Below are 429,788 nucleotides of genomic sequence, written 5' to 3' on the forward strand. Positions count from 1 at the left end.
CATAGATATTATCGTCATAATTTGTCGAAAGTTTAGTTTTAATGTCGAAAAATCGTATAACTCCCTTTATTAAACATATTTCATCCTGCGAGGTGTCTCTTGAAGAGGTGGATTTTGGGTCATTGGCGGAGAACCGATTAGAGTTAGATCCAGAAGCTTAATAATCATTAATATCATTTTTTCCAAGAGAAGGTGACCGTTTGTACTACTATAAAGGCGCATTCAGAGGCGCAGATAACTTTATCTATTTCAAAAGCGATGTTCTATTAACTGAGAATGATGTTGTGATATTGGGAGAGAAAACGTATTTCATTGAGAGTGTCCAAAAAGAATTTCTACTCCTGCAGAAGGTTGGCTCCATTGTTGAAGTGAGTACGTAATACTCATGCGAAAGGATCGACTTGACACAGGCAACATAAATCAGCAGCGTTCTCCATCATAAAGATCCATTAAATTATCAAGGAAACGTTCCCTTTTTGAAGTGTACGTGCACTTCTGGGCCCCCGCCTACATACAATAGATCGACCCTGTTCCTTCACGTGCTCAGGCCAGATCGTTGTAAAACTGCAGGAGGTGTCATCTGTGCCCGGATTGTTTACCGCAATTGCCCTGTTCATCAAGGAGTTAACGCTGCTCGTCTCGTATGTCAAAAATAATGCGTTTCCCCAGCCGCTGGCTGAGGACGAAGAAGCCAAGCACCTGCGCCTCATGGCTGAAGGCAACGCCCACTCCCGCAACTTGCTCATTGAACACAATCTGCGCCTTGTTGCGCATATCGTCAAGAAGTTCGACAATACGGGTGAAGATCTGGAAGATCTGATCTCGATCGGAACCATCGGCTTGATCAAGGCCATCGAAAGCTTTCAGCAAGGCAAAGGAACCAAACTCGCCACATTTGCGGCCCGCTGTATAGAGAATGAAATCCTGATGCACCTGCGGTCCCTGAAGAAAACACGCAAAGACGTTTCCCTTCATGATCCCATTGGAACGGACAAAGAGGGCAACGAAATTACGTTAATTGATATCCTTGGAACCGAAGCAGATGATGTCGTAGACAAGGTGCAGCTTAAGATTGAAAAAAGTAAAATTTACCGTAATCTCGACATTCTCGATGACCGGGAAAAGGAAGTCGTCATTGGCCGATTCGGCCTAGAGGCTGGCGGGGAAGAACGGACCCAGCGCGAAATTGCCAAGGAACTCGGCATCTCCCGTTCGTATGTCTCACGGATCGAGAAACGGGCGTTAATGAAGCTGTATCATGAGTTCTATAAGCAAAAATAACGATGACCCAAACTAGAGGGCGCCTTGTTAGAAGAGGTGGCCTCTTTGGCGTGAAAAAAATCATAAATGAAGGATATGTATTCTGGTCAGATTATTATATGATGTGTTGTATACAAGTTTCAGCAACCTAGAGAGCATGTGCAGAAAGAGAGTGGTGGTTTACCATGCAGCAAGAAACATTAACACGGGGATTAAAGAACAGGCATGTCCAGCTTATGGCGATTGGAGGTGCGATTGGGACAGGCCTCTTTCTGGGAGCGGGCAAGACGATTCAACTGACAGGACCGTCGATCCTGCTGGCGTATATCATCACAGGTGTGATTTTATTTTTGATCATGCGTGCATTGGGCGAACTGTTGTTAAGCAACCTGCAGTATCACTCCTTTGTGGATTTTGTGCGTGATTACATGGGAAATATGGCGGCGTTTATTACAGGCTGGACCTACTGGTTCTGCTGGATTTCCATCGCTATGGCGGATATTACGGCTGTCGGCATGTATACGCAGTTCTGGTTTCCGAATGTACCGCAATGGATGCCTGGTTTAATTGCATTAGTCATTTTGTTAATCATGAATCTGGCAACAGTGAAGCTGTTTGGCGAGATGGAATTTTGGTTTGCTTTAATCAAAGTCATTGCCATTCTGGCCCTTATTGTTGTAGGTCTATATATGATATTTAAAGGTTTTACCACTGATCAGGGGACGGCTAGCTTCACCAATCTGTGGAGTCATGGGGGATGGTTCCCGAATGGCATGCATGGCTTCATTATTTCGTTCCAGATGGTGGTGTTCGCTTTTGTCGGCATGGAGCTGGTCGGACTGACCGCAGGGGAGACGGAGAATCCGGAGAAGGTTATTCCGAAAGCCATTAACCAAATTCCGATCCGTGTGCTGCTTTTCTATGTGGGTGCATTGCTGATTATTATGAGCATCTATCCGTGGAAAGCGATTGTGCCGAGTGAAAGTCCCTTTGTACAGGTGTTTGCAGCTGTAGGTATTGCGACTGCCGCCGGGATCGTGAATTTCGTGGTGCTGACATCTGCAGCTTCGGCATGCAACAGTGCCATTTTCAGTACAAGCCGTATGGTCTTCTCCATGGCCAAGGATCGGAATGCGCCGGAGTCGCTTGCCCGTCTGAATGGCCGAAAGGTGCCTTCCAATGCACTCTTTTTCTCCACGCTGGTTATTCTGGTTGCCATTATTCTGAATTATGTCATGCCAGAGGGCGTGTTTACACTGATCACCAGTGTTTCGACCGTTTGCTTTATCTTTGTCTGGGGCATTATGGTGATCTGTCACCTGAAATACCGCCGGACCCAGCCGGGGATCGCTAGTCGGAGTCACTTCAAGCTGCCGCTTTATCCATTTTCCAACTACTTGATTTTGGCTTTCCTCGCGTTTGTGCTGGTTGTTCTGGCATTGGCAGAGGATACGCGTGTGGCGCTGTTTGTTACGCCGGTGTGGTTTATTCTCATGGCAGTGATCTATCTGTTCCAAAAAAGAAGAGCAACCACAACGCAAGGTTAAAGCGCTAACGGTCTCAATGCGGAGGAGATACCGTGTACTCTGAAAGAAGTAAAAACGAAAACCGTCCATCCTTGATGGGCGGTTTTTTACGTTTTTAAAGTGACCATTTCTCATCTGAATGAAGTTATTAACCATATTTTGAAATTGAAGCGGATGCAGAAGCACCTTCGGCTGCCCAGTAAAAAACGTTTTGCACCAAAAGGAGTCTGTACCGATGGCTCATTAATTTGTAATATGTTTTATATAAACCAGATGGAGGTGGACAGTGATCATGCAAGAAAAAGATGTTGTTCTTGAAGGGAAAAGGGTAACTCTTCTACCTATGGAAAACAGCCACAAGGCGGAATTAATTCGTGTCTTATTCACTCCAGAAGTGTGGGAATTCACTTGGCGAACAATCCATACACCTGAAGAACTTGATCAAGTACTGACGTTTGCACTGGACAATAAAGAGAAGGGATCACAGCTTCCCTTCACTATTGTGGATCAAGCGACAGGAGACATCATCGGAACTACCCGAATAGGTGATCTTGACATGGGGAACCGAAATGCTGAGATAGGATGGACCTGGCTTGCACCTGACTATTGGCGGACGGGAGTAAATACAGAGTGTAAATATCTTTTGCTGCAATATTGCTTTGAAGAACTGAATTTAATGCGGGTGCAGTTCTCCGTAAGCGGACAAAATGTCCGATCGCAACGAGCCATTGAACGAATCGGAGCCAAGAGAGAAGGCATATTCCGTAAGCACAGAATAAAGGCGGACGGTTCGGTTCATGATAATATTTTTTACAGCATCATAGACAGTGAATGGGCAGATGTAAAAGAGAAACTTTTGTGTTTATTATCCAAAACATATACATAATCACTAATGCGGCGAACGATATTTCGCCAATGTTAACTGGAGAAATCACTCTTTCTCCGCTGAAGCCACTCCAGGATAATCTCGACTGCTTCAATATACCTCTGACCTACGAGCAAACCGGTATGTGTCGTGTGCCATAGTCCGGCATATTCCGCACGAAGCTGCTCTGCGGTTAATCTGCCTCGCTGCTCCTCTTCCTCATTGGACACGGCTTTGATTACGAGACTAGGACATGTAATGGACTCACCGTTAATGGATACCACGTCCTCACCACCAAAGAACGCGGAGAATGTGCTGAAGGCCTGCGATGATTCCATGGCCAAATATTTGCGCTGAAAAGCAATATCCTCTGCCGATTCATCTATGCTGGTCAGCTCATGATGAACGGGTGCAGGAACGACGAGGCCAGGCGTTATGCGATCCACTTCAGCATAAGGCACGGAACGAAGAACCTCCTGGCTCAGACTGGAATCGATTACGACCAACCCTCGCAGGGGAGAGGTTTCTGCAAGCTTTTGACTAAGAATGCCACCCATGCTGAATCCGATGAGGATAGGCGGCTCCCCGCACTCGGTGAGGATTTCCTGAATATCCTCGAGGTAATCCTCGAAGGTCACCCGGGTCATGTCCTGCACCCTGCTCTTGTAGTGACTTCTCAGATTCATCACATAGCAAGTCCAACCTTTTTCAACGAAATGAGGGATGTATTTGCTCCACATCCAGCTGCCTGTATAGGCACCGTGAACGAATAGGAGAGGGGGTCTGTGATTACTTCTCCCTTGAATTTCATCTCCCTCAAAGATCTCCAGATACAAATCCTGTTCCCCAATGTATTGTACGGTATGGTCAGGCAGCGATTTGGTGTAGTCTTTCATGCATAATTCCTCCTTGAGACTTATAGTTTTATATCAAACTATTTATCCAAAAAAATTTAGAAGTTGCTATGAATTTTCATCAAAATTCGAAGCAGTTCCTCTTTCTCTGTTTCTGTGATATCCGCGTAAAAGACATTCAGCAGGTTCTGAGAGATCTGTTCAAAGACGGGCTTGAGATCCTGGCCTTTAGATGTCAGTGCTACATGAACAACGCGCGTATCTTCGTCACTTCTCTCCTTGATGACGTATCCCATGCGAACCAGCTTGTCGACAAGTGCTGTGACGGTAGATTTGTCCTTGCCAATTTTTTTGGCGATCTCCGCCATGGTCATTTGAGGCCGGTGGTACAGAGCATAGATAATGTCGCCGTGTGAAGTGGCAATATCCTGAACCCCGTGCTTGGTCATCTCGGATACGATAAAACGGTTGGAACTCTCTTTAATTTTGGATATGAGTGATATGGCATCTCTTGTTTTCATAATCTCAATATAGTTTTATATCAAACCATTGTCAAGAGGGGAGTTATGTTTTAAAATTGACAAAGATAATCATTCTCAATTATAATCCGATCAAAAGCGTTGTACATAGCTAAATTTTGAGATCTTACATTTTCGTGGAAGTGATGGGGGAAGAAATGGCACAAACAGTTCAGATGCAGACGCAGCACGTGGGTAAACCCAAGTCTTTGATTCACAGCAAAACCGGTTTCGCATTACTTCTTGCAGCACTTGTGGTATTCATGCTTGTATCGGTGGGGATAGCGGTATCCATAGGTCAGGTGCATATTCCGCTGGCCGAGTCCTATCGGATTCTGCTCTACAAAATAACGGGCTTTCAGCTTGGAGCTGCGCCGATTGAATCGGGTTCCTTTACCGATATCATCTGGCAAATTCGTTTTCCGCGTGTATTAATGGCCATGTTTATCGGGGCAGGTCTGGCGCTCTGTGGTGCCGTCATGCAGGCTGCTGTGCAGAATCCACTCGCTGATCCTTACATATTAGGTATATCCTCAGGAGCTTCACTCGGAGCAACGTTTGCGATTTTGATCGGATTCGGTTCCATTAGCTGGTTGGGACAAACGGGTGTAGCCTTTTGGGCCTTCGCCGGTGCCATGGGCGCATCCTTGCTGGTCCTTACACTTGCAGGGATCCGTGGCAAAATGACATCCGTCAAGCTGGTACTTGCCGGGATGGTCATTAACGCACTATGCAGTGCGTTCTCGAACTTTATCATTTACTTTGCAAACAATGCTGAAGGCATTCGAACCGTCACATTCTGGACGATGGGCAGCCTCGCGGCTTCGGGCTGGAACAAGCTCCCACTGATCAGTATTGTCGTTCTGGTAGCGATTCTGTTCTTCCTGCTGCAATCCCGTGTGCTTAATACGATGCTGCTCGGGGATGAAGCGGCTGTGACGCTGGGCATTAATCTTAGTGTATATCGCAGATTGTATATGCTTTTAACGGCACTTGTAACGGGGGTTATGGTATCGAGCTGCGGAATGATCGGTTTTGTGGGACTCATTATTCCACATATCGTAAGAGGTATGGTTGGCTCAGACCATCGCAAAGTCATGCCCGTGTCGGTATTATTCGGGGCCATTTTCCTCATTTGGACGGATGTTATCGCAAGATCTCTAATATCCAGCGTTGAACTGCCGATTGGAATTATTACGGCCATGATTGGTGCACCGATGTTTATGTATATGCTGGTCAAAAAAGGCTACGGTTTTGGAGGAAAATAAACCATGAAACTGAACGTAGAAAATGTATCCATATCAGTGCTGAATACGGACATCATCCGAAACATTTCGTTACAGGTAAACGACAAGCAATTTGTTGGAATCATTGGACCGAACGGTTGCGGCAAGTCAACGCTGCTCAAGAGCATCTACAAAGTGATCAAGCCACAGCAGGGAAGCGTATTACTCGGCGATAAGGACATTCTGAAATGCAGTCCGAAGATCGTATCCCGGCATATGGGTGTTGTGGGACAGTTCAACGAACTGAGCTTTGATTTTACGGTGCGCGAGATGGTCATGATGGGCCGGACACCACACAAAAAGCTGCTGGAAACCGATAATCAGCAGGATGCCCGGATTGTGGAGCAGGCGCTTGAAAAGGTACATCTGTCCGGACATGCGGATCGCAATTATGTATCTTTGTCCGGTGGAGAGAAGCAGCGTGTCATCCTAGCCCGTGTACTGGCACAGCAGCCTGAATTTCTCATTTTGGACGAGCCGACCAATCATCTGGACATCAAATACCAACTCCAAATTCTCAATATTGTCCGTAGGTTGGACATTGGCATACTGGCAGCACTCCATGATCTCGAACTGGCAGCAGAATATTGTGATTACCTGTATGTGGTGAAGCGGGGACAGATCGTGGTTCACGGTAAGCCTGCAGATATTTTGACACGTGAGATGATTGGGGAAGTGTTTGAGGTAGACTGCGAAATTTACGAAAACCCGGTTACGGGTGGATTGGGTATAGCCTATCTAAGTACACGTTAATGCAAAAAAAATAAAACTCGAGTAGATCCACAGATGAGCCGAGAATAACAGACCGTATTCTGCAAGAGCAATGTTGTGTTGCTGGCAGGAACGGTCTTTTTTGTGGAGCAGTGAGAATCGATGAATTATACAGTTAATTGGTGATTCGCTGACGGTGGGGAAAATAGTCCCAAAAACAAAAGGACCATTATACTACGTTCCAAATGTGGAAAACGACCGATGTTATTAAGGAGGTTCCTTTCTGCTAACAAACGAGGAGTGATACAGCGTACGATGCATACGAAGATAATACAGGAACTTCTTTCCCAAGAAGATTCCGAAGAGGCGATACCAGATGATAGAGCCGTCGAGCCTTTGATTCAAGCGATCATGGACCCCAGAACATCAGGAAGCAGGGGAACATTCTTATACGCTCTTGAACGTTTGGATTACATATTACATATAGAGCACATCATTCCGTTTATTGGTGATACCAGTCTGGAAGTGTGTGCACAATCATTTATGCTGTTGGAGCAGCTAAAGGATAAGCTATCCGACGAGCAAATACTTACATGTGAGCAAGTCATTGAGCAACAAATCAGACATAATGAAAGAAAGCTTCTGGTCGTAGCCTTGGACATGGTGCGGAGTTGGAAATAAGGGTGACGGTGAACTGAACGAATGTCTATCGAGTGCTTTCATTCACCCCTTCCTTTCGTTTACAATAGGGTATTGATTGCAGCAAACGAAGGAGCGGGTAACGATGGCAAAACAGAAATACTATGTCGTCTGGGAAGGCAAGAAACCAGGTGTGTATAACACGTGGGCGGAATGCAAAGCACAGACGGATCATTTTACCGGAGCAAAATATAAATCATACGAATCCAGATCAGCAGCCGAAGAGGCATATCGTGCCGGGTGGAAAGGGAACTGGGGGACAGGCTCGAGTGGAGCAGGTGGTTCTTCCAAAAGCAAATCGGTCAGCAGCGGCAGAAGCGCTGGGATGGAGACATCGGAGGAAGTGGACTATGACAGTATTTCGGTTGACGTGGGCACACGCGGAAATCCGGGACCTGTAGAATATAAAGGTGTGGATACGCGCACGGGAGAGATTATTTTCTCCGTAGGACCGATTTCCAAGGGAACGAACAACCTGGGTGAGTTTTTGGCTATCGTGCATGCCTTGGCGCATCTCAAAAAAGAAGGAAGTAACAAGACCGTGTATACCGACTCGGTGAATGCTATGAAGTGGCTGAAGCAAAAGAAAGTATCCACTACGCTGCCTCGGGATAACTCAACGGAGGAGATCTGGCTCATGATAGACCGTGCGGAGCAATGGCTGCGTACGAATACGTACAGCAATAAAGTGTTGAAATGGCAGACGAAACAGTGGGGCGAAATCAAGGCGGATTACGGGCGAAAATAAGCAAAGATCCTGTACGTATGTTCCATTATATGTAGTCTATTAGAAACGATATTTACAATTTCCAGTTTCCATTCTATAATCATCTGAATATGATAAGTTACACATATGGAGGAGCCTGTCATCTGCAGGCCCTCTTTATCTTTTTGGTCCATCCCTTTTTCGTCAAATTAGAGGGTAGAGTACACATTGCAGGAGGCAGACATGAGTTCCATTTATAGAAGTGAAGAAGGCAAGAACAGTATTCTGGAGGATTATGAAGCCTATCTGGAAAATCTGGGCGAGGGCGTTGAGCGAGAATATGTGGAGACACGTTTTGGACAAACCCATGTTTTGCTGACAGGGCCGGAGAACGGGAAACCGCTGTTCATTCTCCAAGGCGGAAACTGTGTGAATCCGATGACGTTGTCCTGGTTTTCTTCCTTATTCAAGGATTACCGAATTATTGCTCCCGATACGATCGGTCACCCCGGTTACAGTGAAGAGACACGAATCTCGGCGAGGTTTGACAGTTTGGCCTTGTGGGTTTCCGACTTGCTGGACCACTACAAGATTGAAAAAAGTGCGTTTATCGGGCCTTCTTTTGGTGGTGGAATTATTCTTAGACTGGCTACCTATATTCCGGAACGTATTGCATGTTCCGTTTTGGTATCGCCTGCAGGACTGGCTGTGGGTTCGAAATTTAAAACAGCTCAGGACATTGTTCTTCCACTTGTGAAATACCGGATGACTTCTTCGCCATCTTCTTTGCAAAAAATTACAGGCACCATGTCATGCAACTGCATGAAGGAAATGGATAAAAATATCATGGGCAAAATCTTCAAATACGTCAGCATGGAGCAGGATAACCCTAAGCTTACGGAACGGGAAGAGCTGGTGAACTATACGTCGCCAACGCTGCTGCTGGTCGGAGAGAAGGATGTCTTTTTCCCTGGGGACAAAGTTATTGAACGAGCTCAGAAAATTATCCCGAATGTACAAGCCGTCAAGTACGACACGGGGCATTTTCCTTCACAGGATGTGCTCATTCAGATGAACGAGGAGATTCGCCAGTTTTTACAACAAAACTATTAATATAGCACAGGCACGGGCGGATCAAAGGTTTCAAGTCCATTAAACGAATCCGCCCTATTTGTCGATAACATGATGAGATAAGTAGTTTAAGATTTAACTAAGATTTTGAAATTCTATCAGGTATAGACTAGTATGGAGTAGGGTATCGTAATTTATTTTATTATTTCCACATAAGTGTGTTTCAAATTGCTATGATTGGTTTATATAGATGGTTGGCGATGAAACGTCTGCTGATTGGGACAGAGTAATGCAACATGCGGCAAGTCTTCCGATCGACAAGGTTGAAAAGAGGGTCTGTTATGAGAAAAGACAATTACAAAATGGCACTGCAGCGCAATGTCATTCTAAATGATACATATCAGGTAAGACAGGTACTCGCCAGCAGCGAGCTGGCTATTGTATATGCTGGAAGAGACAAAAATACAGGGGCGAAGATCGCCATTAAGGAATTTTTCCCGCAGAGGCTGGCTTCGCGGCATTCGGACAAGCGGGGAGTGTACTGTTCTTCGCGTGGATTCGGCGGGCAGTATCAGGAGCTGCTTGCTTCTTTCATGGTAGAAGGAGAATTGTTGTCGGGTCTGAGTCATCCTCATATTATTCCATACATAGATCATTTCGAAGAAAATGGCACAGGGTATCTGATTACGGAATACTGCAGCGGGGTTACGTTGAACGAGTTTTTGCATGAAAACGATCATGCACTGGACCCTACATTTATTCAAGGTACCCTGCTTCCCCTGGTTGATACATTGGACTACATTCATAAGCAAGGCATTCTTCATAGGGATGTGAAACCATCCAACATTATGATTATGGAGGACGGGACGCCGATGCTGCTGGATTTCGGTTCGGCTGCCCGTTGGCCGATGCAATCTGGAGATAAACAGGCCATTTTCACATCCTCCGGATATTCGCCGCTTGAATTTTATTCGGAGAAATCCATCCAGGGGCCGATGTCAGATATCTATAGTCTGTCAGCTTTACTGCATTACTGGACATGCGGGCAGCCTCCATTGGACGTGAAGCAGCGGTTGTTTCAGGATGAACTACCATCTGTCCGCAGCCACAACACCTATGTGAATCCTTGGCTGGCACGTGTCATTCACTGGGGCCTGACGGTCCGCTCCGAGAAACGCTGTGCCTCGCTCGCCTGGGTCAGAAGATCTTTGCGGGTGCAGGCTCTGATGTGGAAATTGCGCAAACCAGGTACGTTGGAATGGACACTCGCAGAGGATGAACATACTCAAGTCTATGATCTGGAAACGGGCAAAAAGCATGAGACGGCTTAATTTAAGCTTTATTGCAGCTCAGTCTTTAACGTAGAGAATAAAATGTAAGAACCCAAGTTAAGCTAGGCTTCCACTGAAGGGAGGTCTGGCTTATTTGTTTTACATATTAAAATGACAATTGGAAGAATTGGAGTATAAGAAGTCAAATAAGCTCACATATCTCGTTCTGCTCGGAATATTGATGTGAGATTTTGTACGTTTTTATTTAGAAATTTTGGAGTGAATCCCACAAAAAATAGCATAAAAAGTAAATTTGTATTCAAAATACTCTTCATTTTCGAAAGTGTTTTTAGGTCTAGAGATACTTGTTTGTTAAAAGAAGTTGCAAATATAAAGGTGTCAGCCTGGTTTTGTAAAGCAAAGTCTCTAAATTAGATAATTCGGTCTATTTTTATGTAAATTTTTTAGAAGAATATCAGATCGATTCAATCTATTAACATACTCAATTACCCCAATTTACATTCCATACGCTGCGGAATACGATAATCCTAATCTATTGCAAACCGCAGGAGGTATAAAATGAAACGAAAATCAGCCCGATGGTTATCCGGTGTCTTAGCAGCAGGAGTCATGTTGTCTTCCATGTTCTCCATGCCAGCTTACGCAGCGCCGGCCTATGGCCCTCTACAGCATAGTGAGAGCGCTAAGTCCATTTTACAATCACTGACGCCAGAAGAAAGACAAGCTTTGAACCAGCTTCAAGTGATGGACGGTGAAGTGATCGATCCCAAGGTGAATACCAAAAGTAGCGATTTGGTAAACGTGATTGTGCAGTTCAAAAGTGAACCCGCTGCGGTTGCCTTGAAACGGGCTGCAGTAAACAATGAGAAGATGTCTGAGCTTACGGCTACGAGCAAAGTGAAACAAAATCACCAGCAATTCAAGCAGCACATTAAATCTTTGCAGCAGAAGAGAGGGCTATCCTATGATGCTGCCTCGATCCGGATTACCCAGGAGTACGAGACAGCGCTAAATGGCGTTGCGTTAACAGTCCCTGGTGTAGCCGTAGAAGATTTGATGAAATCAGGGGTAGTGAAAAAAGTATGGGCTGACCAGGAAGTGACACTTGATCTGCCAGAGACAGACACATCAAGTGAATTTGCATCTGCACCCGGAATGCAGCCTCGAATGGCTGATAGTGTGCCATATCTCGGCATCGACAAACTTCATGAAGAGGGTATCACTGGTAAGGGAATCAAAGTGGGTGTACTGGACACCGGAATTGATTATAATCATCCGGATTTAACAGGGGCGTATAAAGGGTATCGCGCTCATGAGGGAGAAGATCCAAAACAAGTGGATCCGGCTACGGTTAAGGGCTGGGACTTTGTCGATAACGATGCGGACCCGATGGAGACGACATATGAAGATTGGGAAAATTCGGGTTACAAGGAACAGGGTGTTTTAGCAGAAGAATATTATACTTCCCATGGTACACACGTATCGGGAACCATCGCAGGGCAGGCCAAAAATGACGTGGGATATGCTGTAAAAGGTGTTGCTCCAGACGTAGACTTATATGTGTACCGTGTACTTGGCCCTGGTGGAAGTGGTGAGATGAGTGGCATTATTGCCGGGATTGACAAGGCCATTGAAGATGAACTGGATGTGATTAATCTCTCTCTCGGTGCTGCAACGAATGATCCATTGGATCCGGCCTCCATTGCACTGAATAATGCGATGCTGCAAGGTGTGGTGAGTATGGTTGCGGCTGGTAATGATGGACCCAGTGAAGGTACGTTAGGTACACCGGGAGCGAGCGCGCTGGCCATTACGATTGGTGCTTCCGATGTTCCGTTAACTCTTCCTACCGCTACCGTGACTATGGATGTGTATAGTGATCCAGGTGCGGGAGAGTCGGGCGAAAATACAGCTGAACCAGAAGCGCCTACTGTAGAAGAAGAAGTGCCAGTGGGAGAAGAAATGCCTGCAACAGAAGAAGCGCCACCAGCAGCAGAGGAACCATCTGCAGCAGATGTACAAGCATCCGCAACAGAAGAAGAGACACCACTAGAAACTCCACCTGTAGTAGAAGAAACACCTGCAGTAGATGAAGAAACATCGGCAGAAGAAAATGCACCTGAAGCGGAAGTAGAAACTCCACCAGCAGCAGAAGGAACACCTGTAGTAGAAGAAGAAGTTCCAGCAGTAGGAGAAGAAGCGCCTGCTTCAACTTATACTGAGGAGTTACCTCTGTTTGGTAAAGATTTTACTGACGATCTGACTACGCTTGAAGGCAAAACCTACGAACTTGTTTATGCGGGGCTTGGTAATGCTTTTGATTTTGAAGGTATTGATGTACAAGGCAAAGTGGCCCTAATTGCGCGGGGTGATATTGCACTCGATGCCAAGATCGTCAATGCAAGAAAGGCAGGGGCGGCAGCGGCAATCATTTATAATAATGTTGAAGGAACAATCCCCAATTATTTGGGTGAAATGAACGGGTATATTCCTACGTTTCAAATGATGAGAGAGCTTGGAGAAAAGCTAAAAGAGTTGAACGGCGTGACGGTCACCTTTGGCGCAGCGGGCCAAACCGTTACGGAAGGAAATAAACTGGCGGATTTCAGTTCCCGAGGTCCAGCGTCCGTGAATGATGACATTAAACCCGATATCGTAGCCCCGGGTGTAGCTGTTTTTTCAACCTATCCTGTATTTGTGAATGATCATGCGGGTGAGAATTATAATATTGCCTATGCACGAATTTCGGGTACTTCCATGGCAACACCGCATATGGCGGGTATTGCTGCACTCATGCTTCAGGAACATGAAGAATACACACCTTTTGATGTGAAGACTGCTCTAATGAATACAGCTGTCGATCTGAACGGGAATTATTCCGTGTATGAAGTAGGTGCAGGCCGAGTAGATCCTTACCGGGCAGTCCACACATCCGTATTTGCCAAAGTTCAGGATAAAACGATTCACTTCTCGAATGACGAATCCATCCTTATTGATGAAATTACAGGTTCGATCGTATTTGATAGTGCATACTTGGAAGAAGACGGCCAGGGAAGCGTATCTGACAGCCGGACAGTTAAAATAGAGAATAAAGGGGACCTTGCCAAAACGTATAACACTTCCATCAAGCTGTTAAACGATATGAATTTAAATGTAGATCTTCCAGAATCGATTACTGTAAGTGGCGGAAGTACGGAAGAGATGACTGTTTCAGTGGATATACCACAGGACACGCCGAGCGGCCGTTATGAAGGATATGTATATCTAGATACGGAAAATGCTGCGGATCATATTCAGATCCCATTCTCCATTCGTATTAGCGAAAAGGGGATTACTTCGGTGGAGATGATTCCGCCATCCGTTACAAACGATACCCCATTCCATCAGTTCCTGAACCGGATGACACTGAGTGCCATTCTTTTGGGCAGTCCCATTGATTCTGTGGATGTATTGCTGAAGGATCGCGAAACCGGCGAAGAAATCGGGTTTGTAGGTACCTTGAATTCGCAGTCCCTGCTTCCGGGAGTGGAATATCTGATCCTGAATGTGTTTAGAGGTTATGCATTTCCGATTGAAAACGGGGAGATTTCCAACGTTGCACGATTTGTGCCTGAGGGCAGCTACACACTTGAATTCATCGGGAAGGATTCGGACTCCAAGCAGTATTCATACGAAAGATTGGTAGTTGTCGATAATACAGCCCCAGAGATTGATTTGGGTATAGAGCCTGGCGTATACGAGCTCAATGATAGTATGTTGACGGAAAGGGAGGGTGGACAGGGCGTCTGGTATGATGGCACAGCTATCGATTCAACAGTCCAAACCTTTGTTGATAATGGGATCACGGATTATGATCAATCTTCCAACCGTGTCATTTTCTACGAGAATGGCAGTCCCTTCTATTCCGGTGACTTGCCTGTTTCCAAAGAAGGAAACATATCATTTGGTATTACCAAAGAAGAATATGACAATGGTTACGAACTTCGACTCTTTGGAATGGATGTGGGTACAGCGGCCAATCCCGTCAAGGACCACCGCTATGGCTTTATTTCCGAAGGCAAACCTTATGTGACTAGTAAATATGACAAAGAACAAGTGCGTAAAGGAGATACGATTACCCAGACTATTCAATTGAACAATGTGGAGAAGTTAAACGGTATTTCGTTTACCCTGGAGTCGATGTATGACTATAAACAATTTAACCGGATTGAGCCAACGCCTGAGCTGCAGGCATTACTGGATGCCACAGGTGCTGAAGTGAAATTCAGTGATCCTGTAGTGAGCCCAAGAGAAATTAGCTTTGAGGCTTCCATCTCAGGGGGATCCTTTGAAGGAATCACAGGGAATCTTGATTTGTTCCATGTTGTCTTTGATGTTCCGAAGGATGAATTCTATTTTAAGAAAAGCGACGTACCATTTCTTGAAGTGAAATACACGACGGTTGGCATGAAAGAGAACGAAGAGAAATTGACATTAGCCGCGTTTAACACAGACAGCTATGAAGTGATTTCCAAATCTTCAAGAACATATGGTTATCTACGTCCCGAAGCTTTTATGGTCGATGGAGAGTATCTGGATTTTGCAAATGACTATTCGGCAATGGGCATTGAAGTTTATGCGGAGACGGCTTCCGGTGAGAAATATGAGGGGACTTTGCAAAAATATGGTGAGTTCCTGATCGATGGGATTCCGGCAACAGGAGAAGTGACGACCATCTACACACGAGTTCCGGGCCATTTACCTTCCAGGCTGGCAGTGGTTCTGAGCAAGACGATTGATGGCGAATACTACGGTATCAATCAACTGAATTCGTCTGATTATACGTATGCAGGAGATATTAATGGGGATGGAGCCATCGATATCTATGACATGGAGCTTGTAACAAAATATTATCGTACTTCCGATGAAACTGCTGATATTGACCAGGATGGTTATGTAGGAGACACCGAAGTGAGTTATATTACGAATAACTTTGGAATGACGGCTAACTATTCTACCAAGCAGCCTGTCTTGCAAATTGGGGACAAAGACTTAGGGTACTTCCTCAATAAAATTCAGGAAATGAACAATGGTGGTTCTGGTAATAATGGGGGCGGTTCGGGAAATAGCGGTGGCGGCGGATCTTCTACGACGCCTGCACCTGCACCATCTACAGAATCAGAATCAAGCCCAAATCAGGTCATTACGGAAAAAGATTTGCAATCTGCGGCAAACGGTACCGCGAATGTGGAGATGACGGTCGGTAAGAAGATTGAGCTGCCTATCAATGCCGGGGATTTGTTGGGTGCGAATTCACTCACAATATCTCAGCAAGGTGTGCTATCGCTCACCATTCCTTCTGGCGTATTGAAAGAATTGCAAACCAAAGGTGGCCCTGGTGCAGCTGATGGCAAAATCATCTTGGATATAAACAAAAAAGATGTGAAATTACCAGCGGCGAAACAAGGTCTGACGTGGACAACCGCAGGTGCTGCTTACGAAATTGAACTGTATCTCCAGGTTTCCAGTGAGAAATTATCTTTGTCCTCACTTCCTGAAGATGTTACGCTGACACTCCATTACGACAGAAAGCTAAACAGCGATCTGATTGGAATGTACACTGAACATTCAACTGCGAATCAATGGGATTACGCAGGTGGGATCGTAGACGAAGAGAAGGGTAGCGTTACTTCCCAATTGTCCGATTTGGGCACGTATGCACCGTTCGTCTACGATAAATCCTTCGAAGACGTGGCACCAACGCATTGGGCAAGCGAAGCAATCAAGTCTCTTGCAGCGAAACATGTGCTGACAGGTAAAACAGAGACTGCGTTTGATCCGCAAGGTCAAACAACTCGTGCCGAATTCGCTGCCTTAATCGTAAGAACCCTTGGCTTAGAGGCAAAAGGTAATGAATTGCCATTTGGTGATGTAAGCAAGGATGCCTGGTATATGGATAGCGTTGCTGCTGCTTATCAAGCAGGTTTGGTTCAGGGAGTATCTAGTGATACATTTGCTCCGACTCAAACCATTTCACGTCAAGAAATGGCCGTGCTTATGATGAGAGCATACGAATACCAAACCCAAACAAATGATACCCAGTCAGCTGATGCCGGTTATACGGATGAAGCAAACATTGCATCTTGGGCAAAAGAAGCTGTGGCTAAAGCGGCTGAGCTTGGTGTAATGAAAGGTTCTACTGGTGGGAAATTCAAACCTCAAGATAGTGCTACACGTGCCGAAACGGCCCAAACGGTTCACAATTTACTTTCGTTGCTGAAATAAGAAGTACAAATATAAGAGGTTCCTCCAGCATTAGGGGGGCCTCTTATTTTGTCATGACTGCACCTTGCGGTTCTCCCGAAATTCTCCTCCCACGTACACCAGACTCCAATATATAACTGGTAGAGTCCACATTCGATCCCTATAATTAGGAATAAACGATGGACAAAACGAGGTGTAGTGATGATTGAAGGGAAGATTATTAAATTTTACCGGGAGAAACATAGACGAACTCAAGGCGAACTGGTGAAAGGGATCTGTTCAGTCACACATCTGAGCAAAATTGAACGGGGAATGACAGAGTACTCACAGGAGATTATGGACATGCTCTGTGAGCGACTCCATATTGATATGGTAAGGGAAGTAACCAGATATCATCAAATGAAGGATCTGCTGGATTCATGGCAAGAGGCCATTATTATGCAGAGAACGGCCGAAGCTATTCGTCTAAAAGACAAGCTGGAAGAAGAACCGCTAGCAGGTATACCAGACTTGCGTCTATCCTGTGATTTGCTGCGGATCCGATTTTATTTATTTTTAAATAATATAGATGAGGCAGAAAGACTTATAGACAAAGTCGAGATTCCGGATGAATTGGAGCATTCGTACGAGCATTATTTTTATCACCACCTGATGGGGATTTACTATTTCCTAACAGGGCATTATACCAAATCCATCCAGACGTTAACCTCTATTGACCAATCGAAATATACGAATCATGAATACTTTTATCATTTGTCCCTGGCCTATCACTCGATCTATTCGAATATTACGTCTTACTATTACGCCGAGAAGGCTATCCAGCATTTTCGGAAAACGCTCAATATGGTCCGGATCATTGATACCGAAACCATTATGCTGGTTCAGCTCAATTCCCGAGAGTATCATGATTTTCCTGAGACTAAAAGAAGATATGAGAATCTCATTCGGATATGTGATGATTGCGGTCTTCCTGACCGAAAAGCCAAGCTGCTGAACAATCTGGGTTACGAATATAACCGGCGAAAGCAGTATGAGGAGGCTGCCTACTGGTACAATCAGGCGCTGGATATCATTCCGGAGAAACAACCGCTCTACCTGATGGTGCTTAATAATTACGTAGAAGCGAATAGACTGGGTAATCTCATTCCTGCAAACAAGCTATTAAATATATCTCTGGAAGCCCTGCATCGATCTGATCTTACGGGAGACGCAAGTTATATGGAATTGGAACTCCAATGTGTTATTTTGCAAGGCCAGGAGGAAGCGTATTTTGAAATGATAGAAGATAGAGTTCTTCCTTACTATCGTGAGCTTGGTTCCCAATATCTCGCCGAACGTTATGAGGAGATATTGTTTAAATATTATATGAATCATGGTGAAAAGGATAAGGCGCTTCATCTCGCAAAAAATCGTTTTGAAACGCAGACGACAACGCTTATATCAGGGTAATATATAAAATGCGAGAAGTGTCGCAGTATAGGGCATTTGAAACGAGCGCTATACCTCCGATACAATGGGGTCAGGGAGTCTAAGAGAATGGATTAAATATGGCTGAGAAATGGAGAACTACAATATGACTGATTTTATTAACGCAGAAGACATTAATGACGTCATTCTGGCAGCGGCTGCCTCGGAGCTTGAGCAGATGGTGGGCAGAATTTGTGAATTGATTGGTACGCCTTTGGAACAGACAACCGAGCTGGAGCGGCAGGTGATCGCTGCATTCGGCTTTGGGGCCGTATACAGCATTACTCATCGGGATCAACTAGCAGAGTCCCAGGCTCACGCACTAAGTATTCGGATGTTGATCAAGCCGTTTAACTACAGTGAGCAGCAAGCAGTGGACTTTGCCGACGATCTAATTCGGGTGGCCTCGGACCGGGAGGCGCATCCCGTAATGAACACGATTATTCATCGTGGGATTGACGGCCACCGTCAATTTAACCAGGAAGATGATGAAGGACTGGCACGCAATATTCAGGAGATTTTGACTGCGGTACAACCGGAGAGGTAGAAGAGAGTTACTAGATTCGGGAGATGATCGTGATGGATTTGATGAAACTAAGCAAGGAGCTCTCTTATGCTCTGCGGCATGCCCCTTGGGAATATGAGCTGGAGCTGGATGAAGAGGGCTGGGTAGAGATCTCGCAATTACTCGTAGCACTACATGAAAGTCCGCAGTGGAAAGAAGTAACGGAAGCGGACCTGGAGCAGATGATTCAGGCCTCGGAGAAAAAGAGACATGAAATCCGTTCCGGCCGCATCCGGGCGCTATATGGTCATTCCACTCCGCAGAAGATATCCAAAATCCCTGCGGAGCCGCCGGTAACCCTTTTTCATGGTACACCGGCTCGCGCGGTGGCTTCGATTATGGAGCAGGGATTGCAGCCACGGCAGCGGCAGTATGTGCACTTGTCCGCAGATATGAATACGGCCGAACAGGTAGGACGCAGACGTGATGATCAGCCCGTAATCCTGAAAATTCATGCCTCGCAGGCAGCCATGGACGGTATCCTCTTCTACCATGGAAACGAAAATATCTGGCTCGCTGATCACATACCTGCACGCTATATCGACCGCTGACAAGAATATTGCCCGCGAGTCCAATAGAGTATCATTTTGTTATATAAGCACTTGTACAGAAAAAAGGGGCACATCAACATTTGTTGGTGTGTCCCTTTTGGTTATCCAGCTAATAGAATTTCGTTCTAATAGCGGATATGGATTTGAAGACGTTTTATTTGCCCAGAATCGCCTTAACGCCTTCGCTCAATGGTTGAGCCGGACGGCCAAGCAGTTTCTCCAAGGTGTCGCTCTCTACAGCCAGTGCGCCTTCACGGATGGCACCTTGCATATCAACCAGCATAGAGACCACAAAGTCAGGCAGACCTGCACCTTTCATGATGTCGGCATAAGTAGCATCGTCCACGTTTTGTACATTGATGTCCTGTCCGAGCACTTCGCCAACGATGGCTGCAAGTTCAGCTTGCGTGCGGAGTTTACCAGACAACTCATATACTGAATTCTCATGTCCCTCACCTGTAAGCACTGCTGCGGCTGCATGTGCATAATCACTGCGCGTAGCCCAGCCTACTTGACTGTCGTTGGTTGCATGAACCCATGGGGCACCTTGGGTAGCAGCTTGTACGCTGCCTGCTTCATTTTCCAGATACCAGTTGTTACGCAGGAAGGAGTAGGAAATGCCGGATTCGCGGATCGCCTGTTCTGTGGCACGGTGCACTTCAGCCAGCGAAAGGGTGTTATTCTCGGCATTTACCACGCTGGTATACGCGATAAATCCAACACCTGCACTCTTGGCAGCATGAACCGCAGCTTGATGTTGGCGGATACGTGTCTCATTGTCGCCATCTGTGGAGATGAGCAGCAGGCGATCCACACCAGCGAAAGCTTTGGCAAGTGTACCTGGTTGATCGAAATCACCATGACGAACGTCGACGCCTTGAGCACGCAGTGCTTCCGCTTTCTCCGGGTTTCGTACACTTACAGCGAGATCCCCGGCTGATACCGTTTTTAACAAAGCTTCTACGACCAGTGAACCCAAATGACCTGTTGCGCCAGTAACCAAAATTTTCATGAAAAGTTCCTCCAATGGTTTAAGTATTTTGAAAAAAGTTTTGGATGTAATCAAGTCCGTTATAACAGATGTGATTACAACCAAAGGGTTAAAAAAAGCTCATGATGAGCTTTTTTTATTCAGAGACATGAACCTGATCCATCATCTGCTGTATCGTTACGCGGTTCAAGCGCTGTTCCATCGCTGTCTGGGCCTCAATGAGCTCGGCACGCAAGGTACGTTCGATCATGCTGCCCACGGGACAGTCCGGATTCGGATGTTTGTGGAAGTTGAATAGCTCCCCTTCCTGGACCACTTCGAGTGCCCGATATACATCCAGAAGGGTGATGTCTGCCGGGTCCTTTAATAAGGAAGCCCCGCCGACGCCCGGTCTAACCTCGATTAAACGGGCCTGCTTCAGCTTGGACATGATCCGCCGGATAATTACGGGATTTGTATTTACGCTAGAAGCAATAAAATCCCCGGTACACTCATTAGGTGCAACAGCAATTAAGGACAGTGTGTGAACAGCAATGGAAAAGCGGCTGCTGATTTGTTTCATGGATGATCACCACCGTTGTAACTATAATAGTTACAAATTGTGAGGTTGTCAAATATTATGTTCTAGATCATCATCCACAACGAAAAGAAGCCATGTCCCCAGATCAATCAAGTGGACCAAGATGGCCAGCACTGATTATTGGGACAAAGCTTCTTCGGTGATTTGGCGGATATCGAACGGGGAGCGAATGCCTTCTTCGATCATGTCAGGCAGAATGTTGTCTAAGAAATAACGTACACAGTGAAGGTCGATATTTTTGATTTTGATCAGTGCATAGCGGTACATGACGATGAATTCTTTCTCCGTATTGCCACGCTGCAGTTCCGCAAAGGCTTCATATACCTGGTCCATTTTATCCGCTACTTCTAGAATTAGGCCTTCTACGGAATCGTCTTTGCCTTCTCGCAGCTGCCTGCGGAAAATGTCCTTAAATTCCTCAGGGATATTTTCATTAATAAAATGCTCTACCATCGCTTCTTCCACATGGAGCAGCATGGAACGCAGTTCCAACGAGTAATGTTTGACGGGTGTCTTGATATCACCGATGAAGATTTCACCATAGTCATGGCTGCTGGTAATTTCGTATAACTTTTTCCAATCGATGCTTACTCCGTGCAGTTCTTCAATATCGGCCAGTGTCTTGGCATACTGTACTACTTTCCAGGAATGGGCAGAAACACAGTGTTCTTCGAACTTGAACTTGCCAGGCGTTCGAATGATGCGTTCAAGATCGTTCAGTGACCTAAAGTACGTATGAATTCCCATCTAGGCTATCATCCTTTGTTGGTTGAGTATGATCCGACTATACTTTAATTATGTTAACCACGGATTAACGATGTATGCGAGAAAGGTAAAAATAAACCTTGAAAGTGAAAGACATAAGCATGGGGATAAAGAGACAAAAGGGATATCCATGGACAAAACCAAAAAACCACCATATCGACTGAACTTTTATTCAGCTGACTCATGGTGGCTTTTTAGATTTTTAATGATTCACGATGAAGGAAAATGTGTACGAGATCCGATCAGGCTTTCTTTCGAACCGGGGAAATAAACCAATACGCCATACCGACAAACAACGCACCACCAATGATATTGCCCAGCGTGACGGGAATCATATTGTGCAGCCAACCTGCCAGTGTGATCGTATCGGGGTGGTTGGGCAGCAGCCAGGACAGTGATAAGAGCGTCATGTTGGCGACACTGTGCTCATACCCGCTGGCAATAAACGCATACAGACACCACCAGATTAGTACCAGTTTGGCAATATCCTCTTTGGAACGGGCCGCCATCCAGATGGCCAGACAGACGAGCCAGTTACAGAGAATACCGCGGAAGAACAATTCGGTAACGGGTGCAGCCATCTTTTTGGCTGATACGGCAAACAGTAAGTGCTCGGGTGCAGCTGTTTTAAACAAGCCACTGCCTACAATAAGCAGACTGAGCAGAATGGCCCCGATCAGATTTCCGAGGAAAACAAGTCCCCAGTTTTTCAAGGTTTCCCGAACTGTGGTCCGGCCCGCCAGCGTACTCATGGTAAAAAACATGTTGTTGCCTGTGAACAATTCCGAGCCTGCAAAAATGACGAGCGTGAGGGCGAGCCCGAAGGACATGCCCATCAGCATCATTTGCAAGGGTGACTTGGCTGCAAGCAGCGGTGCACCGATACTAAAGATCAGAATAATTCCAAGCCCAACGTAAGCTCCTGCCATTAAGGCAGCTACCATGTAACGCGGCAAGCTGGCATTCATCTGATCCCGTTTTTTAACGGCAGCTTCAATAATTCCTTCAACACCTGGTGTATACATCCTGGTCTCCTCCATTATTGTGCATCTATCTCGTTCCTGCTCATGGAGCTCGCTATACAGCAATCCAGACCTGTCCGTTCTCGAGTTTCACCGGAAACATCTGAACCTGTCCCTGATCTGGTGCCTGCACTTCACCCGTACTTAAGTCAATTTTCCAATCGTACAGCGGATCATAGAGATAATGTCCAGATACGATGCCTTCGGCGAGCGGCCCACCCTTGGGGTGGGGGTTATGGTTATCGGCAGCGAATACGGTACCGTCAGAGGCGCGGAAGACAGCCAGCTGTAGGCCTTCAATTTCTACCACTCTCCCGATCCGGGGGAGAAACTCTTCAATCTCTCCCGCCGGAAAGTAGGTGCCTGATTGTTTGGTTGTCATATGGACTGCTCCTTTTCTATGGCAGGTTCACCTGCAAATTAAATATCATATTAATCCAGTATAAAAAGCTACTATCTTAAGAGTTAGAGCTTAAGGACGAGCCGACACTTCAATCCCCTGGAACAGTTTGGTCTGGCCTTCTTCGTTACGCAGTGCTTTTTTCCATGGATCTTCCACATGGTTCAGAGCAAATTCGATGCGTCCCATCAGTGCTTTGCGTTCTTCCAGATTATCCACTACAACTGAACGAATCTGCTCAAGCCCCATCCGTTCTACCCATTCCGAGGTGCGCTCCAGATAGTTGCCTGTTTCCCGATAGTATTGAATAATTGCACCGCAGAGTTCAATGAGTTCTGCATCTGTTTTAACTTTGCATAAGGAGTCTGCCAGTCTGGCCTTGATACCGCCATTACCGCCAATAAACAACTCCCAGCCTCCATCGTTACCTACGATACCGATATCTTTCGTACATGATTCCGCACAGTTCCGAGGGCAACCATTAACCGCCATCTTGAATTTGGCAGGCAGATCAAGACGCTCGAATTTGCGTTCAAGCAGGGCACCCATCGCCATGGAATCCTGGGTACCGAAGCGACAGAACTGGGAACCGACGCATGTTTTGACCGTACGCAGCGATTTGGCGTAAGCATAACCGGAAGGCATATCCAGCTCCGCCCATACCTGCGGCAGATCCTCTTTTTTGACCCCGATCAGATCAAGACGTTGTCCCCCGGTAACCTTGACGGCTTTTACATCGTATTTGACCGAAATGTCCGCAATGCGTTTCAGTTCTTCCGGCGTGGTTACGCCGCCGTACATGCGCGGTATTACCGTATACGTACCGTCTTTCTGAATATTGGCGTTCATTCGTTCATTGACAAACCGGGATTCCTTCTCGTCTTCATGCGTATCCGGTGCAATCATGCCGAGGTAGTAGTTAATTGCCGGACGGCATTTGGAACAGCCTTCAGGCTGGCTCCAGCCCAGGACATTCATCACTTCTTTGGTCGTCTGCAATCCTTTTTGCTTGATCTCGGCTACAATTTCATCCCGGCTGAGGGAGGTGCATCCACAGATGCCCTGTTTGGCGCCGCTTGTGAAGCCATCTCCCAGTACATATTGTAAAATTTGTTCTACTACCGGTTTGCATCCGCCGCATGAACGGGTTGCGCCTGTGCAGGCTTTGATCTCATCAACGCTGCTCAGACCTTGATTCGTAATGGCATCGACAATCGTTCCTTTGGTTACACCATTACATCCACATACGATTTCGTCCTCAGCCATCGTTTCAATAGAAGCAGCTTTTTTGTGACCACCACAGCCCGTCCCCATCAGTGAGGCATACAGCTCATCCGTCATCTCGGTTTTCTGTTTGATTAACTTCTGCAATTCAGCAGAATCCGTCACATCTCCAAAGAGCACGGCACCGACCATGATGTTGTCTCGCAGCAGAATTTTTTTGTAGGTCCGTTTCCAGTCATCTTTATGGCTGATCACCGTATGGTCGGGACTATCGAGAAATTCGCCTGTGGAGAAGACGTCCACACCTGAGATTTTTAATTTGGTAGATACGACAGAGCCTTCATACGGAGCAGTTTCCACGCCGCAGATATGCTTGGCGAGAATCATGCCTTGTTCGAATAATGGGGCAACGAGGCCGTAGCATACTCCCCGGTGTTCGGTACATTCCCCGACAGAATATACACCTTCGAGTGAGGTCTGCATGTAGTCATCCACGACGATCCCCCGGTTAACTTCCATGCCGCTTTCGCGGGCTACAATCGTATTCGGTTTAATGCCTACAGCCATAACGACAAAGTCTGCATCCAGTATGGTATCATCGGCAAATCGGAGGCCTTCCACACGTTCCCCGCCGATCAATTCAGCTGTCTGTGCGCCCATCTTGAAACGAATGCCCTGACGCTCCAGTTCCGCTTTTAGCATGGCTGAAGCTTGAGGATCGAGCTGGCGTTCCATCAAATCTTGCATGAGATGAACTACGGTGACGTCCATGCCGAGCTGTACCAGGCCTTTGGCTGCTTCCAGTCCTAGAAGACCTCCCCCGATAACAGCCGCTTTTTTATATTGCTTTGCTGCTTCCAGCATCATGTTGCAATCGGCAATGTCCCGAAATCCAACAACGCCTTCTTTATCATGACCCGGAACGGGCAGGATAAAGGAGCTGGAACCTGTAGCGATAATGACTTTGTCGTAGGGCACCCGTGTGCCTTCATTTGTCACGACTTCCCGGGTATCTGCGTCAATACGGGACACGGTTGTACCGGTATGAAGTGTAATGCCATTGTCTTTATACCAGTGCAGATCATTCAGCACGATATCATCAATGGTTTTGCTGCCCTCCAGAACATAGGACAACATGATACGGTTATAGTTGGGATAGGGCTCCGTGCCGAAGACCGTAATGTCATAGCGTGAAGTTAATTTCAAAATTTGTTCAACTGTACTAATGCCGGCCATACCGTTACCGATCACGACAAGTTTTTCTCTGTTTCCGTTCATGTGTGTAAGCCTCCTTGGTTTAACACTGGACAATATCAACATTTTTAGTGGTTTATATTTGAATCATACCGTGAATTGCTAACACTTAATGTGATTTATTTCACTAAGAAAGAGATAAGTAGCACAAATTAAAAAGTGTGAGCCCGGTCACGGAAACTGTTTTTTTATTGGAGCTTGAAGAATGGAAGGTATTGAGGTCCAGATGCTACTTTAAAATAAGAAATACGAACTATTGTTCTCTTTTTGTTTTCGTTGTAACATCGAGAATGGGATATGATGTTCCCTATTTCTTCGAAAGGAAGTTTTCGCATCATGATGGGAAGATCCCACCTGATTATTGGAACAGGCGTTTCACTTTCAGTACTGCAGCTGATGGGTGTGCAAGTCACGGCACCGGCTGTTACGGTTGCGCTCATTGGCTCGCTGCTGCCGGACATTGATGAGCCGAATTCCTTATTGGTATCCAAGGCGCTGCCTAATAGTCTGATCAGGCTGCTGCAAACCATTTTGCTGCCTACAGCCGTATTTGTGTATTTTTATGTGCAGGCGAAGCCTTGGAATCTGCTGCTGGCCATTTTGGTCGGGCTGGTATCTTTCCTGCCATCGCGTTCGCTCCGCAAGGTGTTGATGTTCGCCATCGGACTGGGCCTTGTATTATACGGTCACGCCCTCGCACCATGGAACCTGATTGCAGGGAGTCTGCTCATGTTATGTACTACGCTGACCCACAGAGGTTTAACCCATACGGTCTATGGAACTGCAGTTTGGGGAGGACTGCTGTACAGCACAACGCATGAGCAGGGACCGGAGATTTGGGTTGCCGGAGGCGTAGCCTATGCCATGCATTTGCTTGCAGACTCGTTGACGAATCGAGGGATTCGTCCGCTTCCGCCACTCAAGTGGAGGATCAGGGCGAATTTAATGAGCACGGGGACCAAACATGGAGCCGTGGTCGAGAATGTATGTATTGTGCTAACGCTTATTTTGGCATGGATCGCATTTTCACCGTTATTTCTGTAACTCTGAGTAATAGGCATCGAGGTTTTTATCGGATTATGTCGCATGACAACATCAGCATGAATTCAAAAACGCCAGTCCAGAATAGAGGACTGGCGTTTTTTATTGGCTCTCCGAATCCTGTACTAAACCTTACCGTGTATATAGAGTTCAAGGGGCTAAACCACAATTGGGAGCAAGGTTCAGGAAGAGGATGGGGAATCGGTAAGCTCATCAATATCCGAAGAGCCAAATACAAAGAGCACAACAAGGATAACTACAATTAATAGCTCTGCAAATCCAGTTCCGTCAAAGTCAGACATCATCCCAGCCTCATTTCATTCCATTCATTTAGGAATTCATTCTTTTTTGGAAAGCTCGCATCACATCATCTAGTGTCACATCGCCCATCTCGTCAAGAAATTGGACCAGTTTATCGGCATTCGAAGGCGTAATGTTTGTCAGTGTTTTATATTGTCCAACCAACTCAACGACCAGAGTAGCTTCGCGAAACAAGGTCACAGCGTCGACTCTTAATTTGCCGCTAACTAGCAATGCTGCAACAATGAGTTCCAGGTTCTTACCTTTAAGGTTGCCATTGAGAAGGGAGTTTGCGGCATTTGATTTTTTGGAGCCATTATTCGATTTTCCATTCCTTCCCACTGCCATGACAGGACCCCCACTGCTTGGTGTTTTGTTCTCTTTCGTTGTTGTATCTTATGTGTTATTTCCTATAATGTTCGAACTATTAATCTATTTTTACGCAAAAAAAAAGAGACACTCCAACCAAAGTCGGAACGCCTCTTTATCTGGAGAGAGATCAACCAGAGTTGTTCAATTCTGTCACTCCCTGAGCATTACGCGTTTTCAATAATGGTGTTCATGGTCGTACGATCCAAACCCTTCACCAATTTGACAAGCAGTGCCTTGGCAGCATCATAGTCATCGGTGTGAATGATGGAAGATGAGGTATGGATGTAACGGGCACAGATCCCAATGACGGTTGAAGGTACGCCAATTCCGCTCAGATGAACTTGTCCTGCATCCGTGCCACCAGGTGAGATAAAGTATTGCATCTTGATCTGGTTCGAAGAAGCGGTGTCCTGCACATATTCCACCATGCCGCGGTGAGTGAACATGCCTGGATCGAAAATACGAAGCAGAGCACCTTGCCCAATGTGTCCAAAGGACTGTTTGTCACCTGTCATGTCATTGGCTGCACTGCAGTCCAGGGCGAAGAAGATGTCTGGTTCAATCAGATTGGCAGCTGTACGCGCACCGCGAAGCCCCAATTCCTCCTGAACTGTTGCACCGCAATACAGCGTGTTTGGAAGCTTCTCTTGGTGGAGTGCCTCAACGAGCTCAAGGGCAAGTCCGACTCCGTAGCGGTTATCCCAGGCTTTTGCCATGATTTTTTTCGGGTTCGCCATGGGTGTAAATTCACAGATTGGAACGATTTGCATGCCTGGGTGAATCCCCCAAGATTCGGCTTCAGCACGGTTATCCGCACCAATATCCAGGTACATGTGATTCAGATCAACCGGTTTGCTCCGTTGGGACTCATCCAGCAAGTGAGTAGGCGTAGAACCTACAACGCCCGTTATACGGCGATCGGGAGTGATGATCTGAAGGCGCTGAGACAAGACAGCCTGACTCCACCATCCACCAAGCGGTCGGAATTTAACCATGCCCGTTTCCGTAATGCCTGTTGTCATGAAGCCCACTTCATCAAAGTGTCCGGCTACCATAACTTTCGGGCCTGATTCTTCACCGCGAAGTACACCGAAAAGGCTTCCCAGACGATCCTGGACAAATTCCTCTGTATATTGGGAGAGCTGCTCCTTCATCCATCCGCGAAGCTCGCGCTCGAATCCGGAAGCGGAAGGGAATTCCGTTAATGTACGAAACATCTCCATTGTTTTTTTATTCATGTGTCGACAACTCCTCTGCTTGTATGTATGACAGTCTTGACAGAACGGCTGCAGACTGTTGTCCTCCATTCTTAAAGGACATTATTAACCACTGGTCACATTATAGTATGAACCTTGCGCACCTAATTGTCCATGTCTGTGTCACGTATCGGATGCATCATTAGTACAATGAACATGAAGTTTTCTTTTGGATTGGGCTTTTCCCTCACGCCTTTCACAGCATGATTGAATATGCATGAGTTGAGACGCTCCTGCGTTCCCATAACCGGGGATTTTTATTCGTTTGCTTGACGACAGGAAGGAGTTGGGACACCAGATGAAGCCACCTCATGAAGGCAATGAAGACATCCTTTTTATCGTCCTTTTTATTTTGCTCGTCATCGTACTTCTTTATTTATAGGGAAATACTTCACACCTGACTGTTGTGCGATTAGCTCAACTTCTCTCTAATCCGGCGTATTGAATTTAAGCTGCTAAACCGTTCTCTCCCCAACTGGAAACAATTGATGCAATTCGCCGGATACATAACCTTCCCACGATTAACAAACAATGAACATAGGATTCCACACGAGATGCAGCGACAAGCTGTGCGACCTATACGATTTCTAAGGAGGTTCTGAATCTTGCCAGCTCAAACCAAAGGATCCGGTAACGGAAAAAAATCATCATCCCTGTCCATCAGCGAACAGGATTACAAGAAAGTAGCCAAAAAGCATGAGCCCGCTCGTCCGATCCTTGCGAATTGCATTAAGGCTTTCTTTGTCGGGGGATTCATTTGCATCATTGGACAGGCTATCCAGGAAGCATTCAAGGCAGGTTTCGATATGACTTCCAAGGAAGCGGCCAGTCCTACGGTTGCGGTCATGATCCTGATCTCGGTTATCCTCACCTGCCTTGGGGTCTACGATAAAATTGCCCAGTGGGCCGGAGCAGGAACAGCGGTCCCGGTTACCGGTTTTGCCAACTCGATGTGCTCAGCAGCATTGGAGCACCGTGCGGAGGGACTTGTTCTTGGCGTTGGAGCCAACATGTTTAAGCTAGCCGGATCGGTTATCGTATTCGGCGTCGTGGCTGCCTTTATTATAGGTATCATCTACGCCTTCCTTGGATTAGGAGGTGGGCATCTATGAAGCTTGTCGGACGCCAAACCTGGGAGTTTGAGAACCGCCCTCGAATTATCGGCAGGGCTGCGGTTGTTGGGCCAGAGGAGGGAGCTGGACCACTGTCCGCCGATTTCGATTACGTCTATGACAATCTGGAGATTGGTGAGAAAACATGGGAAAAAGGGGAGCGCAAGCTGCTTGAACAAGCTACACAGCTGGCACTCATCAATGCAAACATCACAAAGGAAGAACTGCAGTTTTTCATTGGTGGCGATCTCCTCAACCAGATCATCAGCAGTTCCTTTTCGGCTCGGAAACTGGGAGCTCCTTACCTCGGTGTATTTGGGGCTTGTTCGACCTCCATGGAGAGCCTGGCATTAGCATCCCTAATTGTTGATTCAGGTGGAGGTAATTATGTCCTCGCCGGTACGGTCAGCCATAACTGCACAGTGGAGAAGCAGTTCCGCTACCCGACCGAGTATGGATCCCAGAAACCTCCTTATGCACAGTACACCGTGACCGGCTCAGGTTGCGGCGTAGTTTCCCGCTCTGGAGAAGGCCCTGTTGTCACGCGGGCAACCATTGGACGGGTCATGGATCTTGGCATCAAGGATCCGTTTAACATGGGGGCTGCCATGGCTCCAGCAGCGGCAGATACCATCGTGTCTCATTTTCGGGATACAGGACTTGAACCAGGGTATTACGATCTGATTGTCACTGGCGATTTGGCTTCGGTTGGACACCCTATCACGAAAGAACTGTTGCAAAAGGAAGGCATCCCCATGGAACAAACGACGTTTAATGACTGTGGACTCATGATTTATGATCGGGAGAAGCAGCCATTCGTTGTAGCAGGCGGCAGTGGATGCGGCTGCTCAGCGACTGTAACGTATGGACATATATTGAACAAAATGCAAAAAGGCGATCTCAAACGGGTACTGGTTGTGGCCACGGGTGCACTGCTGTCACCGATTTCCTACCAGCAGGGTGAGAGCATCCCGTGTATTGCACACGCCGTAGCCATTGAAAAGGAGGGATAAACGATGCAATTTCTATGGGCGTTTATTGTTGGCGGATTGATCTGTGTAGTGGGTCAGCTGCTGATGGACGGCGTCAAGCTGACGCCGGCTCACACGATGAGTACACTCGTTGTGGCAGGGGCGGTTGCGGATGCGCTCGGATGGTATGATCCGCTGGTTAAATTTGCAGGGGCAGGGGCATCTATTCCCATTACCAGTTTCGGTAACTCACTGGTGCACGGGGCATTAACCGAGCTTGAAAAGGACGGATGGATCGGGGTTATTACCGGGATATTCGACTTGACGGCTGCAGGGATATCAGCGGCGATTATCTTCTCCTTTCTCGCCGCGCTGGTGGTTCGGCCGAAAGGCTGACAAGGCGCAGTTCAATGGTTTTAGCCATATATGTATACACTAAAAGGCTCCGGATGTTTAACATCCGGGGCTTTTTGTCGCAATCATGCGAGAATGGCGGCCAATCTGACGGCTGGAAACAAATTGTGATTCTCTTCGAGTGTACTCGCGCCCGTTGTTCATGTACAATAAAAGGAAATCTGTATGCTTTTTTAGGAGGTTAGACCACATGCCTGTGCGCAAAGAGTCGATCCAAATCATTTCAGCAGTTCGTTCTAATCTAGAATCTTGCATAATGGGGAAATCCTTTGAAATTCAACTTTTGCTCACAGCTTTGCTTGCAGGCGGACACGTTCTGATCGAAGACGTACCCGGAACAGGCAAGACACAGTTGATCAAAGCATTATCGAAATCCATGCGCGGAGAATACCGCCGCATTCAATGTAATCCAGATATTTTGCCAAGTGATATTACAGGTGTATCCGTATTCCACCCGCGTGACGAGCGCTTTTATTTCCGTCCGGGTCCGGTCATGACCAACATACTTCTGGCGGATGAGATCAACAGGGCAACAACGAAGACCCAGTCAGCTCTGTTGGAAGTGATGGAAGAACGCAGTGTAACGGTAGATGGCGATACCTATGATCTGCCACACCCGTTCATGCTCTGTGCTACCCAGAATCCAATTGATTTTGAGGGAACGTATACACTGCCGGAAGCACAGCTCGACCGGTTTATGCTGAAAATAAGTCTGGGTTATCCCGACAAGGATATCGAGAGAACATTACTGAAGCAGCATCAGTCAGGACAGCCCGTGGACCGGCTGGAGTCCGTAACTCACATGGACCAGATATCGGCGATTCAGCAGGAAATCAAGGAAGTCTTTATTGGTGATCCGGTCATGGACTATCTGCTTGACGTCGTTCGCAATACACGTTCGCATCCGTCCGTTCTGCTGGGGGCCAGCCCGCGTGCAGCCATTTCATTCATGATGGCGGTGAAGGCGTTTGCCTTCCTGCAGGAACGTGATTATGTGCTCCCGGATGACGTAAAAACGATGGCCCCGTATGTCCTTTCCCATCGGATTGTACTGCGTCCTGAAGCGAGACTGGACAGCATGAGCTCTGAAGCCGTACTGAATTCTGTACTTCAGCAGGTTCGTGTGCCCGTCTCCATGGGGCAATAATTCATGAAGCCGCTTTTGAGTAATGTCAGAAGAGGAATGCGCCACCCCCGCGTATGGAGTATCGCGATGGTGTGGATTTGCTGCTTGGCCTATGTATTATTCCAGGGCGGGAAAACATCCATCATGCTGCTTTCGATGGTAACCCTCCTTTGTCTGTATCTTGCCATTGCCGGATTCAGTGGAGTAAGACGTGCACGCGGTGTACGAATGCTATCATCGGGTCAGGACCATGAAGAGCTGCTGCATGCCGGTGACCAGGTTCAGGTGAAGCTCAGGCTGACCATTCCCGGATTTTTGCCACTGCCCTACGTGGTTGTCCGTGAAATGCTGCACCGTCATAACGGAGAATCCTGGTCTTTCAGGGAGAGCCTGATTCCGAATATGCGGGGAAATGGAGAGCTGTCTTTCCAGACTCCGCCGCTGGAGCGCGGCAAATACGCGTTTTCCGAAACGGAATGTGCAAGCGAGGATATTTTTGGCCTGATTGAGCATCGTGGTACATTCAAGGCCAAAGGCGAGTTTAGGGTGCTGCCTCGTACCGTATTCATACCGTACTGGCAGCTGTACGATCGTAAATCACGACTGTCTGGTCCACAGACCGCACAGACGCGTTCCCGCAGGGAAACAACTCAAATCAACGGTGTTCGTGATTACGTGTATGGCGACAGGCTGTCCCGTATTCACTGGAATGCTACAGCCAAGACAGGAACATGGAAATCCAAGGAGTTCGAACATGAATCGGTACCCAAAACCATCTTAATACTTGACGCTCTGGCGAGCAGTTACGAGCAGGGGGAAACATTTGAGCTGGCGGTTTCCACTGCGGCATCGTTATTGGAGTATGGTACGAGAGAACGGATGGGTATGGGGCTGATGACGCTATCTGACCAAACGACGCTGCTTCCTCCAAGCGAAAGCCTGATGGATCGGCAGAAGATGATGCATCATCTGGTGGATGTTCAGAATGATGGTCAGGATAAAAGACTGCTGCCCGGTATTGAAAAGCTTGCTCGTCAGCTGCCACAGGGCGCTTATTTTGTAGTCATATCTCCCCAGAAGGATGAAAAAGTACTGGAACTGCTGCGGTGGGCTGATACTCGCGGGATGACTCCATGTCATATTATCCTTGATACCAAGGATTCACGTCAGAGTGCCGAATGGGCCGCCATGCTGCGAGGAAGAGGCACGAGATCCTTTGTAGTTTCCCATCTGCAGGAACTTCCAACGGTTATGGGGGGAGGTTCTGTATGAGAACGAATAGTAGAGAACAGTCGATGGGAAAAAGATCATGGTACCATGCCGCGTCGCTGCTCTGGATTTTCCTGATTGGGATGCAGTGGATTTCGTTTACACAGGAATCCTGGTACACCGAGACGACATCATTGGTATTATGGACGCTGGCTGCGGTCAGTGTGCTGGAGATTATTTTACCTTTCAAAACGATATACCGTAACATCATCAAGGCAATTGTTCTTATTTATATTTTGCATAAAACGCTCATTGATTACTCTGTCTACATTCCTTACGGTACACTGAGCGATCGGACGGAGCAATTTCTGCTGCATTTGACCCCGTACATCTGGTTCTCCCTATGCGCATGGGTCATGCTTGAAGCTGCTCTTCGTCTGGTGACGACAACACGCCGTATTCTAGTTTTTCTGGGTGTGAACATCGTTTCGATGGGTATTCTGGATTCCTTCACCCAAATTCCACTCTGGATTGAAGTGGCTTGGGTCATGTTTGCCGGGATGGGGTGGCTCGTTTGCCAGCACTTCCGCAACTTCCAATTGAACTACCCACAGGGCTGGAAACGATTGCTCCGTTATCCGTACAAAATACTCGCAAACATCGCCATTATTTTTTCTCTAATTATTGTAGCGAGTGTTAACATGCCCGAAGTACCGCCTACGCTGACAGATCCTTATACGGCATGGCGTAACTATACCGGAAGCTCTACCAGCCAGACTGGCAACGGGACGCTGGATATTCCAAGTTCAACAGAGTCCGGATACAGCCGGGAAGATAACCAGCTGGGTGGTGGATTCAACTTTGACTACACACCAGTCATGTCGGTAACGACCAATGAACGGAGTTACTGGCGGGGTGAAACCCGGGAAGAGTACACCGGTACAGGGTGGGATGACCGCAGACGGGTGTCCTCGGAAGATATAGAGATTGGACAAACCCTTGAGAATGAGGATGCGGGCAATGTAAATACCAAGCAAGTTACGCAAAAGGTAACCATGCTGAACGATAGTGTATATCCAATCCTCTTTGGTGCGTATTCCATAACCGAAGTAAGTTCGGTCAATGGCGAGAACGAATCAGGCCGGATGCTGTGGAATGCAAATCAGGCAGAGCTGCACATTGTCACAGATCGGCAGCAGCCGCAATTCCCTAAAACGTATACGGTTGTATCCGAAGCACCAGTCATCGTGGAAGATGAGCTCCGTACCAAGACGTTTGATGATCTATATGGAAGCAATCCTGCAGATGACATGTACCTGCAAATGCCTTCCCGTTTCCCGGACCGGGTAACAGAGCTTGCGGCCGAAATAACGGCTGCGGCAAATACGCCGTATGAAAAAGTGGCATTACTGCAAGACTACTTACAACAAAACTTTAATTACACTAACAATCCCGATTTATCCCGAAAAGTGAGCAATGACTTTGTTGAAGGATTTTTGTTTGACATCCGTGAGGGGTACTGTGATTATTTCTCTACAGCACTCGTCATGATGGCACGTTCGGAAGGTATTCCTGCCCGCTGGGTAAAAGGATATGCCCCTGGCCAAATGTCTCTTAATTCCGACATGCAGGCTCCACGCCAGCCTGGTTCTGAGATTGAGACCACGTATACCGTGACCAATGCAGATGCCCATTCCTGGGCTGAGGTGTACTTTGGTGAATACGGATGGATTCCGGTTGAAGCGACACCTGGCTTCGATATGCCTCTGTTGACGGAACAGCCTGATGTACAGCCGGTAGACGAGCCTGAAGAACAACCAGAAGAAGAACAGGTTGTAGAAGAAGAGCAAGTACCTGCACCTGAACAAGCAGCATCCGGCATTCCCGCGTTTGTGATCTGGGCGGCCGTGGCTGTACTTGCTCTATGGGTTGCTTATATGTTCTGGCGGAATCGCTTCTCACTCCGTTTCTGGCTGCTGCGTCTGCGCACTGGCGGACCACTTACCCCCGAGCAGAAAGTTATTGCAGAGACAGAACGCTGGATTCGCTATGTGAAACGAAAAGGATTGACCCGAAGCGGAGACGAGACCCTGCGCGAGTCTGTCAACCGATGGAGTCAGGCCAAACCGGCTGCGGCAGCAACGCTGCAAGAACTGCTGGCGATGTTTGAACGCACGCGTTATAGCCCAGCTTCCGTTACTTCGGACGATTGGAAGGCAGTCTATGAGACAGCCTCGAAGCTGCGCAAGGAACTCAAAGCGGAACGGGCATAGAGGATGCCCGTCCCGTTTTTCCTTTTTCCCATACCATCAGGCACTGTATGCATTTTCAGGAAAGACGGATTTGTGATATAGTGTGTCGTATGAAACTGAGGTGACTTCTTTGTTTAAAATGTTAATGCCCAAGCTGCGAGTAGACACGGTTTTTGACATAAATCTGGAAGAGCTGTACGCTCAAGGCTACCGTGGAATTATAACTGATCTGGATAATACGCTTGTCGGTGCCAAAGCTCCTGATGCCACGCCGGAACTGATTGAATGGTTTGCGCGTGTGAAAGAGGCGGGTTTCAAGCTGATGATCGTGTCCAATAACAATTTGAATCGTGTATCTTTGTTTGCGACTCCGCTGGATATCCAGTTTGTGCATAGTGCACGCAAACCATCGAATGCACCGTTTCGTAGAGCAATGAAGATGATGGAGCTTACTCCAGAAAAAACGATTGTTGTAGGCGATCAGATGCTTACGGATGTATATGGAGGCAACCGACTGGGACTTTATACAGTCTTGGTACTGCCCATTTCCATCGGTGATGAAGGTTTCATGACCCGCTTCAATCGTCGCGTGGAACGGATTGCTCTAACCAGTTTGCGCAAGAAAGGCTTATGGCTCGAGGAGGAAAAGAAGAAATGACAGAAACGCATAACGGCAATCCTGCCGTAAGATGCAGTGGATGCGGAGTGCATCTGCAAACGGAAAATCCGGACAAACCCGGATTCATTCCGGAGAAAGCGCTGGATCGTGAACCGGTCATATGTCAGCGTTGTTTCCGGATCAAAAACTACAATGAGTCATCATCGGTCACAGTGGATCAGGACGAATTCCTGGCTCTTCTCAGCAAAATCGGGGATAAGGATGCACTTGTCATCCATATCGTTGATCTGTTTGACTTTGACGGCAGCATCATTTCCGGTCTGCAGCGTTTTGTAGGGAACAATCCGGTTCTGCTGGCTGTTAACAAAACGGACCTGCTTCCCAAGGTAACCAACTGGAACAAGGTTCGTAACTGGGTACAGAAGCAGGCTAAGGAGCAAGGTTTGCGTACGGTGGATATCGTGCTCTGCAGTGCCAAGCAAAATCAGGGATTTGATCGCCTGCTGGAGCTTGTTGGTACCTATCGCGAGGATCGTGACGTTTACGTGGTCGGCGGAACCAATGTGGGTAAATCGACATTGATTAACCGTCTGATCCGCGACTACAGCGATTTGGAGCAGGAACTGACAACCTCCCGTTATCCGGGAACGACGCTGGATATGGTCAACATTCCACTCGATGATGGCAAATTTATTATTGATACGCCGGGAATCGTGTATCCATGGCGTTTCAGTGAGATCGTATCACGCAAGGATCTGGCAGCCATCATGCCGGACAAGCCGCTTAAACCGGCCGTGTATCAATTAAATGCCGGACAGACGCTGTTCTTTGGTGCCATGGCTCGTTTTGATTTCATTGAAGGTGATCGTCAGTCCTTCACTTGTTATACAAGCAATGCAATCGATATTCACCGGACGAAGCTGGAGCGTGCAGATGATCTGTATCGTGACCACGTCGGAGAACTGCTGTCCCCGCCAAGCCGAGAGGATGCAGCGGACATGCCTGAATGGACACGGCATGAGTTCCGTATCAAACGCGGCAGCCAGTCCGATGTGTTCATATCCGGTCTGGGCTGGATTAAGGTCAATGGTGAGAATGGGGCGCTTGTCGCTGTACATGCACCAAAAGGTATTCGAGTGCTGGTTCGTCCATCTTTGATCTAGTTATACGGCAAATTGATTCTCTATAGATCGGGGGCAGACGCATGCCAGAACAAAAGAATACCTATACTTCACTTCCTGTTTTGCTCGGAGTTTTTGGTGATCCGATTGGGCATTCCAAGTCACCTGCTATGCATAATGCGGCTCTTGCGACAGCGGGTGTGAACGGATTGTATATGCCGCTTCATGTTCGTCCAGAGCAGCTGGAAGCAGCCGTTAAAGGCATTGTTGCCTTGGGGTACCGGGGTGTTAATGTAACAATACCTCACAAAGAAGAAGTGATGAAATACCTCGATGTCATTGATGAAAGTGCGCGGCTGATTGGTGCTGTAAACACGATCGTCAACGATAATGGTAAACTGACTGGGTACAATACCGATGGTATTGGTTATGTTCGTTCGTTGAAGGAAGAGGCAGTGCCGGAACTCGCAGGCAAGAAGATTGCAGTTCTTGGGGCAGGAGGCGCTGCAAGAGGCGTCATCTATGCTCTGGCACTGGAGAAGCCGGAACGAATTAGCATCCTGAATCGTACAGCCGAGAGAGCAGAGGCTCTTGCATCCGATCTGAGAGGGCATGGATTGGGTAACATTACTGGCAGCGGCATGGAAGAAGCTGCAGCAGTGTTAGCCTTCGCTGATATCGTGATCAACACTACGGCAGCAGGCATGCATCCGCATATCGATGATGTACCGGTGAATCCGGAGTTGATTCGGGAAGGTGCTGCCGTGAGCGATTTAATCTATAATCCGCTGGAGACACGCTTGCTGCGAGAAGTACGTTTGCGTGGATGCGTTGTGCACGGCGGCCTAGGTATGTTTGTGTATCAGGGCGCGGTCGCATTTGAACACTGGCTCGGCATTCCTGCGCCAGTTGAGACCATGAGACGCGCTGTATTGGATAGTTTTAATCAGTGAAAAATATCATTGAACGGTCAGGCAACAGACAGACGAAAAACGCTGTTACAGTGCCTGCCGGGCATAAGGAGTTATGGAGTAATTATGTTAAACGGTAAACAAAAGCGCTTTTTGCGCTCACAAGCACATCATCTGACCCCTGTATTTCAGATCGGCAAAGGGGGCACCAATGATCATCTGTTCCGTCATATCGAAGAGGCAATTGAGAAACGTGAACTGATGAAAGTGCAAGTGCTGAACAACTGTCTGGATGACAAAAACGAAATCGCTGAAGAAGTGGCTCGGGAAACCGGCAGCGAACTGGTGCAGATTATCGGAAGCACCATCATCCTGTACAAGGAATCACGCGACAACAAACAAATCGAACTTCCTTAGGACGGTGACACGGGTGAAGATTGGCATCATGGGCGGGACGTTTGATCCGATCCACATGGGACATCTGCTCGCTGCTGAAGCTGCAAGAGATTCGCATGCCCTGGATGAGATCTGGTTTATGCCTTCCCATGTTCCGCCCCATAAACGCGGAGCTGGAGCTTCGGGACAGCAGCGCCTGGATATGACTGAGGCTGCGGTACAAGGTGTAGAGCAGTATGAAGTGCTGGGCATCGAAATGGAACTCGGCGGGGTGTCCTATACGATCGATACAATGAAGGAATTGTGGCGCCGTTATCCGGAGCATGAATTTTATTTCATTATCGGAGCGGACATGGTGAACTATCTTCCGAAGTGGGAACAGATTGAAGAACTGGCTGCGAAATTAACCTTTATTGGTGTGGGGCGGCCAGGATTTCAGCTGCATCTGGATGACCTGCCGGAGGAACTGCAGGACAGCGTGCTGCTGGCCGAGATGCCCCTGGTGGACATTTCATCCACGGCTGTTCGCAGAAGACTAGCTAAGGGGCATTCGGTACGGTTCATGATCCCTGATGCAGTTCATCAATATATTGTAAGGAGCGGTTTATATGGGGCTAAGCCGTGAAGAATTAATTAAGGCCGTTTCCGGTCAGATGCCGGAGAAGCGCTGGAAGCATACGCTTGGCGTAATGGAAAAGGCCGTCCAGTTGGCAGAGAAGTATGGGGCGGATCCGGTCAAAGCCGACCTCGCAGCCATACTGCATGACGTAGCCAAGTACTGGCCTGTATCCGAGATGGAAGCGGTCATCCGTGAAAACGGATTGAACGAAGAACTTTTACAGCATGACAAGCAGCTCTGGCACTCTGAAGTAGGTGCTTTTGTGGCACAGCGCGATTATGGTGTTAATGATCCGGAAATCATTAACGCAATCCGCTGGCATACTTCCGGGCGTGTAGGTATGAGTCTGCTCGATAAGGTTGTATGTCTTGCTGACTATATTGAACCGGGAAGAGATTTCCCAGGCGTAGATCACATTCGTGAGCAGGCAGAGCGCAGCTTGGAAGAGGGACTGATTGCTGGTTTTGATTCCACGATCAGCTTGCTGATCTCGCAGCGACGCGTCATTTATCCGCTAACGATGTTGTCGCGGAATGATCTGATTGCACACTTATAAAATATGGAGGTTGGTTCATGACAGTATCATCGAAAGAACTTATGAATATGGCGGTAACCGCCGCTGACGATAAAAAGGCATCGAACATTGTAGCACTGGACCTGAAAGGCATCTCTCTGGTTGCAGACTACTTCGTAATCTGTCACGGTAATTCCGATACACAGGTACAGTCCATTGCAACAGAAATTCGCAAACAGGCACATGCAGCTGGCGTTAACATTAAAGGAATTGAGGGCATGGATTCCGCACGTTGGGTGCTGATGGATATGGGCGACGTGGTTGTGCATATTTTCCATCGTGATGAGCGCGAATATTACAACATTGAACGGCTATGGTCTGACGCCAAAGTGGTGGAAACGGTATGAGTTTGATTGCAGGTACGGTCGTCTCCCTACCGGTTGATCGTGAAGTATCGCCTTTTGGCTACTTTTTGACGACAGGATCGGAAGATGTACTGCTTCACTATACGGAACTCACACGGGATGTCAAAATCGGGGAGACGCTCGAGGTCTTTTTGTTCTTTGATACAGAGGACCGTTTGGCAGCAACCATGAAAAAACCATATCTCACTCTGGGCGAAATGGCGCGACTGGTTGTGGCAGATATCCACCCGCGCCTTGGCTGTTTCCTTGAGATGGGACTTGGACGGCAGCTGCTGCTCCCTATCCGTGAATTGCCCGAATTGGAAGAACTACGTCCACACGTGGGCGATGAAGTTTTTGTTATTATGGAACATGACAAGCAGGGGCGTCTTCGTGCCAAATTGGCCGGGGAACGTGAGCTTGCTCCCCTGTCATTCCACGCTCCAACATCATGGTTGAACGAGTGGGTGGAAGCAACGGTGTACAAACCTTTGCAGATGGGTACTTTTGTGCTTGTAGAAGGCGGAGTACTTGGCTTCGGTGCTATCGGCATGATCCATTCATCTGAGCGCAACAGAATGCTGCGGCTGGGTGAAAAGGTGAAGTGTCGGGTAACGCTGGTTCGTGAAGACGGGCGTGTTAACCTGGCCATGTCCCCTCGCAAAGAGGTAGGCCGCAACGAAGATGCGGACAAACTTCTGGCGTTTATGAAAGAGCGCCCTATGGGCGGTATGCCTTATTCGGATGCCACTCCACCGGATATCATCAAGCAGCGCTTTGGAATCAGCAAATCAGCTTTTAAGCGTGCTTTGGGCAAGCTGATGAAAGACGGACTGGTGACGCAGAAGGAAAACTGGACGTACTTGACGGAATCAGCTCCCAAAGATTCAAGTGAAAACAAGTAATCGTTAACGACATATTGGAACGAAGGAAGGCAGGGCAAGGCTGGGTGAACTCCGGACGCCCCTGCTTTTTCTTTTGGAATCGGAAAATGAAATTGAAAGTGCGGTGCCTGACATGTCTTACCGTAAATTTGCTTATGTGTACGATGAATTAATGGAAGATATGCCTTATCCGGACTGGATAAGGTTTGCAAGAACAGCTTGGGAGCAGCACGGCATGCCCAAGAGCGTAGCCGAGCTTGGATGTGGAACAGGATCCATTACGATCCCGCTGGTCAACTCGGGGTTTGAAGTGACGGGCATTGATCTGTCTGCGGATATGTTATCTGTAGCGCGAAGCAAAATGGAGGGAACCCCTCAAGGTCATCGATTGTATCGTGAAGGCAGTGTCCGCTGGGTTCAGCAGGATATGCGGGATTGGAGAGTACCCGAACCGGTAGATTCAGTAATCTCCTTCTGTGACTGCATTAATTATTTGCTGGAAAAGGAAGATGTCATTCGTACGTTCCAGCGTACCTACGAGATGCTGAAGCCGGAAGGGACATTCCTGTTTGATGTACATCATCCAGACACCTTGATCCGCTATGAAGAAGAGCAGCCTTTTGTCCTGGATGAACGCTCCGTATCCTATATCTGGACCTGCGACATGGATCGTGAACGGTGTGAGATTGAGCATCATCTCAGCATTTTCTCCCGGGTAGATGACGGCGGCAAGGACATGTACCAGCGGTTCGAAGAGGTTCACATTCAGCGTGCATACGATCCGGACTGGATGAAGCTGGAACTGACCAAAGCTGGATTCAGGAATGTCCGTGTATATGCTGATTTCACATGGAAAGAAGCTGGAGAAGGCGCGCAGCGGCTATTTTACGTCGCGGTGAAGTAGATTCCAGATAGGGACCGTCCTTACAACAGTAAGGGCGGTTTTTTTTCTGTTTTTTATGATGAAATGCATTGTCAGCAAGGGTGAAGAGAGCCATAATGGACAAGAATGGAAAACGATTACAAGATCTTAATGATTAGAATTCGTTTTGATAAAAAGGTGGTGCAGAATGGAAAGTACATACAAAACCAGGCTGACTTCAGAACAGCTGAATGCAATTGCCAAGCAACATTTTAATACAGGCATCCAGGATTACAGGGAAATGATTGACGGATGGGCCAACCATGCTTATTATATCTCGCTCGGCAACGGGCAAGAGGCGGTGCTCAAAATCGCTCCTTCCAAGGTTGGTAAACCATTGCGTTGTGAGCAGGATCTTCTGATGGCGGAAGTTCAGGCACTGCGTCTCGTGGGAGAGCTTCGAGATGTACCGGTCCCCCGTGTATTAGCGTGTGATACAACATGCAGTCTTGCTCCGGCGGAGTATTTTATGATGGAATATATGCCTGGCACGCCTTATAACAAGGTCAAGGATCAGTATAGTGCAGCAGAGCAGGCAGAGATCGAAGAGCAGCTTGGTGCATTCAATCGCCGGATCAATGAGATCAAAGGTGAAAAGTTTGGCTATTTTTCAGAAAAGAAACCAAAGTATAACACTTGGAAGGAAGCGTTTTTGAGTCTGATGGATGATCTGCTCACCGACGGTAGAGAGGCTGGCGTAAAACTTCCTATGGATTATGATGAGCTTGCCCAATTGATAAGAGAGAAATCGGATGTACTGAGTGATGTCAACGAGCCGGTACTCATTCACTGGGATCTGTGGGATGGCAATGTGTTTGTGGAACAGGGGCAGATTACAGCCATTATTGATTTTGAGCGTTGCCTTTGGGCGGATCCCCTGATGGAGCACTACTTCAGTCATTTTAATTATACACCAGGGTTTGTAAAGGGTTATGGTAGGGTCATCACAACGGAGAGTGAACGAAAACGGAGAAGCTTGTACGATCTGTATTTTGATCTGATCCTGTGGATTGAATGCGAATATCGACAATATGATAACCAGGAACACATTCAGTGGGCAATTAATAACTTGGAAGAAGGAATCGAGCGATTTCGAATGTCCTAGGCCGAATGGGGAAGAACAGCATTATCTATAGTCAAAAACCAAGCAATATTGACTTTAGTCTTGCTTTTTTATATAATGGTCCCGATATTGTATACATATTTCGATGATAAGGAACAGTAGTGGGTCCTGTACATGACAGAGAGTCGGCGGTTGGTGCAAGCCGATTGACAGTATTTCACGAACTCGCCTTGGAGAAATGCGGTGATTACACCATCCTGTGCTTGAATGTTTGGCATTCGTTCAGGAATGGAAATCCGCATCGGTTAACCGCCGTTACAGGTCCAAAGGGAGTGGATGACGAAGCACGTTCGTCCGCTAACTAGGGTGGTACCACGGGAATTCAACCTCTCGTCCCTAGCGCTGCAAACGCTATGGATGCTGAGGTTTTTTTGTTGCAATAAAAGTGAATAACCAAGAGGAGGAACAATAGATGAGTGAAAATCACCAGCCGAAGCACGGCTATCAGCCGCAGGTTATGGAGAAAAGTTGGCAGCAGTATTGGGATGAGAACAAAACGTTTAAAACAGGTGAAGACCCGGGTAAACCGAAGTTTTATGCACTCGACATGTTCCCCTATCCATCCGGTTCAGGTCTGCACGTAGGTCACCCGGAAGGGTATACGGCAACAGACATCGTTTCCCGTTTCAAACGTATGCGTGGTTATAATGTGCTGCATCCGATGGGCTGGGATGCTTTCGGCTTGCCTGCTGAGCAGCACGCTCTGGACACGGGCGAGCACCCGCGGGAAATTACATTCCGCAACATCGACAATTTCCGTCGTCAAATCAAGTCCCTTGGTTTCTCGTACGACTGGGATCGTGAGATCAGCACAACAGACCCTGAATACTATAAATGGACACAATGGATCTTCATCCAGTTGTACAAAAAAGGCCTGGCATACGTAGATGAAGTGCCGGTTAACTGGTGTGAAGCGCTGGGTACGGTACTGGCTAACGAAGAGGTTATTGACGGCAAAAGTGAGCGCGGTGGTCATCCGGTTGTACGCAAACCGATGCGTCAATGGGTACTGAAAATCACGGAATATGCAGAGCGCTTGCTGGAAGATCTGGAAGAGCTGGATTGGTCCGAGAGCATCAAGGATATGCAGCGCAACTGGATTGGGAAATCCACAGGTGCAGAGGTTATATTCGCCATTGAGGGCAGTGAAGAAGTTATTAAAGTGTTTACAACACGTGCGGATACCCTGTTCGGTGCAAGCTTTGCCGTTCTTGCTCCTGAGCATGAATTGGTCGATGCAATTACGACAGCAGAACAGCGTGAAGCCATTAAGGCTTACCAGGAGCAGGCTGCTCGCAAGAGTGATCTGGAACGTACGGATCTGGCCAAAGAAAAAACAGGCGTATTCACTGGTGCCTATGCGATCAATCCGGTTAATGGTGCAAAGCTGCCTATCTGGATTGCGGATTATGTGCTCGCAGGATACGGTACAGGAGCGGTTATGGCGGTTCCAGGTCATGATGGTCGGGACTGGGAATTTGCGAAGCAGTTCGGTCTGGACATCATTGAAGTTATCCAGGGTGGGGACGTAACACAAGAGGCGTATGCCGGCGACGGACCGCATGTGAACTCCGACTTCCTGAACGGACTGAATAACGAAGAAGCGATTGCGAAAATGATCGCATGGTTGGAAGAGAATGGTAAGGGGCAAGGGAAAACAACGTATCGCCTGCGCGATTGGTTGTTCAGTCGTCAGCGTTACTGGGGTGAGCCGATTCCAATTCTACACCTGGAAGATGGAACAATGAAGACGGTACCGGAAGATCAACTTCCTTTGCTGCTGCCGGATATCGATCAGATCAAACCTTCAGGTACTGGGGAGTCTCCACTGGCGAACGTAACGGAGTGGGTAAATACGGTGGACCCAGAAACGGGAATGAAAGCCCGCCGCGAGACCAACACGATGCCACAATGGGCGGGAAGCTGCTGGTACTATCTGCGCTTTATCGATCCACACAACGACAAAGAGCTGATCTCCCAGGAGAAACAGCAGCAGTGGCTGCCGGTTGACCTGTACATCGGGGGAGCCGAGCATGCCGTGCTTCACCTGCTGTATGCTCGTTTCTGGCACAAAGTGTTGTATGATCTGGGCGTGGTGAATACCAAGGAGCCATTCCACAAACTGGTGAACCAGGGTATGATTCTGGGAACCAATAATGAGAAAATGAGTAAATCCCGTGGTAATGTCATTAACCCGGATGAAATTGTGAATGAATTCGGAGCCGATACACTGCGTCTCTATGAGATGTTTATGGGACCACTGGAAGCTACCAAACCGTGGAATGCTAACGGGGTAGAAGGCATGTACCGCTTCCTGTCACGCGTATGGCGTCTCTTCATCAACGAGGATACTGGAGCAATCAACGACAAAATCACTGTGGATGGCGGAACGGAAGAATTCAAACGCACAGCTCACAAAACGATCAAAAAAGTTACGGATGATCTGGAACATCTGCGTTTCAACACAGCGATCAGCCAGTTGATGATCTTCATCAACGATGCTTACAAAGCTGATACATTGCCACGTGAAGCGATGGAAAACTTCGTACAGCTCTTGTCCCCGCTGGCACCGCACATGGCGGAAGAATTGTGGAGCCGTCTTGGACATGAAGGAGGCATCTCCTACGTAGCTTGGCCGGAGTATGATGAATCCATGACGGTAGATGCTGAAGTGGAGATTGTTGTACAGGTCAACGGCAAAATCGTAACCCGGGCAACGATTGCCAAAGATCTCGATGCACAGGGCATGCAAGACTTTACAATGGAACTGGCGCCTGTCAAACAGGCTCTGGAAGGCAAGACCATTCGCAAGGTCATTGCCGTTCCAGGCAAACTTGTTAATATTGTTGCCGGTTAATTTCACCGGCTCTAAATACTTCATCCAGCTTTAACAAGTCTTCTTCATACTTGTCGTGGGTTGTATGGATAAGGCTGTCAAAAACACCGTCCAGACTGTTTTTCATTAAAGCAAGTGCCTGGGCGGTAATGCCACCGGGAACGGCAACGCGAGCCTGGAGCTCTTGGGGTGTATATCCTCCTTCCGTCAGCAGCTTGCCTGTTCCGAGGAGCATTTCACCTGCAAGAGCGCAGGCGTCTGCGCGTTTGATCCCTGTTAGTTTGACAGCACTCTCGATCCATTGTTCCAGAAAGAAGGATATGAATGCAGGTCCGCAGCTGGAAAAGTCGGATGTGATCCGCGTGCAGGCTTCATCGACTTGGTAAGGTCTGCTGAAGTGACTGAGAAGTCCCTCCAGAACGGATCGGTCTTCAGGGGTCATGCGTTCGCCATGAATGCACAGGGATGCTCCGCTGCCGACCTGGTGTGTAACGCTGGGGATGATCTTGGAGACTTTGCAAGGAAGTGAAGATTCCAGATGGCGCAGCTGCACGGGACTCGTAATCGAGACGATGATATGATTGGAATTTACAACAGGCAGAATGTCGTCAATAACATGCTTGAATTCGAGTGGTTTCACGCATAGAAATATGATGTTGCTTCGGATGACAGTTTCCCGATTGCTCTGTGATTCATGCAGACCGGGATAACGGAGGGATAACTGACGCACTTTGGAAGGGGTCCGATTGCTTGCGGCGATCTGCCGGGGCTCAAGTGCTCCGGATTGAATCAAGGCATAGATCAGCAGGCTTCCCATGCTGCCGGTTCCGATAAATCCAACCTTCATTGTTTCAGGCCTCCTTTCATGCTTTACGGTACTGGCGCAGTTCGTTCCTTCTAGTCTATGCACCAGGACTTGTATGACATGACATGAAAAAAGCAAAGCTTTGATTTCACCAGCAACATTTAACGGTTCGGAAGCACCGCCCGTGTTCAGAATATTTATTTTGAAGACAGGGAGAGGTGTGGGAATCATGAAATGGAAACAGGGAGTAGCCATTGCTGCTGCGGTGATAGGAAGTATATTCATATTATGGTCGGGCAAAAGTGAACAGCCGCCTTCTGGCTGGGAACCCATGCAGCTCGGCACCGAGACGCCGACGAAAGAGCAGGATCCCTCTGCTGTGCAGTCGGCTGTTTTGGGTCAAGGCGAAGTAAAGGTTACTGCGGATGAAAATGCGAAGAAAGCTGTTGATGTTGCTGATTCGAAGGAAACTGAACAGGGAAAACCTGTCGATGAAGAGGCCGGTTCAAATAGCGCGTCAAACGAACCAGAGGTTGCTTCGTCAACGGCAGCGGCACCTGCTGCGGAAGCTGGACAAGAAAATATCCAAACTGCTCAGCCGGTACAGGATATCGATAATGGTAAAATTGATGTTAATACTGCACCTGCTTCCAAACTTACGGAGCTTCCGGGCATAGGGGAGAAAAAAGCCCAGGCCATCATCGACTATCGAAATGCCCATGGTCCATTTACCAAAGTGAGTGATCTGACAAAGGTCAAGGGAATTGGGATGAAAATGTTGGAGAAAATGGCCCCCTATGTTCAGATCCGATAATGGCTGTAATAAAATGATTACGAATAGTAAACCAAAGTTTTCTTATGTTAAGTAAATATGCATTGCAAAAAGTGTAACTTATTAACGAACGGGAGAGGAAACGAACATGAGTACAGCAGACGTACGCAAAGATTGGGATACTTATTTCATGGACATCGCTTATATGGTCTCAACCCGTTCCCGCTGTTCGCGGCGCCATGTGGGTGCCGTGCTGGTTCAAGGTAAAAAATTGCTTGGAACAGCGTATAACGGTGCACCCATGGGCGTTCCCGACTGTTCCGAAGCCGGATGCATGATTTCTGAAGAGTATGAGCTGGTGGTGACGGATGGCCAGGAGGAAATGATTAAAAAGCAGCGGTGTATACGGACAATACATGCGGAGCAAAATCTGCTTCTGTTCACCGATCGAAATGACCGTGAAGGGTCTTCCGTGTACGTGACGGATGAGCCCTGCTGGACGTGCTCCAATATGCTGGCGAATAGCGGCATAACGGAGATTGTTTTTCACCGCCCTTATCCCAAGGATACAGGCAAAGTGACACGCATGATGGTTCAGAAGGGAATAACATTCCGCAGGTTGGAGAATTATCAACCGCCGCGTGAAACCATGATGACGATTAGTGATTGAAGATGATCTAATGCGACTGGATGTTTGAAAACACAGGCAGGATCTCTTTTTAAAAAAAGAATATTGCTCAGTGCGTTGATGGGGAAGAACCCCCGGTTTAGCTGGTTCAGCTGCCGGGGGTTCTTTGCGTTCATTTATTTATGGCGGAGGGAGGAATAAGTTAGTGAAGGGTAGACCTTTGGTAGTGTTCACCGTCTGTTGGTTATGCGGCAGTGGGCTGGCATGTGCGTTGACTGGATGGACACTCTTTTGTGGGATGCTAGGTGCTATTGCCTGTTTGCCATTTCTACTTGGATGGATTGGGTTGCGCGGGTGGTCCGCGTTGTTGTTAATTGCATCGCTAATGGGTGGTGCTGTGCACTGGGAGTGGAATGAGGCTCGGAATGTTAGCAGTTTGCCCGAGATTACTCATATGGCAGTAGAGGAGTTGGACGGGTACGCTGCAACGCTTCATGCAACATTGGATTCAGACGTTCGGATTGACGGCGACCGGGCAGACTTTCAGATTCTGCTTGCTTCCATTGAATCGCTAGGAGAGGGCCAATCCGGGACAGATTCAGAGATTCTTCAGCTGCCTGCCAAAAAAGAACGCCTGATGGTGCAGGTGCGATTGGCTGCAGAGGAAGAACAGCAGGTGGCGGCAGAATGGCGACGAGGGGATGCAATCACGTTGACGGGTTCCCTGGCGCTGCCTGGAGAAGCGAGGAATTTCGGCGGTTTTGATTATCGGAATTATCTAAAGACACAGTACATCCACTGGTCGTTCAAAGTGAAGGGAGCCAGTTCGGTAACAGCCACCTCTCCTGAAGGGGTTGGGCAGTTCAATATACTCCGCTGGAATGACCTGGTGAGAAACCAATTGGGTTCTGCTGTAGACAGACTGTTTCCCGAACCACATGCAGGGTACATGAAAGGGCTTATTATCGGTATGGCAAGTGACATCGATCCCGATACGTATGGTCAGTTTTCACAACTTGGACTTACGCATATACTGGCTATCTCGGGTACACATGTTGCGGTGTATGTGGCGTCGCTATTACTTCTGATGTCGTGGCTGAGGTTGACACGCGAAACATCACTTACCATTGCCTTGTTGTTAATCCCTGCCTATGTTCTGTTATCTGGAGGTTCACCTTCCGTAATTCGTGCAGGGATTATGTCCATGATTGGTTTGTATATGGCCAGGCGAGGGCTGACCAGGGATGGACTGCAGATGATCAGTGCAGCTGCCTTGATGATGATGTGGTGGAATCCCTATTTCTTGCTCAGCGTGAGCTTTCAACTGTCTTTTCTCGTGACTGCAGGGCTGATGATCTATATGCCTCTTATAAATCGTTTATTTAACGGATGGCCCAAAGCCATTGCAGCGACAGCTTCAGTGACGGTAACCGCACAGCTTATTTCTTTTCCAGTTACTATTTTATATTTCAACCAGTTTTCACTGCTTTCCTTCGCAGCCAATTTTCTGCTTGTATCTTTAATTAGTGCTGTTGTACTGCCGCTTGGGACGGTCGCACTTCTATTGTCATTCCTATGGATGCCTCTGGCCAAACCTCTTGCCTGGGTTGCAATGTTACTTAACAAACTGACGTTTGTGAGCGTGGAATGGATGAACAGCCTGCCGGGTTTTGTACTCATCTGGGCTACACCTTCTCTATTATGGATTGCGGCATATTATGCGGTTTTATATGTACTTTTGTACCTTCTTCATCGGGGGAAAGGAGAGATGAAGCATACCTTGAACGTTGAAGGAGACACGGTACCATTGATTCATGCTTCCCCAGAACGTCGTATGGTTGAAGCGGTTCAGCCTGGTATGATCATTACCCCGACAAAAAACCAAGGTAGGGGTGATCAGGTTCGGAGCGACAGCTCTGGATCAATGACTACACTCAGTGCAAGCATTGCGTGGCCGGAATATACAAGTGCGTTTATGGCACGAGGTGCAGGCTACTATGGAAGTGAACGGATGAGTTTGCTTCATAAAGGGTTGTGTGGTTTGCTAGTTCTGATTCTTGTTGCCGGGTTGGGCTGGGCTTACCGGACTCCACGGCCTCCCGGGACTGGGGTCGTTCAGTTTCTGGATATTGGTCAGGGGGATAGCACACTAATTACTACGCCTGGAGGTAAACATATTTTGGTGGATGGTGGTGGTACAGTTCATTTTGGCAATCAGGAATCCTGGAAAATTCGGCGAGATCCCTACGAAGTGGGGGCTAAAGTGGTTGTACCTTTATTGAAAAAACGTGGTATTCACCGACTGGATGCGGTCATTCTGACGCATGCCGATCAGGATCACGCCGGAGGCTTGCAGACCGTGCTTGAGCAGATTCCGGTTGAGCGCTTCATGTTTAACGGCACAACAAGTGGCAAAGACAATTTCGAAAAGCTGCTGGATACAGCTGTAGAACGACATATCCCTTTATATGCCATTCAACAAGGAATGTCATATGCACCTGATGCAGAGACCGTGCTTCATTTCATAGCACCGGATCTGGATCATTCACTGAATGAAGGAGACAGGCTACCTGTGTCTGAACACCAGAATCATGATTCGGTTGTATTCCTTCTGGATATGGCGGGGGCTTCCTTGTTATTCACAGGAGATATGGATGCAGCAGCAGAACAGAATCTATTATATATGATCCAAGACGGATCTCTTGCGGCTGCATTCAAACAAGAGCGAGATTCGTTCTCTTTGTCTACCGCCACTCGAGCGGCAGTCGATGTATTGAAGGTTGCGCATCACGGCAGCAAGACTTCGTCGACCGAGGCATGGCTGCAGTACTGGAATGCCCAATCAGCAGTCATTTCCGCAGGAGCCAACAATACATACGGACATCCCAACCCGGGTGTGCTCGAACGCCTGGAAGCTGTGGGTTCGCAGATTTATCGAACAGATCAGATGGGCGAAATCCAGATGAGAATAAAGGACGGCAAGATTGACGTACGTCAAAAATTGATTATGGATGAATGATGATTTTTGCCCAGTGCAGGATAATGGTTATTTTTACCGAATAATGATTAGTCCCAGTTTTATTGGGCACCAGCGATACCGAGATACATAGTAAGAAGGGGATAAGAAGCAATGGGATACGAAGCAATAGGCTACGAAGAAACAACACGAAAGAACGACGGAATGAACCAGCATATCAGAGCCAATTGGCTCAGAATAACATTGATGTTGTGTATTGGAGTTATCTTTTCCAGCTTGCTGCCCGGTCAGTCTCCTGCGGCAGCAGCATCCACTACAAGCAGCTCGATCATTTCCGTGCTGGATCGTAACCACTATTTACTGGACAATGGTACGGTTTGGTCCAAGGGCTTGACCAGTGGAGTCTGGACGCAAAATCGAAACCTGGTTGGCATCTCCAAAGGTGATTCTCATTCCCTATATGGCTGGACTACGGATGGGCAAGTCTATCGTTGGGATGTGGACAACCCGCAGAAGCCTGAGATCAATCAATACAATGGCGTAGAAAAGGTGTATGGAAATGGTTTGATACTTCTACGGGATGGAACACTCCACGACGATGGAAAGCAGATTAAAGGCTTGGAATCCATTATCGACGTCGGTCCTTATCCAGTGGATCGTAATTATGCATACGGGGCATTATCTTCGTCGGGAGACGTTTATTATGCGGATTATCGTAACATTGTTCGAAAAGTAGGGAATGTAGCGGATGGAAAAGCCGTTGCCACCAATAGTGCATATGCTGCTGTTCTGAAGAGCGACGGATCCGTGGTTATTGTTAACATGATGTATGAAGAGGAGCAGGTACAGGTCGCGAGTGACGTTCAATCCCTAATCTGGCAAGGGAATACACATAAACTGCTAACGGTGAAGAAAGATGGCACGGTATGGAGCTACGATCGTACGGCTAAATATAAGTCTGAACGATTGCCGGGGCTAATGAATGTCGATCAGCTTATATATTCGTATGAGCTGGATGAATTATATGCACGATTACAGGATGGCTCTTGGGTTGTCTATAATGAAGGGCAAATGGTACCACTCCAGGTCCCTACATTAACTAAAGTAACATTAACAGCATCGGCGAAAGAAGCTGTTATTGGAGATGAAGTTGAACTTTCGGTTCAGCAGACATATAGCAACGGTTTTAAAACCAAGCGTCAGCCGCTGCCTGCGGAAATAACGTTGGAACATCCTCAAGTTGCTAAAATTCAGAGTGACGGCAAACTTGAGGTTACAGGGATTGGAACGACCAAGGTAACAGTCACAATAGAAGACCTGACTTCAAGTATTCAGTTGAATGTTGGAGTGCAGCAAAAGCTGACAGGAGCTGCGCTATTAAATGGTACCATATATTTGCCAGTTCAGTCAGTGTTTAAGACGTTAGGAGCCAAAGTCGATGTGAAAGGATCGTCTTTTGTGATTCAATTTGGAGATGACAAGATCACTCTGCAAAAGGGGAGTGCAACTGCACAATTTAACAATAAAGATCTCAAGTTAAAAGGGAAGGTGCAAACTATTGGAGGACAGACGGTATTTCCAGCAAGCCTCTTGAGCCAGACTGCAGGGATTAAAGTTCGATGGGATGGGGAGCTAAAACAGGCAGAGGTTCTGGTCGGTAAGTCATCCATTCTTATTGAATCGAAGGATACACCCGCTCTTATTAAGAAAAAAGAACTTGGAAGTCTTAGTCGATTGATTGGAAAATCGTATTGGATTAATAGTACCACCGAGCTGGGGCAACGTTTCAGCAAAGTAACAATAACGGATATCAAGATGGATAAGTATGATTCTGGAGATAAGAGCTACTCTGTAGTATTTCGTAACGCGAAAGGTAAAACGGTTGTTGCTTATGCCGGAGGCACTGCCAGCCAGGTCACGGAAATGCTGTCGGATGCGGATCAATTCTTCCCTTATGACCCCTACCAAAAATACAAATGGTCGCAGTCCACATGGAAGAAGATTATTGCCGGTGAAGTCGCTCTCGGTATGACGACGACACAAGCAGGATTGGCTTGGGGAGACCCCACGAGCATCACCCAAGAAATGGGTTCAAAGGGGAAAATAGAAGTGTGGGTCTATGCTGGGCCGAATTTATTGCGTGCCTTGAGCTTTATTAATGGAAAACTGATTAGTATTTATTAATGCAAAAAAGCCCGTTTCGGCTAGCCTCCCAGTTGGAGTATAGCCGAAACGGGCCATTTATTAATGAAATGAATTATTCAACGCCGTCCTTAAAATGTTTGTTCCAATGTTTGTCACCTTTGTGCAAAAGGTCTTCCACTGTTTTTTCCAGTGTAAGGAGAAGCTGCTCTCTGACATCAAGTACAGTTTCTCTGTACAGACGTTCTTCCGATCCGACGATTTTATCGCCGTATAACGCCTGTGCAGCGGTGTATTTCCGGTGTTCCTCAACCAAAGTATCAATGGATTGCAGTGCATGTTCCACAAAGTGAGAAATGCTTTGATATTCCTTCGGCATTTGTTCTTTTAATAATTGAATTTTCGCAAGAGCTGTCATGCTCATCACCTCGTATTATGAATGTAAATTTACAATACACTATTTTCATGAAAATTACATTAAAAAGAGCTTAAATTTGGACAAATTTCGACTTTTTTTATTTTGAAAACTTTCACGCGTTTATCTATAATGTATGCCATTGCAATTGAATTGAGTCGTGTAAGTAATGGAATGGCTGGTTGAAGCGGCGTGGTGACTCAGTATGCAATTTCTGTTATTCTAAGATAAGTTTCAGCGGCCCTTCATACATAAGCCGTTATTTTGTTGTGGTAATATTCACATCTAGTACCGTATTCTAGAATTATGCTGAGCTTAGTAAGCGATAACAAGTGTGAATGTTCCATTGTTTTACCTTTTCTGTCTAAAAAAATACTTAACTTTGCAACAATTTTATTGATGAACACGTCTGTAAGGTTGCAGGGAGAGGGGGATCCTTTGTGGTAGAGCCGGAACTCATCAGAGCCGCTCAATCGGGCGATCGCGACGCTCTAATTACCCTATTGCGGGACATAGAACAGCATGTATATCGAACCGCATATTACATCTTAAATAATGAACAGGATGCTTTGGACGCTGCTCAGGAAGCATTGATCCGAATCTATACGAAAATTAATTCCTATGAAGAAAAGGCCCAATTCAAAACATGGGTGCAGCGCATCGTAACGAATATCTGTATTGATAAATTCAGAAGAACCAAGCCCTCGGTCTCCATTGACGAGCATGAGATGGTATTTCAGGATAATCAGGATGTGGAGTTTGAAGTCATGTCCACGTATGTTGCCAAAGATATTCAGGATGCGATCAACAAGCTTCCAGAGCATCATCGAACGGTAATCGTACTCAGATATTTGCAGGATTTATCGTATAACGAAATTGCGGATTGTCTTGATCTTCCGCTGAATACAGTCAAATCATATTTATTCAGAGCCAGACAGCAATTGCAAAATCTACTTCAGGAGTATCAGAAAGGTGGTGTGACAGGATGAAATGCGAAGAGGTGGTGGAATGGATGCACCGGTATCTGGATCATGATCTGGGCGACGCGGAAACTGCGCAGATGCTACAGCATGTGGCCCAGTGCCCGGAGTGCGCCGAGAATTTTAGTTTACTTAGAGCTCTTTCCAGAGAATTAGAAGATTTGCCGCAGGTGACCCCGAAATTCAGTTTGGTTGATGCCATTATGCCTCAATTGGATGCAATTGACGAAGCGCGGAGGGAACAAAGCAGTACAATACAGGAAATGACTCCTGTCCCTGCTGCATTCGAGAATTTACAACGTTCAAGTGAGCGCAAACCGAAGCAGAAGTGGCTGAACTCCATGGTCGGCCGGATGTCCATGGGTGCGGCTGCGGCGGCAGTCGTTCTAGGAGTTGCGATCTTTGGTTACGAACCTGAAAAGGTGGAGAATGCCGAGTCTATGATGATGAGTTCGGGCAGCACTCAGGAGACTGGTACGGTTGAACAAAATGAGCTAAGTCGGGAGCTGGAGAATGACGAATCCTTACCGCCTGATAGCAATAACGGTCCATTCGTGGATGATACTGAGAATAAGTCTTCCATGGCAGAAAAGATGGATCCAGAGATTGTTCCTGATGAAAATGAGTCAGATAACGTACAGGAACCTAAGGTGACAGATAACCAAACGCCAAACCAGTCAGGCCCGACGTCTGGATCGGACAACAGCACGGAAGCTCGAAATACTCCCTCTGCTCCTAATACTTCCGATAGTCAGAAGAGTCCGGATCAAGGACAGGATACGCAGCCCAAAAATCAGGATTCAAGTACAGCTGCGGTACCCCCTGCAGAAGAGAATGAAAAAGAATCAACAGAAACAAGTGACCGTAGAGATCCAGAATCATACAACACACAGGGAATCGCGCCTGAGGTAGAAATGAAGGAACCGACTGAAGATAGTCAATCTTCCAGTACCGATTCAGGAGCTGCGTCGCCGAATGGCAGTAAAGAATTTGTGGCACCGGATCAGGGGATAACCTCTACCATGACGTCGAAGGAATGGAGTTCACCAGATGGATCTTATGTGGTCATGCTGATCGATAATCAATTAAGTGTGTATTCCAAATCAGCTACGGATTCAGACGTTCTGAATCTGGTGGAACAGCGCAATCTGGAAGGTACATTGAAGACAGCCGGCTGGTCCAGCGACAGTACCTCGTTTAACTATGAGACAGACAAGGATGGAACCACGGTAAAGAATTCATTTACTGTACCTTCAGCCTCGGCTGGAACTTCCACCAAATAATTCGGAGAATGTGAGCCTACTCTCTCGAATCAGCAGAACATTTCAAGCTTGGCAAGAATATACTGAACGTATCAATAACGTCCTATCTCAGTTGTAACAACTGACGTCGTATGACCGGGGCCCAGCCATTTCTAGAATCGCTGGTGTCCTCGTTTATATAGATGTAGGACCAGGGGGCCTTCATTCGTTATTAAGGATGAAGGCCCCTTTGTTGTCTGTCCAGTTTTCTGGTAGGATAGTAGGGATAGGGGGCACCGTGATGGATGTGAAAAGTGCAACAAAGGCGATACGGAGTGGGGAGACGGCTCCGATATATGTGCTGTACGGAACGGAGAAATACCAGATACAGCAATTTACGGAGATGTTAAAAGAACAGGTTATTGAGGAAGAGCATCGGGATTTTGCGATTATTCCGTATGATCTGTCCGAAACACCTGTAGAGGTGGTTATTGAGGAAGCGGAGACGGTTCCCTTTTTGGTTCCTCGGAAATTAATTATTGTAAGGGATGCGAGCTTGTTTACGGCAGGTAAAGAGTCCAAAATTGATCACCAGGTGGATCGTCTGCTTACCTATATGGATAATCCGGCTGATTACAGTACCATTGTTTTCCTTGCACAGGGGGACAAATTGGATGAGCGTAAGAAGTTGGTAAAGGCAGTTAAAAAACAGGCAGTTGTTCTGGCTTTCGCTCCACTGAGCGGAGAAGAACTACTGAATTGGATCGTGAAGCTTGCGAAGCAGCGGGATGTGTCCTTTGAAGCAGGGGCTGCCGATACACTTGTGAGTTATGCAGGGACAGGTTTGCAGACTCTGTCTGCTGAAGTAGACAAGCTGTGTCTGTACGCGGGTAACGGAGGAACCATCCGCCGTGCGGACATTGAGTCGTTGGTAGCGCGCAGTACGGAGCAGAATGTATTTGCCTTGGTGGAGGAACTAGCCAATTTGCGTCTGGAGAAAGCGCTGGGACTGTTCTATGAACTGCTGAAACAGCGTGAAGAGCCCATTAAAATTGCAGCCCTGATCGCTCGTCAGTTCCGAATCATGATACAAGTAAAAGAGCTTGGGCAGCAAAGTTATTCGCAGCAGCAAATTGCCAGCCAGCTTGGTTTGCATCCATATGCCGTTAAAATTGCCGGAGAGCAGGCTCGCAAGTTTCAACCGGAACGGCTCAGAAACATTCTGAGTCATCTTAGTGAGCTGGATTACCAGATGAAGACAGGTGCAGTCGATAAGGTGCTTGGTTTGGAGTTGTTCTTGCTTAGACTTGGGGCATAATGACTGCATCGTAAGATCAAATTGATTCGCAATAAAAGAACCCGTATCCGGATAGATCACCGGATACGGGTTCTTTATTCATATACTTATTAGACCAGATACTAAAAAATCCTGAAAGCACGGTGCTGTTCAGGATTTTTCCATTGGATCGTATAAGTAACGCTTCTTACGCTTGTGCGGAAAGAGCGTTCAGTTTTTTCGCCAAGCGAGACTTTTTGCGTGCTGCAGCATTTTTATGAACCAGACCTTTAGTTACAGCCTTGTCCAGCTTTTTAGAAGCAGCTTGAATCGCAGCTTTTGCAGTATCAACTTCGTTGCTTACCAGAGCAGCATCAGCAGCTTTAACAGCTGTACGGAGTGCAGATTTCTGGGAAGCGTTGAGTGCGCGGCGCTTGTCGCTCGTTTTTACGCGTTTAACAGCGGATTTGATGTTTGGCATTACATTCACCTCCTGTAAGGCATTCGCATGAATACAAACGTTTCACAACTTAAAATATTCTAGCACGCTAGCATGTAAAATGCAACAAATATTCCTATAGTGTTCTAGGCATTGCATAAAGAACCCCTTTTCCCCACACAATATGCTCAAATGCGGTAAGGGAGGCAGGAACAGATGACGCTTGATTTACAGAACTATACCGTTCGCACTGACTTGGCAATCGACTCAAAGGAGATGGCTCAGGGTTCAAAGAAACAAACGATTCCCGGGCTGCGGGAAGACGTAGAAGAAAAAGACGGCATTACCATCACACGGATTGATGTGCTGAACGATGCTGCCGCAAAGACCATTGGACGTGTCAAAGGTCATTACGTCACACTGGAAGTCCCGTCACTACGTAACGGGGACACCGAACTTCAGGAACGCGTGGCAGCGGAGTTTACGCGGGAGATGGAGGATTTTCTAACCAAGGCTGGGGTTAACAAAACATCCAAAGTGCTTATTGTAGGTCTCGGTAATTTGCACGTAACTCCAGATTCGCTTGGTCCACTGGTGGTCGAGAACTTGATGGTAACCCGTCAGTACTTTGAATTGGTACCGGATCAGGTGGCACCAGGATATCGTGAAGTTAGTGCCATCGCCCCTGGTGTGCTTGGTACTACAGGAATTGAGTCGAGCGACATTGTACAGGGGATTGTGGATCGGATCAAACCGGATGCCATTATTGCCATTGATGCACTGGCCTCTCGTTCACTTGAACGTGTCAACACCACCATTCAAGTGGCTGATATCGGGATTCATCCTGGTTCAGGTATCGGCAACAAACGGCGCGGACTTACCAAAGAGATTATGGGTGTTCCATGTATTGCCATTGGTGTACCAACCGTGTGTTATGCTTCTACTATAGTAAATAATGTCATTGAAATGATGAGTGCACACTTCCGTCAAGAGACGGATCAAACGAAGCAGATTATGGGCATGCTGGACGATATCGGTGAGCAGGATCGTTTAAGTTTGGTGAAAGAGGTGTTGGAGCCACTCGGACACGATTTGATTGTTACTCCAAAGGAAATCGATGAATTCATCGAGGGAATTGCCAACGTTATTGCGACAGGCCTGAATGCTGCCCTGCATGACGCAGTGAATCCGGATAACGTTGCGGCGTATACTCATTAATCAGTAAACCATCACAGGCAGAAAGTCCGAATCTATCGGACTTTCTTTTTTTGTCTTTCTTCTATTTCTATTTTCTGTTCTATCAATTCTTGCAGGCTCATAGAGTTGAAGTATAAGAGTTGTCCAGCAGGGAAGGAGACAGAAGAATGAACAAAATATTGGCCTGGAATATCGGAAAGTGGAAAAAAAGATGTCTGCACGTGCTGGCCATGGGCCGTACGCTGCTGCTGCTTATGATTATATCCGCTCTGTTTTTTGTTGTACTCGGTCTGGGGGGCATGGCAGAGAAAAGGTTGAACAACTCGCCGGTTTCTTCCATGAAAGGTTTCGCAAGTAGCGTATCCAGCCGCTTTTTTGTGGATATGCTCGGCATGGAGATGCCCCACCTGACCCAGAAGGAGCAGACTTCCGCATTCTCCGGCGAAAACTTGACTACGTTTGTATTTCAACTTCTTACGAATGTTAATCCAGAGGATCCCAAAAGCCTGATTGCAAGAGAGATGCCAGGCATGGGCAGCAATCAACCGGTTTTGCTCCGGCCGGGTTCAGGAAACGAGAAGGCCGAAGCACCTGAAGACTATCAACCCGGACCAGGGCTGACGGATACGGCATCAGCTGGAGGAGGCAAAACAGGTGGCGAACTGCATATTCCACCAGGTCAGGATGACCCGAACAATTCCGAAACGGACGAGCCTGAGGGCGGAGAAGTAAAAGAAGATCCGCCGCCGAAGAACGGTGGTCAGGAAGGTGAAGCTACAACGGGTAAAAAAGCCGTGCTGATCTATCATTCCCATCCCCGTGAAGGATACAATCCGCTGCTTGGCACGAAGAGTGATAACCCTTCCTCCGGAAAAGCAACAGGTAACGTTTTTCAGGTAGGGACGTACCTTTCTGACAGTTTGCAAAAGCTTGGTGTTGGAGTGGAGCATGCAAAGGACGATTACCCGACTAAAGTAAAGGATTATAACTGGAACTATTCCTATAAATATTCACGTCAGACGGTAAAGGCAGCCCTTGCCGAAAATGATGATTTGACTTATCTCATTGATATTCACCGGGATTCCCAGCGTCACAACAAAACAACCACAACCATTGATGGGAAGGGATATGCCAAAGTATATTTCATCATCGGGCATGAGAATCCGAACTGGCAACAAAATGAAGCTTTCGCTGCAAAAATACACAAGAAACTTGAAGCAAAGTACCCTGGTGTCTCCAGAGGAGTCTGGGGCAAGGATGGCGGCGGAGCCAATAATGGCGAGTACAATCAAACCCTCTCGCCCAACAGCATTTTGATTGAAATCGGTGGGATCGACAATACAGGGGCTGAGCTCAAGCGGACTTCACAAGTGCTTGCTGACATGATTGCCGAAGTATATTGGGAAGATCAGAACGTGGATAAAGCAAGTACGGGGACCAAGTCACAGGGTAGTTAATTATTTCAAAATGTAACCTGATTGGAGGGGAAGCATGTGTCCAAATTCGGCAAAAAAATGCTAACGGTCATCGTACTCATGTTACTAGGGGTTCTGCTGGGGATGCAGCTGGCAGGAAGTAACTTTCAGGTAGGTAACATTCCAGAGGTGCCAGCCGTAGTCAAAACAGAACCAGAACCCGCTGCCGAATCGGAAACTGCTGTTCCCGTGCAACAGGAAAAAATAGAGACACCGATTGTTCCTGTACAAACGCCGAGTCAGGTGCTTGGCGCGGAACAGAACAAAGCCCCCGTCGATGTGCTTGCAGATAAAACCGCCGGACTGCTCCAAAATCTGTCTCACAATGGTATTAAGTGGGTAGTTTCCTTGTTTAGCGGGGTTGCTGAATAAAAAGCTGCTCGGTATAGGTAAAATAAACCCCTGGAGATTCACAAAACGGGATGATTATTATAAAGTTGAGACAACGCGGGATTGATGCACCCTGCATCAACTGTTATAATAAAGTGATTGACACTAGGCTGTTTCTGGGGGTAAGGAATGACTGACATTCGGGCAAGACAACGTAAAATTCGTAACTTTTCAATTATTGCACATATAGATCACGGCAAATCAACGCTTGCGGACCGGATCTTGGAGTACACAGGTGCGCTCACCACTCGGGAAATGCAGGAGCAGGTACTGGACCAAATGGAGCTTGAACGCGAACGTGGTATTACGATCAAGCTGCAGGCTGTTGCCCTGAACTACAAAGCCGACGATGGTGAAGAATATTTGCTCAATCTGATTGATACGCCTGGACACGTAGACTTCACTTATGAAGTATCTCGCAGTCTTGCTGCATGTGAAGGCGCTCTTCTCGTTGTGGATGCGGCTCAGGGAATTGAAGCGCAGACGCTGGCAAACGTGTATCTGGCATTGGACAATGATCTTGAGATCTTACCAGTCATCAACAAAATCGACCTTCCAAGTGCAGATCCGGATCGGGTGAAGCAGGAAGTGGAAGATGTCATTGGTTTGGACACGAGCAACGCGGTACTCGCTTCGGCCAAAGCAGGCATCGGGATCAAAGAAATCCTGGAGCAGGTGGTACAGAGCGTGCCTGCACCGCAGGGTGATCCTGACCAACCGCTGAAAGCGCTGATTTTTGACTCGCACTATGACCCGTACAAAGGCGTAATTGTATATATCCGTGTCATTGACGGCAAAATTAAGTCGGGTTCCAAAATCAAAATGATGGCAACAGGAAAATCGTTCGAGGTTATTGAAGTGGGTGCGTTCAAACCCCGCATGACCATTGTGGACGAGCTGAACGTCGGCGATGTTGGTTTCGTCGTTGCAGGTATCCGTCATGTAGGTGACACCCAAGTCGGGGATACCGTAACCGATGCGAAAAATCCAACACCGGAACCTTTGCCGGGTTACCGTAAAATCAATCCCATGGTTTATTGCGGTCTCTACCCAATTGAGACTTCCGATTATGTGGATCTGCGTGAAGCGCTGGAGAAATTGCAGCTGAACGATGCTTCCCTCAGCTTCGAACCGGAGACTTCAAGTGCACTCGGATTTGGATTCCGCTGCGGATTCCTGGGGTTGCTTCATATGGATGTTATTCAGGAACGGATTGAGCGCGAGTTCAACATTCCGCTGATTACAACGGCACCAAGCGTAATCTATCACGTCACATTGACTAATGGTGAAGTCCTGCATATCGACAACCCATCCAACTATCCTGAGGTGGGAAGAATTGATTATGTTGAGGAACCGTACGTAAAAGCTTCCATTATCGTACCGAATGATTATGTAGGTACCATTATGGAACTTTGTCAAAACAAACGCGGTGAATACGTGAATATGGAATATCTCGATACAACTCGGGTTACCATTACGTATGAGATCCCGTTGTCCGAGATCGTATATGATTTCTTCGATCAGTTGAAATCAAGTACAAAAGGATATGCATCCTTTGACTATGAACTGTCCGGTTATCGTCAGTCCAATCTGGTGAAGATGGACATCCTGCTTAATGGTGAACAGGTCGATGCCCTGTCCTTCATCGTTCACCGTGATCGTGCATACAACCGCGGCCGCATTATCTGTGAGAAGCTGCGCGAGCTGATTCCACGGCAAATGTTCGAGGTGCCGATTCAGGCATCCGTAGGTACAAAGGTCGTTGCACGTGAAACCGTAAAAGCCATGCGTAAAAACGTACTCGCCAAGTGTTACGGCGGTGACATCTCGCGGAAACGGAAACTGCTGGAGAAGCAGAAGGAAGGTAAGAAGCGGATGAAGCAGGTCGGTAACGTTGAGGTACCGCAGGAAGCGTTCATGGCGGTGCTGAAAATTGATGACTAAAACGCAATCTCTGGGTACAACAATACGTTGCGTATCAGAGAATGCGTTAAACAATTTAATTTGAGGTATATCACAGAGTGTGTGTATTTAAATTATATGGCAAGACATGTTGCACAGAATACTAAATAAACCAAGCTGAAAGGGAAGCCGGATGGCTTTCCTTTTTTCAAATAGAGGGGGACTTGCCATGACATTGGCAGCACACAGCCGGAAAACAGGTGCACCCCAAGCGGTGTACCTTCACATTCCCTTTTGCACAAATAAATGCTTCTATTGTGATTTTAACTCCTATGTACTGAAGGACCAGCCTGTAATGCAGTACCTTGAGGCATTGGAGCGAGAGATGGAACATACCGTCAAAGCCAATCCGCCAGGAGAGATCAAAACCATTTTTGTTGGCGGTGGCACACCAACGGCTCTGAAGCCGGACGAAATGGCCGTGTTCCTGCGGTCGGTTAAAACGTATTTCCCGAATTGGGCGGACGATATTGAATTTTCGATGGAAGCTAACCCGGGGACGACAGATGCAGAGAAGCTTGCGGTGATGAAAGAAGGCGGAGTGAACCGCGTCAGCTTCGGCGTACAGGCTTTTCAAAATGACCTGCTGACAGGCATTGGACGGATTCATAATACGGACGATGTATACCGCAGTCTGGAGAATGCCCGCAAGGCAGGATTGACTAATCTGTCCATCGACCTGATGTTTGGCTTGCCTAATCAAACCGTGGAAATGCTGAATGAGAGTATTGATAAAGCGCTTGAGCTGGGTTTGCCTCACTATTCCATTTACAGTTTGAAAGTGGAAGAGAATACGCTGTTCCATACGTTGTATCAAAAAAATCAACTGCCGCTCCCTCATGAGGATGATGAGCTGCAGATGTATCTTCTATTAATGAAGCGAATGAAAGAAGCTGGATATGGGCAATACGAAATCAGTAACTTTGCCAAACCCGGTTTTGAGAGCAGACACAACATTACGTACTGGCGTAATGAGGACTATTATGGTCTTGGAGCTGGTGCGCATGGATACGTGGGCCGTGAGCGTCATATGAATATTAAAGGTATAAATCCTTATGTCGAAGCTTCCCGCGCAGGACTGCCTCGCCTGGACCATTTTGAGATCAGCCGTGCGGAAGCCATGGAAGATTATCTAATGGTTGGACTTCGAATGCTGGAGGGTGCATCTGCTTCGCGGTTCAGTGAACAGTTTGGAGAATCCATGGAAGACGTGTTTGCTAAGCCGCTTGGCAAAATGCTGAATGCAGGACTGCTTGAACGGACGTCAGACGGCTTCCGGCTCAGTGAACAGGGGATTCTGTTCGGGAATGACGTTTTTGCCGAGTTTATCGGTTCGATATCGCTGAATTCGTAGCTTGAAATTCCATACACTCTGTTGTATATTTATTCATATTGATTTTACAGAGCGTGTTATGGATAACAACTACGAAGTCAGCTTTCCTCTGGAAAGCTTGTATAGGAGGAGAGCGGGATGTCGGCGATATGCAGAAAAGCCGTGCCGGAAGATGTTGAACCATTGTTTGAAATGATTAAGGGATATGCTGAACGTGGGATCATGCTTCCGCGATCAAGGGAAGTACTGCACCGGCAGCTGGAACACTTTGTTGTAGCCGAAGTAAACGGTGAGGTGGTGGGCTGCGGCTCGCTGTGCCGTCTCGGTAATGATCTGGTGGAAGTCAGATCGCTTGGCATCTCTGAAGGACACAAAGGCATGGGTATTGGTTCCTTGCTGCTGGACCGTTTGGTGGAGGAAGCTGAGAAGCAGCAAATCCCCAAGGTCATGGCCCTGACATATGAAGTCTCCTTTTTCCTCAAAAATGGCTTTGCCGTGGTGAACAAGGAGATATTCCCGGAAAAAGTGTGGACAGACTGTGTTCATTGCAGCAAGCAGGACTGCTGTGATGAGATCGCGGTGCTGAAGGAATTGAATGTATCTGCATAAAATAAGAAGGACCACATGCTTCGGAAGAATGTAAATTTCGTCTGAGCAGGGTCCTTTTCTTTTATAGCAATAAGTGACTGACACTGTTATGACTGGCCAGGAATAGTCTATACTATAAATAGATGAGTGCACTCATCAAACTGACTTGACAATCTTCACGTCAGTTTGGTATTTTTGTATTACCGCTTAGCACTCATCTAACCGGAGTGCTAACGACATGGGACGGTACAGTCAGAAGGAGGGAATACTCACCATGTTAACAGAGCGTCAACGTATGATTCTGAACGCTATAGTGGATGACTATATCCGTTCAGCTGAGCCCGTAGGGTCCCGAAGCATTTCCAAAAGGGGAGATGTTGGATACAGTCCGGCTACGATCCGTAATGAAATGGCGGATCTCGAAGATATGGGTTTTCTGGAACAGCCTCATACCTCGGCAGGCCGTATCCCTTCGCATAAAGGCTATCGATATTATGTCGATCATTTGGTTCCCTGGAATCAGGTGGAGCCGCAAGAGCTGGATGACCTAAAATCATTCTTTGCCGAAAAATTGAACGTCATGGAGCAAGTAATTCAGCATGCATCAGTCATCTTGTCCCACATGACCAATTATACTTCAATCCTGCTTGGACCCGAAGTGTTTCACACGTCGCTGCGCCATTTTCAACTGCTTCCGCTAAATGAAAATACGGCCGTGGCTATTATTGTGACTAACACGGGTCAAGTGGAGAATAAGACTGTTCAAATTCCTCCGGAGATCTCGGTAGCCGAGATGGAGAAAGTGGTTAACTTGCTTAACGCCAAACTGGTTGGAGTGCCAATTTACAAGCTGAAATCCCGCCTCTACACCGAGCTGGGGCAAGAGATGGAACGGCATATTTCACGCTACGAGGAAGTTATGCAGGTGCTGAACAGTGCTTTTGACAACGAACATGATAACCGTCTTTTCCTTAGTGGTGCAACGAATATGTTAACCCAACCGGAATTTAAAGATGTCGAAAAGGTAAAAGATATTCTTGACCTGCTGGATGAGACACCAACACTCATGAAATTAATGATGCCTGTACCGGGTGGATCAGGTATTCAGGTGCGTATCGGCACCGAGAATGATCATGAAGCCTTCGCCAACTGCAGTTTGATTACTGCATCCTATTCATTGGATGGAGAAGCTCTGGGATCAATCGGGATACTGGGACCCACACGGATGGATTATGCACGTGTCATTCATATTTTAAATACATTATCTCGTGATTTAACGGCTATGCTAACGCATCGCTTCAAATAGGAACTATGCCGCAAGCCATAAGGATACGGGATTGAACGAATTCATTAGTATAAGGAGGTGAACATCTTGAAAGAGGAGCAATCATTCGCAGCAGAAGAACAGGAACAGCAGGAAACGACAGCGGCCGAGAGCCAGGAACCTGTTAACGAAGCAGGAGCTGCAGAAGCGCAGGCAGAGGAGATAGCAGATCAGGGGCAAGATGAGCTCGCACGTTTGAAGGCAGAGGCTGAGGAAACACAGCAGCGCTTTGTCCGTGCTCAAGCTGATTTTGATAACTTCCGTCGCCGTACACAAAAGGAAAAAGAGGAACTGGCGAAGTATGCTTCAATGAAGTTGGTCACCGAACTGGTGCCGGTTATTGACAACTTCGAACGTGCCATGGCTACTGTGCCGGAAGGTACGGAGTCCGAATCTTTCTCCAAAGGCATCCAAATGATCTTCCGCCAGCTGGAAACGGTGCTGAATAATGAAGGTCTGACTGCAATGGATACGGTTGGACAGCCGTTTAATCCTGAATTCCACCAAGCCATTATGCAAGTGGAGAGCGACGAGTATGAAGAAGGTACCGTTGTAGAGGAAGTCCAAAAAGGCTATATGCTGAAGGATAAAGTACTTCGTCCTGCCATGGTTAAAGTCAGCTCATAATTTTGGTTGCAGAATTATGAGCCTCGCTCCATGGGTATGTAAGCTGTGACGAGGTTTAATATAAAGGTATACACACATAGAGCGCGATAAGGAAGAACTGCAAATAAGGATCAGCCTGATCCATTTTAAATAGTTGAGGGAGGAAATTTTCCGATGAGCAAAGTAATCGGTATTGACTTAGGAACAACCAACTCTTGCGTAGCGGTAATGGAGGGCGGCGAGGCTGTCGTTATCCCTAACCCGGAAGGCGCACGTACAACCCCATCTGTAGTGGGTTTCAAAAAAGATGGAGAGCGCGTTGTTGGTGAAACAGCTAAACGCCAAGCGATCACGAATCCGGATCGTACGATCATCTCGATCAAACGTCACATGGGTACTTCCCACAAAGAAACAATCGATAGCAAAGATTATTCTCCACAAGAGATCTCTGCCATCATCCTGCAAAAATTGAAATCCGATGCTGAAGCTTACCTTGGCCAAACGGTAACACAAGCGGTTATCACGGTGCCTGCTTACTTCAATGACAGCCAACGTCAAGCAACCAAAGATGCAGGTAAAATCGCAGGTTTGGAAGTTCTGCGTATCGTCAACGAGCCAACTGCAGCAGCTTTGGCATACGGTATGGAGAAATCGGAAGACCAAACGATTCTCGTATATGACTTGGGTGGCGGTACATTCGACGTATCCATCCTTGAACTGGGTGACGGCTTCTTCGAAGTTAAAGCGACTAGTGGTGACAACCAACTGGGTGGCGATGACTTTGACCAAGTCATCATCGATTATCTCGTAAGTGAATTCAAAAAAGATCAAGGCATTGACCTTAGTAAAGATAAAGCAGCGGTTCAACGTTTGAAAGATGCAGCGGAAAAAGCGAAAAAAGAGCTTTCCGGCGTATTGACTACAACGATTTCCCTGCCGTTCATCACTGTAGCTGATGGCGTTCCTCAGCACTTGGAGTTGAACCTGAGCCGTGCGAAATTCGAAGAAATCTCTGCTGGTCTGGTTGAGCGTACGCTTGAACCAACTCGCCGTGCATTGAGCGATGCTGGCATGACTGCTAATGATATCGACAAAATCGTTCTGGTTGGTGGTTCCACACGTATTCCTGCAGTACAGGAAGCGATCAAGAAACTGACTGGTAAAGAGCCTCACAAAGGCGTTAACCCGGATGAAGTTGTAGCTTTGGGTGCAGCTGTACAAGCGGGCGTACTGACAGGTGACGTAAAAGACGTCGTATTGCTCGACGTAACTCCACTGTCCCTGGGTATCGAAACTGCAGGTGGCGTATTTACCAAAATGATCGAGCGCAACACAACGATCCCTACATCCAAGTCCCAAGTGTTTTCCACATATGCAGACAACCAACCAAGCGTTGAGATCCATGTCCTGCAAGGGGAACGCGAAATGGCAGCTGGCAACAAAACGCTCGGACGCTTCATGCTGGGAGATATTCCACCGGCTCCACGTGGTGTTCCGCAAATCGAAGTTAGCTTCGATATTGATGCCAACGGTATCGTTAACGTATCTGCAACAGACAAAGGTACGAACAAAACACAAAAAATCACGATTACTTCTTCTAGCGGTCTGAGCGATGCTGAAGTTGAACAAATGATGAAAGATGCTGAGCTGCACGCTGAAGAAGATAAAAAACGCAAAGAGCTCGTTGAAGCGAAAAACAGCGCAGATCAACTGATCTACTCTGTGGACAAAACGATCAAAGATCTTGGCGAAAAAGCAGATGCTGGTGAAGTTGAGAAAGCCAATGCTGCAAAAGAAAAACTGCAAGGCGTGCTGGCTTCCGACAACCTGGAAGATATCAAAGCAGCTACAGAAGAACTGACAGAGATCGTTCAACAACTGTCTGTTAAACTGTATGAGCAAGCACAGGCACAAGAGCAAGCAGCTCAAGGTGCTGAAGAGCAACAAGGTTCCGCTAAACGTGACAACGTCGTAGACGCTGATTACGAAGTCGTGGATGAAGATAAAAAATAAAACTAATTCACGGTTTTTCGTGGATTAATCATCGGTGACGTTCGGATCGAGGGGAAAGTCATAGCCGGGTCTTCCGTGCTTTGACTTTCCTTTTGTCACGATGTGCGATAAGGTGAATGTTATGGGGGTGGAAGAGTGGCTGAAAAACGAGATTATTATGAGGTACTCGGCGTTGGCAAAAATGCAAGCGACGAGGAAATCAAAAAGGCCTACCGTAAGCTTGCCCGTCAGTATCACCCTGACGTAAACAAGGCAGAAGATGCGGAAGCCAAGTTTAAGGAAGTAAAAGAAGCTTATGATGTAGTCAGCGACAGCCAGAAGCGGGCTCAGTATGATCAGTATGGTCATATCGATCCGAATCAGGGTGGATTCGGCGGTGGCGGTGATTTCGGCGGCGGCGGATTTGGCGACATCTTCGATATGTTCTTTGGCGGTGGCGGCGGACGACGTGATCCGAATGCTCCGCAGCGGGGAAATGATCTGCAGTACACCATGACCATCGAATTCAAGGAAGCGGTGTTCGGCAAGGAAACCGACATTACCATTCCGCGTACCGAAAGCTGTGATACATGTCATGGTTCAGGTGCCAAACCGGGTACGAAGCCGAAGACTTGTTCGGTCTGCCAAGGTAGCGGTCAACAGGAAGTCGTGCAAAATACACCATTTGGCCGCATGGTCAATCGTCGTGCTTGTTCGAACTGTAATGGTTCTGGTCAAATCATTGAAGAAAAATGTACAACATGCAGCGGTAGTGGTAAAGTCCGCAAGCAGCGCAAAATTCACGTTCGCATCCCAGCGGGTGTGGATGACGGCGCTCAACTGCGCATGACTGGTGAAGGTGAAGGTGGTCTGCGAGGTGGACCAGCAGGAGACCTGTATATCGTCATTCGTGTGAAATCACATGATTTCTTTGAGCGTGAAGGCGATGATATCTACTGTGAAATTCCGCTTACATTTGCTCAGGCAGCATTGGGTGACGAGATTGAGATTCCAACGTTGACTGAAAAAGTGAAGTTAAAAATTCCAGCGGGTACACAAACCGGAACGTATTTCCGTCTTAAAGGCAAAGGGGTTCCACGCCTGCGCGGCATGGGCCAAGGGGATCAACATGTAAAAGTGGTTGTTGTTACACCAAGCAAGCTGAATGATGAGCAGAAAGATCTGCTTCGTCAAATCGCTGCACTGGATGGAGAGCAAACCCATGAACATGAACAATCCTTCTTTGACCGGGTGAAACGGGCTTTCCGCGGAGACTGAGCATCAATATATAAGATATGAAGGACACTACAGCGATTTATGCCGTGGTGTCCTTTTTTTCATAAACATAAGATTCAAGCTTGAGTGCTGCTCCTGCGTTACATGACAGTAGCTACCCATATAGGTGCCCCACATGGGAGATTTCTGCATAATATGAGCAATACTGCGGAAAGATAGCAAGGCGAGAACGATCATGCATAACTGTATGCGCAATATTGGAAAGTAGGTGAATCGAATGACCGAAAAAAACATTTTGGCCTATTTTCATAGTCCGGAGCAAGCCGAGGGTGCAGCCAAAAAGTTGGAAGCCTTGCGTGTGGAAGACCTGTCCATTAATCGTTTCAGCCGTTACGCAGGTATTGGACCCAGTGGCGCTTCCTATACTCCAGGAGTTTCAGGCAGCTTCTCATCATGGGTACCTGGTGCGCTTGGTACGAATGCAACAGCGGGAATCATGGCCGCAGCAGATCCCTCTGCAAGTGGCATGAGTGATGGTGGGCAAGAAGGTCCTACCGGCAGAGATGTATTGTTAACCGTTGTGGTTGACGAAGCGGTTCATCACCGAGCGTTATCCATTATTGAACAAGCTGGTGGAATGATCTAGAAATAAGCGGACTAACTTACTTATTTTGAGGGAGGATTATAACGATGGCTGAACACGAACGCCCAGGCAAGATTTTAACAAAAACGGAAAAGATGAAACGGATGCAATCCGCTAAAAACGAAGATGTGGAATTCAGTGCTGAGGTTGCGGACCATGATGATGTAGAGGCAATCCGGCGCAGTGAAGCGGCTGATCGTCGTCAGGGACGGGAGCTTCATGAATGAAGAACGCTCGGCTGTAACCATCGAGGCGGTATTCACCAGCTGGTCGGAAGCCGAATCTGCACGAAGGGCTCTGGCATTGCTGCATCCGAATCAGTTGAGCATCGAGAGCCTTGCGAGCGAGTCGCTTGCAAGAGACACAGAACCGCAGGAGCCTATGGATGAAGCACCTACAGCTATAACAGGGGGATTCAGTGGCGAACTGAATGTGCTTGCACTCATCAGTGATGAACCCGAGATGTTGTCCAATGGCGAGGTCACGGATATGAAAGAACAACGTGCATCCGCTCCTTCTGGGCAAGAGATCCTACTGACCGTTTCATTACCAAGCGACTATCTCCCTCAGGCGGCAGAGATGATTACCCAGAATGGTGGACGTTTTTGCTGAGGATTCTCCCTTTTTTAGCATAATTTGAAACAGGATATCCGAGCAGTTAGCTGCGGGTGTCCTGTTTTTTTGCTTTAAATCTCAGGAACGGTTTTGTGCTCCTGCTCCCTTGTGTAGTACAATGATTGGGATGTTTGAAAAATGAGGAGGAAAAATCAAGTATGTTATGGCATGAACTAACAATACATACCACAGAAGAAGCTGTGGAAATGATCTCGAATTTTTTGCATGAAGCAGGTGCTGGAGGGGTCTCGATCGAAGAATCTGGCACATTAAATAAAGAACGTGATACGTCTTATGGCCAGTGGTATGAGCTGCCTTTGAATGATATTCCAGAAGGTTTGGCTGTGATTAAAGGGTATTTCTCGGAAGGTACGGACATGGAAGCCCTTAAAGCAGAAGTTAACCCGAGAATTGAGCAGCTCTCCGATTTTGATATTGATGCGGGTGAGATCCGGTATGAGGTTCGTACGGTGGATGAAGATGACTGGGCTAACGCATGGAAACAGTACTTCAAGCCGGTTCGCGTATCCGATCGTTTGACGATCAAACCGACATGGGAAGACTACACACCCGAAAGTCCGGAAGAGAAGATCATCGAGCTGGATCCAGGTATGGCTTTTGGTACAGGTACACATCCGACAACCTCCCTATGCTTGCGGACACTGGAAACGGTAATTCAGGGCGGCGAGGAAGTCATTGATGTGGGTACGGGCTCAGGTATTTTGGCGATCGGTGCCATTCAGCTGGGTGCAAAGCATGTTCTGGCACTGGATCTTGATCCGGTTGCAGTATCGAGTGCGAAGGAGAACGTGCATCTGAACGGCCTGGAGGAGCAAGTTACGGTTAAAGAGAGTGATCTCCTATCTGTTCTTGGAAGCCAAGATCCTGCATTAGGTGTTCAGCTGCCTGTGAAAGTGATCGTAGCCAATATTTTGGCCGAGATTATTATGCTGTTTATTGATGATGTATATAATGCACTGGAACCAGGCGGTGTCTATATTGCTTCAGGGATCTGGAAAAACAAAGAGCAGGTTGTGCATGATGCACTCGTTGCTTCCGGCTTTGAAATTAGTGCGGTCCACCGTGATGAGGACTGGCTGGCTTATGTTGCCAGAAAGAGGTAACGAATGGACTTTCTGAATTCGTTCTTTCGTTATCCCATTGATCAGCTCCCGTTTTTCCTGCTGACGATTCTAATTGCTTTCACAGTGCATGAGTTTGCCCATGCGTATTTTGCCAATAGATTTGGAGATCCGACTGCCAAGCTGCTGGGTCGGGTCACCCTTAATCCGGCAGTACACTTTGATTTGTTTGGTGTGCTGCTGCTTGTGATTGCCGGGTTCGGTTGGGCACGTCCTGTTCCGGTCAATCGTGCGAATTTTGATAAGCCTAGATTAATGGGAGTTATTGTGTCGTTTGCTGGACCGCTTAGCAATTTGCTTTTGGCTATTGTGGGAACCGTTATCTATGCTTCTCTTGTAGGTTCGGGGGCGTTAGGTGGGATTGAGAATGAACGATTGTTCACGGCGATCTCCATGTTCTTCTCCATTTTCAATCTGACGAACTTTTTCCTGTTCCTCTTTAACCTGATCCCATTGCCGCCACTGGATGGTTACCGAATTCTTGAAGATGTATTGCCACCTTCGATTAGTCGCAAACTGCAAGGGGTTGAACAATGGTCCATTTTTATTTTTCTATTAATTCTGATTATTCCTCCGCTGCAGAACGCTACAATTCAGCCATTATATGAATTAGCGCAGAATATGTATGTTAATTTGGCAAAAGGAATCATTGGATTATATCGATAATATCACTAGTCTTTTTGGACTGAAATGCTGGTCAGAAGGACATAAAAGTTGTATGATCATCTGTGGCGATTGGATTCACGCCTGCCGCCCGGCAGGGTGAATGCCAGTCATAACAGGAAAGAATAGGTGGATAAACCCATGCAGCGTTATTTTGTATCTGCAGAACAGCTTACAGAGCATTCTGTTGTCATTCTGGGAGATGATGCGCGCCATATCGGTAAAGTGATGCGTGGCAAGCCTGGAGATAAACTGATTGTCAGTGATGGACAGAGTCGTGAGGCTTTGGTGGAGATTGAGAGCATCGAAGCTGGCCAGGTAACGGCAAATATCGTGGAATCTCTGAAAATGGACCATGAAGCCCGTATTCGCGTAACGGTGGCCCAGAGCTTGCCGAAGGGTGACAAGATGGAGACGGTTATTCAGAGATGTACCGAAATCGGAGCGGTAGCCTTTGTACCTTTCCTCTCGGAACGGACGATTGTCCAATATGATGCCAAGAAAGAAGGCAAACGGTTGGAGCGGTGGCGCAAAATTGCCAAGGAAGCCGCTGAACAAAGTCATCGGAATTGCATTCCATCCGTCGAGCAGCCACTTTCCTGGAAAGGGCTGCTGTCTTCTTTTGAGGGCTACAGTTTGGTATGTTATTGTTATGAAAAGGAGAACGGCAAGCAGCTGCGCGATGCGCTGAAGCCGTTTATTGAACAGCTCGCACCTGATGCGGCTGCAGACGTGTTGATTGTGGTTGGACCTGAAGGCGGGTTCTCCGAAAGAGAAACGCTGGAAGCTGATCAGGCAGGCGCGGTATCCGTTGGTCTGGGCAAGCGAATATTACGTGCCGAGACCGCAGGGATGGCAGCGCTGACTTGTGTTTTATATGAATCCGGAGAAATGGGGGGAATGTAATTATGCCATCCGTGGCGTTTTACACCTTGGGCTGCAAAGTTAACTTTTATGATACAGAGGCGATCTGGCAATTGTTCAAAAATGAAGGTTACGAACAAGTGGACTTCGATGAACAGACAGCAGATGTATATCTGATTAATACATGTACGGTAACGAATACCGGGGACAAAAAGAGCCGTCAAATCATCCGTCGTGCCATTCGTCGCAACCCGGATGCGATTGTGGCAGTTACGGGCTGTTACGCCCAAACTTCGCCAGCAGAGATTCTCGACATTCCTGGAGTGGATCTCGTCATCGGAACGCAGGACCGGGATAAAATCTTACCTTATGTTCGCGAAATTCAGGAGTCCCGTCAGCCAGTCAATGCCGTACGGAACATTATGAAAACTCGTGTGTTTGAGGAGATGGATGTGCCGGACTTCGCGGATCGTACGCGTGCATTCCTGAAAATTCAGGACGGTTGCAACAACTTCTGCACGTTCTGCATCATTCCATGGTCACGCGGGCTCTCCCGCAGCCGGGAAGCAAACAGCATAGTTCAGCAAGCTCACCAGCTTGTACATGCCGGTTATAAGGAAATTGTCCTGACAGGCATTCACACAGGCGGGTATGGTGACGATATGGAAAACTACGATCTGACTGATCTGCTGTGGGATCTGGATAAAGTGGAAGGCCTTGAACGGATTCGTATCAGTTCCATTGAAGCGAGCCAGATCGATGATCGGATGCTGGATGTCATTAAGCGTTCGGACAAGCTGGTACGTCACTTCCATATCCCGCTGCAAGCAGGCGATGACACCGTATTGAAGCGGATGCGCCGCAAGTATACAACCGAAGAATTTTACAACAAAATGCTTCGTATTCGTGAAGCAATGCCGGATGTTGCTATTACAACAGACGTTATCGTTGGTTTCCCGGGTGAGACAGACGAAATGTTCCGTAACGGCTATGAATTGATGAAAAAAATTGGTTTCTCGGAGATGCACGTATTCCCGTACTCCAAACGTACAGGAACACCGGCTGCCCGAATGGAAGATCAGGTGGATGAAGAAGTCAAAAATGCCCGTGTGCATGAACTGATCGACCTGTCTGAACAAATGCAGCTGGCTTATGCACAGAAATTTGTAGGTCAGGTTCTGGATGTCATTCCGGAAGGTGAAGCCAAAGGCCGTGAAGGCAGCGGGAAATTGCATGGTTATAGCGATAACTACATTCAGCTCGTATTCGATGGCTCTACGGACATGATCGGTAAAGTGTGCCGCGTCAAAGTGACCGAAGCGGGTGTAAACGAAAGCCAGGCTACGCTGGTTCGTGTACTGGAAGATAATCTGAAGTCCGCAGCGATGTAATCGAGGCGTCAGTAAAACAAGGATTTCATTTCCTTGGGGAGCGTACCCGGGGAGATGAGGTCCTTGTTTTTCGACTAAAGGCAAGACATATCTGTGAACGGGGGAAACCAGAATGAACAAAAAGGAAATATCCGCAGGCGGTGTAGTCTATCGTAAAGGGGAAGACGGCAGTCTTCAAATTCAGCTTATTGTTGATCGTTATGGCAAAACAACACTTGCCAAAGGCAAGATGGAAGCAGGGGAAACGGTAGAGGAAACCGCCTTGCGCGAGATTTTGGAAGAGACAGGCATGGTCGGCCGAATTGTGGAGCCTGTCGATATCATTGCCTACACATATCAGCACGTTGAATTTGGTCCGGTAGACAAGGAAGTTCACTATTATCTGGTTGAAGCAGAGAGCGGAAACCTGCAGCCGCAGATCGAAGAGATCAAGGGAGTCGATTGGTACGCACCAGAAGAGGCCTGGTCAAGACAGCAGCAGAACGGTTACGACAACAACGATAACATTTTGCGCGTGGCACTGAACAAGCTGGGCATTAACGTATAGTGCTTTGCCGTACGGCGATGCTTGGTTTTTTTCCAAGTAGAGGAGCCAAGCATCATGCCGCGGGCGATTTCGCTGATGGAGCGGAGGCCGGTGGTTTTTTGTGCCAGATCGGCAGATAGCACAGGGGTAATGCAAGCAGTGAGCTGATGATGTTAAAAAGGGTCTGGGCATGCGCAATCTGTGCCCCATAGTCCGCTGACAGCCAAGCTGAAGCTGCATGCAGCAACCCGATCAGCGGCATAAAAATCAAGGCTCCGGCAATGTTCAATACAACATGGGAGGCTGCAACGAATTTGCCTGCGGAAGCTCCTCCGGCGGCTGCAATGACAGCCGTGACACAAGTCCCGACATTGGACCCGATCACAATGGCAATACCAATCTCCACAGGCAGCACTCCAGTAGCCGCCAGCGTAATGGCCATGCTGATGACCGCTGCGCTGCTATGAATGAGAGCCGTAAGGCAGGCACCAGCCAGAAACCCCCACCACAGGCTGTCAGCCGAGCGATCCAAAAACCACTGGAATACGCCCATGCTGCGCAGGGGGACGGCGATGGATTGCATGACTTGAATGCCGGTCATCACCAAAGCAAAACCGGCAGCTGCAAGAAAGCTGTATTGTGAGTTGATTAGGAATCTTCGGGTGTGTTCGGGGGCTGCTTGATTGCGTTCACTAAGAACAACAAAGACAGCCCAACCTGTAAGCGAGATGACTAGCAAGGGCAGGGCAGCACGTCCAATCTGTAACCCAATCAACTCGGTTGTCAGACATGTACCGATATTCGTGCCCAGAATAATGCCTAGTGTGCGACCATAGGTAATTAATCTTGCATTCGCGAGACCAATGGTGAGCACCGTAACGGCGGTACTGCTCTGTAGTATTGCCGTGGCTCCTGCACTGAAAGCCATGCCTTTCCATGGAGCTGAGGTAGCTCGGTTAAGCCACCCGGCCAGCATTGGCCCAGCCATTCGCTGCAAGGCCGTTTCCATCAGTTTCATTCCACCAAAAAAGATAATTAGCCCATATATGAGCGGTAGCACAACATCTCTGAACATCTCGTTTCATCATTCCTTCCGTGCCTAGTCGTTATCTCATCTTATGAATAAGAGAGGACAACCATGACAGCCGGAAATTATTGGTGCGAACTGAATTGGATCGGAACACCAATCCGTCCCGTAGCGGCAACAAGTACTTTGCCATTTTCGTAATTTAGAATTGGGTTTTAACCTATTCACCTCACCATTCAAAAGAGACGGTGATTCATGCAAACGGAGCCGGAGGGGACGGAATTGGATCAGAGGAAGCGAAGCGTTCGCGTTTATCCCTGGATTTTCCCTTTGTAAAAGGGAATCACAAAAATCCGGGGATAACAGCGATCTGAAGACCAATCCGTCCCGTAGCAGCAACATATATTTTTCAATTCCGTAATTTAGGATTGTCTTAACCTACTCACCTCACCATTCAAAAGATACGGTGATTCGTGCAAACGGAGCGGAGGGGACGGAATTGGATCAGAAGAAGCGAAGCGTTCGCGTTTATCCCTGGATTTTCCCTTTGTAAAAAGGGAATCAAAAAAAATCCGGGGATAACAGCGATCGGGAGACCAATCCGTCCACGCAGCGGTCACCATTTGCACCAAACCCATCTTTTCAACTAACTAACTACAAAGGAAGTGGATTTACCTTGCCATCGGTTACACTGGAACGCAGTCGCAAAAAGCGGCTTGAACATGCACATCCATGGATATATAACAACGAAATTGCCTCGGTTGACGGTAACCCCGAACCGGGAGATCTGGTCAACGTATTGAATCATCAAGGTCGTTATCTGGCGACAGGATACTATAACCCGGCTTCACAGATTACGGTGAGAGTCGTTTCATATCAACCGCTGGAGTTTGAGCAGATGGACACCGCCTTTTTTGCCGCTCGCTTCAGCGACTGCCTGCGTCACCGGGAACGTTTTATCCAGGATGGAGAGGCTTATCGCCTCGTTTATGGAGAAGCTGATTTTTTGCCGGGTCTGATCGTGGACCGTTTTGGCAGTGTTCTTGTTGTACAGCTGCTTACCTTGGGAATGGATCGCTGCCGTGAAGCCATCGTACAGGCTCTGATTGAAGTGATGCAGCCGGAAGGAATCTATGAGCGCAGTGATGTGCCGATTCGGGAACTGGAAGGACTCGAGCAGACCAAAGGACCGCTGTACGGGGAGTGCCCACGTCATGTGACGGTAACCGAGAATGGCTTGCTTATTAAAGTGGATATCGTGGAAGGCCAGAAAACAGGCTATTTCTTCGACCAGCGCGAGAATCGGGCGGCGATTGAACCGCTTATGAAGGGCTGGGGCTATAAAAGCGGAATAACGTTGCAGGAAGTGGAACAAGAGGGCAGCCATCAGCTGCTGCCTGTAAATAAAAGTGGTAAAGTGGTAACCTTCCCCTATTGGGATGGGGCAACTGTTCTGGAGTGCTTCTCGCACACGGGCAGCTTCACGTTGAACGCTTGCAAATATGGAGCCAAAAAAGTCACATGCCTGGATATTTCAGAGCATGCTATTGAAAGTGCCCGCACCAATGTAGAATTGAATGGTTTTACGGATCGGGTAGAATTTGTTGTCGCTGACGCCTTCCAGTATTTACGTGAACAGGTCAAGGGAGTAGAAGAGCGTTCCGTACGTGCGCGGGCTGCCGAACAGAAAGTGGATACCTCCAAAGCGCTTGCAGCTGGCGGCGGGAAAACATTTGATGTGGTCATTCTTGACCCACCTGCCTTTGCCAAAACCAAATCAGCAGTCAAAGGCGCCTGCCGTGGATACAAGGATATTAACCTGCATGGCATGAAGCTTGTGAATGAAGGTGGGTATTTGGTCACAGCGAGCTGTTCGTATCATATGCGTCCCGATCTCTTCCTGGAAACGATTGCGGATGCAGCTGAAGATGCGGGCAAGGTACTGCGCCTGATTGAATGGAAAGCTGCAGGCAAGGATCACCCGCAAATTTTGGGTGTGGATGAAGGGCATTATTTGAAATTTGCAATCTTTGAAGTGCGCAGCAAAACAAACTGATCTGCATTTTGTTAAAAGTTGCTGTTAAGAAACAAGTCCACGGTGTAATAAGCTGTGGGCTTGTTTCGTGTTACAGGAAATCATTTTGCCTTTACCGGATTGTGGCAAACGTATGTTCCGAACCAGGTCAGGTATGTTATACTGGGAATTAAAATCTTGTTCGTGATGGTTTGGAGGATTAGACATGTCTGTACGCTTTATTATTGGCCGGGCAGGCAGCGGCAAGACGACGCTGATTACCCGGGAAATTACGTCTTTGCTTCAAAAGGAACCTCAAGGCAAACCACTCATATGGTTGGTTCCGGAACAAAGCTCGTTTCGCACCGAGCAGGCTCTGGTTTCTTCTGGCGCGATCAAAGGCACCATGCGTGCAGAAGTATTGGGTTTCCGCCGATTAGCCTATCGTATCATGCAGGAAGCGGGTGGGTCTGCGCGGATTCCAATCGGAGCCGAGGGGAAAAAGATGCTGCTTTATAAAGTATTACAGCGGCGCAAGGAAGAGTTGAAGCTTTTTGGCGCTTCGGGCAATCAATTGGGCTTTATAGGGCATTTGAATGATTTGTACAGTGAGTTTAAGCGTTATGAACTAGATCCCGGCTTGCTGGAAGAAGGCCTTTCTAATTGGAATACATCTTCTTCAGCGCCGATCCTGGGTGACAAGTTACATGACTTGCTTCTTATATATCGTGATTATGAACAGGAACTAAAGGAACTCTACATCGATGATGAAGACACGCTGACAGAACTGAACGAACGTTTGCAAGAGAGTGAGCTTCTTCAGGATGCACAAATCTGGATTGACGGTTTTCAGGGCTTTACCCCACAGGAAATGAGCGTAATTGGAAGACTGATGCTTCAGTCCTCTTCAGTAACCATTACGTTGACCTTGGATCGGCCTTATGATCACGGCGCACTCCCCAGCGAATTGGATCTGTTCCATCCAACAGCGAGCGCATATGCGCGGCTCAAGGGTATGGCTGAGGATCTGGGAGTCATGAGCGAAACGATGGTGCTGCAGCCGGTTGTTTTGCCAAGATATGAGCACAGCCCTGGTTTGGCCCATCTGGAGTCTGGGTTCGACCGACGGATTCGTTGGAGAAGTGATGGCCGCGATGCGGGCGTGAAGTTATACGCAGCCGAAAATCGCAGGGCTGAGATGGAAGGTGCATTGCGGGAAATGCGCAGATTGGCTCAGGAGGAAGGCGTGCGTTATCGGGACATGGCCGTACTCGTTCGTCAGCTGGATGCCTATGCCGATATTGCCGAGCCACTCTTTAGGGACTATGACGTGCCCGTTTTCCTGGATCGCAGAAGAAGTGAGCTTCATCATCCGCTCTCGGAATTCATTCGTTCTGCAATTGATGTCGTTCGTCGCCGCTGGCGTTACGAAGATGTATTTCGCTGTGTCAAAACGGATCTGCTGCTTCCTCGTGATGGTTCCATCACTCGTGAAGATATGGACCAGCTCGAAAATTATATACTCGCGTGTGGAATTCACGGATACCGCTGGACCGACGGCAAGCCTTGGAAATACGTCCCGAGTCTGTCTCTGGAAGACAATGGACAAGACGGCCGAAGCCGAGGGCGGGAACAAATGCTGTCGCTCATGGAAAAATGCCGAACGGTCATTACGGATCCGATGGCTGCGTTTGAGAAACGCATGATCAAGGCCAAGACGGCAAGAGAACAGTGTGCTGCACTATATGGACTGCTCGAAGACGCAGAAATTCCCTGGAAACTCGAAATGATGTCTGCTGAGGCAACAGCTCAGGGTGACCCGGAGCGTTCGCGGGAACATCGTCAGATGTGGGGAGCTGTCCTGGATCTGCTGGACCAGATGGTGGATATGATGGGAACGGAACGACTGGACATCGATCTGTTTGCGGGCCTGATGGAGACGGGGTTGACTGAGCTGAAGCTAGGACTTGTTCCGCCGGCGCTGGATCAGGTGCTGGTCGGTTCCATGGACCGGACTCGCCTGCAGGATATCCAGTATGTATTCATTCTGGGAGCCGTTGACGGTGAACTCCCGGCTGTGCCGCAGGAAGATGGCGTGCTAACGGAGCAGGAGCGGGAGCTGCTGACCGAAAGAGGTCTCGGCCTTGGACCTGGAACAACAAGACGAATGCTGGACGAGCGTTTCCTGATCTATACCGCCTTGACTGCTGCAAGTAAGCAGTTGTGGTTAAGTTACCCTGTGGCTGATGATGAGGGCAAAACGCTTTTGCCTTCGGAAATTGTGAGACATGTACGAAAGATGTTCGGATTGAATGAAGTGCCACTTCTTGCACAGCCGCCAGTAACGGGTTTGGAAGAAGCTCACTGGCCTTACGTTATTCATCCAGAGCAGAGTCTGTCGGTTCTGATTGGGCAGCTGCGCAGATGGCGCAGGGGTGAAGAGATTCCTGAACTCTGGTGGTCGGTCTACAACTGGCACTGCACGAATGAGAGCCTCAGACCTCAGCTGGAGCGATTGCTGGGCTCCATTTTTTATCGCAATCGTGCATTGCCACTGCGCACTTCGACAAGCCGCCGATTGTATGGCACGGAGGTGCGGACAAGCGTTTCTCGAATGGAACGATTCGTGGCATGTCCATTCTCCCATTTTGCCTCGCACGGATTACGCTTGAAAGAGCGTCAGCTATATCGTCTTCAAGCTCCGGACATTGGGCAGCTGTTCCATGCTGCCCTGAGTCAGCTGGCGATACGACTCCGTGAAGAGAACCGCAGCTGGGGCAGCCTCTCTCCGGAACAATGCCGCAAGGAAGCGGAGCAAACGGTGGATCAGATTGCTCCTCAGCTTCAGGGCGAGATTCTGCTGAGTACGAAACGTTACGGCTACATTTTCCGCAAACTGAAGGATATTGTAAGCCGGGCTTCGGTCATTTTGGGTGAGCAATCGAGACGTGGGAGTTTTGAACCTATTGGTCTTGAGCTGGACTTTGGGCCAGGCAAACCCTTGCCGCCTCTTCGTTTCGAGCTGGAGAACGGGTGTGTGATGGAGATTGTGGGCCGGATTGACCGGGTTGATGTCGCCGAGGGAGAAAATGGACTTTTGCTTCGGGTTATTGACTATAAATCGAGCCAGACGGATCTCAAATTGCATGAAGTGTACTACGGACTGTCCCTGCAGATGCTTACGTATCTGGAAGTGCTGCTTAGTGCTGCCGAAGAGTGGCTGGGAGAATCGGCGATGCCTGGAGGAACATTGTATTTCCATGTGCATAACCCATTGCTGCAATCTGCGAACGGCATGACCTCAGAACAGGCGGGACAGGAATTGCTGAAACGCTTCAAAATGAAGGGCCTGCTTCTGGCAGATCGTGATGCCATTGCACAGATGGATAACACGCTGGATAAAGGCTACTCGGCCATTATTCCTGTTGCACTCAAGGCGGACGGCAGCTTCTATAGCAGCGCAGCGGTAGCTACGCCAGACCAGTGGGACACGCTGCTCGCATCTGTTCGAGGTAATATCCGGGAAATCGGGACCCGCATTACGGATGGGGATGTGGCCATAGAGCCTTACCGCATTCAGCAGGAGGTTGCATGCACATTCTGTCCGTTTAAACCCGTCTGTCAATTTGATGAGAATATTGAAGGCAATGAATATAATCTGTTGTCCAAGCCAGGCAAACAGCAAATCTGGGACATGCTGTCACACAACAAGGGAGGGGAGACGTCATGACGAATATGCCAAAACCGGAAGGCAGCTTCTGGAGCGATGACCAGTGGAGTGCAATTTCCCAGAGTGGTGAAGACATTCTCGTTGCTGCAGCAGCGGGGTCGGGTAAAACTGCTGTGTTGGTCGAACGGATTATTCGTAAAATAGCCGATCCTTCTCGTGGCTTCAGCGTGGATCGATTGTTGGTGGCTACCTTTACGAAGGCGGCTGCTGCTGAGATGAAGCAGCGTATTCGGGAAGCACTTGAACGTGCACTCGAGGAAGAGCCTGAGGAGGAGCATTTGCGCAAACAGTTATCGCTGCTTGGGCGAGCTTCAATCACAACGCTGCATTCATTTTGTATGGAAGTCATTCGCCGTTACTATCAGCAAATACCGCTTAACCCGGCTTTTCGGATATTAAACGAGAATGAAGCCGAAATGCTGCGTCAGGAGCTCCTGGAAGAGCTGTTTGAAGATAAATACGGGGAAGAAGGTGAAGGCAGCACATTCCGTGAGCTTGTGGACTGGTTCAGCGGTGAACGGAACGATGATGCCATGCACCGGCTTGTGCAGCGCCTGTATGATTTCTCGCGCAGTCACTCCTGGCCCGATCACTGGCTCGCCGAAATGGCATCTGCATTTCAAGTTGAAAGCGTAGAGGCCCTTGGTCATTCAGCATGGGTACAGAGCATTTTACGAGATGCCGCACTTACCCTGAGCGGTGCAGCGGGACTCTTGCGTCAAGGCATTGGCATTGCGTTACAGCCGGAAGGGCCAAAACCGTATGCGGATACCTTAAAGGAAGATCTGGCCATGGTGGAGGAGCTCCTGTCTGCCGTGGAGGTTATGCCATGGGAGAGACTGCCTGAAGTATTTCAGCCCGCAGCTTTTGGCAAGCTGAAACCCTGCAAAAAGGATCAAACCGATCCGGCGCTGCAGGAACAAGTGAAGGAACTTCGGGAGGCTGCAAAAAAGGCAATCACCGATCTGAAAGGCTCGCTCTTTGGCCGGAGTGCATTTTCCTTCTGGCAGGAGCTGGAGCAGGCTGCTCCGCTCATGCAGGAACTGTCCAAACTTGTAAGTGAGTTCGGCGAACGTTACAAGCTGGCCAAACAAGAGCGTGGGCAGGTTGATTTTAGCGATCTGGAGCATTATTGTCTTCACATTTTGCGTCATGAGGATTCCACGCCAGAGCTCTCCATGCCTTCAGATGCAGCAATGGAATACAGGGCTCGTTTTGATGAAGTGCTGCTGGACGAATATCAGGATACCAATACCGTTCAGGAAGATATCGTAAAGCTAATTTCCAGGGAGAATCCAGGTAATCGCTTTATGGTAGGAGATGTGAAACAGAGTATTTACCGTTTCCGCTTGGCTGAGCCGGGACTATTTCTTAATAAATACCGTCAATACAACTCTGACACCCAAAGTGATGAAGGAGAAGCAAGCACGCCGCGTGCAGGCAGACGCATTGACCTGGCACGTAACTTCCGTAGTCGTGCTGAAGTGGTTCATTCGGTAAATATGCTGTTCCGTCAGCTCATGAATGAGGGCGTAGCAGAGATCGCTTATGACGAACGGGCCCAGCTAGCCTATGGGGCTTCGTTTCCACCAGAAACCGAGGGAGATGAAGCTTATACGCCGGAACTGCTTCTGATTGACCGACAAGGGGGAGGCCCGGACCTGGGTGAGAGTGTAGATGAAAATGGAGATCACCTGGCGTCGGCTGAACTGGAAAGTGCCGAACTGGAAACGGCTCAACTGGAAGCACGGGCCATGGCTCGGCGCATTCGGGAGATCGTTGGCGATACCGATCAGCCTGCGTTGAATGTGTATGATAAGGCGTTAAAAACAATGCGTCCTGCCCGTTACGGCGACATTGTCATCCTGCTGCGCTCTGCCTTGATGTGGGCTCCGTTAATGATCGAAGAATTCAGGCAGCAGGGAATTCCGGCCGGAGGGGAGCAGAGCAAGGGTTATTTTCAGGCAACGGAAGTGGAGATCATGTTATCCCTGCTTCAGATCGTGGACAACCCAAGACAGGATATTCCGCTCGCTTCAGTCCTGCGTTCACCGATTGTGGGCTTAAATGAAGAGGATTTGGCACAAATTCGTCTGGGGGATAAAAGGCAGTCTTTCTATGATGCAGTTGTATCTGCTGTTCAGATCGGGCAAGTGACCAATGATGATTCGTCTGCAGTACAGATGCAATGGCCGGAAATCTGGACAGAACTGGAACAGGTCCAGCAAGAGGCCGCTGTTACAGCAGAGTCAGTGGTATCTGAGCAGCAATCTCTGAATGAGGGTATCGAAAAGGATGGTTATCATGATCCAGGAGAGCACTCAGCCCATGCAGGATCGGAATTAAAGCAGAAATTAATTCATTTTATGGGCCAGCTGCAGCAATGGCGGCTTGAGGCACGTCAAGGCAGTCTAAGTGAACTCATTTGGCGTATATACAGGGAGACTGGCTATTTGGACTGGGTAGGTGGTCTTCCGGGAGGTATACAGCGTCAAAGCAACCTGAAAGCCCTGTATGACCGTGCGCGTCAATATGAAGAATCGACGTCGAATCGGGGGTTGTTCCGCTTTTTGACCTATGTCTCCAGACTTCGTGAGAATGGTGGGGATCTGGGAACAGTGGCGGGATCGGGCGAACAGGACAATGCGGTCCGAATCATGACCATTCACCGGAGTAAAGGGTTGGAGTTTCCGGTTGTATTTGTGGCTGGCATCTCCAAAATGTTCAACCAGCAGGATCTGAATGCACCGTTCTTAATGCACAAGGAGCTTGGATTCGGTCCAAGATTTGTGGATCGGGAAAATAGGGTGGCTTATCCCACACTGGCTAATCTCGCCATTCGACGCAGAGCCCAGTTTGAGCTGCTGGCTGAGGAGATGCGGGTACTGTATGTTGCCCTGACTCGGCCCAAGGAGAAAATGATTCTGGTTGGGACGGTTAAGGATGCTGCCAAAAAGGCAGCCGCCTGGTCACAGATCAAAGACAGTTCGGAACTGATTCTGCCGGATTACCTGCTCGCGGCAGGACGAAGTTATCTGGATTGGATCGGACCGTCTCTAATTCGCCATCCGTCGGCGGCTTCATTACGCGAATTGGCTGGAGTACAAAATTCCTATGCTGCATGCCTGATGGATGATGAGTCACGTTGGAGCATCTCCATCCTGTCTGCCGATTGGGTGTCCAGGGAGACTTTTGTGGATTCAAAACATGGTGAGGAAGACGAATTGGCAGAAGCTCGCCAAGAACGAATGAAAGCTCTACAAGCTGTGAAACCGGTGATTTTATACCCCTCCACAATTCATGGTGAGATAGATCGAGATTTACCAGATGAGCCATCACGAGATGAGATGAAGGTTGATAGGGTCGGAACTGAAACCGAATGGATGCAAAACGTTGAGCGGCGCCTATCATGGACGTATCCATATGAAGCGGCAACCCAGGTGGCTGCGAGCACGTCCGTCTCAGAGTTAAAGACAATGCTTGCGATACAGGACCATCAACCTCTACATGTGATGGAAGAGCTGGAAAGACAAATGGATGATGCGGAGGTTCTCGAAAACCCGCAGTCCGAACATAAGGTCAGTAAGACACATCATGGACGGACGGATGGCTCGAATGAGCATTCCTTCAAATTGCATTTGCGTCGCCCGAAGTTTATGGAAGAGAAACAGTTGACGGGGGCAGAGCGGGGGACCGTGTATCATACGCTGATGCAGCATTTACCATTGGATGGAACGAAAGTGGATGCCGCGATTGTGGAACAGACGCTTGCAAGACTGACTACACTTCAGATTTTGCTGCCTCATCAGGCCGAAGTGATTGAACCTGAACATTTGGCTCAATTCTTTCAGACGGAACCAGGCACCGAGCTGCTGCGTGCTGACTGGGTAAAACGGGAGATTCCTTTTATCTATGGACTTCCAGCAGAGCATTCTCCCGCCGAATGGGTGCAGCATCTTTCATCGAATGCGGGAATGCAATCCCTGGATGAAGACAGCGGACTACAGGCTTCGCTCGAGAATGAAACCGTACTTGTGCAGGGGATCATTGATTGCCTCTACCAGGTGGACGGTGAACTTACGCTGCTGGATTACAAAACCGACCGGGTACTGGAACATCGCGGAGGATTAAACGAATTGACCAGAAACTATCGTTTTCAGCTGGAGCTGTATGGCCGGGCGATTGAAGATATTTTGGGGCGCAAGGTAGATCGAAAGTGGCTGTACTTCTTTGATGGTGGACATGCTGTAGAACTTTAATGGAGCAGCTTGAAACGGAAGATATATTCGTTATATGTGCTTGCGATTGACGATGAAAGTCACGAAGGGGACGAATCGGTTTCTTAGAAACGATGGTGTCCCCTTTGTTTCCGCATTGGATAGTGACATTCAGGAATGAGATGCCAATATTTGGGACTAGGCGCTCTTATGATTATGTTTTTGTAGGGAGAGGGGATGAACGGAATATGCGTATTTTGCACACCGGGGACTGGCATTTGGGAAAAACGTTGGAAGGAAGAAGCAGGCTGCGTGAGCAGGAAGAATTCGTCGATGAACTTGTTAGACTGGCAGATGAGCAGCAGGCTGATGCAGTGTTGATGGCTGGCGACGTGTATGACTCGGTCAATCCGCCTGCTTCGGCAGAGCAGCTGTTTTACGAGGCGGCAGCCAGGCTTACCGAGCGGGGGAGACCACTGGTAGTCATTGCAGGTAACCATGATCAGCCGGAACGGGTAGCCTCTGTGACACCACTTGTAAACAGACAGGGGATTACACTTGTGGGTATGCCAACGGCGGAAGCAGTGACTATTCATGCGCCTAGAACAGGCGAGACTGCCCAAATTGCTGCACTGCCCTATCCTTCAGAGGCAAGGCTTAATGAAGTTCTCACCACGGATGGTGATGAAAATGTGCTTCGTCAAGCTTATAGCCGCCGGGTTGGCATGCTCATGCAGCGTCTGGCTAACTCATTTGGTCCGGATACGGTGAATTTGGCGATGAGTCACATATATGTGCTGGGCGGGGTTGAAAGCGATTCGGAGCGCCCAATTCAGGTGGGCGGGGCTTACACCGTAGATCCCTCTTCACTATCGATCGGTGCCCAATATACAGCACTTGGACACCTTCATCGCGCTCAGGCTGTGAAAGGGGACGGCGTGATCCGGTATAGCGGATCGCCGCTGGCCTACAGCTTCTCGGAAGCAGGACAGAGCAAATCTGTAACGATGGTGGATTTGGCGCCAGGCGGAACTCCGAATGTAGAAGAAGTGCTGTTGTCCTGTGGACGCCCCCTTGTGCGCTGGAAGGCACGCGGAGGTCTGGCCGAGGTGTATCGCTGGTTGGAAGAGGGAAGAGACGCCCAAGCATTCATTGATATGGAAGTGTGGCTGGACGATGCCATGTCACTCAAAGAGATCCAGCAGCTGCGCAAGTCACATGATGGCATTATTCATATCCGTCCGGTGTATCCGGAGATGGCCGCTGCCGGATTGCTGGAGCAGCGTTCCGAGCTGCCTGTGCATGAATTGTTCCGCAAGTTCTATCAGCGTCAGACGGGCGGGGCACAGCCGGAGGACAGTCTGGTACAGCTGTTCCTTGAATTGGTGGACGAGGACGAGCCAGGTGTGCGTGAGGAGGTCGAAGGAAGATGAAGCCGATTTTATTAAAAGTGGCCGGATTGCAAAGTTACCGTGAAGCTCAGGAGATTGATTTTACGGTACTGACGGAAACCGGATTATTCGGAATTTTCGGCCCAACGGGCAGCGGAAAGTCTTCCCTGCTGGATGCCATTACTCTTGCCATGTACGGAAAGGTCGAGCGGGCAGTTAACGGAACTCAGGGGATTATGAATCATGCTGAGGATGCCCTCGCAGTCGCTTTTACCTTCGAACTGTCGTCAGCTGAAGGAGCGCGAAGATTTCGGGTGGAACGGCGTTTTAAGCGAAATAACGAAATATCGGTAAGCAATACGATCAGTAAATTTATTGAGACCGTAAATGGAGAGGAACAGGTGCTCGCTGACAAGCTAGCTGATGTGAACCGCTGTGTGGAAGAAGTGATCGGGCTCAAAATGGATGATTTTACGCGGGCTGTAGTGCTTCCTCAAGGGAAATTCGCTGAGTTTCTATCGCTGAAAGGCAGTGAACGACGCCAGATGCTGCAGCGGCTGTTTCATTTGGAAAAGTACGGGGATCAGCTTGCCATTAAGCTTAGCCGGCGCGTGAAGGATAACGATATGGTTCATCAAGCGCTCTTGGCAGAGCAGCAGGGTCTTGGCAATGCAAGTCAAGAAACGCTGGAAGAAACCAAACGTCTTCTGCAGGAGGCCGTGAAGCATGCGGAGCTTTCCCGTCAGACACTGGATGAAGCTGCGAAGGAAGCGGAACAGCTGGGTAAAATACGTGAATTAAGTCATGAACGCCAGAAGCGTCTGGATGAACAACATAAGCTCAAAGCTCTCGAACCGCAAATCGAAACCGGGGAGCAGCGCTTGAAGCAGTCGAGCTCAGCAGATGCCATACTGCCCGCGCTTCAGACGATGCGGGATGCAGTTACCCAGCATAAGCTGCGACAAACTGCAGCTTCTGCTGCACATGAACAAGCCGTGGAACACGAACGATTATCTGTGCTTGAAGCAGAAAAGGCCGAAACGACACGTGTACAGCTGGCTGAGGGCGAACCCAAGCTGCTGCTTCGGCTGGAGCAGTTGGAACAGGCCAAAGAGCTGCAGCGGGAACGAGACAGTCTTCTGGAGGACAGCGCACGTTTGAAGCAGCTTCTGGAGAAAGGACAGGCTGAGCAGGAAGTTCATGGCCAGCAGCTGGAGAAGGAAAAAGAACTGCAGCAGCGTGGACGAAAACGGCGGGAAGAATTGCAGGAAAGTCTGAAGCCAAATGAAGTCAAGTCAGAGGAGCGAAGACAACTGCAAGCTGCGCTGGAGCTTCGGCATCGGCTGGATACGGCAGCAGAGCAGCTGCGTCAGAATCAGGCCGAGATGGAGGCGTACAAGCAATCTGCCCATTTGGCAGAAAGTAAACTTCAGGCAGCGATAGGCGAAGAGGAACGCTTGAAAGAACAGCGGAAGCTGTTGATTGAACAGGCGTCGGCGGGTCTGGAGGCCATGCTTGCTTGTGAGCAGGACATTGGACGTGAACAAAGCCTGCTGGCCGGCGCGGAGGAGCAGCTGCGCGGCTCGATGCGCGAGCAGGAGCTGCACCGGCTCTCCTCCGCCTTGCGCGCCGAGCTGCGTGACGGCGAGCCATGCCCGGTGTGCGGCTCCGCACACCACCCGCTCCCGGCTGCGCCGCCGGGAGAAGGTCCACACGCAGGCGATGCGGACCTGGAATTGCTGCGCAGCCTGCAGGCAGAGCTGCAGGAGCTGCGCTTCGGGCTGCGCCAGCAGCTGCACGAACGTCGCAGCCTGCTGACGCAGCTTGGCGCCGCGGCCGGCGAAGCACCGGCCGCAGCCGAGGCCGCGCCTGCGGCAGCGGAGCAAGAGCCCGCAGGTTTGCCCGCACACGGGCAATCACCTGCGGACTGGGCGGCGCGTGCCGCAGCGCTGCGCGAGACCGCGCGTGCGTTGGCTGATGCCGCCACGCAAGTGCAGGCGCAAGCCGCCGCGCTGCAGCAGGCGGCTGTGGGTGCGCAGCAGCGCCGCATGGAGGCGGCAGCTGCGCAGGAGGCCGGCCGTGCCGGTCTCGTCCAGGCGGAGCGCAAGCTGGCTGAAAGCGAGGCAGCAGCGGCGGCATTGCAAGGCCGCTGGGCCTCAGAACTGCCCGGCATCGCCCCAGAGGAGGCTGTCGCCCTTCATCAGGTGATGCAGGAACGCGATGCACGTGCCGAAGACATCAAGGAACGGCTGAACAAGAGTGTCACGTTTTTGGAAGAAAAGGAACAGTCCGTACAGTCCCTCCAACAAAAGCTGGTTGAACTGGACAAACAGCTGATCCAGTGGCAAACCGAGTGGCAGGGAAACCGTAAACAGCTGGCCGAGAAGGAAGAACGACTGCGCCAGTGGGTGGGCGAACAACGTGTAGAAGAGCTCATCGCTGTCACGCAGTCGCAGCTGGATGGGCTGCGAAAAGCAGCAGCCGACTCGGCCCGGCGCTTCAAGGAAGCGGACAACCTGAAACAGGAGTCTGCCAAGCAAGACGTTATGGCCAGACAGGCCCTGACTTCAGCATCGGAGCATCTGGAACAGGCGCAGGCACGCTGGCAGCAATTGCTTGATCAATCTCCATTTGACTCTGAACAAGCCGTTCTGGAGGCAGCGATTCCTGCAGATGAGGCTGAGCGACTGGCAGCAGAGATTCAGCATCATCGTGAAAGGGAACGTGAGCTGGTTTCCCAGCTGCGTGAACTGGAGCAAAAGCTGGGTGGAGCAGAAGTGTCCGAAGAGCAGTGGTTAGCCTGCACTGAACGTCTGAAGGTACGACGTGCTGAGGATGAAGCTGCGCTAAGTGCGAAGGCTCGTGCAGAACGGGATCTGGAAGATGTTCAGCAGCGTCACGTTCGCTGGACCGAATTGGAGAACAAACGGGTAGAAGTGAGTCATCACGGGGAGCAGCTCAGCAAACTGCAGGCAGCCTTCAGAGGCAATGCATTTGTAGAGTATATTGCAGAAGAGCAGCTCATGCAGGTTAGCCAAGCTGCCTCACAGCGTTTGCGTTTTCTTACGAAGCAGCGCTATTCACTCGAGGTGGATTCGGGCGGTGGATTTGTCATCTGCGATGATGCCAACGGCGGAGTTAAGCGTCCGGTATCCACTTTATCTGGTGGAGAGACCTTCTTGACCTCGTTGTCCTTGGCACTCGCCTTGTCCGCACAGATTCAGCTGCGCGGCCAGTACCCGCTTCAATTCTTCTTCCTGGATGAAGGATTTGGAACATTGGACCCGGATCTGCTGGATACGGTCATTACATCGCTCGAGAAATTGCATGATGATCGTTTGGCCGTCGGGGTCATCAGCCACGTACCGGAACTGAGGGCTCGTCTGCCGCGCAAGCTGGTTGTTATTCCTGCGAGCGAAGCAGGAGGCGGTTCACGGGTAGTATTGGAGAGTCTCTGATATACAAATGTTCTTTGCTTGCTCCGAAAGCTAATAAAGCTATCTGATTTTAACAGCGGAGAATCGGTATTGACTTACTTCGACTGTAAAACGAGGATATTTAAGTTGAATCTTGTAAAATGGAGTGAGTTACCTCACAGATACAGGTTCAACCAGCTGTTATACTACAGTCAAGCCGACATACCTTATGTAAAGTACCCCGGCGGACGTTTGATCAGGAAGCTTCCCGGTCAGACGTCCGCGGCAGCTGATTTCATTCGAAATCCGCTCAGGGGGTGCTTCTTTTTTTTGCCCTGTTCCTTTAGTGTCAATTCGCCCAGATCTGAATACCATGAAAGGGTGATGAAGCACGATAAGGGAGGCGTACTGAATTGGAGAAGATGGAAGCAAAGAAGATCTGTAAGGAACACATTCATCGTTATGTATGTGTACAGATGAAGGATGGAAGTCATTATGATGGTATTATGGAAAATGTGGATGACGACATGATTTATTTGGCAGTGCCTGTCGGTCCTGAAGCCGCGCATCATGCAAATTGGGGACCAAACGCGATGCCGGGAGCAGGTTATCCCGTATCTCATGCTCGTGGGTTTTATCCGGGGTACGGTTACCCGTATCCATATCCCTATCCATACTATGGTTATGGTCGCAGACGTTTTAACAGACTGGTGCTTCCCTTGATCGGGCTGACTGCATTAACACTGCTGCCATATTATTAATGGAGGACTGAAAGTCGGATTAGGATTTAAACAATCATGAGGACCATTCTCATCTTGGCAACATGCTGCTGCCTACCTGGATGTAGAAAGGTCCTTTTTTGTGCTACTCATCAACGATAGTGAATGAGAATTGTATGGGGGAAATGCATGCTAGCAAAGGGGCTAGCTTATTGAGTTTAACTATTTTTCATGTGAGATTGGACGTCACTTTTCACTTACGGTATGATAGAGAGGCATACATAAATCTTCAAATCAAAGGAGGGTATGAACAATGGATTGCTTGTTTTGCAAAATTGTAGAGGGCAGCATTCCCTCCAATAAAGTTTTGGAGAATGAACATGTGGTTGTCTTTCACGACATCCAGCCCGCTGCACCGACACATGTCCTCGTTATTCCGAAAAAACATATTGCTTCCATGAATGATGTGACAGCAGATGATATAGCACTGATTGGTGAGGTTCATCTGGCAGCACAGGAAGCAGCGAAACGCCTTGGGGTCGATGAGTCCGGTTATCGTTTGATTAATAACTGCGGCAAAGATGGGGAACAAACCGTCCATCACCTGCACTATCATCTGCTTGGAGGCACCAGACTCGGTGCGCTGACAAGCCTATCGGATTCGCACAAATCATAATGGATCCTGTGCTCTACATCTCCTGTTGGGTGGTGAAAAAAGAAGCACTGTGATTCGCATAAATAAAGTGATCATTACGTTAAGGTTGACACCTTTATTACCTTTCGCCTATAATGAAAGGTGATGAACCGTGTTATTGCTCTTGGACGGTCTGGTCGGAGGGAGGGAAAACTGGTGTCTGAAACTAAAGTTCGCAAAAACGAGACTATTGATGCTGCACTTCGTCGCTTTAAACGTTCCATCGCTAAAGATGGCGTCTTGGCTGAGGTGAAGAAACGTAAGCATTATGAGAAGCCAAGCGTAAAGCGCAAGAAAAAGTCCGAGGCTGCTCGTAAGAGAAAGTTTTAGGAGGATTTGAACAACATGAATCTTAGCGAACGATTGAACGAAGATATGAAGCAAGCGATGAAGAGCAAGGACAAGTTCAAGCTCTCCACCATTCGGTTGATTCGTTCGACGATCAAGAATCTTGAAATAGATTTGAAAAGAACTTTGGATGACAACGAAGTGCTTGATATCCTGAGTCGTGAAATCAAACAGCGCAAAGATGCCCTCCAAGAATTTGACAAAGCGGGCCGTGAAGAACTCGCGGCAAATGCAAAAGCGGAAATTGATATAATTGGTCAGTACCTTCCCGCACAGCTTACCGAAGAAGAAATTAAAGTTATTGTACAGCAGACCATCCAGGAAACCGGTGCTTCTTCGAAAGCCGAGATGGGGAAAGTCATGGCGGCCCTTATGCCGAAAGTTAAAGGCAAAGCGGACGGCAAACTGGTTAATCAAGCAGTTCAACAATTTCTGCAATAAAGCAATCAATGAACACCTCCTGACTTGTCAGGGGGTGTTTTTTCCTGTTTGTATGGTACTGAATTTATATCTCAGACTTTATTAGATTTAGCATGGGAGAATTCGATGTACAGGAGAAAGAAACAGTACAATTTTCAAAACAGACAAAAAATTTACTTTAAAATGGTTAATATACATAAAATTAGATTTAATATCTTGCAATTCCTCTGGGTTTCAAATATAATTTTAAGATTTTGAAACGAAATGTTGCATTGTACGTAATAAATACCATAAGCTGGACAGTATAACAATAATGGAAAAGGGGGGATTATTGTGAAGGGAAAGCGCCGGAAGAGGCTTGCGGGGCCATTGTTGCTCATGATGCTGCTGACACTGCTGCTTCCTCTCTGGGTTGGATCGCCGTCTGCACAAGCAGCTGAAAAGAGCGGCGCCGTATATATTATTCCGGTTGATAAACCAATCGAGCAGGGGTTAGGCAAGTTTATGGAGCGTGGCTTCAAGGAAGCTGAATCGATGAATGCTGGCCTGATTGTTCTGGATATCAATACGCCGGGAGGACGGGTCGATACGGCTGAAGAACTGGGTAACTTGATTAAAGAAAGCCCTGTTCAGACCGTTGCCTTTGTCCGCGGAGATGCTGCTTCGGCTGGAAGTTTTCTGGCCTTGAATGCAGATAAGATCGTAATGTCGCCAGGAAGCATGATTGGCGCGGCAGCGATGGTGGACAGCACGGGTAAGCATGTCGATGATCCGAAGCTGGTTGCATTCTGGAAGAGCAAAATGCAGGGAGCGGCAGAACAAGGCGGCCGTGACGGTAGTATCGCTGCCGGAATGACAGATGTCAACATGGTTGTGGAGATGCCGGAGATCAACAAAACAAAGCAAAAAGGTGAAATTATTGCCTTGTCAGCCGAGGAAGCGCTGAAAGTGGGATATGCGGACCATATCAGTTCAACTCCGGAAGAGGCAGCAGCTTGGTTGGGGTATGGTCAGGATGATGTATTTACTGTGGAGCGAACCGCTGCAGAGAATATATCTTCTTTTCTGACGAATCCTGTTGTGATGACTGTACTACTGTTTCTTGGAATTGCAGGCGTAATTATTGAACTGATTGTGCCTGGATTCGGAGTGCCTGGCATTGTGGGGATCGTCTGCTTTATCCTCTATTTCTCGGGGAACTACATTGCTGGATTTGCAGGAGCAGAGACATGGGTGCTGTTTACGGTTGGACTCATCATGATGATTCTGGAGATGTTCATTCCAAGCTTTGGTATCCTGGGCATACTGGGATCCATTGCGCTTGTGGCTGGTGTCGTGCGTGCGGCTTATGACACAAGTGATGCATTTGTATCACTGGGAATTGCTTTCGGAGCAGCGCTGGTGGTTATAGCCATCGTGGTGATACTGTTTAATGACAGAGGCATATGGAATCGATTTATACTGAGTGACAGATTGTCTGCCGATCGAGGTTATTCATCTGCGACAGAACGTAAAGAACTGATTGGTCTCCAAGGGATCAGCCTGACTCCGCTTCGTCCTTCTGGAACAGCAATATTTAATGGGGAACGGGTCGATGTGGTTTCGGACGGGGACTTTATTCCAGTTGATACACCGATTATTGTGGTTAAAGCCGAAGGCACCCGGATTGTGGTCCAACAAGCTTTGCCGGTGTAAAACGCTTGTTTTGCCGGAGTTCTGATGGGCTTCGGCAGTGTACATAACCATAAGGCAGTGCTGCTTGCCGAATGGTGTTTTTCTAAAATTAGCAGCATAATCTTTTAAGATGATTTTTTACAAAATTTAAGTGCAAATGGAGGAATTTTGACTATGGAACCAACCTTGATTACGGTTTTGCTCGTTGCGGTAGTTGCCATTATCGTATTGAGCGTATTCTTCAGCTTTTTCCCAGTAATGCTCTGGATCTCGGCCATTGCATCCGGTGTACGTGTCGGAATTATTACACTAGTAGCGATGAGACTCAGACGTGTAACACCTAGCCGAATCGTAAATCCAATGATTAAAGCAACCAAAGCCGGCCTTCAGCTTTCAATGAACCAACTGGAGAGTCACTTCCTTGCCGGTGGTAATGTAGACCGTGTAGTAAACGCTCTGATTGCAGCTCAGCGAGCAAACATTCCGCTGGAATTCGAACGTGCTGCAGCGATTGACCTCGCAGGTCGTGATGTACTGCAGGCTGTACAAATGAGTGTTAATCCGCGTGTCATCGAGACACCAATTGTATCTGCGGTAGCCAAAGATGGTATTGAAGTTAAAGTTAGAGCTCGGGTTACAGTTCGGGCCAATATCGACCGCCTCGTCGGTGGTGCTGGTGAAGAAACGATCATCGCCCGTGTTGGTGAGGGTATCGTAAGTACAAACGGTTCCTCCAATTCCCACAAAGACGTTCTGGAAAATCCGGATCTGATCTCCCGTACTGTATTGTCCAAAGGTCTGGATGCCGGTACAGCTTTTGAAATCCTGTCCATCGATATTGCGGACGTGGATGTAGGTAAGAACATTGGTGCGTTCCTGCAAACCGAGCAGGCTGAGGCTGACAAACGCATCGCTCAGGCGAAAGCGGAAGAACGTCGCGCAATGGCTGTAGCCCAAGAGCAAGAGATGAAGGCACGAGTAGTGGAAATGAGAGCGCGTGTGGTTGAATCCGAATCCCAAGTACCTTTGGCGATGTCCGAAGCACTTCGTAGCGGTAAAATCGGGGTCATGGACTACATGAACCTGAAAAATATTGAGGCTGATACTCAAATGCGCAATACTTTGGGAAAACCTGGTGAAGGTTCGAATTCCAACGATCAGGGTGATTCCAAAAACGGAAGATAGGCGGTGAGTGCATATGGGCCTATTTGAATGGATTTTTGATAATCTGTATATAGTGGCCGTCATCGGTTTTGCGCTCTTCTCTTTCTTGGGAAAAGCCGCCAAAACGGCTGATCCGAACAAAAAGCGTCCTGGCAACGGGATGCCTACATTTGGAGGCAGCGGTAATTCAGAACGGGATGATCGCTCGAGAGACAACTCATCTCCACAGCAGTCTTCCGGACCAGCAGATCCCCGTTATGATGAACAGTATGACGATCGATATGACGAAGAGCAATATGAAGAACGTTATGATCAGCCTTATTCGGAACCTGCTGCAACTTCTCGCCCCGCAAGTGACTACAGAAGTGAGGGCTCTATGAGCGCCATGGAAAATTCACTAGAGGAACAGATGAGAGGAATGGAACAACAGCAGCGCTTGATTGAAGAGCGATTGAATCGCATTTCTTCTGCAAATAGACCCGTTGTGTCTGACTCCGGCTGGGATGAGTCCAGCACCGATGAATCGGGAGCGTCTCCGCTCCGACCGGCGGATATTCGCACGGGTGTATTATGGGCAGAAGTACTGGGTTCTCCCCGTTCCAAGCAACCGTTCGGTACGCGAGGGAAACTGTAGCAAGTCAAGCTATTGGACGGGAATAGAGCCGTCTCTGGTGAGCAATATGCCAGAGACGGCTTTTTTTGTTGTGCTCCTTTTTAAAGAATTAATGATCTAACAGAAGCTGTAGTTTTCATAAAATCATGTTTCTCCGCATAAGTTGAACTGTAGAGGAAGGGGGAAGACCTTCGTATGACCCGGATCAGCCGCAAGCTGCGCAGATGGACCAGTGAGGTGCTGGATTTGCCGCAGGACGTGCTTTATGATATGCCACGGTTAACCCTGATCGGCAGCAAGCAATTGTATATCGAAAATCATCGCGGTGTGATCCATTTTACGCCGAATCGCATTGTTCTGGCTTTGACCCAGGGTCAGCTCGAGATTAAAGGCGTTGATCTGATGATTCGCAATATTTTGCCGGATGAAGTGGCGGTGGAAGGGACAATTCTGGATATACATATGAATGGAGCGGAGGGAAACGGATGAAACAGCCCAGTCTGTACAAACTGCGAGGTGCAGTCCGAATAACGGTCACTGGGGGAGACATCGAAGCGCTGATCAACATGGTGGCAGAGCAGGGACTGGAAGTGTGGAACCTGCGTGCCCATGATGGACGCAAGGCAGAGATGAATATTCTGCTGCCGCATTTTTTTAGGCTGCGTCCTTTGTTGAAGCGGACAGGCTGCAGGGTGAAGGTGACGCACCGCAGCGGGATTCCTTTTTTTATGGCCAGATTAATGAAAAGGAAGTTCTTCCTTGGGGGCATGGTGCTTTTCGTGATTGCCATGTTTGCATTATCATCGATGGTCTGGAATGTTGAGGTGAAAGGGAATGTGAAGATTCCCACTGATGTGGTGCTTGCTGCAGCCAAAAAAGAAGGGATATATCCTTTCCAGTGGGGGTTCAGACTCCAGAGTCAGGACAAGCTCTCCAGGCAGATGGCTTTGGCACTCCCCGACGTAACCTGGATCGGTGTGAGCAAAGAGGGGACAACCATTACGATCCAGGTCGTGGAATCTGCACAGCCTCAACGCGAACCGCTGCTGAATCCAAGGCACTTGGTGAGCAAATCGGATGCAGTCGTTACTCAGATATACGCAGAACAGGGGCGTCCTGTTGTGCAGAAGGATACACGTGTTAAGAAAGGTCAGGTATTAATATCGGGGATTTTGGGTGATGAAGAGAATACAGAGAATGTTGTGGCCAAAGGCGAGGTTCGTGGACTCGTATGGCGTGAATATGAGGTGGAAGTACCTCTCGTGCAGAAACACAACACCTTGACAGGTGAGAGTAAGGAACGTTTCTATGTTGTGCTTGGGGATTGGGCTGTTCAGCTGTGGGGATATGGGAAGACGCCTTTCAGTTCTTTCAATACGGCGAGTGACCATAAGCCGCTAACATGGCGATCGTTCACGCTTCCGCTGGGATGGTTGACTGAGACCGATATGGAGACCACGCAGCAAGAGGAACAAAAGACGGTGGAGTGGGCCCGAACGAAAGGGCTGGAGGGAGCCAGAAACGATATTATCGCCAAAAACGGCAAAGGAACAAAAATTTTAAGTGAAAAAATTTTGCATGAGAAGAAAGAGAATGGTAAAGTTTATATGAAAGTATTATTTGAAGTGGAAGAAAGCATTGCGGAAGAACTTCCGTTAGTCCATAGTCAAGGAGAATGAGGCTATTTGTCAGAACAAACACGCAGCATACGAATCTCCCTCCAGAGTGCGGGAGAGGGTCAATCTCTTTTTGGACCCCAAGATATTTTTCTGAAACTGATTGAATCCGAGATTCCAGCCCAGATCGCTTCTCGCGAAGCAGAGATTGTCATTCATGGCAATACAAAGAATGTGGAATCGCTTGAACAATTATTTGATGTGTTACTGCAATTGGTGCGTAACGGGTATGTGCTAACCGAGCGAGACGTCAGCTATGCCATTGAACTGGCTAAGGATCTGCGTGCAGACCAGCTGCTTGATCTGTTCAAGGGTGAGATAACGACGACTTACCGGGGCAAACCGATTCGTGTTAAAACCATTGGACAGAAGCACTATGTAACGACAATTAAGAAACGTGATGTTGTATTCGGCATCGGTCCAGCTGGTACGGGTAAAACCTATCTGGCCGTTGTACTGGCGGTTACAGCTCTCAAGGAAGGCAGCGTTAAGCGCATCGTGCTTACACGGCCTGCTGTTGAAGCGGGCGAGAGCCTGGGCTTCTTGCCTGGAGACTTGCAGGAAAAGGTTGACCCTTATCTGCGGCCTTTGTACGACGCCTTGTATGACGTTATGGGACAAGAGCAAACGGCCAAGGCACTGGAGCGCGGTTTGATCGAAATTGCGCCACTGGCATATATGAGGGGGCGTACACTCGATGACTCGTTCATCATTTTGGACGAAGCTCAGAATACGACGCCTGAACAGATGAAGATGTTTTTGACCCGTCTTGGTTTTGGCTCCAAAATGGTCATTACCGGAGACGTAACGCAAATTGATTTACCTCGCGGCAAAAAGTCTGGACTGGTGGAAGCAAAAACGATACTCAGTGAAGTTGAAGAAATTGGATTTGTCTATTTTGCCGAGCAAGATGTTGTACGGCATTCCCTCGTCCAAAAAATTATCGTTGCATACAACCACGCCGCAGAAAATCAAGAATAGAAGGGATTGTCTAAAGTGACCTCGAAGGAACTGTCAAAAGGCAAATCTTTTCAGAATAGAACCACAGGATGGAAGTATAGCGTGTGGGCACGCTATCTTCTGTTTTTGTTTCTGGTGATACTCTTCTACTTCAGTCTGGCCTCCAAGCTGCTTCCCGAGCGGTATGACATTCAGGAAGGCACACGAAGCGAAGTGGATATTGCTGCGCCCATGCAGATTCCAAACACGAAGGCAACGCTGAAAGCTCAGGAAGAAGCTGCTGAGCGTGTACAGCCGATCTATCAAATTGTGCAGCTGCGAAATGAAAATTTGATGACCACCCTGCTGGATCGTATTGACCGTCTGAATCAGGATGACCAGATTTCCAGTCAGGACAAGATTGATATTTATAGTGATGAGATTCCGCAGCGGCAGAAGGATTTTGTGTCCAACTTTATCAATAACAATCGGAAAGCGGGTACATATTCCGAAACTCTTTTGGAAGAGATCAGAAACGTGGTGCAGGAGCAAAGCTACCGAATTCCGGAAGAAACCTATATCAAGATATCTCGCTTGACCTCAGATGATATCCAGGAGATGAAGTCCGTTGGACGGGATATCGTGTCCAGATTGATGACGGATCAGATCAGTGATGCTACGACAGCAAGGGCAAAAGTTGCCGAAATGGTAAGTGTAAGTTCCCTTAGCAAGCGCACGCAGCGTGAGGTTGTTCAGGAGCTCGCCCGTCTTGTAGTAACGTCCAATCGTTTCTATGATGAAGAGGGGACAAAGGAAGCCAAGGTACAGGCTCGTGAAAATACACAGACAGTCTATATCAAGCAAGGTGATACACTGGTTGCCAAGGGCGAAATGATAACCCCCGAAATGTACGCCCTTCTTGATGAAAATGATTTGTTGAAAAACGAAGTGAACTACTGGCCGCAGCTAGGTCTTCTCATGCTGTCTTGTCTGCTGTCGGCAGCAATTCTGATGTATATTCAGCAATTCAGCGGAACGCATTTCAAATATAATAATGCACAGCTGCTGATGCTTGTACTCATTTTCATTATTACGATTGTGCTTATGCATGTAACGGCATTCATCCAGACAGCAGACAGGTCATATGTCGGCTTCCTTGCACCAGTTGCAGTGGGGGCGATGTTAATTGCCTTGTTGCTGGATACATCGCTTGCTTTCGTTTGCTCGATCATCATTGGCATGTTGTCAAGCATCATCCTGAATACGCATCAAGGTCAAATTTTTGATTTTGAGCTTGGCTTTTTTGCGGTGCTGGTGTCTTTTGTTGCCATCTTCGCGACATACCGGGCAAGCCAGCGCTCCACCATCTTAAAGGGGGCCATCATGGTCTGCCTGTTTGGTTCCATTGCCGTCTTTACACTGTCGTTGATTGATACGGGGGACTGGAATCGTACAACAACACTGTATGGCGTAGGATTTGCTTTTGCCGGTGGTGTACTAACAGCGATTCTCGTTATTGGGCTTATGCCGTTTTTCGAAACTTCGTTTGGTATACTATCAGCACTGAAGCTGGTGGAGCTGTCCAACCCGAACCACCCGTTATTGCGCAAATTGCTGACAGAAACACCGGGCACGTATCATCACAGTGTCATGGTAGGAAACCTGTCCGAGGCCGCGGCCGAGGCTATCGGAGCGAATGGTCTGCTCTGCCGAGTTGGTTCGTATTACCATGATATTGGCAAGACCAAGAGACCGATATATTTCATTGAAAATCAGAACAATATGGAGAACCCCCATGATTCCATTGATCCTAAATTGAGCAAATCAATTATCGTTGCGCACGCACGAGATGGTGTGGAAATGCAGAAGGATTACAAGCTCCCGAAACCGATCCGGGATATCGCGGAGCAGCATCACGGGACGACCTTCCTCCATTACTTCTATCACAAAGCGCTGCGTCAAGCTGAGGAAGCGGGAGTGGAGCCTGATTTTACAGAAGAAGATTTCCGTTATCCAGGTCCAAAAGCCCAATCCAAGGAATCGGCTATCGTGGGGATAGCGGATAGCGTTGAAGCAGCAGTTCGGTCGCTGCGCAAACCGACTGTGGAACAAGTGGAATCCATGATTGAGAAGATTATCAAGGGACGTCTCGATGACCATCAGTTTAACGATTGTGATCTCACCATGCGTGAATTGGATATCGTAGCGAAGACCTTGAAAGAGACGGTAATGGGAATTTTCCACTCCCGGATTGAATACCCGGAAGAGATCAAAAAACCGAAGCCGACCTCACCTGAAGCAGGTTGACTTACTAATATGAGCAGACAGGAGTTATGAAAGAATGAGTCTTAACCTGGCATGGAATAATGATCAACAGGATAAAGAAATTACTGAACAGATGATTGCAATGCTGGAGCAATTGCTGAACCTGGCAGGAGAAGCTGAAGGCGTGGCAGATGGAGAAGTTGCTCTCACATTTGTGGATGATGCCCAGATTCATGAGCTGAACCGCGATTACCGCGGAATCGATCGTCCGACAGATGTGCTGTCATTTGCCATGAATGAAACCATGGATGAGGAACTGGACATCATCTACGAACTGGATGAGGATGAAGAGATGGAGGAGATGCCAGATGTTCTCGGTGACATCATTATCTCCGTTCCTCGTACGATCCTGCAAAGTGAAGAATACGGGCATTCATTTGAACGTGAGCTTGGTTTCCTGTTTGTGCACGGTTTCCTGCACCTGCTCGGATATGATCATCAGGACGAAGCAAGCGAAGCCGAAATGATGGGCAAACAGGAAGCTGTACTCGCCCAGGCCGGGTTGACACGATAATGAAAAGGCGCTCCTGGAGTCTGGTGTTCCGCAATGCGGCAGAAGGAATCGTATACGGTTTTCGGACACAGCGAAATGTAAGGGTTCATTCGGGAGTAGCCGTCATCATGTGTTCGGCAGGATTTATCTTCGGGATTTCGAGAACAGACTGGATGTTTGTGCTGACAGCCATCTTTTTGGTGCTGGTCACCGAATTAATGAACACGGCCGTAGAGGCAGCGGTAGATCTGGCACATCCGCATATTCATCCGCTTGCAAAAGCGGCGAAAGACACCGCGGCTGGCGCAGTTTTGCTGGCTGCGGTGTTCGCTGTAGTCATCGGATGTATGGTGTTCTTCAAACCGGTTTTACATTGGCTTGGTTTCTGATAAGCCTGTTATAACATGAAGTTTATTATAGTGATAACCTGAGGGAGAGATTTGGATTATGGATAATCAACAGCTCATGCAAGAAGCCATTAAGGCACGTGCAAAAGCATACACACCTTATTCCCATTTTGGCGTAGGGGCAGCTCTGCTGGATAGCGAAGGCAATGTGCATCATGGATGCAATATTGAGAATGCTGCCTATACACCAAGCAACTGCGCGGAGCGAACAGCACTTTTTAGTGCGATTGCAGGGGGGCAGCAGCCTCGCAGTTTCAAGGCCATTGCCGTTGTAGGAGATACGGAAGGTCCAATCGCTCCATGTGGCGTGTGTCGCCAGGTTATGGTTGAGCTGTGTGAGCCGGATATGAAAGTCATCATGGGCAACTTGAATGGTGACCTGCAGGAAACGACGGTTGCCGAGCTGCTGCCTTGGGCTTTTGGTCCGTCTGATTTGGATTTTGCCAAAAAATAAACTATTCCAGGCCTAGGCGCCTGAGGAGGAACATATGAAGAAAAAAGCATTTAAATCGGGTTTTGTAGCTATTGTTGGGCGTCCTAACGTTGGTAAATCGACTTTGATGAACCAGGTTATTGGTCAAAAAATAGCCATTATGTCGGACAAGCCGCAAACCACTCGTAATAAAATACATGGCGTTTACACATCCGATGACAAGCAAGTTGTCTTTTTGGACACACCAGGTATTCACAAACGGCAATCCAAGCTGGGTGACTATATGAACCAGACTGCCCTGAATACACTCGGGGAAGTGGAAGCAGCTCTGTTCCTGATTGACGCTTCCGAAGGAATGGGCGGTGGTGACCGTTACATCGCAGAACAACTGAAAAATGTTCGGACTCCTGTCATTTTGGTGATGAACAAAATTGATAAAATCGAACCGGAAGCGCTGCTGCCGCTTATTGAGGAGTATCGCAAGCTGCATGATTTCGCAGAAATTGTACCGGTCTCTGCCAAACTCGGCAGCAATGTAAGTACACTGCTTGATCAGATCGGCAAGTATTTGCCGGAAGGACCGCAATACTACCCGGAAGATCAGGTTACAGACCACCCGGAACAGTTCGTTTGTGCGGAGCTGATTCGGGAGAAAATTCTGCAAATGACCCGGGAAGAGGTTCCCCACTCCATTGCTGTAACCATTGAGGATATGAAGGTTCAGGACAACGGGGTAGTATACATTTCAGCCGTTATTTTTGTAGAGCGTGACTCTCAAAAAGGGATTATTATCGGTAAACAGGGAGCCCTGTTAAAAGAGGTCGGCAAACGTGCGCGTACGGATATTCAGAACCTACTCGGTTCGAAAATCTTTATGGATCTGTGGGTTAAGGTGAAAAAGGATTGGAGAAATCAGGATCGCGTTCTGCGTGATCTCGGCTTCCACCGTGACGTTTAATCGAACAAGTATCCATTAATTGCAACACATAGTTTACCTTGCAAGACTCCATCCTAATTGGTAGATGCAGACGTCATTTCCGAAGAGAGGATGAAATTCTGATGCGAGATTTTTCGTGGAAGGTTTTTGCAATGACGGGGGATGTGGAGTCCTATTTGTTGTATACCGAGGCTAGTGCGCCAACAGGACAGGAGTCTGATACTGCAGGGGAAGTGATAGAAGATGAAGAAGCCGAGGGTTAATTGGCTGATTCGGGAATGGTTAGGTGACGAGGCATGCTATACAGGGTGGAAGGGATTGTCATCCGCAGCATGGACTACGGCGAGGGAAACAAAATTATTACGCTTTGCACCGAAAGTGGTGGAAAAGTAGGCGTACTCGTCCGTGGTGCCAAAAAGCCCAAAAGCCGACATGCTGCGCTGGTGCAGCCGTTTACGTACGGTCAATACGTATATTTCCGTAACACGGGCCTGGGGACACTAAATGCGGGCGAAATCATGGAGTCATATCATGAGCTGCGGGAAGATTTGGTTAAAGCAGCTTATGCATCCTATGCATGTGAACTGCTGGATCGGGTCCTGCAGGATGAGGAAACAGGTGCTTTCTGGTTCAAACAGCTTAAGGCTTGCCTTCAGGCGTTAAAGGAAGAGAAGGACCCCAGCGTCATTACCAGTCTCTATGAGATGAAAATATTACAATCGGCGGGCTATGGCCCGTCGCTTGATGAATGCATTTCATGCGGCCAGGAACGGCCCGATGAACAGTTGTTTGTAAGTCCAAGGCTCGGTGGTGTGCTGTGCAGAGCCTGTAAACACTTTGATCCACCTGCGTTGTCCGTAAGTCCCAAAGCTCTAAGGTTACTGCGGTTATTTGCACAGCTGGATTTGCAGAGACTGGGCAACATATCCGTCAGTGAGGCCACTAGAGATGAAATGAAGAAGATCATGAGAGCCTTCATGGATCACCAGCTGGGTCTCAATTTGAAATCCCGTTCTTTTCTCGATCAGATGGAGAAATACGGGATTTAAGCTGTGTTTTCTGGGTATGACAAGATTCACTTGACTTTGCACTCTTTTTTATTTAATATGAACTATAATTTCTCTTTTGGAGACATGCATTGAACGAGAGAGTAGGGGACCTGATTTATTATTCTCGTAGATAGGCCAAACGGTCTTGACTACGATAATTGAGCGAGCCTGGGATGGTGTAAGCCGGGTTGAATCGGTCTGTGAAATGGCACTCGGGAGCATGAATGGACACGGAAAAGTGGGCTTGCGTGAACAGGTTATCCTGTTTTGTACACAAGCCAAGTAGGGTGGAACCGCGGGAGTAGCTCTCGTCCCTACGTCTGGACAACAGGCGTAGGGCGAGGGCTTTTTTTTGATTGTGGAATTATTTCCGGCAAGGCTGGTGGATACATTCCGGGAATCTCTCGCAAAACGCGTTTTGTCCGTTCTACGTCGGGCTTCGATCGACGCCTTGTGCAAATCGGAAGTATTTTCAGCTTGCCAATAAACTTATTGAAAAGGAGCATGATTATGAATTTTCAGCAGATGATTCTCACGCTGCAACAATTCTGGGCCGAGCACAACTGTATTATTGTCCAGCCATATGATACGGAAAAAGGAGCAGGTACCATGAACCCGATGACCTTTTTGCGTTCACTTGGACCAGAGCCTTGGAAAGTAGCTTATGTAGAGCCTTCCCGTCGTCCTTCCGACGGACGTTACGGAGAAAACCCGAACCGTCTGTATCAGCACCATCAATTTCAAGTCATTATTAAGCCTTCACCAGACAACATTCAGGAAATTTACCTGGAAAGTCTCAAATGTTTGGGGATTGACCCACTTAAACATGATATCCGTTTTGTTGAAGACAACTGGGAGAATCCTTCTCTTGGTTGCGCAGGCCTGGGATGGGAAGTATGGCTCGATGGTATGGAAATTACACAGTTTACATACTTCCAGCAAGTCGGTGGAATTGAGACGAACCCGGTAGCTGTCGAAATTACGTATGGTATGGAGCGCCTAGCTTCTTACATTCAGGAAAAAGAAAATGTGTTTGATCTGGAATGGGTAGAGGGAATCACCTATGGTGATGTATTCCTGCAGCCTGAGTTTGAACACTCCAAATATACGTTTGATGTATCTGATGTAAAGATGCTATTTACCCTCTTCAACATGCATGAAGAAGAAGCCAATAAGGCTATGGCACAGCATCTGGTATTTCCCGCATATGACTATGTGCTGAAATGTTCCCATACGTTTAACCTGCTGGATGCTCGTGGAGCAATCAGTGTTACAGAGCGTACCGGTTACATTACGCGTGTCCGGAATCTGGCACGCCAAGTGGCTGCAACATATGTGGAAGAGCGCGAGAAGCTTGGCTTCCCGCTGATCAAGAAAGGGGGAGCAGAGCATGTCTAAGGATCTGTTGTTTGAAATTGGTCTGGAAGAAGTACCTGCACGTTTCTTGCGCGCGGCGATAGAACAGCTGCAGGATCGTATTGTGAAATGGCTGGATGCGTCCCGCATAACACATGGTGAGGTAAACGCTTATGCTACACCACGTCGCTTGGCTGTCATGATTCAGAATGTTGCCGAGAAGCAAGAGGATGTAGAAGAAGAAGTAAAAGGTCCTTCCCGTAAAATTGCACTTGACGAGAGCGGCAACTGGAGCAAAGCAGCACTCGGATTTGCACGCAGTCAAGGTGTTGATCCGGATCAGTTTACGTTTAAGGAACTCGGCGGAGTCGAGTACATCTATGCAACCAAGAGCAGCAAAGGTGTAGAGACTTCATCCGTAATCGGTGAAGGATTGCTGTCGATTCTGCACGCCATGACATTCCCTAAATTCATGCGCTGGGCTTCATATGATTTCAAATTTGTCCGCCCGATTCGCTGGATTGTCGCTCTGCTTGGTAGTGAGGTTATTGATATTGAAGTTGCAGGTGTGAAATCCGGGAATGTAACTCGGGGACATCGTTTCCTTGGTAAGGAGACCGTGATTACTAACCCTGCTTCTTACGTTGAATTGCTGCGTTCCGAACATGTTATTGCAGATATCAAGGAACGGGAGCAAATGATTGTTTCCCAGATTCAGGCACTGGCTGCTGAGAAAAATTGGGATATTGCCATCAAGGAAGATTTGCTGGAAGAAGTACTGTTTTTGGTGGAAACGCCAACCGTATTGTTCGGAACGTTCGATCCTTCATTCCTCAATATCCCTCAGGACGTATTGATTACTTCGATGCGTGAGCATCAGCGTTACTTCCCTGTACTGGATAGTGCAGGACAATTGCTGCCTTACTTTGTAACCGTTCGTAACGGAGGCAGTGATTCACTTGATGTCATCGCCAAAGGTAACGAAAAAGTACTGCGTGCCCGCCTGTCCGACGCCAAGTTCTTCTACGAAGAAGACCAGAAGCTCGAGATTAAGGACGCATTGTCCAAACTGGAGAGCATTGTCTTTCAAGAGGAACTGGGTACCGTTGGTGACAAGGTACGCCGTATTCGCAAAATTGCGGACGGTCTCGCATCCAAGCTGCAGGTTTCTGCTGACGTTGCCGAATCGGTGAGCCGCTCTGCAGATATCTGCAAGTTTGACCTGGTTACACTGATGGTTGGTGAATTCCCTGAATTGCAAGGTGTCATGGGTGAGGATTACGCTCGCAAGGCAGGCGAGAAGGAAGAAGTGGCCAAAGCAGTATTTGAACACTATCAGCCGCGCTTTGCCGGAGACCAATCTCCTGCTTCACTCGTAGGTGCGATTGTAAGTGCTGCAGATAAAATGGATACCATCGTGGGCTGTTTCTCCATCAATATCATCCCGACTGGATCCCAGGATCCATATGCACTTCGTCGTCAGGCCGCGGGTATTGTACAAATCTTGCTGGATCATCAGCTTCCACTGACGCTCTCCGATGTGTTCGGGGTTGCGCTTCAGGTACATGCTCAGATGAACCTTTTGAAACGTGCAGATGAAGAAGTTCGTAAAGATTTGCAGGACTTTTTCGGTCTTCGTGTGAAAAAACTGTTGTCCGAGACCGTTCGTTATGATGTAGTTGATGCCGTGATTTCTGCCGGATTCGATGATATTAGTGCCATTGTTCCAAAAGGCGAGGCCTTGATGGCCGCTGTTCAAACCGGTGATGCGTTCAAAACAACAGTGGAATCTTTCAACCGGGTGGGTAACCTTGCTGCCAAAGCGTCGAATGCTTCTGTTCATCCTGAACTGTTTACCGAAGAGGGAGAGAAGCAGCTGCATGAAGCTTGGAACAGAACCAATGAGGAATATCGCAAAGCCTTGTCGCAGCACGATGCAGCGGAAGCGCTGGCGATTGCATCAGCTTGGAAGGAAGCCATAACATCATTCTTCGATTCCGTAATGGTTATGGCCGAAGATGAAGCAGTCCGTGCCAATCGCTTGGCTTTGCTCGCAGCTATCGATCGTGACTTGAAAGGATTTGCCGATTTCTCCAAATTGGTGTTAGTATAATATCCCGGCACAGACGGGTTAGAGCATACACTTCAAATTCAGTATTAAAGAAGGATATATGAGGGTATAAATATACGGAACAGGTTGTGAAATTTTATTTTTAACAGCCGTTCCGTATTTTAGCCTTTGATTTACCTTGACTGGTCAGAAGGAATTTCGCTGGCGGAAGTCGTATATAACAATATGCAGCTATTTTATGAAGCCGGGTGATCCTGAGGTTGAGTGAGTTGAATGTACGCCAGATTGTTGTGGACGGAGATGCTTGTCCGGTGAAAGCTGAGATTGCAGAAACGGCCCGCCGTTTTGATATCCCCGTATTGTTAGTATCTTCCTTTGATCATTTGCTTCAGGGAGGAGAAGGGGTGCGTACCGTGCAGGTGGACCGCAGTGATCAAAGCGCGGATCTGTACATCGCCAATCATATCAAGCCCTGTGATATCGTCATTACACAGGATTACGGACTGGCAGCACTCGCGCTTGGCAAACGTTGTTATGTTTTATCATTTCGTGGTCGCGAATTTAATGATCGTGACATTGATTTTATGCTCGATTCCCGGCATACTGCTGCCAAAGCACGGAAAAGAGGGCATTATGGGAAGGGTCCAAAGCCTTTCACAGAGCAGGATCGGGAAATTTTTCAACATAAACTGACAAAACTTTTGAAAGATTTGCAGGAGAATGTGTAAGTTTAGCGAATTATATTTACGTGCTGAAAGAGATGAAGGTGGCCAGAGATGAGTACCGGACAAGGCGGTATACCCGAAAGCATTATTGAATCGGTGTTACAGCAGCATGATATTGTCGATACGGTGAGCCGATTTGTGCATCTGACCAAGCAGGGGAAATACATGAAAGGCCTCTGCCCTTTTCATTCCGAGAAGACGCCTTCGTTTACAGTTACACCAGAGAAACAAATTTTCTACTGCTACGGTTGCGGCACGGGTGGAAATGCCATCAAATTCAGGATGGAAATCGAAGGGTTATCCTTTCCCGAGGCTGTCAAGACGATGGCGGAAGAAAGTCACATCTCGATGGGGGACTGGCAAGGGCGTGAATCCGCTCATGTAAATCCGGAGACCGAACGTCTGCTGGAGGCGTATGAGCTAACTGCAAAGCTGTATCATTTCTTATTGAAAAATACAGAGCATGGAAAAGCAGCCATGGAGTATTTACGCTCGCGGGGCTTTAGCGACAAGCTGATTGACCAGTTCCAGATTGGTTATGCGCCGAATCGTTGGGACACGTTGGTGCAATTTCTGGAGAAGCGCAACTTTCCACTTGAAGAGATGGAAAAGGGCGGTCTTCTGTCGCAGCGGAGTGAAGGTCAGGGCTATGTGGACCGCTTCCGAGACAGGGTTATGTTCCCGATTAATGGCAGAAGCGGCAAACCGATTGCATTTGCAGGCCGCATTTTGGGAGACGGGCAGCCGAAGTACCTAAATTCACCGGAAACCCGGTTATTCAACAAAAGCCGAGTTCTCTACAATCTGCATCAGGCCAAAAATGCAATTCGCAAACAAAGACAAGCTATTTTGTTTGAAGGTTACGGCGACGTGATCTCCGCTTGGGATCAAGAGATCCAGAACGGAGTAGCGGCCATGGGCACAGCGCTGACTGAGAACCAGGCGCTTATGCTCAAGGGCATGTGCGACGAAGTCATTATCTGTTATGACGGTGACCGAGCAGGGCAGGCCGCTGCACTTAAGAACTTCCCCATTCTGGAAGAAGCCGGGCTGCAGGTTAAGGTGGCTCTTATACCCGAAGGACTTGATCCGGATGATTTTATTCGGAAGTACGGTGGTGAACGGTTTCGCAACCAGATTGTAGACGGTGCTGTGACCACAACAAAATTTAAGCTTATAAACCTTAAAAAAAACCATATACTGCTAGAAGGCGGCGGTCTGATCGCCTATTCCAAGGAAGCGGTAAAGCTAATCGCGCCTTTATCTTCCCCTACGGAACGCGAAGTGTATTTGCGTGAACTGGCTGCTGAAGTGGATGTATCATTTGAGACACTGAAGCAGGAGTGTAATGAAGAGCGCCAGTCCATGAAAAATAACGAGCAGTATGGGGATAATAACCCGAAAAGGTGGAATAATGGTAGGCAACAAAATAGGCAGGTGCCTACGCCCAATCTGTTGCCGGCTTACCATGCTGCTGAGCGCAAATTGCTTGCCTGGATGCTTCAGGATGACGAGGCTGCACAGTATGTGAATGAGCATCTCGGTGAAGCTTTTAACTTGGATGATCATGCAGCTATTGCTGCTTATCTATATGCCTATTATGCGCAAGGCAAATCGCCGGATACAAGCCGTTTTATGTCCTCATTGCATGATGATCGATTGGAGAAAACCGTCAGCTCAATCTCAATGATGGATGGCCCGGGTGAATGGAACGTTCAGATACTCGATGATTGTATCAGGGAAGTGCTGAAATATCCGCGCAAAAAAGAGTACGATCTAAAAAAGGAAGAAATGATTGCTGCAGAGCGTGCAGGTGATTTTGTACGCGCGGCACAAATCGCAATTGAAATGATTGCCCTAGAGAGACAGTAAATGTCCGTGTGTTGGATGTTTCTAGGGAGGAGGGAGTCGAGTTATGGCGAATGATCAGCATACTGAACTAGAAACAGAATTGACGCTGGATCAGGTTAAGGATCAACTGATTGAATCAGGCAAAAAAAGAGCTTCATTGAACTACAAGGAAATTATTGAGAAACTCTCCCCGTTTGAGCAGGATGCTGAGCAAATGGATGAGTTTTACGAACAATTAAGTGACCTGGGTATCGACGTGGTAAACGAAAATGATGAAGAGGTTACGCTTCGTCCTAATGATGACTCAGAAAACAACAGCAGAGAGGGAGACGATGAGTTCCACTTTGATGATGATCTGAGCTTGCCTCCGGGAATCAAAATCAATGACCCAGTCCGGATGTATCTGAAGGAAATTGGTCGTGTACCTTTGTTGTCTGCGGATGATGAAGTGGAGCTCGCCAAACGGATTGAAAACGGGGATGAAGAAGCGAAGCGCCGACTGGCAGAAGCCAACCTCAGGCTCGTTGTCAGTATCGCCAAGCGGTATGTGGGACGCGGCATGCTGTTCCTTGACCTGATTCAGGAAGGAAACATGGGTCTGATCAAGGCCGTAGAGAAGTTTGACCACAAAAAAGGGTATAAGTTCAGTACCTATGCGACTTGGTGGATTCGTCAAGCCATCACACGTGCGATAGCCGATCAGGCACGTACCATTCGTATTCCGGTGCACATGGTCGAAACGATAAATAAACTGATCCGGGTATCCCGTCAGTTGTTGCAAGAACTTGGACGCGAACCAACGCCAGAAGAAATTGCAGCTGAAATGGATCTGAGTGTGGAGAAAGTGCGTGAGATCACGAAGATTGCACAGGAACCGGTTTCCCTCGAAACACCGATTGGTGAAGAGGATGATTCCCATCTGGGCGATTTTATCGAGGATCAGGAGGCTTTGGCTCCAGCAGATGCTGCTGCCTATGAATTGCTGAAAGAACAGCTTGAAGACGTACTGGATACGCTGACAGAGCGTGAAGAGAATGTACTTCGCCTTCGTTTTGGTCTGGACGACGGACGGACGAGAACGCTGGAAGAAGTGGGCAAGGTCTTTGGAGTTACGCGTGAGCGTATTCGTCAGATCGAAGCTAAGGCTCTTCGTAAACTGCGCCACCCAAGCCGCAGCAAACGGCTTAAGGATTTCCTCGAATAACAGAACTACGGGAGACTTTTCGCAAGCCGCTTAGGCGGCGGCGAGGTCTCCTTTATTTTTAAATGGAATGTCTTAATTTCTTGGTTTTGGTAATTAATCCTTGAAATGTTTGATTGGATTTCATTTTATCGCTTTTCGTTGTCCAATGCAAATCAATAAATTAAATGAATGTGCAGGTGCTTCATGAAACTTTCGAATCGATTACAACAAATACATGATCAAATTCCCGAGGGCAGCCGTATAGCCGATATAGGCTCAGATCATGCACTGCTGCCCGTGGCTGCCGTTCGCAGTGGGAAGGCTGCAAGTGCTGTGGCCGGAGAAGTTAACCCTGGACCCTATGAGGCCGCGTGCAAACAGGTAAGTGATGCAGGGCTGCAGGAGCAAATTACCGTTCGTCGTGGAGACGGGCTTGAAGTCGTCTCTGCAGGCGAGGTAGATGTCATTACGATTGCAGGAATGGGTGGAGCATTAATTGCTTCCATACTGGACCGCGGCCTTTCCAAACTGGAAGAAGTGAAGATGCTTATCCTTCAACCTAATGTGGGTGAGGATATCCTCAGACGCTGGCTGCTGGATCATCAATGGGTGGTTGTGGCGGAGCGATTGCTTGAGGAAGATGGAAAGATCTATGAGATTATTACAGCCATGCCGCAGGCATCCAGTCCAATTGCGAATGAGGAAGTGTACCTCGCCCGTCCGCTTGAAGGTGGAGTCGTTCTTACACAAGATCTATTGCTGCGTATGGGTCCATATCTGGTGGACAGACCCACAGACGTATTTTTTGCGAAATGGGAAAGTGAGATCGTTAAGCTTAGGGGTGTTGTGCAGTCCATTTCAAAGTCGGACCAGGACTCTTCCCGTGAAAAGGCTGCTGAGGTGGAACGTCTGATTGCAAACCTGAAGGAGGTGCTCGAATGTTTGCCAAAGGTCAAACGGTAATTCAATTGATGGAGCAGCTGGCTCCCAAACATCTGGCTGTACCCGATGACCGGATCGGACTGCAGCTGGGCAGTCTGCAAAAAGAGATAAATCACGTTCTGATTGCTCTTGATGTGACGGATGAAGTTGTTGAAGAAGCTATTCGAATTGGTGCCAATCTCATCATTGCACACCATGCTATTATTTTCCGGCCGGTAAAATCGTTCAATACGGATACACCGATGGGGAAATTGTATGAGAAGCTGATCAAGCATGATATTGCCGTATATATCAGTCACACGAATCTGGACGTGGCCGAAGGCGGCATGAATGATTGGATGGCTGAAGCGATTGGCATTGAGAGTAAGGAGTCACTGGAAGATGTACATACAGACCATCTGTACAAGCTGGCTGTATTCGTCCCGCGCACGCATCATGAACAGGTGCTTCAGGCCATTCTGGAAGCTGGAGCCGGAAGTATTGGCCAATACAGCAAATGCAGCTTCAATACCGAAGGAACAGGAACCTTTGTACCAGGAGAGGGAACACAGCCTTTTATCGGTGAACAGGGCCAGCTGGAGCGAGTGGAAGAGATGCGTATTGAGACCATTGTACCGCAGAGTCTGCGGAGCAAAGTTGTGCAGGCCATGCTGAAGGCTCACCCCTATGAAGAAGTGGCTTATGACCTGTATGCAATGGATTTAAAAGGCCGTACACTCGGTCTGGGGCGTTTGGGACCCCTCAAGGAACCAAAGACACTGGGTGAGCTGGTAGAGGTCGTAAAGGCCCAATTAAACGTGCCATACGTTCGTGTAGTAGGGGATCTGAACCGGCAGATCAAAAAAGCAGCAGTTCTCGGCGGTTCGGGAAGCCGTTATACCCTGACTGCTCGTTTCAAAGGGGCCGATGTCATCGTAACGGGAGATATTGATTATCACACCGCTCATGATGCGCTGATGGCTGGCATGTGCATCATAGATGCTGGGCATAATGCCGAGAAGATCATGAAGTCCAAAACAGCGGACTGGCTGCGTTCACGATTGACAGACAAGCGGTATGAGACCCAAGTGACGGCTTCGGAGGTCAATACGGAAGTATTCCAGTTTATGTAGTTATGTCGGGATCACCCGTTTCCAGTAATATTAAGCTTGTTTGTAAACTCAAATGCCTGTATACTATGTAATGTTGTTCGGAAAGCTTGACAGACAATCGCTGGTGGCCTTGTTGCCACGAGAGGAAAGTCCGGGCTCCACAGGGCAGGATGCTGGATAACGTCCAGTCAGCGCGAGTTGAAGGATAGTGCCACAGAAATGGACCGCCGATGGCCGGATTTTCCGGTACAGGCAAGGATGGAACCGAGGTGTAAGAGACCCCGAGGAACGCTGGTGACTTCGTTCCTGGTAAACCCCATCTGGAGCAAGACCTAATGGGACACAGCCGACTCTTCGGAGGAGGCAGCCTTAGCCCGAGGTGTGTCTAGGTTGGTCGCTTGAGCTGTGCAGCAATGTATGGCCTAGATAGATGATTGTCGCTTGTGGTGGGAGGGTAGTTCCCGTTTGAACCACGAAGAGCACAGAACCCGGCTTACGGTAAGCTTTCCAAACTGCAACAACATGTATTGAAACGATTTACTCACATTTAATTGTACTTTTCTTCTAAAAAATTTTAAACATTAATAAGGCGACAGAACCTGATATTCTCGGATCTGCCGCCTTATTTTTTTTACGCATTAAGCTCTGAGTGGATACTAGTCATAATACAGTTAATGACAGTTTATTACAGTGTAACCGCCGTATCAGATTGTACAGCAGCATGCCAGCGCTGAATAGCTCGGTCCATACGTTCAACGGCTTCAGGAAGCTGCTCAGGGTTTGTATGCGTGAAGTTGATACGCATCCGGTTCAGTTCAGGAGTTCCGGCATAGAAGGAATCACCAGGTACAATGCACACTTTTTCCTGAATACCGTAAGTAAACAAATTGCTGGCTGCCATCGCTTCAGGCAGTTCGAGCCACAGGAACATGCCGCCCTGCGGAGAATTCCAAGTGATTCCTTCCCAAGCTTTCTTTTTCATGAGGGAAGTCATGGTATTCATTCGTTTGGCGTAGTCCTTGGAAATGCTGCGAATATGCTCATCAAGATCAAACGTTTCGAGTAAGGCATGAAGAGCTCGCTGGTCGATGCTGCTGGAATGCAGATCGGCTCCCTGTTTCGCTCGTGCAGCGATCTTAACAATATCTGCTGAAGCAAGAATCCAACCCGTACGAAGTCCTGGAGCTACGGTTTTGGAGAATGTGCTCGTATAGATGACGTTGGATGGTCCATCGTAGGACGCTGCATCCAGTTCGACGAGCGAAGGCGCATCCAGTTGTTCCGGATTGAAACGGATTTCGCCATAGGGATCGTCCTCCAGAATGAGCACTCCGTATTTGCGACATAGGTCAACGGCCTGCTGTCTTCTGGTGCGACTCCACACTTTGCCTGAAGGGTTGGAGAACGTTGGGTTAATGTATACCAGTTTCGGCTGATGCTGTTTTAACTGTTCTTCAAGGGATTCAGGGAGCATGCCTTCTTCATCACAGGCTACTCCATGGGATTCGGCCTGATAAGAATGGATAACTTGAAGAGCAGCCAGGTAGGTTGGTGATTCAACCAGTACGCGGTCACCTGGATCAAGCAGAATACGGCACACCAGATCTATGGATTGCTGTGATCCTGTAGTCAGGAGCATATGATCGGGGGAAGCGGGAATGCCCTTGGATTCCAGACGCTCGGCAATTTTGGCGCGCAGCGGTCTGTAGCCTTCCGTTTCTGCATATTGAAGGGCAGCTGCACCGCTCATAAACACCTGTTGATATGCGTCACGTATAGCCTCAACCGGGAATGATGACTGTGCTGGCAAACCTCCGGCAAGGGATATCATTCCAGGCGCCTGTGCAGCCTGAAGCATGTCGCGAACGACAGAGGACGGGGTGTTTAAAGCCATTTTGGACCAAGGGATACTCATCGTGTTCTCATCTCCTGTTATTCACTGTTATACTGATATTATAAACTATAATAGCCGGAATGCGATATAACAGTAAAATGTGGATGATAACAGTTGGGGGAGCGGGCAGATGCACATTGAATTGAAACGGGGAAGCAGTACCAAATTGTATATTCAGATCGCGCTTACACTCGCAGATCGGATCCGTTCAGGATTGATTGAGCCTGGAACACGACTGCCGTCTGTACGTAAAATGACCGCGGACCTGGGAGTAAGTCTCGTTACCGTGTCTAAGGCGTATGCTGAACTTGAGGCCATTCAACTGATAACCTGTTCACAGGGAAAAGGATGCTATGTACGCGGGGCCCAGGAGATGGATCAAACGGTGGATACAGATAAAAAACAGCAAGCCGAGCGAAATCACGATAATAATACCCCGTGGAACTGGCAGATGGCACTTGTGGATTATTTGCCGCGTGCGCAGCTTTGGCGGCATTTTGATGCGTCTCCTCAGGTTCAGTATGAACTGCATATGTCAGCCATCCAGCCCGAGCTGCTGCCAACGACTGAAATTATTAATAGTGCCTACAGGCTGTCCTCCGACCACCCTGAACGCATGGCAGCGTATGGCTCTTTTCAGGGGGACCGGGAACTTCGCCAAACCTTTGCAGGCCATTTTGCCGAAAGGGGACTGCAAGTCGCCCCAGAGCGAATGCTAATTACAAGTGGGACACAGCAGGGGATCGACTTAGTTGCCCGCACCTTCGTTGGGCCAGGAGATGTGGTCTATATGGAGGCTCCTACATACACGGGCGCAATTGATGTATTTACGAGCAGGGGAGCCAAAATCATTACCGTGCCAATGGACGGTGAAGGCATGCGTATTGATCTGTTGACACGCCTCTGCGACACGTACCCGCCAAAGTTGATCTATACCATCCCTACATACCACAATCCGACAGGTGTAACGATGAGTGCCAAAAGACGGGCCCAGTTGTTGAATCTGGCTCAGAGCTATCACTGTCTCATTTTGGAGGATGATCCATTCGCTGATCTGTATTTCCGCGATTCTCCTCCTGCGTCCATTAAATCGATGGATGCTACAGGCCATGTCGTTTATATCAAAAGCTTCAGCAAGGTGCTGTCTCCAGGTTGCCGCGTAGCCTGCGCCATCGCTGAAGGGAGTGTGCTGACCCGTTTGGTTGCAGCCAAATCCACGGCAGATCTGGGCAGTCCTTTACTTACACAAAAGGCAATTCAATCCTTCATTCAGCATCAGTATAGCTCCTATATCGTTCGATTACGCGAAGAGCTGTACGCGAGACTACAGGCAGCATCCGATGTTCTGGAGGAGTACCGTGTGCCTGGTATGTACTGGGTCTTGCCTGAAGGTGGGTTAAACCTGTGGCTTCAGCTGCCAGATGGTCTGGATATGCGGGAGCTCCACCGTCAGTCTCTGGCTGCAGGAGTTTCTTTTTTGCCGGGATCTGCTTGTTATGTAGGTGAGACGGATACGGCAAGTCTGCGAATCTGCTTTACCGTAACGAATCTGAAAGGGTTGTGTGAAGGGCTTCGTGTGTTGTGCGCTGTTATTCAGAGGGTCATGCCTACGCAGGGGGGAACAGCAGCGGACAGGCTCCCGCTCATTTAATTTTTTGGAACAAGGACATACATCCAATCCACTTTCGTCCTAGTGCAATACGTTATAGTATCACTTGAAAGGGAGTTGGTTTTAAATGAACCATTACTGTCCACCGCTTTGCCCGATTGTATGTGACCCGATCCAGGTTGTTGAGGATTACTACGTTCCGCAGATCGTACCTGTCATCCACCCGATCGAAGTCATCAAAAAAACGCACTGTGTGCCAGTTCATCACCATTTGTATCCTGTCGTTGTCAAAGAAGAAGATCCTTGCTATGTATCCAGCTATAACAGCAAGAAAAAATCCGTGAAAAAATCCGGCAAAGCCCGCACATCGTCCCGCAAACGCTAGTCGCAGCGGGTGCCCCGGGGAAATAGAGAACAGCTCAAAAAGCAGCATACGCCCCGGGGCGCAGCTGCTTTTATTTTTGTACACGAAGCAAATTGAGTTTCAATCCACAAAAGGCTACTTCGTATATTTTTTCATCGTATTATCCATCTGCTGCCTCACATGTTGTGGCCAAAACTGTAAGGGTGCACTATTGCTTGAAGCGGACTGAAGGGCCTTGTAGACATCGACCTGACCATAACCATAATACTTGTCGTGACCGGGGTCACCAAGGTCGATGACACTCTGACGCATCAGGTCCATGACCTCCGTATTGGTCAGATCCGGATTCAACGAACGAATTAATCCAGCAAGTGCAGCGACATGGGGGCTGGCCATTGACGTTCCGGATAGGGCGGCATATTGATTGTTGGGATACGTGCTAGCGATGCTGCTGCCAGGCGCCATTACATCCACATAATCGCCGTAGTTGGAATACGAAGCCTTATTCATATCTGGATCGGTAGCCGAAACTGCGAACACCTCGGGATAAGCGGCAGGATATCCAGGCCGTTCAGTGTTATCATTCCCGGTTGCAGCAATCAGGACAATATCGCGATCGAAGGCATACTTGATGGCATCATGGAGAAATTGGGCATCTGCATAATTGCCCAGACTCATGTTGATGACCTTGGCACCGTGGTCCGCAGCCCAAATGATGCCTTCGGCCACGGCATACGTGGTTCCTGAACCTGAATTGTCCAGTACCTTCACGGGAAGAACCTTGTTATACCAACTCATCCCCGCCACGCCTTCGCTGTTATTGACAATAGCGCCAATGATTCCGGCTACATGTGTACCATGGCCCACATCGTCAAGTGGTTTGCTCTTCGGATCAACGACGTTATAACCCTCCAGCAGCTTGCCCTTCAGATCCGGATGATTCAGGTCCACTCCGGTATCCACTACGGCAACAATAACGTCTTCTTTCCCTTTTGTAATATTCCAGCCCCGATTGGTTTCAATAGCCGGGAGATTCCATTGGTAATCCGTGAACAGAACATCGTTGGGAATCGTTACATCCGTATCGGTTTGTTCAGGTGCTGCTTCATTGGTTAAATACATGTAGTGGGGTTCCATATACAGCGGATTCCATTTGCGTTCAAAATAGGAATGCAGCTGCTCGTAGTTCATGTGTTCTGAACGAAAAACATAAGTGTATCCCAGCTTACGCGCAGATTGGGTACGCAAATCGGATTTGATGATCCGCATATCCCGTTCACCCGGCTCCTGTCGGAAACGAATAACGATTTCATTTTCATAAAAATGGCTGGCATTGGCATTATCATGACCTGTTTTTACCGTGACTTCGTTAAGGGTATCTGGGTGTACGGATTCGATTTTGAATTTGCCCTCACGCGGGTAAGGAATCATGCGCAGATTTTTGCGCTGGTGTTGCTCCACCGCATTCAAGACACTTTGGCTAAAGAGTGCAACAACCGCTTTGTTCCCATCCTTGGAGGGCAGGCCCATTACGAAATATTTTTCTTTGCCTAGAGGAAATGAGGAAGATTCGAAGCTTTGGCGTTTCATTACCGCTTTTTTCGCAAGGTTAAGGGAGTGCTCCAGTTTTTGCTGCTCCACTTTGCTTCCTTGACCAGATTCTTTAGCAAAATGTTTTTTGACGGTTCCCTTGCTATCCAGCACATCAATGGAACGAATATGATCGTGTGTACGCTGTAAATCCTGAACGTACCGACCGAACTCGGCTTCATTCATAGTGGCGCTCTTCTCAAGCATTAAGCGGAGATGCTGCTTGGCATCCATACGTGTCAGTAAATCTGTCGCTTTCACATCCTGGACTTTTAAACGCTGTTTGTTTGCATGTTCCTCATGAGGAGCATCGGGCATGGCACTCGGCTCAGGTGCAGGACGGTTGGATGTCGGAAGCAGCAGGGTCAGTGCAAGCGCTCCTGCACCGGCGGCAATGGCCCAGTTTATCCATTTAGGTCTGGACATGGGGAATATAACCTCCTCTTGTATTTTGGACAGCAGTCATGAGTTTCCTGTATTCATCGTTGTCCTTGGCATAGTTCTATCGTTAGGAAAAGCGGTTATTTTTATGCAGGTGAAAACGGAGCTGACTTCGCTTAATGGGTAAGGATCGTGGCGGTTATGTAAAGGATGATTAAGGGATACCGCTCGTCATCTTTTTATGGTAGGATAGTAGCTGAGAATTCAAGGTCAGGGGACAACCACCGTGGCCGACCTATATGTAAGGACTTATTTAAGGGGGAGCTACCTTTATGTCAGCAGCCAATGTACAGAAAACTTGTGAGTCAACTAGGGAAAAGTTAAAACCTGCTATCGATCGGATCGAACAATTTTTGAATGAAAATGCCTTGCCTGAACTGGATCAGAACCAGACTGAGGAATCGACAACCTTCTACAAAGGATTTCTTTCGGATCTCCGTCATTTGCTTGTTTTTTCTGAAGTTTCTTACGAAAAACTTGGCGTTGTGCTGCGTCGTGCCAATTTTGATGTCGATTTTGCCGAAAAGGCTCTCTATAATACCTATCATCAATGCGTAAACAGCTTTTTCTATCCCAAAAATGAATGCTATTCCGAAGACGGAAGATATGCGTACACAGGCCAGGATGCCATTCGCTTCCGTGACAAGCCGGTTCGTGCAGTACGCGATGTTATTCTTGAAGTTTCTAAAACGTATGAAGAACTGCGCGATGATCTGGCCTTTTATGAAAGTGACTATTTGACCCAGCGCCGGATGCAGAATCAACGCAATCACGCATAGTTTAGCTGTACCCACTTTATAAAATGGATGAAACCGCCAGTAATGGCGGTTTTTTTGGCGTTCTCAGACAAGAAAAGAGTGGCTAAATTCATGTCATCATCTGACATCTCGCCAGAGAATAGCCGATTTACACTGGGGAGACAATAGATGTCGAGGTGATAAATATATGAGCCAAGACAAGCCAATTGTCAAATGCAGTGTGTCCAACTGTCATTTCTGGGGAGAAAACAATTTCTGTCACGCCGATGCCATCATGATTGACATCGACCAACACGCTACCCGTCGTTTGCATGAAGAATTTGCTGGAGAGACGTTTGATTCGGATCATCAGGATCATGCGCGTACTTCTTCGGCAACATGCTGTCACACATTCAAACCCAAATGAGCAGTCATCCCTAATTATTATGGAGGTGCTTTGAAGTGAAGAATGATAATAAAGAGGATTATCCATTTCATCGTTCCAAAACTGCCACTCCCGCCAATGTAAAAAAACGTGAGCGTGTGGATTATCCGCGACGTGAACATCGCGAGGAGTATGGTGCAGAGGTTGCACCTCCGGCTTCTGTACGTACAGAACGCGCTGAACCGGCAGCAGCAGCCCCGGAAAAGCATGAAGCTGACCGCGTTATGGAGTCAACCGGTAAGGTCTCTGGTTATATTGGACTTGCTTGCGGGATTGCGTCCTTATTTATGTGGTCTATCGTACTTGGTCCGGCTGCAGCCGTGCTTGGTTATTACGCTTATGTAAACGGGCGTAAAACGGCCGGAGCTTGGTCCATTGGACTGGGAGCACTCGCTACGATCAGTTATTTCTTCATGATTCCATTTGCCCGTTAAACTCTTGTTGACGAAAAATACATGTTTTTAGCCAGCAATTTTGAACTGAATAGGGCATATCTTAACCTTCTCCCTTCCCGTAAATCCGGGTTATGGGTGAAGGTTTTTCGCGTTTACGCAAACAGAAGAATAAATGGGTTTATTTTTCTGAAAATCATGGCAGATTTTTGTAAAACGATGTAGAATATAGGCATAATATACGTTTATTTATACGGGAGTGGGAAAACAGATGCAGATTGATCCAAACGGGTCACGGCAGTTACTGGAACTTCAATTGTCCAATGTTGCCAATCAAACGAATGTATCAGGTGAAACTGTGGGTTCATCGTCAGACTTCGCCGATATGATGGACGGGCTGTTGAGTTCGAGTACAAATGCTTCGAACAGCAGCGATTCATCTTCTTCAACGTCAATGGGCATCTCCAAAAGATCCAGTGACGGCTTGTTGTGGTTACAACTGGGCAGTTTGTATACTACGGATGCGAGTGTGAATTCTTCCAGCAGCAGTGAGAATGTATCTTTGTCTACACATACCAGTACTGTAAATGCTGATGCCAAGGGATCCGTTCCAACCGATTTTGAATCTCTGATTGCAGCGGCAAGTGCCAAGTATGGAGTACCTGAATCTCTAATCAAGGCTGTCATTGACACGGAATCCGGATTCAATCCGAACGTAGTATCATCCGCAGGTGCCAAGGGATTAATGCAATTAATGGATGGGACTGCAGCTGGTCTCGGTGTAACGAATGCCTTTGATCCTGCTCAGAGCATTGATGCCGGAACCAAATATCTCTCCCTTCAGCTTCAGCGTTTTGGTGGCGAGGTGAAGATGGCGCTCGCCGCTTATAATGCTGGTCCAGGGCGCGTTTCCCGTTTGGGTGTGTCAAACGACAGTGAGCTGATGAGTGTACTTAACCAGTTGCCTGCGGAGACACAGGCGTATATTTCCAAAGTGGAAAAAGCACAGTCAAAATATACGGTATAGCGTCAAAGATCATTGTTTTACAGCGAGTTCAGGAGGAGATCAATTCGGGAGCATGCCTGGGAAGCCAGCCTGTTCCTGATTGGTCTTTTTGTGTTGGGACGGGATCGTGTTACAATGCTCACTGTAGGATTAGAGAACATCTGAAGGAGGTCTGACCTCATTTGAAATATTTTGATTATGCAGCAACAACTCCTCCTGATTCAGACGTAGTTCGAACGATGGCTGAAATTATGGAGGCACATTTTGGCAATCCGTCATCCATTCATGGGTACGGAGAACGAGCGGATCAACTGTTGAGGCGTGCACGCTCCGGGTGCGCAGCAGCACTTGGTGTTAAGCCCGAAGAGATCGTGTTCACTTCAGGGGCAACGGAGAGTAACAACCTCGCCATAAAAGGAGCGGCACTTAGGTATCAGACACGGGGAAAACATCTGATTACGACGGCTACCGAACATGCTTCCGTATATGAGAGTTTTTTGCAGCTGCAGCAGTGGGGCTGGGAAGTAACCTGGCTGCCCGTGGATTCGGATGGCCGTGTAAGCACTCAGCAGGTGATGGATGCATTAAGACCGGACACAGTTCTTGTCAGCCTGATGCATGTAAACAATGAAACAGGGATCATCCATCCCGTTGCAGAGATAGGCAGCCGTTTGAAAAGTGCTGCACCGCGCGTGCTTTTTCACGTGGATGGGGTACAGGGGTTTGGCAAAATGGAAGCAAAGCCCGCTTCGTGGGGAGCTGATCTGTACAGTTTATCTGCTCACAAAATCCGTGGTCCGAAAGGAGCGGGACTCCTATATGTACGAAGTGGAGTGGAACTTACCCCATTGCTGTCTGGTGGTTCGCAGGAGCAGGGCATGAGAGCAGGAACAGAGAATGTTCCCTTGCTTGTAGGTATGGCAAAAGCGATGCGTCTTGCGGCAGAACGGCAGCTGGAGTTTGCTGAACGTGCCACAGTGCTGAGAGATCGGATTATGGAAACCATTGAAACCATTCCTGAACTTCATCTGAACAGCCGACAGGATGGAGCTCCCCATATTATTCACTTTTCCTATCCGGGGATGAAGGCTGAAGTTGCGCTCCATACGCTGGAGCAGCTTGGGATCATTGTTTCTACACAATCAGCATGCTCCTCCCGCTCTGCGGAGCCCAGCAGAGTTCTTCTTGCGATGGGAAGAGATGCCGCGAGCGCATCAGGAGGTTTGCGGATTAGTCTAGGTTACGAACATACAGAAGAGGATGTGGCCTTGCTGGAACAAGCGCTGCATCAGATGGTGGCGCAGCTGCGCCCGTTGGAAAGGCGGATGTAAAGTCAAATGAAATATGATATGCTGCTTCTCCGTTTTGGAGAGTTTATGCTGAAAGGCAAAAATCGTTCACGTTTCGAAAAAACCATTATTACTCAGGTAAGGGCCCTGCTCAAGCCATATCCAGGCGCAAGCTTGCGCAAGGAATTTGGTCGATTGTATGTGGATCTCGGGGGGCATTCCCATACCGAACTGATTGCCGTACTCAAACGGGTTTTTGGGGTAATGTCCATCAGTCCGGTTAAAGTAACTCCTTCTGTGCTTGAGGATATCGTGGAAACGGCTGTAGCTTTCATGGATGAGAGAGAAAACGAGTTCAAGGAAGGTACGACGTTCAAAGTGAATACCCGCCGGGTGTGGAAAGAGTATCCTCATTCTTCACATGAAATGAACCACATGGTGGGTTCCCCGATATTAAGAAAGTTCCAACAGCTTCGTGTGGATGTACGTCATCCGGACATTGAACTGCGAGTGGAGATTCGAGATCAGGGGACCTATATCTTCAATGAAGTGATTCCCGCTGTCGGCGGGTTCCCTCTGGGTACCAACGGCAAAGCGATGGCGCTGCTGTCGGGAGGAATTGATAGTCCTGTAGCGGCATGGGCCTCCATGAGGCGTGGACTGGAAGTGGAATGTGTACACTTTTACAGTTATCCGTTCACCAGCCAGCGTGCCAAGGAAAAGGTGATCGATCTGGCTCGTGCCTTGGCTGATCATGCCGGTACCATCAAACTGCACCTGGTTCCTTTTACGGAGATCCAAACGGCATTCACCCAGCTGGGTCAGGATAATCTGATCATCACCCTGATGCGCCGTTCCATGCTGCGAATTGCGACCAAGCTCGCTGAACGTGAGCGGGCGCTTGCATTAATTACCGGGGATAGCCTTGGTCAAGTTGCAAGCCAGACGCTTCCAAGTATGAATGTCATCGGACGTGCAACAGAACTTCCGCTTTTGCGTCCTCTCGTCATGATGGACAAGCAGGAAATTATTACACTGTCCAAACAGATTGGAACATATGATATATCGATTCTGCCTTACGAGGATTGCTGCACGCTGTTCGTGCCCAAATCACCTACAACGAATCCGAATCTTCGCATTGTGGACAAAATTGAAGCAACAATGAGCCATCTGCCGGAATGGATAGATGAAGCTGTTGCTCGGACGGAAACCATCGTTCTGCATGCTGGGGAAGCAGCTCCTGCAACGAGTGAGAACACGGGGAATGAAATCAAGGAAGACTGGTTCTGATTCTATTCCCTTGAACTGGTAGAATAACATAATAAGGACTATGTTGCCTGAGATGGAAAAAAAGGACCGGCCGATGGCAAATCGGTTGGTCCTTTTTTTGTGTATCTTTATTTTACGAATAGGATCGCTGGTGCTCTCCACCTTGTTTACTGCTGGAGCGTTTGCGGTATCCTGCGAATACCACGCCTGCAACGACCAGCACGATAAACAGAATGCGAAGGGCGGGATGCTCGGTGAAAAACGGCACAAGCCGGTGTTCCTCTGTAATCATGTGGGATGCGGTATAACCGAGTACAATGGCCCCCAGATATATAATCCATGGGAAGTGATTGATTAACTTGATGAACAGGGTGCTTCCCCATACGATGATCGGTACACTGATCAACAATCCGATGATAACCAGTACCAGATGCTGTTCAGCCGCGCCAGCCACTGCAATGACATTGTCCAGTCCCATGGCAGCATCTGCAATGACGATGGTGCGAACGGCAACCCATAAGGAGCTGCCTGCCTTAATATCACTATGTTCTTCACCTTGGTCAGCCAATAGTTTATAAGCAATCCAGATCAGCAAAACGCCACCTACAAGCAGCAGCCAAGGCACCTTAAGCAGCCAGAGTACAACCACTGTGGCTACAATCCGAATCACTAGCGCACCCGCTGTCCCGTAGAGAATCGCTTTTTTCTGCACTGAAGGGTGCAAATTACGTGCAGCAAGGCCGATAACGATTGCGTTATCGCCAGCCAGCATGAGATCAATAAATACAATTTTCACCAAAGCAAGCCAAAAAACAGCGCTAAAAAGCTCCATATGCTGTCACTCCCTCTATATGTCCGAACCTAAAAAGCTTGTTCAATCGTTAAGAATAGCATGGACAACTTTGACATACAAGTAAGAGTGGGGGGAGGAGAAACATGGATACATTGTGGCTGTTGACTGAAATTCTAATGATCAATCTGGTTTTGAGTGGAGATAATGCGGTAGTCATCGCGCTTGCGAGTAAGGATTTGCCGGAGAAGCAGCGTAAGCAAGCGGTATGGTGGGGGGCTTTTGGTGCAGTTGTACTAAGGTGTGTGCTAACTTTTGCAGCGGTGTTAATGCTAGGAATTCCTTTTATACAGGCTGCGGGCGGGATATTACTGTTCTGGATTGCCGTGAAGCTGCTGCTTCAAAACGAAGACGAAGTACATATTCGGGAAGCTTCTACGACCTGGAAAGCGGTTCAGACCATTTTGATTGCCGATTTTGTAATGAGTTTGGACAATGTGCTTGCCATAGCGGCATTAGCAGATGGAGACCTGGCACTTATCGTCATCGGAATAGCCATCAGCATTCCCATTGTGGTGTGGGGAAGCGGCTTAATTGTCGGTTTGTTGAAACGATTCCCGATTCTGGTATTCGCGGGCTCAGGCATCCTGGCATTCACGGCAGGTGAAATGGTGATGAGTGACCCGAAGCTGGGTCAGTGGCTTGGCAGCTTGACAGCGGAAGCCCACACACTGTTACCTGTGGCGATGGCTGGTCTGGTCATAGCGGTTGGGGGAGCACACAAATTTGTCAGACGAAATGCGTAATTTCGTTCTGGGTATGCAGCAGAAGATTAGAGTGGAGAGACAACCGTCTGCCGAGGACGGTTTTTTTTGTTGAATGAAATCGTCTCATGTAGTGAACATTGAGGAACAAGCGACGGATCAATACCTTTAGGGTAATACATAAAAAGAGCAGCGACGAAATGCGACATCAAGTATAGTTTTTTGCAAAAACATGGGCTACACTAGAGGAAGGTCTACAAAAGCTGGTCATCATGAAACGGCGAATTCGTTGAAGCTTATAACCTACATAGCCTAATTGATATAAGAGGTGATTGCAGATGAAGATGAGAAATGAACAAGCGATCGGCATATTTATCGTGGCAGCAGGTATCATTATTTTGCTTGGTAAGCTTGGGGTGTTTGGCTTTATTGGACGCCATTTCTGGCCTTTGCTTCTATTGCTGCCGGGAATTGCTCTACATGCCCTGTACTATGCAAGAGTTACTCCTACGTGGTCACTTGTTCCCGCAGGGATATTAACGGTGTATGGTATTTTGTTCGGAATTACGAACACATGGGGCGGAGGGCTTATGAGCAGCCTCTGGCCGGCATTCTTGCTGGGCATTGCCGTTGGTTTACTCGAGTACGGACTTGCTGAACGCTATAAACCAGAGTTTGTGCTTCCTGCAGCATGGGGCATCGGTGCTTTGTCCATTGTCTTATTCGGATTCACCCTGCTTCATACCGGAATTGTTTATGTGCTGGCGATCCTTTTGATTTTGGGCGGAGTCTGGTTGCTGCTTGGACGCGGGCGCGGGAGGAAGGGCTGGTAACATTGCCCGACCTTGCTCCAAGCGAAATATCTTGATTTTTAGCTATGATCAACTATAATATAAGGGATAAAGACATGCGTCGGGATATCACCGACGCTTATTTTGGGTGAGTAACCTGCAGAAATGCGGGAAGTTTAGTAGATAAGAATTGAAATTGGAAAGGATATGGATACAAACCATGCATTCAAGAGAACACATTCGCAATATTGCGATTATTGCCCACGTCGACCACGGGAAAACAACGCTAGTCGACAAGTTGCTCCAGCAATCCGGTACTTTCCGTGATCACGAAACGGTACAGGAGCGCGCAATGGACTCCAACGATTTGGAGCGTGAACGCGGTATTACGATTTTGGCCAAAAACACGGCTATAACTTATAAAGATTACCTGATCAACATTGTAGATACACCAGGACACGCCGACTTCGGTGGTGAAGTAGAACGTATCATGAAAATGGTTGACGGCGTATTGCTCGTTGTCGATGCTTATGAGGGCTGTATGCCACAAACGAAGTTTGTACTTCGTAAAGCACTGGAGCACAACCTGACTCCAATCGTTATTGTAAACAAAATTGACCGTCCAGCGGCTCGTCCGGCTGAGGTTATTGATGAAGTACTTGACCTGTTTATCGAACTGGGTGCCAGCGATGAGCAGCTTGAATTCCCTGTTGTATATGCTTCCGCATTGAACGGAACATCCAGCATGGAAGACGACCCTGCCAAACAAGATGACAACATGATGGCGATCTACGACACCATCGTAAGTCATATCCCTCATCCAACAGAGAACGTTGAAGAGCCACTGCAATTCCTCGTTACGCTGATGGACTATAATGAGTACCTCGGACGTATCGCTATCGGTCGTGTAAACCGCGGTGTGATTCGTCAAGGCCAATCCGTTACTGTTATTATGCGTGATGGCAAAAGCAAAACAGCTCGTATCGAGAAACTGTTTGGTTTCCAAGGTCTGAAACGTGTTGAGACAGAGGAAGCTGGCGCAGGTGACATCGTTGCGATCGCGGGTATTAAGGATATCAACATCGGTGAAACAATTGCTGATCCGAACAACCCTGAAGCTTTGCCGGTTCTGAAAATTGACGAGCCAACACTGCAAATGACATTCCTCGTAAACAACAGTCCATTCGCAGGCCGTGAAGGTAAATGGGTAACTTCCCGTAAACTGCGTGAGCGTTTGTTGAAGGAATTGGAAACTGACGTATCCCTGCGTGTTGAAGAAACAGAGAGCCCAGATGCGTTTATCGTATCCGGACGTGGTGAGCTTCACCTCGGTATCCTGATTGAAAATATGCGTCGTGAAGGATATGAGCTTCAAGTATCCAAACCGGAAGTTATCGTCAAAGAAATTGATGGTAAGAAAATGGAACCTCTTGAGCGCTTGTTGATTGATATCCCTGAAGAAAGCATGGGTTCCGTCATGGAAAGCCTGGGTGCACGTAAAGCAGAGATGGTTAACATGGTCAACACGGGTAGCGGACAAGTACGTCTGGAGTTCCTGATTCCTGCACGTGGTCTGATTGGATACAGCACCAACTTCTTGACATTGACTCGTGGTTATGGCGTAATGAACCATGCATTTGACAGCTACGCTCCAGTCGTATCCGGTCAAGTGGGTGGACGTCACCAAGGTGTACTGATCTCAACTGAAACGGGTACATCTACGTTCTATGGAATGATGGGTGTTGAGGATCGTGGTACGCTCTTCCTTGAGCCAGGAACAGAAATTTACGAAGGTATGATCGTTGGGGAGCATACGCGTGACAATGATATCGTTGTCAACATCTGCAAAGAAAAACAACTGACTAACGTTCGTTCTTCTGGTAAAGATGACACAGTTAAAATTAAAACGCCGATTATCTTCTCGTTGGAACAGGCGCTTGAATATCTGAATGAAGATGAATATTGTGAGATTACACCGAAATCTATTCGTCTTCGTAAGAAGATCCTGAACAAATCCGAGCGTGAGCGTGCAGAGAAACAACGCAAAATGGCTCAAAATAACGCTTAATCATAACTAACAAAAAATAGTATGTATAAGTTAACGTTTGATGGGCCCGGTAAGTAATGAAAGCTTGTGGAGCTAAAGTAGTGTAGGGATCAGAATCGATTCTGAAGAAGCGAAGCGTTCGCGTTTATCCCCGGATTTTACCATTGTGTAAATGGATTAAAAAAATCTGGGGATAACAGCGATTGGAAGAACGATCTGAAACCGAAACGGTCACAATAGCACGTACTGGCTCTCTAAGCTGCTAGGGTACTACCAGCAACCGGTTTACTTATACAAGCATGAACAACGAAAGGAGCTGACTGTGCATGCAAGCATGGTTCGCATCACACCCGATCGTAGCCTACATCGTCATCTTTGTGCTGATTACTTACGTATATAATAAGGTGTTTCGGGTACGTCAGAAATTGCCGCTTGTTAAGGAAATCTTTCTTTATCTATTGATGGCGATGGGCACATTCATGCTTCTTATTTTTCAGATCGATAAGCTCCCAATTATTCAATGTTTGCTGGTAGCCGTCGGTTTGATGCTGTTAGTGCGAGTGCGCTATTTCATCGAAGGTCGTCAAAAGAAAAAGGCGGAAGCTGCCGCCAGAAATTCATAAAATCTGTCTCTGTACAGTCCATCCGTTTTCCTTCGGGAAAGCGGTTGTCTTTTATTTGGACCAAAACAGATGTGATAAAGGTGTTGAAGATATGAACTCGAATTCGAACGGACTGCCTCCGCGTAGACAGGCACCAGCCAAATCCGGAGCTTCAGGGTCTAACAACAGTAAAGGTAAGCCACCGAAAAAGAAAAAGCGGGTGCGCACATTTGCCAAATTCGTTTTGAGCCTTTTGGTGATTGCCATCATTGTAGGTGGGGGATATCTCTACTGGGTATACAACCAGGTGGCGGACACCGGCATTGATAAACCAGTGCCTCCAGGGATGTCGGCCAAGACTAAGCCCATTACCATGCTGCTGTTGGGTACAGATAACCGTCCTGAAACCGGAACGTATCTGTCCGATGTTGTTATGGTAGCAGCCATGAACCCGGATACCAAAACGGCCACAATTGTTTCCTTGCCGCGTGATACGCGGATAGAACTTGAAGGGTACAAGGCAAATAAACTGAACTCATACTATCCTAAGTTTAAAGCCCAGGAGAAGACCTCCGGTAAGAATGCTGAGGATCAGATGAAAGAAATGATGGGCAAGTATTTTGACGTCGATATCAATTACACAACGGTGCTTAACTTCCAGGCATTCCGCGATGCCGTTGATGCCGTGGGTGGTGTGGATGTGACGGTCGACAAAAATATGTGTTACCGGGATACGGCCGACAATACAGATATTAATCTGATTGCGGGTGATCAGCATCTGGACGGCAAGCAAGCACTCGATTTTGTACGCTACCGCAAATCCAACTGTGATCCCAAAACGGATGAATCCAATGACTTTGACCGTAACAAGCGTCAAAATCAGGTACTGAACTCCATGCTGGATCAGATGAAGTCACTTGGTGGTGTGACGAAGATTAGCAAAGTCATTGGTGCGATTGATGACAATATGACAACCGACGTGGAATCCGAACAGATGAAAAACTTTATTGCTACGTATTGGAACATTTCCAAATCGGATGTGCACTATACGCCTGTAACCGGGGACTGGAGAAGCCCTTATGTTTATGTGAATGAGACGGAGCTGGCCAATGCGAAGCAAGCCTTGCAGGACACGCTCTCAGGCAAAGTAACAGCTACTCCGGCGGCAGAGTAGCTGGGGGATTGGAAGCAAGTTTCCGGGTATGTTATAATTACATCATTCATAGTATCAAGAATTGCATAAAGAAGGTTAGGGAGGGCTGGTTTAATGTCCGAAGCCGTCACACAATTGACTGAATCTCTTTTGCAGCAATTCAAGAACGAAACGTTTGTACTCCTGAATACGGTAGACATTGAATCTGGAGGCCCGACATCCACCGCAATCTCCTGGATCTATGCGGAGAATGCGTCCACGCTTCGGGTCGCTTTGGATCATCGTTCACGTCTTGTGAACAATATGAAACAAAATCCGTTGATTACCGTTACGGTATTTGGAGAAGAAACGGTTTATGCCATCAATGGACGTGCTTCTGTTCGACAGGACCCATTGCAGGATGTACCCTTTAATATGTGCTGTTTCGACATCTCCATTGAAGCGGTCAGAAATGCCCTGTTTTATGGAGCCCAGCTATCTTCTATGCCTCAATATGTCAAAATATACGATCAGCGTGCTGCTGAGAAATTAGATGAGCAGGTTTTTGCTGCCATGAAAAAAGCCTAGTGAGAAATCACTGGGCTTTTTGTTGCTTTTTGTCGGTGGTATGCTGCTGCATTTGCTGCTCTTCAGGAGCCTGCTCATCTGGGTTTTGACGGACCTTGACGTCTTTCGGGAGCTGTGGAATAATTCGTCCCACCATATCAGCGAGTTCAGAAGCAAATCCGGATATGGGGTGTCCTTGGCGGATATGCTCACCAATCTCCCTGATTCGTTCGGTAACATCCGCATCAGCGGTAACAATCGAATCAACACCTTCTGGATCTTTGCGCAAAGCTTCTGCAACAGAATATTTAATTGTTCCTACACGAGCACGTTCCAGTTCGCCATCTACGTCAATGCCAACGACCGCTGTATTTCCGAGAATGACGCAATTGGCGTCTTTGACACCTTCCACTTGCTTGGCAAGTGCCTTGAGATGGGTGATTCGATTTTCATTGGTCATGCGGCCTGTCTGGTTATCATCAGCAACGTTCAGTTCATGAACTTCACCCGTATTCTCATTGAAACGGTCAAGGCGTGAAGGATTCATTCGGTCATCCTCTGTGTAGAGCATATGGGATCCATTTTGTTGATCTTGCCGTGTTGTAACATTCCCTCCGTACCCCCTCGCATGAGTTCCTTGCTGCTCTTGAGAGGCATTGCGTGTAGTGTTGTTGCAGCCTGTAAGTATAAAGATCAGAAGCAGCGTACAAACCCAATATCTCATAAATGTTCATCCTTTCTTGGAGTTTTTCAGAATGTTGCAATTATTTTGTCCGAGACGAATACATTTATGTATGGGAGCATGATTGTCCATGCCGCTGCTGAAAGATCACACGATCACAGATGAACTTGGGAATGGAAAAAAAGGACTGCTTGTGCATGGAAAACCTATGATCTAATCCGGCATTCCCGAGTTCACGTTCCAAACCATGCCTTTAACGACGCCGCTTTGGAGGGGATTGAATGAAAAAGATTTTTGTATTGGATACCAACGTGCTTCTGCATGACCCCAATGCCATTTTTGCCTTTGAGGAACATGAGGTAATCATTCCCGCGGTTGTACTGGAGGAAATTGACTCCAAAAAAAGAAATGCTGATGAGATTGGCCGCAATGCCCGAAATGTTTCGAGATTGCTTGATGGTCTGCGTGAACTGGGTCACCTGCACAGTGGAGTTCCTCTCGCCAATGGAGGTAACCTGAAGGTCGAATTGAATCATCGCAGTTTTGTAAGGGTACAAGAAATGTTCGGTGAAATCACCAATGATAACCGAATCCTGGCGGTTGCGCTAAATTATCAAATTGAAGAAAATGAGAAAGAGGTTGTGGAACGGCAGGTTGTGTTGGTAAGCAAGGATGTACTTGTACGTATCAAAGCAGATGTACTCGGTCTGTTCACTCAAGATTACTTGTCCGATCGGACTGCAGGGCTCAGTGAACTATATCCAGGCTATACAGCCTTGAAAGTTCACCCGTCGGTAATCGATGAGTTTTACACATATCGTTTTCTGCCAATTAAACCATTGCAGTTGTCCTATAAGCTGTATCCTAATGAATTTGTGATTCTTAAGGATGAAATGGGTACCAACAAATCAGCGCTGCTAAAGGTAAACACGGAGGGAACCAAACTTGAGCCGCTGTTCCTAAGCAATGATAACGTATGGGGGATTAGTGCTCGAAATGCTCAGCAGCGTATGGCGCTGGAATTACTTCTGAATGACGATATACCACTCGTGACCATTACGGGCAAAGCAGGCACAGGTAAAACCTTACTGGCTCTCGCTGCAGGTCTTCTTAAGGTGGAGGATGACCATAAATATAAAAAGTTATTGATTGCGAGGCCAGTGGTTCCCATGGGGAAGGATATCGGTTATCTACCAGGGGAAAAGGAAGAGAAGCTGAGACCGTGGATGCAGCCCATATATGATAATCTGGAGTTTTTGTTCGATACAAAAAAGGCTGGAGATATCGATAAAATTTTGATGGGTCTAGGCAGTATACAGGTGGAAGCATTAACGTATATTCGCGGACGCTCCATACCTGGTCAATTTATTATTGTGGATGAAGCCCAGAACCTATCACGTCATGAAGTAAAAACCATCGTTTCGCGTGTAGGTGAAGGCAGTAAAATCATACTGATGGGTGACCCTGAGCAAATCGATCATCCGTATCTGGATTCCGCGAGCAATGGTCTGACCTATGTTGTGGAACGATTCAAACAAGAGGGCATTAGTGGACATATTATGCTTGAAAAAGGGGAGCGTTCCAAACTGGCTCAATTGGCGGCGGATTTGTTATAAGTTTAAGCGGATATATTTCCCGGGAAAATATAGAAAAAGATCGGCTCATTGGAGCCGGTCTTTTTTTTGCTGAAATATTTAAAAAGAGTTATTGCACAGACCTATGTATTCTCTTAGTATGCAAAATCTCAAAAATATGTTTTTTGGCAGGATAGGACAGGAGTACTACTTTTTTGTTACAATAAATTTTACAGGAAAAATATAGGGAGCGAGGAGGAGAGTTAATGAAGCGTAGACATCAGGTTGTTTTATTTGCAGTGCTGCTGCTTTCATTGACGATCCTGTCTCCAAGCTTTGATTTTAGAGGAGTACAACAGAACCAGGATCAAGATCAGGAGAATGATGCCTTTCCCAATACTGTAACCCGTAGTGAGAATCAACAGGCGCCGGTTGAAATTGTCGTTTCGATGTCTGAAAGTGAGTTTCAGGTGTTCTCTGCAATCGCAAAACAAGTTGCTGCCGCGCGGGTGGTGAAAATCAATCTACGGAATCTGGCATCGGATACATATAAGAAGGTACTGGATAACGAGCTTGCTGTAGGGGACAGCGGGGATGTAATCCTGCTTAATAGTGAGGAAATTCAGGGTTACGACAAAAGAGGGCATCTGTACCCTTTAAATGCAACAACATTGTCGAAGGCGCTTGGTGACTCGGTATCTCCATTACGGGAGAAGACAGAGTGGAATGGTTATCAATGGGGAATGCCATTTGATTTCGATCCTTACGTTCTCGCATCACGGTCCAAATCTCTTGCTGATGCAGGATTGGAACGGTTACCACAAAACCTGGATGAGTGGACGAGGGTTATTAATCAAATGGAGAATAAGAGCCAGAAGATACTTGCGATCAACATCGATGATGCTTATGCCGCAGATGCTTGGTTAAATGAGTTTGGGTCTGGAGTCGCTCCGAGTGCGTTAAGAAGGGAAACAGAGTCGCATACAGCTGGAGGATATGAACAGGTGCTGCAGGTACTAAACGGGGTTCAGCCGTATATACATGTTCAAAATACCGACCCGGATTTTGCTGATAAAGACATGCAGGAAGAAGCGTTAATGGTGGTGACACCTTTTTCCCAACTGGTGAACAATGATCTGGCAACTGAAGATCGTCTACCGAATCGGATTATGTTTAAACCCCTTGCACCTGTAACATCCAGAAGTTTCGTAATTACGTCGGGTTCACATGAAGCAGAGCAGGCCAGTCGATGGATTGAGGGCATGACCTCCAATTCCGTGCAATCAGACTGGTACCAGCAAGCTCATCATTTGCCTGGTCAACAGCAGCAATTGAACACAGCGTCCCAAAAGCTTTCAGTCGAAGGGCAAATAATGAGTGGTAATGGTCAGGAATGGTTTTTGTCCAAAACATCTAAAACCCCTGTGATGGATAACCCGGAGCTGGTATTACAATATAATAAGAAAGTTCAACAGTTTCTTCAGGGAGAGATTTCTGCGAATCAGTATGTGAATGACATTTCAAAAATGCAGCAAACATCAAAATGATATGGCGAGTTTAACTTCAAGTACCCCTTTACTTGTCGATACATCTGTAGCTTTCACGAAGGACAGAATTTTCTGCGGGTAGAAACCAAGATCAAATTCCTTTTCAAGCATACGTCTTGTCGTATCAGGTAGTTCCAATTGGTTGAAAACAAGCTTATCTACATGAAAACGGATCGAATTCTGAGGTTCATTTTCTACCGTATAATGACCCTCAATACTGAGCTGTAACTGATCACGCTGTCCGGAGGCTGTAATTCGGTCCTCGTCAAACTGAAAGGCAAAATCCTCGAAGATCGGGTTCTGTTCACGCAGGAATTGATTCAGATCGTCTTGTCCAATCTGAATGGTATAGGCTGTTCCGGTTGTGGAAATTCCGCCATTCTGTTCTTGTATAAACTGAGGGAGATTTTGCATGGCTGTTGCTAGTGCTCTGAAATAACGTTTGACCTCATAAATGCCAACATTTTCCCAATAAATGGTCAATTCCTCCATTAACTTCTGAATGGCTGCCGGGTTCCCACTTGCCGAAACTTGTCCGTCTACTTCCTTCTGCAATGCAACCACACGCTCTCGCTGTCTTACCAAATTAGTCTTTAGTTCGTCCAGCTCAGCCGTGGTCTGACTTATTTTCGTTGAAGTTTCCTGCATGCTGCGATAACGGTCCTGATATTTGCTTAGCACTGCCTGATCTCTGCCAATAATAATTTGGTAGTAGTCAAATAAGATAAACAAGTCTTTGAACGATCTTGCCCCCAGGACCGTCATGAGAAGGCTGTCTCGTTCTCCGGTGTAATACGACCTTACTACAGCGCCTGCCCGATCTTGCTGAATATGTATTTGATCTTCCTGTTCCTGGAGCTGAACATTCAATTCTTCCTGCTGTTGATTGAGTTCCTTCTGCCTTACGGCAATACGTTCAATTTCGTGATCGATTTCCACGATGGACAGACTCTTCTGCAAAATTTCACGTGTTTCCTCAGGTGAAGGTTCACCATAGGCATATGCCGATGTAGGTTGACCAAATAGTAGTGTGCATAGGATTAGGGCACAAATGCTATATCGACGGTTCACCGTATCATTCTCCTTTCCTTCAAGTACAATATTCATTGTACAGGCTTCTGTCTTCCAGACAATATATGAAATGAAATCTTGAAATATCCTTAGTGGTTACATAACTCTCAAAACAACCCATTAATCAGACAGCCATAAAGGAAAAACAAAAAAGCGAAACGGCTTATGGCCGAATCGCTTTGATGCTGTTGGCGGATTAAAGCGGCAACCCCATTTGGAACACAGTCCAGTAGCTGAACCCTGTGAAAGTAACGATCATATAACCCCAGAAGAGCAATATGTACGTTCTTTCGGTGAATTTTAAATACCCCAAAATGACGAAAAACGCAGTCTGCAGGAAAAAAAGCAAAGCCATCTCGACCAAATCTCCCGCAAAAGCCATCAGGCCAATCGTTAGCGTGAAGAACCCGAGTACCCGAAACATGCGTGCCACGGTTAGTCCTCCTCTCTATGTACGATCATAGATTGTCTACACAACATTATACCGGGAAAGGAAAAAGGTGTAAACAGAATTGGATATGAAAGCGAATTCTTTTTTATCGAATCCGTGAGCAAATAGGTCACCTTTTCCATATGTAAGGTATGAGTGCTCGCAAATATGGATATACATTTTAGTATGAAATCAATTCTATGAACTCTATGAGAGGCATAAGAATGAATGAAGCAGCTTTTATACCTAATTCACAAACCGGGAAACCGGTAATGAGGACGGTTATTTTAGGATGTTGTTAGGAGGGTATTATAGCATGACTGCAGTGAGACAGGATGCTTGGAGTACAGAGGACGATTTGATCTTGGCTGAGGTGACTTTGCGGCATATTCGGGAAGGCAGCACACAACTCGCGGCCTTCGAGGAAGTGGGCGAAAAAATAGGCAGAACATCTGCCGCTTGCGGTTTTCGCTGGAACAGCTGTGTGCGTAAAAAGTATGAGTCTGCCATCAGCAATGCGAAGGCACAGCGTCAAAAGAGAAGTTATCTCCGAAAACAGCCAGCTTTGCTTGGACCACAGGTTGCAGCTCTATCTACGCTTGATACGGAAGAAAACCTGTACAAGGCCGATGGAGTTTCAGAAGACTCCTTATCCATTGATGCAGTAATTCGCTTTTTGCGCCAGTGGAAAGGTAATGTTCAGGAAAATGGGCGTCAACTCAAAATGCTCGAAAAGGAACTTCGCGAAAAAGAAGATGAACTCCATGAGCTTCGTTGTGAGAATGACCGTTTATCCAAACAAGTGAATGAAGTACAAACCGATTACCGTGTCGTAAATGATGATTACAAGGCATTGATTCAGATCATGGATCGTGCACGCAGGCTTGCTTTTCTGGCTGAAGAAGATGAGGAACTAAAAACTCGTTTCAAAATGGATGCCAACGGCAATCTGGAACGAATTGAATAACGGATCAAGTTGTAAGAATGACGATATTTGATCAGGCCCGTCACATCTCCGTTACAAACGGCAGGTAAGACGGGTTTTTTGTTTGAATTATTTGTTCTATTATATATAGATGTAATTATTGAGAGTGGAAGAGGGATGTCTCATGGTGATCGACATTGTAGGAGCTGGCTCACTTGGTCTTTTATATGGAGGAAAGCTTCAGGCTGGAGGTTATTCTGTGCGGTTTTGGACAAGGACGCCTGAACAAGCGGAAGAACTGCGTGTACGCGGACTAACGATTACAGAGCAAGGGAAGAAGACTAAATTGCTTCCTCAACATATTCAGGCCTATCCAATAACCGAATGGTCTGCTCACTGGCATGATCAACCTAGTGATTGGCTTCTCCTCATGGTTAAGCAGACAAGTATAGATGATGTTATTCATATCATGGAGACGATGAAAGATTATAACATTAACATTGTCTGCTTCCAGAACGGGATGGGTCATATAGAGAAGATACAAGCTGCCCTGCCGCTGTCCAGCATATACCGGGCAGTAACTACAGAAGGTGCCAAGAGGGTGCAGTACGGGGTCATACGGGCTGGTGAGGGACAAACCTGGTTTGGTAGAGATGTACATACGAAAGAAATAGAGAAAGACACCTCAAAGAATCTGGAAGAAGTTCGGTTGGAGGCACTATTGCGGCAGGCAGGATTTAACTGTACAGCGTCGAATCAAATCGATAAGCTGATATACAGGAAGCTTCTGATCAATGCTGTCATTAATCCACTCACCGCGATATGGAGAATACCCAATGGAGAATTGCTTCAGAATGATTATCGCTTAAGGGTCATGCGTCGTTTATATGATGAAGCTTTAGCCATTTACAAGGCGAGCGATATTATGGTGGGTACCGACATGTGGGAGGAAATTCTATCCGTTTGTCGATCGACGGCTTCGAATACATCCTCGATGCTCGCAGATGTTATGCAAGGACGGCGCACCGAAGTAGAATCCATCAGTGGGCAAATGGTACAACTGGCGCATCGGTGTAGGTTGACTGCTCCACAGCATGAATTAATGCTTCATCTGATCGAAGGAATTAGGCCGGAAGGAGTGAGTTAATGGGTTTTTTTATTGTGCTGAGCATACTACCGTTTTTTCCGTTTCTTATTGTGTACTGGGTCATGTATGGGTGGAAAAAGGATAAACGAGCTTCACTTCGCACCGCAATGGATGTCACCACGGTTTTTCTGATTTTCTCGGTTTCGGCGTTATTCAACTTAACATTTGATTCGAATTTTGGATTTTATTTAACCATGATACTCATACTAATTGCACTTGGATTGATTGGAGGGGCTCAAAATAGGTTGAAAGGAAAGGTCGATGGGGGTCGAATGTTCCGGGCCGTTTGGCGCATGGCCTTTGTAATGATGAGTTTTGGGTATGTCTTGTTTACTATATTTGGCTTATTTAGATACTTAATGAAACAGATGTAAGGTTACATAACGCAAAACGGCCAAAAAATGTGTCGATTTTGTCGAAAACTGAAAAAAACATTACTTTCTGAAAAAGTAATGTAGATTTTTTTGACCGGTGGTTGTATAATCTATAAACATAAACCACATCAATTTAGGGGGAAAGTGTTAGATGAAAAGGAAAAGTCTATTAGTCCTTTTGACGCTGATTCTGGCGTTCGGTACCGTACTTGCAGCGTGCGGATCGAAAAATGAAGGCACAACAAGTAACACGGGAACTGGCTCTGCAGGCGAGGAAAGCGGTCTCGCAAAAGATCAAGTGCTGAAAATTAACCTGACAGCTGAACCTCCTACGTTGGACCCGGCTCAGGCAAAAGACAGCCAAACCAACACTGTTCTGAAATTCTTGTATGAAGGTCTTGTACGCATCGATGCTGATGGTAAAGAAGCACCAGGCGTTGCAAAAGACTGGACAATTTCCGAAGATGGTTTGAAATATGTGTTCAACCTGAATCCGGATGCGAAATGGAGCAACGGTGATGCAATCACTGCTGAAGACTTCGTTCGTTCTTGGGAACGTGCATTGAAACCGGAAACGGCTTCCCCGTACGCATACCAATTGTACTACATCAAAGGCGCTGAAGGTTACAACCTCAGCAAAGACGAAACATACAAAGGTACTAAAATCACAGATTTCTCCCAAGTGGGTGTAAAAGCTACTGATGAGCACACACTCGAAGTAACGTTGGAAAACCCAACACCTTACTTCTTGGGTCTGACAGCATTCTACACGTACTACCCAGTACACCAATCTGCTGACACAAACGATAAATTCTTCACAGACTACAAAAACATGATCGTTAACGGACCATTTGTAATGGATCAATACGCTAAAGGTCAAAAAATCGTAGTTAAGAAAAACGAAGGCTACCACGCAGCTTCTGACATCAAATTGTCTGAAATCAATATGTCCCTGACAAGCAGCAGTGCTTCCGAGCTGCAAGCTTATAAGTCCGGACAACTGGATTACACTGGTGCACCTAACGGTGAAATTCCAACCGACCAAATTCCTTCTGTAAAAGCAGAATTGCCGGATGAATTCAAAGCGACTGGTATTGCAAGTACGTACTACTACCAGTTCAACGTTAATGAAGCTCCATTTAACAATGCTAAAATCCGTAAAGCTTTCGCAATGTCGATCGAGCGTCAATTGATCGTTGACAAAGTTACACAAGGTGGACAAGTTCCAGCTTACGGCTTTGTACCTCCAGGTATCCGCGGTGAAAACGGCGAATTCCGTGATGAGCACAAAGACGACTACTTCACTGAAAATGTTGAAGAAGCTAAAAAATTGCTTGCTGAAGGTATGAAAGAAGAAGGCTACACAACTTTGCCAGCTGTTACATTGATCTACAACACTAGTGATGCTCACGCGAAAATCGCGCTTGCTGTTGCTGACATGTGGAAGAAAAACCTTGGTGTTGACGTGAAAACGGAAAACCAAGAGTGGGGCGTATTCCTTGAGAACCGTCAAAACCAAAACTTCCAAGTAGCTCGTGCAGGCTGGTCTGCAGACTACAACGATCCGTACAACTTCTTGGAAATGTGGACTACTGGAAACACAAACAATGATTCCAAATTCAGCAACGAACAGTACGACAAAGATGTTAAAGACACTGTAAAATCTGCTGATCCAGCTGCACGTATGGCTGCATTTGCTGATGCTGAGAAAATCCTGATTCAAGATGAAATGGGCGTAATGCCGATTTACTACTACACTAACGTATCTTTGACTAAGCCTTACCTGAAAGGCGTACAACTTGATTTCAGTGGAGCAATTGACTTCACTCGTGCATATCTGGAAGAGAAATAAGTTGTTCTGAAGTCTATATGATTACTTCGGGATATATATGTGGAATTCCATATATATCCCGATTTTTTTGTATGTGCACCGATTTTCCTTATAATTCTTGAAATTTCCGATAAATGGATTGGACTTTATTCATGTCTAATTCTACAATCGATTTGTATACAAAATATTGTTTTTGGAGGTGTGCAAGGGTTGGTTAAGTACGTGCTGAAAAAATTGCTATTTATGCTGCTATCGCTTTTCATACTCGCATCAGCAACCTTCTTCCTGATGAAGGCCATTCCGGGTGACCCTTTTACATCCGAGAAAAAAGTATCGCCTGAAATTCGGGCACTACTGGAAGAGAAGTATGGGCTGGACAAACCGATGTATGAACAATACCTGAAGTATATGGGTGGAATTCTCAAAGGTGATTTTGGTGTTTCGATGAAATATCTGAATCAAGAAGTAACCGACATGATCACTCAAACGTTTACAGCATCTCTGAAACTGGGGATCTTCGCTATTGTGATCTCTGTCGTTGTTGGGGTTTTGCTAGGACTTATCGCTGCGGTTTACCATCGTAAGCTGATAGATGATGTCACGATGATCCTCGCGGTAATTGGTATCGCGGTACCGAGCTTCTTGCTCGCATCCCTGCTTCAATACGTTTTCGCCTTCAAACTGGGTTGGTTTAACGTTATGGGATTCGACGGACCGCTTGACTATGTACTTCCGGTTGCGGCATTGTCTGCATCCCCGATTGCCTTTATCGCACGTTTGACGCGTTCCAGCATGCTCGAAGTACTGCACGCGGATTACATCAAGACAGCAAAAGCCAAAGGTCTGAAATGGCCTGCAATCATGTTTAAACACGTTATTCGTAACGGTATTCTTCCCGTTGTAACTTATGTAGGTCCGATGACAGCTAACATCATCACGGGTTCCGTCGTTATTGAGCAAATCTTTAACATCGGGGGAATTGGTAAAGTATTCGTAGAGAGTATTACGAACCGGGATTATACAATGATCATGGGGATTACGATTTTCTATGGTATCCTCCTGATGTTGGCACGTTTCCTTACAGATATCGCATATGTGCTGATTGATCCTAGAATTAAGCTGGAAAGCCGGAAGGGGGCATAACGTTGTCTGGCACGAACAATAACAATAAAGAAACGGCGAACACTGCCCTGGATAGTCAGGCAGCGGTGAAATCGCAAGAAAGTGTATCGTTATGGAAAGACGCCATGTACAGACTTGCAACCAACAAGGCCGCGATGATCAGTTTGGGCATTCTGGTTCTTGTTGTCATTTTCTCTTTGATTGGTCCAACTTCGTTATTCACAAGTTATAATTATTATTCTAATGATTTGCTTAATGCCAATGCAGCGCCAAGTGCGGAGCACTGGTTCGGAACGGACGAGCTCGGTCGTGACGTATGGGTAAGAACCTGGGTAGGTGCACGTGTATCCCTTACAGTAGGTCTGGCCGCTGCCTTGATTGACCTTGTCATCGGGGTAATCTACGGAGCGATTATGGGCTTCTACGGTGGACGTGTTGATGGTATCATGAACAAGTTCTCCGAGATTCTCTATTCCCTGCCTTACATGCTCGTTGTAATCTTGTTGCTCGTTGTTTTGGAACCAAGTCTTACGACAATCATCATTGCCCTTACGATCACAGGCTGGATCAGCATGTCCTGGATTGTACGTGGTGAGATTATGCAATTGAAAAACAGAGACTTTATTCTTGCAGCGCGGTCCATGGGCGCAAGCACAGGACGTCAATTGTTCCGCCACTTGCTGCCGAATGCAGTAGGACCAATTCTCGTAACGCTGACTCTATCTATTCCAAATGCCATCTTTGCTGAAGCGTTCTTGAGCTTCCTCGGATTGGGTGTATCTGCACCGAAATCTTCCCTGGGTTCGATGATCAATGACGCATTGACAGGCTGGACGCTGTATCCTTGGCGGATGTGGTTCCCTGCAGGTCTGATGGTACTTACAATGCTTGCATTTAACTTGCTCGGAGACGGTCTGCGTGACGCACTCGATCCGAAATTACGTAAATAGAAATAGGAGGTGGGATTATGGAGCCAATCTTAACAGTCAAAGACCTAAGCGTGTCATTTACAACACGTTCTGGTGAATTTGATGCCGTTAAAAATGTGAGTTTTGAACTTGGCAAAGGAGAGACGCTGGGGATTGTTGGTGAATCCGGTAGTGGTAAGAGTGTTACCGCCCAAACCATCATGAAGTTGATTCCCTCCCCGCCTTCGAAGGTCAAAAGTGGAGAGATTACTTTTCACGGGCAGAGCCTGCTTGGAAAAACAGATAAACAAATGGAAGCTATTCGCGGTAAAGATATCGGGATGATCTTCCAGGATCCAATGACTTCATTGAATCCTACAATTAAAGTCGGTAAACAAATTACCGAAGTGCTTCGCAAACACCAAAACATGTCCAAAAAAGAAGCGGAGAAACGCGCTCTGGAAATGTTGGAGCTCGTGGGTATCAAAAATGCGGCAATCCGCATGAATCACTATCCACACCAATTTTCCGGTGGTATGCGTCAGCGTGCAATGATCGCTATTGCCCTGGCATGCCGTCCATCCCTTCTGATTGCGGATGAGCCGACAACTGCACTCGACGTAACGATTCAGGCACAAATCCTGGACGTTATGAAGGATATGCAGCAAAAGCTGGGAACTTCCATCATGCTTATTACCCATGACCTTGGTGTTGTAGCCGGTATGTGTGATCGGGTTGTCGTTATGAAGGAAGGCGAAGTTGTGGAAACGGGAACGACAGCTGAAATTTTCAGCAATCCTAAGCATCCATATACGATCAAATTGTTGAACGCCTTGCCTCGTTTGGACGAGCCTAAGAAAGAAAAACCGACTCCAGTTGGTATTATCAAAGGTGCCAACAAGCCGCTAGTTGAAGTAAAGAACTTGAAACAGTACTTCAATTTGGGTAAAGGAAACATTCTCAAAGCGGTTAATGATGTCAGCTTTGATATTTTTGAAGGCGAAACCCTAGGGGTTGTAGGTGAATCCGGATGTGGTAAATCCACAACTGGACGCACGATTCTTCGTCTTTATGAGCCAACGGGCGGAAATGTGAACTTTAACGGAACGGATATCTATAAGCTGTCTCCACGCAAAATGAAAGAAATGCGTAAAGACATGCAGATGATCTTCCAGGATCCATATGCATCACTGAATCCACGTTTCAACGTTATGGATATTATCGGAGAATCACTGGATATCCATGGGCTGGCTTCCAGCGGTAAAGAGCGGAAGAAACGTGTAGAGGAGTTGCTGGATCTCGTAGGCTTGAATCCAAGCCACGCGCTTCGTTATCCGCATGAATTCTCCGGTGGTCAAAGACAACGTATCGGTATTGCCCGTGCGCTTGCAGTGGATCCTAAATTCATCATCTGTGACGAGCCATTGTCAGCACTTGATGTATCCATCCAAGCTCAAGTGGTTAAGTTGCTCGAAGAGCTTCAACAGCGTCTTGGTCTGACTTACCTCTTCATTGCGCATGACTTGTCGATGGTTAAGCATATCAGTGACCGCGTTGCTGTTATGTATATGGGTAAAGTGGTTGAGCTGGCAGAGAGTGAAGAGCTTTACTCTAACCCTGTTCACCCTTACACCAAAACATTGCTATCTGCTATTCCTGTACCTGATCCGGAAGTGGAAGCAAACAAACGCCGCATTTTGCTGCCGGACGAACAGTCTGGACCAATCCAAAATGGAGCAACTGGTCCTGTAAACGATCCGTATAACCTGGAGAATGCTCAATTGATTGAAATTTCCAAAGGTCACTGGGTTTCCGAACCATACGTTTAAGGAATTATATTCCGTTTGGACTTATTGATGTTATTAAACCGCCGGCTTGTTCGGCGGTTTTTTGATTTTTTAGGCGACTTTCTTTTGACGAAGTGGCCTGTAGTTCGGTACAATCAAGAAAGGCTCTTTGAAGCAGAATAGGAGGCAGACCTCATGAAAGGTATTACCGAGGCACTCCGCAGCGGAACACAACTTGCAGAAGATTATATCTGCTCACGTGATGCTGCGCGGGGCCTTTATGAGTATGACATACACTGGGAGTCCGGACTTCACGCGCGTGCCGAGTGGCTGGATCAATCGGAGAACACACGTGTGGATCGCGAGAACCTGGTAGAGTATTTACGTATATATAACAAACGTTTGAATGATCACGAAGCTGTACATCATTCTATTGCACGTTTGGCCGAGAAAGGTACGTTTGTAGTTACTGGTGGGCAGCAGAGCGGCTTGTTGACAGGGCCGTTATTTGTCATCTACAAAGCTGCGAGTGTCGTTGCAGCTGCCCGTGAAGCTGAAGCCAAGCTCCAGCGTCCGGTCGTTCCCGTATTTTGGATCGCTGGTGAAGACCATGACTGGGACGAAGTGAATCACACATATTTGCCCGGTCACAAGGGCGAAATGACCAAGGTCAAGCTGCATGGGCGGTTCGATGGCCGAAATTCGGTGAGCGGGGTCACGATTGAGACGGAACAATGGATGAACGTAATCGAGCAGGTGGAGCATCTTCTGCCGGATACTGTACATAAACCAGGATTAATGGAGATGCTCGTCTCGATCCATCAGTCCAGCTCGAATCTTAGTGATGCCTTTGCGAGAATGGTGTCGGCATTGTTTGGCAGTACTGGACTGGTCCTAATGGATGCTGCGGATTCCGGATTAAGAGAACTGGAACGCCCTGTATTCGAACGATTGATTCGCGAGAATGGTACATTGCGTGAAGCTTATTTGCAGGGTGCTTCGAAGGTACAGGAAGCGGGCTATCCAATGCCGGCAGAAGTCGCTGAAGACGGAGCAAATTTGTTTTATATCCATGATGAAACCCGGTTGCTCCTGTTCCTGAAGGATGGTTTGTACACGGATCGAAAAGGGCTAGTGTCGTTTACAGAAGAACGATTGCTTCAGGAGCTGAGGGAACATCCCGAGCGATTCAGTAATAATGTACTCACCCGCCCGTTAATGCAGGATTCCGTGCTGCCTGTAGCTGCGGTGATATTGGGACAAGGTGAGATTGCATACTGGGGACTGACCAGAACCGCATTCCGCCAGTTCGATCTGCAAATGCCCATCTTGCTGCCGAGGTTGTCCTTCACCATTTTGGAGGATGTCCATCACAAGCACATGAATCAGTACCAGCTCTCTTTCCAAGATGTGCAATATCATATGGAAGAAAAAAGAGAGAAGTGGCTCGCAGGACAGGAAACGTTCCAGGTCGAGGAGCAATTTGAGCAAGTCCAGCAATCCTTTGCTGAGCTTTATCGTCCATTGCTTGATCAACTTGCGCAAATTCACGCTGGACTGGATCGGATCGGTGATACGAATCTGAAAAAGATTAACGAACAGATGCAATATCTGCAAAAGCAAACACAGAAGGCGATCGCGGATAAACATGAGGTTGGCCTCAGACATTGGAACGGCATACAGAACTCGCTCTTTCCTATGAACAAACCACAGGAACGAGTGCACAATGCGCTCTACTACTTGAACCGTTATGGAACCAAGTGGATTCAGGAGCTCATTGAGAGCGGACGTGAATTCCGGGGTCAACATCAAGTGATTGAACTGTAACTGTGTGGTTCAGCAGACCTTTATAATAGAAGAAACACAGATAAACGAGGAGGATGGGCATGACTACACCTGCACTGCAAAACAGTATTGTTAAAGATATGGGACTCGCTTCAGAAGGACACTTGAAAATTGACTGGGTTGAAGCGCATATGCCTGTATTGAACCGCATTCGTCGCCAATTTGAGCAGGATCTTCCTTTCAAAGGATTAAAGGTTGCCATTTGCCTTCACCTTGAAGCCAAAACAGCTTACCTGGCAAAAGTCATTCAGGCTGGCGGCGCAGAAGTGACCATTACACACAGTAACCCGCTGTCAACTCAGGATGATGTATGTGCGGCTCTTGTAGAAGATGGTGTTACAGTGTATGCCAAATACAATCCGGGGCCAGAAGAGTTCAAGCAGCTCCAGCTTCGTGCATTGGAAGTTAAACCCGACCTGATTATTGATGACGGCGGCGACTTTGCAACCATTATCGCTTCCGAACGTCCTGACCTTGCGGCAACGATTCGTGGGGGCGCAGAGGAAACGACAACCGGTATTATCCGTCTGAAAGCTTTGGCGAAAGAAGGACAACTGCAGTTCCCGATGGTTGCGGTTAATGACGCTTATTGCAAATACCTGTTCGACAATCGTTATGGCACAGGCCAATCAGCCTTTGATGGCATTATCCGAACAACCAACCTGGTGGTAGCTGGGAAAAATGTGGTTGTAGCAGGATACGGCTGGTGTGGTAAAGGTGTGGCGATGCGTGCCAAAGGTCTGGGCGCCAATGTCATTGTAACTGAAATCGATCCAATCAAAGCGGTTGAAGCGCATATGGACGGTTTCCGAGTCATGACGATGGTGGAAGCAGCCAAATTGGGCGATTTCTTCATCGCTGTTACCGGCAACAAAGATGTGATCACAGGGGAACATTATGACGTGATGAAAGACGGAGCAATTTTGAGCAATGCAGGGCATTTCGATGTGGAAGTGAATAAACCTGAGCTTGCCAAACGTTCAGAGTCCATCCGCACTGTGCGTCGCAATATTGAAGAGTATCGTTTCAAAGATGGACGTAAAATGTACCTTCTTGCAGAAGGCCGTCTCGTGAATCTGGGTGCAGCTGATGGCCACCCTGCTGAGATTATGGACACGACGTTTGCATTGCAGGCTTTGGGATTGCGTTATGTTAGCGAGAATTACGCTGCATTGGGTAAAACTGTTGTTAACGTACCTTATGAAATTGACCAGCAAGTTGCCAGCTACAAACTGGAAAGCTTGAATATCTCTATTGATTCGTTGTCAGCAGAACAGGAGAAATATTTGGATAGCTGGAAGTTTTAAGGAAACCCAATAATTACAAGCTGATGAACTGATTCAAAGGGTTTAGAATAGTGTATTGATGATATGGCTCATTAGCGATTGTAAGTAGAATAACCGGTACCGGGGAAACGCCTTTGATCCTGAGCAAGAGGATCAAAGGCGTTTTTCTTATGAAGCAAATTGAAAAAAATGAAGTAAGCAAGAAGGGTTTTGATTTTTTAGTGCGAATCTATTATGCTTAGGTGGTGGAAAGTGGGGCAAAGTGGGAGAAACGGGTGAGGAGTGAGTGGGCCAATGTTTATGGGGGAGTTCCAACATAGCATTGATGACAAAGGTCGGGTTATTATTCCGGCCAAATTCCGCGAATCTCTGGGACCGTCTTTCGTTGTCACACGGGGTTTGGACCAATGTCTTTTCGTGTACCCTATGGAGGAGTGGGGGGTCATGGAACAGAAGCTCAAAGCACTGCCCTTGATGAAGTCGGATGCACGTGCGTTTACCCGCTTTTTTTTCTCGGGTGCTACCGAATGTGAATTGGACAAACAGGGTAGGGTAAATTTACCGGGCAATTTACGGGAATATGCCAAATTGGACAAGGATTGTGTTGTTCTTGGCGTGTCGAACCGGGTGGAGATCTGGAGCAAAGGCATATGGGAGAGTTATTTCAATCAATCCGAGGAAGCATTCAACGACATTGCCGAAAAGCTAGTCGATTTTAATTTTGATCTATAAAGTCAGGAGGGGTGCAGGTTGTTTCACCACATAACCGTACTCAAAGAAGAGGCAACAGAGGGATTAAACATCAAGCAGGACGGTATATACGTGGACTGCACTTTAGGTGGAGGAGGACATAGTTCCGTCATTGCTTCCAAGCTCGGTCCAGGGGGAAGGCTTATCGCACTGGATCAGGATGATTGGGCATTGGATAATGCACGCGAGAAGCTTGCTTCCTATGGAGATCGCATCACGCTTGTGAAAACGAATTTCCGTGATCTGGAGCAGGTTCTGAAAGAACTGGATGTCCCAATGAAGGACGGCGTGCCACAGGTGGATGGCATTTTGTACGATTTGGGTGTGTCATCGCCTCAATTCGATGAAGGAGAACGTGGATTTAGTTACAATCACGATGCTCCGCTGGACATGAGGATGGATCAGGATGCATTTCTGACAGCCAAAGAGATTGTCAACGAATGGCCTGAAGAGGAGATTGCCCGAATTTTATATCGTTATGGTGAAGAAAAGTTTTCAAGAAGAATTGCCCGCGTCATTGTGGAAAAACGAAGCCAGGCTGTTATCGAGTCCACAGGAGAGCTAGTGGAATTGATTAAGGAAGGCATCCCGGCTGCTGCTCGCCGTACAGGTGGACATCCGGCGAAGCGCAGTTTTCAGGCTTTGCGGATTGCAGTGAATGATGAGCTGGGTGCGTTTGAGGAAGCATTGCATCAGGCGGTTCGGTGTCTTGCACCAGGTGGACGTGTATCTGTTATTACCTTTCACTCGCTTGAGGATCGGATTTGCAAGCAAATATTCAGCAGTTATCTGGAGAAGTGTACGTGCCCGCCTGACTTTCCGTTATGCGTGTGCGGCGGTAAAGGTGTACTGCGTTTAGTCAACAGAAAACCGCTGATTCCGACGGATACGGAACTGGCCGAGAACTCCCGTGCACGTTCAGCTAAACTGCGCGTAGCCGAGAAACTGTAAACCAAGAGCGAAGGAGAGAGTCTTTGTATGGCATATACACGTGGTAACCTTGCAGTGAAAGAAAAAGCAACCCAAGAACGTGTGACGCAGCAGCGGTACAAGGAAACCACCAAAGTGGTGACTCGTCGTACGGGTCTTCCTGCACGAGAGAAATTCTTGTACCTGATGACATTGATCGTCTGTATCGTTATCGGTGGTGCACTGATGTGGCGTTATGCTCATATCTATGATCTGAACAAGCAGGCTCAGTCTACGTTGTCCGAGACGAGAGAAGCGGAGAAAACCATCGCAGACCTGCAGGTTGAAAAGGAAAGACTGAACAATTTGGTTATTGAAAATGCACGCAAACTTGGCTATGTAGAAGCGTCCGGCAAAGACGTTATAATCGTGCCTCGTTCAACAGGTGTAACGAGCTCACAGGATACAGAGTCGTCTTCGGATACAGCAAGTAAGTAAAGAGGTGTACCGATGGTAAAAAGAATAAAGATGCGCACGCTGCTTATAGGGGGATGTATTACCCTCTTTTTTCTTGTACTGATAACCCGAATCTTTTTTATTCAAGTTGTAAATAGCAGTACCTGGCAAGGATATGCCTCCGAGCTGGTGGAACGTGAGCAGACGATTAAGGCAAGCCGAGGGTCTATTACGGATCGGAACGGCAACATTCTGGCAACAGATGCGCCAGCATATACGGTATCGGTCAATCCCGAGATGATCAATGAACTTGGGATTGAAGATGTTGTCACGACAAAACTGTCTGCAATACTTGGCAAGAATGAAAGTGAAATGCGTGCTTTGGTGACTGCCAAAGATAAAAAAGGGAAATTTTACAAACAGCGCGAGGTGCGAAGTGAGGGTTATAAAATCAGCCCGGAATTGGCAGCTAAAGTAACTGCGCTGAGGGAAGAACTGAAGGAAGAGTACAAGGCTCAGAACGCCATCGTAATGGCACAGGAATCGAAGCGGTTTTACCCCGAAGAGACGCTTGCATCGCATCTTCTGGGTTACATGAGTCGTGACGGTAAAGCTGTAAACGGGCTTGAAGTTTCGTATGATGAAGAACTGACGGGCACTGATGGTTACCTGAACTACCAAAAGGATGCCAAAGGCATCAAGCTTCCTGATTCTCAGGATAACTATCTTCCACCACAAAACGGAAATAACCTGAAGCTGACGATTGATGATACCATTCAATTTTACATTGAAGATGCCATTAAGGAAGCAGTTGCTCAGTATAATCCGCTCAGTATGACCGTCATTGCAGCAGATCCAAACACGATGGAAATATTGGGCATGGCGAACTGGCCGAATTTTAATCCCAATACGTACTGGGAAACCCCGGACCAAAAAGATTTCATTAACCATGCGACACAGTCCATCTACGAACCAGGCTCAACATTTAAGATTGTTACATTGGCTGGTGCTGTAGAAGAGAAGCTGTTTGATCCAAACGCGACGTTTGAGTCCAAACGGATCAACATTGGGGGATTTTCGATTAGTGATAATGGCCACGCTTATGGTCAGATTTCCTATCTCGAAGGCGTCAAACGTTCAAGTAACGTTGCCTTTGTTAATCTCGGTTACAACATGCTTGGCGGCGAACGTCTGCGTCATTACATAGACGAATTCGGATTCGGCCAAAAAACGGGAATTGATCTGCCGAGCGAGTCTGCTTCACCGATCAAACCATTGGTTTATAAGTCCGAAATTGCAACAGCAGCCTATGGTCACGGTTTGGTTCAAGTAACCCCGATTCAGCAGGTGGCTGCCATCTCAGCCATTGCCAACGGCGGGAAACTGATGGTTCCACATCTGGTGAAGGAAATCATCAATCCAAATGACGGAACAACTGAAGTGACCAAACCAAAAGAGGTTCGTCAGGTCATCTCCAAGGAATCTGCAAAACTGGTAAGTGGCTATTTGGAACAAGTTGTAGCAGACCAGCAGATCGGTACTGGGCGTAACGCCTATATAGAAGGATACCGGGTGGCCGGTAAAACGGGTACAGCAAGAAAATGGGTGAACGGGGAATATAGTAAAACCAAAGACGTCGTTTCGTTTATCGGATTTGCTCCTGTAAACAATCCAAAAATTGCGATGCTGGTCGTCATTGACCAACCGAGTGGAACCAACATTGGTGGTGGGGCTGCAGCTGCTCCTGTATTCAAAAAGATTGTCAGTCAAACTCTGCAATATATGGGTGTTCCGAAAGATACAACAAAGACCTCGGACAAAAAGGCAGCTACCATCGTTCAGACGAAGACTCCTGACTTGACTGGGAAAACAGCCAAACAGGCTAGAAGCCACCTTCTGAACGCAGGAATTGCTTACGAGACCCTAGGGAAGGGCGAGAGTGTTATTCGTCAGTACCCTGCGGCAGGCGAATTTATGAACCCAGGTCAGAGAATCTATCTGCTTACGGAAGACAGCAGCAGTATGAAAGTTCCTGATCTCACAGGCGAATCGCTTCGGGATGCCATGGAAGTTCTTTCACTCATGAAAGTGGGAGTGATTGTCAAGGGTGAGGGTTATGTCGTGAGTCAAAAGGAGCAGGTCTCCGGGGAACAGCGGACCATACAGCTCACATTGCAGACTGCCAAGGCCGCAGTAACCGGCATAGCGGATGAAGATCCTGAGTCTTCAGATGTTGCATTGGAGGAAGAGGGGACAGCAGAAGAGTCCAGCAAGACAGAAGAAACGGGGAACTCGGATGGAACCGAGGCTCCAACCAATGAGACGGACTCGTCTTCTGGTGCCGCGATTGATCCGGTCCTCCCATAACCATTGAATTTATAGCTTGTTCTAACCCCCGGTTGTCCCGAATATTCATGAATGAACGAGGTCATGATTTTGGGACGAGTGGGGGGATCTTTTCGTGAAGGGTTCAAGTGTAAATTTACGGCGCAGGCTGTTATGGAGTTTGCTCATTTTGGTATTGTTATTTTCGGCCCTGGTGATCAGGCTTGCTTATGTACAACTCGGGAAAGGCCCGGAATTGTCTGCGAAAGCGGAGGAGTCCTGGCGGCGGAACATTCCATACTCAGCCAAACGGGGAGAGATCCTGGATCGCAATGGTACCTCTCTTGCCTATAATGTAACTACACCGACGATTATGGCGATTCCGGCTCAAGTGAAGGAAGCGGAAACTACAGCGAAGGCACTAGCCCCTTTACTTGGAATGACTGAAGAGAAAGTGCTGGCAACCATCAAGAAAAGAGAACTGATTGTACGACTACAACCCGGCGGCCGCAAAATTACGATGGAGAAAGCTCAGCGCATTCGTGATTTGAAGCTTCCGGGTATCGTTGTTGCAGAGGATAATAAACGATTCTATCCTTATGATGATCTGGCCGCTCACATTCTTGGTTTTACGGGGATTGATAACCAGGGATTGACTGGGGTGGAAAAAAGGTATGATGAGAAGTTGACCGGTTTAAATGGCAGTGTGTCCTACTTGTCCGATGCGGCCGGAAGGCTTATGCCGGGCTCATCTGAGAAGTATGTGGAACCAAGAGATGGTCTTAACCTGGAGCTGACGATCGACAAATCGATCCAATCCATTATGGAAAGGGAACTGGATCAGGCCATGGTCAAATTCCAGGCAAACTCCGCTCTGGCTATCGCCATGAACCCGAAGACGGGTGAAGTCCTCGGCATGGCCAGCAGACCAGGGTATGAACCAGCGGATTACCAGCAGTATCCGTCTGAAATCTATAACCGGAATTTACCGATATGGATGACATACGAACCGGGTTCAACTTTTAAAATCATTACTTTGGCGGCAGCATTGGAAGAGAAGAAGGTGAATCTGCAGCAGGATCAGTTCTTTGATCCAGGATATGTTGAGGTTGGAGGTGCCCGGCTGCGCTGCTGGAAAAAAGGCGGCCATGGGAGTCAAACCTTCCTGCAAGTCGTGGAAAACTCCTGCAATCCCGGGTTTGTCGCTCTAGGTCAAAAGCTAGGTAAAGAGTCGTTGTTTTCTTACATCAAAGACTTTGGATTTGGGACCAAAACAGGTATTGATCTGAGCGGCGAGGCAAGTGGTATCTTGTTCAAGCTGTCTCGTGTGGGTCCTGTGGAGCTTGCGACAACAGCCTTTGGGCAAGGCGTTTCGGTTACACCTATTCAGCAAGTGGCGGCCGTCTCGGCTGCCATCAATGGAGGCAAGCTCTACAAACCTTATGTAACCAAAGCGTGGGTTCATCCCGAAACGGGTGAAGTGATGGAAGAAGTCAAGCCGGAACTTGTGCGGCAGGTCATTTCGGAAGACACATCCAAGCAGGTTCGTGAGGCTTTGGAAAGTGTTGTTGCAAAAGGCACAGGAAGACCGGCCTTCATCGACGGATATCGGGTAGGAGGCAAAACAGGTACAGCCCAGAAGGTTATTAACGGACGTTATTCCTCTACCGAGCATATTGTATCCTTTATTGGCTTTGCTCCGGCAGATGATCCACAGATCGTAGTGTACACGGCTGTCGATAATCCAAAAGGGATTCAGTTCGGGGGTGTCGTTGCAGCTCCGATTGTACAGAATATTCTTGAAGACTCGCTGCACTATATGAATGTTCCTGTGCGCAAGGATCAGGTTGCAAAAGAATACAAGTATGGCGAAACCAAAATTGTTACGGTTCCCGATCTCACAGGTGCAACGGTAGAAGATCTGTATGAAGATCTCAACATGAACTTTATGCTGGCAAAGTCCGGCAGCGGGAAGTACGTAATTAACCAGGCTCCGAAGCCAGGAGCAAGGGTGGAGCAGGGCTCTACCATACGAATCTATATGAGTGATGTGCTGAAAGAAGCACACGATCATACAGGGGAAGCAGGACAGGAGCCTTAACCGGCTCCAAGTCCTAGCGCAACAAAATTCAAAAAGTTGCGTTTCATTAAATGGCTATATGGACGATATTAATAAAAAGAAATGCCTTGAGCAGAAGTAAACTTGGAGAAGTGAGGTTATTCATGTGCTTTTAAAACAATTTGCATCGAAGCTGACAACTGCACGCCTGATTGGCGAGCCTAATACAGAGTGCCAAAACTTACAGACAGATTCCCGCCAGGTTCAACCGGGAGATCTGTTTATCTGTCTTCCGGGGCATACGGTAGATGGACATGATTATGCGGAAAAAGCAGTGAATGCCGGAGCGGTAGCACTGGTCGTGGAACGACAACTGGAACTACCTGTACCGCAGCTGCTGGTCAAAGACAGTCGTTTTGCAATGGCAGTCCTTGCAGACTCTTTCTTTGACTCACCAAGCCATAAGATGAATATGATTGGTGTAACGGGAACGAACGGAAAGACAACCACCACCTATCTGATTGAAAAGATCATGAGTGATCATGGACAGAAGACAGGTTTGATTGGTACCATTCAAATGCGTTACGACGGGCGGACCTATCCAATGTCGGGAACTACACCAGAAGCACTCGATCTGCAGCGCAGTCTGTATGATATGGTTCAAGCGGGGACGGACTGCTGCGTAATGGAGGTCTCCTCACATGCGCTGGAGCAGGGACGTGTAAAAGGAACCAATTTCCGTACTGCGGTATTCACCAACTTGACTCAAGATCATCTGGACTATCATAATTCCATGGAAGAGTACCGCTCAGCAAAAGGCCTGTTCTTTGCAAGACTTGGCAACGAGTTTGCAGAAGACGTCTCCCGTCGCAAATTTGCGGTCATTAACGCTGACGATCCGTCGGCCAATTATTTCAAATCAGTGACTGCAGCTGAAGTCATTACATATGGCATGGAAGATAATGCTGATGTACGGGCATCCAACATCTCGATTACATCGCAGGGCACGTCTTTCCATGTGGAGACATTCGCAGGCAGTACAGACATTAACTTGCGCATGGTAGGGAAATTCAACGTATATAACGCCATGGCAGCTATCTCTGCTGCACTTGTTGAAGGAGTACCCTTGGAAGAGATTAAACGCAGTCTTGAGACGGTTCCTGGTGTGGATGGACGTGTTGAAGCCGTAGACGAAGGTCAGTCATTTGCTGTTATTGTGGACTACGCTCATACACCGGACGGCTTGGAAAACGTATTGCGAACGGTAAAAGAGTTTGCTGAAGAGCGAGTCATCTGTGTATTTGGATGTGGGGGAGACCGGGATCGGACCAAACGTCCATTAATGGGGAAAATTGCAGCGAAGTATAGTGACATTGTTTTTGTAACTTCTGACAATCCACGCACAGAGGATCCGGATCTGATTCTCAAAGATATTGAAGTAGGTCTGGTAGAAGAAGGCGTACCATCTGATCGTTATCTCATGGTCGTAGATCGTCGTCAGGCAATACATGAAGCTATTGAAATGGCAAGCCCAGCCGATGTAGTATTGATTGCGGGCAAGGGTCATGAGACCTATCAAATTATCGGAACAACCAAAACGGATTTCGATGATCGGATCATAGCCAAAGAGGCGATAAGGGGCAAATCCAATTGATAAAAAGAACATTAGCGCAATTGGCCGAAATGTGCGGAGGAACACTAAACGACTACACTGCTTACGGTGACATCCGCGTTGAAGGTGTATTTACGGATTCACGCAAGCCAGTAGAAGGCAGTTTGTTTATCCCGCTTGTCGGTGAGAGATTTGACGGACACGAATTTGTGCAAGCTTGTTTAGAAAAGGGAGCCTCAGGGGCGTTATGGCAGAATGACCATGGTGTTCCCCCGCAGGGAGGAGCAGTCATCGTCGTTGAAGACACGCTGGCAGCCCTGCAGGGGCTTGCATCTACTTATCTGGCCGAGAGCCAAACTTCCGTGGTGGGTATTACCGGCAGCAATGGCAAAACAACAACCAAGGACATTGTGGATGCCATTCTCTCTACCAAATTTAAGGTGCATAAGACGCAGGGAAACTTCAACAATCATATCGGACTCCCGCTTACGGTGCTAAGCATGGAACAAGATACCGAGATTGTGATTCTGGAAATGGGCATGAGCGGCCGCAGAGAAATTGAGGCGTTGTCTTTGATTGCTCAGCCGGATATCGCCATCATTACGAATATTGGTGAATCCCATCTGCTGCAGCTTGGCTCCAGGCTGGAGATTGCCAGAGCAAAAGCCGAAATTGCTGCAGGCATGAAACCAGGTGGCCTGTTAATTTATAACGGAGACGAGCCGTTGATTAAGCAGGTTCTGGCTGAAGTGGAAACGAAGCAGCCCGAGGGAATGAAACGATTTACATTTGGACTTCAGACAGACAATGATGATTACCCGACAGGACTCATGAATGCGCAGAACGGTGTTGTTTTCACGACAAAACAGTTGGGGGAACAAGCACTTACGCTTCCTCTGCTAGGTACACACAATGTCGTTAACTGTCTGGCTGCACTAGCAGTTGCACGTCACTTTGGTGTAACAGCCGAACATATTGCTTCCGGGTTATCCAGCTTGAAACTGACGGGCATGCGTATTGAGGTTATTCAAGGAGTCAGCGGACTGACGATGCTTAATGATGCCTACAATGCAAGTCCAACGTCGATGAAAGCAGCTATTGATGTGTTGGATGGACTCAAAGGTTATCGCTCTCGAGTAGCCGTACTTGGAGACATGTTGGAACTTGGACCTCAGGAAGAGGAGCTTCACCGTGGTATCGGAGAGTATATTACGCCTGGGAAAATGGACATGGTGCTAACCTATGGACCGTTATCGGTGAATATAGCTGAGGGTGCAAAACTGCACATGCCGGCAGAAGCCGTGCATGCATTTGAAAACAAGGAAGAGATGACCCGTTACCTGCTGGAAAGATTGCATCCCAGAGACGTCGTTTTGTTCAAGGCCTCCCGGGGCATGAAGCTGGAGGACGTGGTCGAATCACTAAAAATAGCATCATTACAGAATTGAGTAGACTAGAGGGGTGAACCCATGGATTTTCAGGTATTACTGTTAACAATCGGCGTTTCATTTATTTTGGCGGTGATTGCTGCACCGCTATTGATACCATTACTTCGCCGAATGAAATTCGGACAGCAGGTTCGGGAAGACGGGCCGCAGAGCCATCTGAAAAAGAGCGGGACGCCGACGATGGGCGGGGTTGTGATCCTGCTTGCTTTTACATTAGCCTTTTTGAAGTTTTCAGCAGTCAAAAATACGGATTTCTATGTGCTGCTCGTGGCTACGCTCGGTTTTGGCCTGATCGGCTTCCTGGATGACTATATCAAGATTGTATTCAAACGTTCTCTGGGACTGACCGCCAGACAAAAAATGCTGGGACAGCTGTTTTTCAGTGCCGTGATGTGTTTCCTGCTCATTCAGAATGGGCACAGTACAGCCATTTCGATTCCCGGAACATCCGTCTCCTTCGACTGGACGGGATGGTTCTATTATCCGTTTGTCGTGTTCATGATGCTTGCGATCACCAATGCCGTTAACTTTACGGATGGACTGGATGGTTTGCTGTCCGGAATCAGTGCTATTGCGTTTGGGGCATTTGCAATTGTAGCGATGCAAGCGACGTCTATGCCGGCAGCGGTATGTGCAGCAGCCATGATTGGTGCTGTGCTTGGTTTTCTTGTATACAATGCGCATCCGGCCAAAGTGTTTATGGGAGACACGGGCTCACTAGGTATTGGTGGTGCCATTGGTGCCGTTGCCATTGTTACGAAGACGGAGCTTCTTTTTGTAATCATTGGTGGTGTGTTCGTCATCGAGATTCTATCCGTTATTATTCAAGTGGTATCGTTCAAGACCCGGGGCAAGCGTGTATTCAAAATGAGTCCTATTCACCACCACTTTGAATTAAGCGGATGGTCGGAATGGCGGGTTGTTATTACTTTTTGGGCAGTTGGTGCTATTTTGGCTGCGCTCGGACTTTATCTCAACAAGGGGTTGTAAATCATGAACCATCCTGAATCATATCGCGGTCAACAGGTTGTTGTGCTCGGACTGGCAAAGAGTGGCGTGCAAGTTGCCAAGGTGCTGGACCGTGCGGGAGCGAAAGTCACAGTGAATGATAAAAAAGAGAGGGAACAGTGTCCCGAAGCATCCGAATTGGAGGCTTTGGGAATTTCTGTTGTATGCGGGGGCCATCCCGATGATCTGATTCATGAGGGTGTGAAGCTTGTGGTTAAAAACCCGGGCATCCCTTATCAGGCGCCACCAGTACAGCAGGCTCTTTCCCTTGGAATTGAGGTTGTAACGGAAGTGGAAGTGGCTTATCACCTCTGTGCAGCACCGATGATTGGGATTACAGGTTCCAACGGGAAAACAACAACAACCACATGGGTTGGCAACATGCTGGAGCATGCAGGCTTGAACCCGATTGTGGCCGGCAATATCGGTACACCGCTCAGCGAGGCGGCAGAACAAGCTACGGCCGATAACTGGATGGTCGTTGAACTCAGTAGTTTCCAGCTTAAGGGAACTGTCCATTTCCGTCCACGGATTGCAAGTCTGCTTAATGTAACAGAAACGCATCTGGATTATCACGGGGATATGGATGACTATATCGCTTCCAAAGCTAAGATCTTTGCCAATCAGCTTGCGGATGACGTAGCCGTGCTGAACTGGGATGATCCCGTATGCCGGGAATTGGTTCCTTATATTAAAAGCAGGCTGCTTCCGTTCTCCATGACTGAGAAGCTGGAAGCGGGCGTATACGTCGATCCTCCTTACGTGGATGGAGAAGAGGATGATGTGAGACGCCAGGTGGTATATGCCGACGGTCAAGGAAACCATCACATCGTTATAGACGTTGAAAACATTGGAATACCAGGACAATTTAATGTTGGGAATGCGCTGGCTGCGGTAGCCATTGCAGTAGCGGCAGGTGCCGATCCCGCTGTGCTTGAGGAACCCCTGTCCGAATTCAAAGGGGTTGAACACCGTTTGGAGTATGTGCTGGAGCACAATGGCGCCAAGTACTACAACAATTCCAAGGCTACCAATTCGAAGGCAACCGTCATGGCGTTGAACTCCTTCAAGGATCCGGTCGTGCTGATCGCCGGAGGACTGGATCGGGGTTCAGACATGATGGAGCTGCTCCCCTTATTCCAGGAACGGGTAAAAGCGGTTGTGGCTCTCGGCGAAACACGTGAGAAAATCGCCAAGGTCGCGGAACTGGCGGGATTAAAGCAAATTAAGGTCGTCGATAATGAGGATGATGCTGCCCAGACGTTAACCGCTGCAGTACAGGAAGCGTCGCGGCTTGCAGCGCCTGGTGATATAGTCTTGCTCTCACCGGCGTGTGCAAGTTGGGACATGTTTGCTTCTTATGAGGAGCGGGGACGCATTTTTAAAGAGGCGGCGCATAACTTGTAAGTAGGGGGGTGGAAAAGCCCCTACTTCCATGCAAGGGGTGGCCTCCTGATGAAACAGACGCGACCGGCGCCGGATATCTGGCTCCTGATTTGTATTGTGGCATTGCTTGCCATCGGCATTATTATGGTCTATAGTGCGGGCTCGGTGCTTGCTTTTCATGACTATGGCGATTCATTTTATTTTGTCAAAAGACAGTTGTTATTTGCTGGACTCGGACTGGCTGCCATGTTTGTCACAGCCAATGTGGATTACCGGGTCTGGCGGAAATATGCTAAACCGATATTGATCGCCTGTTTTATTATGCTGATTGCGGTGTTAATTCCCGGGATCGGCGTGGTCCGCGGCGGAGCACGAAGCTGGCTTGGCATTGGATCGTTTGGTATTCAGCCCTCTGAATTCATGAAGCTGGGCATGATTTTGTTTTTGGCCCACTGGCTGAGCAAGGAACCGGGGAAAATTAAAACATTCACAACCGGATTGTTGCCCCCGCTTGGATTGATAGGTCTCGCCTTCGGCATTATTATGCTGCAGCCCGATTTGGGGACAGGCACAGTCATGATGGGGGCATCCATGCTGATTATTTTTACGGCAGGCGCAAGAATGAAACATTTGCTGCTGCTTGCCCTTGGCGGCGTTGCTGGGTTTGCCGCATTGATTGCGGCGGCTCCTTATCGGTTGAAACGAATAACGGCTTTTCTTGACCCATGGTCTGATCCGCTTGGTGCAGGCTATCAAATCATCCAATCGTTATATGCAATCGGACCGGGGGGACTGGCAGGCCTTGGACTTGGGATGAGCCGGCAAAAATACAGTTATGTGCCCGAACCGCAAACGGATTTCATTTTTTCCATATTGGCTGAAGAGCTCGGGTTTATTGGCGGACTTATTGTACTTCTACTGTTCCTGGTACTGGTCTGGAGAGGTATGCGAGTAGCGATGACAGTGCCGGATGCTTTTGGCAGTTTGCTGGCTGTAGGCATTATCGGCATGGTGGCTGTACAAGTCATTATCAATATCGGCGTAGTCATCGGGCTCATGCCCGTTACCGGAATAACCCTACCGCTGATCAGTTATGGCGGATCATCTCTGACCTTGATGCTGACAGCACTAGGGATACTGTTAAACTTATCACGTTATGCGAGGTGACTATGCGATGCGAGTCGTACTAAGCGGCGGCGGTACCGGTGGACATATCTATCCGGCCGTTGCCATAGCAAGACAATGTGAGGCGGAGAATCCCGACTCGACATTTTTATATATTGGAGGAACCCGTGGACTGGAGAGCAAGTTAGTGCCACAGGAGAACATTCCTTTTCAATCCATTGATATTACAGGGTTTCGACGGAAGTTGTCCGTGGACAATCTGAAGACCGTTTTGCGTTTTATTCAGGGCGTCCGAAAATCGAAGAAAATGCTGAAGGAATTCAAACCTGATGTGGTGATCGGGACAGGCGGCTATGTATGTGGACCTGTGGTTTATGCAGCTGCCAAACTGGGGATTCCAAGTGTCATTCATGAACAAAATGCGATCCCTGGCTTAACCAACAAGTTCCTTACTCGTTATGTGGATACCGTTGCAGTTAGCTTCGAAGGTTCCGAGAAGGCCTTCTCTGGAGCCAAAAGAGTAGTGTACACGGGTAATCCGAGGGCAACCACGGTTGCCAAGGCCAGCCGTGATCGAGGATTTGCCACACTGGGCGTGCCCATGGACAGCCGGGTTGTGCTGGTTGTTGGAGGCAGCCGCGGGGCAAAGGCCATCAATAAAGCGATGGTGGACATGGCTCCCATGCTGGAGAAGCTGGACGATGTACACGTCGTTTATGTTACGGGTGAATCCTATTTTGACGAAACACGTGAAGCGATACGCAGTTCACTTGGAACGATGCCAAACCACTTGCATGTGCTTCCTTATGTGCATAATATGCCTGAGGTTCTCGCTTGTACCTCATTGATTGTGAATCGTGCAGGAGCGTCATTCCTGGCCGAAATTACATCGCTTGGCATTCCGTCCATTTTGATACCGTCACCTAACGTGACGAATAATCATCAGGAAGCGAATGCGCGTACACTGGAAGGTGGCGGAGCTTCAGTCACGATGCTGGAGAAGGATCTGTCGGGAAAAGCGTTATATGAGGCCATTGCCCGCATCATGAATGATGAAGCGGCCCGCAAACGCATGGCCGCTGCTTCTCGGGAACTTGGCAAGCCGGATGCAGCCGAGGTGCTGGTGAAGGAGATTCAAAGGCTTGCTGTACGCAGGTAAAGTGTGTTCTGGGCGATTGTCACACACAAGGCAGGACTGACATAAGATACCGTATAAATTGTGACAATCGTTCCAAGGCGCCGCATCACGGTTTTTGTCGTATAGCAGGGGATACTTCCATGGATGTTGAGCAGCATGATTTATGCGTAACGGCAGAAGCATTCCATACTATTAAAGGTGATTGTGGTTAGTACCAAAAGAAGTGGGCCCTGCGGGCAGAAGTTGTGTACATTCAACGCTGGTGCTTGTGGATCGGATGTGTCACGTATATTTCAATCCGCTGAGATTGTGCTGGAGACAGGCGAATGGGTACGTTACAGCAAGGAGGACAGGGAATTTGCGTATTGCCACTCTGTGCTGCATTAATGGAGAGGTGTTGTGCCAGAAGCTGTATATTCAGTTCGGCATAATGAGCGCAAAGTCGTTTCGGAAGGTGATTGTGCTTGCCCAAAATCATAGACGTTTTGCCACTTCATATGCGTACGCAGGCAGCGTATTCCGAAATCCGCCCAGTGACCGAGAGGCCCGGCTGTTTCAAACAGCAGAGCCAAAGGGTAAACACGGGAGGCCTACAGGTATCCATCTTGCATGCCAATTTGATTGTCAGTCCAGTCAAGCTACAGCAGAGGACGTTATCACCCTTATGCAGCAAATTCATAGCAACTATATCATCTCAAAACGGTATAACCTGGTACCGGAAGTCTTTCCAGTGGGTGAGCGGTAAACCCCGGAGGTGATACATTGGACAAATTGGTGATTGAAGGCGGGAAACCCCTCTCAGGATCCATACGCATCCATGGAGCAAAAAATGCCGCTTTACCAATCATGGCTGCAAGTTTGTTGGCAGATGGAGAAGTCACACTGCACAACGTTCCACACTTGCTGGACATTGAAGTAATGCTGTATATCCTGGAACGGCTTGGATGCACGTGTCGGCATGAACAGGGAACAGTGACGATTGATACATCGTCTATCCGGTCATATGATGTGCCTGAGGATCTGATGAAACAGATGCGCTCTTCCATTTTCTTGATGGGGCCATTGCTGGCTAAGTTTGGGCAAGTATCCGTATACCAGCCAGGTGGTTGTGCCATCGGAGAACGCAAGATTGATCTTCACCTCCGGGGCCTGGAAGCGCTCGGAGCATCAATTGAAGAGCTTGATCAACAGATTATCTGTAGGGGCCGTAAGCTGGTTGGAACGGATATTCATCTGGACTTCCCAAGTGTGGGTGCCACGGAAAATATCATGATGGCAGCCGTTACGGCTGAGGGCACAACAACGATATTCAATGCAGCCAGAGAACCTGAGATTCAGGACTTGCAGCATTTTCTCAACGCGATGGGTGCAAGTATAATTGGAGCCGGCACCGATACAATTACGATTAACGGTGTGGAGAAACTGAAGCCTTGTTCCTATGAGATCATACCTGATCGGATCGTGGCCGGTACCGTCATGATTGCAGCAGCAGCGACAAGAGGTAATGTTACCCTGACACACTGCAACCCGGCACACCTTACTTCCCTTATACATGTGTTGAAGCGCACTGGTGTTCAAATCACGGTCTGCAATGATATAATGACGGTGAGCTGTATGAGCCGTCCCAAATCCGTGGATCGCATTGTAACATCACCGTACCCTTCGTTTCCGACTGACCTTCAGTCGCAAATCATGGTCTTGCTCAGTTTGGCTGATGGGTTCAGTGTAATGAAGGAGACGGTATTTGAGGGACGTTTCAAGCACGTGGATGAACTTAACGTCATGGGTGCAGATATTTCGGTCGATCTGAATGCAGCCTTTATCCGTGGAGTCCCGCGTTTGTACGGAGCTACAGTTGAAGCAACCGACCTGCGTGCAGGTGCAGCTCTGGTTATTGCTGGCCTTGCTGCCCAGGGGAAAACGATTGTTGAGCAAGTGCATCATATTGACAGAGGGTACGACCGCATCGAGAAGTTGTTCCAGAGCCTTGGAGCTTCGGTTGAGCGACAGTCCCCCGTTTCGAAACAGCTGGATTTTGCCAATTAACGTCCTTTGAGTCCCCTTCTTCAGAATGCTGTGGGAGGGGGCCGAAGGCTTTGTGGAGCGCGACCTATGCCTAAAAGTCAAATTCCGGTTCTGAAGAAGAATCGGCCTAAAGGAAACACAAGCCGTAAACTTGTTCTTATTCTGTTACTTCTTTTTATTGTATTGCTTGCCGTGCTGTTCTTCCGCTCTTCCATGAGCCGGATTTCGAGCGTTGAGATTACGGGTAATGTATACACGACAACTTCCGAACTGCTGGAGAAAAGTGGTTTGAAGGAAGGCGATCAGTTTTTTGGGACAAGCTCCGCTGAGGTCATTGAGCGTTTGAAGACGTTCAAAGCGGTAGCAAATGTGACAGTAGATAAACAGTTTCCGGGGATAGTTCATATCAAGGTTCAGGAGTATCCAACCGTTGCTTACGAACTGGGTGCGGATGGTACACTCCAGGCGATCCTGGCCAGTGGGACAAGCTTGAATGTTCCGGCCAATATCGGAGTTGCTGTGGAGAAGCCCATTCTGACTCAGTGGAAAGCAGACGATCCGCTCAAAGAACAATTGAGTGAGACGCTTGCCAAAATTCCAAACGAATTGACAACGGATATATCGGAGATTATTCCTAACCCTACGCCTTCGTTTCCGGATCAGATCCGGCTGTATACCAAATCACAGTTTGAAGTGATTACCACGATCTCCAAGCTGCCGGATAAGGTGGAGTACCTGAATCAGGTTATTGAGACGGAGCGGCCAGGGAAAATCACGATGCTTGAGGCAGACACGTACGTGCCTTTTATCGCGGATGACCCTGAAGATGGTGAAGAGCCAGGTGCAACGCCCTGATCCTCTTGCTAATCATGTATGGCAGTTAATGAAAAGTCCAAGCAGGGTCGGGGTTTGACCCTGTTTCATCCGTGAAAGTTGCTCTTTCTGAGACGGAGAAAAAATGATACACTTGAACTTATGGCACATAAGTTGTCTCCTTCTTTTTTCTTCAAGGTTTTATGTCTCGCAACCAGATCTTGGCACCCAAAAAAATTGTAGAAAAAAGAGGGAAAGCCTAACGTGTGTTGAATATGTTTTAAGAGTGTTTAAACCCGAACGTATTTTACTATTGGAGTCAGGAGGTGCCACAGACTTGAGCAACAATGACATCATTGTTAGTTTGGACATCGGTACATCCAAAATTCGCGCTATTATTGGGGAAATTAATAATGGAACCTTTAATATTATTGGAGTTGGATCTGCCGACTCGGAGGGAATTCGCAAAGGTGTAATCGTAGATATCGATCAGACGGTGCAGTCGATCCGCAATGCAGTGGATCATGCTGAACGTATGGTAGGTATTCAAATATCCGAAGTGTATGTTGGAATCTCAGGAAATCATATCGGACTGATGAGCAGTCACGGCGTCGTGGCAGTGTCTAACGAGGATCGTGAAATCGGAGAAGAAGACATGGAACGGGTGTTGAAAGCAGCCGAGGTGATTGCGGTTCCGCCGGAACGGGAAATTATTGATGTTGTCGCCAAGCAGTACGTTGTAGACGGCTTGGAGGGCATACAGGATCCCCGGGGAATGATTGGAGTTCGACTGGAAGTTGAGGCAACAATCATAACGGGTGCAAAAACCGCGATACATAATCTTTTGCGCTGCGTGGAAAAAGCGGGTCTGAAGGTAAGCGATCTGGTGCTCATGTCACTTGGAGCAGGTCAGCTTGCTTTATCTAAGGACGAAAAAACGATGGGATCTGTTCTTGTTGATATTGGAGCAGGTGCAACAACCATCGCTGTCTTTGAAGAAGACAGTCTTGTTGCAACGTCAACCCTGCCGATCGGTGGAGAATTTGTTACCAACGATATTGCGTATGGACTGCGTACCTTAACTGATCAAGCCGAAAAGGTGAAGCTGAAATATGGCTGCGCATGGCTTGATGATGCTGCGGCTGACGTCATGTTCAAAGTCACGCGAATCGGCAGCAATGTGGACAAGGAATTCTCGCAGGAGGACCTTGCTGCGATTATCGAACCGCGTGTTCAGGAAATATTCCAGATGATTTCCCAAGAAGTGAAGCGCCTCGGTTACACGGAGCTTCCCGGAGGTTATATACTAACGGGAGGGACCGTCTCCATGCCAGGTGTTCTGCAAGTAGCTCAGCATGAGCTTGCTGCATCGGTACGAATTGCCGTTCCGGATTACATCGGTGTTCGCGACCCGGGCTACACAAGCGGTGTCGGTATTTTGCACAGTGTAATTCGCAGTTTGCGCATTCGTCCATCGGTAAGCAGCGGCGGTGGCAGCAACAATAATAATAACAACAAGAAACCGACCAACCGTGTTAAGCCGAGTGCGACTCCGGAATCGGAGCAAAAACCGGGTTTGTTCGAACGGCTGAAAAATATGTTCAGCGAATTTATATAACAGGTTGAATCTATTTCATACTTCTAGAAGCCGTCTGAATGCGCTGGTATTAATATATACGCCTTCGTTCGTCGATATATGAAATTGATTCGGTTCAATCAAAAATTGGACGGGCCATCCATGCACATTGAGGGGGAGATGGAATAATATGTTGGAATTTGATTTCGAGATGGAGAGCTTGGCTCAAATAAAAGTCATCGGTGTAGGCGGCGGCGGAAGCAATGCAGTCAACCGTATGATCGAAAATGGTGTACAAGGTGTAGAATTTATAACGGTGAACACGGATGCTCAAGCATTGCATCTGGCGAAATCCGAACATAAATTGCAAATCGGTGATAAACTGACCCGTGGTCTTGGCGCAGGTGCCAACCCGGATGTAGGTAAAAAAGCAGCTGAAGAATCCCGCGACTTGATCATGAACACATTGAAAGGTGCGGACATGGTATTTGTAACTGCCGGTATGGGCGGTGGTACAGGTACAGGTGCAGCTCCGGTCATCGCTGAGATTGCCAAAGAGTGCGGTGCGCTTACCGTAGGTGTGGTTACACGTCCATTCACCTTCGAAGGACGCAAACGTTCCAGCCATGCAGAGCAAGGGATTGAAGCTCTCAAGGAAAAAGTGGATACGCTGATTGTCATTCCGAATGACCGCTTGCTTGAAATTGTAGATAAAAAGACGCCGATGCTTGAGGCGTTCCGTCAAGCAGATAACGTACTGCGTCAAGCGGTACAAGGCATCTCGGATCTGATCGCTGTACCGGGTCTGATCAACCTTGACTTTGCAGACGTCAAAACCATTATGACTGAACGCGGATCTGCTTTGATGGGAATCGGAGAAGCAACAGGTGAAAATCGTGCGGCTGAGGCTGCTCGCAAAGCGATTATGAGCCCATTGCTGGAAACGTCCATTGAAGGTGCTCGCGGGGTTATCATGAACATCACAGGTGGCATCAATCTGTCACTTTATGAAGTGAATGAAGCAGCCGAGATCGTTACATCTGCATCCGATCCGGAAGTGAACATGATCTTCGGTGCCATCATTGATGAAAATCTGAAAGAAGAAATCAAGGTTACGGTTATTGCTACTGGTTTTGAAGACAAGCCTGTCTCACCACCACCAGGACGCAAACCGACACCAACGAGTGAGCCTGCTGAGAATCGCTCGCCTAATCTTCGTCCGTTCGGAAACCAGCCGAGCAGTGATCAGCTGGATATTCCGACATTTTTGCGCAATCGCTCACGCAATAACAATAACGACTAAGCAGCACTCATATTTAACTTCAAACCCGGTTCTCCTTATGGAGAAACCGGGTTTTTCTGTTTTTCTACCTACAGCATATCAAACAGAAATGAACAAATTCTGAACAAGGGTCACGAGGAATTACGACAAAAAAAGTTGAGACGACACCCCCATGATTAGACAGACTTTGAACAGGAAGCTCCTTATACTTGTGTGTATGCTCATAGAATATCGGAACAACGCTATACCGATATTTGGTACGAGGCAGGTGAAGAGTTGGTCGTTTATGTTGATCTTATTTTTTTGACAAACCTGTGTATTGACGGTGCACTCATCGGACTTACAGCCTGGATGCGCAAAACGAAGCTGGTTTGGTGGAGATGGCTGCTGTCTTCCATTGTGGGCGCCCTCTATGTCGTCATGATGTTTGTGCCGGAGTTTGATTTTATGTTTACCTTTTTGATCAAGTTTGGTTTGTCACTCGTGATGTTGTTTATCGCTTTTGGTTTTAAGGGCCTCCAGGTGTTTATGAGGAATCTGGGTACCTTCTATGTCATTAACTTCGTCGCTGCCGGAGGCATTTTAGGTATACACTACATGCTTCAGAGTTCGGGCGAGCTGTTTAACGGAATTTGGTATACAGCCTCGGGCGGAATGTCTTTTGATCTGAAGATCGCCTTCTGGTTTACTTTTATCGTATTCTTTGCAGTGCTGTTTTTATTCAAAGCCGTGCAAAGTTCCAAGCGAAAATCAGACCTTATGACAACCTATCTGGGACAAGTGCAGGTTTATATCGATGATGTAACTATTTCTTGTACAGGCCTTGTCGATACAGGTAATCAACTCACGGACCCTCTTTCCCGTCTGCCGGTTATGGTGATGGAGGTTTCACTGTGGCAAGACATGCTGCCAGCTTCCTGGAAAGGCCGGTTGAAGGAAGAAGCACCGGACAACCTCATTATGGAGCTGGACCAGGAGGATTTTCGTTGGCAGGGTCGACTAAGATTGGTACCCTACCGTGGGATCAACAAGGGGACGGCATTTATGCTGGCAATCAAGCCTGATCTGGTGAGAGTGACATTGGATCAAATGAGTTACGAGACAACCAAAGTACTAATCGGGCTGGATGGCGGAGTGTTGTCGTCAGAAGGAAAGTACCGCGCGGTCATTCACCCTGAGCTTGTGCAAGACGCTGCCTCTGCGCAGTCTACGGCTCTCTCTGCGGGAGCAACAGAAAAGCCGCTGAATGTGGTATAGGAGGAACGTACATGCTTGTGAAATGGAAACTGGTGGCGCAGCTGCAGTATTACCGTCTGTTATTTCTGCTTGGTTTGAAGAGTGAGGAGATCTATTATATTGGGGGCAGTGAAGCCCTGCCGCCTCCACTGACGCGGGAAGAAGAGGAATTTTTGCTGCAAAAGCTCTCTTCAGGGGATGCAGCAATTCGCGCCATGCTGATTGAACGAAACCTTCGCCTGGTGGTGTACATCGCTCGCAAGTTCGAAAACACAGGCATTAACATTGAGGATCTGGTTTCCATTGGAGCGATTGGGCTCATCAAGGCTGTCAATACGTTTGATCCGGAAAAGAAAATCAAGCTGGCGACCTATGCCTCGCGATGCATTGAAAATGAAATATTGATGTATTTGCGGCGTAACAGCAAAATTCGGACAGAGGTTTCTTTTGATGAACCACTCAACATTGATTGGGACGGAAACGAGCTATTATTATCGGATGTACTGGGTACCGAGAACGATACAATCTATCGAAATATTGAAGAGCAGGTAGATCGGAAGCTTCTGCACAAGGCCCTGGAAAAATTGACCGAACGTGAGCGGATGATTATGGAGCTTCGCTTTGGCTTGACCGACGGGGAGGAAAAGACACAAAAAGATGTTGCAGATTTGCTTGGAATCTCCCAATCCTACATCTCTCGTCTGGAAAAAAGAATCATTAAAAGACTCCGAAAGGAGTTTAATAAGATGGTCTAATCTTGTGCTTTTAGTATAATGGGTATTAATGGCAAGGATGCCAGGGACGAATAAAAAAGCCTGCCCCGGAGATAATGTACATTAATGTTTCTCCTTGGGAGGTAAATCACGATGACCCGAAACAAAGTCGAGATTTGTGGCGTGGACACCGCAAAATTGCCTGTCCTCACCAACACAGAAATGCGGGAATTGTTTCATTCCCTACAGCAGCACCATGATCGCTCAGCAAGAGAGAAATTAGTGAATGGCAACCTGCGGCTTGTACTCAGTGTCATTCAGCGCTTTAACAATCGGGGGGAGTTTGTCGATGATCTGTTCCAGGTTGGTTGTATCGGCCTGATGAAAGCCATTGATAATTTTGATTTATCCCAGAATGTCAAATTTTCAACGTACGCAGTACCGATGATTATCGGTGAGATCCGTCGTTATCTGCGTGACAATAACCCGATCCGGGTATCCCGATCATTACGGGACATCGCATATAAGGCGCTTCAGGTCCGCGACAGTTTGACCAACAAAAATTCTCGTGAACCGACCATATTCGAAATTTCCGAAGCATTGAACGTGCCCAAGGAAGATGTTGTTTTTGCACTGGATGCCATTCAAGATCCGGTATCACTATTCGAACCCATTTATCATGATGGTGGAGATCCAATCTATGTGATGGATCAGATCAGTGATGATAAAAACAAGGATGTGTCGTGGATTGAGGAAATTGCACTGCGCGAGGCCATGCATCGTCTCGGACAGCGGGAGAAAATGATTCTGTCCATGCGGTTTTTTGAAGGCAAAACACAGATGGAAGTTGCCGATGAGATTGGAATTTCCCAAGCTCAGGTGTCCCGTCTGGAAAAATCGGCTATACAGCAGATGCAGAAACATGTGAAGACGTAACATCACTTCATTCACAAGGACGATCTAACGGTTGAAATCCGTTGGTCGTCTTTTTCTATTTTTAAAAACATACGATTAGGTCTGGAGAGAACTGCGATCGAATGAGCGGCTTTAAAGAGAACGCCTAGTTTCGAATCAAGCTATACTTATTTCAGGGATACCCCGAAAAACAGGACATTTTTCGCCTATAAAACATATATTGTATAGAAGCGTTGAACGGTATAAGCGGACTAGGCGGGGGGCGAGCGACAGATGAAAGTAAACGCAAGTGAGTCGGCACAAAGAGGGATGAAGATCTCCGATTTTCAGACAAAGGATGTCATTAACATCACGGATGGCAAGCGTCTGGGGCAGATTAGTGATCTGGAACTGGATCTCAAGCAGGGACGAATTGAGGCCATCGTGGTACCCGGTTACAGCCGGTTCATGGGATTGTTCGGGGGCGGAACAGACTTGGTTATTCCCTGGAGGAACATTGTTAAGATCGGTTCGGACGTTATTTTGGTTAAACTGGATGAAGTCAGGGAAACGAGCTATGATGAGCGAGATCGCGAAGCAAAGATGTATGATGAACAGCAAAGCAGCCGTATGGAGCGGGTTGAACGCCTGGAACGATTGGACCGAAGCCAGCGTCGAACGATATAATCAAGACAGAACGTGGCTCATTTGGTACACTGGAAGCTGTGAGGTGATAAGATGGAACCCTTTGTTCTGAATAAACCATTTTTTGAACGGACTGAAGATCAAGTGGTGAATGGAAGCCCAGATCCGTTGTTATTATATGTGGAGCCGTGGAGAGAACAGTTCAGCCGAATGACGGCAGGATTTACCACAAGACAGGGAGGGGTGGGCAGTGAACCCTATGCCACTCTAAACTGCGCTTATCATGTTGGCGATGATCCTTCAGACGTTTTGGCAAATCGTCGTCTGGTGGCCGAAAAGCTTGGTTTCTCGGTAAGCGCCTGGACATGTGGTGAACAGGTCCATGGCAAACATGTGGCTGTTATACAAGCTGAGGATCGAGGCAGAGGTCTGATGGATCGACAGTCAGCGCTGCAGGACACGGATGGCTTGGTCACCAATGTACCTGGTGTGCTGCTTACTTCCTTTTATGCGGATTGTGTTCCGCTATATTTCTACGACCCGGTGCAACAAGCCGTGGGGCTTGCTCATGCGGGGTGGAAAGGGACTGTTGCCGGCATTGCCCAGTCAATGGTTGAAACCATGGAACGGGAATATGGTAGCCGGGCACAGGATATCCGGACAGCTATAGGCCCTTCCATTGGGGATTGCTGTTATGAAGTGGATGAGGTAGTTATGCAGCATGTACGGGTTTGGTTTGAATCTGCTCCGGGTAATGATGAATACAACAACTCTGTGCAGGGCCGAGCATATCATTCGTCTGGAAATGGAAAGACGATGTTAAACTTGAAAGAATGTAATCGACACATTATGATGAAAGCAGGAATATTGCCGGATCATATCGAATGTACAACGTGGTGTACAAGCTGCCACCCGGAACTGTTTTTCTCGTATCGCAAGGAAAATGGAACGACCGGAAGAATGGCGAGCTGGATTGGGCTGGAAGAGAGGTGACCCTCTGTGTCATTGGAGGAGCGAATTCAACAGGTAAATCAGAAGATCGAAGCTGCATGCCAGCGCAGTAGCCGCCAGCGCGAAGACGTAAATGTGATTGCGGTCACGAAGTACGTCTCCCTTGAAACGACAGGCGCTGTGCTGGAAAGTGGCCTTGAGCATATTGGAGAGAACCGCTGGCAGGATGCACAAGCCAAGTGGGAAGCATTTGGTCAGCAAGGAACATGGCATTTTATCGGTCACTTGCAGACCAACAAAGTAAAAGACGTCATAGGCAAATTCCGCTACATACATTCACTGGATCGTTTGTCTCTGGCTAAGGAGCTGGACAAAAAGGCAGCTGCTCTGGGGACACAAGTGGAAACATTTTTGCAGGTGAATATATCGGGTGAAGAGAGCAAATATGGGCTGCAGCCCGAACAGGCGAGTTCATTTCTGCGTGAGATCAGCAGCTTCAGCAACCTGAAGGTCGTCGGTCTGATGACCATGGCTCCCCACGAAGAGGATCCGGAGCTTACGCGTCCCGTATTTCGTGGACTGCGTGAGCTGAGAGATCATTTGAATGGACAAGCCCTGACATCGGAACCATTGACTCAGCTATCGATGGGAATGTCCAATGATTTTGAAGTGGCGATTGAAGAAGGGGCAACATGGGTACGGCTGGGATCAATTCTCGTAGGAAAAGAGGAGGGTTCACGATGGGCGTAATGAATAAATTCATGAATTTCCTTGGTCTTCAAGAAGAGGAAGAGATTGTGGAACGCGAACGTTTGGCTGCACAAGAGGAGGCTGAATCCGAACAACAGGAAGCTGAAACCTCCAGTCTAGATAAACGTAGAAACCAAAGGGGGAATAATGTTGTGAGCATTCATTCCCAGAAAAATGTTAAAGTTGTCCTTTATGAACCGCGTTCCTATGACGAAGCTCAAGAAATTGCAGATCACCTTCGTTCGCATCGTACAGTGGTTGTGAACCTGCAGCGGGTGCGCCAAGATCAGGCACTGCGCGTCATTGATTTTTTGAGTGGCACAGTTTACGCACTGGGCGGGGGAATTTCTAAAATTGGCGGCAACATTTTTCTCTGTACGCCGGATACCGTTGAAATTCAAGGAGCAATTACGGAAATACTGGCTGACAGCGAGCAAGATTACAACAGAATGAGGTGAGCCGCTTTTGTATCAACTTCAAGTCGTCGTGTTTTACCTGTTTGAGATTTATTTCTACATGATTATTGGATATGTATTGATGTCGTGGCTTCCGAACGCGCGGGAGAGCGTCATTGGTGAGTGGCTTGCCAAATTGGTGGAACCCTATCTGAGTCCTTTCAGACGTTTCATTCCGCCTTTGTTCGGCATGCTGGACATCTCACCAATCGTTGCGTTAATTACTCTTCAACTGGCGAGATCAGGTTTGCTCTCGATCATCAGCTACTTCTGATAGGGTAGGGTGAACATAGATGAGTGGTGAAATTTACGAACATTTTAGCCATGATGAGCGTGACTTCGTGGATAAAGCCTCGGATTGGGTGGAACGCGCTGGCAAGCTTCATGACATGAAGCTAACGGACTTTCTTGACCCAAGACAGGCCTTTATATTGCAAACGCTTGTCAATCGTCGCAATGACGTCCAGATTCGTCTGGACGGAGGCTACGAGGCAGCTGAACGCAAACGTGCGCTGATTGCACCAGATTATCGGTATCTCGATGATGAGGATATGGGTATGCAGGTGCTTAGCATCACGTCAGATGATCAGAAAATTACAGAGCTGGAGCACGGGGACTACATGGGAGCCTTGCTCGGGCTTGGACTGAAACGCGGCAAGATCGGAGATATCCAAGTGCTGGATGACGGATGCCACACCGTGGTGGCAGCGGAGACCGGCGCTTTTTTATCGCTTCAATTGAACCAGGTACATCGGGTTCATGTGTTTACAGAGCTGCTTCCTCTGCATCAGATGAAGTGGTCGGAGAGCAAACTGGAGACGATGGATATCACTGTTGCATCCTTGCGTCTGGACGGAATTTGTGCGGATGTGTACCGACTGAGTCGCAGTAAAGTGCTAGTTCCCATCAAAGCGGGCCGATGCCGGGTAAATTGGAAAGTCGAGGAAGATCCGTCCAAAGCTCTGAAAGCCGGGGACGTGGTCTCCATTCAAGGTTTTGGCCGTTTTAAGGTGCTGGAACAGGATGGGATGACCAAAAAGGGACGTTGTCGTGTAAAAATCGGCAAATTTGCTTAGCGGCATTGCAGGAAAACCCGTTTTCTTGTCGAAATGTTTAAGATAAAGGTGTAAAAAACATTCGCTGTTTCCGATATACATTGAAGTGCAAAGTCGATATAACTGTATTGGAATCAGAACGTCGCCTGCAAGTGCAAGTCGTTCAAGCTGCTATATGACATCTTGCATACGACCCTTTGGGTAATACCCATGTGCTGCAAACCTTCTCGGAACGGGAAGGAACTTTAACAGGAGGTGGACAGCATGCCATTAACGCCGCTGGACATACATAACAAGGAATTTTCCCGACGCTTGCGCGGGTATGACGAGGATGAAGTCAATGAATTCCTGGATCAAGTCATCAAAGATTACGAAGGCGTCATTCGCGAGAACAAAGAGCTGAGCAATCAGTTGCTGTCCGTTCAGGAGAAACTGGATCATTTTGCCACAATTGAAGAGACGCTCAGCAAAACGATTATCATAGCGCAGGAAGCAGCCGACGATGTGAAGAACAATGCGAAGAAGGAAGCACAGCTCATTGTGAAGGAAGCAGAGAAAAATGCTGACCGGATCGTGAACGAGTCCTTGGCGAAATCCCGCAAGATTGCTTTGGAAGTGGAAGAACTGAAAAAGCAGGCTTCGATCTACCGGGCCCGTTTCCGTACGCTTGTTGAAGCACAGCTCGAACTGCTGTCCCAGGATGGATGGGAAGCACTGGAGAGTCGCGAACAGGAAGTCCGTGATCGTGAACGGGAAATGAAGGAAATTTATTAGTCTGCCTGCCCGGTTGACTTTTGACTCTAAAGAGGCTATAACTATATTCATAATGAATAATGATTCCATGACGGGTTCAAGTACGTTATGATCTCATCCCTCAGAGAGTTGGCGTTTGGTGCAAGCCAATGGATGGGTTATAGCCGAATATCTCCCCGGAGAAGTGACGCTGAAGCGGTGATGAATGGCCGTGCGTAAGCGAAACCGTAAGCCGAACGTTATATCGGCACCCTGCTGTAGTGAAGCGGGGCACAAGTGCTGTTAATGACAAAGCATACCCATGTGATTGGATATGGTTTGTGATGAACAGAATTAGGGTGGTAACGCGAGCACAACCTCGTCCCTTTCCAGGGATGGGGTTTTTTTGTGTCCAAAAATGTGAATTGTGGACGGTCCACAATCCAATTATTGAAAGGAAGATCATGATGCAAAGAGTGGATGTCAAAGAAAAAGCACGTGCTAGAGAACTACGCATGCTAAACAAGTGGAAAACGGAAAATACGTTTAAGAAATCAATTGAGAACCGTCAAGGCAAACCGAATTTCGTGTTTTATGAAGGACCGCCGACGGCAAACGGCAAGCCGCATATCGGTCACGTGCTTGGACGCGTTATTAAGGACTTTGTAGGACGTTACAATACGATGAAAGGTTACCGTGTGGTTCGTAAAGCTGGCTGGGATACACATGGATTGCCTGTTGAGCTTGGTGTACAGAAGAAGCTCGGCATTTCCCATAAGTGGGAGATCGAAGATTACGGCGTGGAAAAATTCATCAATGAATGTAAAGCGAGCGTATTTGAATATGAGCAGCAATGGCGTGATCTGACAGAAGGTATTGCTTACTGGACGGATATGGATAACCCTTACATCACGCTGGACAACAATTACATTGAGAGTGTATGGAATATTCTTGCCACGATTCATGAAAAAGGACTTCTCTACCGTGGACATCGTGTGAGTCCGTACTGTCCATCTTGTCAGACTACCCTGAGTTCCCATGAAGTGGCCCAAGGGTACAAGGATGTCAAAGACCTAAGTGCCACAGCCAAATTTAAGCTGGATGACAGCGGCGAATATGTGCTTGCCTGGACGACTACGCCTTGGACACTGCCTTCTCACGTTGCACTCGCGGTTAATCCGGACATGAATTACTCCCGTGTACGCCAGGGCGAAGAAGTGTACATCATGGCAACCAATCTCGTGGAAAAAGTCATGAAGGACTCGAAAGGCGAGTATGAAGTCATCGGTTCACTGAAAGGCTCTGATTTAGTTGGTAAAACGTATGATCCTCCATTCAACTACGTGCAGGCTGAAAAAACAAACGTGATTCTTGGTGCAAGCTTTGTAACGGATGCAAGTGGTACAGGGATTGTACACATGGCACCGGCACATGGTGAGGACGATTACCGCGTATGTCGCGAGAATGGCATCAGTTTTGTCAACATGGTAGACCTTGAAGGTAAATTTGTGGCAGAGGTTACGGATTTTGCGGGACGCTTCGTTAAGGATTGCGATATTGATATCGTGAGAAGTCTGTCCGAGAAAGGCCGCCTGTTCAGCAAAGAGAAGTATGAGCACAGCTACCCATTCTGCTGGCGTTGTGATACACCGCTTCTCTACTATGCAATGGACAGCTGGTTTATCCAAACCACAGCGATCAAGGATCAACTGATTGCAAACAACAGTGAAGTGGAATGGTACCCAGGCCACGTTCGTGAAGGACGTTTCGGAAAATTCCTGGAGGATCTGGTGGATTGGAATATCAGCCGTGATCGCTACTGGGGAACACCGCTGAACATCTGGGTATGTGAGGAGACTGGCGAACAGTTCGCTCCGCATAGCATCGCTGAGCTGCGTGCACGTGCCGTTGGAGATGTACCAGAGAACCTGGAACTGCATAAACCATACGTAGACGAAGTCAAAGTACTCAGCTCCTGTGGTAAATATGAAATGAAACGTACTCCGGAAGTAATTGATGTCTGGTTTGACAGTGGTTCCATGCCATTTGCCCAGCAGCACTATCCATTTGAAAATAAAGAAACGTTTGAACAGCAATACCCGGCAGATATGATCTGCGAAGGAATTGACCAAACACGTGGCTGGTTCTACAGCTTGCTGGCTGTATCTACTCTGTTGACAGGCAAAGCACCTTACAAGGCGGTTATGGCAACAGGCCACGTATTGGATGAGAACGGACAGAAGATGTCCAAATCCAAAGGCAATGTTATTGATCCATGGGAAGTCATTGAAGAATATGGTACAGATGCGTTCCGTTGGGCTCTGTTGTCTGACAGTGCACCGTGGAACAGCAAACGTTTCTCCAAAGGTATTGTGGGTGAAGCGAAATCCAAAATGGTGGATACATTGGTTAACACGCATGCATTCCTGACGTTGTATGCGACCATTGATGGTTTTGATCCACAGGAACATCCGTTTAAGCCTTCAGCGCACAAGCTGGATCGCTGGATCCTGTCAAGACTGAACAGTCTGATCATCGTTGTGGAAAAGGCACTGTCCGTCAATGACTATCTAAATTCATCCAAAGCGATTGAAGCCTTCGTCGATGAGCTGAGCAACTGGTACATCCGTCGTTCCCGTGACCGTTTCTGGGGAAGTGGCTTGACCGAAGATAAACTGGATGCTTATCGCACACTTACAGAGGTGCTTGTAACTACAGCCAAGCTGGTTGCGCCATTCACACCGATGCTTGCGGAAGATATCTATCTGAACTTGACTACAGGTGAAAGTGTCCATATGGAAGATTACCCGGTAGCAAATGAAGCGTTGATCGATCTGGATCTGGAACAGGATATGGAGACAGCTCGCCGAGTGGTCGAACTCGCTCGTAACGTGCGTAACGAAACAGGTATCAAGAATCGCCAGCCGTTATCCGAGTTGATCGTTTCGCTTGATAAAGGATTTGATCTGGCGAGCTATGAAGAAATCATCAAGGATGAGATCAATGTCAAAGGTATCCGTACGGAGCATAACGATGCCGAATTCGTTGATTTCACATTGAAACTCAATCTGAAAGTAGCGGGGAAAAAATACGGCAAGAACGTAGGTTTCCTGCAGAACTTCTTCAAAGGCATGTCAGCAGAGGAGACACGCAAAGTAGTGACAGAAGGTGTGCTGAATGTGGTTTCTCCGGAAGGAGAAGAGCTGCAGGTGACAAGTGAGGAACTGCTGGTGGAGAAACAAGCCAAATCCGGTTTTGCTTCGGCATCGGGGTACGGTCTGACCGTAGCACTCAACACCGAAATCACAACGGCATTGGAACAGGAAGGCTGGGTACGTGAAGTTGTACGTTCCGTACAAGACACACGTAAAAAATTGGATCTGCCGATTGAGAAGAGAGTACGCCTGACACTGGATGTTGATCCTGAGCTCCAGGCTGCAATTGAGGCATTTGATGAGGTACTGCGTGAGAATGTACTCGTTACTGAAGTCACATTCGGTACCCATGAAGCTATGGAACGCATTGAAGCTGGCGGTAAAGCAATGGGCGTTTATATCGAGGTGTAACCCCATTCTCTTTTGATACAGATGAATCGATAAGCTCAAGTTACAAATTGGATCCCAAATGAAGTAGAGTATCTCTATTCCATTTAGGAAAGGATATAGAGTATAGACAAACGAGCCTTAGACTCAGGGAACAATCCCTGTATCTTGGCTCGTTTGGTTTTTATGCAAATGGGCAATGATTTCTATTGTGCAGTTACTCTATGATACCAAAGGAACTGAGCGAACACATGAATGAAGACAAGCAGGCATCGTCCGCTTCACCATCCAATCCACCACGCAGCGATAATGACAAAATTGAGGAACTCCATACCCTGACGAACCGACTCGCTAACGAGCTTGAACGTTCACGTATTGCACAATATACGGAATTGTTGAATCGGCCGTGGAAACTGATTGGGCTCAACCTGTTATCAGGCGCAGCACGAGGTGTAGGGATCGCCATTGGTTTTACTTTTTTTGCGGCCACCATCATTTATGTGTTACAGGTGCTGGGAGCCCTCAATCTGCCAATCGTAGGAGATTATATTGCAGATATCGTCCGTATCGTACAGCGTCAGCTTGAATTGAACACATATTAGAGGTGCAGCATGTCTAGTACATGTCATATGGATCAGAATCGTTGTCCATTTCGAGCAAGCCTTCACCCTCACGATTCTCCAAATACTGCCGGTACTGTCTGTTGCGAACGATGGATACGTCATGACCATAAATATCGGTTGCTACGAAGCTCTCATAAGCTTCGACGCAGCCTTCAACCTCATCTGTAGCTTCAATGGCCATCACATCGTAACTGTCAATATCGCGACCTTCAGCCATGGCTGGTGTGTTCGATGTGCCCCAACTTTCAACGATCTGCCATGCATCTTCGCCATCGAAGCCGTTCTGATCATCGCGCTCATCGAGACTCGTGCGTCCAAAGGCCGGAGCCAGGAACTCTTCTTCCACTGGGCGGTTATCGGATACTACCGTTTCAGGCTGATGTTTTTTGCAGTACTTGGTGTAAGGAACGGCCTGCATACGCTCGTAAGGAATGGGCTGCTGACAAACTGCGCAAGTTCCGTAATGGCCTTCTTCGATGGAATGCAGGGCAGAGTCGATACGCTCCAATTGGAATTCATCATGCTCCAAAAGGGAAATATCTTTCTCCCGGTCATACATTTCGGTAGCTACATCACCGGGATGATTATCAATGGGGGATAATTCACCCGTTTGAAATCTCATGGATCCACTGAGGCCGTAATGGTCATTTTGCTCAAGCCGATGTTCAATACCACGTTTTTCAGCCATCAATTGGGAACGCAAGGATTGGATTTGTTCTGAAGTAAGATGTGCCATCGTTTTCCCCTTTCTGTCCGTCTGGAATCCGAATTTGGTCTCTGGTCTAGGATGTGCCAATCAGCCCTTGATTACAGAAGGGAAATGTTATCGATTTTGCCATTAAGAAAGGGAAAACGCCCGTCGTGGACGACTTCCAAACAGCTGTGCTACAATGAACAAGTCTGGCGTAAAGCCTGGTATGGTTTGGAAAAGACAAGAACGGAGTGACGAACAAACGTGGTGTATTATATCCTCGCTTTTATCGTATTTTTGGTGGATCAGGGAACAAAGTATTTAATTGCGACGCAAATGGAACTTCGGGAAGAAATTCCGGTTATAGGCAATTTCTTTGTAATCACTTCACATCGCAACTCAGGCGCAGCTTTCGGTATTTTGCAGGACCAACGCTGGTTTTTTATCGTCGTTACCGTGATCGTGGTGATTGCTTTGATCTGGTACTTGCAAAAAGTGAAAAACTCCCCGCACAAATTGCTGCCAGTAGCACTCAGTCTGGTGCTAGGTGGAGCCATCGGGAATTTCCTGGATCGCGCTTTGACGGGTGAAGTCGTGGATTTTGTCCAGCTTAATTTTGGCAGTTATACGTTTCCGATTTTCAATATCGCCGATTCCGCCATCTGTATCGGGGTTGCACTGATTATTGTGGAGACGTTTCTTGAGGGACGGCGCGAGAAGGCAGCCGCGAAGATTGAAGGGAATGAACATCATGAGTAAAATGCACAATGAAGAACAAACTACTGGGGATACGTCTGCACAAGACGATGACCTGATGAATGACAATGAACGATTGGAATGGACCGTTTCTGCTGAGCATAAGAAGGAACGCATTGACAAATATATTACTGAAGCAATGAATGATGTCTCCCGTTCTCAGGTCCAACTATGGATCGGAGATGGTCTGGTTACCGTAAACGGAGCTGGTGTAAAGTCTAATGCCAAATTGGCTGAGGGTGATCGGATTGAACTTCAGATTCCTGAACCGACGGCTGTTGAGATCATTGCCGAAGATATTCCGCTTGAAGTGGTATATGAGGACAGCGATGTCATCGTCGTTAACAAACCGCGTGGTCTTGTGGTACATCCGGCACCTGGACATACATCAGGTACACTTGTGAATGCGCTCATGTATCACTGTAAAGATCTTTCCGGCATTAACGGAGAGCTACGTCCTGGAATCGTGCACCGGATTGATAAGGATACGTCAGGCCTGCTGATGGCTGCCAAAAACGATCGGGCTCACGCCTCATTAGCTGCCCAGTTGAAGGATCACAGTGTAAACCGCCGGTATATCGCACTTGTTCATGGTCATTTGAGTCATGATCAGGGAACGATCGATGCGCCTATTGGGCGTGATACGAATGATCGTAAAATGTATACCGTGACCGAACGTAACAGCAAACATGCTGTCACGCATTTTAATGTTACGGAGAGAATTAACGATTATACGTTGCTTGAACTGAAACTGGAGACCGGTCGAACGCATCAGATCCGTGTGCATATGAAGTTTATTGGTCATCCGCTTGTGGGAGATCCAATCTATGGACGTAACAAGGGGATCAAAATGAATGGACAGGCATTGCATGCCGCGGTTCTTGGTTTTGTTCATCCGGCAACAGGCGAATACATGGAATTCTCAGCTCCGCTTCCACAAGACATGGAAGATGTCCTTGCATCACTGCGCAGCCGCTGACCCCTCGGGAAAGTACAAATGTTCGGATAATTTGTCCATGGCTATACATGGGCAAATGCTTCATATTAGATTGTAGAAATTTGCGTCAAATGAGGAGATGAACATGAGTATGAGTATCGATAAATATCAAGAAACATACATTCAAACCAATTTTGCCGACCGTATTGGCGGCTCCAACTATGGTAAAGACACCAACATTTATAAATTCGAGAAAATCAAACGCGCCAAAGCTTCGGCAAAGAAAGATTTTCCAAATGTTGAACTGATCGACCTTGGCGTAGGCGAACCGGATGAGATGGCTGATGCAGGCATCGTAGCTGCACTTGCGCAAGAAGCTTCCAAACCGGAGAACCGCGGTTATGCTGATAACGGAATCCCTGAATTCAAGGAAGCAGCAGCCGCTTACCTGAAAAATGTATTCAATGTTGAAGGCATTGATCCGGCAACGGAAATTGTGCACTCCATTGGGTCCAAGCCAGCTCTGGCAATGATGCCTTCGTGCTTCATTAATCCAGGTGATGTAACGATCATGACGGTTCCTGGTTATCCGGTTATGGGAACACACACCAAATATCTGGGCGGAGAAGTCTACAACATCCAGCTGACGAAGGAAAACAATTTCCTGCCTGATCTGACAACCATCCCTGAGGATATTGCAAAACGTGCAAAATTGCTGTATTTGAACTATCCAAACAACCCAACAGGTGCTGGCGCTACGGTTGAATTCTTCACTAAAGTGATTGAATGGGCGAAAAAGTACAGCGTAGTTGTTGTTCACGATGCTCCATATGCGGCACTCACGTATGACGGCAATAAACCATTCAGCTTCCTGTCCGTACCTGGAGCGAAGGATGTAGGCGTTGAGCTGCACTCCTTGTCCAAGTCTTACAACATGACAGGATGGAGAATTGGATTTGTTGCAGGGAATCCGCTCGTTGTTAAAGCTTTCAGTGATGTGAAGGACAACAACGATTCGGGTCAATTCATCGCGATTCAGAAGGCTGCTGCCTACGGTCTGAACCATCCGGAAATTACGGAGAAAATTGCAGAGAAATATTCCCGTCGTCATGACCTGCTGGTTGCTGCGCTGAATGAACTGGGCTTCCAGGCTGAGAAACCGAAAGGTTCCTTCTTCCTGTATGTTGAAGCTCCAAAAGGTGTAGTAGGCGGACGTCGTTTTGAGTCCGGGGAAGACTTCTCCCAATTCCTGATTCGTGAAAAATTGATTTCTTCTGTACCTTGGGATGATGCAGGTAACTTTGTTCGATTCTCCGTTACCTTTGAAGCCAAAGGGGAAGAAGAAGAGAAACGCGTTATCGCTGAAATCAAACGTCGTCTGAGTGACGTACAATTCGAATTCTAATGGAATTCACCAATACAAGTGAATGAAATAAATCGAGAGACCGGAGACGGTCTCTTTTTTTATGTCCGTAATTTTATAATAAATTCCGTTTTATCCCTTTACAAAATTACCCAACAAACTTATGATTAAATCTTTACGTTATTTTTATATACATAAGTAGGTTTGGAAGGGAGTTATGGAAATTGTTTACTTCAAGAACAAATACGGTGTCCTCACATACAGCAGGAACGGGTAACACCATGACAGGGTTGTTTAAGCTGCTGAGACCGAAACAGTGGACCAAAAATTTGCTGTTATTTGCTGCGTTATTGTTTTCCTTTGAGGAAATTCGCACTGAGACCATTTTATCGACCTTGCTTGGTTTTATTTTGTTTAGCCTTGTTGCAGGCTGTGTGTATATTTTAAATGATTACGTGGATCGGGACAGGGATAGACAGCATCCGGTGAAGCAGTTCCGGCCAATTGCCTCTGGACAGGTTCAACCTGCCTACGCTCTGCTGTTTGGCATAATCCTGTTGATTCTTTCTGTAGGCATTGCTTTTGTGATGAACCCGCTTTTTGGTGGACTATGCATTGTTTATTTCCTGTTGAACGTATCTTACTCTTTTGTGCTTAAACATCTCGTTATTGTGGACATGATGACTATTGCAGCAGGATTCGTTCTTCGTGCCATAGCGGGAGGTGTATTGATTCATGTACCTTTTACACCCTGGTTCCTGATCTGCACCATGCTGCTATCCCTATTTCTGGCGATTGGCAAACGGAGAAATGAGCTTACGTTGCTTGAGGGAAATACCGGTTCGCATCGTAAGGTGCTGGATAACTACTCTGTCACACTGCTGGATCAGTTTAATACCATCGTGACGACAGCAACGATCATTAGCTATTCTTTGTTCACCTTCACCTCTGACCGTACAATTCACCTGATGTGGACTATTCCACTGGTAATCTACGGCATGTTCCGATATCTGTATCTCATTCATATGAAAAACCAGGGGGGCTCACCGGATCGTGTCTTGTTTGAGGACAAGCCCATTTTGGTTACCGTCATTCTGTACGTGGTTAGTGTTGTGGTCATCTTTGCAGTTTTTGAATAAAGAGCATATCGATTAGAAAGTTTGAGGGGGATCAGGGTGAGAAGCAATAAAATTGCCATTTTTGATATTGATAAAACGATTATACGCCGGGATTCGATGTTTCAGTTTGTACATTACGGCGTTCGCCGTTACCCTGGGCAGGTATGGAGACTTCCGCTTATTGCCTTTCATACTGCGATGTTCAAGGCAGGGCTAATGAGTGTGGAACAAGTCAAGCGTTCGTACTTTAAGAGTATTGAGCGCATGACCGAACAGGATCTGGAGCATTTTTTTGATACCCGATTGCGTACTGCCATTTTTGCAGAGGCCAGTGTGGAAATGCAGCATCGCAAGGAAGCGGGTTATCATGTGTTGCTCGTGACTGCGTCTCCGCATGCTTATATGAAATATTTTAAAAACTTCCCTTGGGTAGACCATGTCATTGGAACCGAACTGGTGCGCCACCAGAATGGGTATACCTGTACGATCGAAGGCGTTAATTGCAAAGGAGAAGAGAAGGTACGTCGGATACAAGCTTACCTGCGTGAAAAAAACATGGTTATTGATTACGAACAATCCTGCTCTTACTCTGATTCGTTGTCCGACCTACCGGTGATGCAGCTTGTGGCACAGCGCTATTTTATTAACAAAAGGGTTCCGGATATGGAGGCATTATCGTGGGGGAAATGAAGGGACGTCATACGGGCAAGGGGTTAATGCTTGTCTCCGCTTTTCTCACAGCCACCGGACAGTTGTTCTGGAAATGGGGGCTGACGGAGTGGATCTATCTGGGCATCGGATTTGTGTGCTATGGACTGGGAGCCATCTTGATGATTAAGGCTTTTGCTCTGGAAAAGTTGTCTGTGGCTTATCCGTTGATGTGTGCAAGCTATGTTTTTGCGCTCATTTACGGTCACTTTCTGCTGGGAGAAGAGCTCACGATACAGAAGTTTGCAGCCGTTGTACTGCTCGGAATCGGGGTGACATTAACCAGTGTTGATCGATAGCTGGATGGTGGTTGTACTGATTGTAATGACATTATGCGGTGCTATGGGTGGTGCTGGTTTGAAAGCCTACGCTACAAGTCGCAAAAAGCTGCATGTTCTCATGGGCCTCGGTTTTTATGGTATGGGTGCGCTTCTGAACATTGTGCTGCTGAAGTTCCTTCCCTTAACAGTGGTTCTGCCGGCCAATGCCCTGACGTATGTCTGGACACTTTTTATTGCAAAGTTTGCATTCAGGGAGAAGGTAGGCCCGCTTCGCTGGCTGGGTGTGGTTTGTATTATGGGCGGTTTGTGTTTCTTGGTTTGGTAATACGGATAGGAATTGCACAGAGTTTTTTGAAAAATGACATATTGGATGTGAATGCATGAAATTTCTGGACTACATATTGTATGATCGCAAAACGAATTGGACGGCACTATGCCTGTTCGCGGGATTTGCCCTATTTTACGCTCTGATGAACGTGCCCTATGTTCTGTACATTGCGGATCAGTCACAGGTTCTTGGAGCATTTACCCCGTTTAATACACAACAATTTCCACTGAATTTATTTAATTTTGATCCGTCCATGTACTATGGGGCAAATAGTTCTTCGGTTATTCATCCGTTAATATCTTTTCTTGTCGTCACGCTTGGTGCAGTATCGCAGTTGCTGGGAGGGAATTGGTTCTTCCTCATTCTGCAATCCCTGATCAATGCAGGATCCGTAGTGCTGGTCTTTATTTTTCTCAACCAAAAGGATAGACAGATCGGGGCACCACTGCTCTTCGCGGTGCTATTCGGATTTAGTTCATATTTGATGTTTACGGCACTTATTCCGGATTCCTATCCGTACGTGCAGTTTTTTATCCTATGGTCGGTTCTTTATATGCAATACACACGTGAACGGGATGACGTTCGCTATGTTCCAAATGCCCTGATTGCAACGATTAATTTTGGACTGACCTCAACGAACATTGTTCCTTTGGCTGCTGCTATGTTTTTCAATTGGCGTACCTGGCGCAAGGCTTCCTCATGGAAAAAGTATATTGGAATCATGGCACTGGCGGTCGCCTTCATTATCGTATTGACAGGTATTCAGTATATCGCATTCGGAGGAAGAAGCTGGGTTAGCAATTGGCTGCTCGGAATTCAGAATGGAGGCACCAGCTATGCTATGCCTTTCCAGTTTGCCGCTCATTGGAAGGCACTGACTCTGCTGACGATTAATCCGATGCTCTCTCCCAAAGTTCATTTGCTGGATCCGGGGCTGGTCGCTTTTGTAACGGATTTGTCCCGCTCCAACCCGATTCATGTTCAGCTTGTCGGTATCTTTATCTTGCTGCTGGCGCTGATCGGGTTTATCAAGAGAATTCGTGAACGGGAAGTATGGACCCTAGCACCCTATATTTTGTTTGCATTTCTGCTGCATATCGTAGTTGGCTTCGGGCTGGCTGTGTTCCAATACGATATGTACCTGTATGCTGGTCACTATCTGTTTGCTTTTTTCCTGCTTGGTGGAGGGTGGGTGATTGGTCTTCGTCCAGGGATCGGCAAAAAAATAGTGCTCGGTTTACTCTTCATTAGTGTACTGGTGATGGCAACGAATAATATCTACCGTCATGTAGAAACACTCACCACGATCAAACAATCATACGAACAATTGCAGCAGACCCAGACAGTGAATTGATGTGAATCAGTTGTCACAGCAAAAGAGAGACAAGCCATATGGATAAGATATCCACTCGGCTTGTCTCTCTTTCTTTGAATTTAATGTGTAATTTAATGGGTGAATTCAAAGAAACAGCCCTCTGCAGCAACATGCAGAGGGTTGTTCCTAATGAAATCAGGCTATGATTTTGGTCTTCTTTGCATTCTCGGCTGAACGCTTGGTGAGACTGCTAAGCGGACGTTTCAGCACCAGTGCAAGGATAAGACTAAGTGCTATAAATATACACAGCCATAGAATATCCTTGAGAGCAGCCTGCCACAATATGCCACCGACTGATTCACGAAGAAGGCTGATCGCATACGTGAAGGGCATAAACGGGTTCAATGCCTGGAAGAAGGGAGAAGTCATGCTGATCGGGAAGGTTCCTCCCGAGCTTGAGAATTGAAATACCATGAATATAATCGCAATTCCTTTTCCAATGTTTCCGAAAACGGACAACAGGGTGTAAGTAATGGTGACAAACACGGCGCTTACCAACATGGCAAACAGGACAAACCATATTTTATCTGCTACATATGTTCCGAGAATCAGGATATCTCCGACCGTTACGCACACAGCCTGAAGCAAACCTATAGTCAGGAACGTACCCAAGCGTCCAAGGTACAATTGGTACCCTCGGAACTTGCCTTCCGGATTTTCTGCCTCAGCCCGAAGCAGGGAAATCAGGAGCGTGGAGCCGACCCACAGGGACAGTACGCCGTAAAATGGCGACATGGCCGATCCGTAGTTGGGAATCGGATACAATTGATTTTCCTTGATCTGAACGGGACTCGCAAGAAAGGCACTCTCTTCCTCAATATCCCCGCGCAGCAGTTTGGCGAGTTCGGCAAATTGATTATTGCCTTCGACCTCTCTGAGTTTATCTGCCGCCTTGCTGATGGCACTTTCCAGGTCCGGCAGGTCCTCTCGCACAAGTGTGGCGACGCGGTGCACGCCTTTTTCAACCTCTGGCAATTGATGTTGTACAAAGTCGGATGCTCTGCCAATCTGCTTCTCCGCCTGAGGCAGATCGTTACGGACAAAATCGGCTGCTTCGTTCAGCTTGGCCCCAACTTTGGGCAGGTCATTCTGAATTAAAGGCGCTACTGTATTCAGTGCCTGGATGAAAGCTTCACTTTTACTTTGCAATGTCTGTGCGATTTCATGAATCTTGTTCTGTATTTGGGGCAGATCACTTTGGATTTTTCTTAGTTCCGTTTGTCCAAAAGTAATACCTTCCTTGGTAGCTGACAGGATGTCCGCTACATCCGGTAATTTGTCTTGGGCATCTTGTAAAGTATCTGCTGATGCCGAGAGAATAGATCTTAGTTTATCTGCTCCGGTAATAAGAGCAGGTGCAATTTCAGCGTCATAGGCTCCAAGAATTCGGTCCACACCGCTGTTGATTTCCTCTGATAACTTGCTCAGTTGATCAATGATATCAGCTGGTGGAGTGGTATTGCGACGTAATGCATCGCTGATGATACCGGCAAGCTTTATTTGCAGCTGTAATTTGTCCGATAAGGTATTCAATCTGGTGATTTTATCGGCTAATGGATGGTTTGGAAGGAGATTGTCCATCTTGCCCAATAGGTCGGCCATACTGTCAACCAATTTTACGGCAACGGCAAGCCGAACAGCTATGCTGTCCAGTTCGTCCGCTGTAGGGAGCGCGCTAAGGTCTGTACTCTGAAATCGTTCAAATAAATCTCCTCCAGCACTCGCGATCTGCTGCACCAGCAATAGATTTTGCCGGATCACTGGTCCGATGGTCTGAAATGCTTCTTCACTGGCATCCACGAAACGATTCATGCCTTCAGCGAGTTCTACTCCGTTTTCTGTAATGCCTGAGACCGTGACAAGTTTATCTTGAGCAGCGGTTACGATAGTTAGAGCCTTGTCCGTTTTGGTTAAAGCCGTATCAATGACACCGGATACTTCACCAAAATGTTCATCCACTTCTTGAATACGTTCGACTGCGTTACGAATATCCGGAATTCGCTCCTGTATGGCTAGTACCTCGGCAGAGGCCTTCATAATCTGTGGCCAGTATTCCTGCACCTTAAGTATATACTGTGCCGCTTCGTTAATTTCGGGCAAACGCTTCTCGACTTCTACAATTTTTTGGGCTTCTTTGACGATTTCCGGCATCGCCTTTTCCACTTCCAGCACTTTTTGTCCCGCAGATTGTATCGCAGGAAGATTCTTTTCCAGTGTAAAGATTCCATTTTCCATCTTGCGCAGGGTAGGTAGCTGTGCATCGATCTCCACACCAGCTTCTTTTAATTTGGTTAATACCGCCTCGCTAACCGCTTCGGTAAAACTTTCGTTGATTTGCGTTGTAATAGAAGAGACGCCTGATCCCGTGATTTTGGGAGCAATGGCATTGACTTTCTCATTCACGGTATAGACGACTTCGGGACGTTCCAGTTTTCCATCGACAATACCGGTGATTTTGGATGAGAAGTCACCTGGGATAAGCAGACTTGCATAATATTCACCCGTCTGCACACCACGGCTGGCCTCCGCCTGATCCACAAATGTCCAACCCAGCTTATGATTCTGCTTCAGGCTGGTCACCAATTCGTCTCCTATGTTAACCGTTGTTCCAGCGACGGTTGCTCCCTGATCTTCCGTGGTTACCGCGATTTTGATTCCTTGAGTGTTGCTGTACGGGTCCCACACCGATTTGACGTTGACCCAGTCATACACCCCTGGCAGTAAAATAATGGCTGCAATTAAGAATATGCCGGTTGGTACTTTTAAAATATGAAGCCAGTCCGTTTTGTAAATTTGCCATATGTTACGCATGATGTCCTCCTAATTCAAATCAAATTCCAGGTTTTATATCATTCCCATCTCAGGAAGATACAAATCTTTATGTATATCGGTTCCTATGTACGGAATGTGAACGGGCTCAATTTAAAGTTGTTTACCCCGTTCTTGCTTGAATAATCGATCTTTCCCGTAATATATGCAGCTATAAAACAGAAGGGTTATATTGGATCGATTCAAGTTTGCAAATACCTATGGATAAATATACAGAAATATTGTATAATTATGAGCAATGAATGAAATGTGATGTGCATGGATGTTTTTCAGCCGACCTGTTGATTCTAAAGGGAATACAGCAGGGGAGTTCGCCTGCTAAGGTGAGGTGTTGACAGGGGGTTGTCTTTCTGTCATAATTCATGAAGATAAACGAACATAGTGATCAATAGCGCCCTGTGAGGCACTTCAGTATGTTCGACATGAATAGCACCTTTAAATCAGTCCCGTGAGACTGGCAAGGTAACGTGAACGATACATCGTTTTTTGCTGCGGCAATATAACGGTGCATCCCGAGAGTAAACTTTCTTCAGAGCGGTCTGAAGTTCGGAGACTCCTTGCCAATAAACACGGCAAGGAGTCTTTTTTGTTCTCCTGTCACGGGGCCATGATCTGGAGGGAAATCCTGAGGAGGCTGAACGCATGAGCACAGAAACACATGTCATTATGGATGAAACGGCGATCCGCCGCGCATTAACACGGATTGCCCATGAGATTTTGGAAAAAAACAAAGGGATCGAGGGTTGTGTGCTGGTCGGTATCCGTACGCGAGGCGTTTATCTCGCAGAACGGATCGCCGCGAAGATTGAAGAAATCGAAGGCGCCAAGGTCCCCTGGGGAGAACTGGATGTAACTCCTTATCGCGATGACCGCTTGGACGAGAACAAAGCGAATCGCAAGGAACTGTTGACAATGACACCTGAATCACTTTCGATTCATGACAAAAAAGTGATTTTGTTCGATGATGTGCTCTATACCGGTCGCACCATTCGTGCAGCGATGGATGCCCTGATGGACTGTGGAAGACCGCAGAACATTCAGCTGGCCGTACTCGCGGATCGCGGACACCGGGAACTTCCGATCCGACCTGATTTTATCGGCAAAAACGTGCCGACTTCCAAATCAGAGGAGATTGAAGTGGCACTGATGGAAACGGACGGACAGGACGAAGTCAAAATCATTCAGAACCGGGGGGAGCAAGCATGATGATTACACAGACAGCATTGAAGGACCGGAGCTTGCTTGGACTGAAAGAACTTAGTCGCAGTGAGATTGAAGCGATTCTGAACAGAGCAGCCCACTGGGAAGCTCAGAAGGATAAATTGGTACCTGTACTTGAATCACGCTTTGTTGCCAACATGTTCTTCGAGAACAGTACGCGTACTCGCTTCTCATTCGAAATGGCCGAGAAACGACTGGGTGCACAAGTGCTGAACTTCACGGCAGCAGCTTCAAGTGTAGAGAAGGGCGAGTCCATCTATGATACGGTTCGAACACTTGAATCCATGGGCATTGATGCAGGAGTCATTCGGCTGAAACCAGCAGGTGTTCTGCAGCAGCTGGCACAGAAGGTGAATGTTCCACTGGTCAATGCGGGAGACGGAAATAACGAACATCCAACCCAGGCATTGCTGGACCTGTACACCATGCGAAAAGCCTTCGGTGAGCTGAAAGGTCTGCGTGTATCGATCATTGGAGACATCATGCACAGCCGGGTTGCACGCTCGAACCTGTGGGCGCTGCAAAAGTTCGGAGCAGATGTACGCTTCTGTGCTCCGCAAACGATGCAAGCACCGGAACTGGCAGAGCACGCTCCTTATATAGGTCTGGATGAAGCACTGAATGCAGATGTAGTCATGATGCTGCGGGTTCAGCTGGAACGCCACAAGCATGGTCTCATTACCTCGGCAGAGGATTATCGCGAACACTACGGATTGACGGAAGAACGGGCGGCACGCCTGAATCCAAACACCATTATCATGCACCCTGCTCCTGTTAACCGGAACGTTGAAATTGACGACGCGGTTGTAGAGAGTACAGCATCGCGGATTTTCCCGCAGATGGCGAACGGAGTTCCGATTCGCATGGCGGTCATGGAACGCGCATTAAAGCTGTAACAGGGTCTGGCTATGGGTCATAGGCTGACAGGGCGGATCTTCTATAGAACGGTAAAGTAAACGATTAATCCAAATCATTCGGATCCTCAGGGAATCCGGGTGAGAACCGAAGCGGAGGGCAATTATGCTACAGATTATTAAAAATGCGAATGTTTTGAATGCTCAAGGGGAACTCGAACGGAAAACGATCATTATAAATGAAGGCAAGATCGAAAAGATCGTCGGTGTGGAGGACGAAGCCGTCCTGCAAGCAGAACAATCTGCGCACAGCATTACAGATGCTTCAGGCAAATTGCTAATTCCGGGCTTGATCGACATGCACGTGCATTTGCGTGAACCTGGTTTCGAACACAAAGAGACCATCGAGACAGGTGCCAGGTCAGCGGCCCAAGGTGGTTTTACAACAATCGCCTGCATGCCTAACACAAGACCCGTAACAGATAGTCCGGATGTAGTAAAGCTGGTTCTGAATAAAGCCAAGGAAGCTGATTTGGTAAAGGTTCTGCCGTATGCGGCCATTACCAAAAACGAGCTTGGTCGCGAACTGACCGATTTTGCCGCTTTGAAAGAAGCAGGGGCCATCGGATTCACGGATGACGGCGTAGGCGTGCAGAACGCGCAGATGATGAAAGATGCCATGAGCCTCGCGGCAAGTATGGATATGCCAGTCATCGCTCACTGTGAAGACGACTCTCTGGTTGTAGGTGGATACGTGACCGAAGGAGAATTCTCCAAGCGCCATGGTATCAAAGGCATTCCGAATGAATCCGAAGCGATTCACGTTGGTCGTGATATCCTTCTTGCCGAAGCAACAGGGGTGCACTACCATGTCTGCCACGTAAGTACAGAACAATCCGTTCGCCTGATTCGTCTGGCCAAATCGATCGGCATCAAGGTTACGGCTGAGGTGTGTCCGCATCATCTGGTACTGTCCGATGAGGACATCCCGGGCATGGATGCCAACTGGAAAATGAACCCGCCACTTCGCTCACCGCGTGATGTGCAGGCTTGCATTGAAGGCTTGCTGGACGGAACGCTGGACATGATCGTAACGGATCATGCGCCGCATAGTGAAGAGGAGAAAGCCAAAGGCATGGAACTGGCACCATTCGGAATCGTCGGATTCGAAACCGCCTTCCCGCTGCTGTACACCAAGTTTGTAGAAACAGGACTTTGGAGTCTGGACTTCCTGGTTAAACGCATGACAGCCGATCCGGCACGGGTATTCCGACTGGATACAGGCAGGATGGAAGAAGGAGCACCTGCGGACTTGACCATGATTGACCTGAACGAGGAAAAAGCAGTCGATCCTGCAACGTTCGCAACCAAAGGAAGAAATACCCCGTTCACAGGCTGGAAGCTGAAAGGCTGGCCGGTACAGACTTGGGTGGATGGCAAAAGCGTATGGAATAACACGGTACAACAGTAAATCGGCTTACCTATGAGTTATTAACTCTTTAATGCAATTACATCTTTTCAACTAACTCGAGGCAGACCATGCCGAGAGCCTAACATACGAAACAAGCAAATTTGAATGGTATGGTTTTGAACTTGGGAGCCACAGTAGCACACGAAGTGGACAGAAAAGACCCGAAGAAGCGAAGCGTTCGCCTTTATCCCCGGGTTACATCCATTTATAAAATGGATAAAGAGTAATCTGGGGATAACAGCGATCGAAGGGCTTTCTGTCCACGAAGTCACCGCTACCGTGACACGCACCCCATGTTCAACGAAATGCATTCAAGTTTATAAACACAGAGGAGTGAAATGGGATGCAGGCACAGGCAAGATTATTGTTGGAAGACGGCACACTGTTCACCGGGAAAGCGTTCGGTGCTGAAGGTGAAACAACGGGTGAGGTCGTTTTTAATACGGGAATTACAGGCTACCAAGAGGTGCTTTCGGATCCTTCTTATTGCGGTCAAATCGTAACCATGACGTATCCGCTGATCGGTAACTACGGCATTACGCGTGACGACTTCGAGTCCATACGTCCATTCGTGCATGGTTTCGTAGTTCGCCGTCATGAGACGGTACCGAGCAACTGGCGCGCTGAATACAGCCTGGATGATCTGCTGAAAGAGTACGGCATCGTCGGCATCAGCGAAATTGATACACGCATGTTGACTCGCCGGATTCGTCATCACGGCACAATGAAGGGAATTCTCACAACAGGATCGAAGCCTGTGGAAGAGCTGCTGGAGATGATGGGAGACACAAGCATCGCCGAGCTGCGCAACCAGGTACCTCTGACGTCTACGCAGCATGTGTACAACAGCCCGGGAACGGCTGAGCGTATCGTTCTTGTAGACTATGGTGCAAAAACAGGAATTCTGCGTGAACTGAGCAAGCGCAACTGTGACGTTGTTGTCGTGCCGCATGATGTAACTGCAGAAGAGATTCGCCGTCTTAATCCGGATGGTATTCAGCTGTCCAACGGTCCTGGGGATCCAAAAGATGTACCACATGCCGTTAAAATGATCAGTGAACTGCTTGGCGAGTATCCAATCTTTGGTATCTGTCTCGGTCATCAACTCTTTGCACTGGCAGCAGGCGCGGATACAGAGAAGCTTAAGTTTGGACACCGCGGTGGTAACCACCCAGTCAAAGAACTGGAAAGCGGGCGCTGCTTCATCACATCCCAGAATCACGGTTACACGGTTAACGAAGAGTCAGTGAAAAACACTGAATTGGAAGTTACACACATCAATAACAATGACAAGACCATTGAAGGTTTGAAACATAAAACATTCCCTGCGTTTTCGGTACAATATCACCCGGAAGCAGCGCCAGGTCCTTATGATAACAGCTATCTGTTCGACCGTTTCATCGAAATGATTCGTGAGCACAAAATCACTAACCCGCAAAAGCCGCGTCAAGCCGTATTGGCAGCCGCAGTGAAAGGAGCACAATAACATGCCGATTAACAAAGACCTCAAAAAAATCCTGGTGATTGGTTCCGGTCCAATCGTCATCGGTCAAGCGGCCGAGTTCGACTATGCCGGTACACAGGCTTGCCAGGCACTGAAAGAAGAAGGCGTGGAAGTTGTACTCATTAACAGCAACCCGGCAACCATCATGACCGATACTAACATGGCTGACAAAGTGTATATCGAGCCGATTACACTCGATTTCGTCACTCAGATCATTCGTCAGGAACGCCCAGACGGATTGCTGCCTACGCTTGGCGGTCAAACCGGTTTGAACATGGCCGTGGAACTGGCTCGTGCCGGTGTCCTGGAACGTGAAAATGTGAAATTGCTCGGAACACAGCTGACATCCATCGAGAAAGCAGAAGATCGTGACTTGTTCCGTGATCTGATGCGTGAACTGGAACAGCCTGTGCCTGAGAGTGTAATCGTAACGACACTTGAAGAATCTCTTGAATTTGCAGCTGAAATTGGTTATCCAATTATCGTACGTCCAGCTTATACGCTTGGCGGAACAGGTGGCGGGATCTGTGCGAATGAAGAAGAGCTTCGCGAGACCGTCGCAGCAGGACTTCGGTACAGCCCGATTGGACAATGTCTGGTCGAGAAGAGTATTGCAGGCATGAAAGAAGTCGAGTACGAAGTCATGCGTGACAAGAACGATAACTGTATCGTCGTCTGCAACATGGAAAACTTCGATCCGGTCGGCGTTCACACAGGTGACAGTATCGTTGTGGCACCAAGCCAGACGCTGTCTGACCGTGAATATCAGATGCTGCGTTCAGCATCCCTGAAAATCATTCGCGCCCTTAACATTGAAGGTGGATGTAACGTACAATTCGCCCTGGATCCGCACAGCTTCCAGTACTATGTTATCGAAGTGAATCCACGGGTAAGCCGTTCCTCGGCTTTGGCTTCCAAAGCAACCGGTTATCCGATTGCAAAAATGGCTGCCAAAATCGCCATGGGTTACACGCTCGATGAGATCGTAAACCCGGTAACAGGCCAAACCTATGCTTGCTTTGAGCCAACACTGGATTATATCGTGAGCAAAATCCCTCGCTGGCCGTTCGACAAGTTTACTTCCGCGAACCGCAAGCTGGGTACACAAATGAAAGCAACAGGCGAAGTTATGGCTATCGGCCGTACCTTTGAAGAGTCGATTCACAAAGCAGTTCGCTCACTCGAGATCGGTGTGCACCGTCTGTACTTGAAAGAGGCAGAAACATTGGACGAAGCTACGCTCAACGAACGTCTGGTCAAAGCCGATGATGAGCGCATGTTCCTGGTGGCTGAAGCATTCCGCAGAGGGTATACATTACAACAACTGCAGGATCTGACGAAGATTGACTGGTGGTTCCTGGACAAAATTGAAGGTCTGGTCGGCTTCGAAGATCGTATCCGTGAGGAATCCGAGCTGTCATCCGAAACGCTGTATCAAGCGAAGCGTCTTGGATTCACGGACCGTGCAATTGCTGAACTGCGTGCTCAAGGCCAACCTGGAAGCACACTAACAACGGAAGCAGAGGTTAGAGCTCGTCGTGAGCAGGAAAACCTTCGTCCGGTATACAAAATGGTTGATACATGTGCAGCGGAGTTCGAAGCAACAACGCCATACTACTACTCGACGTACGAAACGGAGAATGAAGTTATCCCTTCGGACAAGAAAAAAGTCGTAGTGCTGGGTTCGGGACCAATCCGGATCGGTCAAGGGATCGAGTTCGACTACTCAACAGTACACGCAGTATGGGCCTTGCAAAAGGCAGGCTACGAAGCGGTTATTATTAACAATAACCCTGAAACAGTATCCACGGACTTCAATACATCCGATCGTCTGTACTTCGAGCCTCTGTTCTTCGAAGATGTCATGAACGTGATTGAACAGGAACAGCCGGTAGGCGTTATCGTACAGTTCGGTGGTCAAACGGCTATCAACCTGGCTGCACCACTGCGTAATGCAGGTGTGACCATCCTCGGAACGGACCTGGAGAGCATCGATGAAGCAGAGGATCGCAAGAAATTCGAACGTCTTCTGTCCCGTTTGGAAATTGCACAGCCTAAAGGTAAAACAGTCATTTCCGTAGATGATGCAGTAGAGACGGCACAAAGCCTGGGTTACCCTGTGTTGGTTCGTCCTTCCTATGTACTCGGTGGTCGTGCGATGGAGATCGTATACTCTGATGCCGAATTGCTGACATATATGGAACAGGCGGTTAAAATCAATCCCGAGCACCCGGTACTGATTGACCGTTACATGCTGGGTAAAGAGGTTGAGGTGGACGCCATCTGTGATGGTGAGACGGTACTGGTTCCAGGCATCATGGAACATATCGAACGTGCAGGGGTGCACTCCGGTGACTCCATCGCAGTTTATCCGCCACAGCACCTGTCCAACGATTTGAAAGAAAAAATCGTTGACATCACGATTAAGATTGCAAAAGAACTGAAAACGATTGGTCTGGTCAACATCCAATTTGTCATCCATGATGGCCAAGTGTATGTTATTGAGGTGAACCCGCGTTCATCCCGAACAGTACCTTTCCTGAGCAAAGTAACGAACATTCCGATGGCGAACCTGGCAACACAGGCGATCCTTGGTGTGAAGCTGAAAGATCTGGGTTACGTGGACGGTCTGTGGCCTGAGTCGGATCATGTATCGGTGAAAGTTCCGGTCTTCTCCTTCGCGAAGCTGCGTCGTGTGGAACCAACCCTTGGACCTGAGATGAAATCCACAGGTGAGGTTATGGGTCGTGACCCGAATTACGCCAAAGCGTTGTTCAAAGGTCTCATCGGAGCTGGAATGAAAATTCCGGCAACCGGAGCGATTGTAGTTACTGTGGCAGACAAAGATAAGGACGAAGCTGTACCGCTGCTTGAAGGTTTCTACAGACTGGGTTACAAAATCATGGCTACTGGAGGAACGGCAGCTGCGCTTGAAGCGGCAAACATTCCGGTAACGACGGTGAACAAGTTGAGCGAAGGTTCGCCGAACATTCTGGACATGATTCGCAGCGGTGAAGCGAACTTTGTCTTCAACACACTGACCAAAGGCAAAACACCGCAGCGTGACGGATTCCGAATTCGTCGTGAAGCGGTAGAGAACGGCATTGTATGTATGACTTCCCTGGATACGATTCGTGCCCTGCTGATCATGCTGCAAACGATCAACTTCTCTTCAGAGGCAATGCCAGTCTTTGTAAAATAAATAGGTACTGATGAAGGACATCAGTCAGCCTGCGGGCTGGCGGGATGTCCTTTATATCGGGCAAAAACGGAAAAAACAAGCATGTGGAAGGAGCGGACTGGATGAATCACCCTAATTTCAATGAAATGGCTGGCCGTTTGATGGTCGCACTCGATTATCCTGATGCGGAGCAGGCCCAAGAGCTGGTACAGGCACTCGAAGGTATTCCGTGTTATCTGAAAGTGGGAATGCAGCTGTTCTACGCAGCGGGTCCGGACTTTATCCGGGGGCTGAAAGCGAGAGGGTATTCGGTATTCCTCGATGTGAAGATGCACGATATTCCCAATACCGTTCGCGGTGGTGCCGAGAGTATAACCCGCCTCGGTGTAGACATGTTCAACGTACACGCAGCAGGCGGTACAAGCATGATGCGTGCTGCACGCGAAGGAGCGGAAGCAGCGCTGGCTGCAGATCCTTCTCTGAGAAGGCCGGAAATCATCGCAGTTACCCAGCTGACGAGCACAAGTCAGGAAACAATGAACAGCGAGATTGGCATTGAGGGAAGTGTGGAAGCGGCAGTGGTTCGTTATGCTGGACTGGCTCATGAAGCAGGCCTGGATGGCGTTGTGGCTTCTCCACTTGAGGTGCCGGCAATCCGGGCAGCATGCGGCAGTGATTTTCACACCGTTACCCCGGGAATTCGGCCGGCAGGCAGCGGTCTTGGTGACCAGACTCGTGTCCTCACGCCAGGGGAAGCCATTGCCAGAGGCAGTCATTACATTGTTGTAGGCAGACCGATTACTGGTGCGCCCAATCCACGTGAAGCAGCAGAAACCATTTTGAAGGAGATGTTGAACGCATGATCGCACTGAACGAGATTCCTAACCATATTGCTTCCCAACTGCTGAAGATTAACGCTGTGGCACTGCGCCCGCAGCAGCCTTTTACCTGGACGTCGGGGATCAAGTCCCCGATCTATTGTGACAACCGTCTGACGATGTCCTATCCAGAGATCCGCAATGACATTGCCGAAGCCTTCGCTGCCATTATTCGTGAGCAGTACCCGGATGCAGAAGTCGTTGCAGGTACAGCAACCGCAGGTATTCCACATGCAGCATGGGTAGCTCAGAAGCTGAATCTGCCGATGGCCTACATTCGTGACAAAGCGAAAGGACATGGTAAGGAAAACCTGATTGAAGGCATCATTACTGAAGGCCAAAAGGTGGTTGTAATCGAGGACCTGATTTCAACAGGAGGTAGCTCGATCAAAGCCGCCGAAGCAGTACGTGCAGCAGGGGCAACACCTCTCGCCGTGCTGGCGATTTTCAGCTATCAGCTGGATAAAGGGGTACAAGCATTTGAAGAAACCGGCATTCAGCTGCAAACCCTCTCCAACTATACGGCCCTAATGGACGTGGCTTTGGCTCAAGGAACCATCCAGGAGAGTGATTTCGAGCTGCTCAAATCCTGGCGTGAAGATCCTTCTTCATTTGGTAAATAATATCATCTGTGCATCTTGTGCTGTTCGACGTGTGAACAGTATCAAAATTGTAATGATTGGCGCTATAGAGGCAAATTCATAGAATTGGCAAGAAGCATCCCGCACTCAGGGGTGCTTTTTTCGTTTGTTCATCAAAATATTAACTTTTTCCCGGCTACGTTGTAAAAAGCTTGTAACTTTTAGTTGGGACCGGTCGTTTATAATGCAGTGTAGTATGGAATAGATTTCTAATTTTAGTACCCTTAATGAAATGATTGGGATGTTAAGAAAGGATGAGCGTGATTGCTGGCATGAAGAAATTATTTTCCAGTATGAAATCTGCCAAAAGCCAGTCAGGCGGGAAGCATGCAAAAGGGCACACAGAGCAGCAGAACACCGCCGGGCAGGAAGCCTCGGCATACATAAGTGACCCCGATAGTCCTTCCACCGACTCGCAATCCATAAGTGATGGAATGATCCAGGATGAGGTGGCCGTTGCCGCTGCCGAACCCGAAGCGAAGTCCCAGCCCAAGGCAAAAGCCAGCTTGCTGCCTCCGTACGACGGACCTGTGCTGGAAGTTCGTAATGTACATCGGAGCTTTCAGACGGGCAGCCGGATTATTCATGTACTTAAGGGCATCGACATGGAAGTCAACCCGCAGCAGCTGGTTATGCTGAAAGGGCGATCAGGCTCAGGCAAAACGACACTGCTCAATATGCTGGGCGGACTTGATCAGCCTTCCAGTGGGGACATACTGTTTTCCGGACAGCCTTTGCAGGATTGGGGTGACCGGAAGCGGACCTCTCTGCGGCGTAAGGAAATCGGTTTTATTTTTCAGGCCTATGCACTGATGCCCTTGCTGTCGGCATGGGAAAATGTAGAGCTGTCATTGCGAATGGCAGATGTGCCTCGCTCGGAATGGAAGGATCGGGTTGGCCATTGTCTGGATCTGGTCGGACTGTCCAAACGGGTGAAGCACCGGCCTTTCGAGATGTCCGGGGGGGAGCAGCAGCGGGTCGCGATCGCCAAGGCCATTGCCCATAGACCCAGACTGCTGCTTGCGGATGAGCCGACAGCTGAGCTGGATTCCAAGATGGGAGCACAGGTTATGTCCGTATTTCGCAATATTATTGAAGTAGAACAAGTAACCATATGTATGACTACACACGATCCTACGATTTTGGAGGTTGCGGACCATGTTTATGAAATGGCGGACGGCAGATTTATTCAGTAAAGAGGCCGCTCCGAAAAGGGGGAAACGTGCAGCGCTAATTGTAATTGGTGCAATTATGGCTGCAACGATGTCGGGCTGCTCATTGCTGCCGGCAGAAACAGAGGAAGAAGTGCTTCCGCCGATCACGCCGCCTACGATTTCCAAAAAGCCGGAATATGAGGTCCGGACAGAAACGCTGGAAAAAAAGGTTAGCGGCAGCGGTAAAATGATGAGTCAGCGGGAAGAGAAGGTGTATTTCACGCTGGACGGTATGCACATCAAGGAACTGAACGTGAAACCGGGGGACAAAGTGAAGAAAGGCCAGCTCCTCGCAGAGCTCGACGTGGAGAGTGTAGAAAAGGAAATTCGGGCCAAAAAGCTGCAGATTCGCAAATCGGAAGTACAAATGAAAGAAACGCTTCGTAAACGAGATGAGATGGATCCGGTGGAGTTCGAAGAAGCCACCATTGCATTTGAAGAATTGCGCCAGGAACTGGCTGATCTGGAGGAGCAGTTAGGTAAAGCGACGCTGACCGCTCCGTTCGGAGGAACGATTATTGCAGTTCAGGTGGAGAAGGGTGCAGCAGTCAAAGCCTATGATCCGATTGCAACGATCGCGGATACGTCAAATCTGGTTGTCGCAGCTACATTTGCCAAGGAAGATCTCGAGAAATTCTCGGCTGGCATGAAGGCGGATGTCGACATCAATGGAGCGGGCAAGGTATCCGGCAGAGTTAAAGTGATGCCTGTTGCTGAGGCTGCTGGAAGTGGAAGTGGAAACGGTGGAGGTACAGGCGAAGGAGGCACCCCGCCAGTCAAAGAAACCCTCGACCAGTATGTTATCGTCTCCCTGACGAAAATGCCCAAGGGTGTGGAACGCGGAACCCCTCTGACAGTATCCATTGTGACCCAGCGTACGGAGGATGCCATAGTCATTCCTGTATCGGCGCTGCGCTCCATCGGTTCAAGAACATACGTGCAGGTCGTTGAAAGTGATGGCAGCAAGCGCGAAGTGGACGTTGAAGTGGGGCAGCAGACATCCACGGATGTTGAAATTCTAAAGGGTCTGACGGTTGGACAGAAAGTGGTGGGCCGCTAATGGGGCTGCCATTGCTCAGACTGTTGTTCCGGAAAATGTGGAACACCCGCTGGATGACATTCAGTACACTGATCGGACTGATTGTGGCGGTAGCATTCACTGTCAGTATACCGATGTATGCCGACGGTGCACTGAAACGGGTGGTGGCACAGACCCTGCAGGATAACAGTGAGGGGCTGCCTGCAGGTTCGTTGCTTATGAGTTATCAGGCGCCAGGCGGGGTTAAGACAGACACGCGTGGATTAGAAGAAGTGGATCGCTATATTCGGGAGGATGTACCTCGCGATATTGGTTTTCCATTTCATACGTATGTGAATTCCAGATCCATTCGGAGCACCGAGGTGAATCCGGAGGATCCCACCAAGGTGGATGCCAGCCGGGTACGGAGCATGACGCTCGGAACGATGAGCGGGCTGGATGCACAGGTGAATTATACGGCCGGCGTGAAGCCAGGCAATCAAGTGAAGGACGACATTATTGAAGCGGTTATGCTGGAGGAAGGCATGTACCGGAACGACCTGCACGTCGGTGATATTCTGGAATACCCCGTGTACAGCGGGCTTGATATCACATTGCGTGTCAAAATCACCGGTTCCTTCAAGGCAGATGATCTGAATAGTCCGTATTGGGTTCAGGGATTCGATGGCATGATGAATGGGCTGTATGTGGATGAGTCCGTGTTCAATGATGTGCTGCTGAAGGAAAAAGGAATTCCTCTTCAGAATTCGCGCTGGTATTATGCGTTTGATCTGAAGGAAATCCAAACTAGTCAGCTGCCGGGTCTGACATCCATGCTGGAACGTTTGGATATCGATCTGTACCAGCGGCTCAAGGATACGAAGGTGGATATCACCTTTGGTGATCTGTTGAAGCAATTCCGCAGTCAGAGTCTGCAGCTGCAGACAATGCTGTTTACACTGGCAGCACCGATGATTGCGATGGTTTTTTATTTTATTGCAATGAATGCCAGACAGTCCCTGCAGAAGCAGGAAAGTGATATTGCGGTACTGCGAAGCCGCGGAGCTTCAGCACGGCAAATTTTCTCCCTATACCTGCTGGAGGGTATCTTTCTGGGGGCCATCGCGCTCGTGATTGGTCCAATGCTTGGCTGGTTTATGGCCAAAAGCATTGGATCAGCCAGTGGGTTCCTGTCGTTCGTGGATCGCAAGTCGATTCCAATCGGTGTGTCCAAGGAAGCCATTCTGCTGGGCCTTGTCGCCGTACTCGTAGCCATTATTGCTTCACTTATTCCGGCAATAACCTATGCACGAGCGACGATTGTTTCGGCCAAGCGACGTCAGGCACGTACGGATCGTGCTCCCATATGGCAGCGCTGGTTCCTCGATATCCTGCTGCTGGGTCTTGCAGGATATGGATACTACCTGTTCTATGAACGTCAGATGCTGACGTTCCAGACGGGTATGACGACAGATCAGCTGCAGGTACAGCCGTTTCTATTCTTTGTACCTGCGCTTGCGATCTTTGCCTTGGGGCTGTTCTTCCTGCGGTTGTTCCCGTGGATTCTGAAGCTCATTCAGTGGATTGGGCGCAAATTCCTGCCGGTTCCACTCTACTTGACCCTGACACAGTTATCGCGGTCATCATCGTCTTATTACCCGTTGATGATCCTGCTTGTTTTGACACTCGGGCTTGGCGTGTACAACTCGGCTGCAGCTCGGACCATTGATCTGAACTCCACTGAGCGTACGTTGTACCGATATGGTTCTGACGTCATTATGCAAACGGTATGGGAAGGAACACCTGAAGTTAAGCCTGGCGGTTCCGGTCAGAACGGTGGTTCAGGCGGAGGTCAGCAAGGTGGTGGAAACGGTGGCGGAGGTTCTGGTGGCGGTGGTGCTGCCGGAGGCGGAAATGGCGGTGGAGGTGCTCCAGGTGGGGGCGGTGGGAATTCCCAACCATCCAAAGTCATTTACTCCGAACCTCCATTTGAAGTATTCCGCAGACTGGACGGTGTGGAACATGCAGCGAGAGTGCTGCAGACGAAAGGGAATATCATTGTATCCGGCAAATCCGGCGGCCAGGGCATGCTGGTCGGGATTGATAATGTGGACTTTGCTAAGGTGGCGTGGTTCCGTAACGACCTGTTCCCGGCACATCCATATAAGTATCTTGATTTGTTAGGCAAGTATGAAGGGGCTGTGTTGATCTCATCCAAATTTGCGGATAAGTTCAAGCTCAAAACGGGAGATCTAATCTCTATTGGTGTTCAGGGCCAGGCCATTGAATTCGTAGTTTTCGGCATTATCCCATACTGGCCTGCACAGTATCCGGACCAGACGCCATTCTTCGTGGCCAATCTGGACTATATCTATGATCAGGTACCGCTGATTCCGTATGAGGTCTGGCTGAAAATGGAACCTGATGCCAAGGTGGCTCCATTAATGGAGAAGCTGGCAGCAGAGGGCATCGAGCTATCCTCCGTACGCGATGTGCGTACAGAATTGGTGTCCCAGGGCAAACATCCGTCACGTGGCGGTGTGTTCGGGATCCTGAGTCTGGGCTTCCTGGTCTCGGTCATCATATCCCTGATTGGGTACATCCTGTATTGGTTCTTTAACCTATCGGGTCGTGTTGTCCAGTTCGGTGTATTAAGAGCCATGGGATTATCACGTGCACAGCTGAGCGGAATGCTGCTCCTGGAACAAGTGTTCACGGCAGGTCTTTCCATTCTACTTGGCATCGGAATCGGTCAGGTATCCAGTCGTCTGTTCCTGCCATTCTTACAAACGACAGATAATGTATCTGCACAGGTACCTCCGTTCCGGATTGTATTTGAACAACAAGATATGCTGCAGCTGTACGGCGTGACTGTGGTCATGCTGATTGTGGGAGCAACGATGCTGCTGTGGCAGATTCGCAGATTGCGGGTTCACCAAGCGGTCAAAATGGGAGAGGAGAGGTAAACGTGATCCAATGCGAAGGACTCGTAAAAATTTTTAAATCCAGCGATGTGGAAGTCGTTGCCCTTCAAGGTCTCAATCTGACTGTCAATCAAGGTGAAATGATGGCAATCATCGGCAACAGCGGCAGCGGTAAATCCACATTGCTTAACATTCTGGGAGGACTGGACCGTCCAACGGCTGGTACTGCGGTTGTTGGAGACTGGGATTTGCTGAAAATGACAGACGCCCAGCTAGTAGAGTACAAACGTCATACCGTAGGCTTTATCTGGCAAAATAATGGGCGTAACCTGCTGCCTTATCTAACGGCACTGGAGAATGTGGAAACACCCATGATTCTTGGCGGCAAACGTGATCGCGCATACGCGATGCAGCTGCTGGAATGGGTTGGGCTGAAGGATCGGATGCACAACAAGCTGCATCAATTATCCGGAGGGGAGCAGCAGCGGGTGGCTATAGCCATCTCGCTCTCCAATCGTCCCAAGATTCTGCTTGCAGATGAGCCAACAGGCTCGGTCGATTCCGAGACTTGTGATACGATCATGAACATTTTTCGCAAAATGAACAAGGAACTGGGCGTCACGATCGTTATTGTTACCCATGATCTGACGCTTGCCGGCAAGGTGGACCGTATTGTAGCGATACGTGATGGCTTGACGAGCACCGAGTTTGTGAAACGGAATCCGAACCTGGATGACGAACATGGATTATCTGAAGCGGGAGCACCGGATATCCATGAGGCCTTTGTCATCATTGACCGGGCGGGACGCCTACAGGTACCCAAAGAGTATTTGGAGGCCTTGGCCATTGACAACAGGGCAACATTGGAATTTGACGGTGAGCGCATTGTGATTACACCGCCAAGATAAATTTGAGGGGGAATTGGGAGATGAAGAACAGGTTTTGGGGAAAACGTGTGCTTGCTGTGCTGGCTACAGCCAGTCTGGCATTGCCGCTGATTGCGGGCTGTACAGCTAGTGAGGCCAAGGACACAGAGCAGCGTGTATTGCGTGTGGCTACATTGTGGGGAAGCCAGGATGACAGCTATTTCCGTCAGCAATTTACAGATGCATTTGAACTGACACATCCGAATGTAACGATTGAAGTGGTGGCTGCAGTAGATCAGGGCAGCATGTATGGCTATGGCACTCAGGAAGAACAGCAGGAAATGCCAGATAGCCTGGAAAACATGAAGAAAATCATGACTGGTGATAATCCAGTGGATGTCGTTGTGGCTGACACGGCTACGCTTAAATCGCTCATCCAGGAGAATATGGTGAAACAGCTGGACCCACTGATACAGGAGGACAAATTCGATACCAACGATATTGTGCCAAGTGTTATTGAAGGCATCAAGGATCTGGGAGATCAGAGCATCTATGCGCTGACACCGACCTTCTCCTCGTCCGCACTGTTCTATAACAAGGCGATGTTCCAAAAAGCAGGCGTAGAGCCACCTACAGATAACATGACGTGGGATGATATTTTCAACTTGGCAACACGTCTGACCAAAGGTGAAGGAAAAGATCACGAATTCGGGTTCTCATTCTCCACGTACCAGGGTGGTTCCCCTTACTACACCATGCAGCAATATTACAGTGCTCTGCAATTGAAGATCTTCGATGATAAAGCAGAGAAAATGACCGTAGATTCACCGCAATGGGAGAAGGTATGGAGTACCATCAGCAAGCTTGCTATTGATAAAGTGATCCCTAAAGGAGACGAACCTCAGGATCAGGATCCGAACGGACGTTATAACCCGCTTCAAGGTGATCTGTTCCTGAGCAGCAAGGCTGCTATGGTTATTGGGGATTACAGCTACATCAACCAATTAATTGACGCAAACAAAAATGCAGATAAAATGGAAGGCTTCACCAAGGTGGACTGGGACGTGGTAACACCTCCAGTACATCCGGAAGCGCCTGAAATTGGTGGTAATATCTATCTCAGCAGCCTGATGGCGATCAATAGTTCCGCTCAAAATCCGGATGATGCCTGGGAATTGATCAAATATATGAACAGTGAAGATTGGGCTAAGATTAAGGCACGCAGCAGCTATGAGATGGTATCCCGCAAAAGCTTCATTAAACCGAAGGACGGTTTGGATTACAATATCCAGGCGTTCTATACGTTGAAGCCTGTGCCTCCTACCAATACCAATTTGGATAATCTGTACCAAAAAATGCCGAGCCTCTGGCAAGTGAGCGAGAAAGGCATGGAATACTTCACTCAGGTGCTTGAGAACAAGAAGACGCCAAAAGAAGCACTTGGTGAGTGGGCAGCCAAAGGTAATGAAATGTTAGAGAAATTAAAAAAGGATCCCAAGGCCACATTTTAAGCCTTAACAAGGAAGCAGACAGTTTTAATATTGGCATAGTGCAAAATAGTCGCTGGAGTTTTTAACCTCTGGCGGCTATTTTTTTGGGAAATGGGGTATTCTACAACAAGCAGAGATGAATCATAACTCCGGAAAGGAAGAAAAGGATGCGCTGGGTATATTTCAGCAAGCTATATGCAACTAAATTTCAGGCAGGGTGTCTTGCCAAACGTATGGAGCAGGACGGGTGGATTTACGGTCATAATGAGCCAGCAGAAGTGGAAGTATATCGTTCAAAAAGAGGAAGATATGGCGTTCGTTTTATTCCCTGACATTACCCCTTGACTTATTAGGGTGGCATGGTGTATATTAATTAAGTCGCTGTTTTAATATTTTACTGACGCGGGGTGGAGCAGCCCGGTAGCTCGTCGGGCTCATAACCCGAAGGCCGCAGGTTCAAATCCTGCCCCCGCAATTTAGCTTCACTTGGATGATTCACAGCCATCATCTGCACGTTATACATTATGTCTAGGGCCCTTAGCTCAGTTGGTTAGAGCGGTCGGCTCATAACCGATTGGTCGGGGGTTCGAGTCCCTCAGGGCCCATACTCTTAAAACCCTTGCGCAGCAAGGGTTTTTTTCTGTCTTGTTTTTCATGTGGCGATTAACTTATGGAAGATGATCGCTATGGCTAATCAACTTCCTTCAACAGTTCTTCCGAATTGTTTTTGACATTCCCCACATCTCTGGACACCTTATAGGCCCTCATTTCAGAAGCCTTGTACGGTTTCAGAAGCGCGAGCAGGGAAGGAACGTCGTTATGATTTCGGTTCAGCCATTCTTCTTCATCCTGTGGGTGCAGAATAACCGGCATCCGATTGTGTATGTCTGCCATCAATTCGTTTGGTTCAGTAGTAATAATGGTGCATGTGCTCAATTTGTTGCCTTCGGAATCTGCCCAAGTGTCGTATAGTCCAGCGAGCGAGAAGATCTGTTCGTCCTTCATCAGAATACGGAGAGGCTGTTTATGCGTCCCTTCCTTCTTCCACTCATAAAAGCCATTCGTGGGAATAATGCAGCGTCTGGAGCTGATGAGGCGCTTAAATGAAGGCTTCGTGTCCAATGTCTCTGCCCGTGCGTTGATCATCTTATTTCCAATCTTGTCGTCTTTCGCCCACGTAGGGACGAGGCCCCAGCGAAGGGAACCCAGACGGTTTCCTTGAGTGCTTCCAATGATGGCTGGGATATACTGCATGGGTGCAGCATTATAATTGGGTTGATACTCGTAGTCTTCACTCATGGAAGCCATGTACCTGTCCATTAATTCCTCTAGAGGGTCAATTATGGTAAATCTGCCGCACATACGAGTCACCTCCTAAACTGTCATTAGCCATATTTAATCATACTATCGGGGGATTAAACACGGTAAAAATTAGATGAGCCGGACGGCTGTCTAATCCTCGCTCAAAAGGATCATAGAGAATCCTCCTGAAGAGTTTCAAATACGGGTCTAGTCAAGATGGAAGCAGTACTTGATGAGGTGCCTTTTTTTTGGGATATCCTTGTCTGTCCATGCCGTCTCTAGTATCTCGCATATACTATCCTATTCCAACCATAGGAGGTAGATTTCATGAGTCAATTTATTGATGCGAGAACCTCGCAGAATGCCAGCTTGGCTAACTCCATTTCTGTTCCTATCCTCGTAGCGAATACACCGCAATTGTTTGGACAGATTGGCTTGGTAACGACTGCTGGCATAGGGGCGAATCCGCGTGTGCAAATGAAAGGTACGGTATCCGTGCAGCTTCCATTGGCGCTCGTCGGAATCACGATTACGGTTGTTCGCGGAACGGCTCCAACGGATCCCATTGTATATTCCGCAACGTCCACCTTCAGCTTAAGCGTACTGGCACCTCAAGTTATTACATTCTCCGCGGATGACTTCAATCCACCGGTTCTGCCGCAACTGACGTACACCGCTTTTATCAGCTCGAACTTGCTGGGTACCATTCGTGTAGGTCCTGAGAACTTTGATGGAGCATTGTACTCCGACTAATCCCGTACCTGCTTGCTGAAGTTCAAAAGAGCTTTTAACGATGATCCGAGACCGAAGAAGTTTGGGGTTATCACTGCCTGCCTGATAAGGCAGGCTTTTTTTATAATTGGGGGAGTACTGAATTTCTTGGGTTGTGTCAGGCTTATGATATAATGAAAACCAATGAATTTATGGATAGAAAGCGGGTTTTGAATGACATGATTGAAAAGGATGGACAGCGCTTCCGTTTCAGTGAAGCTCCGGTATGGGAATGGCAGCGAGCCTATTATGAGCAGCAAGGGCTGCAGGCCTGGACGGATAATCAGGTTCCACAATACATTACAAGCAATCCCATGATTGCGACTGCATACGCGGAAATGATCTTTGGCTTCCTTCAAGACTTGGCTGCCAAGGGACAGACATCAGAGACGGTAACCATTCTGGAGTTGGGTGCTGGCGTAGGACGCTTGGCTTTTCAAATGGTGACCAAACTATGCGAGCTCAGGGACTATGCTGAAACCACGCTGCCGCCCTTTCGTTATGTAATGACGGATCTTGCTGCTGACAATGTTACGGGGTGGAGGGATCATCCGTCCATGCAACCGTTGATCCAGCAAGGATTGCTTGATTTTGCACAATTTGATGCCATGCAGGACACGGAATTAAATTTGACGGTAGCGGGTACGGTTATTCGCCCGGGTGAGCTGGGTCAGCCAATACTGATTATTGCCAACTACTTCTTTGATAGTATTCCTCAAGAATTGATCTATGTTGGTGAAGGGCAGATCTTTGAATGTGATGTTATAATATCGAATGCCGATGTTTCCACGAATCTTCAGCCTAATGAAATGTTGAAAAACATGGAGCTGGGTTATGCGTATCGTCCAGCACCGCAGTACAGTAAACCGGACTTTCCGTATCGAGACGTCATATCACTATACCAGGAAGAACTGGAAGACTCCCATATTTTATTCCCGGCCGCAGGACTCGCTTGCCTGGAACGTCTGGAGACTTTATCCCAATCCGGGTTTGTGCTTATTACAGCTGATAAAGGGGATTATCGACTGGATCATTGGAAGTTTGCGGAGCCGCCTGAATTTGTTCTTCATGGCAGCTTCTCGTTGACGGCGAACTATCATGCCATTCAACATGTTTTTGAGCAGCGCGGAGCGCATGTTCGTTTTACATCACATCATTACAAAGATCTGAATATCGGATGTATGTTAATGGTAGAAGAGCCAATAAGCTACGTAAATATAAGACTGGCCTATCTGCGAGAGATTGAGCGTTTTGGTCCAGATGACTTCTTCAGTATAAAAGAATGGTTCGACCATCAGCTAAGCAGAATGGAACTTAAGCAGCTTTTGCCCTTTTGGCGTTTGGGCAGGTATGATGCCGAATTTTTGATACATAGTGCCCAGAGAATATCTGATCTCCTTCCCGAGGCAAGTGACGAAGAGATGTTGGATATCCAGCATGGCATTCAGATGATGTGGTCCTCCTATTACACAATGGAACAGATGGGGGATATTGCATTTCTAGCAGGGCAATTGTTGAATGAAATGGAGATGTATGAAGACGCGAAACATTTTCTTGAACTTGCTCTGGAAGCAGATGGAGTGAAGGGCAGCTCAGCAGTATTATACGATTTGGCCGTGTGCTGTTATGAGCTGGAGCTCGAAAACGAAGCCCTGAATTACACCCGAGAAGTACTTGTGATGGAGCCTGATCATGAAGAAGCACGTTCGCTGCTTCAAAGTTTGGAAAGCTGATCGTTATTCTTTTATTCATGAATGGGGGACACGTGAAATGAAAATCCTGATTGGACAACCGAAACTGGAGCCAGCCCTTATCCAATTGGAAAGGGAGCTTAGATCCAACCCTGATGTAGATATTGTGCTGTATCCAGAGGGTTATCTGAATCAGAATGTGGAAGAAGCGCGTAGGTTGGCTGCAACGTATGAAACGATGATTGTGTCCGGACACCGCAGATTGGATGAGAGACCCAAGGATCGAGCCATCATTATGAATAAGGCAGGAGACATCGTGCTTGAAAAGGCGAAATACACACCTGCCACTACGGTTGAGGAGGCTGGCTGGGTAATCAGTACTTTGTTGTGTGACGAATTGGTACGGCAGGGTTTTCGTAAGGAGTTTGATAGGCAGATTCATCTGGTCATGCATTCCATCGGTGTTGGGATGTTCAGTGAGGAGCAATATGCGGAATGGCTGAAGGAGGCGAGGCAAATTGCGATTGCGGAGCAGTGTGTGATCATGGGGACAAGCCATGCTGACGGAGCTTATCGGGACTCGGATATCAGTATTCCAATTGCCTACTGCATCACGCCGAGTGGCGATATTCTGATCGAATCGAGAAACGATACTCGGACCCGAATCATTGACCTGAAGTCAGTGGGGACAGGGCAGGACTGGATGGCCGCTGACCTGAATATCAGTGTATTTTGCCTGGAATAGTTAATGTGGATTGGGCGTAGCGGATTGGGGATATGCCCGGTCAATCGTGCTGAATTGGCATATGTTATGGCATACCTTGAAATTCAAAGGAGGCCAATCAAATGAGTCAAGTTGGATACGGTTGTAACAATGTTGGTGGAGTAGGATACGGTATGTGTACTTCTACTGCGGCAATTCTGGTACTTTTCATTCTGCTCGTCATCATCACAAAAGCATTCTGGGTGTAATATCGTATTCGGTCAACTACCGAATCGCTGCACCATGCTCCGCTGAATTTTCAGCGGGGCTTTCCTGCGCTCTAATGATGAGCAGCGGAAAGCCCTTGCATTTGACAAGCCAAAACAATGTGCTTAAAATCACATAAGAGACTAAATTTAGAGATTGAAGGGATCGTAATGCCGTTTATTCGCTTTAGAGGATTCACAGGTCATCAATTGGAGGAAACTGTCCCCCGGATTACTGAGCAGATGGCTCTCATTTGTAATATTCCACGAGAAAGACTGAAGGCAGAGCGTTATGATGTACAAGCTCTCACCCCATCTCCTGCCTCGATTGAGATCCTGATGTTCCAGCGTGATCAGGAAGTTCACAATCGCATTGCATCTTCCATCCATGGTATTCTGGCAGACGAAGGCCTTTCTGATGCTCATATTTTCTTCAACATCCTGTCACCGACTTTATATTACAAGCAAGGCAAGCCGCTAACCGATTACCCGTTAGATTAGATAATGATATGACCAGCGCATATGGTTTTCAAAAAAAATAGGCTGTTCCGCCAATGTTCGGAACAGCCTGGGACGAGCAGGGATCTGCTCGTCTTTTATTTTATTCTAAAATGCCTATACTCGGATTGAGCGGGCTGGCGTGCTTGAATTATTCCGGAAGTAAACATAGATGAAAGAATTAGCACGGCTCCTCCGATGAGATAGACCAGCCAAATTCCTGACTCATCCGCAACCCATCCAAACAAGATGGCAGACACACCGAAAGCTGCAGTCAATAACAGGCCCTCCCGGAGGACATTTTGATTAGGACGTTCAAGATGTCTGAGGCCCCCCATTTCAGTAGTATCATCGAGGAGTAAACCGATGGCGACCATAAGCGTCAAGCTGGCCCATGACATGGCTGCAGCTGCCCAGAATGTCTGTAAAGCTTCCCATTGACTGACAAGCAAACCGGCTATTGTATATCCAACAATGATTGCGGTTTGTCTGGAGAAGGATAGCAGGCGTTTCGTTTTTGCGAGCTCTTCGTCTTGTACAGCAAGGCGGGGGGTGATGCTGTCAAGCACCAGCGACTCCCAGCCCTCCAGAAAGGAAAGAACGGTGATAACAGCCAGTAAGACCGGGATATGTAAAGTCAGGTAAGGAAGTGATGTGGCAATTCCGGTGAACATAAGCGTCTTAGCTACTGGAATGCCAATAAGCAGTTTGGTCACAGCGAAACGTTCCACAAGCCAGGGAGAGGTTAAGGCTGCCACAATTCGTGCCGTCATCTGAATGAAAGGAAATAGTACGGCATAGAGTACCGATCCGGTCTGTCCATAGACCATTAAAGTGATAACCATGATATATAATACATGTATGAAGGATAGGAGTGTCTTCGCAGCCCAGTATGGGTAGAAAATGATGTTCATGCATAGATGCCCTTTCTAGGTTCATATATATTCAGTACTCGCTGAAATAACAATACTAATAGTAAAGGGATGGAGGTCAATGCACCACAAATAAAATTATCATTTTCTGTTCATTGATAGCTCAAAAAGCAGTTATCCGTGTGGACAACTGCTTCATAAGTATATGCTCTTCAGGCTGCTGCAAGTGTAAAAGCAATAATCAGCATAACCAAACTGGTCATTCGGGTAAACGTCTTATAAGGCTTACTGGGTTCGGACTCTCCCTTGGAAATCCATCCATAACGGAGATACCATCCGAATTTGGGAAAACAGAGATTGATAATGCAAAGTGTCATGAAAATAAAAAAGAGGGTTCTCATGCCCAATCTTCCTTCCTTGTTTGCATGACCCGAATCGAAATTAACGACGTCTGCGTCTAGTGAAGAAGTACAATACCAGAATAACAATAATAACAATCAACAGAAATTTCATGATGTGTTCCTCCTGACGGATTGGTGTGAGTTAAGCGTATTTTAACCACAAACCACATCATTTGAATAACTGTGTTACAATTAAATATATTGATTTCGGTTGATCCAAGACCCAATTGTTATCATTCTAATTATATATTTATTTGATGCAACGGACCACAAGAAAACAGGAGGGGAAGCATGAGCATCCAAAATAAGCACTCCATACCCATTCAGTGGGAGTTTTTAATATCCAAGCTTAAATCTTCCGTAACTGTGGTCGATGCAACTTCACCAGAGCAACCATTGATATATGTCAATGAACAGTTCACTGCTCTGACAGGCTATACCTTTGAAGAAGTCGTTGGACAGAACTGCCGATTCCTTCAGGGCAGGGACACGAATCCCGAAACTGTAAGCAAAATTCGTAAAGCTCTTAATCGGCAGGAGTCCATTAAAATTGATATTTTAAACTATACCAAAAGTGGTCAACAATTCTGGAACGAATTGAACATTGATCCCATATTTGATGATGGGGGACAGTGTCTCTTCTTTGTTGGCATACAATATGACATTTCTGAACGGAAATATGCCGAAGAGCAGCTTCGCATGGCGGCCAGGATGGCAGAGATGAACAGCAGGGGACACCTGGAGTTTATCGGAAAATTAAATCATGAACTGCGCACACCGCTCAATGGGATTATGGGCATGATCGAGTTAACGAGCATGGGTGAAATCAGTGAGGAGCAAGAAGAATATTTGGACCTCGCCCGTCAGTCCGGTGAAGCCTTGCTCAATATTGTGAATAACAGTCTCGACATGGCGAAGCTGGGGCGCGGCAAGATGGAAGTTGAACAAATCGAATTTCAGCCGCTTAAGCTCATTCAACAGATCGTTAGAACGCACGAGCCTGCGGCTGAACAAAAGAAGGTCCAATTGCGCTGTCAGGCCGACATGCAGGTACCGGACGTTTTAATCGGGGATCCGTTGCGTCTGCGTCAAGTACTGGATAACCTGCTGAGCAATGCGATTAAGTTCACGGAGCAAGGTGAAGTGTTACTGCAGCTTGATGTGAAGGAACAACACGGGGATTCCATTACCTTGCTATTCACCGTAAGTGATACAGGAATCGGTATTCCTGAAGAGAAGCTACACCAATTATTTGAGGCGTTCACCCAGACGGATGTATCTCATGCCCGCAGATTTGGTGGCAGTGGATTGGGATTGACCATCTGTAAGGAACTACTTGAATTGATGCAGGGGGACATTGCTGTAGAGAGTGTACTAGGGCAGGGAACACACTTCCATGTGACACTACCGCTGTTACGGCAGCAGGTTATCCCACATGTGGGATAACAAGCCATTAATAAGAATAAACGGAAAGAAGACAGTTCGGGAGGATGCGGACTGTCTTTTTGGTATTGTTTCACGAACGAACGTTCTGGTATAATGCAAAAGGGAACGGGGGAGACAGCATGAAGAGGAAGCGCACAAGGAAGAAGAAAAACAAAGGTTGGAGCAATCTTAAGAAATCGTTTATTACGCTGGTAACGCTGGTGGTTCTGGCTGTCTTTGCCTGGTTCGAGGGAGAATTGCCGCTGGATCTGCCGTCCCCGTTTAATGGGAGCAGTCAGGGCGTGGATCACACCATCACCTTTCCCTCAGATCGGTATCCGGAGACGGCGAAGCATATCAAGGACGCCATCAAGGCAGGGCACTCGGATGTATGCACGATTGATCGTGAGGGCGCAGACGCCAATCGCGACCTGTCACTCAAGGGTGTACCCGTGAAGAAAGGGAAGGATCGGGATGAGTGGCCCATGGCCATGTGTGCTGAAGGCGGGTCAAATGCAGATATCAAGTACATTACGCCCAAGGACAACCGCGGAGCGGGTTCATGGGTTGGTAATCAGCTGAGTACATATCCGGATGGAACACGGGTGAAGTTTGTTGTACAGTAGCATAAGGATACAGGCCATAGGCCAAAACAAAAACCAGACCCGAGTGGGTCTGGTTTTTGTTTTTTTACAACTACGGAGCTATAGATCTGCAATACTCAACTGCATACCCTTCATATGATGGGAACGGATACTCAGTATGCGGGTAACCTGCTCAACCTCATCAAAAGGAATCCAAAGGTTTCCCTGGACCGTACGAAGGGTAAGAATGGATGAGTCAGCAGAACGCTCGGGAAATCCGGTCACCGTTTGACCGCTGGTGTTGCGAACTGCAATTTGTTGATTACGACGAATGGCAATTTCTACCTCTTTTTTCATAAGACATTGCTCCTGGTTATGAGATGGTTGCTTAATATGTCAATAATTTCAATGGTTAATTTGGCTTCTTTATCTAGTCTATCAGAACTAGGTATGAATTTCCAGAAAAGAAATAAATCCTTCTGGTTTAGGTGAATTGTCTTATGGAATAGATGATTTGTTAGAGCTTTAATCCAAGTCGGAATAACGTTGCGTTTATTACATGTCCTATTAGGGAGGGAACGGAATGACACAATTATTGGTTGGGCTGGTTCAAACGGAGAACGAAGCGATTATCATGCTTAACCAGCTCAAGGAAGCAGGATTGGAAGCGGAAGCGATGGGGGTTGTGGCGAAGGAGCATTTGGATCTTGATTTGATCAGTGAAAAAGCAGGTCTGGACAAACCGTTGAAGGGTGCTGGTACAGATGGTGCATTCGGTGTCTTCAAGGGTGTACTCGCAGCATTGGGAAAACGCATGGACCAGACGATCTCTGCGGGCAAAGCGGTTCGCCGACTGGCTGGCAATGAAATTGGAGGAGAAACGGATGATCTCGTTCTTACTCTGGCAGAAGCCGGTATTGCTGAAGAGGATGCTCAGTATTATGAGCAGTGGCTTCTTCAGGATCACTTCCTTATCGTGGTGGAATGCAGTGAGGAAGATGCTGCCCACATTGCACCGATTGTGAAGGGGGAAGATGCGTAGAACAGGATTCTTGCAACTTTTTAGTTTAATTTAAGCCTGATTTTAGGTTTCTTTAATGTTGGGGCGGTATTATGATCTCACACCTCCCTTAATATAGATGGTTTATAGAAAGTCCGGGACCGCAACTCGGACTTTCTAGGCACTGCCAGCTGACGCTGGTAGTGCCTTTTCACTTTTTTATGGTAGTTGTATTTTAAAAAAATAAATTATATGTTGCATTATGTTCAGTCCTATGATAAGATATTTCTTGTCGCCTCAAGTAATAAAGTAATACATACATATGCCGGGGTGGCGGAATTGGCAGACGCACAGGACTTAAAATCCTGCGGTAGGTGACTACCGTACCGGTTCGATCCCGGTCCTCGGCATCCTTATTAAGAAGATCGCATGACGCTTGTTGAACAAGCTGTCGATGCGATCTTTTTTTATACCCTTTTGAGCCCTATGGAATTGAATTTCCGGGCCTTTCGGGTTCATAAACCGAAATTGTACATAATACATATCAGGAGACGTCTAGTTGCCTCAGGCTGTAAGTTAGGAAGACATGAAACGATGGTGTATACTATCCATAGGCATAAATTACCTTTATCTTGCGGAACTCGAAGAAGCAAAAATAAATTTCTTTTGATGGAGGATCAGCATATGTTGAAACAACTTCAGTCTTACCAGGTTTTACAGGAACGCAGGATGGAGGAACTGAAATCAGATGGTTATCTGCTTGAACATAAAAAGTCAGGTGCCAGAATTGTCGTTTTATCCAATCAGGATGACAATAAAGTGTTCAGTATCGGGTTTAGAACCCCTCCGAGTGACAATACGGGCGTACCTCATATTTTGGAGCATTCCGTACTGTGCGGATCCAAGAAGTTCCCGGCAAAGGACTCCTTTGTGGAGCTGTTGAAGGGTTCACTGAATACCTTCCTGAATGCAATGACGTACCCGGACAAAACGATCTACCCGATCGCCAGCCGCAATGATCATGACTTCCACAACTTGATGGATATTTATCTGGATGCGGTACTGAACACCAACATTTATGAGAACGAGAAAATATTCCTGCAAGAGGGCTGGAACTACAATCTGGCCTCGCCAGAGGATGAATTGACATATAACGGTGTGGTGTACAACGAGATGAAAGGGGCATTTTCATCACCGGAGCGTGTTGTACGCAGAGCCGTCCTGAATTCACTTTTCCCGGATACTACCTATTCCTGCGAGTCTGGAGGCATTCCGGATGAGATCACGGATCTGACCTACCAGGGCTTGCTCGATTTCCACACGAAATACTATCATCCTTCGAACAGCTACATATACCTGTACGGTGATATGGATATGGAAGAGAAGCTGAAATGGTTGGATGAAACCTACCTGAACCAGTACGATCGTATCGAGACTGACTCGGAGATTGGAGTACAGGAAGCCTTCAGCGAGCGGGTGGATGTGGTCAAAACCTATTCGGCGGGAAGTACGGAGTCGGAAGTGGATAACAGCTTTTTGACGTATAATGCCGTCATTGGAACCACGCTGGATCAGGAACTGAATATTGCCTTTCAAATTTTGCAGTATGCCCTTCTGAGTGCGCCAGGAGCCGTTCTGAAGCAGGCACTGCTGGATAAGGGGATTGCCAAAGAAGTCTATGGCTCGTATGACGACAGCTTGTATCAGCCTGTACTGACCATCGGTTTGAAGAAGAGTAACCTGGAGAGCAAGCAGGTATTTTTGGATACAGTGCAGGAAGTGCTTCAGCGTGTGGTGAAGGAAGGAATTGATCCCAAGGCGCTGCTTGCGGGAATTAACTCCTATGAATTTAACCATCGTGAAGCTGATTTTGGAAGAATGCCGAAAGGGCTCATCTATGGCTTCTACACGCTTCAGAGCTGGCTCTATGATGATCAGGCGCCATTTGCACACCTGGAGGCCAATGACGTATTTGCAACGCTGCGAACCAAAATGAATGAAGGATACTTCGAGCAGTTGATTGAGCAGTATTTGCTGCAAAATACACATACCTCATTTGTTGCCGTGACTCCGGATAAAGGGCTGAATCAGCGGAAGGAAGAGGCGCTGCGTACCCGGTTGAAATCGTATCAGTCCAGTCTAAATGAGACCGAAATCGCAGAGTTGGTGCAAAAAACAAAAGAGCTTGCGGATTATCAAAATGAGCCTTCGACCAAAGAACAACAGCAGGTTATCCCGACCTTGTCGATTGAAGATATCGAACCCAAAGCATCGACCCTGTACCAAACCCTGAAGACGGTAGAGGGCACAACGATCCTGCATCACAATCTATACACCAACGGGATTGGTTATCTGAAGCTTTTATTTGATGTCAAAGAGATCCCGCAGCATCTGCTGCCTTATGCCGGTCTGCTGAAAAGTGTACTTGGTTATGTGGATACGAAAAATTTCTCATTCAACGAGTTATCCAATGAAATTCATATCCATTCAGGCGGAATCAGTGAAAGCGTAGGTGCGAGTGCTGATGCGAAACAGTACAACGCGTACCGGGCTCACTTTGAATTCGGAGCGAAGGTTTTGTACAGCAAGCTGGGGTTTGCGTTTGACATGATTAAAGAGATCATTCTGACTTCCCGGTTCGACGACTCGAAGCGCTTGTATGAGATCATTTCCCAACTGAAGGGACAATTGCAGCGCAGCTTGATCAACAGTGGACATTCTGCGGCCATGGGCAGATCTTCTGCCAAACATTCAGCAGTGGCTGCCTTCCGGGAAGCTGTGAGTGGAATCGCCTTTTATCAATGGATTGAAGAGCTCCAGGCGAACTATGATGAGAGAAAAGAAGAGCTTGCCACTCGTCTTCAAGAATTGACTGGCATGATCTTCAGACCTGAACTGCTGCTTGTCAGCTATACCGCAGATGAGAAAGGGTATGAAGGATTGGAGCAGCAGGTGTCTGACCTGAAATCCAAGCTGTATACACATGATGTGGCGAAGGAGCATGCTGAATTCCAAGAGGTCTATCATAATGAAGGCTTCAAGTCACCTTCGGAAGTGCAATATGTTGTTCAGACGGGCAACTTCCTCACCAAGGGCTTCCAGTATACAGGCTCGCTGCGGGTTCTTCAGGGGATCTTGTCTCTTGATTATCTGTGGACGAATATCCGGGCCAAGGGTGGTGCCTACGGCTGCATGAGCGGTTTTAGACGGAATGGAGACAGCTATCTGGCCTCATACAGAGACCCTAACCTTGAGAAAACCTACAAAGTGTATGAAGACATTCCGCAGTACTTGCAAAATTTCAAAGCGGATGAACGTGAAATGACGCGGTATATTATCGGTGCCATCCAGGATCTGGATACCCCGAGAACACCATATTCGGAAGGGAACTTCTCACTGGAATGCTATTTGTCCAACGTTACCGAAGCAGATCTTCAACAGGAGCGTGATGAAGTGCTGGGTACAACGGAAGCTCATATCGTTGATTCGGCTGCCCTCGTATCTGCAATTCTGGAACAAGGAAATCGCTGCGTTGTCGGCAACGAAAGCAAGATCGAAGAGCAAGGCTTCCTGTTCGACGAAACGCTGGATCTGATTAAGTACTAAATGCAGAAGTAGTGTATGGGTTTTCGCAAAATGGATGCATGAACATAAAACGTGTCCCCGGTTGGCTTAGCCATCTGGGGGCTCGTTTTTTTAGTTTATAGCTCATGAAAATAGCTTATAGAATAATCAGAGGACCAGTCAGAGTCTGAGCAGATATGCCCCTATAGCACATTTCTGGCCTGCCGCCCGGAGGTATGTTAAAATGATGGATAGTCTATGAGCCTTGAATCAGGCTCAACACAAGGGCAGCCAGAGGTTTCTGGCAGCACGGGTATGTTGTCATCAGGGAAAGGAGCCCATACATATGTTTGAAAACGATTGGGACACAGTTCTTAGAGAAGAGATTGAATCGGAGTATTTTAACGATATACGTTATGCATTAGCGGGAGAATACAAAACACAAACGGTATATCCTTCCAAAGAAAATCTGTTCTCCGCGCTCAAACTGACCCCTTATCACCAGGTCAAAGCGGTCATTCTGGGTCAGGATCCATATCACGGAGCTGGACAGGCCCATGGATTAAGCTTTTCGGTCATGCCAGGTGTACGCATTCCGCCTTCGCTGCTAAATATATATAAGGAACTTCATGCAGATCTGGGATTGCCAATTCCCAAACACGGGTACTTGGTGCACTGGGCGGAACAAGGTGTGTTGCTGCTTAACAATGTACTTACGGTACGCGAGGGCCAGCCGAATTCTCATCAGGGGCTGGGTTGGCAAAAGTTCACTGATGCGGTGATTCGTGCCTTGAATGAACGCTCGGAACCGATGGTGTTCATGCTGTGGGGCAGTCATGCACAGAAAAAAGGAGCCTTTATTGACCGGGACAAACATCTGGTGCTGGAATCAACACACCCCAGTCCACTTGCCGCACATCGTGGTTTTCTGGGCAGTCGGCCCTTCTCCAAAGCCAACGACTTCCTGACCTCCAAAGGTATTCAACCGATTGATTGGACTATACCGGAAAACTAGATAAGCGGAGGTGAGGACATTGCGGCATTGGGTTGGACGAAAAGTAGCAGTATATCGGGCAACAGGAATAAGAGAGCCACTGAAGGGAACCCTGGTAGAGTGGGATGAAGAATCGGATTGTGTACGAATCGGACCGAAGCGGATCAAGGTGTCGTTCGACAATATCGCAATGATCAGACCTCTGCCCGAAGAGAGCCTTCCTCTGAAGAAAGCACGTTCTGAGGTGCATAAGGTCGGATATGTGATGAAAAAGGCCATTCAATTTGACAATGCCATCTATTTTAAGTCACAGGTCATGATATGGCGGCGGGCCAAAATTGTAGCCCTGTCCACGACGATTCTTCGTCATGATGAAGATCAGGTCGAGCTTGCAGATGGGCGGTTGCTTCGCAAGGACAAGCATATGTTTGTAGTGCGTACCAGACGGGGCATACGCTAATATGGCACGTATATTTAATATTCATTTCATGTAAAGATCATATAGATTTAATCTTCGGCCTTTATATTAAATGTAACAACCCCTTCTAAATGATGTGTAATAACATGGGAACCCGGCCGGCTGCAAACGGTCGGGCTTTTTTTGTCTCCAGACAATATGAAGGGGTAACATAGCAATGACATTCTTGTTATATACTAATGAGATAGACAACAAGAAGGAGTGAAGCCCTTTGAAACGTATATGTGTTTTTGCAGGTTCCAACCCCGGGAATCATCCGGACTATACACAGCAAGCCATCAACTTGGGCAAGCAAATAGCAGATAACGGATTCTCCCTCGTATATGGCGGGTCGTGCATGGGATTAATGGGTGCGGTGGCTGATGCAGCTCTGGCGAATGGCGGAGAAGTCATTGGCGTTATGCCCACCGGATTGTTTCGTGGGGAAATTGTGCATGGAGGCCTTACACAGCTGATTGAAGTAGGGACAATGCACGAGCGTAAGGCAACAATGGCGGAACTGTCGGATGGATTTATCGCCCTTCCTGGTGGAATGGGCACCTTTGAGGAATTGTTCGAAGTGCTGTGCTGGGCTCAAATCGGTATTCATCGTAAACCAGTTGGTTTATTGAATGTAAACGGTTATTACGAACCTTTGATGAAACTGGTGGAGCATAGTGTCCATGAAGGATTTTCGAATACTTCTCATCTCAGCCTATGGAGTCTTGAATCCGAACCGGCCGAACTGCTTGCGAAGATGTCGGCTTACGTTCCCGCACAGTTGACTCAGAAATGGACTCAGCTTAATGAACAAAAGTAATCCAAGTTAGGGGTTGACCACCGGCATCTGCGGAAAACTTTCCGTTCTGCCCAAGCAAATTGCGGCCCGAGACATAGTCTATAGTGTACTTTCTTAAGAGGGGAGTGTCACTCATGAGCGAAATCAAAGGCACAGGTTACGGGTATGGATACGGAGGCTTCGGCGGCGGAGCATGGACATCTACAGGCGCGATTTTGGTACTGTTCATTCTGCTGGTTATCATCTCCCGCACCTTCATTCTGTAATTCGGTCAGCCATTCCCGGGTGGGAAGGCTGGATCTGAAGCGAACCGAATGAGGAATAAGCCTTTCCGAAGAAACGCCGGCAGCTGTCGGCGTTTCAGGGGAACGGTTTTTTTGTTTTTCCTGCGAAGAAATGAATTAGAACTTAAAATAAACAAACCCTGCTCCTGCATGACATTTAGGAACAGGGTCAACCGTCTGGCATACAGAGCTGTTCTACAAGTTGCACTGGTCTATACCACAACAGCGGTCTCGTCTGGTATACTCAGTGATTTCCAGGCGATATATAGCCCTATGGCAGCTGCGATCAAGGAGAGAATGGCAGCGACAACAGCCAGCTGATCCAAGGTTCTGGAAGAGATGTAATTTGTGTTCCGCTGATTCGACGCTGTTTTTTTGCTAGACTGGTTTTTGATGTGCACAGAGGGACTGAAATGCCTGGAAGCCGACTGTGACTGGGAGATGCGAGAGCGCGGGGGAAGGGTCTTGTTCCTTAAGGGCTTCAATAGTCAACCTCCTTATGACGGAGTACGGAACTTCTATCGCTCATACTATGTTATGTCGATTTGCAGATTGAGTTCGCAAAAATGAGTGAATCCCCAATCTGAATGGACATCTTCCCCAAACGATCTACGTCCAATATGGAATCGAACATGCATTAAACGTTCTGTTAATACGGTTATGACAAACCGGTCGTATATTGGAATTGCTAGATTTGATGTGCGAATACAGGAGGTGCTGAGGAATGGCGATTGAAATTATTGCGCATAGGGGAGCTTCCGCCGTCTGTCCCGAGAATACAATGGCTGCGTTCGAACGTTGTCTGCAGCTTGGAGCCACGGGTATTGAGACGGATGTTCAGATGTCCAGTGATGGCAGATTGGTACTGATTCATGATGAGACATTGAACCGGACTGCAGGTGCATCCGGCTGGGTTAAAGATACAACATACGAGCAATTACGCAAACTTGACGCAGGTAGCTGGTTCCATGCCGATTTTGCCCAAGAGCGAATCCCTTCACTGGAAGAACTGTTTGAACTCGTGCGGGGAAAAAGGATTCTGCTTAATCTGGAACTGAAAAATGGAATTGTTGCTTACAAGAGCATGGAAGAAAAGATTGTGCAAGCCATTCGAAATTGGGATTTGGAACAGCAAGTGATCCTTTCCAGTTTCAATCATGCATCGTTGGTGAAGTGTAAACGTATTGCTCCCGAGATTCGGACGGCACTTCTATACATGGAAAAACTTTATCGTCCTTATGACTATGCAGCCAAACTGGAGGCCTCGGCACTGCATCCATATAAGCTGGCTGTAACACATGAGGAAGTAGCTGCTGCGCAGGCTCAGGGAATTTCGACACATCCGTTTACCGTAAACGATCCTGCAGAGATGCAAGCATTGATCCAGATGGGTGTGGAAGCGATCATTACGGATGTTCCCGATGTACTGGCCGCATTGATTGGAGTACATAGCCGTTAACAAAAAAACACAAGCTGCACCTGAGCCCTTATGCTCGGTGCAGCTTTTTTGGTTCTAAAAAATGTTTAATGCAATAAACTTGTCCCATTTGTCCATTGCCAGCGAGAGATTGTTGACATACAATGATGTATGGGAATGAGAATCAATATCATTAAAAGAACGGCAATAACAGAGAGGTGATTGTTATGTACATAGGATTGGTCTACTCCACTCATAACAAGGGTGGGCACATATGAGTTCGAAGGCTTCATCGGCAAGTCATAATACGGAATCTCCGACAGCCAAAATACATACTCGTCCCTGGGCTGCTACCTTGATCCTGACTGGTGGTCTCGTACTGCTCGCCCTGGGTATGGCCTTGTCCATTTCTTTTGGTGCCGCAGATATTAAACTCGGTGTAGTCTGGCAAGCCATCTTTAACTTCAACCCGGATCTTACCCCGCATCAGATCATCTGGGAAATTCGATTGCCGCGTATTCTTGGCGGGGCGATGGTTGGTGCCTGCTTCGCTGTAGCTGGTGCAATCATGCAGGGGATGACACGCAATCCACTCGCAGATTCGGGCTTGCTTGGGCTGAATTCCGGGGCAGGATTTGCCCTGGCTGTGTGTTTCGCTTTTTTCCCTGGTATGCCGTATATGTATATCATTATGTATTCCTTTATCGGGGCAGGGCTTGGCGTACTGCTTGTATACGGATTCGGAGCAGCGTCCAGATCCGGCCTTACGCCTCTTAGACTGGTGCTCGCGGGAGCAGCGGTATCCGCCATGTTGTCCGCACTGAGTGAAGGGATTGCATTGTATTTCAAAATTGGACAGGATCTGGCCTTCTGGACAGCGGGAGGTGTTGCTGGTACAAAATGGTCTCAACTTGGGGTCATGTTCCCCTGGGTCCTGGCTGCACTCATTGTAGGCTTGATTATTTCTCGTTCGATCACGCTTCTTAGTCTTGGCGAAGAGATTGCCGTCGGATTGGGACAGCGTACCGGCTTGATTAAGCTCGTTGGTCTTATCGTTGTGCTTATTCTTGCGGGTACGGCTGTATCCGTGGTTGGTGCTGTAGGTTTCGTTGGACTTATCATCCCCCACCTTACACGTAAAATCGTCGGGGTTGATTATCGCTGGATCATTCCATGTTCCGCTGTCATGGGCAGCTTGCTGCTGGTATTCGCCGATCTGGCAGCACGCATGATTAATCCGCCATACGAGACACCAATCGGTGCTCTGGTTGCCTTGATCGGGGTACCGTTCTTCCTCTATCTGGCCCGTAAAGAAAGGAGGTCTCTGTAATTATGGGATCCTCAACTCTCACTGGTGCTGAGCGCAAAAAGAGAACGAAAAGCACCATTGTTATGATTGTACTTGGTGCATTGATTATTGCTGCATTTATGATTAGCATGAACACGGGGTTCACGAAGCTGAGCCCTTTTGAGGTGCTGCGTACGTTATTCGGTGGGGGAACTCCGAAGCAGGAGCTCATCCTGTTTGAGTTCCGTTTGCCCCGGATTGTAATTTCAATCATGGTCGGTGCCGGGCTTGCATTGTCCGGATGTATTTTGCAAGGCGTGTCCCGTAACGCACTGGCGGACCCGGGGATACTTGGGATCAATGCAGGAGCGGGGCTCGTCGTAATGCTATTTGTATCCTTTTTCCCTACAACAACGGCGGCCCCTGTATTTTTACTGCCGATTCTTGCCTTGATTGGATCCAGTTTTGCCGCCTTTCTCATCTATGTCCTTTCATACAAGAAGGGAGAGGGCATTATGCCTACCCGTATGCTTCTTACAGGAATTGGGGTAGCTGCCGGAATCAGCTCCGCTATGATTGTGCTTACACTTCGGCTCAGTCCGGAGAAGTATCAGTTTGTGGCGACATGGATGGCAGGCAGCATTTGGGGATCAAACTGGAAGTTCGTAACGGCATTGCTTCCATTTTTAATTGTTCTTATTCCGGTCGTTCTATATAAGGCGCGTGTACTGAATGTCCTGAACCTTGGGGACCAGACCGCCAGTGGACTTGGTGCATCGGTTAATCGTGAAAGACTCATCCTGCTTGCTGCTGCCGTAGGTCTTGCCGGGTCCTGCGTATCTGTCAGTGGCGGAATTGGTTTTGTAGGTCTGATCGGACCGCATCTGGCCAGACGCCTTGTGGGTCCGAAGCATCAGTTTCTTTTACCTGCATCCGCTTTGGTCGGTTCTCTTCTTGTTCTCATTGCAGACACGCTGGGCCGTGTCATTCTGCAGCCTTCCGAGATTCCGGCGGGAATTCTGGTTGCCATCCTTGGGGCCCCATACTTCCTCTATCTATTGAGCAGAACCAGATAGAGCAATTTACATGGTAACAGAACGTCTTCATTGGGCTCGCATGGGGCCGGGTGAAGGCGTTTTTGTTTTAATTCATATGGATGTGATTAATGTACCGGAGAAGGGCGAAATATAATGGATAAGCAGGTAATGATTCTTCTACATGATAAGTTGGGATTATATACGAAGGAGGCGGACAAGATGACGCAAATTCTTGGCACGTGGCTGATATTCCTTTTGCTTCTGGTCATCCTGTATCGAGGCATTAAAAAACTGTCGCAATCGCATCAAAAGCCGGTGTTCAGACGCTGGGGCGGTTTGATGGCCGTATTATTTATCGTGGGGGCGGTGCCCTTGGGCTTTGCTTTTTATACCGAGTTAACCGATGAACGGCTGGATGCCAATATCGGGCTGGGAATCGCCATGCTTTTTGCCTGGGGCTACTGTGTTCTGCTGTGTTGTGCAGGTCTGATCATTTGGGGAAGGGTTGCATACAAAAGATCCCAAAGAAATTGATCAGTAATCATGCTCTTCTTTTGCAACATCGTGTAGTGGGAAGCCGTCTATTATCAGAGAAATAGATTACACTACATGTTGCCTATAGAGGGGGAATGGAAGTGGCCAGTCGTATGATCGTTCTTATGCTGCTCATCATCTTAATTCTTACAGGGTGTTCGGCACAGGTTCAGAAGGAAGGGAAACCGCCGCGAACAGATGCTCCAAAAGAGAAAGGGTTTGCCGGCTATGTGGTGGATCGCAAAGAGAATTCCATCCTTGTTGTGAATCCCGAACATGAGGAAATCGGAACGAATGGAGAAACCCGTAAGTATTATCCGGCAAAATGGTTTTCCAATGTACCTGATTCTCAGATTGGTACTTATGTTGAAGTCTGGACGGATGGAAGTCCGGAGGTTGAGCCTTATCCAGGTCGTGCAAGAGCAGAGTCCATTGCAGAGTATGCTGCGGCAACGCCCGATGGCGCGAAGATCAGTGAGGCGGACGCAATTCGCGGCGGAATTTATTCATCCGATGGTAAGGAGATAAGTTTGCCGGTCATTGAAGACGTTGAGTTTCATGCCGATAAAGGAATTTGGACGGTTCGCATGCGGGATGCCATGTCAGCGGATGATAATCAGGCCCAGATTGAACTCGAAGTCCGGGATGTGGAGCCAGTGGAATCGGTGCAAGAACAAAAAAGTGAATGAAGCACAAAAAAACAAAAGCCCTCAGATCTGCTTATCTAGCAAACGAGGGCTTTATATGTTATGACATCATCATGCTTTATCAATCCGCAATATTCCCCGCCATTTTCAGACGACGTGCAATTTCTGCGAAGTCCTCATGTGAAATGCCTGGGGCGAATTCTTCTTCCACCGCAGGGGCTTCGGGAATCGGAAAGCCTTCTGGAACACCTTGAATGACTTCAAGTGGTTGTCCATCTTCAGGGTGTGTTCCTTTCCAGATTTGGCTGATGGCATTAAAGTCTTTATCGCTATACGTGTACAGCTTGGTGTGTACGCCTTTTTCTTCATATTTACGGGCCTCGGTGAACGCCTTGTTGTCCAATGAAGGAATAGGAACCAGCTTGGTCACGTTCACGCCTGTTGCAATTTCCAGCGCTTTGGCGTAGGCCACGACGTGTACGCCGCCGCGTACAAGCAGGAACCCAACCACTTCCCGGGCAGCAGGGTGGTCCGTCATTTCGTATACTTTCATTTTATGTGTACGTGCGCCGCATTCGAGGAAAAAGTTATGCAGCAGGTCCTCAACCAGATTACCACTGTTGAACACATTTGCACCGGTCCATGGGTTGCCCATAGAATCAAAAGGCATGGCGCCTTGGGCCCCAGCCAGGTAATGATAGGATAGACGTGCATCCTTCACGGAACCAAGGGGTGTATCATCGGGTTCTTTATAGGCGGTAGAACCTCTGAGACATTGGTTTATCCCGTGAGACACCAGCTCCACGTGACCCAATTCTTCGGCTGTAATACTCATGACGAGGTCGTAGAAGGGCTTCAATTTTTCCCTGGAGCGAAAATTAAACGATTGGTAGAGGTAATTGTTCAACGTTGACATCTCTCCGAATTTGCCGCCTAGCAGCTCCTGTATGGATGCGGCTGCATTGGGATCGGGCTTCTCGACATTGGGAATTTCAATCAAGATTTCATCCATTCGTTTGAACATTTACATATAACCTCCTCGAAATGGGTGTTCAGATCATCCTTCAGTCTATCAAGGCCTATTACACATAGAATGGGAGAATCAAACCGCATATAGCATATTTGGGGCTAAAGACGTATATATCCGATTCAGGATCTAGTTTCCATTGAGAGTGTATTAGGGTTACAATTAGAGTCATTGAGGATTTTCGCTGAGGGCAATGAAAAGGAGGACAAGTTTTGCTTAAACGTTGGCTTATCGCTGTATTTACGATAGGTATACTTTTACTTCTTCATGTGGAGCAGGTCTCTGCTTATGTTCATCATGAAGTCGAAGTGGATCAAGAAATGAGGGAAGCCTTAAAGAAAAAGTATGGGCTGGATACACCGTCCAATCCGGACCCCACGAATCATTTATTGTCAGGAGACTGGGGAATAAGCTTCAATCCTCCGATGGATCGGCATCAAACAATCCTTCAGATAATTCGCTGGGTGCAGCAGCCTATACGGTTAATCATTCAACTGATGGTGTAAAATATATCTCCCATGGGCAGGCTAACGGAAACAAGCCCCAAGGAGTGATTAACATGAGATTACTTATCGTTACACTGATGACGATTATGCTGAGTTTGTCGGGACTAGTCACGAGTTCAGCGGCTCCCGTTCCAGATTATGCGAAGTGGGGAATCATCGCGGTAAAAGAAACGCAGACCAAATATAATGTGGACATTCTGGATTACAAGCATATTGGACGTACATCGCTGACAGCCAACCAATCCCGGGAGCAGTTTAAGTTATGGGTGCGGGGCAAGGATGGCAAAGAGTTTGCTGTGTATGTCAATGTAGATTTTAATCCGTCTACGCAGCAGTTAAAAAAGGTGCAGTTCAGTGAATCGGATCGACACTAAAAAATAAAAAAAGCCAGGCATCTCTGAATGATGGGACAAGCCTGGTTTTTTGCTGTATAAAATCCTTTTTTTAGTTATTGAATAAAGAACTTATGTTCGCATATAATAGGTAATACAAACAAACGTTCTTATCGGAGGGATGATTATGCTGGGGAAATATATTGGCCAGATGGTGGAGCTCGTGTACATGGATCGTGCAGGACATATTACGCAGCGTCAGATTCGTATTAACAGTGTGCGAGGTGGGAGAATCCGAGCATCTGCAGGAGCAGATGGATCACCCCGGACATTCCTGGAGCAAGGTATTCTGGCATGGCGTCCTATCCTTCATAAGGACGGGAAGGCGGGCATATGTTAAACGATTTTGAACGGAAGATTTTACGAATTATCGTTAATTATGCTGGGCAGCGACGACGTATGCCCCGAATGGATGAGCTGGAGAATAAGACGGGGCGAAGCCGTGACCTCATTCGCGAATCATTGCTTGAACTGGAGCGCAGACAGCATATTAACTGGGCCGATAAGTCGACGCTGGAAGGAATACAAATCTTGCAGGCATGGGAACAGGATCCGCAGCCGATCCGCAAGAGTCAGCCTGCTGGAGATGCCGTTAAATATTTTTTGGAATACTAGGGAAACTTTATTGCGAAATGAAAAAACGCCAATCCGGGATAACGGACTGGCGCTTGCTTCGTTATTGCACATCGTTCATATATTCAGAAAGTGGGGAGTTGATCCAGATTGTTGGTCGGGTCGCCGTCCGCATCGCCGCGAATGTACATTTCCCCGTCCTTACCTTTAAACACATTCACACCCGCTATGGATCCTGCCTGTACTTCTGCCAGCGCTTGTTGATAATCAAGTATGCGTCCAGATGAGGTTTGAAAGCCAGTCAGATCACCGTCGCCATTCTTTTGTACTGCTGTGAAGCTCTCACGTGTCGTCTGATTCATCATGTCACACTCCTTATCTGAGGAAATGAGAATTTGAGTTCCCCTTTAGCCTGTCCGAATCGAAGAAAAGTATGCATGACATCGTAGAACACTTGTAAAACACGTAAATTCACTGAAGGATAGGGTTTACAGACTCTTTCTCATGCGTACGTGCAGAATGTCGGCATCATAAAAAGGTTCCTCCGAGATCACTTCATATCCGAGCTTCTCATAAAATTTCTGGGCTTGACATTGCGCATCCAGTACAGAGTAAGTCAAGCCAAGCTCCCGTGCCCGCTCTTCCATGGCTAGCAGGAGTACACGTCCATAACCGAATGAACGGTGGGATTGAAGCACAGCGATTCGCTGCATTTTGGCCGTATCCTTGCTGTAATAGATAAGTCGTCCTGTAGCTACAGCCTGTCCGTTCGTACTTAATAAAACATGATGTACATCAGGACTGATGACATCAAATTGATCGATTTCAATCTCGGCAGGCACCTGCTGCTCGATGACAAAAACGTCATGGCGGATGCCCAATGCTTGCTGGAGCTGTTCATCTGTCGTTACATAACTAATTTCGGCTGCCAATTCCATTCCTTCTTTCTGCTCTTGAGCGACATATCAGACTGCATTATACAAAAAATCGCTTTTCCTGTATAGTTGAGTCTGGAACATATTGGGAGAGGGGCGAAGAGGATGGGCGTGGCAGGAATTATGACCATTACACTCTTGATGTCTGCCGGAATGATCGCTTTATTATATTACGTAACCAAGAAAGCCTACTCCAGAAAGTGGGATGAGGATGAGTGATAACATGCAAGAGTGTCAGGGCAAAAGTTCACTGTTTCCCTGAGGCGAATAGACGTCTTCATGGACAGATTTCGAGTAGACATCAAGCCAAACAGGCAGGTCATCCGTTACATTCGGTTGCTGTAGTTGTTGAAATCGCACGGTATGTTCTTCCCGTTCCAGACTGCAGCCGGAGATCACGAGAATAAGTATGGTGAGGGGGAGAATGAAGCCCCATTTTTTGCGATAGGTCCAGGATTTATGGGAGCTTGCGTGTGGCATAGAAGTCACCTCTTTGATGAAATGGTAATCATTCCTTAGTGTGCTCCAATCTCCACAAAATATAACCAATAAACCATTGACATTGTAGGCGTTTACTTGGTATGATACTGTTACTTCATTCGAACAGAATAGGTTATCATGATCTGTTAGCTCAGCTGGGAGAGCACTATCTTGACAGGGTAGGGGTCAGTGGTTCGAGCCCACTACAGATCATAACGAAATGCCCTTGCGTAGCAAGGGCTTTTTTCTTGTTTGTTTTGAAAATTCACTAAAAAACTTAAATCATACTTAGAGGCAATAAACTAAGAAAACGAAGTGTTGAAGTCGCCAATATGGCGGCTTCTTTTTTTATAACAAAATAATTATTTACAAACAAAATTAAATTGTGTACAATCAAATTGTAAACAATAATTAAACGAGATTATTTTATCAAATAAAATTCAATGATGAAGAGGAGAAATGACAATGAAAACTCTATATGAAACGACAGTAATCAATACAGGTGGACGTCAAGGGATCGTACAATCACCAGATAACGTATTTATGCTGGATGTAGCTGCACCGCCGGAGCTTGGTGGTAAAGTGACTACGGCTACGAATCCGGAGCAGCTGTTTGCAGCAGGATATAGTGCATGCTTTAACTCTGCTTTGGAGTTTCAATTGAAGAAACACAATGTGGAAATTGAGCGAAGCACCGTATCTGCAACGGTTATGCTTGTTACAGATCCTTCGGACAACGGAGTGAAGTTGGAAGTGGAGCTGGAAGTGAAAATTGAGGGTCTTGACGAAGAGACAGCCCAGAAATTTGTCAAACTTGCCCATGACTATTGCCCATACTCCAAAGGAATCAGAGGCAATGTGAATGTAACTCTGGAGATGGCGTAACAATCAATACGAACTAAGAACACCTTCAAATGTCTGTCCCATTGCCATTGCAAAAAGGGGAAAGGACAGAGTTGAAGGTGTTTTTTTTTATTATAGTGGTCTAAGGGTAAAGCTTGGAGGTTGAAGGTTGAAATATACCCATATGGGGTATATTATAGGATATCTAGATTCGCATTTCAAAGGAGAGTAGACATGAAAAAATACGTAATGATGATGGTATCTCTACTGATCACCGGAAGTCTGATAGTAAGTGGTTGCGGTAAAAATACGGAACAGAATAGCGGCAATGGCAGCGGAGACAGCAATAACAGTCATACAGCCACTACAGGAGAAATGCACCATTCGGATTCAGGAGAGCTGCCGCAAGGGCTTATGGAAAAGGTGGATCCTACCTATCCCGTTGGCAGCCAGGTTATCATGAGTGCCGACCATATGTCCGGTATGAAAGGGGCAACCGCCACGATTGTTGGGGCCTATGAAACGACCGTTTATGCTGTTACGTATACACCGACAACGGGAGGAGAGCCGGTGAAGAATCACAAGTGGGTGATCCAGGAGGAAATAAAGGAGCCCAACGATAAGCCCTCTAAAGATGGAGCAGAGGTTGTATTGGATGCCGATCACATGCCCGGTATGAAAGGGGCGAAAGCCACCGTTGATTCCGCTAAACAGACGACAGTGTATATGGTGGATTACATTCCGACAACTGGAGGAGATCTGGTGAAAAATCATAAATGGGTTACAGAGGATGAGTTATCCGCTGAATAGATAACAGAATCTACTATGAGATTAATCAATTCTTTAACTCAATTCTGGGTTACAATGGAACTTGAAGGCGGAACTTAGCTGCTGGAAAGGGGAATGTATATGATGGATTTTAGCAAACCACCGCATGCCTCAGAGACAGAAACACACAGCCAGCGTCATCAGGAGCGTGAACAACAGCTTATATCGGGTGGAGGTAAAGGCATTTGGTGGGAAATCACCAACTGGCTGATTCTTGGAGGAATTCTGGTTGTCCTATTCTTACTGTTCAAGTATGTTTTCTAAATAAAGAAGCGATTAGATGAAGAGTCCCTTTGCTGGGGCTCTTTTTTGCTGAGTGAAGAGCATTTATCATTAGAGTGACAAATGACAAAAATCAATATTTGTCATTTGTCATAAACCGTGATATTCTAACTTTACGATGGAGGTGACAAATGGGTGGTTAATCTAACCATCTTAAGGATATGACCAAAGACAAAATTTCTGAATTTCTGACCAAAGAGCAGATCATTAGAGCCACGCAGGAAACCATCCGGCGTTTTGGTGCTACCAAAACCTCCGTTACAGATGTAGCCAAATTGCTTGGAGTCAGCCATGGAACCATTTACAGGCATTATGCCAGCAAGAAGGAGTTGCTTGAAGGTGTAACGGCACAGTGGTTGGAAGATGAGATTATCGCTCCACTTGCGAAGGTCGTAAGCGTACAGATCGAAGCTGGAGAAGGAATACAGCATCTCAAAAAATATATCGAAACCTTAAATCACCTTAAACGGCACTATGCAGAATCAGACACAGAGTTATTTGATATGTATGCCAAGGTTACACAGGAATCGGCAGAACTCATTTACAGACATGTGGAGCAGTTAACACAGCATCTCGCCGAGATTATACAGCAGGACCAGCAGCTTCGTTTCCCGAAACCGAACAAGGTTGCTGCAGGAATTTTACACGCAACAGCTCGCTTTCATCATCCCGCACATGCGTATGAATGGCATCGTGAGACCATCGATGAGGAATTCGAGCAGGTTTGGTTGCTGATTGAGCAAGGTGTATTTCATCTGAAATCAGGGAGGAAGTAATCTTATGACAAATTTATCAGGTAAAGTTGCCATCGTTACTGGATCATCACGCGGAATTGGACGGGCTATAGCGCTGCAGCTCGCCGAGCTTGGCGCAGACATCGTCATCAACTATGCGAGCAGTCCAGACAAGGCAGAAGAAGTGGCAGAACGAGCTCGGCAAAAGGGTGTCCGTGCGATCACGATCCACGCAGATTTGGCACAAAAGAATCATGTGGAGCACTTATTCGCCGAAACGGTGAAGCAGCTGGGCAAAGTGGATATTCTGATCAACAACGCAGGAGTGATGAAAACGACACCTTTGGCGGACGTTACCGAGGAGGAGTTTGACCAGCAATTTGCGATTAATGTGAAGGGGACGTTCTTTGCCTGTCAACAAGCTCTGAAAATCATGGAAATCGGAGGACGAATCGTGAACTTTTCCACCTCCGTAATTGGCCAGATGTTTCCCGGATATAGCGTGTACGCAGGTACCAAGGGTGCAGTGGAGCAATTTACTCGACAGTTCGCGAAGGAATTCGGCTCCAAACAGATTACGATTAATGCAGTGGCACCTGGTCCGGTGAATACGGAACTGTTTGCCGCTGGCAAGACAGAACAGCAGCTGGAAGGGCTGCGCAAGATGAATGCATTTGGTCGCTTGGGCGAACCGGAGGACATTGCAAGTGTTATCTCTTTTCTTGTCAGCCCTGAATCGCAGTGGGTCACCGGACAGACACTGCGTGTAAACGGTGGTTTTATCTAACGATTTCGCAAGAATAGTCGTTCGGCATTGACACCAAACCGGGCGAATCCCCATATGATGCACTACATTAGTAAGCACTTGCGGAAATGGGGAATCCGGGATGGCAAAGGCCAAAGGTAAAAAAGCACCAGCGTTGAAGAGTGACAAACTCCGTGTGTCCATGAAATTGGTCACTTCAGATGTGTGCGAACGGTGCAAGACACCCTGTACACGAGGCATGGAATACGCTGCACGCATGCGGACGGCTGGAGCCGTAGGGAAAGGCGTTCCTTGCATCCTGACTCGGCACACGACTTCCTAGTGTCTTTTCAGGCTGAAGTTTCCCAGAAATAATTCGTATAAGCTCGTATTTACAACAACCATACTACAGAGGCGTTCTCGAAGGAGAAGGGCCTCTTTTTAATTGTTCCAAGGGGTGGGAAATTTTCTGGATAAAAAATGAAAAATGATGAAAAACAGCGCAACTTTGTAGTTGAACCTGCAGTATAAATGTACAACAGCTTGCAGCAGGGGAGGGAATATTGACGGAATGAAATGGAAAAGAATATTGCTGTGTGTCACGGTATTCTCCTTGCTCGGCGGGTCTTTATTGTTTGCGGATTCCGTGAACGAAAAGGTTCGGGTGCTCATTAACGGCAAGGAAGCAGCTGACGGAGGTTACCTGATCGATGGAACGACCTATGTACCTGTGAGAGAAGCAGGCGGGATCGCCAAATGGGATAACAGCAACAAGCGAGTAACGGTGATTAAGCCGAATGTACATATTTTTCTGTTTAAGGGAGACACCGTATTTGGCAACGTGAACGTTGGCAAATTGAAATTCAATGTGTTTTCTCAAGTGGACAGCTTAACAACGGATGTAGCCGCAGTGAAGGTGACCATTACCAATCCGAGTGGCCAGGTGAAGGATATTCAATCCCAGGAGCTCAAAACCCAGAAAGATAATTTCTGGTTCCGGACTTACGATTTTACGTATGATTTCAGTCGTGCTGGCAAATACCAGGTTGGTTTTCATATTAAAGAAAATGCAAACAGCAACTACGTTCTGGTGGCAGAGAAAATCATTACCGCACTGAACGAATGAGGCGAAAAATAACGTTGCTGAGTAAATTGACCTAGCCTTGCGAACATGTTACGATATGCAAGGTTACACAATTTCTATTTACAAAGCGAGGTATATCAATGAGCGATCACACACATGAACACGGCGATGCCTGCGGCTGCGGTCACGACCATGACCACGACCACGAGCATGAAGAAGTTCTTCTGACTCTGACAGACGAGAACGGAAATGACGTGGAGATGGTTTTGGTGGAGACGTTTGACGTGGAAAACCATGTTTATGCGCTCCTGCTGGAACGTAACAATCCTGAAGCTGACGGCATCATTCTGCGTATGGAAGAAGAAGACGAGGAAATGGTGCTCTACAATATTGAAGACGAAGCCGAGTGGAACCGCGTTGAAGCGGCATACAACGAGCTCGTCGCAGGACAAGAGTAATTTTTTCTTATGCAATAGAACAACGGGGCTCCTTGATCTCAAGGGGTCTTTTGTTTGTTTTCACGCTCTAAAAAAGCAACAAAAAAGGGCCAAGCCGGAGCTTGGTCCTTCAATATCATTACCCATGGGGGTAGGATCATTAGAGTAATCCTTTAGAAAATCGCATCTGCTTCCACAATGACTTTCACATTGGTGACACTGCGGTCTTCGGGGCCTTTTACAGGCAATCCAACCTCTACATGGTCGATAATGTAATCAATATTTTCTTGCGTAATAACCTCACCCGGCAGCAGAATCGGAATTCCAGGCGGGTATACGTAGATGAATTCAGAGATAATACGTCCTGCAGATTCTTTAAAAGGAATGACCTCCGTATCCCCGTAGAATGCATCACGCGGTGTGAGCATCAATTGTGGAACGTCAGGAACCTTAACCACAAGTTCATGTGCAGGGTTAACCTGATAATACGTACGGGACAGATCTTGAAGTGCGTTCAGCAAGATGTCCACCGATTCATCCGTATCGCCAGGAGTGATCAGGCACAGAATATTATACATATCACTGAGCTCGACCTCAATATTGTAATGTTCACGCAGCCAGTTCTCGGTCTCATAGCCTGTGATGCCAAGATGACGGACATGAATGGTTACTTTGGTTGGATCATAGTTAAAGGTTGCCTCCGTACCGAGCAGCTCTTTGCCGAAGCAGTACAAACCGTCAATATCGTTAATGGTACGTCTCGCGAATTGGGCCAGATCAATGGCCTTTTGCGCCATTTCGTGACCGTGCAGCGCCAGATTGCGTCTTGACGTATCAAGTGAAGCAAGCAAGATATACGAAGTGGACGTCGAAGTCAGCATACTGAGAATCGTCTGTACACGCTGCGGATTCACAAATCCGTTCTTGGTGTTCAGATTCAGCACGGAACTCTGTGTCATGGAACCGCCAAGTTTGTGCACACTTGTTGCAGCCATATCCGCTCCGGCAGCCATTGCAGACAACGGCAGTTCCTCATGGAAATGAATGAGTACGCCATGTGCTTCATCCACAAGTACAGGCACTTGGTAGCTATGTGCGAGTTCGACAATCTCTTTTAGGTCTGTACATACACCGAAGTACGTTGGATTAATGACCAGCAATGCCTTGGCGTCCGGATGACGCTCAAGCGCACGTCGTACAGCACCTGTAGTCACGCCGTGGTCGATACCGAGGTTGGCATCCTGTGCGGGAGATACGAAAACAGGCTTCGCTCCTGAGAAAATAATGGCAGACATGACCGATTTATGAACGTTGCGGGGCACAATAATTTTGTCACCCGGTTCGCATACCGACAGAATCATAGTCATGATTGCACTGCTTGTGCCTTGCACACTAAAATAGGTATGATCGGCTCCGAATGCATCGGCTGCCAGAATCTGCGCTTCCTCAATGACACCGGTTGGCTGATGAAGATCATCCAGCGGAGCGATGTTGATCAAATCTATGGAGAGGGCATTATCGCCGATAAATTCACGAAATTCGGTATCCGTTCCCAATCCTTTTTTATGTCCCGGGATATGAAATTGCACCGGATTGAGTGCCGCATGGTTTTTTAAAGCGGTAAACAGCGGCGTACGGCGGTGATCCATCAGTGCTGTCACAACCTTTCCTGATAAAATGTCAAACAAAGATGAGTATAGCAAATTAGGAACCGAATGCAAGCGGTAGGCTTGACAAATTTTCAAATTGCTAAGATTTGGGCGTATCCCTGACGGTTACAGTATGGATAGGAGATGGGCCGGTGAACACCGAAAGGGGAATATGAAATGCAGACAGAAATTAAACCAGTCAAAATTTTGCGCTCACCATTTTTCATCGCGATGTGGTTAACGCTTTTCTTGGTTGAAGTGATTAAAGGAGCACTGCTGGTGGCCGTCCTGCCAGTGTATATGGATAATATTTTGGGATTGTCCGCAGGGGTGATTGGTGTAGCCTTTGCCCTTCAATACCTGGGTGACAATCTGTTCAGGGCACCATCGGGCTGGGCAGCAGAACGCATCGGTTTTCGTGCAACGATGGTGACGGCCCTGATCTGTACATTGATTGCGGTACTCATGATCATATTTTTCAAAAGTGCATTTGGACTGGCTCTGGCCTGTCTGATTCTTGGTGTGGGGACATCACCGCTCTGGCCCTGTGCCATGACGGGGGTGACTGCCCTGTCAGGACCTCAAAACAAAAACGGAACAGCGATGGGGGCACTGGAAATGGCCGCTTTGGGTGGAACGGGACTTGGACCGATCGGCATGAACTGGCTGCTTGAGCGTACCGACCACGATTATCGTACCGTATTTCTTGTCCTTCTTGGCTGTGCCGTCCTCGTTATTTTGGTCGCCATGATTCTACCAGGACGGGTGGTGGTGGAAGAACAGCAGCATACAGTAGGGGAAACGACCGCAAAAGCGGTTAAATACCCGCCGAAGCCTCATCTGCTTACACCTTTAATCAGGCTCAAAAACAGTGTACAGGGGACCCTGCAGCGGGTGCGCAGCACGCTTAATGTCAATCCGCTGGTATACCCTGCCCTGTTTATGCAGTCCTTTGTTATAGGCCTCCTCAGTCCGGTTATTACGTTGTATACCCGAACTGACCTTCATATTTCACCAAACCTGTATAGTCTGCTGTTAATCGCAGGCGGCGGTATAACGGTGATTGCCCTGCTTCCAGTGGGTAAAATGGTGGATCGATTCGGGACATCGATATTTCTGCATATGGGCTTTTTACTCGCCTCTGCAAGTCTGTTTGCCTTTGCGTCCATTACATCCATTCCGATTGTTTTCGGCATCGTTATGATGGTAGGGGTTAGTTATGCCATGATTTTACCTGCCTGGAATACCTTCGTGGCTACTCTCATACCGAAGGGGGAGCGAGGGGCCATCTGGGGATTTTTCCTCACCCTTCAGGGGTCCGGCATGGTTGTGGGCCCCATCGTTTCGGGGTTGTTATGGGACCACATCAGCCACCCGGCTCCATTTATCGGAAGTGCTGTTGTTATGGCCGGGCTTGCGGTTGTGCATTTTGTGTTATCGCGAAGACCGTATCGCACAGCACCTGCCAAATGAACATAAAAAGGAGTTCCTATACCGGGTTTAATCCGGTGTTGGAACTCCTTTTTCTATATGCAAGCCACAACATTCAGAACATGGTTACTGTTTATAAATGTTAATGGACCCATTTTTCTGAGCGACTTAAGCAAAAGACATCTTGTACAGCGGGAGGAGCGTCTGGAATGTGGAACGGACCGTTTCCATGAACTTGTCTCCGTCTGCAAGAAGCGGAATATCCCGATCCCTGCGCAGACCGCACATCACCTCGGCTTTTTTCCCCTTTTTCAGCTTGCTAATGATTTTATCAAAATCCTCAAACTTGAAATACATCAAAATCGTTGTCGTTAAAACCCGAGAAATTCATCTGTATTCCTCCATTTCGCGTCCAGTATATCATGAAATTCGGGGGCTTGCCCCTGTGCATTCGCGGAAACATCGATTCCACTGTAGGATTCGATGAAAAATAGTCAAATAACCAAGTACCCTTACATAAAATGAAGTATAAAATAGGGTAAGCCGATACGGAAGAAGCAATGAATTAAGCACGGGAAGAAGAGGACCGGTAACACATCCGGTACAAATGGAGGGGAGTGCCGTGAATAAGAGTTATGAAGTTGAATATTGCAATCTGGAGCTGCGGTTCAACCGTCGGCATATCCAAAATTTGATCAAAGACCTTATTCGTGAAGGGTATTCACTATATTGGAGCGAGGATGAATCCTTTTTTATTCTGTCTGTCCGCACCGGGCGCAAGCTGGTAAAGCTCCGTTTTCAACAGACACGCAGCGGGAACTACAAGATGACAGGTGACTACATCATTAAGGACGCCAAGCTGGCAGAATGGCTTGAGAAGCTGATAGGGGATACACGCGGGCATGCTGTCGTTAAACGTTTCAAGGATCAGCAGATGACGGTGGAGAACATTCTGTTTGGTGAGGTAATACGTCTCGTGGAAGTTTCCGGCTTCAAACAGCGTGTCATTTTTCAAAAGGAACCCGCGCCGACGGCGGAGGAGATGGAAGAGATGTTTCTATCGCGAGAAGGGGAGGAGCGTCTCATGCTCCTGCGGATGGAAATTGATGATGAACTGGAGCGTCTGTACGCTGCCATTCAGATGGACAATACAGAGAAAGCAGACATCTGCCGAGAGACATTAAAGCGTCTGTCCGGGCACATGCTGATGCTCGAAGGTTGAGCAGGAAGACCGTATTTATGAAAATACGATGAACACCTCAGATATTTGGGGTGTTTTCTCGTTGCGCAGCAGGAGTACGGGGTTCACTTCCATGCGTAAAACCGTTAAAATGGGGGTATTGTTGAGAGTCAATTTCAATAAAATTAATTGGAGCAAAGGATGGAGGACCCAGATGGCAAAACAACAGATCGGTGTCATTGGACTTGCAGTAATGGGCAAAAATTTGGCCCTTAACATTGAAAGCAGAGGCTTCACGGTGTCGGTATTTAACCGTTCCCCGGAGAAAACCAATGATCTTCTGAAAGAAGCTGAAGGCAAAAACCTCACAGGCACGTTCTCCATTGAAGAGTTCGTGGCATCCCTGGAATCCCCGCGCAAAATTTTGATCATGGTACAAGCCGGTAAAGCGACGGATGCAACCATTGAGCAATTACTGCCTCACCTGGATGAGGGCGACATCATTATTGACGGAGGGAACGCCTACTTCCCTGATACCCAGCGCCGCAGCAAAGAGCTGGAGGAAAAAGGCATTCGCTTTATCGGTACCGGTGTATCCGGCGGTGAAGAAGGCGCGTTGAAAGGTCCTTCCATTATGCCGGGCGGACAGGAAAGTGCGTACAAGCTGGTTGAACCGATTCTGACAGCCATCTCCGCCAAGGTTGGCGACGATCCTTGTTGTACATATATCGGACCGGATGGTGCCGGACACTACGTCAAAATGGTGCATAACGGTATTGAATACGGAGATATGCAGTTGATTGGTGAGGCATACCACCTGCTCAAATCCGTTCTGAATGTTTCCGTTGAGGAATTGCACGAAATCTTCACAGAGTGGAATCAAGGCGAACTGGACAGCTATCTGATCGAGATTACGGCAGATATCTTCTCCAAATACGATCCGGAAACCGGCAAACCGATGGTTGACGTTATTCTGGATGCGGCTGGACAAAAAGGAACAGGTAAATGGACAAGCCAAAGCGCGCTGGATCTCGGCGTACCGTTGTCCATGATTACAGAATCCGTATTCTCCCGTTTCCTGTCCGCGATGAAGGACGAGCGTGTAGCTGCGAGCAAAATCCTGAATGGACCGAAAGCCGAAGCGTTCTCCGGCGATAAAAAAGCGTTCATTGAAAGTGTACGCAAAGCATTGTTCGCAAGTAAAATCGTATCCTATGCACAAGGCTTTGCCCAAATGCGTGCGGCTTCCGACGAGTATGGCTGGGATCTGAAATACGGTAACATCGCCATGATCTTCCGCGGCGGCTGCATTATCCGTTCACAGTTCCTGCAAAACATCAAAGAAGCTTATGACAAAGATGCAGCACTCAAAAACCTGCTTCTGGATCCATACTTCCAAAATATCGTTGAATCCTACCAGGATGCGTGGCGTGAAGTTGTAGCAGCTGCTGTACAGCAAGGTATTCCGGTACCTGGCTTCTCCAGCGCGCTTTCCTACTACGACAGTTATCGTACAGAGCGTTTGCCTGCAAACCTGCTGCAAGCGCAGCGTGACTACTTCGGCGCTCACACGTTCAAACGTGTGGATAAAGAGGGAAGCTTCCATCACAACTGGATGGAATAATATATATTTGTTCATTCGCAGCTTCTACAGCTTTAATATCAGGTTGGGGTGCTCTCCCTGTTCGTTTGGGACACCCTTTCTTGAAGAATGGCCTGGAGTTCCGGTATGCCGGATACTTCCGGGTCATTTTTCATGATACGTCTGTTTTCCAACAGACCTATTGTGGCCTTCCCCCGTTAGCAGGGCTGTGTTATGATAGGACAAAAGCGCTCATGAAATGCTTGAAATAAAGGAGTGTACACCCTTGAGCAAGTCTAACAATATTATTCTCATAGGCATGATGGGAACCGGCAAATCAACGGTAGCTGACCTGCTCGCCCGTGAGCTGGGTTACAAGCTGATCGATGTGGACACCGCGGTGGAGAAAGAGGAAGGCTGTACGATTCCGGAATTGTTCACAAGCAAAGGTGAGTCGTATTTCCGTGATGCTGAGAGCCGCATGTTATGTTCGATTCTGGAAAAGAAGTCGCAGGTGGTCGCAACCGGAGGCGGTGTGGTACTACGTTCTGATAATTGTGATGTAATGTCGAAGAACGGCTGGATTGTTGCGCTGACTGCTGATCCCGCAGTAATTGTACAGCGCGTAAGCGGCGATGATAAACGTCCTCTTCTGGCAGGCAATGCAGAGGAGCGCATTCATACCATTATGAAGGAACGGAAGGACGCTTATAAATTTGCACATTACACAGTGGATACAACCGAGTTATCCGCAGCTGAAGTGTCCCGTCTTATTTTAGCGCATTACCGCGTCTAAGCTTGTGTTCGCTGCATTTTGATGTCTATTACGACCTCAAGTATTGGGGGAGTTACAACTGTGAAGCAGATGATAAGGAGCAATGATTTGGTGGGAATATAACAAAACGGGCCAGATGGCCCGTTTAAAACTGACTGTAGCGGAGCGGAATCCAAAGGCTACAGGGGAAATTGCCTTTTTGCGATTCCTGATAACGCTGTGTTGGGTTTCTGCTCCAGATTACTTAGTCTTCCTGCTGCCATTGCAGCATGCCGCCAACCATGTTGGTGCAGCCTGCATAACCAAGCTGCTGCAGGTACTCGGCGGCACGCTCGCTGCGGTAACCGCTGCGGCAGATCAGAATGATCTCGCCGGACTTTTCGATTTCGGACAATCTGTCAGGAATTTGTCCCAGCGGGATGTGCTTGGCTCCTTCAATCATGCCTTGCGCGACTTCCTCGTCCTCACGAACGTCTATCATCTGAAGCTTCTCTCCTGCCTGCAGGCGGCGACGCAGCTCGGATGTTTCTATTTCAGCTATTTGAGTCATCATTCAGGTCCTCTTTTCTGTATGGACTTAACGCCTATAATGATACCCAAGCTATGTGGGGGATGTCAATTTAGCGAATCGACTTCGTTTTATTTGTAACAAATATATAAAGCAGATTAATCTGATCAATGAAGGAGAATTTCATCCATGGACGTAATTGTTAAACCAACCCCTACACTGAATGGGGAAATTGGAGCCCTTTCCTCCAAAAACTACACTACCCGCTATCTGCTCGCAGCAGCACTGGCAGAAGGTACAAGTACAATTCATTATCCGGCCCACAGCGAAGACAGTGATGCAATGCGCAGATGTATCCGTGATCTTGGAGCCGTACTAGAAGAAGATGACAGCAAGATCGTCATTCAAGGCTTCGGCAGTCATCCTCGTGATGTGCGCGAGTTAAATGTAGGCAACGCAGGTGCAGTGCTTCGCTTCCTGATGGGCGTAACCGCGCTCTGCCCTGAAGTTACCTTTGTGAATACCTATCCGGACTCACTCGGTAAACGTCCGCATGACGACCTGATTGATGCTCTTGGCCAGCTTGGTGTTGAAGTGCAGCATGAACAAGGACGACTGCCGATCACGATCAAAGGTGGTAATGCCAAGGGCGGGCATATCCGTGTGTCCGGATCAGTAAGTTCCCAGTATTTGAGCGCATTGCTTTTTGTTACTCCGCTTCTTGCAGAAGACAGCACCATTGAAGTGTTGAACGACCTCAAGTCCAAAGTGGTAATCGGTCAAACACTTGAAGTGCTTGAACAGGCAGGAATCGTTATTCATGCGAGCGATGATTACATGTCTTTCCGCGTACCTGGTGGTCAGGCTTATCAACCGCAAACGTATACCGTTCAAGGAGACTATCCTGGTTCGGCCGCAGTTCTGGCTGCAGCGGCGGTTACTCAATCGGATGTGAAGATTCTGCGCCTGATGGAACAGAGTAAACAGGGGGAGCGCGCGATTGTTGACGTTCTGCGAATGATGGAAGTGCCGCTCACGCATGAAAATGATGTGGTACATGTACAAGGTAACGGAACCTTGAAAGCCGTAGAATTTGACGGAGATGCAGCGACGGACGCTGTTTTGGCGATGGTAGCCGCGGCTGTATTTGCGGAAGGGACCTCACGGTTTTATAATGTAGAGAACCTGCGCTACAAGGAATGTGACCGAATTACGGATTACCTGAACGAGCTGCGCAAGGCAGGGGCAAACGTGGAAGAGCGCCAGGCCGAGATTATCGTTCACGGACGTCCGGAGGGCGTCGAAGGCGGCGTAGAGATTAATGCTCACTTCGATCATCGCGTTATCATGGCATTGACCGTGGTTGGCCTTCGTTCCAAAGAGCCGCTTCGTATTCGGGATGCACACCACGTAGCCAAGTCCTATCCTCAATATTTTGATCATTTGCAGGCGCTTGGCGCCTCGGTTCAATGGGTAAAAGAGTAAAATAACACGTTTAAGAGGTTGTTCAAAAAGTCCGCTTTTGATTACGAAGGATGCCTAGCGGCATCATCAGCATCGAATATGGAATTCAGCCGAAATGTCCGTTGCTCACGTAGTTTTCCCTACGCTCCGCTACTCCATTTCTAGCTTCATCCCATCTTCTCGGTACTGAAAACTGGTCTTTTTGAACACGCACTTTAAGCAGAAAAGGATGGTGCTTGAACATGGAATTTAACAACCCAACTCGCGAAGAAATTGGGCAACTTTTACGCAAGGCAGGCAACATCGCAGTCGTCGGCTTATCGGACAAATCGGATCGGACATCCTACATGGTTGCAGAAGCCATGCAGAGTAGAGGATATCGGATCATTCCGGTTAATCCACAAGCACAGGGAGAGATCCTTGGTGAGAAAGTATATGCAACCCTCGCGGATATTCCCGAGCCCGTGGATATTGTGAATGTGTTCCGTCGCAGCGAATATACACCGGAAGTAGCTCGTGAAGCCGCAGCCATCAAAGCAAACGTCTTGTGGCTCCAGCTTGGCATTCACAATGATGAGGCTGTACAGATTGCGGCTGAGAACGGAATGACAGCCGTAACGAATCGCTGCATCAAGGTGGAGGACTCCATCGTTCTGCGCGGTGCCGGACGCGGTTAAGCGAATATGGAATAGACTGGATCCCGTTAACTTCAAGTTAACGGGATTTTTCTGTGTTTAGAGCTGCGAATGCTCCTTCGCTTTAAACTGCTTTCTTGCCTTAAGATTGTAGCTGTGGTGGTCATTTGGTCGCTAGTCATAAGAGTTTGCGGCAAATTTCCAGCAGCTTACCGTTTTGCTTTGACAAAACGTTTCGTAAAGCTTACCATCTAGGATAGAAAGGAGAGGTCGCCATGAATTGGCTCGGATCCTTGCAGCAGCTCGGACGAGCGGTAATGCTGCCTACAATGGTCCTGCCCGCAGCCGCAATTTTGCTGAGTGTTGGCAGTTTGCCCTGGGACGCCTGGGGATTGAAAGTTGTTGGTGAAGTGTCTACCGTGGCCGGACACGGTATTTTTTATTTTTTGCCGTATTTGTTTGCTGTCGGTGTAGCATTGGGACTCTCCAACCAGGCCGGACAAGCGGGACTTGCCGCTTTGGCCGGTATCGTTATATATGATCAGGTGACTCGCCATTTCGGGGATGGAACCATACAGCCAGCTTCTTTAGTTGGAATTATTCTCGGCGCTCTGGCCGGGGTGACACATAATCGGTTCAAAAGCATCAAGCTGCCTGAGATATTGCAATTTTTTGGCGGGTCCAGGTTTGTATTGCTGATCGTTGGGCTGTGCTCGGCGCTGTTTTCCTGTTTCATGCTGTGGCTCGCCCCCATACTACAGCATGGACTGAATGCGATCGCCGCTTGGGAATACAGTCTCGGCGGTTTTGGGTTGTTCATTTACGGAGTGCTATACAGAGTATTGGTTGCATTTGGACTGCATCACTTGCTTAACAATGTGTTCTGGTTTCAGCTGGGGACGTATGAAACGCCAGACGGTAACATTGTGCAGGGGGATCTGCCACGTTTTTTTGCAGGCGATCCAACGGCGGGTTACTTTATGGCAGGGTTGTTTCCCATCATGATGTTTGCCATACCTGCCATTGCCTTTGCAATTATCCAGGAGGCAAGGGAAGATCTGAAACCGAAGATCAAAAAGACATTTCTCACTTCTGCGTTGGTTTGTTTTCTGACAGGTGTATCCGAGCAGATTGAATTTGCCTTTTTGTTTGCAGCACCTTATCTGTTTATCGTACATGCCGTTATGTCCGGACTTGCGATGTGGATTGGTTATTGGCTTGATATCAGGCACGGCTTCTCTTATTCCGCCGGGATTATCGATTACATACTCAACTTCCATCTATCAGAGAATGCTTGGAAACTCATACCGATTGGCATACTATATGGGCTGGTTTATTACTTCCTGTTCCGTTGGGCCATCCGTACGTTCAAGATTCCAACGCCAGGACGGGAAGAAGGCTCCATGCTGGAGGATTGGGTGGGGAATATTCCTTACCAGGCACCATTGATCCTGGAAGCATTGGGCGGTAAGGAGAACATCGTTCAGGTAGAGGCATGTATTACACGGCTTCGTCTGACGGTGCACAACGACCGTCTCATCGATACGGGAGCCATGAAGAGTATGGGGTCTGCGGGGCTGATCAAGCTCGGTGGCGGTAACGTCCAGGTCGTGTTTGGCACGTATTCCGAATTGATTCGTGAAGAGATTGCCAAGCTCCTGGAGCGGGATTTGCCGCAAGTCCTGTTCTGTGCACCGGTTCAAGGCAAAATGCTGCCGATCGAAGAGGTGCCTGATCAGATCTTTGCAGCGAAGCTGGTTGGGGATGGGGTGGCTTTTGTTCCGGAAAAGGGAGAGCTGGTGTCACCAGTCTACGGAACGATTATGCACCTGTATCCGACGATGCATGCTTTGGGCATATCCACTCGGGAAGGACTTGAGGTCCTGCTTCATATCGGTATCGATACCTCGCAGCTGAAGGGGCATTTTGAAGCCTTTGTTCAGGAAGGAGATACCGTCGAGCCCGGGCAGTTGTTGATCAAGTTTGATCTGGCTGTATTGCGGGCAGAGGCAGCTTCACTCACTACACCGATGGTGATTACGAATCCGGATCGTGTTAAATCATGGAGCTTTGCTCCATTTAAGCAAGTCAAGAAAGGTCAGGCATCCGTCATGTCCGTGGTGCTCTATGACAGGAACGTTGGAGGGGTAGAATGAAGATACAAGGCATCAATGGAGCTGCAGGCGTAGCCATCGGCAAAGCATTTGTCCTGCCCAGTTGGGAATGGGATCTGCCGGACCAGAAGATGGACTCGGTGGATCTCGCCCAGGAGTTCGAACGGCTGTACGAGGGAATACGGACATCGAAGGATGAGATCGAATTTATCAAGAATGAGTTCAAGGAAGTTGTCGGTCCGGAGGAGTCCAGCATCTTTGATGCACATCTGGCCATTCTGGAAGATCCGGTATTCATGAACGAGATTCGCGGCATTATTGAACGGCAGTACAAAGCGGCAGAAGTGGCGGTAAAAGAAGCCATTGACCACTTTGTTACCATGTTCGATTTGCTGGATGATGAATATATGAAGGAACGGGCGATCGACATCAAGGATGTCGGCAACCGATTGTTGAAGCATCTGCTGGGAGCCCCGGAGATTACGCTCCCTTCGGATACTCAACCTTATATACTTGTAGCCAAGGAACTGTCTCCATCACAGCTGGCCCATCTGAATCCCAGTCACGTACTGGGCATTGTGACCCTGATCGGTGGCAAGACGTCGCATTCGGCAATTATGGCCCGTGCGCTTGGCATCCCCCTCGTTTCCGGTTTGGAAGCGAGTGTTGGCATGCCAGTGGACACCGGGGATATGTTAGTGGTGGATGGTGATAACGGCTTGGTATTCACAGAACCGGATCGCAAGACAATTGAACGGTACACCATGATTCGCAGCAAACAGCTGAAGAAAAAGGAACAGCTCCAAGTACTCGCTACAGTGGATGCGATCACGAAGGACGGAGCAATGCTGCATCTGGCATCGAACATCAGCTCCGTGAAGGAGCTGGATCTGGCTCTCAAGCACGGGGCAAAAGGTGTAGGCCTGTTCCGCACGGAATTTTTGTACATGGACCGTGCGACCTTCCCAGGCGAGCAGGAACAGTATGAGGTGTATCGTTTGGTAGCGGAGAAGACGGCAGGTCAATCCGTGGTCATTCGTACACTGGATATTGGCGGTGACAAACAGCTCGATTATTTCGAACTGCCTGAAGAGGATAATCCATTTTTGGGTTATCGGGCCATCCGGATCAGCCTGGACCGCAAGGATCTGTTTAAGACACAGCTCACAGCAATTCTGCGGGCCAGTGCGGCAGGGAACGTCAAGATTATGTATCCCATGATCTCCTCTGTGGAAGAACTTAGACAGGCCAATGAGGTTCTGCGTGAAGCGATGGCCGATCTGGATGAACGTCAAATTGCTTATGATCCTCATATTAAAGTGGGAATCATGATCGAAGTGCCTGCAGCAGTCATGATTGCTGACCTACTGGCCGAGGAAGCGGATTTCTTCAGCATCGGGACAAACGATCTGGTACAGTACGTGCTGGCTGTAGACCGTATGAATGAACAGATTGCTCACATGTACCATCCGTATCATCCGGCAGTTCTGAGAATGCTGCGTGCAACGGTCGATGCTGCTCGCACCGCTGGAATTGAGGTTAGTGTGTGCGGGGAGATGGCAGGTGACGAACGTTCCATTCCACTTTGGCTGGAGCTGGGCATTCGTAATCTTAGCATGTCACCGCAATCTCTGCTGCGGGTGAAGCACAGGGTGCTGAACACAACAGCCGTGGACGCCAAAGAAGTGGCGCGTGACTGCTTTGCACTGAGAACCAGTGCAGACATTGAGCAGCGTTTGCAGAAATATAATGATTCAACAGGAAATCCTGATGAACAAAGCGGGTCCAATGCTTCTTGAATCCATTGAGGCATGAAAAATACCTTTAAATTAATATATTCATTTTTATACCATTTAAGTTAATATGATACAAAAAAGAGCCCTCGCCATGAGCGAAGGGCTTTTTTTGTATTCCTGATTTACTTTTCAGCAAGTGCATCACAGAATGCTTTGCCATAGGGAGGAAGATCAGGCGGACGACGAGCCGAAATGATATGTCCATCGACAACAACGGCCTCATCCTTCCAGATTGCTCCGGCATTTTCCATATCGTCCCGAATGCCAGGTGTGGAAGTTACGGTGACCCCATCCAGAATTTTGGCGGAGATCAGCACCCAGCCAGCGTGACAGATCTGCCCAATCGGCTTGCGATCTGCATGCATGTCCTTCACCAGTTCAAGGACTTTCGGATAACGGCGGAGCTTGTCAGGTGCCCAGCCGCCTGGCACGAGAATGCCATCATATTGTGAACTGTCCAGTTCATCGAAGCTGTATTCCGCTTCAGCGGGAACACCGTATTTTCCGATGTAGACTTTACCTTTTTTCTCTCCAGCCAGATGTACCTCTGCACCTTCTTCACGCACACGATGTACCGGGTACCACAACTCCAGATCCTCAAATTCTTCATCGACCAGTGCGATGACTTTTTTTCCTGTTAATCTCATAACCATCTCTCCTTTTGCCGTGGTTAGGATGTCGCAACTTATATTGTAACAGATTCTGTATGACACTTCATGATTGTGCATTTTCCCTGTTCGGATAGCGGTTACATATATATGAAAGCTTATTTTCGACAACCTGCATTTGGGGGGAGTGGTAATTTGTACAACCTGTGGTTTGCAGCAGGATTTACGCGGAAAAAGGTCGAATGGTAACGTATACGAGTATAGAACGAATGAGGTGATGAATGTGCGCAAAACGTGCAAATGCGGACATGTAATGGAATTGGAATTGAGAACTGTAGTTTATGCGAAAAAAGTGGAGATTCGGAATGTGCCAGTTTTCGCATGCACGGATTGTGTTTCATACGAAGTATTACAGCCGGTCAAGCCGGATTTGAAAGAATGTATCAGCAAGCTGGGGGAACAACCCGTGAAACAGGATCTATCCTTTGGCAAGCAAAATGAACTTGCAGATCTCTTTCATGAACAACTGCTGGCCTGGCCAGATGCAAGTGATCGCGAGATGGAACATCACATGCAGCAAGCCGTAAACGAACGAATTAATCTGCTGCTTGATATTATGGGATATGCTCAGAAGTCGGGCGACGAAGAATGGATGGAAACCACGGAGCGGAGGCTGAGCCAATTGTCCGGTTTTGTATGGCAGGCGCATTTCTCGAATGCTGTCTAATTTTGACGTGCTAAATGCTTGTTTTCATGAAAATTGGCTTTTTCATGCGCTTTTTGTTAAGATATCCTAGAGTGAAAACGCTAAACATAGCGGTATTCCTGAAAAAGGGGGATGTATATCAAATGGCTGACATGACTAAAATGACAAGTATTGAACAGCTAAACTCCGCAGTGGAGGCTACTGAAGACCAACCCTTACTTCTGTTTAAGCACAGCACACGCTGCCCGATCAGCGCGAATGCTTATCAGGAGATGAACAATTATTTGCAAAATAATCCTAATGAAAATGTAAACTATGGCATCATTTACGTCGTGGAAGATCGGCCTGTGTCTAATGAAGCAGCCGACAAGCTGGGAGTTAAGCATGAATCTCCGCAGGCGATTCTGGTCAAAAAAGGAATCCCTGTATGGCATACTTCCCATTCGGATATTACTTCGTCCACACTCACGAATGCTCTAAGTGAGTCCTAAAGCCTATTTTAATTGATTAATGCAAAAATTTGTCGTAATATAAATCTTAATGAAAATGGTATGAAAATTTACTGGTAATGGAGAGAAGTACTGTGACGGTAACCATTTATGATGTGGCACGTGAAGCTGGTGTGTCCATGGCAACGGTATCGCGGGTGGTAAATAACAACCCGAATGTTAAGCCACAAACGCGCAAAAAAGTATATGAAGCCATCGAGCGGTTGGGATATCGTCCGAATGCGGTAGCCAGAGGTTTGGCGAGCAAGAAGACAACCACGGTCGGGGTCGTTATTCCGGACATTTCAAACTCGACTTTCGCAGAGATTGCCCGCGGGATCGAGGATATTGCGAATATGTATCACTACAACATTATTTTGTGTAATGCGGACAAGAAAAAGGAAAAAGAAATCCGTGTCATCAACACGCTGCTGGAGAAACAGGTAGATGGCCTGCTCTTCATGGGTGGAACAGTAACGGATGAACATATTCAGGCGTTTCAGTCTGCGGCTGTACCAATCGTGCTCTGTGCAACGAGTGACGAGAAGGGAACATATCCTTCCGTGGATATCGACCACGAAGCTGCAGCTTTTGATGCGGTGAACACATTGATTCGTCATGGGCATAAGGAAATTGCGATGATCAGTGGTACACTGCAGGATCCTGCGAACGGGTTTGCCCGTTTCCAAGGGTACAAAAAAGCACTTGAAGCGGCGGGAATGGAATATCAGGAGGATCTGGTACGGATCGGTAACTATCGTTACGAGTCCGGTGTGGAAGCAATGAAATATTTCCTCGGACTGAAGAAGAGACCAACCGCCATCTTTGCTGCAACGGACGAAATGGCCATTGGTGCCATTCACTCCATTCAGGATGAAGGCTTGAAGGTACCAGACGACTTCTCCATCATTAGTGTGGATAACATTCGTATGGCTTCCATGGTTCGTCCTCAATTGACAACGGTGGCACAGCCGATGTATGACCTTGGCGCAGTAGCGATGCGTTTGCTCACCAAGTTGATGAAGAAGGAAAATGTGGAGAACCCACGGGTTATTTTGCCGCATGAAACGATTCTTCGTCTGTCAGTAAGCCACGCTGGCTAAGCCAAAGCAATTCGGAAAGGGAGAAGGAATTCTCTCTACATAATGGATATACGGAAGCTCCGGAGACGGAGCTTTTGTGCTTCATGAGGATGAATCAGGCGAACCGGACAGGTCCGGAAGTGAATAGGGGGTAGCAAGATTGAAGGAAACGATTGGGATCATTGGAGCTATGGATGAAGAAGTAGAACTTCTGCTGGCTGGCATGAAGCAGCTGGAGACGGTGAAGCAAACCGGCATTACATATGTGGCGGGTGAATGGCTGGGCAAGCAGATCGTGGTGTGTAAATCGGGTGTCGGCAAAGTGAACGCGGCGGTGACCACGCAAATTTTGATCGATCGTTTCCAAGTGGACCGGATTATATTTACGGGTGTTGCGGGCGCAGTCAACCCGGAACTGAACATTGGAGATATCGTAATCTCTTCCGTATGCGTTCAGCACGACATGGACGTTACTCCGCTCGGCTTCGAACGGGGAGTGATCCCGTATCAGGAAACCTCCGCATTCCCCGCGGAACCTGCTCTGATTGCATTAGCAGAGGAAGCGTGCAAGGCACAGGGAGCCAAGTATCTGATTGGTAAGGTATTGTCCGGAGATCAGTTTATTGCGAGCAAGGAGACCGTGAACATGCTGTATACCGAAATGAATGGAGCATGTGCGGAGATGGAGGGAGCTGCCGTCGCTCAGGTTAGCTTCATGAATCGGGTTCCTTTTGTTGTGCTGCGCGGCATGTCCGATAAAGCGGATGGGTCGGCTCATGTGAACTTTGCTGAATTTACCGTGCAATCCTCTCAGCGTTCTCATCGGATTGTCGAGCACATGCTTGAAAATATGTAATGTGGAGTCTCTTTCAGAAGCTGCCATATAGAATTATGAGTCTATAAACGAAAACCGCCTTTCGTGGGCAGTCCCAGTTTGCCATCTGGAGCTGCCGAGAGAGGCGGTTTTTTTCAGATACACGTATATCTCAATAAAGGTATTAATACATGAAGCGATGACGAAACCGTACACGGTCGAATTGTTCCTCGGAGGACATGGGTACTTCACTGCCGATGCGCACCATGAGACAGTTGGCCGGATGAGAGCAAATCTCGGGATCGTCCGTGGCGTACCACGTCATGTCCACAGTCTGCATCAGTCGCTCCATCATTTTGCGATAATCCCAGACGGAAAGGCCGCTGCCCTTCAGATCCCAATGCCAGTAATATTCCGTGGTGAACACAATATATCTTTCCATCTGTCCATTTTCAAATGCGGTGAGCAGCATCTCGCGTCCGACCCCGAGTGAACGGTATTCGTCAGCCACTTCGATAGCTCCGAGCTCAATGAGATCCATCATGTTCCCTTCAGACCAGCGTTCACAATCATCCGCATAGTGAAATGTAACATATCCGATAATCGTCTCATTTTCACGTGCAATGATGATTCTTCCTTCAGGCAATGCCGCGATTTCGGCCAGCGCTTCCTGCTGCTCAGAAGGACGACGAAAGGCATCCAGATCGGGATGGAACGCAAGTTTGGTGATTGCCTCGGGAGGCACAGGGCCTTCTACCGTGACTCGGTGGCCGGACTTGAAGATGGAACGCATATGATACGCCTTGATATGCTCCATGGTTCATGCTCCTCTCTCCCCCTACTTATAGCAAAAAATCAAAAAATTGAAAACCCATAGACGATGATTGTGTAGATTTGCTATAATTGCGTAGACAAAAAACGTTCACAATTCAAGCAGATTTGAGTTCATTGGTTTGGCCAGACAGGTACATGATGAGAATTTCTCTCTATTAATGTAAGCGCTAACTGGAAGTTCAGTCAACACAAAGGCAATGAGAAGTAACCCATTATGGGAAATCGAAATGTCGAGTTGAAGGAGGCTGGCAAGCATGAGTCAAGCACATGGTGAGATGCTGCAAACGGTTGTGTCTGAATCTAACCTGGGCGATTACACAGAGGCCCGAAGCCGGTTTGATTGGGAATCGGTGGAGAGGCACTTTACGTGGCACGCCAGCGGAAAAGTCAACATGGCGCATGAAGCGATTGATCGTCATGTACTGGAAGGAAGAGGCGGGAGAACGGCACTGTTATACAGTGATGCCTCGCGTGAAGAAGCGTATACTTTTGCGGATTTGAGCGAGCAATCAAACCGTTTTGGGAATGTCCTGCGCAAATATGGCATTGTCCGGGGAGACCGGGTGTTTATTTTTATGCCAAGAAGTCCTGAGTTGTATTTCAGCCTGCTTGGTGTGTTAAAAGCAGGAGCTATAGCCGGACCCCTGTTTGAGGCGTTTATGGAGACGGCAGTCAAAGACCGGCTGGAAGACAGCGGGGCCGTAGCTCTCGTCACGACGCCAGAACTGCTGGGACGCATTAAACGTGCGGAACTGCCGGAACTGAAGCATATCTTTGTTGTGGGTGGAGGTGCCCAGACTGAAGAGGGTCTAATCGACTTTGACGCAGAGATGTCTGCAGCCTCGGATGATATGGAAGTGGAGTGGCTGAATCGTGAGGATGGGTTGCTTATTCACTATACATCGGGCTCTACGGGCAAGCCTAAGGGGGTCTATCACGTCCAAAATGCCATGATTCAGCATTACTATACAGGCAAGGTAGTTCTTGATTTACGGGAAAATGACGTGTACTGGTGTACGGCTGATCCTGGATGGGTAACAGGTACCTCTTACGGAATTTTTGCACCATGGCTGAATGGAGTGACCAATGTCATTCGTGGTGGCCGGTTCAGCCCGCAAGATTGGTACAGCACCATTGAGAAAAATAAAGTCAGCGTCTGGTACAGTGCTCCGACCGCGTTCCGTATGCTGATGGGTGCAGGGGACGAGACTATTGCACAACATGATCTCAGCAGCTTGCGGCATGTAATGTCGGTTGGAGAACCGCTCAATCCGGAAGTGGTGCGTTGGGGATGGAAAGCCTATGGTCAGCGGATTCATGATACCTGGTGGATGACAGAGACCGGAGCACAGCTGATTTGTAACTATCCGGAGATGCCGATTAAGCCTGGTTCAATGGGGCGGCCGCTGCCTGGAATTGAAGCAGCCATTATCGATGACCGGGGACAGGAACTCCCTCCATACAGCATGGGGAACCTCGCTATACGTACACCTTGGCCATCCATGATGGCGAAGATTTGGAACAATCCGGCAAAATACGATGAGTATTTCAGGCTGTCTGGCTGGTATGTATCCGGGGATTCGGCGTATATGGACGAAGAAGGGTATTTCTGGTTCCAGGGCCGGATCGATGATGTAATCAATTCTTCCGGAGAACGTATTGGTCCATTTGAAGTGGAGAGCAAGCTCGTAGAGCATCCTGCCGTAGCAGAGGCCGGTGTTATCGGTAAGCCGGATGTGACGCGCGGGGAGATTATCAAGGCGTTTGTAGCGCTGCGTGAGGGCTATGAAGCGACTCCTGAGTTGAAGGAAGAAATCTATCGATTTGTAAAAGAAGGCTTGTCTGCTCATGCAGCTCCGCGAGAGATCGAGTTTAAGGATAAACTTCCCAAGACTCGTTCCGGTAAAATCATGCGACGTGTGCTGAAGGCTTGGGAGCTCGATTTGCCGACAGGTGATCTGTCCACCATTGAAGATTAATAACCGATGAAGATTAATTACTGAATACGCGGTGCCTGTATTTTTAAGAACTAGCCTGATTTGCGTAAGATGCAGATCAGGCTTTTTATTATATGAAGAAAAGCCCCCATCCTCTAATGAGAGGGTGGGGGCTTAAAAAAACGTGCGTTACGGCAATCTTACGGTTGATATGGGACAGCAACAGAGGGCTCGGATTCTCCTACACTGTTGATGGCAGATACTTTGAACCATCCGCTTGTAGAGGCTGGTACACCGTAATCCATTGAGGTACCCGAAGTTGTTCCAATCTTGGTGTAAGGGGCAGAGCCCGTTTCACTGTAATAGACGGCATAGCTCTGTACACCATCGCTCTCCGGATTGGAGGCCCATTGAACGCGCAATCCTTGGGTGAGAGCTGCTACGCTAACCTGTCCAGGGGTACCTGGAACGGTGGTTGTAGCGTTATTGTTTTCATTTTCTTCCGGCTCAACGATGGTTCCAGGAACATTGATCGGTTCTTTTACTTCCTCATCTGGGAGTGGATCTGAGACTCCTGCACTGCTAACCACAGCACTAGGAGCAGACTCTTTGCCGGCTACATCGACAGCAGTGACATAGAAAGTGAAATTCCCGCCCTGTGCGTATGCTGTAAATGATCTCGATTCACCTGTCAGGACAACTTGGCCCTGATTCTGGAAGCCGGCACCATTTACGGAGCGATACAACCGATATCCGACAACGTCATTTTCAGGCGTTGCGTTAAATGTAATTACAGCTTTGCCATTAGCAACGGATATCCTCACATTCCCTGGTGCATCTGGTGCCTTGCCATTGTCCGATCTCGGGTCGACTTGTGTTGGCATGTCTGCATCCGCATCTTCTGGCAGGTAATAGGCAAGGGATTCGTGACGGCTCATCCGTGAAAATGCATTTTGCAATTCCTTGATCAGATCGGAGATCGGTTTCTTCCGTTTAATAACCGTCTTCTCCTTCAGCATGTCGCCAGGTGTTTCATCACGAGGGATGTAGTTTACACCATTGTAGGTAATGTATTTTGCTTTGGCGACACCATCATCACTATCTTTGGGAATAAATTTGCTGTTGAAAATATCGGTTACAAATTTGTCAGTCAGTGATGTTGGCAGTTTGCCGCTATAAGCAGATACCGTACGTGTTTCAATGCCCGATGGTTTCTTGAATGAATCCGTCACGAACAGTTCCTTGTCGGTTGCAACGACTTCATTCATAATCTGAGACCAGAGCTGCTGGGCACGTTTACGCTGAGATTTGGTTTCAAGGGTGTTAACAGGCTGTTTGTATCCAACCCACACACCAAGCGTAACATCAGGCGTATAGCCTTCAAACCAGACATCCGCATAGTTTTGCGTTGAACCCGTTTTTCCTACGATAGGTGCACTTTTCGTATACTTATACGTTTCACGAACCTTATCCGCAGTACCTTCGGTAATTACGGTTCTTAGCATGTCTGTCATCAGGTACGCCGTCTGTTCGGAGAATGCCTGGACAGGTTCGGATTCATGTTTATAAACGATATTTCCTTTGGAGTCTACAATTTTGCTAATCATGTATGAGTCGTTATATACCCCATTGTTCGCAATAGCTCCGTAAGCATTCGTGAGTTCTTCAACGGTTACACCGTACTGGAGTCCCCCGAGAACACCCGTCTGAGCCTGATAATCTTGCTGCTGAATAGTCGTTATGCCAAGCTTCTTGGAGAATGCCCAGGCTTTTTCGATCCCGACGTCTTCATTGAAGAGTTTGAGTGCAGGAACGTTCAGGGAATAGTTCAGCGCTCTACGAGCGGTTACAAGTCCCTGATAACGATTGTTCGCATTCTTCGGAATATGGAACCCGTTAGGGCCATCCTTAAGAATAATCGGTGAATCATCAATGATGGACGCTGGTTGTACCAGTCCTTCTTCCAGAGCAGGCAGATAGGCGGCAATAGGTTTCATCGTTGAACCAGGCTGACGGATCATCTGGGTCGCATAGTTCATCTGTTCATCCTGGAAACTGCGGCCTTCGATCATGCCTAGAATAGCCCCGGTTTTGTGATCAATCATGATAGCTGCAGTCTGTTCTTTTCCCTTTTTGGGATCGTCCGCAGCAAAATTGCTGTCATTCTCGGCAATGGTACGCATGGTTTTGTACACACTTTTGTTAATCGTTGTGTATATGCGATAGCCACCTGTACGCAATTGCTGCTGAGCTTCTTCGAGCAGAGCACTGCTTTCCTTTTGGGACCCATCCTCGGTAGAATCTGAACCCTCGGAAGTTCCTTCAGCTGCTGTGTCAGAATTCATTTGTTTCATCAAAATTTGTGCAGCCTGGCGTTCGGTTTCCATCATAAGATATGGATAAGTGTTGTAAGCCTTGACGGTCTTCGGTGCCAGTGAACTCTTAATATCAAAAGCAAGAGCTTCGTCATACTCGGTTTGATTGATTTTGCCAAGTTCAAGCATACGGCGTAATACCAGATGCTGGCGGTTGATTGCACGCTCAAAATTATCCTCTACAAAATCGCCTTTTCCGTTAAAGGCTGAGTAAGAGGAGGGGAGCTGAGGCAATCCGGCAAGATAGGCTGCCTGAGCCGTGTTTATTTTCTCCAGATCATTAATGTTGAACAGTCCTTTGGCGGCTGCCTTGATCCCATACACATTATATCCACTGGAGCCGTTACCAAAAGGAACTTTATTCAGATACGCGGTCATGATCTCGTTCTTGGTCAGGAATCGTTCAAGTCGCAAGGACAGCAGTATCTCCTTGACTTTGCGGTCTTCGGTACGATCCAGATTCAAGAACACACGCCGTGCCAATTGCTGAGTCAGCGTACTTCCGCCCGTTTGCACAGACTCTTTCAGCACCTTCTGCTTCACGGCTCGGAGCGTTCCGCTCATATCTACACCTTTATGTTCGTAAAAATGATTGTCTTCAATCGATATGACAGCATCAATAACTTTCTGTGGTATCTGGTCAAAGGTGACCGGACGCCTGTCTTCTTCCGTACGTAATTGACCGATCGGGCTACCGTCGGCAAAGTAAGCAAAGCCTGTGATGGAGTTTTCGCTGACTTTTTGTTCAATCAGGGCCCTGGAGCGGACGGGCTCGTCTTTTACAATGGAACTGACGTATCCCATCAGAGCACCGCCTACAAATAGTGCCCCCATAAAACCCAGGACAACCACCCATTTGACGACACTACCCAGTCTGCGGGCGAAGCTGCGCTTGCGGGCAGGCTGTTCATCGGGCTTTTTCTTATTAACATCAACCATTCAGTGTCTTCCTCCTTTTAACAGCACTTATTATAGCATAAAAAGGCGGGTTTGCATGCCTGAGAAATACAAGCAATGGTCGAAAATTGCCATTATTTTATGGAATATGAAATTTTTCATGCCTACTAAATCCTGTATGCAAAAATTTGCAGACAACAAAAAAGCGATCCGAGAAAATCTCGAATCGCTTTTTGTGTGATGCTTTACTGAAATTCCAACGATTAACGGTTGTAGAACTCGACGATTTGTTTTTCGTCGATATCTTGGGACAACTCGGAACGCTCAGGCAGACGGATGTATTTACCTTCTACAGCAGCGTCGTTGAATTCAAGGTATGCTGGAAGATGCGAACGGTTTTCCAAAGCTTCCTTAACGGAAGAAAGACCGCGGCTTCTTTCACGCAGGCCGATTACATCGCCAGTGCTTACTTGGTAAGAAGCGATATCGACTTTTTTACCGTTTACTGTTACGTGACCGTGGGATACCAACTGACGTGCTCCTGCACGGGAGTTAGCAAATCCAAGACGGTAAACGAGGTTGTCAAGGCGGCACTCAAGCAAGAACATGAAGTTTTCACCCGCGATACCTTGCATTTTTTGCGCTCTAGCAAACAGAGTGCGGAATTGTTTTTCGCCCAAACCGTACATGTGGCGAAGTTTTTGTTTTTCTTGCAACTGCATACCGTAGTTGCTCATTTTTCTGCGTTGGTTAGCTCCGTGCTGACCTGGAGGGAAAGGACGTTTCAATTCTTTGCCTGTTCCGCTCAGGGAAATGCCGAGGCGACGGCTCAATTTAAATTTAGGACCAGTGTAACGTGCCATGTTTATAGTAGCTCCTTTTTAGTTAAAGTTCATATAGGGCTCTGTTTGCGCTCCAATTTGTTGATGCGGGCAAGGCCACACATACGTCAATCAGGAAAGTTCAGCCGCTGTCCTGAAAGCAACAAAAAGAATGAGGGTGACACAACCGGTAATGCCCAAATTTAAAGACCCATTAGTAGTCTTCATCAACAATTTATATTACAGTTTAAAAGAGACAAAGTCAAGAGTAGGAGAAAGGCAAAAAAACGTCTAAATTTGTCGATAGGTCATTAGGCCCAAAAAAATGGGACGATTTTCTGAAATATGGATGCAAAAAAGCAATAAAGAGAGTAAAATAGAATGTATCTTAACTTTAAATGATCATGTACATTAAGGTTATCGTAAGGTTTTTGCAGGTTTGCGATAACGTCTGCAGATTAATGCATCCCTTTAGAGGTTGCAAAAACGGTGCAAAGGAGCGCCTGACATGTTAGAACATCTAGGAAGTTTACCAGCCAGCATGCATTCGCCAAGTTCGGGCGATTCCGCATCTTCTGCAGCTCAGCGTAATGAGCATGCGTTCTGGATGCAGCAAATGGATATCACACCTTTTGATTTCTCATATTTGAAAAACTTGCTGCAGCAAGCCTATACGGATTGGCTGACTCAGCATGATTCGAACTGGAGCGCATCATCTGCGATTTACAGCGTGTGGAATACAGAAGGTACTTGTGTAGCAACGACCGCCGATGAGTCTATGGACAGGCCTGAATCAGTTCAGACGGTAATGATGTGCCTTGAAACCGGACGGGCGGAATCATTGCGGGGTTCAGATGAATACGGGGATTTCCTATACATTGCCGAGCCTCTGTTTTCCAGAATCAACAAGGATATGTTCGCCGTGTTTACAGCTTTCATTTACGAGCCTCATCGTTATGAAACATCAGAAGAGATTGTTCGATCTGAGGCAGCGCATTATCGTACTTGCTTTTACCGAAGATTTGAATACATATTTATGGCAGATCTGCTAAAAGCTCATGAGCAAACGGCGCGTGAAGAGCACCGGAGGTCCATTCTTTTTCAGATCGTGCAGCGGATGCATGACAAAATGGACGTGGATGCCATATTGGACGAGGTATTTGACAGTATTGATTATTTGTATCCGACCACACACATGAATCTGTACATGTCCCAAGATCGCAACAGTTCCAATCCGAGAATCAGACCTTTGCTTGTCCATGAACATGGGGAAGATATTTGTCTCCGTTCATTTAAAGATGGACAAACGATAGTCATTCGCTCCGATCAGGGGGAGAATCGTATTGTGGAGGTCGGACTTCCGCTGAAAGGGAAGCAGGGTATCTATGGTGTGTTTCATATCGAGATGAATGACGAGCTCATGGAAGAGCCGGACTTGCAGCTTATCACCATGATGGCTGATATGGCAGGAACTGCTTTTGAGAATGCCAAATTGCATGAGCAATCGAACATGTTGATTCAGGAACTTCGTCTAATCAATGATTTGACACAACGTCTAAATAGAAGTCTGCAGTTGAAAGAGATTTATAAAATGGCCGAGTTGGAGTTAAAGGATATTTTTCAAGCTGAATCCTGTTGTATTCTTCAATTGAATGACACCACGAATCGTTTCGAAGTGATGTCATCCAATATTGGGGAAATGCGTCATAAATCCTTTTCGCTGGATTACGGTATCGCTGGTCTGCTGTATCAGACAGAAGAACCGCTCATTTTGTCCAATTATGCACAGTACACCAAAGTGTCTTCCGTGTTTATGGAGATTACCAGCTCCATGTCACTGATGGCTTCACCGATTCGAGTCAACGGTCAAGTGAAGGGAACCATTTTGCTGGGTCATCCCAAACAGCAGTATTTTTCATACGATAATTATCGTCTGCTGCAAATGCTGTCCATTCACGTAGGACTGGCTCTCTCCAATGCAACGCTGCATGCGGAGGTTCGCCGTTTGGCCAACCTTGATATGTTAACTGGACTGTACGTCAGACATTATCTCGATAGTGTCATTCACGAAAAGCAGGCCCATGAATTCTGTGGTTCATTAATTGTGGTTGATATTGATCAGTTCAAACAGGTGAACGACACATTTGGCCATCAAACCGGGGACCAGGTGTTGAAGCAGGTTAGTGATATTGTTAAATCCTCCGTTCGTTCCGATGATATCTGTGCCCGGTGGGGTGGCGAAGAGCTTGCCATTTACGTGCCGCAGCTGGGGATCCGCCAGGCACTCGAGTATGCAGAGGTCATACGCTCCCGAGTGGCGGAAGAGACTAGGCCACCCGTGACCGTATCCAGTGGTATAGCCGAGTGGAACTGGATGGATGACAAGGTCAGTGTAGAATCATTATTCTACCGGGCAGACATGGCGCTCTACGAGGCGAAACATAACGGACGCAACCGGATCGTGCTGGAAGAACAGGAAGTTACACGCTAAGAGAGAACAATTCCATGGATTGGAGTCGTTCTCTCTTTTTTCTTTTGCAGCAAAGTTTGCGTTGATGTGAAGTATAAGGGTATACAGGAGGGGCAGGCTATGGAGAACCTTGGACGGAAGGATGGATTTTAGATGATTACAAGGCAGGGTATGCGTACATTAATGCTGCTTTTGAGTGTTGTTATCCTTTCTGCACCGGGCTGTGGGCTGATACATCGTGAACGCACTCCAGAAGAGGTGTTTTCCATGGCCTTATCCGGAATTGCAGGTAAGGAGAAGCTGGATTTTGTAGGGGAAGCAGGGTTAAGACGAGAGAGCAGCGGACTTTTTGAAAATCAGTTCAAATTTGAAGGAAAGCTGGAAAATCATGATCAGCTAACGCTGCAGACACGACTCCCAGGAGCAGTCACTGCAGCAGGGTCGAGTAAGGTAAACGGTATGCATGCCGCTTCTGCAAATCTGATTACCCAACCAAGCGGATTCAGCGCCTCTTTTCAACGAAAAAAGGGACAATGGGAGGCATTGACCGCAGAGCAAGAACCACTCCGTGGATCGCTGTCCCGTTTCAACCCCATCGCCCAACTGGAGAATATTGACCGGATGAACAAAACGATAAAATCCGAATACGGTTCTGGTCGAAGAACAAGGATCCTGCGGATTGAACTGGCACCTGAAGATGCCAAAGCCTGGGCCACAACCCAGTTGAACGACGAGATGAACGCGATTAAGGCAGAATATATGCACAAGGCGAGTAATATCAAAGGGGCGAGCAAGGCGAAGCTTGAGAAGGAATTGAGCCAGGTTTGGCTGCAGGGTGAAGCCAGTATGGAGCAAATGATGAAACAGGCTAAAGTACAAACGGTATATCATCTGACTGTGGATCGGAAGACCAGTTTGCCGCTGCGGCTCTCTTCGGAAAGCCAGGTGACGTACCAAGATGCAAGCAACAAAAGCACCAAAGAAGCTCTGGTCATGGATGTTAATTTTAAAACATATGATTAGACGTGGGGTCTGCCTGCTGACGGGATTGCAGTAGCGTGCTACAATAGTATCGTAATTTACCGTTGTTCAATTTTTGAATGGCAGATGACAGGAGGATTTACGAGATGAAGGACCCACGAATTCAGAAACTTGCAGCTAACCTGGTTGGCTACTCTGTAGATGTACAGCCTGGCGAGAACGTGCTGGTTGAGATGATTGGATCGGAACGTGATCTGATCAACGCTATTATTGAAGAAGTAGGCAAAAAAGGCGGCAATGTTTTTGTGCAGCTGACCGACAAGACGGTACAACGTGCGATGTTGAAAAATGCTACAGAAGAGATGATGAAAACCTGGGCAGAGATTGACCTGAACCGCATGAAACAAATGGATTGTTACATTGGTATCCGCGCAGGCGAAAATGTGAACGACCTGTCCGACGTGCCGGAAGAAAAAATGAAAATGTATAACTCCCTGTATTCCCATCCGGTACATAGCGAGCAGCGAGTTAAACATACGAAATGGGTTGTGCTTCGTTACCCGAATGCCAGCATGGCGCAGCTTGCGAATACCAGCACGGAAGCATTCGAAGATTTCTATTTCGATGTGTGCAACCTGGATTATGCCAAAATGGACAAAGCACAGGATTCCCTGGCTAACCTGATGAACCGTACGGACAAAGTTCGTATTACAGGACCAGGAACAGATCTAAGCTTCTCCATTAAAGATATCGGTGCAGTGAAATGCTCTGGTCAAAAAAATATTCCTGATGGCGAAGTTTACAGTGCGCCTGTGCGTGATTCTGTAAACGGAACAATCAGTTATAATGCAGCAACCCTGTACAACGGGGTAACATTTGAAAACATCAAGTTCACCTTCAAGGATGGCAAGATCGTTGAAGCGACAAGTAACGATACTGAACGTTTGAATGAGATTCTGAATTCCGATGACGGTGCACGTCATATTGGTGAGTTCGCAATTGGCTTCAACCCGCATATTCTGCATCCAATGAAGGATATTCTGTTTGACGAGAAAATTGCAGGCAGTCTGCACTTTACTCCTGGGCAGGCATATGAAGAAACGGACAACGGAAATCGTTCCTCCATTCACTGGGATCTTGTGCTTATCCAGCGCCCAGACTACGGCGGCGGCGAAATTTATTTTGACGATGTGCTGATTCGTAAAGACGGCATCTTTGTAATTCCAGAGCTGGAATGCCTGAATCCAGACCAATTGAAGTAACTGCGGGATTTTGCTGTTGCTAGGAAAGCGGATTCACGGTATCATGTAGTGGTAATTAATAGATGATACCAAATGTGAAAAGACGGAGGGATTCCTATGTCGAGTAATAACGCGGCTGTAGTGGAAATTGCTCAAACAGCAGGCAAGTTTACTTCTTCAATCGTGCTTCATTCGGAGAACAAGTATATTGATGTGAAAAGTATTCTCGGTTTGTTTACCACGCTGATCAGCACACACAGCTATGAACTTCATGTTCATGGACCAGATGCAGACGAAGCAAAAGCAGCCATGTCAGAAGTATTTGCCAAACATGGCCTGAATGTAAGCATCGCATCCGAGTAATCATTCCAGGAAGCATCTCCGCCTGTCTTGGCGGGGGTGCTTTTTCGTATACACCAAATGAACAGGTTCTTTGGGTCCGTTGCCGAGGAGTTAAAATACGTGATGTCCAAGCCTTCGTTTTGAGTGGTTATTTTGGTCAGGTTCTTGTATTAGCTCCTGATTTCGTCTAATATTAGAGGTAGAACGTCTTTACGCGATTTTTGGGACATAGGGGGGAAAAATGCATGACTTCATCTGATCTGCAGGACCAGCTGAACATGAAAGCGATCAGTCTTCTTCAAGAAGATGCAGATAAAATACAGAAGCTTATTGAAGTACAGATGGAGAATCTGGCTACCCGCTACTGCCCTCTCTATGAGGAAGTATTGGATACACAGATGTATGGGTTCTCCAAGGAAGTCGATTTTGCTGTTCGTGCAGGGCTTCTTCCTGAAGGTGCTGGTAAGCAGCTGGTAAGCGCGCTTGAGCGGAATCTGGCAATTCTATATGAAGCTTTGAACAAAAAGAATGAGCAATAGCCTGCAATCGTGTGGGTCAGAATAGAAGGCATGCAGGAGTTTTGCATGCTTTTTTTGTATGTTTTAACGTGGTGAAAATATTGAGTGCGCAGCGTAAGCGACCATAAACAAAAGCAGTCTGGAAACGGGTTTCCGGACTGCTTTTGTTATTCGTTATATATGTCTGAATTGATGTTGCTTCTAACGTTACACCAGGAAGAAGGATACACCCAGAATGATGTACACAACCAGCAGGAGCAACCCCTCATACCAGTTCGTTGAACCATCCTGGGTAATCGACTTGGCGATAAATACGGATACTCCAATGGCAAGAAGCTCAATCGTTGTGAAGACGATATCCATGGTTCTGCCTGTAAAGTAACTCACAAAAATCAGCACAGGTGCAACAAAAAGTGCGATTTGCAAGCTGCTTCCGACCGCAATCTCTACAGCGGCACCGATCTTGTTTTTCATGGCAAGCATAATGGCTGCACTGTGTTCGGCCGCATTACCGATAATCGCAACCAAAAATGCACCAACGAACAGTTCGCTCAGACCAAACTCTTCGGTAAATACCTCGAGAGTACCCACGAGCCATTCACTGACAAAGGCTACCATAACTGTGGCGATAACCAGGTATAGAATCGATTTTTTCTTGGACCACGCCGGCGCATGTTCATGCGGTAATTCTTCGTCTTCATCGACAGTGACATCTGCGAGATAGTTCTTGTGTGTTATCATCGAGAATAAGAGCCAAGCGATATAGGCAATAATCAACAGCCCTGCGACAATCAGGCTAAGCGTATCTGTGTCCTTTTGAGTAATCGAATGGGTGTTGAGAAAAACAGCTGGAATGAACAGGGCAATGATCGCCACAATCATCAGGGAGCCGTTTAGTCCCGCAAGGGAGACGTTGTAATTTTGAATTTTGAACTTGAGTCCTCCGGCAAAGATGCTAAGCCCCAGCACCAGCAGCAGGTTTCCGATAATGGAACCGGTGAGGCTGGCTTTTACCATGTCAAATAGTCCTTCTTTGACCAGAAAAATGGCGATGATCAATTCGGCAGCGTTACCGAACGTTGCATTCAAGAATCCGCCAAGTCGCTGTCCCGCATAATGCGCAACATTTTCGGTGGCTTTCCCTAAAAAACCGGCCACAAAAATAACCGAAATGGCTGAAATCACAAACTGCAGGATCGGATTCCAATGCAGATAGTGGGCGATGGCGCTGAGGGCAAAGAAGACAATCAGCAAAATGGATGAAATCCGGTTTCTCACAACAAACACCTCGGTTAAAATTATTTTGTTTTAAATGACAATGAAAGCCTTATGAGATTATTTTCATATTTCAATATAACCAAATGGTGGGAGGTTGTAAACGCATGTTTTCGAGTTTAATTTGCTTTTTGGGGTGGAAAGGATTTAAAATACGAGTAACGAAGTGAAGGAGGATGTGGCATGGCAGAACAACTTCAACTAGAAGGCGGTAACATCCGGATTGCCGATGACGTGGTGGCGAAAATTGCCGGAATGGCTGCGATGGAGACACCCGGGATTGCCGCAATGTCTGGAGGATTGTCAGAGGGCTGGGCCAAACGTCTCAGCGGTAAAAACGTACAGAAAGGCGTAGGCGTTGAGGTCGGCCAACTGGAAGCAGCCATTGATCTGCGCATCATCGTCCTGTATGAGACACCGATTCATGAAGTATCCCGTATGCTTCAGCAGAATGTGAGAGAAGCGGTAGAGACCATGACCGGATTGCGCGTTGTCGAAGTGAACGTGAAGGTAGAAGGCGTATCCTTCAAAGGCGACGACCTGTAAGGTATTAACCTTCAATTTAACTGGAGCAGATGAACGTTGATGTTCTCTGAGCTCCAGTTAACCCAAAAAAGACTTCACATCCCGAGGATGCGAAGTCTTTTTTTATTCTGGTACACCTGTTAACGAATACGACGAATGGATTTGGAATCCCGTGAACGAAGAGCGGGAGAAGTACGTGTTTGCGTTTGTACCGTTACGGACTTGGTTCTCTCTTCCTTAATGACATCCTGGTTGTTCGTACGCGAAATACTGAGCAGAATACCCATGGCCACCATCATCACAAAGAGTGAGGTACCTCCATAACTGATAAACGGAAGGGTAACCCCCGTCACCGGTATGGTCTGGGTCACGCCTCCGATATTGATGAACGCCTGAATGGCGATCAATCCCATGATTCCGATACCCACAAGCGTTCCGAACGGATCAGGACAGCGCAACGAGACGATAATGCCTCGCCAGATAAAGTACAGATAAACCAAAAGGAATAGCGTACTCCCCAGGAAACCAAGCTCTTCCCCAATAACAGAGAAAATGAAGTCATTATACGCGTTTGGCAGATAATGAAGCTTCATCGTACCTTGTCCAATACCCGAACCGGTCATGCCGCCGTCACCGATGGCCACAAGGGAGCGAAAAAGGTTGAGACTACCACCACTAGTGTCCGATAACGGATCAAGGAATGCCTGAATACGCCCGATCTTGTAATTCTGCTCGGCAGAGGCCGCAGTAGTACTGTCCACAGCGTCTGAAGGAGACATGGAGGAGAAGAGGGCATTCGCACCGAGTGCGAGTGCCCCTCCCAGTACAACTAGCAGGATCGAACCCATAATATGCTTCATGCTTGCTCCGCCTGCATAGATGACGAGACCACAGGTGGATACCAGAATGAAGCAGGTACCGAAGTCCGGCTGCAGCATAATCAATCCTGCAATGAACCCGACAATGACTAGGACCGGAATATAACCTGTCTTGAGGTCCCTGAAGCGTTCGCCTTTTTTGGTGATCAGTGCAGAAAGGTATAGGATTATGGCAATTTTGGCGAACTCCGCAGGCTGAAGGCTAAAGCCAAAGATGCGGATCCAGCTTCGTGCACCGTTCAACATGGCGCCTGTAACTAGTACGAGCACCAGCAATACCGTGGTGAACAGGAAAAAAGGTGCATAAAGCTTCTTGTATTTATTAAAACGAATGTTCATGGCAAAGAACATACCAACTAAACCGATAACCGCCCACATAAGTTGTTTTTTCGTGAAGTATAGGGGATCATTGTTAAAGCTACTGTTTGCAATTGCAATGCTGGAACTGGAGCTGAATACCATCAGCAGTCCAAAGCCCACTAACAATAAAGTGAGGATTAGCAGTTGGAAATCCGGCGTGCCTCTCTTCGTTTTCGTTTGGGCCGATTGTTGTTTCATGGTTTGGCCCAGCCTATGCTTCCAGCAGTTCTTTGAGCTGCTGCAATTTTTGGGCTGCCAGCTTCACGACTGGCTGCGGAACGGTAGAGTCATAATCGAGACCGTGCGGAAAGGTTGCTTTGCCAAGATAAACAGCCTCGACAGAGAGCACGGTATCCGGTTTTTCAAGTTTGCCATCTACTACACGGGTGTTGATACGTACAAAGTATTCTGAGTTGGTGTTGTCATCTTCAATTTTGTAGTCATATGTAGCACGGTAATACTCCCATTGCCACCGGACAAATCCGACTTTCTCGGCGCTCTCATCCAGGTATGCCAAGTCGCTTTTCAAGCCATCCAAGCCTGTATTCTCAAAAATCATAAGCGTCTGATCCTCCTCATAGCTTCCGAGTATAATTCTCGTGCATTTCTCTAGTTCATGATAGTATGTTTCCCCTTCCCGTGCAAGCTTTCCCAAGGCGTTTCGTATCGGTTTTCTTCCAATTCTGCTACAATATACAGCAATAGGTTTGAAGAGGATGGTTCGGACTTGATGAAAGTTCCGTTCAAGATCGAAAGGATGGGGAGAAAATGACAAATAATATATGGTGGGACGATCTGCAAATCCATATGGTGGAATGGCGGCGTCATCTTCATCGCAATCCCGAGGTTTCCTTTCATGAGGAAAAGACATCTTCTTTTGTAGCGGATATGCTGGAGAGCTTTGGTGTTGAAGTGAAACGTCATGTAGGTGGTCAGGGTGTGATTGGTACGATTCGGGGGGACAAGCCCGGTCCAGTCGTCATGCTTCGGGCTGATATGGATGCACTGCCTATCCAGGATGAGAAGGACGTAGAGTATGCCTCACAGAAGGCAGGAGCAATGCATGCCTGCGGTCATGACGGTCATGTTTCCATTTTACTTGGAACGGCATTGTATTTCAGCAAGCACAAGGCTGATATCCAAGGTGAGATTCGCTTTTTGTTCCAGCCTGCGGAAGAACTGCTTCCTGGAGGGGCTGTGAAAGTCATTGCGGATGGTGCGCTTGAAGGCGTGGATGTCATCTATGGCATCCATCTGTGGACGCCTCTTCCGGTCGGAGTGGCAGCCAGCAAGGAAGGACCGCTGATGGCGGCTGCTGACGACTTTTACATTGAGATCAAAGGAAAGGGCGGACATGGTGGCATGCCGCAGTCGACCGTGGACAGTCTGGTTGCAGGCTCTGCACTTGTCATGCAGCTGCAGACGGTGGTCAGCCGCTCCGTGGATCCGCTGCGACCTGCGGTGCTGACGATTGGTACAATGCAGGCAGGATCTGCCCAGAATGTCATTGCCGAGTCCTGCAAAATGAGTGGAACAGTCCGAACGTTTGATGAAGAAACGAGAGCCGAAATGAAGGAACGTGTACATCGCATCGTTTCCCAAACAGGTGGTGCATATGGGGCACAGACGGAAGTGAACTACATCATGGGTTATCCGCCTGTAGTCAATGATAAGCAAGAAACGGACCGCTTTTTCCGCAAAGCCGTTCAGGTGTTCGGAGATGAACAAGTGCACACGTCTCCGATGCTGATGCCAGCAGAAGATTTCGCTTATTATTTGCAGCAGGTTCCAGGCTGCTTCATGTTTGTCGGGGCAGGGAATCCGGACAAAGACGCCATTTATCCGCATCATCATCCAAAGTTTGATTTTGATGAAGATGCCATGCAGCATGCGGTTAAGCTCTTTATTGCCATGGCTACCGATTATATGGGTGGCAACTAGAATGTTTTGGGTATAGTTGGGCATCCTACTCATAGAAGTAGGGTGCTCATTTTTTTGCAAATTTACCGGGTAGGTGTCGGCTGTAAAGGTTCATTTCTGGGTGTGCCGGAACTGAACTTTTTGTCATGAGCATCTATTTTGGAGCACAACGTAATCGGTACCGGATCGGAGGAGTACACATGGAGAAGACGGATGCCTGTATTGTTCAACGGGATTTTACGGTTTTGCTGGAAGTGGGTCATCCGGGATTCGAGCAGGCACGGACACGACTAAGCGTATTTGCCGAACTTGTAAAGACGCCGGAGGGATTCCATACCTATCGCATGACATCATTATCCCTGTGGAATGCTGCAGCACTCGGTTGGAGTGCGGAACAAGTCGTTAGCAGTCTCGAGTCCGTTTCTCGCTGGAATGTACCCGCAGCACTTGTGCAGGATATTCGGAGAATCGTAGAACAATACGGGAAATTGAAGCTGCATTGGGAACAGGATCACCAGCACCTGCGTCTGGTTGGAGACAGTGAACAACTGCTGGATGAATTAAGTGGTCTCAAAACCATTGCGGCCTTTCGGATGGAGCGTGTTGCCCGGGATGAGCTTGTCGTTCGCGGAGAACAGCGGGGCTTGCTCAAGCAAGAATTGACGCGTCTGGGCTACCCTGTACTAGACTATGCAGGCTATCGCCCAGGAACACGTCTTCCGTTTGGTTGGAAAAATGAAAAGAATACACATCATGAAACCGATATCGATCAGAAAGCCTTTGAACTGCGTTCTTATCAGAAAGAAGCTGTAGACGCATTTGAGGGAAGTGAGGGCATGGGAGGGAGCGGGCTGCTCGTGCTGCCTTGTGGAGCTGGAAAAACAGTCATTGGCATGGCTGTGCTTGAACGTCTTCAATGTGAATGCCTCATCCTGACCTCCAATACGACCTCTGTGCGGCAGTGGATTCAGGAATTACAGGATAAAACCACCCTTACTTCCGATCAAATCGGGGAGTATTCCGGTCAGAAAAAACAGGTTCGGCCTGTCACGGTGGCAACGTATCAGATTCTTACACATCGAAAATCCAAAGATTCCGATTTTACTCACATTAAATTGCTGAGTGAGCGGGAATGGGGACTCATCATTTATGATGAGGTGCATTTGTTACCTGCTCCTGTCTTCCGGGCAACTGCGGATATTCAAGCTACGCGAAGGCTGGGATTGACGGCAACCTTGGTGAGGGAAGATGGATGTGAACAGGATGTATTCTCCCTCATTGGTCCTAAACTCTATGATATGCCATGGAAAGACCTCGAGCGGCAAGGGTGGATTGCCAATGTGCAGTGTCAGGAGATACGTGTTCCTTTTTCAACAGATCTGAAAACGACCTATCTGGAGGCAGAAGGAAAACATCAGTTTCGTCTTGCAGCGGAAAATCCTGCTAAGCTACAAGTGATCAGACGATTACTACGTCAACATGATGGTTTGCCTGCACTTGTGATCGGTCAGTATCTGGACCAGCTCGAAACCATTGCCCGGGAAATTGACGCTCCGCTGATCTCGGGTACGATGTCACAGCACGAAAGGGTAAAGTGGTTCGAATCCTTTCGGCGGGGCGAAATTAAAACCATTGTCGTTTCCAAGGTGGCGAATTTTGCTGTCGATCTTCCTGACGCTGCTGTTGCACTTGAGATATCGGGAAGTTATGGCTCCAGGCAGGAAGAGGCTCAGCGACTGGGCAGGATTTTAAGGCCTAAGCCTGGTGACAATAGAGCATATTTCTATGCGCTGGTATCAGAGGATAGCAAGGAACAGGAGTTTGCATTGCGCCGTCAGATGTTTTTGGTCGAGCAGGGATATGAATACTCCATAATACATGAACATACTTAAGTCATCATTAATCGTTAGTGTGGGAAAAGGAAAGGCGGAAGCATTGTAATGCATGGACATGAAGCAGTGGATATCGATGAAATAATGGAACTGTCAGCAACAGAACATTCGGTACTTGGTGCTCTTTTTCACAAACATGCGTGTCAACCCTTTTCAGTAATGATGACCACCACTGAGTCTGCGGAAGAAGGATTGAGCGGGGCGGAAGCCAGGTTAGGTTTTATGCGCCTAAGACAAAAAGGGTGGATCGAAGCGGTTCGCAAAACTTGGGGAGAGAACCTATACTACATTCCGCTGCGTTATATCCCTGCATTAACCGTAGCCTACGCAAATAGAGTCGGAAAACATCCATTTTTAATACATGAACAGGATCAGAAGGAATCTAAAACCCAGATGGTCAATGGTGGTCAAATTCACGTTATTCGTGAAGCAAGGCCTGATATCGCTGCCGAAATCATTCATCTATTGGCCTGGATCGCAAGAGAAGGGCTTACATTGACGAATAAAGGTACGATTCACAAGAGAATGCTGCAGCGGTTGAGCGCTTTGACTCATTTATGCCCTGATGACTTTGCCGGATTGAATTTAAACTACGAACATCCGGATATCTACCCTGTTCATGTTGCTATTATGCTGGACATGCTGCTTGCTCTGGGGCTTCTCCATAAGGATCAGGAGAAAATAAGGGTACATGATGAGACTCTGGGTCACTGGTTAGAGCAGCCGTGGTCGTTCATGCATCGCGAGATATTCAAGGTGTGCATGGAGCGATATGGTGTAACCAGTCCTGCAGAACAACATTTTCGCTATCGCCTGGTCTTGCTCGGTAAAGGACAGGAGACCTGGTTCAATATTTCAGATCTGATTCCGCATTTCAAGGGCAGTGGAAGTGATACCGGGCTTCCTGAATATGTTCAGAGCTGGATAAACGCACTGGCTGGATGGGGGTACGGAGAGAGCGGTGAAAATGCATCGGGTGATTTGTTTTTTCGCTGGTTGGTTGAGCCTGAGAAGCTGTTGCCCTTGAAAGTACAGCAGGAACTGGACAGCGCTAAGAATGTTTTCTTTGTACAGCCTGATTTCGAAATTATGGTCCCGGCAGAGGTAGTTCCTCAGGTCCGCTGGAAAATAGAGAATTGTGCCGAGCTGCTGAGCTGTGATCGGATGAGCATCTATCGTGTGACCAAAGAACAAATTGTCCATGCAGCCCATCGCGGATTTACGTCTGACAAGGTGGTGGAATTTCTGCGCCGTTATGCTGCCACGGGAGTCCCTGAGCATGTGTATCACGCGATTCAACAGTGGGGGAATGAGTGGGAGCGATTGAACGCGCAGCACAGGGGAGATGAAGAGAAAATACAAAGTATACATCCGACTGATTTCATATGCAGCGAGGGGTCTGGGGAGGATAAGAGCACTGAGACTCACACGCATGAGCCAAGAGTTGGGCTTAGCGGTCTACGAGAAAGCTTTTATGTGCATGGCAGGGAAGGCCTGATTCAAAATGAACCAGATAGGGCATCTTCATATACACACGGAGAGCCGATAGCAGAGCAGTCGGTTGATTTACCCGCATTCGGCTCCATTCCCGACATGTGGCATAACGATTGGCGGCGATATCATATGTCCACGACACGTCAGATTACGGCAAAAGCGATAGAATGGCAGACCAAGCTGGGACTGAGAAACGAACAATCCGAGGTATACATTATTCCGGATCAAATTCAGGGACAGGACGATTGGACGCTGACAGGCTGGATTGTACCTGGGGCAGACGAGAGGGCAATAGAGCGGTGCACCATTTCTCCCATGGATTGGGACAAGATCAGATTAATCGTTCCGGAACAGATCTGAAGCAGGAAGAGCTTATGTTCCCCTATTTTCTATTTGCAGGAAAAACTCTTCTTAACTACCGGGGGATATGCTATGATAAAGTAGTCTACCTTACGTAGAACTTTATATATAGATAGGATGAATTTCATGAGCGTAGCGGAATTGAACACGGTCGATATGGCCCAAGTGTTGACGGGCGCATATGAACTGGGCGACATGATTAACCAATCTGCCGAAGTATCGGATTATTTATATTGGAAGCAGCAAGTTGAGAGCAATCCGGAGGTTCAAGCGGGAATACGCAAGCTGGAAGCCAAAAAGGAACTGTTTGAAGAAACACAGCGTTTTGGACACTTCCACCCGGATTATCATGCTGCAAAAGACCAGGTGAAGGCTCTGGAACAGGAGCTGGAACAAATTGAGGCAGTAGCTCGCTTTAAGCAGGCGGAGAGAGCACTCGATGAAATGCTGCACCAGATGTCTGAAACCATTGCTTATGCAGTCTCTACCACAATCAAGGTTCCGAGCAATGACCCGAACCCCAAAGGTGGCGGCTGTGGAAGTGGCGGCAAGTGCAGCTGCGGCTAACTGAATTCCGAATGAATTAAAATCCATATAGACCGGACCTTCTCCTCGAAGCGTCCGGTCTCCATTATAAGAAGGGCGGGGAAAATGATGTTTGCGGAAAGGACAGGATTTATTATTTGGGTTAGTGATCTAAAAGCAGCCCGCAATCTCGAAAAGTATGGTACCGTTCATTACATTTCCCGCCGTATGCATTATGTCGTCATGTATGTTAATGCAGAGCGGGCTGAAGATACGATGAAAAATGTGAAGCGGCTGTCCTATGTGCGCAAGATTGAAAGATCTTACCGTAACGAAATCAAGACAGAGTATGCCAGTAAAACGATGGACAAAACAAGTTTTTACGGGATTTGAAATATACAGTCTTCAACGTTAGTGATTTGGTGGAACTGAACATAAGCGCGGAATAATAAAACATATTTGATCAAGGTCGCCTTCATGGCGACCTTTTCTTTTGGGATCATACTTCGATCCACCTGCAAGAACGTGGTACATATGAACAGTAGGTAAATACCGACCATGAAGAAATCATAGAAGTACTAAGTGAAGGCAGGATTATGTTATCAAATTGTTAATTAAAATAACATTAAAAGAGTGAATTCACCGAAAATAAGTAAACGTGATGTAAAATAAATCGTGTACACACGAAATTTTCAATTGGTAATTTTCCACTTTTGCAATTGTAATCGCTTTCTTTTGGTCGAAAACAACACATTTATGAATTGTTAAACTAGAGGAGAAATGTTAAAAAACCTTGTTGTATCAATGTTTATTGGACCTGACAAAATGACATATTTACGAAAAAATACGTGATCCCCTATTGTTAAACTACAGCTGCGCCAACAAAACTAACATGCAACATGAATGCTCCAACGTTTTTCCTGCAGCGTATGACCCAAACATGAGAAGCGACAGAAGGAGGCGATCCTGTGTGCAGGAAGTAAAAACGGCCAATCGGCAGCAGACATTATACAAGCCGAACATCAGTAGAAAGCGATGGCAAAAGGTCTGGAGAAACTGGCAACTGTATTTGTTTATTGCACCCGCATTTCTGTATTTTCTCATCTTTCATTACGGACCCATGTACGGCATCCAGATTGCGTTCAAAAATTACAATCCGGTACGCGGAGTATTTGGGAGTCCTTGGGTAGGTTTTGATCATTTTGTAAGATTCTTTGAATCCTATTATTTCTGGGATTTGATGTGGAACACACTGGCGATCAGTTTGTATGAGCTGGCTGTTGGGTTTCCGATTCCGATTATTCTGGCTCTGGCGTTTAATGAACTGAAGCATAAACGTTTCAAAAAGCTGGTCCAAACCGTCACTTATGCACCTCATTTTATCTCAGTTGTCGTGATGGTTGGGATGGTGATTGCTTTCCTCTCTCCATCAACCGGAATCCTGATCCGTTTCGTGGAATGGATGGGAATAGATGCACCCTCATTTCTGACAAGCCCTGCATGGTTTAAGACGGTTTACGTTCTCTCCGGCGTATGGCAAAGTGCGGGCTGGGGAACGATCATTTACCTTGCTGCGTTGTCTGGAGTGGATCCTGGCCTGCATGAAGCAGCCATTATAGACGGGGCAAACCGACTGCAGCGTATCCGGCACATTAACATTCCCGTGCTGGTACCAACCATGACGATCCTGCTCATTCTGAACATGGGGAGTCTGCTGGGGGTAGGGTTTGAGAAGATCCTTCTGATGCAGAACCCACTGAACATGGAATCTTCCGATGTCATATCCACTTTCGTATACCGTTCAGGTCTTGAAAATGCCCAGTACAGCTTCTCTACCGCTGTCGGCTTGTTTAACTCTGTAATTAATGCGTTTTTGCTCGTTACCGTCAATCAAATCGTACGCAAGACGAGCGAGAACAGTCTGTGGTAAAGGAGGAGGCTGAATGTTAACCGGTATTCAGGAAACGAGACAAGACAAAATTTTTCTAACCTTGAATTATATCTACGTTACGATTGCTTTCCTTCTTGTGGCGTACCCGCTGGTATATATGATTAGCGCCTCCATCAGCAATCCGAAGGAAGTTGCTTCAGGTGCAATGTGGCTATTTCCGAAAGATATCACGTTTGAAGGTTATGAGCGTGTGCTTCAGGATCAACGAATCTGGTCAGGCTACGCAAATACGATTCTGTATACGGTTGTCGGTACTGCCGTGAACCTGGCGGTCACCATTCCTGCAGCCTATGCGCTCAGCAGAAGAGACCTGGTCGGCAGGGGGTTCTTTATGGGCATCTTTATGTTCACGATGTTCTTCGGCGGAGGGCTGGTACCGAGTTATCTGCTGATTAAGGAGCTCGGCATGATCAACAGCATGTGGGCACTGATTTTGCCTTCCGCAGCTTCGGTATGGAATATCATCGTCTCCCGCACCTTCTTCCAGGGAACGATCCCGAGCGAGCTTCAGGAGGCTGCACAGATGGACGGTTGTTCTAATTTTAAGCTGTTTTTCAAAATCGTACTGCCATTATCCATGCCGATCATAGCGGTTATGGCGCTCTTCTACGGAGTAGGTCACTGGAACAGTTATTTCTCAGCAATGATCTATTTGAATGATTCGGCCAAATATCCGCTTCAGCTCGTGTTAAGACAGATTCTTGTCCTGCAGGAAATGTCAGCTCAAGGCTCCGGCATGATGGACGGCTCATCGGCCTCGGCACTGAATAACAAAGCCGAAGTGGCGGCACTCGTCCGTTATGCAGTCATTATTGTATCGACACTTCCGGTCATTATCATCTATCCGTTTTTGCAGCGGTACTTCGTTCAGGGTGTCATGATCGGTTCCGTCAAGGGCTGATCTATACCAAATAAATCATCAAAAAGGGAGTTGTTGTCATGAAGAGAGCTCACAAGAAATCAACGGTTCTGTTAAGTCTGATCCTTGCTGCAAGCATGCTTGCGGCATGCGGAGCATCTCCTGATGGCGGTTCAACCGCTGAACCGGGTACACCGGAAGAGACAGGGGTGAAGCAAGAGGGCTTTCCTATTGTGGAGGAACCGATCACATTGACCATGATGTCCCAGGATGTAGGCGTGGCAGATTGGAATACCATGCCTGTTATTCAGGAAGCAGAGAAGCTTACCAACATCAAGTTTGAATTTCAGCTTACTCCGATTGACAGCTTTGCAACCAAGAAGAACCTTGTCTTTGCAAGTGGAGATTTGCCTGATGTACTGTACGGAGCCGATCTTACACCGGCAGAGCAGGTGACCTATGGCACCCAAGGCTCACTTATCCCGCTTGAACCTTACATTGATGGGGGATATGCTCCGAACATTAAAAAATTGTTCGATGAGAATCCGGATATTCGCAAATCGTTCACAACGCCCGAAGGACACATTTATGCCCTGCCATTTATCGACAGTGCCGCCGTCTGGTATCGCAGTCCCATGTGGTATAACGGCAGTATGCTGGAAGCGCTTGGTGTAAAAGAACTGCCAAAAACGACAGAGGAATTGTACACGCTGCTGAAGCGAGTGAAGACAGAAGATCCGAATGGCAACGGCAAGGCCGATGAAATTCCACTGACCTCCGTGAAGCTGGATGATCTGCGCATGTATTTTCTGGGCTTCTGGGGCATATATGACCCAGTCGTTTACGTAGATAAGCAAGATAAGGTGTTTTACAGCCCGATGCAGGAAGGATACAAGGGATATTTGGAATTTATGAATCGTTTGTGGAAGGAAGATTTGCTGGATCACGAAACCTTCTCGCAAACCCCTGAGCAGAAAAAAGCCAAAGGGGAAAACAATCAGATTGCTCTCTTTAACGACTATTACTCCTACTTTACTTTGGGTGGCGATCCGGATGCGGCAATGAAAAATCCGCTTATGACACCCGTGGCGAGCGATATTGCAGGAACGCCTGTTTACGGTATGCATCCAGGACTCTCTGCTAACGGAACATTTGCCATCACAAGTGTGAATGAGCATCCTGAAGCAACCATGCGCTGGATCGATTACTTGTATTCCATCGAGGGACAAACGCTCTTCAATCAAGGTCCTGAAGGCACGCTGTGGAAGTATACCAACAAAGATACGTATGAAAAAGAATGGCTGCCTGTTCCGGGAGGCGGTGATCGGGAAGAGTACAGAGGCACCATTACGCCAAACTTCGGCATGCTGACTCCGGGTCATAACTCACCGGAGCTGACGAATGGTCTGACGACCGAATTTGACGAGTGGATAGCGAAAGAGAACGAAGAGAAGCTGATACCGATCGGTAAAGCACCGTTTCCGAATGCGTATCTGACCAACGAACAGCAGGATGAAGCCTCCGCATTGTTATCTGATCTTGATACGTACGTGAAGCAGATGGAAGCGAAGTTTGTAACCGGGGAAGAGCCATTGTCCAACTGGGACGGCTATGTTGAACAGATGAAGAAAATGGGTGGAGACCGGATTCAGGAAATCTATCAGGAAGTGTATGATACGTGGAATTCCGCAGGCAAGTAATCAGATGTGAATCGCCGTTCGCAGCATTCTGAAATAACAGAAAAAAGCCAACATCGACGGCAATCCTGATTGTTCGTCTGTTGGCTTTCCTGTTATTAGCTGGCCGATTCAGTTCCTGCGTCACTACCCGTAGTGCGATGAAGCTTGCGATATTGTCCTGGTGTAAGCCCGGTCTCCTTCTTGAATTTACGGATGAAATTCGGTGTATCCAGATATCCGACTTCCTGAATGAGATCTTTCAGAGGGGTATCCGTTGTTTTTAGCTGATGAAAGACCCTGTCGAGTCGTTTTTGCCAAATGTACTGAAGGAAGTTGATTCCAGTCTTCTCCTTGAAGGAGCGGCTCACATGGGAAGGTGAAACTTCAAATTCATACGCAAGCGTATCCAAGCTAAGATTGTGATCTGTAAAATGGGCATCGATATATTCAATAATGCGGTCTATCAATGTCTGCTCTTCCTGCTGCGTATCCTTTTTCACCTCATTGCATAACTGGGAGGCAAGCAAGAGCAGAACGGATTCAAGCTCTTCCAGCGAGCTGCTAAACACCATGTTGGGAGCAATCTGCTGCAGCATTTGATGTTCTCCAAGTTCCGAAGCTGTCTTAAGGATCGTGTTCAGCAGATCGAAGCTGATGCAGCGCACAAGCAGTGCAGGCAGCATCGAAGACTGCAAACTGGTCACGGATGAGCGAATCATCTGGGAAGCGATATCGATATTTCCCTGTTTCAGACTTTGAACCAGCTTCAGCTGCATATGGTTCGGAATCCAGTAGGAATGGCTCGGTGTCTTGGACATTTCTTCAAATAAAGCGGATGATCCATACTCACCTGGTACGAGCAAATCAAAAGCAGAACAGGCTTCAACGTAAGATTGGGTCAGTTCGTGAAGCTGCGAATAGGCACTTCCGGCACCAATCAACGGAGTTATGGACAATGTTTCCAAAAGTAAGCCTCTTATCTGCTCCATAATCTGTTTTATACGTGTTATCAGATCGATTCCTTCAGCTGACTCAAAACTCATGATTAAACCGAATCGGTCCAGCTGGGGCAGCTCAACGCCATAACCGGTCGCCAGCAGATCAGGCAATTCAATCTGTGCAAGACTGCTTGCAATGCGGCGGCGGAGTTCCATATCGGCATGCTTGGAATCATTCCAGCCAATGACCATGACAAACAAATAATCCTTGTTCAGTTTCAGGTTGAACAGCTGCACCAGTTCAGAAGATAATGGATCTGGATTTCCAGACTTAATTAAGGTCGACAAGTACTGGTTCCGAGCATACGGTTCCTGTAAATCAATGCGGGAGCTGTAATTCTGCAAGGCAGAACGAATCCGTTCCAGTTCATTGGCATTTCCATTTCGAGACTCTCCATCAGGTTTCTTTTCCGGGAAGCGGGAAGCGGCAAATTCGACCAGGGTTGAGATAGGCTGATACTGCATTTTGGCGAGAACGAGAGCAATGGCGACTCCGACCAGCAGCACAATACCTATGATCATTATCATGAAACTGCGGACATCCAGTACACTGCTGAAGAACTGGGAGCTTGGCATTACAGTCATGTAGGTCCAGCCGTTGGTTTCCGATTGCACAGATACGATGGAATGATCTTTGTCGTCCAGCGTCCGCTCCTGGATTCCTGGAGTAATGGTTTTAAACAAGGCAGCCAATGCATCTGTACTTAGCGTATCTCCCTGATGGTTGGCCGTCAGTACCTGCCCCTCTGCATCGAGGACATAGGTCAGCCCTTGATAGTTTCCGAGTATGGAATCAATCAGGCTCGTAATCTGCGACTCCTTGATAAAAACCATGACCGTGGCGTGGGGGTTCAGACTGTTGGGAGTAATGGGAATAAGGTAAGCAAGCTTGCGGTCCTGTACTCCACCAGTTTTGGTTACCACATCGGCAGGTCTTACGGTAGGATGCTTCGTTTCGTTGAGATCGTTATACAGGGATTGTTTGTCCCATCTCTCGAAGCTGAGATTGTCGGCAAACACCTCAAAATCGGTCAGACCTTTGCTGGAATAAATACGTGTATCATCGTGGAAATAAAGATAGATTTCATCAATCATGGAACTGGTGGCTTTGTACTGATCCAAGGCTCGAATGGCTTCCGGGCTGGTTTGGGTATTGGTGACCCGATAGGAAGAGAGCCGATTATCGTAAGAAATGCGGGAAGCAATCTCGCTCAGCTCTTTCATTCGGCTGTCAATGGTTACGTTGGTTTGTGATAACTGGGCCAGACGCGAGCTTTCAATCTCAGTACGGAGGGTTTTAACTGCGTTTTCATAGAGAAATACGGTCATGAATACGAGAGGAATTAGCAGAATGAACAGGTAGGACCAAATGTATTTCAGGAACAGTTTGGATTTGAAATAGTCCATTCGCAAGTGAAATGCTGCCTCCTTTCCATATGGAGAAATGCCATTTCTTTTCTTATAAATGATATCAATAAAAAAACGGTTTGGACATAGCTTTTTCGCACGTATGCACACGGTTTCCAAATATCGCAGAGAAAAGGTGTAGATGATGATGCAGAAATGGTTTGAGGATGCGAAGCTGGGGATTTTTATTCACTATGGAATCTATGCCGTGGACGGTGTTGCGGAGTCGTGGTCTTTTTACAATGGACGCATGACTTATGACGACTATATGAAGCAAATGGAGGGATTCACGGCCTCCAAGTTCGATGCCGCGGCGTGGGCGGATCTGATCGAGAAATCGGGTGCCAAGTATGCTGTGCTGACAACCAAGCATCATGACGGAGTCGCTCTGTGGGATACACAGTACAGTGACTTGAACACGGTAAAGAAAACACGGGCTGCGCGTGACATTGTCAAAGAATATGCCGATGCGATCACGGCGAAGGGACTTCGGCTTGGACTCTACTACTCGTTGATCGACTGGTCCCACCCGGATTACCCAAGTGTATATGAAGGTGGCAAGGTGCCGGATGACCCCGGTTCTAGCAATCCGTTCTCCTATCCCTTGGATGGGGTTCAGGATGAAACCAAATGGCAGAAGTTTTTGGAGTTTAACAACCATCAATTGAAAGAATTACTCACCGGATTTGGCAAGGTTGACCTTCTGTGGTTTGACGGGGATTGGGAACGAAGCGAGAAGCAGTGGAACCTGCCGGAATTCAAGCAGTATTTGAAATCAATGCAGCCAGATCTCATCATCAATTCACGCCTGCAGGGACATGGGGATTACAAAACGCCCGAACAAGGGCTGCCGATTACGAGACCAGATGGGCCGTGGGAGTTTTGTACAACGATCAATTCCTCATGGGGCTACGTCCCTACGGATCAGCAATACAAATCACTGTCTCAAATCGTTCGCATGTTCTGCGACTGCATCTCCATGGGTGGCAACATGCTGCTCGATATCGGCCCAAGAGAGGACGGAACAATTGATGAGAGGCAGGAAGCCATCCTGCTTGGACTGGGCGAGTGGATTAGAGCACATGCAGAAGCGGTATACGGGACAAGAGACGGAATTATGAGCAGATATTATGGAGATGGAAGCACGCTCTCGGCAGATGGAAAGACACTCTATCTCTTTGTGCATGGCGATCCGAAGGAAAGCATTTGTGTGAAGGGACTGTGTAACGAGATCAGGAAAGTATCCGTGCTGCATTCAGGCAAAGAACTGACGTATGACATTCACGGCGGGGTTCCGTGGTTTCAAATTCCTGGTACAACCTGGATTCACCTGACGGGTGAAGACACCCATGAACTGACAACGGTAGTGAAGCTGGAGTTCGATGAAAAGGTAGATATGTATGGCGGCTCCGGGGCAGTCGTTACTCATAACTGAATGGAGGGATCAACATGATGCTAAGTGGCGTGCCTATACCACATATCAATATTTATCAGCCGAAACACTACATTTGCCATCGTGCAGCAGGTGGATTGGAGCTAGACGGAAGGCTGGATAAGCCTTTTTGGGATCAGGCGGAATGGACGGACAAGTTCGTAGATATTGAAGGGGATCTTCGTCCTGCTCCGGCCAAGGATACAAGGGTGAAAATGCTATGGGATGATGAATATTTTTATTTTGGTGCCGAGCTTTGGGAAGATCAGATCTGGGCAACGCTGACGGAGCGGGATTCTGTCATTTTTTATGATAATGACTTTGAAATTTTTATTGATCCTGACGGGGACAGCCACGGTTATTATGAATTCGAGATCAATGCGCTAAATACGGTATGGGACCTGCTCCTCATCAAGCCATACCGGGACGGAGGGCCACCGCTGGACAGCTGGGATTTAAAAGGATTGAAGACAGCCGTGTATATTGACGGCGAGCTGAATCGTCCCGAAGGGATTAACCGGAAATGGTCTGTTGAGGTTGCGATCCCGTGGACCAGTCTGAAAGAATGCGCCAAGGAAAAGCGGGCACCCCTGCCGGGTGAATTTTGGAGAGTCAATTTCTCACGGGTGGAGTGGCAGACTGAAGTGGTGGATGGAAATTACCGCAAAATAATGGATCCCGCAACCGGTAAGCCATATCCCGAGGACAACTGGGTCTGGTCGCCGATGGGACTGGTGAATATGCATTATCCCGAACTATGGGGTTATGTTGTGTTTGCGTGTGAGGATGGTCATGACGATTTTGTGCTGCCACAGGATGAACGGATTAAATGGGAGCTAAGAAAGCTATATTATCTGCAGCGTAATTACAAAGAAAAGAATGGGACATTTACGCAAGATCTGTCATTGCTCGGCTGGACTTCTGAAGTGGAAGTTTATCCCGAGGTCTACGCTGCTCCAAGCCTATTTCAGGTTTCAGCTGCGACTGCGGATGGGGCCGGAAAATGGCTCATTCGCGAAGACGGGTACCTGTGGGAAGAGAGGGATACCAAATGAGTGTACAAACGTCGGCGTTTTCGCTTACCCCCGAAGAAATGAAATCGATTGAAGATAAACTCCGTATCAAAAAGAAGCTTGTCCAGGCACAGGCTGACGAGATCTTTTCCGTATTTAGGGAGCCGCTGTCCGTAGAAGAAGAGTGGGCGCTCAAGTTTGTGTATGCATACAGTCCGCTTCAGGATCTGGCAGATGTTCCGGGTGTACTGTTTTTAAATCACGTAAGATCAACTCTGCGAATACGGCGGGAGGTTCCATGGGGGCAGCGGGTACCGGATGATTTGTTCCTTCACTTTGTGCTTCCATGCAGGGTGAATACGGAGAATATCGAAGATTGCCGAGCGATCTTCTACGCAGAACTGTCCGATCGCATCATGTCGCTCACGATGTCAGACGCGATTCTGGAGGCCAACTACTGGTGCCATGAAAAAGCAGTCTATACTGGCAGCGACCTTAGGACGGTTTCGCCGCTCACCATGATTCGGAGTGCAAGGGGGCGCTGCGGGGAAGAATCAACACTGGCAGTGACCGCACTGCGAAGTATTGGTATCCCTGCCCGTCAGGTATATACTCCTCGCTGGGCGCATTGTGATGACAATCATGCCTGGGTGGAAGCATGGGCTGACGGAACCTGGCATTATATCGGCGCCTGTGAACCGGAGGCCAGGCTGAACCAGGGATGGTTTACGCCTCCTGCCCGTCGCTCGATGCTGATGAATACGAGAGTACTGGGTGGTTACCATGGTCCAGAGGATGTGACACTGGCAACCGAATGGTACACCGAGCTGAATCTGTTGGAGAATTACGCTCCAACGAAGGAGCTGACCGTAGCGGTCAAGGATCTGGTGGGAGTTGCAGTGGAGGGTGCTTCTGTGAGATTTGAGCTGTATAACATGGCTGAATTCTATCCGATTGCGGAGTTATTAACGAATGAAGACGGAGAAGTGGTCTTCAAAACGGGACATGGAGATCTACTCATCCGGGCGGTATATCAGGGACGGTGGCGGGAGCATAAGATCACGATTGACCAAACAGACCGATTGGAACTCGTGCTGGATCTGCAAAATCAACCTGAGCAGGAGAGCGGAGTGATTGATTTCGATATGGTTCCTCCGCCTGAGACGGTGGGAGAGGAACTCCCGGCATTGACAGAGGAAGCGGAGTCGCTCCATCAGCAGCGTTTGTCGGAAGGGACGTATATCCGGACTGCTTATGAAGCCACGTTTGTAACCCATAAGGAGAGCATCGATCTATCTCGTGAGCTAAGCCTTCCGGAGGCGAGGGTATGGGACGTCATGCAGAAGGCGCGCGGAAATAGTCATGAAATTGCCGCGTTTCTCAGGGAAAGCTCTCCTGAGCACGGGCAATGGCCGTTATTACTGCTGGAGTCACTGAATAGTAAAGATTTGATTGATACGTTCCGTCCGGTCCTGCATGAGCATTTAGCTTATTCGCTTCCGCTGCGTGGTATGCTCCCGGATACCTTGTTTATTCCCTATTTGTTATGTCCGCGCGTTGCCTTTGAAATGCTTGGGCCGTACAGGAAACAATTCCGAGCCGCGTTTGCTTCAGATGAGAGGGACGCAATGGTGAGAGAGCCTTCGCTTCTTGCTGAGGCACTCAAGGAAAAGTTCACTCATTGGGAGGATCTGCCCAATCTAAAAGGAAAAGGTACAGCAGCAGGAACCTTTCGGATCATGGCCGGGGACGAGGAATCGCTGGCGATCCTGTTTGTTGCCCTCTGTCGCAGCCTTGGCATCCCATCCCGTTTGCATCCAAGCGAACGCAAGCCGCAGTATTGGCAGAAAGGGTTCTGGATCTTCGCGGATCTTGGTAATAAAGAAAAGGGGAAGCAGCGAATGGGAAGCATTCGTCTTGTGCAAAACCAGTCAGGAGGAAACATGCCGGAGGCTTCCTACTATGAGAATATTTCCATTGCTCGTCTTGTTCAGGGGAAATACGTGACCCTGCATTTTCCTTATAAAGAGACAAAGCTGTTTGATGAGCCTCTGCCAGCAGAGGAGGGGGCCTATCGCATGACGACAGGCGTACGTTTGAAAAACGGCACGGTAAGAGCTCGATTCACTTATTTTAATTTGAACGAAGGGGAAGAGTCTTGTGTTGCCGTAACCTTCCGCAGCGCCGATGAAGAAATTCCTGTCCTTGGAACGGTGGATAAACACATGGAATTGCGATGGCAGGACAAGAACGTATCTACACTCGAGCATTGCGTAAGTGGGACGGCCTCAGGCATACTTCTTTCCTGGATTGAACCGGACCGCGAACCGACCATGCATTTGCTGAAAGAACTTGCTGACTTGAGGCAAGAACTGGTGGAACGTAACATATCGGTTGTTCTAATTACTGGCTCTGCTGCTACAGGAAAGTCCTTGAAGACGCAGCAGCTCGAGATGCTGCCGTCACAAGTCCGGTTAGGCGAGGCATCACCTACCTCACTGCCCGAGGTGTTCCGCAGCTCTGGAGCGACAGAGTCAGGGTACCCCCATCTGGTTGTTCTGGATGAGGCTTATCAGATTCGTTATGTCTCATCGGGGTATCGGATTGGTGCCGTGAAGGAAGCCATTCAGGTAAGCTCGCAGCTGGCCGGACAGCGCAGTGAACCATTCCAACATGATGGAGGCAGCCTATGAACCCCAAATGGATTATTGGATACGTCGGACATCGTGATTTGAATAATGTACTGGAGGCAGAGCTGAGCCGGATGACGCATATCAATATCGCTTTTGGTCATATACAGGAAGGTATCATTCAGACCAGCCATCTGCAGCATATGGATCGGATTCCAATGATCAAGAAAGCTTTCCCGGATTTGAAAATGATTTTGTCTGTGGGAGGCTGGAGTGCAGGCGGATTCTCGGAGGCAGCTGCGACCGAGCAAGGAAGACAAAAGCTCGCAGAATCAGCTGTTCTGGCAGTGACTACCTATGGCCTGGACGGGATTGATCTGGATTGGGAATACCCGTGCTATGGGGAGGCGGGTATTGCTGCCTCTGCAGAGGACAGAGTTAACTTTACACTTTTGTTAAAAACGATGAGGGCAGCTCTGACGAAGCAAGGTGAGCAAGATGATAGGTACTACATGCTGACCATTGCAGCCGGTGCTGACCAGTACTACATTGACGGCACGGAAATGGATCAGGTACAGCAGTATCTAGATTATGTGCAGCTGATGACATATGACATGCGTGGAGGTTTTCAGGTGCTGACTGGACACCATACCAACCTCTATACTGCGACAGGTGATTTATACCGGATTAGCACGGATGCGTCCGTACGCATGTTTCTAAAGGCGGGTGTACCCCGAAATAAAATCGTCATTGGTGCGGCATTTTACTCTCGAATGTGGGAGGGGGTGCCTGACCGTAACAACGGATTGCATCAGATGGCTGAGACGACCGGAGGCTACGGTCCAGAATATACAGAGTTAAGCGAGAAGTATATTGACCTTAACGGATATATCCGGTATTGGGATGATGAAGCGAAGGCACCTTATTTGTTTAATGGCAACACGCTCATTTCATACGACGATCCGGAATCAGTAACGGCCAAATGCCGATATATCCTGGAACAGGATCTCGCGGGATTGATGTTCTGGGAATACAAATGTGATGCGTCACATGAGCTGCTGAGAACGATGGATGTCGAGCTCGGCGCAGGACGACATGTGTTATAGGTAGATGTGAGAAACTGAATACCTTCTGCGGAATCCGGCATATCGCGGGTTCCTTTTCTTTTAAAAAGAGATTAGTATAGAGAGAAGGTTATTGGTCATCATAGGTTTTTGCTCACTTTTATAAAGATTTAGGCACAAAACGGATTTTGTGAAAAAATCTGAACTTACGCCTTGAGCTTGCGGGACTTATGTTGTAATATATTTGGTAATAAATAGATAGAAAGTCCTATCTGGTGGAGAGTGATTCCCATGCGTGATAAGGTGATGCAACGTTGGAGCACCTACGAGCCGTTTTTCGTAGCTCTTGGAGACAAAAAAGTGGCTGACATCGTCATTACCCATCATGCCAAAATGCGGTATGCAGACCGTATTGAGCCCACACGTAATGATGATGACCATATTGCGGCTTGGTTATGGGAGTGTCTGAAGCAGGACCGTATTACGCCATACTACCGTAATGAGCAGGACGTCTACCTCATCGACGAGGATGTGGTAGTGGTTGCGGAATTTTCCGAGCTTGAAGGTGAATATGACATCGCCGGCAATCCTCTTCACAAGATGATTGTAGTTACCTTTTTGGGGCGAATGTCAGAGACCATTGAGCTCCGTGACCTGAAATCGTATTATTCCTGGTTGAGGCATTCCAGACGAATGACTCTGGTGAAGAACAGTCGGAAGCATAGGTAATTCAGAAGAAACATTTAAGATTTTAGCCATGATATATTCAAGCTACATCGCATGCAGACAAGCTGCATGCTTTTTTTGTTGGAATTCAAGAAATCGGCTACAATGAAGTAAGTGTACAGAAGAGGGGCGAAGATATGAATTTTCATCAGTTGCATATTTTTTACACCGTGGCGGAAAAGGGGAGTTTTTCAGCAGCTGCGCAAGCCTTACATATGACTCAGCCTGCAGTGACGATGCAGATTCAATCACTGGAGGACTATTTTGGCACCAAGCTGCTGCACCGTTCAACCAAGAAGATAGAATTATCCGAAGCTGGGCGAACCCTGCTGCCGCATGCCAAGCGGAGCGTGGAACTGGTCAGGCAGACCGATGAAGCTATGTCGGCATTCACGCAGATGCTTCAGGGGAGATTACAGCTCGGTGCCAGTTTGACCATTGGCGAATATGTTTTACCGAGGATGCTTGGTCCCTTTGCAAGGCAATATCCCGATATCTCGATCGTAATGAAAGTGATGAATACAACGCAAATTATGGACGATATTTTGAAACACCAGTTGAACTTTGGTCTGATCGAAGCCCCGATCCATCATCCCGACATGATTGTGGAACCGGTGATGCAGGACGAATTGAAGCTGATTGTTCCGGCAGGTCACGCGCTCGCCGATCGCGGGGAAGTGGAGCTGGAAGAGGTTATGGTATATCCGTTTGTACTGCGGGAGAAGGGCTCCGGTACAAGACAGGTCATGGAAGACCAGCTGCAGAAGAAAAACATTGACCCGCAGGACATGAATGTCGTGATGGAGCTTGGAAGTACGGGTGCAGTGAAATCGGCGGTTGAAGCTGGTGTGGGTATTACCATGCTATCTCCTTCATCCGTTCAGCATGAATTAGCACTTGGTCTCGTGCATATTGTTGAGATCCGCGGACTTGCATTCAAACGACAATTCTATGCCATTCATTTGAAGTCTTCCCTGCTCCCTCTATCTGCAGTAGCTTTCTTGAACTACTTGAGACAGCAGGAGAACACAGGAGCGGAAGAAATGATGGATAAAGGAATTAAGTAATCGTGAACACAACCATGTAGCAAGGAGATGTTGTTAATGGATCAACCTAACGGACGCTGTGATCTTCATACGCATAGTCAGGCTTCGGATGGTATGCAGTCACCTGCCGAAAATGTAAGGCTGGCCAAACAAAAGGGACTGTCAGCCGTTGCAATCACGGATCATGATACAGTAGCAGGTGTGGCAGAGGCACAGCAGACAGGCCTGGAATGTGGTATCGAGGTTGTAGCCGGCGTTGAGATCAGTACCCGCGCTGGAGGCAAAGACATCCATGTGCTGGGTTATTATATGAATATAAAGGATGAACTCTTGCTGGAGCGGCTGCATGGACTTCGTGATGCACGGGAGGAACGCAATCATCGCATTATTGCCAAACTGCAGGAGCTTGGTCTTGATATCAGCTGGGAGGAAGTTATTGAGGGGCTGGGACGTCCTCTGGAGCCGGATGAGAGCATTGGCAGACCGCACATGGCTGATGTCCTGGTCAGCAAAGGCTATGCTGTCGATATGAGGGATGCTTTTGATCGATATCTGGCGGAAGGTAAGCCAGGCTTCGTATCGGTTCCACGTGTCGCTCCTGAAGATGCCTGTCAGTGGATTAGAGAGGCAGGGGGAGCCGCAGTTATTGCACATCCGGGTCTCTATGGAGATGATGAACTGGTTCGCCGGATCATTGAGCAGTCCCGTCCAGACGGAATTGAAGTATTTCATTCCGACCATGGCCCTGAAGAGGAACACAGGTATGCCGCATTGGCACATGAATTTGATTTAATTGTGACAGGTGGCTCAGATTACCACGGTGTGAGACAGGGGGTTGTTTTTCACGGGGATCTGGGGAGCAAGACGGTAGCATTGGATGTGCTTGAACAACTGCGGACAGCGGCAAACCGCCAACTATAACACAAATTGAAAAGCCCAGAACACGATATTCTCTGTTCTGGGCCTTTTAGTGTCATTTTGTTTATGGTTGCACCAGCGGCCTATCCGTTTTTGATGGAGGATGGCAGGCTTTTGACCAACTCTTCATTGGGCGTCACAAATAGTGTTTTTTGATGATCGTAGATGACGAAACCTGGCTTGGCACCGCTTGGTTTCCGTACGTGACGAATAAAGGTATAGTCCACAGGAACACTGCTTGATTCCTTGGCCTGACTGAAATAAGCTGCGAGCTGTGCTGCTTCCTCCAGCGTAGCTTCCCCGAAGTCCGTGCTGCGAATGACAACGTGTGAACCCGGGATGTCTTTGGTGTGCAGCCATGTATCATTGGCCGACGCCAGACGGTTAGTGACATATTCATTCTGCAAGTTGTTTTTGCCTACCAGAATATCAATCCCCTCAGTCGAGGTAAACTGATGTACGGTTGGACGATCGTTTTTCTTTTTCTTCTTGCCTTTTTTGTTGCGGTCGCGAAGATATCCCTGCTGAACCAGTTCTTCACGGATCTCTTCAATATCGTTCATGGAGGCGATGGACAGCTGCTGCAGCAGGTTGTCCAGGTAGACGATCTCGTCCTTGGTTTTGCCAAGCTGCTCATGAATGACAGCCAGACTGTTCTTATATTTGTTGTACCGCTTGAAGTAACGCTGCGCATTGTCCGATGGTGTAAGCAGGGGATCGAGTGCGATGGTAATGGTTGCCTGATCTTCATCATAGAAGTTTACAAGCTCAACGCTTTTGTCTCCCTTGCTAATCTGGTGAAGAGAAGCAAATAACAATTCACCCCATAATCTGTATTTTTCCGCGTCATCGGCTTCGACCAGATCCTTGTTCAGATTATCGAGTTTTTTGACGTTTTTGCTTCGTTCGTTTTGCAGAAAACGCAGCAGATCACTTACCTTTTGCTTTACCGTATCCCGCTCGGCTTTATCCCCGTAATAATCCTCCATGCATTTGCTCATCGTGTCGTAGGTCTTCTCCGCATCCTGAATACTCTGAAGACGGACAGCTGAGAAGATCATTTTCCCTTTGGCATTCAGTCCTGTGATAGGGGTGTAGTTATTCTCTCTCACAGGTTCCATCACAGAATCAAAGGCATTCCAGAGGGTGTTCGCCTCGGCCGACGCGTCTCCATTGTCACGATTAGAGGCACGAGCAGTAATCTCGCCTGCGATCAGCGGACTCAGGCCGCTGAATGAATCCACAAGCCAGCGGGCAGCCTCTTCTTCCGTTTCAGAGTAACCCTTGAGGAATGCAGCGCTGTTCACTTCCAGCGGATTGACTTTGTGCTGTTCTGGCGGAGCAGTGTAGGAAAAGCCGGGCATGATGACCCGATAGCTGCTGATGGAAGGGGTAACGTGATGTATACCGTCCAAAATCGTTCCCGTAACTGGGTCGAGCAATACGATATTGCTGTGACGCCCCATGAGCTCAATGATGATTCGTTTTACGGATACGTCACCGAGTTCGTCGCGTTGACGAACGTCGATGTGGATGATCCGTTCCATGCCGATCTGACGAATCTCTTCTATAATGGCTCCCTCGCAGTGCTTGCGCAGCAGCATGCAGAACATTGGTGCTTCTGTAGGGTTTAAGAATGTCTTCTCCGTAAAGTGCACACGGGGATACGTCGGACTGGCCGATATCAGCAATTTGCTGTTCCCGCGTTGTGCACGAAGGGTCAGTACGACATCATGGCCGTTAGGCTGATGAATTTTGCTAATGCGGCCGCCTTTGCAGCCCTGCAGTTCGTGTACGATGGCTCGTGTAACAATGCCGTCCAATGCCATATTTTTCAACTTCCTCTCTATCTATAACTGAAACACACAACTGGAATATGTAGAAATCAGAACCGGTTGCAGTTCGTTTGTCACTTGCCTTCTTGCATAAGATAACTCGGCTTTTACTGCGTTATGACCGCAGACTTTTATTTTAGCCTATTCTGTCCATCAGGGAAAGGATTCACCATCCGGGTGCTAATTGGGGTCCTGTCCGAATACATATAGAGCAGGTAGTTTGTCCGGCGTGACATACAGCTGCCTGTTAGCGATCACGAGCAGCTGTATGAACGTCTTTTACAGGAAATATAGACTGGGAGGGGAACCTTGAAGCATGGAACAGACCAAGTGGCATCAACTAAGCGTAGAAGAGCTTCGCAGCACGCTTGACGTCAGTCTGGAGGAAGGATTGACGGATGAAGCTGTTGCGCAGAAGAGGAAGGTCGCCGGTTCAAATGAGCTGAGTGAAGGAAAACGTATATCCCCAATTACACTGCTGCTTAACCAATTTAAGGACTTTATGGTGCTCGTTTTGATGGGGGCGACACTGGTGTCCGGATTGCTCGGAGAATATTTGGATGCCGTTACCATTGTGGCGATTATTGTGTTAAATGCCATTCTGGGCTTCGTACAGGAATTTCGGGCTGAGCGTTCCCTCCGCGCATTGAAGCAGCTGTCCGCACCTCTTGCCAAAGTTGTTCGGGCCGGTCAGGAAGTGCAGCTTGCTGCCAAACAGCTGGTGCCTGGAGATATCATCCTTGTCGAGAGTGGAGATCGCATCCCGGCTGATGTAAGATGGCTGGAAACGAACAGTCTGGATGTGGAGGAATCGGCACTCACTGGAGAATCGGTTCCGGTAAGCAAGCACTGCAACCCCATTGCAGACGATGCCGTACCGCTCGGCGATCAGAAAAACATTGGATTTATGGGCACCATGGTTACCCGCGGGACGGCCAGGGGCGTTGTCATTCGGACAGGCATGGATACCGAGATGGGCAAAATTGCCGATCTTATCCAAAATACAGAGGAACAGGAGACGCCGCTTCAGCATCGTTTGGAGCAACTGGGCAAAATACTCATTTTTGTCGCACTGGGACTTACCGTGATGGTTGTTGTAGCTGGTATTTTGCATGGACAACCGGCGATTGGGATGTTCCTTGCTGGTGTCAGTCTGGCGGTGGCTGCCATACCTGAAGGTTTGCCGGCGATCGTCACGATTGCACTTGCGCTGGGTGTGCAGCGAATGATTAAGCGCAAAGCCATTGTGCGAAAATTACCTTCTGTCGAGACACTTGGTTGTGCCTCCGTGATCTGCTCGGACAAGACAGGGACATTAACCCAGAACAAGATGACAGTGACCGATGTATGGCTGGAAGGTCGCAGTATCCAAGTCACCGGGGACGGGTATGCACCGGAAGGACAGATGCTGGAAGACGGCCATACGGTGGAGCTGAAGAGTGATCAGACGCTGCGAAGACTGCTTCAGATCAGTGCGTTATGTAACAATGCGAGTATTGTGGAAAGTTTTTCGGAAGAACGCAATAAGAAAAAGGGTAAGGATGGCAAGAAGGAGGCGATCAAGGAGGATGGCGTCGTATGGGAGCTGAAAGGCGATCCAACCGAAGGAGCGCTCGTCACCCTGGCTTCCAAAATGGGTCTTACTCCTGCCGGTCTCAAAGAGTTATATGTACGTCAACAGGAGTTCCCGTTCGATTCGGACCGCAAACGAATGTCTGTCCTTATCCAGCATCAGGGAGGCCGCATGGTCTACACCAAGGGTGCCCCTGATGTGTTGATCGGACAATGCAGCTATATTTTATGGGAAGGCAAAGTTGTGCCCTTCACCGGAACGTTGAGACAGAAAGTGATGGCTGCAAACGAGAAGATGGCCGGAGCAGCCCTGCGTGTCTTGGGGATGGCTTATCGTGAAGTACGCCCTGAGGAAAAAGTGGATGACGAACAGGCTGCCGAGAATCAGCTTGTATTCGTTGGACTTGCAGGCATGATTGATCCGCCTCGGAGAGAAGTCAGAGATGCGATTGCAACTTGCCGTAGAGCAGGTATCCGGACGGTCATGATTACGGGTGACCACGGGACTACTGCTGAGGCGATAGCCCAGCAGCTGGGCATTCTTCCGCGGGGCGGAGGTTCGTTAAGCGGGCAGCAGCTTGCAGGATTGACGGACGATGAGCTGGATAAACAGGTGGAAGGCATCTATGTCTTCTCCCGGGTGTCACCTGAGCACAAGCTCCGGATTGTAAAGTCCCTGCAGCGTAAAGGCCATGTCGTAGCGATGACAGGGGACGGTGTCAACGACGCACCAGCGATCAAAGCGGCGGACATCGGGATTGCGATGGGAATTACAGGTACGGATGTGACGAAAGAGGCATCTGCCTTAATTCTCAGTGATGATAATTTTTCTACTATTGTAGCCGCGATTGAAGAAGGGCGTAATATATATGAGAATATTCGGAAGTTTATTCGGTACTTGCTTGCTTCCAACGTGGGCGAGATTTTGACGATGTTCTTCGCGATGATGATGGGACTGCCGCTGCCGCTCGTGCCCATCCAGATTCTGTGGGTGAACCTCGTGACAGATGGCCTGCCGGCCATGGCACTGGGTGTGGATCAGCCGGAGAAAGACCTGATGGAGCACAAGCCACGCGGCGCCAAGGAAAATATTTTTGCCCGGAGACTTGGGTGGAAAATCATCAGCCGCGGTGTATTGATTGGATTATGTACATTAGGTGCGTTCTGGCTTACTCTTCAAGCAGCTCCGGATCAACCGGGTCAGCTTATCAAGGCACAGTCCGTGGCTTTTGCAACACTTGTACTGGCTCAGCTTATTCATGTATTTGACTGCCGGAGTTCGCGCTCCATTTTCCACCGGAATCCGCTCCAGAACAAATATCTGGTTCTTGCAGTGATCTCGTCCGTCGTGCTGATGCTGGTTGTGATGTACGTAGAACCGCTGCAGCCGATCTTCAAAACCGTACCGCTCGGCATGCGTGAATGGGCCATTTCCATTGTTGCCGCAGGTATCCCAACGTTCCTGATGGGGGCAGGCAGTGTCTGGGGTGGCCGTCGTAACCGTCGCCGGATGGGTCCTGGAAGCTTCGTACCGAAAAGTACAAAGTTTTCGGCATAAAATCAATAGCATTTCCTTATCGTTTTCGTTATGCTATCCTCAAAATGATTCGGGGCGAAAGCCTTCGACATTTTGCAGGATAGCTTTTTTGTGTAAACAGGCAAGAATAACGCTTTGGCAGCAGACTGCCAAAAGGAGTGGGCAAGGATATGGAATTTACAAAAATGCACGGACTTGGCAACGACTTTATCGTTGTATTTGGAGAAAAACAGCTTCCGGCTGATGCAGCAGAGCTTGCTGTGAAATGGTGCAACCGTTTCTTCGGCATCGGTGCGGATGGACTCGTTTATATACTGCCTTCGGAGAAGGCGGATTTTCAGATGCGCATCATGAACTCTGATGGTTCGGAAGCGGAACAATGCGGCAACGCGATTCGCTGTGTAGCGAAGTATGTTTATGACCATGGTCATGTAACATCGGAGCACATCACAATTGAAACCATCGGCGCTGGTGTGCAGCCGGTAATCCTTAATGTACTTAACGGCAAGGTGGCAACCGTTCGTGTAGATATGGGCGAGCCTATTTTGGACGGGCTTCAGGTTCCGACAACGGTAGATGCTAATCCTGTAGTGGATCATTCTATTGAAGTGAACGGACAGGCGTTCAAATTCACGGCAGTTTCGATGGGAAATCCCCACGCTGTCATTTATGTAGATGATGCAGTGAACTTTGATCTCTCGACTTGGGGGCCGGTGCTGGAAGTTCATCCGATGTTCCCGAAAAAGATCAATGTTGAGTTTGCCACTGTGCGTGATCGCGGATTCGTCGATATGCGTGTATGGGAACGCGGTGCGGGTCCAACCCTGGCTTGTGGGACCGGAGCTTGTGCAACGCTTGTGTCCTCCGTATTGAACGGACATACGGATCGTACAGCAGTTATTAGCCTCAAAGGCGGGGACTTGCATATTGAGTGGAACGAAGCTGACAATCATGTGTATATGACCGGACCGGCAGAGGTTGTTTTCAAGGGAGTCACTTCATAAGATGACAGATTAAGCCAAGAGGCCTTCGGGCCTCTTTTTTTGACTGAATTTCATGGAAAACCTGTGTTTTTCTACGTTATTGATCGGCTTTTGTGTTACATTAGTATGAAATGATCAGCTAGGCGGGGGGAAAAGGGATGAAGGCGGATTTGCGGAGTGTCTTGCAGGAACGAGTTCTCATTGGAGATGGGGCGATGGGAACATATCTGTACCAAATGGGTTTCCCGGTTGGAATTTCATACGAAGAATTAAATTTGGTCTCACCTGAAGTGGTAGCAGATGTGCATCGTCGTTATTTGGAAGCGGGTACTGAAATATTTGAGACCAATACGTACTCTGCCAACTATGACAAATTGTCCAAGTTCGGACTGGAATCGAAGGTGACGGAAGTCAATCGTGCGGGTGCACGCATTGCCAAGGAGGTCGCCGGTTCAAACGGATACGTCCTAGGGGCCGTGGGTTCCATTCGTGGAGGCAAGCGGACCAATGTATCGACAAGCGAACTGAAGCGTTTTTACGAACAGCAGATTTTTGCCCTGCTTGAAGAAGGGGTTGACGGGATTCTGCTTGAAACCTTCTATGATATCGAAGAGATGGATATCGCCCTGCTGCAGGCTCGCAAGCTGAGTGATCTGCCGGTGATTGGGCAGTTTGCAGTTGAGGATATTGGACATACGCTGGATGGATACACGATGCCGGAAGCGTTCCGGATCATGCGTGAGCAGGGTGCGGATGTGATTGGGTTTAACTGCCGTTCTGGTCCAAACGGAATTATGCGTGCCATGGAAACCGTATCCGGGCGAATCGGAGTTCCGATGTCTGTTTACCCTAACGCGGGGGCGGCAGACTACGTCGATGGCCAGTTCCGTTATGGTGCCACACCGGAATATTTCGGGCAGACCGCGGTGCAATTCGCCGATCTGGGCGCCCGTATTATCGGTGGATGCTGCGGTACAACGCCTGATCATATTGCGGCAATCGCACAGGCTCTTTCCGAATACACTGCAGCACCCATCGTCCTGCCTGACCCAACAGAAGCAAAACCGCGTATCGTACTGCATGAAAATGTGGATGAACGGTCCGGCCGTGGTGGACAGCCGACCATTGTGGATCTGGTCAAACAGCGCCACACCGTTATCGTTGAACTCGACCCGCCTCGTGACCTGGATATTGCCAAATTCATGAAAGGTGCCGAAACACTGAAAGCCGCTGGTGCGGATGCGCTGACACTGGCTGACAACTCTTTGGCGGTAACCCGCATGAGTAATATGGCTCTGGGACATCTCGTTCAGGATCGTACGGGCTTACGTCCGCTTGTACATATTGCTTGCCGTGACCGAAATCTTATTGGGACCCAGTCACACATGATGGGTTTTGATGCTCTCGGTATCAACCACGTGCTTGCGGTTACAGGTGATCCAGCGCGTTTCGGTGATCTTCCCGGATCCAGTTCCGTATACGATCTGACTTCATTTGAAATTATACGTATGATCAAGCAATTGAACGACGGTGTAGCGTTCTCCGGCAAACCGCTTAAACAGAAGGCAGGTTTTGTCATCGGAGCAGCGTTTAACCCGAATGTGAAACATCTGGATAAGGCGGTTCAGAGGCTGGAGAAAAAGATTGCCTCCGGAGCCGATTACATTATGACTCAGCCTGTCTATGACCCGCAATTGATCGTAGCCATGCATGAGGCGACCAAACATTTGGAAGTGCCTATTTTCGTTGGTGTAATGCCGCTGGCAAGTGGACGAAATGCAGAATACCTGCACAACGAAGTTCCAGGCATTCAGCTGTCGGATGAAGTTCGTTCTCGCATGGCTGGTCTCGAAGGAGAAGAAGGACGGGCAATGGGCGTAAAAATTGCCAAAGAGCTATTGGATGTGGCAGCAGCCCATTTCAAGGGGATCTACCTGATGACTCCGTTTATGTTCTACGGCATGACTGCCGAACTGACCCAATATGTATGGGAGAAGTCCGAGCACCAATGTCCTACTTGTTTCAACCCTAATAATCAATTACAATAGTGTAACGGATGTGATGCCGATGTCATTCAGTATGACCGGATACGGTCAATCTGCCTTTCATTTTGGAGGCTTCAAGGTACAATTGGAGATCAAATCCGTCAATCATCGTTACTGTGAAGTGATGATGCGCATGCCAAAAGAATGGACATGTTATGAAGACGGATTGAGGAAAAGAGTACAGAGCCGGCTGAAGCGAGGGCGGATTGATGTTTATGTAATGAAAGAAAAAGATGAAGATCAGGCTCTTCCTGCCGTGCTTAATGAGCAGGCAGTCAGGGCCTATCTGCAGGCAGCAGAACAGCTGGAATCCCGCTTTGGGATGCAGGGCAAACCGAGCATTATGGACATGCTTTCATTGCCGGATGTCATGGTTCATTCCGATGGAACGAGTTCAATTCCGGAGGAAGAGAAGGACGAATGGGAGCGTGTGCTGCAGCAGAGCTTGGAAGAGGCCTTGTCCAGTCTGGAGCAAATGCGCGCGCGTGAGGGTCTTCATCTGGCCAGTGATCTGGAACGGCGGATTAGTCGTCTGGAGTCGCTGCATACCGAGATGCTTGCTCTTGCACCTACTGTGGTATCAGATTACCGCAACAAGTTAAGACAAAGGCTTACGGAAATGCAGGAGGAAGGCTCTTTCCCTTTTGACGAGCATAAATTGGGTATGGAAATTGCTGTGTTTGCCGATCGTTCTAACATAGAGGAGGAGCTTACGCGTCTACTCAGCCACTTCGGACAGAGCAGGGAACTGCTGAAGAGTGAAGAGCCGGTAGGCCGCAAGTTAGACTTTCTTATTCAAGAGATGAATCGGGAAGTCAATACGATTGGATCAAAAGCCAACCATTTGGCTCTGGTGAACCGTGTTGTCGAGATGAAGGCGGAGCTGGAGAAAATTCGCGAGCAGGCGGCGAATATCGAATGAACGGCCATATTTCGGCAAGAGAGTCGCATGTATAGGGGGAAGAACCTGATTATGGCAATCAAACTCATTAACATTGGATTCGGTAACATCGTATCGGCGAACCGGATTATATCCATCGTAAGTCCGGAATCGGCGCCGATCAAGAGAATTATACAAGAGGCAAGAGATCGTCATATGCTGATAGACGCAACGTACGGAAGACGTACTCGTGCCGTGATTATTACGGATAGCGATCATGTCATTCTGTCGGCGGTTCAGCCTGAGACGGTCGCCCATCGTCTTTCTTCGAAAGATGATGACAACGACGAATAAAATGGAGTGTAATATGTCTAAGGGATTACTGATAGTGTTGTCCGGCCCATCTGGGGTCGGGAAGGGTACAGTATGCAGCGCTTTGCGCAAACGTGTGCCGGAGTTGATCTATTCTGTGTCTGCAACGACTCGCCAGCCTCGTCTGGGTGAAGAGCATGGTGTGAACTACTTCTTCAGAAGTCATGAAGAGTTCCTGAACATGATTGCTGAAGACCAGCTGCTGGAGCATGCAGAATATGTAGGTAACTATTACGGAACACCACGTGACTTTGTGGAGAAAACGATTAACGAAGGCCGCGACATCATTCTTGAGATTGAAGTTCAAGGCGCGTTAAAAGTAAAAGAGAAGTTCCCGGAAGGGATTTTTGTATTTCTGCTGCCTCCTTCATTGGACGAGCTCAAAGATCGCATCCAGGGACGCGGTACGGAGAGTCAGGCAACCATTGATCACCGGATGTCCGTAGCCGTGGATGAGATTAGTCTGCTGGAGCAGTACGATTACGCAGTCGTTAATGACGAGATTGATTTGGCGTGCAAACGAATAGAAAGCATTATTATCGCCGAACATTGTAAGATCAATAAATAATTTTTTTGGCTGCCGCAGGATGCAATTATTCGGAGAACTGCTGACATATATCTATAGATGGTCAGACGAAGTTCGGTTCATGTGAACGACTGAATGGTTGCATTCTGTTGGGCGGGTCAAAGGGATTATACTAATGCAAAGAGGTGTTTTGTAAACATGCTGTATCCTTCTATTGATGAAATGATGAACAAAGTCGACAGCAAGTATTCTCTTGTTGTTGCTGCTTCCCGCCGGGCCAGACAGCTTCGTGAAGGCGAAAAAACGGATCTGAGAAATGCGAGATCCCATAAACAGGTTGGCGTTGCACTCGAAGAAATTTATGGTGATCATCTCGTTGTCATCAAAGGACAGGACGAAGAGGAAGAAGAGTAAGCCGCCTGCGGCTGCTCTTCAACTGCATACGGCGCAAGCCGGACTTATTTGACAACCGCGAGGTTGTTATTTTTTTCTCTATTCATCGTTTATACGTCGTATATATCGGGGGAAATAACCATGTTGAACGGTAAAAAAATCGTACTTGGCGTGACTGGCGGCATAGCCGCATACAAGGCGGCTACATTATGCAGTAGACTGGTGCAAAAAGGGGCGGACGTTCACGTCATTATGACGGACTCTGCCAAACAGTTTATTACCGAATTAACGCTGCAAACGTTGACCCGAAATGTAGTCTACAGTGATACATTTGATGAGCGTGAGCCATCGGTTGTATCACATATTCATTTGGCCGATATGGCCGATTTGGTTCTGGTTGCTCCGGCAACAGCCAATGTTATTGCCAAAATGGCACATGGCATGGCTGATGACATGCTCTCCACAACACTGCTGGCAACGACCGCTCCGGTAATGATCGCACCTGCCATGAATGTTCATATGTATGATCACCCAGCTGTCCAGCACAATATGCGTCTGCTTTCCGAGCGAGGAACACTGATGATTGAACCAAGTGAAGGACAGCTCGCATGCGGATACGTGGGTAAAGGGCGATTGGAAGAGCCGGAGACAATTGTTGAGGTGGTTGAACGTTTTTTTGAAGATCAGGCAGCAGCCAAACAGGGCTTGAAACAACAGTCCCCCTTGTTAAAAGGCAAAAAAGTGGTCGTGACGGCCGGAGGGACGATCGAGCGTATTGATCCTGTCAGATATATTACCAATGACTCATCCGGCAAAATGGGATTTGCTATAGCTGCAGCAGCACGTGATTTGGGAGCAGAGGTTACGCTCGTTATGGGCAGTACACAAGTTCAGCCGCCAACAAATGTGGAAGTGATTCGGGTGCAGTCTGCCCAGGATATGTACGAAGCGGTCTCGAGTCACTGGGAACATGCTGATATTGTCGTTAAGGCTGCGGCAGTTGCCGATTACCGTCCCAAGGAAGTACATGAGGAGAAAATAAAAAAGAAAGGCGATACGCTATCGCTGGAACTTGTTAAAAATATAGATATTCTTGAAACATTAGGGAAGCAAAAGAATCATCAATTTCTAATTGGTTTTGCCGCAGAGACCCATTCTGTAGAGATGTACGCAAGGGAGAAGCTGGAACGGAAAAACTGTGATCTGATCGTAGCCAATGACGTTGCCCGTCCGGGTATCGGATTTGGAGCAGATACCAATGCGGTTCATATATATGACCGTGAAGGGTTGGTGGAAGAGCTTCAGGTGATGTCTAAGGAGGACATAGCTCACCGATTGCTTGCGATTGCGGCGGAGCGCATTGCCGGGAGGAATTAAATATGGAGATCGCCAAGGTTATTGTCGATGTTCCGGTGAAACAGACCGATCGGCCCTTTGATTATCTGGTGCCGGAATCGATGCGTGATTGGATTGAGATTGGCAGTCGGGTAGGTGTACCTTTTGGACATCGAACCGTGCAGGGATTTGTGGTTGATCTTGTACCGCGTACCGGAACAGAATCCTTCAAGTTGAAGCCTATTCAGGAACTGTTGGACATCGTTCCCCCCTTGTCAGAAGATCTGGTGCAACTCGCGGAGTGGATGAGTGAGCGATATGCCAGCAACCGCATTTTATCGCTGCAGGTCATGGTGCCGACTGCACTGAAAGGTAAAGCAGAACGATATATCTCTATTGGGGATGCACTGGATGGACAGCAGGCCGGAGCATCGTCGGATGAAGATGTCCTCTTCGTGTGGGGAGAGGAGTCCACTTCCGAGAAGGTGCAGCAGGACATTATACGTTTTGTTCAAAGTCGGGGACAGGTGCCTTTGCAGCAATTGAGCCGTAAATATCCCAATCATGCAGCGTTGATCAAAAAGCTTCTGCTTGGCGGTGTATTGCTGGAGAGCCAGGCAATCAAGGACAAGCTGAACAAAAAAACGATGAAGGCAGTGGATTTGGCGGTAGATGCGGCTGCGGCGCAGGAGGCGCTTGTATCTTTCCCTGCTAAGGCACAGCGGCAGAAGGAGGTTCTTGCTTTTCTGCTGGAAATGAAAGAGCTGCTGCCGATGCCGATGAAAGAATTGCTGGCCACGCTTCAAGTGTCTGCGGCTACCGTCAAAGGGCTTGAGGAGAAAGGGCTGCTGGTAACGGAAGACGTGGAAGTCTTTCGTGACCCTTACCAGGGCAGAAAGTTTCGCGCCACTGAACCGCTTGCTCTTACCGCAGAGCAGCAGAATGTGTACGATAAAATAAATGGCCGATTACAGGAAAGGCGCCATGGCGTCTTTTTGCTACATGGTGTAACAGGCAGCGGTAAGACCGAAGTATATCTGCAGACGATCCAGCAATGTATTGAGCAGGATCGGCAGGCGATTGTGCTTGTGCCTGAGATTGCCCTCACACCACAAATGGTTGAGCGGTTTAAAGGACGATTCGGAGACCAGGTTGCCGTTATGCACAGCCGTCTTTCGGGTGGAGAGCGTTATGATGAATGGCGCAAAATCCGGGAAGGACAAGTAAAGGTTGCCATTGGCGCACGTTCCGCTGTTTTTGCTCCATTTGACCGACTGGGTCTAATTATTATGGATGAGGAGCATGAGACCTCTTACAAACAGGAAGAAACGCCGAAATACCATGCCCGTGATGTAGCTGTAAAAAGAGCACAGCAGCATCAGGCTGTGGTGGTCCTGGGCTCCGCGACGCCTTCGCTGGAAAGTTACTATGCCGCACGTTCGCAGAGCAATGATGATTTTTCCCCGCTGCTGCTGGAAATGCCTACTCGGGCGCTTGGCAACAATCTGCCGGATGTGCGGATCATTGATATGCGCGAAGAGTTGAAGGATGGCAACCGTTCGATGTTCAGCAGGGCTCTGCACAAGGGACTAGAGGAACGCTTGGAGCGCGGGGAGCAGACCGTTTTGCTATTGAACCGCCGAGGCTATTCCACTTTTGTCATGTGCCGCAGCTGCGGTTATGTAGCTGGCTGCCCCGAGTGTGATATTTCACTGACGTATCACCAGCGTTCAAACAATCTTCGGTGTCACTATTGCGGGTATGCGGAAGCTGCTCCCGAGGTGTGCCCGGAATGTGGCAGTGAACATATCCGTTACTTTGGTACAGGTACGCAGCGAGTGGAGGAAGAACTGGCCAAGTTGTTTCCGGGAATACGTGTAATCCGCATGGATGTGGACACAACGACGGAGAAGGGGTCGCATGAGAAACTTCTGAAGCAGTTCCGGGAGAAAAAAGCGGATGTGCTGCTTGGTACCCAGATGGTTGCCAAAGGATTGGACTTTCCCGATGTTACCCTGGTTGGTGTCATCACGGCAGACTCGGCACTGAACCTGCCCGATTTCCGGGCTGCCGAGAAGACCTTCCAGCTGTTGACCCAGGTAGCGGGCCGTGCCGGGCGCCATCAATTGCCTGGAGAGGTTTTTGTGCAGTCCTATACGCCGGAGCACTATTCCATTGGACATGCAAGCCAGCATGATTATGTTTCTTTTGTGCGTGAGGAACTGCTTCACCGCCGCAATCTGCAGTATCCGCCGTATTGCCGCCTTATTCTGGTGACCTTTTCGCATGAGCAATTGCCTGTACTAATACGGCTGGCTGAAAATTACACACGTCTGTTGAAAGAACGTGCCAATGCAGCAGGCTGGCTGGGAAGCCTCGACCGTTTCAGCAACGATGCCTTCGACGTGCTAGGGCCTGTAGCCTCGCCCATTCCCCGGATCAAGAATAGATACCGATTCCAATGTATGATAAAATGGCGGGGGGATGTAGACGCTATCGGAATTGCCCTGGAGACAGCCCGGCGCATGGACGATGATGTTCAGGCGCAAAAACTGCTCATTAGTTTGGATGTAGACCCGCAAATGTTAATGTAAGCATGATGCATCGTTTTCCATGGACACTTCGTGTGATAAAAATTGGGGAAATGATTAGAGCAAAATGTGGATGTGAACAAGCGGTATAAACATAGATTAAAAACAAAGCAAACGATAATCAAAAGAATGATACCCAACATGAGATTTGGGTTAGGAAGGTGCTTACAACATGTCGATTCGTATTATTGTTAAAGAACCAGATGAGGTGCTTCACAAAAGAGCCAAGGAAGTTACAAAAGTAACACCCAATGTACAAAAACTGCTGGATGATATGGCAGATACCATGTATGACGCTGAAGGAGTAGGTCTTGCAGCCCCTCAAGTAGGCATTTTGAAACGCCTGATTGTCATTGATGCCGGAGATGAACAGGGCCTCATCAAAATGATCAATCCTGAAATCATCGCAAGTGAAGGCGAACAGTTTGGGCCGGAAGGCTGTCTGAGTATTCCAGGTATTAACGGCGACGTTCGCCGTTTTGAGACAGTTACCGTTAAAGGCTTGGACCGTGAAGGCAATGAACTGATTATTACGGGCAGCGGTCTGTTGTCCCGGGCATTCCAGCACGAGATTGATCACCTGGATGGCGTACTCTTCACGGATATCGCTGAGAAGGTATACGAAATTGCAGCCGATCAGACTGGACCGCGACGTAATTAAGGAGTGATGGATTTGAATATTGTTTTTATGGGTACCCCGGAATTTGCTGTTCCTTCTCTGGATATGCTCATCGCTGAGGGTTATAACGTGGTGGGGGTAGTCACCCAGCCCGATAAACCGCAAGGCCGCAAAAAAGTGCTCACGCCAACGCCTGTTAAGGCTGCGGCTGAGCGCCATGGCCTGCCCGTATTTCAACCGGTGAAGCTGCGTGATCCTGAATCCGTGGCCAGATTGGCTGAATGGAAGCCTGATTTGATTGTGACTGCAGCATTTGGGCAGATTTTACCGAAGGCCGTATTGGATATGCCTGTGCGAGGCTGTGTGAATGTGCACGGTTCTCTTTTGCCTAAATATCGTGGTGGTGCTCCAATTCAGCGCTCCATTATTAACGGGGAGTCCGTAACGGGAGTTACCTTGATGTTTATGGCAGAAGGTTTGGACACTGGAGACATGATCTCACGTGTGGAAGTTCCAATTACGGATGAGGACACCTCTGGCACCATGTTTGTGAAGCTCAGCGATGCAGGCTCCAAGCTGCTGCAGGCAGAAATGCCCCGTCTTATTGCGGGGGAAACCACGGCTGTCCCTCAGGATGAAGCCGAAGCTTCGTATGCCCGCAATCTGACTAGAGAAGACGAGAAAATAGACTGGAATCGAACATCTCGTGAAATCTATAACCAGATCCGTGGTCTTGTTCCGTTCTCTGGTGCATTTACGATGTGGGACGAGCAGGTGTTTAAAGTATGGGCTGCTGCTAATCCCAATCAATTGGGAGCTTCAGAGACTGGAGTCAAAGGACAAGCTGAGCCTGGTACGGTGCTGCAGCTGAATGCATCCGGTATCGAGGTACAGACCGGCGACGGTTCACTCTGGCTGACTGAAGTTCAGCCGGCCGGCAAGAAAGCGATGAAGGCGGCTGACTTTGGCCGCGGCGGTACGCTGAAACCGGGCACGGTGTTACGATGAGTGAGAATAGATCCGGCAGATCCGTAGACAGTCCGAGCAGAGGTAACGCTAAACAGAACCGACGCCCGAATCCAGGGAAACCCAGTGGTTCCAGAACCGCTGGGGGCTCCCGAACCTCGGGAGAAGCTTCGCGCTCTCAACGACCCAAAACTTCTCCACGCGCACTTGCAGTGAAAGTGCTAAGTGCTGTGGAGCAGGATGGAGCCTACAGTAATCTGGAGCTCAATCGACGTTTGAAAGAGGCGGAGCTTAGTCCGGCTGATGCGGGGCTGGCAACCGAGCTGGTATACGGAACAATCGCAAGACTAAACACGCTTGATTATTTCTTGGAACGTTTTGTAGCCAAAGGAATGGCCAAGCTCCAGCCATGGGTACGAAGTCTCCTTCGGATCAGCGTCTACCAGATGCTGTATCTGGATCGGATTCCGGAACATGCTGTTGTCAGTGAAGCCGTCAATCTGGCGAAGAAACTGGGTCACCAGGGAATCTCGGGTATGGTCAATGGCGTTCTGCGCAACATGATCCGTAACCGGGATGAATTGCGGATTCCGAATGATCTGCCAGCTGCTGAGCGCATCGCACTGGAACACTCTCATCCACTGTGGATGGTTAAACGCTGGATCGGCCAATACGGTGAAGAGACAGCAGAAGCGATCTGCAAGGCCAATAATGAAGCACCGGCAGTGAGTGTCCGGGTAAATACGACAATGACCACACGTGAGAAGCTTATGCACGAGATGGAAAGCACGGGTGCAGTGGTAGAGCCTTCCCGGTTAAGTCCTGACGGCATTCTTGTACGCAGCGGTGGGAATATGGCATTAACGTCATGGTATCGGGATGGATTGTTCTCAGTACAGGACGAAAGTTCCATGCTTGTGGCGGAAGCGGTCGCACCTGAAGAAGGTCAAATTGTACTGGATTGCTGTGCAGCTCCCGGCGGTAAGACAGCTCATATGGCCGAGAAAATGCAGGACCGTGGTCGGATTATTGCCAATGACGTGCATGCACATAAGCGTCAGCTTATCATGGATCAGGCAGACCGGTTGGGTCTGAGCTGCATCGACGCAGTAACCGGAGATGCACTGGATCTGGATGAGCGTTATCCTCATGCTTCGTTCGACCGGATCCTTCTGGATGCACCTTGCTCAGGTCTCGGTGTCATTCGCCGGAAGCCGGATGTCAAATGGACCAAATCGCCTGAAGATATCGAAGATATCTCGGGGCTGCAGCGAGAATTACTGAACCGGGTTGCACCGCTGTTGAAGCCGGGCGGCGTTCTGGTCTACAGCACATGTACGATTGAGCCGGCAGAGAACGAACTTATGGTCGCTGACTTCCTGAAGCACCATCCTGAATACCAGGCCGTGGATTCTGCATGGACCGGAACCGAGATGGAAAAGTGGAATCCGGTAAACGGAGGCGTGCAGATTCTGCCCCAGTATGCACACAGTGACGGCTTCTTCATTGCGAGGCTGACACGTGCAGCTGATGAATAAATCCATAGCACGCAAGGAAGGCCGCCGGGGGGAACTTCGGCGGATTTCTTTTGTAATGGGGTGCGGCCTGTGCGCCAAGGTGTTATAATGCATGAAGTGCAAGACTCTAGGGCATACATGGATGTAAAGTGGTCTTTGTGATAGAATAGGAAGAATGAAAAGAAAAGAAGGAATAGGTGTTGACAACAAAATGAAACCTTTTATATATGATTTTTCCCTGGAAGAGCTGCAGCAATGGGCTGTTGAGAATGGGGAACCCGCTTTTCGCGGTGGTCAGATTTTCGACTGGATTTATGTGAAGCGAGTAAATGATTTCAGTGAGATGACGAACCTGTCCAAAGCATTGCGCGAGAAGCTGGCAGAGCAATTTGAATTTGTAACCCTTACCGAAATTACGAAGTTTGAATCCAAGGATGGAACGGTGAAGTTCCTGTTCGGTCTTCATGATGATCATGCCATCGAAACAGTTATCATGAAACACAACTATGGTAACAGTATCTGTGTAACGACACAGGTGGGCTGCCGGATTGGTTGTACATTCTGCGCCTCTACACTGGGCGGGCTGAAGCGTAACCTGACAGCAGGCGAGATTGTTGCTCAGGTCGTACAGGCTCAGAAGATTCTGGATGAGCGCGGCGAACGTGTAAGCAGTATTGTCATCATGGGTTCGGGCGAACCGTTTGAAAACTACGAAGCGACGATGACTTTCCTGCGCATCATGATTCACGAAAAGGGCCTGAATATCGGTCAGCGCCACATCACGGTGTCCACAAGCGGAATTGTACCAAACATCTACAAGTTTGCGGATGAAGATACACAGATTAACCTGGCCATTTCCATCCATGCACCGAATGACGCGCTGCGTTCCAAATTGATGCCGGTAAACCGTCGTTTTCCTTTTGACGATGTGATGGAATCCCTTCGGTATTACCTGGCCAAAACGGGCCGGAGAATCACATTCGAATATGCACTTATCGGTGGCGTGAACGATCAGCCGGAACATGCCGCGGAACTCGCAAGTGTGCTCAAGAACATGCTCTGCCACGTGAACCTGATCCCGGTCAATCACGTACCTGAACGCAAGTATGTAAGAACATCGAGAAGCGACATTTTCAATTTCCAGAAGATTCTTTCGGAGCAGGGTGTTAATGTAACCATTCGTCGTGAACAGGGACATGATATTGCTGCCGCTTGCGGTCAGCTTCGTGCAAAGCATATGGAGTTGAGGTGAGAACGTTTTGATCAAAACAGTTCATGTGAGCCATATCGGACGCGTGCGTTCGGTTAATGAAGATTCAGCCTGGATCCGCAATCTGGAGACAGGGTATATACTGGGTATTGTCGCTGATGGCATGGGCGGGCATCTCGCTGGAGATACCGCCAGCCGTCTGGCAGTTGAGACATTGGTGCATGACCTGGGAACGTTGGAACCGGGGCTGTCACATGCATCCTTGTCTGCTGCCCTCAGCGATGCTATTTTGCATGCCAACGAAGTGATATATCGGACTGCATCCGGAGACGACAAATACCACAACATGGGTACGACCGTGGTTGCTGCCTTGTTGAATGATGCAGAGGGTGTTATCGGTCATATCGGGGACAGCCGAGCTTACAAAATTGCAAACAAACAAGTGATCCAGTTAACGGAAGACCATACCCTGGTGAATGAATTGTTTAAAAATGGTCAGATCAGCAAGGAAGACGTATCTCATCATCCGCGACGCAACGTGCTGACCCGTGCTCTTGGAACAGATGCAGAAGTCAAAGTAGATCTGGATCCCATCAAGCTGGAAACAGGCGAAGTTCTGCTGTTGTGCAGTGATGGACTTAGCAATCTGGTCAGCAATGAACAGCTCGTTCAAGTGGCAGGGAATCAGGAGTTGCCGCTGGAAGAGCGTGCCGATCGACTGCTTCAGCTGGCTCTGCTGGCTGGCGGAGATGATAATATCACGGTTGCGCTGTTTGAAGTGCAACAGGAAGGTTCCGTGGTGACGGAAACGGGGTGTGAGTCATGATAGGGCACCAGCTAGGCGGACGCTATGAAGTCATTGAGCGTGTTGGCGGTGGCGGCATGGCACTTGTGTACAAGGCCCAGGATCTGCTTCTGAATCGGAATGTGGCGATCAAGGTGCTGAGACAGCAATTTGTACATGATGAGGAATTCATCCGACGTTTCCGTCGAGAAGCGCAGTCAGCTGCATCCTTATCTCACCCCAACGTCGTAAGCATCTATGATGTAGGCCAGGAAGATGACGTTCATTATATTGTCATGGAGTATGTAGAAGGCAAAAACCTAAATGAGATTATTAAAGAGCGGGCTCCGCTGCAGGTGGATGAGGCTGTTCGAATTGCTTCCCAAATTGCAGACGCCCTGGATCATGCACATCATAATCAGATTATTCATCGGGATATCAAACCGCATAATATATTGATTGGCCGAAATGGCCGTGTGAAGGTTACCGATTTCGGGATTGCCCGAGCGGTTACCTCCACGACGATTACACAGACTGGTTCCGTAGTCGGATCGGTGCATTATTTCTCACCAGAGCATGCCAAAGGGATTGTTACTGGCGAGAAGTCGGATTTATATTCTCTCGGTATCGTACTCTATCAAATGCTGACTGGGCAGCTTCCGTTCCTCGGCGAGAGTCCGATCAGTGTTGCCTTGAAGCATCTGCAGGAAGAATTTGATGAACCTCGCAAATTCAACCCGCTGATTCCGCAAAGTGTGGAAAATGTGATTTTGAAATCGATGCGAAAAAATCCGCAGGAGCGCTATCAGTCGGCCAAGGAAATGCAGAACGATCTGGAAACCTGTTTGATGCCAGAGCGTCGCAATGAAGACAAGATCGACTTCCCCGATGAGGATGATGTGGATCAGACGCGTGTCATGCCTGCCATCAAACCGGAACCACGTGGAATTACTTCTACGGGCGCGGCTCCGGTCATGGAATCGGACGAAGAGAACCATAAAGGCAAGCCCAAGACGAAAAACTGGAAAAAACCAACACTATTGATCTCATTGACTGTCTTAATTCTAATCGCCATGGTGGGTGTTGTGTGGTACGTCAAAGGCATGCTCGTTGTGCCTGAAGTAAAAGTGCCAAATGTCGTGAACCAGACTGAAGAAAAGGCGCGCCAGATGCTACAGGATGAAGGTTTGGTTGTGAGCGATGACGTCATCCGGCAGTATAAGGAAGGTGTCGATCCCGGAATCGTATTCGAACAAAGCCGAAACGAAGGTGATGTGGTCAAGGAAGGTTCGGAAATTCAACTTAGTGTTGGAGCTGAAAAGGAACTGACCAAAATGATCAACGTTGAAGGTGATGCCTATGAGGATGCAGTTAAAGATCTGACAAATCTGGGAATCAGTGAGGATCGGATCAAGCGTAAAGATGAATATTCTAATGACGTTGCTTCAGGCTTGGTTATGTCCCAGACACCTGGGGCCGATCAAGAATTTGATCCGGAACAGACCGAAATTGTTTTAACCGTCAGCAGAGGCGCGGAAACCGTGAAGATGCCAGATTTGAAAAATCGCACCCGTAACGAAGCAGAGCAGCTGATCAAGTCTGCCGGACTGGTTCTGGCTCAGGTTCAGGAAGAGTCGAGCTATACAGTTGAGCGGGGTAAAGTGACCCAGCAATGGCCTGTGGAAGCCGGAGCCGACGTGAAACCTGGTGACAAAATTACCATTTTCGTCAGCACAGGTTATCCTCCTGAGGCGCTCGAGTATTCCTTCAATATCAATGTTTCACCAAAAGAAGAGGGCAAAAACAGCAAGATTCGAATTACATTCGAAGATGCCCGCGGCAAGAATCAGGAATGGGGTACTCGGACTATTAAACAGTCGAATCAAGCCCTGACCATTCCGCTTGTTCTTGCTCCGAATGAGAATGGTGCTGTATCTGTATATCGTGATGGTCAATTCCTGGATACGTACGTGGTTACCTACGCTGAAGCCAAAAATGGTACCGTAATCGTGCCATCCATTGAGCCAGAGATCAGTAACCAGCCACCACCAGCGAATGAGCCTGAAGAAGGCGGCGGTGGTGACGAAGGCAGCGTCGACGGTAACCAGGAAGGTGAACCTGAATCGACTCCTGCCGACGGTGAAGAAGATAATGAAAGTGAAGATACGTCTGCCATGAATAATGGCAAGGGGCATGGAAAAGAAAAGAAGAATGAAGTCGTAAACGCAACAAGCCGTCCGTGAGGACGGCTTATTGCTGACGTTAGGTTGGAATGCACCGCAAATCAAAGGAGGGCGACGGAGCTATGCCAGAAGGTATCATCGTAAAAGCGCTAAGCGGTTACTATTATGTCATGCCATTGTTAGAAAACGGGGTGCCTTCGGTTGAAGGCTCCGCCGTTCAATGCCGAGCGAGAGGCATATTCAAAAAGAGAGGCATATCTCCGCTTGTCGGTGACCGCGTTAGCTATATGCTGACAGAGAATGGCGAAGGAACAGTAGATGAGATTCGGGAACGGGAGACTGAATTAATCCGTCCTCCTGTTGCGAATGTCAGCCTGGCTGTTCTTCTGTTCTCCGTTAAAGAACCGGACATGAACCTCAATCTGCTGGACAAATTTCTTGTACATATTGAGCAGGCAGGATTGGATGCTCTAATTGTATTAACGAAGCAGGACCTCGTAGATCCAGAGAAGGACACAAGGGACACTGTAGCTGAGGTTAAGGCTCTCTATGAACAGATTGGGTATGAAGTCATCTCGACCAGTTCGAGAACCGGTGAGGGCAATGAACTACTCAAAGAACGCCTTGCAGGCAAGATCAGTGTGTTCTCGGGTCAGTCCGGTGTAGGTAAGTCATCCATGCTTAATGCCCTGATGCCAGGGCTGACACTCGAAACGAGTGAAATCAGTATGCGTCTTGGCCGCGGAAGACATACGACCAGGCACGTTGAATTGATCCCGCTGGATAATGGCGGATTTGTAGCAGATACACCCGGATTCAGCCAACTGGACTTTCTCGAGATTGGTGTCGAGGAATTATCCACCTGTTTCCGTGAATTTGCCCAGTATGCGGATCAGTGCAAATTCCGCGGCTGTACCCACACACATGAGCCCCAATGCCGAGTACTTGCAGCCAAGGAGGAAGGTCTAATCTCCGACAGCCGTTACCGGCATTATGAGCAGTTCCTTACAGAAATGAAAGACAAGAAGCGGAGGTACTAATTATGATTAAAATTGCTCCATCCATCTTATCTGCAGATTTTGCACGTCTTGGTGCTGAGGTAGCAGAGGCGCAAGCTGCTGGAGGCGACTGGATTCACGTTGATGTCATGGACGGCCATTTCGTTCCGAATATTACGCTGGGTCCTGCCATTGTAAAAGCTATTGCGCCACATACCGACCTGCCACTGGATGTACATCTGATGATTGAGAATCCGGAACGGTATGTTGAGGAGTTTGCCAAAGCAGGAGCGGCTGTTATTACCGTTCATGCCGAGGCATGTGTGCATTTGCACCGTGTGATTCATCTGATTAAGGAACAGGGAGTCAAGGCGGGAGTTGCTCTGAATCCGGGGACGCCTGCCAGTGCCATTCAGGAAGTGCTGGATGACGTGGACATGGTTCTGGTTATGACCGTGAATCCTGGGTTTGGCGGACAAGCGTTCATCTCGGGAACCATGAACAAAATCAGACAAATTCGCAGCTGGCTGAATGAAAAAGGGCGCCATGACGTACACATCGAAGTGGACGGGGGAATTGCAGCCGATACAGCACCACTCGTTGTTGAAGCTGGCGCGGATGTACTCGTCGCAGGTAGTGCGGTATTCGGACGTGAGGACCGTGCAGCCGCCATTGCCGAAATCCGTAGCAGCTACGGAGGCTGATCTATGGGCCTTAAGGAGACGCTGTGGACAATGGCTGCCAGCCTTGTAACGGGACTGGTGCTTGCGTTATTTGCAGTCATTCAATCCCCATACAATGCGCTTACCTCACTGATTGGCGTGGGCGTTGTCATTATGTATTTTCGAAAGTTTGATCGTACACGATCTCGTGTTACCTTCGTCATATTCAGCATACTGTATTACTTGCTGAGCGTATTCATGATCGCTGTCTATCAATTTGTTCCTGCCCAAACGTAAATGAGCTGTTCTTCGGGCTCGTCATGTTGGAATAGGGACAGGTGGTTCCGCATAAATATGGTTACATGAGCAGGTTTCTCATGTAGCCTTTTTTGTCGTGTTTAAGGTGAAGAAGGCCCTGAAGCATAGGATACGGCGGATGCATGAGCATGATGGGGAGGGTGAAGTATGAAATTTTACACATTCAAACTGCCGAAGTTTTTGGGAGGGTTTGTAAAGGCGATCCTTAATACGTTTCAAAAGAACTGATAAGATCGAGAGCAGGCTCGGAAGACGAATACCGCCGCTATGGCTTCAGGACGATTGGGGAATCCGACCTGAGAAGTGCCATGCGGCGGGCATTCACATGCTTGTGCAGGTATTTATGTACTTTTTTGAATACCAAAAAAGCACCTGCAAGGAACAAGGTGCTTTTTGCTTATCCGATTTATAGTAGCTTTGCGTGATTATACGCGAGTCACTTTACCGGCTTTCAGTGCACGGGTGCTTACGTATACACGTTTTGGTTTACCGTTCACGAGAATGCGGACCTTCTGAACGTTTACGCCCCAAGAACGACGGTTACGGTTGTTAGCGTGGGATACGTGGTTACCGGTGCCCGGTTTCTTACCTGTCACATAACATTTGCGAGACATAGATTACACCTCCTATCCTAAAATAACCAGTTGCCTTCGGAGAGACGAAAGTCATTCCTTAAAGGCTAAATTGTTCTTCCTGACCATAGTGGTCAGGCTCCAGTAGCTAATGGCGTTGTTCAAGCCGGCATGGCCGGATCATTTCCATTACTTAACCTGCATAAAACAATACTTGAATATAATATCATACCCAAAAAAGCTTCGTCAACTGATCCAAAAACTTTATTTATTTCTCCTGCCTAATATAGTACAATGTTGAATAGTCCATAATACAGCGGTGAACAGGCTGTTGCCGCGAGAAAGCCGGAGATTTGACCGTCCCAAGAGGTCGGGGGTCTGCAATTTGGCAACGCTGTGCGCTGTGACATTTCCATCACTGGCACCAGTCTCCATGCGGCATTCATGCCGGCTCTCGATACCGGTGCATATCCGTATGCCCCGAACTCGGGCTTCAGCGGTTGCAGGATATCGGTGGCTTGGCCGCCCAGACCGTAGATCCGGATGACATGTTGAATTGTATGCCTTTGCCGGACAAGGTGTGGACGAAGAATGACGCAGAAGCGTCAACGCATGAACAGACCAGTTAACATCTTGGTGCAAGATGTTCGTGTATCAAGCTAGGAAGGGGAATTCTCACTTGAGTATACGTTCTTTAAATGGAACAGATTTCACCGCAATGGTACTTGCCGGCGCGGAACAACTTGGACAGCATGCAGAGCACGTCAATTCCCTGAATGTTTTCCCTGTGCCGGATGGTGACACGGGAACGAACATGAATTTGACAATGAGTGCGGGAGTTGCAGAGATTAAACGCAAGAGTTCTGCCTCCATCGGAGAAGCTGCCGGTATTTTATCGAAAGGCCTGCTTATGGGCGCACGGGGGAATTCTGGCGTTATTTTATCGCAGTTGTTCCGTGGTTTCAGTCGTTCAGCTGCTCCTTATGAGGAACTGAATACGATCCAATTTGCAGCAGCCCTCCAAAACGGCGTGGACGCAGCGTACAAAGCTGTCGTGAAGCCTGTCGAAGGAACCATTCTTACCGTGGCTAAGGAAGCGGCGAAACATGCCAGCTACTATGCAAGACGGACGAATGATATTACCGAATTAATGAATGAAGTATTGTTAAAAGCAAAAGAGGCACTGGCAACGACTCCGGAATTGCTGCCTGTACTAAAACAGGTTGGCGTCGTGGATTCGGGTGGACAGGGGCTTGTATATATTTACGAAGGTTTTATGGAAGTACTGCTGCAGACCGACGGTGTTAGCCGTGCATCCCTGCAAAAAGAAGTACAACCATCTGTGGCATCGTCCGCATTGAAACCAGCTGTACCGGCAGAAGAGGTGCCTGCAAAGCCTGCACAGCAGGTCATTGCTCCAGAGATGCCGTTGTCTGCACAGGCTAGACTGGAAACGGAAGATATCGAATTCCTGTATGATATGGAATTCTTCATTAACCGCCAGCTCGGAGATAATGCAGGCGTGGCATTCGATGATGAGGCATTCCGGAAAGCGTTGTCAGTTAATGGTGATTCCATCATCATTATTGCTGACGACGAAGTGATCAAAGTGCATGTGCACTCCAAGACACCTGGAGATGTACTGAATCTGGCACTTCGTTACGGCGAAATTACTCAGATTCACATTTTGAACATGCGTGAACAGCACCGGGATCTGCTGACGGCGGGCATGGACATAGCGCCTTCTCCTGAATTGTTCGCAGAGATTCCGCCTGAAACGACGCGCAGTCATGAAGAGGCAGTACCTCCTGCAGATGAGATGGCTCCGTATGGTTTTATCGCTGTATCTTCAGGCGAGGGTATTGCAGAAATCTTCCAAAGCCTCGGAGTGGATGTTGTTCTGTCCGGCGGACAGACGATGAACCCAAGTACCGAGGACTTTGTGAATGCAGTTCGCTCGATCGCTGCGGAACAGGTATTTATTTTGCCGAACAATTCCAATATTGTCCTTGCTGCCGAACAGGCACGAGAACTGCTTGAAGACGAACGCCGGATCACGGTGATTCCGAGCAAAACCATTCCGCAGGGAATGGCAGCTGCGTTTGCCTTCCAAGAGGATGAGTCTGCTGATACCAACCGTGATCAGATGCTTGAAGCCATTGGCCGCGTGCAGTCGGGTCAGGTTACTCATGCCGTAAGAGATACTCAGTATGATGAGCTGGATATCAAGGCAGGCCATTACATTGGCATCCATAATTCCAAAATCGTTGCGACAAATGAAAGCATGCTGCGTGCGTGTGAAGGCTTGCTGCAGCAGATGATGGAGAATGGAGATGAAGTGGTTACCATCCTCGAAGGGGAAGAAGCTGACTCTGAGGTTACCGCTGCGCTTGCGGCATGGCTGGAGTCGCAATATCCTGATGCTGAGGTGGAGGTACATTCCGGAGGACAGCCAGTTTATTATTATTTGTTCTCTGTGGAGTCCTGATAGTACACTCACGCAAGGAGGAGATCTCGCTTGAGCCATAAGATTGCGATAGTAACAGACAGTACCGCAGATATACCGGAAGAGCTTGTAAGTAAATACGGAATTCATGTGGTTCCACTGCGTGTTCTGTTTGGTGAAGAAAGTTATGCAGACGGCGTTGATCTGACTTCGGAACAGTTTTATGCCAAATTGGAGAAGGCTTCGGCGTTACCTACAACGTCACAGCCTTCGCCAACCGAATTCATGAACATCTACCAGACTCTGCTGGATGAAGACCCGGAACGTCCGATTGTCTCGATTCACCTGTCATCAGGCATGAGTGGAACCTATCAATCGGCACTACTGGGCAAATCCCTGCTGGAGCGCGAGGGCGACATTACGGTGCTGGACTCCAAGTCGGCATCTTATGGATATGGTCTGATGGTTGTTCAGGCAGCTGAACTCGCGAGTCAAGGCAAGTCCGCAGCCGAGATTGCTGCAGCTGTGGAAGCCATGCAGAAGAGCCGTAAGCTATTTTTCCTGGTGGATACACTGGAGTACCTGCAAAAAGGCGGACGGATCGGGAAGGCAGCGGCTATTCTAGGCACCTTACTGAATATTAAGCCCATCTTGTCCATTGATGAGGAAGGTGTCATATACGCTGTTGAAAAAGTCAGGGGACACAAAAAAGCAATGGCACGCATCATTGAGCTGTTTCAGCAGGACCTTGCGGGTAAGCGTGTGAACCTGGCCGTAGGCCATACCGCAGATCCCGGATCAGCGATTGCTTGTGCAGAGCAGCTGCGTGGGCATTTTACACTGAATGAAGTGGTGTACACCAATATTGGAGCCGTTATTGGCAGCCATGTTGGGCCTGGCGTTATTGCCATCTTTATGTGGCCTGTTCCGGAATGAGGGATTAAACATGAAATTGGAAGAAATATCGGTTAAGCAAATTAACGGCGTGAGTGCTCTCAAAGAGGGAGAGCTTCACGCCTTTGGCATCTCTAGTGTTAAAGATCTACTTGAATACTATCCGTTCCGTTATGAGGATTATCGTCTGCGTTCTCTTAGTGAAGTGAAAGATGGGGACAAGATTACGGTCCAGGGTAAGATCATGGGTATTCCGGTGTTGCAGCGCTATGGTAAAAAGTCCCGTCTCACCTGCAAGGTGATGACCGAAGAGTGGATGATTACGGCAACCTGGTTTAATCGTCATTTTCTAAAAGACCAGCTTACGCCAAACCGCGAAATTGTGCTTACGGGGAAGTGGGAACAAAAGCGCATGCAGATGACCGTCTCGGACTCGGAGTTTCCGGATAAGGGAGATGGCCGTTCAGGTACGCTGCAGCCGGTCTACTCGGTAACGGGCAAGCTGACGCAATCCTGGATGCGCAAGACGATCAATCAGGGGTTAATTCAATTTGGAGACATGATACCCGAGATCTTACCCCCATCTCTGATGAAAAAATACGGACTGATGCCTCGTAAACAGGCAATCGCAGGGATTCACCGTCCGCAGGATAATCGGGAAGGCCAGCAGGCCAGACAGCGCATGGTCTATGAGGAATTGTTTTTGTTCCAGCTGAAGATGCAGGCTTATCGTGCATTGAACCGAAACCGGATGGATGGGGTTGTGCATACAACGGATAATGCCACCATTCGCGAGTTTGTGCGCAGTCTGCCGTTTGAACTGACCGATGCTCAGAAAAAGGTAGAACTGGAAATCCTTCACGATATGCGTTCGCCTTATTCCATGAACCGCTTGCTGCAAGGCGATGTGGGTTCGGGTAAAACGGTGATTGCAGCCATAGCACTGTATACCTCGGTAAGGTCCGGTTTCCAGGGAGCTCTGATGGTTCCTACCGAGATTCTGGCCGAGCAGCATATGCGATCATTGCAAAAGCTGTTTGAACCTTTTGGCGTAACGGTGGGCCTTCTAACCGGCAGCGTGAATGGACGGAAACGCAAGGATCTGATCGCTTCGCTGCAAATGGGGATGATTGATATCGTGGTGGGTACCCATGCCTTGATTCAGGAAGATGTGTTCTTCCGTGATCTGGGTCTTGTCGTGACGGATGAGCAGCATCGCTTCGGGGTGAACCAACGCAGCATTTTGCGGCGAAAAGGTTATAATCCCGATGTGTTAACCATGACGGCAACCCCGATTCCGCGGACGCTGGCGATTACGGCATTTGGGGATATTGAAGTATCCACGATCTCGGAACGGCCGAAGGGACGAATTCCGATCTCCACCTATTGGGTTAAGCATGACATGATGGAGCGTGTGCTCGGTTTCATCTCCCGTGAAGTGGATCAGGGCCGTCAGGCTTATCTTATATGCCCTTTAATTGAGGAATCCGAGAAGCTGGATGTCCAAAATGCGATTGATCTGCATGTGCAGATGCAGCAGAACTTTCCGAATTATCGTGTGGGCCTGCTGCATGGACGGATGACGGCTGGGGAGAAAGAAGAGATGATGCGTGCGTTCTACAGCAACGATATTCAGCTTCTCGTCTCCACCACGGTGGTGGAAGTCGGCGTCGATGTACCGAATGCTACGTTAATGGTTATTATGGATGCGGACCGTTTTGGCCTGTCCCAGCTGCATCAGCTTCGCGGCCGTGTTGGCCGGGGGGCCCACGCGTCCTATTGCGTGCTCATCGCCGATCCCAAAACAGAGGTTGGGCAGGAGCGCATGAAGGTCATGACCGAAACGGAGGATGGCTTTGAAGTTTCTCGCCGTGATCTCGATCTGCGGGGACCGGGGGATTTCTTTGGGACCAAACAGAGTGGATTACCGGAATTCCGCCTGGCGGATATGGTTGCAGACTTTGCCGTATTGGAGCAAGCGAGGGATGATGTGTCCAGTTTGATCGGCGATCCGAATTTCTGGACATCCGTGGACTATACGGCTTTGCGAGAGTATTTACAGCAGCAGCAGGTATTCCAGGGTGATCTGATCGATTGATTGTGGCCTGAATGCATGGTTTTCCTGCAATTCGTGCGAAAAAAGTCAAGTGAACAAGCCCTCCCGTCATATGAATAGAAAGTGAGTTCATTTTTGGGAGGTGCTGTACGTTTTGAGTTATCAACAATATGGAATCAGTCCGCAGCTGGTGGAGCGGATCAAATTAAAGATGAAGAATCCTGCTGTCAAAGATCGCATCAAAAAGCTGATTGACGGAATTACGAAGTCTGACCTTCAGGACCGGGCCAAGGTTAGAAGATTGGTCAAGTCATCTGCTGCCATCTTAAATGAAAACTTCTCGTCAGCTCAGGAGGAGCAGTTCGTTGCCTTCGTCATCGCCCAGAAGATTGATCCCAACAATACGTTTCATTTGATTAAGCTGTGGGGGATGTTTCGGTGAGGTCGCTGTAGGTTGAGGATAATAAAATGCATGCAGGACAGCACACGTGACCGCTACGATTGCAGTACCATCTTCCGATCGCTGTTATTCCCGGATTTTTTTGAACGCCCTTTTTGAATGGGGAAATCCGGGAATAAAGGCGAGCGCTTTGCTTCTCCAGATTGGTTCTGCACTCTCCGCTACTGTGTTATCCAATATTCCTTTTATAAAAACTCAACCTACATCGAGGGTGTAGGTTGGTTAAAGGGCGGGGTAGCCCATAAGTCAGGAAATTGACTTATGGGCTGCCTTTTTTGATGGTAGGCATCAGACCAATCGTCCGTGATGCATCTTAAGGACATGTTTCAACGAAAAGCTAAAATAGTTGTAACGAACTGAGCGCACGCTATCCGGGTAAATCATCAGGTTCGGTGTCGTCACGAATCGTAGAGCTGTTAAATCGTCTTTCGCGGAGGTAAATAGCAGTTTTTTACTTATATAGCGTGGAATAGGTTCGTTAAAGTTATTATTCCATACTAATTCTCATAATAAGGTGTAACGGATTCCTTAAAGTCTGTCTGAATGGAGCAAAAGACTCTCCACTGCATCCTTTTACATCTAATTTCCACCTGATGACTTTGCTTTCTCCTTGGCAGAGCGGTAAACTGGTGCATACGAGCAAAAAGGATGAACGCAAAATGAGCATTCATAGGATCATGTAAAAGGGAAAACCGGAGATGCAATAACAAAGCATAAGGCATATTGCTGATTTTTGATGGATTTGGAGGAAGCGGGCTTCATGGAAATGTTTACGATGCTGCTGGGTTTATTTGAGCGGGCGGCGCTGCTAATTATCTTTTTATTCTTTTTATCGAGGGTACCTCGTTTTAGACAGATTTTGCAGAAGGGGAAACTAAGGCCGCAGGAATATGTGGCCGTGACGCTGCTATTCTGTGCTTTTGCGATCTTTGGCACCTATACCGGGATCAATGTGGAAGGTTCACTGGTGAATGTGCGGATTATCGCTATTTTGTCGGGTGGTATTTTGTTTGGAGCACCTGTAGGGATTATTACGGGGATCGTATCGGGAGTGCATCGGTATTTGATTGATATGGATGGGATTACAGCCATCCCGTGTCTCATAACGAGTATCATTGCCGGTCTGGTGTCGGGTTACATTCATAAATACACACCCAAGTCGAAGCGGTGGATGATTGGTATTGCGGCCGGGATGATCTGTGAAGCACTTACGATGCTGCTAATTCTGCTATATTCCTATCCGGACCCGCTCGGTGCGGACATTGTATCCAAGATTGCATTGCCCATGATTCTGGGTGAGGTCAATATTGGACTGATCGTACTGCTGGTGCAGAGTGTGGAAGGGGAAAAGGAAATGATCGCAGCACGCCAGGCAAAACTGGCCTTGGAAATTGCGAACAAAACGCTGCCCTACTTCCGCTCCATTGATGAGGATTCCCTGCGGACCATCTGTCGCATTATTCAGGAGGATATCCAGGCTGACGCTGTTGCCATTACGGATACTCGCAATGTACTGGCCTATGTCGGGTTCGGGGAAGAACGATATCACATTGGCAATGAGATTATTAGCGAGATGACGAAGCAGACGATCTCCAGCGGAGAGATTACGATCAGTAATGATGTGACGGATGAGAAAACACCGGATATTCATTCCCTGCTAATTATTCCGCTCAAGGAGCGGAGCGAGGTCACGGGAGCCCTGAAGATTTATTACCGTAAAGCTTATAAAATTACGTATCCGCTGCAAACCATGGCTGTGGGACTATCCCAGATTATTTCCACTCAGATGGAAGTTTCTCGGGTCGAAGAGATTAAGGCAGCCGCCAACAAAGCGGAACTGCGGGCATTGCAGACGACTATTCATCCTCATTTTCTCTTCAATGCGCTGAACGCGATTGCTTCTTCGATTCGAACGAAGCCTGACCGGGCACGGGAGCTGATTGTAAATCTGTCGGGATATATGCGCTATAATCTGGAGCTGTCGGATGAGCTGATCGATATCCATAAGGAGCTGGAGCAGGTCCGCAATTATGTGGAGATTGAGAAAGCCCGTTATGGCAGCAGGCTTAACGTGATCTATGAGATTGATGAAGTGGCCGTGCATATTCCAAGTCTGGTTATTCAGCCACTTGTTGAAAATGCAATCATTCATGGTGTCCTCAAGGTCAAAGGTCCTGGAACAGTGCGGATTCGGGTACAGGATTACCCTGATTTTGTACGAATAGGAGTTAGTGACACCGGTGCTGGTATCAACCCCGATATCATTGAGAAGGTCTATCATGACCGAATGCCGGGGAATCAGATTGGTCTATATAATGTTCATCGGCGGGTGAAGCTCATTTATGGACAAGGTGTAACCATTACGCGGCTGAAGCAAGGAACTGATATTATTTTTGACGTACCCAAAGGAGATGTCGTGACAAGGTGATTGGTCTATGAGAGCCCTTATCGTGGAAGATGAAATTCCTGCAAGTGAAGAATTGAATTATTTGATTGAGGAACATAGTGAGATTGAAGTGGTTGCCTGCCTGGAAGATGGACTGGATGTACTAAAATTTCTGCAGGAGCAGGAAGTGGACGTTATTTTTCTCGATATTAACATTCCATCCCTGGACGGCATGATGCTGGCCCATCATATCGGGAAGTTCGCCAGTAAGCCTTATATCGTCTTTACGACTGCGTACAAGGAGCATGCAGCAGAAGCATTCGAGCTGGAAGCCTTTGACTACATTCTGAAGCCTTATGATGAGAAACGAATTGCAGCCATGCTGCTCAAGCTGGAGAATGCCTTCAAACGTGATCATGCGGGAGAGGGATTGGTTGAACATGGGCAGGCTCTAGTGACGGATGACACTTCCGTACAAGGATCACCGCCAAAAGCATCTGTCGCCGGAAGTGGAATACGAATTAATCTGCTGCGAAACGATAACATTATCGTAACGGATACAGCCGACATTTATTATGCGGAAGCACAAGAGAAAGTAACGAAGGTGTATACCAAAAATGGTGAGTTTACGATGCCAGTGAGCATTTCGGATTTTCATGGCCGACTGCCTCAGGAGTCCTTTTTCCGCTGTCACCGTTCTTACCTGGTCAATCTGTCTCAAATTCGTGAGATTGTACCCTGGTTTAACAATACCTATCTGCTCCGTCTGCGCGATCTGGAAGCGGAAGTGCCGGTTAGCCGGGGCAAGGTCAAGGAATTCAGGCAGCTCATGCGCATATAGAGGCATTTCATTCCGTTTCTGATGCAACTCATGCTTAAATCGGTGTTATGAATCCCCTTTCATGTATGATTAGCTTGTGAACGCATTCAAAGCAGCATTGTCATTCACCAAATGTTGGACAATGTGCTCAGACATGACATCGACAAAGGGGAGATCACGATGAAAGCAGCTATTTCATCAGCACCTAATTCAGCATCGACATCCATAAAAATGAATCGTTGGCTTATTGTACTTGGAACAATTATTGTACAAATGGGCCTTGGAACCATCTACACCTGGAGTTTATTTAATCAACCGCTGTCTGACCGTTTCGGATGGGATGTCAGCTCGGTCGCGATAACTTTTTCGATCACGAGTTTTGCACTCGCATTTGCTACGCTGTTTGCAGGCCGATTGCAGGAACGGTGGGGACTTCAGCGTCTGATCCGTGTTGCAGGGATTTTTCTTGGTCTGGGACTGGTGCTCAGTTCTCAGGTTACTTCATTAACACTGCTCTACATTTTGGCAGGATTCGTGGTTGGCTTCGCAGACGGGACCGCATACATCACGTCGTTATCCAACTTGATCAAATGGTTCCCGGAACGCAAAGGTCTCATCTCGGGTATTTCCGTTGGTGCTTTTGGTACAGGCAGTCTGTTGTTTAAATATGTGAACTCGGCATTGATTGGTGCTGTAGGACCTGCTCAGGCATTTATGTATTGGGGTATCATCGTCCTGGTCCTGATTGTGGCCGGATCTTTCCTGATTCGTGAAGCCGTTGTTCGTGAACAGGCTCCCGTTAGCAAGACTGAAGGGGCGAAGCAGGAAGAAGTTATTCGTCATCAGTACACGGTAAAAGAAATGCTTCGCACCAAAGAAGCGTATATGCTCTTCATTATTTTCTTCACGGCTTGTATGAGCGGCTTGTATCTGATCGGTATTGTCAAAGACATCGGCGTACAGCTGGCAGGTCTTGACGTGGCTACCGCTGCGAATGCTGTAGCAATGGTTGCGATCTTCAATACGGCAGGGCGTATCGTTCTGGGGGCCTTGTCGGACAAAGTAGGCCGGATGAAAGTCATTGCCGGGGCACTGCTGGTTACAGCAGTCGCCGTCATGATACTAAGCCTCGTTCCGCTGACCTATGGCGTGTTCTTCGCCTGCGTGGCTGCAGTTGCGTTCTGTTTCGGTGGTAACATTACCGTATTTCCGGCGATTGTCGCGGATTACTTCGGACTGAAAAATCAGAGCAAAAACTATGGCGTCATCTATCAGGGATTTGGAATTGGAGCCTTGGCTGGATCCTTCATCAGTGCCCTGCTGGGCGGATTCCATCTGACGTTTATCGTTATTGCCATCCTCTGTGCAGTTTCCCTGCTGCTTGCCTTGATGATTACACCTCCGGGTCAAAATCGTCGTACACGTCAGCATGAAGGCCCAATGAGTCTCAAACCTTCATCACGGGCAAGCTGAGTGAATTCGAACTAGAATATCGTTATAATTTAATGTTTCTATATTAAGTAAATGAATGGCGGTCTCTGCGGAGGCCGCTTTTTTCAATAGGGTTAGGGGAACACTACTGGTTGGTAGTAGATCGCTTGGGGGCAGCGTGCATTGTATCCTGTGCTTCTGCTATACTCTAGGTGAATTAAAGGACAACAACATCTGTTCGGAGTTGGAGGAGGATTTCGATGAACTTCGTTAAATATGCTGAACCCGATTTTTCAGACTATTATGCTTTGGTTTCCAATATGGAAGTCATGAAACAGATTACGGAACGAACTCTCCCGGAGGAGGAGGCGAAGACCCAATTCCGGTCCATGCTAGATTATAATCTGAGCTCCAGTTGCGGATATTACCGGGTATCAGGTGCAGATGGAGCTGGGCTCGCTTACGCCAAACTCATTCAGGATGAATCCGATTCGTCCCGAGCGGAGATGGGCTATATGGTTTTGCCTGAATACTGGGGCCAAGGTCATGGCACGTCCATTGCGTCGCGTCTCATTTTAAAAGCACAGGCGGCGGGAATTGGTGTGCTCTACGCGATCATTGACCCATCCAACGTGGCATCCCGTCGAATATTAACCAGACAGAACTTTGTATCCACATGGACAGGCGATATGGAAGGACTCCCCGGCGAGATTCTGGAATTAAACCTTAGGGTACGTCGGTAACCGATCAAGCCAGAAGGGTAATGATATATACACATTCTGCTTATACCTGGCATGGAGCTCATACCCGGCCGGGAATAATGCAGGATGCTGCACAGAGATATGGAGGGGATGGAGATGAGCAATACGGTAATGGAGCGTCTGAACGAATTGCTGCCGGAATGGCTGGAGACCAGTCGTTTGCATACAGGGCAGGGAAAGGTCGCTTCCTATATCCCGGAGCTGGTCAAGGCTTCACAGGATGAGCTGGGTATACATATTATGGACGCCGAAGGCAATCATGTGTCTGCCGGAGATTGCGGTGTACCCTTTACGATGCAGAGCATCTCCAAAGTGTTCACACTAATTCTGGCCCTGATGGATCATGGGGAAGAAGCGGTTTTCTTTAATGTAGGAAAAGAACCTACGGGTGACGATTACAATTCGATGATCAAGCTTGAACTGGTTGAACCGGGTATCCCTTTTAACCCGCTGATCAATGCAGGAGCCATAACGGTGTCCTCCCTGGTCGCGGGAGACTGCAAGGAAGAGAAGTCACGGCGAATTCTGGAGTTTTTCCGCAAGCTCGCGAATAATGATCGGCTGGACTATAACGAAGAGGTCTTCCGGTCCGAATCGGAGACAGGTCACTTGAACCGTTCGCTGGCTTACTTTTTGAAGCATAATGGTGTGATCAAGGAAGATGTGGAAGATGTGCTCTGTGTCTATTTCCGACACTGTTCGATCGAGGTGACTTGTGCGGATCTGGCGCGCATGGCTCTGGTGCTTGCTCATGATGGCACAGATCCGATTACCGGAAATGAACTCATTCCACGCCGTTATGTACAGATTGCCAAAACCTTCATGACGACCTGCGGTATGTATAACGCATCGGGCGAATTTGCCATTGAAGTCGGGCTGCCTGCCAAGAGCGGAGTATCCGGCGGAATTATCACCCTTGTTCCTGGCCAATTTGGCATTGGTCTTGTAGGACCAGCTCTGAATCGAAAAGGGAACAGCATTGCGGGTGTGCATTTGCTGGAGCGCCTTTCCAAGGAATTTGACTGGAGTCTTTTCTAAAGATTTCCCCATATACCCACCAAAATGGCCGATGAATCATATATCGGTCATTTTGCTTCTTTTGGACGAAGTCGATTCCAGTAAAAATGGGTGTTGGGTTGCCTCGTAAAGCCATATTGGAAGTGTAGGAAAAGGGTCCTGCATGCATGAATTCGGCTGCATCTATTGCGGAATATTCGCTAATGAGAGTTGGCAAAGTGAATAGTTCCTATTGCCGATATAAGATGGAACGTTGGATTTTGCTTTCTTCTGGGTCATTCATTCGCCAGTGTCACAGTGGTAATCAGATTCATCTGAACGTCCCGGGTCCCGTTAGATGTCAGCAGCCTTAGAGTTCGTACAGTAGGGTCCAGCTTCAGTACCTGTCCAGTAAACCGGATATCGTCATGTTCATGGAACAGGGTTATGGTCACCGCATCTCCAAGCATCATTGAATTGCTGAGCAAACGGGACATTTCTTCCGCTGCCTGAGCATCCAGTGATGGACGGGTCCGGGGAGCAAGCTGTTCCTGATGAAGAATGTAAGCTTCCCGGTGCTCGGGAAGCATCATGCGCGAAGACTCAAAGAGTCCGTTTTGCTGCAGTTTTTTACTCATTTGTAATGACCTCCAATTTTATGGGAACGGTCCTGTGCCTGTGCAGACGAGCAGAGCGAGGAAGCCCGCATGATGGCGGTGTCTCCGAACTTGCGCTTGATGTCATCTGTGGCACGTTCCAGTTCTCTTTTGCGTTCACGATCATCGAACCAGGACAGCTGTACTTCGGAATCAGGCACCAGCCCGGTCAGTGAGATGCTGATGCGGCGGATGGGTAAACCGTCCCAATGACGAAGGAAGAGCGCCGCGGCCGCATCATAGACTTCATCCGTAATGTTGGTTGGCTCGTTCAACTTCATCTGGCGCGAGAAGCCAGTTGGGCGGTCGTAATCCTGCCCGCGGCATCCCACGGAGACCACATTACCCATCAGTGATTTATCCCGGGAGCGTCGACAGACGAGCTCTGCCAGCTCAAGCAGGACAACCTTGATCTCTTCCCAGGACTCATAATCTCTGGGAAGCGTCATCTGATGTCCAATGCCCTGCTGCTGATGTGTGTATGTCCCGGGTTTCACGGGTGAATCGTCCAAACCGCGAGCAATGCGCCATATTACTTCACCATTAACTCCCCAGCGTTCCCTCAGTCTGGTCAGAGGCGTCTGTGCCAAATCACCAATGGTGTGAATACCCATGTTATAGAGATGTTTCCCCATCCGTGAACCGACCATGAACATCTCCCGGACAGGTTTGGTCCAGATTGTTTTCTCCATGTCCTTACGATTCAGTACACAGATGCCTCCGGGGACTTTTTTGGCATATAAGTCACAGGCCATTTTGCTCACCACTTTGGTATCACTGATGCCAATCCGAATATACACGCCCGTCTCCTCCATGACCCTGGATTGAATGCTGCGGGCAATCGTCTCCGGGCTGCCGAACAGCTCCAGGCTTCCGGTGACATCGAGAAACTGCTCATCAATACTGTAGGGCTCAACAAGGTCAGTGTAGGACTGAAGAATCCGGGTGATGTGAAGCGATACGCGAATGTATTCCGCCATCCGGGGGCGAACAACGACAACGTCCGGACATTTGGCGAGGGCTTCACCCAGTCGCTCAGCCGTCGTAATTCCATAAGATTTGGCAATAGGGCAGGCCGCAAGGATGATGCCGGAACGGCGCGCTGGATCTCCCGCTACGACAAGGGGACGGTCTTTGTATTCGGGATGTGCCGATTTCTCCACACTGGCATAAAATGACTGGCAGTCTGCGAGCATAATGACGCGTCCATCTTTGCGGGACATAACAGGTCTCTCCTTTATTCCATGATTCGGCTGTTCACGAACAGACAGAGCTATTCAGCCGTATGCTTTTTACAGTTTATTTACATTTTGGAACGTGTGTTCCTGTTTTATAAGCATATCCCGAATGCTCTAAAGCGGCAACCGGAATTTTTTTGCAAATTGGACACAATTATGGAATCCAAATAATAGAGTCAGAATTTAGGAAATAAGATGTGCTTTTTTACATTTGATGTAAGAGATTCGTGACTTCAGGGTGATGACCCGGTGTTCATTTCGTTTTTTGTAAAAGTAATATAAATGGGCACAGTCCTATGAGGGGGGACTGATGTCCTTTTTTGCTTTTCTGCACTTTTCAGAAAACCTTGTCAGGCCGCGGGTTTTCACTGATACGTTATCGGACTATAGTATCAATTTTGTAATCTTTATGGTTAATACTGTAAAAACGTCCGCAACTTTAACATATTACTTGCGTTTAAAGGGGTAAGTGTTCAAGCAGAAACAGCTGCTGCATACCGCGTTGCATATAACTTTAACGGGTAGAGAACTGCAACAGGTTAGAGAGTTCAGAACGTGGTTTTCTTAATGTCAAAATGGCATTCGTGAAGAAGAGAAGCTAGGCAAACTTTTCATGCTAGTTCATGGCCGTTTTTACGAATTATGGGCAGAATGTTGCATTCCACGTTTGCTTCCATCAGCCTAGTTACAAATGCAGAGTATTGGCGCTATAGTGAGAACACACCGCTGGCATCTCTACCCGGAGCGGACATCCAAGCAGTATGAATGGCTGCATGTCTGTTAGCTTTAATTTCAGATTCAGACCAAGAACAGGCAGGATGCATAATAGAGAGGTGAGCAATCAGGAGCCATGAGCAGACGAAGAAGAAAGCGCTGGATGTTGACGATGTTGACGGGAGCGGTTGTACTGACCGGTGGAATATTGGCCGGTTGGCACTACATGCAGCCCCAGCTCGTTACCTACACAGCCGAGAATGGCACGGAGATGAAATTCAAGACCGAGGGAGACCGGTTCATGGAATACGGGCCCGATGGAACATGGAGGGAGATGTTCGTTAAGGGCGTCAACCTGGGTGCAACTTCGCCGGGATATTATCCGGGAGAATTTCCCCTGACCGAAGAGGATTACCTAAGGTGGTTCCAGCAGATTCAGGAGATGGGGGCCAATGTCATACGGGTATATACGGTCCACGAACCGATTTTTTACTCAGCATTGGTCGATTATAACCGAGGCCGGGAGCAGCCGTTATATTTTATACAGGGTATATGGTCGCCGGAAGAAGAGTTGATTGAGAAGCAGGACGCTTTTGCTGATCACATTGAACAGACGTTCAAGCAGGAGATTGAAAAAGCGGTAACCGCGGTATATGGGGATGCGGATATTCCCGAAAAGGCTGGAGCCTCCAGCGGCAAGTACAAGAAGAATGCCGGTAAATATCTGATGGCCTGGCATGTTGGCACAGAGTGGGATCCCACGATGGTAGACAACACGAATGAAAAACATCCCGATGTTCCGCAATACAAGGGCGTTCATTTTTCCGGGACAGCAGATGCTTCGCCTTTCGAGAACTGGTTAGCCGAGCTGCTGGACTACACAGCCGTTCTGGAGAAGAAGTATGGATGGGAACATCCGATGACGTTCACCAATTGGGTGACAACCGATGTGCTGGAACACCCAGGCGAACCATTGTACGAGGAGGACCTCGTCAGTGTGGATGCCCGGCATATTCAGCCGGAGGAATGGCAGGGAGGATATTTTGCAGCATACCATGTGTATCCCTACTATCCGGATTTATTCCATACGGACAAGACCCTTCAAACGATCAAGGATGCAAACGGCGAGTACAACACGTACAAAAGCTATCTACGCAAGCTAAAAGCCGAGTATTCCGATATGCCTGTAATGGTAACGGAGTATGGTGTACCTTCTTCCCTTGGGATTTCTCATCTAGGTATGGGAGGAAGGGATCAGGGCGGACATAATGAGGCTGAACAAGGAGCCATTGACGCTTCACTGACTCAGGATATCTATGACGAAGGGTATGCGGGAGCGATTCTGTTCATGTGGCAGGATGAATGGTTCAAGAAAACCTGGAACACGATGCCTTTTGAAATCCCTGCTGATCGGCGGGCCTACTGGCTAAACGTGCTGACCAACGAGAAAATGTTCGGTCTGCTCGCCATGGACCCCGGCAAACAGGAACAGCTGACCATCGATGGGAAACTGGATGACTGGGCTGCACTGAACGAAAAAGAAGTTACGGTATGGCAGGGAAAGGTGGACGGCATTAAGGAAATGAAGCTGACCCACGACGAGGCCTACCTGTACATTGGGATGACGCTGGACCAGCCGTTTGATCCAGATCAAACGGTGCTCCGCATAGGCACGGATACACTGGCAGGCGGCAATCAGCCTGGCGAGCGGCTTCCGGAACGAACGCTAAGTGACGGTCTCGAAACGGTCATCACGCTGGGACAGGATGATGAATCCCAGGTTGAGATCGCCAAGGACTATGATTTTAACCAGCGTCTGTACGGCAAGGAAGGATACGATATGCTGCCGGACAAGCAAGCTGAGGCCGCTGATCCCTTCCATCCATGGAATTTGGCAGTCAGTCTGAGGATGACGCCGCCGGATACCCGGTCCGCTCATCCGTTTATGAATGAGAAGGTAGGAATCCTGAAGCGGGGAACAACGGCTCCCGGACAGTCCGACACGGATTCATTGACGACCTGGCAGTATGACGGCAATCAAGTGGAGATGCGAATTCCCTGGATGCTGCTTGGGTTTGGTGACCCAAGTTCACTGCAAGTGATCGATTATGGACCCCTGCAGGAAGGACGGGCGTTTAAGACGGTGACGACCGAAGGGATAACGCTGATTCCATGGTTAATGGATCGATCGACGGGCAACGTAGCCTGGCCTGCAGGTGATCAGACGACGCTGGATTTGACAACCTTGCCTGTGTATAGCTGGCAGCCGTGGGAACAGGTGAAATACAGTGAACGACTGAAGCTGAGTTACGAAGAAATGAAGAAAGTCTTCGAACAAATTCCAAGTTCTCAGATGAATTAAGTGAGTATAAAGGAGGACCTTTTCACATGTTTTCGAGTTTGGCTTTGGCCTATCTATTTTTGTACATCTGTATAGCGCTCGTCGCTCTGGGTGTGATCCTGCTGTTTGCCATGAAAGTGTCCCATAACGGCAAACGGCGCAAGATTGAATTCTACAAACAAAAGCAGCGGGATTACTTCACGTATCTGCAAACGGCACTGACTGAAGGCCGTCCGCTGAGATTGCCTCCCGGCAAGCTGGCTCCGGTTGAACGACAGGTAATTCAGAGCAAGCTTATTGAGTGGATTGATCAATTCAAAGGGGAGTACCGGGACAAATTGATTGCACTCTGTCGCGAAGCAGGATTCGTAGAGCATGATCTGAAAGAACTGGGCCGTCTGCGTTATGGTCGGCAGATCGATGCAGCTTACCGATTGGGCGGCATGCGCTGTCCCGAAGCCGTTCCGGGCCTAATGGAGTTGCTCAAGGATGAGAAGCCTGGGCCCATGGCATTCGTGATTGGACGTTCCATTGCGAGAAGCACAACCCGTCAGGGTGAATTGAAGGACATGCTTGAAGTGTTATTGACCAAAGGGAAGTCGATTCATCATCTAGCTGCGGACATTTTGCTTGAGACCAGTCTGGATACGAGCAGACTTCTGATTGAGCTGCTGGAAGACCGCAATCCTGATTTTGTAAAGGTTGGACTTGTTGCCATGTGGGGACAGGCTGTACCTGAAGTCATGCCGGCACTCGACCGGTTGGTCGGTGCAGAGCATCAGGATGTACGGGCGGAAGCGGTGAAGCTGTATCTGAGTGCAAGTCCGGCACTTCAGGATGAGACGATTCTCAAGCTGATGAAGGATGCTGATCCGGAAGTACGGGCAGAAGTGGTTCAGGCGCTTGGTTCGAAGCATGCGGCAGGCAGCATTCCACTGCTGCGTAAGGCGCTCCGTGACGAAGACTGGAGAGTGCGCTATACGAGTGCAGAGAGCTTGAGCATGCTGGGCGAACCCGGATTCGAAGCGTTATGTCAGGCAGCGGTGCAAGGTACCGGTGTTGAGCGCGAGATTGCCATGCAGCAAATTGAGAGCACGATGAAGCAATCCGGAGCCGATCACAAAGCGGTGGACCAGATGATTGTGCATAACAAGAGAAGACTGCTTTATGACCAATATTTTGCCCCTGTACCGGGTAACCGAACAACGAAGAGACGCACCAGTGTGGCTGCGGTAGGAGGGGATTACACTGCTTAGGGATCTATTATTGATTTATGGCATGGTAGCCATCTACTATGTCGTTGCTGTAAATGCGCTGTATTTTTCCATTCTGGCGCTATCATTCCGTAACATCTGGACCATTTTCAGACGGTCCCATTATTCCAAATACAACACATTGTCAGGATCGGAGCTGGTGCCTTCAGTATCCCTGCTGGTGCCTGCTTACAATGAAGAATTGACGATTATTGAAAATGTGAACTGTCTGATGACACTGAACTACCCGACGTATGAAGTCATCGTGGTGAATGACGGTTCCAGTGACAGTACGTTGAAAGTGCTGCTGAAGGAATACCGTCTGAAACCCGTAACGGATACCAAGATGCGCGGCAAAATTCCTTGTCAAACCATACGCGGGATATACCACAATCCGGAATTCCCCGATCTGTATGTAATCGACAAGGAAAATGGGGGAAAGGCAGACTCGCTGAATGCGGGAATTAACCTGTCCCACTATCCGCTGATTTCTTCCATTGATGCCGATTCTTTGCTGGAAAAGGATGCCTTGATTCGCATGGCACGCATGTATATGGAGAATCCCGAAGAGACGGTGGCGATTGGCGGAGATGTTCGCATAGCGAATGGATGCAAAATCGAGAACGGAGCTGTACAGGATGTCTCCCTGCCGCGCAAAATGTGGCCGATGTTCCAATCCATTGAGTATCTCAAAGCCTTTCTGGGCGGACGGATTGGCTGGAGCCACATGAATGGACTGATCATCGTGTCGGGTGCCTTCGGTATGTTCCGCAAAGATGCTGTCATTGCCGTTGGCGGATACCGGGACGGATATCCCGGAGAAGACATGAACATTATCATCAAGCTTCATCGCTATATGCTGGAAAATAAATTGAAATACCGTGTAGCCTTTTGTCCTGAAGCTGTTTGCTGGACACAGGCGCCGGATTCCTACCGCATCTTGTCCAGTCAGCGCAAGCGCTGGGGACGCGGTAACCTGAAGAACATGCTGGAGAACCGCGGCATGCTGTTCAACCCGAAATATAAGGTGATGGGCATGCTGACCATGCCATACAACGTCATTTTTGAAGCGCTCAACCCTTATTTCCGGATTACCGGTCTGATCGCTCTTGCTGGTTATGTGCTGCTCGATATGACGCAGTGGCCGATTCTTGTTCTGTTCGGATTGCTGAACTTCGTGAGCGGTTATCTGCTGAGCGTAGGGGCATTGATTCTGGAAGAAATTGCGTTCCGGAGATACAACAAGCTGTCGGATCTGGTCAAAATGCTGGTTTACTCCGCTTTAAAATTTGTAGGCTATCACCAGCTTGGCGTCCTGTGGAGATTGCAGGGACATATTCAGTTCATGCAAAACAACAATTCATGGGGAACCATGACACGTCAGAGCTGGTCCGAGGAAGAAAAGGGAACCGAAGCTGCCTGATTCGTATCTGCATCGAATGGTGCTGGCTATAAGCAGCATTGAATTTTCACGAATGGCAATACAGCAGCAACAGAATAGATAACCAAGGGAGAAGGGTGGAAAAGAACATGCCTAATACGGCAACATTGCAGCGTGAAGCTGCCGTTAATGTGTACCGAAGTGTAGAACAGGGATTGAAGGATACGGGTGCCGGAACTTGCGGCTTAATGTTCATCCATTGCGGAGGTGTACAGGCCCAGCCGGAGCAGCAGGTCAGGAACTATCTGGAGCAAACGAGTGAGTTCGCCTTCCAGCTATGGACGGATGGGGCAACCCAGACGCTTGCGGTCCTGCTGCCCGGTTTGACGCTGAACGAAGTCCACTATGAAGGGCTTCGCATCAAGCATGAGCTGCAGGAGACGGTTCCTGGAGCCGAGCCGCAGATTACGCTGGCGAGCTTCAAGGATAGTGAGCGTCCTTCTCAGGCGACGATTCAGCACATGGCTGAATCCGCGAAGCTGGTTGACCCGTCGGAGATTCATATCTATACGCTGGACAAGACGGCGGACGAGCCGGGCAGAATTTTGATCGTGGATAACGACCCCACGGTTCGTGAGTTCCTCCAGCTGCGCCTAAAAATGCAAGGCTATGAGACGTATGAAGCTGTAGATGGGCTTGCTGCACTTGAATTGATTGAGAAGGTGTCACCTGATCTGGTGCTGACTGAACTCAATCTGTATGGCATTGACGGCCTGCCGTTCATTCACCATATTCAGAACCTGGATGTCGAGCAGCCGCCAAAGATTGTTGTGCTGACCGAGCAGCGTGTCGAACAGACGATCAGCCAATGCTTCCGCAGCGGCGTGGACGATTATATGACCAAACCTTTCTCCCCTGTGGAGCTGGATGCACGTATTCGTCGCTGCCTGCACTAATAAGATGATCAACCGAAACGGAATTACGGAACATTACAAATACATTAACCTGGAGGGAATATCATGGAGAATCAACAATTCCATACTTTACTGAATGCCATTGAAAACAAAGAAGCGGTGCTCGGCGTGGTCGGGCTCGGTTACGTAGGACTTCCACTTGCCGTGGAAATGGTGAATCAAGGCTTTACGGTAATCGGTATTGACCTGGATGCGTCCAAGGTCGACAGTATCTATAATGGGGATTCCTATATTCACGATATCTCGTCCGAGGAATTGAAAAAAGTGATGCAAACAGGCCGCTTCCAGCCTACAACGGATTACAGCATGCTGCGCGTCATTGATGCCTTGAGCATCTGCGTGCCAACACCGCTCAGTGAGAACCAGGATCCGGATACATCCTACATTGAGACTGTAGTGGATCAGATCAAACTGCACATGAAACCGGGCATGCTGATTACACTGGAGAGCACAACCTACCCGGGTACAACAGAAGAACTGATTCAGCAAAAGCTGGACAAAATCGGCCATGAAGCCGGCAAGGATTATTTCCTTTGCTTCTCGCCTGAACGTGTGGACCCGTCCAACGGAAGATTTACCACGTACAATACGCCGAAAGTTATCGGCGGGACAACGGAAGCTTGTCTGAAACTTGGTACGGCACTGTATAGCAAGTATGTACAAACGGTTGTACCTGTATCTTCACCAAAAGTGGCAGAGATGTCCAAACTGCTGGAGAATACGTTCCGCAGCGTAAACATTGCGTTTGTAAATGAAATGGCGATGATGTGTGACCGCATGGGCATCGACATCTGGGAAGTCATTGATGCAGCGGCGACGAAGCCTTTCGGATTCATGCCGTTCTACCCAGGCCCAGGCATCGGAGGCCACTGCATTCCGCTTGACCCGATGTATCTGTCCTGGAAAGCGAAAGGGTTCCGCTTCTACAGCAAATTTATCGAGCTGGCACAATCGACCAATGACAACATGCCGTACTATGTGCTGAACAAAACATCAACGATTTTGAACGAATACGCGAAATCTGTTCGGAACTCCAACATCCTGCTGCTCGGCATGTCGTACAAGCCGAATATTGCAGACCTGCGTGAGTCACCGGGACTCGAAGTATATGAACTGTTCAAGGAAAGCGGAGCGAATGTCAGCTACTTCGATCCATATGCCGATTCCTTCCGTGACAAGCATGACGATACGGTGTACAGCGAAGCATTCAACCTGGAGCAATTCAAGAAATATGACTGCATCGTGCTGATTACCAACCACAGAGATCTGCCATACAGCGATATTGCCGATTTGGGTGTGCCAATTCTGGATACACGCAATGCGTTCCGGACCTACACACAGCCGCACATTTACAAAATTGGACACTCGGTTCAGCACCCTGTGCTGGAACCAAGTGAAGCGTTGCTCGTCTGAGAAACAACATGATTCGCTGGGGCAGGATGTCGGTGAGGACAAAATGGGCTCTGCTCGCGCTGACCTTTTGTTTGCTGCTGTTGCCCTGGCTGTTCAAATGGTTTTCGGCAGAGGAGAAAAAAGCGACCTGGCTGTGGGATGCTTCCATCATCGCAGAACAGACCCCGGATATCATCTCCTTCTCCAAGGAGCAGGGTGTTGATGTCATTTTCCTACAGATACAGGATGAGGTATCGGATGATACGTATCGTAAATTCATTGCGTCTGCCCGGCAGGCAGAGATCCAGGTACATGCCCTGAATGGTCATGCGGACTGGGCCTACAGGGACAAACAGGAAGAGGGACTAACTTTCATCGAACGCATTCGTGCATATAATGCCGCATCGGCCAAAAATGAGCGTTTCGAAGGCATTCAGCTGGATGTGGAGCCCTACCAACTGCAGCGCTGGGAGAATGAGCAGGACAGCGTCATTGCAGAGTGGAGTGACAACATGAAGGCCTGGACGAAAGCTGGTAAGGATGCAGGACTCTATATGAGTGCAGCCATACCGTTCTGGCTGGATGCCCGTCAGGCAACCGAAGGCGGAGGAACGTTCAGCAGGTGGGTCATTTCCCACTTTGATGCCGTTGCGATCATGGCTTATCGGGATAGTGGTCAGCAGATGTACGACCTGTCGAAGGAAGAGCTGGATGAGGCGGATGAACTTCATAAGGACGTATGGATTGGAGCGGAGCTTGCCGATACACATGAGGGTGAGCATCTGACCTTTTTCGGAAAATCCATAAGCAATATGGATGAAGAGATCGCCAGGGTGTTTGACCTGGCCGGATCTCATTCCTCATTTACTGGAGTCGCTGTGCATCATTATGAAGCGTGGTACGCAAAGGAAAATGGACTTCCCCTGGCTCGCAAGAGTGATGAGGAGAAATAATGGACAGTATGGGAAAAGTAAGGCAGCAAAAAGGCAAGTTTCCGGTTAATGGAGACTTGCCTTTTTCTTTTTATTTGCTTTTTGCCGCGCTGGACTTGGCAATCAGCTTTTACCGTTTTCGCTTGTCCGGTACCGATTGGGCGGCAGACCCACCTGTTTTTTGAACGCTTTGGAGAAGGAGAATAAATCCGGATAACCGACCGAATGAGCTACTTCCGTCAAGGTCAAAGGGGTTTGGACGAGCAGGCGCTTGGCCTGGTCCATTTTGAGCTGCTGGATGTATTGCACCGGAGACAGCCCGTACGCTTTACGAAATTGTTTGGCAAAATGGGTTCGGTCGACCCCCGCATGAGCAGACACGCCCTCTACCGTGATCCCTCCGGCAAAATGGATATCCATGTATTCCTTCCCTTTTTGCAGCCAGGGGATAGCCGCATCCGGCTGCATTCCCTTGGCTGCAGAGGAACGAGAAACGCGATCAAATAGACCGAGAAACCGTGTGAGGCGTCCCAGGTCACTTGCTCCCCCCTGAGGTCTGCGAACTTCCTCCATAAAAGCACGCATTCCACTAGCCGTCTCCGGAGTCAGTATACCGGAACGATGAGGAGCATCTGGCGTAAGTCCAAGCCGCGAGAGAAGTTCGGTTGCATGGGTACCATCAAAGGCGATAAAGATCTTCTGGAGCGGCTCCTTGGGATCAGTCCAATACTCATGGGTCACATGCGGAAACAGACAGAATGCATCCCGGGCTCTGAGGGGATACTCTTGTCCGTTCTGTATAAATGTACCCTCTCCCTCGAGGACAAACAGCAGGTAATGATAAGGTGTTGTGCGAGGGCCGATATGATAATTGTTCTTGGCGATATTGCGTCCGATTCGTATAGGCCAGGCTCCACCAGCCTTCTCGAATTCGGACGGAGTAAAAAAAATAATATCCAAAAACTCGTGGTGGTCCTCCTTCATGCTCTCCGTCATCAGGAACACCTCTTTAACATAAGTTTAATTTTCAATATCTATCTGTGAGTTAATATAATATAACCTATTATACAGGTGGGTTTTGTATATATTCAAGAACAGGATGACTTATTCCTGTAAGATGACCACAAAATGACAAAATAAAGTTGTCGTAAAATGACATTGATCACAGACAAATCAATTGATATGATGACCATACCTATTAAACCAAGTTAATTAATCGGCATTAGAATGCTTCTTACAAATTACAATTTGAAAATAAGGCGCAATCTTAAAATCAGTTTTTGATAAGTGCAAAAGTAGTGGAGGGGACGAAATCGATTCTGGAGAAGTGTAACGCTCGCCTTTATCCCGGAATTTTCCCCTTGAGAAAGGGATGCAAAAAAATCCGGGGATAACAGCGATCGGAAGAACGATTCGTTACCGGAACGGCTACTTCGCAGCTGTTATTTTTATTTTTGAAATGGGACTTTATTTATCAACAGAGAGGAATGACCTTATATGAGTGAACACGAAGAACTGAAATTCGGATGGTTTTTGCCAACGGCTGGAGACGGAAAATATGTTGGGGTCGCCCCGGAACGGGAACCGAGCCTGGATTATTTGATACAGGTAGCACAAACGGCCGAAACGGCAGGATTTGAATTCGTATTGATCCCGACCGGTGGGGCATGTCTGGATGCTTGGGTCGTCGGTTCGGCAGTAATGAGTCACACTCAAACACTTCGTCCTCTCGTGGCCATTCGACCAGGCCTGGTTACACCGGTGCTCGCCGCACGGATGGGAGCTGCACTAGATCAACTCTCTGGCGGACGTGCCATGATTAATGTCGTGACGGGCAGCTCGGTCCGAGATCTGGAGGAACTGGGAGATCCGCTGGCGCATGCCCATGACGAACGTTACGTACGGGCGAGCGAGTACATGGAAGTGATGAAGCGTTCGTGGACACAATCGACCGGACTCAACCTGACCGAGTTTGCCGGAAGTGGTTCCAAAGCGAACGCCGAAGCATCCAGCGATGATAATTCGGAGTTTAATGGTCAGTATTACAACTTTAAGGGTCCGGTAGGCATGCCGGAAACGGTCCAGAAGCCCTACCCTCCATTTTATCTGGGGGGAAGTTCACCCATTGCCAAAAGAGTGGCTGTAGAGCATGCGGATACGTTCCTCATGTGGGGTGAACCGCACGACTGGATTCAGGAACAGATTGAGGAGATCGAAGTGATCCGCGAGCAGGTGAAACAGGAAACAGGACAGGATCGCCAGTTGCGTTACGGAATGCGGGCACAGGTGCTCATTCGGGATACCGAAGAAGAAGCTTGGGCAGCAGCGTGGGAGATTATTAGCAAAGTTCCCCCTGAAGCCATCGAGAAAGCGAAAGCGGCTTTTGCTCAGACAGACGCCACCAACCAGCGCAGACAGAATGAGCTCCGTGAATTGTCCGAGAAGCAGCAATTCGTTGTGGGTCCCAACTTGTGGACAGGTCTTTCCGTTGTTCGTTCGGGCGGGGCAATCCTCATCGTGGGCACGGCAGAACAGGTTGCTGAACGACTGATGGAATACGCGGATCTCGGTGTGACCACATTCATCTTGTCAGGCTATCCGCATCTGGAAGAAGCCGAAATATTCGGTGAGAAAGTGATGCCGATCATTCGCAGCAAGTGGAGTACGAGAAATGTGAAGCATCAGCTTAGCAGCAATTAATTCAATTATTACCTAATTCATCATTACTCAGGAGGTCGTCTTTCATGAGAAAAAATAAAAAATTGATCCTTCCCCTGGTCAGTATGCTGGTCATGTCCTTGCTGCTGTCCGCTTGTGGAGGCGGGGATAACTCTGCAGCAGGCGATAACGGTGCCTCCGGTTCAGGCAAAGTCACCATCAGCTTCATGCACTGGCGTGGTGAAGATGCTGAAGCGCTGAACAAGACCATTGACGCGTTTGAAAAGGAAAATCCGAACATTCATGTGGAGATGCAGACGCTCCCATCAGATCAGTATCAGTCCACCGTTCAATCCAAAATCAGTGATGGTTCGGTAGGGGATGTATTTGCCTCCTTCCCGGGTGCACAGTTCGATGCTTTTACCAAAGCCGGATTGTTCACGGACCTGACAGGGTCATCTTTTCTCTCTGCATATAACTCCAAGCTGATTGAGGCAGGCCAGCAGGATGGCAAGCAATATGCCATTCCGTATCAGCTCGTATACAACGATCCAATTTATAATGTGAAGCTGTTTGAAAAATACGGTCTGACACCGCCGAAGGACTGGGACAGTTTCCTGGCGCTCTGCCAGACACTGAAAGACAACGGAATTATTCCGATTGCCTTTGCCGGAGCGGACATTGGTCCAGGGCAGTTCATGAACACCATGGTGATGAATAATGCACCAAGTGACGACATTTTTACCAAAGTGGAAGCAGGCAAGGCGAAACTGACAGATGAGTTCTGGGTGAAAACACTCACGCAGATTAAGGAGCTGAACGATAAAGGCTACTTCCAGCAGGATGCACTGGGTACCAAGGATCCGGCGGCCGGAGCGTTGTTCATTCAGGAGAAGGCAGCCATGCTTGCAAGTGGTTCCTATCAGCTCGCTCAGAACAAGCTGCAAAATCCGAATTTGGAGCAAAAGCTGCTTGCACCTATTACCGTAAGTGCAGATCAGGCAAAGTATGAAGGGGTTCATACCACGACGTTCATGCTTGCGGTAAACAGCAAGTCCAAACATCCGGAAGAAGCGAAGAAGTTTATCGAGTTTCTGAGCAAACCCGAAGTGGCTGGAGCGTATGCCAACCAGACGGGTCAGAACGTAACCGTAAATGACGTGAAGTATGATTCTGCCGAACTCCAGGTTGCAGGGGAGTGGGCAAACAAAAAGACCGTGTTCCAGCCACGGTTCACCATTCTGAACGGAGATAATCAGAAGGCAGTCACCAACTCCATTCAGGCCGTGCTTAGCGGGACTTCCCCTGAAGAAGCTGCGCAGCAGGCACAAGCGATCATCGATCAGCATATCGGGAAATAAGTCATGAAGAATCGTATTCAGCTATCCCTGTTTCTGTTACCCGGGTTGCTGCTGTACGTGGGACTGTTCGTATTTCCTACATTGACGGGGCTGTTCTACTCCTTTACGGATTGGGACGGGGTATCCCCGTCGTATGCGTTTGTAGGGCTGGATAATTATAAGGACAGTCTCAGCAGCATCGTCTTTCGCAAGGCTTTTGGCAATAACGTTGAATTCATGCTCACGGTGGTTATTGCCCAAACCTTTATTTCACTTGTGCTGGCATTACTGCTCGTCCGAAACACCAAAACGCGGATTGTACTTCGCGCCCTGTATTTTCTCCCGGCCATTTTGTCCTCCGTATCGGTTGGGTTGATCTGGGCTTTCATGTATGATCCATCCATTGGATTGATCAACTATGGGTTAAACGGGGCAGGTATGGAGAGTCTTGCACGCAACTGGATCGGTGATCCCAAAATTGCAATCTACTCCATTGCAGCCGTGCAGGTCTGGGCTCATGCCGGGCAAATGATGATTGTGTTTATCGCTGGACTGCAAGGTATTCCGGCTGAACTGTATGAGGCCGCCCGAATGGACGGTGGCAGCAAATGGCAGGTATTCCGTACGGTGACCTGGCCGCTGCTTGCCCCTTCGGCTACGATTGTCGTTGCCTATACAACGATCCAATCGTTTAAGGCATTTGATCTTATTTTCACCATGACGGACGGAGGCCCGAACTACGCAACTGAAATTTTGACGACGTATATCTATCATACCGCCTTTGGCAGCTATTCATTTGGCCTCGCTTCTGCGGGTTCGATGATCTTCCTGGTTCTGCTGGCCTTGCTGACGTTTGTGCAGTTCAAGGCACTGCGTGCCGACCGGGTAAGCTATTGATGCCGGAACGTGCTCACACAAGAGGCAGAAGGGAGTTCACATGTTTCTTAAATGGTTCAATCGCCTGATATTGTTGGTGTACGCGCTGCTGATTATCGTGCCGCTGTACTTCGTATTTGTATCCTCATTCAAAACAAGCAGCAACTTCTTTACCAGTCCATTCAGCTGGCCTGATCCGTTTACATGGGATAACGTTACGGGCATGTTTCGCAATCAGCCAATGTGGCAATATTTCGGAAACAGTCTTGTCGTGACACTGGGGACGGTGGTGATTGAGCTGCTGCTGAGCAGCATGATTGCCTACGCCATTGTTCGCTGGGGCGGAAGCGTGGGTAAGATTGTGTTTGGCCTGTTTGTGGCTGGGCTTATTGTTCCTTCCCAGGTCAGCATGCTGCCGATCTACTCCCTTACACGTACGCTGGGCTGGTCTGACAGTCTGACGGGCCTGATCGTTGTATCGGCCGCCATGCTGATGCCTGTCTCCGTATTCATGCTTACGGGTTTCATACGCATGCTGAATGCCGAAATTCTGGAGGCGGGCAGCATGGATGGAGCAAGCGAGTGGCGCCTATACACACGGATTGCGCTGCCGCTGGCTGCGCCTTCACTTGCGGCAACGGCTACGTTCCTACTGGTTATGGTTTGGAATGATCTGCTTATTCCGATGCTCATGCTCAGCAGCAAGTCCAAATTGACGTTACCGCTGGCACTTATGCAGTTTCGCGGGGAGTACGTGACGAACTATCCGATGATGCTGACGGGAGTACTGGTGACGGCCATTCCGATGGTTGTGCTGTTCATTTTGCTCCAGCGTTATTTTGTTGCAGGTCTGACTGCGGGTTCACTCAAGGGGTGAGCTATTGGAAGGTGACGTGGAGGAGAGCGTATTTTTCATTGATTTCTGGATCATTCTGCATAATAATGGTTTAGTGTCAGAATGACTACATAGAGATCAAGGAGCTATCGTTATGACTAAACTGGAAGTGTTGCGGAATCCCAAGCAGCGCAAGCTGCTGTTTAGTGCCGGGATGAGCTGGCTGTTTGATGCAATGGAGGTCGGAATGATTTCCTTCATTGTGGCAGCTCTTGCCAAGGAATGGAGCCTCAGTCCCGGACAAGTCGGTGTGCTGACCAGTATCAACTCCATCGGTATGGCGCTGGGTGCATTGCTTGCGGGTGCACTCGCTGACCGTTTTGGCCGTAAGGCCATTTTGATGTGGACCCTGTTAATCTTCACCATCGCGAGCGGTTTGTCTGCACTGGCGACCGGCTTTGCCGTACTGTGCGTACTGCGCCTGATTGCTGGAATTGGGCTTGGTGGCGAGCTGCCTGTAGCCTCCACACTGGTATCAGAGTCCATGCCAACAGCAGAACGCGGCCGTGCCGTCGTGCTGCTGGAGAGCTTCTGGGCTGGAGGCTGGATTGTATCGGCACTCATTGCCAACTTTGTGATTCCTGAATACGGCTGGAGAATTGCATTTGCGATTGGTGCCGTTCCGGCATTCTACGCGCTGTATCTGCGCCGTGTCATTCAGGACCCGCCGCGTTACAAGCAAAACAAGACCATCCAGAAGACGACGTTCCGGGAGAAAGTGGCTGCAGTATGGTCTGCTCCGCATCGCCGGACAACCATCATGCTCTGGATCTTGTGGTTTACGGTAATTTTCTCCTACTATGGCATGTTCCTGTGGCTGCCTTCCGTCGTGATGGCCAAAGGCTTCACTCTGGTCAAAAGCTTTCAGTACGTGCTGATTATGACCTTGGCACAGCTCCCAGGTTACTTTACAGCGGCTTATTTTATCGAGCGGTACGGACGTAAATTCGTCCTGGTCGTTTATCTTACACTGACGGCAGTGAGTGCGATTGCTTTTGGTTTGGCAACAACCGAAGCGGCGATTCTCACCGCAGGCATCTGCCTTTCTTTCTTCAATCTGGGGGCATGGGGTGGTCTGTACGCGTATAGTCCGGAACTATATCCAGATTCGGTTCGTTCGACAGGTGTGGGTCTTGCCACATCGGTGGGCCGCATTGGGGGCGTACTTGCTCCATTGATGGTCGGCATGCTGGTTCAGCGTGAGGTGGCCATCAGCCTGATTTTCACGATTTTCTTCGTGACGATCCTGATTGGCGCAGCGGCTGTACTGTTCCTCGGCCGGGAAACGAAGGGTCAGGAACTGGCAGAGTAGATGTAAATAAATTCAAGCGCAACTTTTGTGCGGGTCTGCCTGCCTACGGAAATGGAGGCTGGACAAGCGGCATAAGGTTGATACAAGAAGAGGCATAGCCCTGATATGACCATGGGCTCATGCCTCTTTTTGCTATATTCAAGGCCCTGTTTTTCATGCTCCATCGGTCCGATAGACGGCACTTTGGCGATATCCTATAATGACACTCGGGATGTCCATAAGGGAGGGTTCAGGGGAAGATATGGAGTCTGGACTCAGAATAATGGAGGTTAATTGAATCATGAAAAACGATAATAAAATGGATCAAACGAATAAAATGGCTAAAAAGCATAATGTGAATGGAACGAAAAGTGCCAATGAACTGATCAGGGCCTATAGGTTAGAATTAAGCAAAATTGCTGGCAGCATGGAACCGATCACCGTGAGTCGGGCAGTAACTCATCGGAGGGGGAAAAAGGCTGGCAAAAGAGCAGGACGAGTCAGTGTACTACTCAGTGCCTTTGCGATTGCTCTTGGCCTCACGATGGCAGCTCCGTCTGCGGGAGCCCAGAAGCTGGAGCAGGGCGTTCAAAGTGAGCATGTGCTGCAATTGCAGGAGCAATTGCGGGATCTGGGTTACTTCAAAGCCGGATTGACCGGATATTACGGTTCCATTACCAAAAGCGCTGTACGCAAATTTCAGCAGGCTCAGGGCCTGAGTGCGGATGGGATTGCAGGCCCGGCGACACTGAATAGGCTGAACAAAAAGGCCAAAGCAGAAGGTGAGACGTTGCGCCAGTTGGCGAAGCTAATTCACGGGGAAGCGCGCGGGGAATCCTTTGAAGGACAGGTTGCTGTAGGGGCGGTCGTCTTGAATCGGGTGCAATCCAATGCATTTCCGTCATCCATCCCGCAGGTGATTTTCCAGAAAGGACAGTTCACTGCAATTGATGATGGTCAGTTCAATACAAAGCCGACGGCTACTTCTTATAAGGCAGCGCGTAAAGCTTTGAATGGTGCTGATCCGACGAATGGTGCGCTCTATTATTACAATCCGAAGATTGCAACTTCGCTATGGAGCAAAAGCAGGCCGACACTCCTGACGATTGGGCAGCATGATTTTACGAGATGAGACAGGTTGAGGCAGTAGATAGAGCAAATACATTTTTTTTTAATAACAACAAGGAACCCCAGCTGTGTATGCTGCTCTTCTGCAGGTACGTGGCTGGGGTTTAACAATGATATTATCGCGGACAAATGATATCTCGGCACTGAAGTAAATATGAGTTTATTTTTATGGTTGGACCGTGAAAGGAATACTCAACGAAGTAGGCTCTACAATGGTCTCTCCGGTGTCATAGTCATAGATTCTATTGAAAACCAATTCAATGGATTCCAGCTTGTCGGGGTCATCTGTATATACGAAACCATAGACCATATTATCCATGACTACGCCGTCGTATTGATGATAAACATAAGATTTCCTCATGAAATTACGATCTGCTGAGATGGGTTTACCCGTGTTCGGATGGATTGAATTCAAACCGTAAAATCCGATATTTTGAACCGTTGTATTTTCTACACTGTAGACGATTTTGATATAAGTCATATCAGAACCGATATCTTCTTGATTAAGAATAGCAATGTTTTCTCGGGAGTCCTGAGGAATCTCACGGGCCTCTAATAATTGAACATCCATAATATGAATCGTTAATGGCCCGAATTCAATACTTTGTTTCAGAGGCACAGCTTTTAACAGTTTGAGTTGTCCGCCGTAATCAAATGTGCCTGTATCTCCCGGTTCGGACAGAAGCGGAGATGGTGCACTTTCAAAAAGCTTGTCCTGAAGATCGCTGGCAGCTTGCTCGAATGGATTATAATCTGGCTTAAGTCCTTTGTATGTTAGTTCAGCACGGAAAGGCTTTAAACCGGATTCCAAGACAAGCTCAGAATCAGCAGGATGAGGCTGTAACGGATTGATTTCCAGTGGTGTAGATGTGACATCATTGGAGCTGCCTGAACCGCCCAAAAGTGCGAGAGCGAGTAGTAAATGAAAAACAAACATAAAATGCGGCACCCTTTCTCTTTGGAAAATAGCAATACAAATACATCGTACATAATCATAACAAAACAGTTCATGGTGACCATGAGAATATGGGCCCAACTTCAGCTAATAGCATATTGATAAGTTCTTGCTTGGGTCTAGTAGCAAGGGCCTATGCCAGACAAAGCGGGTTCGATCGATTGTTCATGTCAAAATGTAACCTAGACTACAGTCTGTTTGTTCCAAGTTATTCTACAAAGGCAAGAGAGGGAAATATGCTTCACCATTGGATTCGCCTGTCCAATCCTGTACAATGGATAACGATAAAAACAACGGTAGATTAAGGATGGATTAGCACGATGAGAATTATCATATCACCTGCCAAAAAGATGAAGATCGATACCGATCTGATGACCAGCGCGCAGATGCCGCGTTTTATAAACGAGTCAGAACAACTGTTGAGTGTGCTCCAAAAGTTATCCTATGACGAGCTCAAGGCGTTATGGAAGTGTAATGATGCAATCGCTGAACAGAACATGGAACGGATTCGAAAAATGAATGTAAAAGCCAATCTTACGCCAGCCATCTATGCCTATGAGGGCATTCAGTATCAGTATATGGCAGCGGGTGTTTTTCAGCAGGAAGAACTGGCGTATCTGGAGCAGCGTTTGCGCATATTATCTGGTTTTTATGGCATGTTACGGCCTCTGGACGGGGTTACACCTTATCGGTTGGAGATGCAGGGCAAGCTGCAAGGTCCGGGTTTCAGCTCGCTATATCATTTTTGGGGCAGCAAGCTGGCAGATCAGCTTCAATCAGAAAGCAATTGTATTCTAAATTTGGCTTCCAAGGAGTACAGCAAAAACATCATTCCTTTTTTGAGCGAGGAAACCCGATTTATCAATTGTGTATTTGGACAAATGGTCAATGGGAAGATGGTTGAAAAGGCAACCCGGGCGAAAATGGCCAGAGGTGAGATGGTACGGTACATGGCAGAGCGTAAGATTACAGATGTGAAGGAGATTAGAAACTTTGATCGGTTAGATTTTGTTTTCTCCGAAGAGAAGTCGGATGAGAATAATTATGTATTTATATATCCACAGGAGAAATAGCGAAAATTCATAGGTCAACCGGATCTCCACAGCAACTCAAAAACCCCCTTCACCAACACCGGCAAATTTGGCTGGCATCGTGAAGGGGGTTCTTCTATAAACCGATTCATTTTGATCACATGTGCACTCAACTTACATGATTTACTCTAACTCAAAACTACATACCACTTATCTTGCTCCAATATTCGTACCCGCTGGCGTACCCGAGCCAATCAGATCACTGCCTGCAGCAAGCTTCAGGAAATTACCCAGTACAGGCGTCCCATCGCTGCTGCGAGTTACAGATGGTACAAGGGAGACAAAGTCGTCTGCACTCGCGAGCAGGCCTTTGTCATTTACGCTCTTTTTGTTTTTCCACCAGACGTTGGTGCTGCTGACGTCCGTACCGCTTGTTTTGTCACTGGCGCCGCCCTGGAAGGACAGATTGTTGGTGAAAAGATGGGTGCCTACATCAAAGGCAAAATTGCTTTGGCCGTTGTTCCAGGACGTGTTATTTTTCATCTGAATAGAACCGGGATTACTGTTGTATGTGAAGCCATGTTTTTTATTATTTAAGGCAATGCTGTTTTCCACAATATGATTCACGGCAATTTTCTCGCCGCCCAGCTTGAAGCCGTTGCCATCACTGTTGGAGGTGGATGTACCATCTGATGTTGCGCCGTTGGCATATGCTATGCTGTTACGGATCGTGACCACACCGATAGCACCCGTATCCGTTTTGCTGTATAGATCCCATCCATCATCCACATTGTAGGCTGCAATGCAGCCATCGAAAAGGTTGCCCGGGCCCACGGTCAATTTCGCGGCAAAACCGTCTGCATCCTCGCCGTTATCAGGATCATAATTGTCGTGAGAGTAGGAGCGAATGACTTCATTGTAAGCAGGCCATTCACTCTTGGCGGCGGTGGAAGCATATCGTCCCAGCTGAATCCCCGTATCCCGATTATGATGAGCCTCGATCTGCTCCAGACGGTTGTAACTGCCTCCGATGAAAATCCCGTTATCGCCTGCCCCTTTTACTTCAAGCCCTTTAACCAACCAGTAGTCCCCGAACATTTGCAAGCCCCGATTCGTGGACGCAAAGGCTTGGGCCGAGAAATCGAAGATAGGCTTCTCCGATCCGTAGGCAATCAGATTTTTGCGCTGTCCCGATGTCCCGCTGTTGCCTCGTTCAATGGTAACCGTTTCCGAAAAGCTGTAGGTTCCACCTCGCAGATAAATGGTCTTGCCCGGAGCAATCTGAGTCAGTGCATTTGCGAGTGTGGTTGGGCTTGCCAGTGTTCCCGGATTGCTTGCTGATCCGTTAGGGGCGACATATAAATCACCAGCAGCAATTGTAGCGGTAGTTGTCGAGGCAGCCTGTTCTGATGAATTTTGTGCACCATTCTCGATGAGTTTCAACGCTCCAGCGGATCCCCCGCCAAATAACAATACAGGAAAAGCAGCACACAGGCAGAGGCAGGCCATTTTTGATTTCAACGAACGTTCAGAGCGTACAGATGGATAATTAGAAGCAGAAGGGAACCATTTCATTGTGAAACCTCCTTGGTTATGGAATAGTGCATTTCGGTAAGGCACAGGTTCATCGTAAAACGTGTAAGCGTTATCAACAATAATCATTTCATTGGGTCAGCTATACAAGCCGGTATGTCAGACGTCGAGGTCTCAAGTGCTGCTATTTAAAAGGTGATGCATAATCCTTACATTGGCAGATCGCCTTAATTTAACGAGCAATCATCTGAAATGAACGCGGGGAAGGGGTCAACTGGATGACAAAATGGCATGAAAACAAGGTTGATCGACCGAAATGAACCTAGACTTCATTAAACTTGGTAAAGACAGACTTAATTGGAAGATTGTTTGTCCATGGATATAACTCAAAAAAGCCCCGATTACAGCTGCATTAGGCAGATGCCATCGGGACCCTTGCCGCATGGTGGTCAGATCCAAGATGAATTTTTGATACGGTACTACTTGCTAAGCTCTTCTGTCACAGCTGTCCTTGTTTCGAATTTTAATACGGATCTGCTTCGTGCCCGCGCCGGGATGCTTCTTCCGCGCTTGGTTCATGTTTCGGCTGAACCGTGGCACTGTCATCGGTCGGCACAGATGCCAGTCCTTCAGCTACACGGCGACCGTAGTCGGCATCGGCCTGAGTGAAGTGTGAGATCATGCGTTCACGAATGTCCGGTTTACATTTGGAGAGTGCATCAACCAGGTTGCTGACCAGTTCCTCTCGCTCCCAATCTTCAAACGCCCGGTATGTATCACCGGCTTGACCGAAGTCGTTAGGACGCGGAATTTTCTCCCGAACCAGACGACCTTCAATAAGGGGTTCATGCTCCTTGCCGCGTGGAGCCGCTTCGGACAGACCCCCCAGAGAAGAAGGCTCGTAGTTCACATGCGGGTTCTGTCCTGGCGCGCGATCAACTTTGTACTGCATCTGACCACCGCTTTGGTTGGTAGCTACGCGATTTTTGGGAGCATTCACAGGCAGCTGCAAATAGTTCGCTCCAACCCGGTGACGTTGGGTATCTGAGTAGGAGAAGGTGCGCCCTTGCAGCAATTTGTCATCCGAGAAATCCAGCCCATCCACGAGAACACCCGTGCCAAACGCAGCTTGTTCCACTTCGTTAAAGTAATCCTCAGGATTGCGGTTCAAGGTCATTTTTCCAACAGGCAAAAATGGAAATTGCTCTGGCGGCCACAGCTTGGTCGGATCGAGTGGATCGAAGTCCAGCTCCGGATGTTCGCCGTCTTCCATGATCTGAACGCACAGCTCCCACTCCGGGTAATCGCCCTGTTCAATCGCATGATACAGATCCAGGGTGGCATGGTTGAAATTCTGTCCCTGAATCTCGCTCGCGTCTTTTTGCAGCAGGTTCCGTATCCCTTGTTTGAGGGGTTCCCAGTGATATTTAATGAGCACGCCTGTGCCTTCTTGGTTTACCCATTTGTATGTATTGACGCCCGATCCCTGCATTTGGCGATAATTGGCCGGTATTCCCCATGGAGAGAAGAGGAACGTAATCATATGGGTAGCTTCAGGACTAAGCGAAACGAAGTCGAAAAACCGCTCCATGTCCTGTGCATTGGTCAACGGGTCCGGTTTAAAGGCATGTACCATATCCGGGAATTTCAGCGGATCACGAATGAAAAAGATTTTCAGGTTGTTGCCAACCAGATCCCAGTTGCCGTCTTCGGTATAAAATTTCACAGCGAAGCCGCGCGGGTCACGGAGCGTCTCTGGTGAATGCCCCCCATGGATTACCGTGGAAAAACGGACAAACACAGGGGTTTGTTTGCCTTTCTCCTGAAACAGACGAGCACGTGTATATTTGGATACGGGCTCATCACCCGCTGTTCCGTATGCTTCAAATATGCCATGAGCACCAGCACCGCGTGCATGTACCACCCGCTCAGGAATACGCTCGCGGTCAAAATGCGTAATCTTTTCGAGAAAATGATAATTCTCCAGCGTAGTCGGTCCCCGGCTGCCGACGGTTCGGACATTCTGATTATCGGTGATGGGATGGCCCTGACGATCCGTTAAAGTCTCTGGTGACGTGTCTGGGGAATGCTCTGAGTGTGAAGAATGATTATTCATGGAGCACCGCCTTTCCTTTTGATGGATTCGAATATATATTTTCCCTGCATCCTTGTTCTATACATTTCTTGTAATAAAAAAAAGCTTGTCACTTACCTCATGGTATGAGATAATTAACTTTTGCCCAGCGGACTTTTTTGAACGGGAAATGTTGAGGACCGCTTGTATAAGAATGGAGGCTGACCAAGGATTGTCTACACAACGTTATCCTTTTGCATATGACCCGGCAGAGCCCTTTGTATCCCGATTGGGAGAGTGGGTAGCCGATGTTTTTTACGATATTTTGCCTGAGTCCGGCTTCGAGGTACGGGATGAACAGATTTTTATGGCGTACCAGCTCGAACGGGCCTATGGAGATAAAAAGACTATTATGGCTGAGGCTGGTGTAGGGACAGGCAAGACGTTAGTCTACCTGCTCTATGCGGTCTGTTATGCACGTTATACGGGCAAACCGGCAGTGATTGCCTGCGCCGATGAGTCATTGATTGAACAATTGGTGAAGCCGGGCGGAGATATTGCGAAGCTGGCTGAACATCTGGATCTTCAGGTGGACGCTCGTCTCGGTAAATCACCAGATCAATACGTTTGTTTGAACAAATTAAGTGCAGTGAGATTCGCGGATGAGGATGCACCTGTCATTGAAGAAGTGCATGAGAGCCTGCCGGACTTCGTGAATACACCTGGAACGCTTCAGGCTTTCCATCCCTATGGTGACCGCAAACAGTATCCGCATTTGAACGATCGCCAGTGGAACAAGATCAACTGGGACCCATTCCAGGATTGTTTTGTTTGTCCAAAAAGACAGCGCTGCGGCCTGACGTTATCACGCGACCACTATCGCCGCTCCAAGGACATCATCATCTGCTCCCATGATTATTACATGGAGCATGTGTGGACCTATGAGGCCCGCAAACGCGAGGGACAGCTGCCGCTGCTGCCTGATCACAGCTCGGTTGTATTTGATGAAGGACATCTGCTTGAAGAGGCAGCGCTGAACGCACTCAGCTACAAACTGAAACACCGCATCTTTGAGGAACTTGTAACCCGGCTTTTGGAAGGGGAGATTCGTGAAACCCTTGCAGAACGTGTGGACGAAGCCATTGAGAGCAGTGAACGATTGTTTAAGCTGCTGGATACCTACACGGTAGCTATCCCTGGATCGGAACGGAAGGAAGTTCGGGTAGAAGCACCGCTGCTGCGTGAAATTGAACGTCTGACCAGTGTGCTGGATGCCATCGGTGAAGAACTGGTGTTTGAGAGCGGACTGTTCTCTCTGGATGGGTATCAAATGCGAGTAGTGGAAGAACATCTGGATATGATCCAGACAGCATTGTCTCTGTTCCGCAAGGAAGATGGCTACATTTGCTGGGCTGAAGAGAATGAGGACGAGACGACACTGTCCATCATGCCTCGCACGGTAAAAGAAATCCTGAACGAGCGGGTGTTCAATACCGGGATTCCCATTGTATTCTCGTCTGCAACCTTGTCTGTGGACAATTCCTTCCGTTATGTAGCAGACAGTCTGGGGATTGATGATTTTGTATCATTCTCGGTTGCTTCTCCATATGACTATGCGGATAAAATGCAGATGAAGATTACAGATCAAGCTGTACCAGGTCACCCGGAGAACGAAAATCGGATGCGCGATGCTGTGTCGATGCTTCAGGAAAGTGGCGGTCGTGCGCTTATTCTGTTCCGTACCATGGAAGAGCTGCTAACGTTTAAACAGGACATCGTTCATGTCCCGGAAGCGCAGGGACTGCGATTCATGTACGAAGGCGACCGGGAGATCAGTGATCTGATTGCAGCGTTCCAGCAGGATGAGGAGAGTGTGCTGTGCTCCGTCAATCTGTGGGAGGGACTGGACGTTCCAGGGCCTTCATTATCCAATGTCATGATCTGGTCGCTTCCGTATCCACCGCAGGATCCTGTATTTAATGCTAAACGCAGTGCATCGGCGGCACCCTACGAAGAGATTGATCTTCCATACATGCTGCTGCGCGTGAAGCAAGGTCTGGGACGTTTGATTCGCACAAGCAGTGACTCGGGTTCTGCGGTTATTCTCGATGAATCGCTGTATACCAAAAAGGAAGCCAAAGACCGCATTGCGGCCCTGCTTCCCAAAGGTGTGGAATGGACCACGTTGACACACTGATTGCTTTAGGTTAAATGTTCTTAAAATGATTCCTTATTGAAATAAGTTCTTGTTCTCTGCGGATGAATCATCTGCAGGTGAGCAGGAGCTTATTTTGATTTTGATATGATATTGAGGGTGCCTGAAGTGGAGTTTCCCTTATTCCTAGCTAAGCGTGTATCCGGTTCATGGAGTAAGTGAACGTGAATAGGCTGCCCTCGGTCAACATGATGACTTAAGGGACAGCCTTTTTTGGGAGTACAGATTATGTTGTGTTAAAAAATACCCATGCTCAAATACCGTTCTCCGGTATCCGGCGCAATGCAGAGCACTCGGTGGCCTGGTCCCAATTCCCGCGCAATGCGCAGTGCGGCCCAGGCCGAAGCACCAGATGAAGGGCCGAGCAGCAGCCCTTCTCGGGCAGCAAGCTGCCGCATGGTATCCAGTGCATCCTCATCGGACACCTGGATAATGGAGTCCCACACGTCGGTATTCAGAATGTCCGGTATGAACCCCGGACTTGTACCGACGAGCTTGTGGGGACCGGGATCGCCGCCGGACAGCACGGGTGAACCTTTGGGCTCCACCGCATAGATCCGGATATCTGGCAGCTGCTTGCGCAGCTCTTCACCGGTTCCGGTAATGGTTCCGCCTGTGCCCGCGGTTGCAATGAAGGCATCCAGCTTGCCTTCCATCTGCTGCATAATCTCGGGAGCAGTGGTAACCCGGTGAATATCCGGATTGGCTTGATTCTCGAATTGCTGAGGAATGAAGCTTCCCGGAATGTCAGCATGAAGCTCCTTGGCTTTGCGGATAGCTCCGGGCATACGTTCAGCCGCTGGAGTGAGTACGACATCTGCGCCATAGGCTTTCAGAATGTTGATGCGCTCCTTGGACATATTGTCCGGCATGACGAGAATGGCCTTATATCCTTTGGCGGCTGCATTCATGGCCAGACCGATGCCGGTGTTGCCGCTGGTCGGCTCGATGATGGTTGCTCCGGGAAGCAGCAGCCCTGCCCGTTCAGCCTGAACGATCAGATTGTAAGCGGCACGGTCCTTGACACTGCCGCTTGGATTGAAATATTCCAGTTTCACATATACGTCAGCAGAGTCGCTGCCTGTGAGCCTATTGAGTTTTACCGCCGGCGTCTGTCCGATCAACTCGGTGATATCTGCAGCAATGCCTGTATATCTGGTGGATGGTTGGTTACCCGAATTTGAATTCATGAAGTACAACTCCTTGAGTAATGAGACGTCTGAGGGAATTTCTAATCATAGAGTCTGTTCGCCTTATTATAGACGGCAGGCTTTTTTGTTTTAGGAAGAATTCATTTCACGTCTAATATAGTCTCATCGTTGATAACGATAACGTTCTATTCCATCTTAATGAACCCAGCCACTCCGGGTCAACCTGTATTCTGGTCCAAGCTACAAGCGCTGCGTCAGATCAAAATGCAGATGTCGGCTGAGTTCTTGCTTAACTTCATTACGTGCGAACGTCCAGAGCATGTAGAACCGCTGCCAATATCCTCTGCACAGGTAGAGTGTTTCGATGCCTTCCTGTTCACGTTTCTCCTCAACAATTTTGACACCGCGTTTCCGCATCTGCTGCCGAACTGCCAGCATTTCTTGAAGTACCTGATTTTGTATGCGGGTCAGGGATAGGACGTACACCTCGGGCATTTTCAGCAGTAGTGTATCCAGGGTGTGAATATCCCGTTCAAGCACATCCAGCAGCAGGGTACGCACAACAAGGCTTTTAACCAATTGATGGTCTTCATCCGTAGGGGATGGGGCGGAAGGGGAGGATGACATACATTCACTTCCTTAACCTTGAATTCGAACATATATATTTACAGAACATGTGTTCTTATATTATAATCAATATATGCAACGGTGATACGGAATACAACAAGAAAAAAATGGGATTGGGCTTTCGGCAGGGCCATGTACGTTCATTATGGGGATGATTGAACAGGACAAGCATACTCCAAATTTTAGGTATAATTTCTGGGTTTTGCAGGAAACCTAAGAGCGTAAGAAATGGCCTAATGCAATTGCAGGACTGGATTCTTAAGCTTTACGAGTTTAGTGGGGAGAGGATGTTCCGGTTGGTTTACTTGCGGGAGAATGCCAACAAAAAAGCCCCTGCCTTGGGCGGCGGGGCCTGGACGTACTGCCGATTACAGCGGCAGAATCGAGAATAATGCATAGAAAGTTAAGCTAAATATTGAGGTTTCTCGTACAAAGCTTCTTTTTCCAAGATGACCTTATAAGGTCTTTCCTTCCCCTTAAGCGAGGGGCCGATCGTAATTAGCGGGACGGCCGGTTTGTGGAAACGATCTTCTTCCTTAGGTTCCGGAACCGGTCGTGATGATTCGGGCGCAGAGCTGAGGCGTACCTTCTTTTCGCTGCCCCAGCGCTTGCTTATTTTTTTCATTTCCGGTTTCATTCCGGTTCGCCTCCTAACAAATCGTTGATGGCGTTAAACAGTTGACGATTCTGTAGGTCAATCTGTTGAAATACCGCCTCATCCGCTTCTATATGTCCAATAATATGAACCGTAATCACATACCTCTTGGCTACAGGATAGCATAGCAGATATTCTTTCTCAAGGTAATCGTCATACAGGTTAATCTTGATTTTATTTTCACGGTAAGAATCAATGACCAGGATGCGCTTGGGGTCATCCGGCTCTTTGTCGTCATTGGCAGACAACTCATATTTTCTCCCCGGTTCCCCTACATTACCACATAATTGCTCGATATAACCACTGTCATCTGTACGGTATATGGCTGTACCACGTACTGCGAATGGAGGATGGGACACAAATGCCGTACGGAGGGCATCACTCATTCGGTCGAGCATGACGGCATCAGCTTTGCGAACCCGCAGCAGCTCTCTGAAGAACCTCAGAAGCTTTAGCAATTGTAATCGTGCTTCTCCTTCAGTCACTTTATGCTGATTGATGATTTTCTCCAATTCTGGGTCTACCCATCGTCCTTGTTCTTCTATACTGTCAGCGATTTTGGAGCATGCAACCGACACGGCTGGCGCCCACTTGCCATCAGAACGAATCTCATAGACCAGTGGATTCAAACCAAGCAGATCGGTAGGCATACGTAATCCCTCAATTTTTGCAGCATCCTTGATGTCTGTAATATCCTCCGGAAGAATGAAAAAAATACGCTTTCGTCCCAAACGGCCCATAAACAAACCCATTTCCAGCATTGTATTATCCCGGACAGATGCATAGTACTTCCCGCGAATTTTGGATATATCATCCGGATGAAAAATAAAAATGGCAAAGTCCGTCGTGCGCACCTCTGTTTCCAGATCGTCCATCGTATAGCTGCTTGGATTGAAAACACCGGAGTACCAAGGAGTAACTTCGGCTGAGAAACGCAAATTTTCGTGTACTGCGGCTGCAATCGGCTTCGCTTCCAGCGAGCAGCCAATAAAGACTCTTGGCTTCAACGTTTTCATCAATCCGCCTCGCTTAAACGGTAGTGGGATTCAATTGTTATATTATACCATAAAAAGCAGAGTAAGTCTGGAAAACGTCCACGCAGGTCAAGAATAAGCCGATTTCGTTTGCTATAGTGTATGTGAAAGCTCCCAATGATTCCTTCAAAATTCGCACAAAAATAAAAAAAGGCCCCAAATTGTCACAGTTGGGTGACTGGACAGTTATATTCGCAATCATTGGTCATAGAATGAAGGAGCAGGTTGCACCATTAGTAAGCATTGATTGTCCTGGTGTGGCTGTTTGCCTGCTGGAGCCGCCCAGAGCATGCTTTATGCGCATTTTTGAAGGGTCTGCTGTTTAGACCCGTCTACGTCGGTGTTATATAATAGAAGAACAAGCAAGTTAGCTATAGAAGTTTAAACTGGATAGAGAAATTACATGTTTTTATCAGATTGTCATTTACACGGAACGAAGAGTGCAGAACCCATCTGGAGAAGCGAAGCGCTCGCGTTTATCACCGAATTTTTCCCTTAGGAGAAGGGAATCAAAAAATTTCGGGGATAACAGCGATCGGAAGAGGGAGCTGCAATCGAAGTGGTTAAGTGTAAAGTTCATGAGTCAAACGTGTGATGTACGCCAGTTTAATTGAAATAGCTAACCACAAACAGACAGAAAGGATCAGGATACCATGAGTTCCCGAAGGACAATCTCCCCAAGGACGATCTGGAAACGTTACGATCTCTCATACACTTAGCGCCCCTTGTAGAGTAAACCAACCGTATTCAAAAAAACGGCTGACTCTGCGAAAGAGGGGATTGGAATGAATATTCGAAGGACAAATACGATGATTTCTTCCAGGCTTGCCTTTTGCAGGGTACGGTCGGTCTAAAAACCAACCTACAAACTGCGAGGGAACCTGAATGAAGAGAACATCGTTAACCAAACAACACATTAAGGCTGAGGCGGGAAAACTCGCCATCATGCTGCTCGGTACTTTTATTTTGGCATTTGCCTACTATCACATTAATTTTCAGAATCATTTATCGGAGGGCGGATTTGTCGGTCTGGCCCTGCTCGGAAAATACGCGACGGGCTTATCGCCTGCCATTGGCATGCTGTTACTCGACATCCCGGTCATGATTCTGGCCTGGTTCATCAAGGGCTGGAAGTTCATGATTCAGGCGCTGATTGGCGTCGGCGCATTCTCCCTGTTCTATGACGGCTTTGAACGATACTCCACATTGCAGATGTCATTCAACGGAAACCTGTGGATTCCCGCAGTCCTATCCGGCGTATTGACGGGTGTAGGGGCAGGGATCGTGCTCCGATTCGGCGGGGCGACAGGCGGAGACGATATTCTCGCCGTGCTCGTTAGCCGCTGGAAGGGATGGAAGCTGGGAACAGTTTTCTTTGTCAGTGATGCGTTTGTACTGGGCTTATCCCTTTTCTTTCTTCCGGTAAAAGAAACTTTATATACCATTCTGGCCGTGTGGATTGCCAGCAAAGTCATTACGTACGTGGTCAGTGTTCCGGTACGCCGGCCTGTTACGACCTCAGCTGTGAAGGTATCGATGCCTTCGGCAGCCAAGGCGGTGACTGCCCCTGCATCACGGACTTCGGTGGCGAGAGGAGTCACACATTAAATGAAATTAACCAAAAAGTCCTTTTGACTGCCTGAGCGGCGGTGAAAAGGACTTTTTTTGATGCTTTTCTAAGCTGGGAAGTTACTCTTCATATGGATTCAAGATCAGGGCGATTCACAAACCTGTCAGGGTTTGATGGAAGAAGCGATTTGTCCATCCTGGTTATGAATAATGGCCCGAATGTTCTGCTCGTCGCTGATTTCTTTGGCGGCGTTCACCGCTTCCGATTTGGTGTCAAACGTGGATACATATTGGGATTGGCCTTCTTCCTTAATGGCCCAGCCCGAGTCCGTGGGTACGACGTGAATATTGTCATGGCTTTTGGAAGAGGAGACGGGCTCTGAATGGCGACGTTTAGAAGCAGAACCGCTACCATCAGATGATCGGCTCGAATCCGTTGAACCCGTTGCAGGATGGTTCTCATCCCATTCTTCGGCTTTGGCAGTGGCTATTGCTATTGCGCGTCCTTCCTCATACCCGTCATCCAGCAGGGCATTGGCGATTTCAATCGCCTTATGTCGGATACGTGGCTCCAGATTTTTCATGGATACCGGATAATCATTCTTATTCCAAGGCATGCCTGAATCCCTCCTATAGAGTAATCATGGTTAGTTGTATATTACCCTATGGGAGAAGGGATAAACGACAAAATGGACAGGCTGTGAAGTGGGAATGAGCTGTCATACAGGGATGGCATTCCTATACTTTTGCATGCTGGAGGGGTATAATGCTGTCACATGTACAAAAAGTCCAATACAGGAAAATAAAAGGAGTACAATCATATGTTCAGTCTGAGTCTGGCAATTCCGATGCTGTTTACCATGCTTATTCATGCTGCAGACAGCCTGTCTTATGCACTTCGTCTTGGCGGGCTAAGAACCCGCAGAATTGCGCTGGCCCTTTCCTTGTCCGGGATTCTGCTGTTGGTATCGCGTACATCGAATATGGCCCAGGGACCGATGGTAGGGAATCTGGTGGATACCGCAACAAGTGGAGGGAACTCACATTTTGCCGTGCAGCTGCACTGGCTGATGGGGGCGGCGACAGCAGGAACCGCAATCGCCATATTGTGTTTTCCAACAATGGTGAAGCTTGCGTCCAGAATGGTTGTGCATTTTGAAGCAGCGGGGTCCATTCCGGTGATGGTACGCGGGTTGCTGAACGGGACCAAGATCAGAAACGCAGCCTACTATATTACACCGCCTTCCTGGAAGATGGCTAAGCGGCTAGTACAGCATGGAATGCCAAGACGTCTAATGACGCTTAATGTAGCGGTCACAGCCATTTACACAACGGGCGTATTATCCAGTTTGTACGCAGCTTATCTATATCCAGGGCAGGCAGTGGCTGCGTCTCAATCGACAGGGCTGATCAACGGAATGGCGACCATTTTGCTAACGATCCTGATCGATCCGCGAATTTCTCTGCTCAGTGACAAATCCCTGCGAGGCGAAATCCGTTTGGACCGAATGAATCAGATTTATGGCTGCATGCTGGTATCTCGTTTATTCGGCACGCTTGTGGCTCAGCTGCTGCTCATTCCATTTGCCTACTGGATCGGCTGGGTCGTCAGCTGGATGTGAAGAAGTAAATGGAACAGGGCATCAGGGGAGGGACGTTGCGCAGATACGTTAATCCTCTGTTGTCCTGTATTTGCGGATGTGAACCCATTCGATAAAAGGCAGCGTAACCATGGAAAGTCCGAGCAACGATAATAGCAGGAGGCTTGGCTTTTCATGGACCGATTGGAACTCTTTACATGTCTTATCTGATTCAAATAGGAACATGAAAAAAGCAGGAGCACCGGTGATAACCCGCTGCTCCTGCTTTTTTGGACCGTGTATTGGTTCTACGGTCAGGCAGTCGTATTTAATTTATTTGAAGAGGACTGCATACTCGCCGTATCCCTCTTTTTGCAAGTCTTCCTTCGGTACAAAGCGAAGAGCGGCGGAGTTAATGCAGTACCGCATACCACCGGCTTCGACAGGACCGTCGTTAAACAGGTGACCCAGATGAGAATCTCCTTCACGGCTTCTGACTTCGGTACGAATCATGAAATGGCTGAGATCTGTTTTTTCCTTCACGTTGTAATCACGCAATGGACGCGTGAAACTTGGCCAGCCGCAGCCGGAATCGTACTTGTCCGTTGAGCTGAAGAGAGGCTCGCCAGAAACGATATCAACATAGATTCCGTCACCGTGGTGATCCCAGAACTCGTTGTGGAACGCAGGTTCCGTTGCATTATTCTGGGTCACTTCGTATTGAAGTGGAGTCAGACGCTCTTTCAGATTGCTTTTATCCACATTGCCGGACCAGTTGCGCTCGATAAAGTCTTCACGTCCGGAGCCTTTGCGATACCGTTTATAGTGAGCCGGATTTTTGTGGTGATAGTCCTGATGATGTTCTTCCGCCTCATAGAATGGTTTGGCAGGCAAAATGGGTGTGAAGATCGGCTTATCAAACCGTCCGCTCTGCTCCAGAGCCGCCTTGGAGGCTTCTGCAATCTGACGCTGTTCTTCGCTGTGGTAGAAGATGGCCGTCTGGTATGAAGATCCGCGGTCATGGAATTGTCCACCCGTATCTGTCGGATCGATCTGCTGCCAGAATAACTCGACGAGCTTCTCATAAGGGAAGATGGAAGGGTCGAACGTAATTTGAACGGCCTCTACGTGTCCTGTCGTCTCCGAACAGACTTCCTCATATGTGGGATTCTCGGTATGTCCTCCTGTATAACCCGATACGATCTTGTGGATTCCGGGCAGTTCCTCAAAGGGGGATACCATACACCAGAAGCATCCGCCTGCAAATGTTGCTTTTTCGCTTGAATGTTGTTCCATGCTATAGTCACTCCATTTCTGATGAAGATCAATGAATTTGGCTTACACTTCTATTATATCCTGAATTGGCAAGCCAACCAAGCCGGACAGGGACGATGAAGCTCATTAGTCATGTTGATGAATAATCATCAGGTCTTTTTTCGCGAGCGAACACGAAACAGCAGCAAGACGAGGCCCATAATGGCAAAGTATCCCACAAAAATGAGCAGACTCCCCCAGATGGAAGTTTCGGCTTGCGCGCCCGCATAGGCAAAAATTAAAATGGCAGGCATTTTCCCGATGGCCGTAGCCACCATGAACACCCAAAAAGGGGTGTAGGTAATGCCGGCATAGATATTGACCGCAGTTTGAGGCACAACGGGAAGCAGGCGAAGCATCATAATGCCCATAAAGGGATGCGCCTCCATCCAGGTGGTAAAACGACTCAATCCACGGATGCGATCCAGGTAAGCTCTGGCCTGATGACGAAAAGCATATCTCGCTCCCGCATAAACGAGCAGTGCTGCGAGGGTGGTCCCCACCCAGCATACCCAAGCTGCTGTTGTGGTGCCGTAACTGTACCCCAAAGCTGCGATTACAAACTTGTAGGGAATCACAGGTACCAATGCAAAAAGCATTGCTATGATAATTAGAAGAGGGATGGACTGATTCTGATCAGTCCATGCCAGCAGTTCATATCTGTAAATAAACGTGACTCCGGCGAGCAAAACATACAAGAGGAGCCATAACCATTTCCGCAAATCCCCAAACGCTCCTTTCAGGTCAGGGCACTACTCCAATCTCCTGATCCTACATGCCTTTCTACCCAAGTGTACCACGTTCGACCGGGAACCGGATAATTCAATCCTTCTTATGCTGATCAACTGGCATGTTGCTGGCTGAAGGGTTACACTATAGGTCGTGGAACTTAGAACTCATCTGAAGGTGGAATGCTTATCATGGAAACAACCAAGCGAACCCGAGCTGGGATCATCGGACTTGGGGGTATTGCTCACAAAGTATACTTGCCCCTGTTAACCGCGCATCCTGATGTGGAAATTGCCGGTATTATGAACCGTTCTCCAGAGTCGGTAACGGCTGCTCAGCATGCTTATAGATTAGATAACGGAACGACGGATCTGAAGGAACTATTGTCCTGGGATCTGGATGCCGTTTTTGTACATACAGCAACGGAAGCACATTTTGATATTGTCATGCAATGTTTGGAACGGGGACTGGCTGTATATGTGGACAAACCACTGTCCTACACCTTGCGGGAATCCGAAGAAATGACTGCTTTTGCTGAGGCACAGGGGCTGCTCCTTGCGGTAGGTTTTAACCGAAGATTTGCACCGATGTACCAGAAAGCGAAAGCGTGGATGCAACGGGGGCAGGGGTTTGAATCCCTGATGTTAACGAAGCATCGGACAGGCATTCAGCATCTTCCTGCAGCAAAAACGATCTATGATGATCTGATTCATATGCTGGATCTGATGTTATGGTATTCGGATCATCATGTGGAGCTGGTTCATCAATGGGTCCGGACGAATGAGTTGGACCAGCTTCTTCATGCTGCCGGATCAGCCAAGCTTGGAAGAAAGGCCATTGGACGATTCGATATGGTGCGCGAGGCGGGGGCTGACCTGGAGAAGATCGAACTTCACGGCGGAGGCAGATCGGTAGAAGTTGTGAATATGGAAGAGGCCAGATATACCGAACGCGGAGAGCTTGAGCGCAAAGAAACTTTCGGCAGCTGGGACTCCATATTAACGCGCAGAGGATTTAGCGGAGCCGTCAATCATTTCTTGGCTAACCTGGACACGCCGGACGATTGCATCATTAGCTCCAGCCACGTAATGGATAGCCATGAGCTGGCAGAGCAGCTGATTCGCAAGTGATTTTTTGTGAAAACGGGATAAAGAACATAACTCATATGGAGGAATGACACAATGGACGAATATGAAAAGGAACGCAGAAAACAGATCGAGGAAGCGGTCGTAGAAACCTATAAACAGGAAGAAGAAATGATGATTCTTGTATTTGCCCAGTGGTGTGCCAATCATGGACTGGACCCAGAAGAGATGTACCGGCAAGCTTACCCGGATCAGCAGACCAATGAACGGCTGCAGCAAGTGCTGCAGCTGGTTGTGCCGAAGGAGGAAGCCGGAGAGATTCCGGATGATACGGTGCTGGGTGTGTTGTCCATGTTTGGCAACGAAGACTTGGCCATGGTGGTATCGGAGGCAATCGCCGCGCGCAAATAAGCAGAATTTACGTATAATACCTTACATCTGTTCTCGGTGTATGAGCCGGAATTCCTTGGGCGACATGCCGAACCGGGAGCGGAATACGCGGTGGAAATACGTGTAATTGTTAAACCCCGACGATTCGGCGACATGCTCCAGCGTCATTGGACTGAAGATGATCCGTTCTCTGGCCATGTTCAGCCGTACGTCCAGGGTATACTGCATGATACTTTTGCCAAACGCTTCCTTGAACAGATGAACCCCGCGTGACACGCTGATACCAACATGGGTTGCTACATCTTCAAGTTTGAACAGGGAGGAAGCATTCTCCTCGATATAATTTTTTATTTCATACGCCACATAGTTGGTGTTGGTTATCGTCGGATGTTCAGAGAGAAGACGATCCACCTCCAGACATAAGATACGCATGTAGTAACTGGAGATCTCGGGATATGGATTGGAGATTCGGCGCTGCTCCAGCACGAGTTGACGGAACAGGGTCAGCAGGCTTTCGGTCAATTCGACCTTAATCCGGTTTGGCCTTTTGTGGCGTTCCCACCATTCATCCACCCAGGAACCATTAAAAAAGATATGGTAGTCACCGCTCTCTACGAGTCGTTCTCCCATCGGATTCCGTTCATTGTCTATTTTGAGTTCATAAGGCTCGTCCGGACTGAAAAGAAGCAGATCGCCCGCATCGACGAGTGACATCTCGCCGTCTATTCGTGCCCGGCAGCGACCGTCGGTCTGCAGCCTTAGGAGGTAGTTCTTAACCCCGTCGGGATGAATACCAGCATAGGGTTTGCGATGAAATGAGAAGCCTGCTGTAAGAACCTGGCAGGAATAATCGGTCGGCATTGGCATACTCCTTGCAATTTGAAAATTATGACCAGATAGTTCATGTTTCGATCATATTATTCATTTTAATTGAACCCAAAACGGAATACCATAGTATTAAATTCAAGGCACAAAACATTCATCACAGCTTCTCACCATGCGTAAGGAGATGAACGTCACATTGGAGAAATTAAAAGCAGGCATCATCGGGTGCGGTAACATCAGCGCCATCTATCTGGAGAATCTGAAAAATAGCCCGCTCATTGAAATTGTAGCCGTAGCGGACTTGATCCGTGAACGTGCTCAGGAACGGGCAGATGAATTTAATATCGCAAACGTTTACAATGTAGATGAGTTGCTGCAAAATAAGGAAATCGAGCTTGTGCTGAACCTGACGGTGCCTGGCAGTCATGCCATGACCGATCTGGCTGTGCTCGAATCAGGCAAGCATGTCTATGCCGAGAAGCCACTGGCCATTTCGCTTGAAGACGGCCGCAAAGTCATTGAACTTGCTGAAGAGAAGGGATTGTATGTTGGTTCCGCACCGGATACCTTCCTTGGATCAGGCATTCAGACGGCACGTCAGGCTATTGTAGACGGTCTGATCGGGAAACCGATTGCGGCGACTTCCTTCTTCATGGGTGGCGGACCTGAGGCATGGCATCCCGATCCCGAGTTCTTTTACATTGCAGGTGGAGGACCTATGTTTGACATGGGACCCTACTATCTGACAGCGCTGGTTACATTGCTGGGACCCATTCGGAGAATTAGTTCTTCTGCAGGCATTCAGATCACCGATCGTGTTATTGGTTCGGGACCGAAGGAAGGAACGCCTCTCCGGGTACAAACTCCGACGCATCTGGCAGGTACCATCGATTTTACCGACGGAGCCATTGCAACAATGATTACCAGCTTCGATATTCGTGGGGCTTCGGACTTGCCTCGGATTGAAATTTACGGAACCGAAGGCACGCTGAGTGTACCGGATCCTAACTATTTCAATGGGGAAGTGAAGCTGCGCAGATTCGGTCAGGATACGTGGGAGACGGTAACCCCTGTATTCGAGAGCAGTCAGAATGAACGCGGAATTGGTGTTACCGAGATGGTCGAATCCATTCGTGCCGGACGGGAACACAAAGCCAGCGGCAAGCTCGCGTATCACGTGCTAGAAGCGATGCATGCATTCCAGCGCTCTTCTTTGGAGGGCAAGCACGTTATGCTTGAGAGTACTTACGATCCAAATGCAGCCACCAAAGCAAATGAGGATCCGACAGAAATTGTGCAATCGAATTAAGGTAATTCAGTTGATTTAAGTTGAAGTTAGGGCAACACAGGAAGATGGTTTTTCCATCTGGAATAACCAGTATTGTTACGTTTAATTTCAGGATAGAAATGCTCTAGATTTTCCACACTATTAAAACAAACTTGTGATCTGAACGGTACATTTATGCAGTTCTTGGTTCATTTAATCAGCAATTATTCGATATTTAATCCAGGGAGGAATCGCACTTGAAACTCGGCGTATTTTTGGTACTATTCGGAGGACGTAAATTGGAGGATGCACTTGACTACGTAGCATCCAAGGGTTTGAAAGCAGTAGAGATTGGAACTGGAGGCCATCCAGGCAATGCACATTGCAACCCTGAGGAGCTTTTGAACAATGAAGCAGCACTGAAAAACTTTAAAAATGCAGTGGAATCACGCGGTCTGACCATCAGCGCACTGAGCTGTCACGGTAACCCGCTTCATCCGCAAAAAGATATCGCCAAAGGTTTCCACGATGATTTCGTGAAAACAGTCCAATTGGCACAAAAGCTGGAAGTTCCTGTAGTAAACACATTCTCCGGATGTCCGGGAGACCATGAAGATGCGAAGTATCCGAACTGGCCTGTTGCACCGTGGCCGAATGATTTCCAGGAAGTGTTGAAATGGCAATGGGAGAACAAAGTGATCCCGTACTGGACAGAGTGGGGCAAGTATGCAGCAGATCACAATGTGAAAGTAGGATTGGAACTGCATGGTGGATTCTCAGTGCATACTCCAGCTACATTGTTAAGACTGCGTGAAGCTGCAGGCGAAGTCATTGGTGCGAACCTGGATCCAAGTCACATGTGGTGGCAAGGAATTGATCCGGTACAAGCGATTCACATTCTGGGACGTGAAGGCGCGATCCATCACTTCCATGCTAAAGATACAACGATCGATCCGGTAAACGTAAACAAACATGGTTTGACAGATATGCAGGATTACACAAACATGCTTGACCGCGCTTGGCAGTTCCGCTCGGTAGGTTATGGTCATGATAACAAGACTTGGGCGGATATTATCAGTGCCCTGCGTCTCGTAGGCTACGATTACGTTGTAAGTATTGAACACGAAGACGGTCTGATGTCGGTTGAAGAAGGATTCTCTAAAGCCGTACAAAATCTCCAGCAAGTATTGATTGAGGAACCGCTGGGCGATATGTGGTGGGTTTAGAGCTATACTAGGGGGAAATTGAATATGATTAACGTCACCATTTGGAATGAGTTTGTCCATGAGAAAATTCACGATGAAGTAAGGGAAGTCTATCCGGACGGATTGCACCGGGCGCTGGCAGACGGACTCGGCGGCGAAGGATTTGCGATTCGGACAGCTACACTGGATCAGCCTGAACACGGCTTAAGTGATGAGGTGCTGAATTCCACAGATGTGCTGATATGGTGGGGACATATGGCACATGATCGTGTAAGCGACGAGGTCTCACAGAAGGTTGCACAGCGAGTACTGAACGGCATGGGATTGATTGTTCTGCATTCCGGGCATTTCTCCAAACCGTTCAAGGCCTTGATGGGCACCAGTTGTGATCTGAAATGGCGTGTTGCTGACGAGCAGGAGATCGTATGGTGTGTCAATCCTTCTCATCCCATTGCGGATGGGATTGAAGGCAAGATTGTACTTGAAAAGGAAGAAATGTACGGTGAATTCTTCGATATTCCGGTACCCGATGAGCTCGTGTTCGTAAGCAACTTCCAGGGTGGGGAAGTATTCCGAAGCGGCTGCACGTTCCGTCGCGGCGAAGGCAAAATCTTCTACTTCCGTCCAGGCCATGAAACCTATCCGACGTATTACAAGCCGGAAATTCTGAGAGTGATCAGCAATGCAGTAAAATGGGCATATCCTGCCCGCAGCTTCAAGCCGCAATTTGGCAAGAGCGAACCTGTAAGACCATTTGGTGGCGTGCTGGTCTAGGCCGCAAAAGTAGTATCTGATGGGCAAGTGAAACGTATACCTAAGAACCCTTCTCCGAGTCAAGTATGACTGTGGCAGTTGGGTTCTTTTTGGGTAAGATAGGTACATGGGCGTTATACGATATTTGCCATGGTTCATCGAATCGTCCTGAGGTATACTTGTTGTATAGTCAAAATGCAAAGAAGCCTATTAAATTTTAACTTTTTTACGGCAGACGTTTTCTTTGTGACGTAAATGTGTTATTATGAAATATACTAACTAAATGTAAGTTCAGTGATCTCTAAAGAGGTGATTAATGTGGAAGGCCAAGATTTACGGATGTGTCCGCGTTTTGAGACGGCATTCTCGTTTTTGGGCAAACGCTGGAACGGTCTGATTATTCAAACGTTGATGAGTGGGTCTAAGCGATTCAAGGATATTTCCAACCTGATTCCGTCAATGAGTGACAAGATGTTATCTGAACGGATGAAGGATCTGGAGAGTGAAGGTATTCTGATTCGTCATGTTTATCCCGAGACGCCGGTTCGTATTGAATACGAGCTAACAGAAAAAGGGAAAGCTTTGCAGCCTGTGATGAACCAAATTCAGGACTGGGCAGAGCAATGGGTAGATTAAACGATTCATATGTCCAGGCTCAATGATGTGACCTGACAACAGGGAGCTCTTGATTTCGCTGAAATCAGGAGTTTTTTGTCTTATATACTTACTTAGTCATCATGGCTGGTCTGTTCAATATACAGGAATGTAGAAATAAACCACCTTTTTCCTGCAGGCCTTGCACATATTGACAGAAGTTATAGTATAATTTAAGAAAAATGGCCGCAGGCGGCCGGAGCGAGGAGGCCACTTGTCATGAGAGAAGAAAGCTTATCCCGTGAAGTACGCTACGGCAAGCAAGATATTGCGGAACTTGAGAGCGCATCCATTCAGGTTCATCTGATTTACAAAAAAGCTGCGGAACTGTTTAAATATTATGTTAATCCCCACGTGGGTAACCAGGACCCAGGGGAAGCAGTTCCACTTGGAAACAGCAATGGGCAAGAACTGGCTCCGGTCGTCCTGCAAAAGTGGATTCAGACATCGTCAGGCTGGAAATGCATTGGTTGTGAAATAAGATACCCGGGGTCTGTGCAGGATAAGCTGGATGATGATTTTCCACGTGGCCAGCTTACTGGAGCTTCCGGGAAACGAAGATATGTAAAACCCGAAATGCTAATTCAAGCCATTGTATGGTCCCAGTATGAAAAAATCAGGCTGCTGGCACCGTGGCTTGGTGATGAAGCTTTTTATACCACACAAGAGCTGGATGTCATCGCCCGGTACATTGTACCGACATACTTCTCAGAGCGTCCCCTGCATGAGCAGGGCAAGCTCTACAAGATTCACCATCCGTACAGTCAGATCCCGCTGTATCAGGAATACGTAACAGCTCCTACATTCTGTGTACAGATGGATGGAGAGCTGCTCGAAGGGCGACTTTTGACAGGTGTGTATGTGTCGGAGGAACAGTTCCATGGGCTTAATCCGTACCTGAAAAATGGGGACGGGGGCCGGACTTATATGCAGGCGTGTGTTCAATAGAGGGGAATTAAATATAAGGGTTGAACGATCCGAACAAAGGAGCCCGCAAGCGGGCTCTTTGTGCTGCAGGAAGGAATATGGAAGAAAAGTAACGGCATTGACACTTTTTTTGGATGAATATTGTGCCATAATAGAGGTTATGGACAACAGGGTGAAGATTTTACGCAGGGTGGTGTTACCGACATGATGAAGAAGTTCCCCGGTTACATCGGTTTATGTTTGCTTATTATGGCAATTCTAGCCGGATGTACAGAGACACAGCCTTCTGAACAGCCGGTGGTCAAGGAGACCGATACTTCCAATACCATTACCGTTGCTGTCGATGGAAGCACTTTTTTGCCTGATGCAACGAAGTCGATCAAGAGGGATTTTAGTGAAGGACTCACGCTTAAGAAGGCGCTATTGAACAGTGGTCTGGTTGATTTTACGGCCGACGGCAAGCGGATTCAATCCGTAGGGGAAGTTTCACTTGATTCCTCGCTAAGCTGGGCAGTTAAGCTAAACGGCAAGGATATTGATCCGGAAAACTGGGGCATGGAGCTTCATGCCAAGGATGAAGTGATCATTTACGTAAAAGCCGCCGACAGTACAGGAGAAGGTGTTGCATATCAGACAACCCTGCTCAAGATCAGCGGCGGCAATATTATGCCAGACCTTAATCGTCAATATGCGGGTGTCTATATCCAGGAGTGCACGGTTCGCGATGTACTTAAGTCCAGCGGCATCGTCAGAATGTCGGAAAATAACAAATACGTCGTTTCGGTTGAAAATGTTGTTCCACGCATGAATCAGCGTTGGGTGATCATGGTGAATGACAAGGAACTGATGGAAAACGGTTTGGATATGAAGTTGAATCCACGGGATGCGGTTAAATTACAGTTAACGGCATCTTAAACATAAACATAAAGCCCGCACCTCTTTAGGAGGACGGGCTTTTTTCATGTCACTTATAGATTAAGCTCATTACCGGAAGGTGATGACTTCAAGTGCTTAATGCTTAGATGCGGCAAATCTCATTGGGACATAATTCACAATGACAGATGCCTTGGAGCATCTTCAGGTCCTTGATAACAATCATGCCGTTATCATATTCAATGGCATCTTTTTTGCGCAAATCGCTAAGCATGCGGTTCACACTTTCGCGGGTAGCTCCAATCATGTTGGACAGATCCGTGTGGGTAATTTTTTTATGAATAATCACGTGATCGCCGTGGGGCTCGCCATAAGAATTGGACAATCGGATCAAGGTGGAACAGAGCGCACCAGGTTTGCCGTATAACATCAGGTCACGAAATTTGGTTTGGGTTAAGCGGTGATGAATGCCCATCCATTTCATAAAGTCAATGGCGAAGTCACAGTGCTGACAGATCAGCATTTCCAGGTCTTTGTGCTCCAGTACACCGATTTCACTGTCTTCCAGCACTTCCGCCGAGAAGGTATGCTTGGAACCGAAGAACGGATCTGCCTGACCAATCATATCACCGGACTGGTACATGTACATGATAAGCTCTTTGCCTTCATCCGTGGATTTGGTGATCTGGGCACGGCCCCTTTTCATATAATAAAGTTTGTCGGACACATCACCTTCCCAATACAGGTGGGTCCCTTCAGGATAGGTACGGTCTTTCATGGTTACGAGCAGATGATTGAAATTCACTTCCGAGAAACAGTTGGTATTGCCGCGTTTTTCCATGACACTCAGTTGTTCTCTCATAAGTCTATCTCCCCTTTGTATCCACCGGAGGGGGATTACAATCATGCTGCAGTCCGCGCTCCGTGGTTCGCCGCAACCGTTACCGTCCTGATTAGGGTCAATTCCGCAGGGGAGGACGGTACAAATTGCGGTGGTTCAATTTTTAAGTTCAGTATATACCTAATCTTACCGTTTGAGGGGCATGGAAAGGGGGCAAAAATGGCGAAATTTCAAACATTGTGATTAAATTCACTTTGGAGAGGGAAGGCTGCATTTGACAGCTATATATTTTAAATAGGAAGTGAAAATGACCTTCAGAAGGAACTCCAAAAAACTTAAATTAAATTTGTTATACTTTGTGAAAAAAATCACATAATTAACCTTTTCGACATGTTACGATGTGTACGTAAAGAAGAGAGACAAACCAAAAAACAATACGAACCTTTAGGAGGATGAGGGAGATGGCTGTAAAGAACGAAGTCGCCCCAGTAAAAGAACCGACAGCAGGTCAGTATATTCAAACGTTAATTGACAAAGCGAATAAAGCACACGCAGCATTCATGTCCATGGATCAAAAACAGATTGATCGCATTGTGCAAGCCATGGCACTGGCAGGTCTGGACAAACACATGATGCTTGCCAAAATGGCAGTGGAAGAAACCGGCCGCGGAGTGTATGAAGATAAAATCACCAAAAATATCTTTGCAACAGAATATGTGTATCACAGCATCAAATATGACAAAACCGTAGGCGTGATTGAAGATAACGAGTATGAGAGCTTCCAGAAAATAGCGGAGCCTGTAGGCATTATCATGGGTATTACACCGGTGACTAATCCCACATCCACGACGATGTTCAAAGCGTTGATTTCCATCAAAACACGTAACCCGATCATCTTTGGATTCCACCCTTCCGCTCAGAACTGCAGCCGCGAAGCCGCCAAAATTCTGCTCGAAGCGGCGGTGAAGCATGGTGCTCCGGCCGACTGTATCCAGTGGATTGATGATCCTTCCATGGACCGCACGAATGCACTGATGAATCATAATGATGTGGCGCTCATTCTGGCAACGGGTGGATCAGGCATGGTACGCGCAGCGTACAGCTGTGGTAAACCGGCACTGGGCGTTGGACCAGGGAATGTACCTTGCTTTATCGAGAAAACGGCAGATATCAATCAGGCTGTAACGGATCTGATCTTGTCCAAGTCATTCGACAACGGTATGATCTGCGCCTCCGAGCAAGCGGTCATCATCGAAGAACCGATCTTCGATCAGGTGAAAAAGAAAATGATTGCGAACGGTTGTTATTTCGTCAATAAGGATGAAGCTGCCAAATTGACAGCAGGTGCCATCAATGCGGAGAAATGTGCGGTTAACCCGGCAATTGTCGGTCAATCGGCAGTAACCATTGCGCAAATGTGTGGTATCGAGGTTCCGGCTGGCACCAAAATTCTTGTAGCAGAGATTGAGGGCGTCGGCACCAAGTTCCCGCTGTCTGCAGAGAAATTAAGTCCGGTACTGGCTTGTTACAAAGTAAAAACAGCAGCTGAAGGGATTGAGCGTGCTGCGGAAGTGGTTGCCTTTGGCGGCATGGGTCACTCCTCCGTTATTCACTCGAATAATGAAGAAGTCATAAGCAAATTTGCGGATCGTCTGCAAACGGGACGGATTATCGTGAATTCGCCATCCACACACGGCGCCATTGGGGACATCTACAACACCAACATGCCGTCGTTGACCCTGGGATGCGGTTCATATGGCCGTAACTCCACCTCATCGAATGTCACTGCCGTCAACTTAATTAACGTGAAAAGGGTGGCTCGCCGTACCGTGAATATGCAATGGTTCAAAGTGCCAAACAAAGTGTACTTCGAAAAAGGAGCAACGCAGTATCTGGCCAAAATGCCTGATATTACTCGCGTAGCCATCGTTACGGATGCCATGATGGTCAAACTGGGCTATGTGGAAAAAGTGGAGCATTATCTGCGTCAACGCCAAATGCCGGTAGCAATCGAAGTATTCTCGGATGTTGAGCCCGATCCATCAACAACAACGGTAGACCGCGGTACAGATATGATGCGCCGCTTCCAGCCTGACTGCATTATCGCTCTTGGTGGTGGATCACCAATGGACGCTGCCAAAGCCATGTGGTTGTTCTACGAATATCCGGACACGGACTTCAATGATCTGAAGCAAAAATTCATGGATATCCGTAAACGTATCTACAAATATCCGCGCCTTGGATCAAAAGCAAAATTCGTAGCGATTCCGACAACGTCGGGTACAGGATCGGAAGTAACATCGTTTGCCGTAATCACAGATAAAAATCTGGGCAACACCAAATATCCACTGGCAGACTATGAGCTGACTCCAGATGTAGCCATCGTGGACCCTGAATTCGTCTATTCACTGCCAAAAACAGCGGTTGCAGATACAGGTATGGACGTACTGACACATGCCATCGAAGCGTATGTATCGGTTATGGCCAATGATTACACGGATGGTCTGGCGATCAAAGCCATCCAGCTGGTATTCCAATACCTGGAGCAATCGGCGCTGCAAGGGGATAAACTGGCACGTGAGAAAATGCATAATGCTTCGACGATTGCCGGTATGGCTTTTGCTAACGCGTTCCTGGGCATTAACCACAGCTTGGCGCACAAATGGGGCGGACAGTATCACACCGCACATGGACGTACCAATGCAATCCTGATGCCGCACGTCATTCGTTATAACGCGAAAAAACCGACCAAATTTGCATCATTCCCGAAATATTCGCACTTCGTAGCAGATGAGCGGTATGCTGAAATTGCCCGAATTCTGGGATTGCCTGCACGTACTACAGAAGAAGGGGTGAACAGCCTCATCAATGCAATTCGCAAACTGAACAAAACACTCGGTATTGAGGAATCGTTCCAGGAAATCGGATTTGATGCCAAGGACTTTGAAGCTCACGTGGATTACCTGGCCGATCGTGCTTTCGAAGATCAATGTACAACCGCCAATCCGAAACTGCCGCTGGTGACTGAACTGGCAGACGTTTACCGCAATGCGTTCTACGGACGGTTTGAATAAACAGTATCGTTAACAAGCAAAAATGAGTTTAAGGTTTAGGCAATAGGTTCAGGGTTCCCCGAAAGGGGAGCCCACATTGCCGTCCTTTTGTCGATGACGGAATCTTTTGGGGATCCGTTGAACGGTTTGGTATTCACACATTAACGGAGAGGACAGAAAAAACTGAAGAAGCGAAGCGCTCGCCTTTATCAATGGATTTTCCCAATTAGAATAAGAAATGAAAAAAATCCAGTGATAACAGCGATCGGAAGTTGTTCTGGCCCGCGCAGTGGCTAAGTGTGAATAATTATGGGGCTCACCATGATCCTGCGATGGTGAAGTGAGGAAGTTCACTAACTTTGTGATAAAAATCACAGATGGTGAAACCCGCAAGACGTATACTGAAAATGTAAGAAAAACATCCATCCCGCGGTTCCGGTTCCCATGTAGAGAGAACGTGTTCCGGCTGATATGTGAAAAAGTTCACATTAATCGCGGCTCTGGGCACAGATGAGACGATTTTGCTGCACCCTGTCATGTGTCCGGAAATCCAAATTTGTGGAGGGATTACTATGTCGGTGATCGAAAAAGACGTAAAACAACAAACAGGCTGGAGAAACTTTACCAAAGGCACATGGACCAAATCCGTGGATGTGAATGATTTCTTGGCACATAACCTGTCTCCGTATTATGGGGATGAGTCATTCCTCGCAGGGGCAACACAGAATACGAAAGACCTGTGGGACATCGTATCCGATCTGACTAAAAAGGAACGGGACAACGGCGGCGTACTGGATGTGGACGTAAATACTCCGGCAACGATCGTGTCTCACGAACCCGGGTATCTGGATCAATCCAAAGAGCAGATCGTCGGTGTGCAAACTGATGCTCCATTCAAACGCTCCATTCAGCCAACAGGCGGAATTCGCATGATGATTGATGCATGTCAGGCTTACGGCTTCGAAATGCCTCAAGAAGTCATTGATATATTTACTAATATTCGCAAAACACATAATCAGGGTGTATTCGATGCGTATACATCCGAGATGCGTGCAGCACGCAAAGCAGGTATCATTACCGGTCTGCCTGATGCTTATGGTCGCGGCCGGATCATCGGCGATTACCGCCGGGTTGCTCTGTACGGGGTGGACTTCCTGATCCGTGCCAAAAAAGGAGAACTGAACGCTCTTGAAGTGGATGTCATTGATGAAGATGTTATCCGTCTGCGTGAAGAGTTATCCGAACAAATCCGGGCTCTGCAGGAATTGAAGCAGCTGGGCGAAATGCACGGCTTTGATATCTCCCTGCCGGCTACCACAGCGAAAGAAGCGTTCCAATGGCTGTACTTCGGTTACCTGGCTGCCATCAAAGAGCAAAATGGTGCGGCCATGTCCCTTGGACGTGTATCTTCATTCCTTGACATTTACATTGAACGTGACCTGCAGGAAGGTCATCTCACCGAGGAGCAGGCTCAGGAACTGGTTGACCATTTCGTCATGAAGTTGCGGATCGTCAAATTCCTGCGTACACCGGACTACAACGAGCTCTTCAGCGGTGACCCGACATGGGTAACCGAGTCCATCGGCGGGATGTCCGTGAACGGGGAAACACGCGTAACGAAAAACAGCTTCCGTTTCCTGCACACGCTGCACAATCTGGGACCCGCACCGGAACCTAACCTGACCGTACTCTGGTCTACCAAACTTCCGGAGGCGTTCAAAGAGTATTGCAGCAAAGTATCCATTGAAACCAGCTCCATCCAGTATGAGAATGATGATCTGATGCGTCCAATCTACGGAGATGATTATGGTATTGCGTGCTGCGTATCGGCGATGAAGATCGGTAAACAAATGCAGTTCTTCGGCGCTCGTGCCAACCTGGCGAAAGCACTGCTGTATGCGATTAATGGTGGACGTGACGAGAAATCCGGTGCACAGGTCGGACCGGAATATCCGGCCATTACAAGCGAAGTGCTGGATTACAATGAGGTCATGAAACGGTTCAAACCGATGATGGAATGGCTGGCTAAACTGTACATGAATACCCTTAACGTGATTCACTACATGCATGACAAATACAGTTATGAACGGATCGAGATGGCTCTGCATGACCGCGATATCGTACGCACCATGGCCTGTGGTATTGCCGGCCTGTCCGTTGCAGCCGACTCCTTGAGTGCAATTAAATATGCAAAAGTTAAACCGATTCGTAACGAGCAAGGAATCGCCGTTGATTTTGTAATTGAAGGAGACTTCCCTTGTTACGGTAACAATGAAGACAGCGTCGACAGCATCGCGGTTGAACTGGTAGAGAGCTTCATGGGCATGATCCGCAAACATAAAGCGTACCGTAATGCCATTCCAACCCAATCCGTACTGACCATCACATCCAATGTGGTGTACGGCAAAAAAACCGGTACAACACCGGATGGACGTAAAGCAGGCGAACCGTTTGCTCCAGGTGCCAACCCGATGCATGGACGTGACAAAAAAGGAGCTCTGGCATCCCTGGGTTCTGTAGCCAAATTGCCTTACGAACACAGCCTGGACGGTATCTCCAACACATTCTCGATTGTGCCTAAAGCGCTCGGTAAAGAGTCCGATACGCGCAAATCCAATCTGGTTGCCATGATGGACGGTTATTTCGGTCAAGGTGCTCACCATCTGAACGTGAACGTGTTCGATCGTCAGCAGCTGATTGACGCCATGGAGCATCCGGAAAATTATCCACAATTGACCGTTAGGGTATCCGGTTATGCCGTAAACTTCATCAAATTGACGCGTGAGCAGCAGCTGGATGTCATTAACCGGACCTTCCACGGTTCGATGTAATAAAACGGTAAACAGGAGTAGATCACCATCATAAACGCACAGCGGATGCGGATACAGAAAGGAAGAGGCAGCATGGTTAACGGACATATTCATTCACTCGAAACTTTCGGGACGGTTGACGGCCCAGGCATCCGCTTCGTGCTTTTTATGCAGGGATGTCACCTGAAATGCCAATATTGTCACAACCCGGATACATGGGCGCTTGATGGAGGCCGGGATATGAGCGTGGAGGAAGTTCTTGCTGAGATCGAGCCATACTTGACCTATTATCGCAGTTCGGGTGGCGGACTTACGGTATCGGGAGGCGAACCGACGCTGCAGGCTCATTTCGTCGGCCAGGTTTTCAAGGAAGTGAAGCGGCGCTGGGGACTGCACACCACCCTGGACAGCAATGGCTATAATGAACCTGAGCGTATTCTTGACTTGTTGGACCATACGGATCTGGTCATGCTGGATCTGAAACATATCGATGATGAAAAGCATATCAAGCTTACCGGGAAATCCAATGAGAGAACACTTCGGATGGCCCGCTGGTTATCGGATCATGGCCGGAAAATGTGGATTCGGCACGTATACGTGCCAGGCATTCATGATGATGAACAAGATCTGCTTAACCTGGGACGCTATATCGGAACATTGAATGGTGTGGAGAAGTTTGAGATTTTACCATATCACCAGATGGGCATATACAAATGGCAGGCACTGGGAAAAGTATATCCGCTCGAAGGCGTTCCGTCTCCTACCGAAGAAGAAGTGGAACGGGCTTATCGCTTGATTGAACAGGGGCGGAAAGAAACGACAGACACACTTGCTCGGGCAAAATGATCCATATCCATGGGTCCGATAGAAAATGAACCCACTCTTCAAACAGTCTTTGCGACAAACGTCGCAAGGGCTGTTTTTTGTTGCATTTTACATGAGGATTACGAAAAGGCTTGTTCAGTGAAGGATTTTATCCCCTTATTGATGAATTGTCATCCTTACGATGGTAGCTCCGGCTTTTTATAATCAGAGTGTAAAACCAAATGCGCAATATGCCGAGGAGGGTCAACGACGATGAAAAAAAGAATGATAATGCTGCTCTCACTGCTGCTGGTTACGTCCTGGACGCTGGCTGCATGTTCGGGCTCAGGGAACGAAAATCCGCAGGGAGCTTCAGGCTCCGAACCGGAGACGAGCAAGGAACCGGTGGAAATGCTGCTGCGTCACACCCAAGTAGGGGCGGATAAACAGAAACGGCTGGCCATTCTGCAGGACGTCGTCGACAAAGTGGAAAGTGAGGTCCCTAATCTGACCTTTACGCTGGACGGGGTTGAATCGGATGTGAACCGGAAGGAAAAGCTTCGCGGGGAAATGGCTGCCGGCAATCCACCGGATATTTTCGAACTGTTCGGCAGCCCGGACTCCAAAGTGTATGCCAAGGAAGGCATGCTGCTGGATCTGACACCGATTTTGCAAGAGCTGGGCATTCAGGATCAGTTTACATCCCTTGAACCATTCACGTATGAAGGCAAAGTGTATGGACTGCCGATTGGTGGATCAGGCGAAGGTTTTTTCTATAACAAAGAATATTTTGCAAAAAAGGGCTGGCAAGCACCAACGACCATGGCTGAGCTTGATAACATGCTGGCCGAGATCAAAGCGGATGGGAAAGTGCCACTTGCCTCTGCTTCCAAAGCGGGCTGGGTCCCGCTGATGTTGACGAATCATCTGTGGTCCCGTTATGCCGGTCCCGAGATTACTGCGAAGTTTGCAACTGGTGAAGCCAAATGGACCGATCCGGGTGTGATTCAAGGTTTTGCGAAGCATAAGGAATGGGTCGATAAGGGGTATTTCAAAAAAGGCGAGCTCGGCTTCGAATACGCAGAGTATACGACTCAATTCACAAGTGGTGAAGCAATATTGATGTACGACGGAACATGGAAATCATCAGTATTTAAGGAAGGACAGAGCGGGGAATCGTTGATCGGCAAGGTTGGATTCTTCAATATGCCGCCGGTAGAGAATGGCGTGGGAGATCAGACTTCCCTTATGCGTGACGTCAATAATGGATATGGCTTCTCGGCATCTGTAGCGGAAGATCCTCAGAAGCTGGAAGCGGTAAAAGCGTTCATCAAAAACTTCTATAATGAAGATATGCAGGTGCGTGGACTTGTGGAAGATGGAGTCCTTCCTGCCATGAAGCTGGATGAGAAGGTATTAACGGACAGCATTACCGACGAGCTGATGAAGGAAATCGTTGCTGTCCTGAATGCATCCCAGACATCATTCCCAGCCTTTGATGCGCTGGTACAGGCGGATGTGACCACCGAGATCAGCAATCTGCAGATTCAAAAACTAATTGGTGGACAGACCACGCCGGAGAAGATGGCGGAGGAGCTGCAGCAAGTTCAGGAGGAAGCCAACGCTTCTGTGGAATAATGGATCTACTCTACCCCAAGCTGCAACTGAAGTTACTGAAGGAGGCTGAATATGAATACTTCACTCCGCAGCCCACTCATTTACACGCTGTTTGTATTACCGGCATTGATCTTGTTTGTCATGTTTTTCCTGTATCCGATTGGCAGCTCACTGTACTATAGCTTGACCAGCTGGAATGGCGTTTCGACAGACCCACGATTTGTGGGTTTGTCGAATTACGCCAAGGCTTTAACCGATGAACGGTTTTGGATATCCACACGCAATAATGGCTTTTTTATCGGATTTTCCGTATTGATCCAGGTTCCGCTGATTGTATTATTCTCATTGCTTATTGCCAATGTCAAACGATTAAAGGGAGTATACAAAACGGCTGTTTTTTTACCTTCCATTATGTCGACGGCAGTCATCGGTATTTTGTGGGGATTTATCTATGAGCCCAACATCGGGCTATTGAATCAACTGCTCAATACGTTTGGCATTCCGCCGGTGTATTGGCTTTCGGATAATCGTTTCGCGATGCTGTCCATTCTTGTGACCAATGCCTGGCAGTGGACCGGATTTTACATTGTCATGGTGCTGGCGGCCATTCTCGCCATTCCCCGTGACCTGGATGAAGCGGCAGCCATCGATGGTGCGACGGCAGTGCAGCGGGCCACCCGAATCACGCTGCCACTCATCAGGCCCATTATTTCGGTTGTCATCATGCTGTCCATTGCCGGAGCGATGAAGGCAGCAGATATTGTGCTTGTAATGACCAAAGGCGGACCGGCCGGCTCCACCGAGGTGCTCGCTACGTATATGATCAAATATGCGATTACCAATTTTAAATATGGATACGGCAATACGGTAGCGGTCCTGATCTTTGCTCTGACACTTGTGCTGACGGCTGTGTACCAACTGCTCGTGGCAAGGCACAACGAAAGGGTGGAGTATTGATGGTAAAGCATATACGAGCCAGTATTCCTCATGTGTTGTTGATGTTATATTTGATCGCTATTTTATTTCCCTTTTTATTCGTTATCTTCTCTTCATTCAAACAGGATAACAATGAGATTGCTCTTCATCCTTTTGGTCTGCCAACGAACTGGGTGTTTAGCAATTACGTGGAAGCCTGGGTCAACGCCAAGATTGGTACGTATTTCTGGAACAGCATGTACATTTCGGTGCTCTCTTCGGCAGGTACCATTATACTGGGCGCCATGTTTGCTTTTGCTGTAACCCGGATGAGACACCGCAAGTGGAGCCTGTTTCTCTATAGTCTTATACTGGCCGGCATGCTTATTCCGAACAATGCGCTCATGCTGCCCATTTATTTGCTCGTCCGCAAGCTGGGCATATTGGACACGCATCTGGCTCTGATTGTTCCCTATGTAGCCAATGCCATTCCTTTTACGATTATCATACTGGCTGCTTTTATGAGATCACTTCCCGGAGAGATAGAGGAAGCAGCGGTAATGGATGGCTTGAGGGCCCCAGGGATCTTTGCTAAAATAGTGATACCTCTTACAGTTCCAGCCATCGTTACGGTATTTATCGTGAATTTCCTCGGCAACTGGAACGAATTTTTGCTCGCCAATTATTTCCTATCTACAGATAAGCTGCGCACCCTGCCTGTAGGCATGGTCCAGTTTCGTGATCAGTACCAGATGAACTATGCCCAGATGTCCGCAGGAATTGTATATAGTGTTGTGCCTGTCATTGTTATTTACGCCATACTGCAGGAGAAAATCATTGAAGGTGTGACCGCAGGCGGCGTCAAGGGTTGATGGCCTAAGCGGTTATTGGGGAGAACGGATATGAACTTGCGCATGAAGCTGGCCTTGGCATTTCTGCTGTTAATTATTGTACCGATGTGTGCACTGGGTATCGGGATGTTTCTGGTTACCTCACATACAATTGAGAAGAAATACAACCAACAGGCCGAATATGCCCTCCAGGCCATTAGTTACAATATCGAAAATGTTTTTCAGCAGATAAACAATGTCACGGATAACGGGATCGCCACGTCGGTATTTCAAATGGCACTTAACGCCAAAGATCCGACCAAGCAGGATCTCGGGACCGGTAATCAATTATCGCTCAATGCCAGCCAGCGCAATTTCCGATCTCTTCTATATAACTATCCGTTCATTAGCTATGCTTTCTTATATGATCTGCGTTCGTCCCAGAACAATCAGATCGTCTCCATATTTACCAAGGAAAATTTTGAAACGCTTCCTTTTCAGCAATTCAAGGTACACCCTTTATTTCAGGAAATCCATCAGCTTAATGGCGTGCCCAAATGGCTTGCCCCGCTTGAATATCCCGAACTTACCGGTAACGATCCTGTCTTTACGCAGATCAGGTTAGTGAAGGAACTCAGTTATTTTCAAAATATCGGAATTCTGGTGGTACAAATCAAAAAGGGGGAGATTGATCGCATCTTCCGGCATTTGCAGATCAGTGATTCCGCTCAAAATACGTCCTTTTTATTAATTAATGAAGAAGGTTTGGTCGTCTATGACCCATCCGGGCGGTACAGTGGGGAGAAGATGGAGAACCTCGGCGTAAACGCGGCCAGTTATGGACCCGGCTTCAGCAGCATCCGGACCGTATTTGATGGCACGGAGAGTATCCTGTCCCAGTATCATCTGAAAAACTACGGTTGGAGTTTAATCAGTGTCACCTCGTGGGAAGCGTTGTCGGCCGAAACCAATGTGTTTGCAGGCTGGTCGGTGATTATTATTCTGGTCTGTCTTCTTGCTGCGATGGTCTTCAACCTGTTTTTCATGAATCGGATAACCGGCAATATTGCGGTGCTGGTCCGCTTCATGCGGCGAGTCGAGGATGGTGACTTCAACGCACGGGTTGAAGGTAAGGGATTCGATGAGATGCAGCTTCTGGCCCATGGATTCAATGAACTGCTGGACAGGATTGGAAGCCTGTTTCGCCGTGTGCGGGCAGAGCAGCAGCAAAAGGCCAAGGCTGAACTGCGTGTGCTGCAGGCTCAGATCAAACCACACTTCCTGTTCAATACATTGGAATCCATCAACGGGCTTGCGATGCGAGGAGAGGGACGGAAAGTCAGCGAAATGGTAAACCGTCTTGGCAATATTCTTCGTATCAGTATTCAGGATCAGGAAGAAATTCCACTGGGCGAGGAAGTAAGGCATCTCCAGAGTTATCTTGAAATTCAGCAATACAGATTCAGCGAATTGTTTACGTACGAAGTGGATATTCCTACTCATTTATATGCATCCTCCGTACTTAAACTGACCTTGCAGCCTTTAGTTGAAAATAGCATTCAGCATGGCTTCGAGGGTATTGAGTACAAGGGAGTACTTCGAATCAGTGCGTTTGAGCTCCACCATAATCTGATACTGCAAGTGGAGGATAACGGACTTGGCATTCCCCAGGAAATAATGGGGAGATTCGAATATATGGCAGAGGATCCTCCGGAACATTCGCATGCAAAGGAAGGGGAGCTTTCCCTATCCTCCATGGCTGAACGCCGGGGACTCGGCTTACGAAGTGTAGCGGATCGGATACGAATTCGATACGGGGCGGGATATGGCATATTCATATGTTCTGCTCCAGGACATGGGACAGTGATTCAATGCATAATTCCACGATATGAGCAGGGGGATGCCTAGATGAATCTGACGGCAATGATTGTTGATGATGAGCTGCCGATTTTGGAAAATTTGAGACTGATCCTGCCCTGGGAGGACATGGGGATTGAAATTACGGGCACGGCCAGAAGTGGAATAGAAGCACTGGATAAGGTGGCTGATTGCCATCCTGACATTATGCTGTGCGATATCCGCATGCCTACCATGGATGGTTTGGAACTTATTCGAATCCTGCGCGAGCGGGGCGAGTCATGTGAAATTATTTTGCTGACCGGATATCAGCAGTTCGAATATGCCCGAACGGCCATCCGTTACAATGTACATGAATACATATGTAAACCCATTGATTACTCGGATCTGGAGAACAAATTACGTGAGTTAACTGAACAAATTATTCAGAAGAGAGTAACTAGTGAGTCTGAACGCCATCGAAGTATAGAAATGGAAAACTGGATCAGGCACAAACATGTGACAGACTTGCTGCGGGGTGAAAAGGAAAACCTGGCATGCTTCCCCGTGCAATCCTCGGAAACGTTGCCCTCTGCTGATCGCTATGTCCTGATTCTTGTGGATGCAGAAGGTTATTTCCGCCATTCCATCGGATGGACAGCTGACCAGCATCAGCAGTGGCATGATGAAATTCATACCAATCTTAGAGATCTAACCGAAATAATCGAAGGAAGCATCATAACTCACGTCCGTAAGGGAGAATGGGGGATATTGCTCAAGGCTTCGCTTGGATGGGAGACCAGAGCAGATCAACTAGCTCAGCGTATTCAAAAGAGACTTAATGCCATCTTTGCTGTTGACTCAGCAATGAAGGCAAGGATTATTCTGGATGATACGCCCGTATGTCTGGACCACCAGATTATTGAGCGATACCGGCACTGTCAGAAACAAAGCACCTCGCGTCCTTCGGTTTCGGAATGGATCAAGTCCGCATGTGAGTATATGGATACACATCTGGATCATGATCTTGGCATAGATGAAGTAGCGGATTGGCTTGGTATTAGTTCAAGTTATTTTTGTCAGCTGTTCAAAAGCCATGTCGGGGTCACATTTGTTGAATATATGACCCAGAAACGGATGGAAACAGCAGCGATGTTATTGAGTACAACGGAATGGAGCATTACGTCAATTGGGGAAGCCACGGGCTATAAAGAGCGGCGTTATTTCTCCAAGGTATTCCATAAACATTTTCATATGAAGCCGTCCGAATACAGGCAAAGCCATAGAATAGCCACTTCATTGGAGGAGGAAATGCATACATGAGCTCATGGGGACATTTCACACTGGAGCAAAAGGTGGGTCAGCTGTTTATGTGCGGCTTTCATGGACAGCAAGTGGACGAACAGATTACGCGGTTGATACAGGACTACCATGTTGGGGGTGTTATTTACTTCAGGCGCAACGTGGAAAGTGTGGAACAATTGACCCGTTTGTCTGCCGAGTTGCAGAGCTTGGCTGCAAAAAGCAGTGAGCTGCCGCTTATGATCTCGGTAGATCAGGAAGGCGGTATGGTTGCGAGAATTGATAAGGACGGGATTACCAGAGTACCGGGAAGCATGGCTCTTGGTGCAACAGGTCATCCGGACTATACGTATCAATGTGCGCGAATTCTTGGGGCTGAGCTTAAGCGGATTGGGATCGATATGAACCTTGCACCCGTTGTTGACGTGAACAATAACGTTCTTAATCCGGTGATAGGCGTGCGATCTTATGGGGAAAATGCCGAGAACGTCGCCGTCCATGGTGCGGCAGCCATTGCTGGATATCAGTCCAGCGGCATAGCTGCCACAGCGAAGCATTTTCCGGGGCATGGAGATACAGCCGTAGATTCACATCTTGGCATGGTAACGGTTCCGCATGAATGGCAAAGGCTGGAGCAGGTGGAGCTGCGGCCTTTTCGCCGGGCCATTGAGGCAGGTGTGGATGCCATCATGACCGCACATGTAATTTTCCCGGCAATTGAACCAGAGCCAATTCCCGCAACGTTGTCCCGTAACGTATTACATGAATTGCTGCGCGAACAAATGGGGTTTAAAGGAATTATTATTACAGATTGTCTGGAGATGCACGCAATATCCAAACCATATGGGGTTGCGAATGCGGCTGTTCGTGCGGTTAAGGCGGGAGCAGATTTAATTCTGGTCAGTCATACCCTGGAGGAGCAAATTGCAGCTATAGATGCTGTGGTGGAAGCGGTCCGCCATGGAGACATCGACGAGCAGATCATTGACCTGGCGCTGGAGCGTGTCGTGGATTGGAAGCAAAAACGCTGCGGTGATCAATCAAGTGAACAATTAAGTATGCCATATTCGTTTTCATCCGTTCCGGAGAATGTGCTGTTAGATGAAATTGCATGCAAGAGCATTACCGTAGTGCATAATGACGGTATACTGCCATTAAAGCCCGAACAAAATGTATTTGTTGTATGGCCTGAGGTTGTACAGCGAACAGAGGTAGATGAACCCTGGTCCCATTCGGATTCACTTGGGGTGGTGCTTGGACAATACAAAAATCATGTTCGTGAGCATAAGATAACAACACAGCCGTCATATGAAGAAGCAGAACGAATTACGAAAAGTGTAATGGAGGGAGAACAAGTCATTGTATGCACGTACACCTCGGCTGGGGTTCTTCCCAAAGGTCAGCGTTACTTGATTGAACGGCTGAGTGTAAACCATTCATTAATTGTTGTAGCTTTGCGTAATCCCTATGATCTGCTGGAAATACCCAGGCCGGGAGCTTACGTATGTACTTACGAAAATACACCTGCCGTGGTACGTGCACTCTCCTTGTTAATTACGGGTGAACTGAATCCGAGTGGAAGCTTGCCCGTCCGATTAAGTTAACTTTAAAGTGATAAAGACGGCCTTACTATTATGTGGTGATATTCATCCATATAATGGTAAGGTTTTTTTGTTGAATATATCATTTGAATCTTTGAATGATGATGAAATGATAACTAATTATTTTCATAGTGTTTTCGCTCTATTAAAACTTTACATTTCTAATCTATTATTTTTAGCAACTTTTCCCGGTGACAAGCGTCTAATAGTATGACTTTTTGAGGGGGATATTAATAAAATGGGAGCAGAAGGAGCCAAAGAAAAAGAATGAATTTGAAGAAGAAATTGTCTATACTTACCGCTTTAGCTGTTTTTCAGGCGTTTGCAGCCATTCCTGCGAATGCACAGGCAGCTGATCAAAGCGATTCGACACCAGTGAATACAGCCAAAGTTAAATCCGTTGAGGTTATTAAGAAAGAACAAACCATAGCGGAATCCGAAGTAAAAGATCAATCAGGTACACAGACTTCCGATAACGATACAACGGAGGAGACGAATCCTGAATCCACAGAATCATCAGGTACAGACGTTACTCCAGTTGACCCTGCAGCTCCTGCTGAATCTGAAGATGCAGAAGGTACAGAGGAAGAAGCGCCAGCACCTACACCTGTAGAGGTTGAGCAGCCTTCCACTAGTGGTCAGTCCGGAACTGCCGGCGGAGACCTGACGCTGTACATGAACAGCAATAAAATGGTGCAAGATGGCAAGACATACCTTGCCGGACAGCCGATGGCTGTCAAAAATGGTGTATCCTATGTAGCGATCCGCGCGCTGGTTGACCGAGTTGGCTATGATGTGAAGTACGACAACACGACCAAGGAAACGATCATTATTAGCGGGGAAGATGAGCTGCGTTTCAAGACCAACAGCAAAATCTATACCGTTAATGGTGAAGCAAGAACGATGAAGGGCGCTGCTTACCAACAAAAGAATACGTTTATGGTGCCGCTGACTTCAATTACACAGGCACTCAACATTACTTATACAGTGAACCAATCCGCCAAAACGGTGGTATTGAAACTGAGTACCAAACCGGTAGCCAGTTTCACGGTACCCAAAGAAGTTTTTGCCGGTGACAACGTAACATACACAACGAAATACAGTTCTCCCAAAGGACTGGATATTGTGGATGAGCGCTGGACTGGCCGTCAGGATTCGTTCGACCAACCAGGTACATATACGGTAACGTATGCTGTCCAGGATTCAAGCGGTCAATGGAGTGATCCTTACTCTGTCACAATCCAGGTCCAAAAACCCAATCTTCCTCCTGTAGCGATGTTCACTACAGACAAGGAAGAGTACAAAATGGGTGAAAAGATAACCTACATTGATCAAAGCACAGACGACGAGAATGCTATTGAGACAACAGAGTGGGACAACAACGCACTGGCATTCTTTGTTCCAGGACCGAAGACCATTACGATTACAGTTACAGACAAACACGGTCTGAGTAACAGCTATTCTAAAATCATCAATATCACGGGCGAAACGTTGTACACTCTCTCTGATTTCAATCAATTGTTCACACCGGTTGGTGGGAAGTTTACCTTCAATGGTGGAGAAGTACCTGCCATGGAGAAAGTTCCATACACTTACTATGATGAGCAAAGCATTCTGATTCGCAGTAACAGTCCGGAAACGGTCAACAGCGAAGGAATTGTCTACAAGGAATCTTCGATTGGACAAACACGTTTTATGATTCACCACGTGAATAATACAGGTAAAAACGTAAAAATGTACGTTGTGGCTACCAACAACAATATGTATCCGGCAACACTGGAGCAGCAAAACATGGGCTTCGCGGGTCCATCTCCGTTTGCTACTGTAGCTGGGAAGCTATCGATTGACCGCTGGTTCAAATCCATGCAGGAAGGCACTGGCAAATTGGACGTTGTCCTGCAGCCTGGAGAGAGCAAACTGGTTCTTACAGAACTTAGTGCTCTGCCGATGAAGAAGGGCCAAGTAATCTCCCTGTACTCCGATGTATTCAGCGATTACAGACTGGACTACAACATTATTATGATTGAAGAAAACAAAGACCCGATGGAAGTATGGTCTACGCTACCTGTACTGGATCGTGATGGTGTTCACAACCGGGGAACATACCCGAATGCAACACGTGTCATTACGTATGATCAGGAAGTAGGTGCGAAGCCTTCCCGTCTTCCGCTTGGTGACAATGCAAGTGATCCAAACCTGGTCGGAACAGACCCGATGGCCTACACAGATGCTTCCAACGCCGGTAACTTTGGTGTGCTTTATAAAATTACACTGAATAACGTAGCACCGCGTACGCTGATCTCGTTCAACCCTCGTGGTGGTAAATATTCCGGTGTGGCACTTGTTAATGGCCAGGTTGTGCAAATATCCGAGGGTAAATCCTTGAGTGCTCCTAACGAGCAAAGTGTACTCTACCGTACAGGCTCTTATGGTGAGAGTGTTACCATTCTGTTCTCAGCGGCCCCAGGAAGCAATCTTCCTGTCAATCTGTTGTTCACGCCGCTTCCAGCTGAGAAGTAATCTTGACCAGGCAACGAGGAACGGACGGTTTGGAGTGAAAGCTTATATCTTATATACCCGATCACCCCAAAAGTCGCCCGAAGAAATAATCTTCTGAACCGTCAGAGAAGGACTCCATGTGAATGGGGTCCTTTTTAATGAAACTCTTAATAAACTGACGATGAATAGTGAGCTAGCCGTTTCGTTGACTCTAATCCGAATTTGAGGCATTATTAGAATTATAATAACAAGCATGGTATCAGTGTTGCATAATTGTAATTCACATGAAGTCCAATGGGTAGCATCTGGACGAATATACTTTAGTAATCCAGCTTTTTGCTAATTTGGATTTGCTCTTAGGATGTATGCATAATGCTTGTATGACAGGAGGTGCTTGAAGTCATGCTGTCGACAGAACAGATTATTAATACTATGTCCTCACAGGGACTTCGCATTACGGATCAGCGGAAGACACTGGCCCGGTTATTTGCCGAATCTCCTGGGTATCTTACACCCAAGGACGTCTATGAATATATGGGTAAGACTTACAGCGGACTGAGCTTTGACACGGTATACCGGAACTTGCGTGTCATGCAGGATTTGGGTGTACTGGAGCAGGTCATTTTTGAAGACGGTGTAAAATTCAGAGCGCATTGCAGTGAAGATCACCATCACCATCATATGATCTGTCTGAAATGTCAGAAGACCTATCCGATCGTTTTTTGTCCGATGCAGCTGGCAGATGCTCCAGAACAGTTTCAGGTTGTGGATCATAAATTTGAAGTGTTCGGATACTGCAAAGATTGTGCGGAATATGCTCCGACGAAAGTGTCCACTGGGCATTCACACGATCACGGGAAACACTAACCATGAAGCTATCCCGCAGAGTGGCACAGGCGCCCATTCGGGTATATCGAAATTATATTTCTCCCTTGAAGCCACCTACATGTCGCTTCTATCCAACTTGTTCGGCATACGCAATGGAAGCGATTGAGGTTCATGGCGCATTCAAAGGTTCGCTGCTGGCTGCCAAGCGTATCGCAAAATGCCATCCGTTTCATCCGGGAGGCGTTGATCTGGTTCCGCCAAAGACAGAAAAAACGGTCATGGTACATGATGAGGGATAAAGGTGGAGTCATTAACCACCTGATCAAATGAATGACATGGTCGTAGTTGTGCAGCTGCCGACTTGACAAAGAGGGCAGCATTTCAGTATATTTTTCGTATAATGATTTCCAGTGAAGGGATAAGTACAGACACACCCCCAGTGCAGAGAGCCGGATGAGCTGAGAACCGGTCTGGGAGGAGGATGGAATATGGTCCCGGAGGAACCTCTTCCGAGCGTGCAGACGTGTATGTAGACGCTGTCGTAAGGTTGGGGCGTGATCCAGCGTTAATGGGCGGTCGAAGGACCGGCAGAGCCTGTGTTTTGCAAAAAGCACGGGGAATTTGGGTGGTAACACGTGAGATCTACTCTCGTCCCATAGGGGCGGGAGTTTTTTGTGTTCTTTTTTAGTTAAGAACGCGAAAGTAAGCATGACATATGAAGGAGGAGAAGTCTTTCATGACTGATCAAAAAACATTTTATCTGACGACGCCGATTTATTATCCGAGTGACAAATTGCATATTGGGCATGCGTACACAACGGTAGCTGGAGATGCAATGGCTCGTTACAAACGTCTGCGCGGTTATGCAGTGCGTTACCTGACAGGAACCGATGAGCACGGACAGAAAATTGAACGCAAGGCTCAGGAGAAGGGGCAGACACCACAGGCATTTGTAGACGACATCGTTGTAGGCATCAAGGAGCTGTGGAACAAGCTGGATATCTCCAATGACGACTTCATTCGTACAACGGAAGAACGCCACAAAACGGTTGTACAGGATATTTTCGATCGTTTGCTTAAACAGGGAGATATCTATAAGGGTGAGTACGAGGGCTGGTACAGCATTCCAGATGAAACGTACTACACGGAAACCCAACTGGTTGATGTGGAAAAGAATGAGAAGGGTGAAATTGTCGCTGCCAAAAGTCCAGATAGCGGACACCCGGTAGAACTTGTCAAAGAGGAATCCTATTTCTTCCGCATGAGCAAATATGCAGATCGTTTGCTGAAATATTATGAAGAGAATCCTGGTTTTATTCAGCCGGAATCCCGCAAGAACGAGATGATCAACAACTTTATCAAGCCGGGTCTGGAAGATTTGGCCGTTTCCCGTACAACGTTTGAATGGGGCGTTAAAGTCAAAGGCGATCCGAAGCACGTCGTATATGTTTGGATTGATGCATTGTCCAACTATATTACGGCTCTCGGCTACGGATCATCCGATTCATCACTGTATGACCAGTTCTGGCCTGCAGATGTTCATCTGGTAGGTAAGGAAATCGTTCGTTTCCATACCATCTACTGGCCAATCATGCTGATGGCGCTTGACCTGCCTTTGCCGAAAAAAGTATTTGCACATGGCTGGTTATTGATGAAGGACGGCAAAATGTCCAAATCCAAGGGCAATGTGGTTGATCCAGTGACCCTGATTGACCGTTACGGCCTGGATGCACTGCGTTATTATCTGCTGCGTGAAGTTCCATTCGGTTCGGATGGTACGTTCACTCCAGAGAGCTTTGTAGAGCGCGTGAACTCGGATCTGGCCAATGATCTGGGGAACCTGCTTAACCGTACCGTTGCGATGGTGGATAAGTACTTTGAAGGCAAGGCACCAGCATTTACTTCGGGTGTAACAGAATTCGATGCTTCACTGGAAGAAGCCGGCCTTGCTGCGGTGGATAAAGTGGAGCAGGCGATGGAAAATCTGCAATTTTCCGTTGCGCTGACGGCGATCAGCCAATTTGTTAGCCGCAGTAACAAATATATTGATGAGACACAGCCTTGGGCTCTGGCACGCGATGAAGCGAAACGGGATGAACTCGCATCTGTTATGTCTCACTTGATCGAAAGTCTGCGTATTGCTTCCATCTTGCTGCAGCCGTTCCTGACTCGTGCTCCGCATAAAATCTGGGAACAGCTTGGTATTCAGGAAGGCGAACTTACAGCTTGGGATACGTCTAAGCAGTGGGGTGTCATTCCAGCGGGTAATGCTCTGCAAAAGGGTGACCCAATTTTCCCTCGTCTCGACTCGGAGCAGGAAGTTGCGTATATTGCTGAAGCCATGACCGGAGGCAAAAAAGCGGAACCGCAAGCGGATGGCGCACAAGGCAATGCTGGTGATTCTGCGCAAGCTTCCGAACCTGTGACTGCACCTGAGAGCAAGGAAGAAATCGGCATCGACGATTTTGCCAAAGTGGAACTGCGTGTAGCACAGGTTATCGCCTGTGAACCGGTCAAAAAAGCAGATAAGCTGCTCAAATTGCAGCTGGATCTCGGTTATGAGCAGCGTCAGGTCGTATCAGGGATCGCGAAGTTCTACTCCCCGGAAGAGATGGTTGGACGCAAAGTCATTTGTGTAACGAATCTCAAACCAGTAAAATTGCGCGGTGAGCTGTCCCAAGGAATGATTTTGGCGGCATCTCATGGAGACCAATTAACACTGGCTACGGTACCGGACAATATGCCTAATGGTGCTCAAGTAAAATAAATTTGCTGAACATGTAGTCCGACGCTTGATTATATGAAGAATGAAGGTGACCCGATGCTATCGGGTCGCTTTTTTCTTTCGTCTTGATTGCCCCGCTAATAACGTAGGAAAACAAGCATATACTGTTATGAACTCTGCGCTCCAGGGGAGAATAAATAGGACCCGACCGCTTGACAACCACGTTCAGGTTACCTATAATTCTTTCAGTAATGTTTACGATTAAGAGATGCGGAGTGAAGCAATAGTGAAATGGTATAATGAAACAACACTAACCAGGAATACCCGGATACAGCATACAAGCAAACGTGGCCAAACCAGAACGAAATGGTTATGGAGCAGCTTGCTTATTCTCAGTTTGCTCATGTTATCGGCGTGTGGACAAAGTAATTCGGAAAGTGCCAAGATCGAGGAAGGCAAAGTGAATGTGATCACGAGTTTTTATCCTGTATATGCGTTTACAACAGCTATCGGCGGTGAAGACGCAAACGTTATTAATTTGCTGCCAACTGGTGTTGAACCCCATGACTGGACGCCAAAGAGCCAGGACATTGTAAACACCTCCAAAGCCCAATTGTTCTTATACAACGGTGCAGGCCTTGAAGGATGGGTACCTAACTTTCTCAAATCCCTTAACAGCGACACCCAAGTGAAGTCTGTGGCTGTAAGTGATGGAGTGAGCCTGCTGACGGCTGAAGGTGATGATGGGCATAACCATGGAGAAGAGCATGAAGACGAACACGCAGAAGAAGCAGGCACAGAGGACGTTGCAGACCATCACGTGGACCCTCACACATGGGTAAGTCCCAAGTCGGCTATCGTGATGGCTGAAAATATCAAAAATAGTCTGGTCGAAGTAGATCCTGATCATCAGGATGGTTACGAACAGCGTTATGAGGAACTTCGTACCAAACTCGAAGCGCTCGATCAGCGCTTTACGGACGAATTATCCAAAGTCTCCAATAAAGAAATTGTTGTGTCCCATCAAGCATTTGGATATCTTGCACGTGATTATGGTTTGACACAGCATGCCATCATGGGGCTATCCCCGGATGCCGAACCAACAGGTCAGGATATTGTTAATCTGTCCAAGCTTGTGAAGGAAGAGGGCATCAAGTACATTTTCTTCGAAGAGCTGGTCTCCGACAAATTGGCCAAAACACTCGCTGGCGAAGCCGGTGTGGAAACGATGGTGCTGAATCCGGTTGAAGGACTTACCAAGGAACAGGCAGCTAATGGGGATGATTATTTCACCCTGATGGAGAAAAATTTGCAAAATCTGCTGATCGCATTAAAATAAGATAGACTGAAGGATTCTTTTGCAATCCTTATATATAATGAAGGGCGGCTTTGCCATGCAGCAAATCATGCCACTATGTCATGATCCAATCATTGAGATTGAGAAGTTATCTTTCTCTTACGGTGACCAGCGAGTGATCGAAAATCTTGATTTTATGGTCAAGGAACGGGATTTTGTCGGTATTATCGGTTCAAACGGAGCGGGAAAAACGACACTGCTGCGCATGTTGGTGGGACTACTGCCTCCAGCGCAGGGGGATATCAAATTGTTCGGACAGTCGATTCGCAGATTCAAGGATTGGGAACGGATCGGCTATGTCCCGCAAAAAAATGCATTTAACCCATTGTTCCCTGCAACCGTGCGGGAAGTGGTCATGTCTGGCTTGTACAACAATAAGAATATGTTCCGCCGGATAACGCGCAAATCGCAGCAGCAGTGCACGGATGCACTGGAGGTTATGCGTATCGAGGATCTGGCAAACAAACGGATTGGACAATTGTCCGGAGGACAGCAGCAGCGTGTGTTTTTGGCACGTGCGCTTATCAATCACCCGGATTTGTTGATTTTGGACGAACCTACAGTGGGGATTGATGCCGAGTCTCAAGCAAGTTTCTTTGAGCTTATTACCCATATGCATGAACACCACCGGATGACGTTCCTGATGGTTTCACATGATATGGACCGGATGGAGAATTATCTTGGTTCAGAAGCGGCAGCAACCAACGGGAAAATCAACTTTCATGTTCGTCATTCGCATGAGGTGGAGGATTGTGCCGAGACCAATTTGCAGCATACTACTGCCCTGGTACGATAATGATATTGTACAACTAGATTAGACAAGGCTGAAGGAGTCGTGTGTTTTGGAGATTTTAATGAGTGATTTTTTTCAGCGTGCACTGGCAGGAGGATTGCTGATCGGTATTACAGCTCCACTGATTGGACTGTTTCTGGTGCTGCGGCGTTTGTCCATGATCGGGGATACCCTATCTCACGTTACGATTGCCGGGGTTGCCCTCGGTTTTTTGATTGAGGTTTATCCGATTGCAGTGGGACTTGTCTTTGCTGTGCTCGCATCCTTTGCTATAGAGAAGCTGCGCAAGGCATATAAGACTTATGCCGAGTTATCCATTGCTATAATCATGTCAGGTGGCGTCGCGCTTGCTTCGTTGTTCTTTACACTGGGCAAAGGGTACAATACGGATGTAATGAGTTACTTGTTCGGCAGCATTTATACACTGGACTCTACCGACTTGAAGTTAGTTGGAGTGGTAACGCTGATTGTAGTTATCGTTGTTGCGCTGCTACATAAGGAGTTTTTCCTGCTCAGTTTTGAGGAAGACGCTGCGGCAGTTACAGGTCTGCCTGTAAAATTGCTTAACATGCTGATAACGGTAATGACGGCTCTGGTGATTAGTACTGCGATTAAGATCGTGGGGGCACTGCTGGTGTCGGCACTATTGACCATTCCTGTAGCCGTAAGTTTGCTTATGGCTCGCAGTTTCAAGTCAGCCATTATTCTCTCGGTTGTTATCGGGGAGATTGCAGTAGTTATTGGTCTGGTGGTAGCGGGAATTTGGAATTTGGCTCCAGGAGCAACGATTGTATTATTGCTTATCATGATGCTGATTCTTACGATGATTGGAAAAAAAGGGTTCCGAGCCTGAAGAAATATTCGTGCAAGTGAGCCCCAGGGAAGGGAGACCACCGCTTCATGCCTGATGTTAATGTGTGGCTGGCTTTTATCGCAGGATTAGCTTCATTTATATCACCGTGTTGTCTTCCACTATACCCTTCGTATTTATCCTACATTACGGGAATGACAGTACAAAGATTAAAAGACGATCGCAATCAGCGTGAAGTACGGCTTAAAACGTTAACGCACACGCTGGCGTTTATTTTGGGATTCTCGGCTGTTTTTTACTCGCTTGGACTTGGAGCAGGATTGTTTGGGCAATTTTTCAATGATAACCGTGATTTGATTCGTCAGTTATCTGCCATTTTAATTATGCTCATGGGTTTATTCCTGTTAGGGGTATTCAAACCGCAGTTTCTGATGAAAGAGCGCAAGATGGATTTAAAATGGAAGCCAGCAGGTTACTTGGGCTCTTTTATTTTCGGGATTGGTTTCTCCGCAGGCTGGTCGCCGTGTATCGGACCTATCCTGACAGCGATTATTGCGATGGCTGCGAGTGAACCGACAACCTGGCTGGCCTTGATCACCGGTTATACGGCTGGATTCGCATTACCTTTCTTCATCCTAGCCTTTTTCATTGGTTCAACACGCTGGATCTTGCGATATTCCAATGTGATGATGAAAGCCGGGGGAGCGCTTATGCTGTTTTTGGGTGTGCTGCTATTCACGGATCAAATGACCAAAATCACCATTTGGCTGCAGCAGATTACACCCGATTGGATGATTATTTGAGCAAAGTATCAGTTAAGGCCATTGATCTACTAAATGTATGAAAATAAGCAAAGCAGGCTACATGAAGGCCAGAGCACATTCTGTCCCATGTAACCTGCTTTTTTGATCGCCACTACCGTGGATATGATGTCAGTACTTAGGTGAAGTAATCAATGTTCGCTAACGGGAAGTGTTCAAAAATTTGCTCTGTGATGAACTCACGCAGTGCGTCCTGTTGGTCATCCTTGTACACATATTTATACTGCCCCCAACGGCCCCATTTCATTTTTCTTTTCTCGATGTCCATTTCGAGTTTGGTTTTGGGGTAGCGTTTCTCAATGGTGGCTTTTGCCGTTTTGGTAAATCGATGCTGAATCATTTCAAACGTTAGATCCTTCGTGGCATCTTCCGGAAGCGTGTCGGCAAGCTTCTGTAAAAGCTCCGCGTATCCTTCCTGCCATCCGTCATACCACATGATGGGTGCGATGATAAATCCTAACGGGTACCCCGCATGCGCGATTTTGCCTGCGGCTTCAATACGTTCTTCAAACCTTGAAGTAGCAGGCTCGAAGTTCTTGATGACATAATCCGAATTGACACTGAACCGGATACGGGTATGACCGTTATGTTTGATGTTCAACAATGGGTCCACGTGATGATATTTCGTCACAAACCGCAAACGTCCGTATTCCTCATCCGCCATAAAACGGATCAAATCACTCAAATTTTCGGTAATATGCTCGAGTCCTACCGGATCGGAAGTACAGGCTGCTTCAAATCGGGTGATTTCAGGTGCTCGCTCATCGATATAGCCTTTAGCCGCCTGAATGATCTCATCGGTATTTACATACACCCTGACGTAAGGCTTGGCTCCAAGCGTGGTTTGAAGATAACAATAATGACAATGGCCCATGCATCCCGTTGAGATAGGGATCGCATATTCAGCGGAAGGTTTGGACTGATCAAATTTGAGTGTTTTGCGCACACCTACGACCAGGGTCCGCTTCGCCATCCGGTATTTTTCCTGCTCTGTTTCACCAGGCAGATTGGTGATCCGGTTATGGGAGGTCGTCATCTGATATGGAATTTCTTTGGAAGTGACCCATTCCATAATCCGTTTGCCCTTCTCATATTCCAGCGCACCGGGTTCAAAATAGACCAAATCGGGAATAAAGGGTTTAGTACCTTTTGCTTTGCGAACCGGGGGCTGCGCTACACTTGTACTCACGGAATCACTCCTTTCAATAGGAACTTGCTTAGTTTGCCTCACACGGGCAGAAGTCACCCTTGCCAATACTTGCGTACCGGATCAGAAGCGCCCATGTGTTACAAACGACATAGCGATTGATTCGTACAAGACTTGCCAATGCGTATTGATAACATGTATCATTATAAGATAGGGATCAGGCAAGAATATTGCCGGTCAGAGAGAAGAGAGGGAAGCAGATGCCAACGCCCAGTATGGAAGATTATTTGGAGCGTATATACAAACTGATTGATGAAAAGGGCTATGCTCGTGTGTCAGATATAGCTGAAGGATTGGAAGTGCATCCTTCATCGGTGACCAAGATGATCCAAAAGCTGGACAAAGACGAGTACCTGATTTACGAAAAGTACCGCGGGTTGGTACTTACTCCAAAAGGGAAAAAGATGGGGAAACGTTTAATGGAACGCCATCATCTGCTTGAACAATTTTTGACGACGATCGGTGTCCAGGAAGAGAATATCTACAAGGATGTGGAAGGAATCGAGCATCATCTAAGTTGGGACTCCATTACCTGCATCGAGTCTTTGGTAGAATATTTCCGTCAGGACGAGAGCCGATTGCGTGATCTGCAAAATATTCAGGAACTCATGAGCAATACCGAATCCTGAGGCAGCATAGGGCATTCACAGAGGTCCTTAAGAGCTTAAACTTTCAAAAAACAGAGGGTGTATCTTTGTCGTTGTAAATGGCAGAGAGATACTCTCTGTTTTTTTGTTGTCCATAATTTGGTGAATTATCGCAACTAACCAATCCTTTGGAGCGTCTATTAAACTAGCAGAATTTGCCGAGAATTTTAATGATGATGGAGGATTGTACTGATGAAGCTTCGTAATGGTTTGATCCTGCTGCTCATTTTCGTGCTGGGTTTACAGACAGCTGGGTTGAGTGCGCAGGCTGCACAAAAAGAGATTGATATTTATCTGGATGGTCAACGTTTGGAATCCGATGTATCGCCCTACATTTTGCCCAAAGTGAATGTGACGATGGTTCCGCTGCGTGTAATTAGTGAAGGATTGGGAGCGTCCGTCCTTTGGTCACAAGCTTCGAGGACCGTAACGATCAAGAAATCCGAATCGGTCATCACCATGACCAGTGGACGCCAGCAAGCGACGGTAGATGGTATCGCAGTCGATTTGGATGCATCGGTTGAACTGAAGAAGGGCCGTGTTATGGTTCCAATTCGATTCGTTAGTGAAAACCTTGGAATTACAGTGAATTGGAATCAGGCAGAACAGACAATTCGTTTGACGACAGGAGACGCTCCTACGCCAGACCCGGCTACCCCGGCAAATCCAGGAGGAACAGGTAGTACGCCAAGCTCGGATGACATGCGTGGTGCATGGATTTCAACAGTGAACGGTGATTGGCCTTCCTCCAGTGCCAAAGGCAATGTGGAAAAGCAGAAGCTGGAGTATACTCAGCAGCTGGATACGCTCAAAAGCATGGGAATTAATGCCGTATTTGTTCAGGTTCGGGCCAATGCAGACGCCATCTATCCTTCAGGTCTTGTACCATGGAATAGTGTGCTAACAGGGACTCAGGGCAAGGATCCAGGATATGACCCACTTGCCTTCATGATTGAGGAGGCTCACAAACGGGGACTGGAATTCCATGCCTGGTTTAACCCGTTCCGGGCAACCAACTCGGTGAGCACAACCGGACTTGCTGCCAATCATGTTTCCAAACTGCATCCGGACTGGATCGTGAATGCATCGGGTAAACTTTACATTAATCCAGGAATTCCGGAAGCCAGACAGCATATCATCGACACCATTATGGAAGTGGTAAACCAATATGATATTGATGGTGTTCACCTGGACGATTACTTTTATCCTTCTAATGTAACGTTTAACGATGACGCTGCCTTTAAAGCCTATAACACATTGAATACCAAAGACCGTGCCGAGTGGAGACGGGATAATATCAATCAGTTTGTTAAACAGCTGGGTGAGAGCATCCACCAAGTAAAAGCTGGTGTAGAGTATGGAATCAGCCCTTTTGGTGTATGGCGCAATAAGGCTGTCGATATCACCGGTTCCGATACCAAAGCGGGAGTAACTGCCTATGACAGCATGAATGCGGACGTACGTACATGGATCAAACAGGAGTGGATTGACTATGTCGCACCTCAAGTATACTGGAGCATGACGTTAAGTGCAGCACGCTATGACAAAGTGGTGGATTGGTGGGCAAACGAAGTCGCTAATACCGACGTTAAACTGTATATTGGGCACTCGCCTTATAAGCTGGGTACGCCTGAAGTTGGCTGGCAGACTTCCCAGGAAATTATTGATCAGCTCGCGTACAATGAGAAATACGATACGATCAAAGGCGATATTTACTTTAGCTCGCAGTATTTGACGAAGAATCCGCTGGGCTTGATTGCGAAATTAAAAGCATATTATGGACTTTAGTTCATTTTAGCGTAATATGACCAACCCTCGTTCTCATAGAGTGGCAGTAGGAATGGACTGCCTGGAGAACGGGGGTTTTTAATATGTTAATCAATGGGGTGTTTGAAGGCGGAGGCGTAAAGGGAATTTCGCTTGCAGGTGCCGTGCAGAGTGCACAGGACTATGGTGTCCAGTTCAATCGTGTGGCAGGGACGTCCTCCGGATCGATCGTAGCTTCATTGATTGCCGCAGGATATCGAGCGGAAGAGATGAAATCCATCATAGAGAATACGCCATTTGCCTCATTGCTGCGGCGTTCACCTATATTTGATATACGCTGGATTGGACCAGCGGCAAGGCTGTTTTTGAAAAAGGGTTTATATTCAGGTGAAGCACTTGAATCATGGATTGGGAACATGCTCAAGCAAAAAGGAATTCGAACATTCGCAGACCTGCCACCAGGTAAGCTTCTGATTACCGCATCGGATATCTCGAACGGGACTATACTGGTACTTCCAGATGATATACGGCGTTTCGGTATTGACCCTAATAAGTTCGAAGTAGCCAAGGCTGTAAGAATGAGCTGCAGTATTCCCTATTTTTTTGACCCGGTGGCTATACGCAGATCGCCTGTGATGTCCAAAGGCATGCGTTTTCCCGATCAGTTCGTGTATGTCGTGGACGGAGGATTGCTCAGTAATTTTCCGTTATGGCTGTTTGACGGGGAACGTACAGCGCGCGATGGAGACATCATTCCCACGATCGGTTTCAAGCTGGTTGGCAAGACGGAGGGGGAGCCTAGCAGAATCAAAGGTCCTTTAAGCATGCTTCAGGCATTGGTTGAGACGATGCTCACAGCGCATGATGAGCGATATATTGAGCAGATTAACCGTTTCCGAACGATTAAAATACCCACCCTGGGCGTTAAGCCGACACAGTTTAATCTGTCCGTACAGGAAAGTACTGCATTGTATTTATCGGGTGTTGCCGCAGGTACGGAGTTTTTTAGTCGATGGAACACGAAGTTCTATGATGAGCAGTTGGATAAACAAAAAAGAGAAGAGCGAAAAAAAACTCAAACGCCCCCTTTAACGCCTGTATAACCAAATAAAAGCACTGCTTCCTGTTACGAAGCAGTGCTTTTTACTTTGCAGATAAAAACTAGTGAAACTTGGGAATATCGTCATCGCTTTTCCCCTTATTTCCTTGAATGACATGAAAGGGATAATCTTTCCGTTTTTTGGAGGAACCGCTGCTTTTTCTTGCTCCGGACCCGGATTGAGCCTTCATTTTAGCCATGGTGCGTGCAGAAGGTTTGATCTTGGGCTTGGTTTTACGTGCCCAACGCCCCGGTGGGAACTTATAGAGCAGGAATATAGCCCCAAGAACGACAACAGGAATAATCAACCCGAGAATACCTCTGTCTCCCAGTGTGCGTATTATTCCAAATGCAGCTAGAGCAATGGCTGCCCAAAAAACGATAGTCATGACCGCCTGCTTATTCATATCAATCACCCTTTCACAGGATCGAGTGTTGCAACAGGTACTTCGGACGTAGCTGATACATTGGCAAGCTGCGCATCCAGTTCACGCATGCGGTTAAATGAAGCGATGGACACTTCCACCTGTTCGTTGGTTGGCTCCTTGGTAGTGAGCAATTGCAGCCAAAGTCCAGGGTATCCGAGATAACGCAGTACGGGAATGTCACGCACCGAGTTGGTGAGCTTTAATAGTTCGAATGAAATCCCGAGGACAACAGGCAGTAACAGCAGGCGCTGTCCCATCCGTTCCCAGAGGTTGTCGTAGGTGAAAAGGGAATACAGGAAAACACCGATAATCACCGTCAGCATGATAAAGCTGCTTCCGCAGCGGTAGTGCAGTCGACTGTATTTCTGAACATTCTCAGGTGTAAGTTCCTCACCGGCTTCATGAGCACTAATGACCTTATGCTCCGCTCCGTGGTATTGGAATAGTCGTTTAATCATTGGCGTCTGTGAGATCAACCACAGGTAAGCAAGAAGCAGAATCAGCTTAATGCCGCCTTCCAGTAAATTATGCAAAAACTGATTGTCGAATGCATTTTTAAACAAAAAATTCTCAATGACGACAGGAAGCAGCGTGAGCACAATTTTACCAAAAAGGAAGGATAGAATGGCTACCGCTGTAACACCAATAATCATGCTAAGGCTCCAGCCGGAACCTTCTTTTTCTTTTTGTTTCGCCTTCTCTTCAGGTTCGAGTTCATCATCAGCATAAGCGTCAGCAGAATAATTAAGATGTTTGCTTCCTTTGACACTTGAATCTATAATGCTGACAATCCCGCGCAGTAACGGAATCCGCCGCAATTTCATGACCCAGGTCTTGTCTTGCTTGGGAACTTCCAGATACGTAATTTCGCCGTCTTTTCTTCGAACAGCTGTAACGTTGACATGTTTACCGCCAAACATTACGCCTTCAATGACAGCTTGCCCCCCGTAGCTGACAGGCTTGGATTGTTGAGGCAAATTATTCACCTTCCTATTCTGTTCTATACCCTCAGGTTCAAAGGTAGTTTTATACCCCTATTGTATCGAATTTTGAGACCGATTTCTAGTTTCAGGGACAAACCTTGAGATGTTGTTGTTAAGTTTGTCCTGTTCTGAACATACTACCCGGTAGAGAATGATCGAAATCTGGTTTTATTTAGACACAGATGACTGAGGCAAAGGAGAATATAGATGGCAGAATATACGGATAGACACGCTTCTCATGTGGATACAAAGCATGGGGATGCGGAAATTCAGGCGAATCAGGGCAGACGCTCCAAGCAGCGCCAGGGGCAGCATTATTATACCAAACCGTTTTCTTTTGCAGTGGAGCTTGGTTTCTTTGCAGGCTTTATTTGGGGAGGGATACATTGGCTAAACTACCTGCTTCACTTCAGTATCATCCCGTTGGGCTTTTTGGCGGAGCCCTTTTTCAAACATGAGTACATCTATACCGCTGCAGGGCATCTGACAGGCTGGCTGTTTTTCATTGTGTTCTCCATTGTGGCTGCACTAATTTACACATATACGCTGAGAAAATGGAAAGGCCCCTTGCCCGGTATTGGTTACGGGATCGTTTGGTGGCTGATCATCTTTGTACTGGTTGGCCCCAAACTGGACATGGTGAAGCCGATAAACCGTCTGACTTGGGATTCCATTATCACTGAGTTTTGCTTCTTTTTGCTGTGGGGGCTGTTCATCGGCTATACCGTAGCCATGGAGTACACGGACGAACGGAAACGCGAGCCCGAGAAAGCGGGAGCATAGCCGCAAAAAAGCTTCTCAATCCGGCAATGGCTGTGTTAAAATAGCAGATGGTTATTTGCAGAAAGGATGGAGCAGCTATGAAACGGATTGTTGTGATCAATGGCCCGAACCTGAACATGCTTGGTATACGTGAACCTGGCATCTATGGAACGCTTAGTCTGAAGGATATTGAGGACAAGATTCGCAGACAGGCTGAGGAGCTTGGCGTCTCCATCGCTTTTTATCAATCCAACCACGAGGGAGACATCATTGATCGTATTCATGCAGCGATGGACGATGCAGACGGAATCATGCTGAATGCCGGAGCGTTCACCCATTACAGCTATGCTATACGTGATGCGATTAATGCAGTCAAAGTGCCTACTGTGGAAGTACATCTATCCAACATTCATGCACGCGAAGCTTTCAGACATCATTCAGTGATTGCTGCAGAAACAATCGGGCAGATTGCCGGATTTGGCGAAGTAAGCTATGAACTGGGGCTGCTGGCTCTCGTGCGTCATCTGGACAAACAAACCTGAGCCGGGGACCCGGGAATGTGAGAGAAAGAAGGGTTACCGATGGAAAACAAACGAGTAAATAAGTTGCGTGAGGCCATGCGTGAGCGCGAACTCACCGCAATGCTGATTACGAACCCGATCAACCGTCGTTACATGACGGGCTTTACAGGGTCAGCGGGATATGTGCTGATTACGGAACAGGAAGCCTATCTGCTGACTGATTTTCGTTATATGACACAGGCACCGCAGCAAGCAAAAGGATTTACCGTTGTGGAGCATGGACCAAAACCGATGGAATCGGTGCGGGAACTGCTGGCATCAGCAAACATCAAAGAGGTTGGCTTCGAGCAGGATACAGTCACATTTGGCACGCACTCCGCTTATGCTGAAGCACTTCAATCCATTGAATTGAAAGCTGTATCAGGCATCGTTGAACAACTTCGCATCTTCAAGGATGAGGATGAAATCGCTGTAATGCAAAAAGCTGCTGATCTGGCCGATGCTACGTTTAGCCACGTTTTACAGTTTGCCAAACCGGGCATGACTGAGCGTGAAGTGGATTTGGAAATGGAGTTTTTCATGCGCAAGCATGGAGCGACATCCTCTTCCTTCGACACCATTGTAGCTTCGGGTGAACGTTCCGCAATGCCGCATGGCGTAGCGAGCAGCAAGGTCATCGGACAAAATGAGCTAATTACATTTGACTTCGGTGCATTGCTTGACGGATACTGTTCAGATCTGACACGCACGATTGCAACGGGTACACCTGTACCAGAGCTGCGTAAAATTTATGATATTGTACTGGAAGCCCAGTTACATACGCTTGAAAACCTGAAACCGGGCATGACCGGACGGGAAGCAGATGCGCTGGCACGTGATATCATTGCAGGATACGGATATGGAGATCAATTTGGACATAGCACAGGCCACGGCCTGGGTATGGAAGTTCACGAAGCTCCGCGCCTGTCCAAACTAAGTGACGATGTGTTGAAACCGGGCATGGTTGTAACCGTTGAACCGGGAATCTACATTGATGGACTTGGCGGCGTACGTATTGAGGATGACGTGGTTATTACGGAAACAGGCATTCATATCTTAACGAAGTCGGACAAGAAGTTCACCGTTATCGGCTAACATTCTAGCCACTAGCGATATAATACGATTTTTATTTTTTAGGTACAGGTTATTGCTGATTGTTCTGGATCATTGCAAAAGTAGTGAAGGGGCGGAATCGATTCTGAAGAAGCGAAGCGTTCGCGTTTGTCTCCTCATTTTTAACCTTAGCTAAGTCTAATTAAGAAAATGAGGAGACAACAGCGATCAGAGGAACGATCCGAACCGTAACGGCCACTCTAGCACATGGTCAGCAATTCAGAGATGAACCGACCTATAAATTAACCATCGTCTTTTATCGCCTACTTTTCAACCATATCAGGAGGGATTTTTCGTGATTTCAGTAAACGATTTTAAAACAGGCTTGACCGTACAAGTGGATGGAGATATCTTCACTGTACTTGACTTCCAACACGTTAAACCAGGTAAAGGCGCTGCCTTCGTACGTTCCAAATTGAAAAACCTGCGTAACGGTAACACCGTTGAGCGTACATTCCGTGCAGGTGAAACGATTGGCCGTGCGATCATCGAAAACCGTGGCGTATCTTATCTGTATGCAAGTGGCAATGAGCATACATTCATGGACAACGAAACATACGATCAGTTCACATTGACAAGCGACCAACTGGAATGGGAATTGAACTTCCTGAAAGAAAACATGAACGTAAAAATCGTTAGCTACCAAGGTGAGATCCTCGGTATTGACCTGCCGACAAGCGTAGAGTTGAAAGTTATCGAGACTGAGCCAAGCGTAAAAGGTAACACTGCTCAAGGTGCTACCAAAAACGCTAAAGTGGAAACTGGCCTGAACGTACAAGTGCCATTGTTCATCAACGAAGGCGATGTGCTGTTGATCGATACACGCGAAGGTAAATACTCTTCCCGCGCGTAACTTTCACGGGGTGTTAGCAAAATACACAATGATTTCAACCCTTTGCCAATGATTTGGCAGAGGGTTTTTTCGAAAAAAGATTAGCCTATCAGTCACTTTCGTAATATACTGGGTTAAAGTCATTTTTCGGAGAGAATAATGGCGATGGACATAATTATGCATACTGCACAAGGTAGGGAGTGGATTTGCGTTGTCATTGTACGTCATGAAGTTTGGGGGCAGCTCGGTCGGAGATACGGAACGCATGAAGCGTGTAGCCGGACGTGTTGTAGAGAAAGCTGATGAAGGACATCAGTGTGTGGTTGTGGTTTCGGCTATGGGAGATACGACAGATGATCTGATTGATCAGGCGAAGCTGCTGAACAGTGAATTGCCTGCGCGGGAAATGGATATGCTGCTGACCACAGGAGAGCAGATCTCGATTTCGCTATTATCCATGGCCATTCAGGCACTGGGACGTAAGGCAATTTCGTTTACCGGATGGCAAGCAGGCTTCCGTACTGAACCGGTACATGGAAAAGCAAGAATTAATAATATCCATCCGGAACGTGTGAATGAAGCGCTTGCGGACGGCAATATTGTAATCGTTGCAGGATTTCAGGGCATGACCGAAGATGGAGAAATTACAACACTTGGTCGCGGTGGATCGGATACAACGGCAGTAGCGCTGGCAGCAGCCATCAAGGCAGATGCGTGTGAAATCTATACGGATGTAGACGGAATCTATTCGACAGATCCCCGGATTGTCAAAGTCGCACGCAAGCTTAAGGAAATTTCGTATGACGAAATGTTGGAACTTGCAAACCTGGGGGCCGCAGTACTGCACCCGCGTGCGGTTGAATACGCGAAGCATTCCGGTGTGCCTTTGATTGTAAGATCCAGCTTTAACCATAATGAAGGAACGGTTGTGAAGGAGGAAGCAGCAATGGAACAAGGCGTCGTGGTAAGCGGAATTGCCTATGACAAAAATGTGGCTCGTATCAGTATTTTGGGAGTTCCCGACGTACCGGGAGTTCTTGCCGAGGTGTTTGGTGCACTTGCATCTGAACAGATCGATGTCGATATTATCGTACAAAGTGGTGTGATGGACGGTAAAGCAGACTTTTCATTCTCGGTGGCATTGTCTGATCGCGAGAACGCGCTGCGTGTCCTAGAGGGCCTTCACAGCCGTTTGCCATACCGTGAAGTCACATCGGAAGATAATTTGGTTAAAGTATCAATCGTGGGTGCTGGCATGGTCAGCCATCCAGGAGTTGCAGCCAAAATGTTCCAAGTGATCTCTTCTCAAGGTGTGAGCATCAAAATGGTCAGCACATCCGAAATTAAGGTATCTTGCGTCATCGATGGTGACAAACTTCATGATGTGATCAAAGCACTGCACACAGCGTATGATCTCGACACGGCAGAGCAGGCTGTCGTTGGCGGTCCACAAGTTCGCAGATAATTTGATGCCTATGTATAAATGATCAAAAGGTGTTCTGTATCGCCCCATCCAGGCGACAGAACACCTTTTTTTGTGCTTTACAGTAATTTGGATATCCTTTCTCCCTCCAAGCCCCGAAACAATTCCATACGATGATCTTCTCTCATCTCTGGTACACAGTCGAGCACGTTTAACTGGGAGCAGTAAGTGACGTCATGCATTCTGCCCAATTTGTCAAGCCGCCTTGCACCTGTAGATACACGGACAAGATCCGGTAAAGTGTCCTCGCACTGGGTAACCGCCTGATGCAGTACCTTGCCAAGATCGTTCAGCCTGATAGGGTAATGGGATTGACGGTACAGCTCTTCAATAATGCATCCTGCACACAATCCATCTTCCAGTGCGAATTCATCCTGATCTCCAGCACATAACAAAAGAACGTCCCTTCGGAGCAGGCAGAGAGCGGCTGCAACAGCCTGCACGTTCAAAAATGAACCCGCCAGCACATGTCTTGCCCTGGCAGCTTTGATCAGCGCACGTGTCCCGTCGGTAGTGGTCAGGATCACGGTTTTACCCGCGATCTCCTGCGTCATATATTCATAGGGGGAATTGCCCACCTCGAATCCAGCGATTTTTTTGTTGAACCGCTCCCCTCCGCGAATCGAATCTTTAACAGTCATCTGTTTGGCTTGAGGAACGGTCTCCACCGCGATGACACCCGCAGCATCATAGGCCAAGGCTGTAACGATTGTACTTGTTGTACGCAGCACGTCGATTACAACGGCACTTCGCCCTGCGATATCGATTCTTCGGACTTCATTCACATTGCCTACCACGTCGACTTGCACTCCCCACAACTCCTCTCTTCAATTGGGGATAGATGGTACTTTCTTCCCTCCGGAATGGATTTCACCTGTCTGCAAGCACTATATGCATGATGATATAGACGGGTGCCTAGAAGAAGCCTGGATCTATGATATTTGACTCTCAAGCCTGTTCTGAAAGAAATGCTAGATTTCAGCGTCATAAATTGAATGTACAGGCATAGACTTGAGATAGGAACAAGCACCTGATACGCGGTAAATACGATTTTAGGGTTGGAGGGGCCTATTCATGAAGGTGAACTGGAAGGATCTCTTTCCGGAACCGATTCGAACCATTCTGGGAAGGATGCCGCCCGCTATATTGGAACAAGTGGAGGAAGTACGTATCCGCGAAGGAAGGCCGCTCGAGATCAATGCTGGGAACGCCTATCACTTCCTTACTGCACAAGGCAGCACGACAGCGAAGCCTGAAGAAGCTTATATTCCTCAAAAAGAGGTAACACACCGGCTTCTGGATCTGATCAGCAATCATTCGCTCTATACGCTGGAAGAAGAGCTGCGCAAAGGATTCATCACCATTCCGGGAGGCCACCGAATTGGATTGGCCGGCAGAACGGTGTTAAGCGGCGGCCGAGTGGAATATTTGCGTGATATTAATGGTTTCAACGTCAGGGTAGCTCGGGAAGTACATGGGGTAGCTGATCGAATCCTGCCCCACCTGTTGGATCTGAAGAGCGGACAGGTATTCCACACGTTGATACTCTCACCGCCTCAGCAAGGGAAAACGACGTTGCTGCGAGATTTGGCCAGACAAATCAGTAGTGGAACCAAGCTAACAGGTGTCAGTGAGCTGATTCAGGGGCTAAGGCCACGTCTTAAGGTTGGCATTGTGGATGAGCGATCCGAGATCGCCGGAAGTTATAAAGGTGTACCCGGGTTTGACATCGGTCCCCGAACCGATGTCATGGATGGTTGTCCCAAGGCGGAAGGCATGATGATGATGCTTCGTTCCATGTCGCCAGACGTGCTTATCGTGGACGAGATCGGTCGTCCGGAAGATGCAGAAGCTGTGATGGAGGCACTGCATTCCGGTGTTTCGGTTATTGCAACTGCCCACGGCCGGGATCTGTCCGAGCTGTCATCCAGGCCTGCATTACGCACCTTAATCGCAGCACAGATGTTTCAGCGTTATGTTCAGCTGCAGCGGACGAGCAGAGGCATGAGCTTCAAGGTGGCCGATGGCAAAATGCGAGGTCTTCAGCAGACCGAGGCAGGAGGTGAAGCCTTTGGTTAACATGCTGGGTGCTGTAATGATTCTGCTTGCCAGCACACTCGCGGGTTTTTACCGTGCCAAACAGTATGCGCTCAGACCTAGACAGCTGCGAGAATTGATTGCTGCCCTGCAGCGGTTGATGACGGAGATCAACTACGGACTGACCCCGCTTCCCGATGCGATGGGGAAAATGGGAGTTCAAACCAGAGAGCCTGTCAAAACCCTGTTTCTTCATGCAGCCAAGCAAATGGAGCCTCCTCTGGGTCACACGGCACGAGAGAGTCTGCAGTCCGGAATTGAACAAGCATGGGGAAAATCAGCGATGAAAGCAGATGAGAGGGAAGTCATGCTGCAATTAAGCTACAGCCTTGGCACCAGCGACCGTCAGGATCAGACCAAACACATTTCGCTAGCCATTCAACAACTTATGCATGAGGAATCCCGTGCTCAAGCCGATCAAATGAAATACGAACGGATGAGCCGCAGTCTCGGGATGCTTGTCGGAGCGTTAATCGTCATTCTGATCTTTTGAAATTGCCGCGATAGTGAGGTGCCAAGGTCATGAATCTAGAAGTGAACGCAATTTTCCAAATTGCGGGCATCGGAATCATCATTGCGATGATTCATACGGTGCTGAAACAAATGGGAAAGGAAGATATGGCGCACTGGGTGACCGTGATCGGATTTGTCGTTGTATTGTTCATGGTTGTTCGCATGCTGGACAGCCTGCTGCAAGAGATCAAATCGATCTTTCTGTTTCAATGAAAACGGTCATGAAGCCGGGATGGTGGTGACCTGTGGAAATTATCCAAGTCGTGGGTCTAGCCCTGATTGCAACAGTTCTTATTCTCATCGTTAAGGAACAGAAGCCGATGTTTGCCTTTCTGATTGCGGCTGCGACAGGCATTGTGATTTTCATGCTGCTCATTGGCAAGATTGGCGCTGTGATTGAGGTGCTGAAGCGGCTGGCCGAAAATTCAGGCATGGAAAATATCTATCTGAAAACGGTGTTGAAAATTATTGGTATAGCATACATTGCCGAATTCGGTGCTCAGATTGTAAGGGATGCCGGGCAGGAGAGCATCGCTTCCAAGATTGAACTTGCCGGTAAGGTATTGATCCTCGTACTCGCTATTCCGATCATCAGCATTATTATTGAAACCGTCATGAAGCTGATGCCGGTCTAGAAGGAGGCGTGCATACAGCAAATGAACATGATGCAAGACAAGCAGCGATGGCGCCTTACAATCGTGCTGGTGATGTGTTTTCTGTTTGCCATAATGGGACAGGTTGCAGCAGGCTCAAGCTCACCCACGGATGAATGGATGCAGCAGCAGGCCGATCAGCTTCCCAAGGATCAAGTGGAGAAATATTGGGATCAGCTCATGCAGCAATATGGTGGCTTTTTTCCGGATGGGAAGACCCCTTCTTTCATGGATATGCTTATCCCGGGCAATGAGGGATTCAGTCTAAAATCAGTGTTTGTGGCCATTGGCACTTTCATGCTGCATGAGATTTTATATAACGGCAAACTGCTCGTCACCATCGTGATGCTGAGTGTTCTGAGCATGATTTTGGAAACACTGCAGACCGCATTTGAGAAAAACAACATAAGTAAAATCGCCTACTCCCTCTGTTACATGGTCATCATCGTCATTGCGATTAACAGCTTCAGCGTAGCCATTGGATATGCCAAGGAAGCCATTGAAGGTATGGTCAACTTTATGATGGCTATGGTGCCTTTACTATTCACACTCCTGGCCTCCATGGGAAACATCATTACCGTTTCTGTTACGCATCCGCTGATCATTTTCATGATCCATCTGGTCAGCACGCTGATTCACATCGTTGTATTTCCGCTATTATTTTTCTCGGCTGTACTGCACCTTGTCAGTTCAATATCAGACAAATATAAGCTGACTCAACTGGCAGATCTGCTTCGCAACATTAGCGTTGCATTACTCGGCATTCTGCTGACGATGTTTCTCGGAGTTATCTCCGTACAGGGGGCTTCAAGCTCCGTTGCAGATGGCGTAAGCCTCAAAGCCGCCAAGTATATCGCAGGCAATTTTGTCCCCATTGTGGGAAGAACATTTGCAGATGCAACAGACACGGTTATCACGGCTTCCATGCTGGTCAAAAACGCCATTGGCCTTACGGGTGTCATTATCATCCTGTTTTTATGTGCGTTTCCTGCGCTGAAAATATTGACACTTGCCCTTATCTACAACATTACGGGAGCAATCATGCAGCCGTTAGGAGATACGCCGATCGTTGGTTGCCTGCAAGCCATAGGGAAATCGATGATCTATGTCTTCGCAGCTCTGGCTGCCGTGGGATTGATGTTTTTTCTGGCAATTACGATACTGCTTACTGCGGGCAACCTGACAATCATGATGAGATGAGCGGGTGATCTCGGGAAAGGAGCTGGAAGGATGGGGTGGCTGAGCACTTGGCTCCGGGAATTGATCATGATCGTGCTGCTGGCAACATTCGTGGATATGCTGTTACCCAACCGCTCCATGGAGCGTTACGTCAAGCTTGTGCTGAGCCTCCTCATCCTCCTAACACTCCTGTCGCCCATTACCAAGCTGCTGCGGAGTGATCCGGTTGGTGAACTGAAGCGGGCCATGACAGCCATGGAATCACCATCGGATGCGAATGTTACACTGGAACAGATCTTGGCTCAAGGCAGGCAGCTGCAATCGAATGAGCAGGAACAATCCCTGCAGTGGACGGCACGGGAACTCGCGAGTGTGATGAAAGGGCAGATCGAGGAAACGACGGGAGAACGGGTTCAATCCGTTGAAGTCCAGTTGGTCATGTCCAAACGCCAGGCCGATACAGAGGCTTCTTCCGAAGGGGATCTGCCCGTGATTAAAAGTGTCATCGTGCAAATGTCCCCTCCTGGGAGCGGGAAGCGAAATGATACTGAGCAGCAAGGTACAGCGGTAAACTCCAGCCCGGTGTTTGAATCTGAACAAGCTGGGGATTCTTCCGAAGCAGCTTCATCTCCGCAGCCAATCGAGATTGGACAGGTACAGGTGCCTGAAGTACAGATTGAGGTGGGCAAAGAGAATGTTAACCAACATGCAGTTAATGAAGGTTCTCTGGACCAAGATGAAACGAATGGGACCGTATCCGAGCCTGTGAATGGAGCTTCTGGAGGCAATGATCAAAAAGAACAAGGGACGTCCCGCTCCGAGCAAGCTGTGCAAATTATTACACTTCTCACCGAAAAGTGGGATATTGATGCCACCAACGTACAGGTGAAGGAACAGAAAAGCGCTCAGGCGTTGTAAAAAAAGGAGGGTATCCGATGAAGCAATGGCTTAAAAAGATTGAAGGCCTGCTCGGTGGAGGCGAAGGCGGAGCCAGACGAAGCCAGACGTTCCGCTGGCTCATCATTCTGGGCCTGATCGGAGTAGGAATTATGCTGTTTAACTCCTTCGTCAATGTGAAAAAGATTGATTCCGAGAACATTGGACGAGAACCCCCGGATCCGGTAGCATCGATGGCGTCTTTACCAACTGATCTGGCAGATCAAAATCCGTTTCAGGCCATAGAATTCGCATTTGAAGACAAGATCAAGGGTGTACTTGAAAACATCGTTGGTGTAGGAACGGTGGATGTCATGGTCACTGTCGATTCCACCGAGGAATTGGTCGTGCAACGAAACGTAAAAGATTCGCAGCAGCTGACCGAGGAGACGGATGCAAACGGAGGCAAGAGGCACATGACCCAATATACCCGCGATGGCGAGATCATTACTTATGAAATTTCAGGGGATCAGACACCGATTGTTACGAAAAAGCTCAAACCACAGATCAGGGGGGTGCTCGTCGTTGCCAAAGGTGCCGAAAACAAAGTCGTGAAGGATTTGATAACCGATGCTGTGGAAAAAGGACTGAATGTCGCTGCATACCGAATATCGGTCGTGCCGCGTAAGCAGGACTAGTCAAGTGCAATCCGAGTGGAATGGCCCAGTTATTATACGAATCAAGCTAATTTGAGGAGGAAGTTCTAATGAATAACAAACGCCAAACGGTATGGCTCGTTTCTATGCTGAGTCTGATGGTCATTTTGTCCGCATATTATCTGTTCACTGAAGATGCTGGTCCAGTTAATGCCCCAGTGGCGGAGAGCCAGCAAGTGGATGGTATCAATCAGGGGGAAGTCAAAGAGACAGCCGGCATTCTTGATCCTACAGAAGGTTTGGTTATCAATGAAGTTGTGAACGAAGGCGAAGTAACCGGTTCTGATCCTGCAGGCCAGACAGCTTCCGAGGAAACGGAGAATCCTGCGGCTGCTGAAGGACAGCAGGCTGCTGAAACAGAGCAAACTCCAGCAGCAGAATCAGGTGAGAACAAGGCTGAAACGAATGAAGAAGCAGATAAAGGAACGGCCACCACACCTGATGCCAGCAGTCAAACCGAGGGAAATGCAACCAAAACGGATGAAGAAGTACTGAAGGAGATGGAAGAACAAAATACGGCGGCATCCGCAAGCAGTCAGTTCCAAAATTATCAATGGCAGCGCGAAGAGAGCAACAATCGCAAGTATGAGGAACTTATGACCATTGCCGGCGATCTGAGCAAAACGCCAGAGGAAAATGCGAAAGCGACTGAAGAGCTCCGTGCATTGGAGGAAAAAGAAGCCAAAATTAACGGCATTGAAGAAACGCTGTCCCAACAGTTCGCCAATGCGATCGTACAAGAAGATGCTGACAAGTATAAAGTAGTCGTGCTTAGTGATAAACTGGACGTTAAGCAGGCAGTTTCTATCGTGGACTTAGTCATGAAAGAGCTCGCCGTTACGCAAAACAGAATCAGCGTGCAATACGTGACAGAACAGTAATCTGATCCATGGAGAAGTGCCCCGGGAGCTTGTTAAAGTCTCGGGCTCTTTCCATTTTTAACGATTATGATATAATACATAAAGCCATATGACCGTCCTAGTGAGACTGGCATGATGCCGAAGGAGTGAATAATGGAAATGTTTAAATTGAGTGAGATCAAAGAACTGATCAAACTGGTAGATGAAAGTTCCGTTCAGGAGTTGGAAATTGAAAATGAAGGATCACGTCTGTCGATCCGCAAACCGGGTAAAACCGAATACGTTCAGGCAGCTGCGGTTCAACCGCAAGTCATTGCTGCTCCGCAGGCACAACAACCTGCTGCAGTTGTAACAGAAGCTGCTCCGCAAGTGGATACTACAAGCCATTTACATAAAATTGTATCCCCGATGGTGGGTACTTTTTACAGAGCTTCCTCACCGGAAGCGGGTCCTTTTGTGAGCGTTGGTGATAAGGTTGTTGATAAAACAACGGTATGTATCATTGAAGCGATGAAGCTGATGAACGAGCTTGATGCCGACATCAAGGGAGAAATCGTTGAAGTGCTGGTTGAGAACGGACAGCTGGTCGAGTATGGACAGCCCCTGTTCCTGGTTAAACCGGAATAACGGTAAATCGCCGGGGAGCGGCAACCGCTTTAGCTTCGAAGGAGGACAATAACGAAATGAAATTTCAAAAAATACTGATTGCGAACCGTGGAGAGATCGCGGTACGCATTATTCGTGCCTGTCGTGAGCTCGGTATTTCGACAGTTGCGGTTTATTCGGAAGCGGACAAGGATTCTCTGCATGTACGTCTTGCAGACGAAGCCTATTGTATTGGGCCTACGTTGTCCAAAGACAGCTATCTCAATTTCACCAACCTGATGAGTGTGGCGACATTGACGGAATGTGACGCAATACACCCTGGTTATGGATTCCTTGCGGAGAACGCCGATTTTGCGGAAATTTGTGATTCCTGCAACATCACCTTTATCGGTCCTTCCCCTGAAGCCATAACCAAGATGGGTGACAAAGCTGTCGCCAAGCAAACGATGAAGGACGCGGGCGTTCCTGTTATTCCGGGATCCGACGGTCTTGTCGAAAGCATGGAAGAAGCGATCATGCTTGGCCGGGATATTGGCTACCCTGTTATTATCAAAGCTACTGCAGGTGGCGGAGGTAAGGGGATTCGTATCGCGGAAGATGAAGAAGCCCTGATCAAACAGATTACGGCTGCTCAGCAGGAAGCGCAAAAGGCTTTTGGCAACGGCGGGGTGTACCTAGAGAAATTCCTAACAGGCATGAAACACGTCGAGATTCAGATCATTGCCGACAAGCATGGGAACGCAGTCCACCTTGGCGAGCGTGATTGTTCTGTTCAACGCCGTCGTCAGAAGCTGGTCGAAGAAGCACCTTGTCCAGTGCTGAATGAGGAAGTACGTACACGGATGGGCGAGGCTGCGGTTCGTGCAGCACTGGCTGTGGATTATTCCGGTGCAGGAACACTTGAGTTTTTGCTCAGCCCTAACGGAGAATTCTATTTCATGGAAATGAATACCCGTATTCAAGTGGAACATCCTGTTACCGAAATGGTGACAGGCGTGGATTTGATACGCGAGATGATCTCAGTAGCTGAAGGCAACCCGCTGTCATTCCGTCAGGAAGATGTTGTCATCAACGGATGGTCGATCGAATGCCGTATCAATGCTGAAGATCCGGATCGCAATTTTATGCCTTCACCAGGTAAAATTGGTTTTTATCTTGCACCAGGTGGTCCAGGGGTCCGCGTGGATAGCGCAGCTTATCCGGGCTACACGATTTCTCCGTTTTATGACTCCATGATCGCTAAGTTGATTGTGTGGGGTGCGAACAGGGAAGAGGCGATTGCCAAAATGAAACGTGCACTCGCTGAGTTTGCGATTGAAGGCATCTCTACCACGATTCCTTTCCATCAGAAATTGCTGGAACATCCAACATTCATTCGGGGCGATTTTGATATTAAATTCCTCGAGGAAAACGAGATTTAACAAGCATATTGGGCTTGTTTGTCATAATCTAGCCCAAATGATATAGTATGTAATAATAAGAGCGCATGTCTCCTGCAAGGGATAAGCCCACACTTTTCGTGGTGAAGTTTGCTTGCAGGGGTTCCGGAATTTCCCGGGCCGGCAGGGTGTCCAAAGCCATCAAGCCTGTAGGACAGCGCCCTGACGGATGGCCGCAAACTTATTACGCGAAAGGTGTGTTGAACAGTTATGAGTACACTACCGACAGAATTTGAACGAACGGATATCGGTGAAATCCAGATCGCACCTGAAGTCATTGAAGTAATCGCTGGGCTGGCTACGGTTGAAGTTAAAGGAGTAGCAGGCATGAGCGGTGGTTTCGCGGGTGGATTTGCTGAATTGCTTGGTCGCAAAAACCTCTCCAAAGGCGTTAAAGTGGAAGTGGGCCAACGCGAGGCTGCAGTGGATGTATCGGTTATCATCGAGTATGGTTATCGTCTTCCCCAAGTGGCTACTGAAATCCAACAAAATGTTAAACGCTCCATTGAGAATATGACTGGATTGAATGTGAACGAGGTTAACGTGCATATTCATGACGTTCAGTTCAAAAGCACTGAAAAAGTGGAAGAGATTGACCTGAACAGTCAGCGTGTAAAATAAAAGAAGACAGATTCCCCCGGCATGACTGCCGGGGGTTATCCCGTCTTGGACATGTCTTCATTTTCCATTGGGACATATGGATAGAACGTGTTGACATGATATGTATGTGTTCAGGTTACAGCAACGTTAGTGAGCAAGGGAGGCTGTGCAGTTCGTGGCGAAAATACTGGATCGGCTTCTGTTGTTTATATACAGCATAAGCGTTGGAGCAATATCGGCAGTTGTCATTCTACTCATTAGTGGAGTACTGCCTTACGAATTGAATTACCAGCAGGAACAGAACGTCATTGTTGCAGCCGTTGTTGCAGCTGCGATTTTGTTTATCCTGAGTTTGCGTTTTTTTTACATCTCGGTACGGCGTGGGCGGGCTTCGTTGCCATCTGTAGATCAGCGTACGGAATACGGTGATGTGCAGATCTCAATGGAGACCATTGAAAATCTCTGCCTGAAAGCAACTTCCCGCTTCCGGGGAGTACGCGATGTTAAGGCACGTATTCGTGTGGTTGAGTCAGGATTGGAGATAATGATCCGTGCAGTGGTCGATGGCGAGACGCCAATTCCAACGCTGAGTTCGGATTTGCAAAAGGCCATACATGATCATGTACACGAGATTACGGGGATCCCGGTTTCGAATGTAACCGTGTATGTTGCCAATGTTACCCAGTCGCCTAACTACAAGAGTCGAGTGGAATGAGGTGAGTTTCACTGATGCTGTGGAGAGAGATTTGGGATAGTCACAGAGGCCGGATAACCGGAATTGTGGGCGGCATCTTTTTTGGATTTCTTTATTTGTTTACCGGGTTTTGGGATATGTTGTTCTTTGCACTTTTGGTGTTCATCGGTTATACATTAGGCAGACGAAGCGATTCGAAGCTGGGCTTGTTCATTCCCTGGAGGGAATGGGGACAATGGCTCGGAGAGCGCTGGCGTCCGTTTAAGTGAGCCACCTGAACCCTGCAATATGTTTCTTCCGAAAAGAGCTTAGTTTAATATGCCCGTTTTTTGGAGGAAACGTACTGCAGGTTTTTTTGTGAAAAGGGATAACAATAACCATATCGTAAAGGCCACTTCGATTAGCATCACAAACATGATGCGTGGATGGTTCTTTTATTTTAAAATAAGCATGATGACGCTCGAATGAGCGCTGCAGGAGGCAGGACATGAAAAGACGTTTGGCAAGGGAAATTGCGGTACAAAGTCTGTATCAGATGGAAATGAATGAAGTGGGTGCAGCTGAAGCTGTAAATATGCTGATTAACGAAGCGGCCGAGGAAAATGAAACGGAAGTCGTTATTCACGATGCAGATGTAATGCGCAGTTATGTAACGGAAATTGTTCAAGGAACATGGAATCACAAGGAAGCCATCGACGGATTGCTGGTGGATTATCTCAAGGGCTGGCAAATTAGCCGTCTATCTCGGGTAGACCGTCAGATCTTGCGGCTGGCCGCATATGAAATGGTGTTTCGGGAAGACGTTCCGGCGAAAGTATCGGTCAACGAAGCGATTGAACTGTCCAAGCATTTTGGTACAGAAGAATCCGGGAAGTTTGTTAACGGTGTGCTTGGACGCATGATCCAGGAAGTTGACACGATCAAAGCGAAATTGTCCTAAATAGCGAGTTACTTATTAAATGTTCACATAAGGGAGAGAGAGTACAATGACAGCATCTATTATTAACGGTAAAGAAGTGTCCCAGGAGATCCGCGCAGGCATAACTGAAGAAGTGAAGCAGCTTAGCGAACAGGGGGTTGTGCCTGGTCTGGCTGTTGTGCTCGTCGGGGAAGATCCGGCATCCCAAGTCTATGTGCGAAATAAGGAAAAAGCTTGTCACGATCTCGGTTTTTACTCCGAAGTACATCGTCTGGATGCAGATACGTCCCAAGAGGACTTGCTGGCTCTGGTGGACAAGCTGAACAATCAGAGCTCGATCAACGGGATTCTCGTTCAGCTCCCATTACCGAAGCATATTGAGGAGAAAGCTGTTATTGATGCAATAGCGGTTGAAAAAGATGTGGACGGTTTCCATCCGGTCAATGTGGGTAACCTTGTGATCGGCGATGACAGTTTGCTGCCATGTACACCTGCTGGAGTGATTGAACTGATCAAGCGGACAGGATTGGAAATGTCAGGTAAGCATGCTGTTGTGATCGGACGCAGCAATATTGTGGGCAAGCCGGTATCTTTGCTGCTTCAACGTGAGAATGCAACTGTAACAATGTGTCATTCACGTACGGCAAACATGAAAGAAATTACGCGTCAAGCCGACATATTGGTCGTAGCAATCGGTCGTGCAAACTTCGTGGATGCCGATTATGTGAAACCGGGTGCTGTAGTCATCGATGTGGGTATGAACCGTTTGGACAATGGTAAATTGGCGGGAGACGTGGATTTTGAAAGTGTGAAGGAAGTTTCCGGTCCTATTACTCCAGTTCCGGGTGGCGTTGGACCAATGACGATCACCATGCTGATGCAAAATACACTGATCGCTGCCAAACGCGCTCACGGATTGGCCTAGGTACATTTGTGGCAGATCGGCAGATCTACTCCATCAAAGACCTGAATCGGTATATCCGAATGAAATTGGAATCCGATCAGGTCCTGTCGGACGTCTGGCTGCGTGGGGAGATATCCAACTTCACACATCACTCTAGCGGCCATATGTATTTTACATTGAAGGATAAGGACAGCCGGATTAAGGCTATTATGTTCGCGTCCCATAATCAGCGATTGCCCTTTGTGCCAAAGGAGGGTGCAAGGGTTATTGCTCGTGGAAATGTATCGGTTTATGAGCGGGACGGTCAATATCAATTTTACGCTACTCAGATGCAGCCTGACGGAATCGGAAGCCTCTATCTGGCTTATGAGCAATTGAAAAAGAAGCTCGAGGATGAGGGGCTTTTCTCTTCGTCCAGGAAACGTGCTATTCCGAGGTATCCCAAAACGATCGGTGTAGTTACGTCTCCTACAGGAGCAGCTGTACGGGATATCATGATAACATTGCAGCGCAGATACCCTTCTGCGAAAGTTCTTCTATATCCTGTTCTGGTTCAGGGTAAAGGCGCAGCACCTTCGATCGTAAAAGCCATTCGCAACCTGAATCTCCTTGGTGAAGCGGACGTGCTGATTGTAGGCCGGGGCGGGGGATCACTGGAGGAACTGTGGGCTTTTAATGAAGAGATGGTCGCAAGAGCCATTGTTGATTCAGATATCCCAGTGATCTCTGCAGTCGGACACGAAACCGATTTTACCATTGCAGACTTTGCTGCAGACTTGCGGGCTGCGACGCCAACAGCGGCTGCTGAACTGGCTGTGCCAAACCGTGCAGAGCTGCTTGACCAGATTGCGCTAAGACAGCGTCAGCTACAGCATAGTCTACGTCAACGGGCTGCACATAACCGTGAACGACTTGCAAGATTACAGCGTTCGCCGGTACTTGTTCACCCAAGACGGACATTGATGCAGCATACAGAACGATTGGACATGCTGCAACAGCGGCTTTTGAGGACAGTAGATACACGAATGAAATGGACCGCGGAGAAACAGGAGCGTCTTCGTGCTGCTCTGCAGCGGTTTAATCCGCGCGAACAGGTGAATACGGCTCAACGGGAAAATGCCGCAGCGCGGCGTCAGCTTGAACTTGCGATGAGGTCTATCGTCAGATCGAAGCAGCAGCAATGGAAATCTTCCGTGCGCCACCTCGATGCTCTAAGCCCGCTAAAAGTCATGTCTCGGGGATATAGTCTGGTGTATGACGAGCAGGAGCAAAGACTGATCAAATCGTTGAAGGAAGTGCAGCCTGGAGATTCAATTAAGATTAAATTAACAGACGGACAGCTGGACTGTCAGGTTTGGGGAATGAAGGAGGATGACAACATCCATGGCGAATGAACCGGAACTGAATTTTGAAGAGGCAATGGCGGCACTTGAAGATATCGTAGCTCAGCTGGAACATGGGGATGTTCCATTAGAACAGGCCATTGATCTGTTTCAGCGAGGAATGAAACTCTCCCAGTTATGTGGAATCAAGCTGGAACAAGTGGAACGCAAGATTGAAATGATCGTAGAAGAAGATGGGGAACTTCGGAAGAAGCCGTTCGGTGCTTCGGAAGTTGAGAGCGGTGAAGGCAATGAGTAGTCGTCCTTCCTTTGAACAGTATCTCCAACAGACTACAGATGAGGTTACGGAAGCTTTAAAAGAGATTCTCCCAGTTCACTGGGATGTGCCTCAATCCCTGCGTGATGCGATGCAGTACTCACTTATGGCTGGAGGCAAGCGCCTCCGTCCTCTTCTGGTCGTCGCTGCGGCGGAAGCCCTCGGAGCACAGCGTGCAGCTTCGCTACCGGTAGCCTGCGCCGTGGAAATGGTACACACCTATTCTCTTATCCACGATGACCTGCCTGCAATGGATAATGATGACTATCGTCGGGGAAAATTAACGAATCACAAGGTTTACGGTGAAGCCACCGCGATTCTTGCAGGGGATGCTTTGTTGACTCATGCGTTCTATAGTGTGGTGCAAGCAGGCCGCAAGAACGGTGTGCCAGCAGAAGCTTTGCTTTCTATTGTGGAGGATCTTTCCGAATTGGCTGGTGCCCGTGGCATGGTTGGTGGGCAAGTGGCCGATATGGAAGGTGAGCAAGGGATGACGGATCTGGAACAACTGCAGTACATTCATTTGCATAAAACCGGTGATTTGATCGTGTTCTCATTGCTGGCTGGTGCCCGTATTGGTGGTGCAACAGAAGGACAGCTTGATGCACTGCGTGTATTCGGACGTGATCTTGGTCTTGCTTTTCAGATTCAGGACGATATCCTTGATCTGACTGGGGATGAGCAAAAAATGGGCAAGAAAACCCAAAGTGATGTAAATCAGCAAAAGGTGACTTATCCATTTTTCATAGGTATGGAAGCGTCTCAAGAACAGGTGAAGTCCTTGACCCAATCTGCAAAAGAGGCTCTTGGCAGAGCTGACTTGTCAGATTCATCGCGGTTGATGGAGATCGCAGATTATTTAATGCGCAGAGATCATTAGTCTAAAAAGTAAATGAAACTGCCCTGCGGCTGTTTCGTAAGATTTAGATCGGTGTAATAATGTTAATGTGCTTTTTGCACGGTGATTACATTTGACATAACGGATACATAATAATGGTTCAATTCACTTGTCTTGCTGGCGAAAAAGCTCGCAATCTGGAGTATGAAGCCGTAAATTATGATTCCTGTTCTTTTATGTTATAATGATTTAATGTTATTTAATAAAATTCAGTTTGAAAAGTGTTATCCAATTAATCAAACAATCTAGGAAAGCGGGGAGATTCTCGTGCTGCTTCCACAAATTAAACAACCCAGTGATCTAAAATCGATGTCTCCGGATGATCTTGTTTTATTATCCGCAGAGATTCGGCAATTTCTGATTGAGAAATTGTCCGTAACGGGGGGGCATCTGGCACCGAATTTAGGCGTGGTTGAGCTCACGGTAGCCCTGCACTACTGTTATAACAGTCCCGTAGACAAAATGATTTACGATGTAGGGCATCAAGCGTATGTGCATAAAATTCTTACTGGACGCATGGACCGTTTTGATACATTGCGTCAGCACAATGGATTGTGCGGGTTCGTCAAGCGTAATGAGAGCGAGCATGATGTATGGGAGGCTGGACACAGTAGTACATCTTTGTCTGCTGCCATGGGTATGGCTCTTGCACGTGATTTGAAGGGTGAAGATAATCAGGTTATTGCCATGATTGGTGATGGAGCTCTTACAGGTGGTATGGCCTTTGAGGCACTTAATCATATTGGTCATGAGCAGAAAAAACTGATGGTCATTTTGAATGATAATGAAATGTCCATTGCACCCAATGTTGGGGCGATGCATAAATATTTAAGCAAAATCCGTTCCGATCGCCATTATCTTAAAGCCAAGGATGATGTGGAAGGAATGCTCAAAAAGATTCCTGCCATTGGAGACCGTTTGGCTAAATCGGCAAGCTGGATTAAGGATAGCGTCAAATATATGATGGTTCCAGGTGTTTTGTTTGAAGAACTCGGCTTCACTTATTTGGGACCTATCGATGGACATGACATTCCCAAATTAATTGAGACGTTCAAGCAAGCGGATAACGTGGAGGGACCCGTTCTCGTTCATGTTCTAACAACCAAGGGTAAGGGATACCAGCCAGCTGAGGCAGATTCACACAAATGGCATGGTATCTCTCCTTATAAAATAGAATCCGGTCAGGTGCTCAAGGCAGTTGGCAAACCAATGTACACCGAAATATTCGGTCAGACACTCGTTGAACTTGCGAAAGAAGACCAGCGTATTGTTGCTGTAACGCCTGCTATGCCGACAGGATCGGGGCTTATTCCATTTAGCAAGGAATTCCCGGACCGCATGATTGATGTAGGGATTGCAGAGCAGCATGCGGCAACCATGTGTGCTGCACTGGCCATGGAAGGCCTGAAGCCTGTCTTTGCTGTATATTCTACGTTTATGCAGCGGGCTTATGATCAGATCGTGCATGATATCTGCCGTCATAATGCCAATGTGATCTTTGCCATTGACCGTGCGGGGTTTGTTGGACCTGATGGAGAGACGCATCAAGGCGTGTATGATGTGGCGTTTATGAGACATATTCCTAACATTGTACTTATGATGCCGAAGGATGAGAATGAACTGCGTCACATGATGAAAACGGCACTTGATTACAATGAAGGACCTATTGCTTACCGGTATCCTCGAAACAATGTGGTAGGCGTTCCAATGGATGAGCAGCTCGTACCGATTCCAATCGGTACTTGGGAACAGCTGCGCCCATCTGAAGGTTATGCCATTATCGCTTCGGGTTCCATGGTTCAAGTTGCTGAAGAAGCAGCTGAAACCGTGAAAAAGGAAGGCATTACAGTCGGAGTGATCAATGCACGTTTCCTCAAGCCACTGGATGAGCAAATGCTTCGTGATCTCGCGATTCGTGGTACCAAACTGATTGTGCTTGAAGAAGCTTCTCAAGCAGGCAGTATGGGCAGCGCGGTGCTTGAGTTCTATGCTGAACAGGGTCTGCATGATGTACATGTTGATCTTATGGGGATTCCGGATCGATTCATTGAACATGGCAGCATCAATGAACAACGGGCTGAAGTTGGGCTTACGGTAGATAACGTATGTGTGCAGCTGCGCAGTTTGGCAGCTCAAACCTCTTACGGCATGTCCAGAACCCGCTTTCCTTCTTGATCAATGGATTGCTTTACCTATATAAATGAATTAACTATATGATAGGAGAAAGACATGTCACTCCCGAAAGAACGAATTGATGTTCTACTGGTCGAGCAGGGTTATTATGAAAGTCGTGAGAAGGCAAAAGCGGCAATCATGGCTGGACTGGTGTATGCCAACAATGAACGAATAGAAAAGGCAGGCATGAAAATACCACGGGAAGCTGAACTAAAGGTTAAAGGCTCGGTGCATCCTTATGTGGGGCGGGGTGGATTGAAGCTTGAAAAAGCAATTAAACACTTCGTCCTTGACATGAACGGCCTGGTCATGCTTGATATTGGTTCCTCAACGGGTGGATTTACGGATTGTGCATTACAACATGGAGCATCGCATGTATATGCCATTGATGTAGGTTACAATCAGCTGGACTGGTCGTTACGCAATGATGACCGGGTTACCGTGATGGAAAGAACCAATTTTCGATATGTGACGCCTGAGGATTTAATTGGACCTGAGCCAAACTTTGCCAGCATTGATGTATCCTTCATATCGCTGCGTATTATACTGCCGCCCTTGCTTGCTCTCCTGAAGCAGCCGGCAGATATTGTAGCATTGATCAAGCCTCAATTTGAGGCAGGACGTGAGAAGGTAGGTAAGTCTGGTGTGGTTCGGGATCCAAAAGTACACAAGGAAGTACTGGAAACCATGCTTCACTTCGCGAATGAACTTGGTTTAAAACTTCGGGGCTTAACCTTCTCGCCTATTACCGGTGGAGAGGGCAATATCGAATTTCTCGCTCATTGGCGTCTGGAAGAACCGGATGCATCACAACAAGAGAAGGATCTGGCTTCACTCGATGCACTTGCCCAGCAAGTTGCTATGGAAGCCGCACATACTTTTACGGGAAACTCATCATAGGATGAGTTTCTTTTCGCTGGAAAGGTGATCCTATTAACAGGAGATCGACTGCCGGACCTCGAATAAGTCTTCGAGGTGAACGATGATGAATGGGCAATCCGACACAATCGTTATTGGTGTACTTGCTGTCATTTTAATCATATGGCTCTTTTACGGTTTGCGTAATTGGCTGAATCGACCGGTACCGGTAAGTTTGTCAGGCATGCAGCTGAATTCCGACATACCGCATTCCCCGGTTGTTGATCTGCTTGAAGCAGAGGGGTATGAAGTCATCGGAGGCAAAATGAAAATACCGCTCGCCTTTGAGGTCAATGAATCCGTTTTTTATAGTCGGCTGTTTGTTGATTATGTTGCCGAGCGTGATGAGATCAGATATTTGGTCAAGACGTCAAGGCGTAGACAGCCGGTGGAATTCACAGGTCCTGCCATACGGGATCGCTTTTTGTACTATTTATTGTTGTATCCAGGTTGTGAAGGTATATTGTACGTGGATACGGAAGAATCCAGCGTGAAGATCATCCGTTTGATGGATTATGAGGAAGATGTATATGATGGGGATGATCTAAGCTAGGGAATCAATGGTAACTATTTAAACTGGAGGCATGTATGAAAGGACAACGACACATTAAGATACGTGAAATTATTAGTCAGAATGAAATAGAAACCCAGGATGATCTGGTTGAAGCGCTGCGTCAAGCCGGTTTTCAGGTGACACAGGCCACGGTATCCCGTGATATTAAAGAATTGCTGTTGATCAAAATTCCAATGGATGATGGTCGTTACAAGTACTCACTGCCAACAGACCAACGGTATAATCCAATCCAGAAGTTGAAACGGGCATTAGTGGATAACTTTCTCCATATTGACCACACCAATAATCTGGTTGTAATGAAATGTCTGCCAGGAACGGCAAACTCCATTGCGGCCTTGCTGGACAATATTGAATGGACTGAAGTTATGGGTACAATCTGTGGTGACGATACGATTCTCATCATTTGCCGTACTGAAGAAAATAGCGTGACGGTTATCGATCGAATTATGGGTTACATTTCTTAAAATCCGATTTTAAACATAATTGCTGAGTTTGTCATCCGGAGGTGCTTTGGCCGATGCTAGTTACATTATCGATTCGTAATCTGGCTGTTGTAGAAGAAGTGGATGTAGTATTTCACGCAGGATTTCATGTGTTATCAGGGGAAACAGGTGCAGGTAAATCAATCATTATAGATGCGCTCGGTTTGATCGCAGGTGGCCGGAGTTCGGCCGATCTGATCCGTTACGGTTGTGACAAAGCGGAGATGGAAGCCCTGTTCGAGATGGAACAGGGTCATCCGGTGTGGGAAACACTGGAGAAGCTTGGGATTCATTGTGAACCTGAAGAACACCTCGTGATTAGACGGGAGCTGAATACACAGGGTAAGAGCACATCCCGCATCAATGGTCAGTTGGTCAATCTGACGATGCTGCGAGAAGTGGGAGAAAAACTGATTAATATTCATGGTCAGCACGAGCACCAAAGTTTGCTGCGTGCTGAAAGCCATCTGGGCTTACTGGATACCTACGGAGCAGCTGTCATTGGTCCAGTAAAGTCGGAATATCAGGAAAGGTACAGCCGGTTCATTACTGCTGAGAAAGAACTGCGTGCCCTTCAGGAGTCAAGTCAGCGTGCATATCAGCTGCTGGATATGTATCGTTTTCAACTGGAGGAGATTGCTGCTGCCGGGTTAACAAGCGGTGAAGATGAATTACTTGGAGAGGAACGGGTCAAGCTATCCCATAGTGAGAAAATGATGGACAGTGTTGCCGGTGCATATGATCTGCTCAGTGGTCAGCGCGGACTCGAGGCAGTAAGCATTGCCCTCTCCCGGATAGAAGATATCTCTGGTTACGATAGCAAAGGACTGCAGCCAATCGTAGAACAGCTGCAGTCGGCCTTTTATCAATTAGAGGATGCGACATTCCAGTTAAGGGATTACCGTGAGAAGATCGAGTTTAACCCCGGTCGACTGGAGGAGGTTGAGCAGCGCTTAAACTTGATTTCTGGTCTAAGACGGAAGTACGGGGACAGTGTTGACCTTATTTTGAATTATTATGAACAGATTAGCCATGAAACAGACCAGCTGGAAAACAAGGACGAGCGCCTGGAGAAACTGCGTGCTGAGCGTGACAAGCTCCTGGTGCTGGTGATGGATTCTGCAGAGGATCTGAGCCGGGTACGCAAGCAGTGTGCCGATGAACTCGCTGCTCAGGTGGAGAGTGAGCTGAAGGATCTTCAAATGGAGCGTACAACGCTTCGTGTACAAATAACGCCATCAGAAGATCCGAAGGGGATTGAATGGAACGGGCGCAGGCTCCGGCTGAGTCGTCAGGGAGCGGACAATGCCGAATTTCTCATCTCGCCGAATCCGGGCGAACCGCTGCGCCCATTAGGTAAAATTGCATCAGGTGGTGAGTTATCCCGAATGATGCTTGCCATGAAGAGTATTTTTGCGCGTCACGATCGAATTCCAGTCCTTATATTTGACGAGGTTGACACAGGAGTTAGCGGACGAGCAGCACAATCGATTGCAGAGAAACTGTTCCGTTTATCCTCAACCTGCCAAGTATTTTCGATTACACACTTGCCACAAGTCGCCTGTATGGCAGATCACCAGTATCTCATTGAAAAACATGTCGTTGACGGGCGTACAATGACGCAGGTGGAATCGCTGTCAAACGAGGGCAGAGTGAAGGAATTGGCACGTATGCTCGGTGGTGTTGAAATTACAGAAAAAACATTGCATCATGCACAGGAAATGCTGAATTTGGCGGAAGCCAAAAAAGGAGGAAACGAGCGACCGGCGTAATGATTGACAGTAATAAAAGCCTGGGGGCAAGGTTATCTTATAGGTACGCAATTGGCGACCACCTTTCGTCAAGCGAAAGAAGCAAAGGGAGTGTGACAGCCATTGAATTCCCCCCTCAGGAAGAAATTGCTAGGTCTTTTATTTGCCTTCTTTCTATGTGTAATCAGCCAGGCCATTCAGCCTGTGCAGAGTTATGCCTCCTTACCTGACGAATTACAGGTATTTGCAGGCAGGCAAGCAGATGTACGACTCGCTGTACCGGCTTCTTCCAGCGCCGTTGTAGACCGACCGGATATTGTTGGTTTAGATGGACAGGAGCAAGCAGTGCATGTCACGAAGCAGCAACCATTGCATCTTCATCCTCAGCAGACAGGGCAAGCGAAATTAACCTTGAAGCTGTGGGGCAAAATTCCGGTCAAAACGGTTAATGTGAACGTGATTCCGGATTTGCGAGTTGTACCCGGGGGTCAAACCATTGGCGTAAAAGTAAAGTCCGCTGGGATTTTGGTTGTAGGTCATCACTTGGTCCATGCTGAAGGAGACCAAAGAGTCTCTCCAGGAGAAACAGCAGGCATTAAACTTGGGGATCTGATAACCCATATGAATGGCAAACGTCTGGATGGTGTTGCAGGCGTTGCTGAAGCTGTAGAGCAAGCAGGAAAAAGTAAAAAAGGGATCGATGTGGTATTGCAACGTGGGAAGGAAACCGTTAAAACACGACTCACACCAGCATACGATGCCGAGGATCAGGCCTGGAGGCTTGGATTGTACATTCGTGATTCTGCGGCTGGCGTAGGTACTTTAACGTTCTACGCACCAGACCAAGGCGTGTATGGAGCTTTGGGGCATGTGATTACGGATATGAATACTCAAACATCCATTGTTGTTGGCAGTGGACAGATTGTCCAGTCAAATGTGACGTCTATATCCAAAAGTGAATCCGGAGATCCGGGTGAAAAACGCGCACATTTTCTTAAGGAAAGCAAAATATTAGGCAATATTGAACGTAATACGGCTTTTGGCATATTCGGTAAGATGTCCGACAATCCCGATCACAGTTTATACACCAAAGGAATTCCTGTCGCTTTCTCACATGAAGTGAAGGAAGGACCGGCAGAAATTTTGACTGTTGTCGATGGTCAGCAGGTTGAACGTTTCGCCATCGATATTGTCCATGTGGCCGATCAATCGGAGCCTGCAACCAAAGGTCTTGTGCTTCGCATTACAGATCCTAAGCTGCTTGATAAAACGGGTGGGATCGTTCAGGGAATGAGCGGCAGCCCAATCGTTCAGAATGGCAAGCTTATTGGCGCTGTGACACATGTGTTTGTTAATGACCCTAAATCAGGTTACGGGTGTTTCATCGAGTGGATGTTACAGGATGCCGGCGTGATGATCAAAAAGGAAAAAGCAAAAAATCTTAAGGCCGGTTAAACCGCCTTAAGATTTTTTGTCGAATGGAAAAGATAATTAT

Annotated in this window: 390 protein-coding genes, 4 tRNA genes, 1 other RNA gene and 2 other annotated features; of the genes, 332 read left to right on the top strand and 63 right to left on the bottom strand. The window is 47.9% G+C overall.

Annotated features, from left to right (window positions below):
* Positions 1-200 precede the first annotated feature (200 nt).
* The 4 genes from AC3WQ3_RS02765 (at position 201) to AC3WQ3_RS02780 (ending at position 3,672) form a co-directional block, all read left to right on the top strand.
* Positions 201-380, top strand: a complete 180-nt coding sequence (locus AC3WQ3_RS02765) for a hypothetical protein (RefSeq protein ID WP_492471413.1) — start codon at positions 201-203, stop codon at positions 378-380.
* A 202-nt stretch (positions 381-582) separates the two neighbouring features.
* Positions 583-1,281, top strand: coding sequence for an RNA polymerase sporulation sigma factor SigK (gene sigK, locus AC3WQ3_RS02770; RefSeq protein ID WP_095289757.1), 699 nt, complete (start codon positions 583-585; stop codon positions 1,279-1,281).
* Positions 1,282-1,445: 164 nt separating this feature from the next.
* A complete protein-coding gene (locus tag AC3WQ3_RS02775) occupies positions 1,446-2,807 on the top strand; it encodes an amino acid permease (RefSeq protein ID WP_492471414.1) in 1,362 nt (453 codons plus the stop codon).
* Positions 2,808-3,078: 271 nt separating this feature from the next.
* Entirely contained in the window at positions 3,079-3,672 is a 594-nt protein-coding gene (locus AC3WQ3_RS02780) for a GNAT family N-acetyltransferase (RefSeq protein ID WP_492471415.1), read from the top strand.
* A gap of 32 nt (positions 3,673-3,704) precedes the next feature.
* On the opposite strand, the gene AC3WQ3_RS02785 is transcribed toward AC3WQ3_RS02780, so the two are convergent.
* Together AC3WQ3_RS02785 and AC3WQ3_RS02790 are read right to left on the bottom strand one after the other, a co-directional pair.
* Positions 3,705-4,547, bottom strand: coding sequence for an alpha/beta hydrolase (locus tag AC3WQ3_RS02785; RefSeq protein ID WP_492471416.1), 843 nt, complete (start codon positions 4,545-4,547; stop codon positions 3,705-3,707).
* Positions 4,548-4,603: 56 nt separating this feature from the next.
* Positions 4,604-5,026, bottom strand: coding sequence for a MarR family transcriptional regulator (locus AC3WQ3_RS02790; protein WP_154896945.1), 423 nt, complete (start codon positions 5,024-5,026; stop codon positions 4,604-4,606).
* Between the two features lie 155 nt (positions 5,027-5,181).
* Here AC3WQ3_RS02790 and AC3WQ3_RS02795 point away from each other — a divergent pair, with 155 nt between their 5' ends.
* The 10 genes from AC3WQ3_RS02795 (at position 5,182) to AC3WQ3_RS02840 (ending at position 19,614) form a co-directional block, all read left to right on the top strand.
* A complete protein-coding gene (locus AC3WQ3_RS02795) occupies positions 5,182-6,291 on the top strand; it encodes a FecCD family ABC transporter permease (protein WP_154896944.1) in 1,110 nt (369 codons plus the stop codon).
* Between the two features lie 3 nt (positions 6,292-6,294).
* Entirely contained in the window at positions 6,295-7,062 is a 768-nt protein-coding gene (locus AC3WQ3_RS02800) for an ABC transporter ATP-binding protein (protein WP_492471417.1), read from the top strand.
* 273 nt (positions 7,063-7,335) lie between these two features.
* Entirely contained in the window at positions 7,336-7,701 is a 366-nt protein-coding gene (locus AC3WQ3_RS02805; protein WP_154896943.1) for a hypothetical protein, read from the top strand.
* A gap of 103 nt (positions 7,702-7,804) precedes the next feature.
* Complete coding sequence (rnhA, locus tag AC3WQ3_RS02810; RefSeq protein ID WP_492471418.1) at positions 7,805-8,467, top strand: ribonuclease H; 663 nt, start codon at positions 7,805-7,807, stop codon at positions 8,465-8,467.
* 201 nt (positions 8,468-8,668) lie between these two features.
* Positions 8,669-9,538, top strand: coding sequence for an alpha/beta fold hydrolase (locus AC3WQ3_RS02815; RefSeq protein ID WP_127537680.1), 870 nt, complete (start codon positions 8,669-8,671; stop codon positions 9,536-9,538).
* 299 nt (positions 9,539-9,837) lie between these two features.
* On the top strand, positions 9,838-10,827 hold the full coding sequence (locus tag AC3WQ3_RS02820; protein ID WP_492471419.1) for a serine/threonine protein kinase: 990 nt from the start codon (positions 9,838-9,840) through the stop codon (positions 10,825-10,827).
* Positions 10,828-11,346: 519 nt separating this feature from the next.
* Complete coding sequence (locus AC3WQ3_RS02825; RefSeq protein WP_492471420.1) at positions 11,347-17,052, top strand: S8 family serine peptidase; 5,706 nt, start codon at positions 11,347-11,349, stop codon at positions 17,050-17,052.
* A gap of 180 nt (positions 17,053-17,232) precedes the next feature.
* On the top strand, positions 17,233-18,480 hold the full coding sequence (locus AC3WQ3_RS02830) for a helix-turn-helix domain-containing protein (RefSeq protein ID WP_492471421.1): 1,248 nt from the start codon (positions 17,233-17,235) through the stop codon (positions 18,478-18,480).
* Between the two features lie 109 nt (positions 18,481-18,589).
* Positions 18,590-19,045 carry an Imm48 family immunity protein gene (gene imm48, locus AC3WQ3_RS02835; protein WP_492471422.1) on the top strand — a complete coding sequence of 152 codons (456 nt, stop codon included), beginning with the start codon at positions 18,590-18,592 and terminating at the stop codon, positions 19,043-19,045.
* Between the two features lie 32 nt (positions 19,046-19,077).
* On the top strand, positions 19,078-19,614 hold the full coding sequence (locus AC3WQ3_RS02840; RefSeq protein ID WP_336780508.1) for an RNA 2'-phosphotransferase: 537 nt from the start codon (positions 19,078-19,080) through the stop codon (positions 19,612-19,614).
* A gap of 154 nt (positions 19,615-19,768) precedes the next feature.
* On the opposite strand, the gene AC3WQ3_RS02845 is transcribed toward AC3WQ3_RS02840, so the two are convergent.
* The 6 genes from AC3WQ3_RS02845 to nirB all read right to left on the bottom strand — a co-directional run bounded on the left by AC3WQ3_RS02845 (position 19,769) and on the right by nirB (position 25,874).
* Positions 19,769-20,626, bottom strand: a complete 858-nt coding sequence (locus AC3WQ3_RS02845) for an SDR family oxidoreductase (RefSeq protein ID WP_492471423.1) — start codon at positions 20,624-20,626, stop codon at positions 19,769-19,771.
* A gap of 115 nt (positions 20,627-20,741) precedes the next feature.
* Entirely contained in the window at positions 20,742-21,167 is a 426-nt protein-coding gene (locus tag AC3WQ3_RS02850; protein ID WP_336780510.1) for an Rrf2 family transcriptional regulator, read from the bottom strand.
* A 135-nt stretch (positions 21,168-21,302) separates the two neighbouring features.
* On the bottom strand, positions 21,303-21,932 hold the full coding sequence (locus AC3WQ3_RS02855; protein WP_110821976.1) for a YfbR-like 5'-deoxynucleotidase: 630 nt from the start codon (positions 21,930-21,932) through the stop codon (positions 21,303-21,305).
* Positions 21,933-22,192: 260 nt separating this feature from the next.
* The gene (locus AC3WQ3_RS02860; protein WP_154895075.1) at positions 22,193-22,975 is read right to left on the bottom strand and encodes a formate/nitrite transporter family protein; all 783 of its coding nucleotides are present in this window, start codon (positions 22,973-22,975) and stop codon (positions 22,193-22,195) included.
* A gap of 52 nt (positions 22,976-23,027) precedes the next feature.
* Positions 23,028-23,354, bottom strand: a complete 327-nt coding sequence (nirD, locus tag AC3WQ3_RS02865; protein ID WP_336780512.1) for a nitrite reductase small subunit NirD — start codon at positions 23,352-23,354, stop codon at positions 23,028-23,030.
* 90 nt (positions 23,355-23,444) lie between these two features.
* Complete coding sequence (nirB, locus tag AC3WQ3_RS02870; protein ID WP_492471425.1) at positions 23,445-25,874, bottom strand: nitrite reductase large subunit NirB; 2,430 nt, start codon at positions 25,872-25,874, stop codon at positions 23,445-23,447.
* A 312-nt stretch (positions 25,875-26,186) separates the two neighbouring features.
* On the opposite strand from nirB, the gene AC3WQ3_RS02875 reads away from it, so the two are divergent.
* A complete protein-coding gene (locus tag AC3WQ3_RS02875) occupies positions 26,187-26,894 on the top strand; it encodes a metal-dependent hydrolase (protein ID WP_492471426.1) in 708 nt (235 codons plus the stop codon).
* A gap of 327 nt (positions 26,895-27,221) precedes the next feature.
* Here the strand turns inward: AC3WQ3_RS02875 and AC3WQ3_RS02880 are convergent, their stop codons facing one another.
* Together AC3WQ3_RS02880 and AC3WQ3_RS02885 are read right to left on the bottom strand one after the other, a co-directional pair.
* Positions 27,222-27,539, bottom strand: coding sequence for a hypothetical protein (locus AC3WQ3_RS02880; protein ID WP_492471427.1), 318 nt, complete (start codon positions 27,537-27,539; stop codon positions 27,222-27,224).
* A 188-nt stretch (positions 27,540-27,727) separates the two neighbouring features.
* Complete coding sequence (locus tag AC3WQ3_RS02885) at positions 27,728-28,801, bottom strand: M42 family metallopeptidase (protein WP_492471428.1); 1,074 nt, start codon at positions 28,799-28,801, stop codon at positions 27,728-27,730.
* 623 nt (positions 28,802-29,424) lie between these two features.
* On the opposite strand from AC3WQ3_RS02885, the gene spoVAC reads away from it, so the two are divergent.
* The 17 genes from spoVAC (at position 29,425) to leuS (ending at position 46,273) form a co-directional block, all read left to right on the top strand.
* Positions 29,425-29,931, top strand: a complete 507-nt coding sequence (spoVAC, locus tag AC3WQ3_RS02890) for a stage V sporulation protein AC (protein ID WP_170948175.1) — start codon at positions 29,425-29,427, stop codon at positions 29,929-29,931.
* Entirely contained in the window at positions 29,928-30,944 is a 1,017-nt protein-coding gene (gene spoVAD, locus AC3WQ3_RS02895; RefSeq protein ID WP_492471429.1) for a stage V sporulation protein AD, read from the top strand. Before spoVAC ends, spoVAD begins: the two co-directional genes overlap by 4 nt.
* Before the next feature lie 3 nt (positions 30,945-30,947).
* Complete coding sequence (spoVAE, locus tag AC3WQ3_RS02900; RefSeq protein WP_336780517.1) at positions 30,948-31,298, top strand: stage V sporulation protein AE; 351 nt, start codon at positions 30,948-30,950, stop codon at positions 31,296-31,298.
* A 208-nt stretch (positions 31,299-31,506) separates the two neighbouring features.
* A complete protein-coding gene (locus AC3WQ3_RS02905; RefSeq protein ID WP_095289796.1) occupies positions 31,507-32,463 on the top strand; it encodes an AAA family ATPase in 957 nt (318 codons plus the stop codon).
* 3 nt (positions 32,464-32,466) lie between these two features.
* On the top strand, positions 32,467-33,714 hold the full coding sequence (locus AC3WQ3_RS02910; protein WP_164764224.1) for a DUF58 domain-containing protein: 1,248 nt from the start codon (positions 32,467-32,469) through the stop codon (positions 33,712-33,714).
* A complete protein-coding gene (locus AC3WQ3_RS02915) occupies positions 33,711-35,924 on the top strand; it encodes a transglutaminase TgpA family protein (protein WP_336780519.1) in 2,214 nt (737 codons plus the stop codon). Before AC3WQ3_RS02910 ends, AC3WQ3_RS02915 begins: the two co-directional genes overlap by 4 nt.
* A 109-nt stretch (positions 35,925-36,033) precedes the next feature.
* Positions 36,034-36,561, top strand: a complete 528-nt coding sequence (locus AC3WQ3_RS02920; protein WP_095359536.1) for a YqeG family HAD IIIA-type phosphatase — start codon at positions 36,034-36,036, stop codon at positions 36,559-36,561.
* The gene (gene yqeH, locus AC3WQ3_RS02925) at positions 36,558-37,685 is read left to right on the top strand and encodes a ribosome biogenesis GTPase YqeH (RefSeq protein WP_336780520.1); all 1,128 of its coding nucleotides are present in this window, start codon (positions 36,558-36,560) and stop codon (positions 37,683-37,685) included. The genes AC3WQ3_RS02920 and yqeH overlap by 4 nt, the downstream gene beginning before the upstream one ends.
* Before the next feature lie 41 nt (positions 37,686-37,726).
* A complete protein-coding gene (aroE, locus tag AC3WQ3_RS02930) occupies positions 37,727-38,596 on the top strand; it encodes a shikimate dehydrogenase (protein WP_492471430.1) in 870 nt (289 codons plus the stop codon).
* Positions 38,597-38,680: 84 nt separating this feature from the next.
* On the top strand, positions 38,681-38,971 hold the full coding sequence (gene yhbY / locus AC3WQ3_RS02935) for a ribosome assembly RNA-binding protein YhbY (RefSeq protein ID WP_095289806.1): 291 nt from the start codon (positions 38,681-38,683) through the stop codon (positions 38,969-38,971).
* A gap of 13 nt (positions 38,972-38,984) precedes the next feature.
* Entirely contained in the window at positions 38,985-39,575 is a 591-nt protein-coding gene (locus AC3WQ3_RS02940; RefSeq protein WP_095289808.1) for a nicotinate-nucleotide adenylyltransferase, read from the top strand.
* Positions 39,559-40,125, top strand: a complete 567-nt coding sequence (gene yqeK / locus AC3WQ3_RS02945) for a bis(5'-nucleosyl)-tetraphosphatase (symmetrical) YqeK (RefSeq protein WP_336780522.1) — start codon at positions 39,559-39,561, stop codon at positions 40,123-40,125. The genes AC3WQ3_RS02940 and yqeK overlap by 17 nt, the downstream gene beginning before the upstream one ends.
* A 17-nt stretch (positions 40,126-40,142) precedes the next feature.
* A complete protein-coding gene (rsfS, locus tag AC3WQ3_RS02950; RefSeq protein ID WP_095289811.1) occupies positions 40,143-40,490 on the top strand; it encodes a ribosome silencing factor in 348 nt (115 codons plus the stop codon).
* The gene (locus tag AC3WQ3_RS02955) at positions 40,487-41,392 is read left to right on the top strand and encodes a CvfB family protein (RefSeq protein ID WP_336780523.1); all 906 of its coding nucleotides are present in this window, start codon (positions 40,487-40,489) and stop codon (positions 41,390-41,392) included. The genes rsfS and AC3WQ3_RS02955 overlap by 4 nt, the downstream gene beginning before the upstream one ends.
* Before the next feature lie 112 nt (positions 41,393-41,504).
* The gene (locus AC3WQ3_RS02960) at positions 41,505-42,275 is read left to right on the top strand and encodes a class I SAM-dependent DNA methyltransferase (RefSeq protein ID WP_336780524.1); all 771 of its coding nucleotides are present in this window, start codon (positions 41,505-41,507) and stop codon (positions 42,273-42,275) included.
* 166 nt (positions 42,276-42,441) lie between these two features.
* The gene (locus tag AC3WQ3_RS02965) at positions 42,442-43,398 is read left to right on the top strand and encodes a phosphotransferase family protein (RefSeq protein ID WP_492471431.1); all 957 of its coding nucleotides are present in this window, start codon (positions 42,442-42,444) and stop codon (positions 43,396-43,398) included.
* Positions 43,399-43,492: 94 nt separating this feature from the next.
* Positions 43,493-43,757: a binding site (T-box leader), on the top strand.
* Between the two features lie 71 nt (positions 43,758-43,828).
* Positions 43,829-46,273: a leucine--tRNA ligase gene (gene leuS, locus AC3WQ3_RS02970; protein WP_336780526.1), complete on the top strand. Its 2,445-nt coding sequence runs from the start codon at positions 43,829-43,831 to the stop codon at positions 46,271-46,273.
* On the opposite strand, the gene comER is transcribed toward leuS, so the two are convergent.
* Positions 46,254-47,099: a late competence protein ComER gene (gene comER / locus AC3WQ3_RS02975; RefSeq protein ID WP_095359528.1), complete on the bottom strand. Its 846-nt coding sequence runs from the start codon at positions 47,097-47,099 to the stop codon at positions 46,254-46,256. The two genes, leuS and comER, sit on opposite strands and share 20 nt — an antisense overlap.
* Before the next feature lie 187 nt (positions 47,100-47,286).
* On the opposite strand from comER, the gene AC3WQ3_RS02980 reads away from it, so the two are divergent.
* The 4 genes from AC3WQ3_RS02980 (at position 47,287) to AC3WQ3_RS02995 (ending at position 53,618) form a co-directional block, all read left to right on the top strand.
* The gene (locus AC3WQ3_RS02980; RefSeq protein WP_492471432.1) at positions 47,287-47,871 is read left to right on the top strand and encodes a ComEA family DNA-binding protein; all 585 of its coding nucleotides are present in this window, start codon (positions 47,287-47,289) and stop codon (positions 47,869-47,871) included.
* 106 nt (positions 47,872-47,977) lie between these two features.
* Entirely contained in the window at positions 47,978-48,499 is a 522-nt protein-coding gene (locus AC3WQ3_RS02985; protein WP_492471433.1) for a deoxycytidylate deaminase, read from the top strand.
* Between the two features lie 163 nt (positions 48,500-48,662).
* Positions 48,663-51,476 carry a ComEC/Rec2 family competence protein gene (locus AC3WQ3_RS02990; protein WP_492471434.1) on the top strand — a complete coding sequence of 938 codons (2,814 nt, stop codon included), beginning with the start codon at positions 48,663-48,665 and terminating at the stop codon, positions 51,474-51,476.
* Positions 51,477-51,587: 111 nt separating this feature from the next.
* Complete coding sequence (locus tag AC3WQ3_RS02995; protein ID WP_492471435.1) at positions 51,588-53,618, top strand: copper amine oxidase N-terminal domain-containing protein; 2,031 nt, start codon at positions 51,588-51,590, stop codon at positions 53,616-53,618.
* Positions 53,619-53,691: 73 nt separating this feature from the next.
* On the opposite strand, the gene AC3WQ3_RS03000 is transcribed toward AC3WQ3_RS02995, so the two are convergent.
* Positions 53,692-53,994 (bottom strand): hypothetical protein, encoded by a 303-nt coding sequence (locus AC3WQ3_RS03000; protein WP_095289826.1) that lies wholly within the window; start codon positions 53,992-53,994, stop codon positions 53,692-53,694.
* Positions 53,995-54,431: 437 nt separating this feature from the next.
* Here AC3WQ3_RS03000 and AC3WQ3_RS03005 point away from each other — a divergent pair, with 437 nt between their 5' ends.
* The 3 genes from AC3WQ3_RS03005 to holA all read left to right on the top strand — a co-directional run bounded on the left by AC3WQ3_RS03005 (position 54,432) and on the right by holA (position 57,530).
* Entirely contained in the window at positions 54,432-54,980 is a 549-nt protein-coding gene (locus tag AC3WQ3_RS03005) for an RNA polymerase sigma factor (protein ID WP_095289827.1), read from the top strand.
* On the top strand, positions 54,977-56,254 hold the full coding sequence (locus tag AC3WQ3_RS03010; protein ID WP_492471436.1) for an anti-sigma factor family protein: 1,278 nt from the start codon (positions 54,977-54,979) through the stop codon (positions 56,252-56,254). Before AC3WQ3_RS03005 ends, AC3WQ3_RS03010 begins: the two co-directional genes overlap by 4 nt.
* Before the next feature lie 259 nt (positions 56,255-56,513).
* Positions 56,514-57,530: a DNA polymerase III subunit delta gene (holA, locus tag AC3WQ3_RS03015; RefSeq protein WP_154895098.1), complete on the top strand. Its 1,017-nt coding sequence runs from the start codon at positions 56,514-56,516 to the stop codon at positions 57,528-57,530.
* Positions 57,531-57,696: 166 nt separating this feature from the next.
* Here holA and rpsT read toward each other — a convergent pair whose 3' ends face one another.
* The gene (gene rpsT / locus AC3WQ3_RS03020; protein ID WP_024628504.1) at positions 57,697-57,969 is read right to left on the bottom strand and encodes a 30S ribosomal protein S20; all 273 of its coding nucleotides are present in this window, start codon (positions 57,967-57,969) and stop codon (positions 57,697-57,699) included.
* A 174-nt stretch (positions 57,970-58,143) separates the two neighbouring features.
* On the opposite strand from rpsT, the gene gpr reads away from it, so the two are divergent.
* From gpr to AC3WQ3_RS03110, 18 genes are all read left to right on the top strand, one after another.
* Complete coding sequence (gpr, locus tag AC3WQ3_RS03025; protein ID WP_492471437.1) at positions 58,144-59,145, top strand: GPR endopeptidase; 1,002 nt, start codon at positions 58,144-58,146, stop codon at positions 59,143-59,145.
* A gap of 146 nt (positions 59,146-59,291) precedes the next feature.
* A complete protein-coding gene (locus AC3WQ3_RS03030) occupies positions 59,292-60,581 on the top strand; it encodes a stage II sporulation protein P (protein ID WP_492471438.1) in 1,290 nt (429 codons plus the stop codon).
* A 36-nt stretch (positions 60,582-60,617) separates the two neighbouring features.
* The gene (locus tag AC3WQ3_RS03035; RefSeq protein WP_154895100.1) at positions 60,618-60,971 is read left to right on the top strand and encodes a DUF3679 domain-containing protein; all 354 of its coding nucleotides are present in this window, start codon (positions 60,618-60,620) and stop codon (positions 60,969-60,971) included.
* A 147-nt stretch (positions 60,972-61,118) separates the two neighbouring features.
* Entirely contained in the window at positions 61,119-62,933 is a 1,815-nt protein-coding gene (gene lepA / locus AC3WQ3_RS03040) for a translation elongation factor 4 (RefSeq protein ID WP_095289836.1), read from the top strand.
* A gap of 187 nt (positions 62,934-63,120) precedes the next feature.
* Positions 63,121-64,305 carry a radical SAM family heme chaperone HemW gene (hemW, locus tag AC3WQ3_RS03045; RefSeq protein ID WP_095289838.1) on the top strand — a complete coding sequence of 395 codons (1,185 nt, stop codon included), beginning with the start codon at positions 63,121-63,123 and terminating at the stop codon, positions 64,303-64,305.
* A 117-nt stretch (positions 64,306-64,422) separates the two neighbouring features.
* On the top strand, positions 64,423-64,893 hold the full coding sequence (locus AC3WQ3_RS03050) for an N-acetyltransferase (protein ID WP_095289839.1): 471 nt from the start codon (positions 64,423-64,425) through the stop codon (positions 64,891-64,893).
* Positions 64,894-65,146: 253 nt separating this feature from the next.
* Positions 65,147-66,178 (top strand): heat-inducible transcriptional repressor HrcA, encoded by a 1,032-nt coding sequence (hrcA, locus tag AC3WQ3_RS03055; protein ID WP_095289841.1) that lies wholly within the window; start codon positions 65,147-65,149, stop codon positions 66,176-66,178.
* 66 nt (positions 66,179-66,244) lie between these two features.
* Complete coding sequence (gene grpE, locus AC3WQ3_RS03060; protein WP_336780532.1) at positions 66,245-66,823, top strand: nucleotide exchange factor GrpE; 579 nt, start codon at positions 66,245-66,247, stop codon at positions 66,821-66,823.
* 153 nt (positions 66,824-66,976) lie between these two features.
* Positions 66,977-68,815: a molecular chaperone DnaK gene (gene dnaK / locus AC3WQ3_RS03065; RefSeq protein WP_095289845.1), complete on the top strand. Its 1,839-nt coding sequence runs from the start codon at positions 66,977-66,979 to the stop codon at positions 68,813-68,815.
* Between the two features lie 135 nt (positions 68,816-68,950).
* Complete coding sequence (gene dnaJ / locus AC3WQ3_RS03070) at positions 68,951-70,072, top strand: molecular chaperone DnaJ (RefSeq protein ID WP_239299801.1); 1,122 nt, start codon at positions 68,951-68,953, stop codon at positions 70,070-70,072.
* Positions 70,073-70,307: 235 nt separating this feature from the next.
* The gene (locus tag AC3WQ3_RS03075; RefSeq protein ID WP_095359515.1) at positions 70,308-70,676 is read left to right on the top strand and encodes a hypothetical protein; all 369 of its coding nucleotides are present in this window, start codon (positions 70,308-70,310) and stop codon (positions 70,674-70,676) included.
* A gap of 44 nt (positions 70,677-70,720) precedes the next feature.
* On the top strand, positions 70,721-70,900 hold the full coding sequence (locus AC3WQ3_RS03080; protein WP_110821281.1) for a YfhD family protein: 180 nt from the start codon (positions 70,721-70,723) through the stop codon (positions 70,898-70,900).
* Positions 70,893-71,285 (top strand): hypothetical protein, encoded by a 393-nt coding sequence (locus tag AC3WQ3_RS03085; RefSeq protein ID WP_492471439.1) that lies wholly within the window; start codon positions 70,893-70,895, stop codon positions 71,283-71,285. The genes AC3WQ3_RS03080 and AC3WQ3_RS03085 overlap by 8 nt, the downstream gene beginning before the upstream one ends.
* Positions 71,286-71,446: 161 nt before the next feature.
* Complete coding sequence (gene prmA / locus AC3WQ3_RS03090) at positions 71,447-72,412, top strand: 50S ribosomal protein L11 methyltransferase (protein ID WP_492471440.1); 966 nt, start codon at positions 71,447-71,449, stop codon at positions 72,410-72,412.
* Between the two features lie 3 nt (positions 72,413-72,415).
* On the top strand, positions 72,416-73,096 hold the full coding sequence (locus AC3WQ3_RS03095) for a site-2 protease family protein (RefSeq protein ID WP_492471441.1): 681 nt from the start codon (positions 72,416-72,418) through the stop codon (positions 73,094-73,096).
* Between the two features lie 138 nt (positions 73,097-73,234).
* The gene (locus AC3WQ3_RS03100) at positions 73,235-73,999 is read left to right on the top strand and encodes an RsmE family RNA methyltransferase (RefSeq protein ID WP_492471442.1); all 765 of its coding nucleotides are present in this window, start codon (positions 73,235-73,237) and stop codon (positions 73,997-73,999) included.
* 2 nt (positions 74,000-74,001) lie between these two features.
* A complete protein-coding gene (gene mtaB / locus AC3WQ3_RS03105) occupies positions 74,002-75,348 on the top strand; it encodes a tRNA (N(6)-L-threonylcarbamoyladenosine(37)-C(2))-methylthiotransferase MtaB (RefSeq protein ID WP_127537743.1) in 1,347 nt (448 codons plus the stop codon).
* A 112-nt stretch (positions 75,349-75,460) separates the two neighbouring features.
* A complete protein-coding gene (locus AC3WQ3_RS03110) occupies positions 75,461-75,895 on the top strand; it encodes an NUDIX hydrolase (RefSeq protein WP_127537744.1) in 435 nt (144 codons plus the stop codon).
* Between the two features lie 52 nt (positions 75,896-75,947).
* On the opposite strand, the gene AC3WQ3_RS03115 is transcribed toward AC3WQ3_RS03110, so the two are convergent.
* Positions 75,948-76,949 carry a Na/Pi cotransporter family protein gene (locus tag AC3WQ3_RS03115; protein WP_492471443.1) on the bottom strand — a complete coding sequence of 334 codons (1,002 nt, stop codon included), beginning with the start codon at positions 76,947-76,949 and terminating at the stop codon, positions 75,948-75,950.
* 628 nt (positions 76,950-77,577) lie between these two features.
* On the opposite strand from AC3WQ3_RS03115, the gene AC3WQ3_RS03120 reads away from it, so the two are divergent.
* From AC3WQ3_RS03120 to rnpB, 31 genes are all read left to right on the top strand, one after another.
* Positions 77,578-78,957: a class I SAM-dependent rRNA methyltransferase gene (locus tag AC3WQ3_RS03120; protein ID WP_154895106.1), complete on the top strand. Its 1,380-nt coding sequence runs from the start codon at positions 77,578-77,580 to the stop codon at positions 78,955-78,957.
* A 184-nt stretch (positions 78,958-79,141) separates the two neighbouring features.
* Complete coding sequence (gene addB, locus AC3WQ3_RS03125) at positions 79,142-82,645, top strand: helicase-exonuclease AddAB subunit AddB (RefSeq protein ID WP_492471445.1); 3,504 nt, start codon at positions 79,142-79,144, stop codon at positions 82,643-82,645.
* Positions 82,642-86,904, top strand: a complete 4,263-nt coding sequence (addA, locus tag AC3WQ3_RS03130) for a helicase-exonuclease AddAB subunit AddA (RefSeq protein WP_492471446.1) — start codon at positions 82,642-82,644, stop codon at positions 86,902-86,904. Before addB ends, addA begins: the two co-directional genes overlap by 4 nt.
* A gap of 206 nt (positions 86,905-87,110) precedes the next feature.
* Complete coding sequence (locus tag AC3WQ3_RS03135; protein ID WP_127537749.1) at positions 87,111-88,295, top strand: exonuclease SbcCD subunit D; 1,185 nt, start codon at positions 87,111-87,113, stop codon at positions 88,293-88,295.
* Positions 88,292-91,711, top strand: coding sequence for an AAA family ATPase (locus AC3WQ3_RS03140; RefSeq protein ID WP_492471447.1), 3,420 nt, complete (start codon positions 88,292-88,294; stop codon positions 91,709-91,711). The genes AC3WQ3_RS03135 and AC3WQ3_RS03140 overlap by 4 nt, the downstream gene beginning before the upstream one ends.
* 380 nt (positions 91,712-92,091) lie before the next feature.
* Entirely contained in the window at positions 92,092-92,430 is a 339-nt protein-coding gene (locus tag AC3WQ3_RS03145) for a hypothetical protein (RefSeq protein ID WP_492471565.1), read from the top strand.
* Positions 92,431-92,701: 271 nt separating this feature from the next.
* Positions 92,702-93,064 (top strand): histidine triad nucleotide-binding protein, encoded by a 363-nt coding sequence (locus AC3WQ3_RS03150; protein WP_095289876.1) that lies wholly within the window; start codon positions 92,702-92,704, stop codon positions 93,062-93,064.
* 174 nt (positions 93,065-93,238) lie between these two features.
* A complete protein-coding gene (gene rpsU / locus AC3WQ3_RS03155) occupies positions 93,239-93,412 on the top strand; it encodes a 30S ribosomal protein S21 (protein WP_005547957.1) in 174 nt (57 codons plus the stop codon).
* 15 nt (positions 93,413-93,427) lie between these two features.
* The gene (locus tag AC3WQ3_RS03160) at positions 93,428-93,871 is read left to right on the top strand and encodes a GatB/YqeY domain-containing protein (protein WP_095289878.1); all 444 of its coding nucleotides are present in this window, start codon (positions 93,428-93,430) and stop codon (positions 93,869-93,871) included.
* A gap of 357 nt (positions 93,872-94,228) precedes the next feature.
* Complete coding sequence (locus tag AC3WQ3_RS03165; RefSeq protein ID WP_492471567.1) at positions 94,229-95,545, top strand: NfeD family protein; 1,317 nt, start codon at positions 94,229-94,231, stop codon at positions 95,543-95,545.
* Positions 95,546-95,698: 153 nt separating this feature from the next.
* Positions 95,699-96,709: a flotillin-like protein FloA gene (gene floA, locus AC3WQ3_RS03170; protein ID WP_095359498.1), complete on the top strand. Its 1,011-nt coding sequence runs from the start codon at positions 95,699-95,701 to the stop codon at positions 96,707-96,709.
* 13 nt (positions 96,710-96,722) lie between these two features.
* Positions 96,723-97,322 (top strand): YqfB family membrane protein, encoded by a 600-nt coding sequence (locus tag AC3WQ3_RS03175; RefSeq protein ID WP_492471448.1) that lies wholly within the window; start codon positions 96,723-96,725, stop codon positions 97,320-97,322.
* A 174-nt stretch (positions 97,323-97,496) separates the two neighbouring features.
* Complete coding sequence (gene yqfC, locus AC3WQ3_RS03180) at positions 97,497-97,790, top strand: sporulation protein YqfC (RefSeq protein WP_095289883.1); 294 nt, start codon at positions 97,497-97,499, stop codon at positions 97,788-97,790.
* Entirely contained in the window at positions 97,787-98,980 is a 1,194-nt protein-coding gene (gene yqfD, locus AC3WQ3_RS03185; RefSeq protein ID WP_492471449.1) for a sporulation protein YqfD, read from the top strand. The genes yqfC and yqfD overlap by 4 nt, the downstream gene beginning before the upstream one ends.
* Before the next feature lie 6 nt (positions 98,981-98,986).
* Positions 98,987-99,958, top strand: a complete 972-nt coding sequence (locus AC3WQ3_RS03190) for a PhoH family protein (protein ID WP_492471450.1) — start codon at positions 98,987-98,989, stop codon at positions 99,956-99,958.
* A 15-nt stretch (positions 99,959-99,973) separates the two neighbouring features.
* A complete protein-coding gene (locus AC3WQ3_RS03195; RefSeq protein WP_492471568.1) occupies positions 99,974-102,223 on the top strand; it encodes an HD family phosphohydrolase in 2,250 nt (749 codons plus the stop codon).
* Between the two features lie 34 nt (positions 102,224-102,257).
* Complete coding sequence (ybeY, locus tag AC3WQ3_RS03200; protein ID WP_095289891.1) at positions 102,258-102,755, top strand: rRNA maturation RNase YbeY; 498 nt, start codon at positions 102,258-102,260, stop codon at positions 102,753-102,755.
* Entirely contained in the window at positions 102,755-103,123 is a 369-nt protein-coding gene (locus AC3WQ3_RS03205; protein WP_095289893.1) for a diacylglycerol kinase family protein, read from the top strand. Before ybeY ends, AC3WQ3_RS03205 begins: the two co-directional genes overlap by 1 nt.
* A 58-nt stretch (positions 103,124-103,181) precedes the next feature.
* Positions 103,182-103,595, top strand: coding sequence for a cytidine deaminase (locus AC3WQ3_RS03210; protein ID WP_095359493.1), 414 nt, complete (start codon positions 103,182-103,184; stop codon positions 103,593-103,595).
* A gap of 34 nt (positions 103,596-103,629) precedes the next feature.
* A complete protein-coding gene (era, locus tag AC3WQ3_RS03215; protein ID WP_095359492.1) occupies positions 103,630-104,532 on the top strand; it encodes a GTPase Era in 903 nt (300 codons plus the stop codon).
* A gap of 101 nt (positions 104,533-104,633) precedes the next feature.
* Positions 104,634-104,774, top strand: a complete 141-nt coding sequence (locus AC3WQ3_RS03220) for a YqzL family protein (RefSeq protein ID WP_336780547.1) — start codon at positions 104,634-104,636, stop codon at positions 104,772-104,774.
* A gap of 33 nt (positions 104,775-104,807) precedes the next feature.
* A complete protein-coding gene (recO, locus tag AC3WQ3_RS03225; protein ID WP_095359490.1) occupies positions 104,808-105,560 on the top strand; it encodes a DNA repair protein RecO in 753 nt (250 codons plus the stop codon).
* A 145-nt stretch (positions 105,561-105,705) separates the two neighbouring features.
* A complete protein-coding gene (locus tag AC3WQ3_RS03230; protein ID WP_336780548.1) occupies positions 105,706-105,846 on the top strand; it encodes a hypothetical protein in 141 nt (46 codons plus the stop codon).
* A gap of 224 nt (positions 105,847-106,070) precedes the next feature.
* Positions 106,071-106,958, top strand: a complete 888-nt coding sequence (glyQ, locus tag AC3WQ3_RS03235; RefSeq protein WP_336780549.1) for a glycine--tRNA ligase subunit alpha — start codon at positions 106,071-106,073, stop codon at positions 106,956-106,958.
* The gene (gene glyS / locus AC3WQ3_RS03240) at positions 106,951-109,029 is read left to right on the top strand and encodes a glycine--tRNA ligase subunit beta (protein WP_492471451.1); all 2,079 of its coding nucleotides are present in this window, start codon (positions 106,951-106,953) and stop codon (positions 109,027-109,029) included. Before glyQ ends, glyS begins: the two co-directional genes overlap by 8 nt.
* Before the next feature lie 218 nt (positions 109,030-109,247).
* Positions 109,248-109,715 (top strand): YaiI/YqxD family protein, encoded by a 468-nt coding sequence (locus AC3WQ3_RS03245; RefSeq protein WP_371859954.1) that lies wholly within the window; start codon positions 109,248-109,250, stop codon positions 109,713-109,715.
* Between the two features lie 48 nt (positions 109,716-109,763).
* Positions 109,764-111,584: a DNA primase gene (gene dnaG, locus AC3WQ3_RS03250; protein ID WP_095289907.1), complete on the top strand. Its 1,821-nt coding sequence runs from the start codon at positions 109,764-109,766 to the stop codon at positions 111,582-111,584.
* A 43-nt stretch (positions 111,585-111,627) separates the two neighbouring features.
* The gene (gene rpoD, locus AC3WQ3_RS03255; protein WP_095289908.1) at positions 111,628-112,767 is read left to right on the top strand and encodes an RNA polymerase sigma factor RpoD; all 1,140 of its coding nucleotides are present in this window, start codon (positions 111,628-111,630) and stop codon (positions 112,765-112,767) included.
* A gap of 183 nt (positions 112,768-112,950) precedes the next feature.
* Positions 112,951-113,709 carry a tRNA (adenine(22)-N(1))-methyltransferase gene (locus AC3WQ3_RS03260; RefSeq protein WP_492471452.1) on the top strand — a complete coding sequence of 253 codons (759 nt, stop codon included), beginning with the start codon at positions 112,951-112,953 and terminating at the stop codon, positions 113,707-113,709.
* The gene (locus AC3WQ3_RS03265) at positions 113,685-114,800 is read left to right on the top strand and encodes a Nif3-like dinuclear metal center hexameric protein (protein WP_336780552.1); all 1,116 of its coding nucleotides are present in this window, start codon (positions 113,685-113,687) and stop codon (positions 114,798-114,800) included. The genes AC3WQ3_RS03260 and AC3WQ3_RS03265 overlap by 25 nt, the downstream gene beginning before the upstream one ends.
* A gap of 81 nt (positions 114,801-114,881) precedes the next feature.
* Positions 114,882-115,290, top strand: an RNA gene (gene rnpB / locus AC3WQ3_RS03270) — RNase P RNA component class A.
* A gap of 174 nt (positions 115,291-115,464) precedes the next feature.
* Here the strand turns inward: rnpB and AC3WQ3_RS03275 are convergent.
* Positions 115,465-116,694, bottom strand: a complete 1,230-nt coding sequence (locus tag AC3WQ3_RS03275) for an aminotransferase-like domain-containing protein (protein ID WP_492471453.1) — start codon at positions 116,692-116,694, stop codon at positions 115,465-115,467.
* 109 nt (positions 116,695-116,803) lie between these two features.
* On the opposite strand from AC3WQ3_RS03275, the gene pdxR reads away from it, so the two are divergent.
* Both pdxR and AC3WQ3_RS03285 read left to right on the top strand, forming a co-directional pair.
* Positions 116,804-118,324: a MocR-like pyridoxine biosynthesis transcription factor PdxR gene (gene pdxR, locus AC3WQ3_RS03280; RefSeq protein WP_492471454.1), complete on the top strand. Its 1,521-nt coding sequence runs from the start codon at positions 116,804-116,806 to the stop codon at positions 118,322-118,324.
* A gap of 85 nt (positions 118,325-118,409) precedes the next feature.
* Positions 118,410-118,667, top strand: coding sequence for a hypothetical protein (locus AC3WQ3_RS03285; protein WP_127537761.1), 258 nt, complete (start codon positions 118,410-118,412; stop codon positions 118,665-118,667).
* 114 nt (positions 118,668-118,781) lie between these two features.
* Here AC3WQ3_RS03285 and AC3WQ3_RS03290 read toward each other — a convergent pair whose 3' ends face one another.
* Positions 118,782-120,662, bottom strand: a complete 1,881-nt coding sequence (locus tag AC3WQ3_RS03290) for a S8 family peptidase (protein WP_336780555.1) — start codon at positions 120,660-120,662, stop codon at positions 118,782-118,784.
* Between the two features lie 287 nt (positions 120,663-120,949).
* Here AC3WQ3_RS03290 and AC3WQ3_RS03295 point away from each other — a divergent pair, with 287 nt between their 5' ends.
* The 6 genes from AC3WQ3_RS03295 to thiI all read left to right on the top strand — a co-directional run bounded on the left by AC3WQ3_RS03295 (position 120,950) and on the right by thiI (position 125,836).
* Positions 120,950-121,456 carry a YpuI family protein gene (locus tag AC3WQ3_RS03295; RefSeq protein WP_095289915.1) on the top strand — a complete coding sequence of 169 codons (507 nt, stop codon included), beginning with the start codon at positions 120,950-120,952 and terminating at the stop codon, positions 121,454-121,456.
* Between the two features lie 166 nt (positions 121,457-121,622).
* Entirely contained in the window at positions 121,623-121,841 is a 219-nt protein-coding gene (locus tag AC3WQ3_RS03300; protein ID WP_095289916.1) for a DUF1540 domain-containing protein, read from the top strand.
* A 35-nt stretch (positions 121,842-121,876) separates the two neighbouring features.
* Positions 121,877-122,293 (top strand): hypothetical protein, encoded by a 417-nt coding sequence (locus tag AC3WQ3_RS03305; RefSeq protein ID WP_402876077.1) that lies wholly within the window; start codon positions 121,877-121,879, stop codon positions 122,291-122,293.
* 229 nt (positions 122,294-122,522) lie between these two features.
* Positions 122,523-123,278, top strand: a complete 756-nt coding sequence (locus AC3WQ3_RS03310; protein WP_492471569.1) for a lytic transglycosylase domain-containing protein — start codon at positions 122,523-122,525, stop codon at positions 123,276-123,278.
* Positions 123,279-123,439: 161 nt separating this feature from the next.
* Positions 123,440-124,588: a cysteine desulfurase family protein gene (locus tag AC3WQ3_RS03315; RefSeq protein WP_492471455.1), complete on the top strand. Its 1,149-nt coding sequence runs from the start codon at positions 123,440-123,442 to the stop codon at positions 124,586-124,588.
* Positions 124,589-124,594: 6 nt separating this feature from the next.
* Positions 124,595-125,836, top strand: coding sequence for a tRNA uracil 4-sulfurtransferase ThiI (gene thiI, locus AC3WQ3_RS03320; protein WP_336780558.1), 1,242 nt, complete (start codon positions 124,595-124,597; stop codon positions 125,834-125,836).
* A gap of 112 nt (positions 125,837-125,948) precedes the next feature.
* Here thiI and AC3WQ3_RS03325 read toward each other — a convergent pair whose 3' ends face one another.
* On the bottom strand, positions 125,949-126,647 hold the full coding sequence (locus tag AC3WQ3_RS03325) for a TerC family protein (RefSeq protein ID WP_492471456.1): 699 nt from the start codon (positions 126,645-126,647) through the stop codon (positions 125,949-125,951).
* A gap of 104 nt (positions 126,648-126,751) precedes the next feature.
* On the opposite strand from AC3WQ3_RS03325, the gene AC3WQ3_RS03330 reads away from it, so the two are divergent.
* From AC3WQ3_RS03330 to AC3WQ3_RS03355, 6 genes are all read left to right on the top strand, one after another.
* Positions 126,752-127,411 (top strand): TerC family protein, encoded by a 660-nt coding sequence (locus tag AC3WQ3_RS03330; protein WP_095289923.1) that lies wholly within the window; start codon positions 126,752-126,754, stop codon positions 127,409-127,411.
* A 296-nt stretch (positions 127,412-127,707) separates the two neighbouring features.
* Positions 127,708-128,202 carry a hypothetical protein gene (locus AC3WQ3_RS03335; protein ID WP_154895130.1) on the top strand — a complete coding sequence of 165 codons (495 nt, stop codon included), beginning with the start codon at positions 127,708-127,710 and terminating at the stop codon, positions 128,200-128,202.
* 178 nt (positions 128,203-128,380) lie between these two features.
* Positions 128,381-130,228 carry a translational GTPase TypA gene (gene typA / locus AC3WQ3_RS03340; RefSeq protein WP_095289927.1) on the top strand — a complete coding sequence of 616 codons (1,848 nt, stop codon included), beginning with the start codon at positions 128,381-128,383 and terminating at the stop codon, positions 130,226-130,228.
* 305 nt (positions 130,229-130,533) lie between these two features.
* The gene (locus AC3WQ3_RS03345) at positions 130,534-130,830 is read left to right on the top strand and encodes a YlaH-like family protein (RefSeq protein WP_095289928.1); all 297 of its coding nucleotides are present in this window, start codon (positions 130,534-130,536) and stop codon (positions 130,828-130,830) included.
* Between the two features lie 91 nt (positions 130,831-130,921).
* On the top strand, positions 130,922-131,983 hold the full coding sequence (locus AC3WQ3_RS03350; RefSeq protein ID WP_492471457.1) for an LCP family protein: 1,062 nt from the start codon (positions 130,922-130,924) through the stop codon (positions 131,981-131,983).
* A 93-nt stretch (positions 131,984-132,076) separates the two neighbouring features.
* Positions 132,077-132,529, top strand: coding sequence for a pyridoxamine 5'-phosphate oxidase family protein (locus tag AC3WQ3_RS03355; protein ID WP_095289932.1), 453 nt, complete (start codon positions 132,077-132,079; stop codon positions 132,527-132,529).
* 7 nt (positions 132,530-132,536) lie between these two features.
* Here the strand turns inward: AC3WQ3_RS03355 and AC3WQ3_RS03360 are convergent, their stop codons facing one another.
* Positions 132,537-133,232, bottom strand: coding sequence for a YhcN/YlaJ family sporulation lipoprotein (locus AC3WQ3_RS03360; protein WP_336780561.1), 696 nt, complete (start codon positions 133,230-133,232; stop codon positions 132,537-132,539).
* A gap of 239 nt (positions 133,233-133,471) precedes the next feature.
* Here AC3WQ3_RS03360 and AC3WQ3_RS03365 point away from each other — a divergent pair, with 239 nt between their 5' ends.
* A complete protein-coding gene (locus tag AC3WQ3_RS03365; RefSeq protein ID WP_095289936.1) occupies positions 133,472-134,806 on the top strand; it encodes a PhoH family protein in 1,335 nt (444 codons plus the stop codon).
* A gap of 224 nt (positions 134,807-135,030) precedes the next feature.
* The gene (locus tag AC3WQ3_RS03370; protein ID WP_492471458.1) at positions 135,031-136,311 is read left to right on the top strand and encodes an extracellular solute-binding protein; all 1,281 of its coding nucleotides are present in this window, start codon (positions 135,031-135,033) and stop codon (positions 136,309-136,311) included.
* On the opposite strand, the gene AC3WQ3_RS03375 is transcribed toward AC3WQ3_RS03370, so the two are convergent.
* Positions 136,303-137,382, bottom strand: coding sequence for a coiled-coil domain-containing protein (locus tag AC3WQ3_RS03375; RefSeq protein ID WP_492471459.1), 1,080 nt, complete (start codon positions 137,380-137,382; stop codon positions 136,303-136,305). The genes AC3WQ3_RS03370 and AC3WQ3_RS03375 overlap by 9 nt on opposite strands.
* A gap of 196 nt (positions 137,383-137,578) precedes the next feature.
* A complete protein-coding gene (locus tag AC3WQ3_RS03380) occupies positions 137,579-137,815 on the bottom strand; it encodes a DUF2626 domain-containing protein (RefSeq protein ID WP_095289941.1) in 237 nt (78 codons plus the stop codon).
* A 313-nt stretch (positions 137,816-138,128) separates the two neighbouring features.
* On the opposite strand from AC3WQ3_RS03380, the gene AC3WQ3_RS03385 reads away from it, so the two are divergent.
* The 37 genes from AC3WQ3_RS03385 (at position 138,129) to AC3WQ3_RS03565 (ending at position 180,524) form a co-directional block, all read left to right on the top strand.
* On the top strand, positions 138,129-138,779 hold the full coding sequence (locus AC3WQ3_RS03385) for an RsfA family transcriptional regulator (protein WP_095359469.1): 651 nt from the start codon (positions 138,129-138,131) through the stop codon (positions 138,777-138,779).
* Positions 138,780-138,921: 142 nt separating this feature from the next.
* Positions 138,922-139,884, top strand: coding sequence for a 2-dehydropantoate 2-reductase (locus AC3WQ3_RS03390; protein ID WP_154895140.1), 963 nt, complete (start codon positions 138,922-138,924; stop codon positions 139,882-139,884).
* Positions 139,884-140,258, top strand: coding sequence for a DUF3397 domain-containing protein (locus AC3WQ3_RS03395; protein WP_154895142.1), 375 nt, complete (start codon positions 139,884-139,886; stop codon positions 140,256-140,258). Before AC3WQ3_RS03390 ends, AC3WQ3_RS03395 begins: the two co-directional genes overlap by 1 nt.
* Positions 140,259-140,409: 151 nt before the next feature.
* On the top strand, positions 140,410-142,110 hold the full coding sequence (locus AC3WQ3_RS03400; protein WP_154895143.1) for a peptide ABC transporter substrate-binding protein: 1,701 nt from the start codon (positions 140,410-140,412) through the stop codon (positions 142,108-142,110).
* A 189-nt stretch (positions 142,111-142,299) separates the two neighbouring features.
* Complete coding sequence (locus tag AC3WQ3_RS03405; RefSeq protein WP_095289949.1) at positions 142,300-143,232, top strand: ABC transporter permease; 933 nt, start codon at positions 142,300-142,302, stop codon at positions 143,230-143,232.
* Positions 143,233-143,279: 47 nt separating this feature from the next.
* Positions 143,280-144,161, top strand: a complete 882-nt coding sequence (locus AC3WQ3_RS03410; RefSeq protein WP_371859956.1) for an ABC transporter permease — start codon at positions 143,280-143,282, stop codon at positions 144,159-144,161.
* A gap of 17 nt (positions 144,162-144,178) precedes the next feature.
* Entirely contained in the window at positions 144,179-145,948 is a 1,770-nt protein-coding gene (locus tag AC3WQ3_RS03415) for an ABC transporter ATP-binding protein (RefSeq protein WP_095289952.1), read from the top strand.
* A 153-nt stretch (positions 145,949-146,101) separates the two neighbouring features.
* The gene (bshC, locus tag AC3WQ3_RS03420) at positions 146,102-147,733 is read left to right on the top strand and encodes a bacillithiol biosynthesis cysteine-adding enzyme BshC (protein ID WP_492471460.1); all 1,632 of its coding nucleotides are present in this window, start codon (positions 146,102-146,104) and stop codon (positions 147,731-147,733) included.
* A 59-nt stretch (positions 147,734-147,792) separates the two neighbouring features.
* A complete protein-coding gene (locus AC3WQ3_RS03425; protein WP_095289956.1) occupies positions 147,793-149,058 on the top strand; it encodes an adenosylhomocysteinase in 1,266 nt (421 codons plus the stop codon).
* A 273-nt stretch (positions 149,059-149,331) separates the two neighbouring features.
* On the top strand, positions 149,332-149,769 hold the full coding sequence (gene mraZ, locus AC3WQ3_RS03430) for a division/cell wall cluster transcriptional repressor MraZ (RefSeq protein ID WP_017687291.1): 438 nt from the start codon (positions 149,332-149,334) through the stop codon (positions 149,767-149,769).
* Positions 149,770-149,787: 18 nt separating this feature from the next.
* A complete protein-coding gene (gene rsmH, locus AC3WQ3_RS03435; protein ID WP_492471461.1) occupies positions 149,788-150,738 on the top strand; it encodes a 16S rRNA (cytosine(1402)-N(4))-methyltransferase RsmH in 951 nt (316 codons plus the stop codon).
* A 27-nt stretch (positions 150,739-150,765) separates the two neighbouring features.
* Positions 150,766-151,194, top strand: a complete 429-nt coding sequence (locus AC3WQ3_RS03440) for a hypothetical protein (protein ID WP_154895146.1) — start codon at positions 150,766-150,768, stop codon at positions 151,192-151,194.
* A gap of 12 nt (positions 151,195-151,206) precedes the next feature.
* Positions 151,207-153,519, top strand: coding sequence for a penicillin-binding transpeptidase domain-containing protein (locus AC3WQ3_RS03445; RefSeq protein ID WP_492471462.1), 2,313 nt, complete (start codon positions 151,207-151,209; stop codon positions 153,517-153,519).
* Positions 153,520-153,613: 94 nt separating this feature from the next.
* Entirely contained in the window at positions 153,614-155,578 is a 1,965-nt protein-coding gene (locus AC3WQ3_RS03450) for a stage V sporulation protein D (RefSeq protein WP_154895149.1), read from the top strand.
* A 124-nt stretch (positions 155,579-155,702) separates the two neighbouring features.
* Complete coding sequence (locus AC3WQ3_RS03455) at positions 155,703-157,190, top strand: UDP-N-acetylmuramoyl-L-alanyl-D-glutamate--2,6-diaminopimelate ligase (protein ID WP_492471463.1); 1,488 nt, start codon at positions 155,703-155,705, stop codon at positions 157,188-157,190.
* The gene (locus AC3WQ3_RS03460; protein ID WP_492471570.1) at positions 157,190-158,596 is read left to right on the top strand and encodes a UDP-N-acetylmuramoyl-tripeptide--D-alanyl-D-alanine ligase; all 1,407 of its coding nucleotides are present in this window, start codon (positions 157,190-157,192) and stop codon (positions 158,594-158,596) included. Before AC3WQ3_RS03455 ends, AC3WQ3_RS03460 begins: the two co-directional genes overlap by 1 nt.
* A 21-nt stretch (positions 158,597-158,617) precedes the next feature.
* Positions 158,618-159,586, top strand: a complete 969-nt coding sequence (gene mraY, locus AC3WQ3_RS03465) for a phospho-N-acetylmuramoyl-pentapeptide-transferase (RefSeq protein WP_095289967.1) — start codon at positions 158,618-158,620, stop codon at positions 159,584-159,586.
* A gap of 3 nt (positions 159,587-159,589) precedes the next feature.
* Positions 159,590-161,011: a UDP-N-acetylmuramoyl-L-alanine--D-glutamate ligase gene (gene murD / locus AC3WQ3_RS03470; protein WP_492471464.1), complete on the top strand. Its 1,422-nt coding sequence runs from the start codon at positions 159,590-159,592 to the stop codon at positions 161,009-161,011.
* Between the two features lie 48 nt (positions 161,012-161,059).
* Positions 161,060-162,157: a stage V sporulation protein E gene (gene spoVE / locus AC3WQ3_RS03475; protein WP_154895154.1), complete on the top strand. Its 1,098-nt coding sequence runs from the start codon at positions 161,060-161,062 to the stop codon at positions 162,155-162,157.
* Positions 162,158-162,164: 7 nt separating this feature from the next.
* Complete coding sequence (gene murG, locus AC3WQ3_RS03480; protein WP_492471465.1) at positions 162,165-163,274, top strand: undecaprenyldiphospho-muramoylpentapeptide beta-N-acetylglucosaminyltransferase; 1,110 nt, start codon at positions 162,165-162,167, stop codon at positions 163,272-163,274.
* A 337-nt stretch (positions 163,275-163,611) separates the two neighbouring features.
* On the top strand, positions 163,612-163,998 hold the full coding sequence (locus tag AC3WQ3_RS03485) for a hypothetical protein (protein ID WP_492471466.1): 387 nt from the start codon (positions 163,612-163,614) through the stop codon (positions 163,996-163,998).
* Positions 163,999-164,015: 17 nt separating this feature from the next.
* Positions 164,016-165,299, top strand: a complete 1,284-nt coding sequence (gene murA, locus AC3WQ3_RS03490) for a UDP-N-acetylglucosamine 1-carboxyvinyltransferase (RefSeq protein ID WP_336780573.1) — start codon at positions 164,016-164,018, stop codon at positions 165,297-165,299.
* 66 nt (positions 165,300-165,365) lie between these two features.
* Complete coding sequence (locus AC3WQ3_RS03495; protein ID WP_492471467.1) at positions 165,366-166,133, top strand: cell division protein FtsQ/DivIB; 768 nt, start codon at positions 165,366-165,368, stop codon at positions 166,131-166,133.
* 295 nt (positions 166,134-166,428) lie between these two features.
* Positions 166,429-167,709, top strand: coding sequence for a cell division protein FtsA (gene ftsA / locus AC3WQ3_RS03500; RefSeq protein ID WP_336780574.1), 1,281 nt, complete (start codon positions 166,429-166,431; stop codon positions 167,707-167,709).
* Positions 167,710-167,857: 148 nt separating this feature from the next.
* Positions 167,858-168,970 (top strand): cell division protein FtsZ, encoded by a 1,113-nt coding sequence (gene ftsZ / locus AC3WQ3_RS03505; RefSeq protein WP_095359452.1) that lies wholly within the window; start codon positions 167,858-167,860, stop codon positions 168,968-168,970.
* A 255-nt stretch (positions 168,971-169,225) separates the two neighbouring features.
* Positions 169,226-170,206 (top strand): sigma-E processing peptidase SpoIIGA, encoded by a 981-nt coding sequence (spoIIGA, locus tag AC3WQ3_RS03510; RefSeq protein ID WP_336780831.1) that lies wholly within the window; start codon positions 169,226-169,228, stop codon positions 170,204-170,206.
* Positions 170,207-170,217: 11 nt separating this feature from the next.
* Positions 170,218-170,940: an RNA polymerase sporulation sigma factor SigE gene (sigE, locus tag AC3WQ3_RS03515; RefSeq protein ID WP_095289983.1), complete on the top strand. Its 723-nt coding sequence runs from the start codon at positions 170,218-170,220 to the stop codon at positions 170,938-170,940.
* Positions 170,941-171,051: 111 nt separating this feature from the next.
* A complete protein-coding gene (gene sigG, locus AC3WQ3_RS03520; RefSeq protein WP_095289985.1) occupies positions 171,052-171,834 on the top strand; it encodes an RNA polymerase sporulation sigma factor SigG in 783 nt (260 codons plus the stop codon).
* A gap of 252 nt (positions 171,835-172,086) precedes the next feature.
* Entirely contained in the window at positions 172,087-172,479 is a 393-nt protein-coding gene (locus tag AC3WQ3_RS03525) for a YlmC/YmxH family sporulation protein (RefSeq protein ID WP_127537787.1), read from the top strand.
* Between the two features lie 51 nt (positions 172,480-172,530).
* Positions 172,531-173,430, top strand: a complete 900-nt coding sequence (gene pgeF, locus AC3WQ3_RS03530; RefSeq protein ID WP_492471468.1) for a peptidoglycan editing factor PgeF — start codon at positions 172,531-172,533, stop codon at positions 173,428-173,430.
* 6 nt (positions 173,431-173,436) lie between these two features.
* Positions 173,437-174,138 (top strand): YggS family pyridoxal phosphate-dependent enzyme, encoded by a 702-nt coding sequence (locus AC3WQ3_RS03535; protein WP_127537789.1) that lies wholly within the window; start codon positions 173,437-173,439, stop codon positions 174,136-174,138.
* On the top strand, positions 174,129-174,596 hold the full coding sequence (locus tag AC3WQ3_RS03540; RefSeq protein ID WP_095289991.1) for a cell division protein SepF: 468 nt from the start codon (positions 174,129-174,131) through the stop codon (positions 174,594-174,596). The genes AC3WQ3_RS03535 and AC3WQ3_RS03540 overlap by 10 nt, the downstream gene beginning before the upstream one ends.
* Positions 174,597-174,603: 7 nt before the next feature.
* Positions 174,604-174,867, top strand: coding sequence for a YggT family protein (locus AC3WQ3_RS03545; RefSeq protein WP_227779725.1), 264 nt, complete (start codon positions 174,604-174,606; stop codon positions 174,865-174,867).
* A 19-nt stretch (positions 174,868-174,886) separates the two neighbouring features.
* On the top strand, positions 174,887-175,669 hold the full coding sequence (locus AC3WQ3_RS03550; RefSeq protein ID WP_095359449.1) for a YlmH family RNA-binding protein: 783 nt from the start codon (positions 174,887-174,889) through the stop codon (positions 175,667-175,669).
* Positions 175,670-175,912: 243 nt separating this feature from the next.
* Positions 175,913-176,422 carry a DivIVA domain-containing protein gene (locus tag AC3WQ3_RS03555; protein ID WP_056696170.1) on the top strand — a complete coding sequence of 170 codons (510 nt, stop codon included), beginning with the start codon at positions 175,913-175,915 and terminating at the stop codon, positions 176,420-176,422.
* A gap of 58 nt (positions 176,423-176,480) precedes the next feature.
* Positions 176,481-176,770, top strand: a binding site (T-box leader).
* Positions 176,771-176,847: 77 nt separating this feature from the next.
* The gene (gene ileS / locus AC3WQ3_RS03560) at positions 176,848-179,946 is read left to right on the top strand and encodes an isoleucine--tRNA ligase (protein ID WP_492471469.1); all 3,099 of its coding nucleotides are present in this window, start codon (positions 176,848-176,850) and stop codon (positions 179,944-179,946) included.
* A 200-nt stretch (positions 179,947-180,146) separates the two neighbouring features.
* Positions 180,147-180,524, top strand: coding sequence for a DUF5665 domain-containing protein (locus AC3WQ3_RS03565; RefSeq protein ID WP_415753036.1), 378 nt, complete (start codon positions 180,147-180,149; stop codon positions 180,522-180,524).
* Between the two features lie 13 nt (positions 180,525-180,537).
* On the opposite strand, the gene AC3WQ3_RS03570 is transcribed toward AC3WQ3_RS03565, so the two are convergent.
* Positions 180,538-181,281, bottom strand: a complete 744-nt coding sequence (locus AC3WQ3_RS03570; protein ID WP_354482891.1) for a TraR/DksA C4-type zinc finger protein — start codon at positions 181,279-181,281, stop codon at positions 180,538-180,540.
* Between the two features lie 219 nt (positions 181,282-181,500).
* On the opposite strand from AC3WQ3_RS03570, the gene lspA reads away from it, so the two are divergent.
* The 8 genes from lspA to AC3WQ3_RS03610 all read left to right on the top strand — a co-directional run bounded on the left by lspA (position 181,501) and on the right by AC3WQ3_RS03610 (position 188,081).
* The gene (lspA, locus tag AC3WQ3_RS03575; protein WP_095290000.1) at positions 181,501-181,995 is read left to right on the top strand and encodes a signal peptidase II; all 495 of its coding nucleotides are present in this window, start codon (positions 181,501-181,503) and stop codon (positions 181,993-181,995) included.
* A 55-nt stretch (positions 181,996-182,050) separates the two neighbouring features.
* Positions 182,051-182,971, top strand: a complete 921-nt coding sequence (locus tag AC3WQ3_RS03580; protein ID WP_419719995.1) for an RluA family pseudouridine synthase — start codon at positions 182,051-182,053, stop codon at positions 182,969-182,971.
* A 109-nt stretch (positions 182,972-183,080) separates the two neighbouring features.
* Complete coding sequence (locus AC3WQ3_RS03585) at positions 183,081-184,334, top strand: LL-diaminopimelate aminotransferase (protein WP_110821237.1); 1,254 nt, start codon at positions 183,081-183,083, stop codon at positions 184,332-184,334.
* Positions 184,335-184,540: 206 nt separating this feature from the next.
* Positions 184,541-185,431, top strand: a complete 891-nt coding sequence (locus tag AC3WQ3_RS03590; protein WP_336780833.1) for a decaprenyl-phosphate phosphoribosyltransferase — start codon at positions 184,541-184,543, stop codon at positions 185,429-185,431.
* A 36-nt stretch (positions 185,432-185,467) separates the two neighbouring features.
* Positions 185,468-186,100, top strand: a complete 633-nt coding sequence (locus tag AC3WQ3_RS03595; protein WP_336780577.1) for an HAD family hydrolase — start codon at positions 185,468-185,470, stop codon at positions 186,098-186,100.
* Positions 186,097-186,417 carry an EamA family transporter gene (locus AC3WQ3_RS03600; RefSeq protein ID WP_095359818.1) on the top strand — a complete coding sequence of 107 codons (321 nt, stop codon included), beginning with the start codon at positions 186,097-186,099 and terminating at the stop codon, positions 186,415-186,417. The genes AC3WQ3_RS03595 and AC3WQ3_RS03600 overlap by 4 nt, the downstream gene beginning before the upstream one ends.
* Positions 186,404-186,724 (top strand): DMT family transporter, encoded by a 321-nt coding sequence (locus AC3WQ3_RS03605; protein ID WP_246058217.1) that lies wholly within the window; start codon positions 186,404-186,406, stop codon positions 186,722-186,724. The genes AC3WQ3_RS03600 and AC3WQ3_RS03605 overlap by 14 nt, the downstream gene beginning before the upstream one ends.
* Before the next feature lie 55 nt (positions 186,725-186,779).
* Positions 186,780-188,081, top strand: coding sequence for a DUF6080 domain-containing protein (locus AC3WQ3_RS03610; protein ID WP_492471470.1), 1,302 nt, complete (start codon positions 186,780-186,782; stop codon positions 188,079-188,081).
* A gap of 156 nt (positions 188,082-188,237) precedes the next feature.
* On the opposite strand, the gene AC3WQ3_RS03615 is transcribed toward AC3WQ3_RS03610, so the two are convergent.
* Positions 188,238-190,913, bottom strand: coding sequence for a YhgE/Pip domain-containing protein (locus AC3WQ3_RS03615; protein WP_492471471.1), 2,676 nt, complete (start codon positions 190,911-190,913; stop codon positions 188,238-188,240).
* Positions 190,914-191,573: 660 nt separating this feature from the next.
* On the opposite strand from AC3WQ3_RS03615, the gene pyrR reads away from it, so the two are divergent.
* The 15 genes from pyrR to AC3WQ3_RS03690 all read left to right on the top strand — a co-directional run bounded on the left by pyrR (position 191,574) and on the right by AC3WQ3_RS03690 (position 208,798).
* A complete protein-coding gene (gene pyrR / locus AC3WQ3_RS03620) occupies positions 191,574-192,137 on the top strand; it encodes a bifunctional pyr operon transcriptional regulator/uracil phosphoribosyltransferase PyrR (protein WP_492471472.1) in 564 nt (187 codons plus the stop codon).
* Positions 192,137-193,048 (top strand): aspartate carbamoyltransferase catalytic subunit, encoded by a 912-nt coding sequence (locus AC3WQ3_RS03625; protein WP_419719996.1) that lies wholly within the window; start codon positions 192,137-192,139, stop codon positions 193,046-193,048. Before pyrR ends, AC3WQ3_RS03625 begins: the two co-directional genes overlap by 1 nt.
* A 124-nt stretch (positions 193,049-193,172) precedes the next feature.
* Positions 193,173-194,477, top strand: a complete 1,305-nt coding sequence (gene pyrC, locus AC3WQ3_RS03630; protein ID WP_492471473.1) for a dihydroorotase — start codon at positions 193,173-193,175, stop codon at positions 194,475-194,477.
* Between the two features lie 343 nt (positions 194,478-194,820).
* Entirely contained in the window at positions 194,821-195,963 is a 1,143-nt protein-coding gene (carA, locus tag AC3WQ3_RS03635; protein ID WP_095359436.1) for a glutamine-hydrolyzing carbamoyl-phosphate synthase small subunit, read from the top strand.
* A 1-nt stretch (position 195,964) separates the two neighbouring features.
* A complete protein-coding gene (gene carB / locus AC3WQ3_RS03640) occupies positions 195,965-199,183 on the top strand; it encodes a carbamoyl-phosphate synthase large subunit (RefSeq protein WP_492471474.1) in 3,219 nt (1,072 codons plus the stop codon).
* A gap of 101 nt (positions 199,184-199,284) precedes the next feature.
* Complete coding sequence (gene pyrF / locus AC3WQ3_RS03645) at positions 199,285-200,025, top strand: orotidine-5'-phosphate decarboxylase (RefSeq protein WP_336780583.1); 741 nt, start codon at positions 199,285-199,287, stop codon at positions 200,023-200,025.
* Positions 200,022-200,663, top strand: coding sequence for an orotate phosphoribosyltransferase (pyrE, locus tag AC3WQ3_RS03650; protein WP_492471475.1), 642 nt, complete (start codon positions 200,022-200,024; stop codon positions 200,661-200,663). Before pyrF ends, pyrE begins: the two co-directional genes overlap by 4 nt.
* 452 nt (positions 200,664-201,115) lie before the next feature.
* Positions 201,116-201,877, top strand: coding sequence for an ABC transporter ATP-binding protein (locus tag AC3WQ3_RS03655; RefSeq protein ID WP_127537984.1), 762 nt, complete (start codon positions 201,116-201,118; stop codon positions 201,875-201,877).
* Positions 201,840-202,955, top strand: coding sequence for an efflux RND transporter periplasmic adaptor subunit (locus tag AC3WQ3_RS03660; RefSeq protein ID WP_492471476.1), 1,116 nt, complete (start codon positions 201,840-201,842; stop codon positions 202,953-202,955). The genes AC3WQ3_RS03655 and AC3WQ3_RS03660 overlap by 38 nt, the downstream gene beginning before the upstream one ends.
* Positions 202,955-205,879 (top strand): ABC transporter permease, encoded by a 2,925-nt coding sequence (locus AC3WQ3_RS03665; RefSeq protein WP_492471477.1) that lies wholly within the window; start codon positions 202,955-202,957, stop codon positions 205,877-205,879. Before AC3WQ3_RS03660 ends, AC3WQ3_RS03665 begins: the two co-directional genes overlap by 1 nt.
* Before the next feature lie 2 nt (positions 205,880-205,881).
* Positions 205,882-206,745: an ABC transporter ATP-binding protein gene (locus tag AC3WQ3_RS03670; protein WP_127537808.1), complete on the top strand. Its 864-nt coding sequence runs from the start codon at positions 205,882-205,884 to the stop codon at positions 206,743-206,745.
* A gap of 20 nt (positions 206,746-206,765) precedes the next feature.
* Entirely contained in the window at positions 206,766-208,214 is a 1,449-nt protein-coding gene (locus tag AC3WQ3_RS03675; protein ID WP_492471478.1) for an ABC transporter substrate-binding protein, read from the top strand.
* 146 nt (positions 208,215-208,360) lie between these two features.
* Complete coding sequence (locus tag AC3WQ3_RS03680) at positions 208,361-208,525, top strand: hypothetical protein (protein WP_164764226.1); 165 nt, start codon at positions 208,361-208,363, stop codon at positions 208,523-208,525.
* Positions 208,526-208,594: 69 nt separating this feature from the next.
* Positions 208,595-208,668, top strand: a tRNA-Met gene (locus AC3WQ3_RS03685).
* Between the two features lie 56 nt (positions 208,669-208,724).
* A tRNA-Ile gene (locus AC3WQ3_RS03690) sits at positions 208,725-208,798 on the top strand.
* A gap of 85 nt (positions 208,799-208,883) precedes the next feature.
* On the opposite strand, the gene AC3WQ3_RS03695 is transcribed toward AC3WQ3_RS03690, so the two are convergent.
* Positions 208,884-209,555 carry an SOS response-associated peptidase gene (locus tag AC3WQ3_RS03695; protein WP_492471479.1) on the bottom strand — a complete coding sequence of 224 codons (672 nt, stop codon included), beginning with the start codon at positions 209,553-209,555 and terminating at the stop codon, positions 208,884-208,886.
* Positions 209,556-209,822: 267 nt separating this feature from the next.
* Here AC3WQ3_RS03695 and AC3WQ3_RS03700 point away from each other — a divergent pair, with 267 nt between their 5' ends.
* The 5 genes from AC3WQ3_RS03700 (at position 209,823) to AC3WQ3_RS03720 (ending at position 213,427) form a co-directional block, all read left to right on the top strand.
* The gene (locus tag AC3WQ3_RS03700) at positions 209,823-210,248 is read left to right on the top strand and encodes a hypothetical protein (RefSeq protein ID WP_336780589.1); all 426 of its coding nucleotides are present in this window, start codon (positions 209,823-209,825) and stop codon (positions 210,246-210,248) included.
* Positions 210,249-210,445: 197 nt separating this feature from the next.
* Complete coding sequence (locus AC3WQ3_RS03705) at positions 210,446-211,999, top strand: tetratricopeptide repeat protein (RefSeq protein ID WP_492471571.1); 1,554 nt, start codon at positions 210,446-210,448, stop codon at positions 211,997-211,999.
* Positions 211,959-212,702 (top strand): hypothetical protein, encoded by a 744-nt coding sequence (locus AC3WQ3_RS03710; protein ID WP_492471480.1) that lies wholly within the window; start codon positions 211,959-211,961, stop codon positions 212,700-212,702. Before AC3WQ3_RS03705 ends, AC3WQ3_RS03710 begins: the two co-directional genes overlap by 41 nt.
* A gap of 101 nt (positions 212,703-212,803) precedes the next feature.
* Positions 212,804-212,929 (top strand): YjcZ family sporulation protein, encoded by a 126-nt coding sequence (locus AC3WQ3_RS03715; RefSeq protein WP_336780592.1) that lies wholly within the window; start codon positions 212,804-212,806, stop codon positions 212,927-212,929.
* Between the two features lie 168 nt (positions 212,930-213,097).
* The gene (locus tag AC3WQ3_RS03720; RefSeq protein WP_354482927.1) at positions 213,098-213,427 is read left to right on the top strand and encodes a DUF1904 family protein; all 330 of its coding nucleotides are present in this window, start codon (positions 213,098-213,100) and stop codon (positions 213,425-213,427) included.
* A gap of 95 nt (positions 213,428-213,522) precedes the next feature.
* Here the strand turns inward: AC3WQ3_RS03720 and AC3WQ3_RS03725 are convergent, their stop codons facing one another.
* Together AC3WQ3_RS03725 and AC3WQ3_RS03730 are read right to left on the bottom strand one after the other, a co-directional pair.
* The gene (locus tag AC3WQ3_RS03725; protein WP_492471481.1) at positions 213,523-214,338 is read right to left on the bottom strand and encodes an MFS transporter; all 816 of its coding nucleotides are present in this window, start codon (positions 214,336-214,338) and stop codon (positions 213,523-213,525) included.
* Positions 214,339-214,508: 170 nt separating this feature from the next.
* Entirely contained in the window at positions 214,509-214,697 is a 189-nt protein-coding gene (locus tag AC3WQ3_RS03730; protein ID WP_492471482.1) for a DUF6199 family natural product biosynthesis protein, read from the bottom strand.
* A gap of 291 nt (positions 214,698-214,988) precedes the next feature.
* Here AC3WQ3_RS03730 and AC3WQ3_RS03735 point away from each other — a divergent pair, with 291 nt between their 5' ends.
* Both AC3WQ3_RS03735 and AC3WQ3_RS03740 read left to right on the top strand, forming a co-directional pair.
* Positions 214,989-216,143 (top strand): sensor histidine kinase, encoded by a 1,155-nt coding sequence (locus AC3WQ3_RS03735; protein ID WP_492471483.1) that lies wholly within the window; start codon positions 214,989-214,991, stop codon positions 216,141-216,143.
* 119 nt (positions 216,144-216,262) lie between these two features.
* Positions 216,263-216,748: a NucA/NucB deoxyribonuclease domain-containing protein gene (locus AC3WQ3_RS03740; RefSeq protein WP_492471484.1), complete on the top strand. Its 486-nt coding sequence runs from the start codon at positions 216,263-216,265 to the stop codon at positions 216,746-216,748.
* Between the two features lie 78 nt (positions 216,749-216,826).
* Here the strand turns inward: AC3WQ3_RS03740 and AC3WQ3_RS03745 are convergent, their stop codons facing one another.
* On the bottom strand, positions 216,827-217,063 hold the full coding sequence (locus AC3WQ3_RS03745; RefSeq protein WP_492471485.1) for a hypothetical protein: 237 nt from the start codon (positions 217,061-217,063) through the stop codon (positions 216,827-216,829).
* A 226-nt stretch (positions 217,064-217,289) separates the two neighbouring features.
* Here AC3WQ3_RS03745 and AC3WQ3_RS03750 point away from each other — a divergent pair, with 226 nt between their 5' ends.
* The 7 genes from AC3WQ3_RS03750 to AC3WQ3_RS03780 all read left to right on the top strand — a co-directional run bounded on the left by AC3WQ3_RS03750 (position 217,290) and on the right by AC3WQ3_RS03780 (position 223,786).
* Complete coding sequence (locus tag AC3WQ3_RS03750; RefSeq protein WP_336780598.1) at positions 217,290-217,748, top strand: general stress protein; 459 nt, start codon at positions 217,290-217,292, stop codon at positions 217,746-217,748.
* Between the two features lie 282 nt (positions 217,749-218,030).
* Positions 218,031-218,116 (top strand) — tRNA-Leu (locus AC3WQ3_RS03755).
* A gap of 274 nt (positions 218,117-218,390) precedes the next feature.
* Positions 218,391-221,312 (top strand): insulinase family protein, encoded by a 2,922-nt coding sequence (locus AC3WQ3_RS03760; RefSeq protein ID WP_492471486.1) that lies wholly within the window; start codon positions 218,391-218,393, stop codon positions 221,310-221,312.
* Between the two features lie 304 nt (positions 221,313-221,616).
* Positions 221,617-222,285 (top strand): uracil-DNA glycosylase, encoded by a 669-nt coding sequence (gene ung, locus AC3WQ3_RS03765; RefSeq protein WP_127537819.1) that lies wholly within the window; start codon positions 221,617-221,619, stop codon positions 222,283-222,285.
* Positions 222,286-222,304: 19 nt separating this feature from the next.
* Entirely contained in the window at positions 222,305-222,724 is a 420-nt protein-coding gene (locus AC3WQ3_RS03770; protein ID WP_127537820.1) for a hypothetical protein, read from the top strand.
* 229 nt (positions 222,725-222,953) lie between these two features.
* On the top strand, positions 222,954-223,541 hold the full coding sequence (locus AC3WQ3_RS03775) for an LOG family protein (protein WP_336780600.1): 588 nt from the start codon (positions 222,954-222,956) through the stop codon (positions 223,539-223,541).
* A 113-nt stretch (positions 223,542-223,654) separates the two neighbouring features.
* A complete protein-coding gene (locus AC3WQ3_RS03780; protein WP_217506391.1) occupies positions 223,655-223,786 on the top strand; it encodes a YjcZ family sporulation protein in 132 nt (43 codons plus the stop codon).
* Positions 223,787-224,016: 230 nt separating this feature from the next.
* Here the strand turns inward: AC3WQ3_RS03780 and AC3WQ3_RS03785 are convergent, their stop codons facing one another.
* Positions 224,017-224,289: a hypothetical protein gene (locus AC3WQ3_RS03785; RefSeq protein ID WP_154895332.1), complete on the bottom strand. Its 273-nt coding sequence runs from the start codon at positions 224,287-224,289 to the stop codon at positions 224,017-224,019.
* A 239-nt stretch (positions 224,290-224,528) separates the two neighbouring features.
* Here AC3WQ3_RS03785 and AC3WQ3_RS03790 point away from each other — a divergent pair, with 239 nt between their 5' ends.
* The 5 genes from AC3WQ3_RS03790 (at position 224,529) to AC3WQ3_RS03810 (ending at position 228,769) form a co-directional block, all read left to right on the top strand.
* A complete protein-coding gene (locus AC3WQ3_RS03790; RefSeq protein WP_492471487.1) occupies positions 224,529-225,263 on the top strand; it encodes a glycerophosphodiester phosphodiesterase in 735 nt (244 codons plus the stop codon).
* 232 nt (positions 225,264-225,495) lie between these two features.
* Positions 225,496-226,551, top strand: a complete 1,056-nt coding sequence (locus tag AC3WQ3_RS03795; protein WP_336780603.1) for a FecCD family ABC transporter permease — start codon at positions 225,496-225,498, stop codon at positions 226,549-226,551.
* Between the two features lie 2 nt (positions 226,552-226,553).
* The gene (locus AC3WQ3_RS03800; protein WP_492471488.1) at positions 226,554-227,585 is read left to right on the top strand and encodes a FecCD family ABC transporter permease; all 1,032 of its coding nucleotides are present in this window, start codon (positions 226,554-226,556) and stop codon (positions 227,583-227,585) included.
* Positions 227,586-227,699: 114 nt separating this feature from the next.
* A complete protein-coding gene (locus AC3WQ3_RS03805; protein WP_492471489.1) occupies positions 227,700-228,080 on the top strand; it encodes a hypothetical protein in 381 nt (126 codons plus the stop codon).
* 101 nt (positions 228,081-228,181) lie between these two features.
* Entirely contained in the window at positions 228,182-228,769 is a 588-nt protein-coding gene (locus tag AC3WQ3_RS03810; protein ID WP_492471490.1) for a DUF3221 domain-containing protein, read from the top strand.
* A gap of 79 nt (positions 228,770-228,848) precedes the next feature.
* On the opposite strand, the gene AC3WQ3_RS03815 is transcribed toward AC3WQ3_RS03810, so the two are convergent.
* Positions 228,849-229,751, bottom strand: coding sequence for a manganese catalase family protein (locus AC3WQ3_RS03815; protein WP_492471491.1), 903 nt, complete (start codon positions 229,749-229,751; stop codon positions 228,849-228,851).
* A 215-nt stretch (positions 229,752-229,966) separates the two neighbouring features.
* Here AC3WQ3_RS03815 and AC3WQ3_RS03820 point away from each other — a divergent pair, with 215 nt between their 5' ends.
* From AC3WQ3_RS03820 to AC3WQ3_RS03835, 4 genes are all read left to right on the top strand, one after another.
* The gene (locus AC3WQ3_RS03820; RefSeq protein WP_336780608.1) at positions 229,967-230,260 is read left to right on the top strand and encodes a hypothetical protein; all 294 of its coding nucleotides are present in this window, start codon (positions 229,967-229,969) and stop codon (positions 230,258-230,260) included.
* Positions 230,261-230,313: 53 nt separating this feature from the next.
* On the top strand, positions 230,314-230,634 hold the full coding sequence (locus AC3WQ3_RS03825; protein ID WP_336780609.1) for a DUF3889 domain-containing protein: 321 nt from the start codon (positions 230,314-230,316) through the stop codon (positions 230,632-230,634).
* Between the two features lie 145 nt (positions 230,635-230,779).
* Complete coding sequence (locus AC3WQ3_RS03830) at positions 230,780-230,992, top strand: hypothetical protein (protein WP_127537831.1); 213 nt, start codon at positions 230,780-230,782, stop codon at positions 230,990-230,992.
* A complete protein-coding gene (locus tag AC3WQ3_RS03835; RefSeq protein ID WP_336780610.1) occupies positions 230,986-231,267 on the top strand; it encodes a hypothetical protein in 282 nt (93 codons plus the stop codon). Before AC3WQ3_RS03830 ends, AC3WQ3_RS03835 begins: the two co-directional genes overlap by 7 nt.
* 83 nt (positions 231,268-231,350) lie before the next feature.
* On the opposite strand, the gene AC3WQ3_RS03840 is transcribed toward AC3WQ3_RS03835, so the two are convergent.
* The 3 genes from AC3WQ3_RS03840 to AC3WQ3_RS03850 form a co-directional block, all read right to left on the bottom strand.
* Positions 231,351-231,587 carry a DUF3892 domain-containing protein gene (locus tag AC3WQ3_RS03840; protein WP_336780835.1) on the bottom strand — a complete coding sequence of 79 codons (237 nt, stop codon included), beginning with the start codon at positions 231,585-231,587 and terminating at the stop codon, positions 231,351-231,353.
* A 126-nt stretch (positions 231,588-231,713) separates the two neighbouring features.
* Positions 231,714-232,157, bottom strand: a complete 444-nt coding sequence (locus tag AC3WQ3_RS03845) for a GNAT family N-acetyltransferase (RefSeq protein WP_095290183.1) — start codon at positions 232,155-232,157, stop codon at positions 231,714-231,716.
* A 237-nt stretch (positions 232,158-232,394) separates the two neighbouring features.
* Positions 232,395-232,640: a hypothetical protein gene (locus AC3WQ3_RS03850; protein ID WP_492471492.1), complete on the bottom strand. Its 246-nt coding sequence runs from the start codon at positions 232,638-232,640 to the stop codon at positions 232,395-232,397.
* Between the two features lie 140 nt (positions 232,641-232,780).
* Between AC3WQ3_RS03850 and AC3WQ3_RS03855 the strand changes: the two genes are divergently transcribed.
* The 9 genes from AC3WQ3_RS03855 (at position 232,781) to AC3WQ3_RS03895 (ending at position 237,614) form a co-directional block, all read left to right on the top strand.
* A tRNA-Val gene (locus AC3WQ3_RS03855) sits at positions 232,781-232,853 on the top strand.
* A 252-nt stretch (positions 232,854-233,105) separates the two neighbouring features.
* Positions 233,106-233,525 carry an organic hydroperoxide resistance protein gene (locus AC3WQ3_RS03860; protein WP_095290080.1) on the top strand — a complete coding sequence of 140 codons (420 nt, stop codon included), beginning with the start codon at positions 233,106-233,108 and terminating at the stop codon, positions 233,523-233,525.
* Positions 233,526-233,717: 192 nt separating this feature from the next.
* Positions 233,718-234,293: a YdhK family protein gene (locus tag AC3WQ3_RS03865; RefSeq protein WP_492471493.1), complete on the top strand. Its 576-nt coding sequence runs from the start codon at positions 233,718-233,720 to the stop codon at positions 234,291-234,293.
* 102 nt (positions 234,294-234,395) lie between these two features.
* The gene (locus tag AC3WQ3_RS03870) at positions 234,396-234,575 is read left to right on the top strand and encodes a hypothetical protein (protein WP_492471494.1); all 180 of its coding nucleotides are present in this window, start codon (positions 234,396-234,398) and stop codon (positions 234,573-234,575) included.
* 179 nt (positions 234,576-234,754) lie between these two features.
* Complete coding sequence (locus tag AC3WQ3_RS03875) at positions 234,755-235,369, top strand: TetR/AcrR family transcriptional regulator (protein ID WP_492471495.1); 615 nt, start codon at positions 234,755-234,757, stop codon at positions 235,367-235,369.
* A 4-nt stretch (positions 235,370-235,373) separates the two neighbouring features.
* A complete protein-coding gene (locus AC3WQ3_RS03880; RefSeq protein ID WP_492471496.1) occupies positions 235,374-236,114 on the top strand; it encodes an SDR family oxidoreductase in 741 nt (246 codons plus the stop codon).
* A gap of 100 nt (positions 236,115-236,214) precedes the next feature.
* Positions 236,215-236,415, top strand: a complete 201-nt coding sequence (locus AC3WQ3_RS03885; protein ID WP_095359404.1) for a hypothetical protein — start codon at positions 236,215-236,217, stop codon at positions 236,413-236,415.
* A 228-nt stretch (positions 236,416-236,643) separates the two neighbouring features.
* On the top strand, positions 236,644-237,198 hold the full coding sequence (locus AC3WQ3_RS03890) for a stalk domain-containing protein (protein WP_095359403.1): 555 nt from the start codon (positions 236,644-236,646) through the stop codon (positions 237,196-237,198).
* Between the two features lie 98 nt (positions 237,199-237,296).
* A complete protein-coding gene (locus AC3WQ3_RS03895) occupies positions 237,297-237,614 on the top strand; it encodes a DUF1292 domain-containing protein (protein ID WP_095290091.1) in 318 nt (105 codons plus the stop codon).
* Between the two features lie 152 nt (positions 237,615-237,766).
* On the opposite strand, the gene AC3WQ3_RS03900 is transcribed toward AC3WQ3_RS03895, so the two are convergent.
* Entirely contained in the window at positions 237,767-239,242 is a 1,476-nt protein-coding gene (locus tag AC3WQ3_RS03900) for an aminotransferase class I/II-fold pyridoxal phosphate-dependent enzyme (protein ID WP_095290184.1), read from the bottom strand.
* A gap of 177 nt (positions 239,243-239,419) precedes the next feature.
* Between AC3WQ3_RS03900 and AC3WQ3_RS03905 the strand changes: the two genes are divergently transcribed.
* A complete protein-coding gene (locus AC3WQ3_RS03905) occupies positions 239,420-240,715 on the top strand; it encodes an MFS transporter (RefSeq protein WP_492471497.1) in 1,296 nt (431 codons plus the stop codon).
* A 126-nt stretch (positions 240,716-240,841) separates the two neighbouring features.
* Here AC3WQ3_RS03905 and AC3WQ3_RS03910 read toward each other — a convergent pair whose 3' ends face one another.
* Positions 240,842-241,030: a DUF1054 family protein gene (locus AC3WQ3_RS03910; RefSeq protein WP_492471498.1), complete on the bottom strand. Its 189-nt coding sequence runs from the start codon at positions 241,028-241,030 to the stop codon at positions 240,842-240,844.
* Between the two features lie 265 nt (positions 241,031-241,295).
* On the opposite strand from AC3WQ3_RS03910, the gene AC3WQ3_RS03915 reads away from it, so the two are divergent.
* From AC3WQ3_RS03915 to AC3WQ3_RS03925, 3 genes are all read left to right on the top strand, one after another.
* Positions 241,296-241,895 carry a YkzI domain-containing protein gene (locus AC3WQ3_RS03915; protein WP_127537838.1) on the top strand — a complete coding sequence of 200 codons (600 nt, stop codon included), beginning with the start codon at positions 241,296-241,298 and terminating at the stop codon, positions 241,893-241,895.
* A gap of 172 nt (positions 241,896-242,067) precedes the next feature.
* A complete protein-coding gene (gene gnd, locus AC3WQ3_RS03920; protein WP_127537839.1) occupies positions 242,068-243,477 on the top strand; it encodes an NADP-dependent phosphogluconate dehydrogenase in 1,410 nt (469 codons plus the stop codon).
* Between the two features lie 244 nt (positions 243,478-243,721).
* Entirely contained in the window at positions 243,722-244,231 is a 510-nt protein-coding gene (locus AC3WQ3_RS03925; protein WP_336780615.1) for a shikimate kinase, read from the top strand.
* A 223-nt stretch (positions 244,232-244,454) separates the two neighbouring features.
* Here AC3WQ3_RS03925 and AC3WQ3_RS03930 read toward each other — a convergent pair whose 3' ends face one another.
* On the bottom strand, positions 244,455-244,760 hold the full coding sequence (locus tag AC3WQ3_RS03930) for a rhodanese-like domain-containing protein (RefSeq protein WP_095290189.1): 306 nt from the start codon (positions 244,758-244,760) through the stop codon (positions 244,455-244,457).
* Between the two features lie 147 nt (positions 244,761-244,907).
* Here AC3WQ3_RS03930 and aroA point away from each other — a divergent pair, with 147 nt between their 5' ends.
* From aroA to ptsP, 4 genes are all read left to right on the top strand, one after another.
* A complete protein-coding gene (aroA, locus tag AC3WQ3_RS03935; protein WP_127537840.1) occupies positions 244,908-246,203 on the top strand; it encodes a 3-phosphoshikimate 1-carboxyvinyltransferase in 1,296 nt (431 codons plus the stop codon).
* 221 nt (positions 246,204-246,424) lie between these two features.
* Positions 246,425-246,859: a CoA-binding protein gene (locus AC3WQ3_RS03940; RefSeq protein WP_095290193.1), complete on the top strand. Its 435-nt coding sequence runs from the start codon at positions 246,425-246,427 to the stop codon at positions 246,857-246,859.
* Between the two features lie 233 nt (positions 246,860-247,092).
* Entirely contained in the window at positions 247,093-248,973 is a 1,881-nt protein-coding gene (locus tag AC3WQ3_RS03945) for a glucose PTS transporter subunit IIA (protein WP_095359384.1), read from the top strand.
* Positions 248,970-250,730, top strand: coding sequence for a phosphoenolpyruvate--protein phosphotransferase (gene ptsP, locus AC3WQ3_RS03950; RefSeq protein ID WP_492471499.1), 1,761 nt, complete (start codon positions 248,970-248,972; stop codon positions 250,728-250,730). Before AC3WQ3_RS03945 ends, ptsP begins: the two co-directional genes overlap by 4 nt.
* A 119-nt stretch (positions 250,731-250,849) precedes the next feature.
* On the opposite strand, the gene AC3WQ3_RS03955 is transcribed toward ptsP, so the two are convergent.
* The gene (locus tag AC3WQ3_RS03955; RefSeq protein ID WP_492471500.1) at positions 250,850-251,374 is read right to left on the bottom strand and encodes a type 1 glutamine amidotransferase domain-containing protein; all 525 of its coding nucleotides are present in this window, start codon (positions 251,372-251,374) and stop codon (positions 250,850-250,852) included.
* Between the two features lie 172 nt (positions 251,375-251,546).
* On the opposite strand from AC3WQ3_RS03955, the gene AC3WQ3_RS03960 reads away from it, so the two are divergent.
* From AC3WQ3_RS03960 to AC3WQ3_RS03975, 4 genes are all read left to right on the top strand, one after another.
* Positions 251,547-252,062, top strand: coding sequence for a hypothetical protein (locus tag AC3WQ3_RS03960; protein ID WP_492471501.1), 516 nt, complete (start codon positions 251,547-251,549; stop codon positions 252,060-252,062).
* Between the two features lie 122 nt (positions 252,063-252,184).
* A complete protein-coding gene (gene ytxJ, locus AC3WQ3_RS03965; protein ID WP_127537844.1) occupies positions 252,185-252,532 on the top strand; it encodes a bacillithiol system redox-active protein YtxJ in 348 nt (115 codons plus the stop codon).
* 92 nt (positions 252,533-252,624) lie between these two features.
* Positions 252,625-253,632, top strand: coding sequence for a catabolite control protein A (gene ccpA / locus AC3WQ3_RS03970; protein ID WP_492471572.1), 1,008 nt, complete (start codon positions 252,625-252,627; stop codon positions 253,630-253,632).
* A gap of 139 nt (positions 253,633-253,771) precedes the next feature.
* Positions 253,772-254,467: a 5'-methylthioadenosine/adenosylhomocysteine nucleosidase gene (locus AC3WQ3_RS03975; RefSeq protein WP_492471502.1), complete on the top strand. Its 696-nt coding sequence runs from the start codon at positions 253,772-253,774 to the stop codon at positions 254,465-254,467.
* A gap of 142 nt (positions 254,468-254,609) precedes the next feature.
* On the opposite strand, the gene AC3WQ3_RS03980 is transcribed toward AC3WQ3_RS03975, so the two are convergent.
* Positions 254,610-255,242, bottom strand: coding sequence for a GNAT family N-acetyltransferase (locus AC3WQ3_RS03980; protein ID WP_095359379.1), 633 nt, complete (start codon positions 255,240-255,242; stop codon positions 254,610-254,612).
* A gap of 271 nt (positions 255,243-255,513) precedes the next feature.
* On the opposite strand from AC3WQ3_RS03980, the gene acsA reads away from it, so the two are divergent.
* Complete coding sequence (acsA, locus tag AC3WQ3_RS03985; RefSeq protein ID WP_154895376.1) at positions 255,514-257,238, top strand: acetate--CoA ligase; 1,725 nt, start codon at positions 255,514-255,516, stop codon at positions 257,236-257,238.
* A gap of 158 nt (positions 257,239-257,396) precedes the next feature.
* On the opposite strand, the gene AC3WQ3_RS03990 is transcribed toward acsA, so the two are convergent.
* The gene (locus AC3WQ3_RS03990; protein ID WP_492471503.1) at positions 257,397-260,510 is read right to left on the bottom strand and encodes a transglycosylase domain-containing protein; all 3,114 of its coding nucleotides are present in this window, start codon (positions 260,508-260,510) and stop codon (positions 257,397-257,399) included.
* A 221-nt stretch (positions 260,511-260,731) separates the two neighbouring features.
* The gene (gene rpsD / locus AC3WQ3_RS03995; RefSeq protein WP_095290216.1) at positions 260,732-261,331 is read right to left on the bottom strand and encodes a 30S ribosomal protein S4; all 600 of its coding nucleotides are present in this window, start codon (positions 261,329-261,331) and stop codon (positions 260,732-260,734) included.
* A 466-nt stretch (positions 261,332-261,797) separates the two neighbouring features.
* Here rpsD and AC3WQ3_RS04000 point away from each other — a divergent pair, with 466 nt between their 5' ends.
* From AC3WQ3_RS04000 to AC3WQ3_RS04020, 5 genes are all read left to right on the top strand, one after another.
* Entirely contained in the window at positions 261,798-263,780 is a 1,983-nt protein-coding gene (locus AC3WQ3_RS04000) for a sensor domain-containing diguanylate cyclase (RefSeq protein WP_336780623.1), read from the top strand.
* A gap of 132 nt (positions 263,781-263,912) precedes the next feature.
* Positions 263,913-264,782, top strand: a complete 870-nt coding sequence (locus tag AC3WQ3_RS04005) for a hypothetical protein (RefSeq protein WP_336780624.1) — start codon at positions 263,913-263,915, stop codon at positions 264,780-264,782.
* 104 nt (positions 264,783-264,886) lie between these two features.
* Complete coding sequence (locus AC3WQ3_RS04010) at positions 264,887-266,002, top strand: aminopeptidase (protein WP_095359374.1); 1,116 nt, start codon at positions 264,887-264,889, stop codon at positions 266,000-266,002.
* A 96-nt stretch (positions 266,003-266,098) separates the two neighbouring features.
* Complete coding sequence (locus tag AC3WQ3_RS04015; RefSeq protein WP_095290222.1) at positions 266,099-266,344, top strand: HPr family phosphocarrier protein; 246 nt, start codon at positions 266,099-266,101, stop codon at positions 266,342-266,344.
* A 224-nt stretch (positions 266,345-266,568) separates the two neighbouring features.
* Positions 266,569-266,862, top strand: coding sequence for an Fpa/YlaN family protein (locus AC3WQ3_RS04020; protein WP_095290224.1), 294 nt, complete (start codon positions 266,569-266,571; stop codon positions 266,860-266,862).
* Positions 266,863-267,048: 186 nt separating this feature from the next.
* Here the strand turns inward: AC3WQ3_RS04020 and cax are convergent, their stop codons facing one another.
* The gene (gene cax, locus AC3WQ3_RS04025; RefSeq protein WP_127537849.1) at positions 267,049-268,119 is read right to left on the bottom strand and encodes a calcium/proton exchanger; all 1,071 of its coding nucleotides are present in this window, start codon (positions 268,117-268,119) and stop codon (positions 267,049-267,051) included.
* A gap of 180 nt (positions 268,120-268,299) precedes the next feature.
* Between cax and AC3WQ3_RS04030 the strand changes: the two genes are divergently transcribed.
* Positions 268,300-268,662, top strand: coding sequence for an Asp23/Gls24 family envelope stress response protein (locus AC3WQ3_RS04030; RefSeq protein WP_095290227.1), 363 nt, complete (start codon positions 268,300-268,302; stop codon positions 268,660-268,662).
* 119 nt (positions 268,663-268,781) lie between these two features.
* On the opposite strand, the gene ftsW is transcribed toward AC3WQ3_RS04030, so the two are convergent.
* The gene (ftsW, locus tag AC3WQ3_RS04035) at positions 268,782-270,077 is read right to left on the bottom strand and encodes a putative lipid II flippase FtsW (protein WP_110759251.1); all 1,296 of its coding nucleotides are present in this window, start codon (positions 270,075-270,077) and stop codon (positions 268,782-268,784) included.
* A 13-nt stretch (positions 270,078-270,090) separates the two neighbouring features.
* Positions 270,091-270,438: a YugN family protein gene (locus AC3WQ3_RS04040; protein WP_095359371.1), complete on the bottom strand. Its 348-nt coding sequence runs from the start codon at positions 270,436-270,438 to the stop codon at positions 270,091-270,093.
* A gap of 209 nt (positions 270,439-270,647) precedes the next feature.
* Here AC3WQ3_RS04040 and AC3WQ3_RS04045 point away from each other — a divergent pair, with 209 nt between their 5' ends.
* From AC3WQ3_RS04045 to AC3WQ3_RS04080, 8 genes are all read left to right on the top strand, one after another.
* Complete coding sequence (locus tag AC3WQ3_RS04045; RefSeq protein ID WP_492471505.1) at positions 270,648-271,820, top strand: M20 family metallopeptidase; 1,173 nt, start codon at positions 270,648-270,650, stop codon at positions 271,818-271,820.
* 179 nt (positions 271,821-271,999) lie between these two features.
* A complete protein-coding gene (locus tag AC3WQ3_RS04050) occupies positions 272,000-273,691 on the top strand; it encodes a DNA repair helicase XPB (protein WP_336780626.1) in 1,692 nt (563 codons plus the stop codon).
* 48 nt (positions 273,692-273,739) lie between these two features.
* Positions 273,740-275,545 (top strand): helicase-associated domain-containing protein, encoded by a 1,806-nt coding sequence (locus AC3WQ3_RS04055; RefSeq protein WP_492471506.1) that lies wholly within the window; start codon positions 273,740-273,742, stop codon positions 275,543-275,545.
* Between the two features lie 126 nt (positions 275,546-275,671).
* Positions 275,672-276,112, top strand: a complete 441-nt coding sequence (locus AC3WQ3_RS04060) for a YlbF/YmcA family competence regulator (protein ID WP_095290237.1) — start codon at positions 275,672-275,674, stop codon at positions 276,110-276,112.
* Between the two features lie 87 nt (positions 276,113-276,199).
* Entirely contained in the window at positions 276,200-276,463 is a 264-nt protein-coding gene (locus tag AC3WQ3_RS04065) for a YlbG family protein (protein ID WP_095290540.1), read from the top strand.
* 547 nt (positions 276,464-277,010) lie between these two features.
* Positions 277,011-278,000, top strand: a complete 990-nt coding sequence (locus tag AC3WQ3_RS04070) for an ABC transporter permease (protein WP_095290239.1) — start codon at positions 277,011-277,013, stop codon at positions 277,998-278,000.
* Positions 278,001-278,013: 13 nt separating this feature from the next.
* A complete protein-coding gene (locus tag AC3WQ3_RS04075) occupies positions 278,014-278,922 on the top strand; it encodes an ABC transporter permease subunit (RefSeq protein WP_154895389.1) in 909 nt (302 codons plus the stop codon).
* Positions 278,923-278,960: 38 nt separating this feature from the next.
* A complete protein-coding gene (locus tag AC3WQ3_RS04080) occupies positions 278,961-280,580 on the top strand; it encodes an extracellular solute-binding protein (protein WP_183521768.1) in 1,620 nt (539 codons plus the stop codon).
* Between the two features lie 95 nt (positions 280,581-280,675).
* Here the strand turns inward: AC3WQ3_RS04080 and AC3WQ3_RS04085 are convergent, their stop codons facing one another.
* On the bottom strand, positions 280,676-282,964 hold the full coding sequence (locus AC3WQ3_RS04085; protein ID WP_492471573.1) for a helix-turn-helix domain-containing protein: 2,289 nt from the start codon (positions 282,962-282,964) through the stop codon (positions 280,676-280,678).
* Positions 282,965-283,112: 148 nt separating this feature from the next.
* On the opposite strand from AC3WQ3_RS04085, the gene AC3WQ3_RS04090 reads away from it, so the two are divergent.
* The 7 genes from AC3WQ3_RS04090 to AC3WQ3_RS04120 all read left to right on the top strand — a co-directional run bounded on the left by AC3WQ3_RS04090 (position 283,113) and on the right by AC3WQ3_RS04120 (position 291,796).
* Positions 283,113-284,399, top strand: a complete 1,287-nt coding sequence (locus AC3WQ3_RS04090; RefSeq protein ID WP_492471507.1) for an alpha-L-fucosidase — start codon at positions 283,113-283,115, stop codon at positions 284,397-284,399.
* A 14-nt stretch (positions 284,400-284,413) separates the two neighbouring features.
* Entirely contained in the window at positions 284,414-285,451 is a 1,038-nt protein-coding gene (locus AC3WQ3_RS04095) for a carbohydrate-binding family 9-like protein (RefSeq protein ID WP_492471508.1), read from the top strand.
* Positions 285,448-288,102 (top strand): transglutaminase domain-containing protein, encoded by a 2,655-nt coding sequence (locus tag AC3WQ3_RS04100; RefSeq protein WP_492471509.1) that lies wholly within the window; start codon positions 285,448-285,450, stop codon positions 288,100-288,102. Before AC3WQ3_RS04095 ends, AC3WQ3_RS04100 begins: the two co-directional genes overlap by 4 nt.
* Positions 288,099-289,145 carry a glycoside hydrolase family 18 protein gene (locus AC3WQ3_RS04105; protein WP_492471510.1) on the top strand — a complete coding sequence of 349 codons (1,047 nt, stop codon included), beginning with the start codon at positions 288,099-288,101 and terminating at the stop codon, positions 289,143-289,145. The genes AC3WQ3_RS04100 and AC3WQ3_RS04105 overlap by 4 nt, the downstream gene beginning before the upstream one ends.
* Before the next feature lie 249 nt (positions 289,146-289,394).
* Positions 289,395-289,832 (top strand): hypothetical protein, encoded by a 438-nt coding sequence (locus AC3WQ3_RS04110; RefSeq protein WP_095290252.1) that lies wholly within the window; start codon positions 289,395-289,397, stop codon positions 289,830-289,832.
* A 134-nt stretch (positions 289,833-289,966) separates the two neighbouring features.
* On the top strand, positions 289,967-290,896 hold the full coding sequence (locus AC3WQ3_RS04115; RefSeq protein ID WP_492471511.1) for a selenium metabolism-associated LysR family transcriptional regulator: 930 nt from the start codon (positions 289,967-289,969) through the stop codon (positions 290,894-290,896).
* A 36-nt stretch (positions 290,897-290,932) separates the two neighbouring features.
* Positions 290,933-291,796: a PHP domain-containing protein gene (locus tag AC3WQ3_RS04120; RefSeq protein WP_336780633.1), complete on the top strand. Its 864-nt coding sequence runs from the start codon at positions 290,933-290,935 to the stop codon at positions 291,794-291,796.
* 80 nt (positions 291,797-291,876) lie between these two features.
* On the opposite strand, the gene AC3WQ3_RS04125 is transcribed toward AC3WQ3_RS04120, so the two are convergent.
* Complete coding sequence (locus AC3WQ3_RS04125) at positions 291,877-293,622, bottom strand: Rqc2 family fibronectin-binding protein (RefSeq protein ID WP_492471512.1); 1,746 nt, start codon at positions 293,620-293,622, stop codon at positions 291,877-291,879.
* Positions 293,623-293,944: 322 nt separating this feature from the next.
* Here AC3WQ3_RS04125 and AC3WQ3_RS04130 point away from each other — a divergent pair, with 322 nt between their 5' ends.
* From AC3WQ3_RS04130 to spoVM, 19 genes are all read left to right on the top strand, one after another.
* Positions 293,945-296,758 (top strand): calcium-translocating P-type ATPase, SERCA-type, encoded by a 2,814-nt coding sequence (locus tag AC3WQ3_RS04130; protein ID WP_492471513.1) that lies wholly within the window; start codon positions 293,945-293,947, stop codon positions 296,756-296,758.
* A 149-nt stretch (positions 296,759-296,907) separates the two neighbouring features.
* On the top strand, positions 296,908-297,741 hold the full coding sequence (gene dapF, locus AC3WQ3_RS04135; protein WP_492471514.1) for a diaminopimelate epimerase: 834 nt from the start codon (positions 296,908-296,910) through the stop codon (positions 297,739-297,741).
* A 137-nt stretch (positions 297,742-297,878) separates the two neighbouring features.
* On the top strand, positions 297,879-299,768 hold the full coding sequence (locus AC3WQ3_RS04140; RefSeq protein WP_492471515.1) for a bifunctional homocysteine S-methyltransferase/methylenetetrahydrofolate reductase: 1,890 nt from the start codon (positions 297,879-297,881) through the stop codon (positions 299,766-299,768).
* A gap of 19 nt (positions 299,769-299,787) precedes the next feature.
* The gene (locus AC3WQ3_RS04145; protein WP_336780638.1) at positions 299,788-300,687 is read left to right on the top strand and encodes a YicC/YloC family endoribonuclease; all 900 of its coding nucleotides are present in this window, start codon (positions 299,788-299,790) and stop codon (positions 300,685-300,687) included.
* Between the two features lie 51 nt (positions 300,688-300,738).
* A complete protein-coding gene (gene remA / locus AC3WQ3_RS04150; protein WP_006209218.1) occupies positions 300,739-300,999 on the top strand; it encodes an extracellular matrix/biofilm regulator RemA in 261 nt (86 codons plus the stop codon).
* 13 nt (positions 301,000-301,012) lie between these two features.
* A complete protein-coding gene (gene gmk / locus AC3WQ3_RS04155; protein WP_090901057.1) occupies positions 301,013-301,585 on the top strand; it encodes a guanylate kinase in 573 nt (190 codons plus the stop codon).
* 156 nt (positions 301,586-301,741) lie between these two features.
* Complete coding sequence (gene rpoZ / locus AC3WQ3_RS04160) at positions 301,742-301,957, top strand: DNA-directed RNA polymerase subunit omega (RefSeq protein ID WP_095290265.1); 216 nt, start codon at positions 301,742-301,744, stop codon at positions 301,955-301,957.
* A gap of 120 nt (positions 301,958-302,077) precedes the next feature.
* Positions 302,078-303,313: a bifunctional phosphopantothenoylcysteine decarboxylase/phosphopantothenate--cysteine ligase CoaBC gene (gene coaBC, locus AC3WQ3_RS04165; protein WP_492471516.1), complete on the top strand. Its 1,236-nt coding sequence runs from the start codon at positions 302,078-302,080 to the stop codon at positions 303,311-303,313.
* Positions 303,314-303,315: 2 nt separating this feature from the next.
* Positions 303,316-305,865 (top strand): primosomal protein N', encoded by a 2,550-nt coding sequence (gene priA / locus AC3WQ3_RS04170; RefSeq protein WP_492471517.1) that lies wholly within the window; start codon positions 303,316-303,318, stop codon positions 305,863-305,865.
* 169 nt (positions 305,866-306,034) lie between these two features.
* Positions 306,035-306,523, top strand: a complete 489-nt coding sequence (gene def / locus AC3WQ3_RS04175; protein WP_095290270.1) for a peptide deformylase — start codon at positions 306,035-306,037, stop codon at positions 306,521-306,523.
* Between the two features lie 6 nt (positions 306,524-306,529).
* Positions 306,530-307,489: a methionyl-tRNA formyltransferase gene (gene fmt, locus AC3WQ3_RS04180; protein ID WP_492471518.1), complete on the top strand. Its 960-nt coding sequence runs from the start codon at positions 306,530-306,532 to the stop codon at positions 307,487-307,489.
* Positions 307,486-308,985: a 16S rRNA (cytosine(967)-C(5))-methyltransferase RsmB gene (gene rsmB / locus AC3WQ3_RS04185; RefSeq protein ID WP_492471519.1), complete on the top strand. Its 1,500-nt coding sequence runs from the start codon at positions 307,486-307,488 to the stop codon at positions 308,983-308,985. Before fmt ends, rsmB begins: the two co-directional genes overlap by 4 nt.
* A 190-nt stretch (positions 308,986-309,175) precedes the next feature.
* Positions 309,176-310,216: a dual-specificity RNA methyltransferase RlmN gene (gene rlmN / locus AC3WQ3_RS04190; RefSeq protein ID WP_095290542.1), complete on the top strand. Its 1,041-nt coding sequence runs from the start codon at positions 309,176-309,178 to the stop codon at positions 310,214-310,216.
* Positions 310,217-310,223: 7 nt separating this feature from the next.
* Positions 310,224-311,000 (top strand): Stp1/IreP family PP2C-type Ser/Thr phosphatase, encoded by a 777-nt coding sequence (locus AC3WQ3_RS04195; protein WP_127537872.1) that lies wholly within the window; start codon positions 310,224-310,226, stop codon positions 310,998-311,000.
* On the top strand, positions 310,997-313,201 hold the full coding sequence (pknB, locus tag AC3WQ3_RS04200; RefSeq protein WP_492471520.1) for a Stk1 family PASTA domain-containing Ser/Thr kinase: 2,205 nt from the start codon (positions 310,997-310,999) through the stop codon (positions 313,199-313,201). Before AC3WQ3_RS04195 ends, pknB begins: the two co-directional genes overlap by 4 nt.
* A gap of 62 nt (positions 313,202-313,263) precedes the next feature.
* Positions 313,264-314,181, top strand: a complete 918-nt coding sequence (rsgA, locus tag AC3WQ3_RS04205) for a ribosome small subunit-dependent GTPase A (protein WP_336780644.1) — start codon at positions 313,264-313,266, stop codon at positions 314,179-314,181.
* A gap of 2 nt (positions 314,182-314,183) precedes the next feature.
* Entirely contained in the window at positions 314,184-314,843 is a 660-nt protein-coding gene (rpe, locus tag AC3WQ3_RS04210) for a ribulose-phosphate 3-epimerase (RefSeq protein WP_492471521.1), read from the top strand.
* Positions 314,844-314,846: 3 nt separating this feature from the next.
* The gene (locus AC3WQ3_RS04215) at positions 314,847-315,098 is read left to right on the top strand and encodes a hypothetical protein (RefSeq protein WP_095359346.1); all 252 of its coding nucleotides are present in this window, start codon (positions 314,847-314,849) and stop codon (positions 315,096-315,098) included.
* 168 nt (positions 315,099-315,266) lie between these two features.
* The gene (gene spoVM / locus AC3WQ3_RS04220) at positions 315,267-315,347 is read left to right on the top strand and encodes a stage V sporulation protein SpoVM (RefSeq protein ID WP_019424875.1); all 81 of its coding nucleotides are present in this window, start codon (positions 315,267-315,269) and stop codon (positions 315,345-315,347) included.
* Positions 315,348-315,544: 197 nt separating this feature from the next.
* Here spoVM and rpmB read toward each other — a convergent pair whose 3' ends face one another.
* Entirely contained in the window at positions 315,545-315,733 is a 189-nt protein-coding gene (rpmB, locus tag AC3WQ3_RS04225) for a 50S ribosomal protein L28 (RefSeq protein WP_024631107.1), read from the bottom strand.
* Between the two features lie 637 nt (positions 315,734-316,370).
* Here rpmB and AC3WQ3_RS04230 point away from each other — a divergent pair.
* From AC3WQ3_RS04230 to glsA, 9 genes are all read left to right on the top strand, one after another.
* Entirely contained in the window at positions 316,371-318,179 is a 1,809-nt protein-coding gene (locus tag AC3WQ3_RS04230) for a DAK2 domain-containing protein (protein ID WP_492471522.1), read from the top strand.
* A 30-nt stretch (positions 318,180-318,209) separates the two neighbouring features.
* Complete coding sequence (locus AC3WQ3_RS04235) at positions 318,210-319,073, top strand: DegV family protein (protein ID WP_154895427.1); 864 nt, start codon at positions 318,210-318,212, stop codon at positions 319,071-319,073.
* A gap of 10 nt (positions 319,074-319,083) precedes the next feature.
* Positions 319,084-321,129 carry an ATP-dependent DNA helicase RecG gene (gene recG / locus AC3WQ3_RS04240; protein WP_095290287.1) on the top strand — a complete coding sequence of 682 codons (2,046 nt, stop codon included), beginning with the start codon at positions 319,084-319,086 and terminating at the stop codon, positions 321,127-321,129.
* A 112-nt stretch (positions 321,130-321,241) separates the two neighbouring features.
* On the top strand, positions 321,242-321,529 hold the full coding sequence (locus AC3WQ3_RS04245; protein ID WP_492471523.1) for a stage VI sporulation protein F: 288 nt from the start codon (positions 321,242-321,244) through the stop codon (positions 321,527-321,529).
* Between the two features lie 778 nt (positions 321,530-322,307).
* On the top strand, positions 322,308-323,975 hold the full coding sequence (locus AC3WQ3_RS04250; protein ID WP_492471524.1) for a LytS/YhcK type 5TM receptor domain-containing protein: 1,668 nt from the start codon (positions 322,308-322,310) through the stop codon (positions 323,973-323,975).
* A gap of 7 nt (positions 323,976-323,982) precedes the next feature.
* The gene (locus tag AC3WQ3_RS04255; protein ID WP_492471525.1) at positions 323,983-324,774 is read left to right on the top strand and encodes a LytR/AlgR family response regulator transcription factor; all 792 of its coding nucleotides are present in this window, start codon (positions 323,983-323,985) and stop codon (positions 324,772-324,774) included.
* A gap of 159 nt (positions 324,775-324,933) precedes the next feature.
* Positions 324,934-326,226, top strand: a complete 1,293-nt coding sequence (locus AC3WQ3_RS04260; RefSeq protein ID WP_492471526.1) for an L-lactate MFS transporter — start codon at positions 324,934-324,936, stop codon at positions 326,224-326,226.
* A gap of 218 nt (positions 326,227-326,444) precedes the next feature.
* Positions 326,445-326,927, top strand: a complete 483-nt coding sequence (locus AC3WQ3_RS04265; protein ID WP_492471527.1) for a GNAT family N-acetyltransferase — start codon at positions 326,445-326,447, stop codon at positions 326,925-326,927.
* A 114-nt stretch (positions 326,928-327,041) separates the two neighbouring features.
* Positions 327,042-327,983 carry a glutaminase A gene (gene glsA, locus AC3WQ3_RS04270; protein WP_110759196.1) on the top strand — a complete coding sequence of 314 codons (942 nt, stop codon included), beginning with the start codon at positions 327,042-327,044 and terminating at the stop codon, positions 327,981-327,983.
* Positions 327,984-328,237: 254 nt separating this feature from the next.
* On the opposite strand, the gene AC3WQ3_RS04275 is transcribed toward glsA, so the two are convergent.
* Positions 328,238-328,579 carry a YolD-like family protein gene (locus tag AC3WQ3_RS04275; protein ID WP_492471528.1) on the bottom strand — a complete coding sequence of 114 codons (342 nt, stop codon included), beginning with the start codon at positions 328,577-328,579 and terminating at the stop codon, positions 328,238-328,240.
* The gene (locus tag AC3WQ3_RS04280; protein WP_492471529.1) at positions 328,576-329,820 is read right to left on the bottom strand and encodes a DNA polymerase IV; all 1,245 of its coding nucleotides are present in this window, start codon (positions 329,818-329,820) and stop codon (positions 328,576-328,578) included. Before AC3WQ3_RS04280 ends, AC3WQ3_RS04275 begins: the two co-directional genes overlap by 4 nt.
* Before the next feature lie 865 nt (positions 329,821-330,685).
* Here AC3WQ3_RS04280 and AC3WQ3_RS04285 point away from each other — a divergent pair.
* The 6 genes from AC3WQ3_RS04285 to AC3WQ3_RS04310 all read left to right on the top strand — a co-directional run bounded on the left by AC3WQ3_RS04285 (position 330,686) and on the right by AC3WQ3_RS04310 (position 338,843).
* On the top strand, positions 330,686-332,911 hold the full coding sequence (locus AC3WQ3_RS04285) for a hypothetical protein (RefSeq protein WP_492471530.1): 2,226 nt from the start codon (positions 330,686-330,688) through the stop codon (positions 332,909-332,911).
* A 26-nt stretch (positions 332,912-332,937) separates the two neighbouring features.
* A complete protein-coding gene (locus AC3WQ3_RS04290; RefSeq protein ID WP_336780654.1) occupies positions 332,938-334,146 on the top strand; it encodes a HEAT repeat domain-containing protein in 1,209 nt (402 codons plus the stop codon).
* Positions 334,147-334,168: 22 nt separating this feature from the next.
* A complete protein-coding gene (locus AC3WQ3_RS04295) occupies positions 334,169-335,566 on the top strand; it encodes a glycosyltransferase family 2 protein (protein WP_336780838.1) in 1,398 nt (465 codons plus the stop codon).
* Positions 335,567-335,673: 107 nt separating this feature from the next.
* Positions 335,674-336,480: a response regulator transcription factor gene (locus AC3WQ3_RS04300; RefSeq protein WP_336780655.1), complete on the top strand. Its 807-nt coding sequence runs from the start codon at positions 335,674-335,676 to the stop codon at positions 336,478-336,480.
* 63 nt (positions 336,481-336,543) lie between these two features.
* Positions 336,544-337,911, top strand: coding sequence for a nucleotide sugar dehydrogenase (locus AC3WQ3_RS04305; RefSeq protein ID WP_127537886.1), 1,368 nt, complete (start codon positions 336,544-336,546; stop codon positions 337,909-337,911).
* A gap of 26 nt (positions 337,912-337,937) precedes the next feature.
* Positions 337,938-338,843 carry a hypothetical protein gene (locus AC3WQ3_RS04310; RefSeq protein ID WP_261780023.1) on the top strand — a complete coding sequence of 302 codons (906 nt, stop codon included), beginning with the start codon at positions 337,938-337,940 and terminating at the stop codon, positions 338,841-338,843.
* Positions 338,844-338,945: 102 nt separating this feature from the next.
* On the opposite strand, the gene AC3WQ3_RS04315 is transcribed toward AC3WQ3_RS04310, so the two are convergent.
* Positions 338,946-339,818 (bottom strand): helix-turn-helix transcriptional regulator, encoded by an 873-nt coding sequence (locus tag AC3WQ3_RS04315; protein ID WP_336780656.1) that lies wholly within the window; start codon positions 339,816-339,818, stop codon positions 338,946-338,948.
* Between the two features lie 501 nt (positions 339,819-340,319).
* On the opposite strand from AC3WQ3_RS04315, the gene AC3WQ3_RS04320 reads away from it, so the two are divergent.
* The 6 genes from AC3WQ3_RS04320 (at position 340,320) to AC3WQ3_RS04345 (ending at position 347,014) form a co-directional block, all read left to right on the top strand.
* On the top strand, positions 340,320-341,522 hold the full coding sequence (locus AC3WQ3_RS04320; protein WP_492471531.1) for an LLM class flavin-dependent oxidoreductase: 1,203 nt from the start codon (positions 340,320-340,322) through the stop codon (positions 341,520-341,522).
* A gap of 44 nt (positions 341,523-341,566) precedes the next feature.
* Positions 341,567-342,841: an ABC transporter substrate-binding protein gene (locus AC3WQ3_RS04325; RefSeq protein WP_492471532.1), complete on the top strand. Its 1,275-nt coding sequence runs from the start codon at positions 341,567-341,569 to the stop codon at positions 342,839-342,841.
* Positions 342,842-342,844: 3 nt separating this feature from the next.
* On the top strand, positions 342,845-343,717 hold the full coding sequence (locus AC3WQ3_RS04330; RefSeq protein ID WP_174818694.1) for a carbohydrate ABC transporter permease: 873 nt from the start codon (positions 342,845-342,847) through the stop codon (positions 343,715-343,717).
* A 40-nt stretch (positions 343,718-343,757) separates the two neighbouring features.
* Positions 343,758-344,573, top strand: a complete 816-nt coding sequence (locus AC3WQ3_RS04335; protein WP_492471533.1) for a carbohydrate ABC transporter permease — start codon at positions 343,758-343,760, stop codon at positions 344,571-344,573.
* 112 nt (positions 344,574-344,685) lie between these two features.
* Entirely contained in the window at positions 344,686-345,903 is a 1,218-nt protein-coding gene (locus AC3WQ3_RS04340; RefSeq protein WP_492471534.1) for an MFS transporter, read from the top strand.
* A 523-nt stretch (positions 345,904-346,426) separates the two neighbouring features.
* Complete coding sequence (locus AC3WQ3_RS04345; RefSeq protein ID WP_095359394.1) at positions 346,427-347,014, top strand: cell wall hydrolase; 588 nt, start codon at positions 346,427-346,429, stop codon at positions 347,012-347,014.
* Positions 347,015-347,176: 162 nt separating this feature from the next.
* Here the strand turns inward: AC3WQ3_RS04345 and AC3WQ3_RS04350 are convergent, their stop codons facing one another.
* Entirely contained in the window at positions 347,177-347,947 is a 771-nt protein-coding gene (locus tag AC3WQ3_RS04350) for a hypothetical protein (RefSeq protein WP_336780661.1), read from the bottom strand.
* Positions 347,948-348,285: 338 nt separating this feature from the next.
* On the opposite strand from AC3WQ3_RS04350, the gene yaaA reads away from it, so the two are divergent.
* Positions 348,286-349,038, top strand: a complete 753-nt coding sequence (yaaA, locus tag AC3WQ3_RS04355) for a peroxide stress protein YaaA (protein WP_492471535.1) — start codon at positions 348,286-348,288, stop codon at positions 349,036-349,038.
* Positions 349,039-349,206: 168 nt separating this feature from the next.
* On the opposite strand, the gene AC3WQ3_RS04360 is transcribed toward yaaA, so the two are convergent.
* Both AC3WQ3_RS04360 and AC3WQ3_RS04365 read right to left on the bottom strand, forming a co-directional pair.
* Positions 349,207-350,571, bottom strand: a complete 1,365-nt coding sequence (locus tag AC3WQ3_RS04360) for a right-handed parallel beta-helix repeat-containing protein (RefSeq protein ID WP_492471536.1) — start codon at positions 350,569-350,571, stop codon at positions 349,207-349,209.
* A 481-nt stretch (positions 350,572-351,052) separates the two neighbouring features.
* Positions 351,053-352,645 carry a catalase gene (locus AC3WQ3_RS04365; protein ID WP_154895462.1) on the bottom strand — a complete coding sequence of 531 codons (1,593 nt, stop codon included), beginning with the start codon at positions 352,643-352,645 and terminating at the stop codon, positions 351,053-351,055.
* Between the two features lie 172 nt (positions 352,646-352,817).
* On the opposite strand from AC3WQ3_RS04365, the gene AC3WQ3_RS04370 reads away from it, so the two are divergent.
* Complete coding sequence (locus AC3WQ3_RS04370) at positions 352,818-354,800, top strand: ATP-dependent DNA helicase (protein WP_336780665.1); 1,983 nt, start codon at positions 352,818-352,820, stop codon at positions 354,798-354,800.
* 254 nt (positions 354,801-355,054) lie between these two features.
* Here AC3WQ3_RS04370 and cysK read toward each other — a convergent pair whose 3' ends face one another.
* A complete protein-coding gene (gene cysK, locus AC3WQ3_RS04375; protein WP_492471537.1) occupies positions 355,055-356,008 on the bottom strand; it encodes a cysteine synthase A in 954 nt (317 codons plus the stop codon).
* Positions 356,009-356,209: 201 nt separating this feature from the next.
* Positions 356,210-356,596, bottom strand: coding sequence for a YhjD family protein (locus tag AC3WQ3_RS04380; protein WP_492471538.1), 387 nt, complete (start codon positions 356,594-356,596; stop codon positions 356,210-356,212).
* 236 nt (positions 356,597-356,832) lie between these two features.
* Here AC3WQ3_RS04380 and AC3WQ3_RS04385 point away from each other — a divergent pair, with 236 nt between their 5' ends.
* Positions 356,833-356,988, top strand: coding sequence for a hypothetical protein (locus tag AC3WQ3_RS04385; protein WP_492471539.1), 156 nt, complete (start codon positions 356,833-356,835; stop codon positions 356,986-356,988).
* An 11-nt stretch (positions 356,989-356,999) separates the two neighbouring features.
* Here AC3WQ3_RS04385 and AC3WQ3_RS04390 read toward each other — a convergent pair whose 3' ends face one another.
* Together AC3WQ3_RS04390 and AC3WQ3_RS04395 are read right to left on the bottom strand one after the other, a co-directional pair.
* A complete protein-coding gene (locus AC3WQ3_RS04390) occupies positions 357,000-357,233 on the bottom strand; it encodes a hypothetical protein (RefSeq protein WP_095290332.1) in 234 nt (77 codons plus the stop codon).
* Positions 357,230-358,267 (bottom strand): nucleotide-binding protein, encoded by a 1,038-nt coding sequence (locus AC3WQ3_RS04395; protein WP_095290334.1) that lies wholly within the window; start codon positions 358,265-358,267, stop codon positions 357,230-357,232. The genes AC3WQ3_RS04390 and AC3WQ3_RS04395 overlap by 4 nt, the downstream gene beginning before the upstream one ends.
* 903 nt (positions 358,268-359,170) lie before the next feature.
* Between AC3WQ3_RS04395 and AC3WQ3_RS04400 the strand changes: the two genes are divergently transcribed.
* Positions 359,171-359,893, top strand: a complete 723-nt coding sequence (locus tag AC3WQ3_RS04400; RefSeq protein WP_492471540.1) for a YitT family protein — start codon at positions 359,171-359,173, stop codon at positions 359,891-359,893.
* A gap of 125 nt (positions 359,894-360,018) precedes the next feature.
* Here AC3WQ3_RS04400 and AC3WQ3_RS04405 read toward each other — a convergent pair whose 3' ends face one another.
* A complete protein-coding gene (locus tag AC3WQ3_RS04405) occupies positions 360,019-360,471 on the bottom strand; it encodes a DUF2188 domain-containing protein (protein ID WP_492471541.1) in 453 nt (150 codons plus the stop codon).
* A gap of 204 nt (positions 360,472-360,675) precedes the next feature.
* Between AC3WQ3_RS04405 and AC3WQ3_RS04410 the strand changes: the two genes are divergently transcribed.
* Positions 360,676-361,476 (top strand): lipid II flippase family protein, encoded by an 801-nt coding sequence (locus AC3WQ3_RS04410; protein ID WP_492471542.1) that lies wholly within the window; start codon positions 360,676-360,678, stop codon positions 361,474-361,476.
* 291 nt (positions 361,477-361,767) lie between these two features.
* Here AC3WQ3_RS04410 and msrA read toward each other — a convergent pair whose 3' ends face one another.
* Together msrA and AC3WQ3_RS04420 are read right to left on the bottom strand one after the other, a co-directional pair.
* The gene (gene msrA / locus AC3WQ3_RS04415) at positions 361,768-362,730 is read right to left on the bottom strand and encodes a peptide-methionine (S)-S-oxide reductase MsrA (RefSeq protein WP_095359314.1); all 963 of its coding nucleotides are present in this window, start codon (positions 362,728-362,730) and stop codon (positions 361,768-361,770) included.
* Positions 362,731-362,858: 128 nt separating this feature from the next.
* Positions 362,859-363,470: a TVP38/TMEM64 family protein gene (locus tag AC3WQ3_RS04420; RefSeq protein WP_492471543.1), complete on the bottom strand. Its 612-nt coding sequence runs from the start codon at positions 363,468-363,470 to the stop codon at positions 362,859-362,861.
* 198 nt (positions 363,471-363,668) lie between these two features.
* On the opposite strand from AC3WQ3_RS04420, the gene AC3WQ3_RS04425 reads away from it, so the two are divergent.
* Entirely contained in the window at positions 363,669-364,607 is a 939-nt protein-coding gene (locus tag AC3WQ3_RS04425) for a Gfo/Idh/MocA family protein (RefSeq protein WP_492471544.1), read from the top strand.
* 51 nt (positions 364,608-364,658) lie between these two features.
* Complete coding sequence (gene yxiS / locus AC3WQ3_RS04430; RefSeq protein WP_492471545.1) at positions 364,659-364,973, top strand: protein YxiS; 315 nt, start codon at positions 364,659-364,661, stop codon at positions 364,971-364,973.
* A gap of 21 nt (positions 364,974-364,994) precedes the next feature.
* On the opposite strand, the gene AC3WQ3_RS04435 is transcribed toward yxiS, so the two are convergent.
* Complete coding sequence (locus AC3WQ3_RS04435) at positions 364,995-365,813, bottom strand: helix-turn-helix domain-containing protein (RefSeq protein ID WP_095290352.1); 819 nt, start codon at positions 365,811-365,813, stop codon at positions 364,995-364,997.
* Between the two features lie 160 nt (positions 365,814-365,973).
* On the opposite strand from AC3WQ3_RS04435, the gene AC3WQ3_RS04440 reads away from it, so the two are divergent.
* The 6 genes from AC3WQ3_RS04440 to AC3WQ3_RS04465 all read left to right on the top strand — a co-directional run bounded on the left by AC3WQ3_RS04440 (position 365,974) and on the right by AC3WQ3_RS04465 (position 371,498).
* Entirely contained in the window at positions 365,974-367,086 is a 1,113-nt protein-coding gene (locus AC3WQ3_RS04440) for a Gfo/Idh/MocA family protein (RefSeq protein ID WP_095290354.1), read from the top strand.
* A gap of 215 nt (positions 367,087-367,301) precedes the next feature.
* The gene (locus AC3WQ3_RS04445; RefSeq protein ID WP_095290356.1) at positions 367,302-368,270 is read left to right on the top strand and encodes a sugar phosphate isomerase/epimerase family protein; all 969 of its coding nucleotides are present in this window, start codon (positions 367,302-367,304) and stop codon (positions 368,268-368,270) included.
* A 24-nt stretch (positions 368,271-368,294) separates the two neighbouring features.
* Positions 368,295-369,023, top strand: coding sequence for a ThuA domain-containing protein (locus AC3WQ3_RS04450; protein ID WP_127537906.1), 729 nt, complete (start codon positions 368,295-368,297; stop codon positions 369,021-369,023).
* A gap of 318 nt (positions 369,024-369,341) precedes the next feature.
* On the top strand, positions 369,342-369,638 hold the full coding sequence (locus tag AC3WQ3_RS04455; RefSeq protein WP_148565210.1) for a winged helix-turn-helix transcriptional regulator: 297 nt from the start codon (positions 369,342-369,344) through the stop codon (positions 369,636-369,638).
* Between the two features lie 237 nt (positions 369,639-369,875).
* Positions 369,876-370,604, top strand: coding sequence for a hypothetical protein (locus AC3WQ3_RS04460; RefSeq protein WP_492471547.1), 729 nt, complete (start codon positions 369,876-369,878; stop codon positions 370,602-370,604).
* A 183-nt stretch (positions 370,605-370,787) separates the two neighbouring features.
* Positions 370,788-371,498, top strand: coding sequence for a hypothetical protein (locus AC3WQ3_RS04465; protein WP_127537908.1), 711 nt, complete (start codon positions 370,788-370,790; stop codon positions 371,496-371,498).
* 103 nt (positions 371,499-371,601) lie between these two features.
* Here AC3WQ3_RS04465 and AC3WQ3_RS04470 read toward each other — a convergent pair whose 3' ends face one another.
* Complete coding sequence (locus tag AC3WQ3_RS04470) at positions 371,602-372,318, bottom strand: Crp/Fnr family transcriptional regulator (protein ID WP_095290364.1); 717 nt, start codon at positions 372,316-372,318, stop codon at positions 371,602-371,604.
* Between the two features lie 440 nt (positions 372,319-372,758).
* Between AC3WQ3_RS04470 and adhE the strand changes: the two genes are divergently transcribed.
* The 17 genes from adhE to AC3WQ3_RS04555 all read left to right on the top strand — a co-directional run bounded on the left by adhE (position 372,759) and on the right by AC3WQ3_RS04555 (position 396,881).
* Positions 372,759-375,371 carry a bifunctional acetaldehyde-CoA/alcohol dehydrogenase gene (adhE, locus tag AC3WQ3_RS04475; protein WP_492471548.1) on the top strand — a complete coding sequence of 871 codons (2,613 nt, stop codon included), beginning with the start codon at positions 372,759-372,761 and terminating at the stop codon, positions 375,369-375,371.
* Positions 375,372-375,922: 551 nt separating this feature from the next.
* A complete protein-coding gene (pflB, locus tag AC3WQ3_RS04480; protein ID WP_492471549.1) occupies positions 375,923-378,181 on the top strand; it encodes a formate C-acetyltransferase in 2,259 nt (752 codons plus the stop codon).
* Between the two features lie 72 nt (positions 378,182-378,253).
* Positions 378,254-379,006, top strand: a complete 753-nt coding sequence (gene pflA / locus AC3WQ3_RS04485) for a pyruvate formate-lyase-activating protein (RefSeq protein ID WP_492471550.1) — start codon at positions 378,254-378,256, stop codon at positions 379,004-379,006.
* A 231-nt stretch (positions 379,007-379,237) separates the two neighbouring features.
* Positions 379,238-380,602 (top strand): extracellular solute-binding protein, encoded by a 1,365-nt coding sequence (locus AC3WQ3_RS04490; RefSeq protein ID WP_154895496.1) that lies wholly within the window; start codon positions 379,238-379,240, stop codon positions 380,600-380,602.
* Positions 380,603-380,653: 51 nt separating this feature from the next.
* Positions 380,654-381,538 carry a carbohydrate ABC transporter permease gene (locus AC3WQ3_RS04495; protein ID WP_095359303.1) on the top strand — a complete coding sequence of 295 codons (885 nt, stop codon included), beginning with the start codon at positions 380,654-380,656 and terminating at the stop codon, positions 381,536-381,538.
* Positions 381,538-382,368: a carbohydrate ABC transporter permease gene (locus AC3WQ3_RS04500; RefSeq protein WP_336780677.1), complete on the top strand. Its 831-nt coding sequence runs from the start codon at positions 381,538-381,540 to the stop codon at positions 382,366-382,368. The genes AC3WQ3_RS04495 and AC3WQ3_RS04500 overlap by 1 nt, the downstream gene beginning before the upstream one ends.
* A gap of 30 nt (positions 382,369-382,398) precedes the next feature.
* Complete coding sequence (locus AC3WQ3_RS04505; protein ID WP_492471551.1) at positions 382,399-384,234, top strand: cache domain-containing sensor histidine kinase; 1,836 nt, start codon at positions 382,399-382,401, stop codon at positions 384,232-384,234.
* Positions 384,235-385,485 (top strand): response regulator, encoded by a 1,251-nt coding sequence (locus AC3WQ3_RS04510; RefSeq protein WP_492471552.1) that lies wholly within the window; start codon positions 384,235-384,237, stop codon positions 385,483-385,485. It abuts the gene before it with no gap.
* Positions 385,482-387,068 carry a beta-N-acetylhexosaminidase gene (nagZ, locus tag AC3WQ3_RS04515; RefSeq protein ID WP_492471553.1) on the top strand — a complete coding sequence of 529 codons (1,587 nt, stop codon included), beginning with the start codon at positions 385,482-385,484 and terminating at the stop codon, positions 387,066-387,068. The genes AC3WQ3_RS04510 and nagZ overlap by 4 nt, the downstream gene beginning before the upstream one ends.
* Positions 387,069-387,332: 264 nt before the next feature.
* Positions 387,333-389,585 carry a stalk domain-containing protein gene (locus AC3WQ3_RS04520; protein ID WP_492471554.1) on the top strand — a complete coding sequence of 751 codons (2,253 nt, stop codon included), beginning with the start codon at positions 387,333-387,335 and terminating at the stop codon, positions 389,583-389,585.
* 381 nt (positions 389,586-389,966) lie between these two features.
* Entirely contained in the window at positions 389,967-390,431 is a 465-nt protein-coding gene (locus tag AC3WQ3_RS04525) for a Fur family transcriptional regulator (RefSeq protein ID WP_336780682.1), read from the top strand.
* Positions 390,432-390,433: 2 nt separating this feature from the next.
* Positions 390,434-390,691 (top strand): membrane protein insertion efficiency factor YidD, encoded by a 258-nt coding sequence (gene yidD, locus AC3WQ3_RS04530; RefSeq protein WP_127537919.1) that lies wholly within the window; start codon positions 390,434-390,436, stop codon positions 390,689-390,691.
* Between the two features lie 437 nt (positions 390,692-391,128).
* Positions 391,129-393,159 carry a methionine--tRNA ligase gene (metG, locus tag AC3WQ3_RS04535; protein WP_127537920.1) on the top strand — a complete coding sequence of 677 codons (2,031 nt, stop codon included), beginning with the start codon at positions 391,129-391,131 and terminating at the stop codon, positions 393,157-393,159.
* Positions 393,160-393,520: 361 nt separating this feature from the next.
* A complete protein-coding gene (locus AC3WQ3_RS04540; protein WP_255247901.1) occupies positions 393,521-394,456 on the top strand; it encodes a metal ABC transporter solute-binding protein, Zn/Mn family in 936 nt (311 codons plus the stop codon).
* A gap of 55 nt (positions 394,457-394,511) precedes the next feature.
* On the top strand, positions 394,512-395,270 hold the full coding sequence (locus AC3WQ3_RS04545) for a metal ABC transporter ATP-binding protein (protein WP_492471555.1): 759 nt from the start codon (positions 394,512-394,514) through the stop codon (positions 395,268-395,270).
* Positions 395,271-395,316: 46 nt separating this feature from the next.
* Positions 395,317-396,120, top strand: a complete 804-nt coding sequence (locus AC3WQ3_RS04550; RefSeq protein ID WP_095290395.1) for a metal ABC transporter permease — start codon at positions 395,317-395,319, stop codon at positions 396,118-396,120.
* Between the two features lie 47 nt (positions 396,121-396,167).
* Positions 396,168-396,881: a cytochrome c biogenesis CcdA family protein gene (locus tag AC3WQ3_RS04555; RefSeq protein ID WP_492471556.1), complete on the top strand. Its 714-nt coding sequence runs from the start codon at positions 396,168-396,170 to the stop codon at positions 396,879-396,881.
* A gap of 136 nt (positions 396,882-397,017) precedes the next feature.
* Here the strand turns inward: AC3WQ3_RS04555 and splB are convergent, their stop codons facing one another.
* Positions 397,018-398,088 (bottom strand): spore photoproduct lyase, encoded by a 1,071-nt coding sequence (gene splB / locus AC3WQ3_RS04560; protein ID WP_127537923.1) that lies wholly within the window; start codon positions 398,086-398,088, stop codon positions 397,018-397,020.
* Between the two features lie 218 nt (positions 398,089-398,306).
* On the opposite strand from splB, the gene mntR reads away from it, so the two are divergent.
* From mntR to AC3WQ3_RS04575, 3 genes are all read left to right on the top strand, one after another.
* Complete coding sequence (gene mntR, locus AC3WQ3_RS04565) at positions 398,307-398,735, top strand: transcriptional regulator MntR (protein WP_095290400.1); 429 nt, start codon at positions 398,307-398,309, stop codon at positions 398,733-398,735.
* 210 nt (positions 398,736-398,945) lie between these two features.
* A complete protein-coding gene (locus AC3WQ3_RS04570) occupies positions 398,946-400,541 on the top strand; it encodes a family 10 glycosylhydrolase (RefSeq protein ID WP_492471557.1) in 1,596 nt (531 codons plus the stop codon).
* Between the two features lie 83 nt (positions 400,542-400,624).
* Complete coding sequence (locus tag AC3WQ3_RS04575; protein ID WP_336780684.1) at positions 400,625-401,623, top strand: patatin-like phospholipase family protein; 999 nt, start codon at positions 400,625-400,627, stop codon at positions 401,621-401,623.
* Positions 401,624-401,681: 58 nt separating this feature from the next.
* Here the strand turns inward: AC3WQ3_RS04575 and AC3WQ3_RS04580 are convergent, their stop codons facing one another.
* Together AC3WQ3_RS04580 and AC3WQ3_RS04585 are read right to left on the bottom strand one after the other, a co-directional pair.
* Positions 401,682-402,026, bottom strand: coding sequence for a hypothetical protein (locus AC3WQ3_RS04580; protein WP_492471558.1), 345 nt, complete (start codon positions 402,024-402,026; stop codon positions 401,682-401,684).
* Between the two features lie 5 nt (positions 402,027-402,031).
* A complete protein-coding gene (locus AC3WQ3_RS04585) occupies positions 402,032-403,024 on the bottom strand; it encodes a DUF1385 domain-containing protein (RefSeq protein WP_336780685.1) in 993 nt (330 codons plus the stop codon).
* 213 nt (positions 403,025-403,237) lie between these two features.
* Here AC3WQ3_RS04585 and AC3WQ3_RS04590 point away from each other — a divergent pair, with 213 nt between their 5' ends.
* The 5 genes from AC3WQ3_RS04590 to AC3WQ3_RS04610 all read left to right on the top strand — a co-directional run bounded on the left by AC3WQ3_RS04590 (position 403,238) and on the right by AC3WQ3_RS04610 (position 407,762).
* Positions 403,238-403,813 (top strand): YqhR family membrane protein, encoded by a 576-nt coding sequence (locus AC3WQ3_RS04590; protein ID WP_492471559.1) that lies wholly within the window; start codon positions 403,238-403,240, stop codon positions 403,811-403,813.
* Positions 403,814-403,890: 77 nt separating this feature from the next.
* On the top strand, positions 403,891-404,334 hold the full coding sequence (gene aroQ / locus AC3WQ3_RS04595) for a type II 3-dehydroquinate dehydratase (RefSeq protein WP_095290410.1): 444 nt from the start codon (positions 403,891-403,893) through the stop codon (positions 404,332-404,334).
* Between the two features lie 39 nt (positions 404,335-404,373).
* On the top strand, positions 404,374-405,447 hold the full coding sequence (locus AC3WQ3_RS04600; RefSeq protein WP_127537928.1) for a M24 family metallopeptidase: 1,074 nt from the start codon (positions 404,374-404,376) through the stop codon (positions 405,445-405,447).
* Positions 405,448-405,760: 313 nt separating this feature from the next.
* A complete protein-coding gene (efp, locus tag AC3WQ3_RS04605; RefSeq protein WP_154895518.1) occupies positions 405,761-406,318 on the top strand; it encodes an elongation factor P in 558 nt (185 codons plus the stop codon).
* Positions 406,319-406,508: 190 nt separating this feature from the next.
* Positions 406,509-407,762, top strand: a complete 1,254-nt coding sequence (locus AC3WQ3_RS04610; RefSeq protein ID WP_110759098.1) for an aspartate kinase — start codon at positions 406,509-406,511, stop codon at positions 407,760-407,762.
* Positions 407,763-407,839: 77 nt separating this feature from the next.
* Here the strand turns inward: AC3WQ3_RS04610 and AC3WQ3_RS04615 are convergent, their stop codons facing one another.
* Positions 407,840-408,589, bottom strand: a complete 750-nt coding sequence (locus tag AC3WQ3_RS04615; RefSeq protein WP_336780688.1) for a 2-phosphosulfolactate phosphatase — start codon at positions 408,587-408,589, stop codon at positions 407,840-407,842.
* Between the two features lie 265 nt (positions 408,590-408,854).
* Between AC3WQ3_RS04615 and spoIIIAA the strand changes: the two genes are divergently transcribed.
* From spoIIIAA to spoIVB, 24 genes are all read left to right on the top strand, one after another.
* Positions 408,855-409,859: a stage III sporulation protein AA gene (spoIIIAA, locus tag AC3WQ3_RS04620; protein WP_127537930.1), complete on the top strand. Its 1,005-nt coding sequence runs from the start codon at positions 408,855-408,857 to the stop codon at positions 409,857-409,859.
* A complete protein-coding gene (gene spoIIIAB, locus AC3WQ3_RS04625; RefSeq protein WP_095359284.1) occupies positions 409,852-410,370 on the top strand; it encodes a stage III sporulation protein SpoIIIAB in 519 nt (172 codons plus the stop codon). The genes spoIIIAA and spoIIIAB overlap by 8 nt, the downstream gene beginning before the upstream one ends.
* Positions 410,371-410,399: 29 nt before the next feature.
* On the top strand, positions 410,400-410,603 hold the full coding sequence (spoIIIAC, locus tag AC3WQ3_RS04630; protein ID WP_017687585.1) for a stage III sporulation protein AC: 204 nt from the start codon (positions 410,400-410,402) through the stop codon (positions 410,601-410,603).
* A gap of 32 nt (positions 410,604-410,635) precedes the next feature.
* Positions 410,636-411,025: a stage III sporulation protein AD gene (gene spoIIIAD / locus AC3WQ3_RS04635; protein ID WP_095359283.1), complete on the top strand. Its 390-nt coding sequence runs from the start codon at positions 410,636-410,638 to the stop codon at positions 411,023-411,025.
* Between the two features lie 72 nt (positions 411,026-411,097).
* Positions 411,098-412,243: a stage III sporulation protein AE gene (spoIIIAE, locus tag AC3WQ3_RS04640; RefSeq protein WP_492471574.1), complete on the top strand. Its 1,146-nt coding sequence runs from the start codon at positions 411,098-411,100 to the stop codon at positions 412,241-412,243.
* 30 nt (positions 412,244-412,273) lie between these two features.
* Complete coding sequence (gene spoIIIAF, locus AC3WQ3_RS04645; RefSeq protein WP_492471560.1) at positions 412,274-413,140, top strand: stage III sporulation protein AF; 867 nt, start codon at positions 412,274-412,276, stop codon at positions 413,138-413,140.
* 17 nt (positions 413,141-413,157) lie between these two features.
* Complete coding sequence (gene spoIIIAG / locus AC3WQ3_RS04650; RefSeq protein ID WP_492471561.1) at positions 413,158-413,796, top strand: stage III sporulation protein AG; 639 nt, start codon at positions 413,158-413,160, stop codon at positions 413,794-413,796.
* 68 nt (positions 413,797-413,864) lie between these two features.
* Entirely contained in the window at positions 413,865-414,695 is an 831-nt protein-coding gene (locus AC3WQ3_RS04655; protein ID WP_492471562.1) for a SpoIIIAH-like family protein, read from the top strand.
* Positions 414,696-414,833: 138 nt separating this feature from the next.
* Complete coding sequence (gene accB, locus AC3WQ3_RS04660) at positions 414,834-415,301, top strand: acetyl-CoA carboxylase biotin carboxyl carrier protein (protein ID WP_095359390.1); 468 nt, start codon at positions 414,834-414,836, stop codon at positions 415,299-415,301.
* Between the two features lie 56 nt (positions 415,302-415,357).
* The gene (accC, locus tag AC3WQ3_RS04665) at positions 415,358-416,701 is read left to right on the top strand and encodes an acetyl-CoA carboxylase biotin carboxylase subunit (RefSeq protein WP_095359280.1); all 1,344 of its coding nucleotides are present in this window, start codon (positions 415,358-415,360) and stop codon (positions 416,699-416,701) included.
* Between the two features lie 228 nt (positions 416,702-416,929).
* On the top strand, positions 416,930-417,340 hold the full coding sequence (locus AC3WQ3_RS04670; RefSeq protein WP_024630996.1) for an Asp23/Gls24 family envelope stress response protein: 411 nt from the start codon (positions 416,930-416,932) through the stop codon (positions 417,338-417,340).
* A gap of 154 nt (positions 417,341-417,494) precedes the next feature.
* Positions 417,495-418,034 (top strand): alkaline shock response membrane anchor protein AmaP, encoded by a 540-nt coding sequence (amaP, locus tag AC3WQ3_RS04675; protein WP_095290430.1) that lies wholly within the window; start codon positions 417,495-417,497, stop codon positions 418,032-418,034.
* Positions 418,035-418,048: 14 nt separating this feature from the next.
* Positions 418,049-418,282 (top strand): DUF2273 domain-containing protein, encoded by a 234-nt coding sequence (locus AC3WQ3_RS04680; RefSeq protein ID WP_095290432.1) that lies wholly within the window; start codon positions 418,049-418,051, stop codon positions 418,280-418,282.
* A gap of 218 nt (positions 418,283-418,500) precedes the next feature.
* Positions 418,501-418,953 (top strand): transcription antitermination factor NusB, encoded by a 453-nt coding sequence (gene nusB / locus AC3WQ3_RS04685; protein ID WP_336780692.1) that lies wholly within the window; start codon positions 418,501-418,503, stop codon positions 418,951-418,953.
* A gap of 46 nt (positions 418,954-418,999) precedes the next feature.
* On the top strand, positions 419,000-419,857 hold the full coding sequence (gene folD, locus AC3WQ3_RS04690; RefSeq protein WP_127537934.1) for a bifunctional methylenetetrahydrofolate dehydrogenase/methenyltetrahydrofolate cyclohydrolase FolD: 858 nt from the start codon (positions 419,000-419,002) through the stop codon (positions 419,855-419,857).
* An 8-nt stretch (positions 419,858-419,865) separates the two neighbouring features.
* On the top strand, positions 419,866-421,230 hold the full coding sequence (gene xseA, locus AC3WQ3_RS04695) for an exodeoxyribonuclease VII large subunit (protein ID WP_336780693.1): 1,365 nt from the start codon (positions 419,866-419,868) through the stop codon (positions 421,228-421,230).
* Positions 421,220-421,477 (top strand): exodeoxyribonuclease VII small subunit, encoded by a 258-nt coding sequence (gene xseB, locus AC3WQ3_RS04700; protein ID WP_095290439.1) that lies wholly within the window; start codon positions 421,220-421,222, stop codon positions 421,475-421,477. The genes xseA and xseB overlap by 11 nt, the downstream gene beginning before the upstream one ends.
* Complete coding sequence (locus AC3WQ3_RS04705; RefSeq protein ID WP_492471575.1) at positions 421,470-422,375, top strand: polyprenyl synthetase family protein; 906 nt, start codon at positions 421,470-421,472, stop codon at positions 422,373-422,375. The genes xseB and AC3WQ3_RS04705 overlap by 8 nt, the downstream gene beginning before the upstream one ends.
* A 285-nt stretch (positions 422,376-422,660) precedes the next feature.
* The gene (dxs, locus tag AC3WQ3_RS04710; protein ID WP_492471563.1) at positions 422,661-424,568 is read left to right on the top strand and encodes a 1-deoxy-D-xylulose-5-phosphate synthase; all 1,908 of its coding nucleotides are present in this window, start codon (positions 422,661-422,663) and stop codon (positions 424,566-424,568) included.
* Between the two features lie 54 nt (positions 424,569-424,622).
* The gene (locus AC3WQ3_RS04715) at positions 424,623-425,468 is read left to right on the top strand and encodes a TlyA family RNA methyltransferase (RefSeq protein ID WP_492471564.1); all 846 of its coding nucleotides are present in this window, start codon (positions 424,623-424,625) and stop codon (positions 425,466-425,468) included.
* A gap of 85 nt (positions 425,469-425,553) precedes the next feature.
* The gene (locus AC3WQ3_RS04720) at positions 425,554-426,039 is read left to right on the top strand and encodes a hypothetical protein (protein WP_127537937.1); all 486 of its coding nucleotides are present in this window, start codon (positions 425,554-425,556) and stop codon (positions 426,037-426,039) included.
* Between the two features lie 35 nt (positions 426,040-426,074).
* Positions 426,075-426,524, top strand: a complete 450-nt coding sequence (gene ahrC, locus AC3WQ3_RS04725) for a transcriptional regulator AhrC/ArgR (protein ID WP_336780696.1) — start codon at positions 426,075-426,077, stop codon at positions 426,522-426,524.
* 53 nt (positions 426,525-426,577) lie between these two features.
* Positions 426,578-428,314 (top strand): DNA repair protein RecN, encoded by a 1,737-nt coding sequence (recN, locus tag AC3WQ3_RS04730; protein ID WP_153979279.1) that lies wholly within the window; start codon positions 426,578-426,580, stop codon positions 428,312-428,314.
* A 102-nt stretch (positions 428,315-428,416) separates the two neighbouring features.
* Positions 428,417-429,748 carry a SpoIVB peptidase gene (gene spoIVB / locus AC3WQ3_RS04735; RefSeq protein WP_336780698.1) on the top strand — a complete coding sequence of 444 codons (1,332 nt, stop codon included), beginning with the start codon at positions 428,417-428,419 and terminating at the stop codon, positions 429,746-429,748.
* Positions 429,749-429,788 lie beyond the last annotated feature (40 nt).

The organism is Paenibacillus sp. FW104-T2 (assembly GCF_058789975.1).

Bases quoted from the DNA above. Each gene is read 5' to 3' on its own strand.
- AC3WQ3_RS02775 (WP_492471414.1), top strand. From the start codon at position 1,446: ATGCAGCAAGAAACATTAACACGGGGATTAAAGAACAGGCATGTCCAG.
- AC3WQ3_RS02780 (WP_492471415.1), top strand. From the start codon at position 3,079: ATGCAAGAAAAAGATGTTGTTCTTGAAGGGAAAAGGGTAACTCTTCTA.
- AC3WQ3_RS02785 (WP_492471416.1), bottom strand. From the start codon at position 4,547: ATGAAAGACTACACCAAATCGCTGCCTGACCATACCGTACAATACATT.
- AC3WQ3_RS02790 (WP_154896945.1), bottom strand. From the start codon at position 5,026: ATGAAAACAAGAGATGCCATATCACTCATATCCAAAATTAAAGAGAGT.
- AC3WQ3_RS02795 (WP_154896944.1), top strand. From the start codon at position 5,182: ATGGCACAAACAGTTCAGATGCAGACGCAGCACGTGGGTAAACCCAAG.
- AC3WQ3_RS02800 (WP_492471417.1), top strand. From the start codon at position 6,295: ATGAAACTGAACGTAGAAAATGTATCCATATCAGTGCTGAATACGGAC.
- AC3WQ3_RS02805 (WP_154896943.1), top strand. From the start codon at position 7,336: ATGCATACGAAGATAATACAGGAACTTCTTTCCCAAGAAGATTCCGAA.
- rnhA (WP_492471418.1), top strand. From the start codon at position 7,805: ATGGCAAAACAGAAATACTATGTCGTCTGGGAAGGCAAGAAACCAGGT.
- AC3WQ3_RS02815 (WP_127537680.1), top strand. From the start codon at position 8,669: ATGAGTTCCATTTATAGAAGTGAAGAAGGCAAGAACAGTATTCTGGAG.
- AC3WQ3_RS02820 (WP_492471419.1), top strand. From the start codon at position 9,838: ATGAGAAAAGACAATTACAAAATGGCACTGCAGCGCAATGTCATTCTA.
- AC3WQ3_RS02825 (WP_492471420.1), top strand. From the start codon at position 11,347: ATGAAACGAAAATCAGCCCGATGGTTATCCGGTGTCTTAGCAGCAGGA.
- AC3WQ3_RS02830 (WP_492471421.1), top strand. From the start codon at position 17,233: ATGATTGAAGGGAAGATTATTAAATTTTACCGGGAGAAACATAGACGA.
- imm48 (WP_492471422.1), top strand. From the start codon at position 18,590: ATGGAGAACTACAATATGACTGATTTTATTAACGCAGAAGACATTAAT.
- AC3WQ3_RS02840 (WP_336780508.1), top strand. From the start codon at position 19,078: ATGGATTTGATGAAACTAAGCAAGGAGCTCTCTTATGCTCTGCGGCAT.
- AC3WQ3_RS02845 (WP_492471423.1), bottom strand. From the start codon at position 20,626: ATGAAAATTTTGGTTACTGGCGCAACAGGTCATTTGGGTTCACTGGTC.
- AC3WQ3_RS02850 (WP_336780510.1), bottom strand. From the start codon at position 21,167: ATGAAACAAATCAGCAGCCGCTTTTCCATTGCTGTTCACACACTGTCC.
- AC3WQ3_RS02855 (WP_110821976.1), bottom strand. From the start codon at position 21,932: ATGGGAATTCATACGTACTTTAGGTCACTGAACGATCTTGAACGCATC.
- AC3WQ3_RS02860 (WP_154895075.1), bottom strand. From the start codon at position 22,975: ATGTATACACCAGGTGTTGAAGGAATTATTGAAGCTGCCGTTAAAAAA.
- nirD (WP_336780512.1), bottom strand. From the start codon at position 23,354: ATGACAACCAAACAATCAGGCACCTACTTTCCGGCGGGAGAGATTGAA.
- nirB (WP_492471425.1), bottom strand. From the start codon at position 25,874: ATGAACGGAAACAGAGAAAAACTTGTCGTGATCGGTAACGGTATGGCC.
- AC3WQ3_RS02875 (WP_492471426.1), top strand. From the start codon at position 26,187: ATGATGGGAAGATCCCACCTGATTATTGGAACAGGCGTTTCACTTTCA.
- AC3WQ3_RS02880 (WP_492471427.1), bottom strand. From the start codon at position 27,539: ATGGCAGTGGGAAGGAATGGAAAATCGAATAATGGCTCCAAAAAATCA.
- AC3WQ3_RS02885 (WP_492471428.1), bottom strand. From the start codon at position 28,801: ATGAATAAAAAAACAATGGAGATGTTTCGTACATTAACGGAATTCCCT.
- spoVAD (WP_492471429.1), top strand. From the start codon at position 29,928: ATGAAGCTTGTCGGACGCCAAACCTGGGAGTTTGAGAACCGCCCTCGA.
- spoVAE (WP_336780517.1), top strand. From the start codon at position 30,948: ATGCAATTTCTATGGGCGTTTATTGTTGGCGGATTGATCTGTGTAGTG.
- AC3WQ3_RS02905 (WP_095289796.1), top strand. From the start codon at position 31,507: ATGCCTGTGCGCAAAGAGTCGATCCAAATCATTTCAGCAGTTCGTTCT.
- AC3WQ3_RS02910 (WP_164764224.1), top strand. From the start codon at position 32,467: ATGAAGCCGCTTTTGAGTAATGTCAGAAGAGGAATGCGCCACCCCCGC.
- AC3WQ3_RS02915 (WP_336780519.1), top strand. From the start codon at position 33,711: ATGAGAACGAATAGTAGAGAACAGTCGATGGGAAAAAGATCATGGTAC.
- yqeH (WP_336780520.1), top strand. From the start codon at position 36,558: ATGACAGAAACGCATAACGGCAATCCTGCCGTAAGATGCAGTGGATGC.
- aroE (WP_492471430.1), top strand. From the start codon at position 37,727: ATGCCAGAACAAAAGAATACCTATACTTCACTTCCTGTTTTGCTCGGA.
- yhbY (WP_095289806.1), top strand. From the start codon at position 38,681: ATGTTAAACGGTAAACAAAAGCGCTTTTTGCGCTCACAAGCACATCAT.
- yqeK (WP_336780522.1), top strand. From the start codon at position 39,559: ATGGGGCTAAGCCGTGAAGAATTAATTAAGGCCGTTTCCGGTCAGATG.
- rsfS (WP_095289811.1), top strand. From the start codon at position 40,143: ATGACAGTATCATCGAAAGAACTTATGAATATGGCGGTAACCGCCGCT.
- AC3WQ3_RS02955 (WP_336780523.1), top strand. From the start codon at position 40,487: ATGAGTTTGATTGCAGGTACGGTCGTCTCCCTACCGGTTGATCGTGAA.
- AC3WQ3_RS02960 (WP_336780524.1), top strand. From the start codon at position 41,505: ATGTCTTACCGTAAATTTGCTTATGTGTACGATGAATTAATGGAAGAT.
- AC3WQ3_RS02965 (WP_492471431.1), top strand. From the start codon at position 42,442: ATGGAAAGTACATACAAAACCAGGCTGACTTCAGAACAGCTGAATGCA.
- leuS (WP_336780526.1), top strand. From the start codon at position 43,829: ATGAGTGAAAATCACCAGCCGAAGCACGGCTATCAGCCGCAGGTTATG.
- comER (WP_095359528.1), bottom strand. From the start codon at position 47,099: ATGAAGGTTGGATTTATCGGAACCGGCAGCATGGGAAGCCTGCTGATC.
- AC3WQ3_RS02980 (WP_492471432.1), top strand. From the start codon at position 47,287: ATGAAATGGAAACAGGGAGTAGCCATTGCTGCTGCGGTGATAGGAAGT.
- AC3WQ3_RS02985 (WP_492471433.1), top strand. From the start codon at position 47,978: ATGAGTACAGCAGACGTACGCAAAGATTGGGATACTTATTTCATGGAC.
- AC3WQ3_RS02995 (WP_492471435.1), top strand. From the start codon at position 51,588: ATGGGATACGAAGCAATAGGCTACGAAGAAACAACACGAAAGAACGAC.
- AC3WQ3_RS03000 (WP_095289826.1), bottom strand. From the start codon at position 53,994: ATGACAGCTCTTGCGAAAATTCAATTATTAAAAGAACAAATGCCGAAG.
- AC3WQ3_RS03010 (WP_492471436.1), top strand. From the start codon at position 54,977: ATGAAATGCGAAGAGGTGGTGGAATGGATGCACCGGTATCTGGATCAT.
- holA (WP_154895098.1), top strand. From the start codon at position 56,514: ATGGATGTGAAAAGTGCAACAAAGGCGATACGGAGTGGGGAGACGGCT.
- rpsT (WP_024628504.1), bottom strand. From the start codon at position 57,969: ATGCCAAACATCAAATCCGCTGTTAAACGCGTAAAAACGAGCGACAAG.
- gpr (WP_492471437.1), top strand. From the start codon at position 58,144: ATGACGCTTGATTTACAGAACTATACCGTTCGCACTGACTTGGCAATC.
- AC3WQ3_RS03030 (WP_492471438.1), top strand. From the start codon at position 59,292: ATGAACAAAATATTGGCCTGGAATATCGGAAAGTGGAAAAAAAGATGT.
- lepA (WP_095289836.1), top strand. From the start codon at position 61,119: ATGACTGACATTCGGGCAAGACAACGTAAAATTCGTAACTTTTCAATT.
- hemW (WP_095289838.1), top strand. From the start codon at position 63,121: ATGACATTGGCAGCACACAGCCGGAAAACAGGTGCACCCCAAGCGGTG.
- AC3WQ3_RS03050 (WP_095289839.1), top strand. From the start codon at position 64,423: ATGTCGGCGATATGCAGAAAAGCCGTGCCGGAAGATGTTGAACCATTG.
- hrcA (WP_095289841.1), top strand. From the start codon at position 65,147: ATGTTAACAGAGCGTCAACGTATGATTCTGAACGCTATAGTGGATGAC.
- dnaK (WP_095289845.1), top strand. From the start codon at position 66,977: ATGAGCAAAGTAATCGGTATTGACTTAGGAACAACCAACTCTTGCGTA.
- AC3WQ3_RS03075 (WP_095359515.1), top strand. From the start codon at position 70,308: ATGACCGAAAAAAACATTTTGGCCTATTTTCATAGTCCGGAGCAAGCC.
- AC3WQ3_RS03080 (WP_110821281.1), top strand. From the start codon at position 70,721: ATGGCTGAACACGAACGCCCAGGCAAGATTTTAACAAAAACGGAAAAG.
- AC3WQ3_RS03085 (WP_492471439.1), top strand. From the start codon at position 70,893: ATGAATGAAGAACGCTCGGCTGTAACCATCGAGGCGGTATTCACCAGC.
- prmA (WP_492471440.1), top strand. From the start codon at position 71,447: ATGTTATGGCATGAACTAACAATACATACCACAGAAGAAGCTGTGGAA.
- AC3WQ3_RS03095 (WP_492471441.1), top strand. From the start codon at position 72,416: ATGGACTTTCTGAATTCGTTCTTTCGTTATCCCATTGATCAGCTCCCG.
- AC3WQ3_RS03100 (WP_492471442.1), top strand. From the start codon at position 73,235: ATGCAGCGTTATTTTGTATCTGCAGAACAGCTTACAGAGCATTCTGTT.
- mtaB (WP_127537743.1), top strand. From the start codon at position 74,002: ATGCCATCCGTGGCGTTTTACACCTTGGGCTGCAAAGTTAACTTTTAT.
- AC3WQ3_RS03110 (WP_127537744.1), top strand. From the start codon at position 75,461: ATGAACAAAAAGGAAATATCCGCAGGCGGTGTAGTCTATCGTAAAGGG.
- AC3WQ3_RS03115 (WP_492471443.1), bottom strand. From the start codon at position 76,949: ATGTTCAGAGATGTTGTGCTACCGCTCATATATGGGCTAATTATCTTT.
- addB (WP_492471445.1), top strand. From the start codon at position 79,142: ATGTCTGTACGCTTTATTATTGGCCGGGCAGGCAGCGGCAAGACGACG.
- addA (WP_492471446.1), top strand. From the start codon at position 82,642: ATGACGAATATGCCAAAACCGGAAGGCAGCTTCTGGAGCGATGACCAG.
- AC3WQ3_RS03135 (WP_127537749.1), top strand. From the start codon at position 87,111: ATGCGTATTTTGCACACCGGGGACTGGCATTTGGGAAAAACGTTGGAA.
- AC3WQ3_RS03140 (WP_492471447.1), top strand. From the start codon at position 88,292: ATGAAGCCGATTTTATTAAAAGTGGCCGGATTGCAAAGTTACCGTGAA.
- AC3WQ3_RS03145 (WP_492471565.1), top strand. From the start codon at position 92,092: ATGGAAGCAAAGAAGATCTGTAAGGAACACATTCATCGTTATGTATGT.
- AC3WQ3_RS03150 (WP_095289876.1), top strand. From the start codon at position 92,702: ATGGATTGCTTGTTTTGCAAAATTGTAGAGGGCAGCATTCCCTCCAAT.
- AC3WQ3_RS03160 (WP_095289878.1), top strand. From the start codon at position 93,428: ATGAATCTTAGCGAACGATTGAACGAAGATATGAAGCAAGCGATGAAG.
- AC3WQ3_RS03165 (WP_492471567.1), top strand. From the start codon at position 94,229: ATGATGCTGCTGACACTGCTGCTTCCTCTCTGGGTTGGATCGCCGTCT.
- floA (WP_095359498.1), top strand. From the start codon at position 95,699: ATGGAACCAACCTTGATTACGGTTTTGCTCGTTGCGGTAGTTGCCATT.
- AC3WQ3_RS03175 (WP_492471448.1), top strand. From the start codon at position 96,723: ATGGGCCTATTTGAATGGATTTTTGATAATCTGTATATAGTGGCCGTC.
- yqfC (WP_095289883.1), top strand. From the start codon at position 97,497: ATGACCCGGATCAGCCGCAAGCTGCGCAGATGGACCAGTGAGGTGCTG.
- yqfD (WP_492471449.1), top strand. From the start codon at position 97,787: ATGAAACAGCCCAGTCTGTACAAACTGCGAGGTGCAGTCCGAATAACG.
- ybeY (WP_095289891.1), top strand. From the start codon at position 102,258: ATGAGTCTTAACCTGGCATGGAATAATGATCAACAGGATAAAGAAATT.
- AC3WQ3_RS03205 (WP_095289893.1), top strand. From the start codon at position 102,755: ATGAAAAGGCGCTCCTGGAGTCTGGTGTTCCGCAATGCGGCAGAAGGA.
- AC3WQ3_RS03210 (WP_095359493.1), top strand. From the start codon at position 103,182: ATGGATAATCAACAGCTCATGCAAGAAGCCATTAAGGCACGTGCAAAA.
- era (WP_095359492.1), top strand. From the start codon at position 103,630: ATGAAGAAAAAAGCATTTAAATCGGGTTTTGTAGCTATTGTTGGGCGT.
- AC3WQ3_RS03220 (WP_336780547.1), top strand. From the start codon at position 104,634: ATGCGAGATTTTTCGTGGAAGGTTTTTGCAATGACGGGGGATGTGGAG.
- recO (WP_095359490.1), top strand. From the start codon at position 104,808: ATGCTATACAGGGTGGAAGGGATTGTCATCCGCAGCATGGACTACGGC.
- glyQ (WP_336780549.1), top strand. From the start codon at position 106,071: ATGAATTTTCAGCAGATGATTCTCACGCTGCAACAATTCTGGGCCGAG.
- glyS (WP_492471451.1), top strand. From the start codon at position 106,951: ATGTCTAAGGATCTGTTGTTTGAAATTGGTCTGGAAGAAGTACCTGCA.
- dnaG (WP_095289907.1), top strand. From the start codon at position 109,764: ATGAGTACCGGACAAGGCGGTATACCCGAAAGCATTATTGAATCGGTG.
- rpoD (WP_095289908.1), top strand. From the start codon at position 111,628: ATGGCGAATGATCAGCATACTGAACTAGAAACAGAATTGACGCTGGAT.
- AC3WQ3_RS03260 (WP_492471452.1), top strand. From the start codon at position 112,951: ATGAAACTTTCGAATCGATTACAACAAATACATGATCAAATTCCCGAG.
- AC3WQ3_RS03265 (WP_336780552.1), top strand. From the start codon at position 113,685: ATGTTTGCCAAAGGTCAAACGGTAATTCAATTGATGGAGCAGCTGGCT.
- AC3WQ3_RS03275 (WP_492471453.1), bottom strand. From the start codon at position 116,694: ATGAGTATCCCTTGGTCCAAAATGGCTTTAAACACCCCGTCCTCTGTC.
- pdxR (WP_492471454.1), top strand. From the start codon at position 116,804: ATGCACATTGAATTGAAACGGGGAAGCAGTACCAAATTGTATATTCAG.
- AC3WQ3_RS03285 (WP_127537761.1), top strand. From the start codon at position 118,410: ATGAACCATTACTGTCCACCGCTTTGCCCGATTGTATGTGACCCGATC.
- AC3WQ3_RS03290 (WP_336780555.1), bottom strand. From the start codon at position 120,662: ATGTCCAGACCTAAATGGATAAACTGGGCCATTGCCGCCGGTGCAGGA.
- AC3WQ3_RS03295 (WP_095289915.1), top strand. From the start codon at position 120,950: ATGTCAGCAGCCAATGTACAGAAAACTTGTGAGTCAACTAGGGAAAAG.
- AC3WQ3_RS03300 (WP_095289916.1), top strand. From the start codon at position 121,623: ATGAGCCAAGACAAGCCAATTGTCAAATGCAGTGTGTCCAACTGTCAT.
- AC3WQ3_RS03310 (WP_492471569.1), top strand. From the start codon at position 122,523: ATGCAGATTGATCCAAACGGGTCACGGCAGTTACTGGAACTTCAATTG.
- thiI (WP_336780558.1), top strand. From the start codon at position 124,595: ATGAAATATGATATGCTGCTTCTCCGTTTTGGAGAGTTTATGCTGAAA.
- AC3WQ3_RS03325 (WP_492471456.1), bottom strand. From the start codon at position 126,647: ATGGAGCTTTTTAGCGCTGTTTTTTGGCTTGCTTTGGTGAAAATTGTA.
- AC3WQ3_RS03330 (WP_095289923.1), top strand. From the start codon at position 126,752: ATGGATACATTGTGGCTGTTGACTGAAATTCTAATGATCAATCTGGTT.
- AC3WQ3_RS03335 (WP_154895130.1), top strand. From the start codon at position 127,708: ATGAAGATGAGAAATGAACAAGCGATCGGCATATTTATCGTGGCAGCA.
- typA (WP_095289927.1), top strand. From the start codon at position 128,381: ATGCATTCAAGAGAACACATTCGCAATATTGCGATTATTGCCCACGTC.
- AC3WQ3_RS03345 (WP_095289928.1), top strand. From the start codon at position 130,534: ATGCAAGCATGGTTCGCATCACACCCGATCGTAGCCTACATCGTCATC.
- AC3WQ3_RS03350 (WP_492471457.1), top strand. From the start codon at position 130,922: ATGAACTCGAATTCGAACGGACTGCCTCCGCGTAGACAGGCACCAGCC.
- AC3WQ3_RS03355 (WP_095289932.1), top strand. From the start codon at position 132,077: ATGTCCGAAGCCGTCACACAATTGACTGAATCTCTTTTGCAGCAATTC.
- AC3WQ3_RS03360 (WP_336780561.1), bottom strand. From the start codon at position 133,232: ATGAGATATTGGGTTTGTACGCTGCTTCTGATCTTTATACTTACAGGC.
- AC3WQ3_RS03365 (WP_095289936.1), top strand. From the start codon at position 133,472: ATGAAAAAGATTTTTGTATTGGATACCAACGTGCTTCTGCATGACCCC.
- AC3WQ3_RS03370 (WP_492471458.1), top strand. From the start codon at position 135,031: ATGAAGCGTAGACATCAGGTTGTTTTATTTGCAGTGCTGCTGCTTTCA.
- AC3WQ3_RS03385 (WP_095359469.1), top strand. From the start codon at position 138,129: ATGACTGCAGTGAGACAGGATGCTTGGAGTACAGAGGACGATTTGATC.
- AC3WQ3_RS03390 (WP_154895140.1), top strand. From the start codon at position 138,922: ATGGTGATCGACATTGTAGGAGCTGGCTCACTTGGTCTTTTATATGGA.
- AC3WQ3_RS03395 (WP_154895142.1), top strand. From the start codon at position 139,884: ATGGGTTTTTTTATTGTGCTGAGCATACTACCGTTTTTTCCGTTTCTT.
- AC3WQ3_RS03400 (WP_154895143.1), top strand. From the start codon at position 140,410: ATGAAAAGGAAAAGTCTATTAGTCCTTTTGACGCTGATTCTGGCGTTC.
- AC3WQ3_RS03415 (WP_095289952.1), top strand. From the start codon at position 144,179: ATGGAGCCAATCTTAACAGTCAAAGACCTAAGCGTGTCATTTACAACA.
- bshC (WP_492471460.1), top strand. From the start codon at position 146,102: ATGAAAGGTATTACCGAGGCACTCCGCAGCGGAACACAACTTGCAGAA.
- AC3WQ3_RS03425 (WP_095289956.1), top strand. From the start codon at position 147,793: ATGACTACACCTGCACTGCAAAACAGTATTGTTAAAGATATGGGACTC.
- mraZ (WP_017687291.1), top strand. From the start codon at position 149,332: ATGTTTATGGGGGAGTTCCAACATAGCATTGATGACAAAGGTCGGGTT.
- AC3WQ3_RS03440 (WP_154895146.1), top strand. From the start codon at position 150,766: ATGGCATATACACGTGGTAACCTTGCAGTGAAAGAAAAAGCAACCCAA.
- AC3WQ3_RS03445 (WP_492471462.1), top strand. From the start codon at position 151,207: ATGGTAAAAAGAATAAAGATGCGCACGCTGCTTATAGGGGGATGTATT.
- mraY (WP_095289967.1), top strand. From the start codon at position 158,618: ATGGATTTTCAGGTATTACTGTTAACAATCGGCGTTTCATTTATTTTG.
- murD (WP_492471464.1), top strand. From the start codon at position 159,590: ATGAACCATCCTGAATCATATCGCGGTCAACAGGTTGTTGTGCTCGGA.
- spoVE (WP_154895154.1), top strand. From the start codon at position 161,060: ATGAAACAGACGCGACCGGCGCCGGATATCTGGCTCCTGATTTGTATT.
- murG (WP_492471465.1), top strand. From the start codon at position 162,165: ATGCGAGTCGTACTAAGCGGCGGCGGTACCGGTGGACATATCTATCCG.
- AC3WQ3_RS03495 (WP_492471467.1), top strand. From the start codon at position 165,366: ATGCCTAAAAGTCAAATTCCGGTTCTGAAGAAGAATCGGCCTAAAGGA.
- ftsZ (WP_095359452.1), top strand. From the start codon at position 167,858: ATGTTGGAATTTGATTTCGAGATGGAGAGCTTGGCTCAAATAAAAGTC.
- sigE (WP_095289983.1), top strand. From the start codon at position 170,218: ATGCTTGTGAAATGGAAACTGGTGGCGCAGCTGCAGTATTACCGTCTG.
- sigG (WP_095289985.1), top strand. From the start codon at position 171,052: ATGACCCGAAACAAAGTCGAGATTTGTGGCGTGGACACCGCAAAATTG.
- AC3WQ3_RS03525 (WP_127537787.1), top strand. From the start codon at position 172,087: ATGAAAGTAAACGCAAGTGAGTCGGCACAAAGAGGGATGAAGATCTCC.
- pgeF (WP_492471468.1), top strand. From the start codon at position 172,531: ATGGAACCCTTTGTTCTGAATAAACCATTTTTTGAACGGACTGAAGAT.
- AC3WQ3_RS03540 (WP_095289991.1), top strand. From the start codon at position 174,129: ATGGGCGTAATGAATAAATTCATGAATTTCCTTGGTCTTCAAGAAGAG.
- AC3WQ3_RS03550 (WP_095359449.1), top strand. From the start codon at position 174,887: ATGAGTGGTGAAATTTACGAACATTTTAGCCATGATGAGCGTGACTTC.
- AC3WQ3_RS03555 (WP_056696170.1), top strand. From the start codon at position 175,913: ATGCCATTAACGCCGCTGGACATACATAACAAGGAATTTTCCCGACGC.
- ileS (WP_492471469.1), top strand. From the start codon at position 176,848: ATGCAAAGAGTGGATGTCAAAGAAAAAGCACGTGCTAGAGAACTACGC.
- AC3WQ3_RS03565 (WP_415753036.1), top strand. From the start codon at position 180,147: ATGATACCAAAGGAACTGAGCGAACACATGAATGAAGACAAGCAGGCA.
- AC3WQ3_RS03570 (WP_354482891.1), bottom strand. From the start codon at position 181,281: ATGGCACATCTTACTTCAGAACAAATCCAATCCTTGCGTTCCCAATTG.
- AC3WQ3_RS03580 (WP_419719995.1), top strand. From the start codon at position 182,051: ATGAATGACAATGAACGATTGGAATGGACCGTTTCTGCTGAGCATAAG.
- AC3WQ3_RS03585 (WP_110821237.1), top strand. From the start codon at position 183,081: ATGAGTATCGATAAATATCAAGAAACATACATTCAAACCAATTTTGCC.
- AC3WQ3_RS03600 (WP_095359818.1), top strand. From the start codon at position 186,097: ATGAAGGGACGTCATACGGGCAAGGGGTTAATGCTTGTCTCCGCTTTT.
- AC3WQ3_RS03610 (WP_492471470.1), top strand. From the start codon at position 186,780: ATGAAATTTCTGGACTACATATTGTATGATCGCAAAACGAATTGGACG.
- AC3WQ3_RS03615 (WP_492471471.1), bottom strand. From the start codon at position 190,913: ATGCGTAACATATGGCAAATTTACAAAACGGACTGGCTTCATATTTTA.
- pyrR (WP_492471472.1), top strand. From the start codon at position 191,574: ATGAGCACAGAAACACATGTCATTATGGATGAAACGGCGATCCGCCGC.
- AC3WQ3_RS03625 (WP_419719996.1), top strand. From the start codon at position 192,137: ATGATTACACAGACAGCATTGAAGGACCGGAGCTTGCTTGGACTGAAA.
- pyrC (WP_492471473.1), top strand. From the start codon at position 193,173: ATGCTACAGATTATTAAAAATGCGAATGTTTTGAATGCTCAAGGGGAA.
- carA (WP_095359436.1), top strand. From the start codon at position 194,821: ATGCAGGCACAGGCAAGATTATTGTTGGAAGACGGCACACTGTTCACC.
- carB (WP_492471474.1), top strand. From the start codon at position 195,965: ATGCCGATTAACAAAGACCTCAAAAAAATCCTGGTGATTGGTTCCGGT.
- pyrF (WP_336780583.1), top strand. From the start codon at position 199,285: ATGAATCACCCTAATTTCAATGAAATGGCTGGCCGTTTGATGGTCGCA.
- pyrE (WP_492471475.1), top strand. From the start codon at position 200,022: ATGATCGCACTGAACGAGATTCCTAACCATATTGCTTCCCAACTGCTG.
- AC3WQ3_RS03655 (WP_127537984.1), top strand. From the start codon at position 201,116: ATGATCCAGGATGAGGTGGCCGTTGCCGCTGCCGAACCCGAAGCGAAG.
- AC3WQ3_RS03660 (WP_492471476.1), top strand. From the start codon at position 201,840: ATGTTTATGAAATGGCGGACGGCAGATTTATTCAGTAAAGAGGCCGCT.
- AC3WQ3_RS03665 (WP_492471477.1), top strand. From the start codon at position 202,955: ATGGGGCTGCCATTGCTCAGACTGTTGTTCCGGAAAATGTGGAACACC.
- AC3WQ3_RS03675 (WP_492471478.1), top strand. From the start codon at position 206,766: ATGAAGAACAGGTTTTGGGGAAAACGTGTGCTTGCTGTGCTGGCTACA.
- AC3WQ3_RS03680 (WP_164764226.1), top strand. From the start codon at position 208,361: ATGCGCTGGGTATATTTCAGCAAGCTATATGCAACTAAATTTCAGGCA.
- AC3WQ3_RS03695 (WP_492471479.1), bottom strand. From the start codon at position 209,555: ATGTGCGGCAGATTTACCATAATTGACCCTCTAGAGGAATTAATGGAC.
- AC3WQ3_RS03700 (WP_336780589.1), top strand. From the start codon at position 209,823: ATGAGTCAATTTATTGATGCGAGAACCTCGCAGAATGCCAGCTTGGCT.
- AC3WQ3_RS03705 (WP_492471571.1), top strand. From the start codon at position 210,446: ATGATTGAAAAGGATGGACAGCGCTTCCGTTTCAGTGAAGCTCCGGTA.
- AC3WQ3_RS03710 (WP_492471480.1), top strand. From the start codon at position 211,959: ATGAAGAAGCACGTTCGCTGCTTCAAAGTTTGGAAAGCTGATCGTTAT.
- AC3WQ3_RS03715 (WP_336780592.1), top strand. From the start codon at position 212,804: ATGAGTCAAGTTGGATACGGTTGTAACAATGTTGGTGGAGTAGGATAC.
- AC3WQ3_RS03720 (WP_354482927.1), top strand. From the start codon at position 213,098: ATGCCGTTTATTCGCTTTAGAGGATTCACAGGTCATCAATTGGAGGAA.
- AC3WQ3_RS03725 (WP_492471481.1), bottom strand. From the start codon at position 214,338: ATGAACATCATTTTCTACCCATACTGGGCTGCGAAGACACTCCTATCC.
- AC3WQ3_RS03730 (WP_492471482.1), bottom strand. From the start codon at position 214,697: ATGAGAACCCTCTTTTTTATTTTCATGACACTTTGCATTATCAATCTC.
- AC3WQ3_RS03735 (WP_492471483.1), top strand. From the start codon at position 214,989: ATGAGCATCCAAAATAAGCACTCCATACCCATTCAGTGGGAGTTTTTA.
- AC3WQ3_RS03740 (WP_492471484.1), top strand. From the start codon at position 216,263: ATGAAGAGGAAGCGCACAAGGAAGAAGAAAAACAAAGGTTGGAGCAAT.
- AC3WQ3_RS03745 (WP_492471485.1), bottom strand. From the start codon at position 217,063: ATGAAAAAAGAGGTAGAAATTGCCATTCGTCGTAATCAACAAATTGCA.
- AC3WQ3_RS03750 (WP_336780598.1), top strand. From the start codon at position 217,290: ATGACACAATTATTGGTTGGGCTGGTTCAAACGGAGAACGAAGCGATT.
- AC3WQ3_RS03760 (WP_492471486.1), top strand. From the start codon at position 218,391: ATGTTGAAACAACTTCAGTCTTACCAGGTTTTACAGGAACGCAGGATG.
- ung (WP_127537819.1), top strand. From the start codon at position 221,617: ATGTTTGAAAACGATTGGGACACAGTTCTTAGAGAAGAGATTGAATCG.
- AC3WQ3_RS03780 (WP_217506391.1), top strand. From the start codon at position 223,655: ATGAGCGAAATCAAAGGCACAGGTTACGGGTATGGATACGGAGGCTTC.
- AC3WQ3_RS03790 (WP_492471487.1), top strand. From the start codon at position 224,529: ATGGCGATTGAAATTATTGCGCATAGGGGAGCTTCCGCCGTCTGTCCC.
- AC3WQ3_RS03795 (WP_336780603.1), top strand. From the start codon at position 225,496: ATGAGTTCGAAGGCTTCATCGGCAAGTCATAATACGGAATCTCCGACA.
- AC3WQ3_RS03800 (WP_492471488.1), top strand. From the start codon at position 226,554: ATGGGATCCTCAACTCTCACTGGTGCTGAGCGCAAAAAGAGAACGAAA.
- AC3WQ3_RS03805 (WP_492471489.1), top strand. From the start codon at position 227,700: ATGGATAAGCAGGTAATGATTCTTCTACATGATAAGTTGGGATTATAT.
- AC3WQ3_RS03815 (WP_492471491.1), bottom strand. From the start codon at position 229,751: ATGTTCAAACGAATGGATGAAATCTTGATTGAAATTCCCAATGTCGAG.
- AC3WQ3_RS03825 (WP_336780609.1), top strand. From the start codon at position 230,314: ATGAGATTACTTATCGTTACACTGATGACGATTATGCTGAGTTTGTCG.
- AC3WQ3_RS03830 (WP_127537831.1), top strand. From the start codon at position 230,780: ATGCTGGGGAAATATATTGGCCAGATGGTGGAGCTCGTGTACATGGAT.
- AC3WQ3_RS03835 (WP_336780610.1), top strand. From the start codon at position 230,986: ATGTTAAACGATTTTGAACGGAAGATTTTACGAATTATCGTTAATTAT.
- AC3WQ3_RS03840 (WP_336780835.1), bottom strand. From the start codon at position 231,587: ATGAATCAGACGACACGTGAGAGCTTCACAGCAGTACAAAAGAATGGC.
- AC3WQ3_RS03850 (WP_492471492.1), bottom strand. From the start codon at position 232,640: ATGCCACACGCAAGCTCCCATAAATCCTGGACCTATCGCAAAAAATGG.
- AC3WQ3_RS03860 (WP_095290080.1), top strand. From the start codon at position 233,106: ATGAAAACTCTATATGAAACGACAGTAATCAATACAGGTGGACGTCAA.
- AC3WQ3_RS03865 (WP_492471493.1), top strand. From the start codon at position 233,718: ATGAAAAAATACGTAATGATGATGGTATCTCTACTGATCACCGGAAGT.
- AC3WQ3_RS03870 (WP_492471494.1), top strand. From the start codon at position 234,396: ATGGATTTTAGCAAACCACCGCATGCCTCAGAGACAGAAACACACAGC.
- AC3WQ3_RS03875 (WP_492471495.1), top strand. From the start codon at position 234,755: ATGACCAAAGACAAAATTTCTGAATTTCTGACCAAAGAGCAGATCATT.
- AC3WQ3_RS03880 (WP_492471496.1), top strand. From the start codon at position 235,374: ATGACAAATTTATCAGGTAAAGTTGCCATCGTTACTGGATCATCACGC.
- AC3WQ3_RS03885 (WP_095359404.1), top strand. From the start codon at position 236,215: ATGGCAAAGGCCAAAGGTAAAAAAGCACCAGCGTTGAAGAGTGACAAA.
- AC3WQ3_RS03890 (WP_095359403.1), top strand. From the start codon at position 236,644: ATGAAATGGAAAAGAATATTGCTGTGTGTCACGGTATTCTCCTTGCTC.
- AC3WQ3_RS03895 (WP_095290091.1), top strand. From the start codon at position 237,297: ATGAGCGATCACACACATGAACACGGCGATGCCTGCGGCTGCGGTCAC.
- AC3WQ3_RS03900 (WP_095290184.1), bottom strand. From the start codon at position 239,242: ATGGATCACCGCCGTACGCCGCTGTTTACCGCTTTAAAAAACCATGCG.
- AC3WQ3_RS03905 (WP_492471497.1), top strand. From the start codon at position 239,420: ATGCAGACAGAAATTAAACCAGTCAAAATTTTGCGCTCACCATTTTTC.
- AC3WQ3_RS03910 (WP_492471498.1), bottom strand. From the start codon at position 241,030: ATGTATTTCAAGTTTGAGGATTTTGATAAAATCATTAGCAAGCTGAAA.
- gnd (WP_127537839.1), top strand. From the start codon at position 242,068: ATGGCAAAACAACAGATCGGTGTCATTGGACTTGCAGTAATGGGCAAA.
- AC3WQ3_RS03930 (WP_095290189.1), bottom strand. From the start codon at position 244,760: ATGACTCAAATAGCTGAAATAGAAACATCCGAGCTGCGTCGCCGCCTG.
- aroA (WP_127537840.1), top strand. From the start codon at position 244,908: ATGGACGTAATTGTTAAACCAACCCCTACACTGAATGGGGAAATTGGA.
- AC3WQ3_RS03940 (WP_095290193.1), top strand. From the start codon at position 246,425: ATGGAATTTAACAACCCAACTCGCGAAGAAATTGGGCAACTTTTACGC.
- AC3WQ3_RS03945 (WP_095359384.1), top strand. From the start codon at position 247,093: ATGAATTGGCTCGGATCCTTGCAGCAGCTCGGACGAGCGGTAATGCTG.
- ptsP (WP_492471499.1), top strand. From the start codon at position 248,970: ATGAAGATACAAGGCATCAATGGAGCTGCAGGCGTAGCCATCGGCAAA.
- AC3WQ3_RS03955 (WP_492471500.1), bottom strand. From the start codon at position 251,374: ATGAGATTAACAGGAAAAAAAGTCATCGCACTGGTCGATGAAGAATTT.
- ytxJ (WP_127537844.1), top strand. From the start codon at position 252,185: ATGGCTGACATGACTAAAATGACAAGTATTGAACAGCTAAACTCCGCA.
- AC3WQ3_RS03980 (WP_095359379.1), bottom strand. From the start codon at position 255,242: ATGGAGCATATCAAGGCGTATCATATGCGTTCCATCTTCAAGTCCGGC.
- acsA (WP_154895376.1), top strand. From the start codon at position 255,514: ATGAGTCAAGCACATGGTGAGATGCTGCAAACGGTTGTGTCTGAATCT.
- AC3WQ3_RS03990 (WP_492471503.1), bottom strand. From the start codon at position 260,510: ATGGTTGATGTTAATAAGAAAAAGCCCGATGAACAGCCTGCCCGCAAG.
- rpsD (WP_095290216.1), bottom strand. From the start codon at position 261,331: ATGGCACGTTACACTGGTCCTAAATTTAAATTGAGCCGTCGCCTCGGC.
- AC3WQ3_RS04000 (WP_336780623.1), top strand. From the start codon at position 261,798: ATGTTAGAACATCTAGGAAGTTTACCAGCCAGCATGCATTCGCCAAGT.
- AC3WQ3_RS04005 (WP_336780624.1), top strand. From the start codon at position 263,913: ATGATTACAAGGCAGGGTATGCGTACATTAATGCTGCTTTTGAGTGTT.
- AC3WQ3_RS04010 (WP_095359374.1), top strand. From the start codon at position 264,887: ATGAAGGACCCACGAATTCAGAAACTTGCAGCTAACCTGGTTGGCTAC.
- AC3WQ3_RS04015 (WP_095290222.1), top strand. From the start codon at position 266,099: ATGTCGAGTAATAACGCGGCTGTAGTGGAAATTGCTCAAACAGCAGGC.
- AC3WQ3_RS04020 (WP_095290224.1), top strand. From the start codon at position 266,569: ATGACTTCATCTGATCTGCAGGACCAGCTGAACATGAAAGCGATCAGT.
- AC3WQ3_RS04030 (WP_095290227.1), top strand. From the start codon at position 268,300: ATGGCAGAACAACTTCAACTAGAAGGCGGTAACATCCGGATTGCCGAT.
- ftsW (WP_110759251.1), bottom strand. From the start codon at position 270,077: ATGAAACAACAATCGGCCCAAACGAAAACGAAGAGAGGCACGCCGGAT.
- AC3WQ3_RS04040 (WP_095359371.1), bottom strand. From the start codon at position 270,438: ATGATTTTTGAGAATACAGGCTTGGATGGCTTGAAAAGCGACTTGGCA.
- AC3WQ3_RS04045 (WP_492471505.1), top strand. From the start codon at position 270,648: ATGACAAATAATATATGGTGGGACGATCTGCAAATCCATATGGTGGAA.
- AC3WQ3_RS04050 (WP_336780626.1), top strand. From the start codon at position 272,000: ATGGAGAAGACGGATGCCTGTATTGTTCAACGGGATTTTACGGTTTTG.
- AC3WQ3_RS04055 (WP_492471506.1), top strand. From the start codon at position 273,740: ATGCATGGACATGAAGCAGTGGATATCGATGAAATAATGGAACTGTCA.
- AC3WQ3_RS04060 (WP_095290237.1), top strand. From the start codon at position 275,672: ATGAGCGTAGCGGAATTGAACACGGTCGATATGGCCCAAGTGTTGACG.
- AC3WQ3_RS04065 (WP_095290540.1), top strand. From the start codon at position 276,200: ATGTTTGCGGAAAGGACAGGATTTATTATTTGGGTTAGTGATCTAAAA.
- AC3WQ3_RS04070 (WP_095290239.1), top strand. From the start codon at position 277,011: ATGAGAAGCGACAGAAGGAGGCGATCCTGTGTGCAGGAAGTAAAAACG.
- AC3WQ3_RS04075 (WP_154895389.1), top strand. From the start codon at position 278,014: ATGTTAACCGGTATTCAGGAAACGAGACAAGACAAAATTTTTCTAACC.
- AC3WQ3_RS04080 (WP_183521768.1), top strand. From the start codon at position 278,961: ATGAAGAGAGCTCACAAGAAATCAACGGTTCTGTTAAGTCTGATCCTT.
- AC3WQ3_RS04085 (WP_492471573.1), bottom strand. From the start codon at position 282,964: ATGGACTATTTCAAATCCAAACTGTTCCTGAAATACATTTGGTCCTAC.
- AC3WQ3_RS04090 (WP_492471507.1), top strand. From the start codon at position 283,113: ATGCAGAAATGGTTTGAGGATGCGAAGCTGGGGATTTTTATTCACTAT.
- AC3WQ3_RS04095 (WP_492471508.1), top strand. From the start codon at position 284,414: ATGATGCTAAGTGGCGTGCCTATACCACATATCAATATTTATCAGCCG.
- AC3WQ3_RS04100 (WP_492471509.1), top strand. From the start codon at position 285,448: ATGAGTGTACAAACGTCGGCGTTTTCGCTTACCCCCGAAGAAATGAAA.
- AC3WQ3_RS04105 (WP_492471510.1), top strand. From the start codon at position 288,099: ATGAACCCCAAATGGATTATTGGATACGTCGGACATCGTGATTTGAAT.
- AC3WQ3_RS04110 (WP_095290252.1), top strand. From the start codon at position 289,395: ATGCGTGATAAGGTGATGCAACGTTGGAGCACCTACGAGCCGTTTTTC.
- AC3WQ3_RS04115 (WP_492471511.1), top strand. From the start codon at position 289,967: ATGAATTTTCATCAGTTGCATATTTTTTACACCGTGGCGGAAAAGGGG.
- AC3WQ3_RS04120 (WP_336780633.1), top strand. From the start codon at position 290,933: ATGGATCAACCTAACGGACGCTGTGATCTTCATACGCATAGTCAGGCT.
- AC3WQ3_RS04125 (WP_492471512.1), bottom strand. From the start codon at position 293,622: ATGGCATTGGACGGCATTGTTACACGAGCCATCGTACACGAACTGCAG.
- AC3WQ3_RS04130 (WP_492471513.1), top strand. From the start codon at position 293,945: ATGGAACAGACCAAGTGGCATCAACTAAGCGTAGAAGAGCTTCGCAGC.
- dapF (WP_492471514.1), top strand. From the start codon at position 296,908: ATGGAATTTACAAAAATGCACGGACTTGGCAACGACTTTATCGTTGTA.
- AC3WQ3_RS04140 (WP_492471515.1), top strand. From the start codon at position 297,879: ATGAAGGCGGATTTGCGGAGTGTCTTGCAGGAACGAGTTCTCATTGGA.
- AC3WQ3_RS04145 (WP_336780638.1), top strand. From the start codon at position 299,788: ATGTCATTCAGTATGACCGGATACGGTCAATCTGCCTTTCATTTTGGA.
- remA (WP_006209218.1), top strand. From the start codon at position 300,739: ATGGCAATCAAACTCATTAACATTGGATTCGGTAACATCGTATCGGCG.
- gmk (WP_090901057.1), top strand. From the start codon at position 301,013: ATGTCTAAGGGATTACTGATAGTGTTGTCCGGCCCATCTGGGGTCGGG.
- rpoZ (WP_095290265.1), top strand. From the start codon at position 301,742: ATGCTGTATCCTTCTATTGATGAAATGATGAACAAAGTCGACAGCAAG.
- coaBC (WP_492471516.1), top strand. From the start codon at position 302,078: ATGTTGAACGGTAAAAAAATCGTACTTGGCGTGACTGGCGGCATAGCC.
- priA (WP_492471517.1), top strand. From the start codon at position 303,316: ATGGAGATCGCCAAGGTTATTGTCGATGTTCCGGTGAAACAGACCGAT.
- def (WP_095290270.1), top strand. From the start codon at position 306,035: ATGTCGATTCGTATTATTGTTAAAGAACCAGATGAGGTGCTTCACAAA.
- fmt (WP_492471518.1), top strand. From the start codon at position 306,530: ATGGATTTGAATATTGTTTTTATGGGTACCCCGGAATTTGCTGTTCCT.
- rsmB (WP_492471519.1), top strand. From the start codon at position 307,486: ATGAGTGAGAATAGATCCGGCAGATCCGTAGACAGTCCGAGCAGAGGT.
- rlmN (WP_095290542.1), top strand. From the start codon at position 309,176: ATGAAACCTTTTATATATGATTTTTCCCTGGAAGAGCTGCAGCAATGG.
- pknB (WP_492471520.1), top strand. From the start codon at position 310,997: ATGATAGGGCACCAGCTAGGCGGACGCTATGAAGTCATTGAGCGTGTT.
- rsgA (WP_336780644.1), top strand. From the start codon at position 313,264: ATGCCAGAAGGTATCATCGTAAAAGCGCTAAGCGGTTACTATTATGTC.
- rpe (WP_492471521.1), top strand. From the start codon at position 314,184: ATGATTAAAATTGCTCCATCCATCTTATCTGCAGATTTTGCACGTCTT.
- AC3WQ3_RS04215 (WP_095359346.1), top strand. From the start codon at position 314,847: ATGGGCCTTAAGGAGACGCTGTGGACAATGGCTGCCAGCCTTGTAACG.
- spoVM (WP_019424875.1), top strand. From the start codon at position 315,267: ATGAAATTTTACACATTCAAACTGCCGAAGTTTTTGGGAGGGTTTGTA.
- rpmB (WP_024631107.1), bottom strand. From the start codon at position 315,733: ATGTCTCGCAAATGTTATGTGACAGGTAAGAAACCGGGCACCGGTAAC.
- recG (WP_095290287.1), top strand. From the start codon at position 319,084: ATGAAATTGGAAGAAATATCGGTTAAGCAAATTAACGGCGTGAGTGCT.
- AC3WQ3_RS04250 (WP_492471524.1), top strand. From the start codon at position 322,308: ATGGAAATGTTTACGATGCTGCTGGGTTTATTTGAGCGGGCGGCGCTG.
- AC3WQ3_RS04255 (WP_492471525.1), top strand. From the start codon at position 323,983: ATGAGAGCCCTTATCGTGGAAGATGAAATTCCTGCAAGTGAAGAATTG.
- AC3WQ3_RS04260 (WP_492471526.1), top strand. From the start codon at position 324,934: ATGAAAGCAGCTATTTCATCAGCACCTAATTCAGCATCGACATCCATA.
- AC3WQ3_RS04265 (WP_492471527.1), top strand. From the start codon at position 326,445: ATGAACTTCGTTAAATATGCTGAACCCGATTTTTCAGACTATTATGCT.
- glsA (WP_110759196.1), top strand. From the start codon at position 327,042: ATGAGCAATACGGTAATGGAGCGTCTGAACGAATTGCTGCCGGAATGG.
- AC3WQ3_RS04275 (WP_492471528.1), bottom strand. From the start codon at position 328,579: ATGAGTAAAAAACTGCAGCAAAACGGACTCTTTGAGTCTTCGCGCATG.
- AC3WQ3_RS04280 (WP_492471529.1), bottom strand. From the start codon at position 329,820: ATGTCCCGCAAAGATGGACGCGTCATTATGCTCGCAGACTGCCAGTCA.
- AC3WQ3_RS04285 (WP_492471530.1), top strand. From the start codon at position 330,686: ATGAGCAGACGAAGAAGAAAGCGCTGGATGTTGACGATGTTGACGGGA.
- AC3WQ3_RS04290 (WP_336780654.1), top strand. From the start codon at position 332,938: ATGTTTTCGAGTTTGGCTTTGGCCTATCTATTTTTGTACATCTGTATA.
- AC3WQ3_RS04295 (WP_336780838.1), top strand. From the start codon at position 334,169: ATGGTAGCCATCTACTATGTCGTTGCTGTAAATGCGCTGTATTTTTCC.
- AC3WQ3_RS04300 (WP_336780655.1), top strand. From the start codon at position 335,674: ATGCCTAATACGGCAACATTGCAGCGTGAAGCTGCCGTTAATGTGTAC.
- AC3WQ3_RS04305 (WP_127537886.1), top strand. From the start codon at position 336,544: ATGGAGAATCAACAATTCCATACTTTACTGAATGCCATTGAAAACAAA.
- AC3WQ3_RS04310 (WP_261780023.1), top strand. From the start codon at position 337,938: ATGTCGGTGAGGACAAAATGGGCTCTGCTCGCGCTGACCTTTTGTTTG.
- AC3WQ3_RS04315 (WP_336780656.1), bottom strand. From the start codon at position 339,818: ATGACGGAGAGCATGAAGGAGGACCACCACGAGTTTTTGGATATTATT.
- AC3WQ3_RS04320 (WP_492471531.1), top strand. From the start codon at position 340,320: ATGAGTGAACACGAAGAACTGAAATTCGGATGGTTTTTGCCAACGGCT.
- AC3WQ3_RS04325 (WP_492471532.1), top strand. From the start codon at position 341,567: ATGAGAAAAAATAAAAAATTGATCCTTCCCCTGGTCAGTATGCTGGTC.
- AC3WQ3_RS04330 (WP_174818694.1), top strand. From the start codon at position 342,845: ATGAAGAATCGTATTCAGCTATCCCTGTTTCTGTTACCCGGGTTGCTG.
- AC3WQ3_RS04335 (WP_492471533.1), top strand. From the start codon at position 343,758: ATGTTTCTTAAATGGTTCAATCGCCTGATATTGTTGGTGTACGCGCTG.
- AC3WQ3_RS04340 (WP_492471534.1), top strand. From the start codon at position 344,686: ATGACTAAACTGGAAGTGTTGCGGAATCCCAAGCAGCGCAAGCTGCTG.
- AC3WQ3_RS04345 (WP_095359394.1), top strand. From the start codon at position 346,427: ATGGCAGCTCCGTCTGCGGGAGCCCAGAAGCTGGAGCAGGGCGTTCAA.
- AC3WQ3_RS04350 (WP_336780661.1), bottom strand. From the start codon at position 347,947: ATGTTTGTTTTTCATTTACTACTCGCTCTCGCACTTTTGGGCGGTTCA.
- yaaA (WP_492471535.1), top strand. From the start codon at position 348,286: ATGAGAATTATCATATCACCTGCCAAAAAGATGAAGATCGATACCGAT.
- AC3WQ3_RS04360 (WP_492471536.1), bottom strand. From the start codon at position 350,571: ATGAAATGGTTCCCTTCTGCTTCTAATTATCCATCTGTACGCTCTGAA.
- AC3WQ3_RS04365 (WP_154895462.1), bottom strand. From the start codon at position 352,645: ATGAATAATCATTCTTCACACTCAGAGCATTCCCCAGACACGTCACCA.
- AC3WQ3_RS04370 (WP_336780665.1), top strand. From the start codon at position 352,818: ATGGAGGCTGACCAAGGATTGTCTACACAACGTTATCCTTTTGCATAT.
- cysK (WP_492471537.1), bottom strand. From the start codon at position 356,008: ATGAATTCAAATTCGGGTAACCAACCATCCACCAGATATACAGGCATT.
- AC3WQ3_RS04380 (WP_492471538.1), bottom strand. From the start codon at position 356,596: ATGTCATCCTCCCCTTCCGCCCCATCCCCTACGGATGAAGACCATCAA.
- AC3WQ3_RS04385 (WP_492471539.1), top strand. From the start codon at position 356,833: ATGCAATTGCAGGACTGGATTCTTAAGCTTTACGAGTTTAGTGGGGAG.
- AC3WQ3_RS04390 (WP_095290332.1), bottom strand. From the start codon at position 357,233: ATGAAACCGGAAATGAAAAAAATAAGCAAGCGCTGGGGCAGCGAAAAG.
- AC3WQ3_RS04395 (WP_095290334.1), bottom strand. From the start codon at position 358,267: ATGAAAACGTTGAAGCCAAGAGTCTTTATTGGCTGCTCGCTGGAAGCG.
- AC3WQ3_RS04400 (WP_492471540.1), top strand. From the start codon at position 359,171: ATGAAGAGAACATCGTTAACCAAACAACACATTAAGGCTGAGGCGGGA.
- AC3WQ3_RS04405 (WP_492471541.1), bottom strand. From the start codon at position 360,471: ATGCCTTGGAATAAGAATGATTATCCGGTATCCATGAAAAATCTGGAG.
- AC3WQ3_RS04410 (WP_492471542.1), top strand. From the start codon at position 360,676: ATGTTCAGTCTGAGTCTGGCAATTCCGATGCTGTTTACCATGCTTATT.
- msrA (WP_095359314.1), bottom strand. From the start codon at position 362,730: ATGGAACAACATTCAAGCGAAAAAGCAACATTTGCAGGCGGATGCTTC.
- AC3WQ3_RS04425 (WP_492471544.1), top strand. From the start codon at position 363,669: ATGGAAACAACCAAGCGAACCCGAGCTGGGATCATCGGACTTGGGGGT.
- yxiS (WP_492471545.1), top strand. From the start codon at position 364,659: ATGGACGAATATGAAAAGGAACGCAGAAAACAGATCGAGGAAGCGGTC.
- AC3WQ3_RS04435 (WP_095290352.1), bottom strand. From the start codon at position 365,813: ATGCCGACCGATTATTCCTGCCAGGTTCTTACAGCAGGCTTCTCATTT.
- AC3WQ3_RS04450 (WP_127537906.1), top strand. From the start codon at position 368,295: ATGATTAACGTCACCATTTGGAATGAGTTTGTCCATGAGAAAATTCAC.
- AC3WQ3_RS04455 (WP_148565210.1), top strand. From the start codon at position 369,342: ATGTGTCCGCGTTTTGAGACGGCATTCTCGTTTTTGGGCAAACGCTGG.
- AC3WQ3_RS04460 (WP_492471547.1), top strand. From the start codon at position 369,876: ATGAGAGAAGAAAGCTTATCCCGTGAAGTACGCTACGGCAAGCAAGAT.
- AC3WQ3_RS04465 (WP_127537908.1), top strand. From the start codon at position 370,788: ATGATGAAGAAGTTCCCCGGTTACATCGGTTTATGTTTGCTTATTATG.
- AC3WQ3_RS04470 (WP_095290364.1), bottom strand. From the start codon at position 372,318: ATGAGAGAACAACTGAGTGTCATGGAAAAACGCGGCAATACCAACTGT.
- adhE (WP_492471548.1), top strand. From the start codon at position 372,759: ATGGCTGTAAAGAACGAAGTCGCCCCAGTAAAAGAACCGACAGCAGGT.
- pflB (WP_492471549.1), top strand. From the start codon at position 375,923: ATGTCGGTGATCGAAAAAGACGTAAAACAACAAACAGGCTGGAGAAAC.
- pflA (WP_492471550.1), top strand. From the start codon at position 378,254: ATGGTTAACGGACATATTCATTCACTCGAAACTTTCGGGACGGTTGAC.
- AC3WQ3_RS04490 (WP_154895496.1), top strand. From the start codon at position 379,238: ATGAAAAAAAGAATGATAATGCTGCTCTCACTGCTGCTGGTTACGTCC.
- AC3WQ3_RS04495 (WP_095359303.1), top strand. From the start codon at position 380,654: ATGAATACTTCACTCCGCAGCCCACTCATTTACACGCTGTTTGTATTA.
- AC3WQ3_RS04500 (WP_336780677.1), top strand. From the start codon at position 381,538: ATGGTAAAGCATATACGAGCCAGTATTCCTCATGTGTTGTTGATGTTA.
- AC3WQ3_RS04505 (WP_492471551.1), top strand. From the start codon at position 382,399: ATGAACTTGCGCATGAAGCTGGCCTTGGCATTTCTGCTGTTAATTATT.
- AC3WQ3_RS04510 (WP_492471552.1), top strand. From the start codon at position 384,235: ATGAATCTGACGGCAATGATTGTTGATGATGAGCTGCCGATTTTGGAA.
- nagZ (WP_492471553.1), top strand. From the start codon at position 385,482: ATGAGCTCATGGGGACATTTCACACTGGAGCAAAAGGTGGGTCAGCTG.
- AC3WQ3_RS04520 (WP_492471554.1), top strand. From the start codon at position 387,333: ATGAATTTGAAGAAGAAATTGTCTATACTTACCGCTTTAGCTGTTTTT.
- AC3WQ3_RS04525 (WP_336780682.1), top strand. From the start codon at position 389,967: ATGCTGTCGACAGAACAGATTATTAATACTATGTCCTCACAGGGACTT.
- yidD (WP_127537919.1), top strand. From the start codon at position 390,434: ATGAAGCTATCCCGCAGAGTGGCACAGGCGCCCATTCGGGTATATCGA.
- metG (WP_127537920.1), top strand. From the start codon at position 391,129: ATGACTGATCAAAAAACATTTTATCTGACGACGCCGATTTATTATCCG.
- AC3WQ3_RS04540 (WP_255247901.1), top strand. From the start codon at position 393,521: ATGTTATCGGCGTGTGGACAAAGTAATTCGGAAAGTGCCAAGATCGAG.
- AC3WQ3_RS04545 (WP_492471555.1), top strand. From the start codon at position 394,512: ATGCAGCAAATCATGCCACTATGTCATGATCCAATCATTGAGATTGAG.
- AC3WQ3_RS04555 (WP_492471556.1), top strand. From the start codon at position 396,168: ATGCCTGATGTTAATGTGTGGCTGGCTTTTATCGCAGGATTAGCTTCA.
- mntR (WP_095290400.1), top strand. From the start codon at position 398,307: ATGCCAACGCCCAGTATGGAAGATTATTTGGAGCGTATATACAAACTG.
- AC3WQ3_RS04570 (WP_492471557.1), top strand. From the start codon at position 398,946: ATGAAGCTTCGTAATGGTTTGATCCTGCTGCTCATTTTCGTGCTGGGT.
- AC3WQ3_RS04575 (WP_336780684.1), top strand. From the start codon at position 400,625: ATGTTAATCAATGGGGTGTTTGAAGGCGGAGGCGTAAAGGGAATTTCG.
- AC3WQ3_RS04580 (WP_492471558.1), bottom strand. From the start codon at position 402,026: ATGAATAAGCAGGCGGTCATGACTATCGTTTTTTGGGCAGCCATTGCT.
- AC3WQ3_RS04590 (WP_492471559.1), top strand. From the start codon at position 403,238: ATGGCAGAATATACGGATAGACACGCTTCTCATGTGGATACAAAGCAT.
- aroQ (WP_095290410.1), top strand. From the start codon at position 403,891: ATGAAACGGATTGTTGTGATCAATGGCCCGAACCTGAACATGCTTGGT.
- AC3WQ3_RS04600 (WP_127537928.1), top strand. From the start codon at position 404,374: ATGGAAAACAAACGAGTAAATAAGTTGCGTGAGGCCATGCGTGAGCGC.
- spoIIIAA (WP_127537930.1), top strand. From the start codon at position 408,855: ATGAAGGTGAACTGGAAGGATCTCTTTCCGGAACCGATTCGAACCATT.
- spoIIIAC (WP_017687585.1), top strand. From the start codon at position 410,400: ATGAATCTAGAAGTGAACGCAATTTTCCAAATTGCGGGCATCGGAATC.
- spoIIIAE (WP_492471574.1), top strand. From the start codon at position 411,098: ATGTGTTTTCTGTTTGCCATAATGGGACAGGTTGCAGCAGGCTCAAGC.
- spoIIIAF (WP_492471560.1), top strand. From the start codon at position 412,274: ATGGGGTGGCTGAGCACTTGGCTCCGGGAATTGATCATGATCGTGCTG.
- spoIIIAG (WP_492471561.1), top strand. From the start codon at position 413,158: ATGAAGCAATGGCTTAAAAAGATTGAAGGCCTGCTCGGTGGAGGCGAA.
- AC3WQ3_RS04655 (WP_492471562.1), top strand. From the start codon at position 413,865: ATGAATAACAAACGCCAAACGGTATGGCTCGTTTCTATGCTGAGTCTG.
- accB (WP_095359390.1), top strand. From the start codon at position 414,834: ATGTTTAAATTGAGTGAGATCAAAGAACTGATCAAACTGGTAGATGAA.
- accC (WP_095359280.1), top strand. From the start codon at position 415,358: ATGAAATTTCAAAAAATACTGATTGCGAACCGTGGAGAGATCGCGGTA.
- AC3WQ3_RS04670 (WP_024630996.1), top strand. From the start codon at position 416,930: ATGAGTACACTACCGACAGAATTTGAACGAACGGATATCGGTGAAATC.
- AC3WQ3_RS04680 (WP_095290432.1), top strand. From the start codon at position 418,049: ATGCTGTGGAGAGAGATTTGGGATAGTCACAGAGGCCGGATAACCGGA.
- nusB (WP_336780692.1), top strand. From the start codon at position 418,501: ATGAAAAGACGTTTGGCAAGGGAAATTGCGGTACAAAGTCTGTATCAG.
- folD (WP_127537934.1), top strand. From the start codon at position 419,000: ATGACAGCATCTATTATTAACGGTAAAGAAGTGTCCCAGGAGATCCGC.
- xseB (WP_095290439.1), top strand. From the start codon at position 421,220: ATGGCGAATGAACCGGAACTGAATTTTGAAGAGGCAATGGCGGCACTT.
- AC3WQ3_RS04705 (WP_492471575.1), top strand. From the start codon at position 421,470: ATGAGTAGTCGTCCTTCCTTTGAACAGTATCTCCAACAGACTACAGAT.
- AC3WQ3_RS04715 (WP_492471564.1), top strand. From the start codon at position 424,623: ATGTCACTCCCGAAAGAACGAATTGATGTTCTACTGGTCGAGCAGGGT.
- AC3WQ3_RS04720 (WP_127537937.1), top strand. From the start codon at position 425,554: ATGAATGGGCAATCCGACACAATCGTTATTGGTGTACTTGCTGTCATT.
- ahrC (WP_336780696.1), top strand. From the start codon at position 426,075: ATGAAAGGACAACGACACATTAAGATACGTGAAATTATTAGTCAGAAT.
- recN (WP_153979279.1), top strand. From the start codon at position 426,578: ATGCTAGTTACATTATCGATTCGTAATCTGGCTGTTGTAGAAGAAGTG.